The organism is Pseudomonas sp. C321, from assembly GCF_055407105.1.
The window spans coordinates 110,771-570,833 of record NZ_JBUZRB010000003.1 but is presented as its reverse complement, the minus strand read 5'-3'; the positions used below and the strand labels follow the sequence as shown (position 1 = coordinate 570,833).

At 56.5% G+C, this 460,063-nt stretch carries 431 protein-coding genes, 1 tRNA gene and 4 pseudogenes (1 of these 436 only partly in view); 181 read left to right on the top strand and 255 right to left on the bottom strand.

Annotated features, from left to right (window positions below):
- From ACZRJ6_RS12215 to ACZRJ6_RS12205, 3 genes are all read left to right on the top strand, one after another.
- A protein-coding gene (locus ACZRJ6_RS12215) for an RNA polymerase sigma factor (RefSeq protein ID WP_463968310.1) crosses the window boundary here: on the top strand, nt 1-534 show its 3' portion. The gene continues 6 nt to the left of window position 1, outside the view; the window shows 534 of its 540 coding nt (coding positions 7-540); its start codon lies beyond the left edge, outside the window; the stop codon is at nt 532-534.
- A complete protein-coding gene (locus ACZRJ6_RS12210; RefSeq protein ID WP_463968309.1) occupies nt 531-1,499 on the top strand; it encodes a FecR family protein in 969 nt (322 codons plus the stop codon). The genes ACZRJ6_RS12215 and ACZRJ6_RS12210 overlap by 4 nt, the downstream gene beginning before the upstream one ends.
- Before the next feature lie 127 nt (nt 1,500-1,626).
- On the top strand, nt 1,627-4,188 hold the full coding sequence (locus ACZRJ6_RS12205; protein WP_463968308.1) for a TonB-dependent receptor: 2,562 nt from the start codon (nt 1,627-1,629) through the stop codon (nt 4,186-4,188).
- A 140-nt stretch (nt 4,189-4,328) separates the two neighbouring features.
- On the opposite strand, the gene ACZRJ6_RS12200 is transcribed toward ACZRJ6_RS12205, so the two are convergent.
- The 6 genes from ACZRJ6_RS12200 to ACZRJ6_RS12175 all read right to left on the bottom strand — a co-directional run bounded on the left by ACZRJ6_RS12200 (nt 4,329) and on the right by ACZRJ6_RS12175 (nt 8,725).
- Nucleotides 4,329-4,646, bottom strand: a complete 318-nt coding sequence (locus tag ACZRJ6_RS12200) for a ribbon-helix-helix domain-containing protein (protein WP_463968307.1) — start codon at nt 4,644-4,646, stop codon at nt 4,329-4,331.
- A gap of 16 nt (nt 4,647-4,662) precedes the next feature.
- Entirely contained in the window at nt 4,663-5,244 is a 582-nt protein-coding gene (locus ACZRJ6_RS12195; RefSeq protein WP_149414287.1) for a DJ-1/PfpI family protein, read from the bottom strand.
- A gap of 132 nt (nt 5,245-5,376) precedes the next feature.
- Entirely contained in the window at nt 5,377-6,594 is a 1,218-nt protein-coding gene (locus ACZRJ6_RS12190; RefSeq protein ID WP_463968306.1) for a class I SAM-dependent methyltransferase, read from the bottom strand.
- 132 nt (nt 6,595-6,726) lie between these two features.
- A complete protein-coding gene (locus tag ACZRJ6_RS12185) occupies nt 6,727-7,344 on the bottom strand; it encodes a TPM domain-containing protein (RefSeq protein ID WP_463968305.1) in 618 nt (205 codons plus the stop codon).
- A 28-nt stretch (nt 7,345-7,372) separates the two neighbouring features.
- Nucleotides 7,373-8,095 (bottom strand): TPM domain-containing protein, encoded by a 723-nt coding sequence (locus ACZRJ6_RS12180; protein ID WP_463968304.1) that lies wholly within the window; start codon nt 8,093-8,095, stop codon nt 7,373-7,375.
- 21 nt (nt 8,096-8,116) lie between these two features.
- Nucleotides 8,117-8,725: a LemA family protein gene (locus tag ACZRJ6_RS12175; RefSeq protein ID WP_463968303.1), complete on the bottom strand. Its 609-nt coding sequence runs from the start codon at nt 8,723-8,725 to the stop codon at nt 8,117-8,119.
- A gap of 243 nt (nt 8,726-8,968) precedes the next feature.
- Here ACZRJ6_RS12175 and bglX point away from each other — a divergent pair, with 243 nt between their 5' ends.
- Nucleotides 8,969-11,260, top strand: a complete 2,292-nt coding sequence (bglX, locus tag ACZRJ6_RS12170; RefSeq protein WP_463968302.1) for a beta-glucosidase BglX — start codon at nt 8,969-8,971, stop codon at nt 11,258-11,260.
- An 80-nt stretch (nt 11,261-11,340) separates the two neighbouring features.
- Here the strand turns inward: bglX and ACZRJ6_RS12165 are convergent, their stop codons facing one another.
- The 8 genes from ACZRJ6_RS12165 to ACZRJ6_RS12130 all read right to left on the bottom strand — a co-directional run bounded on the left by ACZRJ6_RS12165 (nt 11,341) and on the right by ACZRJ6_RS12130 (nt 19,515).
- Entirely contained in the window at nt 11,341-12,498 is a 1,158-nt protein-coding gene (locus ACZRJ6_RS12165; protein WP_463968301.1) for a phospholipase D-like domain-containing protein, read from the bottom strand.
- A 1-nt stretch (nt 12,499) separates the two neighbouring features.
- Nucleotides 12,500-13,090, bottom strand: a complete 591-nt coding sequence (locus tag ACZRJ6_RS12160) for a YceI family protein (RefSeq protein ID WP_463968300.1) — start codon at nt 13,088-13,090, stop codon at nt 12,500-12,502.
- A 67-nt stretch (nt 13,091-13,157) separates the two neighbouring features.
- Nucleotides 13,158-13,931 carry an IclR family transcriptional regulator gene (locus tag ACZRJ6_RS12155; RefSeq protein ID WP_463968299.1) on the bottom strand — a complete coding sequence of 258 codons (774 nt, stop codon included), beginning with the start codon at nt 13,929-13,931 and terminating at the stop codon, nt 13,158-13,160.
- 63 nt (nt 13,932-13,994) lie between these two features.
- Nucleotides 13,995-15,443, bottom strand: a complete 1,449-nt coding sequence (locus tag ACZRJ6_RS12150; protein ID WP_463968298.1) for an amidase — start codon at nt 15,441-15,443, stop codon at nt 13,995-13,997.
- The gene (locus ACZRJ6_RS12145; RefSeq protein ID WP_463968297.1) at nt 15,440-16,750 is read right to left on the bottom strand and encodes a citrate-proton symporter; all 1,311 of its coding nucleotides are present in this window, start codon (nt 16,748-16,750) and stop codon (nt 15,440-15,442) included. The genes ACZRJ6_RS12150 and ACZRJ6_RS12145 overlap by 4 nt, the downstream gene beginning before the upstream one ends.
- Nucleotides 16,751-16,807: 57 nt before the next feature.
- Nucleotides 16,808-17,983 carry a M20 aminoacylase family protein gene (locus ACZRJ6_RS12140; RefSeq protein ID WP_463968296.1) on the bottom strand — a complete coding sequence of 392 codons (1,176 nt, stop codon included), beginning with the start codon at nt 17,981-17,983 and terminating at the stop codon, nt 16,808-16,810.
- A gap of 129 nt (nt 17,984-18,112) precedes the next feature.
- The gene (locus ACZRJ6_RS12135; protein ID WP_463968295.1) at nt 18,113-18,427 is read right to left on the bottom strand and encodes an amidase; all 315 of its coding nucleotides are present in this window, start codon (nt 18,425-18,427) and stop codon (nt 18,113-18,115) included.
- Nucleotides 18,424-19,515 carry a serine hydrolase domain-containing protein gene (locus ACZRJ6_RS12130; protein WP_463968294.1) on the bottom strand — a complete coding sequence of 364 codons (1,092 nt, stop codon included), beginning with the start codon at nt 19,513-19,515 and terminating at the stop codon, nt 18,424-18,426. Before ACZRJ6_RS12130 ends, ACZRJ6_RS12135 begins: the two co-directional genes overlap by 4 nt.
- A gap of 290 nt (nt 19,516-19,805) precedes the next feature.
- On the opposite strand from ACZRJ6_RS12130, the gene olsB reads away from it, so the two are divergent.
- A complete protein-coding gene (olsB, locus tag ACZRJ6_RS12125) occupies nt 19,806-20,561 on the top strand; it encodes an L-ornithine N(alpha)-acyltransferase (RefSeq protein WP_463968293.1) in 756 nt (251 codons plus the stop codon).
- On the top strand, nt 20,561-21,355 hold the full coding sequence (locus tag ACZRJ6_RS12120; RefSeq protein WP_463968292.1) for a lysophospholipid acyltransferase family protein: 795 nt from the start codon (nt 20,561-20,563) through the stop codon (nt 21,353-21,355). Before olsB ends, ACZRJ6_RS12120 begins: the two co-directional genes overlap by 1 nt.
- Here ACZRJ6_RS12120 and ACZRJ6_RS12115 read toward each other — a convergent pair.
- Complete coding sequence (locus ACZRJ6_RS12115; RefSeq protein ID WP_463968291.1) at nt 21,352-21,927, bottom strand: acyl carrier protein phosphodiesterase; 576 nt, start codon at nt 21,925-21,927, stop codon at nt 21,352-21,354. The two genes, ACZRJ6_RS12120 and ACZRJ6_RS12115, sit on opposite strands and share 4 nt — an antisense overlap.
- 154 nt (nt 21,928-22,081) lie before the next feature.
- Here ACZRJ6_RS12115 and ACZRJ6_RS12110 point away from each other — a divergent pair, with 154 nt between their 5' ends.
- From ACZRJ6_RS12110 to ACZRJ6_RS12100, 3 genes are read left to right on the top strand one after another with little or no spacing between them, the layout of a single operon-like run.
- A complete protein-coding gene (locus ACZRJ6_RS12110; protein ID WP_133099323.1) occupies nt 22,082-22,396 on the top strand; it encodes an ArsR/SmtB family transcription factor in 315 nt (104 codons plus the stop codon).
- A 12-nt stretch (nt 22,397-22,408) separates the two neighbouring features.
- Nucleotides 22,409-23,575: an MFS transporter gene (locus ACZRJ6_RS12105; RefSeq protein ID WP_463968290.1), complete on the top strand. Its 1,167-nt coding sequence runs from the start codon at nt 22,409-22,411 to the stop codon at nt 23,573-23,575.
- 24 nt (nt 23,576-23,599) lie between these two features.
- Nucleotides 23,600-24,655, top strand: coding sequence for an alkene reductase (locus tag ACZRJ6_RS12100; protein WP_463968289.1), 1,056 nt, complete (start codon nt 23,600-23,602; stop codon nt 24,653-24,655).
- Nucleotides 24,656-24,929: 274 nt separating this feature from the next.
- Here ACZRJ6_RS12100 and emhR read toward each other — a convergent pair whose 3' ends face one another.
- Complete coding sequence (emhR, locus tag ACZRJ6_RS12095; RefSeq protein ID WP_463968288.1) at nt 24,930-25,562, bottom strand: efflux system transcriptional repressor EmhR; 633 nt, start codon at nt 25,560-25,562, stop codon at nt 24,930-24,932.
- A 265-nt stretch (nt 25,563-25,827) separates the two neighbouring features.
- On the opposite strand from emhR, the gene ACZRJ6_RS12090 reads away from it, so the two are divergent.
- From ACZRJ6_RS12090 to ACZRJ6_RS12060, 7 genes are all read left to right on the top strand, one after another.
- Nucleotides 25,828-26,973, top strand: a complete 1,146-nt coding sequence (locus ACZRJ6_RS12090; protein ID WP_463968287.1) for an efflux RND transporter periplasmic adaptor subunit — start codon at nt 25,828-25,830, stop codon at nt 26,971-26,973.
- Nucleotides 26,974-26,976: 3 nt separating this feature from the next.
- On the top strand, nt 26,977-30,138 hold the full coding sequence (locus ACZRJ6_RS12085) for an efflux RND transporter permease subunit (protein ID WP_463968286.1): 3,162 nt from the start codon (nt 26,977-26,979) through the stop codon (nt 30,136-30,138).
- Nucleotides 30,135-31,592 (top strand): efflux RND transporter outer membrane subunit EmhC, encoded by a 1,458-nt coding sequence (gene emhC / locus ACZRJ6_RS12080; protein WP_463968285.1) that lies wholly within the window; start codon nt 30,135-30,137, stop codon nt 31,590-31,592. Before ACZRJ6_RS12085 ends, emhC begins: the two co-directional genes overlap by 4 nt.
- A gap of 863 nt (nt 31,593-32,455) precedes the next feature.
- Entirely contained in the window at nt 32,456-34,153 is a 1,698-nt protein-coding gene (locus tag ACZRJ6_RS12075) for a molecular chaperone HscC (RefSeq protein ID WP_463968284.1), read from the top strand.
- A gap of 11 nt (nt 34,154-34,164) precedes the next feature.
- Nucleotides 34,165-35,853, top strand: coding sequence for a J domain-containing protein (locus ACZRJ6_RS12070; protein WP_463968283.1), 1,689 nt, complete (start codon nt 34,165-34,167; stop codon nt 35,851-35,853).
- 152 nt (nt 35,854-36,005) lie between these two features.
- Entirely contained in the window at nt 36,006-37,256 is a 1,251-nt protein-coding gene (locus ACZRJ6_RS12065; RefSeq protein WP_463968282.1) for an OprD family porin, read from the top strand.
- A gap of 85 nt (nt 37,257-37,341) precedes the next feature.
- Nucleotides 37,342-38,241, top strand: a complete 900-nt coding sequence (locus ACZRJ6_RS12060; protein WP_463968281.1) for a polysaccharide deacetylase family protein — start codon at nt 37,342-37,344, stop codon at nt 38,239-38,241.
- A gap of 122 nt (nt 38,242-38,363) precedes the next feature.
- Here the strand turns inward: ACZRJ6_RS12060 and pcaC are convergent, their stop codons facing one another.
- The 11 genes from pcaC to pcaR form a co-directional block, all read right to left on the bottom strand.
- The gene (gene pcaC / locus ACZRJ6_RS12055) at nt 38,364-38,759 is read right to left on the bottom strand and encodes a 4-carboxymuconolactone decarboxylase (RefSeq protein WP_149413070.1); all 396 of its coding nucleotides are present in this window, start codon (nt 38,757-38,759) and stop codon (nt 38,364-38,366) included.
- A gap of 10 nt (nt 38,760-38,769) precedes the next feature.
- Entirely contained in the window at nt 38,770-39,561 is a 792-nt protein-coding gene (gene pcaD, locus ACZRJ6_RS12050; protein WP_463968280.1) for a 3-oxoadipate enol-lactonase, read from the bottom strand.
- A gap of 10 nt (nt 39,562-39,571) precedes the next feature.
- Nucleotides 39,572-40,936: a 3-carboxy-cis,cis-muconate cycloisomerase gene (locus tag ACZRJ6_RS12045; protein WP_463968279.1), complete on the bottom strand. Its 1,365-nt coding sequence runs from the start codon at nt 40,934-40,936 to the stop codon at nt 39,572-39,574.
- A gap of 48 nt (nt 40,937-40,984) precedes the next feature.
- The gene (locus tag ACZRJ6_RS12040) at nt 40,985-42,280 is read right to left on the bottom strand and encodes an MFS family transporter (protein WP_133099335.1); all 1,296 of its coding nucleotides are present in this window, start codon (nt 42,278-42,280) and stop codon (nt 40,985-40,987) included.
- A gap of 211 nt (nt 42,281-42,491) precedes the next feature.
- Complete coding sequence (pcaG, locus tag ACZRJ6_RS12035) at nt 42,492-43,058, bottom strand: protocatechuate 3,4-dioxygenase subunit alpha (RefSeq protein WP_463968278.1); 567 nt, start codon at nt 43,056-43,058, stop codon at nt 42,492-42,494.
- A gap of 1 nt (nt 43,059) precedes the next feature.
- On the bottom strand, nt 43,060-43,764 hold the full coding sequence (gene pcaH, locus ACZRJ6_RS12030; protein WP_463968277.1) for a protocatechuate 3,4-dioxygenase subunit beta: 705 nt from the start codon (nt 43,762-43,764) through the stop codon (nt 43,060-43,062).
- A gap of 19 nt (nt 43,765-43,783) precedes the next feature.
- On the bottom strand, nt 43,784-44,992 hold the full coding sequence (gene pcaF / locus ACZRJ6_RS12025) for a 3-oxoadipyl-CoA thiolase (protein ID WP_463968426.1): 1,209 nt from the start codon (nt 44,990-44,992) through the stop codon (nt 43,784-43,786).
- The gene (locus tag ACZRJ6_RS12020; protein ID WP_463968276.1) at nt 44,989-45,771 is read right to left on the bottom strand and encodes a CoA-transferase subunit beta; all 783 of its coding nucleotides are present in this window, start codon (nt 45,769-45,771) and stop codon (nt 44,989-44,991) included. Before ACZRJ6_RS12020 ends, pcaF begins: the two co-directional genes overlap by 4 nt.
- The gene (locus ACZRJ6_RS12015; protein WP_463968275.1) at nt 45,768-46,625 is read right to left on the bottom strand and encodes a CoA transferase subunit A; all 858 of its coding nucleotides are present in this window, start codon (nt 46,623-46,625) and stop codon (nt 45,768-45,770) included. The genes ACZRJ6_RS12020 and ACZRJ6_RS12015 overlap by 4 nt, the downstream gene beginning before the upstream one ends.
- 148 nt (nt 46,626-46,773) lie before the next feature.
- A complete protein-coding gene (pcaK, locus tag ACZRJ6_RS12010) occupies nt 46,774-48,120 on the bottom strand; it encodes a 4-hydroxybenzoate transporter PcaK (RefSeq protein WP_463968274.1) in 1,347 nt (448 codons plus the stop codon).
- Nucleotides 48,121-48,297: 177 nt separating this feature from the next.
- Nucleotides 48,298-49,140, bottom strand: coding sequence for a pca regulon transcriptional regulator PcaR (gene pcaR / locus ACZRJ6_RS12005; RefSeq protein ID WP_463968273.1), 843 nt, complete (start codon nt 49,138-49,140; stop codon nt 48,298-48,300).
- Between the two features lie 664 nt (nt 49,141-49,804).
- Between pcaR and ACZRJ6_RS12000 the strand changes: the two genes are divergently transcribed.
- Both ACZRJ6_RS12000 and ACZRJ6_RS11995 read left to right on the top strand, forming a co-directional pair.
- The gene (locus tag ACZRJ6_RS12000; RefSeq protein ID WP_029297082.1) at nt 49,805-50,005 is read left to right on the top strand and encodes a hypothetical protein; all 201 of its coding nucleotides are present in this window, start codon (nt 49,805-49,807) and stop codon (nt 50,003-50,005) included.
- A gap of 370 nt (nt 50,006-50,375) precedes the next feature.
- The gene (locus ACZRJ6_RS11995; RefSeq protein WP_149413060.1) at nt 50,376-51,851 is read left to right on the top strand and encodes an inorganic phosphate transporter; all 1,476 of its coding nucleotides are present in this window, start codon (nt 50,376-50,378) and stop codon (nt 51,849-51,851) included.
- A 162-nt stretch (nt 51,852-52,013) separates the two neighbouring features.
- Here ACZRJ6_RS11995 and ccoM read toward each other — a convergent pair whose 3' ends face one another.
- The 3 genes from ccoM to ACZRJ6_RS11980 all read right to left on the bottom strand — a co-directional run bounded on the left by ccoM (nt 52,014) and on the right by ACZRJ6_RS11980 (nt 52,884).
- Nucleotides 52,014-52,130 (bottom strand): cytochrome c oxidase subunit CcoM, encoded by a 117-nt coding sequence (ccoM, locus tag ACZRJ6_RS11990; protein WP_339529084.1) that lies wholly within the window; start codon nt 52,128-52,130, stop codon nt 52,014-52,016.
- A gap of 143 nt (nt 52,131-52,273) precedes the next feature.
- Nucleotides 52,274-52,480, bottom strand: coding sequence for a hypothetical protein (locus ACZRJ6_RS11985; protein WP_149413059.1), 207 nt, complete (start codon nt 52,478-52,480; stop codon nt 52,274-52,276).
- Nucleotides 52,481-52,542: 62 nt separating this feature from the next.
- Nucleotides 52,543-52,884 (bottom strand): aspartate-semialdehyde dehydrogenase, encoded by a 342-nt coding sequence (locus tag ACZRJ6_RS11980; protein WP_463968272.1) that lies wholly within the window; start codon nt 52,882-52,884, stop codon nt 52,543-52,545.
- Between the two features lie 216 nt (nt 52,885-53,100).
- On the opposite strand from ACZRJ6_RS11980, the gene rapA reads away from it, so the two are divergent.
- A complete protein-coding gene (gene rapA / locus ACZRJ6_RS11975; RefSeq protein WP_463968271.1) occupies nt 53,101-55,947 on the top strand; it encodes an RNA polymerase-associated protein RapA in 2,847 nt (948 codons plus the stop codon).
- A gap of 65 nt (nt 55,948-56,012) precedes the next feature.
- Here the strand turns inward: rapA and ACZRJ6_RS11970 are convergent, their stop codons facing one another.
- Nucleotides 56,013-57,359, bottom strand: coding sequence for a spinster family MFS transporter (locus ACZRJ6_RS11970; RefSeq protein ID WP_463968270.1), 1,347 nt, complete (start codon nt 57,357-57,359; stop codon nt 56,013-56,015).
- A gap of 289 nt (nt 57,360-57,648) precedes the next feature.
- Between ACZRJ6_RS11970 and ACZRJ6_RS11965 the strand changes: the two genes are divergently transcribed.
- Both ACZRJ6_RS11965 and ACZRJ6_RS11960 read left to right on the top strand, forming a co-directional pair.
- Nucleotides 57,649-59,913 carry a putative bifunctional diguanylate cyclase/phosphodiesterase gene (locus tag ACZRJ6_RS11965; RefSeq protein WP_463968269.1) on the top strand — a complete coding sequence of 755 codons (2,265 nt, stop codon included), beginning with the start codon at nt 57,649-57,651 and terminating at the stop codon, nt 59,911-59,913.
- A 205-nt stretch (nt 59,914-60,118) separates the two neighbouring features.
- Nucleotides 60,119-62,296 carry a hypothetical protein gene (locus tag ACZRJ6_RS11960; protein ID WP_463968268.1) on the top strand — a complete coding sequence of 726 codons (2,178 nt, stop codon included), beginning with the start codon at nt 60,119-60,121 and terminating at the stop codon, nt 62,294-62,296.
- 289 nt (nt 62,297-62,585) lie between these two features.
- On the opposite strand, the gene ACZRJ6_RS11955 is transcribed toward ACZRJ6_RS11960, so the two are convergent.
- Complete coding sequence (locus ACZRJ6_RS11955; RefSeq protein WP_463968267.1) at nt 62,586-62,909, bottom strand: DUF2288 domain-containing protein; 324 nt, start codon at nt 62,907-62,909, stop codon at nt 62,586-62,588.
- Nucleotides 62,910-63,250: 341 nt separating this feature from the next.
- Between ACZRJ6_RS11955 and ACZRJ6_RS11950 the strand changes: the two genes are divergently transcribed.
- From ACZRJ6_RS11950 to ACZRJ6_RS11910, 9 genes are all read left to right on the top strand, one after another.
- Nucleotides 63,251-64,378: a branched-chain amino acid ABC transporter substrate-binding protein gene (locus ACZRJ6_RS11950; protein ID WP_463968266.1), complete on the top strand. Its 1,128-nt coding sequence runs from the start codon at nt 63,251-63,253 to the stop codon at nt 64,376-64,378.
- A 232-nt stretch (nt 64,379-64,610) separates the two neighbouring features.
- Nucleotides 64,611-65,534 (top strand): high-affinity branched-chain amino acid ABC transporter permease LivH, encoded by a 924-nt coding sequence (gene livH / locus ACZRJ6_RS11945; RefSeq protein WP_133099352.1) that lies wholly within the window; start codon nt 64,611-64,613, stop codon nt 65,532-65,534.
- A complete protein-coding gene (locus tag ACZRJ6_RS11940) occupies nt 65,531-66,787 on the top strand; it encodes a high-affinity branched-chain amino acid ABC transporter permease LivM (RefSeq protein WP_463968265.1) in 1,257 nt (418 codons plus the stop codon). The genes livH and ACZRJ6_RS11940 overlap by 4 nt, the downstream gene beginning before the upstream one ends.
- Nucleotides 66,784-67,551, top strand: a complete 768-nt coding sequence (livG, locus tag ACZRJ6_RS11935) for a high-affinity branched-chain amino acid ABC transporter ATP-binding protein LivG (protein WP_463968264.1) — start codon at nt 66,784-66,786, stop codon at nt 67,549-67,551. The genes ACZRJ6_RS11940 and livG overlap by 4 nt, the downstream gene beginning before the upstream one ends.
- Nucleotides 67,552-68,253 carry an ABC transporter ATP-binding protein gene (locus ACZRJ6_RS11930; RefSeq protein WP_133099355.1) on the top strand — a complete coding sequence of 234 codons (702 nt, stop codon included), beginning with the start codon at nt 67,552-67,554 and terminating at the stop codon, nt 68,251-68,253. It abuts the gene before it with no gap.
- A 189-nt stretch (nt 68,254-68,442) separates the two neighbouring features.
- A complete protein-coding gene (locus ACZRJ6_RS11925; protein ID WP_463968263.1) occupies nt 68,443-68,748 on the top strand; it encodes a BufA1 family periplasmic bufferin-type metallophore in 306 nt (101 codons plus the stop codon).
- Nucleotides 68,749-68,773: 25 nt separating this feature from the next.
- Nucleotides 68,774-69,655, top strand: coding sequence for an MNIO family bufferin maturase (bufB, locus tag ACZRJ6_RS11920; protein ID WP_463968262.1), 882 nt, complete (start codon nt 68,774-68,776; stop codon nt 69,653-69,655).
- Nucleotides 69,652-70,428: an HvfC/BufC N-terminal domain-containing protein gene (locus ACZRJ6_RS11915; protein WP_463968261.1), complete on the top strand. Its 777-nt coding sequence runs from the start codon at nt 69,652-69,654 to the stop codon at nt 70,426-70,428. The genes bufB and ACZRJ6_RS11915 overlap by 4 nt, the downstream gene beginning before the upstream one ends.
- Complete coding sequence (locus ACZRJ6_RS11910; protein ID WP_463968260.1) at nt 70,425-70,910, top strand: DoxX family protein; 486 nt, start codon at nt 70,425-70,427, stop codon at nt 70,908-70,910. Before ACZRJ6_RS11915 ends, ACZRJ6_RS11910 begins: the two co-directional genes overlap by 4 nt.
- Here the strand turns inward: ACZRJ6_RS11910 and ACZRJ6_RS11905 are convergent.
- Nucleotides 70,907-71,815 carry a LysR family transcriptional regulator gene (locus tag ACZRJ6_RS11905; protein ID WP_463968259.1) on the bottom strand — a complete coding sequence of 303 codons (909 nt, stop codon included), beginning with the start codon at nt 71,813-71,815 and terminating at the stop codon, nt 70,907-70,909. The two genes, ACZRJ6_RS11910 and ACZRJ6_RS11905, sit on opposite strands and share 4 nt — an antisense overlap.
- Before the next feature lie 106 nt (nt 71,816-71,921).
- Between ACZRJ6_RS11905 and ACZRJ6_RS11900 the strand changes: the two genes are divergently transcribed.
- From ACZRJ6_RS11900 to ACZRJ6_RS11890, 3 genes are all read left to right on the top strand, one after another.
- The gene (locus tag ACZRJ6_RS11900) at nt 71,922-72,521 is read left to right on the top strand and encodes a short chain dehydrogenase (RefSeq protein WP_149413043.1); all 600 of its coding nucleotides are present in this window, start codon (nt 71,922-71,924) and stop codon (nt 72,519-72,521) included.
- A gap of 75 nt (nt 72,522-72,596) precedes the next feature.
- Complete coding sequence (locus ACZRJ6_RS11895; RefSeq protein ID WP_463968258.1) at nt 72,597-73,268, top strand: COG3650 family protein; 672 nt, start codon at nt 72,597-72,599, stop codon at nt 73,266-73,268.
- A gap of 106 nt (nt 73,269-73,374) precedes the next feature.
- Entirely contained in the window at nt 73,375-74,988 is a 1,614-nt protein-coding gene (locus ACZRJ6_RS11890; protein ID WP_463968257.1) for an NAD(P)/FAD-dependent oxidoreductase, read from the top strand.
- 78 nt (nt 74,989-75,066) lie between these two features.
- Here the strand turns inward: ACZRJ6_RS11890 and ACZRJ6_RS11885 are convergent, their stop codons facing one another.
- Complete coding sequence (locus ACZRJ6_RS11885) at nt 75,067-76,161, bottom strand: PLP-dependent cysteine synthase family protein (protein WP_463968256.1); 1,095 nt, start codon at nt 76,159-76,161, stop codon at nt 75,067-75,069.
- A gap of 216 nt (nt 76,162-76,377) precedes the next feature.
- Here ACZRJ6_RS11885 and nhaA point away from each other — a divergent pair, with 216 nt between their 5' ends.
- From nhaA to ACZRJ6_RS11870, 3 genes are all read left to right on the top strand, one after another.
- Nucleotides 76,378-77,565, top strand: a complete 1,188-nt coding sequence (gene nhaA, locus ACZRJ6_RS11880; protein WP_463968255.1) for a Na+/H+ antiporter NhaA — start codon at nt 76,378-76,380, stop codon at nt 77,563-77,565.
- Nucleotides 77,566-77,722: 157 nt separating this feature from the next.
- Nucleotides 77,723-78,952 carry an S-type pyocin domain-containing protein gene (locus ACZRJ6_RS11875; RefSeq protein ID WP_463968254.1) on the top strand — a complete coding sequence of 410 codons (1,230 nt, stop codon included), beginning with the start codon at nt 77,723-77,725 and terminating at the stop codon, nt 78,950-78,952.
- Entirely contained in the window at nt 78,949-79,284 is a 336-nt protein-coding gene (locus ACZRJ6_RS11870; RefSeq protein ID WP_463968253.1) for a hypothetical protein, read from the top strand. Before ACZRJ6_RS11875 ends, ACZRJ6_RS11870 begins: the two co-directional genes overlap by 4 nt.
- A gap of 76 nt (nt 79,285-79,360) precedes the next feature.
- Here the strand turns inward: ACZRJ6_RS11870 and ACZRJ6_RS11865 are convergent, their stop codons facing one another.
- Entirely contained in the window at nt 79,361-79,825 is a 465-nt protein-coding gene (locus tag ACZRJ6_RS11865; protein ID WP_463968252.1) for an outer membrane lipoprotein, read from the bottom strand.
- Between the two features lie 157 nt (nt 79,826-79,982).
- On the opposite strand from ACZRJ6_RS11865, the gene ACZRJ6_RS11860 reads away from it, so the two are divergent.
- Nucleotides 79,983-80,228, top strand: coding sequence for a hypothetical protein (locus ACZRJ6_RS11860; protein WP_133099369.1), 246 nt, complete (start codon nt 79,983-79,985; stop codon nt 80,226-80,228).
- A 49-nt stretch (nt 80,229-80,277) separates the two neighbouring features.
- Here ACZRJ6_RS11860 and pdxH read toward each other — a convergent pair whose 3' ends face one another.
- The 5 genes from pdxH to dinG form a co-directional block, all read right to left on the bottom strand.
- Nucleotides 80,278-80,925, bottom strand: coding sequence for a pyridoxamine 5'-phosphate oxidase (pdxH, locus tag ACZRJ6_RS11855; RefSeq protein WP_463968251.1), 648 nt, complete (start codon nt 80,923-80,925; stop codon nt 80,278-80,280).
- A gap of 21 nt (nt 80,926-80,946) precedes the next feature.
- Complete coding sequence (locus ACZRJ6_RS11850) at nt 80,947-82,107, bottom strand: OmpA family protein (protein WP_463968250.1); 1,161 nt, start codon at nt 82,105-82,107, stop codon at nt 80,947-80,949.
- Nucleotides 82,108-82,263: 156 nt separating this feature from the next.
- Nucleotides 82,264-83,409: a serine hydrolase domain-containing protein gene (locus ACZRJ6_RS11845; RefSeq protein WP_463968249.1), complete on the bottom strand. Its 1,146-nt coding sequence runs from the start codon at nt 83,407-83,409 to the stop codon at nt 82,264-82,266.
- Between the two features lie 102 nt (nt 83,410-83,511).
- Nucleotides 83,512-85,896 carry a beta-agarase gene (locus ACZRJ6_RS11840; RefSeq protein ID WP_463968248.1) on the bottom strand — a complete coding sequence of 795 codons (2,385 nt, stop codon included), beginning with the start codon at nt 85,894-85,896 and terminating at the stop codon, nt 83,512-83,514.
- A 98-nt stretch (nt 85,897-85,994) separates the two neighbouring features.
- The gene (dinG, locus tag ACZRJ6_RS11835) at nt 85,995-88,139 is read right to left on the bottom strand and encodes an ATP-dependent DNA helicase DinG (protein WP_463968247.1); all 2,145 of its coding nucleotides are present in this window, start codon (nt 88,137-88,139) and stop codon (nt 85,995-85,997) included.
- Nucleotides 88,140-88,237: 98 nt separating this feature from the next.
- Here dinG and ACZRJ6_RS11830 point away from each other — a divergent pair, with 98 nt between their 5' ends.
- Nucleotides 88,238-88,702: a CopD family protein gene (locus tag ACZRJ6_RS11830; protein ID WP_463968246.1), complete on the top strand. Its 465-nt coding sequence runs from the start codon at nt 88,238-88,240 to the stop codon at nt 88,700-88,702.
- 80 nt (nt 88,703-88,782) lie between these two features.
- On the opposite strand, the gene ACZRJ6_RS11825 is transcribed toward ACZRJ6_RS11830, so the two are convergent.
- The 3 genes from ACZRJ6_RS11825 to ACZRJ6_RS11815 form a co-directional block, all read right to left on the bottom strand.
- Complete coding sequence (locus ACZRJ6_RS11825) at nt 88,783-89,541, bottom strand: collagen-like protein (RefSeq protein ID WP_463968245.1); 759 nt, start codon at nt 89,539-89,541, stop codon at nt 88,783-88,785.
- On the bottom strand, nt 89,534-89,827 hold the full coding sequence (locus tag ACZRJ6_RS11820) for a DUF1145 domain-containing protein (RefSeq protein WP_463968244.1): 294 nt from the start codon (nt 89,825-89,827) through the stop codon (nt 89,534-89,536). Before ACZRJ6_RS11820 ends, ACZRJ6_RS11825 begins: the two co-directional genes overlap by 8 nt.
- Before the next feature lie 167 nt (nt 89,828-89,994).
- On the bottom strand, nt 89,995-90,669 hold the full coding sequence (locus tag ACZRJ6_RS11815) for a PA1041 family peptidoglycan-binding anchor lipoprotein (RefSeq protein WP_463968243.1): 675 nt from the start codon (nt 90,667-90,669) through the stop codon (nt 89,995-89,997).
- A 191-nt stretch (nt 90,670-90,860) separates the two neighbouring features.
- Between ACZRJ6_RS11815 and ACZRJ6_RS11810 the strand changes: the two genes are divergently transcribed.
- Genes ACZRJ6_RS11810 through ACZRJ6_RS11795 form a run of 4 tightly spaced genes read left to right on the top strand, consistent with a single transcriptional unit; the run spans nt 90,861 to nt 92,563 of the window.
- Nucleotides 90,861-91,358 (top strand): DUF6231 family protein, encoded by a 498-nt coding sequence (locus ACZRJ6_RS11810; RefSeq protein ID WP_463968242.1) that lies wholly within the window; start codon nt 90,861-90,863, stop codon nt 91,356-91,358.
- Nucleotides 91,359-91,362: 4 nt separating this feature from the next.
- The gene (locus ACZRJ6_RS11805) at nt 91,363-91,833 is read left to right on the top strand and encodes a YchJ family protein (protein ID WP_463968241.1); all 471 of its coding nucleotides are present in this window, start codon (nt 91,363-91,365) and stop codon (nt 91,831-91,833) included.
- 35 nt (nt 91,834-91,868) lie between these two features.
- The gene (locus tag ACZRJ6_RS11800) at nt 91,869-92,360 is read left to right on the top strand and encodes an LEA/WHy family protein (protein WP_149413025.1); all 492 of its coding nucleotides are present in this window, start codon (nt 91,869-91,871) and stop codon (nt 92,358-92,360) included.
- Nucleotides 92,357-92,563, top strand: a complete 207-nt coding sequence (locus ACZRJ6_RS11795) for an SEC-C metal-binding domain-containing protein (protein WP_214994708.1) — start codon at nt 92,357-92,359, stop codon at nt 92,561-92,563. Before ACZRJ6_RS11800 ends, ACZRJ6_RS11795 begins: the two co-directional genes overlap by 4 nt.
- A gap of 72 nt (nt 92,564-92,635) precedes the next feature.
- On the opposite strand, the gene ACZRJ6_RS11790 is transcribed toward ACZRJ6_RS11795, so the two are convergent.
- Nucleotides 92,636-93,190: a cysteine hydrolase family protein gene (locus ACZRJ6_RS11790; RefSeq protein WP_463968240.1), complete on the bottom strand. Its 555-nt coding sequence runs from the start codon at nt 93,188-93,190 to the stop codon at nt 92,636-92,638.
- A 135-nt stretch (nt 93,191-93,325) separates the two neighbouring features.
- Here ACZRJ6_RS11790 and ACZRJ6_RS11785 point away from each other — a divergent pair, with 135 nt between their 5' ends.
- The 7 genes from ACZRJ6_RS11785 to ACZRJ6_RS11755 all read left to right on the top strand — a co-directional run bounded on the left by ACZRJ6_RS11785 (nt 93,326) and on the right by ACZRJ6_RS11755 (nt 100,983).
- Complete coding sequence (locus tag ACZRJ6_RS11785; protein ID WP_463968239.1) at nt 93,326-93,970, top strand: glutathione binding-like protein; 645 nt, start codon at nt 93,326-93,328, stop codon at nt 93,968-93,970.
- A 132-nt stretch (nt 93,971-94,102) separates the two neighbouring features.
- Complete coding sequence (locus ACZRJ6_RS11780; protein WP_463968238.1) at nt 94,103-96,544, top strand: penicillin acylase family protein; 2,442 nt, start codon at nt 94,103-94,105, stop codon at nt 96,542-96,544.
- 255 nt (nt 96,545-96,799) lie between these two features.
- On the top strand, nt 96,800-97,582 hold the full coding sequence (locus tag ACZRJ6_RS11775; protein ID WP_463968237.1) for a transporter substrate-binding domain-containing protein: 783 nt from the start codon (nt 96,800-96,802) through the stop codon (nt 97,580-97,582).
- Between the two features lie 58 nt (nt 97,583-97,640).
- Complete coding sequence (locus tag ACZRJ6_RS11770; protein ID WP_463968236.1) at nt 97,641-98,369, top strand: ABC transporter permease; 729 nt, start codon at nt 97,641-97,643, stop codon at nt 98,367-98,369.
- A complete protein-coding gene (locus ACZRJ6_RS11765; protein WP_133099388.1) occupies nt 98,366-99,076 on the top strand; it encodes an ABC transporter permease in 711 nt (236 codons plus the stop codon). Before ACZRJ6_RS11770 ends, ACZRJ6_RS11765 begins: the two co-directional genes overlap by 4 nt.
- A gap of 8 nt (nt 99,077-99,084) precedes the next feature.
- Nucleotides 99,085-100,203 (top strand): succinylglutamate desuccinylase/aspartoacylase family protein, encoded by a 1,119-nt coding sequence (locus ACZRJ6_RS11760; RefSeq protein WP_463968235.1) that lies wholly within the window; start codon nt 99,085-99,087, stop codon nt 100,201-100,203.
- 15 nt (nt 100,204-100,218) lie between these two features.
- Nucleotides 100,219-100,983 (top strand): ABC transporter ATP-binding protein, encoded by a 765-nt coding sequence (locus tag ACZRJ6_RS11755; protein ID WP_463968234.1) that lies wholly within the window; start codon nt 100,219-100,221, stop codon nt 100,981-100,983.
- A 67-nt stretch (nt 100,984-101,050) separates the two neighbouring features.
- Here the strand turns inward: ACZRJ6_RS11755 and ACZRJ6_RS11750 are convergent, their stop codons facing one another.
- Both ACZRJ6_RS11750 and dcd read right to left on the bottom strand, forming a co-directional pair.
- Nucleotides 101,051-101,251, bottom strand: coding sequence for a hypothetical protein (locus ACZRJ6_RS11750; protein ID WP_133099391.1), 201 nt, complete (start codon nt 101,249-101,251; stop codon nt 101,051-101,053).
- A gap of 108 nt (nt 101,252-101,359) precedes the next feature.
- A complete protein-coding gene (gene dcd / locus ACZRJ6_RS11745) occupies nt 101,360-101,926 on the bottom strand; it encodes a dCTP deaminase (RefSeq protein WP_133099392.1) in 567 nt (188 codons plus the stop codon).
- Nucleotides 101,927-102,318: 392 nt separating this feature from the next.
- On the opposite strand from dcd, the gene ACZRJ6_RS11740 reads away from it, so the two are divergent.
- Nucleotides 102,319-102,528: a cold-shock protein gene (locus ACZRJ6_RS11740; protein WP_014336857.1), complete on the top strand. Its 210-nt coding sequence runs from the start codon at nt 102,319-102,321 to the stop codon at nt 102,526-102,528.
- A 244-nt stretch (nt 102,529-102,772) separates the two neighbouring features.
- Here ACZRJ6_RS11740 and rpoS read toward each other — a convergent pair whose 3' ends face one another.
- The 8 genes from rpoS to ACZRJ6_RS11700 all read right to left on the bottom strand — a co-directional run bounded on the left by rpoS (nt 102,773) and on the right by ACZRJ6_RS11700 (nt 109,975).
- Nucleotides 102,773-103,777 carry an RNA polymerase sigma factor RpoS gene (gene rpoS, locus ACZRJ6_RS11735; protein WP_133099393.1) on the bottom strand — a complete coding sequence of 335 codons (1,005 nt, stop codon included), beginning with the start codon at nt 103,775-103,777 and terminating at the stop codon, nt 102,773-102,775.
- 105 nt (nt 103,778-103,882) lie between these two features.
- Nucleotides 103,883-104,719 carry a peptidoglycan DD-metalloendopeptidase family protein gene (locus ACZRJ6_RS11730; RefSeq protein WP_463968425.1) on the bottom strand — a complete coding sequence of 279 codons (837 nt, stop codon included), beginning with the start codon at nt 104,717-104,719 and terminating at the stop codon, nt 103,883-103,885.
- Nucleotides 104,720-104,929: 210 nt separating this feature from the next.
- On the bottom strand, nt 104,930-105,565 hold the full coding sequence (locus ACZRJ6_RS11725) for a protein-L-isoaspartate(D-aspartate) O-methyltransferase (protein WP_178114486.1): 636 nt from the start codon (nt 105,563-105,565) through the stop codon (nt 104,930-104,932).
- A 41-nt stretch (nt 105,566-105,606) separates the two neighbouring features.
- Entirely contained in the window at nt 105,607-106,356 is a 750-nt protein-coding gene (surE, locus tag ACZRJ6_RS11720; protein WP_149413015.1) for a 5'/3'-nucleotidase SurE, read from the bottom strand.
- Nucleotides 106,344-107,402: a tRNA pseudouridine(13) synthase TruD gene (truD, locus tag ACZRJ6_RS11715; RefSeq protein WP_463968233.1), complete on the bottom strand. Its 1,059-nt coding sequence runs from the start codon at nt 107,400-107,402 to the stop codon at nt 106,344-106,346. Before truD ends, surE begins: the two co-directional genes overlap by 13 nt.
- Nucleotides 107,399-107,872: a 2-C-methyl-D-erythritol 2,4-cyclodiphosphate synthase gene (gene ispF, locus ACZRJ6_RS11710; protein WP_133099396.1), complete on the bottom strand. Its 474-nt coding sequence runs from the start codon at nt 107,870-107,872 to the stop codon at nt 107,399-107,401. The genes truD and ispF overlap by 4 nt, the downstream gene beginning before the upstream one ends.
- A 54-nt stretch (nt 107,873-107,926) precedes the next feature.
- The gene (gene fghA / locus ACZRJ6_RS11705) at nt 107,927-108,772 is read right to left on the bottom strand and encodes an S-formylglutathione hydrolase (protein WP_463968232.1); all 846 of its coding nucleotides are present in this window, start codon (nt 108,770-108,772) and stop codon (nt 107,927-107,929) included.
- A 90-nt stretch (nt 108,773-108,862) separates the two neighbouring features.
- A complete protein-coding gene (locus ACZRJ6_RS11700; protein WP_149413012.1) occupies nt 108,863-109,975 on the bottom strand; it encodes an S-(hydroxymethyl)glutathione dehydrogenase/class III alcohol dehydrogenase in 1,113 nt (370 codons plus the stop codon).
- A gap of 108 nt (nt 109,976-110,083) precedes the next feature.
- Between ACZRJ6_RS11700 and ACZRJ6_RS11695 the strand changes: the two genes are divergently transcribed.
- Complete coding sequence (locus tag ACZRJ6_RS11695) at nt 110,084-110,980, top strand: LysR substrate-binding domain-containing protein (protein WP_463968231.1); 897 nt, start codon at nt 110,084-110,086, stop codon at nt 110,978-110,980.
- A 30-nt stretch (nt 110,981-111,010) separates the two neighbouring features.
- Here ACZRJ6_RS11695 and ispD read toward each other — a convergent pair whose 3' ends face one another.
- The 23 genes from ispD to rpsB form a co-directional block, all read right to left on the bottom strand.
- Nucleotides 111,011-111,718: a 2-C-methyl-D-erythritol 4-phosphate cytidylyltransferase gene (gene ispD / locus ACZRJ6_RS11690; RefSeq protein ID WP_463968230.1), complete on the bottom strand. Its 708-nt coding sequence runs from the start codon at nt 111,716-111,718 to the stop codon at nt 111,011-111,013.
- Nucleotides 111,715-111,993 carry a cell division protein FtsB gene (ftsB, locus tag ACZRJ6_RS11685; RefSeq protein ID WP_205477030.1) on the bottom strand — a complete coding sequence of 93 codons (279 nt, stop codon included), beginning with the start codon at nt 111,991-111,993 and terminating at the stop codon, nt 111,715-111,717. Before ftsB ends, ispD begins: the two co-directional genes overlap by 4 nt.
- Nucleotides 111,994-112,165: 172 nt before the next feature.
- Nucleotides 112,166-113,455 (bottom strand): phosphopyruvate hydratase, encoded by a 1,290-nt coding sequence (gene eno / locus ACZRJ6_RS11680; RefSeq protein ID WP_133099402.1) that lies wholly within the window; start codon nt 113,453-113,455, stop codon nt 112,166-112,168.
- Nucleotides 113,456-113,612: 157 nt separating this feature from the next.
- Nucleotides 113,613-114,458, bottom strand: a complete 846-nt coding sequence (kdsA, locus tag ACZRJ6_RS11675; RefSeq protein ID WP_133099403.1) for a 3-deoxy-8-phosphooctulonate synthase — start codon at nt 114,456-114,458, stop codon at nt 113,613-113,615.
- A gap of 5 nt (nt 114,459-114,463) precedes the next feature.
- Nucleotides 114,464-116,095 carry a CTP synthase gene (locus ACZRJ6_RS11670; RefSeq protein WP_463968229.1) on the bottom strand — a complete coding sequence of 544 codons (1,632 nt, stop codon included), beginning with the start codon at nt 116,093-116,095 and terminating at the stop codon, nt 114,464-114,466.
- Nucleotides 116,096-116,368: 273 nt separating this feature from the next.
- Entirely contained in the window at nt 116,369-117,697 is a 1,329-nt protein-coding gene (gene tilS / locus ACZRJ6_RS11665) for a tRNA lysidine(34) synthetase TilS (protein ID WP_463968228.1), read from the bottom strand.
- Nucleotides 117,698-117,808: 111 nt separating this feature from the next.
- Nucleotides 117,809-118,756, bottom strand: a complete 948-nt coding sequence (locus tag ACZRJ6_RS11660; RefSeq protein ID WP_463968227.1) for an acetyl-CoA carboxylase carboxyltransferase subunit alpha — start codon at nt 118,754-118,756, stop codon at nt 117,809-117,811.
- Nucleotides 118,757-118,909: 153 nt separating this feature from the next.
- Nucleotides 118,910-122,431, bottom strand: a complete 3,522-nt coding sequence (dnaE, locus tag ACZRJ6_RS11655) for a DNA polymerase III subunit alpha (RefSeq protein WP_463968226.1) — start codon at nt 122,429-122,431, stop codon at nt 118,910-118,912.
- A gap of 122 nt (nt 122,432-122,553) precedes the next feature.
- Complete coding sequence (gene rnhB / locus ACZRJ6_RS11650) at nt 122,554-123,186, bottom strand: ribonuclease HII (RefSeq protein WP_463968225.1); 633 nt, start codon at nt 123,184-123,186, stop codon at nt 122,554-122,556.
- On the bottom strand, nt 123,183-124,322 hold the full coding sequence (lpxB, locus tag ACZRJ6_RS11645) for a lipid-A-disaccharide synthase (protein ID WP_463968224.1): 1,140 nt from the start codon (nt 124,320-124,322) through the stop codon (nt 123,183-123,185). Before lpxB ends, rnhB begins: the two co-directional genes overlap by 4 nt.
- 2 nt (nt 124,323-124,324) lie before the next feature.
- Nucleotides 124,325-125,101, bottom strand: a complete 777-nt coding sequence (gene lpxA, locus ACZRJ6_RS11640; RefSeq protein ID WP_463968223.1) for an acyl-ACP--UDP-N-acetylglucosamine O-acyltransferase — start codon at nt 125,099-125,101, stop codon at nt 124,325-124,327.
- Nucleotides 125,098-125,538 (bottom strand): 3-hydroxyacyl-ACP dehydratase FabZ, encoded by a 441-nt coding sequence (fabZ, locus tag ACZRJ6_RS11635; protein ID WP_133099411.1) that lies wholly within the window; start codon nt 125,536-125,538, stop codon nt 125,098-125,100. Before fabZ ends, lpxA begins: the two co-directional genes overlap by 4 nt.
- Nucleotides 125,539-125,648: 110 nt before the next feature.
- Nucleotides 125,649-126,704, bottom strand: a complete 1,056-nt coding sequence (lpxD, locus tag ACZRJ6_RS11630) for a UDP-3-O-(3-hydroxymyristoyl)glucosamine N-acyltransferase (RefSeq protein ID WP_463968222.1) — start codon at nt 126,702-126,704, stop codon at nt 125,649-125,651.
- A gap of 3 nt (nt 126,705-126,707) precedes the next feature.
- Nucleotides 126,708-127,211 carry an OmpH/Skp family outer membrane protein gene (locus tag ACZRJ6_RS11625; RefSeq protein ID WP_003219314.1) on the bottom strand — a complete coding sequence of 168 codons (504 nt, stop codon included), beginning with the start codon at nt 127,209-127,211 and terminating at the stop codon, nt 126,708-126,710.
- A 45-nt stretch (nt 127,212-127,256) separates the two neighbouring features.
- A complete protein-coding gene (gene bamA / locus ACZRJ6_RS11620; protein WP_463968221.1) occupies nt 127,257-129,644 on the bottom strand; it encodes an outer membrane protein assembly factor BamA in 2,388 nt (795 codons plus the stop codon).
- Nucleotides 129,645-129,718: 74 nt separating this feature from the next.
- Nucleotides 129,719-131,071 carry a sigma E protease regulator RseP gene (rseP, locus tag ACZRJ6_RS11615; protein WP_463968220.1) on the bottom strand — a complete coding sequence of 451 codons (1,353 nt, stop codon included), beginning with the start codon at nt 131,069-131,071 and terminating at the stop codon, nt 129,719-129,721.
- A 55-nt stretch (nt 131,072-131,126) separates the two neighbouring features.
- Nucleotides 131,127-132,317 carry a 1-deoxy-D-xylulose-5-phosphate reductoisomerase gene (ispC, locus tag ACZRJ6_RS11610; RefSeq protein WP_463968219.1) on the bottom strand — a complete coding sequence of 397 codons (1,191 nt, stop codon included), beginning with the start codon at nt 132,315-132,317 and terminating at the stop codon, nt 131,127-131,129.
- Nucleotides 132,314-133,120 carry a phosphatidate cytidylyltransferase gene (locus ACZRJ6_RS11605; protein ID WP_463968218.1) on the bottom strand — a complete coding sequence of 269 codons (807 nt, stop codon included), beginning with the start codon at nt 133,118-133,120 and terminating at the stop codon, nt 132,314-132,316. Before ACZRJ6_RS11605 ends, ispC begins: the two co-directional genes overlap by 4 nt.
- Entirely contained in the window at nt 133,120-133,875 is a 756-nt protein-coding gene (gene uppS / locus ACZRJ6_RS11600; RefSeq protein WP_463968217.1) for a polyprenyl diphosphate synthase, read from the bottom strand. The genes ACZRJ6_RS11605 and uppS overlap by 1 nt, the downstream gene beginning before the upstream one ends.
- 16 nt (nt 133,876-133,891) lie before the next feature.
- Nucleotides 133,892-134,449, bottom strand: coding sequence for a ribosome recycling factor (frr, locus tag ACZRJ6_RS11595; protein ID WP_463968216.1), 558 nt, complete (start codon nt 134,447-134,449; stop codon nt 133,892-133,894).
- Entirely contained in the window at nt 134,446-135,189 is a 744-nt protein-coding gene (gene pyrH, locus ACZRJ6_RS11590; protein ID WP_133099419.1) for a UMP kinase, read from the bottom strand. The genes frr and pyrH overlap by 4 nt, the downstream gene beginning before the upstream one ends.
- Nucleotides 135,190-135,400: 211 nt before the next feature.
- The gene (gene tsf, locus ACZRJ6_RS11585) at nt 135,401-136,264 is read right to left on the bottom strand and encodes a translation elongation factor Ts (RefSeq protein ID WP_463968215.1); all 864 of its coding nucleotides are present in this window, start codon (nt 136,262-136,264) and stop codon (nt 135,401-135,403) included.
- Nucleotides 136,265-136,471: 207 nt separating this feature from the next.
- Nucleotides 136,472-137,209, bottom strand: a complete 738-nt coding sequence (gene rpsB, locus ACZRJ6_RS11580; protein ID WP_149412994.1) for a 30S ribosomal protein S2 — start codon at nt 137,207-137,209, stop codon at nt 136,472-136,474.
- 385 nt (nt 137,210-137,594) lie between these two features.
- On the opposite strand from rpsB, the gene map reads away from it, so the two are divergent.
- The 3 genes from map (at nt 137,595) to dapC (ending at nt 142,406) form a co-directional block, all read left to right on the top strand.
- Nucleotides 137,595-138,377 (top strand): type I methionyl aminopeptidase, encoded by a 783-nt coding sequence (gene map, locus ACZRJ6_RS11575; protein WP_133099422.1) that lies wholly within the window; start codon nt 137,595-137,597, stop codon nt 138,375-138,377.
- 62 nt (nt 138,378-138,439) lie between these two features.
- Complete coding sequence (locus ACZRJ6_RS11570; protein ID WP_463993537.1) at nt 138,440-141,142, top strand: [protein-PII] uridylyltransferase; 2,703 nt, start codon at nt 138,440-138,442, stop codon at nt 141,140-141,142.
- 64 nt (nt 141,143-141,206) lie between these two features.
- On the top strand, nt 141,207-142,406 hold the full coding sequence (gene dapC / locus ACZRJ6_RS11565; protein ID WP_463968213.1) for a succinyldiaminopimelate transaminase: 1,200 nt from the start codon (nt 141,207-141,209) through the stop codon (nt 142,404-142,406).
- 15 nt (nt 142,407-142,421) lie between these two features.
- On the opposite strand, the gene ACZRJ6_RS11560 is transcribed toward dapC, so the two are convergent.
- Nucleotides 142,422-144,065 carry a Na+/H+ antiporter gene (locus tag ACZRJ6_RS11560; RefSeq protein WP_463968212.1) on the bottom strand — a complete coding sequence of 548 codons (1,644 nt, stop codon included), beginning with the start codon at nt 144,063-144,065 and terminating at the stop codon, nt 142,422-142,424.
- A 212-nt stretch (nt 144,066-144,277) separates the two neighbouring features.
- Between ACZRJ6_RS11560 and ACZRJ6_RS11555 the strand changes: the two genes are divergently transcribed.
- The 4 genes from ACZRJ6_RS11555 (at nt 144,278) to ACZRJ6_RS11540 (ending at nt 147,403) form a co-directional block, all read left to right on the top strand.
- Nucleotides 144,278-144,640 (top strand): ArsC family reductase, encoded by a 363-nt coding sequence (locus ACZRJ6_RS11555; RefSeq protein WP_463968211.1) that lies wholly within the window; start codon nt 144,278-144,280, stop codon nt 144,638-144,640.
- 33 nt (nt 144,641-144,673) lie between these two features.
- Nucleotides 144,674-145,708: a 2,3,4,5-tetrahydropyridine-2,6-dicarboxylate N-succinyltransferase gene (gene dapD, locus ACZRJ6_RS11550; RefSeq protein WP_133102197.1), complete on the top strand. Its 1,035-nt coding sequence runs from the start codon at nt 144,674-144,676 to the stop codon at nt 145,706-145,708.
- Nucleotides 145,709-145,778: 70 nt separating this feature from the next.
- The gene (locus ACZRJ6_RS11545; protein WP_463968210.1) at nt 145,779-146,984 is read left to right on the top strand and encodes an aminotransferase class V-fold PLP-dependent enzyme; all 1,206 of its coding nucleotides are present in this window, start codon (nt 145,779-145,781) and stop codon (nt 146,982-146,984) included.
- Nucleotides 146,981-147,403, top strand: coding sequence for a SufE family protein (locus ACZRJ6_RS11540; protein WP_463968209.1), 423 nt, complete (start codon nt 146,981-146,983; stop codon nt 147,401-147,403). The genes ACZRJ6_RS11545 and ACZRJ6_RS11540 overlap by 4 nt, the downstream gene beginning before the upstream one ends.
- 1 nt (nt 147,404) lies before the next feature.
- On the opposite strand, the gene tcdA is transcribed toward ACZRJ6_RS11540, so the two are convergent.
- Entirely contained in the window at nt 147,405-148,214 is an 810-nt protein-coding gene (gene tcdA, locus ACZRJ6_RS11535) for a tRNA cyclic N6-threonylcarbamoyladenosine(37) synthase TcdA (RefSeq protein ID WP_178114484.1), read from the bottom strand.
- A gap of 218 nt (nt 148,215-148,432) precedes the next feature.
- Here tcdA and ACZRJ6_RS11530 point away from each other — a divergent pair, with 218 nt between their 5' ends.
- The 4 genes from ACZRJ6_RS11530 to ACZRJ6_RS11515 all read left to right on the top strand — a co-directional run bounded on the left by ACZRJ6_RS11530 (nt 148,433) and on the right by ACZRJ6_RS11515 (nt 153,544).
- A complete protein-coding gene (locus tag ACZRJ6_RS11530; RefSeq protein ID WP_463968208.1) occupies nt 148,433-151,024 on the top strand; it encodes a glycosyltransferase in 2,592 nt (863 codons plus the stop codon).
- Nucleotides 151,025-151,133: 109 nt separating this feature from the next.
- A complete protein-coding gene (dapE, locus tag ACZRJ6_RS11525; protein ID WP_350613614.1) occupies nt 151,134-152,285 on the top strand; it encodes a succinyl-diaminopimelate desuccinylase in 1,152 nt (383 codons plus the stop codon).
- On the top strand, nt 152,285-153,094 hold the full coding sequence (locus tag ACZRJ6_RS11520; RefSeq protein WP_463968207.1) for a putative RNA methyltransferase: 810 nt from the start codon (nt 152,285-152,287) through the stop codon (nt 153,092-153,094). The genes dapE and ACZRJ6_RS11520 overlap by 1 nt, the downstream gene beginning before the upstream one ends.
- 72 nt (nt 153,095-153,166) lie before the next feature.
- On the top strand, nt 153,167-153,544 hold the full coding sequence (locus tag ACZRJ6_RS11515; RefSeq protein WP_463968206.1) for a hypothetical protein: 378 nt from the start codon (nt 153,167-153,169) through the stop codon (nt 153,542-153,544).
- 114 nt (nt 153,545-153,658) lie between these two features.
- On the opposite strand, the gene ACZRJ6_RS11510 is transcribed toward ACZRJ6_RS11515, so the two are convergent.
- Nucleotides 153,659-153,868 (bottom strand): cold-shock protein, encoded by a 210-nt coding sequence (locus tag ACZRJ6_RS11510; protein ID WP_032891681.1) that lies wholly within the window; start codon nt 153,866-153,868, stop codon nt 153,659-153,661.
- 192 nt (nt 153,869-154,060) lie between these two features.
- On the opposite strand from ACZRJ6_RS11510, the gene plsB reads away from it, so the two are divergent.
- From plsB to ACZRJ6_RS11495, 3 genes are read left to right on the top strand one after another with little or no spacing between them, the layout of a single operon-like run.
- On the top strand, nt 154,061-156,565 hold the full coding sequence (plsB, locus tag ACZRJ6_RS11505) for a glycerol-3-phosphate 1-O-acyltransferase PlsB (RefSeq protein ID WP_463968205.1): 2,505 nt from the start codon (nt 154,061-154,063) through the stop codon (nt 156,563-156,565).
- Between the two features lie 51 nt (nt 156,566-156,616).
- The gene (locus ACZRJ6_RS11500) at nt 156,617-157,018 is read left to right on the top strand and encodes a YbaY family lipoprotein (protein ID WP_463968204.1); all 402 of its coding nucleotides are present in this window, start codon (nt 156,617-156,619) and stop codon (nt 157,016-157,018) included.
- A 25-nt stretch (nt 157,019-157,043) separates the two neighbouring features.
- Entirely contained in the window at nt 157,044-157,730 is a 687-nt protein-coding gene (locus tag ACZRJ6_RS11495) for a DUF4197 domain-containing protein (RefSeq protein WP_133102187.1), read from the top strand.
- A 134-nt stretch (nt 157,731-157,864) separates the two neighbouring features.
- Here the strand turns inward: ACZRJ6_RS11495 and ACZRJ6_RS11490 are convergent, their stop codons facing one another.
- The 3 genes from ACZRJ6_RS11490 to ACZRJ6_RS11480 are packed head-to-tail and all read right to left on the bottom strand — an operon-like array spanning nt 157,865 to nt 162,635.
- Nucleotides 157,865-158,458: a LysE family translocator gene (locus tag ACZRJ6_RS11490; protein WP_463968203.1), complete on the bottom strand. Its 594-nt coding sequence runs from the start codon at nt 158,456-158,458 to the stop codon at nt 157,865-157,867.
- 2 nt (nt 158,459-158,460) lie between these two features.
- Nucleotides 158,461-161,526 carry an efflux RND transporter permease subunit gene (locus ACZRJ6_RS11485; RefSeq protein ID WP_463968202.1) on the bottom strand — a complete coding sequence of 1,022 codons (3,066 nt, stop codon included), beginning with the start codon at nt 161,524-161,526 and terminating at the stop codon, nt 158,461-158,463.
- A gap of 5 nt (nt 161,527-161,531) precedes the next feature.
- Entirely contained in the window at nt 161,532-162,635 is a 1,104-nt protein-coding gene (locus ACZRJ6_RS11480; RefSeq protein WP_463968201.1) for an efflux RND transporter periplasmic adaptor subunit, read from the bottom strand.
- A 92-nt stretch (nt 162,636-162,727) separates the two neighbouring features.
- Between ACZRJ6_RS11480 and ACZRJ6_RS11475 the strand changes: the two genes are divergently transcribed.
- Nucleotides 162,728-163,363 (top strand): TetR/AcrR family transcriptional regulator, encoded by a 636-nt coding sequence (locus ACZRJ6_RS11475; RefSeq protein WP_463968200.1) that lies wholly within the window; start codon nt 162,728-162,730, stop codon nt 163,361-163,363.
- Nucleotides 163,364-163,392: 29 nt separating this feature from the next.
- On the opposite strand, the gene ACZRJ6_RS11470 is transcribed toward ACZRJ6_RS11475, so the two are convergent.
- The gene (locus ACZRJ6_RS11470) at nt 163,393-164,175 is read right to left on the bottom strand and encodes a class I SAM-dependent methyltransferase (RefSeq protein ID WP_350613624.1); all 783 of its coding nucleotides are present in this window, start codon (nt 164,173-164,175) and stop codon (nt 163,393-163,395) included.
- Nucleotides 164,176-164,270: 95 nt separating this feature from the next.
- Here ACZRJ6_RS11470 and ACZRJ6_RS11465 point away from each other — a divergent pair, with 95 nt between their 5' ends.
- Nucleotides 164,271-164,891 (top strand): energy transducer TonB, encoded by a 621-nt coding sequence (locus ACZRJ6_RS11465; protein ID WP_463968199.1) that lies wholly within the window; start codon nt 164,271-164,273, stop codon nt 164,889-164,891.
- A gap of 3 nt (nt 164,892-164,894) precedes the next feature.
- Here the strand turns inward: ACZRJ6_RS11465 and ACZRJ6_RS11460 are convergent, their stop codons facing one another.
- The 7 genes from ACZRJ6_RS11460 to ppc all read right to left on the bottom strand — a co-directional run bounded on the left by ACZRJ6_RS11460 (nt 164,895) and on the right by ppc (nt 172,110).
- The gene (locus ACZRJ6_RS11460; RefSeq protein ID WP_463968198.1) at nt 164,895-165,593 is read right to left on the bottom strand and encodes an extensin-like domain-containing protein; all 699 of its coding nucleotides are present in this window, start codon (nt 165,591-165,593) and stop codon (nt 164,895-164,897) included.
- A 3-nt stretch (nt 165,594-165,596) separates the two neighbouring features.
- A complete protein-coding gene (locus tag ACZRJ6_RS11455; RefSeq protein WP_463968197.1) occupies nt 165,597-166,424 on the bottom strand; it encodes an isocitrate lyase/PEP mutase family protein in 828 nt (275 codons plus the stop codon).
- 27 nt (nt 166,425-166,451) lie between these two features.
- Complete coding sequence (locus ACZRJ6_RS11450; protein WP_463968196.1) at nt 166,452-167,312, bottom strand: DUF72 domain-containing protein; 861 nt, start codon at nt 167,310-167,312, stop codon at nt 166,452-166,454.
- A complete protein-coding gene (locus tag ACZRJ6_RS11445) occupies nt 167,312-167,632 on the bottom strand; it encodes a hypothetical protein (protein ID WP_463968195.1) in 321 nt (106 codons plus the stop codon). Before ACZRJ6_RS11445 ends, ACZRJ6_RS11450 begins: the two co-directional genes overlap by 1 nt.
- A 134-nt stretch (nt 167,633-167,766) precedes the next feature.
- Entirely contained in the window at nt 167,767-168,447 is a 681-nt protein-coding gene (tsaB, locus tag ACZRJ6_RS11440) for a tRNA (adenosine(37)-N6)-threonylcarbamoyltransferase complex dimerization subunit type 1 TsaB (RefSeq protein ID WP_463968194.1), read from the bottom strand.
- Nucleotides 168,448-168,537: 90 nt separating this feature from the next.
- Entirely contained in the window at nt 168,538-169,185 is a 648-nt protein-coding gene (adk, locus tag ACZRJ6_RS11435) for an adenylate kinase (protein ID WP_133102175.1), read from the bottom strand.
- Nucleotides 169,186-169,464: 279 nt separating this feature from the next.
- The gene (gene ppc / locus ACZRJ6_RS11430) at nt 169,465-172,110 is read right to left on the bottom strand and encodes a phosphoenolpyruvate carboxylase (protein WP_463968193.1); all 2,646 of its coding nucleotides are present in this window, start codon (nt 172,108-172,110) and stop codon (nt 169,465-169,467) included.
- A 197-nt stretch (nt 172,111-172,307) separates the two neighbouring features.
- Between ppc and ACZRJ6_RS11425 the strand changes: the two genes are divergently transcribed.
- From ACZRJ6_RS11425 to lptF, 3 genes are all read left to right on the top strand, one after another.
- On the top strand, nt 172,308-172,652 hold the full coding sequence (locus ACZRJ6_RS11425; protein WP_463968192.1) for a pilin assembly protein: 345 nt from the start codon (nt 172,308-172,310) through the stop codon (nt 172,650-172,652).
- Nucleotides 172,653-172,934: 282 nt separating this feature from the next.
- Entirely contained in the window at nt 172,935-173,360 is a 426-nt protein-coding gene (locus ACZRJ6_RS11420) for a DUF4398 domain-containing protein (RefSeq protein WP_463968191.1), read from the top strand.
- Between the two features lie 56 nt (nt 173,361-173,416).
- Nucleotides 173,417-174,199, top strand: coding sequence for a lipotoxin F family OmpA-related lipoprotein LptF (gene lptF / locus ACZRJ6_RS11415; RefSeq protein WP_463968190.1), 783 nt, complete (start codon nt 173,417-173,419; stop codon nt 174,197-174,199).
- A 58-nt stretch (nt 174,200-174,257) separates the two neighbouring features.
- Here the strand turns inward: lptF and ACZRJ6_RS11410 are convergent, their stop codons facing one another.
- The 16 genes from ACZRJ6_RS11410 to ACZRJ6_RS11335 form a co-directional block, all read right to left on the bottom strand.
- Nucleotides 174,258-174,557, bottom strand: a complete 300-nt coding sequence (locus ACZRJ6_RS11410; protein ID WP_463968189.1) for a hypothetical protein — start codon at nt 174,555-174,557, stop codon at nt 174,258-174,260.
- A gap of 264 nt (nt 174,558-174,821) precedes the next feature.
- Nucleotides 174,822-175,148, bottom strand: a complete 327-nt coding sequence (locus ACZRJ6_RS11405; protein WP_149412484.1) for a hypothetical protein — start codon at nt 175,146-175,148, stop codon at nt 174,822-174,824.
- Complete coding sequence (locus ACZRJ6_RS11400) at nt 175,145-176,059, bottom strand: alpha/beta hydrolase (RefSeq protein WP_463968188.1); 915 nt, start codon at nt 176,057-176,059, stop codon at nt 175,145-175,147. Before ACZRJ6_RS11400 ends, ACZRJ6_RS11405 begins: the two co-directional genes overlap by 4 nt.
- Nucleotides 176,060-176,107: 48 nt before the next feature.
- Entirely contained in the window at nt 176,108-177,385 is a 1,278-nt protein-coding gene (locus ACZRJ6_RS11395; RefSeq protein ID WP_463968187.1) for a flavohemoglobin expression-modulating QEGLA motif protein, read from the bottom strand.
- A 21-nt stretch (nt 177,386-177,406) separates the two neighbouring features.
- Nucleotides 177,407-177,955 (bottom strand): hypothetical protein, encoded by a 549-nt coding sequence (locus ACZRJ6_RS11390; protein WP_463968186.1) that lies wholly within the window; start codon nt 177,953-177,955, stop codon nt 177,407-177,409.
- 18 nt (nt 177,956-177,973) lie between these two features.
- Nucleotides 177,974-178,678, bottom strand: a complete 705-nt coding sequence (locus ACZRJ6_RS11385; protein WP_463968185.1) for a TetR/AcrR family transcriptional regulator — start codon at nt 178,676-178,678, stop codon at nt 177,974-177,976.
- Nucleotides 178,679-178,784: 106 nt separating this feature from the next.
- The gene (gene lysS / locus ACZRJ6_RS11380; protein WP_463968184.1) at nt 178,785-180,287 is read right to left on the bottom strand and encodes a lysine--tRNA ligase; all 1,503 of its coding nucleotides are present in this window, start codon (nt 180,285-180,287) and stop codon (nt 178,785-178,787) included.
- A 79-nt stretch (nt 180,288-180,366) separates the two neighbouring features.
- Nucleotides 180,367-181,462 (bottom strand): peptide chain release factor 2 gene (gene prfB, locus ACZRJ6_RS11375; protein WP_463968183.1). Its coding sequence is split into 2 segments (ribosomal slippage): nt 180,367-181,389 and nt 181,391-181,462, totalling 1,095 coding nucleotides; the frame shifts between segments, so codons are not numbered across the junction.
- 114 nt (nt 181,463-181,576) lie between these two features.
- Entirely contained in the window at nt 181,577-182,578 is a 1,002-nt protein-coding gene (locus ACZRJ6_RS11370; RefSeq protein ID WP_463968182.1) for a diguanylate cyclase, read from the bottom strand.
- A 51-nt stretch (nt 182,579-182,629) separates the two neighbouring features.
- Nucleotides 182,630-183,640 (bottom strand): chemotaxis-specific protein-glutamate methyltransferase CheB, encoded by a 1,011-nt coding sequence (gene cheB / locus ACZRJ6_RS11365; protein WP_463968181.1) that lies wholly within the window; start codon nt 183,638-183,640, stop codon nt 182,630-182,632.
- Nucleotides 183,637-185,904 (bottom strand): response regulator, encoded by a 2,268-nt coding sequence (locus tag ACZRJ6_RS11360; RefSeq protein ID WP_463968180.1) that lies wholly within the window; start codon nt 185,902-185,904, stop codon nt 183,637-183,639. Before ACZRJ6_RS11360 ends, cheB begins: the two co-directional genes overlap by 4 nt.
- Entirely contained in the window at nt 185,901-186,599 is a 699-nt protein-coding gene (locus ACZRJ6_RS11355) for a chemotaxis protein CheW (protein WP_463968179.1), read from the bottom strand. Before ACZRJ6_RS11355 ends, ACZRJ6_RS11360 begins: the two co-directional genes overlap by 4 nt.
- Nucleotides 186,596-187,861, bottom strand: coding sequence for a CheR family methyltransferase (locus tag ACZRJ6_RS11350; RefSeq protein WP_463968178.1), 1,266 nt, complete (start codon nt 187,859-187,861; stop codon nt 186,596-186,598). Before ACZRJ6_RS11350 ends, ACZRJ6_RS11355 begins: the two co-directional genes overlap by 4 nt.
- A complete protein-coding gene (locus ACZRJ6_RS11345) occupies nt 187,851-188,381 on the bottom strand; it encodes a chemotaxis protein CheW (protein ID WP_463968177.1) in 531 nt (176 codons plus the stop codon). Before ACZRJ6_RS11345 ends, ACZRJ6_RS11350 begins: the two co-directional genes overlap by 11 nt.
- Entirely contained in the window at nt 188,381-189,943 is a 1,563-nt protein-coding gene (locus ACZRJ6_RS11340; RefSeq protein ID WP_463968424.1) for a methyl-accepting chemotaxis protein, read from the bottom strand. Before ACZRJ6_RS11340 ends, ACZRJ6_RS11345 begins: the two co-directional genes overlap by 1 nt.
- Before the next feature lie 208 nt (nt 189,944-190,151).
- Nucleotides 190,152-190,862, bottom strand: coding sequence for a tellurite resistance TerB family protein (locus tag ACZRJ6_RS11335; RefSeq protein ID WP_463968176.1), 711 nt, complete (start codon nt 190,860-190,862; stop codon nt 190,152-190,154).
- Between the two features lie 190 nt (nt 190,863-191,052).
- Here ACZRJ6_RS11335 and ACZRJ6_RS11330 point away from each other — a divergent pair, with 190 nt between their 5' ends.
- The 9 genes from ACZRJ6_RS11330 (at nt 191,053) to ACZRJ6_RS11290 (ending at nt 202,921) form a co-directional block, all read left to right on the top strand.
- Nucleotides 191,053-191,964, top strand: a complete 912-nt coding sequence (locus tag ACZRJ6_RS11330; protein WP_463968175.1) for a LysR family transcriptional regulator — start codon at nt 191,053-191,055, stop codon at nt 191,962-191,964.
- A gap of 132 nt (nt 191,965-192,096) precedes the next feature.
- A complete protein-coding gene (locus tag ACZRJ6_RS11325; protein ID WP_463968174.1) occupies nt 192,097-193,554 on the top strand; it encodes a gamma-aminobutyraldehyde dehydrogenase in 1,458 nt (485 codons plus the stop codon).
- Between the two features lie 73 nt (nt 193,555-193,627).
- Nucleotides 193,628-194,779 (top strand): putative ABC transporter substrate-binding protein YdcS, encoded by a 1,152-nt coding sequence (gene ydcS / locus ACZRJ6_RS11320; RefSeq protein ID WP_463968173.1) that lies wholly within the window; start codon nt 193,628-193,630, stop codon nt 194,777-194,779.
- Nucleotides 194,780-194,926: 147 nt separating this feature from the next.
- Nucleotides 194,927-195,961: an ABC transporter ATP-binding protein gene (locus tag ACZRJ6_RS11315; protein WP_463968172.1), complete on the top strand. Its 1,035-nt coding sequence runs from the start codon at nt 194,927-194,929 to the stop codon at nt 195,959-195,961.
- Between the two features lies 1 nt (nt 195,962).
- Nucleotides 195,963-196,892: an ABC transporter permease gene (locus tag ACZRJ6_RS11310; RefSeq protein ID WP_350613652.1), complete on the top strand. Its 930-nt coding sequence runs from the start codon at nt 195,963-195,965 to the stop codon at nt 196,890-196,892.
- Entirely contained in the window at nt 196,882-197,691 is an 810-nt protein-coding gene (locus ACZRJ6_RS11305) for an ABC transporter permease (RefSeq protein ID WP_149412467.1), read from the top strand. Before ACZRJ6_RS11310 ends, ACZRJ6_RS11305 begins: the two co-directional genes overlap by 11 nt.
- A 21-nt stretch (nt 197,692-197,712) precedes the next feature.
- A complete protein-coding gene (locus tag ACZRJ6_RS11300; protein WP_463968171.1) occupies nt 197,713-199,137 on the top strand; it encodes a gamma-aminobutyraldehyde dehydrogenase in 1,425 nt (474 codons plus the stop codon).
- A 76-nt stretch (nt 199,138-199,213) separates the two neighbouring features.
- A complete protein-coding gene (locus ACZRJ6_RS11295) occupies nt 199,214-201,076 on the top strand; it encodes an NAD(P)-binding protein (RefSeq protein WP_463968170.1) in 1,863 nt (620 codons plus the stop codon).
- 219 nt (nt 201,077-201,295) lie between these two features.
- Complete coding sequence (locus tag ACZRJ6_RS11290) at nt 201,296-202,921, top strand: glucan biosynthesis protein D (RefSeq protein ID WP_463968169.1); 1,626 nt, start codon at nt 201,296-201,298, stop codon at nt 202,919-202,921.
- Between the two features lie 49 nt (nt 202,922-202,970).
- Here ACZRJ6_RS11290 and ACZRJ6_RS11285 read toward each other — a convergent pair.
- Nucleotides 202,971-203,154: pseudogene (locus tag ACZRJ6_RS11285) on the bottom strand (hypothetical protein).
- A gap of 136 nt (nt 203,155-203,290) precedes the next feature.
- Here ACZRJ6_RS11285 and ACZRJ6_RS11280 point away from each other — a divergent pair.
- Together ACZRJ6_RS11280 and ACZRJ6_RS11275 are read left to right on the top strand one after the other, a co-directional pair.
- Nucleotides 203,291-203,887 (top strand): TetR/AcrR family transcriptional regulator, encoded by a 597-nt coding sequence (locus tag ACZRJ6_RS11280; RefSeq protein ID WP_463968168.1) that lies wholly within the window; start codon nt 203,291-203,293, stop codon nt 203,885-203,887.
- Between the two features lie 2 nt (nt 203,888-203,889).
- Nucleotides 203,890-205,065 (top strand): DUF418 domain-containing protein, encoded by a 1,176-nt coding sequence (locus tag ACZRJ6_RS11275; RefSeq protein ID WP_463968167.1) that lies wholly within the window; start codon nt 203,890-203,892, stop codon nt 205,063-205,065.
- A 58-nt stretch (nt 205,066-205,123) separates the two neighbouring features.
- Here ACZRJ6_RS11275 and ACZRJ6_RS11270 read toward each other — a convergent pair whose 3' ends face one another.
- The 3 genes from ACZRJ6_RS11270 to ACZRJ6_RS11260 all read right to left on the bottom strand — a co-directional run bounded on the left by ACZRJ6_RS11270 (nt 205,124) and on the right by ACZRJ6_RS11260 (nt 208,781).
- Complete coding sequence (locus tag ACZRJ6_RS11270) at nt 205,124-206,230, bottom strand: NADH:flavin oxidoreductase/NADH oxidase (protein WP_463968166.1); 1,107 nt, start codon at nt 206,228-206,230, stop codon at nt 205,124-205,126.
- Between the two features lie 151 nt (nt 206,231-206,381).
- Nucleotides 206,382-208,091 carry a single-stranded-DNA-specific exonuclease RecJ gene (gene recJ, locus ACZRJ6_RS11265; protein ID WP_463968165.1) on the bottom strand — a complete coding sequence of 570 codons (1,710 nt, stop codon included), beginning with the start codon at nt 208,089-208,091 and terminating at the stop codon, nt 206,382-206,384.
- 147 nt (nt 208,092-208,238) lie between these two features.
- A complete protein-coding gene (locus ACZRJ6_RS11260; RefSeq protein WP_463968164.1) occupies nt 208,239-208,781 on the bottom strand; it encodes a YaeQ family protein in 543 nt (180 codons plus the stop codon).
- A 148-nt stretch (nt 208,782-208,929) separates the two neighbouring features.
- Here ACZRJ6_RS11260 and ACZRJ6_RS11255 point away from each other — a divergent pair, with 148 nt between their 5' ends.
- Together ACZRJ6_RS11255 and ACZRJ6_RS11250 are read left to right on the top strand one after the other, a co-directional pair.
- Nucleotides 208,930-210,129 carry a CaiB/BaiF CoA transferase family protein gene (locus ACZRJ6_RS11255; protein WP_463968163.1) on the top strand — a complete coding sequence of 400 codons (1,200 nt, stop codon included), beginning with the start codon at nt 208,930-208,932 and terminating at the stop codon, nt 210,127-210,129.
- Nucleotides 210,130-210,157: 28 nt separating this feature from the next.
- The gene (locus ACZRJ6_RS11250; RefSeq protein WP_463968162.1) at nt 210,158-211,042 is read left to right on the top strand and encodes a TIGR02285 family protein; all 885 of its coding nucleotides are present in this window, start codon (nt 210,158-210,160) and stop codon (nt 211,040-211,042) included.
- A gap of 170 nt (nt 211,043-211,212) precedes the next feature.
- On the opposite strand, the gene ACZRJ6_RS11245 is transcribed toward ACZRJ6_RS11250, so the two are convergent.
- A complete protein-coding gene (locus ACZRJ6_RS11245; protein WP_149412458.1) occupies nt 211,213-211,497 on the bottom strand; it encodes a DUF3509 domain-containing protein in 285 nt (94 codons plus the stop codon).
- Between the two features lie 358 nt (nt 211,498-211,855).
- Between ACZRJ6_RS11245 and ACZRJ6_RS11240 the strand changes: the two genes are divergently transcribed.
- Entirely contained in the window at nt 211,856-212,485 is a 630-nt protein-coding gene (locus tag ACZRJ6_RS11240) for a response regulator (protein ID WP_463968423.1), read from the top strand.
- Here ACZRJ6_RS11240 and ACZRJ6_RS11235 read toward each other — a convergent pair.
- From ACZRJ6_RS11235 to ffh, 11 genes are all read right to left on the bottom strand, one after another.
- Nucleotides 212,482-213,711 (bottom strand): EAL domain-containing response regulator, encoded by a 1,230-nt coding sequence (locus ACZRJ6_RS11235; RefSeq protein WP_463968161.1) that lies wholly within the window; start codon nt 213,709-213,711, stop codon nt 212,482-212,484. The two genes, ACZRJ6_RS11240 and ACZRJ6_RS11235, sit on opposite strands and share 4 nt — an antisense overlap.
- A 73-nt stretch (nt 213,712-213,784) precedes the next feature.
- Nucleotides 213,785-217,366: a transporter substrate-binding domain-containing protein gene (locus ACZRJ6_RS11230; RefSeq protein ID WP_463968160.1), complete on the bottom strand. Its 3,582-nt coding sequence runs from the start codon at nt 217,364-217,366 to the stop codon at nt 213,785-213,787.
- Nucleotides 217,367-217,475: 109 nt separating this feature from the next.
- Nucleotides 217,476-218,885: a threonine synthase gene (thrC, locus tag ACZRJ6_RS11225; RefSeq protein WP_350613672.1), complete on the bottom strand. Its 1,410-nt coding sequence runs from the start codon at nt 218,883-218,885 to the stop codon at nt 217,476-217,478.
- 103 nt (nt 218,886-218,988) lie between these two features.
- On the bottom strand, nt 218,989-220,293 hold the full coding sequence (locus ACZRJ6_RS11220) for a homoserine dehydrogenase (RefSeq protein WP_133102134.1): 1,305 nt from the start codon (nt 220,291-220,293) through the stop codon (nt 218,989-218,991).
- A gap of 128 nt (nt 220,294-220,421) precedes the next feature.
- Nucleotides 220,422-221,153, bottom strand: coding sequence for a bifunctional protein-disulfide isomerase/oxidoreductase DsbC (gene dsbC / locus ACZRJ6_RS11215; RefSeq protein WP_463968159.1), 732 nt, complete (start codon nt 221,151-221,153; stop codon nt 220,422-220,424).
- A 153-nt stretch (nt 221,154-221,306) separates the two neighbouring features.
- A complete protein-coding gene (gene xerD, locus ACZRJ6_RS11210; RefSeq protein WP_463968158.1) occupies nt 221,307-222,203 on the bottom strand; it encodes a site-specific tyrosine recombinase XerD in 897 nt (298 codons plus the stop codon).
- 147 nt (nt 222,204-222,350) lie between these two features.
- Complete coding sequence (gene rplS, locus ACZRJ6_RS11205) at nt 222,351-222,701, bottom strand: 50S ribosomal protein L19 (RefSeq protein WP_063322826.1); 351 nt, start codon at nt 222,699-222,701, stop codon at nt 222,351-222,353.
- A gap of 45 nt (nt 222,702-222,746) precedes the next feature.
- Nucleotides 222,747-223,520 (bottom strand): tRNA (guanosine(37)-N1)-methyltransferase TrmD, encoded by a 774-nt coding sequence (gene trmD / locus ACZRJ6_RS11200; protein WP_178114431.1) that lies wholly within the window; start codon nt 223,518-223,520, stop codon nt 222,747-222,749.
- Nucleotides 223,502-224,038 (bottom strand): ribosome maturation factor RimM, encoded by a 537-nt coding sequence (rimM, locus tag ACZRJ6_RS11195; RefSeq protein WP_133102130.1) that lies wholly within the window; start codon nt 224,036-224,038, stop codon nt 223,502-223,504. Before rimM ends, trmD begins: the two co-directional genes overlap by 19 nt.
- A gap of 5 nt (nt 224,039-224,043) precedes the next feature.
- A complete protein-coding gene (gene rpsP / locus ACZRJ6_RS11190; protein ID WP_025854836.1) occupies nt 224,044-224,295 on the bottom strand; it encodes a 30S ribosomal protein S16 in 252 nt (83 codons plus the stop codon).
- Nucleotides 224,296-224,545: 250 nt separating this feature from the next.
- Nucleotides 224,546-225,922, bottom strand: coding sequence for a signal recognition particle protein (ffh, locus tag ACZRJ6_RS11185; protein ID WP_463968157.1), 1,377 nt, complete (start codon nt 225,920-225,922; stop codon nt 224,546-224,548).
- Between the two features lie 219 nt (nt 225,923-226,141).
- Here ffh and ACZRJ6_RS11180 point away from each other — a divergent pair, with 219 nt between their 5' ends.
- The 3 genes from ACZRJ6_RS11180 to ACZRJ6_RS11170 all read left to right on the top strand — a co-directional run bounded on the left by ACZRJ6_RS11180 (nt 226,142) and on the right by ACZRJ6_RS11170 (nt 230,403).
- The gene (locus ACZRJ6_RS11180; RefSeq protein WP_133102128.1) at nt 226,142-226,954 is read left to right on the top strand and encodes a cytochrome c biogenesis protein CcsA; all 813 of its coding nucleotides are present in this window, start codon (nt 226,142-226,144) and stop codon (nt 226,952-226,954) included.
- A gap of 12 nt (nt 226,955-226,966) precedes the next feature.
- Nucleotides 226,967-228,214 carry a transporter associated domain-containing protein gene (locus ACZRJ6_RS11175; RefSeq protein WP_463968156.1) on the top strand — a complete coding sequence of 416 codons (1,248 nt, stop codon included), beginning with the start codon at nt 226,967-226,969 and terminating at the stop codon, nt 228,212-228,214.
- 878 nt (nt 228,215-229,092) lie between these two features.
- Complete coding sequence (locus tag ACZRJ6_RS11170) at nt 229,093-230,403, top strand: MFS transporter (protein ID WP_463968155.1); 1,311 nt, start codon at nt 229,093-229,095, stop codon at nt 230,401-230,403.
- Nucleotides 230,404-230,445: 42 nt separating this feature from the next.
- Here ACZRJ6_RS11170 and purT read toward each other — a convergent pair whose 3' ends face one another.
- The 5 genes from purT to ACZRJ6_RS11145 all read right to left on the bottom strand — a co-directional run bounded on the left by purT (nt 230,446) and on the right by ACZRJ6_RS11145 (nt 233,670).
- Nucleotides 230,446-231,627 (bottom strand): formate-dependent phosphoribosylglycinamide formyltransferase, encoded by a 1,182-nt coding sequence (purT, locus tag ACZRJ6_RS11165; RefSeq protein WP_463968154.1) that lies wholly within the window; start codon nt 231,625-231,627, stop codon nt 230,446-230,448.
- Nucleotides 231,628-231,696: 69 nt separating this feature from the next.
- The gene (locus ACZRJ6_RS11160; RefSeq protein ID WP_149411604.1) at nt 231,697-232,164 is read right to left on the bottom strand and encodes a VUT family protein; all 468 of its coding nucleotides are present in this window, start codon (nt 232,162-232,164) and stop codon (nt 231,697-231,699) included.
- 126 nt (nt 232,165-232,290) lie between these two features.
- Complete coding sequence (locus ACZRJ6_RS11155; RefSeq protein WP_463968153.1) at nt 232,291-232,509, bottom strand: DUF1289 domain-containing protein; 219 nt, start codon at nt 232,507-232,509, stop codon at nt 232,291-232,293.
- Nucleotides 232,506-233,030 (bottom strand): gamma carbonic anhydrase family protein, encoded by a 525-nt coding sequence (locus ACZRJ6_RS11150; RefSeq protein WP_149411606.1) that lies wholly within the window; start codon nt 233,028-233,030, stop codon nt 232,506-232,508. The genes ACZRJ6_RS11155 and ACZRJ6_RS11150 overlap by 4 nt, the downstream gene beginning before the upstream one ends.
- Before the next feature lie 37 nt (nt 233,031-233,067).
- On the bottom strand, nt 233,068-233,670 hold the full coding sequence (locus ACZRJ6_RS11145; RefSeq protein WP_463968152.1) for a CoA pyrophosphatase: 603 nt from the start codon (nt 233,668-233,670) through the stop codon (nt 233,068-233,070).
- A gap of 147 nt (nt 233,671-233,817) precedes the next feature.
- Between ACZRJ6_RS11145 and ACZRJ6_RS11140 the strand changes: the two genes are divergently transcribed.
- The 7 genes from ACZRJ6_RS11140 (at nt 233,818) to nagE (ending at nt 242,328) form a co-directional block, all read left to right on the top strand.
- Entirely contained in the window at nt 233,818-234,366 is a 549-nt protein-coding gene (locus tag ACZRJ6_RS11140; RefSeq protein WP_463968151.1) for an NUDIX hydrolase, read from the top strand.
- 34 nt (nt 234,367-234,400) lie between these two features.
- On the top strand, nt 234,401-234,904 hold the full coding sequence (locus tag ACZRJ6_RS11135) for a L,D-transpeptidase family protein (protein ID WP_463968150.1): 504 nt from the start codon (nt 234,401-234,403) through the stop codon (nt 234,902-234,904).
- A 262-nt stretch (nt 234,905-235,166) separates the two neighbouring features.
- A complete protein-coding gene (locus ACZRJ6_RS11130; protein ID WP_149411610.1) occupies nt 235,167-235,925 on the top strand; it encodes a GntR family transcriptional regulator in 759 nt (252 codons plus the stop codon).
- Nucleotides 235,926-235,935: 10 nt separating this feature from the next.
- The gene (gene nagA, locus ACZRJ6_RS11125; RefSeq protein WP_463968149.1) at nt 235,936-237,042 is read left to right on the top strand and encodes an N-acetylglucosamine-6-phosphate deacetylase; all 1,107 of its coding nucleotides are present in this window, start codon (nt 235,936-235,938) and stop codon (nt 237,040-237,042) included.
- Entirely contained in the window at nt 237,035-238,045 is a 1,011-nt protein-coding gene (locus ACZRJ6_RS11120) for an SIS domain-containing protein (protein ID WP_463968422.1), read from the top strand. Before nagA ends, ACZRJ6_RS11120 begins: the two co-directional genes overlap by 8 nt.
- A 36-nt stretch (nt 238,046-238,081) precedes the next feature.
- A complete protein-coding gene (gene ptsP, locus ACZRJ6_RS11115; RefSeq protein WP_463968148.1) occupies nt 238,082-240,595 on the top strand; it encodes a phosphoenolpyruvate--protein phosphotransferase in 2,514 nt (837 codons plus the stop codon).
- A 26-nt stretch (nt 240,596-240,621) separates the two neighbouring features.
- Nucleotides 240,622-242,328 carry an N-acetylglucosamine-specific PTS transporter subunit IIBC gene (nagE, locus tag ACZRJ6_RS11110; protein WP_463968147.1) on the top strand — a complete coding sequence of 569 codons (1,707 nt, stop codon included), beginning with the start codon at nt 240,622-240,624 and terminating at the stop codon, nt 242,326-242,328.
- 118 nt (nt 242,329-242,446) lie between these two features.
- On the opposite strand, the gene ACZRJ6_RS11105 is transcribed toward nagE, so the two are convergent.
- Together ACZRJ6_RS11105 and purL are read right to left on the bottom strand one after the other, a co-directional pair.
- Nucleotides 242,447-242,758, bottom strand: a complete 312-nt coding sequence (locus ACZRJ6_RS11105) for a YqfO family protein (RefSeq protein WP_133102112.1) — start codon at nt 242,756-242,758, stop codon at nt 242,447-242,449.
- Between the two features lie 4 nt (nt 242,759-242,762).
- Entirely contained in the window at nt 242,763-246,659 is a 3,897-nt protein-coding gene (gene purL / locus ACZRJ6_RS11100; RefSeq protein ID WP_463968146.1) for a phosphoribosylformylglycinamidine synthase, read from the bottom strand.
- A 286-nt stretch (nt 246,660-246,945) separates the two neighbouring features.
- Here purL and mltF point away from each other — a divergent pair, with 286 nt between their 5' ends.
- Nucleotides 246,946-248,406, top strand: a complete 1,461-nt coding sequence (mltF, locus tag ACZRJ6_RS11095) for a membrane-bound lytic murein transglycosylase MltF (protein WP_463968145.1) — start codon at nt 246,946-246,948, stop codon at nt 248,404-248,406.
- Between the two features lie 103 nt (nt 248,407-248,509).
- On the opposite strand, the gene ACZRJ6_RS11090 is transcribed toward mltF, so the two are convergent.
- The 5 genes from ACZRJ6_RS11090 to treP all read right to left on the bottom strand — a co-directional run bounded on the left by ACZRJ6_RS11090 (nt 248,510) and on the right by treP (nt 255,816).
- Nucleotides 248,510-248,800, bottom strand: a complete 291-nt coding sequence (locus ACZRJ6_RS11090; protein ID WP_463968144.1) for a PTS transporter subunit EIIB — start codon at nt 248,798-248,800, stop codon at nt 248,510-248,512.
- Nucleotides 248,801-248,802: 2 nt separating this feature from the next.
- Complete coding sequence (ptsP, locus tag ACZRJ6_RS11085) at nt 248,803-251,334, bottom strand: phosphoenolpyruvate--protein phosphotransferase (protein ID WP_463968143.1); 2,532 nt, start codon at nt 251,332-251,334, stop codon at nt 248,803-248,805.
- Nucleotides 251,335-251,382: 48 nt separating this feature from the next.
- Entirely contained in the window at nt 251,383-252,603 is a 1,221-nt protein-coding gene (locus ACZRJ6_RS11080; protein WP_463968142.1) for a carbohydrate porin, read from the bottom strand.
- 74 nt (nt 252,604-252,677) lie between these two features.
- Complete coding sequence (gene treC / locus ACZRJ6_RS11075; RefSeq protein ID WP_463968141.1) at nt 252,678-254,324, bottom strand: alpha,alpha-phosphotrehalase; 1,647 nt, start codon at nt 254,322-254,324, stop codon at nt 252,678-252,680.
- Nucleotides 254,325-254,373: 49 nt separating this feature from the next.
- Nucleotides 254,374-255,816, bottom strand: a complete 1,443-nt coding sequence (gene treP, locus ACZRJ6_RS11070) for a PTS system trehalose-specific EIIBC component (protein ID WP_463968140.1) — start codon at nt 255,814-255,816, stop codon at nt 254,374-254,376.
- Nucleotides 255,817-256,149: 333 nt separating this feature from the next.
- Between treP and treR the strand changes: the two genes are divergently transcribed.
- The 3 genes from treR (at nt 256,150) to ACZRJ6_RS11055 (ending at nt 259,897) form a co-directional block, all read left to right on the top strand.
- Nucleotides 256,150-256,854, top strand: a complete 705-nt coding sequence (gene treR / locus ACZRJ6_RS11065; RefSeq protein ID WP_463968139.1) for a trehalose operon repressor — start codon at nt 256,150-256,152, stop codon at nt 256,852-256,854.
- A 227-nt stretch (nt 256,855-257,081) separates the two neighbouring features.
- Nucleotides 257,082-257,345, top strand: coding sequence for a hypothetical protein (locus tag ACZRJ6_RS11060; RefSeq protein WP_463968138.1), 264 nt, complete (start codon nt 257,082-257,084; stop codon nt 257,343-257,345).
- A gap of 143 nt (nt 257,346-257,488) precedes the next feature.
- On the top strand, nt 257,489-259,897 hold the full coding sequence (locus ACZRJ6_RS11055; RefSeq protein WP_463993536.1) for a patatin-like phospholipase family protein: 2,409 nt from the start codon (nt 257,489-257,491) through the stop codon (nt 259,895-259,897).
- A 58-nt stretch (nt 259,898-259,955) separates the two neighbouring features.
- Here the strand turns inward: ACZRJ6_RS11055 and ACZRJ6_RS11050 are convergent, their stop codons facing one another.
- From ACZRJ6_RS11050 to ACZRJ6_RS11030, 5 genes are all read right to left on the bottom strand, one after another.
- Nucleotides 259,956-260,594, bottom strand: coding sequence for an Nmad2 family putative nucleotide modification protein (locus ACZRJ6_RS11050; RefSeq protein WP_463968136.1), 639 nt, complete (start codon nt 260,592-260,594; stop codon nt 259,956-259,958).
- A gap of 2 nt (nt 260,595-260,596) precedes the next feature.
- The gene (locus tag ACZRJ6_RS11045) at nt 260,597-261,094 is read right to left on the bottom strand and encodes a TIR domain-containing protein (protein ID WP_064364351.1); all 498 of its coding nucleotides are present in this window, start codon (nt 261,092-261,094) and stop codon (nt 260,597-260,599) included.
- A 63-nt stretch (nt 261,095-261,157) separates the two neighbouring features.
- Nucleotides 261,158-262,057 carry a nucleoside triphosphate pyrophosphohydrolase family protein gene (locus tag ACZRJ6_RS11040; protein ID WP_064364350.1) on the bottom strand — a complete coding sequence of 300 codons (900 nt, stop codon included), beginning with the start codon at nt 262,055-262,057 and terminating at the stop codon, nt 261,158-261,160.
- Between the two features lie 2 nt (nt 262,058-262,059).
- Nucleotides 262,060-263,178: a nucleotide kinase domain-containing protein gene (locus ACZRJ6_RS11035; protein WP_161806093.1), complete on the bottom strand. Its 1,119-nt coding sequence runs from the start codon at nt 263,176-263,178 to the stop codon at nt 262,060-262,062.
- Between the two features lie 121 nt (nt 263,179-263,299).
- Complete coding sequence (locus tag ACZRJ6_RS11030; RefSeq protein WP_442965725.1) at nt 263,300-263,605, bottom strand: hypothetical protein; 306 nt, start codon at nt 263,603-263,605, stop codon at nt 263,300-263,302.
- Nucleotides 263,606-264,019: 414 nt separating this feature from the next.
- Between ACZRJ6_RS11030 and ACZRJ6_RS11025 the strand changes: the two genes are divergently transcribed.
- The 4 genes from ACZRJ6_RS11025 (at nt 264,020) to ACZRJ6_RS11010 (ending at nt 267,562) form a co-directional block, all read left to right on the top strand.
- The gene (locus tag ACZRJ6_RS11025) at nt 264,020-264,385 is read left to right on the top strand and encodes a TraK oriT-binding protein (RefSeq protein ID WP_082367905.1); all 366 of its coding nucleotides are present in this window, start codon (nt 264,020-264,022) and stop codon (nt 264,383-264,385) included.
- 375 nt (nt 264,386-264,760) lie between these two features.
- The gene (gene trbJ, locus ACZRJ6_RS11020; protein WP_463968421.1) at nt 264,761-265,498 is read left to right on the top strand and encodes a P-type conjugative transfer protein TrbJ; all 738 of its coding nucleotides are present in this window, start codon (nt 264,761-264,763) and stop codon (nt 265,496-265,498) included.
- A gap of 193 nt (nt 265,499-265,691) precedes the next feature.
- Nucleotides 265,692-267,239 (top strand): P-type conjugative transfer protein TrbL, encoded by a 1,548-nt coding sequence (trbL, locus tag ACZRJ6_RS11015; RefSeq protein ID WP_463968135.1) that lies wholly within the window; start codon nt 265,692-265,694, stop codon nt 267,237-267,239.
- A 2-nt stretch (nt 267,240-267,241) separates the two neighbouring features.
- Nucleotides 267,242-267,562, top strand: coding sequence for a hypothetical protein (locus tag ACZRJ6_RS11010; protein WP_463968134.1), 321 nt, complete (start codon nt 267,242-267,244; stop codon nt 267,560-267,562).
- A gap of 284 nt (nt 267,563-267,846) precedes the next feature.
- Here the strand turns inward: ACZRJ6_RS11010 and ACZRJ6_RS11005 are convergent, their stop codons facing one another.
- Both ACZRJ6_RS11005 and ACZRJ6_RS11000 read right to left on the bottom strand, forming a co-directional pair.
- On the bottom strand, nt 267,847-269,166 hold the full coding sequence (locus ACZRJ6_RS11005) for a replication protein (protein ID WP_463968133.1): 1,320 nt from the start codon (nt 269,164-269,166) through the stop codon (nt 267,847-267,849).
- A 162-nt stretch (nt 269,167-269,328) separates the two neighbouring features.
- On the bottom strand, nt 269,329-269,547 hold the full coding sequence (locus tag ACZRJ6_RS11000; RefSeq protein WP_082367901.1) for a helix-turn-helix transcriptional regulator: 219 nt from the start codon (nt 269,545-269,547) through the stop codon (nt 269,329-269,331).
- A 91-nt stretch (nt 269,548-269,638) separates the two neighbouring features.
- Between ACZRJ6_RS11000 and ACZRJ6_RS10995 the strand changes: the two genes are divergently transcribed.
- Together ACZRJ6_RS10995 and ACZRJ6_RS10990 are read left to right on the top strand one after the other, a co-directional pair.
- On the top strand, nt 269,639-270,580 hold the full coding sequence (locus ACZRJ6_RS10995; RefSeq protein WP_463968132.1) for a LuxR family transcriptional regulator: 942 nt from the start codon (nt 269,639-269,641) through the stop codon (nt 270,578-270,580).
- 121 nt (nt 270,581-270,701) lie between these two features.
- Nucleotides 270,702-271,547: a PD-(D/E)XK nuclease domain-containing protein gene (locus ACZRJ6_RS10990; RefSeq protein ID WP_087715952.1), complete on the top strand. Its 846-nt coding sequence runs from the start codon at nt 270,702-270,704 to the stop codon at nt 271,545-271,547.
- A 288-nt stretch (nt 271,548-271,835) separates the two neighbouring features.
- Here the strand turns inward: ACZRJ6_RS10990 and ACZRJ6_RS10985 are convergent, their stop codons facing one another.
- The 6 genes from ACZRJ6_RS10985 to ACZRJ6_RS10960 form a co-directional block, all read right to left on the bottom strand.
- A complete protein-coding gene (locus tag ACZRJ6_RS10985) occupies nt 271,836-272,396 on the bottom strand; it encodes a hypothetical protein (protein WP_463968131.1) in 561 nt (186 codons plus the stop codon).
- 346 nt (nt 272,397-272,742) lie between these two features.
- Nucleotides 272,743-273,954 carry a tyrosine-type recombinase/integrase gene (locus ACZRJ6_RS10980; RefSeq protein ID WP_463968420.1) on the bottom strand — a complete coding sequence of 404 codons (1,212 nt, stop codon included), beginning with the start codon at nt 273,952-273,954 and terminating at the stop codon, nt 272,743-272,745.
- A gap of 306 nt (nt 273,955-274,260) precedes the next feature.
- On the bottom strand, nt 274,261-275,838 hold the full coding sequence (gene guaA / locus ACZRJ6_RS10975) for a glutamine-hydrolyzing GMP synthase (protein WP_133102103.1): 1,578 nt from the start codon (nt 275,836-275,838) through the stop codon (nt 274,261-274,263).
- Nucleotides 275,839-275,921: 83 nt separating this feature from the next.
- Nucleotides 275,922-277,391, bottom strand: coding sequence for an IMP dehydrogenase (gene guaB / locus ACZRJ6_RS10970; protein WP_133102102.1), 1,470 nt, complete (start codon nt 277,389-277,391; stop codon nt 275,922-275,924).
- 116 nt (nt 277,392-277,507) lie between these two features.
- Nucleotides 277,508-278,056, bottom strand: a complete 549-nt coding sequence (locus ACZRJ6_RS10965; RefSeq protein ID WP_133102101.1) for a sugar ABC transporter ATPase — start codon at nt 278,054-278,056, stop codon at nt 277,508-277,510.
- Between the two features lie 144 nt (nt 278,057-278,200).
- Nucleotides 278,201-278,968 carry a sulfite exporter TauE/SafE family protein gene (locus ACZRJ6_RS10960; protein WP_463968130.1) on the bottom strand — a complete coding sequence of 256 codons (768 nt, stop codon included), beginning with the start codon at nt 278,966-278,968 and terminating at the stop codon, nt 278,201-278,203.
- Between the two features lie 99 nt (nt 278,969-279,067).
- Between ACZRJ6_RS10960 and ACZRJ6_RS10955 the strand changes: the two genes are divergently transcribed.
- The 5 genes from ACZRJ6_RS10955 to ACZRJ6_RS10935 all read left to right on the top strand — a co-directional run bounded on the left by ACZRJ6_RS10955 (nt 279,068) and on the right by ACZRJ6_RS10935 (nt 285,432).
- The gene (locus ACZRJ6_RS10955; RefSeq protein ID WP_463968129.1) at nt 279,068-279,958 is read left to right on the top strand and encodes a LysR family transcriptional regulator; all 891 of its coding nucleotides are present in this window, start codon (nt 279,068-279,070) and stop codon (nt 279,956-279,958) included.
- 10 nt (nt 279,959-279,968) lie between these two features.
- Entirely contained in the window at nt 279,969-281,348 is a 1,380-nt protein-coding gene (gene xseA / locus ACZRJ6_RS10950; protein ID WP_149411625.1) for an exodeoxyribonuclease VII large subunit, read from the top strand.
- 3 nt (nt 281,349-281,351) lie between these two features.
- The gene (locus ACZRJ6_RS10945; RefSeq protein WP_463968128.1) at nt 281,352-282,173 is read left to right on the top strand and encodes a peptidoglycan DD-metalloendopeptidase family protein; all 822 of its coding nucleotides are present in this window, start codon (nt 281,352-281,354) and stop codon (nt 282,171-282,173) included.
- A gap of 406 nt (nt 282,174-282,579) precedes the next feature.
- Entirely contained in the window at nt 282,580-284,259 is a 1,680-nt protein-coding gene (gene leuA / locus ACZRJ6_RS10940) for a 2-isopropylmalate synthase (RefSeq protein ID WP_463968127.1), read from the top strand.
- Nucleotides 284,260-284,649: 390 nt separating this feature from the next.
- Nucleotides 284,650-285,432 carry a hypothetical protein gene (locus ACZRJ6_RS10935; protein WP_463968126.1) on the top strand — a complete coding sequence of 261 codons (783 nt, stop codon included), beginning with the start codon at nt 284,650-284,652 and terminating at the stop codon, nt 285,430-285,432.
- Nucleotides 285,433-285,535: 103 nt separating this feature from the next.
- On the opposite strand, the gene ACZRJ6_RS10930 is transcribed toward ACZRJ6_RS10935, so the two are convergent.
- From ACZRJ6_RS10930 to trmJ, 21 genes are all read right to left on the bottom strand, one after another.
- Nucleotides 285,536-286,327: an amidohydrolase gene (locus ACZRJ6_RS10930; RefSeq protein WP_463968125.1), complete on the bottom strand. Its 792-nt coding sequence runs from the start codon at nt 286,325-286,327 to the stop codon at nt 285,536-285,538.
- A complete protein-coding gene (locus ACZRJ6_RS10925; RefSeq protein WP_463968124.1) occupies nt 286,315-287,463 on the bottom strand; it encodes a pyridoxal phosphate-dependent aminotransferase in 1,149 nt (382 codons plus the stop codon). Before ACZRJ6_RS10925 ends, ACZRJ6_RS10930 begins: the two co-directional genes overlap by 13 nt.
- 113 nt (nt 287,464-287,576) lie before the next feature.
- Complete coding sequence (gene der, locus ACZRJ6_RS10920) at nt 287,577-289,046, bottom strand: ribosome biogenesis GTPase Der (protein ID WP_149411630.1); 1,470 nt, start codon at nt 289,044-289,046, stop codon at nt 287,577-287,579.
- A 205-nt stretch (nt 289,047-289,251) separates the two neighbouring features.
- A complete protein-coding gene (gene bamB / locus ACZRJ6_RS10915; protein ID WP_149411631.1) occupies nt 289,252-290,403 on the bottom strand; it encodes an outer membrane protein assembly factor BamB in 1,152 nt (383 codons plus the stop codon).
- Nucleotides 290,396-291,037: a tetratricopeptide repeat protein gene (locus ACZRJ6_RS10910; RefSeq protein WP_133102091.1), complete on the bottom strand. Its 642-nt coding sequence runs from the start codon at nt 291,035-291,037 to the stop codon at nt 290,396-290,398. The genes bamB and ACZRJ6_RS10910 overlap by 8 nt, the downstream gene beginning before the upstream one ends.
- Before the next feature lie 41 nt (nt 291,038-291,078).
- Nucleotides 291,079-292,368, bottom strand: a complete 1,290-nt coding sequence (hisS, locus tag ACZRJ6_RS10905; protein ID WP_133102090.1) for a histidine--tRNA ligase — start codon at nt 292,366-292,368, stop codon at nt 291,079-291,081.
- 23 nt (nt 292,369-292,391) lie between these two features.
- Nucleotides 292,392-293,501, bottom strand: a complete 1,110-nt coding sequence (ispG, locus tag ACZRJ6_RS10900; protein WP_463968123.1) for a flavodoxin-dependent (E)-4-hydroxy-3-methylbut-2-enyl-diphosphate synthase — start codon at nt 293,499-293,501, stop codon at nt 292,392-292,394.
- A 4-nt stretch (nt 293,502-293,505) separates the two neighbouring features.
- Nucleotides 293,506-294,510, bottom strand: a complete 1,005-nt coding sequence (locus ACZRJ6_RS10895; RefSeq protein WP_463968122.1) for a RodZ domain-containing protein — start codon at nt 294,508-294,510, stop codon at nt 293,506-293,508.
- Nucleotides 294,510-295,268 carry a type IV pilus biogenesis/stability protein PilW gene (gene pilW / locus ACZRJ6_RS10890; protein ID WP_463968121.1) on the bottom strand — a complete coding sequence of 253 codons (759 nt, stop codon included), beginning with the start codon at nt 295,266-295,268 and terminating at the stop codon, nt 294,510-294,512. Before pilW ends, ACZRJ6_RS10895 begins: the two co-directional genes overlap by 1 nt.
- 18 nt (nt 295,269-295,286) lie before the next feature.
- Nucleotides 295,287-296,423: a dual-specificity RNA methyltransferase RlmN gene (gene rlmN / locus ACZRJ6_RS10885; protein WP_463968120.1), complete on the bottom strand. Its 1,137-nt coding sequence runs from the start codon at nt 296,421-296,423 to the stop codon at nt 295,287-295,289.
- A gap of 29 nt (nt 296,424-296,452) precedes the next feature.
- Complete coding sequence (gene ndk / locus ACZRJ6_RS10880; protein ID WP_133102085.1) at nt 296,453-296,878, bottom strand: nucleoside-diphosphate kinase; 426 nt, start codon at nt 296,876-296,878, stop codon at nt 296,453-296,455.
- 91 nt (nt 296,879-296,969) lie between these two features.
- Nucleotides 296,970-297,170, bottom strand: coding sequence for a Fe-S cluster assembly protein IscX (gene iscX / locus ACZRJ6_RS10875; RefSeq protein ID WP_133102084.1), 201 nt, complete (start codon nt 297,168-297,170; stop codon nt 296,970-296,972).
- 17 nt (nt 297,171-297,187) lie between these two features.
- The gene (gene fdx, locus ACZRJ6_RS10870) at nt 297,188-297,529 is read right to left on the bottom strand and encodes an ISC system 2Fe-2S type ferredoxin (protein ID WP_133102083.1); all 342 of its coding nucleotides are present in this window, start codon (nt 297,527-297,529) and stop codon (nt 297,188-297,190) included.
- 3 nt (nt 297,530-297,532) lie between these two features.
- The gene (gene hscA / locus ACZRJ6_RS10865; RefSeq protein WP_463968119.1) at nt 297,533-299,395 is read right to left on the bottom strand and encodes a Fe-S protein assembly chaperone HscA; all 1,863 of its coding nucleotides are present in this window, start codon (nt 299,393-299,395) and stop codon (nt 297,533-297,535) included.
- Between the two features lie 51 nt (nt 299,396-299,446).
- The gene (gene hscB, locus ACZRJ6_RS10860) at nt 299,447-299,968 is read right to left on the bottom strand and encodes a co-chaperone HscB (RefSeq protein WP_463968118.1); all 522 of its coding nucleotides are present in this window, start codon (nt 299,966-299,968) and stop codon (nt 299,447-299,449) included.
- Between the two features lie 8 nt (nt 299,969-299,976).
- Entirely contained in the window at nt 299,977-300,300 is a 324-nt protein-coding gene (iscA, locus tag ACZRJ6_RS10855) for an iron-sulfur cluster assembly protein IscA (protein WP_133102080.1), read from the bottom strand.
- Between the two features lie 27 nt (nt 300,301-300,327).
- Complete coding sequence (iscU, locus tag ACZRJ6_RS10850; RefSeq protein WP_133102079.1) at nt 300,328-300,714, bottom strand: Fe-S cluster assembly scaffold IscU; 387 nt, start codon at nt 300,712-300,714, stop codon at nt 300,328-300,330.
- A 101-nt stretch (nt 300,715-300,815) separates the two neighbouring features.
- Nucleotides 300,816-302,030, bottom strand: a complete 1,215-nt coding sequence (locus ACZRJ6_RS10845; protein WP_463968117.1) for an IscS subfamily cysteine desulfurase — start codon at nt 302,028-302,030, stop codon at nt 300,816-300,818.
- 50 nt (nt 302,031-302,080) lie between these two features.
- Nucleotides 302,081-302,572, bottom strand: a complete 492-nt coding sequence (gene iscR / locus ACZRJ6_RS10840; RefSeq protein ID WP_133102077.1) for a Fe-S cluster assembly transcriptional regulator IscR — start codon at nt 302,570-302,572, stop codon at nt 302,081-302,083.
- 280 nt (nt 302,573-302,852) lie between these two features.
- The gene (cysE, locus tag ACZRJ6_RS10835; RefSeq protein ID WP_463968116.1) at nt 302,853-303,635 is read right to left on the bottom strand and encodes a serine O-acetyltransferase; all 783 of its coding nucleotides are present in this window, start codon (nt 303,633-303,635) and stop codon (nt 302,853-302,855) included.
- A 2-nt stretch (nt 303,636-303,637) separates the two neighbouring features.
- A complete protein-coding gene (gene trmJ / locus ACZRJ6_RS10830; RefSeq protein WP_133102075.1) occupies nt 303,638-304,408 on the bottom strand; it encodes a tRNA (cytosine(32)/uridine(32)-2'-O)-methyltransferase TrmJ in 771 nt (256 codons plus the stop codon).
- 144 nt (nt 304,409-304,552) lie between these two features.
- Here trmJ and suhB point away from each other — a divergent pair, with 144 nt between their 5' ends.
- Complete coding sequence (suhB, locus tag ACZRJ6_RS10825) at nt 304,553-305,368, top strand: type III secretion system regulator SuhB (protein ID WP_149411643.1); 816 nt, start codon at nt 304,553-304,555, stop codon at nt 305,366-305,368.
- A 68-nt stretch (nt 305,369-305,436) separates the two neighbouring features.
- Here the strand turns inward: suhB and ACZRJ6_RS10820 are convergent, their stop codons facing one another.
- The 6 genes from ACZRJ6_RS10820 to queA all read right to left on the bottom strand — a co-directional run bounded on the left by ACZRJ6_RS10820 (nt 305,437) and on the right by queA (nt 311,525).
- A complete protein-coding gene (locus ACZRJ6_RS10820; RefSeq protein WP_133102073.1) occupies nt 305,437-305,979 on the bottom strand; it encodes a glycine zipper 2TM domain-containing protein in 543 nt (180 codons plus the stop codon).
- A gap of 123 nt (nt 305,980-306,102) precedes the next feature.
- On the bottom strand, nt 306,103-307,017 hold the full coding sequence (secF, locus tag ACZRJ6_RS10815; protein WP_463968115.1) for a protein translocase subunit SecF: 915 nt from the start codon (nt 307,015-307,017) through the stop codon (nt 306,103-306,105).
- Nucleotides 307,018-307,026: 9 nt separating this feature from the next.
- Nucleotides 307,027-308,895 carry a protein translocase subunit SecD gene (gene secD / locus ACZRJ6_RS10810; RefSeq protein ID WP_463968114.1) on the bottom strand — a complete coding sequence of 623 codons (1,869 nt, stop codon included), beginning with the start codon at nt 308,893-308,895 and terminating at the stop codon, nt 307,027-307,029.
- 62 nt (nt 308,896-308,957) lie between these two features.
- Nucleotides 308,958-309,296, bottom strand: a complete 339-nt coding sequence (gene yajC / locus ACZRJ6_RS10805; protein WP_133102070.1) for a preprotein translocase subunit YajC — start codon at nt 309,294-309,296, stop codon at nt 308,958-308,960.
- Nucleotides 309,297-309,339: 43 nt separating this feature from the next.
- Nucleotides 309,340-310,455 carry a tRNA guanosine(34) transglycosylase Tgt gene (tgt, locus tag ACZRJ6_RS10800; protein ID WP_178114438.1) on the bottom strand — a complete coding sequence of 372 codons (1,116 nt, stop codon included), beginning with the start codon at nt 310,453-310,455 and terminating at the stop codon, nt 309,340-309,342.
- 5 nt (nt 310,456-310,460) lie between these two features.
- Nucleotides 310,461-311,525: a tRNA preQ1(34) S-adenosylmethionine ribosyltransferase-isomerase QueA gene (gene queA, locus ACZRJ6_RS10795; protein WP_463968113.1), complete on the bottom strand. Its 1,065-nt coding sequence runs from the start codon at nt 311,523-311,525 to the stop codon at nt 310,461-310,463.
- 108 nt (nt 311,526-311,633) lie between these two features.
- Here queA and ACZRJ6_RS10790 point away from each other — a divergent pair.
- The 3 genes from ACZRJ6_RS10790 (at nt 311,634) to ACZRJ6_RS10780 (ending at nt 314,593) form a co-directional block, all read left to right on the top strand.
- Nucleotides 311,634-311,718 (top strand) — tRNA-Leu (locus ACZRJ6_RS10790).
- Between the two features lie 318 nt (nt 311,719-312,036).
- Nucleotides 312,037-312,861: a GIY-YIG nuclease family protein gene (locus ACZRJ6_RS10785; RefSeq protein WP_463968112.1), complete on the top strand. Its 825-nt coding sequence runs from the start codon at nt 312,037-312,039 to the stop codon at nt 312,859-312,861.
- Nucleotides 312,862-312,928: 67 nt separating this feature from the next.
- A complete protein-coding gene (locus tag ACZRJ6_RS10780; protein WP_463968111.1) occupies nt 312,929-314,593 on the top strand; it encodes a GmrSD restriction endonuclease domain-containing protein in 1,665 nt (554 codons plus the stop codon).
- A 105-nt stretch (nt 314,594-314,698) separates the two neighbouring features.
- On the opposite strand, the gene ACZRJ6_RS10775 is transcribed toward ACZRJ6_RS10780, so the two are convergent.
- From ACZRJ6_RS10775 to ACZRJ6_RS10760, 4 genes are all read right to left on the bottom strand, one after another.
- The gene (locus tag ACZRJ6_RS10775) at nt 314,699-315,823 is read right to left on the bottom strand and encodes a restriction endonuclease (protein ID WP_463968110.1); all 1,125 of its coding nucleotides are present in this window, start codon (nt 315,821-315,823) and stop codon (nt 314,699-314,701) included.
- 79 nt (nt 315,824-315,902) lie between these two features.
- Nucleotides 315,903-316,463 (bottom strand): hypothetical protein, encoded by a 561-nt coding sequence (locus ACZRJ6_RS10770; protein WP_463968109.1) that lies wholly within the window; start codon nt 316,461-316,463, stop codon nt 315,903-315,905.
- 128 nt (nt 316,464-316,591) lie between these two features.
- Entirely contained in the window at nt 316,592-316,960 is a 369-nt protein-coding gene (locus ACZRJ6_RS10765) for a histone-like nucleoid-structuring protein, MvaT/MvaU family (RefSeq protein ID WP_103451184.1), read from the bottom strand.
- A 65-nt stretch (nt 316,961-317,025) separates the two neighbouring features.
- Nucleotides 317,026-317,607 (bottom strand): hypothetical protein, encoded by a 582-nt coding sequence (locus ACZRJ6_RS10760; protein ID WP_463968108.1) that lies wholly within the window; start codon nt 317,605-317,607, stop codon nt 317,026-317,028.
- Nucleotides 317,608-317,785: 178 nt separating this feature from the next.
- Between ACZRJ6_RS10760 and ACZRJ6_RS10755 the strand changes: the two genes are divergently transcribed.
- From ACZRJ6_RS10755 to ACZRJ6_RS10745, 3 genes are all read left to right on the top strand, one after another.
- Nucleotides 317,786-318,988: a zincin-like metallopeptidase domain-containing protein gene (locus ACZRJ6_RS10755; RefSeq protein ID WP_060766107.1), complete on the top strand. Its 1,203-nt coding sequence runs from the start codon at nt 317,786-317,788 to the stop codon at nt 318,986-318,988.
- 464 nt (nt 318,989-319,452) lie between these two features.
- Nucleotides 319,453-320,430 (top strand): AAA family ATPase, encoded by a 978-nt coding sequence (locus ACZRJ6_RS10750; RefSeq protein ID WP_008438304.1) that lies wholly within the window; start codon nt 319,453-319,455, stop codon nt 320,428-320,430.
- Nucleotides 320,431-320,449: 19 nt separating this feature from the next.
- Nucleotides 320,450-320,908 carry a hypothetical protein gene (locus tag ACZRJ6_RS10745; RefSeq protein WP_056788995.1) on the top strand — a complete coding sequence of 153 codons (459 nt, stop codon included), beginning with the start codon at nt 320,450-320,452 and terminating at the stop codon, nt 320,906-320,908.
- Nucleotides 320,909-321,175: 267 nt separating this feature from the next.
- On the opposite strand, the gene ACZRJ6_RS10740 is transcribed toward ACZRJ6_RS10745, so the two are convergent.
- The gene (locus ACZRJ6_RS10740) at nt 321,176-321,649 is read right to left on the bottom strand and encodes a hypothetical protein (RefSeq protein ID WP_060766109.1); all 474 of its coding nucleotides are present in this window, start codon (nt 321,647-321,649) and stop codon (nt 321,176-321,178) included.
- 309 nt (nt 321,650-321,958) lie between these two features.
- Between ACZRJ6_RS10740 and ACZRJ6_RS10735 the strand changes: the two genes are divergently transcribed.
- A complete protein-coding gene (locus ACZRJ6_RS10735) occupies nt 321,959-323,671 on the top strand; it encodes a DEAD/DEAH box helicase (RefSeq protein ID WP_463968107.1) in 1,713 nt (570 codons plus the stop codon).
- Between the two features lie 493 nt (nt 323,672-324,164).
- Here the strand turns inward: ACZRJ6_RS10735 and ACZRJ6_RS10730 are convergent, their stop codons facing one another.
- The 6 genes from ACZRJ6_RS10730 to ACZRJ6_RS10705 form a co-directional block, all read right to left on the bottom strand.
- Nucleotides 324,165-324,746 (bottom strand): hypothetical protein, encoded by a 582-nt coding sequence (locus ACZRJ6_RS10730; RefSeq protein WP_463968106.1) that lies wholly within the window; start codon nt 324,744-324,746, stop codon nt 324,165-324,167.
- 115 nt (nt 324,747-324,861) lie between these two features.
- Nucleotides 324,862-327,207, bottom strand: a complete 2,346-nt coding sequence (locus ACZRJ6_RS10725; RefSeq protein WP_340051346.1) for a hypothetical protein — start codon at nt 327,205-327,207, stop codon at nt 324,862-324,864.
- A 123-nt stretch (nt 327,208-327,330) separates the two neighbouring features.
- Nucleotides 327,331-328,614, bottom strand: a complete 1,284-nt coding sequence (locus ACZRJ6_RS10720; RefSeq protein ID WP_340051345.1) for a Y-family DNA polymerase — start codon at nt 328,612-328,614, stop codon at nt 327,331-327,333.
- Nucleotides 328,614-329,510 carry an abortive infection family protein gene (locus ACZRJ6_RS10715; protein WP_301278835.1) on the bottom strand — a complete coding sequence of 299 codons (897 nt, stop codon included), beginning with the start codon at nt 329,508-329,510 and terminating at the stop codon, nt 328,614-328,616. Before ACZRJ6_RS10715 ends, ACZRJ6_RS10720 begins: the two co-directional genes overlap by 1 nt.
- Nucleotides 329,503-330,405: an abortive infection family protein gene (locus ACZRJ6_RS10710; RefSeq protein ID WP_367236004.1), complete on the bottom strand. Its 903-nt coding sequence runs from the start codon at nt 330,403-330,405 to the stop codon at nt 329,503-329,505. The genes ACZRJ6_RS10715 and ACZRJ6_RS10710 overlap by 8 nt, the downstream gene beginning before the upstream one ends.
- Nucleotides 330,406-330,446: 41 nt before the next feature.
- Nucleotides 330,447-330,878, bottom strand: a complete 432-nt coding sequence (locus ACZRJ6_RS10705) for a LexA family protein (RefSeq protein ID WP_078472297.1) — start codon at nt 330,876-330,878, stop codon at nt 330,447-330,449.
- Nucleotides 330,879-331,137: 259 nt separating this feature from the next.
- On the opposite strand from ACZRJ6_RS10705, the gene ACZRJ6_RS10700 reads away from it, so the two are divergent.
- From ACZRJ6_RS10700 to ACZRJ6_RS10675, 6 genes are all read left to right on the top strand, one after another.
- On the top strand, nt 331,138-331,425 hold the full coding sequence (locus tag ACZRJ6_RS10700; RefSeq protein ID WP_138739347.1) for a hypothetical protein: 288 nt from the start codon (nt 331,138-331,140) through the stop codon (nt 331,423-331,425).
- Between the two features lie 112 nt (nt 331,426-331,537).
- Nucleotides 331,538-332,413: an N-6 DNA methylase gene (locus ACZRJ6_RS10695; protein ID WP_078472298.1), complete on the top strand. Its 876-nt coding sequence runs from the start codon at nt 331,538-331,540 to the stop codon at nt 332,411-332,413.
- The gene (locus ACZRJ6_RS10690; RefSeq protein ID WP_340051343.1) at nt 332,410-333,261 is read left to right on the top strand and encodes a hypothetical protein; all 852 of its coding nucleotides are present in this window, start codon (nt 332,410-332,412) and stop codon (nt 333,259-333,261) included. The genes ACZRJ6_RS10695 and ACZRJ6_RS10690 overlap by 4 nt, the downstream gene beginning before the upstream one ends.
- Nucleotides 333,262-333,336: 75 nt before the next feature.
- Nucleotides 333,337-333,693, top strand: coding sequence for a hypothetical protein (locus tag ACZRJ6_RS10685; RefSeq protein ID WP_463968105.1), 357 nt, complete (start codon nt 333,337-333,339; stop codon nt 333,691-333,693).
- Between the two features lie 109 nt (nt 333,694-333,802).
- Nucleotides 333,803-334,519: a hypothetical protein gene (locus ACZRJ6_RS10680; protein WP_340051340.1), complete on the top strand. Its 717-nt coding sequence runs from the start codon at nt 333,803-333,805 to the stop codon at nt 334,517-334,519.
- Nucleotides 334,520-334,683: 164 nt separating this feature from the next.
- On the top strand, nt 334,684-335,148 hold the full coding sequence (locus ACZRJ6_RS10675) for a hypothetical protein (RefSeq protein ID WP_463968104.1): 465 nt from the start codon (nt 334,684-334,686) through the stop codon (nt 335,146-335,148).
- Between the two features lie 365 nt (nt 335,149-335,513).
- On the opposite strand, the gene ACZRJ6_RS10670 is transcribed toward ACZRJ6_RS10675, so the two are convergent.
- From ACZRJ6_RS10670 to ACZRJ6_RS10655, 4 genes are all read right to left on the bottom strand, one after another.
- The gene (locus tag ACZRJ6_RS10670; RefSeq protein WP_301278839.1) at nt 335,514-335,822 is read right to left on the bottom strand and encodes a hypothetical protein; all 309 of its coding nucleotides are present in this window, start codon (nt 335,820-335,822) and stop codon (nt 335,514-335,516) included.
- Nucleotides 335,819-338,935: a hypothetical protein gene (locus ACZRJ6_RS10665; RefSeq protein ID WP_463968103.1), complete on the bottom strand. Its 3,117-nt coding sequence runs from the start codon at nt 338,933-338,935 to the stop codon at nt 335,819-335,821. The genes ACZRJ6_RS10670 and ACZRJ6_RS10665 overlap by 4 nt, the downstream gene beginning before the upstream one ends.
- A 126-nt stretch (nt 338,936-339,061) precedes the next feature.
- The gene (locus ACZRJ6_RS10660; RefSeq protein ID WP_032899765.1) at nt 339,062-339,640 is read right to left on the bottom strand and encodes a hypothetical protein; all 579 of its coding nucleotides are present in this window, start codon (nt 339,638-339,640) and stop codon (nt 339,062-339,064) included.
- A gap of 521 nt (nt 339,641-340,161) precedes the next feature.
- Nucleotides 340,162-340,677, bottom strand: coding sequence for a hypothetical protein (locus ACZRJ6_RS10655; protein WP_301278842.1), 516 nt, complete (start codon nt 340,675-340,677; stop codon nt 340,162-340,164).
- A 611-nt stretch (nt 340,678-341,288) separates the two neighbouring features.
- Between ACZRJ6_RS10655 and ACZRJ6_RS10650 the strand changes: the two genes are divergently transcribed.
- The 5 genes from ACZRJ6_RS10650 (at nt 341,289) to ACZRJ6_RS10630 (ending at nt 346,106) form a co-directional block, all read left to right on the top strand.
- The gene (locus ACZRJ6_RS10650; RefSeq protein ID WP_008438350.1) at nt 341,289-341,822 is read left to right on the top strand and encodes a hypothetical protein; all 534 of its coding nucleotides are present in this window, start codon (nt 341,289-341,291) and stop codon (nt 341,820-341,822) included.
- A gap of 2 nt (nt 341,823-341,824) precedes the next feature.
- Nucleotides 341,825-342,259: a hypothetical protein gene (locus tag ACZRJ6_RS10645; protein ID WP_008438352.1), complete on the top strand. Its 435-nt coding sequence runs from the start codon at nt 341,825-341,827 to the stop codon at nt 342,257-342,259.
- A 10-nt stretch (nt 342,260-342,269) separates the two neighbouring features.
- Nucleotides 342,270-343,067 carry a hypothetical protein gene (locus ACZRJ6_RS10640; protein WP_008438354.1) on the top strand — a complete coding sequence of 266 codons (798 nt, stop codon included), beginning with the start codon at nt 342,270-342,272 and terminating at the stop codon, nt 343,065-343,067.
- A complete protein-coding gene (locus tag ACZRJ6_RS10635; RefSeq protein WP_008438356.1) occupies nt 343,067-345,328 on the top strand; it encodes a hypothetical protein in 2,262 nt (753 codons plus the stop codon). The genes ACZRJ6_RS10640 and ACZRJ6_RS10635 overlap by 1 nt, the downstream gene beginning before the upstream one ends.
- A 118-nt stretch (nt 345,329-345,446) precedes the next feature.
- Complete coding sequence (locus tag ACZRJ6_RS10630) at nt 345,447-346,106, top strand: hypothetical protein (protein WP_032899767.1); 660 nt, start codon at nt 345,447-345,449, stop codon at nt 346,104-346,106.
- Between the two features lie 92 nt (nt 346,107-346,198).
- On the opposite strand, the gene ACZRJ6_RS10625 is transcribed toward ACZRJ6_RS10630, so the two are convergent.
- A complete protein-coding gene (locus ACZRJ6_RS10625) occupies nt 346,199-347,146 on the bottom strand; it encodes a hypothetical protein (RefSeq protein WP_008438359.1) in 948 nt (315 codons plus the stop codon).
- 157 nt (nt 347,147-347,303) lie between these two features.
- Nucleotides 347,304-347,639, bottom strand: coding sequence for a hypothetical protein (locus ACZRJ6_RS10620; protein WP_032899769.1), 336 nt, complete (start codon nt 347,637-347,639; stop codon nt 347,304-347,306).
- Nucleotides 347,640-348,069: 430 nt separating this feature from the next.
- Here ACZRJ6_RS10620 and ACZRJ6_RS10615 point away from each other — a divergent pair, with 430 nt between their 5' ends.
- Complete coding sequence (locus ACZRJ6_RS10615) at nt 348,070-348,288, top strand: hypothetical protein (protein ID WP_008438363.1); 219 nt, start codon at nt 348,070-348,072, stop codon at nt 348,286-348,288.
- A 19-nt stretch (nt 348,289-348,307) separates the two neighbouring features.
- Here the strand turns inward: ACZRJ6_RS10615 and ACZRJ6_RS10610 are convergent, their stop codons facing one another.
- Nucleotides 348,308-348,616, bottom strand: coding sequence for a helix-turn-helix domain-containing protein (locus tag ACZRJ6_RS10610; protein WP_008438365.1), 309 nt, complete (start codon nt 348,614-348,616; stop codon nt 348,308-348,310).
- A 191-nt stretch (nt 348,617-348,807) separates the two neighbouring features.
- On the opposite strand from ACZRJ6_RS10610, the gene ACZRJ6_RS10605 reads away from it, so the two are divergent.
- The 3 genes from ACZRJ6_RS10605 to ACZRJ6_RS10595 are packed head-to-tail and all read left to right on the top strand — an operon-like array spanning nt 348,808 to nt 350,289.
- Nucleotides 348,808-349,182, top strand: coding sequence for a hypothetical protein (locus tag ACZRJ6_RS10605; RefSeq protein ID WP_008438373.1), 375 nt, complete (start codon nt 348,808-348,810; stop codon nt 349,180-349,182).
- Nucleotides 349,179-349,715 carry a hypothetical protein gene (locus ACZRJ6_RS10600; protein WP_008438374.1) on the top strand — a complete coding sequence of 179 codons (537 nt, stop codon included), beginning with the start codon at nt 349,179-349,181 and terminating at the stop codon, nt 349,713-349,715. The genes ACZRJ6_RS10605 and ACZRJ6_RS10600 overlap by 4 nt, the downstream gene beginning before the upstream one ends.
- 31 nt (nt 349,716-349,746) lie before the next feature.
- Nucleotides 349,747-350,289, top strand: a complete 543-nt coding sequence (locus ACZRJ6_RS10595) for a hypothetical protein (protein WP_463968102.1) — start codon at nt 349,747-349,749, stop codon at nt 350,287-350,289.
- Nucleotides 350,290-350,345: 56 nt separating this feature from the next.
- On the opposite strand, the gene ACZRJ6_RS10590 is transcribed toward ACZRJ6_RS10595, so the two are convergent.
- The 3 genes from ACZRJ6_RS10590 to ACZRJ6_RS10580 form a co-directional block, all read right to left on the bottom strand.
- The gene (locus ACZRJ6_RS10590) at nt 350,346-350,651 is read right to left on the bottom strand and encodes a hypothetical protein (RefSeq protein WP_008438376.1); all 306 of its coding nucleotides are present in this window, start codon (nt 350,649-350,651) and stop codon (nt 350,346-350,348) included.
- 82 nt (nt 350,652-350,733) lie between these two features.
- A complete protein-coding gene (locus ACZRJ6_RS10585) occupies nt 350,734-350,910 on the bottom strand; it encodes a hypothetical protein (RefSeq protein ID WP_157222872.1) in 177 nt (58 codons plus the stop codon).
- Nucleotides 350,907-351,176 carry a hypothetical protein gene (locus ACZRJ6_RS10580; RefSeq protein ID WP_008438377.1) on the bottom strand — a complete coding sequence of 90 codons (270 nt, stop codon included), beginning with the start codon at nt 351,174-351,176 and terminating at the stop codon, nt 350,907-350,909. The genes ACZRJ6_RS10585 and ACZRJ6_RS10580 overlap by 4 nt, the downstream gene beginning before the upstream one ends.
- A 98-nt stretch (nt 351,177-351,274) precedes the next feature.
- Here ACZRJ6_RS10580 and ACZRJ6_RS10575 point away from each other — a divergent pair, with 98 nt between their 5' ends.
- Nucleotides 351,275-352,045: a hypothetical protein gene (locus ACZRJ6_RS10575; protein WP_008438378.1), complete on the top strand. Its 771-nt coding sequence runs from the start codon at nt 351,275-351,277 to the stop codon at nt 352,043-352,045.
- Nucleotides 352,046-352,084: 39 nt separating this feature from the next.
- Here ACZRJ6_RS10575 and ACZRJ6_RS10570 read toward each other — a convergent pair whose 3' ends face one another.
- Entirely contained in the window at nt 352,085-352,453 is a 369-nt protein-coding gene (locus ACZRJ6_RS10570; RefSeq protein WP_008438379.1) for a hypothetical protein, read from the bottom strand.
- A 550-nt stretch (nt 352,454-353,003) separates the two neighbouring features.
- Between ACZRJ6_RS10570 and ACZRJ6_RS10565 the strand changes: the two genes are divergently transcribed.
- The 3 genes from ACZRJ6_RS10565 to ACZRJ6_RS10555 all read left to right on the top strand — a co-directional run bounded on the left by ACZRJ6_RS10565 (nt 353,004) and on the right by ACZRJ6_RS10555 (nt 355,448).
- A complete protein-coding gene (locus tag ACZRJ6_RS10565) occupies nt 353,004-353,606 on the top strand; it encodes a hypothetical protein (protein ID WP_463968101.1) in 603 nt (200 codons plus the stop codon).
- Between the two features lie 394 nt (nt 353,607-354,000).
- A complete protein-coding gene (locus ACZRJ6_RS10560; protein WP_463968100.1) occupies nt 354,001-354,855 on the top strand; it encodes a hypothetical protein in 855 nt (284 codons plus the stop codon).
- Nucleotides 354,852-355,448, top strand: coding sequence for a hypothetical protein (locus ACZRJ6_RS10555; protein ID WP_463968099.1), 597 nt, complete (start codon nt 354,852-354,854; stop codon nt 355,446-355,448). Before ACZRJ6_RS10560 ends, ACZRJ6_RS10555 begins: the two co-directional genes overlap by 4 nt.
- Here the strand turns inward: ACZRJ6_RS10555 and ACZRJ6_RS10550 are convergent.
- The 3 genes from ACZRJ6_RS10550 to ACZRJ6_RS10540 all read right to left on the bottom strand — a co-directional run bounded on the left by ACZRJ6_RS10550 (nt 355,445) and on the right by ACZRJ6_RS10540 (nt 359,080).
- Nucleotides 355,445-356,158, bottom strand: a complete 714-nt coding sequence (locus ACZRJ6_RS10550; RefSeq protein WP_463968098.1) for a hypothetical protein — start codon at nt 356,156-356,158, stop codon at nt 355,445-355,447. The genes ACZRJ6_RS10555 and ACZRJ6_RS10550 overlap by 4 nt on opposite strands.
- Before the next feature lie 5 nt (nt 356,159-356,163).
- On the bottom strand, nt 356,164-357,519 hold the full coding sequence (locus ACZRJ6_RS10545) for a hypothetical protein (RefSeq protein WP_463968097.1): 1,356 nt from the start codon (nt 357,517-357,519) through the stop codon (nt 356,164-356,166).
- A gap of 91 nt (nt 357,520-357,610) precedes the next feature.
- The gene (locus ACZRJ6_RS10540) at nt 357,611-359,080 is read right to left on the bottom strand and encodes a hypothetical protein (RefSeq protein WP_463968096.1); all 1,470 of its coding nucleotides are present in this window, start codon (nt 359,078-359,080) and stop codon (nt 357,611-357,613) included.
- Nucleotides 359,081-359,224: 144 nt separating this feature from the next.
- Between ACZRJ6_RS10540 and ACZRJ6_RS10535 the strand changes: the two genes are divergently transcribed.
- From ACZRJ6_RS10535 to ACZRJ6_RS10525, 3 genes are all read left to right on the top strand, one after another.
- Nucleotides 359,225-359,914 (top strand): hypothetical protein, encoded by a 690-nt coding sequence (locus ACZRJ6_RS10535; RefSeq protein WP_463968095.1) that lies wholly within the window; start codon nt 359,225-359,227, stop codon nt 359,912-359,914.
- 70 nt (nt 359,915-359,984) lie between these two features.
- Nucleotides 359,985-360,614: a HEPN domain-containing protein gene (locus tag ACZRJ6_RS10530; protein WP_463968094.1), complete on the top strand. Its 630-nt coding sequence runs from the start codon at nt 359,985-359,987 to the stop codon at nt 360,612-360,614.
- A gap of 156 nt (nt 360,615-360,770) precedes the next feature.
- The gene (locus ACZRJ6_RS10525) at nt 360,771-361,208 is read left to right on the top strand and encodes a hypothetical protein (RefSeq protein WP_340051316.1); all 438 of its coding nucleotides are present in this window, start codon (nt 360,771-360,773) and stop codon (nt 361,206-361,208) included.
- 61 nt (nt 361,209-361,269) lie between these two features.
- Here ACZRJ6_RS10525 and ACZRJ6_RS10520 read toward each other — a convergent pair whose 3' ends face one another.
- Together ACZRJ6_RS10520 and ACZRJ6_RS10515 are read right to left on the bottom strand one after the other, a co-directional pair.
- Complete coding sequence (locus tag ACZRJ6_RS10520; RefSeq protein ID WP_122752465.1) at nt 361,270-363,639, bottom strand: DEAD/DEAH box helicase family protein; 2,370 nt, start codon at nt 363,637-363,639, stop codon at nt 361,270-361,272.
- On the bottom strand, nt 363,636-365,654 hold the full coding sequence (locus tag ACZRJ6_RS10515; protein WP_097191574.1) for a site-specific DNA-methyltransferase: 2,019 nt from the start codon (nt 365,652-365,654) through the stop codon (nt 363,636-363,638). Before ACZRJ6_RS10515 ends, ACZRJ6_RS10520 begins: the two co-directional genes overlap by 4 nt.
- Nucleotides 365,655-365,888: 234 nt before the next feature.
- Here ACZRJ6_RS10515 and ACZRJ6_RS10510 point away from each other — a divergent pair.
- Nucleotides 365,889-366,168, top strand: a pseudogene (locus ACZRJ6_RS10510) (addiction module antidote protein).
- Nucleotides 366,169-366,219: 51 nt separating this feature from the next.
- On the opposite strand, the gene ACZRJ6_RS10505 reads toward ACZRJ6_RS10510, so the two are convergent.
- From ACZRJ6_RS10505 to ACZRJ6_RS10450, 12 genes are all read right to left on the bottom strand, one after another.
- On the bottom strand, nt 366,220-366,540 hold the full coding sequence (locus ACZRJ6_RS10505) for a hypothetical protein (protein WP_156890628.1): 321 nt from the start codon (nt 366,538-366,540) through the stop codon (nt 366,220-366,222).
- A gap of 76 nt (nt 366,541-366,616) precedes the next feature.
- Nucleotides 366,617-367,348, bottom strand: a complete 732-nt coding sequence (locus ACZRJ6_RS10500) for a hypothetical protein (RefSeq protein ID WP_463968092.1) — start codon at nt 367,346-367,348, stop codon at nt 366,617-366,619.
- A 77-nt stretch (nt 367,349-367,425) separates the two neighbouring features.
- Nucleotides 367,426-367,623 (bottom strand): hypothetical protein, encoded by a 198-nt coding sequence (locus ACZRJ6_RS10495; protein ID WP_156890629.1) that lies wholly within the window; start codon nt 367,621-367,623, stop codon nt 367,426-367,428.
- Between the two features lie 37 nt (nt 367,624-367,660).
- Nucleotides 367,661-368,353 carry an SOS response-associated peptidase gene (locus tag ACZRJ6_RS10490; RefSeq protein ID WP_463968091.1) on the bottom strand — a complete coding sequence of 231 codons (693 nt, stop codon included), beginning with the start codon at nt 368,351-368,353 and terminating at the stop codon, nt 367,661-367,663.
- A gap of 16 nt (nt 368,354-368,369) precedes the next feature.
- On the bottom strand, nt 368,370-368,612 hold the full coding sequence (locus ACZRJ6_RS10485; RefSeq protein ID WP_122749025.1) for a hypothetical protein: 243 nt from the start codon (nt 368,610-368,612) through the stop codon (nt 368,370-368,372).
- Nucleotides 368,612-369,091, bottom strand: coding sequence for a hypothetical protein (locus tag ACZRJ6_RS10480; protein ID WP_463968090.1), 480 nt, complete (start codon nt 369,089-369,091; stop codon nt 368,612-368,614). Before ACZRJ6_RS10480 ends, ACZRJ6_RS10485 begins: the two co-directional genes overlap by 1 nt.
- 261 nt (nt 369,092-369,352) lie before the next feature.
- Nucleotides 369,353-369,955 (bottom strand): PHP domain-containing protein, encoded by a 603-nt coding sequence (locus ACZRJ6_RS10475; protein ID WP_157222877.1) that lies wholly within the window; start codon nt 369,953-369,955, stop codon nt 369,353-369,355.
- Nucleotides 369,956-370,050: 95 nt separating this feature from the next.
- The gene (locus ACZRJ6_RS10470; protein ID WP_463968089.1) at nt 370,051-370,431 is read right to left on the bottom strand and encodes a hypothetical protein; all 381 of its coding nucleotides are present in this window, start codon (nt 370,429-370,431) and stop codon (nt 370,051-370,053) included.
- Between the two features lie 26 nt (nt 370,432-370,457).
- On the bottom strand, nt 370,458-370,898 hold the full coding sequence (locus tag ACZRJ6_RS10465; protein WP_219022218.1) for a hypothetical protein: 441 nt from the start codon (nt 370,896-370,898) through the stop codon (nt 370,458-370,460).
- Nucleotides 370,899-370,949: 51 nt separating this feature from the next.
- Nucleotides 370,950-371,258, bottom strand: a complete 309-nt coding sequence (locus ACZRJ6_RS10460) for a hypothetical protein (protein WP_108538121.1) — start codon at nt 371,256-371,258, stop codon at nt 370,950-370,952.
- 99 nt (nt 371,259-371,357) lie between these two features.
- Nucleotides 371,358-372,362, bottom strand: coding sequence for a DNA adenine methylase (locus tag ACZRJ6_RS10455; protein ID WP_463968088.1), 1,005 nt, complete (start codon nt 372,360-372,362; stop codon nt 371,358-371,360).
- Nucleotides 372,363-372,509: 147 nt separating this feature from the next.
- Entirely contained in the window at nt 372,510-373,076 is a 567-nt protein-coding gene (locus ACZRJ6_RS10450) for a hypothetical protein (protein ID WP_156890631.1), read from the bottom strand.
- A gap of 834 nt (nt 373,077-373,910) precedes the next feature.
- Here ACZRJ6_RS10450 and ACZRJ6_RS10445 point away from each other — a divergent pair.
- The 3 genes from ACZRJ6_RS10445 to ACZRJ6_RS10435 all read left to right on the top strand — a co-directional run bounded on the left by ACZRJ6_RS10445 (nt 373,911) and on the right by ACZRJ6_RS10435 (nt 380,357).
- Nucleotides 373,911-376,538 carry a hypothetical protein gene (locus tag ACZRJ6_RS10445; RefSeq protein ID WP_463968087.1) on the top strand — a complete coding sequence of 876 codons (2,628 nt, stop codon included), beginning with the start codon at nt 373,911-373,913 and terminating at the stop codon, nt 376,536-376,538.
- Nucleotides 376,539-376,597: 59 nt separating this feature from the next.
- Nucleotides 376,598-379,174: a hypothetical protein gene (locus tag ACZRJ6_RS10440; RefSeq protein ID WP_463968086.1), complete on the top strand. Its 2,577-nt coding sequence runs from the start codon at nt 376,598-376,600 to the stop codon at nt 379,172-379,174.
- 931 nt (nt 379,175-380,105) lie between these two features.
- Nucleotides 380,106-380,357: a hypothetical protein gene (locus ACZRJ6_RS10435; RefSeq protein WP_057021777.1), complete on the top strand. Its 252-nt coding sequence runs from the start codon at nt 380,106-380,108 to the stop codon at nt 380,355-380,357.
- Here ACZRJ6_RS10435 and ACZRJ6_RS10430 read toward each other — a convergent pair.
- A complete protein-coding gene (locus tag ACZRJ6_RS10430; protein ID WP_463968085.1) occupies nt 380,354-380,578 on the bottom strand; it encodes a hypothetical protein in 225 nt (74 codons plus the stop codon). The two genes, ACZRJ6_RS10435 and ACZRJ6_RS10430, sit on opposite strands and share 4 nt — an antisense overlap.
- An 81-nt stretch (nt 380,579-380,659) precedes the next feature.
- Here ACZRJ6_RS10430 and ACZRJ6_RS10425 point away from each other — a divergent pair, with 81 nt between their 5' ends.
- The 5 genes from ACZRJ6_RS10425 to ACZRJ6_RS10405 all read left to right on the top strand — a co-directional run bounded on the left by ACZRJ6_RS10425 (nt 380,660) and on the right by ACZRJ6_RS10405 (nt 384,523).
- Nucleotides 380,660-380,977, top strand: coding sequence for a hypothetical protein (locus tag ACZRJ6_RS10425; RefSeq protein WP_177325585.1), 318 nt, complete (start codon nt 380,660-380,662; stop codon nt 380,975-380,977).
- Nucleotides 380,978-381,036: 59 nt separating this feature from the next.
- A complete protein-coding gene (locus ACZRJ6_RS10420; RefSeq protein WP_138233662.1) occupies nt 381,037-381,300 on the top strand; it encodes a hypothetical protein in 264 nt (87 codons plus the stop codon).
- 108 nt (nt 381,301-381,408) lie between these two features.
- The gene (locus ACZRJ6_RS10415; protein ID WP_157222879.1) at nt 381,409-383,307 is read left to right on the top strand and encodes a hypothetical protein; all 1,899 of its coding nucleotides are present in this window, start codon (nt 381,409-381,411) and stop codon (nt 383,305-383,307) included.
- A 223-nt stretch (nt 383,308-383,530) separates the two neighbouring features.
- Nucleotides 383,531-384,271: a hypothetical protein gene (locus tag ACZRJ6_RS10410; RefSeq protein WP_157222880.1), complete on the top strand. Its 741-nt coding sequence runs from the start codon at nt 383,531-383,533 to the stop codon at nt 384,269-384,271.
- A 108-nt stretch (nt 384,272-384,379) separates the two neighbouring features.
- Complete coding sequence (locus tag ACZRJ6_RS10405; RefSeq protein ID WP_156422427.1) at nt 384,380-384,523, top strand: hypothetical protein; 144 nt, start codon at nt 384,380-384,382, stop codon at nt 384,521-384,523.
- Between the two features lie 66 nt (nt 384,524-384,589).
- Here the strand turns inward: ACZRJ6_RS10405 and ACZRJ6_RS10400 are convergent, their stop codons facing one another.
- From ACZRJ6_RS10400 to ACZRJ6_RS10385, 4 genes are all read right to left on the bottom strand, one after another.
- Nucleotides 384,590-385,483 carry a hypothetical protein gene (locus tag ACZRJ6_RS10400; RefSeq protein WP_463968084.1) on the bottom strand — a complete coding sequence of 298 codons (894 nt, stop codon included), beginning with the start codon at nt 385,481-385,483 and terminating at the stop codon, nt 384,590-384,592.
- Nucleotides 385,484-385,530: 47 nt separating this feature from the next.
- Complete coding sequence (locus tag ACZRJ6_RS10395; RefSeq protein WP_367235962.1) at nt 385,531-386,022, bottom strand: hypothetical protein; 492 nt, start codon at nt 386,020-386,022, stop codon at nt 385,531-385,533.
- Between the two features lie 57 nt (nt 386,023-386,079).
- Nucleotides 386,080-386,391: a hypothetical protein gene (locus tag ACZRJ6_RS10390; RefSeq protein WP_144269764.1), complete on the bottom strand. Its 312-nt coding sequence runs from the start codon at nt 386,389-386,391 to the stop codon at nt 386,080-386,082.
- 559 nt (nt 386,392-386,950) lie between these two features.
- Entirely contained in the window at nt 386,951-388,702 is a 1,752-nt protein-coding gene (locus ACZRJ6_RS10385) for a tyrosine-type recombinase/integrase (protein ID WP_463968083.1), read from the bottom strand.
- 68 nt (nt 388,703-388,770) lie between these two features.
- On the opposite strand from ACZRJ6_RS10385, the gene ACZRJ6_RS10380 reads away from it, so the two are divergent.
- The 6 genes and pseudogenes from ACZRJ6_RS10380 to ACZRJ6_RS10355 form a co-directional block, all read left to right on the top strand.
- On the top strand, nt 388,771-389,100 hold the full coding sequence (locus ACZRJ6_RS10380; RefSeq protein WP_149411654.1) for a hypothetical protein: 330 nt from the start codon (nt 388,771-388,773) through the stop codon (nt 389,098-389,100).
- 57 nt (nt 389,101-389,157) lie between these two features.
- A complete protein-coding gene (locus ACZRJ6_RS10375; protein ID WP_463968082.1) occupies nt 389,158-389,478 on the top strand; it encodes a barstar family protein in 321 nt (106 codons plus the stop codon).
- A 204-nt stretch (nt 389,479-389,682) separates the two neighbouring features.
- Nucleotides 389,683-390,843: an S-type pyocin domain-containing protein gene (locus ACZRJ6_RS10370; RefSeq protein WP_463968081.1), complete on the top strand. Its 1,161-nt coding sequence runs from the start codon at nt 389,683-389,685 to the stop codon at nt 390,841-390,843.
- A 14-nt stretch (nt 390,844-390,857) separates the two neighbouring features.
- Nucleotides 390,858-391,136: a colicin E3-like toxin immunity protein gene (locus ACZRJ6_RS10365; protein ID WP_463968080.1), complete on the top strand. Its 279-nt coding sequence runs from the start codon at nt 390,858-390,860 to the stop codon at nt 391,134-391,136.
- 9 nt (nt 391,137-391,145) lie between these two features.
- Complete coding sequence (locus ACZRJ6_RS10360) at nt 391,146-391,616, top strand: hypothetical protein (RefSeq protein WP_463968079.1); 471 nt, start codon at nt 391,146-391,148, stop codon at nt 391,614-391,616.
- A pseudogene (locus ACZRJ6_RS10355) lies at nt 391,612-391,710 on the top strand (phosphonoacetaldehyde hydrolase); the annotation flags it as partial. The gene ACZRJ6_RS10360 and the pseudogene ACZRJ6_RS10355, both read left to right, overlap by 5 nt.
- An 81-nt stretch (nt 391,711-391,791) precedes the next feature.
- Here ACZRJ6_RS10355 and ACZRJ6_RS10350 read toward each other — a convergent pair.
- The 3 genes from ACZRJ6_RS10350 to ACZRJ6_RS10340 are packed head-to-tail and all read right to left on the bottom strand — an operon-like array spanning nt 391,792 to nt 393,126.
- Complete coding sequence (locus ACZRJ6_RS10350) at nt 391,792-392,238, bottom strand: NUDIX hydrolase (RefSeq protein WP_463968078.1); 447 nt, start codon at nt 392,236-392,238, stop codon at nt 391,792-391,794.
- A gap of 39 nt (nt 392,239-392,277) precedes the next feature.
- On the bottom strand, nt 392,278-392,664 hold the full coding sequence (locus tag ACZRJ6_RS10345) for a c-type cytochrome (protein WP_463968077.1): 387 nt from the start codon (nt 392,662-392,664) through the stop codon (nt 392,278-392,280).
- Nucleotides 392,665-392,694: 30 nt separating this feature from the next.
- Entirely contained in the window at nt 392,695-393,126 is a 432-nt protein-coding gene (locus ACZRJ6_RS10340) for a bleomycin resistance protein (RefSeq protein ID WP_463968076.1), read from the bottom strand.
- A gap of 267 nt (nt 393,127-393,393) precedes the next feature.
- On the opposite strand from ACZRJ6_RS10340, the gene ACZRJ6_RS10335 reads away from it, so the two are divergent.
- The gene (locus ACZRJ6_RS10335) at nt 393,394-393,771 is read left to right on the top strand and encodes a response regulator (RefSeq protein ID WP_463968075.1); all 378 of its coding nucleotides are present in this window, start codon (nt 393,394-393,396) and stop codon (nt 393,769-393,771) included.
- A gap of 21 nt (nt 393,772-393,792) precedes the next feature.
- On the opposite strand, the gene ACZRJ6_RS10330 is transcribed toward ACZRJ6_RS10335, so the two are convergent.
- Both ACZRJ6_RS10330 and ACZRJ6_RS10325 read right to left on the bottom strand, forming a co-directional pair.
- Nucleotides 393,793-395,106 (bottom strand): sensor histidine kinase, encoded by a 1,314-nt coding sequence (locus ACZRJ6_RS10330; RefSeq protein ID WP_463968074.1) that lies wholly within the window; start codon nt 395,104-395,106, stop codon nt 393,793-393,795.
- Nucleotides 395,103-395,813, bottom strand: a complete 711-nt coding sequence (locus tag ACZRJ6_RS10325; protein WP_463968073.1) for a response regulator — start codon at nt 395,811-395,813, stop codon at nt 395,103-395,105. The genes ACZRJ6_RS10330 and ACZRJ6_RS10325 overlap by 4 nt, the downstream gene beginning before the upstream one ends.
- Before the next feature lie 145 nt (nt 395,814-395,958).
- On the opposite strand from ACZRJ6_RS10325, the gene ACZRJ6_RS10320 reads away from it, so the two are divergent.
- The 3 genes from ACZRJ6_RS10320 to ACZRJ6_RS10310 all read left to right on the top strand — a co-directional run bounded on the left by ACZRJ6_RS10320 (nt 395,959) and on the right by ACZRJ6_RS10310 (nt 399,059).
- A complete protein-coding gene (locus ACZRJ6_RS10320) occupies nt 395,959-396,747 on the top strand; it encodes an MlaA family lipoprotein (RefSeq protein ID WP_463968072.1) in 789 nt (262 codons plus the stop codon).
- Nucleotides 396,737-396,982 (top strand): hypothetical protein, encoded by a 246-nt coding sequence (locus tag ACZRJ6_RS10315; protein ID WP_463968071.1) that lies wholly within the window; start codon nt 396,737-396,739, stop codon nt 396,980-396,982. The genes ACZRJ6_RS10320 and ACZRJ6_RS10315 overlap by 11 nt, the downstream gene beginning before the upstream one ends.
- A gap of 148 nt (nt 396,983-397,130) precedes the next feature.
- A complete protein-coding gene (locus tag ACZRJ6_RS10310; RefSeq protein ID WP_463968070.1) occupies nt 397,131-399,059 on the top strand; it encodes an alkaline phosphatase D family protein in 1,929 nt (642 codons plus the stop codon).
- Between the two features lie 24 nt (nt 399,060-399,083).
- On the opposite strand, the gene ACZRJ6_RS10305 is transcribed toward ACZRJ6_RS10310, so the two are convergent.
- Entirely contained in the window at nt 399,084-400,112 is a 1,029-nt protein-coding gene (locus ACZRJ6_RS10305; protein ID WP_149411667.1) for an amino acid ABC transporter substrate-binding protein, read from the bottom strand.
- 169 nt (nt 400,113-400,281) lie between these two features.
- Between ACZRJ6_RS10305 and ACZRJ6_RS10300 the strand changes: the two genes are divergently transcribed.
- From ACZRJ6_RS10300 to ACZRJ6_RS10275, 6 genes are all read left to right on the top strand, one after another.
- Nucleotides 400,282-401,172, top strand: coding sequence for a LysR substrate-binding domain-containing protein (locus ACZRJ6_RS10300; protein ID WP_463968419.1), 891 nt, complete (start codon nt 400,282-400,284; stop codon nt 401,170-401,172).
- 88 nt (nt 401,173-401,260) lie between these two features.
- On the top strand, nt 401,261-402,511 hold the full coding sequence (locus ACZRJ6_RS10295; RefSeq protein WP_463968069.1) for a 2-aminoadipate transaminase: 1,251 nt from the start codon (nt 401,261-401,263) through the stop codon (nt 402,509-402,511).
- Between the two features lie 149 nt (nt 402,512-402,660).
- A complete protein-coding gene (locus ACZRJ6_RS10290; RefSeq protein ID WP_463968068.1) occupies nt 402,661-403,635 on the top strand; it encodes an amino acid ABC transporter permease in 975 nt (324 codons plus the stop codon).
- 51 nt (nt 403,636-403,686) lie between these two features.
- Nucleotides 403,687-404,415 (top strand): amino acid ABC transporter ATP-binding protein, encoded by a 729-nt coding sequence (locus ACZRJ6_RS10285; protein ID WP_463968418.1) that lies wholly within the window; start codon nt 403,687-403,689, stop codon nt 404,413-404,415.
- Between the two features lie 42 nt (nt 404,416-404,457).
- The gene (locus ACZRJ6_RS10280; protein ID WP_149411671.1) at nt 404,458-405,288 is read left to right on the top strand and encodes a transporter substrate-binding domain-containing protein; all 831 of its coding nucleotides are present in this window, start codon (nt 404,458-404,460) and stop codon (nt 405,286-405,288) included.
- Nucleotides 405,289-405,387: 99 nt separating this feature from the next.
- Nucleotides 405,388-406,695 (top strand): NAD(P)/FAD-dependent oxidoreductase, encoded by a 1,308-nt coding sequence (locus ACZRJ6_RS10275; protein ID WP_463968067.1) that lies wholly within the window; start codon nt 405,388-405,390, stop codon nt 406,693-406,695.
- 111 nt (nt 406,696-406,806) lie between these two features.
- Here ACZRJ6_RS10275 and ACZRJ6_RS10270 read toward each other — a convergent pair whose 3' ends face one another.
- From ACZRJ6_RS10270 to ACZRJ6_RS10260, 3 genes are all read right to left on the bottom strand, one after another.
- Entirely contained in the window at nt 406,807-408,831 is a 2,025-nt protein-coding gene (locus ACZRJ6_RS10270) for a c-type cytochrome (protein WP_463968066.1), read from the bottom strand.
- Between the two features lie 167 nt (nt 408,832-408,998).
- A complete protein-coding gene (locus ACZRJ6_RS10265) occupies nt 408,999-410,606 on the bottom strand; it encodes a 5-guanidino-2-oxopentanoate decarboxylase (protein WP_463968065.1) in 1,608 nt (535 codons plus the stop codon).
- Between the two features lie 117 nt (nt 410,607-410,723).
- The gene (locus ACZRJ6_RS10260; RefSeq protein ID WP_463968064.1) at nt 410,724-411,614 is read right to left on the bottom strand and encodes a LysR substrate-binding domain-containing protein; all 891 of its coding nucleotides are present in this window, start codon (nt 411,612-411,614) and stop codon (nt 410,724-410,726) included.
- 216 nt (nt 411,615-411,830) lie between these two features.
- On the opposite strand from ACZRJ6_RS10260, the gene ACZRJ6_RS10255 reads away from it, so the two are divergent.
- The 8 genes from ACZRJ6_RS10255 (at nt 411,831) to ACZRJ6_RS10220 (ending at nt 419,682) form a co-directional block, all read left to right on the top strand.
- Nucleotides 411,831-412,625, top strand: a complete 795-nt coding sequence (locus ACZRJ6_RS10255) for an ATP-binding cassette domain-containing protein (protein ID WP_133102044.1) — start codon at nt 411,831-411,833, stop codon at nt 412,623-412,625.
- A gap of 47 nt (nt 412,626-412,672) precedes the next feature.
- Nucleotides 412,673-413,446 carry a transporter substrate-binding domain-containing protein gene (locus ACZRJ6_RS10250; RefSeq protein ID WP_463968063.1) on the top strand — a complete coding sequence of 258 codons (774 nt, stop codon included), beginning with the start codon at nt 412,673-412,675 and terminating at the stop codon, nt 413,444-413,446.
- Between the two features lie 48 nt (nt 413,447-413,494).
- Nucleotides 413,495-414,208: an ABC transporter permease gene (locus tag ACZRJ6_RS10245; protein WP_463968062.1), complete on the top strand. Its 714-nt coding sequence runs from the start codon at nt 413,495-413,497 to the stop codon at nt 414,206-414,208.
- 12 nt (nt 414,209-414,220) lie between these two features.
- Entirely contained in the window at nt 414,221-414,910 is a 690-nt protein-coding gene (locus ACZRJ6_RS10240; RefSeq protein WP_463968061.1) for an ABC transporter permease, read from the top strand.
- Between the two features lie 25 nt (nt 414,911-414,935).
- A complete protein-coding gene (locus ACZRJ6_RS10235) occupies nt 414,936-416,117 on the top strand; it encodes a pyridoxal phosphate-dependent aminotransferase (protein ID WP_463968060.1) in 1,182 nt (393 codons plus the stop codon).
- Between the two features lie 29 nt (nt 416,118-416,146).
- Nucleotides 416,147-417,883, top strand: a complete 1,737-nt coding sequence (locus tag ACZRJ6_RS10230; RefSeq protein ID WP_463968059.1) for an amidohydrolase — start codon at nt 416,147-416,149, stop codon at nt 417,881-417,883.
- Nucleotides 417,880-418,800, top strand: a complete 921-nt coding sequence (locus ACZRJ6_RS10225; protein ID WP_463968058.1) for a CobW family GTP-binding protein — start codon at nt 417,880-417,882, stop codon at nt 418,798-418,800. Before ACZRJ6_RS10230 ends, ACZRJ6_RS10225 begins: the two co-directional genes overlap by 4 nt.
- 177 nt (nt 418,801-418,977) lie before the next feature.
- Nucleotides 418,978-419,682: a hypothetical protein gene (locus tag ACZRJ6_RS10220; protein WP_463968057.1), complete on the top strand. Its 705-nt coding sequence runs from the start codon at nt 418,978-418,980 to the stop codon at nt 419,680-419,682.
- Between the two features lie 110 nt (nt 419,683-419,792).
- Here the strand turns inward: ACZRJ6_RS10220 and ptaA are convergent, their stop codons facing one another.
- The 6 genes from ptaA to cyoA all read right to left on the bottom strand — a co-directional run bounded on the left by ptaA (nt 419,793) and on the right by cyoA (nt 425,871).
- Nucleotides 419,793-420,884, bottom strand: a complete 1,092-nt coding sequence (ptaA, locus tag ACZRJ6_RS10215) for a pyoverdine biosynthesis transaminase PtaA (protein ID WP_463968056.1) — start codon at nt 420,882-420,884, stop codon at nt 419,793-419,795.
- A gap of 153 nt (nt 420,885-421,037) precedes the next feature.
- Entirely contained in the window at nt 421,038-421,925 is an 888-nt protein-coding gene (gene cyoE / locus ACZRJ6_RS10210) for a heme o synthase (protein WP_463968055.1), read from the bottom strand.
- Between the two features lie 11 nt (nt 421,926-421,936).
- Nucleotides 421,937-422,281: a cytochrome o ubiquinol oxidase subunit IV gene (gene cyoD / locus ACZRJ6_RS10205; RefSeq protein WP_463968054.1), complete on the bottom strand. Its 345-nt coding sequence runs from the start codon at nt 422,279-422,281 to the stop codon at nt 421,937-421,939.
- Nucleotides 422,281-422,907, bottom strand: a complete 627-nt coding sequence (locus ACZRJ6_RS10200) for a cytochrome o ubiquinol oxidase subunit III (protein ID WP_463968053.1) — start codon at nt 422,905-422,907, stop codon at nt 422,281-422,283. Before ACZRJ6_RS10200 ends, cyoD begins: the two co-directional genes overlap by 1 nt.
- Nucleotides 422,908-422,910: 3 nt before the next feature.
- Complete coding sequence (gene cyoB / locus ACZRJ6_RS10195; RefSeq protein WP_463968052.1) at nt 422,911-424,929, bottom strand: cytochrome o ubiquinol oxidase subunit I; 2,019 nt, start codon at nt 424,927-424,929, stop codon at nt 422,911-422,913.
- A 3-nt stretch (nt 424,930-424,932) separates the two neighbouring features.
- Nucleotides 424,933-425,871, bottom strand: coding sequence for a ubiquinol oxidase subunit II (gene cyoA, locus ACZRJ6_RS10190; protein WP_133102028.1), 939 nt, complete (start codon nt 425,869-425,871; stop codon nt 424,933-424,935).
- A 27-nt stretch (nt 425,872-425,898) separates the two neighbouring features.
- On the opposite strand from cyoA, the pseudogene ACZRJ6_RS10185 reads away from it, so the two are divergent.
- Nucleotides 425,899-426,108, top strand: a pseudogene (locus ACZRJ6_RS10185) (hypothetical protein).
- Nucleotides 426,109-426,665: 557 nt separating this feature from the next.
- Here the strand turns inward: ACZRJ6_RS10185 and ACZRJ6_RS10180 are convergent.
- Together ACZRJ6_RS10180 and hmpA are read right to left on the bottom strand one after the other, a co-directional pair.
- Entirely contained in the window at nt 426,666-427,172 is a 507-nt protein-coding gene (locus ACZRJ6_RS10180; RefSeq protein ID WP_463968051.1) for a disulfide bond formation protein B, read from the bottom strand.
- Nucleotides 427,173-427,308: 136 nt separating this feature from the next.
- Nucleotides 427,309-428,490 (bottom strand): NO-inducible flavohemoprotein, encoded by a 1,182-nt coding sequence (hmpA, locus tag ACZRJ6_RS10175; RefSeq protein ID WP_463968050.1) that lies wholly within the window; start codon nt 428,488-428,490, stop codon nt 427,309-427,311.
- Nucleotides 428,491-428,645: 155 nt separating this feature from the next.
- Here hmpA and norR point away from each other — a divergent pair, with 155 nt between their 5' ends.
- Nucleotides 428,646-430,187, top strand: coding sequence for a nitric oxide reductase transcriptional regulator NorR (gene norR, locus ACZRJ6_RS10170; protein ID WP_463968049.1), 1,542 nt, complete (start codon nt 428,646-428,648; stop codon nt 430,185-430,187).
- Nucleotides 430,188-430,252: 65 nt separating this feature from the next.
- Here norR and ACZRJ6_RS10165 read toward each other — a convergent pair whose 3' ends face one another.
- Nucleotides 430,253-431,152: a DMT family transporter gene (locus ACZRJ6_RS10165; RefSeq protein ID WP_463968048.1), complete on the bottom strand. Its 900-nt coding sequence runs from the start codon at nt 431,150-431,152 to the stop codon at nt 430,253-430,255.
- Between the two features lie 137 nt (nt 431,153-431,289).
- On the opposite strand from ACZRJ6_RS10165, the gene ACZRJ6_RS10160 reads away from it, so the two are divergent.
- Nucleotides 431,290-432,207 carry a helix-turn-helix domain-containing protein gene (locus tag ACZRJ6_RS10160; protein WP_463968047.1) on the top strand — a complete coding sequence of 306 codons (918 nt, stop codon included), beginning with the start codon at nt 431,290-431,292 and terminating at the stop codon, nt 432,205-432,207.
- On the opposite strand, the gene dacB is transcribed toward ACZRJ6_RS10160, so the two are convergent.
- From dacB to ACZRJ6_RS10115, 9 genes are all read right to left on the bottom strand, one after another.
- Nucleotides 432,155-433,612 (bottom strand): D-alanyl-D-alanine carboxypeptidase/D-alanyl-D-alanine endopeptidase, encoded by a 1,458-nt coding sequence (gene dacB / locus ACZRJ6_RS10155; protein WP_463968046.1) that lies wholly within the window; start codon nt 433,610-433,612, stop codon nt 432,155-432,157. The genes ACZRJ6_RS10160 and dacB overlap by 53 nt on opposite strands.
- 88 nt (nt 433,613-433,700) lie before the next feature.
- Nucleotides 433,701-436,133, bottom strand: coding sequence for a TonB-dependent siderophore receptor (locus ACZRJ6_RS10150; protein ID WP_463968045.1), 2,433 nt, complete (start codon nt 436,131-436,133; stop codon nt 433,701-433,703).
- A 113-nt stretch (nt 436,134-436,246) separates the two neighbouring features.
- On the bottom strand, nt 436,247-437,236 hold the full coding sequence (locus tag ACZRJ6_RS10145; protein WP_463968044.1) for a FecR family protein: 990 nt from the start codon (nt 437,234-437,236) through the stop codon (nt 436,247-436,249).
- Nucleotides 437,233-437,811 carry an RNA polymerase sigma factor gene (locus tag ACZRJ6_RS10140; RefSeq protein WP_463968043.1) on the bottom strand — a complete coding sequence of 193 codons (579 nt, stop codon included), beginning with the start codon at nt 437,809-437,811 and terminating at the stop codon, nt 437,233-437,235. The genes ACZRJ6_RS10145 and ACZRJ6_RS10140 overlap by 4 nt, the downstream gene beginning before the upstream one ends.
- Nucleotides 437,812-437,818: 7 nt before the next feature.
- A complete protein-coding gene (locus ACZRJ6_RS10135) occupies nt 437,819-438,145 on the bottom strand; it encodes a DUF3325 domain-containing protein (protein ID WP_463968042.1) in 327 nt (108 codons plus the stop codon).
- Complete coding sequence (locus ACZRJ6_RS10130) at nt 438,145-439,716, bottom strand: PepSY-associated TM helix domain-containing protein (protein WP_463968041.1); 1,572 nt, start codon at nt 439,714-439,716, stop codon at nt 438,145-438,147. The genes ACZRJ6_RS10135 and ACZRJ6_RS10130 overlap by 1 nt, the downstream gene beginning before the upstream one ends.
- Nucleotides 439,713-440,015 carry a DUF3649 domain-containing protein gene (locus ACZRJ6_RS10125; RefSeq protein WP_463968040.1) on the bottom strand — a complete coding sequence of 101 codons (303 nt, stop codon included), beginning with the start codon at nt 440,013-440,015 and terminating at the stop codon, nt 439,713-439,715. The genes ACZRJ6_RS10130 and ACZRJ6_RS10125 overlap by 4 nt, the downstream gene beginning before the upstream one ends.
- Before the next feature lie 177 nt (nt 440,016-440,192).
- Nucleotides 440,193-440,597 (bottom strand): HPF/RaiA family ribosome-associated protein, encoded by a 405-nt coding sequence (locus ACZRJ6_RS10120; RefSeq protein ID WP_463968039.1) that lies wholly within the window; start codon nt 440,595-440,597, stop codon nt 440,193-440,195.
- 213 nt (nt 440,598-440,810) lie between these two features.
- Complete coding sequence (locus tag ACZRJ6_RS10115; RefSeq protein WP_463968038.1) at nt 440,811-441,758, bottom strand: LysR substrate-binding domain-containing protein; 948 nt, start codon at nt 441,756-441,758, stop codon at nt 440,811-440,813.
- A gap of 137 nt (nt 441,759-441,895) precedes the next feature.
- On the opposite strand from ACZRJ6_RS10115, the gene ACZRJ6_RS10110 reads away from it, so the two are divergent.
- From ACZRJ6_RS10110 to ACZRJ6_RS10100, 3 genes are all read left to right on the top strand, one after another.
- Nucleotides 441,896-443,272 (top strand): L-serine ammonia-lyase, encoded by a 1,377-nt coding sequence (locus ACZRJ6_RS10110; RefSeq protein ID WP_463968037.1) that lies wholly within the window; start codon nt 441,896-441,898, stop codon nt 443,270-443,272.
- Between the two features lie 59 nt (nt 443,273-443,331).
- A complete protein-coding gene (locus ACZRJ6_RS10105) occupies nt 443,332-444,627 on the top strand; it encodes a serine/threonine transporter (RefSeq protein WP_463968036.1) in 1,296 nt (431 codons plus the stop codon).
- A gap of 218 nt (nt 444,628-444,845) precedes the next feature.
- Nucleotides 444,846-445,163 carry a DUF3509 domain-containing protein gene (locus ACZRJ6_RS10100; protein ID WP_463968035.1) on the top strand — a complete coding sequence of 106 codons (318 nt, stop codon included), beginning with the start codon at nt 444,846-444,848 and terminating at the stop codon, nt 445,161-445,163.
- A 1-nt stretch (nt 445,164) separates the two neighbouring features.
- On the opposite strand, the gene ACZRJ6_RS10095 is transcribed toward ACZRJ6_RS10100, so the two are convergent.
- Nucleotides 445,165-445,614 carry a phosphate-starvation-inducible protein PsiE gene (locus ACZRJ6_RS10095; protein WP_463968034.1) on the bottom strand — a complete coding sequence of 150 codons (450 nt, stop codon included), beginning with the start codon at nt 445,612-445,614 and terminating at the stop codon, nt 445,165-445,167.
- Nucleotides 445,615-445,955: 341 nt separating this feature from the next.
- Here ACZRJ6_RS10095 and ACZRJ6_RS10090 point away from each other — a divergent pair, with 341 nt between their 5' ends.
- Nucleotides 445,956-446,216 (top strand): YebG family protein, encoded by a 261-nt coding sequence (locus ACZRJ6_RS10090; protein WP_010564043.1) that lies wholly within the window; start codon nt 445,956-445,958, stop codon nt 446,214-446,216.
- 70 nt (nt 446,217-446,286) lie between these two features.
- Here ACZRJ6_RS10090 and ACZRJ6_RS10085 read toward each other — a convergent pair whose 3' ends face one another.
- The gene (locus tag ACZRJ6_RS10085; protein ID WP_463968033.1) at nt 446,287-447,306 is read right to left on the bottom strand and encodes a Leu/Phe/Val dehydrogenase; all 1,020 of its coding nucleotides are present in this window, start codon (nt 447,304-447,306) and stop codon (nt 446,287-446,289) included.
- A 185-nt stretch (nt 447,307-447,491) separates the two neighbouring features.
- Between ACZRJ6_RS10085 and ACZRJ6_RS10080 the strand changes: the two genes are divergently transcribed.
- Nucleotides 447,492-448,295, top strand: coding sequence for a SirB1 family protein (locus ACZRJ6_RS10080; RefSeq protein ID WP_463968032.1), 804 nt, complete (start codon nt 447,492-447,494; stop codon nt 448,293-448,295).
- Nucleotides 448,296-448,391: 96 nt separating this feature from the next.
- On the opposite strand, the gene ACZRJ6_RS10075 is transcribed toward ACZRJ6_RS10080, so the two are convergent.
- From ACZRJ6_RS10075 to hmgA, 4 genes are read right to left on the bottom strand one after another with little or no spacing between them, the layout of a single operon-like run.
- Entirely contained in the window at nt 448,392-449,762 is a 1,371-nt protein-coding gene (locus tag ACZRJ6_RS10075; protein WP_463968031.1) for an MFS transporter, read from the bottom strand.
- 57 nt (nt 449,763-449,819) lie between these two features.
- Complete coding sequence (gene maiA, locus ACZRJ6_RS10070) at nt 449,820-450,461, bottom strand: maleylacetoacetate isomerase (protein ID WP_463968030.1); 642 nt, start codon at nt 450,459-450,461, stop codon at nt 449,820-449,822.
- Between the two features lie 12 nt (nt 450,462-450,473).
- Nucleotides 450,474-451,772: a fumarylacetoacetase gene (fahA, locus tag ACZRJ6_RS10065; RefSeq protein WP_463968029.1), complete on the bottom strand. Its 1,299-nt coding sequence runs from the start codon at nt 451,770-451,772 to the stop codon at nt 450,474-450,476.
- A 3-nt stretch (nt 451,773-451,775) separates the two neighbouring features.
- Nucleotides 451,776-453,059 carry a homogentisate 1,2-dioxygenase gene (gene hmgA / locus ACZRJ6_RS10060; protein ID WP_463968028.1) on the bottom strand — a complete coding sequence of 428 codons (1,284 nt, stop codon included), beginning with the start codon at nt 453,057-453,059 and terminating at the stop codon, nt 451,776-451,778.
- A gap of 119 nt (nt 453,060-453,178) precedes the next feature.
- Between hmgA and ACZRJ6_RS10055 the strand changes: the two genes are divergently transcribed.
- The gene (locus ACZRJ6_RS10055) at nt 453,179-453,967 is read left to right on the top strand and encodes an IclR family transcriptional regulator (protein ID WP_149411703.1); all 789 of its coding nucleotides are present in this window, start codon (nt 453,179-453,181) and stop codon (nt 453,965-453,967) included.
- Here ACZRJ6_RS10055 and ACZRJ6_RS10050 read toward each other — a convergent pair.
- The 3 genes from ACZRJ6_RS10050 to ACZRJ6_RS10040 all read right to left on the bottom strand — a co-directional run bounded on the left by ACZRJ6_RS10050 (nt 453,964) and on the right by ACZRJ6_RS10040 (nt 459,881).
- A complete protein-coding gene (locus ACZRJ6_RS10050; RefSeq protein WP_463968027.1) occupies nt 453,964-456,504 on the bottom strand; it encodes a LuxR C-terminal-related transcriptional regulator in 2,541 nt (846 codons plus the stop codon). The two genes, ACZRJ6_RS10055 and ACZRJ6_RS10050, sit on opposite strands and share 4 nt — an antisense overlap.
- Before the next feature lie 194 nt (nt 456,505-456,698).
- On the bottom strand, nt 456,699-458,066 hold the full coding sequence (locus tag ACZRJ6_RS10045; protein ID WP_463968026.1) for a DUF1329 domain-containing protein: 1,368 nt from the start codon (nt 458,064-458,066) through the stop codon (nt 456,699-456,701).
- Nucleotides 458,067-458,090: 24 nt separating this feature from the next.
- Nucleotides 458,091-459,881 (bottom strand): DUF1302 domain-containing protein, encoded by a 1,791-nt coding sequence (locus ACZRJ6_RS10040; RefSeq protein ID WP_149411705.1) that lies wholly within the window; start codon nt 459,879-459,881, stop codon nt 458,091-458,093.
- Nucleotides 459,882-460,063 lie beyond the last annotated feature (182 nt).

Below are 460,063 nucleotides of genomic sequence, written 5' to 3'. Positions count from 1 at the left end.
CGTCTCAAGCCCGACCCGTTGTCGGCCGATGCCTTTCGCGGGTTCTATGCAGACATCCTGCATTACCTGCGCAAACGCACGGACAACGCCAGCGACGCGGCAGACATGACCCAGGATGTCTTTACCCAATGGCTGGATTACCACGACCGGGCCAAGGTCCAGCAGCCACGGGCATTTCTGTTTCAGATGGCACGCAATCTGCTGCGTGATCATTGGCGTAAACAGAAGGTGCGGCACATCGTTCACAACGAACAGGCCGAACGGAACGCCGAGCCGGTCACTGACGAGCAAAACGACCCCATGGCCGCCGCCCAACGCACCCAGCGCCTGGAACAGTTGAAAGAAGTCCTCGCCGAACTCTCGCCCCGCAGGCGAGAAGCCCTTATGCTGCACCGCTTCGAAGGCTTGAGCCAGGCGCAGATCGCCGAGCGCATGGGCGTTTCCATCAGCATGGTGGAAAAGCACATCGCCTTTGCCCTGCTGCACTGCAAGCAGCGACTTCAACGAGAACACGGCAAGGAGCAGCCAGAATGACCCGTTTGAGCGACATCGATAGCCGTGAAATTGACGAGCACGACTCCATCGATGCCCAGGCCGCCGGCTGGTTTGCGCGCAACCGCAACGGCGGCAGCCACGCCGACCGCAAGGCATTTGCCAGTTGGCAGGCGGTACCGGCCCATGCCCGTGCCTACACCGAGTTCGAACAGTTATGGGCCGACCTTGCAGAGCTGCAACAGCTGAATAAACCCGTTGCCCTGCCCACCCCGAAACCCGCACCCTGGCGCCCGGCACTGGCCGTGGCGGCCGCGTTGGTCTGTGCCCTGCTGGCGAGCAATATCGGTGCACCGCGCGGGGTCTATCAGACAGAGGTCGCCGCCCAGGACAAAGGCATGCGTACGCTGAACTTGCCAGATGGCAGCACCTTGTACGTCAACGCCAGCACCCGGTTGCGGGTTGATTTCAACGCACACCAGCGCATCGTCTACCTCGACCAGGGCCAGTTGTACCTGGAGGTAGCCGCCGATAAAGAGCGACCACTGTTCGTGCGCGCCGGTGATGCCAATGTACGGGTGGTGGGCACCGGGTTCGATGTACGGCGCAGTAAGCAACAATTGGTGGTCAGCGTCGCCCACGGCCAGGTGGCCTTTGAACCTGACAGCAAGGCGACCGCCACTTTGCTGGGCGCACAGCAGCGCGCCATCTACAGCTATGCCAAGGGCACCCTGCAACAACAAATCCTGGCCGCCGGTGAGGTTGCCGACTGGCGCAGCGGGCACTTGTCCTTTCGCAACCGCGAACTGGCCAGCCTGATTGACGAGTTGGGGCTCTATCGACCAAAAGCCGTGTTGCTGGCCGATGGCGCGGTGGCGCAGTTGAAAGTCTCGGGCAATCTCGATGTGAATGACCCGGACGCACTGATCAATGCGCTGCCGGCGCTGTTGCCAGTAAAAACCGTGGCCCTGAGCGACGGGAAAATCAGGATCGAAGCGCGCAAGTAAGACCTCCCTTCACTACTTGAGAATATTTTTCATTCGCATGTGTGGATTTTTTTTCCTGCCGCGTCTTCCTCCGGTCTGCGTTTGATACGCATGCCTTTTTGGCTACTTAGCCGCTCTGGGGGATTTCATGTTTCGCGCGCCTTGCCATGCTCAACACCTGTTTCTTCGACCGACACTGATCGCCACCTGCCTGGCCTTCAGCCTCACGGCCCAGGCCGAGTCGTTCAAACTGCAATTGCCGGCCCAATCCCTGGCCACGTCCCTGAGCCAAGTGGCGCAACAGGCGAAAATCCAGCTGCTGTTTGATGAAGACCGGTTGAAAAACATCCAGGCGCCAGCCATCAACGGCGATTTCACCCCGGAAGTGGCGATCCGCTCCCTGCTGAAAAATAGCGAATTTATCCTGATCAAAGTGGGCAGCACCTATGTCGTGCGCCCCGAAGAAAGCAAGACCTCCAGCAGCAGCATCGTGCAACTGGACGCCTTGAGCGTGATCGGCACCGGCAATCAAGTCGACTCCAGCACAGTAGGCCGTTCCACCCTGACCCAGGCCGATATCGACCGTTACCAGCCCAACAACATTCCCAGCCTGTTGCAGACGCTGCCGGGTGTAAGCATGGGCGGCTCGATGAAGCCGGGCGGCCAGACCATCAATATTCGTGGCATGGGCGAAGCCGAAGACGTACCGATGACCGTCGATGGCGCAACCAAAAGTGGTTTCGAGCGCTATCAACAGGGCACGGTGTTTATCGAGCCTGAGCTGATCAAAAACATCGAGGTGGAAAAAGGCCCGCACTCGGCCTTCACCGGTAACGGCGGGTTTGGCGGTACAGTCAACATGATCACCAAGGATGCCCCCGACCTGCTCAAGGACGGTCGCAACAGCGGCGCCATGCTCAAGTACGGTTACTCCAGCAACGACCACGAACAGGTCTACAGCGGCGCCGTTTATGGCCGCACCGACGACGGCCGCTTCGATGCCCTGGCCTACCTGACCAAGCGCGACGGCGACGATATGAAGCTGGCAGATAGCCGTCCCGATCCCAGCAATCGGTTTCCGATCAACCCCAAGCGCCTGCCGAACAGCGCCCAGGATGTCGACGGCAAACTATTCAAGCTGAACATGCACCTCACTGACGAGCACAGCGTCGGCATGTCCTATTCCCGTGCCAACAGTCAGCGCTGGACGCCGTTCTCTGCCAAGAGTTATCCGGACCCGCCGAGCCAGGCCAGCATCGACCGCTATGGCTACAAGGGCGCGCTGAAACGCTTTTTGGCCAGCCGCGATACCGTCGACACCACGTGGTCCGGCAAGTACGAATACCAGCCCCTGGACAACCCGCTGGTGGACATGAAGCTCAGCTACTCGGAGTCCAAAACCGACCAGACCGACGAACGCGACGCCACGGCCTTCTTCGGCCTCTCCACCGGTGGGCGCAAGATGGATACCTCCTACAAGGACAAGATCCTCGAACTGCGCAACATCAGCCTGTTTGCCACCGGGCCGCTGGAGCATGCGCTGACTACCGGCGTACAGATCCGCAAGCACATCCGCGAAACCGAAAGCTGGATGCCAGGCGCAACCTACGACACCCCCAAATTCAACTACGGGCATTTCCAGCCGGCCTTCATGCCCCACGGCAAGGTCGACACCAATGCGTTCTACATCCAGGACGCGGTCACCCTGGGCGACGTGACCATCACCCCGTCGCTGCGCTATGACCATGTGCGCAATCGCGGCGAAGAAAACGATGCGCCGTATTACAGCAGCACCGATCCGTCCTTCGGCCACGACTACAGCGACCGCACCTACACCGGCTGGTCGCCGCGCCTGGCGGCGTTCTGGAAAGTCACGCCGGATGTGGCGTTGTTCGCCAACTGGAGCCGCACCTGGCGCGCGCCAGTGATCGACGAACAGTACGAAGTTCAGGGCCTGGGCAACCGCACCGCCACCAGCGTCGACCTCGACCCGGAACGCATTACTGCCATCACCGTAGGCAACATCACCGACTTCGCCAACGTCATCGCCAAAGGCGACAACCTGCAACTGCGCACCACGCTGTTCCATAACAAGATCGAAGACGAGATTTTCAAGGCCACCGGCGTGGGCTGTGAGAATCAGACAATTGTCGGTGGGACAATTTCCGAGTCGTGCAAGGGCATGCCGGCCATGTCCAACTACCGCAACGTCGGCAGCATGACCATCAAGGGCTTCGAGGTCGAAAGCTACTACGACTCAACCTACCTGTTCGGCTCTCTGACCTACTCGTGGACCACCGGCAAACGGGAAAACCCTTACACCAACCCATGGGGCACCCATGTCTGGGCCCGTGATATTCCACCGGCCAAATGGGTCGCCGTGGTGGGCACCAAAATCCCGAGCTGGGACGCGAAAGTGGGCTGGCAAGGGCAGTTCGTGCGCAAGACCGACCGCCTGCCGAGTGACAAATACTCAGAAGGCATCGGTAGTTCCCTCGGTGACAGGTTCTATGACCAATACGCCAACGACAGCTACGATACCCAGGGCCTGTTCGCCAACTGGAAACCGCAACAGGCGTATCTCAAAGGCACCGAGGTCAACTTCACCGTCGACAACCTGTTCAACCGCAGCTACCTGCCGGCGTTGAGCGGTGACAGTGCCTACAGCGTAGGACGCAATGCCAAGATCAGCGTGACGCGGTTTTTCTGAATTACAGGACCGAGTCAACAGCCATATCAGTTGATGAGTGGAACGAGGCTACGTCGGGCACACCACCGCCATCAGATCAGCCCCCAGCACCGAGGAACAGAGTATCTACGGGCCAGCATGAAGACCGGCCCGTTGCCCAACTAAATCTTCAGTGCTTCGGGTTTGGTACTCACCAGACTCAACCCCGGTATCTGGGCGCGCTGCTTGCTCAAATAGCGGGTACAACTCACCCGCAGAAACGAAGCAAAATTCACCACCTCCCCGCGGTAATCCATCACTTCTTCATACAGCTTGGTAATCAACTGATTGGTGGTCATGCCATCCACCGCGGCGATTTCGCCGAGGATGTCCCAGAACTGGTTTTCCAGGCGCAGGGTGGTCACTACCCCGCAGATGCGCAGGGAGCGCGAGCGGGATTCGTAGAGAATCGGGTCGGCCTTGACGTACAGCTCGCACATGGCGATGACCTCCGGTTTACAAGGTGATTTTCGTGCCCAGCAGGCCGAGGAAACCCGCCAGCCAGCTCGGATGCGCTGGCCAGGCCGGGGCCGTGACCAGATTGCCCTGGACATGACTGTCGGTCACCGGGATATCGATGAACGTAGCGCCCGCCAGTCGCACTTCCGGCGCGCACGCCGGGTAGGCGCTGCATTCGCGGCCTTCAAGAATACCCGCCGCCGCCAGCAACTGCGCACCGTGGCACACGGCGGCAATGGGCTTGCCTGCCTGGTCGAAAGCCTTCACCAGTTGCAGGACTTTTTCATTCAGGCGCAGGTATTCAGGAGCGCGACCACCGGGCACCAGAAGCGCGTCGTAGTCGGCGGCGTCAACGTTGGCAAAGTCGGCATTCAAGGCAAACAGGTGGCCGGGTTTTTCGCTGTAGGTCTGGTCGCCTTCAAAATCATGGATCGCTGTGCGCACCGTCTGGCCGGCGCGCTTGTCCGGGCAGACGGCGTGGACAGTGTGACCGACCATCAGCAGCGCCTGGAACGGCACCATCACTTCATAGTCTTCGACGTAATCGCCGACCAGCATCAGGATTTTTTTCGCGGCCATGGGGGCATTCCTCCGGTAGAACGGTTGGGCAGACAGAAGTAGCCAAGATAGACCCCGGTGTTTGAGCCGGGTAATGACCCGCTACTACATCGCCCTTTGCATGAGCCAGCCCGCGCCTACAAAGGGGCGTGTTCAGTTCAAGTAACCATCCGCCCGCAGCAGGGTTTCCAGGCAGTGCTCAGTGATGTGGTAGAACGCCTTCAGCTCCTGAATTTTCACCAGCAACTGGGCATTGTCCACCGGCTCCGAGCGTTTGACGGCAAGGATCATCTTGTTCTTGTTGGTGTGTTCCAGGGAGATAAACTCGAAAACCTTGGTCTCGTAGCCGCAGGCTTCCAGGAACAGCGCCCGCAGGCTGTCGGTGACCATTTCCGCCTGCTGGCCCAGGTGCAGGCCGTATTGCAGCATTGGCTTGAGCAACACTGGGCTCTGGATTTGCAAGCGTATCTGCTTATGGCAGCACGGCGAGCACATGATGATCGACGCGCCGGAACGGATACCGGTATGGATCGCGTAGTCGGTGGCGATGTCACAGGCATGCAGGGCGATCATCACGTCCAATTCGCTGGGCGCCACAGTGCGTACGTCACCGCACTTGAATACCAGCCCCGTGTGCTCCAGGCGGGCTGCGGCGTTATTACACAGCGTCACCATGTCTTCGCGCAGCTCGACGCCGGTCACCTGGCCGTCGGCCTTGAGGGTGTTACGCAGATAGTCGTGAATGGCGAAGGTCAGGTAGCCCTTGCCCGAACCGAAATCTGCGACCCGCACTGGCTGATCCAGCTGCAACGGTGACGTGGTCAGCGCATGGCTGAACACCTCGATGAACTTGTTGATCTGCTTCCACTTGCGCGACATCGCCGGGATCAGCTCGTGTTTGGCGTTGGTCACGCCCAGGTCGGCGAGGAACGGCCGGCTCAGGTCGAGGAAGCGGTTTTTCTCGCGGTTGTGCTCGGCGGACGGTGCTTCGCGCAGCTGTTGCGGCTTACTTTTGAACAGCGAGCTTTTGTTCTTCTTGCTGTATTCCAGCTGGGCTTCGTCGGTGACCGACAGCAGGTGCGCGTTCTTGAACGAGGCCGGCAACAGCTCGGCAATCGTCGCTACGCCCTCTTCAAGGGAGAAGTTCTTGGTGATGTCGCGGGTCTTGTAGCGGTAGACGAAGGACAGGCAAGGCTGATCCTTGACCGTCAGTTGCTTGATGATCAGCCGTTGCAGCTCGGCTTCTTCACCGACGTACTTGGCCAGCACCAGCTTGATAAAGGCGTTTTGCTCAAGGCTCGCGGTCAGCAGTTCAAGGAACTGCGCGTGATGATCCGGCGCGGGGCTGGCAGGTTTAGCGGTGACAGACATGAACAAAAACGCCTCGGGCTGGGAATGCCGGGCATTTTAGGGGGGATGGGGCTTTAGGGCACGGGGTTATTTGACCAATGGTCGGTGACACACCGCCGATGATCGTTCCCACAAAGTGGGAACGATCAGTTGCTACTCCAACACCACCAACCGATTGGGCAACTCATTACGCGTCTGCGTCACTGGCACATGCACCTTGAGCAATTCCCCGCAGGCTTCAATACAGGCGATAAACCCGGCCAAGGTCTGGCCTTGTTTCACTTGTTGGGTAAAGGCACTGACGATGGCGTCCCAACTGCTGTTATCCAGGCGTTTGGAAATACCTTCGTCCACCAGGATCTCCACATAACGCTCGGCCTCGCTGACAAAGATCAGCACGCCAGTGCGGCCCAGGGTGTGGTGCAGGTTCTGCTCCAGGAACTGCCGTCGCGCCAGGTTCGACGCCCGCCAATGACGCACCGAGCGAGGGATCAGCCGGGTGGTGATCTTCGGCAAGCGAAAGATCAGGCACAGCACGATGAACGTCGCCCATTGCGCCAGCAGCAAGGTGTGCATGGTCAGCCAGCCGGACAGGTAATGCACGATACCCGGCACCACCAACGCCACCAGGCTGGCCCACAACAGCGGGATATAGGCATAGTCGTCGGCGCGGGCCGCCAGTACGGTCACCAGCTCCGCGTCGGTCTGTTGCTCGACCCTGGCAATCGCTTCGGCGACCTGGCGTTGCTCGTGTTCACTCAGTAATGCCATGGTTGTAGATGCTCTTTAGTTATTGTCATTACCAGCCGCCCGAGGCCCCGCCACCGCCGAAACCACCGCCGCCGCCTCGGAACCCTCCGCCGCCGCCACCGCCGCCACGTCCACTGCTGCTAAGGATCGCCAGCAGGATCGCGCCTACCGGCAGCCCCATGCGATTGCACAGCCACAACACCACCAGCAGCATAATGAACAAGCCGATGGAGAACACCGGATTGTCCTTGGCAAAGTTGGCGTCCGCCACATGGGCCGGCACAGCCAGCGGGTCGCCGCCCACCACCTGCAGCATTGCCGCGACACCGTCACTGATGCCCTTGCTGAAGTTGCCGGTCTTGAACGCCGGAGCAATCACCTGATTGATGATTACCCAGGACTGCGCATCGGTGAGCACGCCTTCCAGGCCGTAGCCGACTTCGATGCGCAACTGGCGCTCATCCCGGGCAACGATCAACAGCGCGCCGTTGTCCTTGCCCTTCTGGCCAATGCCCCAGTGGCGGCCCAATTGATAACCGTAGTCTTCAATAGGCACGCCTTGCAGATCGGGCACCGTGACGACCACGATCTGGTCGCCGCTGGTTTGCTCCAGCGCCTGCAATTGCTGGGTCAGTTGCTCGCGCACCGCCGGGTCGATCATCTGGGCGCTGTCCACCACCCGCCCGGTCAGCGCCGGAAACGTCAGCGCCGCCTGGGCGGTGGTCACACATGCCAGGAGCCACAGCGCCAGGCCTATCCTTAGTACACGCATCTACACCTCATTGAAGCCTGATCAGAACTTCACTTGCGGCGCTTTATCGGCATCGGCACTGGTAGCTTCGAAGTTCGCGCGAATCGGCAAGTCGCTGTACATAACGCTGTGCCACAGGCGACCGGGGAAGGTACGGATCTCGGTGTTGTAGGCCTGCACAGCAGCAATAAAGTCGCGACGGGCCACGCTGATACGGTTTTCCGTGCCTTCAAGCTGCGATTGCAGGGCCAGGAAGTTCTGGTTGGCCTTCAGGTCCGGATAACGCTCGGACACCACCATCAAACGGCTGAGGGCGCCGCTCAAACCATCCTGGGCTTGCTGGAACTGCTTGAGTTTTTCCGGGTTGTCGAGGGTGCTGGCATCGACCTGGATCGAGGTGGCCTTGGCACGCGCTTCAATCACGGCAGTGAGGGTGTCCTGCTCATGGGCGGCGTAGCCCTTGACCACTGCCACCAGGTTGGGGATCAGGTCAGCGCGCCGTTGATACTGGTTCTGCACCTGGGCCCAGGCAGCCTTGGCCTGTTCGTCAAGAGTGGGAATCTTGTTGATGCCGCAACCGCTCAGCACCGTGCTGATCAGTAGCAATACCGCGGCTTTCCAGCCCCATCGAAAACCTTGTGCTGCTTGCATGGTGTTTCTCCTGCCGACCCTATGGAATTTGACGACTAACCCTTTCATCACGCGCTTGGGGCATAATCCGCCACCACTGGATTGCATCGAGCCAATCAGCTAAAAGATGCCCAGCGCGTATAAGAGTTCAGAAGTGTGCTGCATTTATCTGAACAACACCCGAACAACAATAGACGCTCCCCACATTTTGGCCGAGCAGCGCTCCCAGTCAGCTCTGCACAGCGAGTCAAAAAAAGGATATCCATGAAGAAGCTGTGTTTGCTCGGCCTTGTTGCCACTCTAGCCAGTCACCCCGTATTTGCCGAGACAAAGCCCGCTGCGCTCAAGGACAAGGACGCCTTCGTCAGCGACCTGATGAAACAGATGACCCTCGATGAAAAGATCGGCCAGTTGCGCCTGATCAGCATCGGCCCGGAAATGCCTCGGGAAATGATTCGCAAGGAAATCGCCGCGGGCAACATCGGTGGCACTTTCAATTCGATCACCCGTCCGGAAAACCGTCCGATGCAGGACGCAGCCATGCGCAGCCGCTTGAAGATCCCGATGTTCTTCGCCTATGACGTGATCCACGGCCACCGGACCATTTTCCCCATCAGCCTGGCCCTCGCTTCCAGCTGGGACATGGACGCTATTGGCCGCTCCGGGCGCGTTGCTGCCCAGGAAGCCGCCGCCGACAGCCTCGACATCACCTTCGCGCCGATGGTCGACATCTCCCGCGACCCGCGCTGGGGCCGCACTTCCGAAGGTTTTGGCGAAGACACCTACCTGGTGTCGCGCATTGCCGAGGTGATGGTCAAGGCCTTCCAGGGCACCAGTGCCGCCAAGGCCGACAGCATCATGGCCAGCGTCAAGCACTTCGCCCTGTACGGCGCGGTGGAAGGCGGTCGCGACTACAACGTGGTCGACATGAGCCCGGTGAAGATGTACCAGGATTACCTGCCGCCCTACCACGCAGCGATCAAGGCCGGTGCCGGCAGCGTGATGGTGGCCCTGAACTCCATCAACGGCGTGCCCGCCACCGCCAACACCTGGTTGATGAACGACCTGCTGCGCAAGGAGTGGGGCTTCAAGGGCCTGGCCGTGAGCGATCACGGCGCCATCTTCGAACTGATCAAGCACGGCGTGGCGAAAGACGGTCGCGAAGCGGCCAAACTGGCGATCAAGGCTGGTATCCACATGAGCATGAACGACCAGCTCTACGGCAAGGAATTGCCCGTTTTGCTGAAGTCCGGCGAGATCGAACAAAGCGACATCGACAACGCTGTGCGCGAAGTGCTCGGCGCCAAGTACGACATGGGCCTGTTCGCCGACCCGTACCTGCGTATCGGCAAGGCCGAGGATGACCCGGTCGACACCTACGCTGAAAGCCGTCTGCACCGCGCCGAAGCCCGTGACGTAGCCCGCCGCAGCCTGGTGTTGCTGAAAAATCAGAACGACACCCTGCCGCTGAAAAAATCCGCCACCATCGCCCTAGTGGGCCCGCTGGCCAAGGCGCCGATCGACATGATGGGCAGTTGGGCCGCCGCCGGCAAACCCGCGCAATCGGTGACACTGCTGGACGGCATGAACGCCGTCATCGGCGAAAAAGGCAAGGTGATCTACGCCCGAGGCGCCAACATCACTGCTGACAAAGCGGTGGTCGACTACCTGAACTTCCTCAACTTCGACGCCCCGGAAGTGGTGGACGACCCGCGCTCGGCGCAGGTGATGATCGACGAAGCGGTCAAGGCCGCCAAGCAGGCTGACGTTGTCGTTGCGGCCGTGGGCGAGTCCCGTGGCATGTCCCACGAATCGTCCAGCCGCACCGACCTGAACATCCCGCAAAGCCAGCGGGACCTGATCAAGGCCTTGAAAGCCACCGGCAAACCGCTGGTATTGGTGCTGATGAATGGCCGTCCGCTGTCGATTCTCGAAGAGAACCAACAGGCTGACGCGATCCTGGAAACCTGGTTCGCCGGTACCGAAGGCGGTAACGCCATTGCCGACGTGCTGTTCGGCGACTACAACCCGTCGGGCAAGCTGCCAATCACCTTCCCGCGCTCGGTAGGGCAGATTCCCACCTACTACAACCACCTGAGCATTGGTCGGCCGTTTACGCCGGGCAAACCGGGCAACTACACCTCGCAGTACTTCGATGACACCACCGGGCCGCTGTTCCCGTTCGGTTATGGCCTGAGCTACACCAACTTCAGCCTGTCGGACATGGCGCTGTCGTCCACCACCCTGAACAAGACCGGCAAGCTCGACGCCAGCGTGACGGTGCAAAACACCGGCAAGGTGGATGGCGAAACCGTGGTGCAGTTGTATATCCGGGATGTGGCCGGCTCGATGATTCGCCCGATCAAGGAGTTGAAGAACTTCCAGAAGATCATGCTCAAGGCTGGGGAAGAACGCGTTGTGCACTTCACCATCACCGAGGAAGACTTGAAGTTCTACAACACCCAGCTGAAATTCGCCGCAGAACCGGGCGAGTTCAATGTGCAGATCGGGCTGGACTCGCAGGATGTGAAGCAACAGAGCTTTGAATTGCTCTAACAGAGAAAAAGTGATGTGTTCCCTTGTGGCGGGCGGGCTTGCCCGCTCGCCACAAGGGAGCACATCACTACAACAGTTTCTTAGCCTCTTCGATCCAGCAAATTGACCACCAACCGGTCAATCCAACCCCACACCCGCTGCTTGACCCGTCGCCATAACGGCCGCGCCTTCCATGCCTCCAGGCTCACCGCCTGGCTCTGGGCAAAGTCGCGCTCGAAACTGCCCGCCACCGCCAGCGTCAACGCAGGGTCCAGCGCTTCCAGGTTGGCTTCCAGGTTGAAGCGCAGGTTCCAGTGATCAAAGTTACACGAGCCGATACTCACCCAGTCATCCACCAGCACCATCTTCAGGTGTAGGAAGCACGGCTGGTATTCGAAGATCTTCACCCCAGACCTGAGCAGACGCGGGTAGTAACGGTGCCCGGCGTAGCGCACCGACGGGTGATCGGTACGCGGCCCGGTGAGCAGTAAACGCACATCGACACCACGCCCCGCCGCTCGGCGCAGGGAACGACGCACGCTCCAGGTGGGCAGGAAGTACGGCGTGGCCAGCCAGATGCGCTGCTGGCCGCTGTTCAGCGCGCGGATTAACGATTGCAGGATATCGCGATGTTGACGGGCGTCAGCGTAAGCCACCCGGCCCAGACCATCCCCGGTGGCCGGCACCTTGGGCAAACGCGGCAGGCCAAAGTTGGTCGCAGGCTTCCAGGCGGTGCGGTCATCGTTGGCCAGCCATTGCCGGTCGAACAACGCCTGCCAGTCCAGCACCAGGGGGCCGGTGATTTGCACCATCACCTCGTGCCAGTCGCAGGTATCTTGCCCCGGCGTCCAAAATTCGTCGGTCACACCCGTACCGCCAACGACGGCGATGGTCTGGTCGATCAACAGCAATTTGCGGTGATCGCGGTAGAAGTTGCGCACCCAACGGCGCCAACTCAGGCGATTGTAGAAACGCAGCTCTACACCGGCATCGATCAAGCGCCGACGCAGGCTAAGGGTAAACGCCAGGCTGCCGTAATCATCGAACAGGCAACGCACTCGTACGCCGCGTTCTGCTGCCTGGACCAGTGCCTGGACCATGGCCTCGGCGCAAGCTCCCGCCTCCACCAGGTACAGCTCCAGCTCCACCTGTTGTTCGGCGCGGGCAATACCCACCAGCATCTGCGGGAAAAAATTGGGGCCGTCGATCAACAACTCGAAACGGTTGGCGCTGCGCCAGGGGAACACCGCGCCGCTCATGTCAGCGCGCCGTGAAAATCAGCACCGCACCCACCGGCACCGACAGGCTGATCGCTTCCAGGCCAGCCGCTTTACGCAAGGCGGCTACCCCTGGCAGCAGGTCGAAATCTTCGGCGTGGAGCACCAGCGGTTCCAGGGTCACCACCTGGAAACGCCGGTCATCGAGGCGGGTCGCCAGCAGTTCGCTGTCGTAGGTCTGGGTCTTGCCGTGCAACGTCACCGACAGTGGCAGGCGCAGTTCCAGTTGCGCGCCGGCGGCCAGGTCGTTGATCGGTTGCAGATTGATCTGGGCGCTGATCAGCGCGTCGGGAAAGGTCTTGATCTCGAACAACTCATTGCGCATGCGCTCGTCACGCAGGGGAATGCCGCTGTTGACCGACTCCAACTCAACCTCAAGCTGCGCCGCGCCGTTGCTGTCGACCTTGCCGTGCAGCACCAGGAAGCGGTGGACTTCAGCAATGTTGGTATTCTTGGTGGTGACAAACGACAGACGTGAGGATTCGTTGTCCAGGTACCAGTCGGCGTGGGCAGGCACAGCGGCACCGGCCAGCAGCAAGAAGGCGAAGGGTTTGAACAGGGCCGTGTTGGACATAAAGACTCGTGGGGCGAAAAACCTGAGCGAACAGTAGCAAAGACCCCGTGTAGGAGCGAGCTTGCTCCTACAGACAGAGCGCCTGCTGCACATTCCGAACCGTCGATGCCAGGCTGGCCAGGTGCAAACTCAACACCCGCTCCACCGGCGCCTGGTGCATCGGCCAGTGCAGCGCCATGCTGCCCACCAGCCGGCCATCGGCGCGCACCGGCAAGGCCACGGCGCGAATCAGGAACGGCAGGCGCACCGGGTATTCCCAATGACCTTCGGTGCGCTGGCCAAAGCCCTGATGCTGGGATTGCTCGCAAGCGCGGTACTGCTCATCCGCCGCCACCTGATCACGGCCAGCCAGGCGCTGCACTTCATCGTGTGACAGTTGCGCCAGACACGCCTTGCCCATCGCCGAGTGAAACAGGCTGGCATGCTGGCCAACGATCTGGCAGTTGTTCGGATAGAGCTTGCGCAACACCGTGGGGATCGCGCTTTCCATCACCTCCAGGCGCTCGCCATCGAAGCTAGACAAGTCCACCACCAGCCCGGTGCGCTCGCTGAGATCCAGCAGCCAGGGCGCCGCGCTTTCCACCAGGTGGCGCTTGAAGCGTTGCTGGGTATCACCAAACAAACGCTGGGCACTCAAGCGATAACGCCGGTCGCTCAAGCCACGGAAAATCCAGCCCTGTTCCTGCAAGGTCAGCAACATCCGCGACACCGTGGCCTTGGGCAGGTGGGTCAGGTAATGCAACTCTTCCAGCCCCAGCGCCTGATGCTCGCCAAGCAATTCGATGATTGCCAGCGCCCGCTCCACTGAACGCACGGTGCCCGTGTCGGCGTTGCTGCCCATAGGTCGATCTCCTTTAGCCTGCGGATGATCTTTTTTCACAGCAAGATACAGGCCCACTGCGACTCAGCCGGTCGAGACCAGGCAGGCTGGAGGACGCCGTTGCACCCAATGCGTCAGCTGTTCATGGGCATAAGCCAGCTGCAATACCGCCCGATCTGCCTGGGCGGGGCCGATGATTTGCAGGCCCATGGGCAGGCCCCGGGGGTTGAACCCCACCGGCACGCTCATGCTCGGCAGACCGGCCAGGGTCGGGCCGATCACCACCTCCATCCAGCGGTGATAGGTGTCCATTTCACGCCCGCCAACGATGCGCGGCCAAGGTTGTTGTGCATCGAAAGGGAACACTTGGGCGGTGGGCAACAGCAGAAAGTCGTAACGGTCGAACAATTTGCCGAGGGCGCGGTACCAGTCGCTGCGATTGACCGACGCCTGGTACACCTGCGCCGCACTCAGGAGCAGGCCGCCCTCTACTTCCCATTGCGCTTCGGGCTTGAGCAAACGACGCTTTTGCGGATCAGCATAAGCGGCGCCCAGGCTGCCCTGCACCAGCCAGTGGCGATGCACCAGCCAGGTCTGCCACAACCGCTCCATCGCAAAATCCGGCTGGCAGTTTTCGACAGCACAACCCAGTGCAGTGAAATCGCCAAGGGACGACTCGCACAAATCCAGCACGCCGTCTTCCATCGGCAAATAGCCGTTGTAGTCCCCCAGCCAGCCCAGGCGCACACCCTTGAAGTCACGCTGCAAGGGTTGGCCAAATATTGCCGGATCATCCTTGAGGGACAGCGGCACCCGAGGGTCGTAGCCCGCCTGGGTGATCAACAACTGCGCCACGTCCGCCACGCTGCGGCCCATCGGGCCTTCAGTGGCCAGTTGCTGGACAAACAACTCTGGCGCCGGCCCATGGGGCACGCGGCCCTGGGATGGGCGCAAACCAAACACGTTATTGAACGCCGCCGGGTTGCGCAGCGATCCCATCATGTCGCTGCCATCGGCCACCGGCAGCATGCGCAGCGCCAGGGCGACTGCTGCCCCGCCGCTGCTGCCACCCGCCACAAGCGTCGGGTCGTAGGCGTTGCCAGTGGTGCCGAACAGCGTGTTGTAGGTCTGCGAACCCAGGCCGAATTCCGGAACATTGGTCTTGCCGATAATGATCGCGCCGCTGGCCCGCACCCGCGCCACGCTGATCGCATCTTCAGTGGGTACTTGGTCGGCAAACAGCGGCGAGCCGAGGGTGGTGCGCAAGCCCTTGGTGGCCGCCAGGTCCTTGATCGCCTGGGGCATGCCGTGCATCCAGCCACGGGATTGGCCCTTGTCCAGCTCCCGGTCACAGGCCTGCGCCTCGGCCAGCACACCCTCGTGGGAACGCAATGAAACCAGCGCATTGACCGCAGGATTGAAGCGTTCGATCTGCGCCAGGTACGCTTGCATCACTTCATGGCAGGACACTTGTCGGGCATGGATCGCCCGTGACAGTTGCACAGCATCCAGTTCAACAATCTCAGGACTCAAGGTTTGACCTCGCTGGATAATGGCACCGGTCTCGAAGCCCGTGGCGCCTCATGCATGCAGTAAGTGCCCAGCAGTGTCAGGACGCAAGCGAACAGCACATAAAACGCCGGTGCCACCGGAGTGCCCAGGACCTTGCTTAGCCAAGTCACGATCAGCGGCGCAAAGCCACCAAACACCATCACGGCCACGTTGTAGGCCACCGACACACCGGTGGAACGCACTTCAATAGGAAACTGCTCGGCCAGGGCCGTCGGCGCCGGGCCGAAAAAGCCGCCAATGGCCGTGCACAGCATCACCTGCATCACCAGCAACCGCTCGATGGACGGCGCCGCCGCGACCCATACATACAGCGGATAGACCATCACAAAAAACGCCAGGGTGAAGGCCATCAATACCGGTCGACGTCCGAGCCGATCCGAGAGCAGGCCGGACAGCGGAATGACCACGGTCATCAGCGCCACAGCGAACATCTGCACCATCAGCACCTGATCCAGCGGCAAGCCAAGGTTCTTGTGGGCAAACGTCGGCATGTTCACCAGTACCACGTAGAACGACACCGTCGCCCCGCACGCCAGGCCCATGGACACCAGAATGCTGCGCCGGTGATCGCGGATGACTTGCATCAGCGTCGGCGCCGGGCCTCGGGCCTGTTTGCGCGCCTCGATAAATTCTTCGGGGTCTTCCATGTGCCGGCGAATCCACAAGCCCACCGGACCAATCAGCAGACCAAAAATGAATGGCAAGCGCCAGCCCCACAGGTCGAGGGCTTCGGGAGAAAAGAAGTGGGTGACCAGCGCCACCATCGCCGCGCCGCCAAACACTGCCATGCACTGCCCCACCAACTGCCAGGAGCCATACAAACCCTTGCGATGGGCCGGTGCGCTTTCCACCAGGAACGCCGTGGCACTGGCATATTCGCCGCCCGTGGCAAAACCCTGGAGCATGCGCGCCACGACGATCAGCAGCGGCGCGCCCATGCCGATAGCGGCGTAGTTGGGCGCAAAGGCAATCAACGCGATGGACACCGTCATCAGGCGGATGATCAGTTGCATCGCCGCCTTGCGACCTTTGCGGTCCGAATACATGCCCAGCAGAACCCCACCCACCGGGCGCATGAAAAAGCCGACGCCGAAGGTGGCCAGGGCCATCAATAACGACGCGTATTCATCGCCAGAGGGGAAAAACTGCCGAGCGATGATGCTGGCCAGAAAGCCGTAGACGATGAAGTCGTACCATTCCAGAGCGTTGCCGATCACCGCCGCGACCACTTGCCGGGTACGGGACACACTTTTTATTGAAGTCTGCATGAGAACACTCCATTCAACCTGTTGGGGAAAGGTCCAGCGGCAGAAAAAAATGTTTCGTCAGGCAGGCTTGAGCCAGCTCTCGGCCAGCGCGCCCCAGTAGGCGGCGCCTGTCAGCAGGATGTCGTCGTTGAAGTCATAGGCTGGGTTGTGAACCATCGGCCGCGACACGCCGTTGCCGATAAACAGGTAACTGCCGGGGCAGCGTTGCAGCATCCAGGCAAAGTCTTCGCTGCCCATCAGTTTGGGGGTATTGGCGTCGACGGCGGCTTCGCCGAGCAAGGCGACGCCGACCTGGCGGGCGAATTCAGTTTCCGCGGGGTGGTTGACCAGCACCGGGTAGGCCGGGCGGTGTTCGATCTGTGCAGTACAGCCAAAACTGGCGGCCTGGGTCAGGATGATCGCCTTGACCCGCTCCAGCATTTGCTCGCGCACCGGCGCGTTAAGGGCCCGCAGGCTCAGGCGCAGCACCGCTTGCTGGGGAATCACGTTGGCTGCCTGGCCCGCTTGCAAGGCGCCAACCGTTACCACTGCGGCTTCCTGGGCATTGATATTGCGCGACACCACCGTCTGCAGGGCCATGACCATACTGGCCGCCGCCACCAGCGGGTCTACCGTCAGGTGCGGCATGGAGCCATGGCCGCCGACACCTTCGAGGGTCACGGTCAGCAGGTCCTGGGACGCCATCATCGGCCCGACCCGCAGGCCCAGATGGCCGGCGGGCAGGCCCGGCATATTGTGCATGCCGAACAGCGCATCGCAGGGAAAACGCTCCAGCAAACCGTCGGCGAGCATCGCTTCGGCGCCGCCCTGGCCTTCTTCGGCGGGCTGGAAAATCAGGTTCAGGGTGCCGTCGAACTGACGGGTCGCGGCCAGGTAACGAGCGGCGCCCAGCAGCATGGCGGTATGGCCGTCATGACCGCAGGCGTGCATGCAACCGCTGTGTTGGCTGCTGTAGGCGACGCCGGTATTTTCGATGATCGGCAGCGCATCCATGTCGGCGCGAATCCCCAGTTTTCGCGAACTGCTGCCGTTGCGCAGCACACCGACTACGCCGGTCTGGCCGATGCCAGTGTGGACATCAAAACCCCAGTCTCTAAGGGATTGCGCTACGAGGGCCGAGGTGCGGTTTTCTTCAAAGCCCAATTCGGGGTGCGCGTGGATGTCCTGGCGCACGGCGTGCAGGTCGCTGGCGACATCGCTCAGCCAATCCAGAATGTGCTGGTGTGGGCTCATGGTGATTCTCCTCGCAGGCGGGTGTTCCCGTTCTTTTTCGCGGCGCGCAGCAGCGCGTTCGTGGCACACCGTCAGATAACCGCGATGGGCACGCGAGGACAATCAAAGGTGGTTCCACCCTGTGGAACATCAGGGTGTCAGTCGGCAACCCTGGCGTTTGTCCAGCCATTGGGCGCTGTGGGTTCGGCCCAGTCCGCTGACGATGACCAAGCGCTTTTCGGTGTTGTCGACGAAGGCGCTGGTGGGCACGTATTGCTTTACATAACCCTGGCAATACTCGGCCGGGTTGCCTTGCACATAACGGCAGGAGCAGTACTCCTTGGCGGTGTAGGCCGCGATGATGTCCGGGAAGGCTTGCAGGTTGGCCCGTTCGTGCCAAACCCAGCCCAACAGGGCCAGCATGAGCACGATCATCAGGCTGCTGAACGGACGACGGCGAATCATGGTTGCACCTGTTGGGCCACGGCGGCGAGCACACGTTTGAGCAATTCGTTATGGCGATAGCTGCCGTCGCGGTCATCACCGTAGCGCACGATCACCAGGTGTTCGTCGGGCATCACGTACAGCGCCTGTCCCCAGTGACCCAGGGCCGCGAAGGTATCGGCGGGTGCATCCGGCCAAGGCCTCGCGGCGCCCTGGACTTCGCGATTGAGCCACCAGTGACCGCCGGGGACCGCCTCGTCCTGGCCGGGCGTGTACTTGTCAAAGGGCTGGCGGTTGAAGGCTAGCCATTCCTGGGGCAGCAACTGGCGTTCACGCCAACGGCCGCCGCGCGCCATCAACAGACCGATCCGCGCCAGGTCCCGTGCGGTGAGGTAGGCGTAGGACGAGGCGACAAAGGTTTCGTCGGCGTCGCTTTCCCAAGTGGCGTTGCGGATGCCCAAGGGATCGAACAGCGCGGTCCACGGGTAATCGACATAGGCCTTGTGGCCGAGCATGCCTTTTAATGCGGCGGACAGCAGGTTGCTATCACCGCTGGAGTAACGGAAGGCCTGACCCGGCGCGCTGAAGGTACCGGTGTCGGCGGTGAACGTCGCCATGTCGGCGCGGCCGCGGGTGTAGAGCATCGCAACCACCGAGGATTTCAGCGGTGCGTACTCATAGTCTTCCTGCCAATCCAGGCCCGAGGCCCAGTGCAGCAGGTCGGCCATGGTCACAGCCGGATGCTGTTTCATCGGCGGGTAAAAACGCGCGGCCGGGTCGGTCAATTTGAAGCGATTCTCGCCATAGGCCACGCCCAGCACTGTGGCCATCAGGCTTTTGCTGATGGACCAGGTCAGGTGCGGGGTCGTTGTCGTGGTGGGCGCGGCGTAACGTTCGTAGATTACTTCACCGTCACGAATGACCAGCAGTGCGTCGGTGCGGATGCCCTTGCGGGTGGTGTCGTCACGGGGAGGGAAAGCGTAGTCGTCGAGGGCCCGGGTGGCAGGGCCGGTGAGTTGTGGGCCTTGGGACCAGTCTTTGATAGGCCAGGTTTCGGCGTGAGCCGTGACGGCGAACAACAGGGCGGCGCACAACAGGCCTTTGAACATGGACGGGGACTCAGGGGGGCATTCGAACCCGCGAGCCTAGCTGAGGTAAATGACGGTTTTGCGTCAGGCCAGGTGGGGGGACCGTGTGTGTATCCGTTGCTGCGGTAATGGACATGTACTCAGTCACATAGATACCAATGCTCCCAGCAGCCCCCCATCAGAATCGTGGCCAGAGCCCTGTCATCTAAGCGTCACCGTAACTTCATGGAGATGACACCGGGGTTACATAGCCTGACTTTGCACAACAAAGTCGACTGGCCGCAACCCTGGCCGGCACCTGGAGACTCGCCATGACTCAGATCGCCCGCATCAGCGACACCGGCAATGAACGCCGTCTGCAAGCCGAACGCCTGATCGGCGCCCAGGCGTTGCAGGAAGCCCAGGCCTTGCGTTTCAACGTGTTCAGCGGCGAGTTCAATGCCAAGCTCAAAGGCGCTGAACTGGGTCTGGACATGGATGACTATGATGTTCACTGCAGCCACATCGGCGTGCGGGACTTGAACAGCGGTCGACTGGTGGCCACTACTCGCCTGCTGGATCACCAGGCCGCCAGCACCTTGGGCCGGTTCTACAGTGAAGAAGAGTTCAGCCTCCACGGCCTGCGCCACTTGCAGGGGCCGATCCTGGAAATCGGTCGCACGTGTGTCGACCCGGCCTATCGCAACGGCGGCACCATCGCCGTGCTCTGGGGCGAGTTGGCCGAAGTCCTCAACCAGGGCGGCTACAGCTACCTGATGGGCTGCGCGAGCATTCCGATGCAAGACGGCGGCATCCAGGCCCACGCAATCATGCAGCGCCTGCGCGAGCGCTATCTGTGCAACGAACACCTGCGGGCCGAGCCGAAAAAACCGCTGCCAACAATGGACTTGCCGTCCAACGTCATCGCTGAAATGCCGCCATTGCTCAAGGCTTATATGCGCCTGGGAGCGAAGATTTGCGGCGAACCGTGCTGGGACGAGGATTTCCAGGTGGCCGACGTATTTATCCTGCTCAAGCGCGACGAGTTGTGCCCGCGTTATGCCCGTCACTTCAAGGCCGCCATGTGATGGGCCGGCTTCGGGTGTACGGGCGGATTGCCCGCGTGCTGCTGGTGGTGGCGCTGGGTTTGACGATGGCCAGCGTGTTTGGCCTGTTCGAGCGCCTGGGGGTGGCCAATTCCATGGTCCGGCGTCAGCGCTGGTCGCGGTTTTTCATGGCGCGGCTGGGTAATGCCCTGCCCTTTCGTGTCACCATTCAGGGTGAGTTGCCGCAACAGCCAATGTTGTGGGTCAGCAACCATGTGTCCTGGACCGACATTCCTTTGCTGGGCATGGTGGCGCCGCTGTCGTTCCTGTCCAAGGCCGAAGTGCGCACCTGGCCGGTGGCTGGTTGGCTGGCGGCAAAAGCGGGCAGCCTGTTTATCCGCCGTGGTTCAGGCGACAGCCAGTTGGTCCGCAAACAAATGACCCGGCATCTGGAGCAAAGGCACCCGCTGCTGATGTTCCCGGAAGGCACCACCACCGACGGCCGCGCCCTGCGCACCTTTCATGGGCGGCTGCTGGCCAGTGCCATTGATGCCGACGTGGCACTTCAGCCAGTGGCGATTCGTTATCTGCGCGATGGGCAGATCGATCCACTCGCCCCCTTTATTGGCGACGATGATTTGCTGTCGCACCTGATACGCCTGTTCGGCAATGACCAGGGCGATGTGGAAATTCATCTGCTCAAGCCGATTGCCTGTGCCGGTCAGGAACGGGCGGCGCTGGCGTTCCAGGCGCAGCAGGCGGTGCAGAAGGTGTTGTTTGGCGAGGTGGTACAACCGGCCAAACCACGGCGAGCGGGGGAATTGGTCGCCGCCTAAACAGTGTGCTCTGCGGCAAACACCTGCAACTGGGGATAAAACACCCGGAAGTCCTCACTCAACGGCTCATACAACAGCCGTAATTCCTGCATGGCATGGCCCAGTTCCTCGGGCCGTGTCAGGCGCCGGGAAATCCCCCGCAGCACCTGCTCCATCACCGCAAATTCGCGGTAGGAGCCCAACCAGTCATCCGCCGCCATATACGGTGCAATTTGCGCCAGTCGCTCCGGCAATTGCGGCTCGGCGGCCAGTACCCGGTAAACCTCGGTGGTAAAGTGCTCCAGGGGTTGATCGGCGTACAACGCCCAATCCCGCGCCAGGCAGTGATCGAAAAACACGTCGAGGACGATACCGGCATAGCGTCGCCGGGTCTGGCTGAAGCGTGACAGCGCCGCCCCTATCCGCGGATGACTGTCGGTAAACCGGTCAATGCTGCGATGCAGTGCAATGGCCGACTCGATTTGCGGGCTGAACTGGCCTTGCAGGCGCCCTTTGACGAAGTCGCCATAGAGGCTGCCCAGCAGTTGCGCAGGAAGTTGGCCGCCAAGGTGCAGATGTGCGAGATAATTCATGCCGAGCAGTTTAGCACTGCCATCAACGCATCGTTATAACCCGATATATCGATTTGATCTTCAGTAAGACCAAAAACATATTTGTATATCGGGATATAACGATTTAAAGTTCGCCTCATCGCGATATAACGTTTTACAAAACCCGAGCACTGCCATGTCCATTGACCTCGACGAAATAATAAAAGCCCTGGCGCACCCAGTACGACGAGACATTCTCAACTGGCTGAAAGACCCGAAAGTGCAATTCCCCGAACAACTGCACAACCACGAGTACGGCATTTGCGCCGGGCAAATCGACCAGCGTTGCGGCCTCTCGCAGTCCACCGTCTCGGCGCACCTGGCCACCCTGCAACGGGCAGGACTGATCTCCAGCCAGAAAGCCGGCCAGTGGCACTTTTTCCGACGCAATGAAGACGTGATTCAAGCCGTCATCCAAGCCATCACCGAAGAACTCAGCCCCCCGCTGTAACAGGACCCGACAATGCCTCTCTCGCTACTCATACTGGCCTTAAGCGCCTTTGCCATTGGCACCACCGAGTTCGTCATCATGGGCCTGCTGCCTGATGTAGCGGCCGACTTGGGTGTGTCGATTCCCGGCGCCGGCTGGCTGGTGACCGGTTACGCCTTGGGCGTGGCCATCGGCGCACCTTTCATGGCACTGGCTACTGCCAAGTTGCCACGCAAGGCCGCGCTGGTAGCGTTAATGGGCATTTTCATCATCGGCAACCTGCTCTGCGCCCTGGCCAGCGATTACAACGTGCTGATGTTTGCCCGTGTCGTGACCGCACTGTGCCACGGTGCCTTCTTTGGTATCGGTTCTGTAGTAGCGGCCAACCTGGTGCCAGCCAACAAACGTGCCTCGGCCGTGGCCCTGATGTTCACCGGCCTGACCCTGGCCAACGTCCTCGGCGTGCCGCTGGGTACCGCACTGGGCCAGGAAGCCGGCTGGCGCTCGACCTTCTTCGCCGTGACGGTAATTGGTGTGATCGCGCTGATCGGTCTGATCCGCTTTCTGCCGGCCAAGCGTGACGAGGAAAAACTCGACATGCGTGCTGAACTCAAGGCCCTCAAGGGCGCTGGCATCTGGTTGTCCCTGACCATGACCGCGCTGTTTTCAGCGTCAATGTTCACCCTCTTTACCTACGTCGCACCGTTGCTGGGTGATGTCACCGGGGTTTCGCCCAAAGGCGTGACCTGGACCCTGCTGCTGATTGGCCTGGGACTGACCGTGGGCAACATCATCGGCGGCAAGCTGGCGGACAAGCGCCTGGCAGCCACCCTGATCGGCGTGTTCATCAGCATGGCGGTGATCTCCACCGTACTGACCTGGACCAGCGTCGCGTTGATCCCGACTGAAATCACCCTGTTCCTCTGGGCCACCGCTTCGTTTGCCGCCGTGCCGGCGCTGCAGATCAACGTGGTGACCTTCGGCAAGGCCGCGCCAAACCTGGTGTCGACCCTGAACATCGGCGCTTTCAACATCGGCAACGCCCTCGGCGCCTGGGTCGGCGGCAGCGTCATCGCCCATGGCTTTGGCCTGCCCAGCGTGCCCTTGGCCGCAGCCGCCCTCGCGGTGCTGGCGCTGCTGGTAACGCTGATTACTTTTCGTCAGGGCGGCGATGCCGACCTGGCCCCTGCTACCAACTGATCACTAAAGAGAAGGGTGTATCCCATGACGACTATTTTCGATCCAATCAAACTGGGCGACCTGGAACTGTCCAACCGCATCATCATGGCGCCACTGACCCGCTGCCGTGCCGATGAAGGCCGCGTTCCCAATGCGCTGATGGCTGAATACTACGTACAACGGGCCTCCGCCGGGCTGATCCTCAGCGAAGCCACCTCGGTGACGCCGATGGGCGTGGGTTACCCGGACACGCCGGGCATCTGGTCCAACGACCAGGTTCGCGGCTGGTCCAACATCACCAAGGCCGTTCACGGCGCAGGTGGCAAGATCTTCCTGCAACTTTGGCACGTTGGCCGGATCTCCCACGAGTCGTACCTGAACGGTGAAACACCGGTCGCACCGAGTGCGATCAAGCCAGAAGGTCACGTCAGCCTGGTGCGTCCGCTGGCCGATTACCCGACGCCACGCGCTCTGGAAACCGCTGAAATTGCCGATATCGTCGACGCCTATCGCGTCGGTGCCGAAAACGCCAAGGCTGCTGGTTTTGACGGCGTGGAAGTCCACGGCGCCAACGGCTACCTGCTCGACCAGTTCCTGCAAAGCAGCACCAACCAGCGCACCGACAACTACGGCGGCTCCCTGGAAAACCGTGCACGGCTGATGCTGGAAGTGACTGACGCCGTGATTGAAGTCTGGGGCGCCGGCCGTGTGGGGGTGCACTTGGCACCGCGTGCCGATTCCCATGATATGGGCGACGAGAACCTGTCGCAGACCTTCACCTACGTGGCGAAGGAACTGGGCAAACGCGGCATCGCATTTATCTGCTCCCGTGAAAAAGAAGCCGGCGACAGCCTGGGCCCACAACTGAAAGCAGCGTTCGGCGGCCCGTACATCGCCAACGAACGCTTCACCAAGGACAGCGCCAATGCCTGGCTGGCCTCAGGCAAAGCGGATGCGGTGGCTTTCGGTGTACCGTTCATCGCCAACCCGGACCTGCCGGCTCGCCTGAAGGCTAATGCACCGCTGAACGAAGCGCACCCGGAAACCTTCTACGCCAAGGGCCCGGTCGGTTACATCGACTACCCGACTTTGGCGCTCTGATCCGCTAAAGCGCAAAAGCCCCGGCTTGTGAGAGCCGGGGCTTTTTTGCACGTCCGTTATCGTTAACGACCTTCACGAGCAAGCTCGCTCACAGAACGGCGGGAAACATTCCTTCACAGCCTTGCAACAATATCGCTACAAAATACTTAGTCGACTGCCTATCAACCCTGCGCCAGCCCATATATAAAGTCACTCCACAAAATCAGGCAAAGAGACGATTGACCTTCCTTGGTCTTTACTGTTGACACAACTAGACGCAATTACGCATTTTGTCTTAATCGCGCAGGCTAGGGCTCAAACGCAGCATGTCCAACGCGATGTCGACCCAACGCTCTGCCTCCTGGTGCAACTGAAAGCTGTCAGGCACCAGCAGCCACTGGCCAAGGATTCCGTCGATATAGGCATGCATGCACACCGCGGCGCGTACGGTGTCGAGATTCTCCGGAAGTTGCCCGCGATGGACCGCGTTACGCAGGGCCAGGCCGATGCGCAGGTTGCACTCCAGGCTGGCCGTCTGACGCTGACGGCGCAGATCACACATTTCATCGGTGAATTCGCACTTATGAAACAAAATCTCATTAATGCGCCGGGTCTTCGGGTCCAGGGCCACTTGATGGAACAGATGAATCAACAACTTGCGCATACAGCCCAGCGGGTCAACTTCATCCTCGCTCTCGCTGGCCCTGGCCATTTCATCCAGCGGCTCATGCAGGGTATTGAGCATCGCCTGCACCAGGTCGGCCTTGTTGCTAAAGTGCCAGTAGATGGCACCACGCGTCACACCTGCCAGCGCCGCGATATCCGCCAGCGTGGTTCGCGCAACCCCGCGCTCGTAAAAAGCCTGCTCGGCGGCCTCAAGTATCTGGCTGCGCGTTTCCTGAGCTTCCTCTTTGGTACGACGAACCATGGCAGTAAAACCTCAATCAGGACACTTGGGGTGGTCGACAACGACCATCTGAATAATTATGGGACAACACCGTCATGGGTGCCGAACGTACTAGAATCGAGGCTTTCAACGGAGAGTTGTGACGAATCCGGGAAACCTGTCAAGAGTTTACAAACAACCATGAACGTAAGTATATTGCGTAGCAAGCTACTTATCCACTCAGTGCCTGTTTTTTACCCTTCCACACTTCTTGTGCGCATCCTGCGTACCTGACCCGAGGATCTTCATGCAACTTAAGCCAGCTGTTACCGCCCTGGTCACTGCCGTCGCCCTGGCATCGCTGCTCAGCGGATGTAAAAAGGAAGAGGCGGCTCCACCCGCTCAAACCCCTCAGGTCGGCGTGGTCACTATTCAACCGCAAGCCTTCACCCTGACGTCCGAACTACCGGGCCGCACCACGGCTTACCGCATCGCGGAAGTTCGGCCTCAGGTCAACGGCATCATTCTCAAGCGTCTGTTCAAGGAAGGCGGCGACGTCAAGGAAGGCCAGCAGCTCTATCAGATCGATCCGTCGGTCTATGAGGCCACCCTCAAAAGCGCCCAGGCCAGCCTGTCGCAGACCAAATCGATTGCCGACCGCTACAAGCTATTGGTCAACGAGCAGGCGGTCAGCCGCCAGGAGTACGACACTGCCGTTTCCAACCGCATGCAATCGGAAGCCAGCCTGCAATCGGCCCAGATCAACGTGCGCTACACCAAGGTATTTGCCCCGATCTCCGGGCGTATCGGTCGTTCTTCGGTCACCGAAGGCGCACTGGTCAGCAACGGCCAGACTGACGCCATGGCAGTGATCCAGCAACTGGACCCGATCTACGTCGACGTCACGCAATCTTCCACCGAGCTGCTGAAACTGCGTCGCGACATGGAAAGCGGTCAGTTGGAGAAAGCCGGTGACAACGCCGCCAAGGTCAAGTTGACCCTGGAAGACGGCAGTAACTACGGCCTGGAAGGCAAGCTGGAGTTCTCCGAAGTCTCGGTGGACGAAAGCACCGGTTCCGTGACCCTGCGCGCAGTGTTCCCCAACCCTGACCACACCCTGCTGCCGGGCATGTTTGTCCACGCACAACTGCAGGCCGGTGTGAACAGCAAGGCCATCCTGGCACCACAGCAAGGCGTGACCCGTGACCTGCGGGGCATCCCGACCGCGTTGGTGGTCAACCAGGACAATAAGGTCGAACAGCGTGTACTGGTCGCCAACCGTACCGCCGGCGCCTACTGGCTGGTGGAAAAAGGCTTGAATGCCGGTGACCGCGTGATCACCGAAGGCTTGCAGTTCATCAAGCCGGGCATCGAGGTCAAGGTCACGGACGCCAAAAACGCCACGGCCGCCGGTACTGCTGCTCCTGCTGCCGCTGCTGGCAAAGGGGAGTAATTCATGTCGAAATTTTTTATCGACCGTCCCATTTTCGCCTGGGTAATTGCCCTGGTGATCATGTTGGTCGGCGCTCTATCGATCCTCAAGCTGCCCATCAACCAGTACCCGGCTATCGCTCCAACAGCGATCGACATCCAGGTCACCTACCCAGGCGCTTCTGCACAAACCGTGCAGGACACCGTGGTGCAGGTCATCGAGCAACAGCTCAACGGTATCGACAACCTGCGCTATGTCTCCTCGGACAGTAACTCCGACGGCAGCATGACCATCACCGCGACGTTCAACCAGGGCACCAACCCGGACATCGCCCAGGTTCAGGTGCAGAACAAGCTGAACCTGGCGACACCTTTGCTGCCGCAAGAAGTGCAGCAGCAGGGTATCCGTGTAACCAAGTCGGTGAAGAACTTCCTGATGGTGGTCGGTCTGGTGTCGGAAGACGGCAGCATGACCAAGGACGACCTCTCCAACTACATCGTTTCCAACATGCAGGACCCGATTTCCCGGACGTCTGGCGTGGGTGACTTCCAGGTCTTCGGCTCCCAGTACGCCATGCGTATCTGGCTGGACCCGGCCAAGCTAAACAACTTCAAGATGACTCCAGTGGATGTCAGCAACGCCGTCCAGGCGCAGAACGTACAGGTGGCCACCGGTCAACTGGGTGGCCTGCCTGCCCTGCCCGGCACGCAACTGAACGCCACCATCATCGGCAAGACCCGTCTGCAAAGCGCCGAGCAGTTCGAAAAGATCCTGCTGCGCGTTAACTCCGACGGCTCCCAGGTTCGCCTGGGCGATGTTGCTCGTGTTGAACTGGGCGGCCAGAACTACAGCATCAGTGCGCAGTTCAACGGCAAGCCGGCTTCCGGCATAGCGATCAAACTGGCGTCCGGCGCTAACGCCCTGGACACCGCCAAGGCCATTCGCACCACGGTTGCATCCCTGGAACCGTTCTTCCCGCCTGGCATGAAAGCCGTGGTCCCGTATGACACCACCCCTGTGGTGACAGAATCGATCTCTGGTGTAGTCGATACCCTGGTCGAGGCGATCGTCCTGGTGTTCCTGGTGATGTTCCTGTTCCTGCAAAACTTCCGCGCCACCATCATCACCACGATGACGGTGCCGGTGGTATTGCTGGGTACCTTCGGGATCCTCGCAGCCTTCGGTTTCACCATCAACACCCTGACCATGTTCGGCATGATCCTGGCCATCGGTCTATTGGTGGACGATGCGATCGTGGTGGTGGAGAACGTTGAGCGGGTAATGGCCGAGGAACACCTGTCGCCCAAGGAAGCGACGGTCAAGTCCATGGGCCAGATCCAGGGCGCCCTGGTGGGTATTGCCCTGGTGCTGTCGGCGGTACTGCTGCCCATGGCCTTCTTCGGCGGCTCCACTGGTGTGATCTACAAACAGTTCTCCATCACCATTGTCTCGGCGATGGCGTTGTCGGTACTGGTTGCCCTGATCTTCACCCCGGCCTTGTGCGCCACCATGCTCAAGCCGATCGATCCGGAAAAACATGGCCAGCCCAAGAGCGGCTTCTTTGGCTGGTTCAACCGTACCTTCGACCGTGGCGTACTGAGCTACGAGCGCGGCGTCGGCAACATGATCAAGCACAAGTTTCCATCGTTCCTGGTCTACATTCTCATCCTCGCCGGCATGATCTGGTTGTTCACCCGTATTCCGAGCGCGTTCCTGCCCGAGGAAGACCAGGGTGTGATCTTTGCCCAGGTGCAGACGCCGGTCGGTTCCTCGGCTGAACGCACCCAGATAGTCATCGACGACATGCGTGCTTTCCTGTTGAACGACAAGGAAGGTGAGCCAGGCGAAGGCAAGGCCGTGAAGTCGGTGTTTACCGTGAACGGCTTCAACTTTGCCGGTCGTGGCCAAAGCTCGGGCCTGGCGTTCGTCATGCTCAAGCCATGGGATGAGCGCGACGCATCGATGTCGGTGTTCGAAGTGGCCAAGCGTGCCCAGGGCTACTTCTCCCAAACCTTCAAGGACGCCATGGTGTTTGCCATCGTGCCACCGTCGGTACTGGAGCTGGGTAACGCCACCGGTTTCGACGTATTCCTGCAGGATCAGGGCGGCGTCGGCCACGAAAAATTGATGGCGGCGCGCAACCAGTTCCTCGGCCTGGCCTCGCAAAGCAAGATTCTTGCAGGCGTACGTCCCAACGGCGTAAACGATGAGCCGCAGTATGAGCTGACCGTTGACGACGAGAAGGCCAGCGCCCAGGGCATCAGCCTGGCGAGCATCAACCAGACCCTGTCGATTGCCCTGGGTGGCAGCTACATCAACGATTTCATCGACCGTGGTCGGGTGAAGAAGGTCTATATCCAGGGTGAGGCCGCTGGCCGGATGTCCCCTGAAGACCTGAACAAATGGTACGTTCGCAGCGACTCCGGGAAGATGGTGCCGTTGTCGGCCATTGCCTCGGGCCAATGGATTTTCGGCTCACCGAAACTCTCGCGCTATAACGGTGTAGCGGCGATGGAAATCCTCGGTACACCGGCACCGGGCTACAGTACCGGTGACGCGATGGCGGAAGTCGAGCGTATCGCCAAGCAACTGCCGGCGGGTGTCGGTTATGCCTGGACCGGCCTGTCTTATGAAGAACGTCTATCCGGCTCCCAGGCACCTGCGTTGTATGCCCTGTCGCTGCTGGTAGTGTTCCTCTGCCTGGCTGCACTGTACGAAAGTTGGTCGATCCCGATCGCAGTGGTACTGGTAGTACCGCTGGGGGTTATCGGCGCACTGATGGCAACCAGCATGCGGGGGCTGTCCAACGACGTATTCTTCCAGGTGGGGCTATTGGTGACGGTGGGCCTGGCGGCGAAAAACGCCATCTTGATTGTCGAGTTTGCCAAAGAGCTCCACGAACAAGGCAAAGGCATCGTCGAGGCGGCTATCGAAGCCTCCCGGATGCGCCTGCGCCCGATCATCATGACCTCCATGGCGTTCGTCCTCGGCGTACTGCCGCTGGCGATCTCCACGGGTGCCGGTTCAGGCAGCCAACACGCCATCGGTACCGGGGTAATTGGCGGCATGATCACCGCCACTGTCCTGGCGATCTTCTGGGTGCCACTGTTCTTCGTAACCGTGTCAGCCATCGGCAGTCGGAAAAAGACTGACACTACGCAAACTTCTAAAGAGGCTGGCCAATGAGCAAGTCGCTACTTTCCCTGGCAGTTACGGCATTCGTGCTCAGTGGCTGCTCGCTGATACCTGACTACCAGCGCCCCGAAGCGCCGGTGGCCGCACAGTTCCCGCAAGGGCCGGCGTATTCGTCGGCCCAGGCGCCGAGCCAGGCCGCTGCCGAACAGGGCTGGAAGCAGTTTTTCCATGATCCTGCCCTGCAACAGCTGATCCAGACCGCGCTGGTGAACAACCGTGACCTGCGTGTCGCGGCCCTGAACATCGACGCCTATGCCGCGCAGTACCGCATCCAGCGCGCCGACCTGTTCCCGGCGGTTTCGGCCAATGGCAGCGGCAGCCGCCAGCGGGTTCCAGCACGGGCCTCGCAAACTGGCGAAGCGGGCATCACCAGTTCGTATTCGGCAACCCTGGGCATCAGTTCCTACGAGCTGGACCTGTTCGGTCGAGTTCGCAGCCTGAGCGAAGAAGCGCTGCAGAAGTACTTCGCCACCGAAGAAGCCCGTCGTACAACCCAGATCAGCCTGGTGGCCAGCGTGGCCAATGCCTACCTGACCTGGCAGGCCGACAAGGAACTGCTGAAACTGACCCAGGACACCCTGGGCGCGTTCGAGGAGAGCTACAAGCTCACCTCCCGCAGCAACGAAGTCGGTGTGGCTTCGGCCCTGGACCTGAGCCAGTCGCGCACCTCGGTGGAAAACGCCCGGGTACAACTGGCGCGCTACACCCGCCAGGTGGCCCAGGACGAAAATAGCCTGACCCTGCTGCTGGGCACCGGCCTGCCGGCGAACCTCGTCAGCAAGCCATTGGCTGACGACCTGTTGAGCGAAGTACCGGCAGGCCTGCCTTCGGACCTGCTGCAACGTCGTCCCGACATCCTGCAGGCCGAGTACAACCTCAAGGCCGCCAACGCCAACATCGGTGCGGCACGGGCTGCGTTCTTCCCGAGCATCAGCCTGACCGCCAATGCCGGCACCCTGAGCCCGGATCTCGGTGGCCTGTTCAAGGGCGGTTCGGGGACCTGGTCGTTCGCACCGCAGATCAACATTCCGATCTTCAACGCCGGCAGCCTGCGCGCCAGCCTGGATTACTCGAAAATCCAGAAAGAGATCAACGTCGCGAACTACGAGAAGTCGATCCAGACCGCGTTCCAGGAAGTCTCTGATGGCCTGGCGGCACGTGAAACCTACAACCAACAGTTGCAGGCCCAGCGTGACTTCGTCACCGCCAACCAGGACTACTACCGTCTGGCCGAGCGTCGCTACCGCATTGGTGTCGACAGCAACCTGACCTTCCTCGACGCCCAGCGCCAGCTGTTCAGTGCCCAGCAATCGCTGATCACCGACCGCCTGGCGCAGCTGACCAGCGAAGTAACGTTGTATAAGGCTCTCGGTGGCGGCTGGAGTGAACAAACGGCGAAGAGTGAGCCGTTGAAAGAAGAAGCACCGGCACTGAAGTTGTTCTGATCTTGCTGTTGTAGATAAAACCGCTTCCCTTACCGGAAGCGGTTTTTTTATGCCATTTCATTGACCACCGCTGATCAAAGGTGGGGCTGGCTTCTCTACGATGGCCATAGGTATCTACCTATCTTTTTACGGGGGTTGTCGCGGGCTCGCTGAGTACATATCCGTTATTTGGGTAACGGCTGATATGGGTTCCGCTCTTACAGCGGCTCACTTTTGGAAAGACCCAAAAGTAAGCAAAAGGTCTTCGCCCCACCACTCGGTGCCTCGCCTAGGCTCGGTGTGCCCTCTCTCCGGCCAGCGTGGTTAACGGGGCGCCTAAGATCAAGATCAAAAGCAGATCAAAAGCAGAGCACGGCGGCCTAGTAGCCGACCTGAGTGGTTAGATCAAAAACAAAGCCTGGGCGACCTGACAGCCGACCTAATCTTGGAAACTGAACTCGGTCAAATTGTGGGAGGGGGGCTCATTACATCAGGTAGCTGTGGTGGTGCTCTGCTTCTGCCCTGCTTTTGCTTCAACCACTCAGGTCGGCTACTAGGCCGCCGTGCTCTGCTTTTGATCTTGATCTGACAGGCCCCGTTAACCACGATGGCCGCACGCCGAGCCTAGGCGAGGCACCGAGTGGTGGGGCAAAGCGTTTTTTGGTTACTTTTTTAGGCGTTTGTAAAAAAGTGACCCGCCGTAAGGGCGGAACCCTAAGTGGCCGTTACCGCAGCAACGGATAGATACTCAATCTACCTGAAGAAGCACCAACCCGAAGACCATCAAGACAACCCGCATCAAGTCTTGCACCTTGCTTTCTGCCGAACCTTTCAGGGTAAAATTGGTAACAGATTCTTACAGACCACAGAGGGAGCTTGTCGTAATGATCGTAGGAATCGACCTGGGCACGACCAACAGTCTTGCTGCCGTGTGGCGCGGCGATGCCGCCGAAATGGTGCCCAATGCCCTTGGCCAGTTGCTGACTCCGAGTGTGGTCGGCCTGGATGATCAAGGCCGTATCCTGGTCGGCCAAGCCGCCAAGGAACGCCTGCATACCCACCCGCACCTGACTACTTCGCTGTTCAAGCGCTACATGGGCAGTGCCACCGAAGTGCGCCTCGGCGACCGCTCGTTCCGTCCCGAAGAGCTGTCGGCGCTGGTACTCAAAAGCCTCAAAGAAGACATCGAGCGCACCTACGGCCACGTCGTCACTGAAGCGGTGATCAGCGTGCCCGCCTACTTCAGCGACGGCCAGCGCAAAGCCACGCGCATCGCCGGTGAACTGGCGGGGCTCAACGTGGAAAAGCTGATAAACGAACCCACCGCCGCCGCCTTGGCATATGGCCTGCACCAGCGTGACAAGGAAACCTCGTTCCTGGTGTTCGACCTCGGTGGCGGCACCTTTGACGTGTCGATCATCGAGCTGTTCGACGGCGTGATGGAAGTACGCGCCAGCGCCGGCGACAACTTCCTTGGCGGCGAAGACTTCGACACCCTGTTGCTGGAGCACTTCGTCGACAGCCAGCGCAATGCCCAGGGTTTCCCGCCCACCAGCAGTGTGTTGCAGGCCCTGCGCCGAGAAGCCGAGCGCGTGCGCAAAGCCTTGGGCCAGGACGACAGCACCGAGTTCGCCCTGCGCGTCGACGGCCAGCAGTGGGTCAAAACCATCACCCAGGCCGAACTCGCCAAGCTCTACACGCCGCTACTGGAACGCCTGCGCGCCCCCATCGAACGCGCCCTGCGTGATGCACGGATTCGGGTAGGCGATCTGGATGAAATCCTGCTGGTCGGCGGCACCACGCGCATGCCGCTGGTGCGCAAACTGGCCGCTGGTTTGTTCGGGCGTTTCCCGTCCATCAGCCTCGATCCGGACCAGGTGGTCGCCCACGGCGCGGCGATTCAGGCTGCGCTCAAGGCCCGCTCGGCGGCGCTGGAAGAAATCGTGCTGACCGACGTCTGCCCCTACACCCTGGGCATCGAAACCTCGAACCAGTACGGCGGCCATATCGAAAGCGGGCATTACATGCCGCTGATCGAGCGCAACAGCAGCGTGCCGGTCAGCCGGGTCAAGAGTGTGGTCACCCTCTACGACGACCAGACCCGCGTGCTGCTGAAAATCTACCAGGGCGAAAGCCGCCTGGTGAAAGACAACATCGAACTGGGCCAGCTGGAAATCCCCGTGCCCAAGCGCAAGGCCGGCGAAGTCACACTGGACGTGCGCTTCACCTACGACAACAACGGCTTGCTCGAAGCCCAGGTGAACATCCCGCTGACCGGCGAGCAGCATTCGCTGGTGATCGAGAACAACCCGGGCGTGCTCAGCCCGCAGGAGATCCAGCAACGCCTGCAAGCCTTGGCGCTGTTGAAGATTCACCCGCGCGACCAGCAGGTCAATACCGTGCTGACCGCCCGCCTCGAACGGCTCTACCAGGAAAACCTCGGCGAATTGCGCGAGCAGATCGGGCACTGGGCCGCACAGTTCCAGCAAGTGCTCGACACCCAGGACGAACGCCGTATCCGTGAGGCCCGCAGCGAGCTGACCCGTCAACTTGAGCAACTCGACAACGGGTTCTGGCGCTAAGGGGCAACCACATGGACTGTTGGACAGTGTTGCAACTGGCAGACGATGCCGACGAGCGCACCATCAAACGCACCTACGCGCGGTTGCTGAAAAGCTGCCGCCCGGACGATGACGCCGAGGGTTTCCAGCGCCTGCGCGAAGCCTATGAACAAGCGTTGAATGAAGCGCGCTGGCGGGCCGACAACGTGGAGGTGGAAACCGTCGAGGCGCCGGCGGCCGAACAGGCCCACGGCAACCTCAACGACCTGGCCGAACTGATGGACGTTCGCCCCTTGAGTCCTGCGCCGTTCGAACCGACTGTGGTGAAAAACGCGTATGACCTCGCCGAGCTGATGAACATTAGCCCGCTCAGCCCCGCCGCGTTTGAAGCGCCAAAGCCGGACCCGGCCCACGCGCTGCTCACCGGCCTGAACCTGCACAACCTCGATGAACGCTGGGCCCAGGCCCAACAGCAGGGCTGTGAAGAGGCGTTCCAGGCCGGCCTGCTGCGCCATTGCTTCGAAGCCCCCGGCGAGCGCAGTGCAATCGTCGGTTGGGCGATGCAACACCTGGAATGGCTGACGCCCTGGCAACGGGTGACCATGACGCCCTGGCAGCACGAAGCCCTCACCAGCGAGCTGCTCCAGGAATACCGTCGCACCTTGCAGGAACTGCTGGAGCAAAAGGCCGAGCGTGAGTTCGTCAACCAACTGACGCAATACAACAGCCAGCCCTGGCTGCGGGTGTTCGACCAGCAGCAACAGTGGCAACGCATCGTCCTGCAACTGCTGCACGACACCCAATGGAGCGTGCCGCTGTTCGAACACGTGTGCTCGGCATTTGGCTGGGACGACCAGAAAAGTGTGTATCCGGAACCGGCGTGGATGTGGCGTGGCCTGGTGTCGCGCTGCGAACAGGAAAGTTTTTACACCAACCTGCAAGGCAAGGCCCAGGACACCCGCCGCACCAGCCCGGATGCACTGGCTGCGCGCTTGCTGCTCACGCCCATGACCGCGACCCAACAGATGCGCATCATCGATCGGTTTGGCGAAAACGAGTGGAGCGCGTGCCAGCAATTGGGGGAAAACCTCACGTGGCGTTACCCGCAACTGATCGAGCGCCTGCCCCAGAGCGACCTGTTCTTCTGGCGCAAATTTGTCCCAAGACCGATTTACACCCAAGTGCTTATCCGGCTGTGGGCTATCTTCACCTTGGCCGTCGGCCTGAACCTCGTACGCGACAAGCCCGAAAAGCTGGACATTGGTGTCCTGCTCATCTTCCTGGTGCTGGGGATCGTGCCGGCAGGGATCGGCTTTCGCATCACGCAGATGTGGGCCGGAATGACTTCGTCCTTTATGGTTCAGGACGTGTGGCTGAGCCAGTATTTGATCCCCAAGCGGCTCAACCCTAACCAATACTGGCTGGTGTTACGCCATGGTGTGCCGCAGTTGGCGATGCTCCTGGCCTGCGCGCTGGTGCTGGGTGTATTGGGTATGGTGACCTATGCCGGGATGCTGCTGATCAACCTGCTGCACAAGAAACGCATCGGCCACATGAGCCATAAGTTCAGCCACAACTACCCGTGGCTGAACGGCTTGCACTGGGCGTTCTGGAGCCCGCTGCAAGCGGTGTTCCTGGTGGTGATGGTGGCGGTGATCATTGCCGCCCAGCACTACTTGCCCGCCGTGCCCTGGACCCACTTCGACCTGCCCAAACGCTAGCCCTGAAGACCGGGCCTGAGCGCAATGCACAGGCCCGTCAACTTGCGTTCGATCATCGCCCACAACCCGCCCTACCCCACTTTCATTGCACCCACACCGCCAAGCAACATGGCCGGCACCTGCATAACCCCAATAACAACAGGTCCTACGCCATGAGCACTTTCCATCCGCGCCAGCTGTTGCTGGCGACCGTTGTCGCCAGTCTTTCCTTGCCCGTCGTCGCCGAAGAACACGGCTTTCTCGAAGACGCCAGCGCCAACCTCAACCTGCGCAATTTCTTCTTCAACCGCGATTACACAAACCCGACCAAACCCCAGGGCGGCGCTCAGGAGTGGACCCAGAGTTTCATCCTCGATGCCAAGTCCGGCTTCACCCAGGGCACCGTGGGTTTTGGCGTGGACGTGCTCGGTTTGTATTCGGTGAAGCTCGATGGCGGACGTGGCACCGGGGGCACGCAACTGTTGCCACTGGATCACGATGGGCGGCCCGCCGATGACTTCGGGCGCCTGGGCGTAGCATTCAAGGCGCGCATCTCGAAGACTGAGGTGAAGGTAGGCGAATGGATGCCGGTGCTGCCGATCCTGCGCTCGGATGACGGCCGCTCACTGCCGCAAACCTTGCGCGGAGGGCAGATCACCTCCAAAGAAATCGACGGCCTGACCCTCTACGGCGGCCAGTTCCGCGCCAATAGCCCGCGTGACGACAGCAGCATGACCGACATGTCAATGTTCGGAAAAACCGCCTTCACCTCCCACCGGTTCAACTTCCAGGGCGGCGAATATGCCTTCAACGACAAACGCACGCAGGTCGGCGTGTGGAATGCCCAACTCAAGGATATCTACAGCCAGCAGTACCTCAATCTGATCCACAGCCAACCCCTGGGCGACTGGACCCTGGGGGCCAACCTCGGATTTTTCTACGGCAAGGAAGACGGTAGCGCCCGTGCCGGCAACCTGGACAACAAGACCTGGTCCGGGATGTTCTCGGCCAAGTACGGCGGCAACACCTTCTACGTCGGCCTGCAAAAGCTCACCGGCGACAGCGCCTGGATGCGGGTCAATGGCACCAGCGGCGGCACCCTGGCCAACGACAGTTTCAACGCCAGCTACGACAACGCCCAGGAAAAATCCTGGCAGGTGCGCCACGACTACAACTTCGTCGCCCTTGGCGTGCCAGGCCTGACCGTGATGAACCGCTACATCAGCGGCAGCAATGTGCACACCGCCACCGTGACCGACGGCAAGGAATGGGGACGGGAAAGCGAACTGGCCTACACGGTGCAGAGCGGTACGTTGAAAAACCTCAATGTGCGCTGGCGCAATTCCAGCATGCGTCGGGACTACAGCAACAATGAGTTTGATGAAAACCGGTTGATCGTCAGCTATCCGCTAAGTCTGCTGTAAACACGCGACAACCTTGCTGTATGGTGCGCGCCTGCCGCGGCTGATCCAAATCAGCGGCGGCCTTCATTCGAGCACGGTCCACACCATGAAATCCCTTGCCATCGCCTCAGCCGTACTTGCCCTGGCATTGAGCCTGGGCGGCTGCATCGGCCCTCCCATTGCCCTGACGCCGCAGACTGAATACAACCTGCGTGCCCAGGCGCCGATCCGCTTTTTGCTGACCTTCGATGACGGCCCCAGCGCCTCGGGCTTCGACAACCCGAGCCGTTCGGTGCTCGCGGACCTGGCCAGCAACCCGGTACAACCGGGGATCAAGGCGATCTTCTTTTTGCAGACCGAGGCGTCTCGGTCCGGCGGCAGCGCGCGTGGTCGTAAAACCATGGAACGCGAGCACGCTGACGGGCATATCCTGGGCTTCCACACCGCCACTGCCTGGCACACCAATCACCGCCTCCTTGACTCCGAAGAACTGGAACAGTCCCTCAGCCTGGGCGCGGCAACCCTTGAGTCGATCACTGGGGCACCGCCATCGCTGGTACGTCCGCCCTTCTGGAACTACGACAGCCGCACCTTCGCGGCCTATCAGAAACAGGGTTTGCACATCCTGCTGACGGACCTGAGCGCCAATGACGGCAAGATCTGGGGGTTCAATGGCAGCCCGCAGCGGCGGGCCAACCTGCTACGGCAACTGTCGCAAGTACGCGAGCGGATCGCCCTGGGGCAGTTGCCGACAGTGGACGGTGTGATACCGGTGGTGGTGACCTTTCACGACATCAACCGCTACACCGCGCGGCATCTGCAGGAATACCTGCAGATCCTGATGGACAGCGCCCGAGTCACAGGCCTTAAGACAGCTGCCGAGCCGTTCTACACGGATCGCCCGACACTGCAACGCGCCGCCATGGCTCGCACAGTGGGTGATGCCAGCGACGCGGTGCATTTTCCAGGCGTGTGGAATTGGCTGTGGAACGCTGATTCCTTCTGATTTAAGCAAGCAAGCCAACGTAGGAGCTGTCGAGCCCAGGCGAGGCTGCGATGGCGTCAGCACAGCCAACATTGAGGGTGCCTACCCACCGCTATCGCAGCCTCGCCTGGGCTCGACAGCTCCTACAGTTGCCGCGACTCAACACCCAACTCATCCCACACCGACTCTGCCAGGTGAAAGGTCGCATTGGCCGCCGGAATCCCACAGTAGATCGCGCTCTGCATCAGCACCTCCTTGATCTCGGCACGGGTCACGCCATTGCTGGCTGCCGCACGCAAGTGCAGTTTCAGTTCCTCACTGCGATTCATGCCGATCAGCATGGCGATAGTGATCAAGCTGCGGGTGTGCCGAGGCAAACCCGGACGGGTCCAGATATCACCCCAGGCGTGGCGGGTAATCATTTCCTGGAACTCCGAATTGAACTCGGTCAGGGCATTCAGACTGCGGTCGACGTGGGCGTCGCCGAGCACTTCGCGACGCACTTGCAGGCCGTCGGCATAGCGTTGTTTCTCGTCCACAAAAGACTCCTCAGTGGGCTAACAGAAATTCCAGCACCCGGTCGCTGAACGCGGCGCCAGCCTGCACATTGGAAAGGTGCGCAGCATAGAATTCGGCGTATTCGGCGCCCTGCACATGAGCCTGGATAAAGTGCCCACCGGCCGGTGGCGTGACGGCGTCTTCAGTCCCGGCGATTACCAGGGTCGGCACCTTGATCGACGACAACTGCTCTCGAAAATCGGCATCGCGCACCGCAGCGCAATTGGCCGCATAACCCTGCGGTGATGTCGCTGCCAGCATGTCGGTGATCAGCTTGGCCTGATAAGGGTTGGCTTGGGCAAAATCGGCAGTGAACCAGCGGGCAATCGACGCATCACGCAAGGCAACCATCGCTGCCGCACCGTCGCGCAGGACCATTTCAATCCGTGGGTTCCACACTGCCGGTTCGCCGATCTTCGCTGCTGTATTGCACACCACAAGCCGCCGCAAACGCTGGCCGGCATTGATGCCCAACCACTGGCCGATCAGGCCGCCCATGGACAGCCCGCAAAAATGCGCGCGGTCAATGTGCAGTGAGTCCAGCAGAGCCAACACGTCTCGCCCCAGTTGCTCGATGCTGTAAGGCCCTTCAGTGACCAGGGATTTGCCGTGCCCACGGGTATCGAAACGCAGCACTCGAAAATATTGGGTAAAGGCCTGTATCTGCGCATCCCACATATGCAGGTCAGTGCCCAGGGAGTTGGACAGCACCAGTACCGGGGCATCGTCGGGGCCATCGAGTTGGTAGTTCAGTTCGCCATCGGCGAGTTGTACAAATCCCACAGCAGCCTCCTCAAGCAGTCAATGCAACATGTTCGGCCACAGCGCGATCGACCCAGGTATGTGCCTGGCCCAGGTAGTGTGCCGGATCCAGCAGGTGATCGAGTTCAGCAGCCGATAATTCGGTGGTGACTTGCGGCTCATCCGCCAGCACCGCACGCAGATGGCGTCGCTGGGCGACGGCACGTTTGCAGCACTGTTCCAACAAATGATGGGCGGTTTCGCGGCCCAGGCGCTGGGCAAGGACGATGCTCACCGCTTCGGCCAGCACCAGCCCCTGGGTCAGGTCGAGGTTACGGGACATGCGCTCGGCGTCCACTTCCAGGCCTTCGCTGACTAGCAAGGCCTGATGCAAGGCGCCAGATACCAACCGGCAGATCTCAGGCAAGGTTTCCCATTCGGCGTGCCACAGGCCCAGGCTGCGCTCGTGCTCCTGGGGCATGGCGCTGAACATCGTCGCCACCAGGCCGGGAACGCGGGTCGCGGCGCTGATCAGCACGGCCGCACCCACCGGATTGCGTTTGTGGGGCATGGTCGAGGAGCCGCCCTTGCCCGGCGCCGACGGTTCGAATACTTCCGCCGCCTCGGTCTGCATCAGCAGGCTGATATCACGGCCCAGTTTGCCGAGGCTACCGGCGATCAAACCAAGCACGGCGGCAAGTTCCACCAGGCGATCACGCTGGGTGTGCCAGGGTTGCTCCGGCAAGGTCAGCTGCAACTCGGCGGCCAGTGCCAACGCTACAGGCATGGCCTGGTCACCCAACGCCGCAAGGGTTCCAGAGGCGCCGCCAAATTGCAGCACCAGCAAACGCGGCTTGAGTTGCGTCAGTCGTTGTCGACTGCGGGTCACCGCGCCAAGCCAGCCGGCGATTTTCATGCCTAGGGTGACGGGCGTCGCGTGTTGCAACCAGGTGCGGCCCGCCAACGGTGTGGCTGCATATCGCTGGGCCTGCACGGCGAGGGTTTCCCCCAACCGTGCCAAATCGTTTTCGATCAGTTCCACGGCGCGGCGCAGTTGCAGCACCAGGCCGGTGTCCATCACATCCTGACTGGTGGCGCCCAAGTGCACATAACGCTCGGCACCGCCGTCGTCTTGAGCAATCTGCTTGCCCAAGGCCTTGACCAGTGGAATCGCCGAGTTACCCGCCGTGGCAATCGCCTCGCCCAGCGCCACCGTGTCGTAGAGAGATGCCAGGCAGGCCTGGGCAATGGGTGCGACCGCCGCTTGAGGGATCAACCCGACCTGGGCCTCGGCCCGGGCCAGCGCAGCTTCAAAGTCGAGCATGCCCTGCAGCCGGCCCTGATCACAGAACACCTCGGCCATGCTGTCGGCCGTGAAATAAGCGTCGAACAGTTGATTGCTCGTGCGCGTCGTCATAAACCATCCCTAGGTCGCGCACGCCCGCAACGGGCGCGCGCCAACCGGTTACAGATCGTGGTGCAAGTACGCCGCCTGTTTGGGCAGGCGCAAGCTGAACAGGAACGCCACCGCCATCATGCCGGTAACGTACCAATAGAAGGTGTTTTCCAGGCCAATGGATTTCAGGCCCAAGGCGACGTATTCCGCCGAACCGCCGAAGATCGCGTTGGCCACCGCGTAAGCCAGGCCAACACCCAAGGCGCGAACTTGTGGCGGGAACATTTCCGCTTTCACCAGGCCACTGATAGAGGTGTAGAAACTGACGATCGCCAGGGCCAGGGTGATCAGCACAAAGGCCAGGAACGGATTGGTAACGGTCTTCAGGGTCATCAGGATCGGCACCGTGCACAGCGTACCGAGGGCGCCGAACCACAGCATGGAATTACGCCGGCCAATCTTGTCCGAGAGCATGCCGAACAAGGGCTGCATGCACATATAGAGGAACAATGCGCCGGTCATGATGTAGCTGGCGGTCTTGGCGTGCATGCCGGCGGTATTCACCAGGTACTTCTGCATGTACGTGGTGAAGGTGTAGAAAATCAGCGAGCCGCCGGCGGTGTAGCCGAGCACGGTGATAAACGCCGCCTTGTGGTCACGGAACAGCGCGGCAATGCTGCCAGCGTCCTTGTTTTCCCGCATTTCCTTGCTGCTGGTTTCTTTCAGGGAGCGGCGCAGCAACAGCGAGATCACCGCCGCGATGGCACCGATCACGAACGGTATCCGCCAGCCCCAGGCCCGCAGTTCATCTTCGGTGAGCAGTTGTTGCAGGATCACCACTACCGACACCGCCAGCAACTGCCCGCCGATCAGGGTCACGTACTGGAACGAGGCGAAAAAACCGCGCTGGCCCTTGAGGGCTACTTCGCTCATGTAGGTCGCGGTGGTGCCGTATTCGCCGCCCACCGACAGGCCCTGAAACAATCGCGCCGCCAACAGCAAGGCCGGTGCCCAGGCGCCGATGTCCTTGTAGGTTGGCAAAAAGGCGATGACCAGGGAGCCGGCGCACATCATCAGCACCGAGATCATCATCGAGTTCTTGCGCCCGTGCTTGTCGGCCACCCGGCCGAATAGCCAGCCACCGATCGGGCGCATCAGGAAGCCGGCGGCAAATACACCGGCGGTGTTGAGCAGTTGCACAGTGGGGTCGTCCGACGGGAAAAACGCCGGGGCGAAGTAGATGGCGCAGAAGGCATAGACGTAGAAGTCGAACCATTCGACCAGGTTGCCGGAGGAAGCCCCGACAATTGCAAAAATCCGTTTGCGGCGTTCTTCTCCGGTGTAGTGACTTGTGGTTGTTGTCATGTTTTTTTCACTCGTTGGGAACGGTTTGAAGTCTAGACATACTTTGCAACAAACTCGTTCCGCAAGCAGACGCTGGGATATGGGTTGCCTGGGCCGGCCTCATCCCTGTAGGAGCGAGCTTGCTCGCGAAGAACTCAAGGACACCGCGTTTATCCAGAAAACCCGCGTTATCGTTGACGATCTTCGCGAGCAAGCTCGCTCATACAGGAACTCAATAGTCGAAGAACACCGTCTCTTCGTCTGTGCCCTGCAAAATCACATTCCACTGATACACACCCGAAGCATCAGCCTTGGCAATCAAGGTGCCCCGCCGCTCTTCTGGCACACAGGCCAGCAACGGATCGTTGCCATTCGCCGTCTCACCATCAAAGTAAATCCGCGTCAGCAAGTGCTTGACCAAGCCACGGGCAAACACCAACACCAGCAGATGCGGCGCCTGTGTCGTACCCTTCAAACCCGGCACGCTGCCCGGCTTGATGGTGCTGAACCGAAAGCGCCCTTGCGCATCCACCGGCACCCGGCCAAACCCTTCGAAATTGGCGTCCAGGGGCTTGTCCTGTTCATCTTCAGGGTGGTCGTATTTTCCGGCGGCGTTGGCTTGCCATACTTCAAGCATGGCGTCGTTGACGACATCACCGTTGCCATCCACCACACGCCCGGTGATCGCCACGCGCTCACCCAGGGTTTGGGCATTGGCGAGGTCTTCGCGGTTCAGCCAGGTCAGGCCGATGTGGTAATAGGGCCCAACGGTGTGGGACGTGGTCGCATTGAGGGTCATCTCATTTCTCCATCGGCGTGGCGTCGCGGCCGCGCAGGACGATGTCCCAGCGGTAACCGAGGGCATAGGAAGGAATGGTTTTTTCCAGGTCAAAGCTGGCGATCAGGCGTTCCTTGGCAGACGTGTCCGGGACGCAGTTGTAGATCGGGTCGTAGGCCAGCAACGGGTCGCCGGGGAAATACATCTGGGTCACCAGGCGCGTCAGCACACTGGGGCCAAACAACGAGAAGTGAATGTGCGCCGGGCGCCAGGCGTTGTGGTGGTTGCCCCACGGGTAGGCGCCGGGCTTGATGGTCTGGAACTGGTACCAGCCATCGGCGTCGGTGACGGTGCGACCGGTGCCGGTGAAGTTCGGGTCCAGGGGCGCGTCGTGCACGTCGCGTTCGTGGTTGTAGCGGCCGGCCGCGTTGGCCTGCCAGATTTCCACGAGGATGCCCGGCACCGGCAGGCCGTTTTCATCGAGCACTCGCCCGTGAATGATGATGCGCTCGCCCTGGGGTTCACCGGCGTGCTGGGCGGTCAGGTCGTTGTCTTTCTCGTTAACGAGCTCGGCGTCGATGGTCGGGCCAGTAATTTCCGACAGGGAATGGGGCAGAAACACCAACGGCTTGGACGGCGAACGCAGGTTCGTCGACTGGTAGGCCGGGTGCAGATAATCAGGCTGAGTACCCGCTTGCGGGCGCCGGTAACCGGGCTTGTCACTCATGGAGCAATCCTCTTTATTGTTATTCAACGCGTTCGATGGCCAGGGCCAAGCCTTGGCCGACGCCGACACACATGGTCGCCAGGCCTTTGCGGCCGCCGGTTTTTTCCAGGTGATGGAGCGCCGTCAGTACCAGGCGCGCGCCACTCATGCCCAGCGGATGGCCGAGCGCTATAGCGCCGCCGTTGGGGTTGACCTGAGGCGCGTCGTCCGCCAGGCCCAGCTCACGCAACACCGCCAGGCCTTGGCTGGCAAAGGCCTCGTTGAGCTCAATCACATCAAAGTCGCTGACAGCCAAACCCATGCGTTCCACCAGTTTGCGGACCGCTGGCACCGGGCCGATGCCCATCACACGAGGAGCAACACCGGCGCTGGCCATACCCAGCACGCGGGCGCGGGCGGTCAAGCCGTGTTTTTTCACCGCTTCGGCAGAAGCCAGGATCAGCGCGGCGGCGCCATCGTTGACGCCCGACGCGTTGCCGGCAGTAACCGTTTTGTCCGGGCCATTGACCGGCTTGAGTTTGGTCAAGGCTTCCAGGGTGGTATCGGCCCGTGGATGCTCGTCCTGCTCGACCACGGTTTCACCTTTTTTATGGGCGACGCGTACCGGGACAATTTCTTCAGCAAAGAACCCGGCGGCTTGAGCCGCTGCGGTACGTTGCTGGCTGCGCAGGGCGAAGGCGTCCTGGTCGGCACGAGAAACCTTATAGTCGTCGGCGACATTATCGGCGGTCTGCGGCATCGGATCGACGCCGTACTGAGCCTTCATCAACGGGTTGATAAAGCGCCAGCCAATGGTGGTGTCTTCCAGTTTCATGTTGCGCGAGAAGGCCGCATCGGCCTTGCCCATCACAAACGGCGCGCGGGACATCGACTCGACGCCGCCGGCAATCGCCAGCTCCATCTCGCCACTGGCAATGGCGCGAAACGCGGTGCCGATGGCGTCCATGCCCGAAGCGCACAGGCGATTGAGGGTCACGCCGGGAATGCTCTCCGGCAGGCCGGCCAGCAACAAGGCCATGCGCGCCACGTTGCGGTTGTCTTCACCGGCCTGGTTCGCGCAGCCGAAAAATACTTCGTCGACGGCGTTCCAATCCACGGACGGGTTGCGTTCCATCAGCGCCTTGATCGGCACCGCCGCCAGGTCATCGGCACGCACGGTGGACAGGCCACCGCCAAAACGGCCGATGGGAGTACGAATGGCGTCACAGATAAATACGTCGCGCATCAGGCTTCTCCTGGGGTTTGGCCATGGGCGACGGCGGTGCGGGCTTCAAGATCACGCAGGGCGGTCAGTTCGATGTCGGTGGGTTCAGCGCTGGTACTGAGCAGCTCAGCAAAGCGAATCGCCCAACCCGTGGCCGCGACCACTTGCTCGCGGGTCACGCCGGGGTGCAGCGCGGTGACCACAAACTCGTGAGTGCCCTCCTCCGGTTCCATGATGCACAGGTCGGTAATAATCCCGACCGGACCCGCGCCTGGCAGGCCGAGGCGTTTACGGGAATCGCCGCCCTCGCCGTGGCCCACCGAAGTGATGAAGTCCAGTTTGTCGACAAACGAACGCGCCGACTGCTTGAGGATGATCAGCACGCTCTTGGCGGAACCGGCAATCTCCGGCGCGCCGCCGGCACCCGGAAGGCGAACCTTGGGCTGGTGATAATCACCAACCACAGTGGTGTTGATGTTGCCGAAACGATCGACTTGGGCCGCACCGAGAAAGCCGACGTCAATGCGCCCGCCCTGCAGCCAGTAGCGAAAAATCTCACCGGTAGGCACGACGGTGTCAGCAGTTTCCGCCAGCTCACCGTCACCGATGGACAGTGGCAGTACCGACGGCTTGGCGCCAATCGGGCCAGATTCGTAGATCAGCACCACGTCTGGCGAAGAGGTCAGGCGAGCCAGGTTGGCAGCCTTGGAGGGCAGGCCGATGCCGACGAAGCACACCGAACCGTTCTTCAGGCGGCGGGCGGCGGCGACGGTCATCATTTCGTTGGTCGAGTAAGCCATCACTTGGCCTCCTGCGCGGTGGCCAGCTTGGCCTGGAATTCGCTGAAATCGGCAGTGCCGTGGATGTATTCGTCAATCCAGGCGGTAAAGGTCCCACGGTCCCGGGCGATTGGGTCCCAGGCTTGATAGAAACGGTTGTCGCGTTCGGTGTAACCGAGGGCGTAGGACGGATGCGCGCCGCCGGGTACGTGGCAAACGGCAGTCAGGGCCCAGGTTGGCAGCACACAGGCGTTCATCGGCGCATTGAGGTCATCGACGATTTCTTCGACGGTGACAATGCAACGTTTGGCCGCCAGGGCCGCTTCTTTCTGCACCCCGAGAATGCCCCACAACAGCACGTTGCCCTTGCGATCAGCCTTTTGTGCGTGGATCACGGTGATGTCCGGGCGCACCGCCGGCACCGCCGCCAGCACTTCACCAGTAAACGGGCAGGTCACGGTCTTGATCAGCGGGTTGACCCTGGGCAGGTCAGAGCCTGCGTAGGCTCGCAGTACTGCGAACGGCAGGCCAGATGCTCCGGCGACGTAGGCATTGGCCAGGTCGGCGTGACTGTGTTCTTCGATCTCCAACGGCTGCGGCCACTGTTTCTCCACCGCGTCCCGCAGGCGATGCAGGGAACCCACGCCGGGATTGCCGCCCCAGGAGAAAATCAGCCTGCGCGCACAGCCGGCACCAATCAGTTGGTCGTAGATCAAGTCGGGCGTCATTCGCACCAGCGTCAGGTCTTTCTTGCCCTGACGAATGATTTCATGGCCTGCCGCCGTAGGGATCAGGTGGGTAAAGCCTTCGAGCGCGACAGTATCGCCGTCGTTGACGAACTGCTTCACCGCATCGTGCAGGGTGAGGATTTCAGCCATGGGGTTGGGCTCCCGGTGTTGATCGAAAAAGGCGCCGAGGGCGGCGCCGAAGTGCTTGAAGATTAAGCCGGGGAAATGCGCCAAACAATCCGATAATCGACTGAGTGTTCGATTATCGAACGGATTGTTGTCTAGCTATCGGTTGCGTTCAGGTCGTATCCGCATGGCTGACCATACCCTTGATCACCACCGCACTCGCGGCCAGCACAGCCGGGATCACCAGTGCTGTCAGCACTTGTTCGAAGTTCCAGCCCAGGCCAAGCAATGTCGCGCCCATCCATGCACCGAGAATCGCGCCGAAGCGACCAATGCCCAGCATCCAGGACACACCGGTGGCGCGCCCTTGGGTCGGGTAGAAGCGTGCGGCCAGGGACGGCATGGCAGACTGGGCACCGTTGACACACATCCCGGCGATCAACACCAGCGTCGCCAACACCGTGATATTGCCCAGGCTCTGCCCGACTGCGTAGGCAAACACCCCGGCCAACAGGTAGAAGATACCGATGACCTTGTGGGGATTGAACCGATCCATCGCCCAACCCACGCCCACAGCGCTGAGCACACCACCAAACTGGAACAAGGCACCGATAAACGCGGCCTGCTCCATGCTGGCACCGCTGTCACGCATCAGTGTGGGCAACCAACTGGTCAGCAGGTACACAATCACCAGGCCCATGAAGTACGTGAGCCACAGCAGCAAGGTGCCAGTGCTGTAAGTGCCTGAGAAAATCACCGCAAACACGTTGCGTGCCTTGACGGTTTTCTGCTCGGGGACGCTGAAGCTTGAGGCCTGGGCGACAATGGTCGGTTCGATGGGCGCCAGGGTCTTGCGCACCTTGTCGGTGCCACGATTGCGCACCACCAGATAACGCGCCGACTCCGGCAGCCACACCAGCAACACCACCACCAGAATCAACGGCAAGATGCCACCGATCAGCAGCAGGCTGTGCCAGCCGAACGCGGGGATCAGCTTGGCCGAGATAAACCCGCCACCGGCCATCCCCAGGTTGAAACCGCAGAACATGCTGGTCACCAGCAGCGACTTGTGGCGCTCCGGGGTGTATTCGGACAGCAAGGTCGTGGCATTTGGCATGCCGGCGCCCAGGCCAAGGCCGGTAAGAAATCGCAGCACCAGCAATTGATCGACGTTGGAGCTATAGGCCGACGCCAGGCTAAAGGCGCCAAACACCAACACTGCGCCGACCAGCACCACTTTGCGGCCAAAGCGGTCGGCCAAGGGGCCAGAACCCAGGGCGCCAAACACCATGCCGATCAACGCGGCACTCATCACCGGGCCGAGGCTTGCGCGGTCGATGCCCCAATCCTGGGACAACGCGGGGGCGATAAAACCCATGGCCGCGGTGTCGAGGCCGTCGAGAAACACAATCAGGAAACAAAGGATCACTACACGCCACTGATAGCGCGACAGTGGCTGGGAGTTGATGAAGGACTGCACATCCAGGCAAGTCCCGACAGAAGGCGAAGGCTGATTCATTATTTTTATTCCACACCTATGGGCGGGGGAACGAGGGTTATCTCGTCATTATTATTGGGCGGCACAGGGACTTGGACGGCAGGCACCGTTGCGGTCAATTGCGCTGCCGCGACATTAATGAGCCAGGGGAAACACCGTCAATTCATCAAACCGGGATCTGTGCGGTCACCGAACAGCTTAAGCAAACAGCTGGGCACTCAACTCCTGGCTGGCGCTAAGCATGCTGGGCAGAAAACGTTGCTCCAGCTCACTGCGGCTGACCCGTGCGGCATGGGTGCTGACGTTGAGCGCAGCGAGCACTTGGCCTGAGGCGTCATACACCGGCACGGCGATGGAGCGCAGGCCCTGCTCCAGCTCCTGGTCGACGATGCACCAGCCCTGTTGCCGCACTTGTTGCAGGCATTCGAGCAACGCCTGGGGCGTGGCCAGGGTGCGACTGGTCTTGATTTGCAGGTCGGCGTGATCCAGATAGTCCTGCAACGAGACATCGTCGAGGGCCGCCAGCAGTATCCGGCCCATGGACGTGCAATAGGCCGGAAGACGCCCGCCCACCGAAAGGTCCACGGAGATCAGGCGCTGGGTGGTGGCCGAGCGGGCGATATAAAGGATGTCATCACCTTCCAGGGTGGCCATGTTGCAGGCTTCGTGGAGTTGCTCGCTCATGCGGTCCAGGTACGGCTGGGCAGAAACCGCCAAGGGTGTGGACGACAAATAGGCATGGCCCAAGGTCAGGACCTTGGGCAGCAGTGAATAGGTACGCCCGTCGGTGGTGGCGTAGCCGAGCTTGATCAGGGTATGCAGGCAACGGCGCACGGCGGCGCGGGGAATTTCCGTGCGATGGCTGATCTGCGCGATGGTCAGGTGGCGCTTGCGCTCCTGGAATGCCTGCACCACCGCCAAGCCGCGAGCCAGGGAGGTCATGAAATCCGGATCACCGGTAAACGCCTGGATACGCTTGGCCGGTGACGCAACGATCGGCGGCGCCACTGATGCGAAGGAGTTGCGCAATTGATCGTTCATTTCTGGTCCCTTCTCTTATTTTCAACCGCTATTACAAGCCGTCTGGCAACGGATACACAAGGCGAGGCCGGCAACATTGGGCGATTATCGGACAGGCATGCGATTATCGCAATTTCCCGGCCTGCTTGTGATGCTCCCTGTCCACCCGTTTGAATGAAGGTCACTGCATCGACTCATTGAATCCGCTATACGCCGAACAATATTTTTTAGCTCAACTGGCACTTGTAGAATATTTAGCAAGTGTGACGCCAAAAGTTCGGCACTACTCTCGGGAAAAAACCTGCAGGCCAAGTTGACGATTTTTAACTTGTTGGCGATAGTGTTATTCAAATGCATCGCTATAATGAGCTATGTGAGGAGGTCGGCCCAGCGTCAAGAACGATTTCAGATCTCGCTGAGCCTCCCCTATGCTTTGCCCGTGCCTTGTCACAAGTACCTGTCATCCATTTAAAATGCCTGCCAATTGCTTGTGACTTGAAAGAAAACTGTTGCTACGGCAGCTGTTCTTCTCCGGTACCGTGGCCGCATGCAATAAAGAAGTGATCTATTGTGTATACCTTCAAAAACCGAGCAGCTTTATCGGTACCCTTTGAAGGTAATGCCATGGACGTCTTCCACGCATCGCGCTTCACCGGAATTAAACTCAACTCAATAAGGTATCAATGTGACGAAAGACGAACTGCGCGCGGAACTTGAGCGCCAGGAACAACGTTACAAGGATGTTTACGGCGGGGAAGTCACCACCTACGCCGCCCAGCCAGAACCTGAGCGCAAACCATGGCGCAAACGAGCAAGTCTGCTCGATCAGGCTTTTGCCCAGGAAATTCAAAAGATTGAAAAGGACCTCAAAGCCGAAGAGCCTTAAGCCGCTCGTGCTGAGTCGCCAAGGGTTGCCTCCGCCTGCCAACGCACTGTTGGCAGGGGGCTCCCCGGTCCATGCCAGTGCATCTGACGCCAATCACATACCTGCGCAAAGCCATCCTGGCGCCCCTTCTGCCTGCCTTACCGAAATTTCATACGATTGTTTCAGACACCCCACCATCGTTGTCGCACCCCACCTCATCAGCCCTACTCTTTATAAATCAGTGACTTGCCATACCCCCGGAATGACTGGGATGCGCGCCCTGCCCACAACCTTTTTCGTTGAAGAATGTTACCGATGAGCAGCTAGTGCATCGATTACCAAGGTTTTCTGGCATAATCGCGCCCCCTTACGACCGGGTCAGAAAACCTTCATGATCGATTTATTCAGCGGACTGGATGCTTGGGTTCTTGTGAGCCTATTGCTCGCCCTGGCCTTTGTCCTCGCCTTCGAGTTCATCAATGGCTTTCATGACACCGCTAACGCGGTTGCCACAGTCATCTATACCAAAGCCATGCCGCCGCACCTGGCCGTGTTCTTTTCCGGGTTGTTCAACTTCCTCGGCGTGTTGCTCGGCGGGGTAGGCGTCGCCTATGCCATCGTGCACTTGCTGCCGGTGGAACTGCTGATCAATGTGAACACCGGCCATGGCCTGGCCATGGTGTTCTCCTTGTTGGCAGCGGCGATCACCTGGAACCTGGGTACCTGGTATTTCGGGATCCCTGCGTCCAGCTCCCACACGCTGATCGGTTCGATCCTCGGTGTCGGCCTGGCCAACGCCCTGATCAACGACATCCCACTGGCTGACGGGGTCAACTGGCAGAAGGCGATCGATATCGGCGCATCGCTGGTGGCCTCGCCCATAGCCGGCTTCCTGGTCGCAGCCCTGGTGCTGATCATCCTGAAATGGTGGCGCCCGCTGTCCAAGATGCACAAGACGCCGGACCAGCGCCGCAAGATCGACGACAAGAAGCACCCGCCTTTCTGGAACCGCCTAGTGCTGGTAATTTCCGCCATGGCCGTGAGTTTCGTGCACGGTTCCAATGACGGTCAGAAGGGTATCGGCCTAATTATGCTGGTGCTGATTGGTATCGTGCCCGCGCAGTTCGTACTCGACCTGGGCAGCACCACCTACCAGATCGAGCGTACCCGCGACGCCACCCTGCACCTCAATCAGTTCTACCAGCGCAACCAGGAAACCCTCGGTGACTTCCTCGCCCTGGGCAAGAGCGTCAAAGACGACCTGCCTGGCAAGTTCCGTTGCAACCCACAGCAGACCGAACCGACCATCACTGCCCTTCTCGGCACATTGAAGGGTGTCTCCGACTACCATTCGCTGACCGCAGAGCACCGCATTGAGGTGCGTCGCTACCTGCTGTGCCTGGACGACACTGCGAAGAAAGTCGGCAAGCTGCCTGGCCTCAATCCCCGCGAGAAGTCCGACCTGGACAAACTGCGCAAAGACCTGACAGCCACTACCGAATACGCACCGTTCTGGGTGATCCTGGCAGTAGCCCTGGCCCTGGGCCTGGGCACCATGGTCGGCTGGAAACGTGTGGTGCTGACCATCGGTGAGAAGATTGGCAAGCAAGGCATGACCTATGCCCAAGGCATGTCGGCGCAGATCACCACCGCGAGCATGATTGGCCTGGCCAACATCTTCAGCCTGCCGGTGTCCACCACTCACGTCCTGTCCTCGGGCGTAGCAGGCACCATGGTTGCCAACAAGAGCGGCCTGCAAAGCGGGACGGTGAAAACCATCCTGATGGCGTGGATACTGACCCTGCCAGCAACGGTGGGCTTGTCGGCCGGCCTGTTCTGGCTGGCGTCCAAGGCCCTCGGCAGCTGATAATCGGCCAGTAATAAAAAAGGTGCGATCCGCAAGGTTCGCACCTTTTTTTATGCCCGTGATTGACGCGACGCGGGGCCTGGGAATGATTATTTCAGGCGAAAAAAAAGGGCGACCGAAGTCGCCCAAAATGCCTTGCGTGCTCATGTAATCCAGAAAAACCTATGGTTTTTTACGCTTATTGGCGTCTTTCCAGATAAAAATTCCAAATCCTACGAAGAACAACACCATGAGGCCTACAGTCAGCACTCCGGCAAACACCACATTATCGAAAAACATGACTGGCCTCCTGCTCTTGCCCTGTTGCGATAGGGCTAAGTTAACCAAGAAGACGGGGGGATAAATTGACGAGGATCAATGTCGCCTGCAACGGGGTGTAAAGAAGGGGAATAACTGACCTACATCAATAGATGTAGGGCACTTCAACGCTTTTTCGGTTTGTTTTTCTGCTTTTTCTTTGGTTTTGCCTTGCCCAGGAGCATCGGCATGGCCTGCTCGAAGGCCTGGCGTACTTCATTCAGGCGCTTGTCATTGAGGTCGTGGACACGTTTGGCCCGTTCGGCATTCAGGTCGATCAGCTTGTCGTCATCACTCATGGCTTGGCTTACGTGGTGGCTGGAAGGGTTCAATAATGCGTCCTGGCCCGCCTTGCGGCAAATAACCGGCAAACAAAATATGTGTCGCTACGCATTTAAACCTCGACATCCACCCACAACCCTTGCCGGGGCGCATCTTCGATCAGCGGCGCCACGGGCACGGTGTTATCGGCATTGAGTTCATCGCCAGGAATGGCCAAGTGCTGTTCGGGATCATCATCGGCCTCACGCCGGCGCTTTTGCTGTTCCTGCTGACGCCGCTGCTCTTCGCGCAGCAGCAGGGTCGACTGCTCCGCATCGCGCTTCTTCAGGTCGATAGTACTTTCGTTAGAACCCGGCTGCACTGGTACTACCGGCGGAATATCGGGTTTTGGACGCACCGGGTCGAGTTGCGATGTAACCGGCACAACACTCAAGGGCAAGATGGGTGGCAGCATAATTTTTGGTCTCCTGTCAGCAGACTGTCGGCTGCTGGGACGACGACTTGAATCTGGAGTCGCCAACGTGTGAACCAATCGTCATCTATCTGATAAACGCACCGCCCTTTTTCTTGCCGCTTGTAGCTTAAAGCGTGAAGCTGCTCCTATTCCTTTTGGTCTGGGAGCCTTGTTCCGTTAGAATAGTCGGCTTTTTCACGGTGGGAGTCAGGCAGCATGGCGCAGCAGTATCAACCGGGGCAACGCTGGATTAGTGACAGCGAAGCAGAGCTAGGGTTAGGCACCGTTCTGGCACAGGACGGTCGCTTGTTGACCGTGCTCTATCCGGCCACTGGCGAGACCCGCCAGTATGCGCTACGGAATGCGCCCCTCACTCGCGTGAGGTTTTCGCCGGGTGACACCATCACCCATTTCGAAGACTGGAAAATGACCGTGCGCGAAGTCGACGACGTCGACGGCCTGCTGGTCTATCACGGCCTCAATGGGCAGAACGAAGTCGTTACCCTGCCAGAAACCCAACTGTCGAACTTTATCCAGTTTCGCCTGGCCAGCGACCGTCTGTTCGCCGGGCAGATCGACCCACTGGCCTGGTTCTCCCTGCGCTACAACACCCTGGAGCACACCAGTCGCCAGTTGCAATCCTCACTCTGGGGCCTGGGCGGCGTGCGTGCGCAGCCGATTGCGCACCAACTGCACATTGCCCGCGAAGTGGCCGACCGTATCGCGCCCCGGGTTTTGCTGGCAGACGAAGTAGGCCTGGGCAAGACCATCGAAGCCGGCCTGGTGATCCATCGCCAGTTGCTGTCCGGTCGTGCCAATCGCGTGCTGATCGTGGTGCCGGAAAACCTGCAGCACCAGTGGCTGGTAGAAATGCGCCGCCGCTTCAACCTGCAAGTGGCGCTGTTCGACGAAGAACGCTTTATCGAAAGCGATGCCGCCAACCCGTTCGAAGACACCCAACTCGCGCTGGTAGCCCTGGAATGGCTGGTAGACGACGAGAAAGCCCAGGACGCACTGTTCGCCGCTGGCTGGGACTTGCTGGTAGTAGACGAAGCCCACCACCTGGTCTGGCACGAAGAAAATGCCAGCCCTGAATACGTGCTGGTCGAGCAACTCGCCGAAGTCATTCCTGGCGTGCTGCTGCTCACGGCCACCCCGGAACAACTGGGCCAGGACAGTCACTTCGCCCGTCTGCGCCTGCTGGACCCAAACCGTTTCCACGACCTGCACGCTTTTCGCGCAGAGAGCGAAAATTATCGCCCTGTAGCCGAAGCCGTCCAGGAGCTGTTGGACAAGGGCCGTCTCTCGCCAACTGCGCACAAGACCATCCAGAGCTTCCTCGGTAACGAAGGCGAAGCCCTGCTGACCGCCGTCAACGATGGCGACACCGAAGCCAGTGCCCGCCTGGTCCGCGAACTGCTGGACCGCCACGGCACCGGCCGCGTGCTGTTTCGCAACACTCGCGCCGCCGTGCAGGGTTTCCCGGAGCGCAAGCTGCATGCCTACCCGCTGCCATGCCCGGACGAATACCTCGAACTGCCGCTGGGCGAACATGCCGAGCTGTACCCGGAAGTCAGCTTCCAGGCCCTGCCGGACGTTGAGGAAGAACAACGCTGGTGGCGCTTCGACCCTCGGGTCGAATGGCTGATCGATCAGTTGAAAATGCTCAAGCGCACCAAGGTCCTGGTGATCTGCGCCCACGCCGAAACCGCCATGGACCTGGAAGACGCCCTGCGCGTACGCTCCGGCATCCCGGCCACGGTGTTCCACGAGGGCATGAACATCCTCGAACGGGATCGCGCTGCTGCCTACTTTGCTGATGAAGAGTTCGGTGCCCAGGTACTGATCTGTTCGGAAATCGGCAGTGAAGGCCGCAACTTCCAGTTCTCCCACCACCTGGTGCTCTTCGACCTGCCGTCCCACCCCGACCTGCTGGAACAGCGGATCGGCCGTCTGGACCGGATCGGCCAGAAGCATGTAATCGAGCTGCATGTCCCGTACCTGGAAACCAGCCCCCAACAGCGGCTGTTCCAGTGGTACCACGAAGCGCTAAACGCCTTCCTCAACACCTGCCCGACCGGCAACGCCTTGCAGCATCAGTTTGGCCCGCGCCTGCTGCCGCTGTTGGAAAACGCCGATGACGACGAGTGGCAAGGGCTGATCGACGAAGCCCGCACCGAGCGCGTGCGCCTGGAAGCCGAGCTGCACACCGGTCGCGACCGTTTGCTGGAGCTGAACTCCGGTGGCGCCGGCGAAGGTGATGCGCTGGTGGAGGACATCCTGGAACAGGACGACCAGTTCGCCCTGCCGATCTACATGGAAACCCTGTTCGACGCCTTCGGTATCGACAGCGAAGACCATTCGGAAAACGCACTGATCCTCAAGCCCAGCGAAAAAATGCTCGACGCCAGCTTCCCCCTGGGCGACGACGAAGGCGTGACCATCACCTACGACCGCAACCAGGCGCTGTCACGCGAAGACATGCAGTTCATCACCTGGGAACACCCGATGGTCCAGGGCGGCATGGACTTGGTACTGTCCGGCTCCATGGGCAATACCGCCGTGGCGATGATCAAGAACAAGGCCCTCAAACCAGGCACCGTGTTGCTGGAACTGCTCTACGTCAGCGAAGTGGTTGCCCCGCGTTCGCTGCAACTGGGCCGCTACCTGCCACCGGCGGCGCTGCGCTGCCTGCTGGATGCCAACGGCAATGACCTGTCAGGCCGGGTGTCATTCGAGACCTTGAACGATCAGTTGGAAAGCGTGCCACGGGCCAGCGCCAACAAGTTCGTACAGGCCCAGCGCGATCAACTGACGCCACGGATCAATGCCGGTGAAGAAAAGATCGCCCCGCGTCACGCCGAGCGCGTAGCCGAGGCCCAGCGCCGTCTGGCCGCCGACACCGACGAAGAACTGGCACGCCTGACCGCCCTGCAAGCGGTCAACCCGACCGTGCGCGACAGCGAGCTGATTGCCCTGCGTCAGCAACGTGAGCAAGGCCTGGCCATGCTCGACAAGGCGGCGCTGCGACTGGAAGCGATTCGGGTGTTGGTGGCGGGTTGATTACCGCCCTGCCCTGCTGAACAAGAAGGCCCGCGCAATGCGGGCCTTCTTTTGATCTGAGTTCATCAAGCCGTGACCGCCGGGCTCGCGACCTCCGCCACCCCCAACCCATCCCTCATCCGCTGGGCATCCTTCACAAAACACCGCGATGCCTGAAACAGAAACAGCATGGTCAAAAACAGCGCGACCGGAATCAGATACATAGCGTCGTGCAGGCCCACGGCTTTAAAGGCTTCGTTCATTTGTTCAGCACCTGCCGCGTACATCGCCGTATGGGCAAAGTGATCGGACAGACCACCCACCACCACCGGCCCCATGCCACCACCCAACAAATACAACCCGGCAAAAAACAGCGCCATGGCCGTGGCCCGCAGACGCGGCTCCACCACGTCCTGGATCGCGGTGTAGACGCATGTGTAGAAGTTATAGGCAAACAGCCAGCCAACGCTGAACACCGCAACGAACACGCCAATCTCGATACGCCCCGCGTGCAGAGCCCAGGCCGTACACACCGTCGAAATAATCAGGCTGAAGGCGGCGAACAACAGCCGCCCATTAGGGATACGTTGGTGAATCTTGTCGGCCACCCAACCACCCAGTGTCAGACCAAACAACCCGGTCACGCCGACAATCACCCCAGTGGCGACAGCCGCTTCCTGCAATGGCATCAGAAAGTAGCGCTGCAGCATCGGCACCAGGAACGAGTTGCACGCGTAGGTAGCAAAGTTGAAGCACAGCCCGGCCAGTACCAGCCAGAGAAAGGTCGGTATCGCCAGCACCCGACGGATCGGCCGATCGACCTTTTCCTGGGAGACTTGCACGGCTTCCGCGGCGCCTCGCTTGGGTTCCTTGATGTAGAACATGAACACCGCGAGGATCAGCCCCGGCACGGCGGCAATAAAGAACGGCGCGCGCCAGCTGTCGAAAGCCTTGACCATCGCGCCGATGGTAAAGAACGCCAGCAACAGGCCCAACGGCAGGCCCAGCATGAAAATGCCCATGGCCCTCGCCCGGCGGTGCGGCGGAAACAAGTCGCCAATCAGCGAGTTGGCAGCCGGAGCGTAGCTGGCTTCACCAATGCCGATACCCATGCGCACCAGCAGGAAGGTCCAGAAACTGCCAACCATGCCATTGACCGCCGTTAGCCCGCTCCAGGCCGCCAGGCCCCAGCCCATCAGCTTGCTGCGCGAGCCGGTGTCGGCCATGCGTCCCAGCGGCAGACCAGCAATGGCATAGACGATGGTGAACGCAGTACCGATGATGCCGAGTTGGAAGTCACTGAGGTGCCATTCCATGCGAATCGGTTCGATGATAATCGCCGGGATGGTGCGATCGAAGAAATTGAACAGGTTCGCCAGGAACAGCAGGAACAGAATGCGCCAGGCATTCGCCGCTTGGGTCGAGTTCTGCATGGGTCCGTCTCTTTATTGTTATATGAGCCGCAATGCCAGACGCATCCTGAGCCCGGAACCTGCAATCTAGTCAGCCTCGCCGGGATTGTCTGTAATGATTCGTAAGTCTGATATCACTCCATGGGGCTACCGCCCCGAGCGCCCCACGTCACCCCGTTCATTTGGTTCTAGTTGTTCATAAATACATCGCAAAAAGATCAGCATCATTTTGCCATTACGCCTTGCAACCCTCCCACTCTCTCTATACTCAAGCTCATTGTCAGGCAACGACTCTGTGACGGGATATGCTATGGAATGGCTTGGTTTGCATTTTTTTACCGACCTTCCAGAGAACGGGCATTTATTACTCAATTGCAGTCATAACCCCATTCTGGTGCTACTGGCTTATCTGGTCGCCTGCGCGGCGAGTTTCGGTACCCTGGAGATGGCCGAACGCGTCGGCCACGTCGATAATCCCCTGTCCCAGCGACGCTGGCGCTGGGTCGGTGCCAGCTGCCTGGCGGGGGGAATCTGGTCGACCCACTTCATCAGCATGCTGGCCTTCCAGGCACCAATCACCATTCATTACGAATTGATGATGACCTTTGCCTCGTTGCTGATCGCAATGATCGCCTCGTTGTTTGCCATGCAAACCCTCAGTCATGCGCAACTGCATTTTCCCCAGTACCTGCGGGCGTCCGTGTGGATGGGGCTGGGCATTGCCTTGATGCATTACGTCGACATATCGGCGATGCGCTCTGACGCACAGGTGTACTTTCAGTCTGGACTGTTTGTGTTATCAGTGATGATCGCCATCAGCGCCAGCCTCGCAGCATTGTTGTTGTCCCATCACCTGCGAAACGGCAGCCGGAGGTTTCACCAACTGCTTAAATATGGCGCCAGCCTGGTGCTCGGGGCGGGCATTATCAGCATGCATTTCACGGCCATGGCCGCCATGCAGTTGCTGGTGCCCACAGGCGTTGTTCCGTCGCTGCCCATCGACAATAACCCGATGCAGTTGGGCCTGTCGGTCGCCGTCATCACACTGCTGGTGGTGGGCAGCAGCATCAGCGCCGCCCTGGCGGACAAGAAACTGGAACAGAAGGAACGCGATCTGCGCCGAGTCAATGCATTGCTCAGCGAACTGGACCAGGCACGGGTGTCCCTGCAGAAAGTAGCCCATTACGACGCTTTGACCAGCCTGCTCAACCGCCGTGGCTTCAACCAGATTTTCGCAGAGAAACTGGCGGAAAAAACCATGGACGAAGGCATGCTGGCGGTGATTTTCCTGGATATCGATCACTTCAAGCGCATCAACGACAGCCTCGGCCATGACGCCGGCGATCAATTGCTTACCGTGCTGGCCAGCCATATCAAAAGCTCGGTGCGCAGCCACAACGATGTGGTCGCCCGTTTCGGCGGTGATGAATTCTGCATCCTCATCAGCATTCACCATCGCGACGAAGCACGGCATATGGCCCAGCGCATCATGCAGAAAATGAAAGAGCCCATCGAGTTGGCCGGGCGGCGCATGGTCATGACCACCAGTATTGGCATCAGCATCTTCCCCGACGACGGCGCAACCAGCGAGGAGTTGCTGAAAACCGCCGACCTGGCGCTTTACCAGTCCAAGGACGCAGGCCGTAACAGCCTGAACTTTTTCAGTTCCAACCTGAAAACCCGGGCCTTTCTTGAACTGCAACTGGAAGAAGAGTTGCGCAACGCCCTGCGTAACGGCAACGAACTGGCGCTGTATTACCAGCCCATTCTTGACCTGCAAAAAGGCCAGGTCACTCGGCTCGAAGCCCTGGTGCGCTGGCAACATCCGCAACATGGCCTGCTGACTCCCGAGCGGTTTATCAGCATTGCCGAAAACAACGGGCTGATTGCCGAACTGGACAACTGGGTATTGCGCCAGGCCTGTGCCGACTTGAGCTTGCTGTCTGAAAAGGGCTACCCCTACTTGACGATGGCAGTGAACTGTTCAGCACTGAACCTGGCACGTGACGAGCTGGCGGATGAAATCGAAAGTGCCCTGCGCAGCAGCGGCATTGCCGCCAATCGCCTTGAGCTGGAAGTGACCGAGAACGCGCTGATGGGCAACATCAGCAGCACCCTGGGGCTCCTGCGGCAAATCCGCGCGCTGGGGGTCTCGCTGTCCATCGACGACTTCGGCACCGGCTATTCATCCCTCGCCTACCTGAAACGCTTGCCCCTCAACACCTTGAAAATCGATCGTTCGTTTATTCAGGACATCCCCAAATCCAATGCTGACGTGGAAATCGTCCAGGCAATCATAGGTATGGCCCACACTCTGCATCTGCAAGTGATCACCGAAGGGGTCGAAACCCTGCAACAGCTGGAAGTATTGACCCAGCACGGCTGCGATTTCGTTCAGGGCTACCTGCTCAGCGCGGCAGTGCCGGCCAGTGAAATAGCCGCAGTGATCGCCGGTCTTGATCAGCGCAATCTGCTAAATTCACTGAGTCTGGTGGGCGGAAAAGAAGCCTCGGTGCCGAAGGCTTCTGCTCCGGGATGTGTAGGGCCGCCCTCGGTTGTGAGGCCCATCCGCTGATATCCGCCATTTGGCAAATCGCCATCATTTGATTAAAGAAGTCCGACCAACGGCCGATCCATGAGAGTCCGGCGCGAGTTCCCCTAGAGATTCTAAGGTTAAACCCTATCGCTCCGGCCCGTGACGCGCGGTAAAGTCGCGAACTCTCACTCAGTGATGGCTCTTTGATATCTGCCAGCCATCCGTCCAAGCATAATGGCGCACAATGACTTCTAAAAATAATCCTGCCACCGCGGTATCCGACGTGTCGCTGACAGCTCCTGCGGAAAAACCCTCAGGCCCAAAGTCATTGAGCAGTTCACGTGCGCTGGCCACTCAGCAATACCTGTATTTCACCGAAACCAACACCGACCGCATCCTCGACAACCTCGATGGACTGCGGGACATGGTGTTCCCGCGCCCTCCCCATCTGGAAGGTGACAGTGAGCTGCGCGGTGAGCAGGAGTTTCCTTCAGTCTGCCTGATCGGCCTGGGTCGTTGCGGTTCGAACATTGCACTGGACGTCGCAGAACTGGTGTACAACGCCCGCAAGTTTTACTTGAACGAGTTCAGCACTGAAGACAAGTCAGTGAATAAGGGCTATAGCCCGGCCCAGTGGCTTCGCAACAATTTGCGCCTGGGTTCCGGCAAAGCCAGTAAACCGGTGTTCCTGGTAGAGCCGCTGGTGATGCTCGGCGACCTGGACAAAGACATCGCCGGGCGTATCCGCTTCTCACGCAAGGGCGAGAAAAGCGGCTTTTTGCGCGACTACAGCAAGATGAAAATCATGGACCTTTCGGAAGTTCATGCCGGTGGCGCCGGCAACGCGCCGATCCTCGGCCAGTACCTGGCCAAGATCATCCTCAATAAGGACACCCAGCGTTTTTCCAGCCCCGACTGGAAAATGATCCACTCGTACCTGATCGACTCCTGCGGCATCAAGGCCAACCAGTCGCGCCTGTACTTTTCGATCTTCAGCGCCGGCGGCGGTACCGGTTCGGGCATGGCCTCGGAATTCGGCCTGGCCCAGCAACACTCGTACATGAACAAGACGTTCGACACCAAGCCTGCCGACGAGCATGACAGCAAGAGCGGCCACGCATTCGTCTTCGAACCGATCTTCACCAGCGGCATTTGCGTACTGCCGAACATCTCCGATCACCGCAGCGAGATGTCCGAGGCACTGCACATCAACGCCGGTCGGCTGCTGTGTAAATACCTGTCTGAAGAATGGGACTTTTCCTACAACTTCGACAACGAAGACAGCAGCGAAGCCAGCGTCAAGGGGCGCATCCGGCCGTGGAACGCGATGATGCTGATCTCCAACGACATCATGCGTTACGCCGAAGAAAGCGACGACGGCAACATCCAGAATATTGATGTCAATGCCATGGAAAAACACGCCAACCAGTACATATCACAGCAAATCTTCAACATCCTGACCGCCCAGGCGGTGACCACCGACTACGACCAGAACTACTTCCGTCGGGCCGGTATCGACATCGGCGAAACCATCCGCCTGGATGCCAACGACCTGTTTATGAGCCTAGCCGGCCCCGTGGCCATTGCCTACGCCGAATCAGTGGTACCGGAAACCCCGATGCCTTCGAGCGACAAGTTCAAGGTGTTCGAAAAAGAGCCTCAGCGCCTGAACATCGACGACCTGTTCTTCCGCTCCATCGACCTGCCGCACTTCAACAAAGTCACCCAGGCCATCGAAGGCATCAGCCTGCTGCCCATCGAGTCCAAGCGCTATAAGGCGTCCCTTGAGCAGTACAAGAACTCCGGCTATGACGCGGCGGCCTTGCACGACCTGCACTTCTTCAAGAACTGCTCGTCGGTGGTGTCGATTGTCTCGTTGCCCAAGGACTACAAGCTGTCCTATATGGACCTGAATCGGCTCAAGACCCACCTCAACAGCTTGTTTCCCAACACCACCCTCAAGCGCTATGCGCTGGTGATCGGCGCGTCGGCCAACCTCTCGCTGACCACCCTGATCGCCAAGAGCCCGTGCCTGTCGGACGACTTTCTGACACTGATCGTGGCCTTTATCAAACGCTGCTTTGCGCGTAATCCGTATCGCTTCGACGACACGCTCGACAACTCGATCCTCGACTTCATCATCCACGATGACTTCGACGAGGACCGCATCGACGAATTGCTCAACGAATTCGAAAACCCGGCGAAGATCCTCGATACCAACTGGTACGCAATCAAGCCGATGTATGAGAAGAAGTACCGCGAGCTGATCAACGACAAGGACAAGTTTGTCTCGATCAACGACATTCGTCTGTCGCGGGACTGCGTGAAGAAGGCCATCAAGTACTTGCGCGAGATTTACCGTCACCGGATTGGCAAGACCAAGGTTATTTCCTTGAATAACCATACGGGGAAGACGGCCTAAACCGCGCAGCCCCCATCGCAGGCAAGCCAGCCCCACATATTTGACCGTGTTGTAATGACGAACGCCGATCAAATGTGGGAGCTGGCTTGCCTGCGATAGCGGTCTTTCAATTTTCAAATATCTACCGCCCTTGCCACACCCAGAAACAATTCCCCCGGCATTCCGCCACCGATAGAACTGTTCCCGTGACGCGCACGTCACCCTCGGCTGTGACCTTTCTCTACGGCCAGATGCCATCACCGCGTCTGCAGTTACTCCGCTACACACTTCTTATCGAATAAAGCACGCACTATTTTGGAGCATCCGTTTTTGACGATGCCCTTTCCTGGATCAAAATCCACGGCGAAACCACCACCGCCCATACACCTGGATCACGCTCCACGAGGTCCAATGCCCGCGTCGCAGACACTTCGCCAAGACTCCCCGAGGCCAGCCAGGCAGCGACTTTCTCGTGATTATCTTCGGCCATCCCTTCGGCGGCCTCGATCAAATCCAAGCTGGCGTCGACCCACAATAGGGCACCCTTGGCAAAGAACGGCTCAAGCTCCTTCCAGAAAATTTCGGCGGTTTCGCCGAGCAGCTTGGCATAGAGGGTGCTAGGTTCTTGCGTCATGGGAGTTCACCTGAGGAAAAAATCGGCGCAATCATACCGTCGTGCCTTGGACAGAAAAACCCAGTTGCAAATGAGTCATCGATTGAAAGTGTCAGCAAAGCCAAGGATTGCCCGAAACTCTGGCATTACCACGCCGCTATTCTGTCTTTTTCTTTCATTTAAGCGACATACCCGGCATTTGCCCCCAGCAGCCAGCTTTTCAAGCGATCAACCGGCGCTCTACACTGTACCGGTACAGTTGCCAGGGTGCTGCTGGGGGGATATCCGAGATATCTGATCCGGTTCTGCAGCTCGCAAGGCCGCTAGAACTATAAAAAATACAACAGTAAGAGTGGAGCACTATGAATAAGGCTACTAAGCAGATTTCCAAACTGTTTGCCGCTATGGTCCTGGCAGGGGTTGCCAGCCATTCGTTCGCAGCTGACACCATCAAGATTGGCATCGCCGGCCCTAAAACCGGCCCGGTAGCCCAGTACGGCGACATGCAGTTCAGCGGCGCAAAAATGGCCATTGAACAAATCAACGCCAAGGGCGGCGTCAACGGCAAGCAGCTTCAAGCCGTTGAATACGATGATGCCTGCGATCCGAAACAAGCCGTGGCCGTGGCCAACAAAGTCGTCAACGACGGCATCAAGTTCGTGGTTGGTCACCTGTGCTCCAGCTCCACTCAACCGGCTTCGGACATCTACGAAGACGAAGGCGTGATCATGATCACCCCTGCCGCCACCAGCCCGGACATCACCTCCCGTGGCTACAAGATGATCTTCCGCACCATCGGCCTGGACAGCGCCCAGGGGCCTGCGGCCGGCAACTACATCGCCGACCACGTGAAGCCGAAAATCGTCGCGGTACTGCACGACAAGCAGCAGTACGGTGAAGGCATCGCCACCGCGGTGAAGAAAACCCTGGAAAGCAAAGGCGTGAAAGTTGCCGTGTTCGAAGGCATCAATGCCGGCGACAAGGACTTCTCCTCGATGATCGCCAAGCTCAAGCAAGCCAACGTCGACTTCGTCTACTACGGCGGCTATCACCCGGAGCTGGGTCTGATCCTGCGTCAATCCCAGGAAAAAGGCCTGAAAGCCAAGTTCATGGGCCCGGAAGGCGTGGGTAACGACTCCATTTCGCAGATCGCCAAGGACGCTTCCGAAGGCCTGCTGGTGACCCTGCCGAAATCCTTTGACCAGGACCCTGCCAACGTCGCCCTGAAGACTGCCTTCGAAGCCAAGAAGGAAGATCCGAGCGGTCCGTTCGTGTTCCCGTCCTACTCCGCAGTTAAAGTGATCGCCGATGCAATCACCGAAGCCAAGAGCGAAGACTCGGCCAAAGTGGCTGAAGCCATCCACGCGGGTACCTTCAAGACCCCGACTGGCGACCTGAGTTTCGACGCCAAGGGCGACCTGAAAGACTTCAAGTTTGTGGTTTACGAGTGGCACTTCGGCAAACCTAAAACCGAAGCTTCCCCTCAGTAAGGTTCTTCATTACTGACGGCCAACAAAGCCCACGGTGCGCCGTGGGCTTTGTTTTACGAATGTAATGGGCCGCGCTTGCGTGATCCGCAAGTCTCCCCACCTGAAAATCTCAAAACCGTCATCAGCGGTTCGCTGGCAAACCTCATGTTCGAAGTGGATGCAGATCCACGGGGCTTGAGCGGGAAAATGACTCCACCAGTGAAATGCGTATCAGGTTTTTAGGAGCGCTGTAATGCCTGACATCTATCACTTCTTCCAGCAGTTGGTTAACGGCCTGACCGTTGGCAGCACGTATGCCCTGATCGCCATCGGCTATACGATGGTTTACGGCATCATTGGAATGATCAACTTCGCCCACGGCGAGGTGTACATGATTGGCTCTTACGTGGCGTTCATCGCCATCGCCGGGCTGACCATGATGGGACTCGACAGTGTCCCGCTCTTGATGACCGTGGGTTTTCTCGCGAGCATCGTCGTCTGCAGTGCCTATGGCTACAGTATCGAACGGATCGCTTATCGCCCCCTGCGTGGCAGTAACCGTCTTATCCCACTGATCTCCGCCATCGGCATGTCGATTTTTCTGCAGAACACCGTTCTACTGGCGCAAGACTCCAAGGACAAATCCATCCCCAACCTGATCCCCGGCAACATTTCCTTCGGGCCAGGTGGCGCACATGAAGTGCTGATTTCCTACATGCAGATCGTGGTGTTCGTGGTGACTCTGCTCGCCATGCTCGGCCTGACCCTGTTCATCTCCCGTTCACGCCTGGGTCGCGCCTGCCGCGCCTGCGCCGAAGACATCAAGATGGCCAACCTGCTGGGTATCAACACCAACAACATCATTGCCCTGACCTTCGTCATCGGTGCCGCACTGGCCGCCGTCGCGGCAGTGCTGCTGAGCATGCAATACGGCGTGATCAACCCCAATGCCGGCTTCCTGGTCGGACTCAAGGCCTTCACCGCTGCCGTTCTCGGTGGCATCGGCAGTATCCCCGGCGCGATGCTCGGCGGGCTGGTGCTGGGTGTGGCCGAAGCGTTCGGTGCCGACGTGTTCGGCGACCAATACAAGGACGTCGTCGCATTCGGCTTGCTGGTACTGGTGCTGCTGTTCCGGCCAACCGGCATCCTCGGCCGTCCGGAGGTTGAAAAGGTATGACACGCAATCTTAAATCGGCGCTGTTCAGCGCCTTGTTGGTGTGGGCCGTGGCCTACCCGGTTCTGGGTTTGAAACTGACCATCGTCGGCATCAACCTGGAAGTTCATAACACCAGCACTGCCACGCTGCTGACCATTGCCGTGTGCTCACTACTGATGTTCGTGCGGGTGTTTTTCCATTCGCAAATCAGTGCAGCCTGGAAATCCTCGCCCAACATGCCGCTGATCCCGGCCAAGGCCAGCAACTTCCTGACCCTGCCAAGCACTCAGCGCTGGATCATCCTCGGCCTGGTGATGGTGGCATTGGTCTGGCCGTTCTTCGGCTCTCGCGGCGCGGTGGATATCGCCACGCTGATCCTGATCTACGTGATGCTCGGCCTTGGCCTGAACATCGTGGTAGGCCTGGCAGGTCTGCTGGACCTGGGTTATGTCGGCTTCTATGCCGTCGGCGCCTACAGCTACGCGTTGATGTCCCACTACTTCGGCTGGGGCTTCTGGATCTGCCTGCCGCTCGCCGGGATGATGGCCGCCACCTTCGGCTTCCTGCTGGGCTTCCCAGTGTTGCGCTTGCGGGGCGACTATCTGGCCATCGTGACCCTGGGCTTTGGTGAGATCATCCGTCTGTTGCTGCGCAACATGACCGACCTCACCGGCGGCCCCAACGGCATCAGCAACATCGACAAGCCGACTTTCTTCGGCCTGACGTTTGAGCGCAAGGCTGCCGAGGGCATGCAGACCTTCCACGAATACTTCGGCCTGGAATACAACTCCATCAACAAGGTGATCTTCCTTTACCTGGTTGCGTTGTTGCTGGCCCTGCTGGCGCTGTTCGTGATCAACCGCCTGCTGCGCATGCCCATCGGGCGCGCCTGGGAAGCGCTGCGTGAAGATGAAATCGCCTGCCGTGCCCTGGGTCTGAACCCTACCGTGATCAAACTCTCGGCCTTCACCCTAGGCGCCGCGTTCGCCGGTTTTGCCGGCAGCTTCTTTGCTGCTCGTCAGGGCCTGGTGACACCGGAGTCGTTCACCTTCATCGAGTCGGCGATCATCCTCGCCATCGTCGTACTGGGTGGCATGGGCTCGCAGTTGGGCGTGATCCTGGCGGCCGTCGTGATGATCCTGCTGCCGGAAATGATGCGTGAGTTCAGTGAATATCGCATGTTGATGTTCGGCGCCATGATGGTGCTGATGATGATCTGGCGTCCTCAAGGCCTGCTGCCCATGCAACGTCCACACATGGAGTTGCGCAAATGAGCCGCGAGATCCTGAAAGTCGAAAACTTGAGCATGCGCTTCGGCGGCTTGCTGGCGGTCAACCGCGTGGCCCTGACCGTAAAGGAAAAACAGGTCGTGGCGTTGATTGGTCCTAACGGTGCCGGCAAGACCACGGTGTTCAACTGCCTGACCGGCTTCTACAAGCCCAGCGGTGGCAGCATCCTGCTGGACGGCCAGCCCATTCAGGGCCTGGCTGGCCACGAGATCGCCCGCAAGGGCGTGGTGCGCACCTTCCAGAACGTGCGTTTGTTCAAGGACATGACGGCGGTCGAGAACCTGTTGATCGCCCAGCATCGTCACCTGAACACCAACTTCCTGGCGGGCCTGTTCCAGACCCCTGCGTTCCGCAAAAGCGAACGCGAGGCCATGGAATACGCCGCGTACTGGCTGGACAAGGTCAACCTCACCGAGTTTGCCAACCGTCCTGCCGGGACTCTTGCCTACGGTCAGCAACGTCGCCTGGAAATCGCCCGCTGCATGATGACCCGCCCGCGGATCCTCATGCTCGACGAACCCGCCGCCGGCCTGAACCCCAAGGAAACCGAAGACCTCAAGGCGTTGATCGGTGTGCTGCGTGAAGAAAACAACGCGACCGTGCTGCTGATCGAACACGATATGAAACTGGTCATGAGCATTTCCGACCACATCGTCGTGATCAACCAGGGCACGCCACTGGCCGACGGAACGCCGGAACAGATCCGCGACAATCCGGAAGTGATCAAAGCCTATTTGGGGGAAGCGTAAATGCTGCAATTCGAAAACGTTTCCACTTTCTACGGCAAGATCCAGGCCCTGCATGACGTCAACGTCGAAGTGCGCCAGGGTGAGATCGTCACCCTGATCGGCGCCAACGGTGCCGGTAAATCTACCCTACTGATGACCTTGTGCGGTTCGCCCCAGGCTCACAGCGGTAGCATCCGCTACATGGGTGAAGAGCTGGTGGGCCAGCATTCCTCGAACATCATGCGCAAGAGTATTGCCGTGGTGCCGGAAGGTCGTCGGGTGTTTGCCCGCCTGACCGTGGAAGAAAACCTGGCCATGGGCGGGTTCTTTACCGACAAGGGCGATTACCAGGAGCAGATGGACAAGGTGTTGCACCTCTTTCCACGGCTCAAGGAACGCTTCAGCCAGCGTGGCGGCACCATGTCCGGCGGCGAGCAGCAAATGCTCGCCATCGGTCGGGCACTGATGAGCAAACCCAAGCTGTTGCTCCTGGACGAGCCGTCCCTGGGGCTGGCGCCGATCATCATCCAGCAGATCTTCGACATCATCGAACAACTGCGCAAGGACGGTGTAACGGTGTTCCTGGTGGAGCAGAACGCCAACCAGGCGCTGAAAATCGCCGACCGCGCCTATGTGCTGGAAAACGGCCGGGTGGTGATGCAGGGCAGCGGTGAACAATTACTGACCGATCCAAAGGTGCGTGAGGCGTATCTGGGCGGTTAACCAAGCGCGGCATCACAAAAACGGTCTTCGGGCCGTTTTTTTGTTCCTGTCGCTGATCGTTCCCATCATTCTGGATGGCCGGGTTTGAATTATTTTCAAACGAGTTTGTAACGATCCCTTTTCCCCTTTCTCTAGTGGTGTAAGCAAGCACAAACGCTTCCTTACTCAACCCACTGCTGGAGAAACACCATGACCACCACCACTCGCTCGCTGTCCGCCGCCACCCTCGTCCTGGCCCTGGGTTCCGCCCTGAGCCTGAGCGCCCTGACCACCACCGCCCACGCAGCCGATGACATGGAAAAATGCTTCGGCGTCGCCTTGAAAGGCAAGAACGACTGCGCCGCGGGCGCGGGTACCACCTGTGCCGGCACCTCGAAAACCGACTTCCAGGCCAATGCCTGGAGTCTGGTTCCCAAAGGCACCTGCACCACCCTGAAAAGCCAAACCTCGCCGACCGGCTTCGGCCAGATGGAAGCCTTCAAAGCCAAGTCCTGAGACCACACAAGCCTGAGTACTGACGATGACTCTTTCATCCCTGTGCAGCGTCTCCCAGGCTCAGGCGCCCGGCCTTCCTCGCCGGGCTGGCCTGGGGCTCAAGAGCGAGCACTTCACGCAAGTGCTCAAGACCTTGCCCGACATCGGTTTTTTTGAAGTCCACGCCGAAAACTACATGGTGGCCGGCGGGCCTTTTCATCACTACCTGGGGTTGATCCGCGAACAGTATCCGCTGTCACTGCACGGCGTTGGCCTGTCCATCGGCGGCGAAGGCCCGCTGAACCGCGAGCACCTCGCACGCCTGGCCACACTGATCGAACGCTATCAACCCCAATCCTTTTCCGAACACCTGGCCTGGTCCAGCCATGGTCCGGTGTTTCTCAACGACTTGTTGCCGTTGGCCTATGACAACGCCGCACTCGACCGAGTGTGTGAACACATCGACCAGGTACAAACCACCCTCAAGCGGCAAATGCTGCTGGAGAACCCGTCGACGTACCTGCAGTTTCGGCGCTCCACGCTGGACGAAACGGACTTCATAAGCGAAGTCGTTCGTCGCACCGGCTGCGGCCTGTTGCTGGACGTCAACAATGTGTACGTCTCATGCATCAACCACCAGCGCGATCCCCTTGCCTACATCAATACCTTGCCGCTGCAGGCCGTAGGTGAGATTCATCTGGCAGGGTTTGCCGAAGACACCGACAGCCTCGGTGATCGCCTGCTTATCGATGATCACGGCGCGCCTATTGATAACGCCGTATGGCGCCTCTATCAGCACGTCCTTGAACGCATCGGGCCAGTTGCCACCCTGATCGAGCGAGACAACCAGGTGCCAGCATTTGCCGTGTTGCACGCCGAAGCGCACCAGGCCGACCAGTACCTGCAGGCCGTCGAGGTGCCCTCATGAGCTGGCAGGACTCATTTGCCAAGGCGCTGCTGGCGTCGGACCCGGTATGCCCTGAAGGTATTTTCAGCAGCAACGGCGCCAATCCGGCCAGCCGCTTTGCGGTCTATCGCAACAACGTCCACAGCTCCTTGATCAACGCGCTGGCCGATGGTTATCCGGTTATCCGGCAACTGGTGGGGGATGAGTTTTTTCAGGCCATGTCCGGAATTTATGTCCAGGCATTCCCTCCCACCAGCCCGGTGCTCAACGAGTACGGCAGTGATTTCGCAAGTTTCATCCAGGGCTTTGCACCCGCCGCCAGCCTGCCTTACCTGGCCGATGTGGCGCGGCTGGAGTGCTTGCGGGTTAGGGCCTATCACGCGGCCGACACGCCGGCACTGGATCAGCAAACCGTGATTGCGAATCTGCAGCATCAATCGTCTTTGGGAAATCTGCGCCTGCAATTGCACCCGTCCCTCGCCACATTGAACTCGGCCTACGCAGTAGTGGCGTTATGGGCTGCGCACCAGACGGAGTCATCCCTGTCCACCCTCAACCCCTTGCAGGCACAAAGTGCCCTGGTTCTGCGCAACGGCCTGGAGGTCGAGGTCTTCACCGTAGACATCGGTTCGGTGGCGTTTATCAACAGCCTGAACAACGACTGGCCGCTGGAGATGGCCATGGCTTACGCCCTCGACGCAGCCACCGAATTCGACCTGCATAAATGCCTGGCGCTGCTGATTGGTCACGGAGCCATTACTCATTTGCACACCGAAAAGAAGGTACAGCCATGAACACCCATACACCGAGTCTGATCGCACGGGTCATCCAGTGCTTCGAGAAAATCCCCTACAGCTTGATCGCCTTTGTCGCACGTTTTTCCATTGCGGCAGTGTTCTGGAAATCCGGCCAGACCAAAGTCGAAGGCTTTGCCGTGGACGTGGTCGACGGAACGTTGCAACTGGGCGTGCCTCACCTGGCGAATTCCACCCTGCCGCTGTTTCGCAGTGAATATCAGGTGCCCCTGCTGTCGCCGGAGATGGCCGCATATATGGCGACCTTCGCCGAGCACTTTTTCCCGATCATGATCCTGGTGGGGTTCGCCACACGCTTTTCGGCATTGGCACTGTTAGGCATGACCCTGACCATTCAGTTGTTCGTCTACCCGGATGCCTACCCGACCCACGGCACCTGGATTGCCCTGCTGCTGGTATTGATGGCCAAGGGACCTGGGCGCTTGTCCATTGATCAGTTGATTGCCCGGCGCTACCGCTAAAGTTGATCCAGGGCCTCGCCACTGCGTTTGAACCAACCCACCAGGTAGTCCGCGAGCACCTGGGTACGTCTCGGCAAGCCACCCTGGTAGGGATGGACCAGATACATCGGCATGCTGCGAGTCTGATAGTCGCGCAGGAGCCAGCGCAGTCGGCCGTCAGCCAATTCCGCCTGCAATACATATGACGGCAGACGCGCGATGCCGGCGCCCACCAGTGCCGCTTTTTTCAGCAGGTTGTAATGGTTGGAGGCGAAGGTCCCGGACACCCGGACACGCAACAGTTCATGTTGCTGGTGATACAACCATTCTTCGCGGCCACTGTAGTGGCTGTTGAGCAGACAGTTATGCCCGACCAGGTCCGCTGGAGTCGCCGGTTCGCCATGCTGTTCCAGATAGGCCGGGCTGGCGCAGGTCATCTCGTGCCAGGCCAGCAGTGGCTTGGCCACCAGCCGCTCATCGTTGGCAACTTCTGAACGCACTGCCAGATCAAAGCCATCCCGCGCCAGGTCGCGATAACTGTTGTTGAGCTCCAACTCAATCTGCACCTGCGGGTAGTGCCGGGAGAACTCCAGCAACAGGCCGTCGAAGAAGGTTTCGCCCAAAGAGACCGGAACCGTCATACGCACGGGACCAGCCAAATCGTCCTTAAGTCGGGCCAACGCCTGACGCGCCCGCTCGACTTGGACCACCAGAGCCTGGGCTTGAGGCAACAACGCCGCACCCGCAGCCGTCAGGCTAAGCCTACGGGTGGTGCGATGCAGCAACACCACACAAAACTGCGCCTCCAATTGGCTGATGCGCTTGGACAGTTGGCCTTTGCTGCAGCCCAATTGCTGGGCCGCCAAGGTAAAGCTGCCGGCTTCGATCAACACCGCAAACGCCGCAAGGTCATCCATTTCGCTCATGGGATTGTTTCCAATTGAAAACCAAAGGTTGCCCATTAGTGCGCTTATCAGCAGAAAAAACCACTCTAGACTGAAGCTTCACCTGAACAACTGGAGGAACGACACGATGAAAATCCTATTGATTGGCGCCAGCGGCACTATCGGCTCGGCGGTCAAGGCAGAACTGTCCCAGCGCCACGACGTGATCACCATCGGTCGCAAAAGCGGCGATTTCCAGGTCGATATCAGCGACAGCGCCTCGATCCGCACGTTGTTCCAGCAGACCGGCACGTTCGATGCCCTGGTCTGCGCTGCCGGCAACGTCAACTTCGTGCCCTTGGCGGACATGAGCGAAACCGACTTCGACCTGGGTTTGCAAGACAAGCTGATGGGCCAGGTCAACCTGCTGCTGATCGGCCGCGAATTCGCCAACGACGGCGCATCGTTCACCTTCACCAGCGGCATCCTCAACCGCGACCCGATTCGCATGGGCGCCTCGGCAGCCCTGGTCAACGGCGCCCTTGATGCATTCGTAAAGGCCGCAGCCATTGAGTTGCCGCGTGGCCTGCGCATCAACTCGGTGAGCCCAAACGTGCTGCTGGAAGCCATGGGCAGCTATGCCCCGTACTTTCGTGGTTTCAAGCCAGTGCCGGCGGCGGATGTAGCATTGGCTTACGCGAAAAGTGTGGAAGGCATGCAAACGGGGCAGACATACATCATTGGTTGAACTCAACGTGTGTCCCAGACTTGTGATGCACCCTCAGCCTGCGTAACGTGGCGGCACTTATCAGGAGACCCGATAATGCGTGCCGCCCGTACCCTCATTCTTTTTGCCCTGCTACCGCTGTTCACCGCCTGCCAGATGTTCGACAGCGAGCCGGCCAAGCCCTCCCTCACGGGCCTGACCCGCATGCAGGGTGAGCTAACGGCCATCGGTGACAAGCTGCTGTTCCAGCCTTGCCACGACCAACGTAACTACGTGGTCAATGACACTGGCGGCACCAGCATCCTCCAGGAAGCGGCCTCCCTGGCCGGCCAGCAAGGCGCGCTGTTCGCCGACCTGCGGGGCAAGTTCTCCGGCGTCGCCACCGGCACCCAAGGCCAGGTCGACCTGCAACAACTCTATCGCGTCGAGCGTTCGACCTCCGCCTGTGACGACCCGGACTTCAAGCGCATGATCCTGCGCGCCAATGGCCACAAGCCAGCCTGGTCGCTGAGCGTCACCGCCAAGGGCATGGTGCTGATACGTGAAGGCCAGCAGCCGTTGCCGGTACCCTATGTGGAAGAGCAGTTGGGTGATGGCCGTTTCAACCTTATGACCGAAGCCAACAACCAGCACATCGAACTGTGGGTCGCCCCACAACGTTGTGTCGACAGCGTCAGCGGCAGCCTGCAACACATGAGCGCCGAGTTGCGGGTAAACGGCCAGGTACAGCGTGGCTGCGCGGCGTTTGGCGGCTCACGGGACGATTGATTCGGCCCTGCGCTGTTTTAACATGACGGGAAATCGCCATTGGGGCTTATAATCGCCGGTTTGCAAAACTGCCGGCCTCATCAAACGCCGCACACCGGATCCTGTCATGTTACGAATCACCGAACTCAAGCTCTCCATCGACCATCCCGAAGAAGACCTGCGGCCCGCCATCGTGCAGCGCCTGGGCATCGCCAGTGATGACCTGCTCGATTTCACCCTGTTCAAACGCAGCTACGACGCCCGCAAAAAAACGTCAGAGCTGTGCTTCATCTACACCGTCGATCTGGACGTCAAGGGCGAAGCTGCCCTGCTGCTCAAATTCGCCGATGACCGCAACATCAATCCGGCACCCGACGTCAGCTACAAAGTCGTGGGCCAGGCACCGCAAGGTCTGACCGAGCGGCCAATCGTCGTCGGCTTCGGCCCCTGCGGGATTTTTGCCGGACTGTTGCTGGCGCAGATGGGCTTCAAGCCGATCATCCTCGAACGTGGCCGTGAAGTGCGCCAGCGCACCAAGGACACCTGGGGTCTGTGGCGAAAAGGCGTGCTCAACCCCGAATCCAACGTGCAATTCGGTGAAGGCGGCGCCGGGACCTTTTCCGACGGCAAGCTCTACAGCCAGATCAAGGACCCGAAATTCCACGGTCGCAAAGTCCTGCACGAGTTCGTCAAGGCCGGCGCTTCGGAAGAAATCCTCTACGTCAGCAAACCGCACATCGGTACGTTCCGGCTCACTGGCGTAGTGGAAAACATGCGCCATCAGATCATCGCCATGGGCGGTGAAGTGCGCTTTGAACAGCGCGTGACCGACGTGTTGATCGAGGACGGTCAGTTGAACGGCGTCGTCATCGATGGCGGCGAGCAGATTCTTTCGAAACACGTGATCCTCGCCCTGGGCCATAGCGCCCGCGACACCTTCCGCATGCTCCACGGTCGTGGCGTGCACATGGAAGCCAAGCCGTTCTCGGTGGGCTTCCGTATCGAGCACCCGCAGTCGCTGATCGACGCCGCACGCCTGGGCAAGTATGCCGGGCACCCGAAACTGGGCGCTGCCGACTACAAGTTGGTACACCACGCCAAGAACGGTCGTTCGGTCTACAGCTTCTGCATGTGCCCTGGCGGCACGGTAGTAGCCGCGACCTCCGAACCAAACCGTGTCGTGACCAACGGCATGAGCCAGTATTCGCGTAACGAACGCAATGCCAACTCCGGGATCGTGGTGGGTATCACCCCGGAAGTGGATTATCCGGGCGGCCCCCTGGCGGGCATCGAGTTGCAGGAGCAACTGGAGTCCCACGCATTCATCCTTGGCGGCAGCAATTACGACGCCCCGGCGCAACTGGTGGGTGACTTCATCGCTGGCAAACCGTCCACGGTTATCGGCAGTGTTGAACCGTCCTACAAGCCAGGCGTGGCCCTAGGTGACTTGGCCCTGGCCTTGCCGGACTTCGCCATCGAGGCCATCCGCGAAGCCTTGCCCGCATTCGAGAAGCAGATCAAAGGCTACTCGTTGCACGACGCGGTCCTGACCGGGATCGAGACCCGCACTTCATCGCCGCTGCGGATTACTCGCGACGAATCGATGCAGAGTGTGAACGTGAAAGGCCTGTTTCCGGCCGGCGAAGGCGCCGGTTATGCCGGTGGAATTTTGTCGGCGGGTGTCGATGGGATTCGGATTGCCGAGGCGCTGGCCCGGGATATATTGGCCAGCCAGGGCTGAAGCTGCAAGCTGCAAGTTAGAAGCAGGTGCTGACCTGCTTTTTCTTGTGGCTTGCAGCTTAAAGCTTGCTGCTGCCCCTCAAATATTGGCGCGCAACACGCTGTCCGGCAGCGCCTCTCCTCGCTCAACACTGGCCGCAACGGTTACCATCAAGCCCTCCAGTTCATACCCCTGCCCCGCCAGCCAAGCCTGGTCGTAATAGGTGGTGCCATAACGCTCCCCGCCATCACACAAGATGGCCACGATCGACCCCGACTCCCCCGCCGCCTTCATCTGCTGCGCAGCAATCAACGCCCCAATCAAGTTGGTGCCGCTGGAACCACCTACCCGCCGCCCCAAACGCTGCGCCAGGTAATGCATAGCTGCCAAGGACAAGGCGTCCGGCACCTTGACCATCGCGTCGATCACTTTTGGCAGGAACGACGCTTCCACCCGAGGCCGACCAATACCTTCGATCCGCGAACCGCAGTCCAAGCGCAAGCTCGCATCCCCGGTCAGGTAATAGTCAAAGAACACCGAACGCTCGGCATCGGCGCACAACACACGGGTGCAATGCTGGCGATAACGCACATAACGCCCCAGCGTCGCCGTGGTGCCTCCGGTGCCAGGGCTGGAAATCAGCCAGCTCGGCTCTGGATGGCGCTCGAAACGCAGCTGCTGGAAGATCGACTCGGCAATGTTGTTGTTCGATCGCCAGTCGGTGGCACGCTCGGCGTAGGTGAACTGGTCCATAAAGTGTCCGCCACTTTCCTGGGCCAGACGCTCAGACTCGGCGTAGATTTGCGTGGGGTCCTGCACCAGATGACTCTTGCCACCATAGAAGGCGATCTGAGCAATTTTTTCCTGGGAGGTGGTGGCCGGCATCACCGCGATAAACGGCAAGCCCAGCAAACGGGCAAAGTACGCTTCGGAAATGGCCGTGGAGCCACTGGACGCCTCGATCACCGGCGCGCCAGCCTTGAGCCAGCCATTACACAGGGCGTAGAGGAACAATGAACGAGCCAGCCGGTGTTTCAGGCTGCCGGTGGGGTGGCTGGACTCATCCTTGAAGTACAACTCGATACCCGGCAAGCCCGGCAGCGGCAGGGGAATCAGATGAGTGTCGGCACTGCGCTGGAAGTCCGCCTCAATGATGCGGATGGCTTCGCGGGCCCACGGTCGGTTGTCGCTCATGGTCGGTTTCTCTAAGGGTTTCAGCTTCGATCTTAGGATGTTTCCTACATTTCACACAGATACAGTCCAGACTCAATTGGACACATAACTGCTAGGTTTTGGCGCAATGTCGACCAAGCCCCCGCCTTATAACAAAATAGAATATAACTTTTGTTTTAACAACTAACGGTACGAGTTAGGGTACTCCCCTACTGAACCTTGATTGGAGAGCATCCCTTGCCTCTGCGTAGTACTTTCACCCGTTTCTTCCAGCTGGAAGCCGCCAGCGGTCTGCTTCTGATCGCTGCTGCCGCTTTGGCACTGATCATCAACAATTCGCCGTTGTCGCACTTTTACGCGAGCTTTCTCGACGTCCCGGTGGTCGCACAAATCGGCGCGCTGAACATCGCCAAGCCGGCATTGTTGTGGATCAACGATGGCCTGATGGCCCTGTTCTTCCTGCTGATCGGCCTTGAGGTCAAACGCGAAGTGCTCGACGGCCAATTGTCCAAGCCCTCGCAAGTGGTACTGCCCGGTGCGGCAGCCATCGGCGGCATGGTCGTACCGGCACTGATCTACTGGGCGCTGAACAAGGACAACCCGGCAGCCCTAGGCGGCTGGGCGATTCCCATGGCCACCGACATTGCCTTCGCCTTGGGCGTATTGGCCCTGCTGGGCAAGCGCGTGCCGGTGTCGCTGAAGTTGTTCCTGATGACCCTGGCCATCATCGACGACCTTGGCGCAATCATCGTTATCGCGATCTTCTACTCCGCCGACCTGTCCGGGGCTTCATTGGCCGGTGCGGCCGCGTGCCTGATCGCCTTGATTGCGATGAACCGGCTCGGTGTCGTCAAGCTGGGGCCTTACATGATTGTAGGGCTGATCCTGTGGGTCTGCGTGCTCAAGAGTGGCGTGCACGCCACCCTGGCCGGTGTGACCTTGGCGTTCTGCATCCCGCTGCGCACCAAAAATGCCGAACCTTCGCCACTGCTGACCCTCGAACACGCACTGCATCCCTGGGTGGCCTACGCGATCCTTCCGCTGTTCGCCTTTGCCAACGCCGGCGTCTCGCTGACCGGCGTCAACCTGGAAAGCTTCACCCACCACGTGCCAATGGGCATCGCTGCAGGCCTGCTGTTGGGCAAAACCGTCGGCGTGCTGGGCTTCACCTGGGTCGCGATAAAAACCGGCCTTGCCGTGCTGCCCAATGGCGCCAATTGGGGCCAGGTGTTGGGCGTGGCGATACTGTGCGGCATCGGCTTCACCATGAGCCTGTTTGTCGGCTCGCTGGCATTTGTGCCGGGCAGCAGTGAATACGCCGGTATGGACCGGATGGGCATCCTGACCGGTTCGATATTGGCGGCGTTGATTGGCTATGCGGTGACGGCAATGGCCAGTCGCAAGCAGGCGGTGATTCAGCCCTAGCACCCTTTGGGGGCCGGCTTGCCGGCTCCCTCTACCCCTCGGCCGATTCCGCGCCGCCTCACAGATCAGTCCTACATCCACCCTCCTCCGCTTGCAATAACGTCGTGCTCCCGGCTCCAACGCCGGACGTCGTTATGAGGCAAGCCTGGAGGGCTCGATGGCAAACAACAAGGATGTACCTCAGGTCTGGCGGTCCTATGGGACCGGTACCGGTGGTTACCGACGCCTCGAACACATGAACGAGCGCGAACTGGCTGATCGTGAGGCCAGCCAACTTTCATACGAAGCCATGCTCGCCCGCCAACAGGCTTACGAGATCAGCCGCAAGGTTGAGCCGCAACCAACGCCATTGCCCATGGTCGGTTGTGTATTCGCCAAGTCCTGCAACCTGCCGGACGCCCTCACCGACTACAACAATCCGTCCGGTTACATACCGCTTGATCGCATAGGGGACTATGGCGAGCACGTGCTGCTCGGTGGCCGTGAGACAGACAGCGAGGGGCTGCTGCCGCTCAAGAAGATCAGCGGTAGCGCACTCCCGGCAGGACTAGGGACTCTGGCACTGGGAGGTTCCGCGGTTGGCGGGGCGTCCAGCGTTGCAGCCGGTGCAGGAGCAGTCGGCGCAGGCCTGATGCTTGGGATTGCAGCACTTATCTGGCCTTCCAGCCTAGGCGACAGCGCGCTCTACAACGACCGTCAACTACGGTCAATGCCACGGGCACGCACACGGGTTCGCCTGCATGTTGAGCAACTTGCCGATGGCACGCTCAAGGGATATGCCTTCTACACGGGGAAAAATCGTGAATGGGAGATGGTCGATGTTGTGAAGTTTGGCTTGCGCGGCACGCAGCAGGTCGCGGACTTGGGCGACGGGATTGAGCTGATCTGGACGCCTGCCATCGATCCCGCTGACACCCTTGGCATTCCTGCACTGGAAGCTGCGCCGCAGGCGCCGCAAATCTGGGTGTACCCGCCGACCGAGAAGGCCTCCAACATCATCGTTGACCCGATCTACCCGCCGGAATACAAGGATTTCATCCTGGTGTTTCCGGCGGATTCGGGGATTAGGCCGCTATATATTGTCGTAAACCTGAGGTATGTGGATGCTCCTTACCACGGGAAAAAAGATAACTCTATCAAAAGCAAAAAACCGACTAACGGCTTAGATGCTCTTAGTAACTCGGTAGAGCTGAATCCGCCAAATTCGCGTAGACGGATAGGGATTGACCCACATACAAATGAGTTCGTCGTGATTGATCGAACCTCAGAAGGCGAATATCACGGTCATGTAAGGTTGTGGAGTGAGCTACGCCAGGAGATGAAAAACGCTTTAATAAAAGCGAACAAAACAAATCGGAAAGGAAAAATTCTGGGAGCTGAAAAATGAGTATGCGCTATCACGACCCGTCGTTGAGCCGCAATGAGGTTATTAGTTTTCTCGCAACCAAAGACCTGAACAAGGTAACGGAAGCACTAATATCCATCGGGCTTAACGAGACAGATGCAACTTGGGCACAAGAAACCTGTCTCCAGTATGTGAGCAATCCTGATGAGGATATCGCGTCAGCTGCCATCATTGCGATAGGCCACATTGCGCGCCGTTTCGGTGAGCTGGACATGGCGAAAGTTGCGCCAGCACTGCAACAAGCAAAAAGAAAATCACCTTTTCTGAGTGGTGCCGTACAAGACACGCTTGACGATATCCAGATGTTCACCTGATCCCCCAAGACTTACACCCAACAAAAAACCCCAACCAGTCACCCGGTTGGGGTTTTCTTTTACTGCTGCCTTACTCTTAACGAGTAACGCGGCTGGTACCGTCAACCGTCATGATGCGCACACGATCGCCGATGCGGAAGATTTCATTTTCCTGAACAGCCTGGACATAGGCGCGCATGCTGCCGTCGTCTTCACGAACAGTGACTTCAACGCCTTGGGTGCGGGTCAGGCCTTCTTCGGTGGCCGAACCCAGCAGGCCGCCGGCAACAGCGCCGATGACTGCGGTCACAATGCTGCCACGACCGCCGCCGATGGCGCTGCCGCCGACGCCGCCGATGACTGCACCAGCAGCGCCGCCGATTGGAGTCTTGGTACCTTCGATCTTCACTGGGCGCAGGGATTCGATGGTGCCCATGCGAACAGTCTGTACACGACGCGCTTCGTCACGGGAGTAGGAGTCGCCGGTCAGACTGGAGGCGCAGCCACCCAGCAGCAACGACATGGTGGTAAAGCAGGCAACCAGCAAAACAGACTTACGCATAGCATCAACTCCAAAGGACAGGTATTCATTAAACTCCGCAGCTTGACGCCTGTCACGGCATGGCCCGCAGAAAATTGCTTTCATTCAGCCCCAGTACAGACAGGCTGTATCGCAAACCTCGACGAACGGTAGCACCTTCGCCACCACAAGGATTTTCATGGACTACTTCATCATTGTAGCCACCACCGTTGCCGGCCTGTACTTCCACTGGTGGTTGTACGTCAGGATCAAGCGCTGGATGGACCGAGACCTGGCGTTGTCCCTGGCCGGAGATGATCCGCACAAGCGCACCTTCATGCTGCAACAGTTGGACCGCGCCAGAAACGAGAAGGTCAAACGCAAGAATTTGCCGCAATGGCTGCAAGACGCTGCGCAGCAGTACCCATCCAAAGCCTCTGAATAGAGGCTTGGGCCTTCTGTGCAACATTCAGATGGGGTAACAAAAGCTGCTTTCAGGGCGCCAGCCGCTCACGGGTCCAGTCGGCACCCTGCAAGCGGAAGTTCAAGCGATCATGCAGGCGACTCGGCCGGCCCTGCCAGAATTCGATGCGCTCCGGCAACAGGCGATAGCCGCCCCAATGTTCAGGACAATCCGGCTGGGTATCGCTGAAGCGTTGCTCGGTAGCCTTGAGCAAGTCCTGCAACTCTTCGCGATTGCGGATGACCCTGCTTTGCGGCGAGGCCCACGCCCCCAGGCGGCTGCCCAGCGGGCGAACCTGATAGTAAGCATCCGATTCCTCGGGCGTCACCTTGAGCACTCGGCCCTCAATCCGAACCTGGCGCTCCAGGGTCGGCCAGAAGAAGGTCATGGCGGCAAAGGGACGCGCCGCCAGTTGCTCACCCTTGGCACTCTGATAATTGCTGAAAAAGGTAAAGCCCTGTGCATCCAGCCCTTTGAGCAGCAGGACCCGGCAATGAGGCCGACCGTCCTGGTCGACCGTCGCCAGGGTCATGGCGTTGGCTTCTACTGGTGGCTGCTCGGTCTTGACCGCGTCGCTGAACCACTGGTGGAACAAGGCAAACGGTTCATCCGGGGCCTGGGCCTCGGTCAAACCGTCCCGTGTGTAGTCACGGCGCATATCAGCCAAGGCTTGGGTCATGCGGCTTTCCTTCTCACTCAATCAGTTTTTTGCCTGGTCGCTGGAAGCAGCTTTCTTCGCTGGCGCTGCAGCCTTGGCCGGCGCTGCTTTTTTCGCAGCCGCTTTGGCTGGCGCTTTTTTGGCGGCAGGCTTGGCAGCGGCTTTCTTGGCGGCTGGCGCTTTTTTCGCGGCAACGGCCTTTTTAGGGGCTGCAGCGGCAGGCGCCGGAACGTCCTGCACTGCGATCAGTTCAGGTTTCGGCGGGTTACCCGAGTTGTACTTGCTGAGCAAGGCCAACATGGTGGTGCGCTGGGTAAACATGATTTCCATGCGACGGTTCAGGGCACGGCCTTGGGTACTGTCGTTGGCTGCACGGGGCATCATGTCGCCCATGCCACGCAGCATCAGGCGGTCTTGCCTCAAGCCGCTGAGGCTGAAAATCGAAGCGATGGACTGTGCACGTTCCTTGGTCAGCGCCTGGCTCTGTGGCGCGGCGCCAGTGGCATCGATATGGCCCAGGACCAGCACGGCGGTCTTTGGATCACCTTCAACAGCCTTGGCAACCCGAGTGAACGGGCCCAGGGTCACCGGCAGCAACATCGCCGGGCGCTTGGGGTTGTAAGAGCCGTCAACCGGGGCGATCACCACCAGGACGCTGTCGCGACGCTCAAGTTGCAGGTTGCTGCCCTTGATGGCAGCGCGCAGGCGCGGCTCATAGTCATCCAGCCAGGCTTGGGTGATTTTCGGGTCTGGCATCGGGACGTTGGTTACGTCGACCTTACTCAGGGGTTTTGGCTTGCTTTCAAACGGCCACCACCACTTGGTGCCGGTATCGGCCTTGGCGACGACGGGCGCACCAGTCGGTGCAGGCGTTGCCGCCTTGAGGTCGGCTTTGAAGTCAGCCTTGGCATCGGCAGCCTTGGCATCGGCGCTTTTCGAGAAGAAAGGCCACCAGCTGGAGCCGGTGTCCGCCTTGGCAACTGGCGCAGGTGCCGCAACTGGGGTTACAGGCGCATCAGCCTTGGCAGTCGCGGCAGGCTTGGCAACCGGTTTGGCATCAGCCTGGGGAGCGGCGTCCTTGGTCGCGGCCTTGTCGGAACCCAGCGACCACCAATGCCCGCCTTCGGCATCATTTTGTGGTGTTTGTGCACAGCCAGTAATAGTGAGGCAGAGCGCCAGTGCCAAAGACTTGTTCGATAACATGAGATATCCACAAAATGAGAAAAAATCAGGGGCCTGAATGGCCCGTTAAACAGATGCGTCTAGAACAATAAAGTTACAACATTTCGCCCAGCGTCTTTTGGCCCAGCGTTTTATGTCAGCGTCTTTGTAACAAAAAAACGCCAAACAGCAAGCTATTTACAGACAACCGGCCAATATTCTTACCAACTTTTGCGCCCGTGGGTCCATAAGTACATAAGGCCCCAGTGTATTGGTCACAAAACCAAACGCTACATCATATTCCGGATCGGCAAACCCCACAGAACCACCGGCTCCAGGATGCCCAAAGGCACGTGGGCCAAGGCCAAACGTCGCATTAGGCACGTGCGGTTGATCCAACATGCAGCCCAGGCCAAACCGGGTTTTCGTCAATAAGGTTTTATCTTCACCGATACTGTGCTCGCGGGTGAGTTGCTCAAGCATATCGGCTTCCAACAAACTACCGTCCAGCAGACCACTATAAAAACCCGCCAGGCTGCGGGCATTACCGTGACCATTTGCCGCCGGCTGCTGCATGCGCCGCCATTCAGGTTTGTTAGTACTGGTCAGAATAGACGGTGGATTGGTAAATGCACGGGTCGTCATGGCCGCAGGTTCACGCATTGTTACTTGCAGTAAACGCTGAGCCGCTTCATCGCCAACATTGCCTTTACCGCGGGCAATATGGGCAACCCGATAAAATTCTTCGTCCGCCAACCCGACGTGAAAATCCAGGCCCAATGGGCGTGCAACCCTCGCCACAATGGACTCTCCCGGGCCACGCCCGTCAGCACGACGCAGCAACTCCCCCACCAGCCAGCCATAGGTGATGGCGGCGTAGCCATGGCCTTCTCCGGGCGTCCACCAGGGTGCTTCGGCGGCCAAGGCGTCAGTCATCATTTGCCAGTCATACAGCGCTTCGGCCGGCAGCGTTTCGCGCAGCGCGGGCAAGCCGGCCTGATGGCAAAGTAATTGGCGCAAGGTGATGGATTCTTTGCCGGCAGCAGCGAATTGTGGCCAGTAGTTGGCAACGGGAGCATCCAGTTGCAATTTGCCTTCGGCAACCAGTTGTAGAGCCGTGACGGCGGTGAAGGTCTTGGTGCAAGAAAACAGGTTGGCGATCGTGTCGCTGTGCCAAGCCTCGGCACCGTCCTTGTCGGCAGTGCCGGCCCACAGGTCCAGGACAGTTTCCCCGCCAACCTGGATGCACAGCGCCGCGCCGCGTTCCTGAGGGTCGTCGAACAGCGCGGCAAAGGCTTCACGCACTGCTTCGAACTGAAGTTCGTAATGACCCTGAATCTGCACCTAAATCCCCCTCGAAAAAGTCCTGCATAAAGTGGCGGACATTGTTCCAGCCATTAAGGAATTTGGGAACCCGTCGCCGTCATGATTGATGGGCTGGAGCGATCAGTGACCGTTCCCCGAATGCCCACCGGCATGACCGCTGCCCTGCCCGGCAGCCTTGCCTTCATGTCCAGGTTTCCCACCCTCACCCACATGGGCTGCAGCCTTGGTCGTTTGCGCTTCCTTGCCCAATTTATCAATCGCCGCAAGGTTGCTTTTACGCACGCTGTCGACAAAACCCTGGAACGGCACATCAGTGATCCCCACCAAACCGAAGTGGCCGTTTTCACCGTCCAGCAGGCGACCGGTGACCGGCTGGTCCAGATACTGGAACCAGTGCACGCCGACAATCGAGGGTTCAGCCATGGCCTGCTTGAGGAAGTTGGCGTAAGCCGGGCCACGGTCTTCTTCTTTTGCCAATTGCGTCACACCGCCCCAGAGCGGGCCACGGTCTGCTGAGCCAAAGTTAAACTCGGTGATCAACACCGGTTTGTCCAGTGTTCGCAAGGCCGCGAAGTCGTAACCGTCCTGGGGTTTGAGGGTGTACATGTTGAAGCTCAGCACATCGCAATACTGCGTGCAGGAGGCCACCGCTTCCGGAGTGCTGACGGCGTAGCGGCCACCCAGCAGTAACTGGTTGGGCGCGTGCCATTTCAGCGCGTCGGAGATGGTCTTGAAGTAAGCATCGGCGAAGGTCTTTTGAAAGTATCTGAAGTCCGCTTCGATTTCCGGGTGCTCAGGATCGGGCATCGGCGGCACGAAGCCGGGGTCTTCCATCAGCTCCCAGGCCGGCAGGTCAATACCCCAGGCTTTCGACAGGCCTGCCTGGTTACGGTACTTGTCTCGCAACTGCTTGAGAAACGCACGCTTGGCCGGCACGTCGGTGGTCATGCGCAGGGTGCCGTATGCCAGGGCATACCGAGATTTTGCGTCGTTACCGGGGCCGGCCCAGGCCAGTTCGTTGTCGGCAAAGAAGCCGATCAACCAAGGATCGTCACGATGGTCGCGGGCGGCAATGGCCACGGCGCGTTCGGTGGCCATGGCAAAGCGCGGGTCGAACGGGTCGGGCATGCCGCCCCACCAGTCGGTGCCAGTGCTGATGCTGGCGTAGTCGCCGACAATCGACAGCGCCAAAGTGTAGGCCACGCGGTCAGCCGTCCCAAGGTTGGGATCGCTCCAATTGCCCACCGTGTTGAAACCCCAGGCTTGCAAGCGATCCAGCGTGTGGCTAAGCCAGCGCTTCTGATCAAAACCTTCCGGCGTGCAAGGGGCAACAACAGGCCCGGTTTGCGCCGCATCGGCCTTGGCCGCCTCTGCTACCCCTTCCTTGTCACTGGCCGGCACGCAAGATTGCCCGTAGGTGCGTTGCAGGTTCGCGCCATAAAAGTCATACCAGCGCCCGACATTGAAGCTGCGCCCTTGATCGGCGCCGTTGCCGCTGCGGTTATCGCCGCTGCCGTAGTATTTGTCGAAAGGCTCACCGGACTTGGGCAGTGCACCAAACATCCACTCGCGGCCAGCGACGTAGGTCTGACTGTTGTCCGGGGTCACTGTATTGACGCCCAGGGAATAGAACGGATGGCCCAGCGGGGTCACCAGATACCAGCGCCCGTCGCGCTTTTCAGTGTGGAAAAAACCGCTAGCCTCGAAGGCCGGGCCTTTGGTCCAGCCGCCGAATTTGTCCAACGAGGAGCGGTCGCGCTCGGCGAGCCAACCTTTGAGTTGTTGCTGTTCCTTGGCCGCAGCGGCCTTGAGTTGCTCGTCGCTGCTGACTTTCTCCGGCCAGCGGGCCCGGTTGGACTGCCCATAGGTGTCCACCAAATCGCCATAGGCGGCCTTGAACACCGGCTCGCTGTCCTGCACGCCAAAACGCTCCAGCAGAATACTTTGGGCAACATTGGGCTTGATCATCGACAACGTGACCGACACCACCTGGCTGCGGTCGATCTCACCGTTGCTGCTGGCCAACAACACCCGCTGGCCGTCGACAGTGATCGGCATCGGCGGCCCGGCCTTCATGCCCTGGCTCAAGGGCGAGTTGGCTTGCAGGGGAATCAGTAGGGTTTGCGCAGGGCCGGCCGGCAAGTCGATGCGGCTGACCAGAGTCTTGCCGTCATTGCTCTGGACCTTGACGTAGAGGGTCAGTGCCCAGTCCATCGCACTCTGGATACGCAAGCTCATGGCGCTGGACTGCGACCAGTCCCAGGCACCACTTTGCGGGCTGAGTACCAAGCTCGGCTCGGCCGCCGGATTGAAGGTAATACGGCGCAGCACTTCGCCTTCAGGGGTTTGCTCGGCATTGTATTGCGGCAGGCTGGCGTCCTGGGTCGCCACTTTGACCACGTCGGCAGGACGGACAAAGTTGAACAGCGTTTGTTGTCCGGCAGGGGCCGCCAGTAACGGCGCGGCGAACAGCAAGGCAAAAATGGCGGGCAGCGAGCGAATCATACGAACAAGGTTCTCCCAAACGGCCGGTGAATGGCCTGATGATGTGAATCAGTGACAGTGAGATAGACCACGAAGTGGGCGATTCCGCCCACGGTGGTTCAAGATATTTCGCGCCTGAACGGCGGCAAGGCATTGAGGATTGCTTTGCCGTAGCGCTGGGTGACTAGGCGGCGGTCGAGCAAGGTGATGGTGCCCCGGTCTTCTTCGGTCCGCAGCAAGCGGCCGCAGGCCTGGACCAGCTTCAAGGAAGCGTCCGGCACCGAAATTTCCATGAACGGGTTGCCGCCCCGGGCTTCGATCCATTCGGCGAGCGCTGCTTCGACGGGATCATCCGGCACCGAGAACGGGATCTTGGCGATCACTACGTGCTCACAATACGCGCCGGGCAAGTCCACGCCCTCGGCAAAACTGGCCAGGCCAAACAGCACGCTGGAATCCCCGCCATCGACCCGTGCCTTGTGCTTGTTCAGGGTTTCCTGTTTCGACAGGTTACCCTGGATAAACACTTGCTTGCGCCAATCACGGTCCAGGCCATCGAACACGTCTTGCATCTGTTTACGCGACGAGAACAACACCAGGGTGCCACGGGAACCCTCCACCAGCGACGGCAGGTCACGGATGATCGCTGCCGTGTGGGCCGGCGCGTCCCGTGGGTCGGCCTTGAGGTCGGGCACCCGCAACACACCGGCATCGGCGTGATGGAACGGGCTCGGCACCACGGCCGTGACGGCCTTTTTCGGCAGGCCGGCGCGCATGCGGAAACGGTCGAAAGTGCCCAGGGCCGTCAGCGTCGCCGAGGTAACCAAGGCCCCATAGGCAACGTTCCACAGATTGCGTCGCAGCATTTCCGCCGCGAGGATCGGGCTGGCGTTGACCTCGATGTCGAACAGCGCACCGCTTTCCGACAGGGTCAGCCAACGCGCCATGGGCGGGCTGTCTTCCGGGTCTTCGACGGTAAACGCGGTCCACAACTCCCAGTTGCCCTGGGAACGAGACAGCAAGCTGCCGAACAACGGATACCACTCTTCGGCCTGGTTGCTGGCGATGCCGATGTTGACCTCGCCATCCATGCCTTCCTTGAGCAAGTCGGTAAGACGGGTGAACAGGTCAGTCAGGCGAGAAAAGCCCTTCTTCAGTTCGATACCCATTTCGCGCATGTGCTCGGGAATCATCCCACCGACGAAACGGTGACGCGGGCGCTCGCGGCCTTCGACGTCTTCACCGGGCTTGAAGTCTGCCACCTGCTCGCAGGCGCTGAACATGAACTGTTGCTGGGTCTTGATCTCCCGCGCCAGCTCCGGAACCTGCTCGATCAACTTGCCCAGGTCACCGGGCAGCGGGTGCTGGGCCAGCAACTTGGTGAGGTTCTTCGCGGTGGTTTCCAGCCAGTCGGCGGTGGAGCGCAAGCGGGTGTAGTGGGCAAAGTGGCCGATGGCCTTGTCCGGTAGGTGATGGCCTTCGTCGAACACGTAGAGCGTGTCGCGGGGGTCCGGCAGCACGGCGCCGCCGCCCAGGGCCAGGTCGGCAAGGACCATATCGTGGTTGGTGACGATAACGTCAACCTTGCCCATGCCTTCTCGGGCCTTGTAGAAGGCGCACTGGCCGAAGTTGGGGCAATGGCGATTGGTGCATTGGCTGTGATCGGTGGTCAGGCGCGCCCAGTCGGCGTCTTCCAGGGCGGTGGGCCAGTTGTCGCGGTCACCGTCCCATTTGTTGCCCGCCAGTTTCTCGATCATGCTGGTGAACAGCTTCTGGCTGGCCTCATCCACCTCGATCTTGAAGCCTTCTTCTTCGAACAGGGATGCCGTGGCGGTTTGCGCATGGCCTTCCTGCAACAGCACGTCGAGCTTGGACAAACACATATAGCGGCCACGGCCCTTGGCCAGGGCGAAGGTGAAGTTCAGCCCGCTGTTGCGCATCAGGTCCGGCAGGTCTTTGTAGACGATCTGTTCCTGCAGGGCCACGGTAGCGGTGGCAATCACCAGGCGCTTGCCGGCGGCCTTGGCGGTGGGGATCGCGGCCAGGCTGTAGGCCACGGTCTTGCCGGTACCGGTGCCGGCTTCGACAGCCACCACCGCCGGGTCGCCACTGCGCCGGCCTTCATCGTCGGTGTCGATATCCCCGAGGACCTTGGCGATTTCAGCGATCATCAGGCGCTGGCCGTACCGCGGCTTCAAGCTCTTGGCTTCGAGAAAACGCGAGTAGGCGCCCTGGATCGTGGTTTTGAGTTCAGTGCTGATCATGGATAGTCGGGCGCAAAAACGCTGGATAAATTTTCAGTGGTTCGGATCGGCCGCTATCATACCCCGCTAATTAATCCCGCGCAGAACGGAGTACCTCAATGACCGTCTTTAGCCTTGCTTACACCCTGCATGTTCTGGCCGCCCTGGTCTGGGTCGGCGGCATGTTTTTCGCCTGGATGATCCTGCGCCCGGCCGCCATGGCCGCGCTTGATGGCCCTGCCCGGCTGAAATTGTGGGTGAATGTGTTTCAACGTTTTTTCGTGTGGGTCTGGGTGGCGGTGCTGCTGTTGCCGATCAGCGGTGTCGGCCTGTTGCAACTGCGCTTCAACGGTTTTGAGACCGCACCGCGCTATGTGCAGGTCATGATGGGCTTGTACGTGGTGATGACGGCGCTATTTATCCGCATCCAGGCGCTGCAATTGCCTGAACTGCGCACAGCAGTGGCAACTGAGGATTGGCCAGCTGGAGCGGCTGCGCTGGGAAAAATCCGTAAGTTGGTGGGGATCAATCTGATTGTCGGGTTGGTGCTGGTGGCAGTGGCTTCGGCACGACCGATGTTTTAACAACAGTCACCCGTTTCAAGCCTCAAGCTGCAAGCCTTGTACTTTCAGCTTGAAACTTGTGGCTTGAAGCTGCCCTTCCCCTATAACCGCTGGACCGTTACGGAGCCCGCAGGCCCCTGAACACCCGGCTGCCCTTCGAGCCCCGGCCGCCCCTTATCGCCGCCATCAGCGCGGTACACCAGGCAACCCTTGGACTGCCCGCCCTTGCCAGGCTTGCCGGCCAGGCCCGGCAAGCCGCCCGCGCCACCGTCAACCCACACCTTGATCTTGGTGCTTGGGTAATCCTGGGGCAGTTCGACCCTGACTACTGCACCCGCCGCGCCCGGCAGCCCGTCGCCACCGTTGTCACCATTGGCACCGCGTCCAGCCGAACCCCAGGTGCAACCGGGGTCTTCGCCATTGGCGCCGTCAAGGCCCGCATAGCCTTGGGATCCGGCGCCGCCACGGGCATCCACCGACAATTCGTCGGCATTCAGGGAATTGATACGCAAGCTCAGGTCTCGCCCTGGCTTGGCAGGCTTCTCGTGAGTACCGGGCGCACCACGGGAAGTAATCTGGCTGCCATGCTCCAGTTGTGCATGACGCACCTGCAACTGAAGGCCAGATGCGCTGGGCACGATGGCGATCCGTGCTTCGCGGCCCAAGTGCAATTCATCGATGCTGACCTGGGAGATAGTGGCCGGAATTAACAATGTGCCGTAGTCGGCCACGTCCAGGCGCTCCAGTTGCAAGACACTGGTGCTGTTGGGCAGGCGCATCAACGTGTTGGTGTCGACGCTGACGCTCTGGGCCAAAGCGATGGGACTAACGAGCAGGGCCAGCAAAAAAACCTTACGCATGATTGGCCTCCTTGTTCACTTCATCGACAGGTGCAGGCGCTGAAAGGCTCTGCACATGGAACATACCCACCAGCAGAATCTGCAAGCGGTCACGCCAAGGATGGGCACGAGTTTTCACGCTGGCGTTGAATAACAGCAACTCCAGCAGATGGGTCAGCAGCAACAGGCTGCCGGCCAGATTGACCAACAGGTGAAACGGATTGATCAGTGGCTTGAACAGGTTGACTACCACGACCACCCAAAACAGCAACGTTAAAAACTTCCCCAGCCCCCAAAACACCTTCATCCCTCATGCTCCCCTTGCACATTATTCTTTGGGGGCACAGTAACGACTTACGCGGGCGATTTGCCAGTGAAGGATTAAAAAAATTGATGAAGGGCCTGGTTTGGCCGCCAGTTCGACGAGGATCGCCAGCAATGCCCCTGTGGACCCCACAGGGGCATATACGCTATCTAACGGTTGATCTGGATTTCCACCCGACGGTTCAAGGCACGGCCGTCGACCGTTTTGTTGTCGGCCACCGGATGACTTTCACCGGAACCTGTCACCGACACGAAGTTGCTGCGCGGCACACCTGAGCTGACCAGGTAATCGGTCACCGAATGGGCGCGTTTTTCCGAAAGTCTCTGGTTGTAGGCATCTTTGCCGACGCTGTCGGTATGGCCGCTGACTCGCAGTTGTGCGCTCGGGGCTTCCTGCTTCAGGCGCGTGGCGATGGTGTCGAGTTTGGTTTTGTCCGCCGCCGTGAGCTTGGCCGAGTCGAATTGGAAGTGAACGTCACGAATCACGATGGTTTCTTCCTTGACCACTGCTACCGGCACAGGTGGGCAGCCATCCGCGTCGACCTGTACGCCTTTGGGGGTGCCTGGGCATTTGTCGCGGCTGTCCGGCACGCCGTCGCCGTCTTCGTCACCGTCGCCATGGACCCAGCAATAAGCGCCGGCCATGCCGCCGATCAACAACGCGCCACCGCCAGCCCATGAGGCGCTTTCGGTCGCGCCGAGAGCGGCACCGGTCACACCGCCGAGCGCAGCGCAGGTGGGCCAATCGGTTTTTTGCAAGCCTGCGCAACCTGTCAATACTCCGGTTAGCAGAACCAAGGGTAGAGCTGTCCGCATGATGCTCATCTGATTTCTCCTGAGGGGATCGGCCGAGAGCCGATGGGTGGAGTAAAGACGGCCCATTTAATCTTCGCCAGCATGCCATCCCCCCGTATTCATTGGCCGTAGCTGCTTTCTCCTGACTAAATCCCACCGCCCGCTCTAGGCCCGCACGCTCAGGCAGGCTAGTCTCTACGGTTCTGATTTGAGGATCTTCGATGAGCGCCGGTATTTCTTCCCGTACACCCCAGCAAGCCTTGGCCGCCTTGCTTGACCTTCATGGGCCAAAACGCCTGTTGCTGCTGGGTGCCAGCCAGTTTCCGGCGCTTGATGCGTTCAAGGAGGCACATCCCAATACCGTCGTATCCTTTGCCGAGCCTGGACCTTTGCCGGCAGCACTCGCAGCACAGCGGTTTGACTTGGCGCTGGTGGTCGACTGCCTGGAGCACCTGTCAAAACGGGAGGGCCTGGAACTGCTGGGCGGCATCCGCAACTTGAACGCCAGCCGCATCGCCGTGCTTGCGGACCTGGGCGCCTGCGACTGGAAAGAGACCGACTTTTTCTCGCTGGCCCTGCAAGCCAGTGAGGGTTTCCAGCGCGACGACCAGATACTGACGCTGTTTACCTATGATCTGCTTGACTATAAACAGGTGCCGGACTGGCTCAATGCCCGCTTCTGGGCCAACCCGCAAAACTTCGGAAAGTATTGGTGGTAACCCGATGAGTACATCCATTTGCCCCTGCGGCAGCGGCAACCTGCTGGATGCCTGCTGCGGCCATTACCACGCCGGCCACCCAGCGCCCTGTGCCACAGCGCTGATGCGCTCGCGCTACAGCGCCTATGTGCTGGGCCTGGTGGACTATCTACTAACGACCACTTTACCGGCGCAACAGAGCGGACTGGATCGCGAAGCAATCCGCGCCTGGAGTACCCAAAGCACTTGGCTGGGGCTGGAGGTGGAAAGCTCGGAAGTGTTCGGTGGGCAGCCAGAGCACGCCTTCGTCACCTTCATAGCGCGCTGGCATGACAGCACCGGCGAACACAGCCACCGCGAAAGGTCCTCCTTCGTACAAAACGATGGGCGCTGGTACTTCATTGACCCGACGGTACAGGTCAAGGCTGGGCGCAATGACAACTGCCTGTGCGGCAGTGGGCAAAAATTCAAGAAGTGCTGTTCCAGCTATCTATAACAGCAGGCATCCCCCTCGCTCTACAGGGACAACGCATGGTTAACCACTTACGGACTTACAGCCTTCTGCTGACATTAACCCTCGGGCTGTCGGGCTGCGCTTCCTGGTTCGCCGACGATGCTCCCGCGCCGCAGGTGCACCTGGTCAAGGTCGAAGTGGTCCGGGCCAAGTTGTTGGAACAGAAATTCAAGCTGCACTTTCGCGTCGACAACCGTAACGACTCGGACCTGACCGTGCGCGGGCTGATCTACAAGATCACCCTGGACGATATTGTGCTGACCGAAGGCGAGTCCAATGAGTGGTTCACCGTGGCGCCTCACAGCCGGGGGTTTTTCAAGATATCCGTGCGCACCAACCTGTGGCCGCAGGTGCGTCAGGTGGTCGAGATGCTGAAAAACCCCGACCAACCCATCCCCTATCGGCTGGAAGGCGAACTGAAAACCGGATTATTCATCGGTAACGACGTGCACGTGCTGCGCAATGGCGAGATAATCCCCGGCGATTTTATTCCGGAGCGACATCAATGACTCAGCAACCCCATGTCCATGGTCCTGACTGCAACCACGATCATGATCACGATCACCATGATCACGACCACGGCCATGTCCACGGCCCGAACTGCGGCCACGCTCACCAGGAGCCAGTGCGCAATACCTTGAAGGACGTGGGTCGCAACGATCCTTGCCCGTGCGGCAGTGCAAAGAAATTCAAGAAGTGCCACGGCGCTTGATGCGAGTGTAGTAAGAGCGCGTTCTGTGGCGAGTGAGCTTACTCCCTCGCCACAAGGTCAGTGTTTACAACGCTAGGTAGTCAACACCTGCTTCGACGAAATAACCGTGGCGTATTCGCCATGCAGGTTACCCAAGGACATGGCATGCACCGTCTCAGCCGAGTGCATTTGCCCATAAAAGTCCGCCTTGTCGAAGGTGTAGCAGGCGTCTTCAACCACCCAAGTCTCAAACCCAAGGTTGCCGGAACTACGAGCAGTAGCTTCCACCGAGTTGTGGGTAGCTACGTCCACCAGCACCACTTGCCTGATTCCAGAGCCGTGCAATGTCGCCTCCAGCGCCGTACCGCAAAACGCATCCGGAACCCGCTTCTGGATCAGTTGTTCGCCCGCCTGCGCAATAAACGCGTCCTGAAACTCCACCCCCGACTGCTCCGGCCAGAACACCGAGTCCGGCGAGTGGGACAAATGCTGAACATGAATCACCGGCCAACCGTTACTGCGCCACTGGGCCAGTAGCGCGAGCATGCGCTCCTCTGCGTCGGGATTATTGCGCCGCCCCAGCTTGGGATGATGAATGCCTTTTTGTTGATCAATCAGGATCAACGCTGCGCCGTGCCGGATTTCCATATCGATAGATCCAAATGTTCCATTGAATTTTCGCCACTTGAACATCACCTATTCCTACAGGCAAGTCATCGGGCGTAAAACTGTCCTCTCATCTGCTGGCTATCCACTCAAGCATTCACACTCTTGGAGAGCTTCATGATCGACCTGTATTACTGGACCACTCCCAACGGTCACAAGGTTTCGTTGTTCCTGGAAGAAGCCGGTCTACCTTACGAGGTGCATCCAATCAACATTGGCCAGGGCGACCAGTTCAAGCCTGACTTCCTGAAAATCGCTCCCAACAACCGTATACCGGCCATCGTCGATCAGCACCCGACCGACGGCGGAGCTCCCATTTCCCTCTTTGAATCCGGCGCCATCCTGCTGTACCTCGCAGAAAAAACCGGCCAGTTCATTCCCCAGGACCTGCGCGGTCGTCAGGAAGCCCTGCAGTGGCTGTTCTGGCAAATGGGTGGCTTGGGCCCGATGGCTGGGCAGAACCACCATTTCAGCCAGTTCGCCCCGGAAAAAATCCCCTACGCGATCAAACGCTATGTCGACGAAACCGCTCGACTGTATGGCGTGCTCGACCGCCGCCTGGCAGATCGCAAGTTTGTGGCGGGCGAGGAATACAGCATCGCCGACATGGCGATCTACCCGTGGGTCGTGTCCCACAAATGGCAGAGCCAGAAGCTGGAGGACTTCCCCCATGTAGAGCGCTGGTTCAACCACATCAAGGAACGTCCGGCGACGGTGCGGGCGTATGAACTGGTGGCAAAGGTCAATCCGCCAAAGTCTTGAGTCCCCAGAGCACTCCCACGCCCTATGTGGGAGTGATCCCTTGAAAATAAGCACCGCCTCCCGCTTGCGTCGTTTCACCGCGCTCACTAACGTAGCGCCTTTACTGACGCTACCCCCCGCAGGAGCTTTGCCATGGCCTCGCCAGCCCTATCACATTTTCTTCCCCGGTTCGGCGTTGCCGCGGCAGTGGCCAGTGTCTTGGGCCTGGCCGGTTGCCAGTCACTGAGCACCCAGGACACTTTGCCCCCCGTTTCCGGCGTACAGCCCCTCAAGGGCCTGGCGCAAAACGTTTCCGTGCGCCGCAACAGCCAAGGCATGCCGCTGATCGAAAGCAGCACCTTCCATGACGCGCTGTTTACCCTCGGCTATGTACACGCCAGCGACCGCATCAACCAAATGGTCACCCTGCGCCTGTTGGCCCAGGGCCGTCTGGCGGAAATGTCCGGGCCGGATGTGTTGGATGTCGACCGCTTCATGCGGGCAGTCAACCTGAAGAAAAGCGCCGGCGAGCTTTACAGCGCTTCGTCGCCTCGGCTGAAGCGCTTCTTTGAAGTCTATGCCCGCGGGGTCAACGCCTACCTGTTCCGCTACCGTGACAAGCTGCCGGCAGACCTGGCCCAGACCGGCTACAAGCCTGAATACTGGAAGCCGGAAGACTCAGCGCTGCTGTTTTGCCTGCTGAATTTCAGCGAATCGGCCAACCTTCAGGAAGAATTGTCGGCCCTGGTGCTCGCGCAAAAAGTCGGTGCCGACAAACTCGCCTGGCTGACACCGAGCTACCCGGATGAACCCCTGCCCTCGGCTGAATCCGACAAGCTCAAGGGCATCAACCTCAGCCAGATTCCTGGCTTGGCGGCGCTGAACAGCATCACCGAGCACCTGGGCACGCTCAATACCCTCGGGGTTTCCAGCTCCAGCAACTGGGCCATCGCCCCACAACGCAGCCGCAGTGGCAGAAGCTTGTTGGCCAATGACCTATCGACACCGCTGCAGGCGCCGTCGCTGTGGAGCTACGTGCAAATCCGCGCACCAAAATACCAGGCCGCCGGTGTCTCGATTGCCGGTATCCCAACCTTGCTCTCCGGCTTCAACGGCAAGGTAGCCTGGAGCATGAGCCAGGTTTCCGGCGACACCCAAGACCTATTCCTGGAAAAGGTCAAACGCCAGGGTAGCGCGCTGTACTACGAGAACAATGGCAAATGGCTGCCAGCCATCGTGCGCAACGAAACTTTCTTCGCCAAAGGCCAGAAGCCACTTCGCGAAGCGGTGTACGAAACCCGCCACGGGCCGCTGCTCAACAGCACCCAATCCCTGACCAGCGGTTATGGCCTGACTTTACAAACTGCCGACTTCAAGGACGACAAGAGCCTGGACGCGTTCTTCGACCTGTCCAGGGCGCAGACCGTAGAGAAAGCCTCGGACGCCAGCCGCGAGATTCGCGCCATCGCCCTGAACATGGTCTTTGCCGACGCCAGCAATATCGGTTGGCAAGTCACCGGCCGCTTCCCCAACCGCCGTGAAGGCGAAGGCCTGGTGCCATCGCCGGGTTGGGACGCACGTTTTGACTGGGACGGTTACGCCGATGCGATGCTGCACCCTTACGATCAAGACCCGCCACAAGGCTGGGTCGGCACCGCCAACCAGCGCACCATCCCGCACGGTTATGGCATGCAGCTGTCCAATTCCTGGGCTGCTCCGGAACGCAGCGAACGGCTTGCACAACTGGCAGGCAGCGGCAAGCACGATAGCCGCAGCGTAATCGCCATGCAGTACGACCAAACCACCACCTTCGCCGCCAAACTGAAAACCATGTTCCTGGCGCCAGGCATGGCCCAGCCGCTAAAACAGGCCATCGACGCCCTGCCCGCCGCCGAACGAGCCAAAGCGCGGGAAGCCCTGGACCGCTTGATGGCGTTCGACGGCCGCCTGGCACCGACGTCCACCGATGCGGCGATTTACGAGCTGTTCTTGCAGGAAAGTACCAAGCAGATCTTCCTCGACGAACTGGGCCCGCAGACCAGTGCCACCTGGAAAGCCTTTGTCAGCAACGCCAACCTGTCCTACTCGGCCCAGGCCGATCACCTGTTAGGCCGCGAAGACAGCCCGTTCTGGGATGACGCGCACACCCCGCAAAAAGAAGACAAGCCGGCAATCCTCGCCCGCAGCCTGGCCGCCGCAATTACTGCGGGCGACAGCCAATTGGGCGGCGATCACAAAGCCTGGCAGTGGGGCAAACTCCACAGCTACACCTGGAAGAACACCAGCGGCCAGACGGTTCGCGGCCGACTGGCGGCAGGCGGTGATCACAACACCCTGAACGCGGCACCCTACAGTTGGGGGCAAAACTTCGACACCACACAGGTGCCGACGCTGCGCATGATCGTCGACTTCGGCCAGATGGAACCGATGATGGGCCAAAGCGGCATCGGCCAATCCGGCAACCCCGCCAGCGCGAACTATGCCAACGGCATCGACACGTGGCTCAAGGCGCAATACCTGAGCTTCCCGATGCAACCGCAGAACTTTGACAAGGTGTATGGCAAAACCAGGTTGACCCTGGTGCCCGGCAAGTAATCCCTAACCTATCGTTCCCACGCCCGTGGGAACGATAACTAAACGTCAGCGCTGGACACCGCACCAAATAAGCGCGCCCACTTCCCAATGCCCGAAATCGGGCATTTCCTGCATCGCACCACCTGTAATCCCACCTTTTAAAACGACCATTCGGAACTATGGTGCAGAAATTGCTACTTGCGTTACGTCTGACACCGTTCAGTAACAGTCCTAAACGCGCCACATGCGCTTATCTTGATTCCCAGGGATTACATAATGAAAAAAGCATTGCTGACCCTTTCTGCACTGGCTCTGTGCATGGCCGCAGGTTCTGCCTTGGCCAAGGAATACAAGGAATTGCGTTTTGGTGTCGATCCGTCCTACGCACCGTTCGAATCCAAAGCGGCTGACGGCAGCCTGGTAGGCTTCGATATCGACCTGGGCAATGCCATCTGCGCGGAGCTTAAGGTCAAGTGCAAGTGGGTCGAGAGTGACTTCGACGGCATGATCCCAGGCCTGAAAGCCAACAAGTTCGACGGCGTGATTTCGTCCATGACCGTGACCCCGGCCCGCGAGAAGGTCATCGACTTCTCCAGCGAGCTGTTTTCCGGCCCGACGTCCTACGTGTTCAAGAAAGGTTCCGGCCTGAGCGAAGACATCACGTCCCTCAAGGGCAAAACCGTTGGCTACGAGCAAGGCACCATTCAGGAAGCTTACGCCAAGGCCGTGCTGGACAAGGCGGGGGTGAAAACCCAGGCCTATCAGAATCAGGATCAGGTCTACGCCGACTTGATGTCGGGCCGTCTCGACGCATCGATCCAGGACATGCTGCAAGCCGAACTGGGCTTTTTGAAATCGCCACAAGGCGTTGACTACGAAGTCAGCAAGCCTGTGGACAGCGAATTGCTGCCGGCCAAGACTGCCGTCGGCATCTCCAAAGGTAACAAAGACCTCAAGGTACTTTTGGATAAAGGTATCAAAGCGTTACACGATGATGGCACCTACGCCACTATCCAGAAGAAACACTTTGGCGATCTGAACCTGTTCAGCGGCAAATAATGCCCGGGCGCCCCTCTTCACGATGGGCGCTTTTTTACCTCGCCATAGGCCGTGATCGATGTTTGAAGACCTGTTGCAGACCCTCGGCCTGAGTGCTTTCAGTTTGAAGGGTTTCGGCCCGCTCTTGCTGCAAGGCACCTGGATGACCATCAAGTTATCGGTGCTGTCCCTGGCCGTCAGCGTATTGCTGGGCCTGCTCGGCGCCAGCGCCAAATTGTCCAGCCTGCCGTTCCTGCGCATCCCCGCCCAGCTCTACACCACGCTCATTCGTGGTGTGCCGGACCTGGTGCTGATGCTGCTGATTTTCTACAGCCTGCAAACCTGGCTGACCAGCTTCACCGACTTCATGGAATGGGAATACATCGAGATCAACCCGTTCAGCGCCGGGGTTATCACCCTGGGTTTTATCTACGGCGCCTACTTTACCGAGACCTTTCGCGGGGCGATCCTCGCCGTGCCCCGTGGCCAGCTGGAAGCCGCCACCGCCTATGGCCTCAAGCGCGGGCAACGCTTTCGCTACGTGACCTTCCCGCAGATGATGCGCTTTGCCCTGCCAGGCATCGGCAATAACTGGATGGTGACGCTCAAGGCGACGGCGCTGGTGTCGATCATCGGCCTGGCCGACCTGGTAAAGGCCGCCCAGGATGCCGGCAAGAGCACCTATCAGTTGTTCTACTTCCTGGTGATCGCCGCGTTGATCTACCTATTGATCACCAGCGCCTCCAACTTCGTCCTGCGCCGCCTGGAACGCCGCTACTCCGCAGGCTCTCGGGAGGCGCTACGATGATTGAGCTCCTGCAGGAATACTGGCGGCCCTTCCTTTACAGCGACGGCTACCACATCACCGGCCTGGCCATGACCATGTGGCTGCTCAGTGCCTCGATCTTCATCGGTTTCCTGGTGTCGATCCCGCTGTCTATCGCCCGGGTTTCGCCAACGCGCTGGGTGCGCTGGCCGGTGCAGTTCTACACCTATCTGTTCCGGGGTACTCCGCTCTATATCCAACTGCTGATTTGCTACACCGGCATCTACAGCATCGCCGCGATTCGCGCCCAACCGGTGCTGGATGCGTTTTTTCGCGATGCCATGAACTGCACCATCCTCGCCTTCGCCCTCAACACCTGCGCCTACACCACGGAGATTTTTGCCGGGGCGATCCGCAGCATGGCCCACGGCGAAGTCGAGGCGGCAAAAGCCTATGGCTTGAGCGGCTGGAAACTGTATGCCTACGTGATCATGCCCTCGGCACTACGCCGTTCATTGCCGTACTACAGTAATGAAGTGATCCTTATGCTGCACTCGACGACGGTGGCCTTTACCGCGACGATCCCGGACGTGCTTAAAGTCGCCCGTGATGCCAACTCGGCAACCTTTCTCACCTTTCAATCATTTGGTATCGCTGCGCTGATCTACCTGACCGTAACCTTTGCCCTGGTCGGTCTGTTTCGTCTGGCGGAGCGTCGCTGGCTGGCCTTTCTCGGCCCCAGCCACTAGGAGACAGCATGCGTCATCTGATTCATGAACTATTGGCGCCGGTGCCAGGCACGGCGCGGCAAATTCACAGCTTCCACTTCGGGCCGCAGCAGGCTGAAGGCAAGGTCTACATTCAGTCTTCGCTGCACGCCGACGAGCTGCCCGGCATGCTGGTGGTCTGGCACCTGAAAGCCCGCCTGGCCGAACTAACCGCCGCCGGGCGCCTACACAGTGAAATCGTGCTGGTGCCGATCGCCAACCCGGCGGGCCTGGAACAGGTGTTGATGGACATCCCCCTTGGCCGCTACGAGCTGGAGAGCGGGCAGAACTTCAATCGCCGGTTTGTCGACCTCAGTGAAGAAGTCGGCAATCAGGTCGAAGGCCTGCTGGGCAGTGATCCGCACCTCAACCGAGAGCTGATCCGCGACAGCCTGCGCCAGGCCCTTGCCCGGCAGGTGCCGGCCACCCAGCTACAATCCCAACGCCTGGCGCTACAACGCCTGGCGTGTGATGCCGACATGGTGCTGGACCTGCATTGCGACTTCGAAGCCGTGGCCCACCTGTACACTACGCCCGATGCCTGGCCACAGGTCGAGCCGTTGGCCCGTTATATCGGCGCCGAAGCCTGTCTGCTGGCCACCGACTCCGGCGGCCAATCCTTCGATGAGTGTTTCACCCTGGTGTGGTGGCAGTTGCAGCAACGTTTTGGCGAGCGCTTCAACATTCCCATGGGCAGTTTTTCCGTGACTGTCGAGTTGCGCGGCCAAGGGGATGTGAACCACGGTTTGGCGAGCCTCGACTGCCAGGCAATCATCGATTACCTGATTCAGTTCGGCGCCATCGCCGGAGAGCCGGCAGCGTTGCCGGACTTGCCCTATCCCGCCACGCCGCTGGCCGCTGTTGAACCCGTGGCGACGCCTGTGGGTGGCTTGCTAGTATTCAGCGCGCTGCCTGGGGAATACCTCAAAGCCGGTCAGCTTATCGCCGAAATCATCGACCCCATTCACGACCGCGTAACGCCGATTCATTGCCGTAATGCCGGCCTGCTTTACGCCCGTTCGCTGCGCCGCATGGCCACCGCCGGGATGGTCATCGCCCATGTCGCAGGCACGCAAGCCTATCGCAGCGGCTATCTACTTTCGCCTTGAAGGATGCACGCCCCCATGTACAAATTGACCGTTGAAGGCCTGCACAAAAGCTATGGCGACAACGAAGTGCTCAAAGGTGTCTCGCTCAAGGCCAGGACCGGTGATGTGATCAGCCTGATCGGCGCCAGCGGTTCGGGCAAAAGCACCTTTTTACGCTGCATCAACTTTCTTGAACAACCCAATGATGGCGCCATGACCCTCGATGGCCAGCAAATTCGCATGGTCAACGACCGCCACGGCATGCGCGTAGCCGACGAGGCCGAGTTGCAGCGCTTGCGCACGCGACTGGCAATGGTGTTCCAGCACTTCAATCTGTGGAGCCACATGAGCGTCCTGGAAAACATCACCATGGCTCCGCGACGAGTGCTGGGTTGCAGCAAGAAAGACGCCGAAGAGCGCGCCCGTCGCTATCTGGACAAGGTCGGCCTGTCGGCACGGGTCGCCGATCAATATCCGGCGTTTCTCTCCGGCGGCCAGCAACAACGGGTAGCAATCGCCCGCGCCCTGGCGATGGAGCCGGAGGTGATGCTGTTCGACGAGCCAACCTCGGCCCTGGACCCGGAACTGGTGGGCGAAGTGCTGAAGGTGATCCAGGGCCTGGCCGAAGAAGGCCGGACCATGATCATGGTGACCCACGAAATGAGCTTCGCCCGCAAGGTGTCGAGCCAAGTACTGTTTCTGCACAAGGGCCTGGTGGAAGAGGAAGGCACACCGGAAGAAGTGCTGGGGAACCCCAAGAGCGAGCGCCTCCAACAGTTCCTGAGCGGCAATCTGAAATAACGGCCACCGCCCCAAGGCTGGACGCACGCAACGCGCTCAGCGGGCCGTGAGAGCACGATGAGCACCCTCACGCAACTGGAGCGGGCGGTGGCTCGTCCGGAAGGGTAGGTTCACCAGGTTCAGTGGGCTGGGGGTAATCAGGATCGGGCTGGCCGGGGATACCGCCAGCGCTGATCGGGGGATGTGCCATCAGGGACCAGGCCAGAACGCCAATCTGATTGGGTTCAAGCCGGGCAAGTTCGGCGCTGATTCGCGGATCGATCTTCATAGGGGTACTCCTCAAGCGTGGCCCGGCGCGTTTTGCACGATCCGGGGCAGTACACCCAATAGAGTGCCTGCCCGCTGACAAATTCCCTTGGTATGTCAGACGATTCGATCAGGCGCGCGGCAGGGTCACGCCACGCTGACCCTGGTACTTGCCACCACGGTCCTTGTAAGAGACTTCACACTCTTCGTCGGATTCGAAAAACAGCATCTGCGCCACACCTTCGTTGGCGTAGATCTTCGCCGGCAAGGTGGTGGTATTGGAGAATTCCAGGGTTACGTGGCCTTCCCACTCTGGCTCAAGCGGAGTCACGTTGACGATGATGCCGCAGCGCGCATAGGTGCTCTTGCCCAGGCAAATGGTCAGAACGTTGCGCGGAATGCGGAAGAACTCGACGGTGCGGGCCAGGGCAAAGGAGTTTGGCGGAATGATGCACACATCGCTCTTGACGTCGACGAAGCTCTTTTCGTCGAAGTTTTTCGGATCAACGGTGGCCGAGTTGATGTTGGTGAACACCTTGAACTCATCGGCGCAGCGCACGTCGTAGCCGTAGCTGGAAACCCCGTACGAAATCACTCGGTCGGCGCCTTCGCCGCGCACCTGACGCTCTACGAAGGGCTCGATCATGCCGTGCTCTTGCGCCATGCGGCGAATCCACTTGTCCGATTTGATGCTCATGGCGGGTGTCCTGAATAGCGAGGTGGAAAAATTCTGTTGAGCATCTTACCGGGGCCAGCCTCGTGGTTCAAAGGGCCGGGGATTTTTCTTATTAAGGCTGGCAGATTCCTCCCAGGCTTACACAGGGGCCCCGGGCCTTGAATTCAGGGGGGATCCCCCCCTGCAGAGGGCGCCGTCAGTCACGAATTTAGAGAAACCTTCGGAAATACCATTGGCACGTTCCGGAAAAAGGGTTAAGGTGGCGCCACTGTGCTGCTTGTGTCACTGAGAATCTCTACACGATATGTTGAATTTCGATCCAACCATCTCCAAGAATTTTTCCTGCTCTTTGCACTCAGTCTCGGCCAGGGCTTTTCCTGAGTCGCAGTTAACTTTGTCCAAGGAGATACACCATGTCTAATCGCCAAACTGGTACCGTTAAGTGGTTCAACGATGAAAAAGGCTTCGGCTTCATCACTCCACAATCCGGTGACGACCTGTTCGTTCACTTCAAAGCTATCCAATCTGACGGCTTCAAAAGCCTGAAAGAAGGCCAACAGGTCTCTTTCGTCGCTACCCGCGGCCAGAAAGGCATGCAAGCTGAAGAAGTTCAAGTTATCTAACTTGTACTGATTTAGTCGAAAAGCCCCGCCCTTAAAAGCGGGGCTTTTTTATGCCTGTCATTTGACCCGCGCCTACATCACCGTAGCAGTTATCGAGCCCCAGCGAGGCTACGTCGGCCACCAAGTCGCCCCCAACGCAACCTCGCTAAAGCTTGACCGTGAACAAAGCATCTACGGCATACAAAGCAAAACGCCCGATGCATTCACATGCATCGGGCGCTTTCATCGCTGCCAAGCATCGTCCCTATTGAAACAACGACTCACTCGACAAGCCATTCTTCTCAAGGATCTCACGCAAGCGCTTGAGGCCCTCCACCTGGATCTGCCGCACCCGCTCACGGGTCAGGCCGATCTCCAGGCCAACATCCTCCAGGGTGCTGCTTTCGTGGCCGCGCAACCCGAAGCGGCGTATCACCACCTCGCGCTGCTTGTCCGTCAGCTCCGAAAGCCACTGGTCAATGCTTTGAGAAAGATCATCGTCCTGCAACAGCTCACAAGGATCCGTAGGACGATCATCGGTCAGGGTATCCAACAGGGTTTTATCCGAGTCTGGGCCCAGCGAGACATCAACCGAAGAGACGCGCTCATTGAGACCCAGCATACGCTTGACCTCTCCTACCGGTTTTTCCAGCAGGTTGGCGATTTCTTCAGGCGAAGGTTCATGATCGAGTTTTTGTGTCAGCTCACGCGCCGCCCGCAGGTAGACGTTGAGCTCCTTGACCACATGGATCGGCAACCGGATGGTCCGGGTCTGATTCATGATCGCTCGTTCGATGGTCTGACGAATCCACCACGTGGCGTAGGTCGAAAAGCGGAAACCCCGCTCAGGGTCGAACTTCTCCACCGCCCGGATCAAGCCGAGGTTTCCCTCTTCGATCAGGTCCAACAGGGAAAGCCCACGATTGACGTAACGTCGGGCGATTTTCACCACCAGGCGCAGGTTGCTTTCAATCATGCGTTTGCGCCCAGCCGGATCGCCCTTTTGCGACAACCGCGCAAAATGGACTTCTTCTTCGGGGGTGAGCAAGGGGGAAAAGCCGATTTCATTGAGATACAACTGGGTTGCATCGAGCGCCCGGGTGTAATCAATGTATTTATGCTGTTTTAACGCTGAGGAGTTTTTGGATTTGGCACGAACCGAAGGCACAGCAGGCCTCTCGTTCGACATCGAATCCGTACCGACATCAGTCTCCATAAGGAGAACCTCATCGTCGATGTCAAACTCCGGCGCTTCTTTACTGAGAGCCATTGTTATAGTCCTTTGGTGAGTTCGACCTCAAGCTCAAGCGACGCCTTTATCCTTGGCAACGCTGGAGCCTGTTCCTTCTACGTGAGGAAACAGGCTGGCAACACATCAACGACGGGGAAGGAATTGCAGTGGATCTACAGGCTTACCCTGGCGGCGAATCTCAAAATGCAGTTTCACCCGGTCTGTCCCAGTCGACCCCATTTCGGCAATTGTCTGTCCGACTTTGACCTGCTGCCCCTCCCGAACCAACAGCCTGCGGTTATGACCGTAGGCACTCACGTAGGTATCGCTGTGCTTGATGATTACAAGTTCACCGTAGCCCCGTAAACCACTCCCGGCGTACACCACTGTCCCATCTGACGCAGCTAAAACAGGCTGTCCCAAATCCCCGGCGATATCAATGCCTTTATTCAAACTACCGTTTGAGGAGAATTTTCCAATAAGAATGCCATTTGAAGGCCATCCCCAACCGGTCGGCGAAGGCCCTGCAGGAGGCAACGGCGCGAGTACCTGCTTGCTCGCCACCGTAGGCGCGGCGGTGCCTGCAGGCCGAGTGATGACTGTCGTCCTGCTGGAAGATGACGGCGATGAGCCTGATTTTGTGACAACTGCAGTCGGTGTTGAACCGGTACGCCCGTCGAAACGAATGGTCTGACCTGGATGTATCGTATATGGCACAGGGATATTGTTACGGGCTGCGAGAGCCTTGTAATCCCAGCCATAACGGAAGGCAATCGAGAACATCGTATCGCCCTTGCGCACTACATATTGCCCGGTGGTGACCGTCGGCTTTTGTGGCACTGCATTATTGCGATCAACGACCCGCGCCCCGCCGCCTGGCGTACTGGAGCAGGCAGCCAATAAGGAACTCAAGACAAGGCCAATCACCAGTCGCTGAAAACTTGTTTTACTCATACGCTGCGCAATGACCGTGAGACTCACCCGCCGCTCCCTTTGTGGTGGCTGAATATGAACGCCTGTATCAGGCTTGAAATATGACGCAAGTATAACTGGCTGCTGAGCTTTAACCGGCAACAAGACAGAAACGAAAAAATCATCCTGTTTAATACGTTGCATCGATTATGTTGACTCAATAGACCCCGCTGTAAGACACATACCCAGCAATAGAATTCAGTATGTACAGGTAAATGATCAGGCCAGCGGGCCATTAAGTAGCGGGACAAAACGTACCGCCCCCAGCACATGCCGGGAAAAGCCCTCTTCCTCGCGAATGATCAACATCAATTGTTGCACTTCGCCAGATCCCACGGGAATGACCAGCCGCCCGCCTGGAGCCAACTGGTCCAGCAATGCCTGGGGTACATCGGTCGCAACCGCCGTCACGATTATGCCGTTGTAAGGCGCCAGCGCCGGCCAACCTTCCCAGCCATCGCCCCAGCGAAAGACTACGTTGCGCAGATTCAATTCCATCAGGCGTTCCTTGGCCCGGTCCTGCAACACCTTGATCCGCTCGACGGAGAATACCCGCTCCACCAACTGCGACAGAACGGCGGTCTGGTAGCCGGAGCCGGTACCGATCTCCAGCACCTTGTCCAGAGGACCCGCCGCCAACAGCAGTTCACTCATCCGCGCAACCATGTACGGCTGGGAGATGGTCTGGTTGTGGCCAATGGGCAGCGCGGTGTCTTCATAAGCTCGGTGTGCCAGGGCTTCATCGACGAATAAGTGCCGTGGAGTACGACGGATGACTTCCAGCACCTGGGCATTGGACAAACCCTCTTCGTAAAGCCGCTGGATCAACCGCTCGCGGGTGCGCTGGGAGGTCATGCCGATACCCCTGCGCAGCAGGTCGTCTTGTTCACGAGCCATTAGCGCAACCCCTCCAGCCAGCCATCGAGACTACTGAAGGCATCACTGAAGGTGCGATCGAGTTGCAATGGAGTAATCGAAACATAACCCTGCATCACCGCATGAAAGTCAGTGCCCGGTCCGCCGTCCTCGGCATCACCCGCTGCAGCAATCCAATAGCCTTCCTTGCCACGAGGATCGGTCACCTTCAGCGGTGCTGCCGCTCGGGCACGATGGCCCAGGCGGGTCAGCTGGATGCCGCGAATATGGTCCAGGGGCAGGTTGGGAATATTGACGTTAAGCACCGTGCGCGGCGGCAGATCCAGGGAATCATGGGCCTCCACCAGCTTGCGGGCGAAATAGGCAGCCGTGGGCAGGTTGTCCAACTGGCGGGATGCCAACGAGAAGGCAAACGAGGTCCGCCCCAGGAAGCGCCCTTCAAGGGCTGCCGCCACTGTGCCGGAATACAATACGTCATCGCCGAGGTTGGCCCCCAGGTTGATCCCGGAAACCACGAGGTCCGGCTCACGATCCAGCAAACTATTAATTGCCAGGTGCACGCAATCGGTGGGGGTTCCGTTCAGACTGATAAAACCGTTGGCTAACGTTTGCGGGTGCAACGGACGGTCGAGCGTCAGCGAGCTGCTGGCACCACTCTTGTCCTGGTCCGGGGCAACCACCACGCACTCGGCGTAGTCCGCCAGCGCAGCATGAAGCGCGGCAAGGCCGGGTGCCGTGACCCCGTCGTCGTTAGATATCAGAATACGCATGGGCTGTCCGTCTGCCCCACCGGCACCAGATCAACAAGCTCGCGCACCAAAACAGTGGCGAAGCATCCGGCCGGCAGGACGAATTCCAATTGCAGAATGTCCAGCGAGGGATAATGCCACGTCAACCCGCCAATGGGCAGTCGCAGAATGCGACGTTCCTGGCTCATGCCAGCATTGACCAGCCAATCGCGCAGGTCCGCTTCGCTGGCGGCCACCGCCTGCTCCAAGTCATGAGTGGCACCGGTAGCCGGCGAGTCGCCTTCACCCCATTGCGGGCCGGTGGGATGCAAATCAAGGATGGCCAGGCGCGGATCGCTACACTCCGCCTCCCCCGCCGGGAAAAAGCTGCGGCTATCAGTGAACGCCAGCAAGTCGCCGACCTGGGCGCGCTGCCAGGAGCCGTCGGCTACCCGCGCCGCCAGCACTTTGTTGAACAGAAAACTACGGGCCGTGGAAAGCAGGCGTGAACGCACGTTGCGCTGTTCCGGCAAGGCCTTGCGAGCAGCCCAGTCGCGGGCATCCACCACGTTGCCACCGTTATGGCCGAAACGCTGGGCACCGAAATAATTGGGGATACCTTGTTGGACGATCAGTTGCAGGCGCGCATCGATAGCGGCGGCATCGCCGACGAACTGGGTCAGCCGCAACGTGAAACCGTTGGCCGAATGAGCGCCGCGTTGCAGCTTGCGCTTGTGGCGGGCGCTCTTCAGGATCTTCAGCGTGTCGTTTTCCGCCGCAGTCAGGTCCGGATCGGCCTTGCCCGGCAGCTGCACACTGAACCACTGGCGGGTCAGCGCCTGGCGATCCTTGAGGCCTGCATAGCTGACGGTGCGCAACGGCACACCTGCCGCCTTGGCAATGCGCCGCGCCGCCTCTTCGGTATTCAGGCCGCGTTTCTCTACCCATAACCACAGGTGTTCACCTTCGCCGGTCAGCGGAATATCCAGTACTTCATCCACTTGGAAGTCTTCCGCCGTGGCCTTCAGTACTGCGCTGCCCAGGGCATCGCCATAGGCTCGCGGGCCCAGCAGTTGTAGATCATTCATGCGTGTTGCAACAAGGCAACGGCGTGCACGGCAATGCCCTCTTCGCGACCGGCAAACCCGAGTTTTTCGGTGGTGGTGGCTTTTACGTTCACTTGATCCAACTCAACTTGAAGATCCGCGGCAATCAGCGCGCGCATCGATTCGATATGCGGGGCCATTTTCGGCGCCTGGGCAATGATGGTGTTGTCGACATTGGCGACCTTCCAGCCCTTGGCATGGATCAGGCCGACCACGTGGCGCAGCAGCACACGGCTGTCCGCCCCCTTGAATTGCGGGTCGGTGTCCGGAAAGTGCTTGCCGATATCCCCCAGCGCAGCGGCGCCGAGCAAGGCATCGCTCAAGGCGTGCAGGACAACGTCGCCGTCGGAATGAGCCAGCAACCCGTGGTGGTGCGCGATCCGCACGCCACCCAGGGTGATGAAGTCGCCTTCGGCGAAACGGTGCACATCATAGCCGTGGCCAATACGCATAAAAAAACGCCCCGATTTAATTCAGGGCGTGATTCTACCTACTTTTGCCCGACATTAACCGAGCAAAGCGCGTCCATGATGTCGCAAATGGTCTTCGATGAAGCTGGCGATAAAGAAGTAGCTGTGGTCATAGCCCGGTTGCAGCCGCAGCTTGAGCGGATGGTTGGCCGCCCTGGCGGCTTGCTGCAAGGCTTCGGGCTTGAGTTGCACCTCAAGAAAATCATCGCGATCGCCCTGGTCCACCAGCAACGGCAGTTTTTCCGTAGCTTCGCTGATCAACACACAGGCATCCCACTCACGCCACTTCGAACGCTCATCCCCCAGGTAGCGGGAGAACGCCTTCTGGCCCCACGGGCAATCCATCGGATTGTTGATCGGCGAGAACGCCGACACCGATTGATAACGCCCCGGATTGCGCAAGGCACAGACCAGCGCGCCGTGACCACCCATGGAGTGACCGCTGATGCCGCGATTGCTGGAGGCTGGGAAATGCGCCTCGACCAGTTCCGGCAATTCCTGCACCACGTAGTCATGCATCCGATAGTGCTTGGCCCAAGGCTCCTGGGTGGCATTCAGATAAAACCCGGCACCCAGACCGAAATCCCAGGCACCGTCCGGATCCCCAGGCACACCGGCCCCACGCGGGCTGGTATCCGGCGCAACGATGATCAGCCCCAACTCGGCCGCAACACGCATTGCACCCGCCTTTTGCATGAAATTTTCATCGGTACAAGTCAGCCCCGACAGCCAGTACAGCACCGGCAATTTGCCGCCCTGCTCCGCTTGCGGCGGCAGGTAGACGGCGAACGTCATGTCACAGCCCAGTACGCGGGAGCTGTGTTTGTAACGTTTATGCCAACCGCCAAAACTCTTCTGGCAGGAAATATTTTCCAGGGTCATGGGAGTGCTCCCAGCGTCAAGTCACAAGCCTCAAACTGCAAGAGAGTCGCTCCCCCTTGCCGCTTATAGCTTGCAACTTGCCGCTGCTCTTCAGAAATGAATGACGGTACGGATGCTTTTGCCTTCATGCATCAGGTCGAATGCCTTGTTGATATCTTCAAGGCCCATGGTGTGAGTAATGAAGGTATCCAAAGGAATTTCACCGGTCTGGGCCATTTCCACATAGCTTGGCAGCTCGCTGCGACCGCGCACGCCACCGAACGCCGAACCGCGCCAGACGCGACCGGTCACCAACTGGAACGGACGAGTGGATATCTCCTGGCCAGCACCAGCCACACCGATGATCACCGACTCGCCCCAGCCTTTGTGGCAGCATTCAAGGGCCGCACGCATCAGTTGAACATTGCCGATGCATTCGAAGGAAAAGTCCACGCCGCCGTCGGTCAAATCAACAATCACGTCCTGGATCGGGCGGTCATAGTCTTTCGGGTTGATGCAGTCAGTGGCACCCAGCTGCTTGGCAATCTCGAACTTGGCCGGGTTGATGTCGATGGCAATGATGCGTGCGGCCTTGGCCTTGACCGCACCAATGACCGCCGAAAGACCAATACCGCCCAGGCCGAAGATGGCCACGGTATCGCCCGGCTTGACCTTGGCGGTGTTGATCACCGCACCGATGCCAGTAGTGACGCCGCAGCCCAGCAGGCAGACTTTTTCCAGGGGCGCATCCTTGGGGATCTTGGCCACGGAGATTTCCGGCAACACGGTGTACTCAGAGAAAGTCGAGGTGCCCATGTAGTGGAAAATCGGCTGACCCTTATAGGAAAAGCGCGAAGTGCCATCCGGCATCAAACCCTTGCCCTGAGTGGCACGAATCGCCTGGCACAGGTTGGTCTTGCCCGACAGGCAGAATTTGCACTTGCCACATTCCGGGGTGTACAGCGGGATCACGTGGTCGCCCACCGCCACCGATGTCACGCCTTCGCCAATGGCTTCGACTATCGCGCCGCCTTCATGGCCGAGGATCGACGGGAAGATGCCTTCCGGATCGGCGCCCGACAAAGTGAAAGCATCAGTATGGCAAACACCGGAGGCGACCACGCGCAACAGCACTTCACCCGCCTTGGGCATGGCGACATCGACTTCAACGATCTCAAGGGGTTTCTTGGCCTCGAAGGCTACGGCAGCGCGGGACTTGATCATCCGGGTTCTCCATGGAGTTATAAAACAAGACCAACAGTGTAAAACACGGCTGACTGATTAATAATCCAGGCAAAAGCAAAACATTATTGCTGCACAGGGATAATCACCATGCTGGAAAACCGCTGGGAAGGCATCGATGAGTTCGTTGCCGTGGCCGAGTGCAGCCAATTTACGGCGGCCGCCGAACGTCTTGGGGTGTCTTCGTCCCATATCAGTCGCCAGGTGGCGCGCCTGGAAGAACGCCTGCAAACCCGCCTGCTGTACCGAAGCACCCGACGGGTAACGCTGACCGAGGCCGGCCAGACCTTTCTGCAACATTGCCAACGTCTGCAGGATGGCCGCGAGGAAGCCCTACGGGCAGTGGGCGACCTGGCCAGCGAACCCAAAGGCATGTTGCGCATGACCTGCGCCGTGGCCTATGGCGAACGCTTTATCGTGCCGCTGGTGACGCAGTTCATGGGACTTTACCCACAACTGCGGGTAGATATCGAGCTGAGCAACCGCCAACTGGACCTGGTCCACGAAGGGCTGGACCTGGCGATTCGCCTTGGACGCCTGCAAGACTCAAGGATGGTCGCCAGCCGCCTGGCGCCACGGCGCATGTACCTCTGCGCGTCTCCTTCCTACCTTGAGCGGTATGGACGACCACACAGCTTGTCGGAATTGAGTCGGCATAACTGTCTGATCGGCAGTTCGGATATCTGGCAGTTGGCACAAGACGGACGGGAATTTTCCCAGCGAGTGCATGGAAACTGGCGCTGCAACAGTGGGCAGGCGGTTTTAGATGCAGCGCTGCAAGGGGTGGGCTTGTGTCAGTTGCCGGACTATTACGTGCTGGAACATTTGCACAGCGGCGCACTGGTGTCGTTGCTTGAGGGTCATCAACCGCCAAATACGGCGGTATGGGCGCTGTATCCGCAGCAACGGCACTTGTCGCCTAAGGTGCGCAAGCTGGTGGAGTTTTTGAAAGAGGGGTTGGCTGGAAGGCTGGAGTACAGCGACTGAAAGGCAGCAATCTACTACGCCATGCCACATTTATCTGCGATTCGACCACCGAAGTCGCAGCCACTCCAAGTCCTCGGGCCGAGTCACTTTGATATTGTCCGAGCGCCCTTCGATCAAGCGCGGCGCCTGGCCGGACCATTCCATGGCCGAAGCTTCATCGGTGATCACGGCATCAGCCACCAGGCTGTCAGCCAAAGCCCGATGCAAGGCGCCCAGGCGAAACATCTGCGGCGTATAGGCTTGCCAGATCAGGCTGCGATCAACGGTCTCTACCACTCGCCCGTGCTTATCGACACGCTTGAGGGTGTCGCGAGCAGGTACCGCCAGCAAACCGCCTACCGGGTCATCCGCCAGTTCCGACAACAATTTGTCCAGGTCATAGCGACTCAAGTTCGGCCGTGCCGCATCGTGCACCAACACCCAATCGTCATCACCGGCACCCAGGGTATGCAAGTGCAGCAACGCGTTGAGCACCGAGCCCGAACGCTCTTCGCCGCCATCCACCCGCGCAATGCGCGGATCACCGGCACACGGCAGAGCCGGCCAATAAGGATCATCAACAGCGAGACTGACCACCAGCCCCTTAAGGTCAGGATGGTCGAGAAAACAGCCAAGGCTGTGTTCGAGAATAGTGCGCCCGCCCAGTTGCAAGTATTGCTTGGGACGGTCCGCGGCCATACGGGCACCAACGCCCGCGGCAGGAATCACGGCCCAGAAGGCCGGCGAGCAGTGGTTCATTGGGCCAACTGGTAGAGGGTTTCGCCCTCCTTGACCATGCCCAATTCATGACGAGCCCGTTCTTCTACGGTCTCCAGGCCTTTTTTCAACTCAAGCACTTCGGCATCGAGCACACGGTTGCGCTCCAGCAACACCTCGTTTTCGGCGTGCTGTGCGGCAATTTGCTGGGTCAGGTCGGTTACCTGCGCCAGGCTGCCATTCCCCACCCATAGGCGGTACTGCAGGCCAGCCAGGAGCAAGAGCAAGACGAGGAACAACCAATTGGGACTGCGCATCGAATATCGGGTATCCAGTGAAAAAAGACAGCCATGCAAAAACTTTTGAAGTAACTGATAGCACGAAGCCTGGAAAAACCAGGCTTGTGCTTGATAGCCATGAGATTAGCGTCGAAATTCACGCTGTCGTGATTTTTCCGACGCAATCTGCTGACTTTTTACCATTTAACAATCAGCCGCGAAACTCGCTACGACCGTTGTACTTGGCTTTGGCGCCCAGCTGCTCTTCGATACGCAGCAATTGGTTGTACTTGGACACGCGATCGGAACGGCACAGGGAGCCGGTCTTGATCTGGCCCGCCGAGGTACCCACGGCCAGGTCGGCAATGGTCGAGTCCTCAGTTTCGCCGGAGCGGTGGGAGATCACGGCAGTGTAACCAGCCGCCTTGGCCATCTGGATGGCTTCCAGGGTTTCGGTCAGGGTGCCGATCTGGTTGAACTTGATCAGGATCGAGTTGGCGATCTTTTTGTCGATGCCTTCTTTCAGGATCTTGGTGTTGGTCACGAACAAGTCGTCGCCCACCAGTTGGATTTTCTCGCCGATCTTGTCGGTGAGGATTTTCCAGCCGTCCCAATCGGACTCGTCCAGGCCATCTTCAATGGAGATGATCGGGTAGCGTTCGCTCAAGCCTTTGAGGTAGTCAGCAAAACCTTCGGAGTTGAACACCTGGCCTTCGCCGGACAGGTTGTACTTGCCGTCTTCGTAGAATTCGCTGGCAGCGCAGTCCAAGGCCAGGGTCACGTCGGTGCCCAGCTTGTAGCCAGCGTTGGCCACGGCTTCGGAGATCACTTTCAGTGCATCTTCGTTGGATGCCAGGTTCGGCGCGAAACCACCTTCGTCACCAACAGCAGTGCTCAGGCCACGAGCCTTCAGCACAGCCTTGAGGTGATGAAAAATCTCGGTGCCCATACGCAGGCCTTCGGAGAAGGTCTTGGCGCCAACCGGCTGCACCATGAATTCCTGGATGTCGACGTTGTTATCAGCGTGCTCGCCACCGTTGATGATATTCATCATCGGTACCGGCATCGAGTAGACGCCCGGTGTACCGTTGAGGTTGGCGATGTGCGCGTACAGCGGCAGGTCCTGATCCTGTGCAGCAGCCTTGGCAGCAGCCAGGGATACGGCGAGGATCGCGTTGGCGCCCAGACTGCCTTTGTTTTCGGTACCGTCGAGCTTGATCATCGCGTGATCGAGGGCTTTCTGGTCCAGCGGGTCCTTGCCCAGCAACAGGTCGCGGATAGGACCGTTGATGTTGGCTACAGCCTTGAGTACACCCTTGCCCAGGTAACGGCTCTTGTCGCCATCACGCAGTTCCAGTGCTTCACGGGAACCGGTGGAAGCACCGGACGGCGCGCAGGCGCTGCCGATGATGCCGTTATCGAGAAGCACGTCGGCTTCGACGGTGGGGTTGCCACGGGAGTCGAGAACTTCACGACCTTTGATGTCGACGATTTTTGCCATTGTTGTAAACACTCCAAAGTTGACGAAAACGACGCAGCTGAAGGAAATCTTTTGACCGACCGCAAGGGTGGAACAACGGGGCAGACTTGCAGACGACAAGACTCAGGCCCGAGGGCCTGAGCATTTAGCGTGGGATACTTTACCGGAGAAATCGGCTTTACGCGGTCTCTACCGTCGGAAAACTCTTGACCAGTTCGTCCAACTGCTTGAGCTGGGCCAGAAATGGCTCCAGTTTGTCCAGGCGCAGGGCACACGGACCATCGCACTTGGCGTTGTCCGGGTCCGGGTGGGCTTCCAGGAACAGACCAGCCAGGGACTGGCTGATGCCGGCCTTGGCCAGATCCAATACCTGGGCACGACGCCCGCCAGCGGAATCGGAGCGACCACCGGGCATTTGCAGCGCGTGGGTCACGTCGAAGAACACTGGGTATTCGAACTGTTTCATGATGCCGAAACCGAGCATGTCCACCACGAGGTTGTTGTAGCCGAAGCTGGAACCGCGCTCGCAGAGGATCAACTGGTCGTTACCCGCTTCCACGCACTTGCTCAGGATGTGTTTCATTTCCTGGGGCGCGAGGAACTGGGCTTTCTTGATATTGATCACAGCGCCAGTCTTGGCCATCGCGACCACGAGGTCGGTCTGGCGCGACAGGAAGGCCGGCAACTGGATGATGTCGCACACCTCGGCGACCACGGCAGCCTGTTCAGACTCGTGGACGTCGGTGATGATCGGCACACCGAAAGCTTGCTTGATGTCCTGGAAGATCCGCATGCCTTCTTCAAGGCCCGGGCCGCGATAGGAGGTCACAGACGAACGGTTGGCCTTGTCGAAGCTGGCCTTGAACACGTAAGGGATACCCAGTTTCTGGGTGACCTTGACGTATTCTTCACAGACCTTCATCGCCATATCGCGGCTTTCCAGCACGTTCATGCCGCCGAACAGCACCATTGGCTTGTCGTTGGCAATCTCGATGTCGCCTACGCGAATGATCTTCTGGGCCATCAGGTTTACGCCTTCTTCTGATGTTGCGTCAGTGCAGCTTTGACGAAGCCGCTGAACAACGGGTGACCGTCACGAGGTGTCGAGGTGAACTCTGGGTGGAACTGGCAAGCGACGAACCATGGATGATCTGGCGCTTCGACCACTTCAACCAACGCGCCATCACCGGAGCGACCGGAAACTTTCAGACCGGCTTCCAGGATCTGTGGCAGCAGCTTGTTGTTCACTTCATAACGATGACGGTGACGCTCGACGATCACGTCCTTGCCGTAGCAATCGTGAACCAGCGAGCCTGACTCCAGCAGGCAATCCTGCGCGCCAAGGCGCATGGTGCCACCCAGGTCGGAGGTTTCGGTACGGGTCTCAACAGCGCCGGTGGCATCTTCCCACTCGGTGATCAGGCCGACGACCGGGTGGCCGCTGGCGCGATCAAACTCGGTGGAGTTGGCGTCTTTCCAGCCCATCACGTTACGGGCGAACTCAATGACCGCCACTTGCATGCCCAGGCAGATACCCAGGTAAGGCACCTTGTTTTCCCGAGCGTATTGAACGGCAGTGATCTTGCCTTCCACGCCACGCAGACCGAAGCCGCCCGGCACCAGGATGGCATCGACGCCTTCCAGCAACGCGGTGCCCTGGTTCTCGATGTCTTCGGAATCGATATAGCGCAGGTTGACCTTGGTGCGGTTGCTGATGCCCGCATGGCTCATCGCTTCGATCAGCGACTTGTAGGCATCCAGCAGTTCCATGTACTTGCCGACCATGGCGATGGTGACTTCATGCTCAGGGTTGAGCTTGGCGTCAACCACAGCTTCCCACTCGGACAGATCGGCGCCGCCACATTGCAGGCCGAAACGTTCGACGACAAAATCATCCAGGCCCTGAGCGTGCAGGATGCCCGGGATCTTGTAGATGGTGTCGGCGTCTTCCAGGGCAATCACCGCACGCTCTTCAACGTTGGTGAACTGGGCGATCTTGCGACGCGAAGCGATATCGATCGCGTGGTCGGAGCGGCACACCAGCACATCTGGCTGCAGGCCGATGGAACGCAGTTCCTTGACCGAGTGCTGGGTAGGCTTGGTTTTGGTTTCGCCGGCGGTGGCGATGTACGGCACCAGAGTCAGGTGCATCAGCATCGCGCGCTTGGCGCCGACTTCGAAACGCAACTGGCGGATGGCTTCGAGGAACGGTTGGGATTCGATGTCGCCAACGGTGCCACCGATCTCGACCATGGCCACGTCGGCATCGCCGGCGCCCTTGATGATGCGGCGCTTGATTTCGTCGGTGATGTGCGGGATCACCTGGATGGTTGCACCCAGGTAGTCGCCACGGCGCTCCTTGCGCAGCACGTGCTCGTAGACACGGCCGGTGGTGAAGTTGTTGTTCTGGGTCATGGTCGTGCGGATGAACCGCTCGTAGTGGCCCAGGTCCAGGTCAGTCTCGGCGCCGTCGTGGGTGACGAACACTTCACCGTGCTGGAACGGGCTCATGGTGCCCGGGTCAACGTTAATGTACGGGTCCAGCTTGAGCATGGTGACCTTAAGTCCCCGCGCCTCCAGGATGGCCGCCAATGAAGCGGAGGCAATGCCTTTCCCCAATGAAGAAACAACACCGCCCGTGACGAATATGTAGCGCGTCATGAAAAACCCTAGAAGTCTGCGTTAAAGCGGTCCGAGCCGCCGGGGAAAGCGAAGGAAGGCCGAAGCCCCCGATCACCTGCATTAATCACAGTGCATCTTTCAAAAAAACCGCCGCGTTATGACAGACCAGCAGTGGAACACCGGTACGTTGATCGCTACACATTTTTTGGAATCGCCCAGCAAAGACTGCTTGGTAATCGGCAACTGCTGCGATTCAGGCGAATCCACAGAAGTTGTATCAAGAAGGGAGCGTAGTCTACCGGAAAGGGGCTATCAGCTCAAACCTTGATCGCGTGTTGCAGGTATCCAATGTAATTCCCAGTCGCCACGGGCACTTGCCGCCAGCCCAGGCAGGTTCGGCAGGGCCAATAATTGCTCGTCGCGGTACAGCAGCGGCAATCTGCCACGGACAAAGCCCGGCACCCCGCTTTCGTTAAGCAAACGCTTAAGGTCGCGGCGACCTCGCCCTGACACCTCCATGACTTCGCCGCCCTGGCGGTAGCGTATGTGCAGTGGGCCTTTGGGCGCAGTGCCGCTAAAATACAGATGACCATTACCGGGTAACTGTAGTGGGTTTTCAGGGTGTGACCAGCTCGCCGGAGCGTCAGAACAATCCGACCAGCCGGCAGGCAACCACCAGATACGCCCGCCAGACCGATGTAACTGGCCGTCTGCCAGGCGCCACAGAGGCTGGGCGTCTGCCGCAGCATCACGCAACGCACTCCAGCCAGCCCAGTGATCACTGTCGGGCAAACGGCTCAGCGGTGTCAGCCAGTGTCGCAAGGCGTTGCGCTGACGGGCCTCGGAAAGCATGGAAAGCGGTTCAAGGGCCAGGGATGGCAATGCCAGCCAGGGGAACATCGAGGGCTGGCTGGCGGCCTGCAAGTCCATCAGCGCCAATTCATCGAGTAAACCCTGGGCCTCGCTCAGATGCTCGGCGCTGCGGGCCATGGTGCTGACGGCCCTAGGCCAGCGCTCGATCAGCAGCGGGAGCACGTGATGGCGCAGGTAGTTGCGCGAGAAGCTCGGGTCGGCGTTGGACGGGTCTTCGACCCAGGTTAACTGCTGCTCATGAGCGTAGGCTTCCAATTCGATGCGCGACGTATCTAGCAGCGGCCGCAGCAGGTAGCCATCACCCAATGGACGCTGCACAGGCATAGCCGCCAGCCCGCGCACGCCCGCCCCACGCAATAATCGAAACAACAGGGTTTCAGCCTGGTCATCGCGGTGTTGGCCCGTGAGCAGCAGCTCCCCTGCCCTGGTCACTTGGCTGAACGCCTGATACCGCGCCTCACGGGCCGCACGCTCCAGGCTTGCGCCAGGCTGCACCTTTACGCGGATGACCTGCAGTGGCACGCCCAGCGTGTCACACAAGGCCTGGCAATGAGCCGGCCAAGCATCGGCCGCAGCTTGCAGCCCATGATGGACATGGATAGCACTGAGTGGCGGGAGGTTTTCGGTCTTGGCCAGCGTAGCCAAAAGGTGCAGCAGGACGGTGGAGTCGAGGCCTCCGGAGAAAGCGATGTGCCAGGCCGGGGCATTGCGCCAGGGGGCTAGTGCTTGCAGGAGCCTGACGGGAAGATCCGGCTTGAAAGGTTTCATCGAGTATCGTCCGAGCAGAATCACCTTCGAAACTTATAGCGATCAAATGTGGGAACCAGGCAAGTCCGGCCCCCACATTAGCTCTTCAGTGTCTGTCAGATCGGTGATCGATCAGAGACCGTAGCTCATCAGTCGCTCGTAACGGCGGGCCAGCAGTGCGTCATTGTCGAACTTCTTGAGCATCGACAGCTGTGCGCTCAGTTCGGCACGGATCGAAGCGGCCACGGCCGCCGGATCGCGATGGGCGCCACCCAATGGCTCGGCGATGACCTTATCAACGATACCCAGACCTTTCAGGCGCTCGGCGGTGATACCCATCGCTTCTGCGGCATCCGGCGCTTTCTCGGCGGTTTTCCACAGGATCGAGGCACAACCTTCCGGCGAAATCACCGCGTAGGTCGAATATTGCAGCATGTTCAGTTGATCGCACACGCCAATGGCCAGTGCACCGCCGGAACCACCTTCACCGATCACGGTGGCGATGATCGGGGTTTTCAGTCGTGCCATGACCCGAAGGTTCCAGGCAATCGCTTCGCTCTGGTTGCGTTCTTCGGCGTCGATGCCTGGGTAGGCACCTGGGGTGTCGATAAAGGTCAGGATCGGCATTTTGAAGCGTTCAGCCATTTCCATCAGGCGGCAGGCCTTGCGGTAGCCCTCCGGACGAGGCATACCGAAGTTGCGGCGAACCTTCTCGCGCACTTCACGGCCTTTCTGGTGACCAATCACCATCACTGGCTGGTCGTCCAGGCGAGCGATACCGCCAACAATGGCAGCGTCGTCGGAGAAGTGACGGTCGCCATGCAGCTCATCGAACTCGGTGAAGATGTGCTCGATGTAGTCCAGGGTGTACGGACGGCGCGGGTGGCGGGCCAGGCGCGCGATCTGCCAACTGGTCAGCTTGCCGAAGATGTCTTCGGTGAGCGTGTTGCTCTTGTCTTGCAGGCGGGAAATTTCATCGCCTATGTTCAGCGAATTGTCATTGCCGACCAGGCGCAGTTCTTCGATCTTGGCTTGCAGGTCAGCGATCGGCTGTTCGAAATCAAGAAAATTCGGGTTCATAAGCGTCCGTCTTGGGTCGACGGCCAAGGGGTGCCTGGCCAGCCGATTATCTATTCGCGCCCTACCTTAAGGGAGAGGCGCGTTTAGGTCGAGATTAAATATTGGGTCGAGGTCAGGGCGCTTGCTCTTCATGGCAAAGAAGCCCCATGACCGTCAACGGTATTGGAGGAAGACGTTGTCACGCCCAAACTGGTCACGCAATGCTTGAATCAAGCCGTCTGCCGGATCGATTCGCCAGGTCTCGCCAAACTGCAGCATGGCCTTTGCATCGCTGCCGGTGTACTCCATGGTCACTGGGCATGCACCACGATGACGCTTGAGCAAGTCCCCCAACCAGCGTAGTTGATCACCTTTAAGCGCTTCAGTCCGCACTTTCAGGCGCAGGCTTTCGGCAAGGTTGGTGCGCGCATCTTCCATGCTCATCACCCGCTTGATCCGCAGGCGCAGGCCACCGGAGAAGTCATCGTTGCTGACCTCCCCTTCCACCACCACCATGGCGTCGGTCTGCAACAGCGATTGGGCAGAGTGGAATGCGTCGGCAAACAAGGAAGCCTCGATTCGGCCAGAACGGTCGTCGAGGGTGATAAAGCCCATCTTGTCACCCTTTTTGTTCTTCATCACCCGCAGGGCGATGATCATCCCCGCGACGGTCTGGGTATCTCGCGCCGGCTTCAGGTCGATGATCCGCTGGCGGGCGAAACGGCGAATTTCCCCTTCGTACTCGTCAATCGGGTGACCAGTAAGGTACAGGCCCAGGGTGTCCTTCTCGCCCTTGAGGCGTTCCTTGAGGGTCAGGTCCTTGGCTTTGCGGTGATTGGCGTAGACATCGGCGTCTTCTTCGACGAACAGGCCGCCAAACAGGTCGGCATGGCCACTGTCGTGGGTGCGGGCGGTTTGTTCGGCGGCCTTGATCGCCTCTTCCATTGCGGTCAGCAAGACTGCACGGTTGCGGTCGATATTGGCCTGGTAAGCCTTCGGCTCGTCATGAAAGTAAGGACCGAGACGATCCAGCGCACCACTACGAATCAAACCGTCAAGGGTGCGCTTGTTGATCCGCTTGAGGTCGACCCGCGCGCAGAAGTCGAACAGGTCCTTGAACGGCCCATCCTGACGCGCTTCGGTAATCGCCTCCACCGGGCCTTCGCCCACACCCTTGATCGCGCCTAGGCCATAAATGATGCGGCCTTCGTCATTTACCGTGAACTTGAACTCGGAGGTGTTCACGTCCGGCGCATCGAGGCGCAGCTTCATGGTCCGCACTTCTTCGATCAAGGTCACGACCTTGTCGGTGTTGTGCATATCGGCAGACAGTACCGCCGCCATAAACGGCGCCGGATAGTGCGTTTTCAGCCAGGCGGTCTGGTACGAGACCAGGCCATAAGCCGCGGAGTGGGATTTGTTAAAGCCGTAACCGGCGAATTTTTCCACCAGGTCAAAGATGTTACCGGCCAGGTCAGCCTCAATGTTGTTGGCCGTGCAACCTTCAATGAACCCGCCGCGCTGCTTGGCCATTTCCTCGGGCTTTTTCTTACCCATGGCACGACGCAGCATGTCGGCGCCGCCGAGTGTGTAGCCGGCCATGACCTGGGCAATCTGCATCACCTGTTCCTGATACAGGATAATGCCGTAGGTTGGCGCCAATACTGGCTTGAGGCCTTCGTACTGGTAATCGGAGTGCGGGTAGGCGAGCTCGGCGCGACCGTGCTTACGGTTGATGAAGTCATCCACCATGCCTGATTGCAGCGGGCCCGGACGGAACAGGGCCACCAGTGCGATCAAGTCTTCCAGGCAGTCGGGCTTGAGCTTTTTGATCAGCTCCTTCATGCCACGTGATTCCAGCTGGAACACCGCCGTGGTTTCGGCCTTTTGCAGCAACTGGTAGGTCGGTTTGTCGTCCAGCGGGATAAAGGCGATATCCAGCGGCGGCTCGTCGATCTTGGCGCGCTCGCGGTTGATGGTCTTCAGCGCCCAATCGATGATCGTCAGGGTCCGCAGGCCAAGGAAGTCGAACTTCACCAGGCCGGCCGCCTCCACGTCATCCTTGTCGAACTGGGTGACCAGGCCGCCGCCTTCTTCATCGCAATAGATCGGCGAAAAGTCGGTCAACTTGGTCGGCGCGATCACCACACCGCCGGCGTGCTTACCGACGTTACGCACCACACCTTCGAGTTTGCGGGCCATGTCCCAGATTTCCGCCGCTTCTTCATCGATCTTGATGAAGTCCCGCAGGATTTCTTCCTGCTCGTAGGCTTTTTCCAGGGTCATGCCGACTTCAAAAGGGATCATCTTCGACAGGCGGTCAGCCAGGCCGTAGGACTTGCCCTGCACCCGAGCCACGTCACGGATTACCGCTTTCGCCGCCATGGAACCGAAGGTGATGATCTGGCTTACGGCGTTGCGGCCATACTTCTCAGCCACGTACTCGATAACCCGGTCGCGACCGTCCATGCAGAAGTCGACGTCGAAGTCGGGCATCGATACCCGTTCCGGGTTCAGGAACCGCTCGAACAGCAGGTCATATTCCAGCGGGTCAAGGTCGGTGATCTTCTGCACATAGGCCACCAGCGACCCGGCACCCGACCCACGACCTGGGCCAACCGGGACGCCATTGCTTTTGGCCCACTGGATAAAATCCATTACGATCAGGAAGTAACCGGGGAATCCCATCTGGATAATGATATCCAGCTCGAAATTCAGTCGATCGACATAGACCTGGCGCTTGGCCTCGTAGTCTTCGGTGGTGTCCCTGGGCATCAGAACGCTCAGTCGATCTTCCAGCCCGTCGAAAGAAACCTTGCGAAAATACTCGTCGATGGTCAGGCCATCGGGAATCGGGAAGTTGGGCAGGAAGTGCTTGCCCAGCTTCACTTCAATATTGCAGCGTTTGGCAATCTCGACGGAGTTTTCCAGCGCCTCGGGCAAGTCGCTGAACAGCTCGGCCATTTCATCGGCGCTTTTGAGGTATTGCTCTTCGCTGTAGTTTTTCGAGCGACGCGGATCGTCCAGCGCCCGGCCTTCGCCGATGCAGACGCGGGTTTCGTGAGCCTCGTAGTCTTCCTTCTTGATAAAGCGCACGTCGTTGGTCGCTACCAGCGGCGCGCCGATTTTCTCGGCCAGGGCCACGGCGGCGTGCAACTGCTCTTCATCGTTGGGACGGTTGGTGCGCTGGATTTCCAGGTAGAAGCGATTGGGGAAAACCTCCATCCACTCACGGGCGAGGACTTCAGCCTCGTGAGGATTGCCGCCCAAGAGGGCGATGCCGATCTCACCCTCTTTGGCTGCCGAGAGCATGATCAGCCCTTCGCTGGCTTCGGCCACCCACTCACGCTCGATGATGATCGAGCCGTTGCGTTGCCCATCGATAAAGCCACGGGAAATCAGTTCGGTAAGGTTGCGATAACCGACGCCGTTCATCGCCAACAGGCTGATGCGGCTCAGGGGGTTATCCGGATCTTTGTTGGACAGCCACAGGTCGGCACCGCAGATCGGCTTGATGCCGGCACCCATGGCGGCCTTGTAGAACTTGACCAGGGAACACATGTTGTTCTGATCAGTAACCGCAACGGCCGGCATTTTCATGCCCACCAGGGTTTTGACCAGCGGTTTGATCCGTACCAGGCCGTCGACCAGGGAGTATTCAGTGTGCAGGCGTAGGTGAACGAATGAAGCCGGCATAGTGATCCTGTACAAAACGTGAAAACAACAAGGCCCGGAAATCCGGCATTTAAAGCTACTGCGCTTGGTACGCTTTAAAGGCCGGATTGTACCGGGCCTTGGCAAAAACATCAGCCTTGCTGCTAGATCTCGATAAGGCTTTCCCGCGCCTCATAAGCCTGGCGAACCGGGGCAAACGAGCGGCGGTGAATCGGGGTTGGACCCAGACGAGCCAAAGCTTCCAGATGAACGGGCGTCGGGTAGCCTTTGTGCCCGCCAATGCCGTAGCCGGGGTAGATCAATTCGAAAGCAGCCATTTCACGGTCGCGGCTGACCTTGGCTAGGATCGATGCAGCGGCAATTGCCGGGACCTTGCTATCGCCCTTGACCACGGCCTCGGCCGGCATCGACAGTTTCGGGCAGCGGTTGCCGTCGATCATCGCCAGTTTTGGCGCGATGTGCAGCCCTTCTACGGCGCGCTGCATGGCGAGCATCGTAGCGTGGAGGATGTTCAGTTCATCGATTTCTTCGACTTCGGCCCGGGCGATATGCCAGCTCAGGGCTTTCTCGCAAATCTCGTCGTAGAGTTTTTCACGACGGGCTTCGGTGAGCTTCTTCGAATCGTTGAGGCCGATAATCGGCCGGGTCGGGTCGAGAATCACCGCAGCCGTGACAACTGCACCACAGAGGGGACCGCGACCGACCTCATCGACACCGGCAACCAATTCATGAGCTTCGGCGACCAGGCTGAAATCCAGGCCAATTTGCGTCTTCATAGGGCTTCCTGTGTGTGGCCGATCAAGGTCAGGACCGCATCAGCGGCCTGGTTTGACGCATCACGGCGCAAGGTCCGGTGAATCTCGTCAAAACCACGGGTTTGCTCTTCACCGCCGTCAATCAAAGGAAGCAACGTCTGCGCCAAGGCTTCAGCCGTTGCATCGTCCTGCAACAACTCGGGCACCAGCAGACGCTGGGCCAGCAAGTTGGGCAAGGAGATATACGGGCTTTTGACCATGCGCTTGAGAATCCAATAGGTCAGCGGCGCCAGGCGATAAGCCACAACCATGGGGCGCTTGTAGAGCAAGGCCTCCAGGGTGGCGGTGCCGGAAGCGATCAACACGGCATCGCAAGCGGCCAAGGCCAGGTGCGAACCGCCGTCGAGCAGACTCAACGGCAAGTTGCGCCCCACCAGCAATTCTTCAATTTGCGCACGACGCTGAGGGCTGGCGCACGGCAATACGAACCGCACACCCGGCTTCAAGGCTTGCAGACGTTCAGCTGCATCAAAAAACAGCGCACCAAGGCGGCCGACTTCACCACCGCGGCTACCCGGCATCAAGGCCACCAGCGGCCCCTCCGGCAAGTCCAGTTCGGCGCGGGCGGCGGCACGGTCAGCGTGAAGCGGGATGGTGTCGGCCAGGGTATGACCAACGAAACGCACCGGCACACCCTTCTCTTCGTAGAACCTGGCCTCGAACGGCAGCAGGGTCAGCATCAGGTCGCAGCCTTCGCGAATCTTCAACACGCGCTTCTGCCGCCATGCCCACACAGACGGGCTGACGTAGTGCACAGTCTTGATTCCGGCCTGACGCAACTTGAGTTCGATATTGAGGGTGAAGTCCGGAGCATCGATGCCAATAAAGACGTCGGGCTTTTCTTCGATCAGGGTCTGGATCAGCTTTTTACGGCGAGCCAGCAGCTCACGCAAACGTCCCAGCACCTCTACCAGCCCCATCACTGAAAGGCGTTCCATGGGGAAATAGGAGGTTAGCCCTTCGGCCTGCATCAGTGGGCCGCCGACACCCAGAAATTCAACCGCCGGGTGCTGGGCCTTGAGGGCCCGCATTAGACCTGCGCCGAGAATATCGCCGGAAGCTTCTCCGGCGACCAGCGCTATACGCAACTTGGCCATGATTAACGGGTGATGCCGCGAGTCGATGCCTGAATCGAATCACGGAACATCGCGACTTCCGGAAACAGCGATGCCGGTTCAACCAATTCGGCCAAGGCCTGATCAACCGTCAACCCCTGGCGGTAGACCACCTTGTAGGCGCGGCGCAGGGCATGGATAGCCTCTTCGCTGAAGCCACGACGACGCAAGCCCTCGAAGTTCATGCTGCGGGCCTCGGCAGGGTTGCCGAATACCGTGACAAATGCCGGAACATCCTTGCCGATGGCGGTACCCATGCCGGAAAAGCTGTGTGCACCGATATGGCAATACTGATGAACCAGGGTGAAGCCCGACAGGATCGCCCAGTCATCAACATGCACATGGCCGGCCAACGCGGTGTTGTTGACCAGGATACAGTGGTTGCCGATGACGCTGTCATGCCCAATATGCGCGTAAGCCATCACCAGGTTGTGATCACCCAAGGTGGTCTCGGCACGATCCTGGACAGTGCCACGGTGAATGGTCACGCCTTCACGGATGATGTTGTGATCACCGATTACCAGGCGGGTCTCTTCACCCTTGTACTTCATGTCAGGCGTGTCTTCGCCTATCGATGAAAACTGGTAAATGCGATTGTGTTTGCCAATCCGGGTCGGACCTTTGAGGATCACATGTGGCCCGATGACTGTCCCCTCGCCGATTTCCACACCTGCGCCGATGATCGACCAAGGGCCGACCTCGACGTCGGCGGCCAGGACGGCCGTCGGATCGATGATTGCGCGAGGGTCAATCAAACTCATAGTTTGCGTTCCGCACAGATGATTTCAGCAGAGCACACAGGCTTGCCGTCAACCGACGCCTGGCACTGGAATTTCCAGATTTGACGCTTGCAGCTCAGGAACGTGGCCTCAAGGATCAACTGGTCGCCCGGAGTGACTGGCTGGCGAAAACGCAGCTTGTCGGAACCCACGAAATAGTAAAGCGTGCCATCAGCAGGCTTCAGGTCGAGCATTTTGAAACCAAGGATACCAGCAGCCTGGGCCATCGCTTCAATGATCAATACACCCGGCATGATTGGATGCGCAGGGAAGTGACCGTTGAAAAAAGGCTCGTTGATGCTGACATTCTTGTAGGCACGAATGTACTTACGCTCAACATCCAGCTCCGCGACACGATCCACCAGCAGGAACGGGTAACGGTGAGGCAGGTATTCGCGAATCTCGTTGATGTCCATCATTTCGGGGGGAAGCCTGTAATAAAGATTGGGAGCGCGCGGACTAAGGCGCGCCCCTCTAGCAAATCAAGGAGGCAGTCTAGCGGCTGTGCACACTTGATATGGAAATGGTCTCAGCCATCTGATGAAGCATTACCGCCAGGGGTCACGTCCCCAACACGCTTTTCCAAATGTTTCAGGCGTCGAGCAATGTCGTCGAGCTGCCTCAATCGGGCCGCACTCTTGCGCCATTCGGCAGCAGGTTGCATGGCCGTACCGGAAGAATAGGACCCAGGCTCAGTAATCGAATGGGTCACCATGGTCATGCCGGTGATGAATACGTTGTCGCAGATTTCGATATGACCCACCAACCCGACGCCGCCAGCCAGCATGCAATGCTTGCCGATTTTGGTGCTGCCGGAAATCCCCACGCAGGCGGCCATGGCCGTATGATCGCCAATCTGCACGTTGTGAGCGATCTGAATCTGGTTGTCCAGCTTCACGCCGTTACCAATCACGGTATCGGCCAGAGCCCCGCGATCAATAGCGGTGTTGACGCCAATTTCTACGTCGTCGCCGATCAATACGCCGCCAACCTGAGCGATCTTCTGCCAAACGCCTTTTTCATTGGCGAAGCCGAAGCCCTCGCCGCCGATCACGGCGCCCGACTGAATCACCACACGCTGCCCAATACGCACATCGTGGTACAGGGTCACGCGCGGCGCGAGCCAGCCACCGGCACCAACTTCACTGCGGGCACCGATAAAGCACTGGGCCCCTACCGTCACACCGGCACCAATGCGGGCGCCACTCTCGATCACCGCAAAAGCGCCAATGCTCGCCGCAGGATCAACCTGGGCGTCATCAGCAATCACTGCCGAGGGATGAATACCGGCAGCAGCCTTGGGTTTTGGATCGAACAGGTGGGACACCCGTGCGTACGACAGGTACGGGTCGGCAACAACGAGCGCGTCCCCGGTAAACCCTTCGGCATCAGCGGCCTTCAGCAACACGGCTGCGGCCTGGGTATCGCCCAGGTATTTACGGTATTGGGGGTTTGCCAGAAAGCTCAACTGAGCTGGGCCAGCCTCCTGCAAGGTGGCTAGCCCAGTGATTTCCTTCTCCGGGGAGCCATGTAAGGTGGCCCCCAGGAACTCGGCCAGTTGGCCAAGTTTTATAGTCGCGGTCATGGGTTACTTCAGCTGGTTCATGCGCTCGATCACCTGACGGGTGATGTCGTACTGAGGTTTGACATCAATCACGGCGCCACGCTCGAAGACCAGGTCAAAGGCACCCTTCTTGATGACTTCTTCCACGGCGCTGTCGAGTTTTGGCTTGAGTTGCTTGAGCATTTCACGGTCAGCAACAGCCTTGGCTTCGTTCAGCTCCTTGGATTGGAACTGATAGTCACGGGCCTTTTGCTTGAATTCAAGCTCCAGACGCTCGCGCTCGCCTTGCTGCATTTTGTCGCCACCGGCGACCAGACGATCCTGAATGCCCTTGGCGCTGCTTTCCAGAGTCTTGAGCTTGGTCAGTTGCGGACCGAATTTCTTCTCGGCATCCACGGCGTATTTCTTGGCCGCATCGGATTCCAGCAGGGCCATCTGATAGTTCAGGACAGCGATTTTCATTTCGGCAAAGGCCGGGGTTGCTACCAGGACAGTCGCCAGGAGAACCAATTGAGTCAACTTACGCACGATGCACTCCTACAGAATCCGTTGTCGTTATCTTAGGTCAGACGCTTAGAACGTCTGGCCGAGGGAGAATTGGAAAATCTGGGTTTCAGCGTTATCCGGTTTCTTGATCGGCATGGCCAGAGCAAAGCTCAATGGGCCTAGGGCCGTAATCCAGGTCACGCCAACACCCACAGAGCTTGCCAGGTTGCTGAGACTGACGTCGTTGCACTGAGTCTGGGACTTCACACCGCTCGGGTTGGTGATCTGATCACACTTGGAATCGAACACGTTACCCACATCCCAGAAGACCGAGGTTCGCAGGGAGCGTTGATCCTTGACGAACGGCAGAGGAAACAGGATCTCCGCGCCACCTTGAATCAACACGTTACCACCGAATGGCAGTGGGTCGTTGTCCGAGTCCGGATCGGTACCGCGGTTACCGGTTACACCCACACCACGGCTCGGGGTACCACGAGGGCCCAGGGTGCTGTCCTTGAAGCCACGTACCGAGTTGAAACCACCCGCGTAGTAGTTCTCGTAGAACGGCAGGCCATTGGTCGAACCGTAACCGTCACCGTAGCCCAGTTCAGTGTGCAGGCGCATGGTGTAGTTGTCGCTCAGCGGCGTGAACAACTGGCCGCGGTAATCAAGCTTGAAGAACGACAGGTCGCTGCCTGGAGTAGTGCTTTCCAGTGTCAGGCTCTGGGAGTGACCGCGTGTCGCCAGCACCCCTTTGTTCAGGGTCGATTCCGACCAGCCAGCCGAGGCCTTGAAGTTGAGGAACTTGTCACCCTCGGTACGCACGAAGTCAAAGATCTCATCCACGGTGTAGACACCGGTCTTGATCTCATCCTGTTGCGCGGTAAAGCCGAAGGTCAGGCGCGAGGTCTCGCTGATCGGATAACCGATGTTGACGCCAGCACCCAGGCTGTCGATTGCATAGCTTGCAACGTCGACGTCAAGGTCTTTGTAGTCGGTGGTGCGATAGAAGGCGTTGTAGCCCAGGCTCACGCCGTCAGCTGTCCAGTAGGGGTCGACATAACCGAAGTTATAGCGGCTCTGATATTCGCTTCGGGTCAGGCCGATGCTGACCTTGTTACCGGTACCCAGGAAGTTGTTCTGGGTGATGGAGCCACCAAGGATCAGGCCGGCACTTTGTGCGAAGCCAACGCTGGCGGTGATCGAACCGGACGCTTGCTCTTCTACTGCATAGTTCACGTCAACTTGGTCATCCACGCCTGGCACGGCCGGGGTTTCGACATTGACTTCCTTGAAGAAGCCCAGGCGTTCAAGACGGGTCTTGGACTGGTCGATCAAGTAGGTCGAAGCCCAACCACCTTCCATCTGGCGCATTTCACGACGCAGCACTTCGTCCTCGGACTTGGTGTTGCCACGGAAGTTGATGCGGTTTACATAGGCACGCTTGCCAGGATCGACGACAAAGGTGATGTCCACTGTGTGGTCATCATCGTGCGGGGTGGGCACGCCATTGACGTTGGCGAAGGTGTAGCCCTCGTTACCCAGGCGGCGGGTGATCAGTTCAGACGTGGTGGTCATCAGCTTGCGCGAGAACACCTGGTCCTTCTGCACCAGCAACAGGGACTTGACCTGGTCTTCAGGCACTTTCAAGTCGCCGCTGAGCTTCACGTCACGAACGCGATACTTCTCGCCTTCGTTGACGTTGACGGTGATGTAGACGTGCTTCTTGTCCGGGGTGATGGACACCTGGGTCGAAGCGATATCCATGTTGATATAGCCACGGTCCAGGTAATAGGAACGCAGACGCTCCAAGTCACCGGAAAGTTTTTCACGGGCGTACTTGTCATCGTTCTTGAAGAACGACAGCCAGTTGGTGGTCTTGAGCTCGAACAGGCCGATCAGGTCCTCGTCAGCGAACTTGGTGTTACCCACCACGTTGATGTGCTGGATGGCCGCCACGGTACCTTCGTTGATGTTGACCTTGAGGCCTACACGGTTACGCGGCTGCGGCACCACCTCGGTTTCCACCGAGGCGGAATAACGACCCTGGGCAACATATTGACGTTGCAGCTCGTTACGTACGCCTTCGAGGGTGGCACGCTGGAAGATCTCGCCTTCGGCAAGGCCCGATTGCTTGAGACCTTTCATCAAGTCTTCAGTGGAGATCGCCTTGTTGCCTTCGATCTCGATACTGGCGACGGACGGTCGCTCGACGACAGTGATGACCAGGACGTTGCCTTCGCGCCCCAATTGGATGTCTTGAAAGAAACCGGTTTTGAACAGCGCACGAGTGGATTCCACCAGGCGACGATCATCAGCCTGTTCCCCGACGTTCAACGGCAAGGCGCCAAAGACGCTACCCGCGGAAACCCGCTGGAGGCCGTTGACGCGAATATCGGAGATGGTGAAGGACTCGGCGTGAACTTCGGCGATCATCAATACGGTGAGAACCGCAGTTAGCAGCAGACGTTTCATGAAGTCCTTTCTTATTCCAACTGGCAATAAACAAACTGCCGCAAAATGCGGCAGATTCGCAATTCAGCGAAGCGTTACAGTCGTCCCAGATCGTTGACCAAGGCTAACAACATCACCCCGACCACCAAACTGATACCGATCTGTATCCCCCAACCCTGCACCCGATCCGACAAGGGGCGACCACGCACCCACTCGACCAGATAAAACAACAGATGCCCCCCATCCAATACTGGAATGGGCAACAAATTCAGAACCCCGAGGCTAATACTCAGATAAGCCAGGAAATTCAGGAAATCAGCCATGCCCGACTGGGCAGAAGCGCCCGCCACTTTAGCAATGGTTATCGGTCCACTCAAGTTTTTTACCGAGAGCTCGCCGAACAACATTTTCTTGAGGGAATCGAGGGTCAACACACTCATGGTCCAAGTGCGTCGCGCACCCTCGCCAATTGCGGCCAACGGCCCGAAACTTATCTCACGCACCATCGAAGGTGGCCACTCGACACCTTTCACCCCGGCGCCCAGATAACCCCCGGCCGCCTTGGCTTCCCCGCGCACCGCCAGGGTGACAGGGACGTCGATTTGAGCACCGTCGCGCTCAACTTTCAGCACAATTTTGGTATCAGGGTGTACACGCACCAGATCGACCACTTGCTGCCAGTCACCCAGTGCCTGGCCATCAAGGGCCAAAAGGCGGTCGCCGGTTTTCAGCCCTGCAGCTTGCGCAGGGCCCTTGGGGTCCAACTCTGCCAGCACCGGAGGCAAGGAGGGCCGCCATGGACGAATCCCCAGAGACTTGATCGGATCAGGCTCGTCGGCGCCCTTGAGCCAGTTGTCGAGGGCCAGTTCCCGCGGCGTTTCGGCCGTGGAATCCTGCTCGCGCACCACCAGCTTCACGGTGCCGCTTTCACCCAGGCGGCGCACCAACTGCAAATTGACTGCGCCCCAACCGGTGGTAGGCTCGCCATCAATGGCAACAATTTCCTGGCCTGCGATCAGCCCGGCCTTGGCCGCGATACTGCCCGCCTCCACCGCCCCGATAACCGGACGCACCTGCTGGCTGCCCAACATCGCCAGCACCCAGAAGAACACCATGGCCAGCAAAAAGTTGGCGATAGGCCCCGCAGCAACGATGGCAATGCGCTGACGAACGGTCTTGCGATTGAAGGATTGGTCCAACTGATCAGCGGGCACTTCGCCTTCGCGCTCGTCGAGCATCTTGACGTACCCGCCCAAGGGAATGGCGGCAATCACAAACTCGGTGCCTTGACGGTCATGCCAGCGCAGCAACGGCATCCCGAAACCGACGGAAAAACGCAGAACCTTGACGCCGCAACGACGCGCCACCCAGAAGTGGCCGAATTCGTGGAAGGTGACCAGCACACCCAGAGCAACCAGGGTGCCGACAATCATGTAGAGCGCACTCATCTAATTTCTCCGCATTCCAATCCAGTGCCTACAGGCTCAAGCGCGCCCAAAAAGGTTAGCGCGCATTGCGGCTCAACCATTGCTCGGTCAGGGCCCGGGCCTTTGTATCAGCCTCGAAGACTGCGCCCAAGTCATCAACGGCGACCACAGGTTCAAGGCTCAGAACGTCCTCGATGATACTCGCGATCTCCGGAAAACGGATGCGTCGTTCGAGAAACGCCGCCACAGCCACTTCATTGGCCGCATTGAGCATCGCTGGCGCGCTGTTACCTGCCTCGGCAGCTTGACGCGCCAGACGCAGGCACGGGAAGCGCTGCTCGTCGGGGGCCTGGAAATCCAGCCGGGCGATGGCAAACAGGTCCAGAGGAGCAACACCCGAATCAATGCGCTCGGGCCAGGCCAAGGCGTTGGCGATCGGCGTACGCATGTCCGGATTACCCAATTGGGCCAACACCGAGCCATCCACGTAGTCGACCAGGGAATGAATCACGCTTTGCGGGTGAATCACCACCTCGACCTGATCCGGCCGCGCATCGAACAACCAGCATGCCTCAATCAGTTCGAGACCTTTGTTCATCATGCTGGCCGAATCGACCGAGATCTTGCGGCCCATCGACCAGTTGGGATGGGCACAGGCTTGTTCAGGGGAGACATGCTCCAGCTCAGCCAGCGGCGTCTGCCGGAACGGGCCGCCGGACGCGGTCAGCAAAATACGGCGTACACCCACCTGGCTCAGGCCACGGGCGAAATCCCCGGGCATACACTGGAAAATCGCATTGTGCTCGCTGTCCAGCGGTAGCAGTACGGCGCCGCTCTTGCGCACCGCCTGCATAAAGAGTGCGCCGGACATCACCAGCGCTTCCTTGTTGGCCAGCAGAATCTTCTTGCCGGCGTCAACGGCGGCCAGGGTTGGACGCAGGCCCGCCGCACCGACAATGGCAGCGACAACGGTATCGACATCAGGATCGGCGGATACCTGACACAACCCCTCCTCCCCCACCAGCACTTGAGTCGATAGCCCCGCCGCCCGCAGATCATCCTGCAAACCACGCGCAGCCGACGCCTCAGGCACTACCGCAAATTGCGGCACGTGACGAACACACAGCGCCAACAACTCGCTCAAGCGACTAAAGCCAGTCAGGGCGAAGACTTGATAACGCTCCGGATGACGGGCAATCACATCCAGCGTGCTCAACCCTACCGAGCCGGTGGCTCCCAGCACGGTAATCTGCTGCAGACGGCTCACGAGGCTATCATCCACAACAGCACGGCAAAGATCGGCAAAGCTGCTGTCAGGCTGTCGATGCGGTCCAGCACGCCGCCGTGACCCGGAAGCAGATTGCTGCTGTCCTTGACCCCAGCCTGGCGCTTGAACATGCTTTCGGTCAGATCTCCGACCACCGAGATCAGCACGACCACCGCAGCACCCACCAGGGCCAGGAGTATTTCCTTGACGGTCCAGCCACGCACAACACCAACGACAGCAGTAATCACCAGCGTCAGTAACAAACCACCGTATACACCTTCCCAGCTCTTGCCAGGACTTACCGCCGGCGCCAGCTTGCGCTTGCCGAAGGCCCGGCCGGAAAAGTAAGCGCCAATATCAGCACCCCAGACCAGCACCATCACCGCCATGATCAGCCAGTTGCCCAAGGGCATATGCTTGATATAGACCAGGCCTTGCCAGGCCGGCAGCAGAATCAACAGACCTATCACCAGCTTGCAGGCGACACTGGACCAATGGCCGCTGGTTCGCGGGTAAGTCAGCACCAGGAAGGTCGCCAGCGTCCACCACAGCACCGCAGCGCCAAGCACCCAAGGCGCCATATCTGGCAGGATGTACATCAGAAACAACATCAGCGCCACGACGACGGCGTACACCACACGATGCAGCTGCGCGGTGAAACCGGCCAGGCGCGCCCATTCCCAGGAACCCAAGGTCACAACCAGGCCGATGAACAGCGCAAAGCCGGCACCTTCGAGCAGGAAAAACCCGCACAAGGCAATCGGCAGCAGGATCAGTGCCGTGATGATTCGTTGTTTAAGCATTAAACCCGGGCTCCAGCTTCGATCTGCTCGCTCGTTTTACCGAAGCGACGCTGACGGGAAGCGAAATCGGCCAGCGCATTGCGCATGGCATCGTGTTTGAAGTCCGGCCAGAACAGGTCGGAGAAGTACAGCTCGGTATAGGCCAACTGCCACAACAGGAAGTTGCTGATGCGGTGTTCGCCACCGGTACGGATACACAAGTCCGGCAACGGCAGATCACCGGTTACCAGGCAGGTTTGCAACAGTTCAGGCGTGATGTCTTCGGGTCGCAGATGACCGGCCTGCACTTCGCGCGCCAGACGCTGCGCGGCTTGGGCGATATCCCATTGGCCGCCATAGTTGGCTGCGATTTGCAGTACGAACCGATTACTGCCGGCAGTAATCGCCTCAGCTTCGCGCATGGCCGCCTGCAACTCCGGACGGAAGCGCGAGCGATCACCGATGATGCGCAGGCTGATGTGGTTGTCGTTCAGGCGCTTGGCCTCACGACGCAGGGCCTTGAAGAACAGGTCCATCAAGGCACTGACCTCCTCGGCCGGGCGCTGCCAGTTTTCACTGGAGAAGGCAAACAAGGTCAGCACCTCGACCTTGGCCTCAGCGCACACTTCGATCACAGCCCGTACCGCATCGACACCCGCCTTATGCCCGGCGACACCCGGCATAAAGCGTTTTTTCGCCCAGCGATTATTCCCGTCCATGATGATCGCGACATGGCGCGGCACCACGGCGGGCACAGTCTGCTTGGTGTTTTCCATGAAAACGTCCTGACCCTTATACAGCCATCAAGTCCGCTTCTTTTTGCTTGGTGGCCGCGTCGACATCAGACTCAGCCTTATCGGTCAGCTTCTGGATATCCGCAGCAGCACGGCGCTCTTCGTCTTCGCTGATTTCCTTGTCCTTAACCAGCTTTTTCAGGTCACCCAAGGCATCGCGACGAATGTTGCGCACGGCAACACGAGCATCTTCCGCAGCACTACGCGCCTGTTTGGTAAAACCCTTACGGGTTTCTTCGGTCAGGGCAGGCATGGAGATCAACAACAACTCGCCCAGGTTGGTCGGATTGAGGTTCAGACCAGCACTCTGGATTGCCTTGTCGACTGCCCCGAGCATATTGCGCTCAAAGGCCACAACTTGCAGGGTGCGCGAGTCTTTTACGGTGATGTTGGCCACTTGGGTGATGGAAGTGTCTGCGCCGTAGTACGGCACCATCACGCTGCCCAGGATGCTCGGGTGCGCCTTGCCGGTACGAATCTGGCCAAATGCATGGGCCAGAGACTCCAGGGATTTGTGCATACGCTCTTGAGCGTCTTTCTTGATTTCGTTGATCATTGTTGAGCCTCCTCGATCAGAGTCCCTTCTGCGCCGCCGTGTACGATGTTCAGCAGGGCGCCGGGCTTGTTCATGTTAAATACGCGCAGCGGCATCTTGTGGTCGCGACACAGGCAAATAGCTGTCAGATCCATCACACCCAACTTGCGATCCAGCACTTCATCATAAGTCAGATGATCGAACTTCTCGGCATGCGGGTCTTTGAACGGGTCAGCAGTGTAAACGCCATCAACCTTGGTCGCCTTAAGAACCACGTCCGCATTGATTTCAATGCCGCGCAAGCAGGCTGCAGAGTCGGTGGTGAAGAAGGGATTGCCGGTACCGGCAGCAAAAATCACCACTTCCTTGGCATCCAGGTGACGCATAGCTTTGCGGCGGTCATAGTGATCGGTTACACCAACCATGGAAATAGCAGACATCACGATCGCCGTGATGTTGGCCCGCTCCAGAGCATCGCGCATGGCCAAGGCATTCATCACAGTGGCCAGCATGCCCATGTGGTCGCCGGTTACCCGATCCATGCCAGCAGCGCTGAGTGCCGCACCGCGGAACAGGTTGCCGCCGCCTATCACCAGGCCGACCTGGACACCGATACCGACCAGTTGGCCGACTTCCAGCGCCATGCGGTCGAGTACCTTGGGATCGATCCCGAACTCTTCCGAGCCCATCAGGGCCTCGCCGCTAAGCTTGAGTAGAATGCGTTTATAGCGAGCCTGATAACCACTGCCCTGCTGAGCCATTGCGAATCTCTCCTGCGGCGTATTTTTAAAAATTCTTGGCAAGCCGTTTACGGCCTGCGTTCACTCTAGCTGGACGCTGTCACAGCGCCATCGGAACACGGCTTTGTAAGCCAGTTCCGCAGGGAAACCAAATAAAATCGGTCACCCCATTTGAAAAGAGGCTGCGCGCGTAAGCGGGCAGCCTCCTTTTGGGCGACAGTTGAAAACTGTCTTACTTCTTGCTAGCAGCCAGCTGGGCAGCAACTTCTTCAGCGAAGTTGTCGACCGGCTTCTCGATGCCGTCGCCTACTTTGTAGTAGGTGAAGGAAACGATTTCAGCGCCGCCTTTCTTGGCCAGTTCACCGATCTTGATTTCAGGGTTCTTGACGAACGCCTGCTCAACCAGGCTAGCTTCGGCGAGGAACTTGCTGATACGACCAGCAACCATTTTCTCGACGATTTCAGCAGGCTTGCCTTTGATCTTGTCTTCGTTGAGGCTCATGAACACGGCTTTTTCGCGCTCGATGGCTTCAGCGGAAACTTGCGACGGCAGCAGGAACTCAGGGTTGCTGGCAGCTACGTGCATCGCAATGTCTTTGGCCAGTTCAACGTTGCCGCCGTTCAGAGCCACAACTACGCCGATCTTGTTGCCGTGCAGGTAAGCACCCACAACGTCACCTTCGATACGGGCCAGACGACGGATATTGACGTTTTCGCCTACTTTAGCAATCAGTGCTTCACGCGCCAGCTCTTGAGCGGCGATCAGTGGAGCAGCGTCAGTCAGTTTGTCAGCGAAGGCTTTTTCAACGCTGGCAGCGACGAAGCTCTTGAAGTCGTCTTGCAGGGCCAGGAAGTCGGTCTGCGAGTTGACTTCAATGATAACGGCAGCCTTGCCGTCTTCCTTGATAGCGATCGCGCCTTCAGCAGCAATGTTGCCTGCTTTCTTGGCGGCCTTGATGGCGCCCGAAGCACGCATGTCATCAATGGCTTTTTCGATGTCGCCGTCAGCCTTGGTCAAGGCCTTCTTGCAATCCATCATGCCTTCGCCAGTACGCTCACGTAGTTCTTTGACCAACGCTGCAGTAATCTCTGCCATTTTCAAAATCCTCTTGGATAGGTCTTCAACCATTCCACCCGATCGAACGGGCGATCAATTCTTCCCGAACCCCACCCTTGTAGGCCGCTGCACGTTACAAGCGCAATAGATGCGCTGCCACAAGTGGGCGCCGACAAATGGTTTTCGAGGTGGCAAAAAGGGGGCCAAGCCCCCTTTTTGCTTACTGAGTCAACGCCTAGGCGTCAGTTACTCAGCAGCAGCTACCGGAGCTTCTTCAACAAACTGCTCGGCACCGCCAGCAACGTGGTTGCGGCCACGGATAACAGCGTCAGCCATCGAACCCATGTACAGCTGGATAGCGCGGATTGCGTCATCGTTGCCTGGGATGATGTAGTCAACGCCGTCCGGGCTGCTGTTGGTATCGACTACGCCGATAACCGGGATACCCAGCTTGTTGGCTTCGGTGATCGCGATACGCTCGTGATCAACGTCGATAACGAACAGTGCGTCAGGCAGACCGCCCATGTCCTTGATACCACCCAGGGAACGATCGAGCTTCTGAAGATCGCGAGTGCGCATCAGCGCCTCTTTCTTGGTCAGCTTGGTGAAAGTCCCGTCTTCGGCTTGCACTTCAAGGTCACGCAGACGCTTGATGGAAGCACGGATGGTTTTGAAGTTGGTCAGCATGCCGCCCAACCAGCGGTGATCGACGTACGGCGAACCGCAACGTGCTGCTTCTTCAGCAACGATCTTGCCAGCGGAACGCTTGGTGCCGACGAACAGAATCTTGTTTTTGCCCTGGGCCAGGCGCTCTACGAAAGTCAGAGCTTCGTTGAACATTGGCAGGGTTTTTTCAAGGTTGATGATGTGAATCTTGTTACGTGCACCGAAAATGTATTTACCCATTTTCGGGTTCCAGTAACGGGTTTGGTGACCGAAGTGGACACCGGCCTTCAGCATATCGCGCATGTTGACTTGGGACATGATAGTTCCTTAGTAAGTCGGGTTTGGCCTCCACGTATCCCAATGACCAACCAGCGGCTTTAAGCCTCCGGCACCCAGGTCATCGTGTCGACACGTGTGTGGATTTAAGCTTTGCGGGGTATCCCCGGAAAGCGGCGCATTTTATACCACACAGAGGAAAAAAACGAAACCCGCAATCACATTTGCCGCCAGTCACTTTTGCGCAAGCCTTTGAATAGAGCCAGAATGCCCACACCTAATAGATAGAAGCGATGCCCATACGTTCATGGTTTGCACCCCGCGTCTGGTAGAATCACGTTTTTTAGGCTTGTGCGAATGCTGCAACCTTTTGTCGCACGCCTGTAAACCGTATTGATTTCAGCGCTATGCGCTAGAGAGAGCCTGTATGACCGTCACCCTCAAAACCGCCGAAGATATTGCTGGAATGCGCGTTGCCGGAAAACTGGCTGCCGACGTACTGGAAATGATTGCCGAACACGTCAAGCCCGGCGTCACCACCGAAGCACTGGACCGCATCTGCCACGACTATATTGTCGACGTGCAGAAAGCCATCCCTGCTCCACTGAACTACAAGGGTTTCCCCAAGTCGATCTGCACCTCGATCAACCACGTGGTCTGCCACGGGATCCCGGGCGACAAACCGTTGAAAGACGGCGACACCCTGAACATCGACGTCACCGTGATCAAGGACGGCTACCACGGTGACACCAGCCGCATGTTCCACGTCGGCACTGTTCCCGTATGGGCCGAACGCCTGTCGCAGATCACCCAGGAATGCATGTACAAAGCCATCGAGATCGTCAAGCCCGGCTGCCGCCTGGGGGACATCGGTGAAGTGATCCAGAAGCACGCGGAAAAGAACGGCTTCTCGGTGGTTCGCGAATTCTGCGGCCATGGCATCGGCAAGGTGTTCCACGAAGAGCCGCAAATCCTGCACTACGGCCGCGCGGGCACAGGCATGGAACTCAAAGCAGGCATGACCTTCACCATCGAACCGATGATCAACCAGGGCAAGGCCGACACCAAGGTGCTGGGCGACGGCTGGACCGCCATCACCAAGGACCGCAAGCTTTCGGCCCAGTGGGAGCACACCCTATTGGTCACCGAAACCGGCTACGAGATCTTCACCCTGCGCGCCGACGACACGATCCCCCGCGTTTCGGCCTGAGGCTTGCACCGGTTTTTCGCACACAGCTGTTGTGACTTATAGATAGAAAGGAAAGCCGATCAATGCCCCAGGTGGATCCCGAACTCTTCGATCGTGGCCAGTTCCAGGCTGAACTGGCCCTGAAGGCAAGCCCCATCGCCGCCTTCAAGAAGGCCATCCGCCAGGCCCGGGATGTGCTCGATGAGCGCTTTCGCAGTGGTCGGGATATCCGGCGACTGATCGAGGACCGCGCCTGGTTCGTCGACAATATCCTGCAAAAGGCCTGGGAACAGTTCACCTGGAGCGAAGACGCCGACATCGCCCTGGTGGCGGTCGGCGGCTACGGTCGCGGCGAACTGCACCCTTACTCCGACATCGACCTGCTGATCCTGCTGGACAGCGCCGACCACGAGATTTTCCGCGACTCCATCGAGCGTTTTCTGACGTTGTTGTGGGACATCGGCCTGGAAGTCGGGCAAAGCGTGCGCTCGGTGGATGAATGCGCCCAGGAAGCCCGCGCCGACCTCACTGTGGTCACTAACCTGATGGAAAGCCGCACCATCAGCGGCCCCGAGCGCCTGCGCATACGCATGCTGGAAGTTACCAGCACCGAGCGCATGTGGCCGAGCAAGGACTTCTTCCTGGCCAAGCGTGCCGAGCAGAAAGCCCGTCATCACAAGTACAACGACACCGAATACAACCTGGAACCCAACGTCAAAGGCTCCCCTGGCGGCCTGAGGGATATCCAGACCATTTTGTGGGTAGCTCGTCGCCAGTACGGCACCCTGAACCTGCGCGCACTGGCCGGCGAAGGCTTCTTGGTAGAGAGCGAAAACGCTCTATTGGCCTCGTCCCAGGATTTCCTGTGGAAGGTGCGCTACGCCCTGCACATGCTCGCGGGACGCTCCGAAGACCGCCTGCTGTTCGATCACCAGCGCGCCATCGCCACCCTACTGGGCTTTGAAGGCGAAGACGCCAAGACCAGCATCGAAAGCTTCATGCAGCAGTACTACCGGGTGGTCATGAGCATTGCCCAGCTCAGCGACCTGATCATTCAGCACTTCGAAGAAGTGATCCTTGCTCCGGAAGACGAAGCGCCGCCACAACCCATCAACTCCCGCTTCCAACTGCATGATGGTTACATCGAGGCCCGCAACGACAACGTGTTCAACCGCACGCCATTCGCCATGCTGGAAATCTTCGTATTGATGGCCCAGCAGCCGGAAATCAAAGGCGTACGCGCCGATACCATTCGTCTATTGCGGGAAAATCGTCACCTGATCGACGATAATTTCCGCAATGACATCCGCAACACCAGCCTGTTTATCGAACTGTTCAAGTGCAAATTCGGCATCCACCGCAACCTGCGCCGGATGAACCGCTACGGCATTCTCGGGCGCTACCTACCGGAGTTCGGCTTTATCGTCGGGCAAATGCAGCACGACCTGTTCCACATCTATACGGTCGATGCCCACACCCTGAACCTGATCAAGCACCTGCGTAAGTTGCAGTACACCCAGGTATCAGAGAAGTTCCCGCTGGCCAGCAAGCTTATGGTCAAGCTACCCAAGCCGGAACTGATCTACCTCGCCGGCCTGTACCACGACATCGGCAAGGGCCGTCACGGCGATCACTCGGAAATCGGCGCGGTGGACGCCAAGGCATTCTGCCAGCGCCACCAACTGCCGCTGTGGGATAGCAGCCTGATTGTCTGGCTGGTGCAAAACCACCTGGTGATGTCCACCACCGCCCAGCGCAAGGACTTGTCCGACCCGCAGGTGATCCATGACTTCGCCCAGGCCGTCGGTGACGAAACCTATCTCGATTACCTGTACGTGCTGACCGTCTCCGACATCAACGCCACCAACCCGACGCTGTGGAATTCCTGGCGCGCCAGCCTGTTGCGCCAGCTCTACACCGAGACCAAGCGCGCCCTGCGTCGCGGCCTGGAGAACCCGGTGGACCGCGAAGAACAGATCCGGCGCACCCAAAGTGCCGCCCTGGACATCCTGGTGCGCGGCGGCAACGACCCAGACGATGTCGAGCAACTCTGGTCGCAACTGGGTGACGACTACTTCCTGCGCCACACTGCTGGCGACGTAGCCTGGCACAGCGACGCGATCCTGCAGCAGCCGGCCGATGGCGGCCCGCTGGTGCTGATCAAGGAAACCACCCAGCGCGAGTTCGAAGGCGGCACGCAAATCTTCATCTATGCACCGGACCAGCATGACTTCTTCGCCGTGACCGTGGCGGCGATGGACCAGCTCAACCTGAATATTCACGACGCTCGGGTCATCACCTCCAGCAGCCAGTTCACCCTCGACACCTACATCGTGCTCGACAACGAGGGTGAGTCCATCGGCGACAACCCGGCGCGGGTAAAAAAGATCCGCGAAGGCCTCACCGAAGCACTGCGCAACCCTGACGACTACCCGACCATCATCCAGCGTCGGGTGCCGCGCCAACTCAAACACTTCGCCTTTGCACCCCAGGTGACCATCCACAACGACGCCCAGCGCCCAGTGACGGTACTGGAACTCAGCGCCCCGGACCGCCCGGGCCTGCTCGCGCGGATCGGCACGATTTTCCTGGAGTTCGACCTGTCGTTGCAAAACGCCAAGATTGCAACCCTGGGCGAACGAGTGGAAGACGTGTTTTTTATTACCGATGCTGACAATCAGCCTCTTTCCGACCCTGAACTTTGCCGTCGTTTGCAGGATGCAATCGTCGAGCAGTTAAGCGTGAGCCAGGAACCAGGGGTTGAGTTGTCGCGATTGAGTATTTGACTGACGGGGGCTATCTCACTGCCTCCTCTTATCCAGCTTTCACCGCCTTGCACGAGATCCACCGATGAACAACGCCCTGAACCAGTTGCAGCCCTATCCGTTCGAGAAATTGCGCGCCCTGCTGGGGAGCGTCACACCGAACCCGGACAAACGCCCGATCGCCCTGTCCATCGGCGAGCCCAAGCACAAATCCCCGACGTTCGTCGCCGAGGCCCTGGCCAACAACCTCGATCAGATGGCGGTGTACCCGAGTACCCTGGGCATTGCGGCGTTACGCGAAGCCATTGGCGCCTGGTGCGAACGCCGCTTCAGCGTACCCAAGGGCTGGCTGGACCCGGCGCGCAACATCCTACCCGTCAACGGTACCCGTGAAGCGCTGTTCGCCTTCACCCAGACCGTGGTCAACCGGGGCGACGACGCGCTAGTGGTCAGCCCGAACCCGTTCTACCAAATCTACGAAGGTGCAGCGTTTCTCGCCGGGGCCAAGCCACATTACCTGCCGTGCCTAGTCGAAAATGGCTTCAACCCTGATTTCGATACGGTCTCGGCCGACATCTGGAAACGCTGCCAGATTCTGTTCCTATGCTCGCCAGGCAATCCGACCGGCGCCTTGATTCCGGTCGACACCCTGAAAAAACTGATAGCCCTGGCCGACGAGTACGACTTCGTGATCGCCGCCGACGAGTGCTACAGCGAGCTGTACTTCGACGAACAAACCCCGCCTCCGGGCCTGCTCAGTGCCTGCGTCGAACTGGGCCGCCAGGATTTCAAACGCTGCGTGGTGTTCCACAGCCTGTCCAAGCGTTCCAACCTGCCAGGCTTGCGCTCAGGTTTTGTCGCCGGTGACGCCGAAATCCTCAAGGCCTTCCTGCTGTACCGCACCTACCACGGCTGCGCGATGCCGGTACAAACCCAGCTGGCGAGTATTGCCGCCTGGCAGGATGAGGCCCACGTGCAAGCCAACCGCGACCTGTACCGGGAAAAATTCGCCGCTGTGCTGGCTATTCTCAAGCCGGTATTGGACGTGCAAAACCCGGATGGCAGTTTCTACCTGTGGCCGAGTGTCGAAGGCGATGATGCGGCCTTCTGCCGGGATTTGTTCGTGGAAGAACATGTGACCGTGGTGCCAGGTTCTTACCTGTCCCGGGAAGTCGACGGTTTCAACCCCGGCGCTGGGCGCGTGCGCATGGCGCTGGTTGCGCCACTGGCCGAGTGCGTGGAAGCGGCGGAGCGGATTCGCGACTTTATCCAGCGTCGTCGGTAAGACTCGATATCCGGGTCATTTGATATGGCCCAGATTCGCCTCACTCATATCCAGGTCCGCCAACACCTCCCGCAGCACGTCATCGCCAATCTGGTGATGGCGACTCAGGCTATATAACTCCAGGCGCTGTGCCCGCAAGGCCTTGAGCCGCAACTTGCGTTCCAGTTGATCCATGTGCAGCGCCAGGGCCTGGGCTTCGGCCGAGTCGTTGAACACTTCTAGTTGATGGCGATACTCCGACATGATCCGCGCCTTGAGTTCAGTGGCCAGCGCGGCCTGGGCGGCGTCCTGGGGCGCAGCTTCTGCTGCCTCCTCGGCCTCCAGGGCGTGAATCGCCGCTTCGGCGGTTTTCTTCCAGGCATCACGCACCTCGCCGCGACGCTTGTCATCCGGGCTCTTTTCGATCCCCCTCAGCAACAACGGCAAGGCGATGCAAGCGGCGACCAGAGAAAGCAAAATCACCCCGGCAGCGATGAATATCAATAGATCACGCTCCGGGAAGGCCTCGCCGGGCGTCAGCAGCAACGGCACCGACATCACACCTGCCAGGGTCACTGCCCCACGCACTCCACCCACCGTCAACAGCCAGCAGGAACGGGCTGTCGGCACTAACGTCAGTTCGCTTTTACCCCGCAAGCGCCGTAGTAATCCCGACAGTCGCCAGATGCTTTGTACCCAAATAAACCGCAGCACCAGCAACACCAGGAAAATCGCGATCACGTCCAGGCAGCGATACAGTAAGGTCGGCCACAAGGTAGCTTCGTGGCTGGTTACCGCCTTGATGATGTCCGGCAGTTGCAGGCCCAGCAACAGGAAGATCAGGCCGTTGAAGGCAAACTCCAGCAGCGACCAGACGCTGCGATTGAGCAAACGCGTGCTGGTCTGACGCGGCAGCAAGTCCAGCCAGCTCTGCATCATCCCGGCCGCCACCGCCGACAAAATCCCCGAAGCGCCCAAGCGCTCAGCCAATACATAGGCGGCAAACGGCAGCAGCAACATGAACACCACGTGGGTTGCCGGATCGTCCCAGCCTCGGGCGATCATCCAGGCCCGCAGGCGGCCCACCAGCCAGCTCAAGGCCACACCAATGGCCAGCCCGCCAAGCGCCACCAGCACAAATGTCAGGCTGGCATTGGCCAGGGAGAACACACCGGTCACCGCCGCCACCAGGGCAAACTTAAAGGTCACCAGGCCCGATGCATCGTTCATCAGCGCTTCGCCCTGAAGCATGTGCATCAAGGGTGTTGGCAAGCGATTCTGGGAAATGGCCGATACCGCCACGGCATCTGTCGGCGACAACACCGCCGCAAGGGCGAAGGCCACCGGCAAGGGGATGGTCGGCAGCAGCCAATGGATGAAATACCCAGCGCCCACCACTGTGAACAGCACCAACCCCACTGCAAGCGTCAGGATCGGCCCGCGCAGGCGCCACAGTTCGCGCTTGGGCATACGCCAGCCATCCGAGAACAGCAGCGGCGGCAAAAACAGGAAAAGAAACAATTCCGGGTCCAGCGCCACGTGCAGCCCCAGGGTCGGCCAGGCGAGCAGGGCCCCGGCGGCGATCTGCACCAGCGGCAACGGCAGCGGGATCACACGCCCGACAAGACGCGAAACACTGACCAGCATCAGCAGAATAAGGACGGTGTAAGCGGTTTGCATAACGCGGAATTCCCAGCCAATCGATTTACTACGACACACATCAGGCAACACCTCGCCGCTGAAGTGCCATATTAGCCGCTTATGCTGCCGACGGGCCGTTGAACAAAAGTCGCACACCCTGACACGAGGTGGTGACGAGCGGCACCGAAATACTCTGGCCGTGGCATAATCCGTGACCTTTCGTTTCCAGCAGCCCAAAGGGGGGCAATTCCTTGACCGATTCAAGCAAAACGTTGCACCTTTTCGGCATCAAAGCCTGCGACACCATGAAAAAGGCGCGCACCTGGCTCGATGAACACGCTCTCAGCTATGAGTTTCATGACTACAAAACAGCCGGTATCGACCGCGAACACTTGACCCAATGGTGCAATGAGCACGGTTGGCAGGTGGTTTTGAACCGTGCAGGCACTACCTTTCGCAAACTCGAAGACGAACGCAAAGCCGATCTCGACCAGGCGAAAGCGATTGAACTGATGCTCGCACAACCCTCGATGATCAAGCGCCCGGTGCTTGATCTGGGTGACAGAACCCTGATTGGCTTCAAGCCAGATGTTTATTCGGCGGCCCTCAAGTAGGCCAGCCCATACCAATTGTGTAGAGGTAACAGCATGTCCAATTCCCTGTTCAGCCTAGGCTTCGGCGTCGGCACTCAGAACCGCCAAGGTGCTTGGCTGGAAGTGTTTTACGCACAACCATTGATCAATCCATCGGCAGAGATCCTTGCTGCCATCGCGCCGATCCTCGGTTACAGCGAAGGCAACCAGGCCATCGCCCTGAGCATCGCCCAGGCCTCACAACTGGCTGACGCACTGAAAAATGTAGATGCCACCCAAGCCGCCCTGCTGACTCGCCTGGCCGAAAGCCATAACCCGCTGGTCGCCACCCTGCTGGCCGAAGACGCGGCGCTGACTTCCACGCCTGAGGCCTACCTCAAGCTGCATTTGCTGTCTCACCGCCTGGTCAAGCCTCACGGCCTGAACCTGACTGGGGTTTTCCCGCTGCTGCCAAACGTGGCCTGGACCAGCCAGGGCGCCATCGACCAGTCGGAACTGGCCGGACGCCAACTGGAAGCGCGCCTGCGTGGCGAGTTGCTGGAAGTGTTCTCGGTGGACAAGTTCCCGAAAATGACCGACTACGTGGTACCGAGCGGCGTGCGTATCGCTGACGCCGCACGGATCCGCCTGGGCGCCTACATCGGCGAAGGCACCACCGTGATGCACGAAGGTTTCGTCAACTTCAACGCTGGCACCGAAGGCCCGGGCATGATCGAAGGCCGCGTGTCGGCTGGCGTGTTCGTCGGCAAGGGCTCGGACCTGGGCGGCGGTTGCTCCACCATGGGCACCCTGTCGGGCGGTGGCAACATCGTGATCAAGGTTGGCGAAGGCTGCCTGATCGGCGCCAACGCCGGTATTGGTATCCCGCTGGGCGACCGCAACACCGTGGAGTCGGGCCTGTACGTGACCGCCGGCACCAAGGTGGCGCTGCTCGACGAGCAGAACCAACTGGTCAAGGTGGTCAAGGCTCGCGAACTGGCGGGTCAACCTGACCTGCTGTTTCGCCGTAATTCCGAGACCGGTGCCGTGGAATGCAAAACCCACAAATCGGCCATCGAACTGAACGCAGCGCTGCACGCTCACAACTAAGCAGCGACTCGATGCCACTGGAGCAGGTCGTACCTTCGGGTACGGCTCGCTCATACGAGTCTTGAACACCATGCTTGTGCCCTCTCCCTGGCGCGCCGACTTTCCGGCCATTGCCACCCTGCAACGGCAAGGCCAGACCTATCTGGACAACGCCGCCACCACGCAAAAGCCTCAAGCCCTGCTGGACGCGACCATCCATTACTACGCCAATGGCGCAGCCAATGTGCACCGTGCCCAGCATTTGCCGGGCGCCCATGCGACCCAAGCCTTCGAGAACAGTCGCAGCAAGGTGGCGCAGTGGCTCAATGTTGGCGAGGACGGGCAAATCATCTTCACCCACGGCGCGACATCAGCGCTGAACCTCTTGGCTTACGGCCTTGAGCATCTTTTTACTCCTGGCGATGAGATTGTCATCAGCGCCCTGGAACACCACGCCAACCTGCTGCCCTGGCAGCAACTGGCCAAACGCCGCGAGCTTGAGCTGGTGGTGTTGCCCCTGGGCGATGATGGCTTGATCGACCTGCAAGCCGCCGCCCAATTAATCGGCCCGCGCACTCGACTGCTGGCGGTGAGCCAACTGTCCAATGTGCTCGGCACCTGGCAACCATTGCCAGCGTTGTTGGCGATGGCCAAGGCTCAGGACGCGTTGACCGTGGTCGATGGCGCACAAGGCATCGTCCACGGCCGTCACGACGTCCAGGCCCTGGGCTGCGACTTCTATGTATTTTCCAGCCACAAACTCTACGGCCCGGATGGCGTCGGCGTGCTCTACAGCCGCAACGAAGCCTTACACCACCTGCGCCATTGGCAGTTTGGCGGCGAGATGGTGCAGCAGGCCGACTATCACAGTGCCAGCTTTCGCCCGGCTCCCCTGGGTTTTGAGGCGGGCACACCGCCGATTGCCGGGGTGATTGGCCTAGGGGCGACCCTGGATTACCTGAGTTCACTGGATCAGCAAGCGGTGATGACCCACGAAGCTGCGCTGCATGACTATCTGTTGCGCGGCTTGCAGACGCGTAATGGCGTACGGCTGCTGGGTCCACCGCAAGTGGCCTTGGCCAGCTTTGTGGTGGAGGGTGTGCATAACGCCGACCTCGCCCACCTGCTGACCGAACAAGGCATTGCCGTACGCGCAGGCCATCATTGCGCGATGCCGTTGCTCAAGCACATGGGACTGTCGGGCGCGATCCGGGTTTCCCTGGCGCTGTACAACGATTCCGATGACCTGGAGCGCTTCTTCGAGGCGCTGGATCAGGCTTTGGACATGTTGCTATGAGTTTGCCAGCGCAGGCAGTGGCTGCTCTGGAGGCGTTTCAGGCAGTTGGCAGTTGGGAGCAACGTGCCCGACTGTTGATGCAATGGGGCGAGCAACTACCGGCACTGCCTGATGCGGACAAGGTCGATGCCAACCTGGTGCAGGGCTGCGAAAGCCTGGTGTGGTTGGTGGGGCACTTGCAGGATGGGCATTGGCAGTTTGCCGCCAGCAGCGAAGCGCGGTTAATTCGTGGGCTGGTGGCGTTGCTGCTGGCTCGGGTTAACGGCTTGTCGGCGGTTGAATTGCAAGCTGTCGATCTGCCTGGCTGGTTTGAACAACTGGGATTGTCGCGGCAGTTGTCGCCTTCGCGTAGTAATGGGTTGAATGCGGTGCTGCAGAGGATGCGGGCGCTGAGTTTGTACTCAGAAAACCGACCGTAATCTACGTAATCTTGACCCGATCAGAAGGCCTGCGCACCCCAGCCACAATCTTATCCACCGCCTTGGTCGCCGCCACCATGCCAAACGTCGCGGTCACCATCATCACCGCACCAAACCCACCAGCACAGTCCAGCTTCACCCCATCCCCAACAAAACTCTTCTGCAGGCAAATGCTGCCATCAGGCTTGGGATAACGCAGCTGTTCCGTAGAAAACACACACGGCACGCTGTAATGCCGGGTCACGGTGCGGGAAAAGCCGTAATCGCGGCGCAAGGTCGAGCGCACTTTCGATGCCAATGGATCGTTGAACGTACGGTTCAAATCGCACACCTGAATCAACGTCGGATCAATCTGCCCGCCCGCGCCGCCGGTGGTGATGATCTGGATCTTGCGCCGTTTGCACCAGGCAATAAGCGCCGCCTTGGCGTTGACGCTGTCGATGCAGTCGATCACGCAGTCGATGTTGGGGGTGATGTACTCGGCCATGGTCTCGCGGGTGACGAAATCCGCCACCGCATGCACGGTGCAATCCGGGTTGATCCCGCGCAGGCGCTCGGCCATGACCTCGACCTTGGCTTGACCCACGGTGCTGTCCAGCGCGTGCAACTGGCGGTTGCTGTTGCTGACGCAGACGTCGTCCAGGTCGAACAGCGAGATTTCGCCCACGCCGCAGCGGGCGATAGCTTCTGCCGCCCAGGAGCCGACACCGCCGACGCCGACAATGGCCACATGGGCCGCTTTCAAGCGTTCCAGGCCTTCAATGCCATACAAACGGGCGATGCCAGCAAACCGTGGATCTTCTGTACTCATGACCATTACCCCAAAAACCGGCGCGCATTATAGGGCTACGCAGCGACAAGTTTTAAGCTACAAACTACAAGTTAAGAACTTAGATGAACTTTCGCTGCCCAATGTCCGGTTTTTCTCGGCTTGCTGTACGGTAAGTCGAAGGCCAGTGTAGGATGCGCGCCGTTCGGCGCAGGCCGACACCTCTTTTCGTTCCACACCCTTTGGAACCCGAAATAGCTATGTCATCGCGTAAATTTGGACTCAACCTGGTGGTGGTGCTGGCGATTGCCGCGCTGTTCACCGGCTTCTGGGCGTTGATCAACCGCCCGGTCACTACCCCCAACTGGCCTGAACAGATCTCCGGTTTTTCCTACTCGCCATTCCAGCAAGGCCAGTACCCGCAGAAAGACCAGTACCCCACCGACGAACAAATGCGCCGTGATCTGGAGATCATGAGCAAGCTGACGGACAACATCCGTACCTATTCGGTCGACGCCACCCTGGGGGATATTCCCAAACTGGCGGAAGAATTCGGCCTGCGGGTAACCCTGGGGATCTGGATCAGCCCGGACCTTGAGCGCAACGAGCGCGAGATCCTGCGCGCCATCGAGATCGCCAACAGCTCGCGCAGTGTCGTGCGGGTAGTGGTGGGCAACGAAGCCCTGTTCCGCAAGGAAATCACCTCCGAAGCGCTGATCGTCCTGCTGGACCGGGTCCGCGCCGCCGTGAAAGTGCCGGTGACTACCTCCGAGCAGTGGCACATCTGGGAAGACAACCCGCAACTGGGCAAGCACGTCGACCTGATCGCCGCGCACATCCTGCCGTACTGGGAGCATATCCCGGTGGATAAGGCCGGCCAGTTCGTACTCGACCGTGCACGGGATCTGAAGAAGACTTTCCCGAAAAAGCCGTTGTTGCTGTCGGAAGTTGGCTGGCCGAGCAATGGCCGGATGCGTGGCGGTTCGGATGCATCCCCTGCCGACCAGGCAATTTACCTGCGCACGTTGGTGAACAAACTCAACCGCCAGGGTTACAACTACTTTGTGATCGAAGCCTTCGATCAGCCGTGGAAGGCCAGTGATGAAGGTTCGGTGGGCGCCTATTGGGGTGTGTTCAACGCCGCGCGCCAGCAGAAATTCAACTTTGAAGGCCCCGTTGTGGCGATCCCACAATGGCGTGTGCTGGCCATCGGGTCGGTGGTGTTGGCGCTGCTGTCTCTGACCCTGCTGATGATCGACGGCTCGGCCCTGCGCCAGCGCGGTCGTACCTTCCTGACCTTTATCGCCTTCCTGTGCGGGTCGGTGCTGGTGTGGATCGGCTACGACTACAGCCAGCAATACAGCACCTGGTTCAGTCTGACGGTGGGTTTCCTGCTGGCACTCGGCGCCCTGGGCGTGTTTATCGTGTTGCTGACCGAGGCTCATGAACTGGCGGAAGCGGTCTGGACCCACAAGCGTCGGCGTGAATTCCTCCCGGTGACCGGGGATTCGGACTACCGCCCGAAAGTCTCTATCCACGTGCCCTGCTACAACGAGCCACCGGAGATGGTCAAACAAACCCTCGACGCCCTGGCAGCCCTCGACTATCCGGACTACGAAGTCCTGATCATCGACAACAACACCAAGGACCCGGCCGTGTGGGAACCAGTGCGCGACTACTGTGAAACCCTCGGCCCGCGCTTCAAGTTCTTCCACGTCTCGCCCCTGGCCGGTTTCAAGGGCGGCGCGCTGAACTACCTGATCCCGCACACCGCCAAGGACGCCGAAGTGATCGCGGTGATCGACTCGGACTACTGCGTCGACCCAAACTGGCTCAAGCACATGGTGCCGCACTTCGCCGACCCGAAAATCGCCGTGGTGCAATCGCCCCAGGATTATCGCGACCAGAACGAAAGTACCTTCAAGAAGCTCTGCTACGCCGAATACAAAGGCTTCTTCCATATCGGCATGGTGACGCGCAACGACCGTGACGCGATCATCCAGCACGGCACCATGACCATGACCCGCCGTTCGGTGCTGGAGGAACTGGGCTGGGCCGACTGGTGCATCTGCGAGGATGCCGAACTGGGCCTGCGAGTCTTTGAAAAAGGCCTGTCGGCGGCGTATTACCACACCAGCTACGGCAAGGGCCTGATGCCCGATACCTTTATCGACTTCAAGAAACAGCGTTTCCGTTGGGCCTACGGCGCGATTCAGATCATCAAGCGTCACACCGCCAGCCTGTTGCGCGGCAAGGACACCGAGCTGACCCGCGGCCAGCGCTACCACTTCCTCGCGGGCTGGTTGCCGTGGGTGGCAGACGGCATGAACATCTTCTTCACCGTCGGCGCCCTGTTGTGGTCGGCAGCGATGATCATCGTGCCGACGCGGGTCGACCCGCCACTGCTGATCTTCGCGATCCCGCCGTTGGCACTGTTCGTGTTCAAGGTCGGCAAGATCATCTTCCTCTACCGTCGCGCCGTTGGCGTGAACCTCAAGGATGCGTTCTGCGCAGCGCTGGCCGGGTTGGCGTTGTCCCACACCATCGCCAAGGCGGTGCTGTACGGCTTCTTCACCACCAGTATTCCGTTCTTTCGCACACCGAAAAACGCCGATAACCACGGTTTCTGGGTAGCTATTTCTGAAGCCCGGGAAGAATTGTTCATCATGCTGCTGTTGTGGGGCGCGGCGCTGGGGATCTACCTGGTGCAGGGCCTGCCGAGTAATGACATGCGCTTCTGGGTAGTGATGCTGCTGGTGCAGTCGTTACCCTACCTGGCGGCGCTGATCATGGCGTTCCTGTCTTCGCTGCCGAAACCGGCCGCGGCGCCTGAACCTGTGCCAGCTTCGTAAAATCTTGCGCAATGCACTAAACGGCGGCCTCTGGCCGCCGTTTTGCTTTAAGATATCCGCCATTTTGCGCGCCTTGCCTGCTCATCTATAAAAGCTTCCGGAGTTCCCCATGACGGCCCACGCCGACCTTTCGCCGACCCTCCAACTCGCTATCGACCTGATCCGTCGCCCGTCGGTGACGCCAATCGATGCCGATTGCCAGAAGCTGATGATGCAGCGCCTGGGCGACGCCGGTTTCCAGCTTGAGCCGATGCGCATCGAGGATGTGGATAACTTCTGGGCCACCCACGGCAAGCATGAAGGCCCGGTGCTGTGCTTTGCCGGTCACACCGACGTGGTGCCCACCGGTCCGGTGCAAGCCTGGCAGAACGATCCGTTCGACGCGTTGATCGACGAAAACGGCATGCTCTGCGGCCGTGGCGCGGCGGACATGAAAGGTAGCCTGGCAGCCATGCTGGTGGCCGCCGAGCGCTTTGTCAGCGACTACCCGGACCACAAGGGTTCGGTGGCTTTCCTGATCACCAGCGATGAAGAAGGCCCGGCGCACCACGGCACCAAGGCCGTGATCGAGCGCCTGGCGGCCCGCAAGGAGCGTCTGGACTGGTGCATCGTTGGCGAACCGTCGAGCACCACGCTGGTGGGCGATGTAGTGAAGAACGGTCGTCGCGGCTCGCTCGGCGCCACCCTGACTGTACGCGGCGTGCAAGGCCATGTGGCCTACCCGCATCTGGCAAAGAATCCAATTCATCTGGCCGCTGCGGCGCTGGCTGAACTGGCCGCAGAGCATTGGGACGATGGCAACACCTTCTTCCCGCCGACCAGCTTCCAGATTTCCAACCTCAATTCCGGCACCGGCGCGACCAACGTGATCCCCGGTGATCTAGTGGCGGTGTTCAACTTCCGCTTCTCCACCGAGTCGACGGTCGAAGGCCTGCAACAACGAGTCGCGGTGATTCTCGACAAGCATGGCCTGGACTGGCATGTGGAGTGGGCGCTGTCGGGCCTGCCGTTCCTTACCGAACCTGGCGCGCTGCTCGACGCGGTCTCGGCCAGCATCAAGGCGATTACCGGTCGCGAGACCAAGGCCTCCACCAGCGGCGGCACGTCTGACGGGCGCTTCATCGCGACCCTCGGCACCCAGGTGGTTGAGCTGGGCCCGGTCAACGCGACAATCCATCAGGTCAACGAGCGCATCCTCGCCAGCGACCTCGATGTGCTGACCGAAATCTATTACCAGACCCTGATCAAGTTGCTCGCCTGATGCTCGCTTGCCCCATTTGCAGCGCACCGCTGAACGCAGTGGACAATGGCGTGGCCTGCCCGGTCGGACACCGCTTCGACCGAGCACGCCAGGGTTATCTGAACCTGTTGCCGGTACAACACAAGAACAGCCGTGACCCTGGCGATAACCTGGCCATGGTTGAAGCACGCCGCGATTTTCTCAACGCTGGCCATTACGCGCCAGTGGCCAAGCGCCTGGCAGAACTGGCCGCTGAGCAATCGCCCCAGCGTTGGCTGGACATCGGTTGTGGCGAGGGTTATTACACCGCGCAAATCGCCGATGCCCTGCCCCGCGCCGAGGGTTATGCCCTGGATATTTCCCGGGAGGCGGTCAAGCGCGCCTGTAAACGCAACCCGACGCTGACCTGGTTGATCGCCAGCATGGCCCGGGTGCCGTTGGCCGATGCCAGCTGCCAGTTTCTCGCCAGTGTGTTCAGCCCACTGGATTGGCTAGAGGCCAAGCGCCTGCTCAGCCCTGGCGGCGGCCTGATGAAAGTCGGCCCTACCAGCGGCCACCTGATGGAGCTGCGCGAACGCCTGTACGACGAAGTGCGCGAGTACACCGACGACAAGCACTTGGCGCTGGTGCCGCAAGGCATGCGCTTGCAACACAGCGAAACCCTGGAGTTCAAGCTTAGCCTGGCGGACCCCAAGGACCGCGCCAACCTGCTGGCCATGACGCCCCACGGCTGGCGTGCCAGCGCCGAGCGCCGGGCCCAGGTGATTGAGCACCCTGAACCGCTGCTGGTCACCGTGTCGATGCGTTACGACTATTTCGTGCTTCAATAACCCCCTATTTGGGCTTTCGAGCCCGTCCTGAATCCGCGAATGGATTTTCGAAACCCGCAGTGAGGAATATCCATGCGCCAACCCGATATCGAGATTTACCTCAAGGACGCCGACGTCGACTACAAGGCCATTGCCTCCTGGCTCGGCGAAGCCCTGGGGCCATGCACCGACTGGGTCCAGAAAGGCCAGACCTACAAATGCAAGGCCGGCAGCGTACCTGTTACATGGCTGCCGAAGGCCGTAGGCAAGTGGAACAGCCTGCACCTGGAAAGCGACCAGACGCCGTGGGAAGACGACATCGCCTGCGCCCGTGCAGCCTTTGCCACGCTCAACGTCGAAGTACGTTGCGCGCCGGGAAGCTGGGTTGAGGAAGAAGGCGAAGAGACCGCCGACCGCTGGATGCGGATCAGCGTGGATGGTGAAGAAGAGATCATCTGGAAAACAGCCTGAACCTATAGGAGTGAGCTTGCTCGCGATGGCCTTAAGGGCACCGCGGTCATTCAGGATGCACGCGTTATCGTTAACGACTATCGCGAGCAAGCCCGCCCCTACACAGGCATGGCCTTACAGGCCGACCACATCCTCCGCCTGCAAGCCCTTCTCGCCGGTCACCACGGCGTATTCCACCTGCTGGCCCTCTGCCAGGGAACGATGCCCATCACCACGAATGGCGCGGTAGTGTACAAACACATCCTTGCCGTCTTCACGCTGGATAAAGCCGTAGCCCTTGGCGTCGTTGAACCACTTCACATTACCTGTCTCGCGCGTTGCCATCTGTTTGCCCCCACCTGCTTTTATTGTTGAGTTTTATGGTTGAGTCAGTCGCATTGAACTGCCGAGTATATGACAGGCTCAAGAACTCTCAACTCAAGTTTATATCGGCGCTTTTTTGCCGATTTTCGATGAATACGGCACACTAGCGGCCCGAGCATCTGCTCGGTTTTTTCCACTCAAAGCAGCACACCTATGACCCGCTCCCCGTTCCGCCGTCTGGTATTTGGCACCTTGCGCCGACTGTTGTACCTCTGGGTTCGCTCGGAGACGATCAACCAGTCGTCCCTCACCCTGAACCTAGACCGCAGCCGACCGGTGTTTTACGTCCTGCAATCGCCCTCACTCACCGAATTGGCCGTGGTCGATACCGAGTGCACCAAGGCCGGCCTGCCGCGCCCGGTGCTGCCGGTGTCGGTCGGCTCGTTGCTGGAGCCGGCGGCGTTCTTCTACCTGACGCCCGACCCGGATTGGCTTGGTCGCCAGGACAAGCGCGGCGCGCCGCCCACCCTGACCCGCTTGGTCAGTACCCTTGCCGAACACGCCGAAGAAAATGCGCAGATTATTCCGGTCAGCGTGTTCTGGGGCCAGTCGCCGGCAAGCGAGTCGAGCCCCTGGAAACTGCTGTTCGCCGACAGCTGGGCCGTCACCGGCCGCCTGCGTCGACTGCTGAGCATCCTGATCCTCGGCCGCAAAACCCGAGTGCAATTCTCTGCGCCAATTAATCTGCGCGAATTGATCGAGCACAATAAAGGCCATGAGCGCACCGTGCGCATGGCTCAACGTATCCTGCGGGTGCACTTTCGTAACCTGAAAACCGCGGTGATCGGCCCCGACCTGTCTCACCGACGCAACCTGGTGAAAGGCCTGGTCAACATGCCACTGGTGCGCCAGGCGATCCTCGACGAGGCCGAACGGGAAAAGATCACCCCGGAAAAGGCCAAGGCCCAGGCACTGCGCTATGGCAACGAGATCGCCTCGGACTACACCTACACCGCCATCCGGTTCATGGAAGTGGTGCTGAGCTGGTTCTGGAACAAGATCTACGACGGTGTGAAGGTCAATAACATCGATGGCGTGCAAAAGGTCGCCCAGGGTTACGAAATCATCTACGTGCCATGTCACCGCAGCCATATCGACTATCTGCTGTTGTCGTACCTGCTGTTCAAGAACGGCCTGACCCCGCCGCACATCGCCGCGGGGATCAACCTGAACATGCCGCTGATCGGCAGCCTGTTGCGCCGCGGCGGGGCGTTTTTCATGCGCCGTACCTTCAAGGGCAACCCGCTGTACACCTCGGTGTTCAACGAATACCTGCACACCCTGTTCACCAAGGGCTTTCCGGTGGAGTACTTCGTCGAAGGCGGACGCTCCCGCACCGGGCGCATGCTGCAACCGAAAACCGGAATGCTGGCGATTACCCTGCGCAGTTTCCTGCGCTCCTCGCGCATGCCCATCGTGTTTGTGCCGGTGTACATCGGTTACGAACGGGTGCTGGAAGGCCGCACCTACCTCGGCGAACTGCGCGGCGCGACTAAAAAGAAAGAGTCGATTTTCGATATCTTCAAGGTTCTCGGTGCCCTCAAGCAGCGCTTTGGCCAAGTTGCGGTCAACTTCGGCGAACCGATCAAACTGGCTGAATTCCTTGATCAGGAGCAACCCGACTGGCGCGCCCAGGAACTGGGCCCGAACTACAAGCCCGCCTGGCTTAACGAAACCACCAACCGACTCGGCGAGCGGGTGGCGCGGCACTTGAACGAAGCCGCAGCGATCAACCCGGTAAACCTGGTGGCCTTGGCGCTGCTGTCCACCACCCGCCTGGCCCTGGACGACCAGGCCATGGCGCGGATGCTGGACCTGTATCTTGCGCTGCTGCGCCGGGTGCCCTACTCGCCCCACACCACCTTGCCCGAAGGCGATGGCCAGGCACTGATCAAGCACGTCAAGGACATGGACCTGCTCTCGGAACAGAGCGATGCCCTGGGCAAGATTCTTTACCTGGACGAGCAAAATGCCGTCCTGATGACCTACTACCGCAACAACGTACTGCACATTTTCGCCCTGCCTGCGCTGCTGGCCAGTTTCTTCCAGAGCAGCTCGCGGATGAGCCGCGAACAGATCCTGCGCTACACCCGCGCACTCTATCCGTACCTGCAATCGGAACTGTTTATCCGCTGGTCCCTTGACGAGTTGGACGCGGTGGTCGATCAGTGGCTCGAAGCGTTCGTCGAACAAGGCCTGCTGCGCTTCGAGAACGACGTCTACCTGCGCCCGGCACCGAGCTCGCGGAACTTTGTGCTGCTGACCCTGCTGTCCAAGAGCATTGCCCAGACTCTGCAACGCTTCTACATGGCCATCTCGCTGTTGCTCAACAGTGGCCAGAACAGCATCAGCGCCGAAGAACTGGAAGACCTCTGCACCGTCATGGCTCAGCGCCTGTCGATCCTCCATGGTCTCAACGCCCCGGAGTTCTTCGACAAGAGCCTTTTCCGACATTTTATCCAGACACTTCTGAAGCAGGATGTGCTGCGCCGCGACGAAGCCGGCAAGCTGAGTTATCACCCGCTGCTGGGCGAACTGGCCGAAGGCGCGGCCAAGCGCGTGTTGCCAGCGGAGATTCGCCTGTCAATTCGCCAGGTAGCGTTGCATCGCAGTGATGAGGCGACTGACAAGCCCGTCGAACCTGAAGAAACCCGCTAGGTTTAATGAGGCGCCAGGGTGTTTCTGGCGCCACTGACAAGGAGTTCCACCATGAAAAAAATCATCCTCCTGGGCCTGACCGCCCTTCTGGGAGCCTGCCAAACCATGCAACCCGCTCCCAAGGCCAGCCTCGAAGGTGAAGTGTTCTACCTGCAACGCATCGCGCTGCCACCCAGCGCCACCTTGAGTGTCAGCCTGCTGGACGTGTCCCTGGCCGATGCACCATCGGTGACCCTGGCCGAGCAAAAAGGCCCGGTCAACGGCCAGGTGCCCCTGCCGTTTCACTTGAGCTACGACCCAGCCCAGGTCAAGCCTGGCCACAGTTACTCGGTCAGTGCTCGCATCGAACTGGATGGCAAGCTACTGTTTATCACCACCGAACGGCATTCGGTGCAGTTGAACGGCCAGGACCCACAGCCGTTGCGCCTGCGCGTCGATGCCGTCGCCCACTGATTGAATCGAATAGAAGGAAGTGCTCATGCTCCGTAACTCCCTGCGCCTCACCGCCCTGTGTGCCGGCCTGCTGCTCGGCGCCAACGCCATGGCCCTGTCCTTGGGCGACCTGTCCCAGGGCGACGCCACCGGCGGCCTCAAGGACGCGCTGACCCAGGGCGCGCAGATTGCCGTCAAGCAACTGGGCGCACCCGGTGGTTTCAGCAATAACCCCGAGGTAAAAATCGGCTTGCCAGGCAAGTTGGACAAAGCCGCCGGTGCGCTGAAAATGCTCGGCATGGGCGACCAACTCACGCAACTTGAAACCAGCATGAACAAGGCGGCCGAATCAGCCGTGACACAGGCCCAGCCTATTCTGGTGAATGCTGTGAAAAACATGAGCGTGAGCGATGCCAAGGGTATCCTCAGCGGCGGCCAGGATTCAGCCACCCAGTACCTGGACAAAAGTAGCCGCGAGCAGATCCGCGCCAAGTTCCTGCCCATCGTCAAGCAATCCACTGACAAGGTCGGCGTAGCCCAGCAGTACAACGCCCTCGCCAAAAAAGCCCCGATGGGCTTGCTCGGCGACAAGAGCGCCAGCATCGAAAACTACGTGACCGAGCAAGCCCTGGATGGGTTGTTCAAGATGATTGCCCAGCAGGAAGAAACCATTCGCCAGAATCCGGCGGCGGCGGCCACCAGTTTGGCGAAGAAGGTGTTCGGGGCGCTGTAACCAAACGGCAAAAAGAACACTTCAATCAAAACAGAGCATAAATACAAACGCCCCGAATATTCGGGGCGTTTGTGTAAGTGAGCAATGGTTCCTTACTTCTGTGATCTCCTTCCTGCAAACCTGAGAGCACGTCGTCAGTGAATAACCGAATCAGCCAGCCGTCCAATCATGATGGAGGCAAAACAACAGATGGCAACGGACGTCGCCCGGTTGATCTTCAGGGGCGTCAACCACGTTTGCTGCAGGCCTTCGAATCGCGCACCCAATAATATCCAGGCAAAGCCTACCGGAATGATCACCAACACGAGGGTCGCCATAAAGACCAGGTAACCTTCCAACTCGGCGAATGCATTGATCGGCGCTATAAACGAAACGATCAGCAAGCCTTTCGGATTCATGACCGTAAGCAAAAAGAAATACAGCCCACCAAAGCGGTCGCCTGTCGGGGCAGTGACGCTGTTTTTGCGCTGCCACAATTTATAGGACAGATACAGCAAATAACAGGCTGCGCCCAACTGTGTGGCCCGCATGGCCCAAGGCGAATACGCCGAAATATAGAGTAACGCTGCGCCCCACAGTGAGACCTGAAGCAGATAGGCCAGGCACTCGACAAAGGCAAGCCGCCAAGAAGCGCCGAAGCCAAACAACACACCTGCACGAAATAACAGGGTATTAGTTGGCCCGGGCGCCAGCAGCAGCAACATCAGGGCAGAAACGGTAGCAAGCATGATTACACAACATCCTTCCTGACTCGGAACCACGCAGCATACAGCGCAGGCAGGAACAATAGCGTCAACGCCGTCGCCACAATCAACCCACCCATGATTGCCACGGCCATCGGCCCGAAGAACACGCTACGTGACAGCGGGATCATCGCCAATACCGCCGCCAGGGCCGTCAGTACGATGGGACGGAAACGTCGCACCGTCGCCTCGATAATCGCCTGCCAGGGCGCCAACCCAGCCTTGATGTCCTGCTCGATCTGGTCCACCAGGATCACCGAGTTGCGCATGATCATCCCCGACAACGCGATGGTCCCCAGCATCGCCACGAAGCCAAAGGGCTGGCGGAACACCAGCAAGAACAGCGTCACGCCGATCAACCCCAGTGGCGCGGTCAGAAACACCATCGCCGTGCGCGAGAAGCTGCGCAGTTGCAGCATCAGTAAAGTCAGCACCACCACGATAAACAGTGGCACGCCCGCCTTGACCGAGTTTTGCCCGCGAGCGGAATCCTCCACAGTACCGCCGACTTCCAGCAGGTAACCGTCCGGCAATTCGGCGCGTACGCCTTCCAGAGTCGGCAAGATTTGCTGGACCAGAGTCGCTGGTTGTTCCTTGCCGTAGATATCGGCGCGAATGATCACCGTCGGCAGGCGATTGCGGTGCCAGATGATGCCTTCTTCGAAGCCGTACTCCAGAGTGGCAATCTGCGACAAGGCGACACTTTTGCCGTTATCGGTCGGCACTGCCAGGCTCGGCAGCAGCGACAACTCGGTGCGCTCGTGAACAGTGCCGCGCAGGAGGATTTCAATCAACTCGTTGTCTTCGCGGTACTGGCTGACACTGGACCCGGTCAGGGAACTCTGGAGAAATTTCGACAGGTTGGCGGTGCTCACACCCAAGGCACGAGCGCGGTCCTGGTCAATATTGAGGTAGACAATCTTGCTCGGTTCTTCCCAGTCCAGGTGCACGTTGACCACATGGGTATTTTCGCGAACCTTGGCCGCCACTTTACGCGCCAGGGCCCGCACTTCTTCGATATGTTCACCCGTGACTCGGAACTGCACCGGGTAGCCAACAGGCGGCCCGTTCTCCAGGCGCGTGACCCGCGAGCGCAAGGCCGGGAATTGTTCATTGAGGGTCTCGATCAGCCAGGTGCGCAGGCTTTCCCGCTCCTCGATGGTCTTGGCCAGTACGACAAACTGGGCAAAGCTGGCCGCAGGCAATTGCTGGTCCAGGGGCAGGTAGAAACGCGGCGAGCCGGTGCCGACATAGGCCACGTAGTTGTCGATACCGGAGTGCTCCTTGAGCAGCGACTCCAGACGCTTGACCTGATCGGCGGTGTTGCTCAGCGACGCGCCTTCGGCCAGCTTCAGATCAACCATCAACTCCAGCCGCCCGGAAGCCGGGAAAAACTGCTGGGGCACGAAGCGGAACAGCGCCACCGAGCCGATAAACAGCAGCAAGGTCAGCACAATCACCGTCTTGCGCCGACTTACGCACCATTCCACCAAGCGTCTTACCCGCTGATAGAACGGCGTGCCGTAGGGATCAGGACCATCGGCACCATGCTTATCCGCGAGAATCTTCGCCAGGTCCGGCAGGAGTTTTTCCCCCAGGTACGGCACGAACACCACGGCGGCAACCCAGGAAGCCAGCAACGCAATGGTCACCACCTGGAAGATTGAACGGGTGTATTCGCCGGTGCTCGATTGCGCGGTGGCAATCGGCAAGAAGCCGGCGGCGGTGATCAGTGTGCCGGTGAGCATCGGAAAGGCGGTGCTGGTCCAGGCGAAACTGGCGGCCCGGAGCCGGTCGTAACCCTGCTCCATTTTGATCGCCATCATTTCCACGGCGATAATCGCGTCGTCCACCAGCAAGCCGAGGGCAAGCACCAAGGCGCCGAGGGAAATCTTGTGCAGGCCAATCCCCAGGTAGTACATGGCAGCGAAAGTCATCGCCAACACCAGCGGAATCGCCAGGGCGACCACCATGCCGGTGCGCACGCCGAGGGAGAAGAAACTCACCAGCAACACGATCGCCAGCGCTTCAGCCAGAACCTGGACAAATTCGCCGACACTGGTCTTCACGGCCGCCGGTTGGTCGGAGACCTTGCGCAACTCCATGCCAACCGGAAGGTTCTTCTGCAGGCGAGCGAACTGGCCTTCAAGGGCCTTGCCCAGCACCAGGATGTCACCGCCATCGCGCATGGCTACTGCCAGGCCGATGGCGTCGTCGCCCATGTAGCGCATGCGTGGCGCCGGTGGATCGTTGAAGCCCCGGTGGATCTCAGCCACATCGCCGATGCGAAAGGTGCGATCACCGACGCGAATCGGGAAGTCGCGAATTTCTTCTACCGTCTTGAAGTTGCCGGAGACCCGCAGTTGTATGCGCTCGCTGGGTGTTTCAAAGAAGCCTGCGGTGGAGACGGCGTTCTGTTCTTGCAAGGCCTGCTGAACAGCAGCCAGCGGTAAACCGAGGGTGGCGAGTTTGAGGTTGGACAATTCGATCCAGATCTTCTCGTCCTGCAAACCCAGCAGCTCGACCTTGCCCACATCCGGCACCCGCTGCAGCTGGATCTGGATACGGTCGGCGTAGTCCTTGAGCACGGCGTAGTCGAAACCCTCACCGGTCAGGGCGTAAATGTTGCCGAAGGTGGTGCCGAATTCATCGTTGAAAAACGGGCCCTGGATGTCCGGCGGCAATGTCAGGCGAATGTCGCTGATCTTCTTGCGCACCTGGTACCAGAGGTCGGGGATCTGCTTTGAATACATCGAGTCCCGGGCGATGAAGGTGACCTGGGATTCGCCGGGGCGCGAGAAGGAGACGATGCGCTCGTAGTCACCGGTCTCCATCAATTTCTTTTCAATGCGCTCGGTAACCTGGCGCGAGACTTCCTGGGCCGTGGCCCCCGGCCAGTTGGTCTTGATGACCATGGCCTTGAAGGTAAACGGCGGGTCTTCGCTTTGCCCCAGTTTGGTGTAGGACAAAGTACCGACCACTGCCAGCAATAGCATCAGGAACAGTACGATCTGGCGATTGCGCAACGCCCATTCGGAAAGATTGAAACCCATCGGGACTACTCCTTGTTGGCCGTCAGATTCACCACCCGATTGGAGCGATCCACCGGGCGCACTTGCTGACCCTCATGGAGCACATGGACACCGGCAGCGATTACCCAGTCTGTGGGGTTCAGGCCTTCCAGCACCGGTACGCTTTTCTCGCCAAAGGCGCCGATTCGTACTGGCACCCGCTTGAGCGTGTTGTCGGACTGCACCAGCCAGACGTAGGACGCGCCGTTCTCCGCGCTTAAGGCCGACAGCGGCACAGACAACGCAATAACGCCGTCGGTTTGTATGAATACTCGCGCACTCTGGCCCAGCTCTGCCGGGACTTTACCGCTGGCGAACGCAATACGGGCAGCGAAAGTGCGCGACTTGGGGTCTGCCGCTGGCGACAGCTCGCGAATGCGCCCAGTGAAGCGCTGGTCCGGCTGGCTCCACAACTCAACGGATACAGGCTGGCCAATCTTGAAGCGGCCAAAGCTTTGTTCCGGCAGGCTGATCAGCACTTCGCGCTCGCCATCAGTGGCCAGGGTGAACACGGTCTGGCCGGCGGACACCACCTGGCCAACTTCCACAGAGCGCTTGGCGACCACCCCATCCCGGGGCGCACGCAGCACGGCGTAGCCAGCCTGGTTGTTGGCAACGTCGAATTCAGCCTTGATCTGCTTGAGGCGTGCGTCCCCGGAACGGTACATGTTTTCGGAATTGTCGTACTGGGAGCGGCTGACCATCTGACGGTCCATCAGGGTCTTGTAACGGTCACGCTCGGCGCGTACCAGGCTCAGGTTCGCCTCGGCGGCGGCAACCTGGGCGCGGGTGGCTTCCAGTTGCAAGCGCACGTCCTGGGGGTCGAGTTCGGCCAGGGGCTGGTTAGCCTTGACCCTTTCGCCCTCATCTACCAGTCGTCGGCTGACTTTGCCGCCAATGCGAAAGGCCAGATCCGGCTCATAGCGGGCGCGAACCTCGCCCGGATAGCTGTCGGACGTAGCCGCCGAAGGCTGTGGCTGCACCACCATGGCCGGGCGGACCGTGGTTTTCGCCGCATCTTCATGGCCGCAGGCAGCCAACAGAAGTACCAGGCTGACAGGCAACGCAAGGGGCAGAACAAAGCGACGCATGCTGAAGGACCTTTCGCTAATGGTGCTTGGAATAATTATACTGGTCGGTATGTTATTAATACCAAACTCACCAGTCCAGTATTAAAGTGAAAATGTCCGACAATCCCGTAAACACCAATAGTCCCGGGCGCCCCAAGGACATGGCAAAGCGCCAGGCGATCCTTGAAGCCGCCAAAATCCTGTTTTTGAGTAATGGCTACGCCAGCACCAGCATGGATGCGGTAGCCCTTGAGGCGGGTGTATCAAAATTGACCGTCTACAGCCATTTCACCGACAAGGAGACGCTGTTCTCCGCTGCCGTCGTCGCCAAGTGCGAAGAGCAGTTGCCGGTGATGTATTTCGAATTGCCTGACGGTGTGTGCGTCGAGAAGGTGTTGCTGAATATCGCCCGTGGTTTTCATGTGCTGGTCAACAGCAACGAATCGGTGAACCTGCATCGCCTGATGATGACCTCGGGCAGCCAGGACCCGAAACTCTCTCAGATCTTTTTCGAAGCAGGCCCCATGCGCATGCTGCAAGGCATGGAGCGCTTGCTGAGCAAGATTGATCAGAGCGGCGCCCTGAGCATCGACAAGCCGCTTACCGCCGCCGAACACTTTTTCTGCCTGCTCAAGGGCACGGCGAATTTCCGGCTGTTATATGGCTGTGGCGGGCAGTTGAGCCCTGAGGCTGCCGAGGAACATGTACAGGACGTGGTGGGCTTGTTTATGCGGGCGTATCGGGTTTAGCCCGACTCCCACGGGCGGGGAGTCTGGTTTCAGGACTTCAGCGCCTTCTTCGGATAGATATCATAGCGGCTGGACTTGCCATCCAGCGCATGGCTTGGCTTGGGCCCCTCAATGCAAGGTGCCTTGCGCGGGCGCTTGACCACCACCCGGTGGCTGGCCAGGGCCAACGCTGCTGCCAGCAAGGCCGGGGCATCCGGATCATCCCCCACCAGCGGTCGGAACAGGCGCATTTCCTTCTTCACCAGAGCGGTTTTCTCACGATGGGGAAACATTGGGTCGAGGTAGATGACCTGGGGCGGCTCGCCTTCCCAATTGCGCATCACCTCGATGGAATTGCCCTTGAGCAAGGTCATCCGCGCGACAATCGGCGCCACCTCGAAATCATCCGCGCCCCGAGCGATGCCGTCTTCCAGCAAGGCGCCAATCAGCGGCTGACGCTCGATCAGGCTCATCTCACAACCCAGGCTGGCCAGCACGAACGCATCCTTGCCCAGCCCGGCCGTGGCGTCCAGCACCCGCGGGCGCACGCCCTGGGCGATGCCCACGGCCTTGGCAATCATCTGCCCGCTGCCACCGCCGTACAAACGACGATGGGCCGCGCCGCCTTCGACAAAATCCACCCGCACCGGCCCAGGCGCGTCCGGCCCCAGTTGTTGCAACTGCAGGCCGTGTTCACCCACCTGCAAGGCAAAGTCCGCCTCCTCCAACTGCAAAGGCAGCCCAAGCTGCTCGGCCCAGTGCTTGGCACGGGCTTGAAAGCCTTCGGCCAGGGCCTCGACCCGGATGCGGCTGGCCGCTGGTTGTTCGCTCATCTGTCGCCACGCTCAAAAATATTAAGGATCGGCAAAAAGCGGCCGATAAAAAAATGATCAGGCATTTTGCCAGAGCTGAGCGTCGACCGAGAGAAATGTCAGACATTCCTTCCCAATTCACCGGTGTACTGCCGACCCACAACCACTACGGCCTACGCAATTCCCAAGCGCTGGCCGGCGTCAGTCATGTGTGGCAGGACTTCTTCGCCCGAGCGCTCGCCGAGCAGCTCGGCGAAGAGCCGGGTGCGCTCGCCGCCAAGGAAGCGGTGCCGGTGGATGCCTCGGTGGAGCCCAGCGCCGGCAGCGACCTGCTGACGCAAATCGTCACCCAGCGCCACTGCAATGTGCAGGACACCAAAATCGCCCCGCCTGAGCCGCTGTTCCTGCCGATTGCCGAATTCGAAATGCAATTACTGCCACCGGCCGCCGTCCCGTTCCCCGAGGAAGAGATCGTCGCCCAGCAGCGCCAGCAAAACTTTGAAAGCGGTTGGGTGCGTCCTATCGTACTGACCGCAGGCCTGCCACTGCCCGAGCCTGGCCCGGCACCGCAACCCAGGCCGCTGTTCCTGCCGATTGCCGAGTTCGAAATGGAGCTGCTACCCCCGGCCGCCGAACCCTTCCCGGCAGAAGAGCTGGTGGAACAGCAGAAGCAACTGGACTTCGACTGCGGCTGGGCACGCCCGCTGATCCTCCACAATCTGCGCCTGGCTGCCTGATCCTCAGCGACACACCCACCAACGCCCCATGTCCAGGTGAAAATGGTTACGGTGGGCGGCGTTGTAGTCCGGGCTCAACACCACATTGAAATCATTGCAGGCGCTGTCACGCACCTGACGCAAAAAACGCGCACTCGCGTCCTCGCCCGGCCAATCCTTAAGCACATTGATACTGCGCCCGTCCGCCAGGCGAAATCCGGCAATATCCAGGGCGTTGGCCGAGGCGTGTTGGCTCAGTCGTCCTTCGGTACGGTTATACATATTGCGACAGGCAAAACTGCCCAGGTGATCGACCCGCGTCACCGCCTGGCCAAACACCGCCTGTGCCGCCGGTTGCAGGCTGTGGCGCTCGAACAGGGCAAAGGCCACGGCCAGCGGGCAACTGGCGAGAAAGCTGCTGCTCAGGCCCACATCGCCACCCTGGACACGCAAGGTATTGCGCAGTGGGCACGCGGCGTCGGCGGGGCTGTCCGCTTGATGAGTGACTCGCAAACCGGAGGTTTTCAGCACCTGATCGCACAACGCCGGATCATCCTGCAAACGCCCCAGCTTGAACCGGGTCAACAGGTTCGGTGATGCACGCACGTCCAGCGGCACCCAGGGATTCCATTCATCAGGCAGCGGCACCCAGCCGCGCCACACCGCCACGGCCAGCCCAACGGCTAAAACCAGCAGCACGCCCAGCACTTTGAAAAAACGCACGGCTCAACCCTTGAACAGCTGATTGGCCTGACTGAACGGCATCGAACGCTCGGTAAACGTGAACGTCCCCAGCTCATGAACCTCCCGCGCAGCCCTGAAGAACTCACCGTAGGCCGCCAGGGCCATCGCCGAACCGACGCTGATGCGCTTGACGCCCATCTCGCTCAACTGCGCCACCGTGAGCCTGAGGCCGCCAGACATCAACACATTCACCGGCTTGGGCGCCACGGCCCGGACCACCGCCAGCACTTCTTCGGCGCTGCGCAGGCCCGGTGCATACAGCACATCGGCCCCCGCTTCGGCATAAGCCTGCAGGCGGCGGATGGTGTCGGGAAAATCCAGTTTGCCATGCAGGAAATTTTCCGCACGGGCCGTCAGCATGAACGGAAACGGCAGGCTGCGAGCGGCAGCAACGGCAGCTTCAATGCGCTCAACAGAAAGATCAAAGGGGTAGATAGGGTCGATGGCGATACCCGTGGCGTCTTCGATGGAGCCCCCGACGATCCCCGTGGCCGCAGCCCGCAGAATAGTCTCGGCGCAACCTTCGGGACTGTCGCTGAAGCCGTTTTCCAGATCGGCAGCTACCGGCAGCATCGTTGCCTGGGCGATCATCCCGGCATTGCCCAAGGTATCTTCAAGGGACAACGCGCCTTCGGCATCCGGGCGTCCAAGGCTGAAGGCAAAGCCGGCACTGGTGGTGGCTAGCGCTTCGTAGCCCAGGCTGGCGAGCATCTTGGCGGAGCCTGCGTCCCACGGATTAGGCATTACGAATGCGCGGTCGCGCTCATGCAAAGCCTTGAAGGTTTCGGCGCGAAGGGTTTGCGGGTCCATTGCTGACTCCTGGCGGGAAGAGGAGCTTTAGAGTAACCCCAGTTGCTGCGCTGCGGGCTCTCGATGTAGCTCAGACAAGGCCGGTAAACCAGGCAAGCGCGCCATCAGTTTTTCATGGAAGCGCTGGGCCAGTTGCGCGGCCAAGCGATTATCGGAGGTGTGCAGGAACATGTACGGCGTGCGGCCTTCTTCGATCCAGCCAGCGACTTTTTCAACCCATGGCACCAGGAACGGATCATTGGCTTCCAGTTCTGGGTGGCCAATAAAACGCACTTGGGGAAACTGGGTCAGCGCCGCCGGACGAGTTGGCACCTTGGGCTTTTTCGACTGGGCGTGGAGCACCGCAGCCGAGGTCGAGGTGCAACTGAACAACGCACGGGAGTCCAGGCAGATGCGCTCCACGCCACGATCACGCAGCAAACGGTTGAGCATACGTTCGGCATCGCCCTTGGCGAAGAATTCAGGGTGGCGCACTTCCACGGCCAGCGGCCGCTCCAACCCATCGATAAAGCCGGCCAGTTCCCCCAGGCGATGAGGCGCAAAACTGGCAGGCAGTTGCAGCCACAAGGGTGAGACTCGTTGGCCCAAAGGGCTCATCAGCCCGAGAAAACTCTGCGCCGCCGGCAGTTGCTCACGCAAGTCGCCGCCATGGCTGATATCACCCGGAAACTTGGCGGTAAAGCGAAAATGCTCGGGCATGATCTCGGCCCAGCGCTGCACGGTGGCCACCGCAGGCCGGGCGTAGAAAGTGGTGTTGCCTTCAACGGCGTTGAACACTTGGGAATAGAGCGCGAGGTAGTCGCTGGCGCGGGCGTCTTGCGGATACAGGTACTCGCGCCAGGCGTTTTCGCTCCAGGACGGGCAACCGAGGTAGTAAGGCAGCAGCATCAGATGTGTATATCGAGGCCCAGCACTTCCATATCCCATTCGACAAAGCCGGCAGTGGTCAGGTAGCTGGCCAGGGCGTTGGCAACGCTTTTGCTCATGGAACGCGGGAAAACCATGTCTTGCTGGCGGGCAGGAACGCCACCAATACGGGCACCGGAGGCGCCCTGGGAGCGGGCAGAGACAGCAGAGCCTGAGGGCGTTTCTGGCTGGACTTCAACAAAGTCGGGCGAGTCCTCGACGGACTCGTCTACCGTCACGTTAGCCTTGCGCGGCTTACGCTTGAGGGGGTAGGACTGAGATGAAAAGCCGTCTATACGCATACATGCAGACTCGATATCAATGATGGCAATTTAGCGGCACTTTCCATGGCGCGCAAATGCTCTGGTGATAACTAGAACACATTAATTCGCAAAGGTTTAAAAGCAGGGGTGATTTCTGACGATTGGTGGTGTTTTTACTGACGTTCAGCCTTGGTCTTCGCCACTTTATCGCGCAGGTAAACCGGCTGTGCCTGATCGGCGGGAATGGCCTCGCCCCGCGCCCAGGCAAAACGCGCCAGGGTCAACAAGTCTTCGGCATGGGGCAACATTGCGGCGTCCTGGCCGTTGAGCGGGACTGCGATGCGCTCGGCATACCCCCAACCGGTACCGGCACCGAACCATTCACCGCTGGCATCCTCTGGCAAAGCGGCCGCTTCAGGCGGCTGCACGGTTTCAACACCAACAAGGCGCATCTCGCCAGCGGTTTCTCGGTAGCAACCCCAATAGACCTCATCCATCCGCGCGTCGATGGCTGCCGCGACCTGGCGTGCGCCATGTTCGCGAAACGCCCGCTGGGCCAGCACGGCGAGGTTGGAAACTGGCAGCACCGGCCGTTCCAGGGCAAATGCCAGCCCCTGGACCACGCCAACGGCAATCCGCACGCCGGTGAACGCACCGGGGCCACGCCCGAAGGCGATGGCATCCACCGCCGACAAGGTGGTGCCCGCATCGATCAGCAACTGCTTGATCATCGGCAACAGCTTTTGCGCGTGCAGGCGCGGGATCACCTCGTAGTGGCTCGTTACCTTGCCATCGTGCAGCAAGGCAACGGAGCAAGCTTCAGTCGCGGTGTCCAGGGCCAGCAAGGTGCTCATCGGTATTTGCGTCCACATTGAAAAAAAGTGCGCCAGTATAAACAACAACGGCCCGCAAGCGGGCCGTTGAACATCAAGCTAATCGACTTATCAGCTCAGTGCTTCCAACACCTTGCCGGTGATGGCTTCAACCGAACCGACACCCGCGATGTGGCTGTACTTCGGCTTGCCATGGGCATCGGCCAGTTTTTGGTAGAAATCCACCAGCGGCTTGGTCTGGGAATGGTAGACCGACAGGCGATGACGCACGGTTTCTTCGGTGTCGTCCTTGCGCTGCACCAGCTCTTCGCCGGTGATGTCGTCCTTGCCTGCCACTTTTGGCGGGTTGTAGACGGTGTGGTAGACGCGGCCCGAGGCTTCGTGAACGCGACGACCGGCAATGCGCTGGACGATTTCTTCGTCGTCGACGGCGATTTCGACCACGTTGTCCAACTCCACGCCAGCCTTCACCAGCGCTTCAGCCTGGGGGATGGTGCGCGGGAAGCCATCGAACAGGAAGCCGTTCTTGCAGTCATCCTGGCTGATGCGTTCCTTGACCAGGTTGATGATCAGGTCATCGGATACCAGGCCGCCGCTGTCCATCACGCTTTTGGCGATCAGGCCCAGCTCGGTGCCAGCCTTGACGGCCGCACGCAGCATGTCGCCGGTGGATATTTGTGGAATGCCGAATTTTTCAGTGATGAACTTTGCCTGAGTACCTTTACCGGCCCCGGGAGCTCCCAGAAGAATGACGCGCATCGATGTGCTCCTCAATTTTTTTATAGAGATAACGCTCGGATTCGCCGCATGGGGCCAATCTCGGAAAATATGGGTCTAGGCCGCCCAAACGGCCAAAGGCTGATCAAGATACACAGCAGGCCCTAACCACACAAGCCGCCAAAAGTCGGAGGAACCCGCGCTGAACAAGCCTTTTAGTCGAGGTATCCCCTGGTGCAACCCCAGCATAAAAACGCCAGCAACCCCTTTCGAGGCCGCCGGCGGTTTTATCTGCAAGCTCTTGAGAACACGCCAAAAATGTTAGCCGGTATTGCGCAAACCGGCGGCAATACCGGCCACAGACACCAGCAGCGCCTGTTCCAGAGGGCTGTCCTGGGCTACTTCCTGTTGGCGAGAGCGGGCCAGCAGTTCGGCCTGCAACAGATGCAGCGGGTCGAGGTAGGTGTTGCGCAAGCGGATGAACTCCAGGGTGTCCGGGCTATGAGCAAGCAACTGCGACTGACCGGTCAGGCCAAGCACCACACCGCACGCCTGCGACAATAGGTCGCGTAAATGCGCACCCAATGGAAGCAGGTCAGGCTGCACCAAGCGCTCGTCATACAACCGGGCAATATCGGCATCGGCCTTGGCCAGGACCATCTCCAGCATATCGATGCGGGTACGGAAGAACGGCCACTGCTCGCGCATCTGCCCCAGCAACTCGCCTTCACCGCGTTCCAGAGCCTTGCTCAAGGCGGCTTCCCAACCGAGCCAGGCCGGCAGCATCAGGCGGGTCTGGGTCCAGCCGAAGATCCATGGGATAGCCCGCAGGCTTTCTATACCGCCGGCACGACGCTTGGCCGGGCGACTGCCCAAAGGCAAGCGACCCAGTTCCTGCTCCGGGGTGGACTGGCGGAAATACTCGACGAACTGCGGGTTTTCCCGGACCACGGCGCGATAGGCACTGACACCGTCGGCGGCCAACTCATCCATCAAGTGGCGCCAGGCGGGCTCGGGCGGTGGTGGCGGCAGCAAGGTCGCTTCCAGCACGGCGGCCAAATACAAGTTGAGGTTTTGCTCAGCGATATCCGGAAGGCCGAATTTGAAGCGGATCATTTCCCCTTGCTCAGTGGTACGGAAACGCCCGGCCACCGAACCCGGTGGCTGCGACAGAATCGCCGCGTGAGCCGGGCCGCCGCCACGGCCGACGGTGCCGCCACGACCATGGAACAACAGCAGTTCCACCTGCTGCTCGCGGCAGATGTCCACCAAGCGTTCCTGGGCTCGATATTGCGCCCAGGCTGCAGCGGTGGTGCCGGCATCCTTGGCCGAGTCCGAATAGCCGATCATCACTTCCTGCGGGCCCTGCAACCGTGCGCGATAACCCGGCAGCAGCAATAGGCGCTCAATCACCGGGCCGGCGTTATCCAGGTCAGCGAGGGTTTCGAACAACGGCACCACGCGCATCGGCCGCTGCACGCCGGACTCTTTCAACAACAACTGCACCGCCAAGACATCCGACGCAGCACCGGCCATGGAGATGACGTAGGAACCCAAGGACGCCGCTGGCGCAGCGGCAATTTCCTTGCAGGTATTGAGCACCTCGGCGGTGTCGGCCGAGGGTTTGAAATAGCTCGGTAACAAGGGCCGACGGTTGGCCAATTCACTCATCAGGAAGCTGATGCGCGCATCTTCGTCCCAGTCCTCATAACGGCCCAGGCCCAGGTAGTCGGTGATTTCGGTCATGGCTGCCGAGTGGCGACTTGAGTCCTGGCGCACATCCAAACGCACCAGGAACAGGCCGAACGTGACCGCCCGACGCAGGCAATCGAGCAGCGGGCCGTCGGCAATCACGCCCATGCCGCAGGCGTGCAGGGACTGATAGCACAGCTCCAGCGGCTCCAACAGGTCGCGGTTATTTTGCAGCACATCGGCGGGTGCCGGGGTGCTGACCGTCAGCGACGCGTGGGCCCAATTGCGGGTCGCCCGCAGGCGCTCGCGCAGTTGCTTGAGCAGCGCCCGGTAGGGTTCGCCGCTGTCGCCGACCTTGGCCTGCAACTCAGTGCTGGCCTGTTGCATCGACAGCTCGGACGCCAAGTGATCGATGTCGCGCAAGTACAGGTCAGCAGCCATCCAGCGGGCCAACAATAAAACTTCGCGGGTAACCGGCGCAGTGACGTTGGGATTGCCGTCGCGGTCGCCGCCCATCCATGACGCGAAGCGAATCGGCGCCGCCTCCAACGGCAAATGCAGGCCCGTGGCAGCGTGCAACGCGTGGTCAGCCTTGCGCAGGTAATGGGGGATGGCATGCCACAGGGAATGCTCGATCACCGCAAAGCCCCACTTGGCTTCGTCCACCGGGGTCGGCCGGGTACGGCGGATTTCCTCAGTGTGCCAGGCTTCGGCAATCAGCCGTTGCAGGCGCAGGCGAATCTGCTCGCGTTCGGCGGTCGTGAGGTCGCGGTGATCCTGCAGCGCCAGTTGCGCGGCGATGGCGTCATATTTCTGGATCAGGGTGCGCCGGGCGACTTCGGTGGGGTGCGCGGTGAGGACCAGTTCAATATCCAGGCGACCCAGTTGGCGGGCCAGGGATTCGGCGCTATGGCCTTCACTCAGCAAACGCGCCAATAACTCTGGTAACACCCGCGATTCGAAAGGTGCCGGCTGCGATTCATCGCGGCGGTGAATCAGTTGATATTGCTCGGCGATATTGGCCAAGTTGAGGAACTGGTTGAAGGCCCGCGCCACTGGCAGCAGTTCATCTTCTTTCAGTTGATTGAGACTGGCGCTCAGCTCTTCGCCTGCCGCCTGTTCCGAGGCAGCACCCCGGCGATCAGCCTTGGCGCCTTTGCGAATCTGCTCGATCTTGTCGAGAAACTCATCGCCGTACTGCTCTCGAATCGTATTGCCCAACAGTTCACCCAGCAGGTGAACATCCTCACGCAAGCGTGCATCGATATCGCTCATCAGCCAATCTCCAGCCAGAAATCCGGGACGCTTTGATCTTCAAGAGTGCCGCCCGCGCCGGCTTCTTACAAGGGCCAGAACAATCGACTTTAAACCTTGTGGCTTGCAGCTAGTCTCAATAATGAGTTGCCGCATTATCCATGCGCTGACTGGTCACTCATCACCGCCCGCTGACCGTGGGTTCAATTGAGGTTGCCATGAAAATCCGAGAACTGGCCCAGCATTGGGAAGAAAACGCCAAGGGTCGCCTGACCAATACTGAATACGCGATCCATTTGGACGTAGAGGCCGCCGCCAGACTCGCGGCCATTTGCGAGATGTACCCCAAACGCAATACCGAAGAATTGCTCGGCGAACTGATCGGTGCCGCCCTTGAAGAGCTGGAAACCAGCTTCCCTTACATCAAGGGTCAGCATGTGATTACCACCGATGAAGAGGGCGACCCACTGTACGAGGACGTCGGCCCTACGCCACGCTTTCTGACGCTGTCACGGCGTTACCTACACGACTTGTCAGCCCTGCCCGACAAGCAAAAACACTGATAAACATTCGTTAAAAAACTTGCCACCCCATCTATTCCGGGCCTCTCAGAGGCCCGGAATACCTCTGCGCAATGCAAAAGTTCCAACATTTAAATGCTGACAGTCCCGCCAAATAGTTTTTTAGGCAAATCGCCATCTTCTCTGAACTATTCAAAAAAGCCTTAGGTCACAACCAGTAAGCCATCACTTGGAACAGCCGTTTGAAAGGTGTTCTGAGCTTTACCGCCAGACCACGCGCGCTGCCCACCGAAGATGGATTTGATGTTTTTCAGGAGGTATCCAATGGAGTTGAAGACCATGAAGACCAGCATTGCCAAATCCTCATTTAACCACCTGCGCGGGCTCAAGTTGGCCGCGCTGGCAATCGGTACCAGCTTCGTACTGGCCGGTTGCGCCGGCAACCCACCGACCGAGCAGTACGCCGTAACCCAATCGGCGGTGAACAGCGCAGTCAGCGCTGGCGGTACCGAGTTCGCAGCGGTGGAAATGAGGTCCGCCCAGGACAAGCTCAAGCAAGCCGAAATTGCCATGCACGACAAGAAGTATGACGAAGCTCGTCGCCTGGCCGAACAAGCCGAATGGGACGCTCGCGTAGCAGAGCGTAAGGCCCAGGCTGCCAAGGCTGACCAGGCTGTGAAGGACTCCCAGAAGGCTGTTCAGGAGCTGCGTAACGAAGGTATGCGCCCCGCTGCTACTCAGCAGCAGTAAGCCAGCAACCCGTGATCGCATTGCACCCGAAATCGAATTGAAAGGACGACACCACTATGCGTAAACAATTGATGATCCCTGCCCTGCTGGCGATGAGCGTTGCTCTGGCGGCTTGCTCCACCCCGCCGAACGCGAACCTGGAAAATGCACGGACCAACTACTCGGCCCTGCAATCCAACCCGCAAGCGACCAAAATCGCCGCCCTGGAAACCAAGGACGCCAGCGAATGGCTGGATAAGGCTGACAAAGCCTACCGCGACAAGGAAGACGAAAAGAAAGTCGACCAACTGGCCTACCTGACCAACCAGCGCGTTGAAGTGGCCAAGGACACCATTGCCCTGCGCGAATCCGAAGCCAAACTGAAAGGCGCCGGCGACGAACGTGCCCGCGCCCTGCTGGAAGCCCGTGATGCGCAGATCAAGCAGCTGCAAAACAGCTTGAACGCCAAGCAGACCGAACGTGGCACCCTGGTGACCTTCGGTGACGTGCTGTTCGCCACCAACAAGGTCGACCTGAAATCCAGCGGTCTGGTAAACATCAACAAACTGGCGCAATTCCTCCAGGAAAACCCGGATCGCCAGGTAATCGTTGAAGGCTACACCGACAGCACCGGTGCCGATGCCTACAACCAGAGCCTGTCCGAGCGCCGCGCCACTTCGGTCCAGGTTGCACTGATCAAGATGGGCGTTGACCCGCGCCGCATCGTGACCACGGGTTACGGCAAGGAATACCCGGTTGCCGATAACGGCAGCGTTTCGGGCCGCGCCATGAACCGCCGTGTTGAAGTGACCATCTCCAACGACAACCAGCCGGTCAAACCACGTTCGTCGGTTCAATAACCGATCGACTGTCGTTGGACTAAAAAGCCCCCTTCAATGCAAGGGGGCTTCCTTTTGCCTACCCGAAGCTGATATTCCGGCCACTGTCATTACCTGGCATCATGGCCTGCATGCCCTGCTGGCCGCGCATCATCTGCTTCATTTTTTCCAATATGTCGGCCTGATCACCGCCTGCTGCGCCGCCGCCCTGGCTACCACCGCCTCCTTGAGCGCCGCCCGCACCACCCAGCATTTTCATGAGCATTTCGAGCAACTTCTGCTGATCCATTCCCCCTGGCTGGCCAACCTGCTGTCCGCCACCCATCCCTTGCATGCCTGCGCCCGCCATGCGCCCAATGCCACCAATTCCCATACTCATATCCGCACTCCAACATTAACTATTCGTAAGTTATCTATCAGCGGCGCTGACAATCTGTTCAGTGGTTTCTTATGGGAAATGGTTCCAGGCGCTAGCTTTTTCTGAAAGTGGATGTCATGCGCGGGTAGAGAAAACTCATCTGGGTAGGCGCAGTGAGTGCTCAGGCGGAGGGCGGGGGGTACAAGCGGTTAGCCGAGTGTTCGATTTCGTAGGAGCCTCCCGTGGACAGGAGCACAACACGCCCCTGCCCACGTGCAACCGCTTTTACTGCTGCAACTGCGGCGTTTCCTGGCCAATGCAGCGCACAGCCTGCTTCTTGCTGTTCACCAATACACCGCTGAGGCCTTTCTGTTCCGTATCGAACATCACCAGCACGCCGTCAACGCACTGGGCCACCTGGGCAGCCGGCGTCAGGGAGATCTTGTAATCCTCGCCTGGAACAGTCTTGAGCATGGTGAAGTCACTGAGCAGCAAGGCATCCTCAGGTTTGGCAAAGTGCAGGTAGCCGTAATACCACAGGCAGCCAACGGTACCGATGATAGTGCCAATACCGGTGAGAATCAGGGGGATTGCGTTGCGTTCTTCGCTCATTGCGGGCTCTCTGATGATTCATCTTTTAGATTCGGGGCGGGCCGGTAATTGGGGATTTCCCCCAGGCGGCGCAAGCCATCGAAATGCTGCGGGTCGTCAAGATAGCGCAGCATCACGGTTTGCCAGGTCTTGTCGGCGAAGGTCTGCACATGACCTCCACGGGTCAGTTGCAGCACCCTCGGCGGGGGCGCAGCTTGATACAGACGGATGCCGTTGGAAAGGGGCACGATCGGATCATCCATACTGTGGAACAGCAGTTTCGGCACACCGGTCAGTTGCGCCATGGCGTTGATTGCACTGTCGGCATCCGGCACCAGCCAGGACAATGGTACCTGGAACGGCCATGTTAACCAGGACGTGCTCAGGGCGAACTGCCCTACATCACGATAACTGGCCGGAACGCCATCCAACACCAGGGCCTTGAGCTGGCGCTGACGCTCAGGATGCTCCACCAGGTAATGCACCGCCAGCGCGCCGCCCAGGCTCTGGCCAAGAATGATCAGCGGTTGGCCCTGGGTTTCTGGCGCCTTGTCGATCCAGCTGAAAGCTGCGTCCAGGTCCTGATAAATCGCTGGCAGCGAGGGTTTGCCTTCGGACAAGCCGTAGCCGCGATAGTCCAGCAGCAGCACTTGATAGCCCTGCTCCGGCAACCACCAACTGCCACCCAGGTGCCAGGCCAGGTTGCCGCCGTTTCCGTGCAGGTGCAGCACTGTGCCCTTGAGCGGCACACCGGTCTTGGCTGGCAACCACCAAGCGTGCAGCTTGATGCCGTCGGCGGTGGTGAGGGTGATGTCGCGGTATTGCAGGTGAGCTTTTTCCGGGGTGAACGGCAGGCCCGGCTCTGGGTAGAACAGCAGGGAGCTGCAGCCGTTCAGGGTCAGTAACAGGCAAAGAATACCGAGGATTCTCATCCGTTGAAGCCTCTGTAGTGAGCGGGCATGTCGGATCGCCACAGGCGATCAGAGAATATTGGAGTAATCCGCTTCGATCCGGTCCAGGCTCAAGTGGTTGAGAAAGTTGGAGAAGCACATCCACGCCGCCAACGCGTTCATGTCGCGAAACTGCTCCGGTAGATACTTGGGCGGCACCACCAGGCCTTCATCCACCAATTGGCGCAAGGTACGCATGTCTTCCAGGGTGGTCTTGCCGCAAAACAGCAGCGGCACTTGCTCCAGCTTGCCTTTACGCACAGCCAACTGAATGTAGTTGTAAACCATGATAAAGCCCTTGAGGTAGGACAAATCCTTGGTAAACGGCAGACCCGTAGGCGTAGATCCACGGAAGACCCGGCTGGCATTGCCGTAGCTTTCGGCCATTTCAAAGCCCTGTTCACGGAAGAACTCGTAGACCTGCAAGAAATCAGCGCCCTCTTCCACCATATGAATGGCGCGGGTGCGGTTAGTCAGTTTGCGCAGGCGGCTGGGGTAGGAGGCAAAGGTGATGATCTCCATCAGAATCGCCAGGCCTTCCTGGGTCACGGTAGACGAGGGCGGGCCCTTGGACAGGAACGTGCAGATCGGCTGATTCTGGCCGTTGAGGGTAGTGCCGACATGCACCAGACCTTCATGGACTTCCAGGGCACGCACGTCGCGCTCGTTGAACATCGCATCGGCGCGGATCTTGATGTAGTCGGCACCCGCCGCCGCATCGGCGACGATGCCGTCGGATTCAAATACGCGGATGGTTTCTTCCGCCTCGCCAAACACTTTGTTCAGACGGCTTTGCAGCAGGCTGACAGCGTCCTTGGCGGTCAAGGTCTTGGCTTCGTCCTTGAGATCACCACGGCCATCAATGTTATTCAGGTAATCGGAGAGCATCAGGCCGAGGTCGGCCAGGGTCGGGTCACCGGCATGGAACGCATCGGAGGCGGCGCCATACAGCTCCTGGGAAATCAGGCCGAAATCTTCGGTGCCGCGGGCTTCGAGCATGCGCACCACCATGCGGTATTCCTTGCACATGCGCCGCATGATCTGCCCAACAGGGTTGAACTGGCCGAGCTGGCGGGTGATGTCGCGCTCGATGTTCTGGAACTCCAGCTTCACCGCACTGGAATCGAACGACAGCGGCCGGTTCAGGTAATAGTCGCGGTCTACGGCCGGCATTTCCTTGCCTTTGCCCTTGAGGAACCCCTTGCGGATGTTGTCATCCCACTTTACGGCGTCGAGGACGCGAATCGGTGTTTGCGCCAGCACAATGCGATCAGACAAGGTGCGTATCGTCTGCTGGTAATCGTCCACCCGGTGCTTCCTCTCTAAACGTTATTTGCCTGCACGCTGATAGCGTACGGCTTCGACGAACACGTCGGCATTGGCCGGATCATCCAGGTAGGCAAACACCTGGCTCATGGGACTGTCGATCAGTACACCATCACCCTCCACGGTTTCTACCGCAGCACCGCTTAAGGCTTTCTGCCCGATAGCCTGGTTGATCTGCTCAAGGTCGAGGTTGTAGACCACCAGTTCGTGCTTTTCATCGAACTCAAACCCCGCCAGGATGAAGTGACCGTCAAACTTGTCAGGCAATGACGCCGACAGGTACCAGCGGTTGCCATGGCGGGACACGCTGAACAGGTATTCATCACGCGCCCCTGGCTTGGCTTTAGGGTAGCTCACAGCTTTATAGCGATTTTCGCCAGCGCGGCTGATTTGCAGATTGAGCGGCTCACCCCAGGCGTTCTTGCTCGCCCACTTGCCAAGCAAGGCATCAGGCGCCACCTCGCTGGCCGGCAGGGGATCCTTGAAGGTCACCAGGCAACCGCTGAGCAACAGGAACGACACGGCGATCACGACCACACGCCAGGCTTTCATTGAGTACTCCTACAAGGGTTATACCGAAGCCAACACCAGATGCATGTAACGTTTGAGTATCTCAAGCATCTCGTCGCTGGTCAGAGGCTCTAATCCGCCCAGCAGGCCCTGATATTCCATCCGACCGATAATCGCCGTCAACACTTTGGCATCCTGTTGCGGCTCGCGAGAGCCCAACACCTGGAAAAACTGGCAAGTGCCCTGCAACAGGATTTGCTGGTGAGAGCGTACCAATTCGGCCAGGCGCGGGTTCAACAGCGCTTCCTGGCGAAATGCCTGCTCAGCCATCAAGTACTCGCGACGGGTCAGCAACTGGCGATGGACATAATCGGCAGTCAGCCGCGCAATATCATCGGCCAACTGCGAACGGGACTGCGCACTGCCATCACCGTAGGCAACCATTTCCCGCAGCAGACCTTCGTTGCGCACCCACAGCTTGCCCATGAACGCCGCGCTGCGCTCCACGTACTGGGCGAAGGTGTCGGTGAGCAGGTCATCGATATCCTTGAAGTAATAGGTGGTGGCCGACAACGGCACACCCGCCTCTGCCGCCACCGCCCGGTGACGCACGGCGCGGACACCATCACGCACAACGATGCGCATGGCCGCATCGAGAATGTCTTGCCGGCGCTGCTCGCTGCCCTGTCGGCTGGCCTTGCGGCCCTGGTACTGAACACTTTCAGCCACGGCAGCGGCGATGCCGGCGGCGCCTTCTTGAGCCATTACGCAGTTCACCACACACATCCTCGATACAGGTTAAAAGCCTGGCGCTTGTGCAGGCCCCATAAAAAAGCCGCCTTATAAAAGGCGGCTTCAGATTTCGCTACGGTTATGCTTCTGGCCGCATGTGCGGGAACAGGATCACGTCGCGGATCGACGGTGAGTTGGTCAACAACATCACCAACCGGTCGATGCCGATGCCTTCACCGGCGGTCGGCGGCATGCCGTACTCCAGGGCACGCACGAAGTCGGCGTCGTAGTGCATGGCTTCGTCGTCGCCGGCGTCCTTGTCGGCCACCTGGGCCATGAAACGCTCGGCCTGGTCCTCAGCATCGTTGAGCTCGGAGTAGGCGTTGGCGATTTCGCGGCCGCCGATGAACAGCTCGAAACGGTCGGTGACGTTCGGGTTGTCATCATTACGACGGGCCAGCGGCGAGACTTCGAACGGGTACTCGGTAATAAAGTGTGGCTGTTCCAGCTTGTGCTCCACCAACTCTTCGAAAATCATCACCAGCAACTTGCCCAGGCCTTCGAAGCCCAGCACCTTGGCGCCGGCTTTCTTGGCGATGGCGCGGGCCTTGTCGATGTCGGTCAGGTCGGCTTCGGTCAGCTCAGGGTTGTACTTGAGGATCGAATCGAACACCGACAGGCGCACAAACGGTTCGCCGAAGTGGAACACCTTGTCGCCGTACGGCACGTCGGTGCTGCCCAGGACCAACTGCGCCAATTCGCGGAACAGCTCTTCGGTCAGGTCCATGTTGTCTTCGTAGTCGGCGTAGGCCTGGTAGAACTCCAACATGGTGAATTCAGGGTTGTGACGAGTCGAAACGCCTTCGTTACGGAAGTTGCGGTTGATCTCAAACACTTTTTCAAACCCGCCAACAACGAGCCGCTTGAGGTATAGCTCAGGCGCGATGCGCAGGAACATTCCCATGTCCAGCGCGTTGTGGTGCGTTTCGAAAGGCTTGGCTGCGGCACCACCGGGGATGGTTTGCAGCATCGGCGTTTCCACTTCGAGGAAGTCACGCTGCATCAGAAAAGCACGTGTGTGGGCAATCACTTGCGAACGCACGCGGAACGTATGGCGCACATCTTCGTTGACGATCAGGTCAACATAACGCTGGCGGTAGCGCTGCTCAGTGTCAGACAAACCGTGGTGCTTGTCCGGCAGTGGGCGCAGGGATTTGGTCAGCAGGCGCACGTTGGTCATTTCAACGTACAGGTCGCCCTTGCCGGAACGGGCCAGGGTGCCTTCGGCTGCGATGATGTCGCCCAGGTCCCAGGTTTTCACCGCGGCCAGGGTTTCTTCGGTCAGGGTCTTACGGTTGACGTAGACCTGAATCCGCCCGGACATGTCCTGGATTACCATGAACGAGCCACGGTTGAGCATGATGCGACCTGCCACCTTGACCGGGATAGCAGCCTCTGCCAGCTCTTCCTTGGTCTTGTCCGCGTACTGTTTCTGCAATTTTTCGCAGTAGGCGTCGCGACGGAAGTCGTTGGGGAAGGCATTGCCCTTGGCGCGCTCAGCAGCAAGCTTTTCCTTGCGCAGGGCGATAAGGGAGTTTTCTTCCTGTTGCAGGGCTTGCGGGTCGAGTTGTTGGTCGCTCATGTCTTTTGAAATTCCATCACAGGTTCGTTGTCCCCAGCCTTCGGCTGGGGATCGCCGGCAAACCGGCTCCTACAGTGCCTTACAGGCCTTGTTTCAGACTGGCTACCAGGTACTCGTCGATGTCGCCGTCGAGGACTTTATCGCAGTCACTGCGTTCGATGTTGGTGCGCAGGTCCTTGATTCGCGACGCGTCAAGCACGTAGGAGCGAATCTGATGACCCCAGCCGATGTCAGACTTGGTGTCTTCCAGGGCCTGGGAGGCGACGTTGCGCTTCTGCACTTCCTGCTCATACAAACGGGCCCGCAACATTTTCATCGCGGTGTCTTTGTTCGCATGCTGGGAACGTTCGTTCTGGCAGCAGACCACGGTGTTGCTCGGTACGTGGGTGATACGTACGGCCGAGTCAGTGGTGTTTACGTGCTGACCACCGGCACCCGAGGAACGGTATGTGTCGATGCGCAGGTCCGACGGGTTGATGTCGATTTCGATGTTGTCATCGATTTCCGGCGACACGAACACAGCCGAGAACGAGGTGTGGCGACGGTTGCCGGAGTCGAATGGACTCTTGCGTACCAGGCGGTGTACGCCGATCTCGGTACGCAACCAACCAAAGGCGTATTCACCCTTGATGTGGATGGTCGCACCCTTGATCCCGGCAACTTCACCGGCAGACAGTTCCATGATGGTCGCGTCGAAACCGCGTTTGTCAGCCCAGCGCAGGTACATGCGCAGCAAGATGTTGGCCCAGTCCTGAGCCTCGGTGCCACCGGAACCGGCCTGGATATCCAGGTAGGCGTTGTTGGCATCCATCTCACCGCTGAACATCCGGCGAAATTCGAGTTTTTCCAGGGACTCGCGCAGGCGCTCGACTTCAGCGGCGACGTCATCGACGGCAGCCTGGTCTTCTTCCTCGGCGGACATCAGCAGCAGGTCCTTGGCATCGGCCAGACCTGAGTGCATCTCGTCAAGGGTGTCTACGATCTGTGCCAGCAGGGAGCGCTCGCGCCCCAGTTCCTGGGCATAGGTAGGGTTGTTCCAGACACTAGGATCTTCAAGCTCGCGATTGACTTCAGTCAGACGCTCATGCTTTTGATCGTAGTCAAAGATACCCCCGAATAGTTTCGGAGCGCTCGGACAGGTCCTTGATACTGTTAAGGATCGGGTTGATTTCCATGGCGGGCAGCACTCGTTGGCGAACTTTTGAAAGCCGAAGAGTATAACGGCAAACGCCTGAAAACGGCAGTCCGCTTGGTCGATTCTGGCTAGGGGGCGCTGCCCCCTGGCCTATTTACTCGATGCCGACCTGATTGCGCCCGTTGTGCTTGGCCAAATACAACCCCTTGTCCGCCGCCGAGATCAACTGCCGGCAATCCGTGCCCTGCACTGGCGTCATGGTCGCCAAACCAATGCTGATGGTCAGGCTCGCGCCTTCAGCCGGGGCTATATGAGGGATTTTCAGGGCTGCGACGGCCTGCCGCAGCTTTTCGGCCACTAATCGCGCACCGCCAGGTGAGGTGCCGGGCAGAACCAGGGCAAACTCTTCACCGCCGTAACGGGCCGGCAGGTCCGAGGGGCGGCTGCTGGAGTCGCGAATGGTCGCGGCCACCTTGCGCAGGGCTTCGTCACCTTCCAGGTGGCCGAAGCTGTCGTTGTAGGACTTGAAGAAGTCCACGTCGATCATCAGCAGCGACAACTGAGTCTGGTCGCGCATGGCGCGACGCCATTCCAGCTCTAGGTACTCGTCGAAGTGCCGACGGTTCGACAGCCCGGTCAAACCGTCGGAGTTCATCAGCCGTTGCAACACCAGGTTGGTGTCCAGCAGTTGCTGCTGGCTGACCCGCAGCGCTCGATACGCCGCATCCCGCTGCAACAGGGTCATATAGGAGCGCGAGTGGTAGCGAATGCGGGCCACCAGTTCGATATTGTCCGGCAACTTGACCAGATAATCATTGGCCCCGGCCGCAAACGCCGCGCTTTTGATCAGCGGGTCTTCCTTGGTCGAGAGGACGATGATCGGAATACTCTGCGTGGCCGGGTGGTTACGATATTCACGCACCAACGTCAGGCCGTCGAGGCCCGGCATCACCAAATCCTGGAGAATGACCGTCGGTTTGATGCGGATCGCCTGGGCGATCGCCTGGTGCGGATCAGCGCAAAAGTGGAAGTCGATATTGTCCTCATGGGCCAGGCCACGCCGCACGGCTTCGCCAATCATCGCCTGGTCGTCGACCAGCAACACCATGGCGGCGTTTTCGTCGGTCTTGAAGTCGTCGAGCTGTAAATTATTCATGTGCAGTCACCTGAATTACTACCTGCAGGCCAGGCCAGCGAGTGATATCGGTCATTTTGCGAATACCTCCAGCAATCGTGGCGCGATTCTGTCCAATGGGCGAATTTCAACAGCCGCGTCTATCGCCGCTGCCGCTTTGGGCATGCCATAAACCGCACAGCTTTGCTGATCCTGAGCGATGGTTAGATAGCCTTGCTGACGCATCAATTTGAGCCCCTGGGCCCCGTCGCGCCCCATGCCGGTCAGCAATACACCGACGGCATCTCCGCTCCAGTAGCTGGCAACACTCTCGAAAAACACGTCGATAGACGGACGATAAATCTCGTTCACTGGCTCGGCGGTGTAGGCCAGCGTGCCGTTTTTCAACAGCCTAATATGATGATTGGTACCGGCCAGCAGCACCACGCCACTTTGCGGCGGCTCGCCTTCACATGCCAGGCGCACCGGCAAGCCCGAAGCGCTGCTCAGCCATTCGGCCATGCCAGCGGCAAATACCTGGTCCACATGCTGCACCAGCACGATGGCCGCCGAAAAATCCCGTGGCAAGCCCTTGAGCAAGATTTCCAGGGCCGCCGGACCGCCGGCAGACGAGCCGATGGCCACCAGGCTCTGGCGTTTTCCCATGGCCCGCTGGGGCACCGACTCGGCACGCACACGGCTGCCGCGCTGACCGATCAGCCAGCCAATATTGAGGATCTTGCGCAGCAGCGGCGCCGCCGCGTCCTTGGCGTTGCCCACACCCAGCGCCGGGGTATCCACCACGTCCAGGGCGCCATGGCCCATGGCCTCGAAGACGCGGCTGACATTGGCCTCGCGGTCCACAGTGACAATGACAATGGCGCATGGGGTCTCGGCCATGATTTTCCGGGTCGCTTCCACGCCGTCCATCACCGGCATGATCAGGTCCATCAGGATCAAGTCCGGCGTCAGTTCGGCACAGCGCTGCACCGCCTCCAGGCCGTTGCTGGCCACCCACACCACCTGATGGGCCGGCTCAAAGTTCAACGCACGGCGCAATGCCTCTACCGCCATGGGCATGTCATTGACGATAGCAATCCTCATGCCCGGGCGCCTCCGATCAGTTCCACCACCGCATCCAGCAGTGTGTCGTCATGGAAGCTGGCCTTCGCTAGATAATAGTCGGCGCCAGCGTCCAGTCCCCGGCGCCGGTCCTCTTCCCGATCTTTGTAAGAAACCACCATCACCGGCAGCGATTGCAGGCGAGTATCACGGCGCAAGAGTGTGACCAATTCAATACCGTCCATGCGAGGCATATCAATGTCAGTAATCAGCAGGTCGAAGTCTTCGGAGCGTAAGGCGTTCCAGCCATCCATGCCATCGACGGCGACCGCCACGTCATACCCACGGTTGAGTAATAGCTTGCGCTGCAATTCACGTACGGTGAGCGAATCATCCACCACCAGAATACGCTTGCGCGCCACTTCGGCAGCCTGCTGAGTACGCCGGGCGATGCGCTCCAGTCGGCCGGTATTCAATAGTTTGTCCACCGAACGCAGCATGTCCTCGACATCGACGATCAACACCACCGAGCCATCATCGAGCAAGGCGCCGGCAGAGATATCCTGAACCTTGCCCAAGCGATCATCCAGCGGCAATACCACCAGCGTGCGTTCGCCGATAAAACGCTCCACGGCAATGCCGTACACCGCATCCCGCTCGCGGATCACCACCACCTTAAGGGTTTCCTCGTTGCTCTGCCCCGGCGGGCGTTGCAGCAACTGGCTGGCGGCCACCAGGCCGACATGCCGGCCCTCGTGCCAGAAATGCTGGCGGCCTTCCAGTTGCACAATCTCGTCGGGCTCCAGGTTGCACATACGTTCGATATGGGCCAGGGGAAAGGCGTAGGCCTCTTCGCCAACTTCCACCACCAGGCTGCGCACCACCGACAAGGTCAGCGGCACTTCCAGATGGAAGCGGCTGCCCTGCCTCGCCGTCTGCTCCAGCACCACCGCGCCACGCAGTTGGCGGACCATATGCTGCACCGCATCCAGGCCGACCCCGCGCCCGGAGACTTCGGTGACCTTGTCCCGCAGGCTGAAGCCCGGCAGGAACAGAAAAGTCAGCAGTTCCTCTTCACTCAGGCGCAGGGCAGTTTCCAGCGGCGACAAATGCCGGGCTACGATAGTGCCGCGCAAGCGCTCAAGGTCCACGCCGTTGCCGTCGTCACTCAGCTCCAGCACCAGCAGACCCGCCTGGTGCGAGGCTCGCAGGCGGATCAAGCCTTCAGCCGGCTTGCCCGCCAGCAGCCGCTGCTCAGGCATTTCGATGCCGTGGTCGACGGCATTGCGCAATAAATGGGTCAACGGGGCTTCGAGTTTTTCCAGAACGTCGCGGTCAACCTGGGTCTTCTCGCCTTCAACTTCCAGGCGTACTTGCTTGCCCAGACTGCGGCCCAAGTCGCGGACCATCCGCACCTGCCCGGCCAGCACATCGGCAAACGGTCGCATGCGACAGGCCAGCGCCGTGTCATAGAGCACCTGGGCGCGCTGCCCGGCATGCCAGCCGAACTCATCCAGCTCGGCGGTTTTTTCCGCCAGCAGCAACTGCGCTTCACTCAACAGGCGGCGGGTGTCGGCAAGGGCTTCCTGGGCTTCCAGGCTCAGCTCGACGGCCTTGAGCTGGCCGTCAAGGTTATCCAGGGCGCGGGCACTGTTGCTCTGAATACGCTTGATACGTTGCAGGCTGGCCAGGTAAGGCTTGAGACGCTGGGTTTCCACCAGGGATTTGCTGGACAGGTCCAGCAGGCTGTTCAAACGCTCAGCGGTGACCCGCAGCACGCGCTCACCGCCTTCGGTCATGGGTTTGCTCTGCCGTGGTAAGTCGGCGCTGACCAGTGGTGCAGGCTCAGGTTGCGCATGCACGGGCGGCTCAGGCAGCGGCGGTGGTGCGGGCGGTACGACCTTGGCAGACAGCTGCGACGGATCGAGTAAACGCTCCATCAGCGCCACATAGGATTGGACGTCCATCGGGCCGACAGTGTTGCCGGGAGTGGCAATGCGCATGAGCAAGTCCGTGCCTTGCAACAACGCATCAATATGTTCGGGTTGCAGGTACAAACGCCCTTCCTGGGCGCTGACCAGACAATCTTCCATGACATGGGCCACGCTGACGCCAGCATCCACCCCGACAATCCGTGCCGCGCCCTTGAGGGAATGGGCGGCGCGCATGCAGGCTTCGAGCTGGTCGGCCTGGGTTGGGTTGCGTTCCAGGGCCAGCAGGCCGGCGCTGAGCACTTGGGTCTGTGCGTCGGCTTCCAGGCTGAACAACTCCAGCAGCGAGGCATCGCGCATCTGGTCGGGGGTCATGTGAGACTCCGGGTCACGGCGGACAACAATTGTTCTTCGTCCAGCCAGCGCAGGCTGCGGCCTTTGAACTGCAAGACGCCCTGGGTGTAACGGGCGCTGGCCTGGGTGCCGGAGGCAGAGGCCGCTTTCAAGATGCGCTCGTCGATGGCATGGATACCGTCCACTTCATCCACCGGCACCACCACCGGACCGTCAAGCGCTGCGATGATCAACATGCGCGGCATGATCCGCCCGCCGCTCGAGCCGTTGCTAGTGCTGTCCAGCCCCAGTAACTCCACCAGCGACAGGCAAGCCACCAGGGCGCCGCGCACGTTGGCGACGCCGAGCAACGCCCGGGAGCGCTGGTGGGGTAAGGAATGAATCGGCTGCAACGGCGCCACTTCTACCAGGCAGCGCGTGGCGATGCCCAGCCATTCCTCGCCGAGGCGAAACATCAGCAGCGAGCGGGTGACGACATCGCCGTGCGCTTCCACAGCCGCCACCGGACGATGGTCGTCCTGTTGCAAGGCATAGCGGTCCAACAGCCGGGTAGCGGCGGCGGAATACACCGCACAGTTGCGGCAGTGAATGTGTTCGACCAACAACGGGCAGGATCTGCCGCCATGGATGCCGATGCGATTCCAGCAGTCGTCGATGGCCTGAGTGTCGGCCAGAGCCAGATTCAGACCAGTGTCCAGGGAGGTAGGGCTGCTCATTGTTTACGCTCACTGTCAGCGGCTCGCTCGCTGCGCGCCGCTCGGGCCTGCAAGCGACGGGCACCCGCCGTGTCGCCCTGGGATTGGAGCAAGGCGGCCAAATGCATCAAGGCCTGCGGGTGCTGGGGTTCCAGATACAAGGCTTTTCGATAGTACCCCTGGGCTTCCAGGGCGCTGCCGGCCACGTCGCTGAGCAGCCCCAACCAATAGAACACCTGCGCCGCCGGCGGATGGCTCTGTAGATAACGTTCACAGGCGGCACGGGCGTCAAGGCTTTTGCCTTCATTGGCCAGGGTCGCGATCTGGCTGAGCAGATCGGCTGCGTCCGACTGTACGGGCGCAGCCTTGATCGGCACCACCTGCGCAGGGGCTGAAGTGAAAGGCCGGGGCTTGACGGGAATCGGCGCTGCGCTGCGTTGGGGCACGGGTGCCGCCATTGGCACAAAAACCGGCTCCGGCGCAGGCTCAATATGGCGGCTGAAAGCAAAGGACTGCGGCACACCAATCGAGCGCATGCCCAAGCGGCCCAGCAGGCTGCCTTCGGCGGGGCCGATAAACAGCACGCCGTCGACATGGGTCAGGCCTTTAAGCACCTCGAACACCTGATTCTGGGTCGGCTGATCGAAGTAGATCAGCAGGTTGCGGCAAAACACGAAGTCATAGGTCGGTTCATTGGCCAGCAACTGCGGGTCCAGCAGGTTGCCCACTTGCAGGCGCACTTGCTCGCGCACCCGGTCGGCGATGCGATAGCCGTCATGCTCGACGCTGAAGTGGCGTTCGCGAAAATCGAGGCCCTGGCCACGAAAGGAATTCTTGCCATACACCCCGTGCCGCGCCCGCTCTACCGACAACGGGCTGACGTCCATACCCTGGACCTTGAACTGATGGGGCGCCAGCCCGGCATCGAGCAAGGCCATCGCAATAGAATAGGGTTCTTCGCCGGTGGAACACGGCAGGCTGAGGATGCGCAGGGCACGCATCTGCTTGATCTCGGCCAGGCGCGCGACGGCGAGCCGGGCCAGGGTGGCGAAGGATTCGGGGTAACGAAAAAACCAGGTCTCGGGGACGATCACCGCTTCGATCAGTGCTTGCTGTTCCTCGCTGCACGTCTGCAGGCGCTGCCAGTATTGATCGGCCGTCAGCCCCTGCAACACCAGGCTGCGCTGGCGCACGGCGCGTTCGATGATGGCTTCGCCCACCGAGGCGACGTCCAGGCCGATGCGTTCTTTAAGGAAGTCGAAAAAGCGTTGGTCACTGCTCATCACACACCCCAGGGGTCATGTCAGGGGCGAACAGCAAGGCGCGCACCTCGGCCGTCAGCAGGTCGGCGACACCAATCCACTGCATCAAGCCTCGTTCGTCTTCGCGCACCGGCCCCAGGTAGGGTGCCTGGCGATTGTCCAGGCCGTAGGGCTGGAAGTCGGCCGGGTCGCAACGCAGGGTGTCGGTGGCCTGTTCAAGGATCAGACCCAGCCAGCATGCATCCATCCAGGGTTCGGGCCGATAGTTGACCAGCACCAGACGCGTGCTGGTGCGGGCCTGGGCCGCTGCGCCGAAGGTCAAGGCGCTGAGGTCGATAACCGGCACCATCACCCCGCGATGGACGAAGATCCCGGCCACCCACGCGGGTGCATGGGCGATGGGTTTCAATGGCAGGCGCGGCAGTACCTCGGCCACTTCCGTGGCTTTGAGGGCATAACGCTCAGTACCGATGTAGAACACCAGGAACAATGCTTTTTTCGCTGCCGACACGGCACCGCCTTTAACCGCCAGATCGCTCATCAGACTTTGAAACGCGACACGCCACTGCGCAGGCCGACCGCGACCTGGCTCAGCTCATCAATCGCAAAGCTGGCCTGGCGCAAGGACTCCACAGTCTGGCTGCTGGCATCGCCCAATTGCACCAGCGCATGGTTGATCTGCTCGGCACCGGTGGCCTGGGCCTGCATGCCTTCGTTGACCATCAACACCCGCGGCGCCAAGGCCTGGACCTGATGGATGATCTGCGACAGCTGCTCGCCCACCTGTTGCACTTCGAACATGCCACGGCGCACTTCTTCAGAGAATTTATCCATGCCCATCACCCCGGCCGAGACCGCCGACTGGATCTCACGGACCATCTGCTCGATGTCGTAGGTGGCCACGGCAGTCTGGTCCGCCAGGCGTCGCACTTCGGTGGCAACCACGGCAAAACCGCGGCCGTATTCGCCGGCCTTCTCGGCCTCGATGGCAGCGTTGAGCGAGAGCAGGTTGGTCTGGTCGGCGACCTTGACGATGGTCACCACCACCTGATTGATGTTGCCTGCCTTCTCGTTGAGGATTGCCAGCTTGGCGTTGACCAGGTCGGCGGCGCCCATCACCGAATGCATGGTTTCTTCCATGCGCGCCAGGCCTTGCTGGCCGGAGCCGGCGGCAACAGAGGCCTGATCGGCAGCGGTGGACACTTCGGTCATGGTGCGCACCAGATCCTTGGAGGTCGCGGCGATCTCCCGGGACGTGGCGCCGATTTCGGTGGTGGTGGCGGCCGTTTCGGTAGCCGTGGCCTGTTGTTGCTTGGAGGTGGCGGCGATCTCGGTGACCGACGTAGTGACCTGCACCGACGAGCGCTGGGCCTGGGACACCAGGGCGGTCAGCTCGGTCATCATGTCGTTGAAACCGGTCTCCACGGCGCCAAATTCGTCCTTGCGATCCAGGTTAAGGCGCTTGCTCAGGTCGCCGGTGCGCATGGTTTCGAGGATGTCGACGATGCGTTTCATCGGCGCCATGATCGCGCGCATCAGCAGCAGGCCGCAGAGGCCGGCGGCGAGGATCGCCAGGATCAGCGAGATGCCCATGCTGATTTTTGCCGCCGACACTGAATCGTCGATGGCGTTGGTGGCGCGGTCGGCCACATGTTTGTTTTCAGTGATGAGGTCATTAAGCCTCATTCGCCCATCGGTCCAGGCTGGCGTCAGTTGCTCATCAAACAGCTCTCGTGCAGCCGCCAGGTCGTTGCCCTGGATTTTTTCCAGTACGCCGGCCAGCATTTTTTTATAGGTCTGGTGGGCCGTCTTGAAGTTATCAAAATCCAGACGATCCGTTTGACTGTGGATGGTTTTTTCGTAGTTGGCCATCTGCTGTTCGATACGCGTTTCGAAGGCCTTGTAGTCCGCCTTGTCGGCGTCGGTGAAGCCCTTGTCCTCACGCAGACCAATAAGCTCGAGGGTCTGCAGGTAGCTATCGACCCAGGCGCTGCGAATCATCGAACTCAAGTAGACCCCAGGCACTGCATCATCACGGACCACTTTCTCGCTGCTCTCGATCTTCAGCAAGCTTGAGAACGAGACCACCACCATCAGCAACATGATGGCGATAATGACCGCAAAGCTCGCCAAAATCCTTTGGCGCAAGGTCCAGTTCTTCACAGTAATTCCTCGTGGGCCATTCAAATGGAGAGGAGTATAGCTGAGCAGGTGGCATCATTATCAGAGGGTTGCGGGACAAGTCTCACGGAATACAAAAACACCCCGGAGCAGTAATGCAGCCGGGGTGTTTGGGATGTGGACTGTGAGGTCAAACCGTTGCTTGGCGCACCTGCTTTTCCAACTCGGCCTTGAGACCTGGCTCCAGCTTCAGTTGGCGGGCCAATTCATCGAGGTAGGACTTTTCCATGAAATTCTCCTCATCCACCAGCATCACGCTGGCGATGTACATCTCGGCCGCCATTTCCGGGGTGCTGGCGGCACGGGCGACGTCGGCGGGGTCCAGGGGTTTGTTGAGTTCGGCGTGCAGCCAGTGTTGCAGCTCCTGGTCATTGTCCAGTTTGGTGAACTCGCCTTCGATCAGCGCCCGCTCGCGTTCGTCGACATGACCATCGGCCTTCGCCGCAGCGACCAACGCCTTGAGAATCGCCTGGCTGTGCTGTTCAACCTGGGCCGGCGGCAAGCGATCAATAGTCTGCGGTTCACCTTGTGGCGCGCTGGCCTGTTGCGCCTGCCAGTTACCGTAGGCTTTGTAGGCAATCACACCCAACGCCGCGAGGCCGCCGTAGGTCAGGGCCTTGCCGCCAAAGTTGCGGGCTTTTTTGTTGCCCAGCAACAGGCCCATGGCCCCGGCCGCCAAGGCGCCGCCGCCTGCTCCGCCCAGCAGGCTGCCGAGCCCGCCACTGCCGAGCAAACCGCCCAGGGCACCTTTGTCAGCACCTTTGTGCTGACCGCCAGCCTTGTTTTTCAGCATGTCCTGGCCGGACTTGAGCAACTGATCGAGCAATCCACGGGTATTCATTCGTAGCCTCCAGACACTAGGGTTCATAGGACCAATAGGCCCCCAGCGTAAAACTAAGTGCCAAAAAGCCCCGATCTAGAGTGCTTCCAGATGTAACGCGCTCTTGCAGCTTAAAGCTTGCAGCTGCCCTTCTCTAAAACCGATATACACTCGAGCAAATCTATAAAAACACTCCACTGGTAATTCCAGCATGATGACCTTGCGTCAGATCCGTCACTTCATCGCCGTGGCCGAGACCGGCTCGATCTCCGCCGCTGCCCAAACCGCGTTCATTTCCCAGTCCACGCTGACCCTGGCCATCCAGCAACTGGAACAGGAAATCGGCGTCAACCTGTTCAACCGCCACGCCAAGGGCATGACCCTCACCCACCAGGGCCATCAGTTCCTGCGCCAGGCACACTTGATCCTCGCCACCGTCGACAATGCCAAGCGCAGCCTGCAACAGAGTACCGACCAGGTGGCCGGGCAACTGATCATCGGGGTGACCAGCCTGGTGGCCGGCTATTATTTGGCCGATTTGCTGACCCGCTTCCAGCGCGCCTACCCAAACGTCGAGCTTCGGGTGATGGAAGATGAACGCCCGTATATCGAGCATTTGCTGGTCAGCGGCGAAATCGATGTCGGCGTGCTAATAGTCTCCAACCTCGAAGATCGTCATGCCTTGCAGACCGAAGTCCTCACGCACTCACCCCACCGCCTGTGGCTACCAGCCCAGCACCCGTTGCTGGAACACGACAGCATCAACCTCGCCGACGTGGCCCGCGAGCCGCTGATTCAATTGAACGTCGACGAAATGGACCACAACGCCCAGCGCATGTGGGCCGGTGCAGGGCTGCAACCCCGCGTCACCTTGCGCACCGCCTCCACCGAAGCGGTTCGAAGCCTGGTGGCAGCAGGCTTGGGCGTGTCGATCCAACCCGACATGACCTACCGCCCCTGGTCCCTGGAAGGCGACATCATTGAGGCACGGCCAATTGCCGACCTCAGCCAAACCCTCGACGTCGGCCTGGCCTGGCGCCGGGGCACGGCGCGCCCGCCCCTGGTGGACCCGTTCCTCACCGTGGCCCGTGAACAACCTCACCCGCGCAAGCCATCTATTTAATCGAATGCTGCTTTCAGTATTTAGTATTTGTTGACCTCGCGCCTGACCTCTAGTCTCTGCTCATCCATAAGAGAAGGTCAGGCGCCTTGCAAGAGACCGCCCATGACCACACAAGAAAAGAGATCGCGAAAAATGTCTGGCGCGCCCACACCGCTGCTCACCGCGTTGCTGATCGACGGCGAACTGGTCCCAGGCCAGGGTTTCGTCGAACCAATCGTCAACCCGGCCACCGGTGAAATCCTCACCCATATCGCCGAAGCCAGCACCGAGCAGGTCGAATCCGCCATCCTCGCCGCCCACCGCGCCTTTGCCGGCTGGTCGCGAACCACGCCACAGCAGCGTTCGAACATTCTTCTGGGCATCGCCGATGCCATCGAAAAACAAGCTGACTATCTGGCCCGCCTGGAATCGTTGAACTGCGGCAAGCCGTTGCACCTGGCGCGCCAGGACGACTTGAGCGCCACCGTCGATGTGTTCCGCTTCTTCGCTGGCGCCGTGCGTTGCCAGACCGGGCAACTGAGCGGCGAATACCTGCCGGGCTACACCAGCATGGTGCGCCGCGACCCTATCGGGGTCGTCGCTTCGATTGCGCCGTGGAACTACCCGCTGATGATGGCCGCCTGGAAAATCGCCCCGGCCCTGGCCGCCGGCAATACCCTGGTATTCAAGCCATCGGAACACACGCCGCTGTCGATCCTCGCCCTGGCGCCCGCGCTGAACCAATTGCTGCCGCGTGGGGTGATCAACATTCTGTGTGGCGGCGGTGAAGGTGTTGGCAGTCATCTGGTCAGCCACCCAAAAGTGCGCATGGTGTCGCTGACCGGCGATATCGTCACCGGGCAAAAAATTCTGCAAGCCGCGTCCAAGACACTGAAACGCACCCACCTGGAACTGGGTGGCAAGGCGCCAGTGATCGTCTGCAACGACGCCGACCTGGCGGCCGTGGTCGAGGGCGTACGCGCCTACGGTTATTACAACGCTGGCCAGGACTGCACCGCTGCGTGCCGCATTTATGCCCAGGCGGGAATTCACGACAAGCTGGTGGCCGATCTCGGCGCGGCAGTCAGCAGCCTGCGCTTTGCCGGCAAGCGCGACGCCGACAACGAACTCGGCCCGCTGATCAGCACCCGCCAGCGCGACCGCGTGGCCAGCTTCGTCGAGCGCGCCCTCGGCCAACCCCATATCGAACGCGTGACCGGCGCGGCCGTGCATTCCGGCGCTGGCTTCTATTACCAGCCGACCTTACTGGCTGGCTGTAAGCAGAGCGATGAAATCGTCCAGCGCGAAGTGTTCGGCCCGGTGGTCACCGTGACCCGCTTCGACGAACTGGAGCAGGCGGTGGATTGGGCCAACGACTCGGAATACGGCCTGGCTTCCTCGGTGTGGACGCAGAACCTGGACAAGGCCATGCAAGTGGCGGCGCGGCTGCAGTACGGCTGCACCTGGATCAACAGCCATTTCATGCTGGTCAGCGAAATGCCCCACGGCGGCTTGAAGCGCTCGGGGTATGGCAAAGACCTTTCCAGTGATTCGCTACAGGACTACAGCGTGGTGCGCCATATTATGGCGCGCCATGGCCAGCATCTTTAAAACAACAACATAAGCTCACGCATCACCTGCTGCAAAAACTGCCCCGACCATAATTAAAGAAGAGGGAACCCCCATGTCTGCGCACAAGACCGCACTGCTCAGTGCCCTGACCACCGCGCTGCTGGCCAGCGTCAGTATCCAGGCCGCCGAACCGCTCAAGGCGGTCGGGGCCGGTGAAGGCCAGTTGGATATCGTCGCTTGGCCCGGCTACATCGAGCGTGGCGAAAGCGACAAGAACTACGACTGGGTCACCGGTTTCGAGAAGGAAACCGGCTGCAAGGTCAACGTCAAGACCGCCGCCACCTCCGATGAGATGGTCAGCCTTATGGCCAAGGGTGGCTACGACCTGGTCACTGCGTCGGGCGATGCCTCGTTGCGACTGATCGGCGGCAAGCGTGTGCAGCCGATCAATACCTCGCTGATCCCCAACTGGAAGAACATCGACCCGCGCCTCAAAGATGCGCCGTGGTACGTGGTTGGCCAGCAAACCTACGGCACCCCGTACCAGTGGGGCCCGAACGTGTTGATGTACAACACCAACGTGTTCAAGACCGCACCTACCAGCTGGAACGTGCTGTTCGAGGCGCAGAACCTGCCGGACGGCAAGCCGAACAAAGGTCGCGTGCAGGCCTATGACGGCCCGATCTACATCGCCGACGCGGCGCTGTACCTCAAGAGCACCCAGCCGGAACTGGGTATCCAGAGCCCGTATGAGCTGACCGAAACCCAGTACAAGGCCGCGCTCGATCTGTTGCGTGCCCAGCAACCGTTGATCCACCGCTACTGGCACGACACCACCGTGCAAATGAGTGACTTCAAGAACGAAGGCGTGGTGGCGTCCAGCGCCTGGCCGTATCAGGTCAACGGCCTGATCAACGAGAAGCAGCCGATTGCCTCGACCATCCCCAAGGAAGGCGCAACCGGCTGGGCCGATACCACCATGTTGCACGCCGAAGCCAAACACCCGAACTGTGCCTACAAGTGGATGGACTGGTCGCTGCAGCCGAAAGTCCAGGGTGATGTCGCGGCGTGGTTTGGCTCCTTGCCAGCGGTACCGGCTGCCTGCCAGGGCAGTGAACTGCTCGGCGCCGAGGGTTGCAAGACCAACGGTTTCGACCAGTTCGAGAAGATCGCCTTCTGGAAAACCCCGCAGGCTGAAGGCGGCAAGTTCGTGCCGTACAGCCGCTGGACCCAGGATTACATTGCGATCATGGGCGGTCGCTAGTCCCAACCTCAAAACATCGCAGCCTCGCTTCGCTCGACAGCTCCTACGCCGACTGTAGGAACTGTCGAGTGAAACGAGGCTGCGAATTTTCCGCATCGCCTCAGATTCAATTTTTATACAAAGCGCGCCTTTTTGGAGCACCGCACCATGACGCTTGCAGTCCAATTCACCCACGTTTCCCGTCAGTTCGGCGAAGTGAAAGCCGTTGACCGGGTTTCCATCGATATCCAGGACGGCGAGTTCTTTTCCATGCTCGGCCCTTCCGGCTCGGGCAAGACCACCTGCCTGCGCCTGATTGCCGGTTTCGAGCAGCCAAGCGCCGGCTCCATCCGCATTCACGGTAAAGAAGCCGCCGGGTTGCCGCCCTATCAGCGGGACGTCAACACCGTGTTTCAGGATTACGCGCTGTTCCCCCACATGAACGTGCGGGACAACGTCGCCTACGGCCTGAAAGTCAAAGGCGTGGGCAAGACCGAACGCCTCAATCGCGCCGAAGAAACGCTGGCCATGGTTGCCCTCGGCGGTTATGGCGAGCGCAAGCCGGTGCAACTGTCCGGTGGCCAACGCCAGCGGGTAGCCCTGGCTCGCGCCTTGGTCAATCGCCCTCGCGTGCTGCTGCTCGATGAGCCCTTGGGCGCCCTCGACCTGAAGCTGCGCGAGCAAATGCAAAGCGAGCTGAAAAAGCTGCAACGCCAGCTCGGCATCACCTTCATCTTCGTCACCCACGACCAGACTGAAGCGCTGTCGATGTCTGATCGGGTTGCGGTCTTCAACAAGGGCCGCATCGAACAGGTCGACACCCCGCGTAACCTGTACATGAAACCGGCCACCACTTTCGTCGCCGAATTCGTCGGCACCTCCAACGTGATTCGTGGCGACCTGGCGCAGCGCTTGAGCGGCAGCCCACAGCCGTTCTCGATCCGCCCGGAACATGTGCGTTTCGCCGAAGGCCCGCTGGGCAGTGGCGAAGTGGAAGTCAGCGGCGTGCTGCATGACATCCAGTACCAGGGCAGCGCCACCCGCTATGAATTGAAACTGGAAAACGGCCAGACGCTGAACATCAGCCAGGCCAACAACCAGTGGCTGGACATCAGCGTCGGCCACCAGACCGGCCAGCCGATCACCGCCCGCTGGGCGCGGGAAGCCATGACCCCGCTGACCGACTTCGCAGGCGAGGTGTGACATGAGCCTGGCCCTGACTCAATCGCCGATGCGCAGGTTTTCCAACCTGCTGTACAGCAAGCCCAACCTGTACCTGTCGCTGCTGCTGATACCGCCGCTGATCTGGTTCGGTGCGATCTATCTGGGTTCATTGCTGACGTTGCTGTGGCAAGGGTTCTACACCTTCGACGACTTCACCATGGCAGTGACGCCGGACCTGACCCTGGCCAACTTCGCCGCGCTGTTCCAGCCGTCGAACTTCGACATCATCCTGCGCACCTTGAGCATGGCGATTGTGGTGTCCATCGCCAGCGCCATCGTCGCGTTCCCCATCGCCTACTACATGGCGCGCTACACCACGGGCAAGACCAAAGCGTTTTTCTACATTGCGGTGATGATGCCGATGTGGGCCAGCTACATCGTCAAGGCTTATGCCTGGACTCTGCTGCTGGCCAAGGGTGGGGTGGCGCAGTGGTTCGTCCAGCACCTGGGGCTGGAGCCGGTGCTGCAGTTCATCATGGGGATTCCCGGTGTCGGCGGCAGCACCTTGTCCACCTCGCATCTGGGGCGGTTCATGGTGTTTGTCTACATTTGGCTGCCGTTCATGATCCTGCCAATCCAGGCGTCCCTGGAACGCTTGCCGCCGTCGTTGCTGCAAGCTTCGGCGGACCTGGGCGCCAAGCCGCGCCAGACCTTCATGCAGGTGATTCTGCCGCTGTCGGTGCCAGGAATTGCTGCCGGTTCCATCTTTACCTTTTCGCTGACCCTGGGCGACTTCATCGTGCCGCAACTGGTAGGCCCGCCGGGCTACTTCGTCGGCGGCATGGTCTACGCCCAGCAAGGCGCCATCGGCAATATGCCCATGGCGGCGGCGTTCACCCTGGTGCCCATCGTATTGATCGCGGTTTACCTGTCTATCGTCAAACGCCTGGGGGCCTTCGATGCACTCTGAAAAAGCTTCGTGGAGTCTAAAAGTTGCGGCTTGGGGCGGACTGGTCTTTCTGCATTTCCCAATCCTGATCATCTTCCTCTACGCCTTCAACACCGAAGAAGCGGCGTTCAGCTTTCCGCCCCAGGGCTTCACCCTGAAGTGGTTCAGCGTCGCCTTCTCAAGGCCCGACGTGCTGGAAGCGATCAAGTTGTCCCTGCAAATCGCCGCCATCGCCACGCTGATTGCGATGGTGCTCGGCACCCTGGCCTCGGCCGCGCTGTATCGCCGGGAGTTCTTCGGCAAGCAAGGCATCTCGCTGATGCTGATCCTGCCGATTGCCCTGCCGGGGATCATCACCGGTATTGCGTTGCTGGCGACCTTCAAGACGTTGGGGATTGAGCCGGGGATGTTCACCATCATCGTCGGCCACGCGACCTTCTGTGTGGTGATCGTCTACAACAACGTCATCGCCCGTTTGCGCCGCACTTCCCACAGCCTGATCGAAGCGTCGATGGATTTGGGCGCCGACGGCTGGCAGACCTTTCGCTACATCATCATGCCCAACCTCGGTTCGGCGTTGCTGGCCGGCGGCATGTTGGCGTTCGCCTTGTCGTTCGACGAAATCATCGTTACCACCTTCACTGCCGGCCACGAGCGCACCTTGCCGCTGTGGCTGCTCAACCAATTGAGCCGACCACGGGATGTGCCGGTGACCAACGTGGTGGCGATGCTGGTGATGATCGTGACGATGTTCCCCATTCTCGGTGCCTATTACCTGACCCGCGGCGGTGAAAGCGTGGCCGGTAGCGGCGGTAAATAATTGTTTGAAGAGGACACTCATATGCAAACCAAACTGCTGATCAACGGCCATCTGGTCGAAGGTGAAGGCCCGGCTCAGCCGGTGTTCAACCCGGCGCTGGGCCGCGTGCTGGTGGAGATCAAGGAAGCCAGTGAAGCGCAGGTCGACGCCGCGGTGCGTGCCGCCGATGCCGCCTTTGAAGGCTGGTCGCAGACGCCGCCCAAAGACCGCTCCTTGCTGTTGCTGAAACTGGCCGATGCCATCGAAGCCCATGGCGAAGAACTGGCCAAGCTTGAGTCGGACAACTGCGGCAAACCCTACAGCGCTGCGCTGAACGACGAGATCCCGGCGGTTGCCGATGTGTTCCGCTTCTTCGCTGGCGCCAGCCGCTGCATGAGCGGTTCGGCGGGCGGTGAATACCTGCCTGGTCACACCTCGATGATCCGCCGCGACCCGGTGGGCGTCATCGCCTCCATCGCGCCGTGGAACTACCCACTGATGATGGTCGCCTGGAAAATTGCCCCGGCCCTCGCCGCCGGTAATACCGTGGTACTCAAGCCGTCGGAACAAACCCCGCTGACCGCCCTGCGCCTGGTGGAACTGGCCGCTGAAATTTTCCCGGCTGGTGTGCTCAACCTGGTGTTTGGCCGTGGGCCAAGTGTTGGCAGCCCGCTGGTCAATCACCCGAAAGTGCGCATGGTTTCGCTGACCGGCTCCATCGCCACGGGTGCCAATATCATTTCCAGCACCGCCGACAGCGTTAAACGCATGCACATGGAACTGGGCGGCAAGGCACCGGTGATCATCTTCAATGACGCCGATATCGATGCGGCTGTAGAGGGAATTCGTACCTTCGGTTTCTACAACGCCGGGCAGGATTGCACCGCCGCGTGCCGGATTTACGCGCAAGCGGGTATCTACGATGCCTTCGTCGAGAAGCTGGGCGCGGCCGTTGCCAGCATCAAATATGGTTTGCAGGATGATCCGGACACCGAACTGGGTCCGCTGATCACCGCGCAACACCGTGACCGCGTGGCCGGCTTTGTCGAGCGTGCGATGGCGCAATCCCACATTCGGTTGATCACCGGCGGCAAGGCGGTGGAAGGCAATGGCTTCTTCTTTGAGCCTACGGTGCTCGCAGATGCGCAGCAAGACGATGAGATCGTGCGGCGCGAGGTGTTCGGGCCGGTGGTGTCGGTAACCAAGTTCACCGATGAGGCACAGGTTTTGGCCTGGGCCAACGATTCTGACTACGGCCTGGCATCCTCGGTGTGGACCGCCGATGTCGGTCGTGCGCATCGTTTGGCAGCACGCTTGCAGTACGGCTGCACCTGGGTAAACACCCACTTCATGCTGGTCAGCGAAATGCCTCACGGCGGTCAGAAACTGTCCGGGTATGGCAAGGACATGTCCATGTACGGGCTGGAGGACTACACCACGGTTCGCCATGTGATGTTCAAGCACTGACGTTTTACCCCTGTGGGAGCGGGCAAGCTCACTCCCACAGGGGTCCTCATAACAATAAATATTTGTAGGTTCTCCCATGGACATTACCCGCCGCGACTTCCTCAACGGCGTCGCCATCACCATCGCTGCCGGTATGACGCCGTTGCAAATCCTCCAGGCCGCCCCCGATGGCCGTTACTACCCGCCGGCCCTCACGGGCCTTCGGGGCAGCCACGTCGGCTCGTTCGAGATTGCCCACCAGATGGGCTGGGAGAAAAAGGTCTTCGACACCGAAAAACTGCCGATCACTGAAGACTACGACCTGGTGGTGGTCGGTGGTGGCCTGAGCGGTTTGTCAGCGGCCTGGTTCTACCGCGAGAAACATCCGAAGGCGAAGATCCTGATCCTGGAAAACCACGATGACTTCGGCGGCCATGCCAAGCGCAACGAGTTCCAGGCCGGTGGCCGGATGATCATCGGTTATGGCGGCAGCGAGGCGTTCCAGTCGCCCAATCATCTGTACAGCCAGGAAGTGAACGGCCTGCTGAAAAAACTCGGGGTGAATATCAAACGCTTCGAGACCGCCTTCGACCGTCAGTTCTATCCAGGGTTGGGCCTGTCGCGCGGGGTGTTCTTCGATAAGGAAAACTTCGGTGAAGACAAACTGGTCACCGGCGACCCGACGCCGATGGTGGCCGACGATATCGCCCCGGATCAGTTGCATGCCCGCGCCATCAGCGACTTCATCAACGACTTCCCGCTACCCGAAGCCGACCGCCAGGCACTGATCGCCCTGCACGTCGCACCCAAGGACTACCTGCCAGGCAAGACCGCCGAGGAAAAGGCCGACTACCTGGCCGTCACCAGCTATCGCAATTTCCTGCTCAAGGACGTGGGATTGTCTGAAGGCGCGGTGAAGTACTTCCAGAGCCGTACCAATGACTTCATGGCCCTGAGCATTGATGCTGTTGCGTCGTCCGATGCCTACAACGTGGGCTTCCCCGGCTTCGGCGGGATGAACCTGGCGCCCATCAGCGAAGAAGCTGCGGCGGAAATGGAAGAGCCCTACATCTACCACTTCCCCGATGGCAACGCGTCCCTGGCACGCCTGATGGTGCGCAGCTTGATTCCGGCCGTGGCGCCGGGGCACACAATGGATGACGTGGTGCTGGCAGCGTTTGACTACGCCAAGCTTGATCAGCCCAAGGCACCGGTGCGGATACGCTTGAACAGCACCGCAGTCAGCGTGCGCAACGTTGGCGACGGCGTGCATATCGGCTACAGCCGTGGCGGCAAGCTCGCCCAGGTACGCGGCAAACGCTGCATCCTGGCCTGCTACAACATGATGATTCCGTACCTGCTGCGCGACCTCCCGGCGGAACAGGCCCACGCCCTGAGCCAGAATGTGAAATTCCCGCTGGTGTACACCAAGGTGGTGATCCGCAACTGGCAGTCATTCCAGAAGCTCGGCGTGCATGAGATTTACGCGGCCACCCAGCCCTACAGCCGGATCAAGCTGGACTACCCGGTGAGCATGGGCGGCTACGATCACCCTCGCGATCCAACGCAGCCGATTGGTTTGCACATGGTCTACGTGCCCACCAGCCCCAACAGCGGCATGAACGCCCGCGACCAGGCCCGCGCCGGACGCGGTCGGTTGTATGGGCAGACCTTCGAAGTGCTTGAGGCGCAACTGCGCGATCAGTTGCAACGCATGCTCGGCCCAGGCGGGTTCAACCATGAGACGGACATCCTGGCGATCACGATCAATCGCTGGACCCATGGTTATGCGTACTTTTCCAACAGCCTGTTTGATGATGCCGACGAAAGCGAAAAGCTGATGAACCTGGCGCGCAAGCCAGTGGGGCATGTAAGCATCGCCAACTCGGATGCGGCGTGGAGCGCTTATGCTCATGCGGCGATTGATGAGGCGTGGCGGGCGGTAGGAGAAGTGAGCTAACCAGCATTTCGGAGCGAGCTTGCTCGCTCCTACATATTTTGTTTCATATGCAACGCCATCAACCCGCTATCAATCATTTTTTATCCGCCACCGAACGGCTTAAGCTATTTGGCATCTGTTTAATGTCCGTTGCGTTTGGCCGAAGGCATGTCCGAACCGTTATTTCTGATCCAGCACGTGCCAGGAACGGCGCGGGATTGTCCACGACAGGTTGTCTCTATGCACCGCAGGAATTTGCTCAAAGCGTCCATGGCCATCGCGGCTTACACCGGTCTATCGGCCAGCGGCCTCTTGGCTGCACAGGCCTGGGCGGGTAATCGCACCGCTGATGGCGAGGCCCAGGCGTTCGACTTCGACGCACTGAAGATCCAGGCCAAGCAACTGGCCGGCAAGCGCTACCAGGACACCAAGCAGGTGCTGCCGCCGACCCTGGCGACCATGACCCCGCAGAACTTCAATGCCATCGGCTACGACGGCAAGCATTCGTTGTGGAAAGAGGTGAACGGCCAATTGGACGTGCAGTTTTTCCATGTCGGCATGGGCTTCAAGACGCCAGTGCGCATGCATAGCGTCGACCCGAAAACCCGTCAGGCCCGCGAGGTGCATTTCCGGCCGTCGCTGTTCAACTATGAAAAAACCACAGTGGACACCAAACAGCTCACAGGTGACCTGGGTTTTTCCGGGTTCAAGCTGTTCAAGGCCCCAGAACTGGATCGGCACGACGTGCTGTCTTTCCTCGGCGCCAGCTATTTCCGCGCGGTGGATGCCACCGGTCAGTACGGTCTCTCTGCCCGCGGCCTGGCAATCGACACCTACGCGAAAAAACGCGAGGAATTCCCCGACTTCACCCAGTTCTGGTTCGAGACCCCGGACAAGGACAGCACCCGTTTCGTGGTCTACGCCCTGCTGGACTCGCCGAGCGCCACGGGTGCCTACCGTTTCGACATCGACTGCCAGGCCAACCAGGTCGTCATGGCCATCGACGCCCATATCAACGCCCGCACCACCATTGAACAACTGGGCATCGCACCGATGACCAGCATGTTCAGCTGTGGCACCCATGAACGGCGGATGTGCGACACCATCCACCCGCAAATCCACGACTCGGATCGCCTGGCGATGTGGCGCGGCAACGGTGAGTGGATCTGCCGCCCGCTGAACAACCCGGCGACCTTGCAGTTCAACGCCTTCGCAGACAAAGACCCGAAAGGCTTCGGCCTGGTGCAGACCGACCATGAGTTCGCCAGCTATCAGGACACGGTCGACTGGTACAGCAAGCGTCCAAGCCTGTGGGTAGAACCGACAACCTCGTGGGGCGAAGGCTCTATCGACCTGTTGGAAATCCCTACTACCGGTGAAACCATGGACAACATCGTGGCTTTCTGGACTCCGAAAAAACCAGTGGCCGCTGGCGACTCGTTGAACTACGGCTACAAGCTGTACTGGAGCGCGTTACCGCCGGTCAGTACACCGCTGGCGCAGGTCGACGCCACCCGTTCGGGCATGGGTGGTTTCACTGAAGGTTGGGCGCCGGGCGAGCATTACCCGCCCGTCTGGGCACGACGTTTTGCCGTGGACTTCAAAGGGGGCGGCCTGGACCGCTTGCCAGAGGGCACGGGGATCGAGCCGGTAGTCACCTGCTCCCATGGCGAACTGAAGGACTTCAGCGTGCTGGTGCTGGATGCCATCAAGGGCTATCGAATCCTGTTCGACTGGTATCCGACCAGTGACAGTGTGGAGCCCGTGGAACTGCGACTGTTCATCCGCACCAATGACCGGACCCTGAGTGAAACCTGGTTGTACCAGTACTTCCCGCCAGCACCGGACAAGCGCAAATACACGTAACGCACGATCGTTCCCGCGTTCATTCGCGTGGGAACGATCCCCTGCGTGGTCAGAAGCGCGAAATACTCTTCATCGCCCCAATCAGATACCGCATCTCTACCTGATCGTTCTCGGTCAGGGCGCGGTACTGTTCCAGTAATTCAGCTTCCTGCGCACTCAACCGACGGCACGCCAGGATATCCTGCGGGCCATAAAAAACATCAGCCCCCCGCAACACCATAGGACTTGGCCATGAACTGTTTCTCCTTTGAAAACAACGACTCCTAATGCCCATAACCGCCCCCCTGAAGCGCTACAGCTAAAAAGCTTGCAGAGAACTCTTACCCGGCCTTAAATTGACTGACCAATCAATTAATTAATAGGCCAGGCATGCGCACCATCGACCCCCTGCAACGTGAGAGCAAAAGGATGGCGTTGCTCGATGCCGCGTCCCAGTGTTTTGCGCAAGCCGGTTTCGTCGCCACACGCACCGCTGACATCTGCGCTCGTGCAGGGATGAGTGCCGGCAATCTGTTCCATTACTTCGCCAGCAAGCATGAAGTGTTACTGGCCTTGGTAGCTCGTGAAGGTGAACAGATCCAACAAGCCATGGCGCCCCTGGCCGAGGCCGAAGACCCCATGACCGAGTTGTTGGCGTTCCTGGATCAGGTCTGCCAACTGGCCTGTGATCGTCACTATGCTGGCCTTGCCCTGGAAATCTCGGCCCTGGGGCATCGCGACGAAGCCGTGGCGCGACTGGTGAAAGCTAACGACCGGTACTTGCGCGATGGCTTGGAGGCGCTGGTGCGTGCGGCCGACAAGGCCGGGCAGTTGCAGACGGTATTGAGTGCGGCCGAGGCGGCCAACTGGCTGGCGACCTTGATCGATGGCATGTTTGCCCGGGTTGCTGCCGATGCGGACTTCCATCCGAATCAACAAACCGAAGTGCTACAAGGGCTGGTGGTTCACCTGCTGCAGGGGCGCTGAGCATGACCCTGGCACACACCCGCCTGGTGCACGTCGACGCATTACGCGGGTTTGCCTTGCTCGGCATTCTGGTGGTGAACATTTGGGCGTTCGCCGACCCCTATTACGCCTCGACCACCAGCAACCCCGACTACACCAGCAACACCGACCACCTGATTCGGTTGCTAATGGCCCTGTTGTTTGAAACCAAGTTCTACCTGCTGTTTTCGTTCCTGTTCGGCTACAGCTTCACCTTGCAGATAGCCGCCGCCGAACGGGCCCAGGCCGCGTTCGTGCCGCGCATGGTGCGCCGGCAACTGGCGTTGCTGGCCCTGGGCCTTGCCCATGGCACCTTGCTGTATTACGGGGAAATCCTTTCCACCTATGCCCTGCTTGGCCTGGTGCTCCTGGCTGCACGCAACCTCAAACCTGCGAGCGCCAAGCGGCTGGCGATCTGGCTGGTGGCGATTGCCTGTTCGACCTGGATGGTGCTTGGCCTCCTGCAAACGCTGGAGGGCGATGTGGTGGGTGTTGGCAGTAACGAGGCGGCCGACAAGCTCGGGGCGTTTTCCGGCAGCGCCCTGGACACCCTGCACTTCCATAGCCGCCACCTGTGGAACACGCTGCTGGCGTTATGGCAACTGCAAGGCCCTAGCGCCCTGGCGATGTTCTTCCTCGGTTACGCCGCAGGGCGACAACAACTGCTGGTGGCCCCCTATGCCTGGGAACCGCGCCTGCGACACCTGTTGATCCTGACCTTGCCCACCGGCCTGCTTGGCGCCTTGATCTACGCCCTGACTGCCGCCTACGCCCCCGGTGGTGGCCTGGAAACCTTTGCCTTCGGCATTGGGCAACTAACAGCTCCGCTGCTGACCACCGCCTACGGCCTATTGATGCTCGCGCTGTTCAATTCTTCGGCAGGACCATGGCTGTGTGCCCTGCTGGCGCCGGTGGGCAAGATGTCCTTGAGCAACTACCTGCTGCAATCGGCGCTGCTGGGACTGTTGTTCACCGGCTATGGAACAGGGCTGGTCAATCAGATCGAACCGCTGCTGATCCTGCCGATGGCGGCGGCGATCTTCGTCCTGCAACTGTGGCTGAGCGCGCGCTGGTTGCGCAGCCATCCCTATGGACCGTTCGAGTGGCTGCTCAGGGCTGCGACGCTGCTGGCTTGGCCGAGTTGGCGGCGCAGCACGTAGCGTCAAGAAAGAAAAACCCACCGGTTCAGGGGTGGGTTTCAATGGAACAAGCTAGTTCTCAATCCCGCAGGTCAGACTCATGAATAGGCTGATCCCTGTGCGTCGCACGCTGATACTGCGCCGGCCAGATGGCCTTGCGTCCGCCTAGGTCATCGTCGGCATGTAGCGGCCAGTACGGATCACGCAACAGCTCACGGGCCAGGAAGATGATGTCTGCCTGGCAGGTGCGCAGGATGTGCTCGGCTTGAGCAGGCTCGGTAATCATTCCCACGGTGCCGGTGGCTATTCCTGACTCTTGGCGCACGCGCTCGGCGAAGCGGGTCTGGTAACCGGGGCCTATAGGGATTTCCGCATTGGCGGCGGTGCCGCCGGACGATACGTCGATCAGGTCGACGCCCAGGTCTTTCAGGCGCCGGGCCAGCTCCACGGTTTCGTCCGGGTTCCAGCCATCTTCAACCCAGTCAGTGGCCGACACCCGCACAAACAGCGGCAGTTCTTGCGGCCAGACCTCGCGCACCGCCTCGGTGACCTGCAGCACCAGGCGGATGCGATTTTCAAAGGAGCCGCCGTACTGATCCTGGCGCTGATTGCTCAGGGGCGAGAGAAATTGATGCAACAAATAGCCATGGGCGGCATGAATTTCCACCACGCTGAAACCTGCGCTCAAGGCGCGCTTGGCGGCGGCGACAAAATCAGCAATCACGCCCTGGATTTGCTCTTCGTCCAACTGTTTCGGTGCAGTGTGCTGCGGGTCGAAGGCAATCGGTGATGGCCCGATAGGTACCCAGCCGCCGTCTTCGGGCTTGACGCTGCCGTGCTTGCCGATCCACGGCCGATGGGTACTCGCCTTGCGCCCGGCGTGGGCCAATTGAATCCCCGCCACCGAGCCTTGGGCGCTGATGAAGCGGGTGATACGTTGCAGGGGTTCGATCTGTTCGTCGTTCCAAAGCCCCAGGTCCTGGGCGGTGATCCGACCATCGGCAGTCACGGCAGTGGCTTCGGTAAAAATCAGCCCAGCGCCGCCGACGGCACGGCTGCCGAGGTGCACCAGGTGCCAGTCATTGGCCAGGCCGTCAACGGCGCTGTACTGGCACATTGGCGACACGGCAATGCGGTTGAGTAGGGTCAGTTGGCGTAGGGTATAGGGTTCAAGCAGCAGACTCATGGGGCACCTCTTTTATGCAGTGGGCAGGCTCCAGGGTTCTGTTTGAAAGGTCGACGAAAAACCCGTCCCCGGCGGGCTGAAAAAAGACAAGGTCACAAGACCAATCACACAGTACTTAGAGATTAGTCGACAACGGGGGATTGCACAGGGTTCAGCGCGGCTCGATGTGGGCAATCATCAACTGTACGGTTTCCTGGCCACGAAATTCATTGACGTCCAGCTTGTAGGCCAACTCCACCCAGCGAATGGTCGGGTTTGGCCAAATCTCGCGGTCGATGCCAAAGGCGATGCCGTCCAGTTTCACCGAGCCACATTCACTCTTGAGTACCACTTTGAGGTGCCGCTCGCCCACCACACGCTGTTCCACCAACTGGAACACACCGTGAAACAACGGCTCGGGAAAATGCTGGCCCCACGGCCCGGCGTTGCGCAGGGCGCGGGCCAGTTCCAGGTGGAATTCCTCGACCGCCAGGGTGCCATCAGATAGCAGGCGGCCGGTGAGGTCTTCTTCGCGCAACTGCCGACGTACTTCGGCGTCGAAGGCTTCGGCGAACAGCGGGAAATTGGCTTCAGGCAAGGTCAGGCCGGCCGCCATGGCGTGGCCGCCGTACTTGGCGATCAGGTTCGGGTGCTGGCTAGCCACCACCGCCAGGGCATCGCGAATATGAAAGCCCGGAACCGAACGCCCCGACCCCTTGAGCAAGCCGTCGCCGGCATCGGCAAAGGCGATGGTCGGGCGGAAGTAACGCTCTTTCATCCGCGACGCCAGAATCCCGATGACGCCCTGGTGCCACTCCGGATCGAACAGGCACAGGCCGAACGGCATGGACTCCACCGGCAAGTCCTTGAGTTGGGCCAGCGCTTCGCGCTGCATGCCCTGCTCGATGGACTTGCGGTCCTGGTTCATGCCGTCCAGTTGCGCGGCCATTTCCCGGGCCGCGGCGAAGTCGCTGGTGAGCAGGCATTCGATGCCCAGGCTCATATCATCCAGACGGCCGGCGGCGTTGAGCCTTGGGCCAAGGATAAAACCCAGGTCGGTGGACGTGATGCGCGCGTGATCGCGCTTGGCCACTTCGAGGATCGCCTTGATCCCCGGCCGGGCGCGACCGGCGCGAATGCGTTCCAGGCCTTGATAGACCAGGATGCGGTTGTTGGCGTCCAGGGGGACCACGTCGGCCACGCTGCCCAGGGCCACCAGGTCCAACAGCTCGCCGATGTTCGGCTGGGGTTTGCTCTCGTACCAGCCAAGGTTGCGCAAACGGGCGCGCAAGGCCATCAGCACGTAGAAGATCACGCCAACACCGGCCAGGGCTTTGCTGGGGAACTCGCAGCCTGGCTGGTTCGGGTTGACGATAGCATCAGCCGCCGGTAGTTCGTCGCCGGGCAAATGGTGGTCGGTGACGAGCACCTTGAGCCCCGCCGCTTTCGCCGCCGCCACGCCTTCGACGCTGGAGATGCCGTTGTCCACGGTGATCAGCAACTGCGGCTCGCGCTGCAGGGCCACGGCGACGATTTCCGGGGTCAGGCCATAGCCGTACTCAAAACGGTTGGGCACCAGGTAGTCGACGTGAGCGGCACCGAGCAAGCGCAGGCCAAGCATGCCCACGGTGCTGGCGGTGGCGCCGTCGGCATCAAAGTCACCGACGATCAGGATCCGCTGGCGCTGCTCCAGGGCGATCACCAGCAAATCCACTGCGGCATCGATACCCTTGAGCTGCTGATACGGGATCAACCGTGCCAGGCTTTTATCCAGCTCGGCTTCCGACTCCACCCCACGTGCGGCGTAGAGTCGGGTCAACAGCGGTGGCAGTTCACCGAGAAATGGCAGGACGGCGGGCAGCGGGCGAGGTTCGATACGCATGGGGTGACGGGGGCTTCTCTTAAATTCTAGGAGCGAGCTTGCTCGCGATGGTCGTTAACGATGACGCGTGTTGCCTGAATAAACGCGTTGTCCTCAGGTTCATCGCGAGCAAGCTCGCTCCTACAGGAGGCCGCATAAAACCAATGCCTAGCCGCGCTCGCCAACCAGCCATTCAAGCTGGACTTCATGCTGGCCACGGTCATCGGTCACAAAGATCGTACCCTCGCTGATCATCACGTCCCACTTGATCACCCGTGGCATGTCTTTGGCCAAGGTTTCGAGAATCTCCTGGGGCACGGCAGCGATGTGCACGTTTTTCAGGTTTTTCGCCACGGGAATCACCTTGCCTTCCCAGACCCGCAAGCTGCCGTAAGCCAGCAAGCTGGTGCGTTCGGTGCGACGCGAGCACCAGGTCAGGCGGTCGGCATCGGGCTGGCCGACTTCGATCCAGTGCAAAACCCGATCATCCAGGCTTTTTTCCCACAGGGCTGGCTCGTCTACATCTGACAGACCACGACCAAACGACAACTGCTCGTTGTACCAAAAGGCATAGGCCAGCAAACGCACGGTCATGCGCTCTTCGGTTTCCGACGGGTGGCGGGCGATGGTCCGCTTGACGCTCTCGTACACCGAACGATCGAGGTCGGTGAGGTTGAGTTCAAATTTGTAGGTCGTGGACGGCTGGGCCATGAACGGACTTCTAGAGACAGGGAAAGGCGGCAAGTCTAACCGATGGAGGGGGCATTCAACGAATCCTGCGCTATATCATCCTTATCCCTGCACCGCTCGCCTATGTTAAAAGGCATCACAAACACGCCACGCGCCTGAAAGGATCCTCATGTCGTTTACCGCCAAACCGCTTGCCGGCCTGAAAGTCATCGAACTCGGCACTCTGATCGCCGGCCCTTTCGCGTCCCGCATCTGCGCCGAGTTCGGTGCCGAGGTGATCAAGGTCGAATCCCCGGATGGCGGCGACCCTCTGCGCAAATGGCGCAAGCTGTATGAAGGCACGTCCTTGTGGTGGTTCGTCCAGGCGCGCAACAAACAGTCGCTGACCCTGAACCTCAAACACCCGGACGGCCTAGCGATCCTCAAGCAATTGCTGGCAGATGCGGACATTCTGATCGAGAACTTTCGCCCTGGGGTGCTGGAAAAACTCGGCCTTAGCTGGGAAACCTTGCACGCGCTGAACCCTAAACTGGTGATGGTGCGCCTCTCGGGCTTCGGCCAGACCGGGCCGATGAAGAATCAACCGGGATTCGGCGCGGTGGGCGAATCCATGGGTGGCCTGCGCTATATCACTGGTTTCGAGGACCGTGCGCCGGTGCGAACCGGGATTTCCATCGGCGATTCGATTGCCGCCTTGTGGGCGGTGATCGGCGCGCTGATGGCTTTGCGTCATCGCGAGGTCAACGGTGGCCTGGGCCAGGTGGTGGATGTGGCGTTGTATGAAGCCATCTTCGCCATGATGGAAAGCATGATTCCGGAGTTCGACGTGTTCGGTTTTATCCGCGAGCGCACCGGCAATATCATGCCGGGAATTACGCCCTCGTCGATCCACACCAGCGCCGACGGCAAGCATGTGCAGATCGGCGCCAATGGCGATGCGATCTTCAAGCGTTTCATGCTGGTCATTGGGCGCGAGGATTTGGCCAATGACCCGCAACTTGCCAGCAACGATGGCCGTGACAGCCGGCGCGACGAGCTGTATGGGGTGATTGATCGATGGGTCAATTCGTTGCCACTGGAGCAAGTGGTAGAGCAGTTGAACCAGGCCGAGGTACCCGCCAGCCGGATCTACAGCGCTGAAGACATGCTCGGCGATCCGCAATTTCTCGCCCGCGAGATGTTCCTCCAGGCGAAGCTGCCAGGGGGCAAGGACTTCAAGATGCCCGGCATCGTGCCCAAACTCTCGGACACCCCCGGCAGCTGCGAGTGGGTCGGCCCGCAGTTGGGAGAGCACAACGCTGTGGTGCTCAACTCACTGGGCTACGACGACGTGGCCATTACCCGTTTGCGTAAAGACGGCGCTATCTGATGCGGTTTTCAGGAGAACACTCAAGATAATGGCCTGTCGCCTCAAGAGACGCTTCCTTCGCCTATTTTTCATTACTTCGCTGCTCGGGGCGCTGCCGCTATCGAGCCAGGCCGAGGTAACCTTGACGTGGCTGGTGCGCGACCTGCCGCCGATGACCATTTTCGAAGGCCCGCAAAAGGGTCAGGGCACCGTCGACCAATTTCTGCCGATACTCATTGAACACTTGCCGGAATACCGGCACCAGATCCTCCACGTCAACCGTGCCCGAGGCATGCAAATGCTGCTGGCGCCCTCCTTCACCTGCGATCCGTCCTTGCTGTGGACGCAGGCACGAGCAAAGTCGATTGTATTTTCCACCCAAGCGTTCGCGGTGCTAAGCAATGGCGTGGCGATCCGTCGATCCCAACAGGACGCGCTGGCGCCTTTCGTCGTTGACGGCAAGGTCGACCTGGGAAAGCTGTTGGACGCCAGGGACGCGCGCCTTGGGGTAGTCGCCGAGCGCAGCTATGGCCCTTTCATTGATGAGCGATTGCAACACACTGACCCGCACAAACTAGCGCCGCATTACGGCAACGATGCACTGGGAAGCCTGTTGCAAATGCAGCGCCTGGGGCGACTGGAGGCTGTGCTGGGCTACTGGACGGAAATTCGTTATCAGGCCCGGCAACAGGGTATTGATCCCAACGACTTGATCTTCTATCCGATCACCGGCACCGCGCTTTATCAGCGAATCCATATCGGTTGCTCCGACACGGCCCAGGGTCGACAAGCCATTGAACACATCGACCACGTGTTGCAAAGCGTTCCCCAGGAGCCACTGCTACAGTCCTACGCCTCATGGCTCGACCCGGTGCTGCGCGAACAATACCTGAAAGACAACCCGCAGTTTTTCGAAGATTCTCCAGGCCAATGACAAATCCCGGGCAAAAAGAAACCCCGAGAAGTGGGGAGACGACTCGGGGTTAAACGTGGCCTATAAAGACCAGTACAACAAGCTACAAGCACCGGAGCACAATGCTTGATCTTGCTGTTACAAAATCTGACTCGCCCTACCGTAGGAAGGTTCCAAATAAAAATAATTCTTCATGCCACCGCGCCGGTACGGGTCAGGGCCGCGTTGCGCAACGCCGCGATAACCGAGGGTTCCAGGCGCCCTTCGGCGATCATCAAGTCGCGGTGCAGACAGTCCACTACGTCCACCAGTGAGCGCTTGTCGGTCAATTGCGCCCGGTCGACTTCACGCTCGACAACAATGGCACCGGCTGGGTTCTTCACGGTCACCAGGCATTCGCCCTGCACACCAGAGGTGGTCAGCGTAACCTGATAAGGGCTCAGTGCTTCACCGAGCAATAGGCTGATACTTTCCATCTCGATCACCACTCAATAGTTCGAAAACAATCGTGTAAACGGGAGCTGCATCTACCCTTAGTGACTACTTGTGACGTAGGAAAGTTCGCCTTTTCGTCTTTGGGGCCTGTAGGGGAATAACTTAAAGAGCATGCGCTTGCAACATGACAATGAAAAAACGGTCGCTCATAACTGCTTATTTAATAACCTGAAATCAGACGACTCTTGGGCCATTGACGTTATTGGCAAGACCTATAACGGAGGGAAAGCGGCATTTTTTGAGCATCGCTGCGCACCGCCTTCAGCTCACTCCCCCCGCTAACAGGCTAGAATCCCCGGATTATCCCGGGAGCCCGCCTTGAGAGCGTCTGAAAAGCCATTGCGCATCGTCCTCGCCGATGACCATCCGATTTTCCTCATCGGTTTGCGGGCGGTACTGGAGCACGACGAACGGCTGAGCATCGTCGGTGAAGCCAACTCCCCCCAAGCCCTTACCGAGCTGCTGCAACACTGCCCCTGCGATGTGCTGGTCACCGACTTCATGATGCCCGCCGAGCCCCAGGCAGATGGCTTGCGCCTGATTGAACAGCTACGTCGCCATTACCCGACCCTGCCCATCGTGGTGGTGACCATGCTCAATAACGCCGGGTTATTTCACGCCATCCTGGAACTGGGCGTCATGGGCCTGCTGAGCAAGGCCAGCCTAGCGAATGAGCTGCCTGAAGCGATCAGGCAGGCACGGCACCAACGACCCTATGTGGCACACACCATTCGTCAGGCGCTGAGCCTGGCAGGCCCTGATCGGCTGCATTCCCAGGATCAACTGTCACCCCGTGAACTGGAAGTGATCCGCCTGCTGGCTGCAGGATTGACGGTGGGCGAAATCGCGGCGAACCTCCATCGCAGCAAACAGACCGTCAGTGCGCAAAAAGTCGGAGCCATGCGCAAGCTCGGACTGGCCAGCGATGCAGCGCTGTTCATTTACGTGCAAGAACACGGTCTAACCTAGACCGCAAACCCCGGGTACTGCACGATCCATCTCTTTAGCGCTTGAGCGCACATGGGGGGAGCGATAAAGCAGCCTTGCAACCAGGCAGGTCCCAATTCACACACGGCGTCACGGTCGGCAGCGGTTTCAATACCGGTGACCACCACACCCACGCCCAGATGCCCAGCCATACCCATGGCCCCGGCGACCACCGCAGCTTTGCGTTCATCGCCCGCCATCCCGCAGGCGAAGGCAGGCGGGATTTTCAGTTCAGTGAAGGGCAGCTCCAGCAAGCGCTGCAAACTGGTGCCACCCACGCCGAAGTCACCGATGGACAGCTTGCAGCCGATCATCCGCAAGCGGAGCAAACCGGTGATATGGGCGCTATCGGTCTTTAAACGAGAAGTTTCGACCAGTTCCAGGGTCAGGCTGCTGGCAGGTACGGCGTAGCGTTGCAACAACCCTTGCAGCATCTGGGGAAAGTGCGGATGTTCCAGCATCCGACCCGCAAGGTTGACCGCCACCGGCAGTACCTTGCCCGTATCCCGTAATACCTGAGAGGCAATGCCTAGCGCCTCTTCCAGGATATGCCAGGTAAACGCTTCTTCCAGGCCAGCAAACTCCAGCGCCGGAAGAAACTCCTCGGGCAACAGCAATTCGCCCTCAGGATGCTGCCACCGGGCAAGCGCCTCAACCCCTTGCAACTCTCCCGCCTGACTGACGATAGGCTGAAACCAGGCATTGGCGCAGCGCGCGATGGCAGCCTGACTGACATCCGGCGAGGGTGGCAGCGTCTCTACTTCACTCAAGCCCAGCAACTGACGCACCAGTTCCCAAGACATGACCGGCGGCCCTGTACGCAAGCGCTGCTGGCAAGCCGTCAACAATTGCCCGATCAACTTGGCCGACGCTGGCTTGGGCAAGCACCCCAGCACATTGAGCCCGGCCTGGCGCGCCATGTTCGCGACGCCCTCCAAAACGTCCGGCTCGGCACTGCTCAACAGAATCAGCACTTGAGCCAGCCGACGCTCGGCCAACTCACGGATTAGTTCCAGGCCATCGCCCTGCTCCAGGTACAGATCGCAAATAGCGATGTCCACCGGCCCCTTGCTCTCCAGTGACTGGCGGGCGGCCTCGACACTTTCGGCCGTCAGCACGTTGAACACACCGTTGGCATTGAGCATCTGGTGCAGGGCCATCAGCTGGAACGGGTTATCTTCAAGGATCAGGACGTTAAGGGAGCGCATGAGAAACTCTACCGGGGAGACGCGAGGCTGCCCAGACTAGCCAAAGCCCCGGTAAAACCCCATAGGACGAGTCCTATTTGCCCTCATCCAGATAAGGTTCAAGGTCACTGCGCAACTCAATCAGCGCTTGGCACAGCGTCAGCCAATGCGCCTCGATCTCGTCGCCATGCTGCTCTCGGACACAGGTTTCAAGCGCCACGCAGGCCTTAGCCAGCGGCAACGCATCCACCAGGCAACAAATCCCCTTGAGGCGATGCAGCGAGGCGGTCAATCGCCCCAGGTCTTGATCCGCCAAGCCCGCGGCCATCACTTCCTGTTCATGCTCAAGGCTCTTCGCCAGTTCCTGCAACATCCGCTGCAGGACCGGCCCGTCGGCCTGAGTCATGGTGCGCAGGGTATGAATATCAAAGGAGCGCGAAGGCGCCACGCGGGCGAGCACCCGGGCCCAGTGTTCCAGGGTGATCGGCTTGACCAGCAGCTCGTCCATTCCCGCCTCCTGGCAACGCTGCTGCTCGTCATCCAGGGCATTGGCCGTGCAGCCCACCAGCACGCTGCGTGGTCTTTGCTCCTGCGCTTCAATCCGGCGGATGGCCTCGCTCAAGGCATAGCCGGACATGCCCGGCATGTTGCAATCGGTCACCAGCACGTCAAACACCTCGTGGCGCCAACGCTGCAAGGCCGCCTCGGCCGAATCAAGGGCCACCACCTGATGGCCGAGAAACTGCAACTGCTGAGCCAGCACCAGACGGTTAGCCGGCAGGTCATCCACGATCAATACCGACAGGCTGCGGCCGGCAGCAGGCAACGGCACAACAGGCGCCGCCGGCACATCGTCACTGCTGACCCGGTCCAGGTACAGGTCGATGCACACCACTGTGCCCTCCCCCACGACACTTTTCAGGGTGATAGTGCCGCCCATCAACTCCACCAGTTGCTGGCAGATGCTCAAGCCCAGGCCCGTCCCGCCGTGTTCGGCCGCCGTCAGCGCGCTGACCTGGATAAACGGCTTGAACACCCGCGCCTGTTGCTCGATACCGATACCCGGCCCGCTGTCCTCGACACACAAGTGCAGGTAATGGCCACCTACCTTGTCCAGCTTGCAGGCGACACTGACGCGAACCTCTCCGCGCTCGGTAAACTTGAGCGCATTGCCCAACAGGTTATGCATCACCTGGCGCAGGCGCAGCGGGTCGAACCAGTAATACCCTTGCGCCGCCGGATCAAAGGCCAGGGTCAAGTGCAGGTTCTTTTTCTGGGCCATGGCTTCAAACAGCCGCTGAATACCTACGAAAAAGCCTTTCAGGTCGGTGGTTTGCGGCGCCAGCTGTAAATGACCCGCTTCGATCTTGGCCAGATCCAGGCTGTCGCCCATCAGCGCGATCAGCTCCCGCGCCGAGCGATGGGCCACACGCAGCGCTTCGGACACGGGTTTGCCTTCGGCCAAGGCTCGCTCCTGTTCCAATTCAAGCAAACCGATGATGGCGGTCATCGGTGTGCGAATCTCGTGGCTCAGGGTCGAGAGGAAGGCACTTTTCGCATAGTTCGCCTCCTCGGCGGCCTGGCGTGCATCCATCAACTGGTTTTCCAGGACCTTGCGCTCGTTGATGTCGATCCAGCCACCAAGCAAGCCCTGCAATTGGCCCTGAGCGTCAAAAAACGGCACCGTCCATTGATAGACGTGAAAGGTCCCACCGTTGAACTCCAGTTGCCGATCGACAAACAGCGACTGTTGCGTCGCCAGTTGCTCCATGTGACCGGCGTGCAGGCGCGCGGCTGTCGCCTCGGGCATCAGGCCGCTTTCCATCAGCGTCAGACCTTGAATCTGTTCACGCCGGGTGGCCAACTGCTGCTCATAGCTGGTGTTACAAGTCACCAAGCGGCCGGCCAGATCACGCACAAACACCGGGTTGGGCATGCCATCGAGCAGAGCGCTCTTGAAGGCCAACTGATCGTTGAGGCGATGCTCAGCCTCCTCCCGATGGCGGATCTGGCGCTTGAGCCGGCTGTTCCAGGCCAGGGACACCAGCACAAACAGGATCGCCATGGCGACCGTCCAATAAGCCCAAGGTGGCACACGCTGCCAGGCCGGCACAGGGATTGGCACGGCACCCAGCCAGCGCAGGCGCAAAGCGCTCAACTCGGCAACGGGTAGCGCCTCCAGCGCCTTGTTCAAAATGCTCAGCAGCTCGGGTTGGTCCTTGCGCACCGACAGGCTGTTAGCCGACCACTTGCCCTCGACACTGCGACCGACGCGCAACTCATCGGCCGGGTAACTCTGTACCTCCACTTCGCTCTGTATGGTCGCCGCCGCGTCACCCCGGATCACCAGCTCACGGGCCTGGGCATAATTACCCACCGACCGCAGCTCAATCTCGGGATGCTCACGGCGAATGTAACTTTCCAGAACATGGCGTGCCGGCAGCGCCAGCACCTTGCCGGAAAGCTCGCTCAACCCGGTCAGTGGTGGTGCATCGACGCGCTGGATAAACACCCATCCGGAGCCGCCAAAACCATGGCTGAAATTGAGAAGTGCCTTGCGCTCCTGATTCTCGACCAAGGTGGTGTTCATATCCGCCCTGCCCGTCTCCAGCAACGCCAGGGTTTGCGTGGTGGAAAACACTTCCTCCAGGACGAACTGCACGCCGGTCATGCGAGAAATCCGGTTGAGCAGGTCGACATTCAGGCCCACCCACTGGCCCTCCTTGTCCTTGAATACATACGGCGACAGTTGCTGGGACGCCACCACCACATGAGGATGCCGAAGCACCCACGCCCGCTCCGAGGCCGACAAGGCTATACGTTCCGCCGCAAGGCCGACGCCCAGGCCGGTGGTCCAGCGCGCCAGGATTTCCCGCTGCACCGACTCATCGATACTCGACAGCGCCCGGTCCATCATCGTCCCCAATAGCGGGTCGGCCTCACGCGTGGCAAAGGCAAAGCCAATGGGCGCGAGCCTGCTCTCTACCTTGATCTGCAAGCCCAGGTAGGGGCGCAGCGACTTGTAGGCCCGCACGATCACTTCGTTGCCGATAAACGCATCGGCATCGCCTTGCTTGAGCGCTTCAAGGCCACTGTAGAGATTGGGCGCCAGCATGATATGACTGTCGGGATACGCCCTATGGACGTTATTGACGTTGGCGTAGCCGTCGAGCAACACCACCTTCTTGTCCTTGAGGTCATCGTTCTGGGTGGTGTCGTCCCGGCGCACGACCACCACCGAGCGATCCGGCATGTAGTCACGGGTAAATCGCAGCCCGGGCACGTCGCGCTCATAGCCGTTGGCGCTGGTGAGAATATCGATAGCTCCGGTACGCAAGGCTTCTACTGCCTGTGCCCGTTCGGCGAAGCCCAGTACTTGCATCGGCGCATCGAGACGCGCACCGATCAGGCTCAGGTAATCGGCACTGATGCCCTGGTAGCGATTGTGGTCGCGGGTGATATCAATCGGCTGGTAGTCATCAATGGAGATGCCCACCTTCAATGTCCGATGGGCCGCCATCCATTGCTGCTCGGCGGGGGTCAGGGACAAAGGCTCCAGCGGGATAAACGCCGGCACCAGCTTGAAGGGCAGACTGACAGCGGCCAGGCTTGCAGGCCCATGGCCGATCAACAGCACACACACCAGCCATACGTACCCTCGGGTCGATAAACACACCGTGTTGGTTCCTTGATTGTTCTTGTCAGTCGCCTGCGCAAGTATGGCTCGCCACAATGAAAAAGCCCGTCACGAAGACGGGCTTGATCAACCACGTAAAGCCTTGGGATCAGAGCGGCTTGCCACGATTACCATGCTGGCTGACAAACGCCTGCACTGCTTTCAGGTCATTAGCCAATACCGTGCAACGCTCCTCACGCTCGAACAGGTCCGCCAGGTGTGGCGGAAGTTCCAGTGCCTTGCCGATACCAGCCTTTTCCACCGCTTCCGGAAACTTGACCGGGTGGGCGGTGCCGAGGATCACCATCGGAATGTCCAGGCTGCGACGGCATTCCCGCGCGGCCTTGACGCCGATGGCGGTGTGCGGGTCCAGCAACTCGCCGGTCTGGGCGTAGACTTCGGCGATGGTTTCGCAGGTCTGGGCGTCGTCCACGGCCAGGGAGTCGAACAGCTTGCGGGTTTCGGTCCAGCGCTCTTGCTCGACGCTGAAGCCGCCACCTTGCTTGAAGCTGTCCATCAGGCCAGCCAGGGCCGCACCATTACGACCGTGCATGTCAAACAGCAGGCGTTCGAAGTTGGACGAAACCATGATGTCCATCGACGGCGACAGTGTCGCGTGCAGGGTTTCCTTGACGTACTGGTTGCCGCTCATGAAGCGGTGCAGGATGTCGTTGCGATTGGTGGCGACGATCAGTTGGTTGATCGGCAGGCCCATGTTGCGCGCCAGGTAGCCGGCAAAGATGTCGCCGAAGTTGCCGGTCGGCACCGAGAACGACACCGAACGCGCCGGGCCGCCCAGCTGCAGGGCTGCATGGAAGTAGTAGACGATCTGGGCCATGATCCGCGCCCAGTTGATCGAGTTCACCGCCACCAGGCGCGTGCCCTTGAGGAAGCTCTGGTCAGCAAAGCTGGCCTTGACCATTTCCTGGCAGTCATCGAAGTTGCCTTCGATGGCGATGTTATGGATGTTGTCGCCGAAGAGCGTGGTCATCTGCCGGCGCTGCACTTCCGATACACGGTTGTGCGGATGCAGGATGAAGATGTCGACGTTTTCGCAGTGTTTGCAACCTTCGATGGCCGCCGAGCCGGTATCACCGGAGGTGGCACCAATGATCACCACGCGTTCGCCGCGCTTTTCCAGCACGTAGTCGAGCAGGCGACCCAGCAATTGCAGGGCGAAATCCTTGAACGCCAGGGTCGGGCCGTGGAACAACTCCAGGACCCATTCGTTACCATTCAGCTGACGCAATGGGGCGATGGCGCTGTGGGAAAACACGCCATACGTCTCTTCCAGAATCTTCTTGAAATCGGCATCCGGAATACTGCCGGTGACGAACGGGCGCATGACCCGAAACGCCAGCTCGTGGTACGGCAGGCCGGCCCAGGAGGCGATTTCTTCCTGGGTGAAGCGTGGCAGGTTTTCCGGCACGTACAGGCCGCCGTCAGTAGCCAAACCGGCCAGCAGGACGTCTTCAAAATTCAGGGCCGGTGCCTGGCCGCGGGTGCTGATGTAGCGCATAAAAGCAAACCTTCGGTTTGGGCTTCAAGCCTCAAGCTGCAAGCTACAAGTTAGAGCGACTCGGCTCTTACTTGCAGCTTGTAGCTGATAGCTTGCAGCTGCATTAATTAAGATGTTCGACGCGAATCCGCACCACCGGCCCAACCACGCCCTGCAGGGCTTCCAGCGCGGTAATGGCATCGTTCATGTGCTGTTCCAGCACACGGTGGGTCAGCAGAATCATGGGCACCAGGCCGTCGTGTTCTTCGACTTCCTTCTGCATGATCGATTCAATGTTGATGCCGCGTTCCGACAAGATGCTGGCCACTTGGGCCAACACGCCCGGATGGTCCTTGGCCTGGATGCGCAGGTAGTAGGAGCTTTCGCAGGCCTCGATCGGCAGGATCGGGTGAGCCGACAGCGAGTCAGGCTGGAAGGCCAGGTGCGGCACGCGGTTTTCCGGGTCGCTGGTCATGGCGCGAACCACGTCCACCAGGTCGGCGATCACCGACGAAGCCGTCGGCTCCATGCCGGCGCCAGCGCCGTAGAACAAGGTCGAGCCAGCAGCGTCACCGTTGACCATCACGGCGTTCATCACGCCATTGACGTTGGCGATCAGGCGATCGGCCGGAATCAGCGTCGGGTGTACACGCAACTCGATACCGGCCGCAGTGCTGCGCGCTACGCCCAGGTGCTTGATGCGGTAGCCCAGGGCTTCGGCGTAGTTCACGTCAGCGGTGGTCAGCTTGGTGATGCCTTCGGTGTAGGCCTTGTCGAACTGCAGCGGGATACCAAAGGCAATGGACGCCAGGATGGTCAATTTGTGGGCGGCGTCGATGCCTTCGACGTCGAAGGTCGGATCGGCTTCGGCATAACCCAGTGCCTGGGCTTCGGCCAGCACGTCTTCGAAGGTACGGCCCTTCTCGCGCATTTCGGTAAGGATGAAGTTACCGGTGCCGTTGATGATCCCGGCGACCCAGTTGATGCGGTTAGCCGACAGGCCTTCACGGATGGCCTTGATCACCGGGATACCGCCAGCGACTGCTGCTTCGAAGGCGACAATCACACCCTTCTCGCGGGCCTTGGCGAAGATCTCGTTGCCGTGCACGGCGATCAGCGCCTTGTTGGCGGTGACCACGTGCTTACCGTTTTCGATGGCCTTGAGCACCAGTTCACGGGCGATGGTGTAACCGCCCACCAGCTCGATGACGATATCGATTTCTGGGTTGGTGGCGACTTCAAAGACATCGTTGGTAATCGCAATACCGGTCGTTTGGAACTGGGGCTTTGGCGTACGCATGGCAATTTGCGCCACTTCAATCCCACGCCCTGCACGGCGGGAAATTTCCTCGGCGTTACGCTGAAGTACGTTCAAGGTGCCGCCACCGACGGTCCCTAACCCACAGATGCCTACTTTGACCGGTTTCACTGAAGAACTCCCCATGAAACGGCCGACTCAAGGTCGGCCGTGAAAAACAGCCGCACAACTGCGGCTCTCTATTAATGCCCCGTCGACCTGTCGGCGGGGCATGATCGTCAAAGGCTCGACGATACTGTTTATTTTGCACCCAGCGCCAGTTTGGCGATTTGTGGTGCAGGCTGGTAGCCCGGAATGACCTGGCCGTCAGCCAAAACGATGGCCGGCGTACCGTTCACGCCAATGGACTGGCCCAGGGCGAACTGTTTGGAAACCGGGTTGGCGCACTTCGCGGACTTGATTTCCTTGCCGTCGACCATCTTGTCCATGGCCGCTTTCCTGTCAGTCGCACACCAGACCGCTTGCAACTGCTCGTCGCCTGGCGAGCCTAGGCCCTGACGCGGGAACGCTACATAACGCACTTCCACACCCAGCTTGTTCAGCTCAGACACTTCGGCGTGCAGCTTGTGACAGTACGGGCAGGTGGTGTCGGTGAAGACGGTGATGTGGGTCTTGGTCTCGCCAATGGCCGGGTAGACCACGGTTTCCGCTACCGGGATGGCGTTGATCAACTTGGACACACCCAGGCGCTCGGCTTTCTCGGTCAGGTTGACCGGCTTGCCGTCTTTCAACTGGAACAGGTAACCCTGGACGATGTATTGGCCGTCGCCACTGGCGTACAGCACGCGGCTGCCCTTGAGCTTGACTTCATACAGGCCGGCCATGGGGCTGGCGCTAATGCTTTCCACCGGGGTTTCGAGCTGGAGGCTTTCCAGACTCTTACGAATCGCCTTCTCGGCGGCGTCATCGGCGACGGCAAAGGTTGATACCAACGCAATGGCTGCGGCGGCAAAAATCTGGGTCAAACGCATGGAAACTCCTGAAGGCAGATGCAGGGACGGGAGCAAGAATACCGATGTGGAAACACGGGTTTGGGCCGTCCCCTTTGCGAACCGGCAAAGCCTACCACAGTTGGGCCGGGGGGCAGACTGTCGCAGGTAAATTGGTCTTTTGCGCAAGCTATTTCACCCGCGAGGATGGTGCTTGGCGTGCATATCCTGCAAGCGCGCCCGGGCCACATGGGTGTAGATCTGGGTTGTGGATAAATCGCTATGCCCCAGCAGCATCTGTACCACCCGCAAATCCGCGCCGTGGTTGAGCAAATGGGTAGCGAAAGCATGGCGCAAGGTGTGGGGCGACAACGACTTACTGATGCCGGCGACCTTGGCCTGATGCTTGATGCGATACCAGAAAGTCTGGCGGGTCATCTGCTCGCCGCGCTGGCTTGGGAACAGCACATCACTGGGACGCCCGCCAAGCAGTTCGCTGCGGGCATCGCGCATGTAGCGCTCGATCCACACGATGGCTTCTTCGCCCATGGGCACCAATCGCTCCTTGCTGCCCTTGCCCATCACCCGCAGTACGCCCTGGCGCAAATTAACCTGCTCCAGGGTCAGGCTGATCAATTCGGTAACCCGCAGACCGCAGGCATACAGCACCTCCAGCATGGCTCGATCACGCTGGCCGATGGTTTCGCTCAAGTCGGGGGCCGCCAGCAGGGCTTCGACGTCAGCTTCTGATAGGGACTTGGGCAAAGGCCTACCCAGTTGCGGCATATCAACTTGCAGGGTTGGATCGACGGCAATCAGTTTTTCCCGCAACAAATAACGATAAAAGCCACGCACACCGGAGAGGAATCGCGCGGTGGAACGCGGCTTGTAGCTCTGTTCCAGGCGCCAGGACAGATGATCGAGGATCAGTTCGCGACCGGCATTGATCAACTCCAGGTTTTTCTCCTGCAGCCAGCCGTTGAACAAGGCCAGATCGCTGCGGTAGGCCTGACGAGTGTTGTCCGACAAGCCTTTTTCCAGCCAGAGGGCATCAAGGAAACGGTCTATCAGGGGATGATCGATGGCGGGCATGAGGGCTCGGTGGGGATTCATGTGATGTGGTAGATCCTATCGCGCCCAGCGTAGCAGTTGCCCGGATTTTTCCCCAAGGCCGGGCTCAAATCGCGGGCACAAAAAAGCAGCCCGAAGGCTGCTTTTTTCTGCATCGGGAAGCTGGACTTAAGCCAGTTTTTCCTTGATGCGAGCTGCTTTACCGGACAGGTCACGCAGGTAGTACAGCTTGGCTTTACGTACGTCACCGCGACGTTTAACGGCCATGCTGTCGATTTGCGGGCTGTAGGTCTGGAAAGTACGCTCTACGCCAACACCGTTGGAGATTTTACGAACAGTGAAAGCACTGTTCACACCACGGTTACGCTTGGCAATTACCACGCCTTCGAACGCTTGCAGACGCGAACGGTCGCCTTCCTTCACTTTCACCTGAACGACAACAGTGTCGCCCGGGGCAAAGGTAGGGATCTCTTTGGTCATCTGCTCTGCTTCGAGTGCAAGGATGATTTTGTTAGTCATGCTGTGCTCCTAAGGTAGATCGTCGGATCTACCATCGATACGTTGTTAACTATCGTCCCGCCCGAGGATGTATTCCTCGAGCAGCTTCTTCTCTTCTCCAGAAAGCGAGCGGCTTTCCAGAAGATCGGCGCGTCGTTCATAGGTCCGCCCGAGGGACTGCTGTAAACGCCAACGCCGGATGTGTGCGTGATTGCCACTTAGCAATACGTCGGGAACACGCTGATCCGCATACACCTCCGGTCGGGTGTAGTGCGGGCAATCCAGCAAACCATCCGTGAAGGAATCTTCCTCCGCGGAGTCCGCATGCCCTAAAGCTCCAGGCAGCAGTCGTGTAACCGCATCTATCAGGACCATCGCCGGCAGCTCGCCGCCAGACAGGACATAGTCTCCAATCGACCACTCTTCATCGACATGAGCTTCAATAAAACGCTCGTCAATGCCTTCATAGCGACCGGCAATCAGGATTAAGCTTGCCTGATTCGCCAACTCGCGTACCGCCGACTGATTCAGCTGACGGCCTTGAGGGGACAGGTAAATTACCTTCGCCTTCTCCCCGGCTGCTGCCTTGGCCTGAACCAGAGCATCTTCCAGGGGCTTGATCTTCATCACCATGCCCGGACCACCGCCAAATGGGCGATCGTCTACAGTGTGATGTCGATCCGTCGTGTAGTCTCGCGGGTTCCAACAGGTGAGCTGCAAGAGCCCCTGTTTCACCGCCCGACTGGTGATGCCGTACTCGCTGATGGCGGAAAACATCTCGGGAAACAAACTGATCACTTCTACGCGCAAATTAGCCACGCTTAGAAGTCCGCGTCCCATTCCACCTTCATCTCGCCCGCTGCCAGGTCGACGCTCAACACGCATTGCTCGGTATAGGGCAACAGGCGTTCGCGATCATCCAGGCTGCCAGCGCAAGGCTTGACCACCACTACATCATTGGCGCCGGTTTCCAGAAGATGATCAATCTTCCCGAGCAATTGCCCGAGTTGGTCGATAACCTTCAGACCTTCCAGCTGGTACCAGTAGTACTCGCCGTCGGTCAATTCAGGGAACAGGTTGCGCGGCACACAGATCTCGTAACCGGCCAGAAGACGAGCTTCTTCACGATCATCAAGATCCTTGAGCTTTGCGACCAGGAACTTGTCGTTCCCACGTCCGCTGACCAGCTCAACCTGCTTAACGCTACCTTCGCGCTTGAGCGTCCAGGTTTTGTATTGCAACAGGTTTTCAGTCGGATCAGTAAAGGAGTACACCTTTACTTCGCCGCGAACGCCGTGAACAGAGTAAATCTTGCCGATAACGATCAAATCATCAGCAACAACAGGCGTCGCGTTCATATTGCTCAGGCCGCAGCCTTAGCCGAATCCTTCAGCAACTGAGCAACACGCTCAGAAGGCTGTGCACCAACGCTCAGCCAGTAGGCTACGCGCTCTTGGTTCACGGACAGACGGACTTCTTGACCACGAGCGATCGGGTTGAAGAAACCAACCTGTTCCTTGTGCGAACCGTCGCGCGGGTTGCGGCTGTCGGTTACGGTCAAGTGGTAAAACGGGCGCTTTTTAGAGCCGCCGAGGGCAAGACGGATTGTTAGCATGTGAAGATCGTTCCTGTAGTCGGTGCTGCAAAACTAAATGCACAGCGGGCATAGGTGCCCGAAAGGCCGCATATTCTAAGGAATATCCGGACTTTTGCAAATGTCTTTTTCTGGCGCCTAGTCGGCGTGCCATTCAGATCTGCAATGGAGCCGTCGTTAAAAACGGCCAATCAGCTCCCGCACGTGCGGGTTTGCTGGAGATCCCACATCCCTGTGGGTCGGAGCAAGAGCAAGCTCTTGCGCGAATTCTTTACATTTTCGGCATGCCGCGACCAGGCATCATTCCGCCCATGCCGCGCATCATTTTGGCCATTCCGCCCTTGGCGGAGAATTTCTTCATCATCTTCTGCATCTGCTTGTGCTGCTTGATCAAGCGACCGATGTCCTGCACCTGGGTGCCGGAACCCATGGCGATCCGACGTTTGCGCGAACCGCTGATCAGCTCAGGGTCGCGGCGCTCGGCCGGGGTCATGGAATTGATGATGGCTTCCATCTGTTTAAATTGCTTCTCTGCCGCGCCCTGGGCGTTGCCCATTTGCGCCAGATTGACGCCACCGATATTCGGCAGCTTGTCCATGAGGCCGCCGAGGCCACCCATGTTCTTCATCTGTTGCAGCTGATCGCGGAAGTCTTCGAGGTCGAAGCCCTTACCCTTCTTCAGCTTCTTGGCCAGCTTGTCGGCCTTGTCCTTGTCGAGGGTCTGTTCGGCCTGCTCGATCAGGCTAAGCACGTCGCCCATGCCGAGGATACGTGAGGCAATCCGCTCAGGGTGAAATGGTTCGAGCGCTTCGCTCTTCTCGCCCATACCGATGAACTTGATCGGTTTGCCGGTGATGGCACGCACCGACAGCGCGGCACCGCCACGGGCATCGCCGTCGACCTTGGTCAGGATCACGCCGGTCAGCGGCAGTGCATCACCGAAGGCCTTCGCGGTGTTGGCCGCGTCCTGGCCGGTCATGGCGTCGACCACGAACAGGGTTTCCACCGGGTTGATCGCGGCATGCAGCGCCTTGATCTCGCCCATCATCTCTTCATCGATGTGCAGGCGACCGGCGGTATCGACGATAACCACGTCGATGAATTTCAGCCTGGCTTCTTTAATAGCCGCCTGGGCGATATCAACCGGCTTCTGGCTCAGGTCGGACGGGAAGAAGGTCACGCCTACTTCGCCGGCGAGCATTTCCAGTTGCTTGATGGCCGCCGGACGGTAAACGTCGGCCGACACCAGCATCACTGTCTTTTTCTTGCGCTCTTTAAGGAAGCGCGCGAGTTTACCGGCGGTGGTGGTTTTACCCGCACCTTGCAAACCGGCCATCAGCACAACGGCCGGAGGCACGGCACTGAGGTTCAAATCTTCGTTGGCCACGCCCATCAAGCTTTCGAGTTCGGCCTGGACGACCTTCACAAAGGCCTGGCCCGGCGTCAGGCTGCGGGACACTTCAGTGCCGACCGCACGCTCCTTGACTGCGTTGACGAAGTCCTTGACCACAGGCAAGGCGACGTCGGCTTCCAGCAACGCCATGCGCACTTCACGCAAGGTGTCTTTAATATTGTCCTCAGTCAGCTTGGCCTTGCCGGTGACATGGCGCAGCGTCTGCGAGAGACGGTCAGTCAAGTTTTCAAACATGCGCGATCCTTTCAGGCCCTATGGTAGACCGAGGTAATGGCGGCCCAGGCTGTGATAAATCGCTATTAAAAACAGCGCTAGGCGAGCCTGCGGCGTGGGCAGGTCGCGGATTATAGCGAAGACTGTCGTCATGCACACCCGCTGTCTGGCCCAGGAGCCTTTCGTGGAACGCAGGTGTATGCCAAACTCGGCGTCTTTCGGGCTTGCCTAACAGGATTTATGCTCCCCTTGTCACCCAGTTTACTACCCAGTCTCGCCGCCGCTATCTTGTATGCCGCTGCGACCCTCTATCAGGGCACTCGTCTGGCCCAAGGCTCCAAGGCAGACAAACGCCTGCTCGTAGGCCTTGGCGTCCTCGCCCTGCTGGCCCACGCCGCCAGCCTGTTCACCCACCTGCTGACGCCGGTTGGCCTGGGCCTGGATTTTTTCAGTGCCGCCAGTCTGATCGGCGCCGCAGTGATCGGCCTGACCCTGTTGGCCTGCGCGCGGATACCGGTGGAAAACCTGCTGTTGCTGCTCTTCCCCCTGGGGATGCTGACGGTGCTGCTGGCTCAGTTCGCCCCCACCGGCACGGTGCAGGTGATCGACGAGGAGCCGGGTATCCTCGCGCATATCCTGCTGTCGATCCTCGCCTACGGCATGTTCACTATTGCAGTGTTCCAGGCCTTGTTGCTGCTGTTGCAGGATCACCAACTCAAGCACAAGCACCCTTCCGGGCTGATCAAGAACTTCCCGCCGCTGCAAACCATGGAAAGCCTGCTGTTCGGCTTCCTTTGGGCCGGCTGGACCTTGCTGTCACTGTCACTGATCTCCGGCTGGCTGTTCGTCGAAAACCTGTTTGCCCAGCATCTGGTGCACAAAACCCTGCTGGCGTGCCTGGCCTGGGTGGTGTTCAGCGTGCTGCTGTGGGGCCGCAACCGCCTCGGCTGGCGCGGGCACAAGGCGATCCGCTGGACCCTGGCCGGTTTCTGCCTGCTGATGCTGGCGTATTTCGGCAGCAAGCTGGTCCGCGAATTCATCCTGCATATCTGACGGGCAGCCAACATGGACAACTTGCCCCTAGGGCCGATGCTCGCGGTAGTGACCCTGCTGATTTTATGGTCGGCGCTGTTTACCGCCATCGAGGCCGCGCAACACCACTTGCTGGCCCGGCGCCCCGGCACTCGCCAGGGTGACAAGGCCGCAGCCCGGCTGAACTTCCCGCGCAACAGCCTGATTCTCTGCAATACCCTGTGCCGCGCCATGGTGGTGATCCTCTGTACCCTGCTGGCGATCTATGCATGGGCCAATAATGGTCCCTGGCTCGGCTGGCTGATCTCCAGCGCCGCGTTGCTGGTGCTGGCCGACTACTTGCCTCGCGCCCTGGCCACACGTTATCCGCAAGCGGTGCTGGGTTTTGGCAATACGTTGTTGGGCGTACCGCTGAAAATCCTCTATCCACTGGCCTGGCTGCTCAACGGCGCCAGCCTGTTACTGCTCAAGCCCTTCGCTCGCAAGTCTGGCGTAGTCAAGAAAAGCGACGAGCCACAACCAGATAACGATGACGAGCAGGAACCGCAAGTACCCAATGGCCGTACGCCGGGCCTTTCGGGCATCCACGCGCTGGACAGCATCACAGTCAATGACATCCTTGTGCCCCGCAGTGAAGTGGACGGCATCAACCTGGATGACCCCATCGAAGACATCATCGAACAGCTGCGCAGCTCCCAGCGCACCCGGCTGCCGATATTCCACAGCGACATCAATCAGGTCGAGGCGGTGCTCAACACCCGCCAGATCCAGCACCTACTGCCGGACGCCAGCCTGACCAAGGAGGCGTTGCTGGCCGCTTGTCATGAGCCCTACTTCGTCCCGGAAAGCACGCCCCTGCAACTGCAACTGCTGAATTTCCACAAACAGCAGCGTCGCCTGGGCATGGTGGTGGACGAATACGGCGAAGTGCTGGGGATTGTCACCCTGGAAGATATTCTTGAAGAAATCGTCGGCGAATTCGAAAGCGAGCACAGTGTGGATAACCCGCACATCCAGCCACAGCTGGACGGCCGCTACGTGATCGACGGCGCCGCCTCGATCCGCGAATTGAACAAGAGCCTGGGCTGGCACCTGCCCAGCGACGGGCCGAAGACCCTCAGTGGGCTGGTGACTGAAGCGTTGGAGACCATTCCTGATTGCTCGGTATGCCTGAAAATTGGCCGCTATCGCCTGGAAACCCTGGAGACCGAGGACAACCGGGTGAGCAAGGTACTGATCTGGCATACCGGCTTGGTGCCGGTGGCGACTTCACTTCCCTGAAGAAACACGGTCGATGTGGGAGCTGTAGGTTCTAGGGGGCGATTGAGCACATATCCGTTATTTCGGTCCCTGGCCCAGCGCGGCTAAACCGGCGTCCTTGCCGGTTTAGCCACTGCACAACACCTGCGTTCGGCCTCTGGCTTTATGGGCAGGCAGATCAAGAGCAGAGCCAGTGCCCATCCGCTTTCTGTAGGAGCGAGGGGGACGCCTAGTTCTTGCTCGCGAAGAACCTGAGGGCACCGCGGTGATTCAGGATGCCAGCGTCATCGTTAACGACCATCGCGAGCAAGCTCGCTCCTACAGTCAGTGGGCAGTAGATCCGCTCTTGCTTTTCACCACTCAGGTCGGCTACCAGGCCGCCGTGCTTTTGATTTTGATCTTAGGCGCCCCGTTAACCACGATGGCCGAACGCAGGCATTGATCCGTGGGTAAACCGGCAGGACGCCGGTTTAGCCGCGCTGGGCCAAGGATGGCCCATCGCGGCGGCCCACGGAGCAATGCCGGAGAGAGGGCATGCCGAGCCCTAGCGAGGCACCAAGTGGTGGGGCAAGAGCGCTTTGGTTACTTTGCCGCTTTTGCAAAGTGACACGCCGTAAGGGCGTAACCCTAATCCGCCCTGACCAAAATAACGGATCTGCACCCCATCCTCTGTCCACAACAATGTGTAGATACCCACAGTGCCAAAGATGCGAGCTGACAGACAACCATCGCAGGCAAGCCAGCTCCCACACTTCAGCTCTTGTTTGCGCCGCACCCCCCTTCCTATAATCGAACCAGCTTACCCAAGCCCCAGCCCGACCGCGCACGGCCCTGATCCATGGGTGCAATACCAATAATAATCCGCGTCCAAACGCGCAATGACCGTCAGGGATACCTCAATGAGCACCACCTATAACGAGGCTGTGACCGCCGCCCCGACCAACTCGACCGCCCGAGTCGCTACCGCGAGTATTGTCGGCACCGCCATCGAGTTCTACGACTTCTATATCTATGCAACCGCCGCTGCGCTGGTGATCGGCCCGGTGTTCTTCCCGCAGACGTCCGGCACGGCGCAGATGCTTGCATCATTTCTGACCTTCGGCATTGCCTTTATCGCCCGGCCATTGGGTTCGGCGCTGTTCGGCCACTTTGGTGACCGCATTGGCCGCAAGTCGACTCTGGTCGCTTCCTTGCTGTTGATGGGGGTTTGCACCACGCTGATCGGCTTGTTGCCCGGCTACGACTCCATCGGCGCCTGGGCACCGATCCTGCTCTGCGTGCTGCGTTTCGGTCAGGGCCTGGGCCTTGGCGGGGAATGGGGTGGCGCGGCACTGCTGGCCACCGAGAATGCACCGAAGGGCAAACGCGCCTGGTTCGGCATGTTCCCGCAACTGGGGCCCTCCATTGGTTTCCTGGCGGCCAACGGTTTATTCCTGATCCTGGCCATGAACCTGAACGACGAGCAGTTCCGCAGCTGGGGCTGGCGTATTCCGTTCCTGCTCAGCGCGGCGCTGGTCATGGTTGGCCTGTATGCGCGCCTGAAACTGCATGAAACGCCGGTCTTCGCCAACGCCGTGGCCAAAGAGGCGCCGGTAAAAATGCCGCTGGTGGAACTGTTCAGCCAACACGGGATGCCGGTATTTCTGGGCGCTGCGTCGATGGTGGTGTGTTATGCGCTGTTCTACATCACTACGGCGTTTTCCCTGAGTTATGGTGTAACCACGTTGGGTTACAGCCGCGAAACCTTCCTCGGCCTGCTGTGCTTTGCCGTGCTGTTCATGGGCGCGGCGACCCCACTGGCCGCCTGGGCCAGTGACCGTTATGGGCGCAAGCCGGTGCTGATCGTCGGCGCAGTGCTGACCATCCTGTCGGGCTTCACCATGGAACCACTGCTGACTCACGGTTCAACCTGGGCCGTGGCGCTGTTTCTGTGCCTGGAGCTATTCCTGATGGGTGTGACTTTCGCACCGATGGGGGCGATGTTGCCGGAGCTGTTTCCGACCCGCGTGCGTTATACCGGTGCTTCGGCGGCGTATAACCTGGGAGGGATTGTCGGTGCTTCGGCGGCACCGTTCTTCGCCCAGAAGCTGGTAGCAATGGGCGGCTTGAGCTATGTCGGCGGGTATGTGTCGGCGGCAGCGGTGATCAGCTTGATTGCTGTGCTGTGCCTGAAGGAGACGCGCAATAACGATTTGAATCGGATCGGCTAATAGATCGCTATCGCGGGCAAGCCCGCGATAGGTGCGCCGCAGTTACAGCTCTACAACAACAGCCTGTGACGCTCGGGTCGCCTTGGCCCGAGCAGCCTCGATCGACTCATCCCGCGCCAACGCCACACCCATGCGACGCTGACCATTAACCTCTGGTTTGCCGAACAGACGTAGCGCGGTATCCGGCTCACTCAGCGCCGCACCCAGGTTGGAGAATGCCGTCTGGGTCGACCGCCCTTCCACCAGAATCACCGCCGAAGCCGAAGGCCCAAACTGACGAATCAACGGGATTGGCAAGCCGAGGATTGCCCGCGCATGCAGGGCGAACTGCGACAGGTCCTGGGAAATCAACGTCACCAAGCCGGTGTCGTGCGGGCGCGGTGACACTTCGCTGAACCACACCTGATCACCCTTGATGAACAACTCAACACCAAACAGACCACGTCCACCCAAGGCGTCAGTGACGGCTTTAGCGACACGCTCGGATTCCGCCAGGGCAATCGGGCTCATGGCCTGGGGCTGCCAGGATTCCTGGTAATCGCCCTTCTCCTGGCGGTGACCAACCGGCGCGCAGAAGGTGGTGCCGCCAACGTGACGCACGGTCAGCAGGGTAATTTCGTAGTCAAAGTCGATAAAGCCTTCGATGATCACCCGACCTTTGCCGGCACGGCCACCTTCCTGGGCATAGTCCCAGGCTTTCTGCACGTCATCGGCACTGCGCAGCAGGCTCTGGCCTTTACCCGACGAACTCATCACCGGCTTCACCACGCATGGGAAGCCAAGGTCTTCGACGGCCTTGCGGTAGTCTTCTACAGTGTCGGCGAAGTGGTAAGGCGAAGTCGGCAGGTCCAGTTCTTCAGCGGCCAGGCGACGGATGCCTTCACGGTTCATGGTCAGCAGCGCCGCACGCGCGGTGGGGATCACGGTGAAGCCTTCAGCTTCCAGTTCCACCAGGGTGGCGGTGGCGATGGCCTCGATTTCCGGCACGATGAAGTGCGGCTTTTCCGCTTCGATCACTGCGCGCAAGGCCGCGCCGTCGAGCATATTGATGACATGGCTGCGATGAGCAACCTGCATCGCCGGCGCATTGGCGTAGCGATCCACGGCAATCACTTCAACGCCCAGGCGTTGCAGTTCGATTACCACTTCCTTGCCCAGTTCACCGCAGCCACACAGCAAAACGCGGGTCGCGGTTGGCGACAATGGAGTTCCGATTCGGGTCATCTCAGGTCCTCAGGGGAGCGGATCATGGGGGGAAAGGCCGGCATTTTACATGAACTGTAAAGATTGGCCTCAGTTGGCGATGCGCTGGCGGCGCAAGCGCCAGGCCATGGCCAGCCAGACTACGGTCACTCCGGCAAATTTCGAGGCCAAGGCGGTCCCCACCACGGCGGGCGTCAGGGCGCCGATCAGGCCGAAAAAGATAAAGGTATCGAGGGGAATGCTCAGCGCCGAACTTATCCACAGGCGATCGTGGAGCGGGCGCTTGGTGATGCTGAACACCAGCCAGTCGATGCACTCGGACACCGCGAACGCCGTAGCACTGGCCAGGGCGATGGACGGATCGGAAGTGATGTAAGACAACACCAACGCCGCCAGCATGGCGATGATCGCACCGTGACCGAAACGGGTTTGCACCATGTCGCGCAGGACAAACACCAACCCGCCCCAGGCGGACCAGATGACGTCCAGGTGGGGAGCGGTGGAAAAAGCGTAGTTGATCAGCACGACGCTGCTGATATAGGCGATCAGGAAGAGCATGGGGCGAGGGAACCTGGTGTAGGAGCGAGCTTGCTCGCGAAGGACGTTAACGATTATGAGTTTTTTTTGACTATACGTGATGCTCTTGCATTTTTCGCGAGCAAGAACTAGGAGTCCCCCTCGCGCCTACAGAGAATCAGACTGTTTGCCAATCATCCACACCAACCCACTCACCTTCGCCCGCTCGTGACACAACCCCAGCACCACCCGCCGCGCGGCATTGTCCATGCGGCTCCAGCGAGTAATTTCGTCCACGGTGCGCTGGCAGCCGGTGCAGATATCATCGTTATCCAGCGCACAAATGTTCACACAGGGCGAGGCCACCGGTCGTTCAGGGGCGTTCATTCTTCCTGCTCGACCAGATCACGGGCATAGCGCTGAGCGTTATGCACATAGTGCGCAGCGCTAGCCTCAAGCATCTTCTTCTGCGCCTCGGTCAGTTCCCGCACCACTTTGCCGGGCGAGCCCATCACCAGCGAGCCATCGGGAATTTCCTTGCCTTCGCCGATCAGCGAATTGGCGCCGATGATGCAATTTTTGCCGATCTTCGCCCCGTTGAGAATCACCGCATTAATGCCGATCAGGCTGTAATCGCCGACGGTACAGCCGTGCAGCATGGCGTTATGGCCGATGGTCACGCCGGTGCCCAGGGTCAGCGGGTAGCCCATGTCAGTGTGCATCACCGTGCCGTCCTGGACGTTGCTGTTCTTGCCGATCAGGATCAATTCGTTATCACCGCGCAACACCGCGTTGAACCAGACGTTGGCACCCTCTTCCAGCTTGACCTTGCCCACCAGCGTGGCATTGGGAGCCACCCAGCTTTGGGGATGGGTCTCGACGCGGGCGTCGCCCAGGCGGTATTTCATGGTGTGGTCCTCAAGGCTTGCCATACGAAACGATGGCTTAGGTATTGATGAAACTTTTCGGTGGACGATGCAGGCTGATGTCGGCGTCGTCATAGATCAGGTTGATCAGCTCGACGATCATGATCGCCGTCAGGCCCCAGATCTTGTATTCGCCAAATCGATAACTGGGCACGTACCAACTGCGGCCCTGGTAATCGATGCGGTGGGTGTGTTCGCGCGGGTCCTGGCGGAAGAACTCCAAGGGCACGCTGAACACGGCAGCAATCTCGGCGTCGTTGGCCAGGTACTCGACGTAATCGGGGATGAACCCGACATAAGGCGTGACGCGGATACCGTGCAGGGAGATCAAGGGACTCAAGGGGCCGATCACTTCCACCAGTCCCGGTGGCAGGCCGATTTCTTCTTCGGCCTCACGCAGGGCGGTGAACACCAAGTCCGGGTCTTCCGGGTCGCGGCGTCCGCCGGGAAAAGCCACTTCGCCACCGTGGGTCGACAGGCCGCTGGCCCGTAGGGTCAGGATCAGTTCGGGTTCGTCACTGCGGGTAATCGGCACCAGCACCGCGGCTTCCGGGAAACGAGCGTCGGTCTCCAGCGTGCGTGGCGTATGATTGCTTACCCGGCGAAGTAGCTCGTCCAGCATGAGTCATCTCGATCTGTTGGCTACCTTGCATCATGCACCAAAGCGTGCGGGTGCCCAACCCCAAAACCTGGACCGTGTCGCTAAACGACAACTTGCAGGCAGGCACGCCGCCACGCCAAGATAGGCGCACTCTCCAGGAACCCCAGCATGAACTTCTGCAGCCAGTGCGGTAAACCGGTCACCCAGCGCATTCCCGAAGGCGACGCGCGCCTGCGTTATGTCTGTGATCACTGTCAGACCATTCACTATCAGAACCCCAACATCGTCGCCGGCACCGTGCCGGTCTGGGGCGATCAGGTGCTGCTGTGCCGTCGTGCCATCGAACCGCGCCAGGGCTATTGGACGCTGCCCGCAGGGTTTATGGAAAACGGCGAGACCGTCGAACAGGCGGCCATGCGCGAAACCATGGAAGAAGCCTGTGCCAGGGTGCGCAACCTGAGCATCTACACGCTGATCGACGTGCCGCACATCAGCCAGGTGCATATTTTCTATCGCGCCGAGCTGATCGACCTGGACTTCTGCGCAGGGCCCGAAAGCCTGGAGGTGAAGCTTTTCAATGAAGCCGACATCCCTTGGTCCGAGCTGGCTTTCCGCACGGTCGGGCGTACCTTAGAATGCTTTTTCGCCGACCGTCGGCTACAGCTGTTCCCGGTGCGCAACGAGTCCGTGCCGCCACTGGCCCAGCTGGCAAAATAACAATCCAGGCAGCACCTGAAGGGATACCGTTTTAATGCGTTGCTTGCTTGCTCTGCTCTGCCTGTCGTTCGCCACGCTGTCGTCAGCCTCCACCCTGGAAACCCTGGGCGGCAAACCTGTCGAGAAAATCCTGGTCCTCAAGTCCGCCCATCAGTTGCAGTTGATCAACGACGGCAAGCCCCTCAAGACCTACCGCATTTCACTGGGCAAAAACCCCAAGGGCCACAAGCTCGTGGAAGGCGACCGCAAGACTCCGGAAGGTCTCTATTGGATCGACTGGCGCAAGACCAGCGACCGTTTCAACCTGTCCATGCACATCTCCTACCCGAACATCAGCGACGCCGCCCGCTCGCGCCGTGAAGGTGTGCGTGCGGGCAGCATGATCATGATTCACGGCACCCCCGACGCCGAGGATTACCCCGAGGAGTGGTTCCACACCCTGGACTGGACCGACGGCTGCATCGGCATGCGCAATGTCGACATGCGCGAAGTCTGGAACCTGGTCAAGGACGGCACGATGATCGAGATTCGTCCGTAGTTTTCGACCGTTTGTAAAATAAATCCAAATAAATTCCTGCCCTCGGCAGCGCCTGCCGGTGAATACCATTTCACCCCCGCAGGCTGCGCACTTCTGCGCCAAAGAAAGACCTCTCTAATACCACTTGCTCAAGCGCACTATAAAGGCGCCCGTAAACACTTGCCCGCACCATTTTGGCAGCATTGACATGGTATTTAAGTGGTATTAATTTCCAGCCACTACCGGGCGACAACACTCCAATAACGCATCGGAAACCCTACAGATGAACCCCATCCTGGCCCTGCGCCCCGACGGCAAACAATCCACGCCGCTGTACCTGCAACTGGCCCGCAAGCTGGAAGCGGCGATTCATGCTGGCCAGTGGAAATCCGAGCAGGCGTTGCCGTCGGAACGCACCCTCAGCGAACTGTTGAGCATTTCCCGAGTGACCGCCCGCAAGGCATTGGAAGTGCTGTTCGAACAAGGCCTGATCCGTCGCAGCCAAGGCTCCGGAACCTTCATTACCCCGCGTTTGGAACAGCCGTTGTCACGCCTTTCGGGGTTCAGCGAGATGTTGCGGCTCAAGGGTTTTGTCCCAAGCTCCCAATGGCTGGAGCGGGAAATCACCCCGCCCACCCACGAAGAACTGATCCGCCTGTGCCTGTCGCCCACCGACAAGGTGGTGCGGCTCAAGCGCCTGCGTAAGGCCGATGACACGGTGATGGCCATCGAAATGAGCGCCCTGCCCGCTTCGATCATCCCCAACCCGCAGGCCATTGGCAGTTCCCTCTACGAATACCTGGAAGGCATCGGCAAGCCCATCGTTCGCGCGCTGCAGCACATCCAGGCAATCAACGCCTCGGACGAGTTCGCCGCACTGGTGGGCATCGCGCCCGGCACCGCCATGCTGCTGATGACCCGAGTCGGCTACACCGAAGACAACACCCCGATCGAAATCACCGATACCTACTGCCGCAACGACTACTACGACTTTGTCGCAGAGCTGCGCCGCTATGACTTTGCCGCTGAATTGCGGCCTTAGAGAACTGCCCATGTCCGAAGATAATATCCTCACGCCTCAAGGCTGGATTCGCGGCCGCCTGGTGCACCAGCACGGTAAAGTCACTGCCGTTGAAGGCAGCCCGTGCGACCCTGGCGACAACGACCTGCCGTACCTGCTGCCGGGCTTTATCGACCTGCACGTTCACGGCGGCGGCGGCAAGGACATCATGGAAGGCGCCAGCGCCTTCGAGACCATCACCCGCACCCATGTGCGCTTTGGCACCACCTCGCTGCTGGCCACGACCATGACCGCGCCGGTGGACGAAATCTCCAGCGTGCTCGATGCCCTCGGCCGCTTCTGCGAAAACCGCCAGGCGGGCAGCGCCCGCGTGCTTGGTGTGCACCTGGAAGGCCCTTATATCAACCCTGGCAAACTCGGCGCACAACCGAACTTCGCCCACACCGCGCTGATGACCGAAGTTGAGGAATACCTGCGCCTGGCGCCGATCCGGGTGATCACCATTGCCCCAGAAATTGCTGGCCATGACGGCCTGATCCGCGCCCTCAGCGAACGCGGCGTGCGCATGCAGATCGGCCACACCCTGGGCAGCTACGAAGAAGGCGTCGCCGCCCTCGCCGCCGGTGCCACCAGCTTTACCCACCTCTACAACGCCATGAGCCCGCTGCATCACCGCGAGCCGGGCATCGTTGGCGCGGCATTGGCCCACGCCAAATACGCCGAGCTGATCCCCGACTTGCTGCACGTTCACCCCGGTGCCATGCGCGTGGCCTTGCGGGCGATTCCGTGCCTGTACTGCGTCACCGATTCCACCGCTGCCGCCGGCATGCCCGACGGCGAATACAAGCTGGGCAGCCACACCGTGACCAAATGCCTGGGCGGCGTGCGCCTGGCCGACGGCACCCTGGCCGGCAGTACGCTGACCATGGATCAGGCGCTGCGCAACCTGGTGAAAATCGGCCTGCCCATCAGCGAAGCCTCACAACGCCTGTCGCAATTTCCCGCCGATTACCTGGGACTTACAGAACGCGGCCGCCTGCAACCCGGCAGCTTTGCCGACTGCGTGCGCCTGGACCGCTCCCTGAACCTCACCGACGTAATGGTCGAAGGAGAAACCATTGACTTCAAAAATGCTTGAAGAGGCCCTGGCCTCCTGCGACGCCGTCGAGGCTCAACTGCAACGCCTGGAACCGATGCTGGTGGAGGTTACCGGACGCTTGCGTCGCCAGCCGCCGCAAGTGGTGTTGACCATCGCCCGTGGCAGCTCGGATCACGCCGCCAGCTACTTTGCCTACCTGACCATGCAACACCTGGGGATTCCCGTGGCGTCGTTGCCGATGTCGGTGGTGACCATGCTGCAATCGCCGCTCAAGGTCAGTGGCCAGGTGGCCTTCGGTTTCTCCCAGTCGGGGCAAAGCCCGGACCTGGTCAACAGCCTGCGCCTGCTGCGCAAGCGTGGCGCCTTGAGCATTTCGCTGGTCAATGCCGAGGACTCACCACTGGAAGCAGCCTGCGAATTCCATGTGCCGCTGTGTGCCGGGCCCGAACGCAGCGTCGCCGCCACCAAAAGCTTTATCGCCACCTTGAGCGCCAGCGCCCAACTGATCGGTCACTGGAACCAGGAAACCGAACTGCTGCAAGCCTGTAAAGCCCTGCCCGACGGTTTGCGTGAAGCCGCCAAACAGAACTGGAGCCTGGCCATCGACGCCCTGCGCGACTGCCAGCAGTTGATGGTAATCGGCCGTGGCGCCGGTTTTGCTATCGCTCAGGAAGCCGCGCTCAAACTCAAGGAAACCTCGGCGATCCAGGCCGAAGCCTTCAGCAGCGCCGAAGTACGCCACGGGCCAATGGCCTTGATCAGTGACAACTACCCGCTGCTGGTGTTCGCCCCACGCGGCGCCGAACAGGCCGGTTTGCTGAGCCTGGCCGCCGATATGCGCCAACGCGGCGCCCGCGTGTTGCTGGCCGCTCCCGATGACATCGCCGAACGCGACCTGACCTTGAGCCGCGCCGAACACCCGGCCCTTGATCCGATTCTTGCCATCCAGAGCTTCTACGTGATGGCCGCAGGCCTGGCCGAAGCCCGTGGCATGGACCCGGACCAGCCGCGTCACCTAAACAAAGTGACCCGTACCCACTGAGTTGATTTTTGCGCATTCCTGATGAGTACCGTGCCCATGTCCCACAATAATAATGACCTCACCCTCAGCGCCCCCCTCAGCGGGCCGGTACTGACCCTGGGCAGCGTTCCCGACGAAGTGTTCGCCAGTGGCGCCATGGGTGATGGCATCGCCATCGACCCGATTAATGATTGCCTGCATGCGCCCTGCGATGGGGTCGTCATTCATGTCGCCCGTACCGGGCATGCGCTGACGATTCGCGCCGATAACGGCGCCGAACTGCTGCTGCACGTGGGCATCGACACCGTGGAGTTGAACGGCGAAGGTTTTGAGCTGTTGGTCGAACAAGGCGCGCGGGTCCGTAATGGCCAGCCGCTGGTGCGCTTCGAACTGGATCGTATCGCCCGCCAGTGCAAAAGTCTTATCAGCCTGATCATTCTCACCAACAGTGATCAATTTGCGCTGCGCCCGCTTGCATTGAACGCGGTGAACGTCGGGGAACCGCTGTTGCAGGTGGTCGCACACGGTTCTTCGCCAGCGCAACCGCAGGCGGTCGATGACTCAATCGCGCAAGCCAGCGCCAGCATTCGCATCACTCACCGTGGCGGTTTGCATGCACGCCCTGCGGCCTTGATCCGCAAAACGGCGCAGGGTTTCAGCAGCCAGTCGCAGTTGCATTTCGCCGGCAAGTCGGCGTCCTGCGACAGCCTGATCGGCTTGATGGGCCTGGGTATCGGTGAACAGGACGAAGTTCAGGTCACTTGCCGTGGCAAGGATTGCGACGCGGCGCTGCAAGCGCTGATCGCCGCCTTATCGGTGGCGGCCCATGCACAAACCCATGCGCCGGTGGCCGTCGCTACTCGTCGCGCCAACAGTGAACCCGGCGTGCTGCAAGGAGTGTGCGCCGCGCCTGGATTGGTGTGTGGGCCACTGTTTCGACTCAATGGCATTGAGCTGCCGGAAGACACCGGCAACCACGTCGCCGAGGAACAACTGCGTTTGCTCGACAACGCCCTGGAACAAGTACGCAACAATATCCGCGACACCCTGGCCCAAGCCCGGCGGCACAAAGACGTTGAAGAAGAAGAAATCTTTGCCGCCCACCTGGCGCTGCTGGAAGACCCGGCGCTGCTGGTGGCCGCCGGTGTCGCCATCGCTCAGGGCCGCGCCGCTACCCACGCCTGGCGCGATGCGATCCAGGCCCAGTGCGCCGTGCTGCTGGCATTGGGCAAACCCTTATTGGCCGAGCGTTCCAATGACTTGCGGGACTTGCAGCAGCGAGTGCTGCGAGAGTTGCTGGGTGAAGTCTGGCACTTCGAATTGCCCGCCGGCGCCATTGTTGCGGCCCATGAATTGACACCGTCGGACCTGCTGCAACTGAGCGCACAAAACGCCGCGGGTATCTGCATGGCCGAAGGTGGTGCAACTTCCCATGTGGCGATTCTGGCGCGGGGCAAAGGCTTGCCTTGCGTGGTTGCACTGGGCTCGGCCGTACTGGATGTGCCCCAAGGCCAACGGGTTGTGCTGGACGCCATCAACGGTCGCCTGGAGTTGGCCCCCGATGACGCGCGCCACGCGCAAGTTCATCAGATACGCGACGCACAAAAACTCCGCCGCCAGCAGCAACAAACCCAAGCCCAGGCGCCAGCCCGCACCCTGGACGGCGTGAGTATCGAGGTGGCCGCCAATGTCGCCTCCAGCGCTGAAGCGCAGATTGCCCATGAAAACGGCGCCGACGGCGTCGGCCTGTTGCGCACCGAATTCCTCTTCGTAGACCGCCGCACCGCGCCCGATGAACAAGAGCAGCGCCAGGCCTATCAAGCCGTACTGGATGCCATGGGCGACAAGTCGGTGATCATCCGCACCATCGACGTCGGCGGCGACAAGCAACTGGACTACCTGCCGCTGCCCGCCGAAACCAACCCGGTGCTGGGCCTGCGAGGCATACGCCTGGCCCAGGTCCGCCCGGAACTGCTGGACCAGCAACTGCGCGCCCTGCTCCAGGTCAGCCCGTTGCAGCGCTGCCGCATCCTGTTGCCGATGATCAGCGAAGTGGACGAGTTGCTGCACATCCGCCAACGCCTGGATGAGCTGTGCATTGAGCTGGAACTGACCCAACGCCCGGAACTGGGGGTAATGATCGAAGTACCGGCCGCCGCCTTGATGGCCGAGCAACTGGCCGAGCATGCGGACTTCCTGTCCATCGGCACCAATGACCTGTCCCAGTACACCCTGGCCATGGACCGCGACCACGCCGGCCTCGCCGCCAGGGTCGACGCCCTACACCCAGCGTTGCTACGCCTGATCGCCCAGACCTGCGCCGGGGCGGCCAAACACGGCCGTTGGGTCGGCGTATGCGGCGCCCTGGCGTCCGACCCGCTGGCCACGCCGGTGCTGATCGGCCTGGGTATCAGCGAGCTGTCGGTAAGCCCGCTGCAAATCGGAGAAATCAAGGACCGCGTCCGCCACCTGGATGCAGCGCAATGCCGGCAACTGAGCCAAGGCCTGCTTAACCTGAGCAGCGCCAAAGCCGTTCGCCAAGCCTGTCAACACCACTGGCCGCTGAGCTGACAACAACAAGAAAAGGGAGACACGCCATGTACCAATATTTCATCGAAGGGCTGCAACGCCTGGGCCGCGCGCTGATGCTACCGATCGCGATCCTGCCGATCGCCGGCCTGCTGCTGCGCCTGGGCGACACCGACCTGCTGAACATCGCCGTAATGCACGACGCAGGGCAAGCCATCTTCGCCAACCTGGCGTTGATCTTCTCCATCGGTATCGCCGTGGGGTTTGCCCGAGACAACAACGGCACCGCAGGCTTGGCCGGGGCCATTGGCTACCTGGTGATGATCTCTACCCTCAAGGTGATGGACGCCAGCATCAATATGGGCATGCTCGCCGGGATCGTCAGCGGGCTGATGGCCGGCGCGCTGTATAACCGTTTCAAGGACATCAAGCTGCCTGAATACCTGGCGTTCTTCGGTGGGCGGCGGTTTGTGCCGATTGTCACCGGCTTCTCGGCGGTCGGCCTGGGCGTGGTGTTCGGCCTGATCTGGCCGCCGATCCAGCAGGGCATCAACAGCTTCGGCGTATTGCTGCTGGAAAGTGGCAGCTTCGGCGCGTTCATCTTCGGCGTGTTCAACCGCCTGCTGATCGTCACTGGCCTGCACCATATCCTCAACAACATGGCCTGGTTTGTGTTTGGCAGCTTCACCGACCCGGTGACCGGCGCGGTGGTCACGGGCGATTTGACCCGCTACTTTGCCGGCGACCCCAAGGGCGGCCAGTTCATGACTGGCATGTTCCCGGTGATGCTGTTCGGCCTGCCCGCAGCCTGCCTGGCGATGTACCGCAATGCCTTGCCGGAGCGGCGCAAGATCATGGGCGGGATTTTCCTGTCGATGGCATTGACCTCGTTCCTCACCGGCGTCACCGAGCCCATCGAGTTCGCCTTCATGTTCCTCGCGCCGCTGCTGTATCTGCTACATGCGCTACTGACCGGCCTGTCGATGGGCATCACTAACCTGCTGAACATCCACTTGGGCTTTACCTTTTCCGGTGGTTTTATCGACATGGTCCTCGGCTGGGGCAAGTCCACCAATGGCTGGCTGGTGGTGCCGGTGGGCCTGGCCTACGCGGTGGTCTACTACACGGTGTTTGATTTCTGCATCCGTCGCTTCAACTTGAAGACACCGGGGCGCGAAGACATACAGGTCGTACGCACCGAAGTCATGACCGACAACCAGCGTGCCGGTGCCTACATTCGTGCGCTGGGCGGAGCTGACAATCTGCTCAGCGTGGGTGCCTGCACTACGCGTCTGCGCCTGGACATGGTGGACCGCAACAAGGTGGTGGACGCCGAGCTCAAGGCATTGGGTGCCATGGCCGTGGTTCGCCCCGGCAACGGCGGCAGCTTGCAGGTGGTGGTAGGGCCGATGGCCGACAGCATTGCTGACGAGATTCGCCTGGCCATGCCGTCGTTTGTCGGAACGGCACCAGTGGTTGCTGCGCCTGTTGAAAAGAGCGCACCGGTCAATGTTCACGAGGCCGAGAAATGGCTGAATGCGCTGGGCGGTCGGGCCAATGTACTGCAACTGGATACCGTGGCCATGACGCGGTTGCGGGTGAAATTAGGGGATGGTTCGGTGTTGTCGCAATCCCAGCTCACGGCACTTGGCTGCCAGGGTGTGAGCCGGCTGGAAAGCGGCATTTGGCACTTGCTGATTGGTGACAAGGCATCGGGGTTGGGTGAGGCCTTGGAGCGGTTGGTCAGTGACCGTGAAATAGGAGCCCGAGCCTAAATCTCTACTGGCCATTCGGACTTCATCTCGGGCTAGCCCGCGATGAGGCCCTCACAGCCAACAAAAAACCCGCTGACCATTCAGGCCCAGCGGGTTTCTTTTTTTTACAGCCAGCGAATCAAAAATCCGCCAACTGCCACACCTCATAAGCCGGCGTCTCATAGGGATGGCTAAGCTTCAACGCAGCCACAACGGCCTTGATCAACTCATCCGCCACCACCAACTCAACCTTCCATTCCTCAACCACTTCAACCTGCCCCACCTGGCCGATAAACGGCTGGCTGCCGTCCATCGGGCGGAACTGGCCACGGCCCAGCACTTGCCAGGCGCAGCTGTCGTAGTGGCCGATGCGCCCGCCGCCAGCTGCGAAGACGGCGGTTTTCACCGTATCCACGTGACTGTCGGGCACAAAGAAGCTGAGCTTGTACACGGCCTTAGTTCACCCACACGCGGGCGTTGCGGAACATGCGCATCCACGCGCCGTCTTCGCTCCACTCTTCCGGGCGCCATGAGTTCTGCACGGCACGGAATACACGTTCCGGGTGCGGCATCATGATGGTGACGCGACCGTCGCGGCTGGTCAGTCCGGTGATCCCGCGCGGCGAGCCGTTCGGGTTGGCCGGGTAGCCTTCGGTGACCTTGCCGTGGTTGTCGACGAAACGCATGGCCACACAACCGGACAAGTCAGCTTCCAGCAACGCTTCTTCGCTTTCGAACTCGGCATGGCCTTCACCGTGGGCGATGGCGATTGGCATGCGTGAACCGGCCATACCCCGCAGGAAGATCGAGTTCGATTCCTGCACCTGGACCATGGCCACACGGGCTTCGAACTGCTCGGAACGGTTGCGCACAAAGTGCGGCCAGAACTCGCTGCCCGGGATCAGTTCGCTGAGGTTGGACATCATCTGGCAACCGTTGCACACACCCAGGGTGAAGCTGTCATTGCGCTCGAAGAAGCCCTGGAACGCATCGCGGGCGCGGCTGTTGAACAGCGCCGACTTGGCCCAGCCTTCACCGGCACCCAACACATCGCCGTAGGAGAAACCGCCGCAGGCCACCAGGCCTTTGAACTCGTTGAGGTCAACGCGACCGGCGAGGATGTCACTCATGTGCACGTCAATCGCATTGAAGCCGGCACGGTCGAACGCGGCCGCCATTTCCACCTGGCCGTTGACGCCCTGCTCACGCAGTACGGCAACCTGTGGGCGAATGCCTTTCTTGATGTACGGCGCGGCGATGTCCTGGTTGACGTCGAAGCTGAGCTTGGTGCTCAGGCCCGGGTTGTCTTCTTCCAGGATCACGGCGAATTCCTGCTCGGCGCAGTCGACGTTGTCCCGCAGGCGCTGGATCTGGTAGCTGGTCTCGGCCCACTGGCGTTGCAGCAGACGGCGCTGGCCTTCAAAGACGGTTTCGCCATTGAAGACGATGTTGATTTCGCCGTTGTTGATCGGCTGGCCGACCACTGCCACGCAGTCGCCCAGGCCGGCCGCGCTGAATTGCGCAAGCACGTCCGGGGTGGCGTCCTGGCGAACCTGGATTACGGCGCCCAGTTCTTCGTTGAACAGAATCGCGGCGATGTCCGCGGATGTTTCCGCCAGGCCGTCGAGGTTCAGGCTCAGGCCGCAGTGACCGGCGAAGGCCATTTCCACGGCACTGGTCAGCAGACCACCGTCGGAACGGTCGTGGTAAGCCAGCAGGTGACCGTCGGCGTTCAGGCCCTGGATCACGGCGAAGAAGGCTTTCAGGTCTTCGGCGTCGTCAACGTCCGGCGCGTGCTTGCCGAGTTTGCCGTGAACCTGGGCAAGGATCGAGGCGCCCATGCGGTTCTGGCCACGGCCCAGATCGATGAGGATCAGGTCAGTGGTGCCCTTGTCCATGCGCAGTTGCGGGGTCAGGGTCTGACGAATGTCGGTGACCGGCGCAAAGCCGGTAACGATCAGCGACAGCGGCGAGGTGACGCTCTTGTCCACGCCTTCATCGTTCCAGCGAGTGGCCATGGACATGGAGTCCTTGCCCACCGGGATGGTGATGCCCAGCTCAGGGCACAGCTCCATGCCGACTGCTTTAACGGTGTCGTATAGACGGGCGTCTTCACCTGGGTGACCGGCAGCGGACATCCAGTTGGCCGACAGCTTGATGTCAGAGATCTTGCCAATGCGCGAAGCGCAGATGTTGGTCAGGGTTTCACCGATGGCCATGCGGCCCGACGCTGGAGCGTCCAGCAGGGCCAGCGGCGTGCGCTCACCCATGGCCATGGCTTCACCGGTGTAGACGTCAAAGCTGGTGGCGGTGACGGCAACGTCGGCCACCGGAACCTGCCACGGGCCGACCATCTGATCACGGGCAACTAGACCTGTGATGGTGCGGTCGCCGATGGTGATCAGGAAGCTTTTGCTGGCAACGGCCGGGTGGTGCAGGACGCGCTCCACGCAATCGGCGATGGCCAGTGTCGACGGATCGAAGTCGTCGCCCAGTTCGATTTCGCGGACCGCCGAACGGTGCATGCGCGGGGCCTTGCCCAGCAGCACTTCCAGGGGCATGTCCACCGGGCTGTTGCCGAAGTGGCTGTCGGTGACCGTCAATTGCGGCTCGGCAGTGGCTTCGCCGACCACGGCAAACGGGCAACGCTCACGTTCGCAGATCGCCTGGAAACGCTCGAAGTCCGCAGGGCCAACGGCCAATACGTAGCGTTCCTGGGATTCGTTGCTCCAGATTTCGTGCGGGGCCATGCCCGGCTCGTCGTTTGGAATATTGCGCAGCTCGAAGCGGCCGCCACGGTCGCCATCGTTGACCAGTTCCGGGAAGGCGTTGGACAAACCGCCTGCGCCGACGTCGTGGATGAAGCTGATTGGGTTCTTGTCACCCAACTGCCAGCAACGGTCGATGACTTCCTGGCAGCGACGCTCCATCTCTGGGTTTTCGCGCTGTACGGAAGCGAAGTCCAGGTCCGCCGAGCTGGTGCCGGTGGCCATGGAGGAAGCGGCGCCGCCACCCAGGCCAATCAGCATCGCTGGGCCGCCGAGGACGATCAGCTTGGAGCCGACGAGGATTTCGCCTTTCTGTACGTGTTCGGCGCGGATGTTGCCCATGCCGCCGGCCAGCATGATCGGCTTGTGGTAACCACGCACTTCATCACCGTGAGGGGTGGTGATGGACTGTTCGAAGGTACGGAAGTAACCCGTCAGGGCCGGACGACCGAATTCGTTGTTGAACGCGGCGCCGCCCAGCGGGCCTTCGATCATGATGTCCAGTGCGGTAACGATGCGCTCAGGCTTGCCGTACGGCACTTCCCACGGCTGTTCAAAGCCCGGGATCTGCAGGTTGGACACGGTAAAGCCGGTGAGACCAGCCTTTGGCTTGGCGCCGCGACCGGTGGCACCTTCGTCGCGAATCTCACCACCGGAACCGGTGGCTGCGCCCGGGAACGGGGCAATTGCGGTCGGATGGTTGTGGGTCTCGACTTTCATCAGGATGTGCACCGGCTCCTGCACCGCGCCGTACTGGCGGGTTTCCGGGTCCGGGAAGAAACGGCCGGCAACACTGCCGACGATGACCGAGGCGTTGTCTTTATAAGCCGACAGAACGCCTTCGCTGTGCATCACGTAGGTGTTCTTGATCATGCCGAACAGGCTTTTTTCCTGGCTCTGGCCGTCAATGTCCCAACTGGCGTTGAAGATCTTGTGGCGGCAGTGCTCGGAGTTGGCCTGGGCGAACATCATCAATTCGATGTCGTGGGGGTTGCGCGCAAGACCTGTGAAGGCGTCGACCAGGTAGTCGATTTCGTCTTCAGCCAGGGCCAGGCCCAGTTCGGTGTTGGCTTTTTCCAGGGCGCGGCGACCGCCGCCGAGCACGTCAATCGCGGTTAGCGGCTTGGGCTCGGCGTGGCTGAACAGGCCGGCGGCCTGTTCCAGCTGGCTGACGATGATCTGGGTCATGCGGTCATGCAGGCTGCTGGCGATCAGCTCGGCCTCGGCATCGCTGAACTGGCCAGCGACGTAGAAGGCGATCCCGCGCTCCAGCCGCTGGATTTTTTCCAGGCCGCAGTTGCGGGCGATATCGCTGGCCTTGCTCGCCCAGGGCGAGATGGTGCCGAACCGTGGCAGGACCAGGAACAAGCGACCGGTGGGCTCTTGAACGGGAACGCTGGGGCCGTACTTCAGAAGACGCGCCAGCACTTGCTGTTCGTCGGCGGTCAAGACGCCGGTAACGTCGGCGAAGTGAGCAAATTCAGCATACAAGCCACTGACAGCCGGGACTTTCTGGCTCAGTTGCTCAAGGAGTTTGCTGTGGCGAAAGGCAGAAAGGGCAGGAGCGCCGCGCAGGATCAACATCTTCGGGACAGCCTCGGGAAGGGGTGTGCTTTGAGGCCGTGCATTCTAGCGTAAACCGCCGCCAACGGCACCCGAAACGGTACCTGTGGCCGCTGCCGGACGTCAGTTGGCCCGACTGCACGGCTGCCAGGACGCCATCCCGGTCATTTCAGGCAGTTATTTTAACCGTCACAATCGCGCGCCAAGGCCCGTTTCTGCGGGCTGCAGCTTAGGTTTTCGGGTACTAGCAGACAACAGCCACGCTGTCGATATATGGCGCCGAGGGTCCTTTGCGTATACTGCGCAGATGTTCTCCCCAACTGCTTTATGCTCGCGTTGCGCCAAATGGCTCTTCGCAATCGGACTCTTCCTGATGCTCAGCGCCTGTGTTGATAACCCCAGCGCGCTAGAGCGGATCAAGGAGGATGGCGTATTGCGGGTGATCACCCGAAACAGCCCGGCCACCTATTTCCAGGACCGCAACGGCGAAACCGGTTTCGAATACGAACTGGTCAAGCGCTTTGCCGAAGACCTGGGGGTGAAGCTGGAGATAGAAACGGCTGACAACCTCGACGACCTGTTCGGTCAGCTTGGCAAACCCAACGGCCCGGTACTGGCCGCCGCCGGCCTGGTCAGCAGCGAGCAGCGCCGACAACAGGTGCGCTTCTCCCACCCTTACCTGGAAGTCACCCCGCAGATCATCTACCGCAACGGCCAGTCCCGCCCTACCAACGCGACGGACCTGGTGGGCAAGAAGATCATGGTACTCAAGGGCAGCACCCACGCCGAGCAACTGGCCGAGCTGAAGCAGAAAAATCCCGCCATTGAATACGAAGAATCCGACGCCGTTGAGGTGGTCGACCTCTTGCGCATGGTCGACGAAAGTCAGATCGACCTGACCCTGGTGGACTCCAACGAAGTGGCGATGAACCAGGTGTACTTCCCCAACGTACGGGTCGCCTTCGACCTGGGCGATGCCCGCAACCAAAGCTGGGCCGTGGCCGCGGGTGAAGACAACAGCCTGCTCAACGAGGTCAACAGTTTTCTGGACAAGGTGGAGAAAAACGGCACCCTACAGCGTCTGAAAGATCGCTATTACGGGCACGTCGATGTCCTTGGCTATGTCGGCGCCTACACCTTCGCCCAGCATTTGCAGCAGCGCCTGCCCAAGTACGAGAAACACTTCAAGGCTTCGGCCAAGGAAGAAAAGGTCGATTGGCGGCTGTTGGCGGCCATCGGTTATCAGGAATCCCTGTGGCAACCGACGGTCACCTCCAAGACTGGCGTGCGCGGCTTGATGATGCTGACCCAGAACACCGCCCAGGCGATGGGCGTGTCCAACCGCCTGGACGCCAAGCAAAGTATCAAGGGTGGCGCCAAGTACCTGGCCATGATCAAGGGTGAATTGGACGACAAGATCCAGGAACCGGACCGCACCTGGTTTGCCCTGGCAGCCTACAACGTGGGCGGCGGCCATTTGGAGGACGCCCGCAAGCTGGCCGAGAAAGAAGGCCTGAACCCGAACAAGTGGCTGGACGTGAAGAAGATGCTGCCGCGCCTGTCGCAGAAGCAGTGGTACAGCAAGACCCGCTACGGCTACGCCCGGGGCGGCGAGCCAGTGCACTTCGTGGCCAACATCCGGCGCTATTACGACATCCTGACCTGGGTGACGCAGCCGCAGCTGGAGGGGAATCAGGTGGTTGAAGGCAACCTGCATGTGCCGGGTGTAGACAAGACAAAACCGGCCGAAGAAACCCCGCAGCTATAAAAATGCGGCCCCTCAAACAATGTAAAAATCTGTGGAAGCCAGACTTTGTGGCAGCCGGCTTGTTGTGGCGAGCGGGCTTGCCCCTCGCCATTTGATTTGAACGTTAAAGTCCAGTAATCAAATGCACCACCCCACCCGCCAATACCATCACCCCTGGTACTCCCGCCGACCGTAATGCCAGCTCATCCAAGCGCTCCGGATTTAGTAACTGCACCCGCACCCGAGTCAGCGCCACCCGCTGTTGCGACTTGAGGTTGTCAGCCCCCCCCAACGCACTCAACACGCCCGGCGCCAACGGCGTTTCGCCCACAGGTGCAACCACTGCCTGTGACGTCTCTGCAATCAAATCCGGCGTCAGGGCCTTCCAGAACGCCCGCTGCATTTTCTCGAACATACTCAGTTCTCCACAACCAATGAGGTTTCGACGGTGGCCGCGTGGTATTGGCGCAGGGCCTCACGTACCTGGACGGCCTCTTCCAGGCCAAGCACCTGGCGGGCGATCAACTGGCAGTCCGCCAGGTCCAGCTCGCGCACGGCGGCCTTGATGGTCGGGATCAGCGGCACGCTGACCGACAACTCATCCACTCCCAGCCCAATCAACACCGGCACCGCCAGCGCCTCCGACGCCAGCGCGCCGCAAACACCAACCCACTTGCCATGGGCATGGGCGGCCTTGACGGTGCTGGCGATCAGGCGCAGTACCGCCGGGTGAAGGCTGTCGGCCTGGCTGGCCAGGCGCGGGTGATCACGGTCCATGGCCAGGGTGTATTGGGTCAGGTCGTTGGTGCCGATGGAGAAAAAATCCACCTCTGGCGCAAACAGGTCGGCCATCAACGCCGCCGACGGTACTTCAATCATGATCCCCAGTTTAGGCAGTTGCGTAAGCCCCATGGCCAAGGCTTCCTCCTCAAGGATCTGCCGCGCCAGGCGCAGTTCCGAGAGCAGGCTGACCATCGGCAACATAATGTGCAGACGAGCAAAACCGGCACTGGCGAGGATCGCCCGGAACTGTTCGCGCAGCAGTTCCGGACGCTCCAGGCACAGTCGAATGCCCCGCAGGCCAAGGAACGGATTGCTCTCACTGTCCATCGGCACATAGGCCAGGGGCTTGTCCCCACCGACGTCGAGGGTGCGCACCACCAGGTTGCGCTCCGGCCCCAGGGCCCGGGCGATGGCGCTGTAGGTGCCGGCCTGCTCCTCGGGGCTGGGCGCGCGGTTACGGTCCAGGTAGAGGAACTCCGAGCGCAGCAGGCCAACGCCTTCGCCACCCAGGGCCAGGGCTTGTTCCACCTCTTGCAGCGAGGCGACGTTGGCGGTGACTTCGACGCGATGACCGTCGCGGGTGATGGCGGCCAGTGAGGCCTGCGCCACCTCCTGCTGACAACGCAGAACCTGCTGTTGGCGGGAGACCTGCAATTGCTCGATCTCGGCCAGGTCCGGCTCCAGGTGCAATTCACCCTTGTCGGCATCCAGCAGGACTTGCTTGCCGTTGCTCAGGCTCAGCACCTGGACCGGCACGCCGCAAATGGCGGGCAACCCCAGGGCACGGGCAAGGATTGCGACGTGGCTGGTGGCGCCGCCGCCGACGGTGACAAAACCCAACACCTTGCGGGTGTCGAGGCTGGCGGTTTGTGAAGGTGTCAGTTGTTCGGCGATGAGGATCGCCTGCTCCGGCAGGTCCCAGGCGCTGTCCTTGATCCCGAGGATCAGTTTCAGTACACGTTGGCCGACGTCTGCCAGGTCGGCGGCGCGCTCGGCAAGCAACGCGTTACCCAACCCCTGGAACAGGCTGGCAGTCGCTTCAGTGGCGCTGTTCCAGGCGAAGGCGGCGCTTTTGCCTTGCGCCAATAGGGCATCGGCTTGCTCCAGCAGGGTTGGGTCTTCCAGCAACTCCTGGTGGGCACGAAAAATTTCCGCCTGGGCGCTGCCGACGGCCTTGGCCTGCAAGCCTTGCAGCGCCTCGGTCGCGTGAAGCAGGCCACGATCCAGCGCGACGCGCTCAGCCGCTTCGCCAGTACCGGCTTCAGTGATGTTCAATTCAGGCTCGGCGACTTGCACCACTTGGCCGAACGCAGAACCAGGCGAAGCACACACGCCCCGCAGCAAGGTCGCCGAGCCAAGCGGTGCCGCTGGTTCGGCAATCTCGACGTGGGCAATTACCGTTTCCCCGCATCCTTCAGCCAGCAACACCACCAGGGCCTCGATGGCCGCATCGGCATCCTCACCCGCCGCACTCACCTGCAAGGTATCGCCCCGTACGGTCTGCAACGCCATGATCGCCACCAGCGACTTGGCATTCGCGCTCTGGGTTTGCTTGTGCAGGTAAATGCTCGCCTTGAAGCCCTTCGCCGCCTGGGCAAAAATCGCCGCCGGACGGGCGTGCAGGCCGTTGGCGTTGGGCAGTATCAGGGGTTTGGAGAACAGGGCGTCGCCCTCTTCTTCCACGGTTTCATCCGTGCAGCCTTCAGAGGTCACGCGCAACAAGGGTTGCCCAAGCACCACCAGGCCGCTGCCCGGTGTCAGCAGCGTGAAGGGCTCGCCGCTGACCACCAACATCAGGGTCAGCAAACTACGGGCGTTGAGCGCAACAAAATCGGCATCGAATTCAATCAACGGCTGGCCGGCCTCAACACGCTGACCTTCCTTGACCAGTCGGGTAAAACCCTTGCCCGCCAGGTTCACGGTGTCCAGGCCAATGTGTATCAGCACCTGGACTCCGTGATCATTGGTGACGCTCACCGCATGACCACTGTCCTGGATATTACTGATCACCCCGGCAAGGGGAGCGCAGAGAGTCTGCGAGGTCGGATCGATGCACAGGCCGTCGCCAATCAGGCGACTTGAGAACACCGGATCGGGCACCTGATCCAGGGCCATAAGCACCCCGGACAAGGGCGCCAGCAGTTCCAGGGGTTGGGTTGTGGTCATGATTTCACCTGTTGTTTTATTCTGTAACAATCATTGATCGGAAAACTGTTACTTCCACCAATACTCAACCTGCACACCAAAGTTGGAACCATGCCGCGCCGTGCCATAGCTGCCGGTGTCGGACAGTGCCGAGCCCGCCGCCAGTTCATTGGCCGCACGCTTGGCTGCTTCGTTCCAGGTAGCGTAGGTGTAATACAAACGCACCTCCGGCCTTGCCCAGAAATCCGGGCCTTTAGGCGACCAGGTCGGGGCGAAGGTAAATTTGCTCAGCTTGCGGGTGCCGCCGGTGGCATCCACTTGATCATGGCCCAACTCGGTGACCAGCTTGAACTGTTCAGTGATCGCATAGGCCGGGCGCACGCCAAGGGAAATCCAGGTCTGGTCCTGGCTGCCGGGGCGAATGTCTTTCTGGTAGACCGCCTCGATCTGGCCGCCAAACCGTGGTGTCACCTGCCAGTCGAAAAACTCCACCGCGCGGTAGCTTTTGCTGCTGTTGTCCAGGGCAGTATTACCGGTGTAGCCCAAGCCCGTGCCGGGACCTTCGCCGTACTGCAGGGCGAACTTGTTCTTGCCGCCAAGAAACGGCGTCTGCACATGCTGGGCAGTCAGCGCCCAACCGCTGTTGGCTTCGCGGCCGCCGGCTTTTTCGATGTAGCTCAAGCCCAGCTCCAGCTCGCCGCCAGGGTTGGTCTTGAAGCCTGCGACGTTGAAGTCGTGACGGGTGGCGTATTCCTTCTGGTACAGGTTGTCCTTGCGAGAAATGGCGTAGCTGTATTTCAGATCGCCGATCAGCACGTCTTCGATACCGCCGCCTGTCGCGCTCTGGTTCCAGTAGTAGAAGTCGGAAATATGGATGTCATTACGTTTGTAGTAACGCCGACCGGCCCACAGCGAACCGCCGTTGAGGCTGGGCATGTTCGACCACTGCGCATACATCTGCGGCATGCGCGCCGAGCCGTTGTTTTCACCCTGGAACTTCAGCTCGCGATCGTACTTGTTGTACAGCGAAGCCATGGCGTCGACGCTGAGCACCGAGCCGTCATCAAGGGTGAACAGGTCCTGGCGCAACTCCAGCTCGCCATACTGTTCGCATTCGTTGCCCAGACGGTATTTCGATTGCGCACCGGGCAGTTGGAAACACTGCTGTGGACCGCTGCCCGTTGAAGTCCCCGCGCCGCTACGCAAGTAGCCTGCAAACTCCAAAGCCTGGGCCGCCAATGGCAACGTCAGACAGGATGCAACGAGGCCCAGCTTTATTGTTGTTCTCATGAAGCACTCCATTATTTTTATTGTGTTTTTTTGAAGCATTCCCTGCGCTCCCACGCAGGGGGTAATGCGATGTCTCAATCCTTCAGGTGCAGCACGAAGGATTCATACGGGCGCAGCGATATCTGGCCCGTACGCATCGGGCAATCGTCGTAGTTGCTGATCAGCACGCGTTGCTGGCTCGCGACGTTGATCACGCCGTCCGGCAATTGGATCTGGCACGGCGTACCGTAGAAGTTGTTGAGCACCAGCAAACGTTCGCCCTGGCCTTCGCGCAGGTACGCCCAAACCTGGGTGTGCTCCAGCAGCAGTTGGCGATACACGCCTTCTTGGATCAGCGGCTCAACGCGGCGCAGGGCAATCAGCGCACGGTAGTGATGCAGCACCGATTCAGGGTCGTCGAGCTGGCTTTCAACGTTGATCTGCGTCGCATTGGCGGGGATGCCGATCCACGGTTCGCCGCTGCTGAAACCAGCGTTCGCCTGGGTATTCCACTGCATCGGCGTGCGGCCGTTATCGCGGGACTTCTGCATGATCGCCGCCATGCTGTCGGCCTCGGACTCACCGGCTTCGCGCTTGAGTCGATAGATGTTCAGGGTCTCGACGTCGCGGTACTGCTCGATTGTGTCGAAGCCCGGATTGGTCATACCCAACTCTTCGCCCTGGTAGACAAAAGGCGTGCCCTGCAAAAGGTGCAGCGCGGTGCCGAGCATCTTGGCCGAGACCACCCGGTGCTCGCCGTCATCGCCAAAGCGCGAGACCACCCGTGGCTGGTCGTGGTTACACCAGAACAGCGCGTTCCAGCCGCCGCCGGCCTGCATGCCCAGTTGCCAGTCGGAAAGAATCTGCTTGAGTTGAAGGAAGTCGAAGTCAGCACGCACCCACTTTTGCAGGTTCGGATAATCCACTTTCAGGTGATGAAAGTTGAAGGTCATCGACAGCTCTTTCGACTCAGGACTCGAATAGCGAATGCAGTGTTCAAGACTGGTGGAGGACATCTCGCCGACGTTGATCAGATCATGGCCTTCGAAGACTTCGCGGTGCATTTCCTGCAGGTACTCGTGCACGTTCGGGCCGTCGGTGTAGAAGCGCCGACCGTCGCTGTTGTCTTCAGGGAAGTCCGCCGGTTTGGAGATCAGGTTGATCACGTCCAGGCGGAAACCGCCGACGCCCTTGTCGCGCCAAAAGCGCATCAGCTTGAACACCTCGGCGCGCACGTTGGGGTTTTCCCAATTGAGATCGGCCTGGGTGTGGTCAAACAGGTGCAGGAAGTACTGGCCGGTTTGCGCCTCGTATTCCCAGGCCGAGCCGCCGAACTTGGACTCCCAGTTGTTCGGCTGGTCGCGCCAGATGTAGAAGTCGCGGTACGGGTTGTCGAGGCTGCTGCGGGCCTGCTGGAACCACTCGTGCTCGATGGAGGTGTGGTTGACCACGATGTCCAGCATCAGCTTGATGCCGCGCTTGGCCGCTTCGCTGATCAGCAGATCGCAGTCGGCCATGGTTCCGTAGCTGGGGTCGATGGCGTAGTAGTCGCTGATGTCGTAGCCGTTGTCGCGCTGGGGCGAGCGCAGGAACGGGGTGATCCACAGGCAATCGACGCCCAGCCACTTGAGGTAATCGAGCTTGCCCACGACGCCCAGCAGGTCACCGGTGGCATTACCCGCGTGGCTGTGGAAGCTTTTAGGGTAGATCTGGTAGATCACCGAGTGTTGCCAGTCTTGCATGGTGGGTTCCTCAATTTGGATAAACGCAACCTCGCGTAGGAGCGGTCGATCAGGCGACGCGATAACCGGGCCGAACAATTTTCATGCTCAACGCGCAGGTCAAAACAAACGGCACGACAATCGCGACAACCATGCCAATGACAAACACCGGGATGTACTGCGGCATGATCGAGATAAATCCAGGCAAGCCGCCAACGCCGATGGCCGAGGCCTGGACCTTGTTCAGCGACAGGAAAATGCTGCCCAGTGCCGACCCAAGCAAGGCGGCATAAAACGGGAACTTGAAGCGCAGGTTGACGCCAAACATCGCCGGTTCAGTGATGCCGAAATAAGCCGAAATCGCCGAGGTCGACGCCATGCTTTTGTCGCGGGCATTGCGGCTCATGTAGAACACGCCCAGCGCCGCGCTGCCCTGGGCCAGGTTGGACATGACGATCATTGGCCAGATAAAGGTGCCGCCTTGGGTGGAGATCAGTTGCAGGTCCACGGCGAGGAACATGTGGTGCATGCCGGTGACCACCAGCGGCGCATACAACAGGCCGAAAATCGCTCCGCCCACCATCGGCGCCAGGTCAAACAGGGTGACCACGCCTTCGGTGATCAGGATGCCCAGGTGACGGGTCACCGGGCCAATGATCGCCAGTGCCAGCACGCCGGTAACGACAATGGTAGTGATGGGGACGACCAACAGCTGAATCGCGTTTGGCACCCGTGCCCGTAGCCATTTTTCAATGACGCTCATGACGTAGGCAGCCATCAGGATCGGCAGGATTTGCCCCTGGTAACCGACTTTCTCGATCTGGAACCAGCCGAGAATATCGAAGTACGGCAGGCTCTGGCCGTCGAGGCCGGCCACCGCCTTGCCGTAGTTCCAGGCGTTGAGCAAATCGGGGTGAACCAGCATCAGACCCAGGACGATGCCGAGGATTTCACTGCCGCCAAAGCGCTTGGCCGCCGACCAGCCCACCAGCGCGGGCAAGAATACGAACGAGGTATTGGCCATCAGGTTTATCAGGCTCCACAGGCCATCCAGGTTCGGATAGGCCTCCAGCAGCGTCTTGCCCTCGATGAACATGCCCTTGGCGCCCATCAGGTTGTTCACGCCCATCAACAGACCGGCAATAATCAGCGCGGGCAGGATCGGCATGAACACGTCGGAAAACACCCGCACCAGGCGTTGCATTGGGTTGATTTTTTCAGAGCCCTTCTGCTTCACGTCGGCGATGGTCGAGGCGCCAAGGCCGGTCTGTTCCCGCAGGGCGGCGTAGACCTTTTCCACTTCACCGGGGCCGATGACAATCTGGAACAGGCCGCCGGTGAAGAACGAACCCTTGACCAGGTCGATCTGGTTCAACTCACCGCTGTTGGCCAGGCTCGGGTCCTTGAGGGCCAGGCGCAGGCGGGTCACGCAGTGGGCAGCTTGCTCAAGGTTGTCGCTGCCACCGAGGCCTTGCAGAATCTCGCGGGCAATATTGGGGTAGTCGTGGCTCATGCTTGGTATCCACTTTGATTTTTTGTTATTGGGGGCAGTCATTGGCAGCACGCCCAGGAGAAAAGTACTCGTACAGACGAGTTAAAGCAATAACTCGTCTGTACGAGTTACAAATTATAAATTTCTTGTAGGAGCGAGCTTGCTCCGGGCGGCGTTCCGACGAAGAACGTTAACGATAACGCGTGCATCCTGGATAAACGCGGTGCCCTTGCGCTCTTCGCGAGCAAGCTCGCTCCTACAGAGGGCGCTAATATCCATGGGCCCAATGGACAAACCGCACCTCTGCCTCTAAGGTTCCTGCCTTAAACGCAAACGCGGCACAGAGCCCTACCCATGAGCAAATACAACCAGATCTATACCGATCTGCTTGCCAGCATCACCACCGAACGCCTGCAACGCGGCACGCGCCTTCCTTCCGAAACCGAATTAATGGGCACCTACCAGGCGAGCCGTGGCACGGTGCGTCGGGCTATCGAGCAGTTGCAGGAGCGCGGTTTTGCGCAAAAGATTCACGGCAAGGGCACCTTCGTGCTGTCGCCCAACCCCATCGAATTTCAGTTGGGCGGGATTGTCAGCTTTCGCGAAACCCATGCAGACTTGGGAGATGACGTCAGCACCGAGGTCGTCGAGTTCAGCCAATTCCCCCTGGAAGGCTCGCTGCTGCAACACATCGAAGCCGCAGCCGGCAGCCTGATAACCCGAATCAAGCGGGTACGGCGCATCGACGGCAAGCGGGTGATCCTGGACATCAACCACTTCGTCGCCGACCTGATCCCTGGGCTGGACCGGGCCATTGCCGAGCAGTCGATCTACGCCTTTATCGAACAGACCCTGCAACTGCACATCAGCTACGCCCAGCGCACCATCGAAGCACTGCCGAGGGGCAAGGATGATCAGTTGCACCTGGACCTGGACGGCCAGAGCCATGTGATCGTGGTGAGTAACCAGACGTTTTTGCAGGATGGGCGGCAGTTTGAGTACACCGAGTCGCGGCATACGCTGGACAAGTTTTACTTTTCGGATATTGCGCGGCGCTGATACCCAATACATTTCTCAGTAACAAAAAACCCCAGCCAAGGCTGGGGTTTTGTTGTTCAGCCAGCGCCTGGCTCAGCAGGCGCTAACGCAGGATCACTCCCACTCTATTATCAATTAGCCATAAAACGCCAATATTCTCAGGTGAATATCAGTACGCTTTTACGCAGTACCATTGAAAATACCATTTAACTCTTGTTTATCGCATCCTCTATGGGAAGGAGCGCTAAATGGACGGTTTCCCGGCTAAACGCACGGTTCAACTGGCGCAAAAAAATTTTAAGCTCAGCTTCGCAGCCGTCCCGCTGCACCTCTCGAAGCAGCGCGGCGACATAGCGGGGGTCAGTGCGGAAGATTTCAGCCAATACCTCGTCATGGGACCGGTCTTTCATTCCAATGAACCTGTTATGTATCGAGGAGGAATAGCCCCCTCCGTGCTGATGAGCATCCGCCGTCACCACAGCTCTCTCGCCATTTTACAGACCGGCGAGTAAGCTCAGCGCTAGAGGCCAAAAGCCATCCGAAAAGATAAGCGGCAAAGGACGAATGATTAAGGATGACCAGTGTACCGTCACCGTTGACCCCAGACCAGTTGGCCGCGCACTCCCTGCTATCCGAACTCCGGACCCGCATTGCCGTGCAGCCGCTACCATACCAATATGGGATTGAGACACGAGCATTGGAGAGCCTGTGGGAAATCTTTGGGCTGGCCAGAAATGTTATGAAAGCATTCCCTGGGTGCAAAGATTTTTCACAAATCACCACGGACATGCTGAACACTGAACTTCGCCCGGTGACGGCGAAGTGGCATAGGGCGCATCAAGCCGGAGTCCTGGACTCAAAAGACGGGGCCAATGAATTTCGCATAGATCTTAATTCACTAAGAGTGAAACTGATTGATTTCTGCGAACAGTTACAACTGATGGCCTATGGTGGAATTTGCAAGGATAAGATTACCCCTCCAGTAATAAATTTTGACGACTTAGAAAAATGCTTCATTCCGATAGAATTCGGCATTCCGAATGATACACTTGGAAAGGTACATAATTTCTGCGATATAAACACATCAGAAGCTGCAGAAATTCAAGCGCGCCGAAAACATTACAACATAAATAAAACTGAAAAAAATGACGCAGTTGGCTTATCGCTATCCGGAGGGGGTATCCGATCAGCGACATTTTGTCTCGGTGTCGTCCAAGTATTATCTGAAAAAAATCTAATGAAAGACTTCGACTATCTTTCAACCGTATCCGGAGGCGGATACACAGGAAGCTTTATTACATCAACGCTTAGTCAAAAAGAAGGCTACGAGGCAATAAGCAAGCCATACGGTCCAGACACAGACCCAATCCGCCATATCAGACAAAACGCAAAATATTTAAGCGCTGCAAATTTAAAGCAACGATGGATGATGGTAACGGGGGCCCTAGCAGGACTTATACTAAACCTATCAGCACCGATAGGCATAATTGCAGCTATAGCTTTAATTAGCAATTATACTTCTATGTTAAGCATCCCAAATTTTTGGCTTTGGATTGCTGGGATTTCCGGCGGTGCTAGTATAGTCGGAATAATCTCCTATGGCATAGGTTTGCGTTTCGGATGGGGTGCCAAAGCCGGAAGCAGTATAGTTGCTGTAGGCGCAGGCACCATAATAATCGCACTATTAACTTTTATAGTAAGCAAGGGATATGATTCACTGGGGAAAATCACCTCCGACAACTGGCATAGTGCAACTTACTTAGCCGCGCTAGCGTTTGCAATCCCATTGATAGCGAAATTTATACCAATATTTAATAGCCTCCGCGCTAAAAACATACTCCTAAAATATTCCTTAATTTTAGCTGCTGTTATAGTCCCCCTAGTCTCACTTGCACTACTGTACAGTTTCAGAGCAATGGGAAGCCTCTCCCAGGTTTCGACAATCTCTTGGCTTAGCGGGCAAGTGCTGCTTATATTAATTATTGCAACCTGCTCCATCATTTCACTATGCCTGAACGTAAATCTGACCGGCCTACACAAACTTTATAGAGACCAGCTCGCAAAGACATTTGTGGAAAATGATAAAAATTCTGACGATCTGCCATTGAAATTTGTCAACAACAGTCATAGGGCACCGTATCATTTAATCAACACTACTGTAAACTTACCCTCCAGCAAAAATCGCACTCTTAGAGATCGACGTGGAGACTTCTTTATTTTTTCAAAACATTGGTGCGGTTCAGCAGCGACCGGCTATTCCTCTACAAGCCAATGGAAAAGTAACGGTGCCGCAGTTGATCTAGCGACTGCAATGGCTATTTCCGGGGCAGCAGTTTCGCCCCAGATGGGCCCTAACTCTGTATCTAGTGTGTCGGCACTGATGACATTATTGAACATAAGGCTGGGCTATTGGATAAGTAATCCTAAAATAGCAAGCAAGAAGTCTCCCGGCTTTTTATGTCTTCTCCGTGAAATGACCGGCATCGGCATGAATGAAAATAATCCTTGGCTGAACATCTCAGATGGCGGACATATTGAGAACATGGGCCTCTATGAGCTTCTCCGCCGCCGTTGTAAATTTATCGTGTGCGTGGACGGTGAGGCCGATCCGCGCTCAACATTTGAGGGACAATTGACATTAGTTAGGCACGCTCAGATTGATTTTGGTGTACGACTTGAACCAAGGCTTGATGACATCCGGCTTGATCCAAAGTCAACCCTTAGTAGAACTCACTCTCATCTTCTAAGAGTTCACTACCCTGACGCAGGGCCAGGGAAGCCGGAGGCTATTGGTCTGATGCTATACCTAAAACTATCGTTGACCGGAGACGAAACAGAACTGCTTAAGCGTTATCGCTCCATAAGCCCCGACTTCCCGCATGAATCTACTTTAGATCAATTTTACACTGAAGAGCAATTTGAAGCCTATAGACAGCTTGGGGTACACGTAGCGGAAGGAGTTTTCTCCAAAGCATTGCTGGACGAAAACACGACCCCTGCCGATGTCAGAGAGTGGTTCAAACAATTAGCTAAAAACATGCTCGAATCCGCTGATAATATTTAATCCAAAATAATGCCCGAGCAATCCCGGGCATTCGTTAAAAAATCATCCTAAAAAAACCTTAAACCGTCACCTTATTGTTTTCCGCCGAATAACGGGACTTCGCCAACTCGAAGTCATAAGGATCCCCATATAATCGATTGGCTTCATATTCATGCTCTAGATAATCAATTAGAGGCTGCGCCTGATGAAGCGGAAATTTACGATGATCTCTTCCATTGGCGTACCCCAGATCCTTAAGTATTTTTTCTGGAATTACAACCGCACCTGCGCCAAAGTAAAAAAAATAATCCGAAATTAAAACAACATCAGTCTGCGTATCATTTTTTATATTATGTGGATTAGGCGAGCCGTCTGGAAAGCTATGATGCGAGTTAAGCTGCTGCCAGTCACCATCTTTTTTCCAATAGATGTTATCACCCACAATCATTTTCTTACTGCCATTCCTCAACGGTTTTTTATCTTTATATAAAGGATTACTCCAATAACCATCAAAAGTTTCCGACTGAGAGACCTTCATTGCAAAAATACACTTACCAGTAGCCCTTAGTCTCCCTCCCCCCATCCCGACGATCCAGTCACCCACCTTAGCAACTCTTCGAGTACGAGGCTTACAGGTAGCTAACGTACAAAGACCATGGAACGGATTCGGAGCAAAACCAAAATCGCGATCCACTACATACATATATACTTTCGTCATCGCTAGCACTCTGAGTTTGCTGCTCCATTAACAGTATCACGCACAGTTCCATCTGGATTTTGGAAAGCATTCTCCCCGGCATCAATAGCGCTCATAATACTATCTGAGTTCCAACCAACTATTGCGGACGCATACTTCTCTAAACTTGCGGGTATATCCGACTCTTTGCCTCCCTGCTCGTAAACCCCCACAATCCGCTTACCCTGAGCGTGCGCTTGATCAATTTCCCAATTCACCCAAGGGCGCTGGTGTGTCTGCTGGCCTATCAAAACAACAACTGTGGATGCCCAGGAGACTTTCATTCGAAGCAGCCGCTTTATTGTCGATTCCTTGACCATCCCTTTATCAAGTCTTTCTTGGTTAGCAGGTTTGGCACGAATTGAGCTATTACGAATATCCCAACCCTTCGACCCAAGCAATTTGGCAAACTTGTCAACTAGCGCGTCGTCACGGTGGTGGTGACTTATAAACAAATGCCTACGACTTCCAGATTTACTCATTACCGTACCCCTCAAGGTTATCCATAACTTAATAAACGAGGAATCAATAAAACAAGAACCGCTTTAAACCATGCTAGAGCCTACACCTTCAGCATAAGTTATAGACCTAGAATCCTGATCGATGAGTAATCGAGCACCATTAGATTTCAAAACTTTACGCCAAACTTCAAACCCGAGAAGAATAGCCTTCTGCCACTCTCCCGACGAGCGCGCCTTCACCTCTAAAAGAGAAGTAACGCCTTTGATAGTACGTAAGAGCTTATAGTCCAGCGCCGTTACCCCCTCAAGCCAATTGTGCTCTTTCGCATAATCGAACACGAGAGCAACAACAGCCTCATCTATAACCTGTGCGCGCCCTCCATCTTGCACTTCATCAATATCAGGTGCACTTTTTCTCTTACGCTTCATAAGACTACGGATCACGGGCGACCAACCCAGAACTGCGATATAGGCAAGATGAAATACATCATGAAATCGATAGCCGTCAGGATCATCTGCATTGTCAGTCAGATAATCCCCAATCTGCACATCGTTCATTAGCATTCTTATCTTAACTTTACCCTCAACGTTGACCTCATCCAACTTAATCTCAAATTTTCTAGGCAATTTTTCTTGTTCTGGAAAGCTTTCATCAAATACCGTCGCACTGGTGTCGCCGTGTCCCCAACGCCCATTAGCCTTGTCTAGGTTTTTCTGCGCCACATCTTCAAGACTGAGCCCGGACTTTTCGGCCACGTTCGCGATATACCAAAGCAAATCGCCCAGTTCCTCACAAATCTTTTCTTTAAACAGCAAATGCGAATCGCCGTCTCGCAGACGCTTTTTATATTCGCTAAGAAGCTCTCCTGTTTCGCCGGCCAAACCAAGCAACGGAACCATCAAGTCAATCCCCGCTGCTCCTGCACTCTTTGAAGGAACACGATCAGTTAATTGAGCAAGCCGCTGATAATAGTTAAAGTCCATTTTTAACACTCCAAGTTCAACGCTGCCTGGGTGGTAGCGCGAAAAGATGATCGGGCCTCCGAAAACTCAAGCGATCTAAAATCTGCCGCAACCCGGTCATTGATCCCCCATTTAGGTGGATACCACGGCATGTCTAACGAGCCAGTCGGAGAAAACTTCTGTTTAATACGAGTACGCCCTGAGATACCTAAAACCTCTGGATGAGCAACACGGGCGTACTTATCAACTTCGCAAAAAACGTTCTGACAATCTATCAGCTGAAGTGGTCTCCCCCACAATGAGTCAAACTCAATACCCAAGCGTTCAAATTCACGCTCCTGATTTTCAGCCATCAACCGTATTAGTTGAGCCTCATCGACCCCGGCTGTAGTTTTGAAGCATTTTTTTAAACCATCTAGAGCGCCAGGTCCAGGCATTACGAATTCCATTTCTGAAAAACATGTGACTTCAGAATAATTTATATCAGTCACAAACTGATATGCCAAAAAATTGCCGATAGTTGGGTAGCTTCGGATGATTTCAAACGCTTTCTGCATACTGCCCAAGCCATGCAAAATTTTCGGAAGTTTTTCATCCATCATTCGTTCAAGCAGCTTGAGATGATTTTGATGCTTCGATGGATATCCAAATGCGGAACTCCCCGGAGGCATGATGTATGCGGCCGAGTAAATCCGCCCCCCGGCCTGCATAGCTCGGGTTAGGACTCTATCGTATGTATCAAAATTATAACCTCGATACGTAATAGCTCCAATCTCTCTTTCCAGAAGCTCCCAAGTTTCGATCTTATTGAAAAACTTGAACAGCAAAATCCTGAAAACCACCTCCTCCGGAGAGTCGCAAAGATCGGTGCGATAAATTACATTCCTTATTAAATATTGGCTAACTCGATCTGAGGCGCGGTACGCGTTTGTGAACTTATGAGCCAAAATAACAGGATCAAAAGTCCAAGGCCCAGAAGATCCAATCAATCTCTTCCTAAAAACTTTTTGACGCTCAGCGGCAAACCTCCAATAGCTTTCATATACCGGAGTCACCTCAAGTTTTTTAGACACCTCAGATGTGCTACTTTGAACATTTGAGTGCAACTCAAAATACTTACCGTCGAACTCAATTGCAACCATCACGCGCCATCTCCATTGTGGTGGACTCGCCGTGGCGAATCGAGGCATCACCTACCAATATACTCTTCCCTGCATACAAGCGTGCGACGTAATCTGCAGCCCTTCCAGCCGAACCATCCCATCATGTGCGCCCTGTAAAAACAGCACGTAACTGCCTCAGCGCCGATTCACATCCGTTCCAGTACACCATCGCATTCGTTGCTGCATGGATGCCAGCTTCCAGCTCTCCAAACTCCACCATCACTAGCTCTACGTCAATCGCATTTGCGCCTTGGCTTCGCTTCTCTAAAAGCCGAAGCTTCAGCGGTCCAGTGCCCTGTCGGAGGTCGACATTAACCCTGGCCAGATCAGCCCCTGCGGTGTGGTCGACCACCGACCGGATGGGCGTGCTTAAACCGATAGCACGCAGGTAGCCCGACCAGGGCATACCAGCCTTGTATGCGTTTTCTGTGATCCCAGCCTTTTCCTCGGCATTTGCCGAACCTCAATTGGCTTGCCACCTCGGCAAGCCGTTGCCTTTTCTTTGGTGTCGGCTGTCAGGGGGCTTCTGTTGTTGCCGTTGCGGTTTTTCCCTTAGACGCGGCAGCGGCTGGGGCCTCGCAGAGCAAGATGCCGTTGAGCCGAAGGCGAATAAGGGGCGGTGTTGGGAGGGTGCGGGCTTGCCCGTACCCGTACAACACACATCTTGCCGTCCAGCTAGGCGCAAACATATGCGTATCTATGCGAACAGCTCAGAAGGCGCGACCATAAGCGTATTTACGCATGTCTACGCTAGATTACGCATGGAAAATATACAACTTTATGCGCATACTTGCGCAACCATGCTTAGGCGGACTATGCGATGACAAAAACACCAAAAAAAGGGCCTACAGGTGCAGGCCGGGTCGCATTTTTAGCGCGTCTCGAGGAATTCCGTAGCCTGATCCAAGCGGGGTGGCCGGTCACGGTCGTGTACGAGAACCACGGTGGGGATAACACTGGTCTGAGCTACAGCCAATTCGCCCGATATGTCGGAAAATACATCCGCACGCCGACCAAGCGCGGAGACCAGCGCCCAAAGGTTGCAGACGAGACACTACTTTCTACGACGCCACTGGTAGAACAAACGCAGTCTGGCGCGACGATGCAGCCAAGCACCATGTCAAAGCGTCAACCTGGGTTCAGGCATGATCCTAGCAGTGGCAACAATCGTGACGACCTGATCTAACTTTGGCGGATGTGCGAGAGTTTCAGCGACCTCGACTCTCTCAAGCGTACACGGCCATTGACGACGCAAAGATTTGCCCCTCCCCCTGCATGCGACGCCGACTGATTGAAAATCACATTCCGTCAGCTCTTTGAGAGTTTTCTAGGAAACCTCATCGGCATTCGCCGCCAATCGGCGTCTTCCATGTCAACCTAATTAGCCAATCATTCCATCGATGCAACCGGCATATCGGGGCACGATCAAGCACGAATAATAGTGACTGATTGAGGTCGGCATATGTACCAAATAATCTCAAAGCCCATCAAAGACAGAACGCTGTCAGCTGATACTTCGCACAGAACGACCGCTTATGCGCTCGGGAAACTTATTCGCCAAATGGCCAACAGCGCCAAAATTCTCGGAGCCGTTTTTATAGGGATGGTATGCATCTCCCCTGCCCGTGCTTATGCAATCTATTGCTCGAATTGCTCGACGTTCTATCAGCAGATGTTCGGGTACGTCGAGCAGGTCAACACGGCATTGAATACCGCCGAGCAACTGCAAACGCAGATTCAGCAGTATCAAAACATGGTTTCGCAAGGCACGAGCTTGCCGAATTCGATGTTTGGCAGCATCGCGGCCGATCTGAAAAATGTGGCCAACATCTACAACCGCTCGCAGGCCCTAGGGCGACAAATCCAGGACATGGACTCGAAATTCAACACGGCCTTCCCAGGCTTCGAGTCTTACCTGAATCAAGCTGCGAACTTGGCACAAGCTCCGAACCGTGATCGCTATGAAAAGTGGTCCGTGCAGGGTCGTGACAACGTGAAAACGGCAATGAAAGCAGCGGATTTAAATACAGTAGCTTTCGAGTCTGAAGACGCTCAGCTCGCGCGCATGGTTTCACGTTCACAGTCAGCCGAGGGCCGGATGCAGGCGATTCAGGCAGGCAACGAAATCGCCTCACAGAATGTCCAGCAGTTGCAGAAGCTGCGCGATCTGCTGGCCACACAAATCAACATGCAGGGCAATTACATGGCTCAGCAGGTTGATCGAAAGGCTGCGGGCGAGGCAACGGAACAGCAGTTTGAAGCACGTGAAAACACACGCGGTGGCGTGAAGGGGTACTGAGAATGACTATTTCGAAATGGCTCATCGCGTTGATCTGCTCCGGCTCAGCACTAACCGCTTTTATGGTCACCCTGGCAGTTCAAAGCAACAGCGAATGTACCTCGGTGACTGAGCACCATCGGCGACAGAGTGACGCTGATACCTCGTTTGAAGCACGCCCGAATACTCGCGGCGGCGTTAAGGGGTACTAGCTATGGATACTCGCCTACTGTTGTTCCTCGCCTTGGCGAGTGCATTTGTGAGCGGAGATGCTATGGCCGCGACCGACCTTTCCCATGCCGACACATCGGTGCAGGGCCTACTCGACCTCGTTTTGCAGCAGTCGCACCAGTGGTCAGGAAAGCTGTATGACTATGCGATCAGATTATTCTGGCTGTTGGCCTCCATTCAATTCATTTGGACGTTCATACCTCTGATCATGAAGCAAGCCGACTTAGGCGAAATTGTCGGCGAGCTGCTGCGCTTCGTCCTGGTGGTCGGCTTCTTCCTTGCTGTTATGAAGTACTCGGTGGAGTGGTCATCTGCCATTGTCGATAGTTTCCGCGATGCGGCTGCGTCTGCGAGCGGCCTCGGGCGTGCATTAGAACCCGGCGATATGCTGGCGGTTGCACTGGATTTTGGCCGCACTATGGTAAAGGGCATATCAGTGTTTTCTCCGGCCAAAGGACTTTTGATCGCAGTATGCGCAATCCTTGTATTGGCGTGTTTCGCCTTCATCGCTGCATTCATGTTCGTAACGCTCGTAGAGTCTTACGTCATCATCAATGCTTCGGTGCTGTTCTTTGGCTTTGGCGGCTCACAATGGACGCGTGATTTTGCGATCGCCCCAATGCGCTTCACCGTGGCAATCGGAGCCAAGCTGTTCGTCTTAACGCTAATCGTCGGCTTGATCGTCCAGTCGGCCAAGCAGTGGTTGGCCGCCTACACCAATGACGAAGCGTCGTTGATGACGATGGTCGGTCTGGCCTTGGTGTGCTGCTATCTGACAAAGACCATTCCCGACCTGATCGGCGGCATGATTAGCGGCACGTCGATGGGTGGCGGGTCAGCCATCGGTGGTATGGCGGCCGCGGGTGCTGCCGGTGCAGCGGCGGCAATCGCAACCATCGCCACGGCCGGTGCGGCCGCTCCTGCTGCTGCCGGTGCAGCGAGTGCCGGAGGCATCAGCGGCGGCGGTCTGGCAGGGGCGATCAACTCCAGTATTGCCGGTGCAAGCTCCCCTGGTGCTGCCTCACCAGTAGGTGGCGCTACGTCGCCCGGCGTAGGTGCCAGCACTGGCGGCGGCGCAGCGGCCAAGGGGGCAAGCTCCGCAGGTGCGAAGACTGGCGGTGGTGCAGCTACCCCATCGGCTACGTCCAGCAACAGCGTCCAGCAGACAGCTAAGCAGACCGGGAAGGCCGCACAGAGCGGCGGTGACAATGATCAGAAAGCGACACCGAAAGGGGGAACTGTTAGTTCCGGCAACGCAATGTACCAAGCGGTCAATGGTGGTGCAAAAGCGCTTGGCGTAATTGCCTCACTGACAGTGCCGGGCATGGAGAATGCCCACTCAGCGTCGCTTGGCGCTGGTCTTCCATTGCCAGCCCCCAGTGACTCCAGTTCGCCCCCGTCCGCAGAGCCAGCTGGAGAAGCCGCAGGCATGGAATCCAACGTCATTCGACCAGATACGAACACCAGCTCAAGTTCCGGCCGCCTCGACGTTTCGAGAATAACCTCAAGCAACGACCAACCGGAGAAATAATCGTGAATAGCATTCTAATGTTCGCTGGATTCGTAGTGCTCGCCTCCATCTTAGCCATCGGCATGTGGGCGTTCGGCCGTTGGCTGCGAAGCAAAGGCTACGGGCCATCGCTCGATAGACTGGATCGACAATGCACCGCGTTGCGGTTTCGAGTTAGCCCGCTAGCCCTCTCGGCTTCCTTTCACATGTTTTCTGGAGTGCAACATCTGAATCGCCTCCCTCTATTGGGTAGCAAGAGCAATGCTGCTCAAGCCCAGCAAATTCTGACGGCGATCCGAGCGGCGCAGGAAGCCCAAAGGCTCGACTCCTCCGTCAACCGCTGACCCTACAATCCCCCGCCAGAGTGCGGGGGTTTGTTTCCCGGGGCCACCAAATCCAAGTAGTACGCACGGACTTGTCTCAGCTCACCCCTTCAGCCCCCCGCACGTAAGCGTAATCTCCCCCTGAGTTCGAAATCCAGGCCGCCTATTACTTCGGACCAGCACCCTACTGGCACTCCATCAGAACGCCGACCCCAGACAGCCTTGATCCAACGCGCGGAAGGCTTTGCCATTAGTAATACGCACGGACTTTGAACACTTGGAGCATCGGCCTGGACGGGCCGCCGTCAAAGCGCGGGGGCTTCGCCATTAGTAATACGGACGGACTCTGAACACTCTACGGCCGGAGCTTTGAGATAGCCCGAGACGGCCCCCACGGACACCGCCATTCGCTTAGCGATGGCTCGCACGCTCAGACCTTCGCGTCTGAGGGCCTGCGCCTGCGCCTGCTTAGCGTTGGCAGCCTCAAGGTAGGTTTCTCGGTCTACAGAACCGGCAGCTCGCCTCCGAAGCTCATGGCGCCTCCTATCGCGCTCTGCAGCCTCGACCCGACTGACAATAGTCTTGAGCTGGCGTTGTTCGTCGGCAGTGATCCCGAACAAGTTGATAAGCGTGTCGTTCTTCGGCGTGTACAGCGGCGCGTAGTCCTTGCCACCAAAGCTAACTTTCTCCCCGGCCTCATAGGCTTTGGCCTTGCTGAACAGGGTCATAAGCTCTTTCGAGCGGCTATTCCACTGCGGGTCAAGTTCGCGGGCCAGCGCGGCCGCTTCGTGGTACATCTGCTTGCTATTGGTCGCCCCGGACAGCAGCAGGAAATTCAATCGCCAAAACAGGTGCTGCATCCGGCTGCCTTCACCGACACCACCGCGCAGCTCGGCCAGCTTGCGCAGGTCTTCCAGCCGATCCCACGCGAGCTGTCGGCCGGAAAACCCGCGCAGATTGTCAGCTTTGCTGCCGGGCACCAAAAGGAAACGCTTTCCCGTTGCGCGCTGTTCGGCCTGTTTCTGTTGCTCCTGCCGTTGCTGCTCGATAGTCCATCGGGCTGCCGGTAGCAGGGCCTCGGCCAGATACTCGAAGTTGTAGCGGATCGGTTGACCATTAAGGCCGCTCTGGACGTGAACCACGCGGCAGACTTTGCCGCTCTTGCTGTTGACCGTCTCGACGGTACGCAGCACGCGGCTGGCGTCCTTGGCCATTGGGTCGGCCCCGACGTGCGCGAGACGATCCACAAGGTAGCGTTGGCAGGCGTTCCAGCGGGGTAGGGCCTGTCGTGGAATGGTGCCCTCCAGCAACCACTTGGCCTGTATGCCCCGGCCGCTGTAGATCAGCACGGACGGCGGCGGCAAGCCCTCTTCGGCGCAGAAGTATAGGACGGACGCGGCCAGTTGGTCAGGCGCTCGCCCAGCCAGCGCGGGCACGCGGTAGGTGTCGAGGTCGGCGAACAGCAGGCCAAGCCGCAGAAGATTAACGACTCGACGATTGGGTCGGATGAACTCTGCCTGGGACATCCACGTGTCACGTTTTTTGTCCAACAAACTGAGCACTTTTGGCATATCAGCCAAACGATGAGAGGACTGGCGCTTTTCACCTTGGGAGTCGACGAGCAACGAAAAAAAACCGGCTCTCGTCCTATCGTGGTACATCTGCGCTTCGTCCTCAGAGCTGAAAAGCGCAAGCTGTAAACTTGCGCTTTTCAGCTCTACAAGGTCGTTTGCAGTTTCTGAGTAAGGACGCGATGTCGACCTTGTCTCAGGCCTGAACTCCACCGCTCAGACTGCCATTCCTGGCCTAGGAGCGGGGCCGGACTCCCTGCATGTATCAATCCACTCCTCTACCTCGGCTAAATCCCACACGACCTTGCGGCTACTCACCGCAATTCGACGTGGAAATTTACCCTTCATTTCAAAGTTATAGATCGTGCGCTCACACAGCGGGATCATCGCCAGGAGTGTCTTTTTGTCGATTAGTTTTTTGCTCGATGAATGCATAGCTAGGCCCTATCAGTCACAGCGAATGTGTGCCTGATCGTGCCTTTAGGTGCCTATTGCTTCGACAGAATGATTGGCTAGAATGGTTGACATGAAAAAACAAATGACCATAGCTATTTGGGAGGGGTGTGATGCCTCCGTCGCAGAGGCCCTTCACCGATTCCTTGATCGCTGGGAGCCCTACTCCACAGCATCTAAACGCTATCCGATCGTTCGTCTGGTCGAAGAGCTTATCGACCCTGTCGTGGCGTCATATGCCGAAACGCTTCCATCGCGTTATCAGGGCCATATACCCGGGGCAGGAACGAATGTAGCGTTCAGCGCGATTATCCAGCTTGTTGGCATTGCCGCTATGGTCCGCCTACAGCGTCAGCTGCTACGAGCTTTTGTTCTGACTCACGACAAGCAGTCGGGGGATGATCGCTGCTTCATTGCGACGCTTGAGACGTTGATAGAACTGGTGCTGGCATGTAAGCGCAAGCAGCCGTATACCAAGGATATGGACGGTTTGAACGGTCAACGCTTAAAGGGGTTTTGTAGATTCTGCGGCGCGCGAGCAGAGCTAGCATTGTTCGCAGAAGGTGAAGGTCAGCGTGACCTAGATGAACACCTACGCCTGAGCAACCTGTACTGCACCACCCACCGCCCAAAGACACCAGATGGACGCTGGAATCCGGCATACAGGCAAGCAATGAGATCTGTAGCGCAGTTCGACCTAGAGCTGGCCAGATTGAGCAGACAATGCGCGATACGAGCAGAACCTAAGGCAAAGTCAGGTGACGAGCTCATCGACGCGTATATCTTTCAGTACATGCTTAGCCAAACACTACATCTAGCGGACGAAGCTCAGCTAAGAAATCTCGCTCGACTAATGGTGGACATGAAGTTGACAGACCGGAGAAAGCAAATCCTCGTGTTGCAGAAATTCGGCTTCAATCAGTCAGAAATTGCTCGCAGACTAGAGATCGAGCGCCAAGCAGTTTCCAAGGCACTTCGCTCAATCCCTGATAGCTTTCGACTTCCGACAGCCTAAGGTCGCCTTTTAAAATGCACGCATTGTTGACCGTACCGCCCTGAAGGGCGCTCCACGGAGCGTCGTAAAACTCTTGAAACATGTCCCACAGCGTTATACACAACCTATCACGGAGCGCCCATTGGAATACTTAGAAAACCGCATAAAAAGATTAATGTCTGAATCCAGACAACTTGAAGCAAGAGTCGCCTACCATCAAATCGACTGGAGCAACTGGACGCTAAATAAAGACCAAAATAATCCACCGCAGTATTTACTTGACGCGGACGACGAGTTCGTCAGACCTTTTCAGGAAACACTAGAGAGCATCTACCTAAACATCATCTGCTACTTAGACAATAAAAATCTAAATCACTATCTAAACACATACCTCCAAATATTTGGCAATAATCCGTCAAATCTAAATCATCGAGATGAATTTGAGATAGATCATTATGGCTCGGGTGAGCCATACAGCGTATTCATAGCTAAAACGAGTAAATTCTTATCATCCTTTGAATTTACAGAATCAAGTGAAGATCAGTATGAAAGAATAACTGGCCTACAATACCTCGAAACGATACTTAAAAATACAGCCGTCATCATTTCAAAAAACAAATTAGAACCAAAATCAGAGGTCGATGTATACAAAGCGGTAAAGTCAACCCTAAACGTTGTCTTTGCAAGCTCAAAATCCCCAAAGAGCAATTTTATAAAAACAGCCAAAGAATATTACCCAGACATATTAATCCCCGAGCTATATGCGGCCGTAGAATATAAATATGCTGCTGATGAACAGAAACTGAAATCTACAATAGAACAAATTGCGGCGGATGTGAAAGGCTATACTGGAGATAGTGACTATCGCGTTTTCTACGCTGTATTTTATGTAACAGAAGACTTCTGGGGACAGCAGAAATTTTCGAAAGCCTGGAACGACCAAAATTTCCCAAAAAACTGGATGCCAATATACGTTGTGGGAAAGTAATTATGGCAAATGACTAGACTCCCTGGGGCCTTGAATCAAGCGCGAGACATGCGGATCGACAAAGAAGAGACCATAATCCCCTCTGGTCGTAGGCAGCCGTAAGGACGCTAGCTGGCAGTCCATACTGTCTTCTCCAGTAGCGATAGACTGGAAACGGCCGTTGCCACCTATGTAAAAGGTAGCAATCGGCCGACTAAATACAGTCAGCCCCCGCCCACTAACGGACCATAGCGAACGAAGAATTTATCGCGCTACCCACATGAAAGAGGTCGACAACTGACATATCAATCAGTACTGAATAATCATTTTTCTATAGAAATGGGGATCACTTAACGTAGGGCTAAACAAACAATCGACGAACTCGCCATCAGTCCCGCCAAAACCATCATCCATGCCAGATATCACGAAGTAGCTTCTATAATTCTCATAGATCTCATAGTGCAAATCTTGAAAGAAGTCTATAAAGTTTACATCACAAAAACATTCAGAAAGGATTCTAGACTCATAGAATCTCATTCTCTTGGTACTGCCATCGCTATATCTATAGAGATTCTCTAAGCGATTCAATATATTATTCTCTACGATTTTTAGCTCATTTAACGATATGTCGTGCCTGCATTTAAATGCACAGAATAAATAATAATTCGGATTTCCTGAGCTGTAGGATCTAGATATTAGATCCCCCATGGTCAGACCTAGTTTTGCGAAACTAGGGTTGCTGGCGTCAGCACCCAAATAGAGCCATCCATATCTTGACTCCATATCAAGCTTCGTCCTCTCCCAAACATACTCCATTTTGTAATCATCAAATGTATCAATGTCTTCAATGGTTATTTTATCTTTTCTCAATCTCCCCACTCCCTAGCACGAAAAAACATAAAACCAGAAACCTAAGAAGACTTCTAAGGGATCATTCTTGGCCTGCGCATTATGACAGATGTATTTACCTTATGGCCATGAGACACGTCCCGCCGATTCGTATCAGCTGAAGCAGTATACACTTGGCATTGCATACGATGACGAATTGCTTTGGTCGTTAGCAGTCAACCGTGAATAATTACTTTCACCCATCAGCCATACCTGTGACTGGTCATATCAGACGCAAATAACTAGTCGGCACCAATGAAAGCCGCTGCTTAAGCGCAGGGCAATTTCCCCCTAAGCGATTTGCTGGTATGAGAGATGACCATGCAGACTACCTATTCGTTTCTCGCAGTTTCTTAAGCGTCCATTCATCAATCATATCGGCCCAATCCTGCAACATCGCACGACGCTGATCCCGGTACTCGGCCTTGTTGTAAACGGCGCGCACGCCTTTCTGCTCGTGTGCGAGGCACTTCTCGATCCAGTCAGAGTTGTAGCCCGCCTCATGCAACAGCGTGCTGGCCGTGCGTCGTAGGTCGTGGGGACCGAACTTGCCTAGGGGCACCCCTTCCTTTTGGGCAAGGCGATAGGTGAGCGTCAGTACCTGATTGATCGTAGCGGCACTCATCGGCAAATCAGAGTCGTAGCGTGACGGCAAAACGTAGTCTGAACCTCCTGCCAAGGTTTTCAACGCGATGAAGAAGTCCAATGCCTGCTGGGATAGAAACACCAAATGAGGGTTACGTCGCTTCATCCGCTCTTTGGGGATCGTCCACAGCGCCTCGCTGAAATTGATTTCACTCCACGTCGCATTGGTCAGCTCGCTTTTGCGCACCATCGTCAGCAGCAGGAGTTTGGCTGCGGCACGAACCGACGTCGCTGTTCCGATCCGATCCATGTACTGGTACATCAGCGCAATTTCATCAGGCGTCAGCGCCCGATCACGTGGCTCAAATTTGGCGATGCTGGCAGACCTCACTAGGTCCGCTGGGTTTTCAACCTTCTGGCCACGCTCAATGGCCCAGCGATAGACCTGTAGCACGATCTCACGGGAGTGGACAGCAGTTGCAGGCGCCCCCCGCTCCACTATCGCATCAGTCAGCGCCCGCAGATCCTCATGAGTGATTTCAGCCAGCTTCTGATTGCCAAACTTCGGCTTCAATTCGCGCTCGTAGACTGATCGGCGCATATCGCGTGTCGAATCCGCCATCTGATAGCCGCGCAGCCATTTTTCAGCCCAATCATCAAATGTCTCAGCCCCCTTCGTGCGCGCCTTCGCACGCGCCTTCTCCTTAGCTGGCGACTTACCTCCGGCGATCATCTTCTTCGCCTCCCCTAGCCTCTCACGCGCCTCTGCCAGGGTAATCCCGCCCAAGCCATGACGACCGAAGGTGACGGTCTCCTGCCGGCCATTGATGGAGTAGTTGTAGCGAAAGGAGATTGAGCCGGCCGGTGTAACCGCCACGTACAAACCATCGCGGTCAATCACCTTGTAGAGCTTGTCTTGCGGTTTGAGGTTTCGGAGCTTGGTATCAGTGAGCATGGCTTCCACTTTTCCCATAAAAAAATACCATGCTCTGAAAAGCGCGGAAGAATGGGGTTTCCCCCAGTAAAACCGGGCCTCTTGGCTATCTCGATACCATGCTCGTCCTGATAAGAGGAGCATGGTATCAAGCGTCATGCATGGCATCGGATGCAGTTAGTACCCCGTACCATGCCATAAAAAATACATGCTTGGCGATGCAAAACGCTGCCTGAACTTGCCAGACCCAAAAAGCCGAAAGCCCGCAGTTACGCGGGCTCCAGGGCATTTCTTGCTAGTTAGTGCCGGACAATGCCGGACGTCCAATCATTCCCACTCAATGGTCGCCGGCGGCTTGCTCGACACGTCATAAGTAACGCGGGAGATGCCTTCGATTTCATTGATGATACGGCCGCTGACGGTTTCCAGCAGTTCGTACGGCAGGTGTGCCCAACGGGCGGTCATGAAGTCGATGGTTTCCACCGCACGCAGGGCCACAACCCAAGCGTAACGACGGGCGTCACCGACCACGCCGACCGATTTCACCGGCTGGAACACCACGAACGCTTGGCTGACCTTGTGGTACCAGTCGGCCTTGCGCAGTTCTTCGATGAAGATATGGTCGGCGCGACGCAGCAGGTCGGCGTATTCCTTCTTCACTTCACCGAGAATCCGCACACCCAGGCCTGGGCCTGGGAATGGGTGACGGTAGACCATGTCGTACGGCAGGCCCAACTCCAGACCCAGACGACGGACTTCGTCCTTGAACAGCTCACGCAGCGGCTCTACCAGCTTGAGGTTCATTTCATCAGGCAGGCCACCGACGTTGTGGTGGGACTTGATCACATGGGCCTTGCCGCTCTTGGCGCCCGCCGACTCGATCACGTCAGGGTAGATGGTGCCCTGGGCGAGGTACTTGATGTTGTCCAGGCTGTTGGACTGGGCATCAAACACGTCGATGAAGGTGCGCCCAATGATCTTGCGCTTCTTCTCCGGGTCCGACTCGCCAGCCAGATTGTTGAGGAACTGCTCCTCGGCGTTGGCGCGGATCACCTTGACGCCCATGTTCTCGGCGAACATGGCCATCACTTGCTCGCCTTCGTGCAGACGCAGCAGGCCGTTGTCGACGAAGACGCAGGTCAGTTGGTCGCCAATGGCCTTGTGCAGCAGCGCAGCAACTACCGAAGAGTCAACGCCGCCGGACAGGCCCAGCAGGACGTTGTCGGTGCCAACCTGGGCACGGATGTTGGCGATGGCGTCTTCAGCGATTTTCGACGGGGTCCACAGCGCTTCGCAGCCGCAGATGTCGAGGATGAAGCGCGAGAGGATGCGACCGCCCTGCTTGGTGTGGGTCACTTCCGGGTGGAACTGCACGCCGTAGTAGCCACGCTCGTCGTTGAACATGCCGGCAATCGGGCAGCTCGGGGTGCTGGCGAGGATGTGGAAATCCTCTGGCATTTTGGTGACCTTGTCACCGTGGCTCATCCACACGTCGAGGCCGAACAGGCCGTCGGCGTCGATGTGGTCTTCGATGCCGTCCAGCAGGCGGCTTTTGCCAACCACGTCGACACGGGCATAACCGAATTCACGCAGCTCGGAACCTGCGACCTTGCCGCCCAGTTGCTCGGCCATGGTCTGCATGCCGTAACAAATACCGAAAACCGGCACGCCCAGGTCAAACACGGCTTGCGGGCAACGCGGGCTGTTGGCTTCGTGCACGGACTCAGGGCCGCCAGCGAGAATGACGCCTTTTGGAGCGAACTCGCGAATCGCTTCGTCGTCCATGTCGAACGGATGCAGTTCGCAGTACACACCGATTTCACGCACGCGGCGGGCGATCAGTTGGGTGTACTGGGAACCGAAGTCGAGGATCAGGATGCGGTGGGCGTGAATGTCGAGGGCCATGGAGTCAGTCTCGTCTATGGAATTCAGAAACAACTCGGGGCTGAATAAAACAGCCCCGGTTACTTAACGTTTTGCTGGAAGCATCAACCTACGCGGTAGTTCGGCGCTTCTTTGGTGATCTGTACGTCGTGGACGTGGGATTCGGCCATGCCGGCACCGGTGATCCGCACGAACTCTGGCTTGGTGCGCATTTCTTCGATGTCGGCACTGCCGGTGTAGCCCATCGAGGAACGCAGGCCGCCCATCAGTTGATGGATGATAGCGCCCAGGGTGCCCTTGTACGGAACACGCCCTTCAATGCCTTCCGGTACCAGCTTCTCGGCGCCCGCGGAGGAGTCCTGGAAGTAACGGTCGGAAGAACCTTGCGCCTGGGACATTGCTCCCAGGGAGCCCATGCCACGGTAAGCCTTGTAGGAACGGCCCTGGTACAGTTCGATCTCGCCGGGTGCTTCTTCAGTACCCGCAAACATCGAGCCCATCATCACGCAGGAAGCACCGGCAACGATGGCCTTGGACAGGTCACCGGAGTAACGGATACCGCCGTCGGCGATCAACGGCACGCCGGTGCCTTCAAGGGCCTCGGCGACATTGGCGATGGCGCTGATTTGCGGTACGCCGACACCGGCGACGATACGGGTGGTGCAGATCGAGCCAGGGCCGATACCGACCTTGACTGCGTCAGCGCCCGCTTCAACCAATGCCTTGGCAGCAGCGCCGGTAGCAATGTTGCCGCCGATCACTTGTACTTCAGGGAAATTCTCTTTGACCCAGCGAACGCGGTCGATCACGCCTTTGGAGTGACCGTGGGCAGTGTCGACCACCACCACGTCAACACCGGCAGCCACCAGGGCCGAGACGCGCTCGCCGGTGTCTTTACCCGTGCCGACCGCAGCACCTACACGCAGACGACCTTGATCGTCCTTGCTGGCCAGCGGGTACGCCTTGGCTTTTTCGATGTCGTTGACAGTCATCATGCCTTTGAGGGCGAATTTGTCGTCGACGATCAGCACGCGCTCGATGCGGTGCTTGTGCAGCAATTCGCGAGCGTCGTTCTTGTCGGCGCCTTCCTTGACCGTGACCAGACGTTCTTTAGGCGTCATCACTTCGCGGACAGTGGCTTCCAGACGGTTTTCGAAACGCACGTCACGGGAAGTGACAATGCCAACGAGGTCGCCATTATGAAGCACCGGAACACCGGAGATGTTATGCAGGCTGGTCAGTTCGAACAGCTCACGAACGGTGGCGTCGGCCTCGATAGTGATCGGGTCCTTGACCACACCGGCTTCGTAACGCTTGACCTTGCGCACTTCGGCAGCTTGCTGCTCGATGGTCATGTTCTTGTGGATGATGCCGATGCCGCCTTCCTGAGCCATGGCGATGGCCAGACGGGCTTCGGTGACGGTGTCCATGGCAGCGGAAACCAGGGGAATATTCAGCTCGATGCCACGGGTTAGGCGGGTCTTGAGACTGACTTCGTTAGGAAGCACCTCGGAATAACCGGGCACTAGGAGAATGTCGTCGAATGTCAGAGCTTCTTGGCTGATACGCAGCATCGCGGGGGCTCCCGAGCGGGAAAATGGAAGCGCGCCATTATACTCAGAGACCTACCAGGGCTCAATGTAAAACTCTGACATTATTGGTAATACTGATAGAAGGAAAAAAGATTGGTTTAAAGCTCGACTTTGACCCAGCTCATTTTCTGGTCGAGCCAGTCGGCAAATTCGTCGATAAAGCTCTGCTTGAACCCCGCCTCCGCCCAGTTGTTGAAGATGAAGCCCAGGTTGGAAAAGCCACATTCCTGCAGGAACAGAAAACCGTTGATGTCGTCTTCATGGCCACACAACGGGCAGGTGAAGTTATCGGTGTGGCCAGGCATCCAGTCTTCCAGGCTGTCGAACAGCGCTTCGCCGACTTCCTTGAGGCATTCCGGGCAGCCGGCTTCTTCGAGAAAACCCTTGGCCGGGGTGTAGATGCAGCGCTTGTAGATAATTTCCAGGCCATTGACCGGTTCGTTGAACGGCAGCGCTTCGGGGTGCAGCACCACGGCGCGGGCACCGTCGGCGATGGCGTAGGCCATACGGCTGCCAGTGCGACCGCAGGTGGTGAGTTCTTCCTTGACGATGTTCTTGCGCACCAGCCAGCGCACAATCGCCCGGGCCCGCGGTTCGTGGACGGGCAATGTGGATATTTTCGGGACTAGGATGCTTTGGGAATTCATGAGGCCTGGATGTCCTGCGGTGTGGCTTCTGGCCTCATCGCGGGCAAGCCCGGCTCCCACAGTTGATCGCATTTCAATGTGGGAGCCGGGCTTGCCCGTGATGAGGCCCGGGAGGACGGCAGCTTAATCCCTGAAAAAACCAGGTCAAGTGCTCAAATAGCGCACGATCAAGGCAATACCACTGGCCAGCACCAGCCAGGTCACCAACTGCACGAACGCCTCACGGGACATGCGCAGGGTCAGCCGTCGACTAACCCACAACCCCAGCGCCATTGCCGGTAACAGGCACACTGCCAACATCAACAAGGATAGCTCGGCATACACTCCCGCGATCAAAAACAGACTCAGGCGCACCACCGTGCTGCAACTGATCAACGCACTCTGGGTCGCCCGCGCCGCTTCCTTGGGTAGGCGGCTGTTGAGGTAGATCGCATATAAAAAGCCGCCACTGCCAAACAACGCGCCAAACAGCCCACCGACAGTGCCCATGGGAATCGCCCAGCCGACAGCGAGCTGCCTGGGCCTGGCCTTCACCGCCAGGCTATAGATCGCATAGGCGCTGATAAACAGTCCCATCAGCAGCAGCAATAGATCCGATTGAAGGTTGAGCAAAAAGATCACCCCGAGGGTGCAGCCAATCGCCATGCACGGCAGCAACCTCAACAGTTCCGGCTTCGCCACATCTCGCCGCGATTGTAGGAGGTTGCCAAAGGCCGCGACAAAATCCAGCAACACCAGCAACGGGATGATCTTCGACAGCGGCATAAACAGGATCAGGATCGGCCCCGCCACCAGCGCCGTGCCAAAGCCGGCAATGCCGAACACTATGTAGGCCACGACGACTCCCAAGCCAATCACCAGCCAGTCAACGCCACCAAAGGACCAATTACTCATCAGTTCGACTGGGCTCATGCCGTATTCCTTAATGAAGATGGCCATCACTTTAGCCATTGGCTAGGGTTGCGACTAATATCTTCAAAGGCCACTACCTATCTTGAAAAGGCATGACTTGTGATTTCCACCCGGCAACTGCGTTACTTCGTCGAAATCGCCGAGAGCGGCAGCTTCAGCGCCGCCGCCGAGCGGCTGTTTGTCGCGCAATCGGCCCTTAGCCGGCAGATCAAGGAGCTTGAATCTCAACTGCAAACCCCATTATTCGAACGCACCGCCCGCCAGCCACGGCTAACCGCAGCGGGCGAAGCGTTTTATCCACGAGCCCGCAACCTGCTGGGCGAATTGCACAAGGCCAGTGAAATGGCCACGCAAGTGGGCAACGGTCAACTCGGCACGTTGCGCCTGAGTCATTCCAGCACGGTGCCGATGAGCGGTCGCCTGTTGCAAGGGATCAGCACCTACCTGCAACAGTGCCCTGACGTGTCGATGGACATCGTCAAACTGTCCTCCGAAGCGCAACTGGAAGAAATCGCCGAGGGGCGGCTGGAAGTTGGGCTATTGCGCTTGCCGGTATTGCGTCAGCGCGAGGGGGTGCGAATCGTGCCTTTATATAGTGAGCGATTGTTGTTGGCGGTGCCGCCCGACCACCCGCTGGCGCTCAACAAGACTGCTATCGACTTGGCCCAGCTCAAGGACGAGGCCTTTATCTCGATCCCTCACCCACAGCGCGGAGGGCTGAGTTACCTGTCAGCCGAGTTGTGCATGCGTGCCGGATTTTTCCCCAGGGCGGCGCGGGTAATGTCACGCAAGACCACGCAATTGCAGTTGATTCAGGCCGGGTTTGGCATCGCCCTGTTGCCTGAATCGATGCAGGACATCGCCCCGGCCAATATCCACTTCCTGCCGTTGGCTGATCCTGATTGCCTAAGCACCATCGCCCTCGCCTGCCGGCAAGCGCCAACTGCGCTGGTGGAGCAATTCTGTCAAACACTGGGCGAATGCCTATAAACTGCCGCCCATGATTAAAGATCCCTTTGCCCGTCTGGGCCTGGACCGCGAAGTCCTGACTGTCAGCCAGCTCAACGGCCGCGCGCGGGTGTTGCTTGAAGACGTGTTCACCAATATCTGGGTTGAAGGCGAAATCTCCAACCTCGCCCGCCCGGCTTCCGGCCACGTGTATTTCACGCTCAAGGACAGCGGTGCCCAGGTGCGCTGCGCGCTGTTCCGGCAGAACGCTGCACGGGTACGCCAAGCCTTGAAGGATGGCCTGGCGGTCAAGGTGCGGGGCAAGGTCTCGCTGTTTGAAGGCCGTGGCGACTATCAACTGATTCTCGACACCGTGGAGCCTGCCGGTGACGGCGCCCTTCGCCTAGCCTTCGATGCGCTGAAGGAAAAACTCAGCGCCGAAGGTCTGTTCAGCGCCGAACGCAAGGTGCCGCTGCCGGCTCATCCGCAGCGCATCGGCATTATCAGTTCGCCCACTGGCGCAGTGATCCGCGACATCATCAGTGTGTTCCGCCGCCGTGCGCCGCAGGTGCAATTGACGTTGATCCCAACGGCGGTTCAAGGCCGTGAAGCGATAACGCAGATCGTCCGCGCCTTGAAGCTGGCCGACGCTCGTGGCTTCGACGCGCTGATCCTGGCCCGTGGCGGCGGCTCCCTGGAAGACCTCTGGTGTTTCAACGAAGAAGCCGTAGCCCGCGCAGTGGATGCGTGCGTGACGCCAATTGTCAGCGCCATCGGCCATGAAACCGATGTATCCATCAGCGATTTCGTCGCCGACGTGCGTGCGCCAACGCCTTCCGCTGCCGCCGAACTGCTGGCACCGGACTCCAGCGATCTGGTGCGCCAGGTCGAAAGCCTGCACCGGCGCCTGGTGATGCGCATACGCAACCGGTTGATGCATGACCGCCTGCGCCTGGAAGGCATGGCCCGCCGCCTGCGTCATCCGGGTGAACGTCTGCGCCAGCAAGCCCAACGCCTGGACGATCTGGATATGCGCCTGCGCCGCGCCTTCGAGCGCAGCCTCAATACCCGTCGTGAACGTTTGATCCGCCTGGAAACCCGCCTCGCCGGCCAACATCCAGGCCGCCAACTGGCGCTGCTGCGCCAACGCCTGGACAGCCTCGCCGAACGCCTGCCCAGGGCTATGCGCGAAGGCCTCAAGGCGCGGCGCCTCCAGCTACAAAGCCAGGTGCAGACGCTGCAAGTGGTCAGCCCGCTGGCAACGCTGGGCCGTGGCTACAGCATTCTGCTGGACGAGCGCGGCCAGGCAATTCGCAACGCCGCGCAAACCCACACCGGCCAGCGCCTTAGCGCGAGACTCGGTGAAGGTCAATTGCAGGTTCGGGTGGAAGACAACCACCTCACGCCCGTCACTCTCTCGTTACTGGATTGATTCATGCCACGTTTTCTTAGCTTGTTGATGCTGTTGTGCCTGACCTTCAATGCCCATGCCGACAGCTACATCACTCGGGTGCTGAACAAGCCTGTTCCCGGTGGTGTCGCGGTTATTGACCTGGGCGCCTCAGCGATGGCGCCTAAAGCCAGCTACCAAGGGAAACCGGTGCTGGTGGTCAAGGAGCAGGAGAACTGGCGGGCAATTGTTGGCATCCCGCTGACAGTCAAACCCGGCAGCCAGCAAATCAGCAGTGGCAGCCGCAATCTGGCGTTCACCGTGGGCAACAAGAAATACCCGGAACAACACATCACCTTGAAGAACAAAAGCCAGGTGAATCCGGACCCTGCACAACTCAAACGCATCGAAGGCGAACTGGCGGTTCAGCTTAAGGCTTACCGCAGTTTCAGTCCGAACACACCGAGTAACCTGGTGCTGGACAAGCCGGTCAACGGGCCGCTGTCGAGCAAGTTTGGTGTGCGACGGTTCTTTAATGGCGAGGAGCGTAATCCTCATTCGGGCCTCGATTTTGCCGTGGGGGCCGGTACACCGATCAAGACCCCGGCGGGTGGCAAGGTGATTTTGACCGGCAACTACTTTTTCAATGGCAACACCGTGTTCGTCGACCATGGCCAGGGCTTTATCAGCATGTTTTGCCATATGTCGAAGATTGATGTGACCGTGGGCCAGCAATTGGCGCGCGGCGCGGTAGTGGGCAAGGTGGGCTCCACCGGACGGGCCACCGGGCCGCATATGCACTGGAATATCAGCTTGAATGATGCGCGGGTAGATCCGGCGATATTTATTGGGTCGTTTCAGCCTTGACGTAAAGGGTGATTCTTTTGGGGGCTGCTGCGCAGCCCAACGCGGCGGTGCGGCGATCCGACAAGCCCGCTCGCCACAACCAGCGACCTCAATTGCGCACCTTACAAAGCTTGCGCAAATAAAATCACATACAAGACAATTTCCAGCCATAAAATCTCGCTTATTACGCCAATATCAAAACTTCTCTCAATTTTTTCCGACTGCTTGCCATCTTTCACCCCGGCGGTTAGGGTTGAGCTTATGAAAACCTCTCACACCCTCATTCAGCTCCGCCAGCACCGCAGCCTGTGCCTCGTCAGCGCACGACTGCCAGGCTGAATCGATCTGCCTCGTCCCAAGCTTCATCCCCAACAATAGTTTTACGGCAGGCCGCCTTTTCTCGGCCCCTACAACAAAGGATTTCCCGATGAGCATGCTCAAAGACCCGTCTTCGAAATACCGCGCGTTCCCGACCATTGATATCCCGGACCGTACCTGGCCGTCGAAGACCATCACCGCCGCGCCGATCTGGTGCAGTTCCGACTTGCGCGACGGCAACCAGTCGCTGATCGAACCGATGGACGCGGTGAAAAAGCTGCGCTTCTGGAAAACCCTGGTATCGGTCGGAGTAAAGGAAATCGAGGCCTCGTTCCCGGCCGCTTCGCAAACCGACTTCGACTTCGTCCGTACCCTGATTGAAGACAACCACATCCCCGAGGACACCACCATCCAGGTGCTGACCCAGGGCCGTGAAGACTTGATCGCCCGTACTTTCGAATCCCTGCGCGGGGCGAAAAAAGCCATCGTTCACTTGTACAACGCCACTTCGCCGTCGTTCCGCCGCATTGTCTTCAATCAGGACAAGGACGGGGTCAAGGCCATCGCGGTCAACGCGGCCAAGCTGTTCGTCAAATACGCCGCCCAGCAGCCGGATACCCAGTGGACCTTCGAATACTCGCCAGAGACCTTCAGCGCCACTGAGTTGGAGTTCGCCAAGGAAGTCTGTGACGCGGTGATCGAGGTGTGGAACCCGACACCTGAGCACAAGGTGATCCTCAACCTGCCCGCCACCGTTGAGTGCGCCACGCCGAACATCTATGCCGACCAGATCGAATGGTTCGGTCGTCATATCAACCGTCGTGACAGCGTGATCATCAGCCTGCACACCCATAACGACCGTGGCACTGGCGTAGCGGCCACCGAGTTGGGCCTGATGGCTGGTGCCGACCGTGTCGAAGGCTGCCTGTTCGGCAATGGCGAGCGCACCGGCAACGTCGATCTGGTGACCGTGGCGTTGAACCTCTACACCCAGGGCATACACCCTGAGCTGGATTTCTCCGACATCGACGGCGTACGCAAGGTCGTGGAAGAGTGCAACCAGATTCAGGTGCACCCGCGTCACCCGTATGTCGGTGATCTGGTTCACACCGCTTTCTCCGGCTCCCACCAGGACGCGATCCGCAAGGGCTTTGCCCAGCAAAAACCGGATGCCTTGTGGGAAGTGCCGTACTTGCCGATCGACCCGGCCGACATCGGCCGCAGCTACGAGGCAGTGATTCGCGTCAATAGTCAGTCGGGCAAGGGCGGCATCGCCTACCTGCTGGAGCAGGAATACGGCATCAGCTTGCCACGCCGCATGCAGATTGAATTCAGCCAGGTAGTACAGGCGGAAACCGACCGCGTGGGCCTGGAGATGACGGCCTCGCAGATTCACAGCCTGCTGCAACGTGAATACTTGCAAGCCAACACTCCATACGCACTGGTCAGCCATCGCCTACAGGAAGAAAACGGCAATAGCTCGGTAGAAGTTGAAGTCTCCGGCAAGGGACAGGGCGAAACCAACCTGCGCTGGCACGGTAAAGGCAACGGCGCCCTGGAAGCGCTGGTGGCCGGGCTGCCGATTGGTGTGGAAATCATGGATTACAACGAACACGCCATCGGCGCCGGTACCAATGCCAAGGCAGCGGCCTACATTGAGCTGCGAGTGAACGGTGAGCGTCCGGTGCACGGCGTGGGCATTGATGAAAACATCACCACGGCGAGCTTCAAGGCGGTGTTCAGCGCGCTGAACCGCTCCCTGAGCCAGCTGGAAGCGAAAGCGGCGTAAGCACTGACCGCTGAAATGCAAAAGGCCCCTGGATGAGAATCCAGGGGCCTTTTTTGTTGGGCCTTGCACCACTGAAGCGAAAGCAACTCCATATAGCCCTACAACTGCCAATAGGAGCGCCCTGCAAAACCACAAACTGAGCATTTGCTTCACTAAAGCGTAATTTTTAGCCAAAAAAATGGAACTGGCAACATCACTCTTCCCACTCAGTCAGCGTCTGCAAGGAGTGGACGATCGTGCATTTACTTACCAAGGATAAGATCAACGTCGTACATTAGAGAATATACGCGTGGAAGACACCAATAATTGTTCTGCCTGCCCAACTCCTCCCGATAAAACAATATTGTCTTCCCGCCCTCAAAAAAATGTTTGATTTCGGAGACTTCGCGCGTGATTAATCAAATCCCCTCATCGTCGACTGGTGCCTGGCCACTCGTTCCAGACGCGTCCTCACAGAAAGGTTCGGCAGCAGAAACGCAGACGGCTCATCCCACATACTTTCAGCCTGCTCCCACTGAGGATTCTGACTCACCATCGAAAAAAAGCATTACTCCTGAAAGCCTAGGCATAAAAAAAGGGCATGTAGGCCTGGCCACCTTCATGTATGAAACGATGTATAAAGCAAAAGAAGAAAACGATAACTTTTCAAATAGAATCGCCAAAGAGCATAGTGGAAAAGTTATTACTGCCCCGATGAAATCAATTGATCGTTCCCTGACAAAGATAGACAACGACTATGCAGGGGACATGGGAAAAATCAAAGATATCACTCGCTCCACTGTCATCATCAACAGCGATAAAATAGACGATGTGCTTTCCGACTTACAAAAGAAAGAAGGAATGAATATCAAGCATATCAACGGTGATGTCGATCCACTCGGCTACAGTGGCATTAACGCAACCTACAAAGCGAAAGAAGGAGGAAACTGTGAACTCCAGGTTATTACTCCGGCGATGATATTTGGAAAGATGAATACAAGTACAGCCAAAAGCATGCTGGGGGAAGAGTACTGCAGGAGACTGGAAGAAGCCTCCGGACAAAAAGGAGGCCTGGGGCATGGGTTCTATGAACAGTATCGAACAATAGACCCCAACAGCGAGAAAGCCAAAGACATCGCTCAACAAAGCAAAGACTATTACGCGGCGATAAGAAACAACGAGTTCTCCCTTTAAGCAGCGTTCTTGAGCCTTCCCTCGCCACTCAGAACAAAGCCGCGATTTCCCCACAGGCTTGGCAGGTACCTCAGCACAAGGCCGAGGTATCGCTGACGAACACTCAGCTCAGTTCAAAAGTATCGGCATCCAGGTTCGCCGGGAAGCGTGTGCGGTACTCCGCCAATTCCGATGCATCCAGGCACACCTGGAACACCCCGTCCGCCTCCCCTACGCTCAGCAGGCTCTCTCCCTGGAAGTCCAGGACCTGGCTGTCACCGGTGTAGGCAAAACCTTTACCGTCCGTGCCCACTCGATTCACCGCCGCCACATAGCACAGGTTTTCGATGGCCCGTGCCGGCAGCAGGCGGTTCCAGTGCTGACGCCGTGCGCCCGGCCAGTTGGCGGTGTACAGCAGCAGGTCTGTGTCTTGGGCATCGCGGCTCCACACCGGAAAACGCAGGTCATAGCAAATCAACGGACGAATCCGCCAGCCCTTGAGTTCGAACTGCACCTGGCGCTCGCCAGGGGTGTAGTGGTCGTGCTCACCGGCCATGCGAAACAGATGGCGCTTGTCGTAATGCAGCACCTCACCATCAGGCCGCGCCCACAACAGGCGGTTACGGTGGCTGCCGTCAGCAGCCAGGATGATCACGCTGCCAGTGATCACCGCGTCGTGTTTCTTCGCCTGGGCCTTGAGCCATTCATGGGTTGGACCATTTTCCACTTCGGCAAGGGTTTGCGACGCCATGGAAAAGCCGGTGGTGAACATCTCCGGTAGCACAATCAGGTCCGCCCCCTTGGTCTGCTCTAGCAGCGGCTCAAAATGCTCCAGGTTGGCCTGGCGGTCGTGCCAGACAAGGGTGGTCTGCACCAGGGCGATGTTCAGGTTGGGCAACGCACTCAGATCACGCATAGTTTTTCTGCTGCTTGGCGCAGCGTCTCCTCGCGCTTGGCAAAACACAGGCGCACCAGGCGCTGGCCTTGGGGTGGGCTCTGGTAGAACACCGAAACCGGGATGGTCGCCACGCCGTGCTCGCGGGTCATCCACAGCGACATCTCGACGTCATTGAGGTCGGGGCGAATCCGCGAGTAATCCACCAGTTGGAAGTAAGTACCGGTCACTCGGGTAAAACTGAAGCCCGACGGTGCCAGCAAGTCGCAAAACAGGTCACGCTTGGCCTGATAAAAGGCCGGTAGCTCTTCGACGTGTTTCGGGTGTTCGGCCATGAAATCCGCCAGCGCGTACTGCAAAGGAGTCACGCCGCAGAAGCTGACATATTGATGCACCTTGCGCAGTTCGGCAGTCAGGGCCGGTGGCGCGACCACGTAGCCGGTTTTCCAGCCGGTAACGTGGTAGGTCTTGCCAAAGGAGCTGACCACAAATGAACGTTGATACAGCTCCTCATGGGCCAGCACGCTGACGTGGGGCACACCATCGAACACCAAGTGTTCGTAAACCTCGTCGCTGACCAGGTAGATATCGCGGTCGCGGATCAGTTCGGCCAACTGGTCCAGCTCGGCCCGATTGATCAAGGCACCGCTGGGGTTATGCGGGGTGTTGAGAATGATCATGCGGGTGCGCGGCGACAGTGCAGCCTTAATCTTCTCGAAATCCAGGGTGAAGTCATGCAGGCCCAACTGCACATGCACGCAACGACCGCCGGCCAGCTCCACCGAGGGCTCGTAGCTGTCGTAGCAAGGGTCAAACACGATGACTTCATCACCGCTGCGGATCACCGCCTGGATCGCGCAGAAGATTGCCTGGGTAGCGCCGGGGGTGATGGTCACTTCGCTGTCGGCGCTCACCGTGGAGCCGTAGCTGCGGGCGATCTTGGCCGCCACCTGCTGACGCAACGCAGGGAGACCGGTCATGGGGGCGTATTGGTTATGGCCGCTGGCGATATGTTTGCCCACCGCGTCGAGCAAGGCTTGGGGGCCATTGAAATCGGGAAAACCCTGGGACAGGTTAAGCGCGCCGGTTTCGGCGGCAAGCTGGGACATGGTAGTGAAAATGGTGGTGCCGACATTCGGCAGTTTACTGGTGATCATCGGTGAGTCCCTGCTGAACACCCGGCTCTACGGCGGCACGGGAAGGACCGAGGATAGCCCATACCGCGCGCACAAAAAAAGGGCGCCAGAGGCGCCCTTTCGGCTGATCGGGATCAGCGTTTATCTTTACGCTTTTTATCAGCCTTCTTGTTGTGACTCATCAAGCGACGTTTCTTGTTCACTTGGCGGTCAGTCAGGCTGTTCTTGTTGCCTTCGTATGGGTTTTCGCCACCCTTGAACTCGATACGGATCGGCGTGCCGACCAGTTTCAAGACACGGCGGTAGGTGTTTTCCAGGTAACGGACGTAGGACTTGGGCACCTTCTCGATCTGATTACCGTGGATCACGATAATCGGCGGGTTGGCACCACCCAAGTGGGCGTAACGCAGCTTGATCCGGCGGTTGTTGACCATCGGCGGTGCGTGGTCGCCAACTGCGTCTTCGAGGATCTGGGTCAGGCGGTTGGTCGGCCAGCGGGTCACAGCGGACTTGAACGAGTTCTGAACCGAAGCGTAGAGGTTACCCACGCCGGTGCCGTGCAATGCCGAGATAAAGTGGATATCGGCAAAGTCGACGAAGAACAGACGACGCTGCAGCTCGACCTTGACGAAGTCACGCTCGCTCGGCGTCATGCCGTCCCACTTGTTGATCGCAATCACCAAGGCCCGACCGGCTTCCAGGGCAAAGCCCAGGAGGTTGAGGTCGTGGTCGACCACGCCTTCGCGGGCGTCCATGACGAAGATCACCACGTTGGCGTCTTTGATCGCCTGCAGGGTTTTGACCACGGAGAACTTTTCAACTTCCTCGTGGATCTTGCCACGCTTGCGCACGCCGGCGGTGTCGATCAGCGTGTACTTCTCGTCGTTACGCTCGAACGGGATGTAGATACTGTCGCGGGTGGTGCCGGGTTCGTCATAGACGATAACTCGGTCTTCGCCCAGCATACGGTTGACCAGGGTCGACTTGCCGACGTTCGGCCGGCCGATGATGGCGATCTTGATGCCGTCTTTCTCGCTCGGACCAGGAATGCGCTTGGCTTCCTCGCCTTCAGCAACGATCTCGCCTTCGCCCTCTTCTTCCTCGACGTCATCGCGTGGGAAGTCGCGCAGGCAGATTTCCAGCATCTGGGTGATGCCGCGACCGTGGGCACCGGCGATCGGGATCGCGTCGCCCAGGCCCATCGGGCTGAATTCGGCGCGGGCCATTTCCGGATCGATGTTATCGATCTTGTTGGCCACCACGTAGGAACGCTTGTTGCGCTTGCGCAGGTGCTCGCCAATCATCTGGTCAGCAGCGGTGTAGCCCGCGCGGGCATCCACCAGGAACAGCACGACATCGGCTTCTTCAATGGCCAGCAGCGACTGCTCGGCCATCTTTTCGTCCATGCCATGTTCGTCACCGGAGATACCGCCGGTGTCGACAAGAATGTAGGAGCGCCCTTGCCACTTTGCCTCACCGTATTGGCGATCACGGGTCAGACCGGACAAGTCGCCGACGATGGCGTCGCGAGTCCTGGTCAGGCGGTTAAACAAGGTGGACTTGCCGACGTTTGGTCGGCCCACCAGGGCGATTACGGGAACCATGAGGCTCTCCAGTTCGTTATTTCAGAAAATACAAAAGCCGCTGCAAGGCAGCGGCTGGTGCTCGACTGTAGGAGCGAGCTTGCTCAAAAACGCACAGGCAACGCGTTTATTCAGAATACACGCGTCATCGTTGACGTCCATCGCGAGCAAACTCGCTCCTACAGGTGAAGCTGCCTGGAGGCGACCCCCAAGCATAGTCAAAGCTTTACTTGATGGTCAGGGCTTCCAGCTTGCCACTGTTGCCAAACACGTAAATCATGTCACCTACCACCAGCGGACGGGCACGCAGGCCATCGCTGTCGATACGTTCGCGACCGACAAAGCGACCGTCAACCTGGCTCAGCAGGTGCAGGTAACCTTCCAGGTCACCGACCGCCACGTAGCTGGAGAACACTTCCGGTGCCGACAATTGACGGCGAGCCAGAGAGTCGTTGCTCCACAGTGCAGTGGTGGAACGCTCGTCAACACTTTCAACAGTGCCGGACGCGAGGCTTACGTAGACGCTGCCAAACCCTTGGGCGACACCGGCGTAGCTGGAAGCATCACGCTGCCAGAGTACGCGGCCGCTTTGCAGGTCCAGTGCCGCTACACGGCCCTGGTAAGTGGCGACGTAAAGGGTTTCACCCGACAGCAGCAAGCCACCGTCGATGTCCACTACGCGATCCAGTTCCGAACGCCCCTGAGGAATCGCGACCCGTGATTCCCAGGCCGGCACGCCGTTCTGGGTGTCGAGGGCGACCACTTTACCGGTGGACAGGCCTGCCAGTGCCAGACGATTGGTCACAACCGGACCACTGGTACCGCGCAAGGTCAGGACTGCAGGGGTGCTGTCATACAACCAGCGCTGCTCACCGGTGCTGGCGTCAAGGCCAATCACACGGTCATCCTGGGTCTGCACGACAACAATGTCGCCGTTGGTGGCCGGCGGTGCGAGGACTTCACTGGTCACGCGAGCGCGCCATTTCTCTTCACCGTTGCTCGAATCCAGGGCCACGACTTCGCCTTTCAGCGTGCCGATCAGCACCATGCCGTAACCCACGCCAACGGCGCCGGATACTGGCAGTTCGAGGTCTTTCTTCCACTTGACGTCGCCGTTCATGCGATCCATGGAGATCACCACGCCGGTCACGTCAGCGGCCACAATGTTGTCACCGTCGATTGCCGGTACCAGCATGTTGTAGGTGTCGCCCTGGCCGTCACCGATAGAGCGGCTCCACTGCTTTTGCAGGACCACTTCTTCCTTGAAGCTGGTCAGCTCGGCCGGAGGCAGTTCTTTTTTGCTGTTGCTGCTGCAACCCGCGGCCAAAACGGCCAGAGCCAGCAATGCTGCATGTTTCCAACGGATCACGTCACGCATCCCCTTTGGCCAAGTCGTCCAGCTTGATTTGTAAACCACCGACCGCCGCTTCATCAGACAGCGCAGCCTTGGCTTTTTGGTACGCAGCATTGGCTTCGTCGGTACGACCCAATTGGACCAGCAGGTCGCCCTTGAGCTCTTCGCGAGTAGCCAGGAATGCCTTGTCAGCATCGCCGTCGAGCAATTTCAGTGCTTCGTCAGCCTTGTTCTGTGCCGCCAGTACCTGAGCCAGACGCTGACGCGCGATTTCACCCAGGGTCGGGTTGGTCGGTTTGTCGGTGATGGCTTTCAGCTCGGAGGCTGCGTCATCCAGCCTGCCAGTGTCGACCGCGACTTTGGCGACGAACAGACTGCCGTATTGGGCGTAGGCGCTACCGCCAAATTCGCTTTTCAGTTTGCCGGCCAAGTCTGCAACCTGGGCAGGATCAGGCTTGCCGTCAGGCGTCAGCGTGGTTTCCAGCAGTTGCTGATAGAGTATCGAGGCGCCTTGCGACTGATTGCCCTGATACTTCTGCCAGGCCTGCCAGCCGAACACCACTACTAAAGCCAGCAAGCCGCCAGTGACCAGGGGTTTGCCGTTACGCTGCCACCAGTCTTTGAACTCGGCCAGCTGATCATCATCAGAACTCGACACCCCAATACTCCTTAATCGCTAAATTCGGCTGTTTGACAGCTTCAACCCTGCACGATGCAGGTGGCCAAGTGCGCAGCAAGCGCATCAAAGGCAATACTTTGTTGTTCGCCCTGGCCACGCAGGGGTTTGAAACCTACCACTTGCTGGGCCAACTCGTCATCGCCCAGGATCAGTGCAAACAGCGCACCGCTCTTGTCGGCTTTCTTGAACTGGCTTTTAAAGCTACCGGCGCCGGCATTGATTTGCAGGCGCAGGTTTGGCAACTGGTCGCGAACCTTCTCGCTCAAGGTCAGGGCCGCCAGTTCGGCAGCCTCGCCAAAGGCACAGAGGTACACGTCCACCTGACGGGAAATTTCTTCGGGAACCTGCTCCAGGGTTTCCAGCAGCAGGATCAGCCGTTCGATGCCCATGGCAAAACCTACACCGGTGGTCGGCTTGCCGCCCATTTGCTCCACCAGGCCGTCGTACCGACCGCCGGCGCACACGGTGCCCTGGGCGCCAAGTTTGTCGGTGACCCACTCGAATACGGTCTTGCTGTAGTAATCGAGGCCGCGCACCAGCTTGGGGTTGATGACGTAGGGAATGCCGGCTGCATCCAGGCGAGCCTTAAGGCCCTCAAAGTGTGTACGGGACTCGTCATCCAGGTAGTCGGCCATTTTCGGCGCGTCTACGAGTACCGCTTGGGTATCGGCGTTCTTGGTGTCCAGCACCCGCAGCGGGTTGGTCTTCAGACGGCGCTGACTGTCTTCGTCCAGCTTGTCCAAATGAGCGGACAGGAATTCCACCAGGGCTTCGCGGTAGCGGCCCCGGGACTCGCTGGTGCCCAGGCTGTTCAGTTCAAGTGTGACCGCATCGCGGATACCCAGCATGCCCCACAGCCGCCAGGTCAGCACGATCAGCTCGGCGTCGATGTCCGGACCGTCGAGGTTAAAGACTTCCAGACCGATCTGGTGGAACTGGCGATAACGGCCTTTCTGCGGACGCTCGTGGCGAAACATCGGGCCGATGTACCACAATTTCTGCGGCTGGCCACCACCGGTGAGGCCATGTTCCAGCACGGCGCGCACGCACGCGGCGGTGCCTTCCGGACGCAGGGTCAGGGAGTCGCCGTTGCGGTCTTCGAAGGTGTACATCTCTTTTTCGACGATGTCGGTCACTTCACCGATGGAGCGTTTGAACAGCTCGGTGAATTCGACGATCGGCATGCGGATCTGCTTGTAACCGTAGTTATCCAGCAGGCGCGCGACAGTGCTCTCGAAGTAGCGCCACAGGGGCGTCTGCTCAGGCAGGATATCGTTCATGCCACGAATGGCTTGCAGAGACTTGCTCACTAAAAATCCTTAAATTCGTTCGATCAGCCGCGCGCGATAACCGCTGCGTCAGCTTCGACCTTCTCGGCCGCTCTCTGGCGGATCAGCCGTTCCAGCTCATCCACCAGATTATCATTCGTCAATTTCTGCGACGGCTTGCCGTCGATGTAAATCAGGTTTGGCGTACCACCGGTCAAGCCTACATGAGCCTCTTTGGCCTCACCTGGCCCGTTGACCACGCAACCGATGACCGCGACATCCAGCGGAACCAACAGGTCTTCGAGGCGCACTTCCAGTTCGTTCATGGTTTTCACCACGTCGAAGTTCTGCCGCGAGCAGCTCGGGCAGGCAATGAAGTTGATGCCACGGGAGCGTAAATGCAGGGATTTGAGAATGTCGTAGCCGACTTTCACTTCCTCTACCGGGTCTGCCGCCAGGGAGATGCGAATAGTATCGCCAATCCCGTCGGCCAGCAGCATACCGAGACCCACCGCAGATTTCACTGTGCCTGAACGCAAACCACCCGCTTCGGTAATCCCCAGGTGCAGCGGCTGGACGATTTCCTTGGCGAGCAGGCGGTAGGCTTCTACCGCCATGAACACGTCGGAAGCCTTTACGCTGACCTTGAAGTCCTGGAAATTCAGGCGCTCGAGGTGTTCAACGTGACGCAATGCAGACTCAACCAGCGCCGCTGGAGTGGGCTCACCGTACTTTTTTTGCAGGTCTTTTTCCAGGGAGCCCGCGTTGACGCCGATACGGATCGGGATACCCCGATCACGGGCAGCATCCACCACGGCTCGTACCCGGTCTTCGCGACCGATGTTGCCCGGGTTGATCCGCAGACAATCGACGCCCAGTTCGGCGACGCGCAAGGCGATCTTGTAGTCGAAGTGAATGTCGGCGACCAGCGGCACCTTGACCAGTTGCTTGATACGGCCGAACGCTTCAGCCGCGTCCATGTCCGGAACGGAAATTCGCACAATATCGACGCCAGCCGCTTCCAAACGGTTGATCTGGGCGACAGTGGCCGCGACGTCGTTGGTGTCGCTGTTGGTCATGCTCTGTACCGCGATGGGGGCATCGCCACCCACCGGCACCGAGCCGACCCAGATTTTGCGCGATACGCGACGTTTGATTGGAGATTCGCCGTGCATGACTTTATTGTCCCAACTTCAGGCGAGCAGTCTCGCCACTGGTGAACGGCGCCAGGTCCACAGGCTGGCCGTTGTAGGCCACTTGCGCGCCACGGGCAAAGCCCAGACGCAGCGTCAAGGGAGGCTTGCCGCCCTGGTCAAAAGTATCTCCCTTACGCTTGAGACCGCTAAACAGCACTTTGCCATTGCCATCGGTGACTTGCGTCCAGCAGTCAGAGAGGTAGGTAATCTGTACACGTCCATCACCCGCCACAAGAGCAGGCGCTGTTGGCGCTGCAACCGTCGGTGCTACCGGTGCAACCGGAGCCGTTGTGGCTGGGGCCTGGACCGGGGCCGCTGGGGTATGCGTCGGGGCCGGTGGAGTAGCAGGCACAGCCGGGGCTGGTACAGCGGCGGTAGCGGCTGGGTCAACGCTGGCTTCGGCAGCCGGCTGGCCAGCCTGCAGATCCAGGTTGGCCTGGCCTTCAGGAGCTGTCTGGCCCTGGACTACGGCCTGGTCTTCAGGCTCGTCCAACGGGTGAATCTGAGTGGTGCCGTCGGCGCTTTCGACTTCGACGTGCTCCATGGCGGTGCTGGCTACGTCCTTGCTGCGCAGGGAGGTCTGATCCTGCCACCAGACGAAGCCACCGCCGATCACGGCGATCAACAGCAATAAGCTGACAATTCGCAAAATAGTGTGGGAAACCCGCACCGGCTCTTCGATGCGACCCAGGCCGTGGACATTGCTGCCCTGGGAGTCGGTGCCGGTGAACTGGTCGAATTCCTGGACCAACACGGTCTGGTCAATGCCCAGCAACTTGGCGTAGGCGCGAATATAGCCGCGGGCAAAGGTATGCCCTGGCAGCTTGTCGAACGCACCGGTTTCCAGGTTGCCCAGTGACGTGACGGTCAAATTGAGTTTTAGGGCCACGTCTGCCAGCGACCAACCATTGCTTTCGCGGGCCTGTCGCAAGGTCTCGCCTGGGTTTACGCGATTAGCTGCTACAACTTCCGGGTGCGCCGCTTTCATCATTGCTCCGACAGGTATTGCTGATATTCCGGCGAGCCGGGATAGAGTCGTTCTAATTGCTGGCCAAAACGTGCGGCCTTGTCGCGTTCTTCATGAACCGTCGCCAGACGCACGCCAAGCAATAGACTACGTGCATTTTGCCCGCTGAGCAGGCTAAACCGTTCGTAATAGTCACGTGCCGGCACATAATGCCTGTCTTCGAAGGACAACTCAGCCATTTCCAGCAATGCCCGTGGCTGGTGACGGTTCAGGTGTAGGGCTTTTTCCAGTTGCTGGCGAGCGGTATCGCGCTGCCCGAGAAGCATTGAGGTCACCCCCAGATTCTCAAAAACCCGCGAACGCTCAGGATAGAGGGTATCGGCCGCCGCTTGCTGGAAATAACCGGACGCTTCAGCATAACGCTTTTGCTGAAACAGGAAGCTGCCGTAGTTATTGAGCAGACGTGGATCATTGGAGCGCGCCGCCAGTGCCTTGTGGAAATACTGGTCGGCCAACTCTGGTTCGTCCTGAGCCTGGAACACCAGGGCCAACGCAGCATTGGCGTCGGCATCGCGGCTATCGAGGACCAGGGCCTTTTGCAACGGCACCTTGGCCTGCTCGCTCAAGCCCTGGCGCAGGTAACCCAACCCCAGCTGCACATAGGCAGCACGCGCTTCGTCGCGGCCCTTGCTGGTTTGCAAAGGGCTGTCATGGCCCGATGAAACACAGCCAACCGTGAGGCTGGCAACAAGCAAAAGCAGCGCAAGGCGCAATGGCATAGAGGTCCTCTCTCAGGTTCAGGTCGCGCTTGGCATATCGTTGTCGGCGCTCAATTCGCGCACGGCGATATAACGTTCGCTGCGACGGGTGCGATCCAGCACCTGCCCTACCAATTGACCACATGCCGCATCGATGTCTTCACCGCGAGTGGTGCGTACGGTGACATTGAAGCCTGCATGGTGCAGTTGATCCTGGAAACGGCGGATGGCGTTGTTACTCGGCCGCTCGTAGCCAGAATGGGGAAACGGGTTGAACGGAATCAGGTTGATCTTGCACGGGACGTTCTTGAGCAACTCAATCATCTCGACGGCGTGCTCGACCTTGTCGTTGATGTCCTTGAGCATGGTGTACTCAATGGTCAACACACGCTTCTCGCCCAAGGTCGCCATGTAACGCTGGCAAGATTCGAGCAGCATCTTAAGCGGATACTTCTTGTTGATCGGCACCAATTGGTTACGCAATGCGTCATTGGGTGCGTGCAGGGACAACGCCAGAGAGACGTCGATGTGCTTGGCCAGCTCATCGATCATCGGTACCACGCCGGAGGTCGACAGGGTCACACGGCGCTTGGAGATGCCATAGCCCAGGTCGTCCATCATCAAGTGCATGGCCGCGACGACGTTGTCGAAGTTCAGCAGCGGCTCGCCCATGCCCATCATCACCACGTTGGTGATGGCACGGTCGGCGGTCGCCGGAATGCTGCCAAACGATTTATTGGCAATCCACACCTGGCCGATGACTTCGGCGGCGGTGAGGTTGCTATTGAAGCCTTGCTTGCCGGTGGAGCAGAAACTGCAATCCAGGGCACAGCCTGCCTGGGACGAAACGCACAAGGTGCCGCGCTTGCCCTGGGGAATGTAGACAGTCTCGACGCAGCTGCCGGACTCCACGCGCACCACCCACTTACGGGTGCCGTCGGTGGAGATGTCCTCGCTGACAACTTCGGGACCACGAACTTCGGCAATGACCTTGAGCTTGTCGCGCAGGGCCTTGCTGACGTTCGTCATGACGTCGAAATCATCGACGCCAAGATGGTGAATCCATTTCATTACCTGACTGGCACGGAAACGCTTCTCCCCGATTGAGTCGAAGAATTTTTCCATTTCCGGCTGAGTCAGACCCAGCAGGTTGGTTTTTGCAGTCGATGTAGTCATGGATTCACCTTCACTCTTCAAGCCAATGCTTAGCGAGTGGTTACTTCAGTAGCAGCGAAAAAGTAAGCGATTTCGCGGGCAGCGGCGGCTTCGGAGTCCGAACCGTGAACAGCGTTGGCGTCGATGGATTCAGCGAAGTCAGCACGGATGGTGCCGGCAGCCGCTTCTTTAGGGTTGGTAGCACCCATCAGTTCGCGGTTCAGAGCGATGGCGTTTTCGCCTTCCAGAACCTGAACAACAACAGGACCGGAGATCATGAAAGCAACCAGCTCGCCGAAGAAACCACGGGCGCTGTGCTCAGCGTAGAAGCCTTCAGCTTCGGCTTTGGACAGTTGCTTCAGTTTCGAAGCTACAACCTTCAGGCCGGCTTTTTCGAAACGGGTGACGATCTCGCCAATAACGTTTTTTGCAACAGCGTCAGGCTTGATGATGGAGAAAGTACGTTGAACAGCCATGGTGTAACTCCAGAAACGGTAATTTGCGAAAAATTAAACCCGCGAATTATACGCGGGTTCTTGGGTATTGCCTAACCTGCGTAAGGGAGGCTCAGTCTGCTTCTTCGATCCAGGCGGCCTGAATGGCTTCAAGCACCTTCTCGCCACCACGACTATGATCGTCATCAAACTCCGGCAACGCCACAACCCAGTTGTGAAGATCGACGAAGCGCACGTAACGCGGATCCACATCCGGCTTGGTTTCAGCCAGTTGAATCGAGATTTCCAGCACATCAACCCATTTCAGACTCATGACAACAACTCCTTGAATCAGTGCGGCGCTTCAGCCGCATGGTTGAGCGAATATTTCGGTATTTCGACGGTGATATCTTCCGTGCCGACGATCGCCTGGCAGGTCAAGCGCGAAGTCGGTTCCAGACCCCAGGCCCTATCAAGATAGTCTTCTTCCAGCTCATCGGCTTCATTCAGCGAATCGAAACCCTCGCGAATCACACAATGACAGGTGGTACAGGCGTTGACGCCGCCGCAGGCACTTTCGATCTCAATGTGGTTGTCATGAGCGACTTCGAGAAGGGACTTGCCGGTCTCAGCCTCCACGACCATACCGTCCGGGCAATGCTCGGCGTGTGGCAGAAAAATGATCTGCGGCATCAGTTATTCCTCAAGTTCATTCAAGTTGCGACCCGCCAGGGCGGTTTTCACCGTCAAGTCCATGCGGCGGGCAGCAAAGGCATCGGTCACTTGCGACAGACGCTTGGTCTGTTGCTCGATGGCGTAACCATCGGCGCCTTTCATCAATTCGGACAGCTCCTGCATTTGCAGATCGATCACCATGCGCTCTTCAGCGTCCAGCAAACGCTCGCCGTCGGTATCAAGGGCTCCCTGCACCGCCTCGAGCAGGCGCTGGGCGTCAACTTGCTGCTCACGCAATACACGGGCGACCTTGTCGTCACTGGCATGCTGGAACGAGTCCTTGAGCATCTTGGCGATTTCGCCGTCGGTCAGGCCGTAGGACGGTTTGACCTGGATACTGGCTTCAACGCCCGAACCGAGCTCACGAGCGGCAACGCTGAGCAGGCCATCGGCGTCGACCTGGAAGGTCACACGAATCTTTGCAGCGCCAGCAACCATGGCCGGAATGCCGCGCAATTCGAAGCGCGCCAGGGAGCGGCAATCGCTGATCAGCTCACGCTCGCCCTGCAGCACATGAATCATCATGGCCGACTGACCATCTTTATATGTGGTGAAGTCCTGGGCGCGGGCGACGGGGATGGTGGTATTGCGTGGAATCACCTTCTCCATCAGGCCGCCCATGGTTTCCAGCCCCAGGGACAACGGAATCACGTCGAGCAAAAGCAGTTCGCCACCATCGCGCTTGTTACCCGCGAGTGTGTCGGCCTGGATCGCGGCCCCGATGGCTACCACTTGATCCGGATCGATTTCGGTCAGCGGCTGACGACCAAAAGCCTCGGCAACGGCGTCGCGAACGCGCGGCACACGAGTAGAACCACCGACCATGACCACGGCAGCCACGTCTTCCAGTTCGATACCGGAATCACGCACGGCGCGACGGCAGGCTTTCAGGCTGCGGGCGACCATGGGCTCGATCAGCGCATCAAAGGCGTCACGGGTCAGTTGGGCCGACCAGTTGCCGTAGGCAACCTCAACGGATCCAGTATCAGTCAGCGCTTCTTTAGCGGCACAGGCGGTTTGCAGCAAGCTACGTTGCGCACCCGGATCAAGGTCAGCCGACAAACCAGCGCTCTCGATGATCCAGCCGGCAATGGCGTGATCGAAGTCATCGCCGCCCAGGGCAGTGTCGCCACCGGTTGCCAGGACCTCAAAGACACCGCCGGTCAGGCGCAGAATCGAAATATCAAAAGTACCGCCACCCAAGTCATAAATGGCGACCAGGCCTTCTGCGTGCTGATCCAGACCGTAAGCCACTGCCGCAGCAGTAGGTTCGTTGAGCAGGCGCAGCACGTTCAGGCCGGCGAGTTTTGCCGCGTCCTTAGTGGCCTGGCGCTGAGCGTCATCGAAATACGCAGGAACGGTAATCACCGCGCCGACCAATTCGCCGCCCAAGGTAGTTTCCGCGCGCTGGCGCAGGACCTTGAGGATATCGGCCGACACTTCCACCGGGCTTTTCGGGCCCTGAACCGTGTCGATGAACGGCATATGGGATTCACCGCCGACAAAGCGGTACGGCAACTGATCGCCCAATTGCTTGACGTCGGACAGACCACGACCCATCAAGCGCTTGACCGACAGCACGGTATTCAGGGGATCGGTGGATGCGGCCAGCTTTGCCGACTCGCCCACTTCGGTGCGATCGGCGTGGTAACGCACGGCGGACGGCAGGATGACCTGACCATCGGCGTCGGGCAGCGGCTCGCTAAGACCGCTGCGCAACGCAGCGACCAGCGAATTGGTAGTGCCCAAGTCGATCCCGACCGCCAGACGACGCTGGTGCGGTTGAGGACTTTGGCCGGGTTCGGCGATCTGCAGTAGGGCCATGGTAATCAGGACTTATCTGTATATCAGGCGTGCAACCGGGGCAGCACTGGGTTAATCGTCGAGGCGCTCTTCTAACTGGCGCACTTCGTAGGTGAGCTTGTCGAGGAACTGCATGCGTCGCATCAGGCGTTCGGCCTGTTCGCGTTGCGCCGCATCATCCCAACAGGCTGCGAAGCTTTCGTTGAGCTCATCCTGGGCCACTTTCAGACGGCGCTTGAAGACTGCGATTCCAGCCAGATCGGCCTCGTCCTGCAGGTCTTCGAGCTCTTCGCGCCATTGCATCTGCTGCATCAGGAAATCAGGGTCCTGGACCGTGACTTCAAGTGGCAACTCGCGACCACCCATCGCGAGCAGGTAGCGCGCGCGTTTGGGAGGGGTTTTAAGCGTCTGATAGGCTTCGTTGAGGCTGGCTGATTGCTCCAGCGCCAGGCGTTGCTCACGCTCGGAAGCGTCAGCGAAGCGATCCGGATGCACCCCACGCGCCAATTCACGGTAGCGCGTGGCAAGCTGATCGAGGTCCAACCGAAAACTCGGCTGCAGCTCGAATAAAGCGAAATGACAAGGAGTACCCACAATCAGCCTCAGATGTTGAAGCTTTCGCCGCAGCCACATTCACCGCGTACGTTGGGGTTGTTGAACTTGAAGCCTTCGTTCAACCCTTCCTTGACGAAATCGAGTTCGGTGCCGTCCAGGTAAGTCAGGCTTTTCGGGTCGATAATCACTTTCTCGCCGTGACTTTCGAACACCTGATCTTCCGCAACCACCTCGTCGACAAACTCCAGCACATAGGCAAGACCGGAACAGCCCGTGGTGCGAACACCCAGACGAATCCCCTCACCTTTGCCGCGCCCATCAAGGGAGCGTCGCACGTGTTTAGCCGCCGCTTCTGTCATGCTGATAGCCATCGTGACTCCTTACTCGTCGCCAAATGCTTAGATCAAGCCTTTCTTCTGCTTGTAGTCGCGAACAGCCGCCTTGATGGCGTCTTCTGCGAGTACCGAGCAGTGAATTTTCACTGGCGGCAAGGCCAGTTCTTCGGCCAGCTGGGTATTGCTGATGGTGACAGCCTCATCCAGGGTTTTGCCTTTCATCCATTCGGTCGCCAGGGAGCTGGAGGCGATGGCCGAACCGCAACCATAGGTCTTGAACTTGGCATCTTCGATGACACCCTGGTCGTTGACCTTGATCTGCAGACGCATGACGTCGCCGCACGCCGGGGCGCCGACCATGCCAGTGCCAACATCAGGGTCTTCCGCGTTCATCTTGCCGACGTTGCGCGGGTTTTCGTAGTGGTCGATGACCTTTTCGCTGTAAGCCATGGTACTGAATCCTCACTCATCAGGGCCGCTCTGGAACCCTGTAAATACGCCTGCGTTTTCCGCCACGTACTTACAGAGCCCTTGGGTGGCGGCTTCTATAGTTAGTGTGCCGCCCACTCGATCTTGGAAATATCGATACCGTCTTTGTACATGTCCCACAGCGGCGACAAGGTGCGCAGCTTGGTGACGGCCTCGCAGACTTTCTGCGCGGCGTAATCGATTTCTTCTTCGGTGGTGAAACGGCCGAACGTGAAACGGATCGAGCTATGCGCCAGTTCGTCGTTGCGGCCCAGGGCTCGCAAGACGTAGGACGGTTCAAGGGAAGCCGAGGTACAGGCCGAACCGGACGAAACCGCCAGGTCCTTGAGCGCCATGATCAGCGACTCGCCTTCGACGTAGTTGAAGCTCAAATTCAGATTGTGCGGTACGCGGGCAGTCATGCTGCCGTTGATGTACAGCTCTTCAAGGTTTTCGACCTGCTTGTAGAAGCGGTCGCTCAACGCCTTGATACGCACATTTTCGGCAGCCATGTCTTCCTTGGCCACACGGAAAGCTTCGCCCATGCCGACGATCTGGTGGGTCGCCAGGGTGCCGGAACGCATGCCACGCTCGTGACCGCCGCCATGCATGGTCGCTTCAATGCGCACGCGAGGCTTGCGACTCACGTAGAGGGCGCCGATGCCTTTAGGGCCATAAGTCTTGTGGGCAGAGAACGACATCAGGTCGACTTTCAGCTTCGACAGGTCGATATCGACCTTGCCGGTGGACTGAGCGGCGTCGACGTGCAGCAACACGCCCTTGGAGCGGGTCAGCTCACCGATGGCGGCGATGTCGTTGATGGTGCCGATTTCGTTGTTCACGTGGATGATGGAAACCAGGATGGTGTCTTCACGCATCGCAGCTTCGATCATCGCAGGAGTCACCAGGCCTTCAGTAGTAGGCTCGATGTAGGTAACTTCAAAACCTTCACGCTCCAGTTGGCGCATGGTGTCGAGGACAGCCTTGTGCTCAATCTTGGTGGTGATCAGGTGCTTGCCCTTGGTGGCGTAGAAATGCGCCGCACCCTTGATCGCCAGGTTGTCGGACTCGGTGGCACCGGAGGTCCAGACGATTTCACGCGGGTCGGCATTGACCAGATCAGCGACCTGGCGACGAGCGTTTTCCACTGATTCTTCGGCTTTCCAACCGAAAACGTGGGAACGGGACGCCGGGTTGCCGAAGTTTCCGTCAACCAGCAGGCACTCACTCATCTTTTGCGCGACACGCGGATCAACCGGGGTGGTCGCTGAGTAATCAAGGTAAATCGGCAATTTCATGGACTTTCTCCTAAATCAGGCTGGCTGGCGTGCCGTTAGCTCTTCGGCTGTCACTCGACGGCGGACGCTTCAATCTTGTCCAGACGCGGCGCCCTGGTGTTACAGCGGCGCTGGTCCTGACGCTGGGCTACTTCTTGCACCTCACGGCGAGTCACAAGATCAGCCAAGCTGATACCACTCAAAAATTCATGGATCTGCAGGCTCAGATCGCACCACAAGTGGTGCGTCAGGCAGGTGTCGCCGGCATGGCAATCACCCAGCCCCTGGCATTTGGTAGCATCAACGGACTCGTTGACCGCATCGATCACCTGGGCCACCTGGATGCCCTGCATGTCACGGGACAACTGATAACCACCACCTGGCCCACGAACACTGGAAACTAGATTGCTGCGGCGCAATTTGGCGAACAACTGTTCGAGATAGGACAGGGAAATGCCTTGGCGCTCAGAGATATCGGCCAGGGACACCGGCCCATTTTGCGCGTGCAAGGCCAAGTCAAGCATGGCGGTCACTGCGTATCGGCCTTTTGTAGTCAGTCTCATGGACAAGTACCAAGGTGCTTCAGAATGGGAGCGAGTATGCAATTCCCGAGTATTTAAGTCAACTATAAGACCTAGTACCTTAGTCGGGAATACCCGCAAAACGGGCGCGCGAATAATATCAGGGCGCGATGGCATCGAACAGCGGAGCTGAAGCCACGCCGATCAAATGTAGGAGCAAGCTTGCTCGCGATGGACGCGAGCGATTACGCGGGGTGTCTGGATGCCCGCGTCGCTCCCAGGCTTTTCGCGAGCAGCTCGCTCCTACAGATGAGGGGGGGGACTAGCCCGCCTTGCTGGCGCCTTCGTCCTTGATCTCGGCGAAGTCTTCTTCGCGCAGTTCCGGCAGGTCCTTGGCGCAGTAGCTGCTGCCCAGCTCCTTCAACGCGCCACACATGCCGTCCAGCTTGCCGTCCACCGCTTGCAGGTGATCAAGCAACTGGCCGATGGCTCGGGCCACTGGGTCAGGCATGTCTTCACTAACGCCATAAGCATCGAAACCAATCTTTTGCGCCATAGCCTTGCGCTTGGCTTCCTGCTCGCCACTCGCCTCAGCCTTGACGATGATCCGGCCCGGAATACCGACGACAGTTGCACCAGGCGGCACAGCCTTGGTGACCACGGCATTGGAGCCAACCTTGGCACCGGCGCCGACAGTAAACGGCCCGAGCACCTTGGCGCCCGCCCCTACTACAACGCCATCTTCCAGCGTCGGGTGGCGCTTACCCTTGTTCCAAGTGGTACCGCCGAGGGTCACACCCTGGTACAGCGTCACGTCATCACCAATCTCGGCGGTCTCGCCAATCACAATACCCATGCCGTGATCGATAAAGAACCGACGACCGACCTTCGCGCCTGGGTGAATCTCGATGCCGGTCAACCAGCGGCCAAAGTTGGAGACCACCCGCGCCATCCACTTCCAACCCATATTCCACAGGGCACCGGACAATCGGTGAATCCAAATCGCGTGCATGCCCGGATAGCAGGTCAGCACTTCAAAGGCGTTGCGCGCCGCCGGATCACGATGAAAAACACTCTGGATATCTTCTCGCAAACGCTCGAACATTTTTAATCCTTCCGCTTAAGAAGCTCGCCACGGGCCGCTTTCTGGGTTTCCGTGAGGATGCCACGCAATATATTCATTTCTGCCCGGCTGACCGAGCTGCGTCCGTACAACCGGCGCAGACGAGCCATCAAGTGCCGTGGTTTTTCCGGATCGAGGAATTCGATGGCTACCAGGGTTTGCTCCAGGTGCTCATAGAATCGCTCCAGCTCGTCCATGGTGGCCAACTCGCCACTTTTGGTCGACGCTACCTCGTCCTTCTCCACTTTACTCGGCTGACCTTGAACCGCCAGCCAGGACATGCGCACTTCATAACTCAACACCTGCACCGCTGCCCCAAGATTCAGCGAGCTGAATTCGGGGTCTGATGGGATATGCACGTGATAATGACATCGCTGCAGCTCGTCATTGGTCAGGCCGGAATCTTCACGACCGAATACCAAGGCGATTTCGGCGCCGCCAGCGGCTTCCTCGACGACTTTTGTGCCGCATTCGCGAGGATCGAGCAGTGGCCAAGGGATGCGGCGGTCGCGAGCACTGGTGCCGAGCACCAGATTGCAGCCCACCAGGGCGTCTTCCAGCGTGGCGACCACTTGGGCACTTGCGAGGATGTCATTGGCGCCGGAGGCACGGGCATCGGCCTCGTGGTGCGGAAACAGGCGCGGTTCGACCAGCACCAGGCGCGTTAGCCCCATGTTCTTCATGGCTCGCGCCACCCCGCCGATATTGCCGGGATGACTGGTATTGACGAGGACGACACGAATGTTTTGCAGCAAGGGAGGCGCTCTCGGACACGGGAAAGGGGGCAAATCTTACAGAACAGCCTAAGGTTATGCCATGAAAGCTAACGTCGTCGTCCACCTGAAGAAAGTTTCTGCTAGAATGCCCGGCTTTCTTTAACAACCTTAGGTGACACATCCATGCAGCCCATGCTGAATATCGCGCTGCGCGCCGCCCGCAGCGCCAGTGAATTGATTTTCCGCTCCATCGAGCGCCTGGATACCATCAAGGTCGACGAAAAAGACGCCAAGGATTACGTATCCGAGATCGATCGCGCCGCCGAGCAGAAAATCATCGACGCTCTGCGCAAGGCCTACCCTACCCACGGCATCCTCGGTGAAGAAACCGGCCTGCACAAAGGTAGCGGCGAAGGCGAAGAGTACCTGTGGATCATCGACCCACTGGACGGCACCACTAACTTCCTGCGCGGTATCCCGCACTTTGCCGTGAGCATTGCCTGCAAATACCGTGGCCGCCTGGAACACGCCGTTGTTCTGGACCCGGTTCGCCAGGAAGAATTCACCGCCAGCCGTGGCCGTGGCGCCCAACTGAACGGTCGTCGCCTGCGCGTCAGCGGTCGTACCAGCCTGGACGGCGCCCTGCTGGGTACCGGCTTCCCATTCCGTGATGACCAGATGGACAACCTGGAAAACTACCTGGGCATGTTCCGCGCCCTGGTGGGCCAGACCGCTGGCATCCGTCGCGCTGGCTCGGCGAGCCTGGACCTGGCTTATGTGGCCGCTGGCCGCTTTGATGCGTTCTGGGAGTCGGGCCTGTCCGAGTGGGACATGGCTGCAGGCGCGCTGCTGATTCAAGAAGCAGGCGGCCTAGTGAGCGACTTCACCGGCGGTCACGACTTCCTGGAGAAGGGTCACGTGGTAGCTGGCAACACCAAATGCTTCAAGGCAGTACTGACGGCGATCCAGCCGCACCTGCCGGCTTCGCTAAAACGTTAAGCGAGCAAGCACAAAAAAGCACCCCTAGGGGTGCTTTTTTTATACCTGTGTCCCGCCCTGAATAAGGTTTACTGCTGGTTCTGGCCGATAACCAGATGCCCTTCCTTGTCGACCGGGATCTGGCCGCCTGGATCACGCTCCATGCGCACGGAGCCTTCCTTGCCATCCAGCAGATACCGCACGTCATAACCCACGACCTTGTCACTGATGTCATTCACAGTGTTGCAACGGGTCTGGGTGGTTGTGTAGGTATCGCGGTTCTGCATGCCTTCCTGAACCTTGTTACCGGCATAACCGCCACCGACCGCACCGGCTACAGTAGCGATCTTCTTGCCATTGCCGCCACCGATCTGGTTACCCAGCAAGCCACCGGCCACGGCACCTACGACACTGCCGATGATCTGATGCTGATCCTGCACCGGCTTCTGCCGGGTCACAGCGACGTCCTTGCAGACCTCACGAGGGGTTTTGATCTGGGTTTTCACCGGCTGCACTGCCAGCACTTGCGCATACTCAGGGCCGCTTTTTACCAGGCTGTAGGTGGCAACAGCACCCCCGGCAGTCACACCGACAGCACCCAATACCGCACCAACCAGTAACGACTTGTTCACTTGAACCTCCTGACCATCACAAACGGACTGAAACGTCCGCGCTATACCCAGCCTTGGAGCAAAAAAAAAGGCACGAGTTCAATACTCGCGCCTTCTTTGTAACAGCGGATCAACAATCGCCCATCAAGGACGGTCGTCGACCTCCTTGTCAGTGCTAACTGGAGGGATCAAGTCCTCGCTGCTGAGGTTCAGCCAGATCAGCACCACGTTAGCGATGTAGATCGACGAGTAGGTACCCGCCAGAACGCCGATAAACAGCGCCAGAGAGAAGCCCCACAGGTTGTCGCCACCAAACACCATCAACGCGGTAATTGCCAGCAAGGTGGAGATCGAAGTCGCCATCGTGCGCAACAGGGTCTGGGTGGTGGAGATATTGATATTGTCGATCAACGTCGCCCTGCGCAGCACCCGGAAGTTCTCGCGAACCCGGTCGAACACCACGATGGTATCGTTGAGGGAGTAACCAATAATCGCCAGCACCGCCGCCAATACCGTCAGGTCGAAGGTGATCTGGAAGTACGCCAGAATACCCACGGTCACGACTACGTCGTGGATCAGCGAGACGATGGCACCGACCGCGAACTTCCACTGAAAGCGGAAGGCCAGGTAGATGAGGATGCCGCCCAGCGCCATCAGCATGCCGAGGCCGCCCTGGTCGCGCAGCTCTTCACCCACTTGCGGACCTACAAACTCGACGCGCTTGACCGTGGCCGGGTTGTCGCCGCCCACCTTGAGCAAGGCTTCAGCTACCTGGTGACCCAATTGTGGATCTTCGCCCGGCATCCGCACCAGCAGGTCGGTAGTTGCACCAAAACTCTGCACGATGGCGTCGTGATAGCCAGACTCGACCAACTGAGTCCGCACCTTGGCGACATCGGCCGGCTTCTCGTAGGTCAGCTCGATGAGCGTACCGCCAGTGAAGTCCAGACCGTAGTTCAGGCCCTTATGGAACCAGCTGAATAACGCCAGAACGGTAAGGAGCACGGTGACGCCGAACGCAACGTTGCGAACGCCCATGAAGTTGATTGTACGTAACATGGCAGCCCCTTAAATCCACAACTTCTTGAAGTCACGCCCGCCAAAGATCAGGTTGACCATTGCGCGGGTCACCATGATGGCCGTGAACATCGAGGTAAAGATCCCGAGGGACATGGTCACCGCAAAGCCTTTGACCGGGCCTGTGCCCATGGCAAAGAGAATCCCGCCGACCAACAATGTTGTCAGGTTGGCGTCGAGAATCGCGGTAAATGCCCGGCCGAAGCCTTCGTTGATTGCCCTTTGCACCGTCATCCCGGCGGCGATCTCTTCACGAATCCGCGAGAAGATCAGCACGTTGGCATCCACCGCCATACCCATGGTCAATACGATACCGGCGATGCCTGGCAGGGTCAGCGTAGCCCCCAGCAGCGACATCAGGGCCAGCAGCAGCACCATGTTCACACTCAGCGCAACCGTGGCGATGATGCCGAAGAAGCGATAGATGGCGATGATGAACAGCGACACGAACAGCATGCCCCACAAGGAAGCGTCGATACCTTTAGTGATGTTGTCGGCACCCAGGCTCGGGCCAATGGTGCGCTCTTCAGCAAAGTACATTGGCGCCGCCAGGCCACCGGCACGCAGCAGCAGCGCCAGCTCGGACGATTCGCCCTGGCCGTTCAGGCCAGTGATACGAAATTGAGCACCCAGCGGCGACTGAATGGTCGCCAGGCTGATGATCTTCTTCTCTTCCTTGAAGGTCTGCACCGCCACGTCTTTCTCGACACCGTTGACCATTTGCTTGGTATAGGTGGTGACTGGACGCTGTTCGATGAAGATAACCGCCATGCTGCGCCCGACGTTGCTGCGGGTTGCGCGGCTCATCAGTTCGCCACCGTGACCATCCAGACGGATGTTCACTTCAGGCGTGCCTTGCTCACCGAAACCAGCCTTGGCGTCGGTAACCTGGTCACCGGTGATGATCAGGCTACGCTCGATCTGCGCCGGTGGGCGGTTACCTTCACGAAACTCGAAGGTCTCGGAAGTGGCTTTGGAAGCACCCGGCTCGGCGGCCAGACGGAACTCAAGGTTGGCTGTCTTGCCTAGGATCCGCTTGGCTTCAGCGGTGTCCTGCACACCTGGCAGCTCAACCACGATGCGGTTGGCACCCTGGCGCTGAACCAGTGGCTCGGCCACACCCAGTTCGTTGACGCGGTTACGTACCGTGGTCAAGTTCTGCTTGATGGAGTATTCGCGGATTTCCGCCAGCTTGGCCGGGGTCATCGCCAGACGCAGCACCGCTTGACCATTGAGGTCGGCAGGTACGATATCGAAATCGGTAAAGCTCTTGCGGATCAGGGCACGGGCCTGTTCGCGGGCAGCTTCGTCAGCAAAACCCAGCTGGATAGCACCGTTGAGCTGCGGCAGGCTGCGATAACGCAGGCGCTCTTTGCGCAGCAGGCTCTTCACGTCGCCCTCGTAGACTTTCAGGCGAGCATCGAGAGCTTTGTCCATGTCCACTTCCAGCAGGAAGTGCACACCACCGGACAAGTCCAGACCCAGCTTCATCGGGTGCGCGCCAATGCTGCGCAACCAGGCTGGTGTGGTCTGTGCCAGGTTCAGCGCGACAACGTAGTCATCACCCATGACCTTGCGCACAACGTCTTTAGCCGGCAATTGGTCTTCTTGCTTGGTCAGGCGTAACAAGCCGCCCTTCGCGTCAGCCGCCAAAGTGGCTGCTTTAACCTGGATACCCGCAGCAGTGAGCGCTTTGCTCGTGCGGTCCAGATCAGCCTGAGTAACCTGCAACGCAGTGCTGGCGCCAGTAATCTGGATCGCCGGATCATCAGGATAAAGATTGGGAGCGGAATAAATAAAACCGATCGCCAGCACCGCCAGGATCAGTACGTATTTCCACAGAGGGTATTTGTTCAGCATCACGCCGCCCGCTTATAACGCGGGGCGCCTTGCGCGCCCCGTCGATTGGTAAAGGTAGGAACTTAGATCGCTTTGAGCGTGCCTTTTGGCAGCGTGGCGGCGATGGCGCCTTTCTGGAACTTCATTTCAACGGTGTCGGAGACTTCCAGGACCACAAAAGCGTCGGAGACCTTGATGATCTTGCCAGCGATGCCGCCAGTGGTCACAACTTCGTCACCTTTCTGCAAGCTGCCCAGCAGGTTCTTCTGCTCTTTGGCGCGCTTGGCCTGTGGACGCCAGATCATCAGGTAGAAGATGACCAGGAAGCCGACCAGGAAAATCCACTCAAAACCACCACCCAAAGGGCCGGCAGCGGCCGGTGCAGCGGCATCAGCCATGGCATTAGAGATAAAAAAGCTCATTTAGCACTCCAGTTGCAAATAGTGAATCTTAGGGTCGGGAAAATCAGTCCAAGGGCGGCACAGGCAGCCCGCGCTTGGCATAGAAGGCATCGACAAAGGCGGCCAATGTACCCTGTTGAATAGCCTCGCGCAAACCAGCCATCAGGACTTGGTAGTGACGCAAATTGTGGATGGTATTCAACATGCTACCCAGCATTTCCCCGCATTTGTCCAGATGGTGCAGATAAGCACGGGAGAAGTTCTGGCAGGTGTAGCAATCACAGGTGGGATCCAGCGGCGAATCATCATGGCGATGGAACGCGTTACGGATCTTCAGCACGCCTGTATCAATGAACAGATGCCCATTGCGGGCATTACGGGTTGGCATCACGCAATCGAACATGTCCACACCGCGGCGCACACCCTCTACGAGATCTTCCGGTTTGCCAACGCCCATAAGGTAACGAGGTTTGTCAGCTGGCATCAGACCCGGCAGGTAATCCAACACCTTGATCATCTCGTGCTTGGGCTCGCCCACCGACAGACCGCCGATAGCCAGGCCGTCAAAGCCGATCTTGTCGAGGCCTTCCAGGGAACGCTCGCGCAAACCCTGGTGCATGCCGCCCTGGACGATACCAAACAGCGCGGCGGTGTTATCGCCATGGGCATTCTTCGAACGCTGGGCCCAGCGCAACGACAGCTCCATCGACACCCGTGCCACTTCTTCATCGGCCGGGTACGGTGTGCATTCGTCGAAAATCATCACAACGTCGGAACCCAGGTCGCGCTGGACCTGCATCGACTCTTCCGGCCCCATGAACACCTTGGCGCCGTCCACCGGCGAGGCGAAGGTCACGCCCTCCTCCTTGATCTTGCGCATGGCGCCCAGGCTGAACACCTGGAAACCGCCGGAGTCGGTAAGAATCGGGCCTTTCCACTGCATGAAGTCATGCAGGTCGCCGTGCTTCTTGATCACTTCCGTGCCCGGGCGCAGCCACAGGTGGAAGGTGTTGCCGAGGATCATCTCGGCGCCGGTGGCGACGATATCCCGCGGCAACATGCCTTTTACGGTGCCGTAGGTGCCGACCGGCATAAATGCTGGGGTCTCGACGGTGCCACGCGGGAAAGTCAGGCGACCGCGACGGGCCTTGCCGTCAGTGGCCAACAATTCAAACGACATACGACTCATGCTTGTTCCTCTGGGCCCGATTCTTTAGGGGCAGTCGGCGCCGGATTGCGGGTGATAAACATCGCATCACCGTAGCTGAAAAAACGGTATCCATGCTCGATGGCCGCTTTATAGGCGGCCATGGCTTCGGGATAACCAGCGAACGCCGACACCAGCATCAACAGCGTGGATTCCGGCAAATGAAAATTGGTCACCAGGGCATCGACCACATGAAACGGCCGGCCTGGGAAGATAAAGATATCGGTGTCGCCACTGAAGGGCTTAAGCACGCCATCACGGGCGGCACTTTCCAGGGAACGCACACTGGTGGTGCCGACCGCCACCACACGACCACCGCGAGCCTTGCACGCATTGACTGCATCCACGACGTCCTGGCTGACTTCCAGCCATTCGCTGTGCATATGGTGGTCTTCGATGTTATCCACACGCACCGGCTGAAACGTCCCGGCCCCCACATGCAGGGTCACAAATGCAGACTCGATGCCCTTGGCGGCAATCGAGTCCAACAACGGCTGATCAAAATGCAGCCCCGCCGTCGGCGCCGCCACCGCGCCCAGGCGCTCGGAATACACCGTCTGATAACGCTCACGATCCGACTCTTCGTCCGGGCGATCTATATAAGGAGGCAACGGCATATGCCCGACCCGCTCCAGCAGCGGCAGCACTTCCTCGGCAAACCTCAGTTCGAACAATGCATCATGACGGGCCAGCATTTCAGCTTCGCCACCGCCGTCGATGAGAATCTTCGACCCCGGTTTCGGCGACTTGCTGGAGCGCACATGGGCCAGAACGCGATGACTGTCCAGCACCCGTTCCACCAGAATCTCCAGCTTGCCGCCGGACGCCTTCTGGCCAAACAGCCGCGCCGGAATCACTCGGGTATTGTTAAACACCATCAAATCGCCTGGGCGCAAATGCTCAAGCAAATCTGTGAATTGACGGTGTGCAAGGGCACCGCTGACCCCGTCCAGGGTCAACAGTCGACTGGCGCGACGCTCGGCCAAAGGGTGGCGAGCGATCAGCGAATCAGGGAGCTCAAAAGTAAAGTCAGCAACGCGCATGATGGGGTTCGTCTAGCAGGGCCGGGAAGTCTAGCGGAAATAGTGAAAATAGACCATGAAACGTGATTGACCAACGGTAATCTCATCTCTATACTTCGCCGCCATTGAGCCCTGATGGCGGAATTGGTAGACGCGGCGGATTCAAAATCCGTTTTCGCAAGAAGTGGGAGTTCGAGTCTCCCTCGGGGCACCAAGATTTTCCTTTAAAATCAAGCACTTACCAGCTTACGGTTTTAAAGTTTTGGAAGTAATTTTTGGAAGTGTTTTTGGAACTTCCAAATCAAAGAACCCGGCCCACGCGCCGGGTTTTTTATTGCCTAAAAAACGCTCAAAGCCACAGCCTGCATGGGTTCCTCTGATCCAAGCCCCTCCCCTCAAAATGATCAGGCTGAAATGCCTTTTTCCGCTTTTTCAAAGCCTCCGCTCCACGCAATCCCTTTAGGCAATCCTTCCCGCGCAGCGGAATGCATCAAATGTTAGATTCTCGAATCATCCGAGGATTTCTACCATCATGCTCATGCAGTTCTTGACCAGCCTCTTGCCTACCCTGACACCCGATAACACCAAGATCCATTTGGCACAGCACAACGGGATCGAACACCCAATGGACGTGTACCTGGCTGGGTACTTCGATGAGTGGCAGTCGTGGCAGTCGAGGAAGAATTTCGAGTGCCGATACGTCATCGGCCTTGTTGAGATTCCAGAGTCCAAGAAATGGCTCCTAGCTGGGATCTACGATTCGTTGAAGGTGAAAGAGGTACGCCAAGGCAAGGTCAATCGTGACTACGTTTACGAATACCGCCGTGTGCCAGAGTTCGAAGAGCTGGCGGGGCGACTGGTCCTGGAGTACAAAAAACCAAGGGCCAACTACCTGTACTTCAAGACATGCATGTCCACGATGAAGCTGTCCGAAATCCTAGAAAAGAAAATGACCGTGGGGGGATTCCCCGGCTTCAAGGATGTAGACATTAGCTTCCAAGAATTGAAAATCATCGCCAGGGAAGGGATCGTGTCGTGGCAGACTGCTTTGAGCAGCGTTGCAGGCGTTTACCTGATATCCGACCGCACCGAGGGTGAACACCAGCTATATGTAGGCTCTGCCACGGGCACAGGTGGCTTGTGGGATCGTTGGGTAACGTACTCAAAGAATGGGCATGGTGGTAACACACGCATACGCGACCTTCACCTGAAACGGGGTGAGTCGTTTTCTGAACATTTCAGGTTCAGCATCTTAGAAATTGCCGATAAGCACACTGGCGCTGACGAGATGAAGGATAAAGAAATTCACTGGAAAAAGAGACTATTGACTCGTGACAGTGGATTAAATGGCAACTGACTAGAATACAAAACCTTAAAAAATCATTCATTACTATTGTGAAAGCAATACTTATAAGGAAATATACATGGCAGTTAAAAGCAAGGTAATCCAGGCAGAACCTCAATTTCTTCTACGACCGGAAAACGCCGTCAAAAAATATGAAGCGCTTTTCCTTGAAATTGATTCTGGCCAAATTAAACTGCCGATGTTTCAACGTGAATTTGTTTGGGATAAAGAACAAAGTGCCAAATTAATCGACAGCATTCTCAAAGGCTATCCAATCGGCACGTTCATCTTATGGAAGACCAAGGATACCTTGCGGTCCGTAAAAGACATTGGCAATCATAAGTTACCAGATACGCCTAAAGGCGACTATGCGCAATACATACTGGACGGTCAGCAACGCATCACCTCCCTATATGCTATTCGCAAGGGCATTCGCATAACCAAAGACAAAAAGGAAATTGATTACAAAGATATTTATGTAAATCTTGATTACGATCCTTTGACCGACGAACAGATCGTAACGAGCCAGCAAGAGGAGGACAAGATTTATGTTTCTGTACATGACCTCCTAACCTCGGATGCATTAGACTTCATTGAAGATATCGGAAAAGAAAAAGCCAAGAAATTTCAAGAGTACAAAACTAATTTAACAACATATGACTTTGCAACGATCACTATCAAAGACTATCCAATTGAAATTGCTTGTGACGTATTTGCCCGGATAAATACAGGCGGTAAACCGCTGACCTTATTTGAAATCATGGTAGCTATGACCTACGATGAAGCTAGGGGGTTTGACCTTGCTTTGAAGTATGAAGAGTTAATTTATGGTAGCGATGAGGTTTCAAAGAGTTTAGTCAGAGCAAAATTTGAAACAATTCCTGCAGCTACAGTGCTTCAGGCTGTCGCAGCCATTGCAGTAGATAGTATCCGCGCCAAAGATATTTTAAAAATTGGACGTGAGAAGTTCATTACGAATTGGGACCCAATGGTTTCGTCAATGTTTTCAGCGGTTGATTTCATCAGAACAACTCTACATGTTCCAGTATCCCAACTTCTCCCCTATTCCTCATTACTAGTTCCGCTAACTTATTTCTTCTACAAAAATGACAACAAGCGTCCAACTGAAACACAGTCAAAGTTATTGAAGCAATTTTTCTATTGGGTCGGTTTGAACTGGCGATATAGTGGTTCAACCGAAACCAAAATAGCGGAAGACCTGAAAAAAATTGCCCAAATATTAAAGGAACGCAAACCTAAATACCCAGGGGATGAGCTTACAGTATCTGCTGAAGACATTGCTGAAACCTGGTTCTCTGCGGGTAATTCGTACATTAAAACTATACTGTGTTTACTCGCCTCTCAAAAGCCGAAAAACCTTGACGATAACAGCGACGTGATACTGGATAATTCAAACCTGAAAATTGCGTCCAGTAGAAACTACCATCACTTTTTCCCCAAGGCTTTCGTTAATAAAAATTTCAAAGACAGCGAGCCAAATTTGGTTGCCAATATCACACTGATTGATTCGGCTTCAAACAATAAGATTCGTGCAAAGGCACCAAGCTTGTATGTGGGAGAATTCGAAGGTACTAATTCAAAATTATCAGTAACATTGAAGTCGCACTTAATTGGCAGCCCAAAAACCTACGGCGTTCTTGATGATGACTATGACAAGTTTATTGACAAACGATCTGCCGCGATTGCTGCTGCTCTCAATGAAGCGCTAAATCCAGAGCTATAAAGCACATAAGGAAGCTGATGCTGGCAGTTGCAAACTGCAAGCACAGCTTCCTAATACCTTTTGGCTCTTTCATCACCATTATGTTCAACATAGTGAGTACCTTCACTAAGCAATATCAGATGCGTCGATATTGAACAATTCAACTCTCAATTTCTTTGCCATTTCGGTAGCAGCATTAGTAAAGCCGTTAACTGAAAAAACCGCAAAACGGGTGCATTCATAGTATGCGCCACCAGAATACACTTGCATGACCGCATCAGGCCCAACGGGAGTAGCGTATTTCTTACATTGGATTGCAATTTTTTCTGTGTTTGAAATAGCTATTAAATCGACTCCAAAATCACCCGAAGCGGGCGTGGTGGAAACGGAGTATCCAAAACCTCTATAAAGTTTCTCTACGTGATTTTCAAAACCCATGCCAACTTGAAGCGTGGAGGGTTGATAGGTTTCCAGAGTTTCCGTCGTATTCATCGCGGTATAAACAACTGCCCCCCACCATATCAAGCTATGCGGATAGTCATAACCAAAATTCTTTTTGAGAATTCTATATATTTTTGCATAATCAATCTCGCCATTGATGTATGTTATTTTCTGCGAAGAAAAAGCGTTCCTTATCAAGTCAATTTGATTGTATATTTTTACAAAAGCGGACTCAAACCTACTGACCTCAAGACTTAAAGTGGTGAGTCTAGATATAAATTCATTGACTGCTTCTAAACCACCACTAAATCGAAGTCCATTTTCGATTTCAGCAAAAAACTCCAGCGCATTCGGCTGGATGAGACGCAAACCGGGTCCATTCTCAACAAATTTTAAAAACCCGTGGATTTCGACCGATGCTAAATCCTGATATCGTTCCTGATTAAGTGGTTCGCCTACGTTCCGATCTTTTGCGTTCTCAGCAACTAAATGCGCAGACCACCATTTATTATTAAGATTACTGTCATCAGACCTACCCTCTTCGGTGAGAAGGTCGATTTCATGCTTAAGATCATCTGCTATTTTTTGGTAGTGAGCTTGCTCATGATAAATATCCGAATCACGAAGCCCTTTAATTTGAATGTCTAATGAATCACGGACAGAATTAAGATAGCTACCAATCCCTTTTAAATGATGAAGCTGTATTTCTCCCGTCTTTTTAAATTCCTCATCCATGAGTTTAGATAAATAAAATGGATCAAGAATCACTGCACATGAATTTCTGTTTCCTAGCCCGGTTTCATACGCCATTTTATTTTCCTTCGAATTCATGGTCATTTCGATATCTACAACAGGTGACGATACGTTGCCGTTCAAATATCAAATTCACCTAAAAGCCAGATCCTGACGGTGGTGCTGAACCCGCTACTTCTTTAGCTAGGGATTTATGCGTGTATGTCAGGCAAAGGTACTTGACGTTCCCACACGGGGCCTCAAGCGTGATAGCGGAATCCGGCTTGTTCCAGCTCAGAGTAGTAGCCTTGATTTCTTGCCCTAGTCCGTTGGTTGCAGTTGAGACGACCGATTTGCCAGCTCCCCATTTTTGGGTAAGCCCCGACTCAGCAATAGGATAATTTCTACGGTCGGCCATGAGCATAATCATGTAAAGGCGAAGCTCACCGCTTTTGTCTTTGTCGAAGTGGTAGTCGCCCAATGCAGGACCATAGATTTGCCCAAATGGATCATCCCCAACGCGATGACACACCAGTTTCCCCGCTCTCTGGTCACACCAACCGGCCTTGCCGTCAGGGGTCAACTTTCCATTGATTACGGGAAGAGCTTGAAACTCAATGAGCTTCATTCCCAACACAGCACCATTGAAGTCGAATTCTTGGGCTTGAGAGGCAGCGCAGAAAAAAATCCATAGAAAAGCCGCTGTGGCCTTGTTCATCCTTGTCGTACCCCTGTTCAAACGCAATGAGAATGGGATAGTACACCCAATTACGCCATCATAGATTTAGGGGCAGAAGGAGAACGGGTGAAGCACATGCCGCCATTGCGGCGGCATGATAGCTGGTGTTACTTGCTCAACCAAGATTCCACGGTGTCAGCACCGAACTCGGTTTTCCACTCTTTCAACTGCTTATGATTACCACCCTTGGTTTCGATGGTTTCACCCGTGTGCGGGTTCTTGTAAACCTTAACAACACGTTCACGGCGAGTAGCTTTGATCGGTGCCGGGGCTGCGCCTTTGCGGTTAAGCGAAGCTGGATCGAGGATAGCGATCACGTCACGCAGGCTTTTGCCGTACTGACCAAGAAGATTGCGCAGCTTCTCTTCAAATTTTATCTCTTCAGCCAGACCAGCATCACCTTTCAGTGCTTCCAACTGAGCCATTTGTTCAGCTAGGTGCTTTTCAAGCTGACGGAATTCTGCAAGCTTCGACATTGTGTATACCTAATAAATTGGTTGTGATTTGATGATACATGAAATCATTTAAATCTGAAAAGTCTTCAATCCATCTTCACAAGAAAAGGTTTGGATTTTGCAATAATTTCAAATTTCTTAGCCTTTTCATTCCAAAGCACCACACCATCGTTTTGCATCATGTCCGGGCTACCAGCTTTGTAGTAATGCAAATCGCTCATGAAAATTGCATTGCTGTTTTGCCTGTGAGCAACCCCACCATTAGCTGGGGCAAGAGCGTCTGATTCGCTTGGAAACTGCATTGGGGCTTTGTAGAGCTTCCCATCGTTTACATCTACAAACACGGTTGCTTGGCATCCCGTGCCACAGCCGTAGGTAGCAACCACAAAATGCCCCGCAAAATCGGCTTTCTTGCCAACGGTGCCTTCGACGGATTCTTTGATGCGCCACTGCCCTGCCAGGGCTTTGTTACTCGACCAATCGACTTTTGTCAGTGCCTTGTTGGAAACCGTAGAAGCGGGGTATTTCTCAAAGGTGAACCGGTCATCTGCATTGCTTACAGAAGCTACACACAGGGAGAGAGCTACGGCAGTCAAAATCCTTTTCATTTGAATCACTCGATGTAGGTTTGAGGCAAAACCATAGCTCCAGTCTTGAGGATCAATCAAGATCGATCCAAGAAATATTTTAGTGCCTTACTAAACCCGGCAGATATAGCTTAAAAATTGCTTTTCCCTGCGATGCCCAACAGTTCGTCTAGACACAGTGCCCCTGTCTTTATTTCGCGTAGTGAATGCCTTCTAAAAATCAAATGGTAAAATCAGTCATATAACAACCAGAAATTAAATGGCAGTAGCTAAACGAAAATCATACAAAGAAAAAAAGGAGTACATCGACAACAGTAAAGAGAAGCTCGAGGGATTCCTTGCGGATAAGGTCGATAGCATCCACGCAATGCTCCAGGCAGAAAATCCAGACGTGCCGGTGTGGAATTCACCGTGCTTCAAAATCCGATACCTGAACCCGATATCAGGAACAGTCTACAACCTCGAAAACTCGATGCTGCTTTCGATGCTTGGCAAAGAGAAAGGCTTTGAACTGCCCTACTACATGACGGCGAAGCAAGGGTTTGACGCTGGCCTGTCCAACAAAGGGGAAAAGGCTGACTTCGTTGTTCACCACTTTGGCATGCAGATAGGGTTCGTCAAGGACGGTGAAAAGCCAGGTGCTGGAGGTAACGATGACCAGGACAATGCGGAAGGCAAAGCCATCTATAGACGTGCTTCAAAGCTATCTCCTGTCTTCAACCTGCAGCAGTTCACAGGGGAGCTACCAGACAAGATAAAAGCGCAGATGGCGCAACGCGCCAAGATCCCAACCCCAGCCGAAGTACAGACCGTGCTTCAGTCAGTCATGGATACCATGCCAACGCCGCTCAAAAGGCACGCAGGGGCGGAACACAGCAATTACTTCTCCCCCGGTGAAGACACCATCTATATGTCACCTTCTAGCTACTTCAAGAGCGACCTCCACGAGCTATCCACTCTCTTGCATGAAGTCAGCCACTCATACGGCGTAGCAAGCCGGAAGAACCGTGAAAGCCTCGCAAAATATGCTCAGAGTGATGAACACAGGGCCTATGAAGAGTTGGTAGCCAATCTGTCAGCGCAAGCCGTGATTAAGCATCTGAACTTCAGCATCACCGATGGCATGCGCGACCAGTTAGACGATTCCTTTTTCAAGAACCACCAGACCTACGATGTGGGTTGGGCTCTCAAAGGCTTGAGGGACAAACCTGACCAGGTATTCAAAGCTGCCGCAGACGCAGACCGCACAGCGAACGAGATCATCTACAAGCTAGAGAATGACCTCAAAGCCAAGTACGACCTAGACCCTACCCTGCCTGTTTCTAACTTCATCAAACAGCGCTTATCTCGGGCTGATACGGATTCCACGCCACAGGTGAAGCCGCCGACCATCAGCAGCCACGACATCCAGGTAGAGACTGCCACACCCATACAACAAAAAAAGAGGACATTGAAAATATGAATAATTTCGAGAAAACCAGAAAACAAGCTTTTGAAGATCTAATCGATGGAGACGTAGAGCTGGTAGATCTTTACGAGCAAGGAATGCTTACGGAGGAATGCTTTGTGGAGGAATCCACAAATGAACCGTATAAAGAAATTCTGCCAGAAAGGATTTACTAAGAAAAATAATTGTGATCTTAGAAAATAAACAGGAAGAGATTCCTGTTTTTTTGGTTTTGATATCCGCAAATTAGTAAACGTAAGGTTTTGATATCCCTTCAGTCTAAAAACCATGGATCAATCATTTTACTGAAGCCAAAAATTAATTCATGATCCACCACGTTATTAAGCACTTCATAAACACTTATGAAGCACCTCATAAGTATTTCATAACTATTTATGAAATATTTCACACTAACGGCTTGTTTTCTTTTTTCAAATGTTATTATTTTAAAAACAAACCAAAACTAAAGGAATTTAATCATGAACCAACCAGCTAAAATTTTGGCCTTAATCAGTCATAAAAGCATTACTAAAACCACGACCATTTCAAATCTCAGCCACTCCTTGGCGCTTCAAGGTTATCGCACGCTGATTATCGACACTGATGGCGTTCCAGCTATTCAAATGCATATCGAGCAGAACAAAGAAGTAACAGAAAAACGCATTATCAAAAACAAAGCCAAGGTGGAATTGCTTAAAAATAAAGGTAGAGCTATAAACCAGTCCTTGCTGGATCAACTTGAGTACGATGAATTCGCACTTGAAAACCGTCCTATCGTTATTGCCCGCAGCCTTTATGAGCTGGACGCACAATTTGATGTAATCAAACGTGACTACGCTCACTTTGACTTTATTATTGTAGATGTTCCAGCCAAGGTTCTCGACTCGAAAAACAACCCAATCAAGGAAATTAAAAGGCTCATCAGCTTTAGTGACTTGGTGATTACACCTTACAAAGGTGACACACAGAACGCAGTGACTGCCGTTACCGTGTCGGGAATCATTGAGGATTTGAAATACGACGCTGTGAGCCTAGGCGGAAAATTCACCACAAAGGTACGCTCTCTGCTGGCTTTCGATCCAGCACGCATCAAGGCAAATTCCAAAGAGGTCAGCGCTAACCTCACCTTGACGGATACATCCACGACTGCAGCAAGACTTGCCCGAAATGCAGAACGTAAAGCCTTGAAGGAAATCGACCGTAAGAACCAGATTGATGCAGATATTAGGGCATTTGGTGATGCGTTTGGTGAACACCAGAAGCCGTTGGAAGCACCTTTGATTTTTCGCTCGATATACCCTAACCAATTCAACAAAGGGCAGACCATTTATAACGCCACGACTGAATCGGCCAAAATTGCACAAGCTGAATTCAATCTTGTGGTGAAAGCGATTCTTGAAGCCATTGCTGAAACATCAGTGGTCGCCACTGCCCAAAACGAATCAATCACAAACTAACTAAAAGGAGATAACAATCATGACATTTGACTTACAAGCAGCAAAAGCCCGTGCAGAAGCTAAAAGAGCGGAAGCACCTACTACACCACCAGAATCTGAAATCACTTTGGTAGAGACAACTCCAAAATCACCGGAACAGATTCAAGCAGAAATCGAGCAAGCAGCCGCTGAAAAAGCTATCCACGATCAAAAGGTCTTGGCTTTCAAAATCGACCAAGCTTTGAAGGAACACAAAGCCCTACCAGAAGGCAACAAATTGAGCGTTCGCAGCTTCGCGTTCACAGACAAAACCGATAGCGCTATCAAGGCTTTCGAGTCCATCACCAACAACAAGCGCTATGGCAAAGGGTACGTGAGCAGTTCAGTCAGCGTTGACGTTGAGCGCATGTGCATTCTGCGCTTGAAGGCTCTGACAGACCCTGTTCTGAAATCCTACCTGGATGACGTAGACGCAGAATTCAGACGCACCATCGACTGATAGAGACTCAAAAAACCCAAGCCCCTTAACCGGGGCTTTTTTTCGCCTTGACGTTCATAATCACCGATCTGAACTGGATCTGATCTACATCATAAGCACTTCATAAACACTTATGAAACAGTTCTGACGTGGTTAATAAATCCTTATGAACCATTTCACATGTGTTTCTTCAACAGCTCAGAACCAGCTCATAGCCATTTGCTCAATGCTTATGAAGAGCCTCATAGGGGTTTCACATCTACTTCATAAATGCATCAGAAACAGATTTTAGCGTTTACCGCTACCGTAACTCCCAGGTAGCCGCGCCCAGGAATCAAGCATGTCTATTTTCTTGGGGCTCTTCCTACCCTTCTCGACCGGCTTGGTGTCGTGGACTAGCTTTTTCACGGGCAAAGCAATCTTGAATTTCCTTGCCGCGAACTCTTCAAGACTTACCTTCCAGCTCATGCGCTCGTTCGGCGGATTCCCACTACGAGCAAACACAGCTCCGTTCGGTCCCATCTTGCTCAACAACCCAAGCCTTTCACAAACCCAACCTGACACGAATAATTTGTAGTCGCGGGTATCGAAGACCTCAACCAAAGCTACGAATAGCGTGTAGTCACGGTGCTTGGTCGCGTGGTCAATGCAGTGCGCTATTGCCTGACTGTACAAACCAGATAGCAGGATCTTCTTCTCATCCAGCAAAGGGCGAAGCTCGTTTTTGTTGAGTGTCACCAACAGCTTGTACGACTCCTTCATCACCCACCCTCTCCTTTTCAACCGTGGAAACCGCCTATTAGCGCTCAAGCATAGGCGCTCTGTGTTGAATTCTGGTCTTTTTTGCGAGGCATTGCCCTGCCAATTTCAACACAGGACGTGTGCGGAAGCCTCACCAATCCGTATCCAACCCGTAAAAACCCAATAATTTAAGAACCACTTAATAAGTATTTCATAACCACTTATGAAGTAATTCATATCTATTTCATAAACATTTAATAAATAACTTCACTAACAGCAAATTTGGAGAAATCAAGATGATATAATTTTAATACAACAAACAATAATAAAATGTTAAACCTACACTACGAGAACAACACTTACATATGCAAAACAATTTATGACTTAAAAGATTATCCAAAATCGGCTGGATTCAACTGGAGCAAACCGCTTACCGCATGGGTTACGCCCAGCTTCGTAAACGTATTGAACCTTATAGAATCCCTAAACGAAAGCGAAGAAGGATACACAACAACCCCTGACTTTGATTACCAATCAGATATTGCAGAAACAGAATTAAACAAGAGACTCGCGGCTTCCAGTAAAACATCTTCCCAATTCGTAGTGCCCGCTCCAATTGGTCTACATTACCTTCCATACCAAAAGGCTGGTATTGAATATGCTGTCGCAAAAGGTAATGCATTAATCGCTGACGAAATGGGGCTAGGTAAAACGATACAAGCGATTGGAGTTATTAATTATCAAAATGCCAAAAAGATACTTATAGTTTGCCCAGCAACTTTGAAATCGAATTGGAAACGCGAATTACAAAAATGGTTAGTAAATCCTGAACTCTCAAAATCAGCATCTGTATTGACCAGCAAGTCAATAATAGATACCCACAGAGAATATGCTGCAGATGTAATCAACTACGATATTCTAGGAAAGCAGATTAATTCACTTACAGCTCAGAATTATGACTATATAATCTTTGATGAAAGCCACTACTTAAAAAACCCAAAAGCAAATAGAACCATTTCTGCCCTTTCTATACCATGCAAAAACTTTATAGCTCTTACAGGAACACCTTTCCTCAATAATCCTTATGAAATATTCACGATAGCCAACAAGCTAGCTCCAGAGTCATTCAAGTCTTATGGCTCATTTGGGTATAGATATTGTTCTGGCATATTTGACACGAAGATAGCCCCTCACTTCTTAATAAACCTGAACGAATTACAAACGAAGCTTAAAGAAGCCGGAATGATTCGTCGCTTGAAAAAGGATGTGTTAGCGGAATTACCTGACAAGATACACAGTGTTGTGCCAATGCCTTGCGACCATGCTTCATTGAAGATTGCTATTAAAGGCGAAATGGCCGTAGTTGAAAAAGCTCACAAGCTGTACGAAGGCATCATCAAGACGATGAGTAAATATGACCCTTCGCACAAGGTCTACCGTGCAGCAGCAAAAGATTTAGCCGATCTCAGAGGTAATTTCCTTTCGCAGCTTATGCTTGTCAGGAAGATTAGCGCCGTTGCCAAGGCACCACTTGTTGCTGAGTACATCATTGAGGCTGTGGAATCCCAAGGCAAGGTGGTCTTTTTCGCTCATCACCAGGACGTGCTGGATCTCATTGAATCCACTTTGCATAAAGCTGGCTTGAAGACTGTAAGGATTGATGGAAAGGTGCCTACAGCACGCCGTCAGGAGCTTGTAGATGAATTCCAAAATGGTGATGCACAAGTCTTCATTGGTAGCATCAAGGCTTGTGCAGAAGGAATCACCCTTACCGCCGCTTCTACCGTTATGTTTGGAGAAATGGATTGGACCCCGGCTAAGATGGTTCAGTGTGAAGATAGATGCCATAGGATTGGGCAGAAGGACACTGTGAACGTGGTTAACCTTGTGATTGAGAATTCAATTGACGATTTTTTATCCAGCATCCTTCACAACAAAAATATAGTAATTAGTAAATTGTTGGATGAAGGTGACGATCAAGACGCCGAGTATATTTCCTATGATTTGTTCGACTTATTCAAGCATTTCGGGTTATCCAAGTAATCTACAAGCATTTCAAAAGCCAGGTATTGGTAACAGCATCTGGCTTTTTTGCCTGCATTCATAGCTATATTTTTTAGACCACACTCTAAATATTAAATACTTCATAAGCACTTCATAACCATTTCATAAGTAATTATGAATATTTTCGCTAATGGCAAATAAGGCAAAACCAGAATGGTATAATTAGACTAAACAAACAATTACCATTATGAACAACTCATGCAAACTGATTCTACCCATCCAAAACGGATTAATATTACCAAGCCAAAATTTGATTATTCCCAATGAACAAGGTTTGATTCTGCCTAAACCGTCTATAAATGCTCTGTTGGATTTTTACTGTACTTCCCTGCCCACGAGCGCACTCAATAAATTACCAACGTTCAAAACCAGATAAGTCTCACCTCTACGGCAAAGCCGTAATGCAACCACCAAATCAAACCCAATAAAAAAGCCACTGAAGAGTGGCCTTTTAATATCCATACATTTGTATTCATGCAGTTCTTCTATTTTCGTTGCGTAAGCTTCTATTCTTCATCAACACTAAAGTGAACATTCCAACCAGGAGAGTAATCGGCCAAATTATTGTAAAAGCAAACATAGAGCCGAACATCGTTGATGGATCGCTCAATGAGAATTCTGCACGAGCATGGACAATTTCGCTTGTGTAATAACCATGGAGAAGGTACGTCACGGCAGAAAGCTCGCCAGTAAAATCCCAAAACCTAATACCGAAGAAGAAGACGACCATTGATCTGTAAATGAACACCCAAACAATGACACTCATGATGAGCTTAAACGTCTTGATGCGCTTGTCCCACACGTCAGGATTGAAGTAGTTAGGCTTGTAGTCCATCTGGTTGATCAGATAGAAAACAGGTAACGTCACGTAGAAGAAGATCATCGGCCCGAGACGTATCAGGGTAAGGTGATCATCGAAATAGGTAGAGTTTATTTTAGCCATGCCGCTGTAAAGCAAACCATTGAGCAATGGTAAAAAACCTATCACAGCATAAAAGAAGATAAATCTTTGTAAGAAATTTAACCTTATCTTTTCCTTCTTCATCCATTTCATGTCGTTCACCTTCTTCTAGTTATTGCCATTATAGCATTTACTCTCACAAAGAAAAGAGTTAGCCGACAAACAGATCTAACTCTTTAGAAATATATAAATTAAAGGATATAACCATTTACCTTGTTCGTTGTAACGGTAGCACACCTTTAAATTTCTCGCTCATTGAATTAACTTGAGTATTCGCTTGCTCACCCAGGGCTTTATCCGTAAATAAATCTTTTGCAACGAGCATATCTTTGAATGCAGCTGAGATAGATTTAATTCCACTGTATAAAACGATGAACATCATTATAGTAATAGTACAATGCAAGAAAAGCATCACGAACAATCTCATCACATCGAACATGAACCCTGTTCCGCCCGAGAAAAATATCGAAGACAAATAAACAACAAACTCGTTTACTATGACAATGACAACTGACACCAACGTCATCCCGACAAAGAATAAGGTGGCTACAATTGTTCCACTGAAACAAATCCAAACCAGTTGAAGCATAATATTTTTCAGTACGTCAAATGCTTCCTGTTCATTTCTATTAATAAAAATCGACTTAACCAGCCTGACGCTCATTGTCACTATTATTTCAAGCGCACTAGCAACCACCACGCCAATCTCACCCAAAAGCAATAGAAGAGGCAGCAGACCTATTAATATCTGGTTAGCCATGAAGAACGCATACATAAACATCGAAGCTGTCGATATATAGGAAAGAAGGTTTGTCATGTACCTTTCGTTTTTATTAAAGGTCAAAATTCCGTTTCTTATTATTTCAGAACCATAGTAAACAACCAATGAGACCTGTGTATATTCTGACGCATTGCTCCAAAGTGAAGCCGGGACGTTTAGAACCGGGGATACACAATTCGAATCTGTATTAAAGCAAGACTTAAATTGAAACCCCAAATTTTCGTAATAACGCGCCGTTAATTTATTTAGCAGTGCCTGAATCCCATCCAGTGCGAGAGCGCCAAGTTTATTTTCTGTCTGCGAAAAATAGACTTCATAAATAGACTTATTTATATCAAAGAGCTTTTGCACCTTCATAGTGTCTATCATTTCTTGATTCATTTGATTCTTATCATTTTCATTCAATGCTTCTGCTGAATCTGAAGCGTTGAAATTCTGATTAACGCTGATTTTGAAAATTGAGTATTGAGCATCAATGGCGTTAGTCATTTTCTTTTGATAGTTATTGAGATTCATCAAGCCAATGAATGAAGCGAAAATATCTGACGTGAATTTTTCTGGTGTGATTCCCTGCAAGAGGACTTGAACCACAGGATCAACAGTGGCTCTCACGACATTCAGCATTTGGTCACGCCCATTGTGAAGCTCTTCTATAGAAACGGAGTCTCTAAATTCATGGACGAACGAATCCTTGTCTGCCACGGTTCCATCTTCATTCATATCTAGGCAGTCATTAAGCAGCAATTCACTATCAGCGTATTTCATGCGATTATCAGCCTTATCAAGCCCTGTACTGCACATGAACATCTGCATTTTTCTAGCTTCTTTATAAGCCATGTCAAATATTTTAAGATTGGCATCTTTGATTACATCTAATTGACCTGATGAATTGATGCTACCAGCGCTATAAACATTCACTTGCAGCTTCGTTAGACACTGGGCTGTCTTAGTAATCTCACCAACCTTTAAAGAGCTTCCATCATATTTTGATGCTGGTGCTTGATTTTCTAGACAGCGAGAAAAATCAGTTTCTACGAATCTAAACTTGCCCGATTGAACGTCTTTTACCAAATTGTGCTTTACCAAAAGCTGTCTACGAAGCGCCAAGTCGTTTGACGCCATCTGAATGGCATTGATAATCTCCATTTTATAAATGCTTTCAGCCTGAACAACGCCTCTAGTGACGTAGGCCGATTCATCTTTAATAGAAGCGTTTATATAGAAAGGCATGAAAAACATAACGGTCGATTTCAATAAGACGAAATTGACTATCAAGGCCGCAAGAACTAAATGAATAATCCACCCGTTACCCACTAAAAACAAAACCGCACCCAAAGTTAAAAAGACCAGGAATTTATTCTCCTTTAGGCCATATTCAGCATTGGCAGCATTCTTGAACAATCTAGCCAATATGTTTAAACCACAAACGAATATAGAGACTATCCCAAATATCCCTACTGCGTCTTTCATGACTCCTTGTATTGCGACGCCCTCTTTTGACTTGTCAGCTACTATTGACAGTGTGTCGTTATCTCCAAGATATGGAGCAAGGACCAGCCCAGCTACCATGACTGATTGGGGTGTAATCATCTTTGCAATTGAGCTAAATGCGAAATCTCGCTTACTCTCATGACCTGCGCATTTGCCAACCATGTCAGAAGTGGCGTAGTAGCAGTCAGCTTGTTGGGCGTCTTGATACGTTTCTGCTTGCGATAATGGCGAAAGAAATGCCATAAGCAGAAATATCAAAGAAATTATCTTGTTGGAGTTCATTTATATAGAGTTCGTTTTACTTAATTATACCATTTGAAATCATTGCTTTAAGAAGCTAAATGGTATACTTCAAACATAACAGCAAACACCAACATGGATATAATAAAATGAAGCCTTAAAGCTTCAGCATTTAACCCTCTTGAGCTGATTCCAATCGGTGACGAAACTATCTGACAGATAATCCCTTTTCATTCCCCATTGGGGAATGGGTGGCTCCACAGCGAGCCTGATGCTACCCCGGCCATACCTGGCATTGATCCCATCCAACACTTTCATCAACGTCTCTGAATTTCGCCTAGGCTCTGGTGCAAACAGATCCGGCTGATAGCCGTCACCACTGACGAACTGGCTCAACACGATCCCTGCCTTCGCATAGCGATAGCCTGGCACGTAGATCTTCTGTAGTCCCTCAAGGGCCATAGCAACGAACTCCCGAGTGTCGTTACTCGGCACCTGCAAGCCACAGATCGAAGCGCGGCTGTAGGGCTTGTCATCGAAGCGGGACGTTTGGATGAAGACCTGAAGGCAGGAAGCAAGCTGCCCTTCCGACCGTAGCTTTGCACATGCCCTACTCGCATATGTGGCAACGGCTTCACGAAGCCCCTGAATGGAAGTAACACGCTCACCAAAGCTTCTGGTACTAGCTATGGTTTGCTTGGGTTCAGGGGAGTCCTCAAGCGCATAGCAGCTCACACCTTCCAGCTCCAAGGATGTTTTTTCGACGTTCACGTTGAACACCTTGCGCAAAGTTTTACGGTCATACCGTGCAAGGTCGATAGCCTTGTGGATTCCCATACCTTGAAGGCTCGCAGATAGCTTCCGGCCTATGCCCCAAATCTCATCAACCGGCATCCATTTGAGCAGCTTGTCACGACGCTCTGCATCCATCAGAACCACGACACCACCAGTTTCCTTGCGCCATTTCTTCGCGCTGAAATTGGCAGCTTTTGCCAAAGTCTTGGTAGGCCCAAACCCTACACCTACCCCTATGCCGGTCTGCTTCTTCACCGCCAATTGAATCTCACGCCCAAGCTTCTCCAAGTCGCCCTGGACGCCGGTGAGGTCTAGCCAACTTTCGTCAATCGAGTACACCTCGATCCGAGGCGCAAACGTCTCTAAAACGCGCATCACACGGTTACTGACTTCTTGGTACAAGGCGTAATTGGAGGACACCACACGAAGCCCATGGGACTTCATCAGGTGCTTAATTTCGAAGAACGGCGCGCCCATCTTGATCCCCAGCCCACCAGCAGAGGAATCCTTGCTTTTGGCTATTGGACAGCGGGAAACGACGCAGCCATCTGAGTTGGACAATGCAACGACAGGGACACCGTTCAATGTAGGGTCGAATAGACGCTCTGCGCTCACGTAGAAGCAATCACAATCGACCAGACAGAAGACGGCCATCAGTCACTGCCCTTCCGCACAAGGTCGGTCTGCTTCATCACAAAGACAGAGGCAACACCGGCAAGATGGTTGATGGTTTGGGCAAGGTCAGATGTTGGCGGAACGTAACCTTCGCTCTTGCCATGTGAGACGCTTCTATCGTTCCTAGAAGCCCCTACACACTGAAAAATCGTAGCGGCACCACGAAGCATCTGTGACGTGTTGTCATCAATAGCCCCGGATGCCCTTAACGCTTTCAAGGTCAGGGAGGAAAGCCGCTCTACGGTCTCTCTCTCATATCCACTTTCACCTAGAGATTTGAGACACGCTTTCAGTACTGTCTCAATGTGGCTGCAGCTCAACGTGATAGAAAGCTCTGGATCAGTCAGTACGCAACCCCTTGCCTTCATCCATGATTCCTGGAGCATGGTATTGCCGCTAAACAGCGTATCCAGATCGGCGTCAATTTCTGCCTTCTCGACCGTCACAAACTGAGAAAGCGACTGAACCACAGAGGCCGTTTTCAGGTACTCCCTATCCAGGTTCACCAGCAGATCTGCTACCAGTGAGTTCAGAACCTTGTGGTCACTGACGCGCCTCTGCATATCAGTGCCAGCTTCCTCCAACGTGCAGTAATTCCAGTAATCAAAATCACTTTGTCGAGGTGCCTCTTTCCAGCAGATGTTCAGCTCTCGGCCAGTGAATGTGAGATAGCACATGGTGTGTCCAATTGGCTCATCTTCATCGTCGAGAATTTCATCAAATACGATGGTTTCACTGTTGCCACCACAGCCAAGACCCTCAACCAAATCGAGAAGCTTTCGCTCGAAAGCTCTCAACCCAAGCAGCAGTTGCAGGTTCTCATTTTTGACCTTCGCTGATCGAGCTGCCAGCTCAGAAAATCCATCGTCACTCATGACTATCTGCAACCATATGCGCCTTGAGCTTTTCAAGAACGTAGATTGAAACCGCGCCTGCAAGGTTGTTAACCAAGCGTGCTTCATCTGCGTAGGCGACTTTCTTGCCTCCATGCGCAGTACCGTAATGTGTTCTGAAGAAACCGCACCCTTTGGAAACGGATTTAATACCGCCTATGAGGGCTTTCACATCGTCCACAAATTGAGCCTTTACCGCTTCGGGATCTTCAATTCCTTCCGGCAATTTCAAAGGGGGAAAGTCATCTGCAACAGCATTGATCAATTCGTTAATGGTCTTTTTATTAACCAAAGGTATGTCACGTTTTTCCAGGTAGTGGCGGCAAACCGACTCAAGGAACTGTGTTGTACGAGTCAACGAATCGCTAGGATCAGTCTCAATTTTTAATCTCGCATTAGCCCAATGATTTTCGAAATAATCGCCGCTCATCAAATCAGTTAAATCTTTATGAATGCTTTCGCTTTGAATGTCCGAGAATTCAGACAGAAGACGTGCAGAGCTTTTGGCCTCACCCAACATTTCAGAAACTGCTTCCTCAACGGCGATCCAGAGAGAATTAATTGAATCTCTTGAAGCTACTTTGGTTAATTTTTCATCGTCCTTGAAATCACCAATATAGCGGACAGTCATTTCTCCTTCACGAGCCGTCCCATAATTATGTCCGTCTTCATGAGTAGTAGAAGTTAAAATACGAAGATTGCTTCCATCAAAATTTAATTTGGCATATTCCCAATCATCTTCATCAACCATACCTAAAACGACTTTCATGCCACTGACATATAGGCTTAAACCATTCACAGCTTCGCGCAATTCTTTCTCAACTACTTCCAGTCCAGCACGAACCTCACTGCGGGTTTCAAGAACTCGTTGAGACATGCGTTGTAGAGCTTCCTTTCTTGTAGTCATGAGACACCAAATCAACGAGACACACGATGGAGGTTGTGAAGGACGATACCCCACAGCTCGATGTCTTCCCACTCTCCCACCTCAATGCTCGCGTTGAGTGGATTATGAGCCAGCAGAATGGGCGATTTCCCTAGGCGTTCTCTGTACTCCTTGCAGCAAAAATCAGCTCCAATGACCACGACCACAATGTCACCATCCAAAGGTTCCAGAGCCTTGTCCACGATCAGCACGTCACCGTCGTAAATCCCAATCCCCTGCAAGGAATCACCGTCAGCACGTAGCAGCCAGCGCGAAGGCTCACGCAGGCACACCAGTTCATCCAGGCTCAAAGGTGGTTCAGAGTACTCAAGCGCAGGGGATGGAAACCCACACGAAACCCTGCCCACGATGGGCTTTCGCAGAGGATCTACAGGGGGATTGATGGGACCGAGGATGGAAAACATAGGGGCTTGCTCACACTGTACATGCAAACAGTATGGCGCGACGTGCCAGTAGCCCACAAGCGACCTACAGATCCGTCCGACAGACGAGCTTCGAAAAAGCCTAACAGACGCATTCAGACGAAACGCAAACAGCGATACCAAAACTGAAATGAATTAATTGAAGATAGATTATTTCCTTAACACAAAAAATCAAAAAACCTAAATGGTATAATATGCCTACAAAAGGAATAAACCTTTTAACGACAAACCGGAGACAAGAATGATAGTTAGCATACAAGAATCATCAAAACACTTTAAAGCACCAAAGGAACTTGAACCGTATTTACATTTAGAAACGGACAAAAAAAGAAAAATAGGAATTACGATTTTAGATTCAAAAATACTTGAAGATAAATACACACTTGCATTCATGAGATTAGTTAAAGAGGCATCAATATTCAACTACCATTACAATCATAGAAGCATAGAGCTACGCGAATACGATAGCGAAGATTACAAACTGCAAAAGACCGCTTATCAGAAGTTTTACCAAAGCAAAATCAAATAAGCCCTACAGGGCTTTCTTATAATCAAACTCCTACCCAATACTATAATAATAATCTTGACAACCACATTTAATTCGATCTATATTTTCGCCGTCATTACTGAATAGGTGAAAAATGAATGAATTAAAAAACCAAATCGAAACTCTTAGAAAAACCATATTTAAGATTTACGAAAATCATCCTGAAAACGATAGAACAAACCAAGAAAACTCATTCAAGCTGTTCGTGAAAGGCGCACTGAATATTCAGCTAAAGCGCTTCATCGAACGGTACAAGCGATTGGGTTTGTCAGACGCAGAAACTATGCAATGCATAGTGATCCACCCTTCCCTTTACGAAATCTCTTCAAAACAAATCGATGATTGCGATACAGAAGCTCTCGGTTCTTCAGTGGAGCAGTACTTTGAAATCGTATCTAAAGTTCCTGCATACACTGACGTTCTGTCACTTCTCCTAGAAAGCATACTGCTCGTGGGCAAGCGCGGGAAAGGACTCGGCCAGTGTCTGACACCTCCAAGCCTCGCAAGCGGATGCTCTGAACTCATGCCTATGCAGACAGACCAGCCATTCAAGGTCATGGAAATGTGCTGCGGGGCAGGTGCATTAGTGTTGGCACCACTGCAGCAAATGATGAAGCGAAATCCCCATCACGCGAAAAATGCCACTGTCATAGCGAACGACATTGACCCTTTCATGTGCTGCACCACAACCCTTCAAATCATCGCCAACACTGTGATTAACGACATAGACCTTTGCGAGTTCACACAGCACTGCTCAAACGTGATTACAGAGTGGACTTCTGGAAATCCGTACCTCTTCAGGTTCATAACCCCTGCCAAGATTTACGAATCTCGCGCCAGGACTCGTGAAGAGAAGCTTCGTGCGTGTGGCTATTACGAGATATTTGGCTACCCGGTGAATGTCACACCTCTTAGTGATAGCGAAGCCAGGAGAGTACACAGCGCCACACAATTGGTAGGTGCAGCATGAGCCTATCTATCGAACAAAGAATAAAAGCTTTGAAATCCTCAATCTTCCAGATCACAAGCCACCACACCGGAGGCGAGCGAGCGAAGCAGGATCTAGCCCTATCAGTTTTCGTGAAATTCTCACTGGGCGTAATGCTGAACCAGCTCGTCGCCCGGTATCGCCACTACGGAATCACGGACCTGGAGTTGACTGAACACATCTTCATCGATGACACCCATTTTGCGCTTGATGAGAAGCTATTCAGCACGGTCAACGTCGAAGCCTTGGCAACGTCAGCGCGTCTCTACAAAGAGGTTGTAGAAGCCCTACCGCCGTTCTCAGACGTGCTGACAATGCTCATCGAGGAAATTGCCCTATTCCGCAGAACTGGCGAAGGTTTGGGTCAGTTCCTCACACCAACTGACCTTTCCAGCCTTATAGGCTCTTTGCTGCACGAATTGGAAAGCCAGCAGAGAACCATAGGAAGAGATTCGTGGACGTTCTACGACTCGACTTGTGGCGCAGGAAGCCTCCAGCTACCAAGAGTCGCTATCGAAGCTGGCAAAGGTCGCGAGAAAACCAGACTCATCAATCTCGAAATGAACGACATTGACCCTCTTATGTGTTGCGCAGCAGCCCTGCAGTTCGTGGCAAGCGTAGTGATTCATGAGCAAGACCTTCATCAGCTACGGATCACTTGCTCCAATGCGCTCACAGAGACGAAGCCTCATAGCAAATCCGTTGTCGTCATCAAAACGCCAGACAAGCTTTTCGAAAGAGTTCGATTAGCTCATGCGAATATAATATACGATAATCAAAACAGAATTAGGTGCTTCAATGCGCTAACCGAAAAGTTGCCGTGTAAATAAGTGATTAATTTAGGCTAATCACTTGCAAAACAAATAAAAATGGTAAGATATTAAAAACAACATTAAATAAACATTATGAATCTATATGAAGAAATAACAAAGCAAGGCTACAAAATTGAGGAAATGCGCTCTCATTCAAACAAGAATCGCGTTTACATTACCAACGAACACAATGAGAGGATTGGCTATTACACCAGAATGGAAGGAACCAAAACAAAAATTATCCTGAAAAAAGAACCAATCTTTGAAGACTATTGTGCAGAAGTAGGAATTCTTGAAAGTCTTCGTTTTCCTAGAAACATAAACGGCAGTGCTTACAAGGCGATAAACAATTTATATAAAAAGTTTGTGACTTGGAAAAGAACAGAAGAAATTAACAAGTGCTTTGATAAGGTTCTAAATGAATTAATCAGCACTGAAAAAAATAATTAAATAAATGTGATTTTCTTTTGCTTATCACTTGCATTTTAAAAATAAATGGTATTATGTATATATGGGAAGTAATTAAACAACTCAAACAATGATAATAGGAGAAATAACCATGAAAATAAAAATCGAACATTCAACTCAAGAAGACAAAGCAGTAATCAAAGTTTATTGCCCTTATGATGATCAATTTATAAAAGGCGCGGGTAATTCAAGCGGAAAATTTAGCCATTCAGAAAACTGCTGGGTATTCCCTTCAAGATCAGAATCGAAAGCAAGAGCTTTGTTAATCGAGATCTTTGGTACTGATGACACAGCAACAAGCCCTAAAGTTGACGTTCGTGTGACTTTCCCAAGCATGTATTACGCGAACAAAGATGCTATCAGATTAGCTGGAAGAATGGTTGCTAGGGCTACGAGCAGAGACAGCAAAGCTGTTCTTGGCGATGATGTTGAATTAGTAACTGGCTGGGTTCGTGGTGATGGTAGCGCGAAAAACTGGGAAACCAGAACGAGCGAAGGTTCTGTATATGAGATATTTGATTTTGAAGCGTCAAAGCTTGAAGAATTACGCGCTTTGAGTTTCATTGAAGTAGAAGTGATTGGCGGCGAAGTTATTGAAGATACAATAACATTTAAAGAGTTGGTAAAATTTACATGCAACGTAAAAAACGACGAGCAAGCCACAATTATTGAATACCCATTCCTCGTAGTTGTGATGAATCATGACACAAAGACAATAGATATTGCTGGTCGCGATTTGCTGATGACGAACAAACAATGGAAAAACGCTTATTCATTATTCTCTGAAATAGTCGAAAAACAGTTATAACTGAGAATTAACTAAAATAGCCCATTAGGGCTTTTTTGTGCCCTAAAATAAATTACAAATAAAAGTGATTTTCTTTTGCTTATCACTTGCTTTTAATAAATAAATGGTATTATGTATATATGGGAGCAATTAAGCTATTCAAATAATAAAATCGGAGAAACAACATGAACACACTTAAAAGAATTTCACTAAAAGACCTTTCAACATTAAAATATACCTATAAAGTACAAGTAGAAGATTGGTCAATCTGGAATGATGAAGAAACCGAATATGATTACGAAACTTGGAATGAACAAAATTACGCAGGTGGATATATTGAATTAATACACGGCTCAAGAAGAGACGATAATCACTTCACTATCAGGCTTCAATGGATAGCACAACGCGATACAGAAACAGGAGAAATAGTATTCATTGAAATTGAAGATGGTTCTTTAATGGATACAACATTTGAATACGACAGAGAGAAATTAGAAATATATGATGAAGATTCTCAATCAGATTTAAGTGATTATCGTGAAAATGTAAGTTTATATTTCAACCCCAATCAAGTATCAACAATCCAAGAAATAATAAGATTATCGAACTGGGAAGCTGAAATAAAATCAGAAATGAAAGGACATTGCTAATTCATCGAAACAAATCAATTAACAAAAAATTACCAAAATAGCCCAGCAGGGCTTTTTTTGTACCCTACGAAACCTCACTCACCTACCTGCAATCTTTAATGGTTCAACGTCCTCACCTAGCAAAGCCCTCAACACGTTTGTCTTCTCCCCTTCCTGCAGGCTGTAAGTAACCGCTGTGCAGCTCACAGGCCATGCCACCAGGTTAGCAATGGACAAGGATTCCAGATCCACAGCGCTAGGCATCACTACAACAGGCAAAGCCTGCACAGGCTCGCTAGGGAAGTCATGACTGCCAGCACTGGCGGACGCCAAGCTCAAGGCAAGGAAACCGCACAGAAAGGCTCTGGTGAAACCGTTAACGTGCATCACAAATCACCTATCCCAAGCTTTTCAAGTTTCTGCCTTTTGATCTCATTCTTGCGCGCCATTTCCAACCCTATCAACTTCTCATTGTGGTCAATCACAGCTCGATTTTTAGCATCTTGCTCTTCAATCTTTTTGTCTAAATTCTGATTGATGCGTACACCAAGCAGAAAGACCAAAAACAATATCGCGCAAGCGAATGCAGTAATCAAAGCGGGACCAATACTGAATACCTCCCACACCTTCAAAACACCTAGAAAAATTACGAATACAAAAAGGCCATATTGCTTTGGTTTTGTTTTCTCACTCATGCTTCACCTTCTGTTGTTGTAGAGTTTTTACGTTCTTCTTCTGAGAACTGCTTGCGAATTTCTTCCTTTCTTTTTCTACTCTCTGCATCATAGCTTTTAGCCCATGCGTTATTTTTTACCACTTTATCAAATGCGTTACCTAGCATTGGTATGCCTGTACGAAGGGCATTTTGTAATTGTGGGTGCATGATGAAAGCTTGCATTCTAGAAACTGAATCATCGTGTATGGCATCCTCATTCGATATAGTTTTCATCACTCTATTGAATGAGTCGATTCCGTGTTTATAAATCATGAACAATGTGTAGATTGCGTAAACCACAACCATGAGAATCGAAAGAATATCTCCAATGAATGTTCCGTCGCTCATGCCAAGGATTCCCCAAATCACAGCTCTAGCGTCTAGATTATTACCCATGAAATTCATTACAAGCATAAACAACATCAAGATCATCATGAACGAAATAAGGTAAACGAATTTCCAGCCCATGATTTTGATGAACTTACTGTCGCCGCTTATGGTTGAATAGCTGAGAAGAACTGGCACTTCTATAAATTTGAAGAAAATCACGAAATAGACGAATTTAATCAATTGCCCCAAAATCATGAAAAACATGAGCATTGGCATTATGTATTTGCAAAAGAAACCCAAGGCAGCAAAGACATATCCAAGCGGTAAATACGCCGACATTATAATATCCATCGACTTAACGACTATCTGTAGGGTTTTACCACTTAACGTTCCTAAGAACTTCGCAAGCTTACCTGTAAACTTACTTGTGTTAATTCCAGCAGAAGACGACGAATCACTATTACCAATTAATTCCATCAAACCATCAAGCGCACCATCAGCAGCCCCTGTAAGTGCCTTGATTAATATAATGTTCACACCGAAATCAAACATTTCAGAGCCCAGTTTGTACATACCCGCAGCCAAACCAATATGGTAGTTATTCTCGCAGCTTTGAGGATTTGAAGCACATTGAGCACGACCTTTAGGAATAGACAAGCTAGGATCGAAACCTGCCATTTCCTTAATTGACGTAAAATCTAATCCAATCATCTCAAAAATTAGTTTATATAAATCGATCTTACTAAGAAAACTGTCGTTTTCCGTCAACGTCGAAGGCGTGATGTTCATGATCGGAGAAAGGTAAAGACCTTTGTAATCGACTGGTGCGAAAGGTGTCAGGTTACAGGCACCATCTGCGCCATTAGGCTTAACATCAGTGATTCCACACAAGATCTTTTTGTTTACATAATCATAATTCTTCACATCAGCATTATCCCAATACACGAAGAATGAATTCTTTAGTATCTGAGAACTTAGATTTTTATTGCTCTCGAATTGCGTAATGGCCTGTGAAGACAAAGCAGCACCTAGAATTCCCCTTTTGACATTAGAAAGCACCTCATAGGTAAGAATATCCAAGCCCTCTTTATTTTCCTGTAGAGCCTTCTTCACGCCAATGTAAAAAAGATCATAGGCACGGTTGAATGCCGTTAAATAGGCTAATTGTTTTGCTTTGAATTTTTTGGCATCAGATTCATTTGGGCTACCGAGAATTTCTATCTTTAATGATGAGGCATTGAGGGTCGCGCACTGCATATCAAAATCTATGCCTTGCATACGATTTAAATCACGCCCCTTCGTGTCATTTGGCAATTCATTGAATACTGCAATTGCACGTCTAGAAGCCTCATGCTCAAACCAATGAGTAGTGCAATACTCATCAAGCTTCGCCCTGACAATCGTATTCTTGAATGCATTGAGGGTATTTCTAAACGAAGCACCGTTTTTATCAAAATCATGTCCCATGTATGCGGACAAAATATTTGCTACATACTTAGCCTTAATCACCTCGGCATCTGCTGATTTACTAACACCTATTTCATCTATCTTAAGAATGTCCATCAACTCTTTGGTTTTAGAATACGCATCATCTACTATAGATTGCTCTTCTGTCTCAAATTTTCCATCAACAACATTCATTGATGAGGTTTGAAAATAATCATCATTGATTTGAGCGTTGTATTTTTTACCAAGCTTGAAAGCGTTATTAAGATATGTCGAAGAACCTCCCAACATCTCTGTACTAGCCTTTGCCCCTTTTTCGAACATCGACTTCATCGTGCCGTCATTAAGACTTTGACCAGTAAGAGTTTCAACATCACCACCATTAGATCCAATAACGAATTTACCTACGCTCGCTGGGTATCCTTTCAATGCCCTATCGCTCATAGAGTAATCAGCCGTTTTTCTCATTGGATAGTTGTGGACTTCATTTACCAGGTTAACGATATTTTTTACATTTTTAGTGACATCAACATTGACACTATCTAACCAAGAGTTCTCTTCTTTCGAGATTTCCAATCCGCTTTCAGCAGCTATCTTTAGCATCCCTTCTTTCGTATAGCCTGCTTCTCCAAGAGCAATACGATTATTTGCGAAAAGAGCATCTATTGTTCTTGTGTCTTCAGTTGCAATATCGTTAATACGTTCGACGTTTGCAGAAAAAACCATTTTTTCTTCGGGTCTGATTACGTTGTAATCATCGACCTTTGAAAGCTTGCCCAAACTGTCTGCAAGCAATTCTTTGTTGGAAAACATAATTGATATTGTGGCAAACAGCAGTGCAAACATGCTAAATGTCCAGGGCGAGACTATTAACATGACGATGGAGACGATACGGGTAGTGTTATTCTTCAACGATGCTTGAATGCTTTGGCTTTGATACCAGTCGACCAAAAACCTATAAACAATATAACCAGTTAAAGCGCCAACAATGATAATTATCATGTTCCACATATAAGAGGTAAACGCATCAAGCACTGGGTTTGGTGTGGAAAAATGATCTTCACTCATACCGCCGCTTTTAAGAATCGGCTTAATGGTAGATAAGGCGGTAGAGTTCCCACCTTCAAGAGAATAAATAACGCTTAAGGCTTGGTCTTCATTACAGCTGAATAACCCAGGTGTGATTTGTGAGGCAAGCCCTTTAGATTGAGGGGTTGCCGTTTTCATCACTTCACAAAGGTTTGAATATTCGAAAGCATGTGAGTGGGAGCCAACCAGCATGAGGAAAAGCATTGCCAGAATTTTGAATTGACGCATTAGGTTTTGGGTTTGTTTTCTTAATTATACCATTTCGAACTTTTTAATTAGCTGTTAGCTGTATTCTTTGTTTTTTTCAGCCATAAAAAAAGGCCGCACATGCAGCCCATTGTTTCCATCGCCTCATCACTTATCAGTGATGCTTACAATCTGCCTGTAGGCTACTGACTGGACACTATTGAGCTGGGCAGACCACAAGCACACACCAACGCCTAGAACGATCAAGCTGACCCATGCAGGCAATCCTGCGAACCCGACAGCAGCGACAAGCAGTGACGGGGCAAGGAAGCACACAGCAGCATCCTTGATGACCAATTTCCTTTCGTTGATGTACTCACCAGGTGAAAGAATATCTCCCACTAGGATCTCGCCAGCTTGCTTAAGAGCGCCCTTGAATCCGCTTATGTACGAAGCATCCTTTATAGCGCATTTCGTTCTGAGAGCAGTCAAGGAGAACACACCAAGCAAGCTCATCAGGAACGTCATCGTGAAAATGTAAAAAAGGAAGCTTGGGTTCAATGGCTCTTTAATGAAAAAAGAGATATTGGACTTGATAACGAATCCTCCAAGAAACGCTATAGGCAGGATGCGAACAAGGTTCATACCCACACCCTCAAGGAGATTCCTTTTTACGTGCAATAGATTTTTGATTTCAGAATCTGTTGGTTGATTTTTCATTTGTAGTAAAGTTTGTTTATGTTCCAATTATACCATTCCCTAAAATCAAAACCGCCATTAAAGCCGATTTAATTAATTATGGAGAAAACACAAAGCTTTAGATTCCAAAATAACACGAAACCATGCCAACAAGCGCGACTAAAAAAAATACGGGCAGCATCATCGTGTGTCTAACGAACGGTTTTAGCTTTGGAAAAAAAGGTACATACAGTATGGCAAAAGACAAAATTACAATAGCAGATGCTGGATATATCAAATCTTGAGAAGCAATCATCAAACAATGGGCAATATGATGAATGGACCCGACGAAAACGTTAACTATTATCGCAATGAATTCTTTAGGCTTATCTAAAAATAAAATCATTGCAGCTAATATTATTAAAATAGAAATAGGCCAAAACTTAAACCTTTTGCTTTTGGATATTCTCATGATGAGTAAAGTTTGTTTGTGCTCTAATTATACCATTCCCTAAAAGCAAAACCGCCAGCTATGGCGGCTTTATAAATATTTAATTTATTGCAAAGTTAATTCAGAATTAATCGGGCACTCACTTGAGGAAAAAGTAAGAAGCATAGCCTATTAGAAGGATGCCTATAGAAATGTAAACTAATGTCGGTCTGAGCTTGGAAGGAATGTTATCGACAACAGACGTTGAGTACAAAATGTTTAGCAAAACCCAGTACAAAATCGAACCTGACAACCACATGACTGTATTAATTACAAATCCATTTTTTACTATCTCACTTCCAACGTAAAACCCAACAGCTCCGTATCCAAGATCAGTAGCAATATTTGACAGATAAATAATTGCATTTATAAACCGGTCTCGACCTTTGTCTTGATACAGAACGCGAAAAATCGAAGCGATGACTACAAGCACTGCGCCTGTTACAACGCCAAATTTTACGTTCACTCCGGTGATATTTTCTTTGACGATTTCTTCATTCCCTAGGTGTAAGAAAAAGATCGCAATCACCATTGTCAAAAAGAACGGATAGATCGAAACTTTTAATCCACTAAACAGAGTTTTTTTTGCTTGGCATTCACAGGTTGATGCGTTCATTAACGGTCCTTGTTATCACGTAAATTGAGCCAGGCAGTTTACCCAATGTGATGGCAGACAGACAGCATTACTCTTCGCCCAGGAACAGTGCAAACCACACATCCCACCAGCCGTTCCAAGGACGTGCCAGCGTCACACAGTCCTGCCTATCAAATGGATCTGACGGAAAGCTCTTATCGCTTCTGGATGACGTACACGAACCATCCAGACACAGCCGATCCAGCTACGGCCAACACATCAGCTTGACGAGCCGATTCCGGCTGCGCAGCGGTCGGATGCCTCACTCACTCCCCTACTCCCTTCGGATGACCACGACAGCGTGAACTCCACCAAGAGCTATGCACCATTGGGTAAGTATTGGATATTCAATAGAGCTATTTTTAAGCAGGATTTGAAGCAGGCAAGGTCAGGTTGGTAATGGACAAGTCCATTTCAACAATCTATCGCGCTCCGCTTGTTTGGATACCGCATTTTATAAAGCTTTCAGTGAATCAGTGTTATCGAAAAGCAGGTTTGAATCATTAAAAAAGTGAAAGCACCAAAATGGTATCTAATAGAAAATTGAGCGCTACCCAAATGCTATAATCTGAGAACAACAACCTGATAACACGATGATATACAAACACCTAAAAACCTATTACCGCTTTCTCAAGATAGCTAGAAAAATTAAGCAGGGAGAAATTTACAAAATTCTCCTAGACCATAGAAACTCTGTAGAAGACAGCATGCGTTTATGCTTAAAGGAAATCGAGCGTACTCAACCCACAAAATTCAGGAAAGCTCTGTTCAAATCAGTGCGAAACAAGGCAGAAGATTACACTCCACAGGCAATGAATTTAGCGAGATTGAACACCTCAAAAATAGAAATCGACAACGCTATTTATGAGTACAAACAGATCTATCTTTCGAGCAAGGTTAAGCAAAGGGCATTGACCTACGGGAACGACTTTTCAGATTTTCTAAAACTGAATTTCAGCTTTACAACAATCATGCTTGTTCTCGCATACACCGCGCATCAGAACTTAGACGAACTGATCATTTTCACCATAGCCAGCGCCGTCGCCATATACCTTTTCCAAATGAAATCCAATCGAACAATTTGCGAAATAAAAAATGCTATAATAGGTACAAACAAACAACATTAAAAATGAATATTTCCGAAAAGATTATAGACCTAAAAGCAAAGATTAAAACTAAGCAGGCTGCTTTTGACAGGCTAGCTGCTGAGATAAAAAAATTCGAAGATCAAGAAAATACTATTCGATCTAAACGAGACAAGGCCAACGAAATATTAAACAAGGTATCGGCCAGCGACAGCGCGAAATCTACCGCAAGAAAAACCTATAATGACTTAACAAAATCTATTAAAAAGAATGAAGCGTCAAAAAAGTCAAAGGTCGATGCCAGAAGTAAAATATCCTCAGAAATTTCCGAGTTGGAATATTCAATATTAGTAATTGAGGCTTTAGATTTTGTAGAAGAAATGAAGAACCTTACTAACATCCGAGACACCGCCAAACTAAAAGAAGCTTTCAAAACAAAACTTCAACCTCAAAATAATAATTACCCTCATCAGCAGTGAGGGTTGATTTATGAAAACGTATCTTAGATTTAGGTGTTCTGAACGGTTCAAAGCCGACTTGCAAAACCTTGTGTTTGCCTGCGGCTACACCCGGCTTCCAGAGGTGGTGAATGAGATTGAGGTTGTCGCCAAGTATCGTAAAGGCGTGAGCCTTTTCCTAACCAATCTTCATAGGGATAAAGACATCTACATTCCTCTGAAAGATCAGAAAAGCCTTGCCGGACTGAAGGACACGTTCAACAGAAATCAGAGCAACATCCAGCAGCTTTTCAACCTATGTGAAGGCCAGCAGTACACATCCAAGCAAGGCAAGACGGTCAAGCTCCCCAACGTGCTTACGATGCTTCTGAAGCATCACGTCAAGGTGAACCAGCTCAGTGAAAAATTCACGTATGTCCACGTCGAATACGTGGAACAAACCACTGGTACGGAGGCCGTGGCCAGGCGCAAATTCTTACGCAGCGCCCAGCTTTATACGGAGAGCGAAACGCGCCTATCTGCGCTGTTGGAGGACGAACCATACTGGTTTTTCAAGAAGGACGATGATCCGTTTACGCAGATCGTGAGGGCAATCGAAGAAGCCAAGATATACAAGATTGGGGTTAGCTCCAAGCATCCGTTCTTCGTTGAAAGAAAGCGCATTTACGACCTTCTGAATCGACGTGTCAGAGATGTGAACGAGCTGGTGAAAATCGGAAAGGACTACAAAGAATTGTTAGTTCGCACAATGCTTGAAGCGTCAAAGGCGTTGGAGCTTTTACACATGAAATATAGGAATAATAAAACGATAAGAATACGAGAAGAATAATGATAATTGCAGCACCATTAAAACAAAAATTTGCCAGCATTACATCAAACGCAAAAATAGAATACGTTGAATCCTCTGACCCTGAAATCAGGGGTAAGGTCAGGATCAAAGGAGCTGTTGCATACCTGTACCTTCCAAAAATCAATGACTATGGATTAGACACTCACGTAGGTGTCCAATACGCAGAAACGAATCTGGACGTACAGTTAGACTCACCGTACAAAATGAAGAAGCTTGGACTCTTCAAGAACGACTTTGATGAAAAGAAATACACGTTAAAATTCGCATCTACTTGCGCACATGAATTTATGCAGCATTCTAACCAAGGTAAAAAATCTTCGTCCAAAGCGTCTGATGCATTCTCGTTTATTGTTTCTTGTACAGACAACGAGCTTGCTAGCTTAAAGACTGACGAAGAAAAAGCAAAATTCCTTATCAATTCCGCCAAAGAAACTTTACTTGAGCTGTCTAATTCCAAAACGGATATTGCATTCAAATACATGATTGTTCCTCACCTTAAAGACGGGAATCCACACGTACACGTCCTAATGTCTACTCGTAGACTGGATGGGTATAGACCTAGCTTTTTCCGTGGCAAAAAACACAGCGGTATAATCAAGAAAATGAGAGACGTAAAATTCCGCCTCGAAGAGAAGTATCCATTCCTTTTACAGATGGAGCATGAAGACCGAGCTAAAACTATTGATGTATCAACAAATCCAAATACAGGAGAAGTCTTTGGAAAAGACGTTGAGCTAGTAAATAGAATTGAGTCAATCACCTCAAAATTCATTGGGCAGAACTTCTCTTATCCACAATTCACACTCGCGCTACGAGAAAGTGGTTTTGAGGTTGTGGATGATTACCTTAATGGAAAACAGCACATCAAGATCAAACACAAAGATTATAGCGATGACTTCCTTTCTATAGACACCCTCCCCCATCAAACGAAGGGTGTGCTTGAGCTTTATTCAGCTTACAAATACAAAGCTAACCAAACTAAAACAGACGTGTCCCTAATCGTTTCTAAAGCCGTGGCGCTCATTAACGCTTCAGACATGAGCAATGGATTTGAAGAGCTGAACAAAAAACTGTACCAGGAGCTGGGCGCACGGCTGGTGCCAAACATCAGCAAAAATAAAAGTGGCGAACGTAAGGTTAGCGGTTGGTCGATCTACCTGGACGAATTCGACTTCAAAATCTCTGCCAAAAAATCCGGCGTCATCATTGATAACAAGCTGAAAATCGACATGGATGAGGTCGAATCAATCAACAGTCTTTACCAAATGGTCAAGAAACAGAACATCCAAAAGCAGGTCACAGAAGCCACGACTAACGGCTCTATCACCATCGCAGATGGCAGGAAGAAGAAGATCAAATTCAGGTTCATCGACAACACTGAAACCCTCCAGGACTTCATCACAAGGTTCAACGAAAACAGTAGATACGGCCCATCCATCACAAAACAGATGATCGTGGGGAACACCGTTGTGTCGAAATTTAACCAGAGAGACGTATGCACAATCGTCGGTAACGCTGTCGAGACATACCAGACCGACCTGAATTCGGCACTCATCACCATGTCAATCCACGTTGCCAGAGGACACACCAAAATCCGATGCACAGGGGAGCCGAACCCAAGGACGCAAGCAAACCTTTACCTTGCATCACGTATCTGCGGGACAACGCTTCTGGACTACACCCCATCCCCGGAGCTTGTCAGAGAAGCAGATTCAATGATGGACAAAGAGTACAAGAAGCTCGTGATAGCTAACCGTCAGAGGGTGAAGGACGCAGTAGCCATGAGAACCACAGACCCAACCGGCAAATCGAAGAAGGTGTTCATCCAGACGAACAACAGGATGGATAGAGAGGTTGATGCCCGTCCGAAGCTCTATGGCTTCCTATACGGTATCCATAAGGGAATACCCTTCCAGGACTTTACCTACGTCCAGCACCTGAACGATCTGCCAAGGGCAGTGAAAAAGCGGGTGATTGACGACCTGCGCAAAGATGAGCAGCTTTCGGCCAACGAGCTAGACAGCATCCTCATAAGAGCGGGGATAACACTGGAGGACGCACCACCGGCAAAACCACCAGTACATGTGCCGGCACTTGCTGCGCAAGATCAGAAGCCAGCCCTTGCAACGCATTCAGCTCCAGTGGTCACAGAGCAGGAAAAGCCGGATCAGCCAGGTTCTTTAGCATCTGGTAAGTTTAGAGACCCTATCCGATCACCTAGTAAACCGGGGAAGGCATGATGGACTCTTCACCCTTTCCAGCACTGCCAGGCTCTTTCGGTTTCTGTCATGATCATCGTCAATGGAGGCTCCCAAGGATCGAAGCAGTTGGGGAGCCTGACGTACCTAAAGGATTATCATGTTCCGCAAAGCTCACATCATTACCTTTCCAGCCCTTATCGCGACGGTTCTTTTACTGACCGGCTGCCCGCCATCACCTGAATTTACGCGGTGGAAACGCCCTTCTACCTCTGTTGAGGGTGTCAAAGCCGCAATGACAGAATGTGGCGACCCGGTAGGCACTTCGATAACGGATTTGCCAATCAACGAACAGGTGCTGCAATTCCAGTGTATGAAGCGTAATGGCTTCATTCGCAAAGACGGTTTTGAATACTGTGAAGTAATGAAAGACATGCCCGCCTGCGTCGAGGAAAGGCAGGGTCATCCTCTCAGCTTATCCCAGCTCGAGGCTTTGCCATTTGTGGAGGACGAAGCATTTCACCCTATCAAGCCGAATTCTGGCCGGGATGAACGCATGCAAGTCACCTGGCGCAAGGCGGGAGCATCACCGCATTTCTCAGTCCAGATAGCCAATGATAGTGAAGCCCTGCCAGTGATGTACGCATGCGGCTATGCCAAACCGCTAGGGTCAAATCTGGACGTTGCAAGTATCGGAGACACAGCCAAAGCGCAACGCTGCATGATTGATCACGGCTTTGAGCCGAAGCATAAATCAACGCTGGTTTGCCTTATCTATCCTCAAGTGTCGGGCTGTCCGTCAACGGCATTGCCACGTTGACCTCTTGGATAAGTAACTAGGAAAGCTTGCCGACTGCTTTGATCTTCCCAGATTGGGGTATGAGCTGATAATTGAATTTTGTACACGAACGCTCACTGATCGTCTCTAAAGGTTAATCGTCTCACGGTGATTTTTTCAGGATTGCCCAAGACCTGAAGAAGAACATTGTTTTTTGAATTGATAATTACTTCCCCGAAAATTCTTTCGAATTTCGTGTGACTGAACTGCATGCTTGGAAGATTTATGTCGGCGCATAGCCCTGCTAAATAATCTGGGAGCCTAACATGCTCCGCATAATCTTTTGCTCCATCCATGAAAGGATAGGCAAACAGAAACTTCGGTCTGTTAGGGTCTTTCACTGCACCTGAATTCAAACGAAACACGAGGAACATAATGAAGGCAATGTCGAATGCAACTTCGTCGTATTTTTCGAAGCTGGCATCGCGGTCAGTTACCCATCGGAGGTGAGCGGGCTCCTTCAACTGATTTAGAGTTAAGAAGAGGAACGCGGCGAAAGTAGACGTCAGTAGAACCTGTCTCGCGAGTTTGGCATTAAATTGCTTTCGCTTAACATCAAGTGCAAACACTCCAAGAGCCTTATCGATACGTTGCCAGTACTCTTTATCTGCTCCAGGTTCGGTAGACCATGACGCAATTAATTCGCGCAGCCCATGGCAAAATGTGTGGATATTGTCGTCGGTAATGAAATCTCTAAGCAGCTTCGAATTTCGATCAACGATGAACGAAACGCTAAACGCCATTGGACAATTGAGATATGAGATCAGACCTTCAGAAGCTTGACGAGTTTTCTTCAAATCCTTGGGTGCTACATTGGAAATATATTCTGAGAAATTTTTATCAGTATCGTGATGTAGCGTGATGACGAACGAGAAGCTGTCGTTTGCCTTATCAATATTGCCAACGCAATAGTCTGAGTAGACATTCCATGCTGCATCTGTCGGGTACTTTTCGAACCATGCCTGCATATCGTGAGTGAGCGATGGGCTATTTTCGGTGAGCAGCTTTAATAAGTCGAACATGAGCATCCCTGCCTACGATGTGTAAATGCCATCCTACCAGTAGAAAAAATAAAAAATATAGCTGATAACGGCGAAGTCCTTTTTTATCGCAACGCATATCCCAACCGCCAGAAACAGAAAAGCCCGGCGAACCGGGCTTTCTTGAACCGAACGCTGCTTATTTGGCTGTTTTCAGCTTGATCACGTCACCAGATACGGTGGTGGTGTAGCCGTTCAGAACCCAAGCCCAAAACCATTTTTCCTGCACTTGGGTATTGATCAGTGCATCGCCACCTTTTGCCTGAATAGCGGAACTCTGTGCGCGAACAAAACGGTCGTTTTGACGAATAGGGATCAGACCGAAGAGCATCAGGCCAGTGGCGCTCGCCTCACTATGGCCAACGACAGTATATTGGCTGCTGTCGTACTGCTGGGTTTTCATGGCGGTGCCAGTGCAACCCGCGAGAACCAAACCACATGCTGCAGAAACGATGATTTTGCTAAAAGACTTCACGTAAAAACTCCATGGTGTAGAGCCCGGATCCAATTATCGGGCGGCGACACTTTACCCGAAGGAGTACCACTTATGCATATCCTACAAGGCTTCCTACAGAAACGCGGCGAGGGTTGGCACCCGCAGGTCATTTTGCTACCGTCGCGCTACGCTCGCTGACATTGAGGGATGTGGTGAGAACAGAAGCCCCGGAGGTATGGCGAATTCGGGGCTTCGCTTTACTCAGCAATCAGGCCCACGGTCTCATGCAAGCCATCGATACATCGAATAGCCAGGATGCGGTCAGTAACACTGCCATCCATAGCGCGCAACGCGCCCGTTCTTCCTCACTAGCTTCGTAGCGTCAAACGCAATTGATCAGGGTGGATTCTTGAGATCGTCATTCTCCCTTGGTCATACTCACCAGGAACTGAAATCAACGGATAGCACCATGCCCCTCACGCTGCCCAAACAAGCATTGCGCGACGATCTTAAAGAAGCAGCAGCCACCCTCAAATGGGCTGGCGTTGATCTGGTCGCAGTAGCTGACCGTATGAAGGCAACTGGCGATGAGCAAGCAGCAAGCGAGCTGCTGGAGATAGCTCGCTCATTCCAAGAGGTTGAAGACAAGTTAGAAGGTGATCCAGAGAGGGTGAAAGCTGGCTTATAAAACACTGACCAGGAACACTTTAGGGCTTGGGTTTCTTGCGAGCCTTCCCTACCAACGCTACAAGTCTCTTCAGCTCATCAGCATCAGCGTTGTGGATAACTTCAAAGAGAAAAGCCCTCTGCTCAATCTCCCCATCCAGATCCGCAAAAAACTCTTTGACCGGCACGCCAAGAATTTCAGCAAATTTGTAGACAGCCTCCACGGTTGGAACGTACTCGCCCGTTTCAAATCGACTGATCGTCTTGGGGTCGAACCCTGACCGATTGGCTAGCTCCGCTTGTGTGATTCCCTTCCCTAGGCGGTATTTCTTAATCGCTTTTGCAAGCACCACAGTTTTTCAGCCTGTTCACATATTTCAAACAAGCACTTCACAGTAAAAATCCTTGTCTACAAACGCTTCGTGCCATCGGATTTTTTGCTAAGAATACGATGGCTGGCGTAGACTCCGCTTTAGGTATCAGACGGCCACCATGCCGTCTGTCAGGGGCGCTACGTTCGATATGGTTGAGGATTCAGGGAATGGCAGATCGCGATGAGAATGATAAATGGTTGTCGTATGACGGCCAGAAGCACGAAACCCATTTTCAGGCCAACGAGCGTGACAAAGCCCACGGCAAGGAAATGCGTGAGACCTTTCAGAAAGAAGTCAGCCTGAAAGGCAACCTTGTCCAGATTATCTACCTTGTCGTCTGCGTCCTTGTATTTGCGGGTGCGCAGGGCTTTGAGAGTGGCCTGGGGTACGTCCTTCTTCTCCCGATGATTTGGGGTTTGTACGCGCTCACCAAATTCGTCAACAAATTCACACAAGAACAAAGAGACCGAGTGTTCGGATGGACAATCTTCATCATTGCGGTGATTTCAATAACGATGCTGGTGCGAGGAATCGTTAAATGAAAATCACTGACCTAATGCTTTCAGCTTTGATTTTCTCTACTGCCACGCTTGTTCATGCTGCCCCTAGCTTTTCGAAGAATGAAAGCTATCGGGTGGAACAGGTGAGTGCAGACATACAAGGTTTCGGCAATCAGATTTTAGATCAGGCAGGAAAATCAAAGTATCTAAAATTCGATTTACAAGGAACTGAATATGCCTACATCATTGAACGTCTTGGTTCAAACGATGTGCAATACACGGGAAATGCTAAAGACCTAAATGGTGTCATTTTTATTAATGTGAGAGCTTTCAAAGACGGTTTTGAGCTTCCAAAACAGGTCAGTACTTTTACACCTAGCAAATATAATAATGCGATCCGCATTGTAAAAATGGACCGTAATGATGATCGCCCTTACGAGTTCGACCTTGGAATGGATGAAGACAAACGGTTGTTCTTAATCGACGGCCCTACGTCTACGACCCACTTAGAGCAGGTCGATACAATTAAGAAGTACGTTTCAAGAAAAGACAAAAAAAGTGCTTACGCTTTCTAAACCTTACGCTTTCTAAATGGAATTTCATACCATGATCAAAAAAATCAGAAGTTTTGCATTTACAGCTTTGCTAATTTCAACAGCTACACTTGTACAAGCTGACACAAGCTTTTCGAAAAACGATAGCTACAATGAAAACCAAGTCAGCGCGGATATTCAGGGCTTTGGTAACAAAGTCATCGATCAGGTAGGCAAGTCGAAATATGTAAAATTCGACCAGCAAGAAACCGAGTATGCTTACATGATCACTAGGTATGCAGAGGGAGACATCAAATACACTGGCAATCCTGCCGATATGAAAGGTGTACGGTTTATAAAAGTACAACTCTTCGTGGATGGTACACCGGGGCATACTCAAGTGAGTTCGTTTACACCCAGCAAATATAATAACGCTATCAAAATCGTAAAAATGGATCGTGACGATGATAGACCTTATGAATTCGATCTAGGAATGGATTCAGACAACAAGCTTTATATAATCAACAAAAATGGAAGCACAACACCGCTCCAACAGGTCAATGAAATCAAACGTGATATTCCGCTGACGGAAAAAAACAAAAAATTCATTTGGTAGAAATAGTAATAAGGCAGTAGTTATAACTACTGCCTTCAAAAACGCACTCCGATTTTTTATCCACCGATGATTTTCAACCTTATGATTTTCTTTTCATCGGGGGTTAAATTCATTGTAGACAGTTTACCTACTGCAAAAAGGTAAGCGTCCTTGGTAGACGGAAGGTTTTGAGCAAATTCATCTTCAAAATTGTGGAAATATAGATTAGCTAATCTGTCAGCTTCAACAACCAAGTCATATCTAGCCAATTCCTCCGCTAATCGTCTTCTTTTGGCTTCTTGATTGTGAAGCCTCACAGCCTTAACGTAGTCATTATCTTTCTTATCTTCTAGCTCAAGCGCAATCGTTTCATATGTATTCATTTTTAGTAAAGTTTGTTGTTAAGCGAATTATAGCATTTCACTTTAATCAAATTTACCATTAAGCAAAAATAACAAAACAGACTCAAAGGTCTGTATTAATAGGTTTCCAATTCTCCCTAAATTCTTTATGCTTTTTCCGCTCAAGCTGGATATTCAGATCCAGACTCAAACATTCGTCAACCTCATCATCTGTTTTTTTATGCGTGATCGGCTCTTCATCATCGTAGTAGTTAAATGGCTTCTTTTTTCCTATTTTCATTTAACAGCCTCCTTACTGATAAGCTCAAGACTTAAGTCATGGAGCGAAGAAACTGCTGACTCACTGAAAGTGATAAATATAGGCGCTCTGAAATTCATCACTTTGATTTTTGTTATCTTCTGCATTTTTTTAGTAAAGCTTAAAAACTTATCCCCCTTGATTCTGGCTTTCACCAGGATCGACAGTCTCTTTAGCTGATCGCCTTCGATCTCAAGACTAAAAGCATTTAACGCATTTACATCATCGACAGTTATTTCCTTTTTCATTTTTGGCTTGTTTGTTTGTATTTATTATAGCATTTTAAAAATGGTATAATTTGAGAAACAAACCTTCTAATACAATGAAAACAATAAAAAGATGGCTAATGATTCTTTTAGCAATCGTCGCCATTTCACTTACAACAATTCCCAATAGCTTTGCAGAGCCAATAACAGGCCAAACAGCATCAGATCGAACAAGCAGCTTTGTGGGAACAGATGACAATGACGATGACTATGACGCAGTGATGGATAATTCCAACGAGGACGAATATCAATATCTAATTTCAATAATTATCTGGCTAACTAAAACAATCAGCGTATTTGGAGGGCTAATATTTATAGTCATAGCCTTTAAAAATATGGTTCTTTACACTGAAGTAGGCGCACAGGGCAAACACGAAGTTAAGAACAAGATGATTTTCGGTTTGATCATTGGTGTTTTAATGCTCAACATCACTTCTACCGTGGATTCTGTCGTTAAAACCTTCAACTCAGAATCTAAAGGGGCTTGCTATATAACCAATGAAGATGCATTTGAAGATTGGAAAATCGGTAAAAATAAGGATATGTGTTGGAGTGTTGCAAGCAGTCAAATATCAGGACCAACCTTTGACAAGGTGAAATCAATGATTGATTCGCAACATTCAGGAGAGCTAGAAGGGAATCTTAAAAACATAATATCTGGTTTACAGATGGTGGGCTTTCTATTTTTCGTGAATGCTTTATTTGCCCTTCATAAAATTTCCACGGGTTCAGGACAACGTAGTTTCATAGGCGTTATGGGACAGCTCTGCGCTTCTACATTAATAGTCGATTTAGTTCACACCATCGTCATAGTACAAGGGACTATGACCAAGCTAGGGCTTCAGGTATAAAAATAGCCCCATACGGGGCCTTTATTATTTTTAAGCTTATCACTCACTTATGAATTGGTCGAACAGACGCCTTGAGATTTCATGTCTACATTCGTTGTAGACTCCCCGTTTGATAAAAGCCATTTTCAGCACATTCTCTAAATAATCGAATTCTGTTGCCGTAGGGTCAAAATCGTAACTGACTAATATTCGTGCAGTTTTAAAAGCATCACGCAAAAGCGCTTCTTCTTCTTTCTTGTACTCAAGAGCCCAGCGTTTGTAATCAGCCAGGGAACCGCCCTTCTCTTCCACAGGCGTAGCCGGTGGCATTGCTATAGCTACGTCTAAGCTTACTTCTTCCTCTACCTGGACGATGCCTAGAGGCTCATAGGACTCGCTCACACCCAAGGGCACAATCACATCAGGCACAACGACAGGCCATTCATCTTCCTCGATGCCTAACGTAGCCTCAACAGACGCTACTGAATGCGCAGCGGTGGATGCTGGTGCTGGTGCTGGTGCTGGTGCTGGTGCTGGTGCTGGTGCTGGTGCTGGTGCTGGTGCTGGTGCTGGTGCTGGTGCTGGAAGCTTGATTCCTACCAGCGATGCATTCAAGCCACGATTTTCAGTTATCGAGCTTAAAGCCTGAATCAGTGATTCAGTTCTTTCCGCGACGTTCTCTTTTGACTTTTCCGTACCGAAAAGATCTGGTAAATCAATCTGCACTGTTGGTTCGTTAAAATTTAATTCATTCATATTGTACACAGTTGTTTTTGTCATTATAACAAATGCGCTTTGCCAAAATGGTATAATACGTTAAATAAATAATATCCTTCACATGCCGAATTCAAACATTCACGTATTAAAGCCAGCCACGAGACTCACATTTCAAGACTTCACAGCAAACGGAAAGCCATCAATCAATCAGAATCTTATCCAAACTCTAGCGAAGCTGCACCAAGCAAACACAAGTGAGCTTATGATTTACACTTCGCAAAGAAAACGTTTCAGTACAAAGATACAGGTGCATTTCACTAGAGACTTATTACTAGAAAGACACATCTGCATTACAGCACCTGAAGCTATTCGCATAGAACACGAACACTACTGCTGTTTTGAATTCGACATTAGCCATAGCGCCAAATCTGAAAATGAAGAATATTTAAAGCTACACCTTTGCCGTTTTTTCAAAGTAGTAGTGAATTACGACAACTGGGAATCCTTCACTAACGAAGACTACAGCAAAGCGTATAGGAAATTAATGCCGTACAGGAGCAGATCAGAAACGCCAATTAGAGTAAGCAAAACAGACCTCTTAGAAGGTTTACGCTCAATAACAAAAGACCTTGAAAACCCAGTAATCAAATACATCCCAAATGGAGAGGAAGCATTTGTAGAGTTAATGCAAGATATGGAAACAAGAACACATAAGCTATTCGTCGCAATTGAAAACCCATTAGGAGAATTGCATTGCATGGTCGCAGTGGATGCGATCACTTGCCAGGTGTTTGCACACTACCCCAAATCAAATCTCAAAGACCTCGCATACTTTAGTAACGTCTTCCTTAAAGAGTCATCCTAAAAAATGGTATAATCTATAAAAACAAACCGAACAATTATGCAAAACCTAAATTCCTCTACAACTAAAACTTACAAAACTTACTTTAAAATAGAACGCCTCGTTAAATACATAATACTAAGCTTTGTCATCCTAATATCTTGTTCAATATTTATGAGCCATTCCATGGGTAGTTTCAGCTTCTTAGATTGGCTTGTGGTAGTATCTCAAAAATCAAATGTCACGCAAATCATTTGCGGCCTGATTGCTTACACCATCATTCCAATGGGTCTCTCTTACCTAATCATTTACAGAAGAAAAAACAGTCAGGCTAATGCCTGATTTTTCTTTATTCTATAAGGCGAGTTACATCACCTACAAATGGTATAATTAGATAAGAAAAACAAACAATGACATTATGTTTAAAGCTAGCCTCACAAAAGGGCGAGAGATACCTATCAATGACTTGGATGAATTACTTTACAGCAAGACTTTCGACTTTGATCCGAAACCCAACACTCTCGATGAAATTATCAACGCTGAAAACTACACAGAGCTGACTAATCCTTTCATTCTCTACAAGTACAACAAAGAAATTGAATTTCTACTTTTCTTTTCGAATTGCCCAACGCGCAACGATTTAATCAACGCGCTTATCTTTGACGATTACTCACAGCGCTTGGCTAACAAACCTTTCGCTTTTCGTTTGAAGTGGTTCTATGAGAAAGACCTGAAAGGCTTCCTAAAGTCTCTATATGCTTTTCCAACGGATGCTTTGAACGTCAGTGGGTATAGAGCTAATAGCCGTTGTACGGATCATAGATTCCGAATCAGACACGACTGGGCACAGATTCAAAACGAAGAATCATTAAACAACTTCACTACGAATGAAGAAAACTGGCTGGCATTTGACGCTTTTCAACTATGCCAATTCGATGAGTGGGCTGAAAACGCTAGACCAAACAGCATTAATGAATACATCGCTTTTTTGCTAAAGAAAAACTACGCACGATACTTTACACATTACGTGAATAAACCGGAATGGCTTAGATACCCAACAGACTATATGACGGAACACCCTACGCTTCATAAAGACTTGTTAATCAGTTATGAACCCTTTCTGAGAAAATACGGGCACCTTTTCGCTAAATACAATGAAACGTATCTGAATAAAAAAGCCAAGTCATACAGAGCCTTTTTAATGGCCACTAAAGTTCAACAAAGAATAATGAAAATACTTTCAATACCAACCAATATCATGAGGATATTATGACAGACGAATATGACGAAGACGCGATACACCAAATGATGCAAAACCTTGATTCAGGGATAAACGGGGATGATGAAAAAGATATACCCAATCCGAATACTGACATTCTTGATCAATTTTTTAACTCTGATCCGCCACCAGAGGACAAATCTTATTCAGGGATTAAGAAGAAACTAGGCGCGCCACTGGATAAATACTGCACTGCATTTGATCAAATCATTACAAGCAATTTTCTAAAACAATCAATCGAAACCTGTGCTTCTTTAATGTTCGTCACGAACATGATTAGGACTTACACAAAAATCAAACCCGGATCACCAGAATGGAAAATGTGCAATGAAGAGGTAAAGGCATTCGTAAAACACATGGATGACTATTATAGTATTTTTAAGTACACCCAATTCGAAAACAACAAGATCAACACTCACTATGTAGAAAATCTATTCGAGCTGGACAGGATTATTTTCAAGATGGGTTATTCAAAGGTCAAATGGGAATACAGACAACCCATGGAAATTCTAACAATCTGCCTAAAATTTCCAACGAACAAATCAGTGCTAGCCGAGATATTTACAGATTTGCAGGGCGACCTTTAATCGCCTTTCCTGTAGGTGCTTGTCGTATCAAAGATGTAAAGTTCATCGAATAGAACATCTGCATTCTTCTGTAGTTTCTTATCCAAAAAGCTTTTCAAGTCTTCATCACCCACCAGGTGAGGCGCCTTCAAGGCTTCATGACGAGCTACAGCTAACGGGATGCGCTGATTGTCAGCGAAGTACTGCCCAAGAGTCGAAGCAAGCTTACGCGCAATCACAGCATAAACCTGACCCTCCACATCGTCACGCCCAGCTTCCAGCACCGAGTCAGGCAGATCGATGCACGCAGCGTGGATTACGTCAGTGATAAGCCGTACAAGTCCCCCTTCAGGCGTCACAGACTCATCAGCTAACAAAGAGAGAATGAGCTGACCTTCGTTCGTGGCTCCCACTGAGAATTCATGATGCGTGTCACGTATGAGTGAAAGAACAAGCTCTGCAGACTGGGTACGCACGTCTAGGACACAGAAGCTCTTACACGTCACAAGAATAGAGACCAACCCATTGGCAGGGGCTAGAATCTCTTCCCCTGAATAAGGCACCACAATCGGCAAGGACCGTGACGAGCGAATCATGGTGCTGATCAAACGTTCTCGACATCTATTGAGGAATTCAGGCTTCGCCACCAGCTCATCAGCAGCCTTGGAAGCCTCTATGCTTCTTGGCTTTTGCGCTGGATTAGGTACAAAAAAGGAGAACAGCCGCTTCATAGAAATCACGGCTTGTACCCCCTTTTAACTGCATCACGCACTGTGTTGTCGTCTTGCTCATTCTTTTCAAGCTTGTGCATTTCTGAAAGAATTTTACCTCCGTTAATGCCATTTAGCTCTAATGATACTTTGTGTAGGTTTCCGTCTTTTGCTTTTTCACCAACAATATTTTTAGAATCTTGCGATATAGAAATATCAATACTTAAATCATTTGAAGCCTTTCCTGTTAAATCTTCAAATGTGGACAGATTCCCTTTGGAATTCATAACAATGCTACGAATTGTATTGCCTACCTCTCTCATGCTTAACTCATGAATATACCTCTCCCCTTTTTCGACAGTTTTTGTGAGAAAAGTTGCGGATAACTTTTTATCAACTGTTGAACCAGTTACATGATCGCCATCTGGACTAAAACTAATCTCTAAATTATGTTCACTGGCCAAAACTTTACTTTTACTTTCTAAATATTCTAAATCACCACCGCAATATCTTAATATTCTCAAGGTGCGTTGTTCCAAAGCCTCTTGTGCAGTGATTGTTCGAACCCCTCCATTTAAGGGTGGAGCTTGTGAATTCATTGGTTTCGCGTTGTTGGTTGATTCCGCATCAACTTTGACAGGTTCGATTTTAGGCTTTAACTCATCCATCAAGTACCTGAAATCTTTATCAAGAACGACAATTCTCTTATGATCAATACCCGCAGCATGAAGCGTTTTATAGCATGACACGAAATATTTTTTACGTTCTTCATGGCTTACTAAATCTGGATCTGTTGAAAGCTCAATGCTTTTTCTGTTCCCGGAATAGTTATGCCTTGCTTCAAAATCAACTATCTCTTGAACCCATGGGCCATTTATATTCACATAAAACCTCACTCCCCCTGTCCTATTAAGGTCAAATTGAGTTCTATTCCTTTCATCAGCTATCTTAATTTTAGAGTTCGAAAACTCCAAAATTGACATATTGTATTTCTCTAAAATCACCTTCAACTCAGCTAGATAATCTTTTGCCTCAACCATTGAATTTTCCGGGCATTTAGCCAGCTCAGACTCTGGTACTCGCTTAACATTTATACTAGCAATAACCTTGTCACGAAATGCCCCGTCTGTATCAGTCAAATAATCATATTTAGTTTGACTATTGCTTCCCATGCCAAAGGTTTTAGATTCTTCTGCGAAAGCCTTCAATATATCATCGCTATACTGCTCTTGATTCTCTGGCAAATCATTGATGACACTGGGCGTTGAATCTGAATCTTGAAATGACTGAATGACATCTACTGTATTTTCTGTAAATCCACTGTCTTTTTTTCCGCCAAAAACCTCTTTCAGGTTATCTTTAATTTTGTCTATAAACTTCATTTTAGATTTGTTTGTTAATGCTTTAATTATACCATTTCGCAATCAGTAAATTATCCGCAAAAAAAAGAACCCGAAGGTTCTCTTATTTCATTCACATCGAAGGTTTGTTTCTTCGACTTGTTTGCCTCTCTTCAACATCCACAGGTTTTGGCTCAAACAATGCATCCGCATTTGCTGCTTTGGCTGCATTGCTTGGCCTTATTTCTTTATACTGATTGTCGGCGCTTGAAATATTCTTCAGTGCGTTGAACAACCCCGCCCCTAATTTTGAATTACCAACCACGATGCTACTAAGAGGAAAGGTTTCTCTCTCTGTTATATTGCCAATCTTTCTCGAAACAACTACGTCTTGGTAATCATCGGAAAATGACAAATCAATTCCACTTTTCATTAAATTCGTTTTTTGCTTATCAAAATTTCCGAGGCTCATACCTGATCTTATGATTGCCAACTGACCTTTCCCTTCAAGAGAATTGAATACCCTTTTAAACTCATCCTTTTCAGGCATTTTAGAAGTGTCGAACTGGAATTTTCTATCTGGAATTCTTTGACCATCACCTATTTTTGTGACGTTCCAGGTGCTTCCATCTGACGATAATTGAATTTTTAATCCTTCAGTTCTTTCTAGCTCTGCACGTCTATTGAACATATCCAAAATAGTGTCTCCCCTTCTGAACAATCCCTCACCAATAAAAATCTCTTCGATTCTAGTTTTCACCTCATCAGATGGAGTATCGGTTACATTCTGCTTCGCAGGAATCTTATCTTTTGTTTGAACTTCCTTTGGCGAATGTTCAGCTACGGCGGTTGTAGGTTCAACTGGCTTTTCAACAGGCTTGTTTTGACTCACCACATTAACACCAGCTACAGCGGGATCTTCTGGATTAGCTGCCAGTGCGTCTGTTTTGTACTTTTCAAGAATAGAGTTGAATTGCTCGTTTTTTAAGATAATACGGTCGAGACTAACGCCAGAGTCTACCAATGTGCCAATAGTGTTCTTAATGAACTCTTCTTGCGCAGCAATTGCTTCTGGAGTCTTTTTAGAATCATCTACCCACACCTCAAGCACGGTGTCAGGCTGGTGAAACTTGAAGGGAGCTGCTGCCCGCACTATGTCCTGATTCATCTGGCAATTCAAATCACCTTCATTGAATCGTATATCACCACTATGCTTTACACTCACATCAATGGCGCGTTCTTGCCCTACTTTGATGAAGAAAAGGTCTACACCATCATGTATGTCGTCTTTCTTCTGCATTACTTTTCTATCGTAATTTTTACCTATTTTCAGCAGAGCTGAAATAAACTCATCAATTGGTAGCTGTTCTTCGTCTTCATTGGAAAGCTTAGTCAAAGGCAGGGCACGTTTAACATTTACACCACCACTCATAACCTCTTGTTGTTCTGGTTGAGGCACTGGATCTGGTTCAGGTAATTTCTTAAAAACACCTTTTTTGGCAAGCATGTCATCAATATCTTTTGTTTGCTGTGCATCATCTATTTCGTTTGCTTGATTTCTTTTTGCCAGCGCTTGCTTTTCTTCTTCTTTTGTATACTTCATATTAGACTTGTTAGTTATATGAACAATTATATCATTTTCTTTTATTAAACCACGCTAAACAAATTGACAATAGGTTTTCCATCAATTATCTTCAGGCAATTCTTATTAAAAACACCAACACGCACGCACGCAAGGAACGAGTGAATGACTGACAAAGCCTCTCAAACTGAATACGAAACCGCCATTTCTGCTGATCTCCACGCAGCTCCTGCTAAAGAGCTGGGCGCAAAGGTTTTGAAGCACCTGCTGTCTGTCACGACTTCATCAGCCCTGACTGACATCCACGCTCAAATCGCCACTGCAGCATCTTCAGGCGATGACGAAAAACTGGTTAAGCTTTTTGAAGAATTGAAAAAGCTGAAAGATGCAGAAAAAGCCAACCTCAAGTCCTTGGCCGAATTGAAGAAAAGCACGTCTTTCGAACGCGTTCTGTTGGCGTTCCAAGACGAATTCAAAGCCTTGGCCTATGACATTTCCCTTGAAGTCATCAAAGGCACACACGTAGCGTTGAAGAACGCCGGTAGCAAAACAAAGGGCACTCGCAAAACTAGCGAGAAAGACCCATCCGCCGAGCCGACTTTTCACACCGTGACGCACAACGGTAAGTCTGAAAAGCTGTTCGCCCGCTGGGGCCGAGCTGCTGTGAATCTGAAACAAGACGAAAAAGTATTCACCTTGTTGGGCTTTAAGATCGTCAAGAATGAAGCCGGTAAGGAAACACTCGATCCGGCAACCATCAAACTTAAAGACGGCTCCGAGGTTCCAGCTAATCGACCAAACATCGTTAAGGCTATCACTGAGAAAACCGCTTTCGATGGTTACACCATCGCTTGATGGTTCCAAGCTGCTAGCATGAAGCCCCGGCCTATCGGGGCTTTTTTTCGTCTGCCATAAGGGACTGAACATGGAAGAAGATTTCCCAGAATATGAGGATTACCAGCGCCATCAGCGGCCCACACTCGTGGACGACAAGAGCCATCAAAATCACTGGCGGAATCGTGCCAATGACCTTCATGCCTCTGCAGGTGCCATTTGGCTTTCCATGTCAAACGGGCGTGGTCATGACGCAGCTAGCGAGCTTGGGCTTGGTGAAGGGTTCGACATGCACCTTGCCTGTTCCCACGTTTACCACATGCTGTGTGGGCTATCCTTGGAAGTCGCAATGAAGGCGGCGCTTGTTAGCCAAGGGATTACTCCACCTGAAAAACACGACTTGAATTTGCTGGCTCACCTACTCAGCGTGAAGAGAAACCCTGCGCAGAAGAAGATCCTCAATTTTTACCAGCACAGCGTTGTTTGGGCAGGACGCTATCCCGTGCCAGTGAATGCGACTGACGAGAAGCTGATCGACTACTACGAGATGGCCAACACCGTTCTGTACAAAGGCAAGACAGTGATTAAGGGCACGACCATCAACATCAAGACCTACTCACCCACTGGGGCAACGTCTTGGGAGCGGTATGACGCTCTCTACAAGAGCTACACAGCCCTATTCGATCATCGATACCCAGGAGCAACCCATGGAAGAGCTTGAGTCTGAATCCCTCCAGTTCAAAGAGGTCTGCGCTTTCTACGGTGCAGCTATGCACATGGCCCAGGTGGGTAAACTATTGCTTGATGGTTCCAAGCTGCTAGCATGATGCCCAAGCCTATCGGGGCTTTTAAAACATACACTCAGGAAGAGTCATTAATGCAATATCACTCTATTAATCCAGGTGACCGCGATCTAGAACTGCAAAGAGCCATTCAAAAAGCAACTTCGCTTGCAGACCATGTACTCCTTGTATCACCTAGCTCGATTAAAGATTTAAACCATCAGCTCGAAAAAGTGATTGGTAAAAAATTCATAACCGAACTGTTCAAAGAACGCCGTCTTCCTATCAAATTTGAAGATGGTCGTACCTGCACTTATTATCTCGCAACCACTGACACAAAATCTTCATTCCCCGGAGGTGTAGTCGTCCTTCCCTGGGCTTCTTTACAGTCTGTTTATTGGGCAGTTAAAAACTTTCCAAGCTCACACACCGTTTTTGTACCTAACGAAGATGCACAAAGCTCCATCAGAGGCGAGGGTAAAGATGAGTTAACCCTTTACTTACTAGATTATCCAAAATCAATTAATTATTAGTAGGGCGTAAAAACAGCTTCACGCTTAAAAAAGCCTCATTTCTGAGGCTTTTTTCAGAGTCTTATTTAACGCACTCTTTAACTGCTTTTCCAATTGAGTCAACATAAAAGGGTTTAGGCTGATTCCCTTTAATTCGCCATACGGTATAACCTTCTTTATTGGTGGTTTTACCTCCAATAACGTCCTGCTTACCCTTCACAATGAATCTGACATGCATCCTTATTGTCTTACCCTCATAAATATCGAACATTTTACGAGCAAGAGCATCGGTAAGAAGGTGTTTTCCTTTAGTGTCCAGAGCGTAAACAATTCCTTTATTCCATACAAGGAAATCGGGATAAAAGTTAGCCGTGTCACCAGAGGTTAAAAGTGGGATGAAATAACCACCTGTAGATGGGTTTCGGTGCCATAGCATACTCGACTCATCTAGAGCATTTGCAAAAGCCAGTTCCTCAGAATTCATTTTCCCGTATTGAGGATAGAGACTGTTAACAAATGTATGACTTCCTTCTTTAACAACCCTAATAGGACTGAACTTAAAAGAATCTTGATCCTCATATATCAGTTCGGAGTGATTAAAATAAGCATCGGCTATTTTTTCCGCTAGAATCTTGACCTGAAATTCCGCGTTGCTTCGTACCTGTACACGCACATCGAATTTAGGATGTTTTGAATCAAGAATCTTGTTGGCTTGAGGGGCTGATGATCGCACAGCCAAAGACAAAAGCCAGCGCAGTCTCACTGGATTTGTCTGGCCACCTTCTAGCCATTCCACTCCTGCAGTATTTCCGTCTTTAGATCCTAGCTTAATAGTCAAGCTAGCTGATTCAGCTTTACCAGTAGTATCTTCAGACCCTTCAGAATAGGTTGGAAAAACTGACAATAGCTCGTTGACAGTTTCCATCGCCTCTTCTTTTTGAACATAAATATTGTGGAGGTCGGGAAGAGCTTCCTCTCTTGGGTATACCTCGATTGCTCCAGGCGCGTTACCCGTTACAAAAGATGAAGAAATCGCAATTGGAGCCCCTTCCTGGTCAAGCTTCGCTTTGACAAGCTCAAGAGCTTCGTTGAAAACGCTTTTCTTATCTACACGAATGAAGAAATGGGCAGCGTTCAATGCTTCACTATCGTAATGTGTAGCGTGTGGTTGACGAAGTACACGCCCAATCAATTGCTGTACCTGCAATGATGACCCCATAGATTTATCTATGTATGCAAGATAGCATTCAGGATCATCCCAACCTTCCTGTAACGATAGGTTGAAAATAATGTGTTCGTAATTTCCCTCTTGGAAATTATCGAAGTCATCATCGCCTTGCGAATAATGAATTACCGCGTCTGGCTTACTACCATCCGAAAATTTCAAATTAGCGTAAATAGCAATGGTCAACGGATCTATCCCTTTTTCCTCTACCAAGTATCTCCAGATCTTGATTGGTGGTGCTTGACGTAGATTAAAAGGTCGTGTCGGGTCGTCGGTTTGCCCGTCATCATTTATATTAGTTTTGCAAACATAAATGGCTTTAGGCTTAATTGGAAGATCTCTTAAAGAGACTTCCCTTTTTATAAGTTTCCACCGATCAATCAACTCATCGAGGCTGCGTTCCATAGGAGCAGTCGAGCCATCAAAATTAATTGCATTTTTGACCAGCTCAGCATTCACGACCTCTTTACTGTCAACAGCAGTCGTCATAAAGGTGTCTGAATCAGGCACTCCATCTTTAAGAGCATTAAGCTCTTTAAATTCAGAAACCTCATGTTCACAACGAAGAACCCAGCCGCGCATCTGCTGAATAACCATTGTCTGAAATTTTGCTGGCAACTTTACAGTTGCACTCGCTAAAAGCCATGCTTCAGGCTCTAATTCCCGCAATATGTCGGTTTGCTGCTCTGAAAGATTGTGGGCTTCATCATAAACAATAATCAGAGGCCTTCTAGCTGAACCGTCATTACGCTGAATGAGCCTCTGCCACATAGAGAGACTCCCAAGCTTATCTTCGCCTGGCCGGTAAACCTTTAAATCACCTTCAGCTTGATCTTTATTGTTAAATAGACCTGTAGTGGTCAAAATCAATAGGGGCGAACCGCTATCTTGAATCATTGAAGGCGACAAGTCTTTAATCAAGCAAACCTGAAAACCCTCAATCAACGGTGCGTATTTACCACCATTGAAATTGTTATATGTCTGTCCTACAACAGATCTAGCCTTGGACATCCATAATACAATTGGCTCCCCCTGAAGCTCATTACGAATTAGGGTGACAGCCTCTGCAAGAATAGGAGTTTTACCAGCTCCAGTTAAAGCTGAAAGAGCTTGAAAGAAAGGATCAGCCGTTTTTCGCGTACCAGGGCGAGCATCATGGTTCGCAAAATACGCATAACGCTGTGCAATTTGTTGCGCAGCATCGTTCTGAAATTTAATCTCTTTCATCCTTGCTCAACCTCAACTTCCATATCATTGTTATAAGCATCAGCGCGCGAGTTAAATCCGATATGTTCGAGAACCTTATCAGGTATCTTATAAAACTCTACAGTCCGCCCTGTATAAGGAGCTAAAGCAGCATAAACGTGATAACGCTCAAATAATTGATGAGCTTTAGCTTCCGCAACTACTTCCTTAAAGACCTCTCTATTTAATATAGAAGGTTGATCTGCACCTTCCCATATTAGGAAAAAACCCTCTTGACGATTATTTATAGCAAAAAGATGTTTAACTTTATCGTCACTTACTCGTGAAAGAGAGTTTTTCGCTCTGTCAGATTTGTCCCAATGACTACTAAGCAATAAATCGATCATTTCTTCACGTTGTAAAGCTACAACTGCAGATGCATCCACTTGCTGTCTTTTGAGCTGAGCGAACTGAAATCCACCGCCCAAGGGCTCTCTTGATCCTGTTTGCCAGTTACCACTGATAACACGGCGAATACGATCTGCAGTTAACGTTTTGGCATACAAATCACCTTTTTCATCATTCCCTTGCTCAATCATGATGAATCGACGATCCGTATTGGTAGCCTTATTAACTTCGAGGACTGCGTGACCCGTTGTACCTGAACCGGCAAATGGATCTAAAACAATTCCACCGGGCTTACACCAGATTTGAATAATCTTCGACATTAACTTAAGTGGCTTAACGGTTTTAAAATCGTGCCCTTTACCGACGACTGCTGTTAGCTCACTGATTCCGGCTTGACTATGCCCCGACTCTTCGTGGTCCCAAGACTGCGCTCCAAGCGAAAATGGAGTTTCATAATCTTCATCAGCCCAATAGGAAAGCGGCACTTTACCCTTTCTAATATTTTTGAGATAACGCTTTAAGCGTGGTCCGCCGTAACCGTTGCCGGTAAAAATAAGCCTAGGCCAGGGATCAGAATCCCTGATTTTTTCTGCTTTTAACTGAGAACTTTTAACGATTTCATTTGGCCCTTGAAAAACGCCATCTTTGAATTCTGCGCCTTTCAAAACAAGAGCTTTGACCTTTACTACTTTGTTGGTTTTTTCGTCAATAAATTCATTTTCATCATCAATCCATTTTTCCTCATAGGTGCTTCCCCATGCTTGCAACCACGCTTTCATGTCTTTTTTATCGCTTCTCCAGCAAGCTCCTGACGGCGGATAATGTAACTCGCCGGTAAAGGGACTCTGAATCGCGTAAACCATTTTTTTATGACTTGATGCGCCAGGACCTGAAGGGTTATCGGAAGCCCAGTCTCCTTCTGGATCGTTATCATTATTGGTATACCGAGCATTCATTTCATCGGTGCGATCTAGCAAACCAGTTTTAGCTTTATCACCATCCTTTGCATAAACTAGAACGTACTCAGTCGCGGTTGAAACACCACCTTTCTTCCCACCCGTATCACTTTTAGGGGAATAAGCTTTCTGCCAGTTGATAATGCCAATGCGGTTTTCTTCACGGAAAATCTCATCCATGAGCATGCCCAAACGGTAAAGCTCCCTATGGTCGATGCAGATCGCAATCACCCCACCCGGCTTTAACATTTCCCTCATCATCCAAAGACGAGGTGTCATAAAACGTAGCCATTTCGAGTGTCTCGACCCGTCTTCCTTCGGTACGAGATCTCCTAGGTCGGGATCGTTGGGATCTTGATCCCACTTGTCGTTATATCTGAAATCCTCGCCTGTATTATATGGAGGGTCAGTTAAAACCAAATCTACCTGCCCCCTGTACTTATACAGAGTCACCATGGCCGAAAGGTTTTCTCCTTCCATTATTAAATTTTCTGCCTGCTCCGAAGGCAAACCAACGGATACCCGTTGGTTGATTTTTGTCATTTTTGGTTTTACTTGACGAATAATCTGCCAAGGAGCGGTTCGGCCCGTGTAGGACATGACGATGCCGTCTTTGCCTGCTTCAGAGCGGGCCTGATCGTGCTGCTCCAGCAATCTGATGAGATCACTGCGAGTCATTTGCTCGTAGCTCATTCGGTGTTCTCTACTCAAGGAGATGAGGATTCATCGCAAATCGCTCAACTCTGTACTAAAAATTGTCCGCTGGGATGTCGTCACCTAGCGGGCTCATGCTACCTATAATACTGTAAATTTATACAGCTTTCGATGAGGATATGATCTCATGAATAAGGGTCGTGATCCTATACCGTAGCGAGAGGATATGACCGCTGAACCCAGCCTCAATGACGTCGATCTAGGAGAACGTGCATGACCCAGCTCAAGCCATTTGAGGCGTCTGAATACCTCACTAACGAGGACACCATCAGCGAATTCCTCACTGCCTCGCTTGAAGACCCAAACCCTGACGTGTTCCTGCGCGCCTTGCAAGAAGTCGCCAAGGCCCGTGGTATGTCGCAGTTGGCCCGAGATGCAGGCATGAACCGTGAGAGCCTGTACAAAGCAGGCACCAGGTGCAAAGCCCCGGTATGACACAGTGTTAAAGCTTGTGAATGCGCTAGGCGTGAAGCTGACGGCACAGCACGTTTAGGCCCGATACCCTCCCGGACTGACCGGGAGCATGAGTAAATCAAACCTCCATCTAGGAGGCTTGTAATTCAATTTCTTTTAAATATTTTATCTGCTTATGAGTTATTACTGTCTCGCCACGGAAAAGCAATACCTCTTTGTTCTTGAATCTTCGAACAGCAACCCCTACTTCTTTGACCAGATCCCAGCTCACCATCGAATCTAGTTTTACATCATAGTAGTCCAAAGAAATTACAGTTCTTCCTGAATAATCTTTGTAAGATAAGCCATACGCGCAATAACCGTAATCACGGGCTATATGCCTTAAAGAGTCAATCAACCCTTCGAAATGGGTTAAATATTCGTCATCAGATTTGAATTTAATTTTACTCATAGTAAATATAGTTTTGTTTATGAGTCAAATTATACCAAACCAAATAAGCAAAATTCGCCCATAAGGCGAATTAATTTCATAACTTAAATCTTGGCCTACCAGGCTTATTTTGCTCAACCGGGGCAGGCTCAGAAAAAACGCCCATCACTCGTTTAGCAAAAGAGTTTTCAAAATCAGCAAACCTGTTGGGAACAATGAATTCGTTTTTAAAGCCTTTGACGTATGGATTGTGGGCTATCCAGGTATTGGGCATGTCTAGTTCACGCCATTTAGTGAAATCGTCGCCAGAAAGCTTTTGGAGGTCATCCAGCTTCTTGATAGGAATCCCCTTCTCAGTGATGTTCCTCACCAACTGCGCTTCAGTGTCTTTCAACGTCATACCCTTCACCTTTTCGTACCACTTCTTAAAGGTGTTATCGAGATCAAGCATAAGCTCACCTTGGCTGACACTGTGATTCCTCAAGGTGACGTAATTATCCACAGTCTTGGTTAAGGCATTGATGGTCATTGGAGCATGGTCTTTCTGTGTATAGACATTGCACATGTCAAAGCCATAGTAGTCTTCTCCATCCTTCTGAATCACGGTGTTGGTGAAAACAGGGCTACCAAAATTAAGTATGTTCGGGGCTTTCACGCCTTGCGCACGAACCTCTTCTGCAATCAAGGCTGTTAACCAGCGCGGTAGAAACGCTTCTTCTTTGATTTTCGACATTTTGTAATCAACGTCAGGGCTGACGTTGTTGGAGTAATCCAAAGCTTTGATGAAGCTTTGAACCTGTGCGCGGTATTCAGATTTTAGATTAGCCATGGATATTATTAATTGTTATGAATAAATCATAGCATTTCTTTCTGCCTACATCTAAATCTCTTAACCCTCTTAAACCTTTAAACCCCTTTCGGCATTTTATTTGAAAACAGCATTTGATCTTCATTGATTGATAATGGGCTCTCTGAATATCCTTCCCAATATATTTCATCCGCGATAGTGCCGCCGCACCATGTGACTTGCTTTCTCAATTGATCAATCTGATCATTTGAAAAAATTTGGTCTGGCGAGTATTTAATATCTGATACGTCAGTCATGGAAACTTAATATTTTGTTATACCCAAATTATACCATTTAGGTTATCGACTTTATGAGATAAGCCCCTTTGTTCTTCACGTTCCCTACGTCTTTGCTGACCGGATACCACTCAAAATCTTCTGCAGGTTGCCCAAGATCGCGGGCAATTTCCTTTGCTCGATCCTTCGTCAGATCAGGAGAAAGCCATTCCCGCGCAAGCACGGGAGAAAGAACCACGGGCCTACGGTCATGTACGTCTACCATGCCCCCACCAGCATCGGCAGTGATGATTAAAAAGCCCGGTGGCTCATCAGGCGATGGACCTGGCTCTACCTGGGCCAGTCCAGCGAAGAACATAGGCTTGTGGCTCTTCAACCTGATGAAGAAGGGTTGCTTCTTCTCATCACCCGGTTCTTTGACCCATTCGTACCAGCCGTCCGCTGGAATCAGCGCCCGATGGTCAGGGAAAAGCGTTTTATAGAATCGACCACGAGCTATGGTTTCGATTCTGGCATTGATCGGCTGCACTACCTTCGGCTTCGGCCAAGACACCTCGCGCTTCCAACCCCAATGCACGGGCGAGATCTGCGGGCCATCAGGTTCGGCGTGAATGACAGGAACGTCAGTGCTGGGAGCGATGTTGTAGCGGCCAATGGGTGTCTTATCCACCTTGGCGAACAGATCACCTTGGGGGTCGAGTTCCTGCACATACTCATCAAGGCTTCTGAACATCACGAATCGACCACACATAAACCTTCTCCTTCAATCACAGCTTGGGAATCTCACCTGTGGCTTCAGCAATCGTTGCTAGGGTTTCTTCCATCTCGCCTATCTGGTCTTGAAGCTTCATGAATGACAGGTGAATTGAGTCATCCACATCGACAGTCTGACTGCCCCGGAGAGCATCAACTTCGATCTCAACAACAGATTCCAATTCAGAGACCGTTGCACGTAACACCCGGAGATGTTCAAAGATCCCAACTAGCAGTGTCTTGCTGTCCTTGCTCATCAGTCCCACCCAAGCTTTTTGATCTCTCGCCGGTAGGGTGTATCGATCTGGTCCGGGACGTTTTCCATGTACGCCTTGGCGTGTTCCAACGTCTTGCCGTCCAGGGAGATCAGGTACGAAAGCACATCAACGAGAGAGGGTATCAAGCCTTCTACGTCTTCAAATCGTGGAGGCAAGGCAGTCCATATGACGGCATTGAGCTGCCTATCCGCTGCCCATTTCCCAAGTACACCAACCGTAGAACTGTTGATGGTAAAAACACCCACTCCATCAGCTCTATAATCGGGAATCTGCTCACGTATGCGGAGGGCCTGCACAGCCTCATCGAGCGACTGAACGTCTAGGACTGCCCAAAGCACCTGACACGGTGGACCGTTGAGGCATACCGCCGTTGCAAGCTCCCCACCATCGCCTACCCGTGAAAACTCGATAGGCAGTTCAGGCCCGTCACTGAACCAGTCTGAAGCTAAAGGAAGCACACCCGGCTTCCATATCAGCGATCCCCATCCTAGGCATGCAATTTTCAAGTCTCAACCCTCATCCACTTAACTTCAGGTAGAAATTTGGAGGCCCTCAATGGTAAGAAATTCATTAAAAAGCATAGACTAGAAACTAATATTTGGGTTGAGGTGGAACGGTCCAAGAACGGTTAAATCACTATAGAGCCCTTGATAGGGCTTTATTTTTTACCGAAAAAAACCGCCTGTGTGGGCGGTCTGATTGTTTAGCATGGGATGCTCTCACATTTTGGGCTTTAGCCTTTGAGGTTCTTTCTGCTTTAAATTTAATTCTTGTTGTTGCATGTGTTCATATGCTGACTTGACAGAACCTTCAGCAAACATCAAACCTTGCAACAGACCTTTTGCTCTCAAAGGTGCGACGTTGTATTGCGAAGGAATGTCAACGGTATAACCTTTCCCTATCGGCTGATTATGCAACGGCTTAATATTCAACAGAGTCTCAACTCCATTATATCGAAGTAGTTTTTCTTCGGTTATTTTTAAAGTAGTATGAGGACCGGTTGGATCAATTTTGAAATGACCATTCAAATAATACTCTTTAAAATCGACCAAATGATGATTGCCAATTATATAATCATGAATTTGCTTAGCCACTAAAACATTTTCAATATTAATACTCTCAGGAATCGATGACTCTTCCACTCCAGCGTTTTTAAGAATCAACGATTTATTGTTAGAGTACCGTTCAAAATAAGTTTGATCCGGCTTGGGAATACCTCCTCTTGCTCGAGTCACAGCTTGCTTATTATTGTAGTTTAAAGAATCTACAATAGACTCAGTAACTATGTCATTTAAATTATCCTTCGTAAATTGTTTGCTCATGCTTGTTTACCTTTTGCTATGAAAGCGTAATTACTTTCATAGAGTTAATTATATCATTTTAAAACCCACAAATAACGATAAGCACTATTCACGAATCAATCCAAATAAAAAGATAGAGTCTTGAATTCATCCTCATACTCAAGCTCGTATCTTTTACTAGCCACATTCCACTGCTTTATTCCATCCGATCTCAAATTAGAAACCTGCCCAAAAACCCAATCAATATAAACATAATCAATAGTATCTACATAAATGAAGACACAGGTTTCATCTGTTAAATAGATTTGAACACATTCGCTATCGATCACATCAACCCGCGTAACCTTTCTCTCAAATCTCCCATTATCAACCATTAATCGAAATTTGTTTTCTTCAACAAACATGCAAAATCCTTGAAAAACCTTGCTTTTGCTTTCGCTTACCTCAAGAGAAATTGTTTCTATTAGCATCATAAAACCACCATTTTTATCATCCAATCAGCGGAATTTCTGAATGGCATTATTCAATCATCATCATTAAATAAATGATTCATTGTGTCCCACGACTCAAGAACAGCACGCAGTTGCTCGCTAACATCAGCTATGTCGCCCCCGTTGAATTCCTCTCCTACCATTACTCCAGAACTGAAATCCACGTAACCCGCAAATTCACCGTCATTGTCTGCATAATTTAAGTAAATTTCGGTCATACCTGATGCAATAAGCTTTTCAAATGTTTCTTGAAGAAAATCGTCATCAAAGCCATAACACTCATAACAAAAAATCAATGTCTCCGGGTTTAAAAGGTTGATATAATAAACAGAACCCATTTGATCGATTAATTCAGAAACTGCACCTCTATACTGACTGATATCCGAAACCTTGTCCCATTGAGGAAAATTATCAAAAACGAATTTATCGATTTTTACTTGCTCGCCATTAAAGCTAAACTCCACTTGCAACATATATTCACCTTATCTAAAACCAGCCAGCTAAATTGCTGATAGGTAGTTCATTCATTCTTCAAATGGGTCTTCGTCAACTTCAAAGGCCAGGGTTGTACCATCGGTAAGTGATACACTCATGGCTTCGAAATCTACAGTCACGAATTGCTCTTTTAAAAAATGCAAATCCTCATCAAGACCCCAGCACTCAATCCAATAAATTAGAAAATCACCAATTTCTGATTTGCCTACCCAAATTATCTGAAACTTTTCGGTTTCATCAATACTGACAAAAATCGATTCTTTCTTTTCCTCACCATCGTGAATCTTCTTCTTTAGAAGCTCCCAAAAGTTGTCTATTTCCAATTCATTGACGCTCATAAATCACCTTTACAAATTACTGCCAGCGGGATTGCGGACATAAATTTTCCGTCTAAAACTTTTTATGATTTTGCAGTTATTTTAAGTTAATCCTCTTAATTAATTGGCCTTGTGCAACACATGTAGGTATTCAGTCACGTAAATTTCATTGGCAGCTTCTTTTCGTGATTTGAATTTCTTGTACTGCATTTCCTTTCTTTGGTATTTGCCGTAACTGCTCATCACATCAGCAATCAGATCCATCGGCATGATGCTTTCGTTGGAATAGCTCATGACCAGGTATTCGAAATTGGCCGAATCAACAAGCTGCCTGAATTCGGCTTCCACCTTCGGCCTGCTAGCCCATGGAGAGACGTTCCGGCCTTCAGGCCGACCGCTGATCCCATGGATCGTAGGACGCTCGTTCTGCGCAATGGTGTTCAGAACGTGATATGCGTTGCTGTACTGCATCGACGTGTAAGGTGGATCGAGGTACAGAACGTCACCACTAACGCGCTGCAACAGCTCGTTAGCGTCTCCCAGGTACACCTCATTGCTTGCCACGGGCTCCTTCAGGTCAAACCCTCTGAACTCGATGGGCTTGAGCGAAGCACCAGTGAATTTCTTTAGGAACGATGAGTACAATCCGGTCGTGTTGCTCACCCTGTCAGCAGCCTCTAGGACAGAGCAGAGGCAATAGTAGAACTGCCCATCAGTCAGCTCCCCATTGCCATACAGCGCGTACACAAGCGCAACCCCAGCATCGATCTTCAAAGCGTTACCGTTGGTGAAGAAGGTGCGGCCCCCGGATTCGCTGTAATTCTGAAAAATGAAGCCTTCCACACCATCCATAGCGTGGTTCATGTAATCAAGAATCGGCTGACATTCGTAGACGGTCGAAGGGTCATTGTTCAGTAGATTTTCAAGCGTCGCATAGGAGTAGTACTCCAGGTCATTAGCTACGACCTTAAAACGGTTTTTGAAGTGATTCGCTACCCTGCCCGACCCTGAAAAAAGGTCACACAGTACAATCTCATTAGACGGCTTTGAGATAGTTGAAACACATTCATTAATTACAGAATCGATGAAACCAAGCAGCTTTGTTTTGGAACCGAGATATTTCAAACGCGCACAGAGCGGCGCACATCGTCAGAAGTGACGTGTGGAAAAGACTTTAACTTTTCTGGCATGCATTGCAGTATTGTTCAAAACTGCTTTTAGAAACGTGAAAGCGTTTCAGTTAATGCATAAGATTTAAGCAAGTATCATTTGTTATGCGGGTTTAAATCTCGGATACAGACTTTCATACTCATCAGGTGTGTAGGCTTTAACAAAATGACCCCCACCGACATCTATAAATCCCTGCTCTGCCAAGCTAGGGCGTTCTGAATACCCCCAAAGTATAAGTCCTATATCGTTAATCCATCGTTCTTCATTGAGGCTACACTCACCTTTGTAAGCGCTCACAACCAATGGTTTTACTCGATTCGAAATACGCGTGAGAATTACTGCACACGAAAGCATTTCACAGCACAACAAATGCGAAATTAAACAACTTTTAAATTTATCCAATAGAATTGGAACAATACGATGAGGTACACCATTCAACGTATCAAATCTAAAAACCAAAACCACGTCAGTTTTATTTGTTATTTCAAAATTAAATGCCTCAGAATCGCAACCCCAAACTTCACGTTCGGAGCTACCACCTAGTGATGCAATCTTTTCAAAATCGAAATAATACCTACCTCCATCTTCGCTAAAACAAAAATCAATTATTTCATCTAAATCGCTCTTGCTGCAGTGAATCGCAATCTCATTTCTAAAAATATTAGCCATATGGAAATACCGGGTACGCCTCTCAGAATGAGATAGCGGAAAAGACTTTAACTTTTCTGGTTCGCACTGCTGAAATCAATCAGCGTTTAGAAATGGGCTATTTCAGATAGTGCGATTGGTACGATTACTTACTGGTAATACCGTTGAAGCTTCGCATAGAGCTTTCACGCCAAGGCATTTCCATAACCACTATTTTTCGAATCCCGTTGATTCGATGAAGCGAACTTTAATGATTTTAAAAATATTGTCAAACAGCCAGAATCTAGAAAAAACAGATTTTTATTTAGCCAAAAAATCTTAAATCCAAAATGATGATTTTGGTAAATAACACATAGAAGCTCGCACATCGCTGCAGCTCTTAGTTTCTCGGGGCTAGAGGTCATTTAAGAAAAGGAAATGACTATTTTGGAAAAAAATATAAATCTGATTTTTTTGGAAATGCTGTTCACACTTGCCATTTCTGATAGTCAAACTCGATCAGGTGTAAGGAGGTCGATTAAAACGATTTTGAAAAAATATGCGGATCACAGCTTGAGAACAGAGAACAAAGCAACCTAACACGTCTGATGTTTCGCACAGCTCACCAGGAGCTTGCTTGTCTCCCCGGCACAGTAGGCCACAAGCTATGCAATGTGATGGGGTAGGAAGCAGAGCGAGAGCTACACACTGCCTATCCAAGGAGGGAGGAAGATCCACCAGGAGAATGGCAAATGGGTAAAAAGGCAATCGGCTTATCAGCCGAAATCACGAAGCCAAATGGTATAATTTAGAAAACCAAACCTATTACTAATGCGTCAATTAGCTCTCGCCTTTCTTCTATTGCCTTTCCTGTATATGTCACAAGCATCTGCAGCAGAATGTGGATTCAAATCAGATAACAAAACAGTAGATCCTAATTCATCAACGCTTTGCCCTGAAAACATCGCCATGAAACTAATGAGCAGTTCCGTTGGCGAAGGGGTTCTTCTTCTAAGCAATGATCAAGATACACAATACGCAAAGATCCAGGAAACAAAAACAGATTCACAGTTACGTTTTGATGAAGCGAACCAAGATCATTTTATAAGAGACAAGCAATACACAAGGGATTTAGCTTCCTACCTAATAATTGCCATATTTATTATAATATGGTTAATCATGGCGCTCAAAGCTTGGAAAACGGGTGAATTTCATGACTCAAAAAATGATCATGGAGAACAGGTAAAAGCCAGATATAACTTCTTGAATAACCTATTCATAGCAATTGCGGCGGTAGGGATATTTGGGCTAGGGATGGTTGGACAGAAAAACTCTTTATCCATAGCAGACGCAGTAATTATAAGGCTTGACGTAACATCTGAAATCGCAAAGCAGAAATTCATACAAATGGTAAGTTGGGTTAGACAGAAAGGATATTTGGAAACAACCGTTAAAGACTCTGAAACAGGCGTTGTAGATGATGTGACAAAGGGACAAGCCGCCTTTACGGCTTCAGCTTTGTCAAACCAATTAATTTCAAAAGCCATTGTCGCGAGGCTTTCAAGTCAACTCTACAACGACATTTTCAACAAGAGTGACTCATCGAATTGGGTTGTATCGAATTCGCTATCTGACATCTCAAAACAGGAAAACAATACCTTCACATTTAAGAAATTAAGCGATAACGGAGAGCTATTGTTTAAGCTTGACCCTGTGACGGTATTCAAATCAGAGCTTGATGCAGGTGCAGCAACACCTTACCTAAAGGAAGTCAGGTACAACGAAAGGTACAGGGACGAAGCTGACATTCGCACAGTAGAAGCAACTGCAAACCAGTTAAGAAATGAACTGCGTAACGGCCCGTTTGAAAACAAGAAAGCAGAATACGAAGACATAAAAAACAACGTAATGGTGATGTTCTATAAGGATACAAGAGCAAACACTTACCTCAAAGAATTACCAAACGATTTTAAGCTAGCAGACGATGTGGCTGTGACTGTCTTGAATCTGGTATGTGCCGAAAATAAACAACTGCGCCTTTCCGCGAAAACCTACATAGATGCACATAAAGGTATTGGGACAAGAGGCACAGGTTCAATTGAATGCGTTGGAAACGACTGGCAAGTAATGGGCGAAGACCCAATAGCGACTTACAAAACAAAGCTCTACGAAACAAGAAAGAAACTGGAAGACACTTATCGTGACAGAATTTTAGCCTTTAACGATGCGTTCAGCACGGCTTTGGAAAGTCCTTCGATCCTGACTCAGTTGAAAAAAATGATTAAAGAGGGGGAGCTAAATTTCTATTTCAATTACCAGAATCTTGTTGAAGAGACTACTTTTACGAGCATCAATCAAAACCTATTCAACACCAAAGTCTTGCAAATTTCAGAAAGAAAAGCAGTGGATTTCTTCATAGATGATGAATGGGCACGAGCGCACGGATATGAAGCTGACTACAATAACCGAGTCAACATCAGCCAATACGTCAGAAATTACTTTATAAAGACTGACCGTGCAACATTGCCAACTATCACTGATGCAGAAGCTATTACTCAGAAACTGATCTTCGATAATGGTACGTCTGCCGGAATGCACAATGACTTTGAACAGGGCGCAGGAATAGGCTTTGAATTGCCTTCCACTGCCTTAAAACGCTGCAAGCTTTCAGTTACCCACCCAATCAAATGTTATCAATTGTACGCAACCAGCTTAAGCAATACGGCTAGCGATTTGAGAGCCTTCGGACTGACCCTAGCTATTACAGGGCAAATTGCTAACGATTATGCCAAGTCAAAAATTGAAATGCCTAAAACCGATAGCGCAGCTAACATTGGAAAGCCGAATAAAATCCAAGCTGGAAGCTCATTAGCACAGACAGTAACTTTCATAGCAGCAGGTATTGGCTCAAGCATTGTGTCTTTGAGTCTGACACTTGACATGATTAGTAACGGTTACAGATTTTTGCTTATCTCAGTAACTATATTGCCGTTCTACACAATGGCGGTCACACAAAAATACTTCGTGATAGCACTCATAAAATTCTCACCATTCTTCCTATTCGCTTTCGTGAGACTGAATGACGCTGACAATTTCGCCGCAATGCGCAGGAATATTTTTGCGTTTGCAGTGAGCATTGCAGTTTTCCCTATACTGCCTCTTATTGCATATACAATAAATTGGGAGGTAATCAGGGTCGTTTTAGTATTCACAGATGCATCGTTCTATTATGAAAGGGGAGGTATCTTTGACAACATTGTTGGATTCTTTATTGAGTGTATAAGACCGTTCATAGTGACATTGGTTTCGACAAGCATTTGTCTGCACTTTATGCAAAACACCCTTAAATTACTCGGAGGACACATGATGTTTGCAGAAGCGGGAATCAAGGTTATAGGCTGGATGATGACAATCGTGAACGTTTTATCAATCGGCTCAATAGGTATGATTAACAAGTTAAGCACAGGCTTTATTTCTTCTTTAACATCTTACAAACGAAGCTGATTACGCGTCATTAGGAAGGGCTTGAAATGGTATAATACTTTAAAACAAGCCCACCTTTAATGAAATTCTCAACTTATGCATTTCTGCTTCTATTAACCCTATTCCCACAATTTGCTAATGCAGAGTCTATTGGTTCTAAAGCAACTGCATTTATACAGTCTCAAACAGATGAAGAAAGAAGGTCTGGATTCACAGAGCCAGTATTAGACTCATTGTATGGCTGTAAAATGACACAGAGCATTGCTCAAGGGACAGAGACTGGCAAATATAACTGCACAGGAAAGAACAACAAGTTTAATAGCGGCGTATCCAAGATTGTAAATCAGTCTATCTGGAAAATGCTCACAGTGATTACCACTCTTGCGTTTTTAATTCTTAGCAGGTGGTTTTATATTAAAGTATTTGCCGCAGCCTCTCAAAAAATGAACGAGAAAAACTCCGCATTAACGGCCACATTAATCACCTTACTATTTTATGCTTTTGCTTTTCCCGCTTTCGTGAATGAACAGGGGATTAGATACAACATATTTACAAAGTTAGCGATAGGGACGTTTTACAAAGCTCACTCCATAGCGGAATATTATTTATTCAACGATGCTCAACAAACCAAAATTGAATACCCAAAGCGCTTTATCCCCGCTGTGAATTCAGGTGGACCAGCTAACGAGTACAACGCGATTAGCTTTCAATTGTGTACGTCGAGTATGTCAGAGCAAGAAGCCTCAAAAAAACAAAAAATCATCTTCAACTTTAACGAGTCTACAGGTGAATTTTCAGCCTTTCACCAAGTGGGGAGCTGCATACTAGATGTCAGCTTCACTATCGACATGAATACTGAAAGCATTGCAAAACGTTATGGCTTATCCAGCTATGTGGAAAATTCGATTGAGACAATGAAACGTATCATTGAGGAAGAATATATTCAGAAGGCACAAGGAATCGCTGAGAACGTAATCAAGGCAGGTAAACCTAGATTGGGAGTACCTGACACATACACATCAGGTCAGCTCGTTTGCAGTGACGAAGAGAATTTCAATCTTAGCGGTATGAGCCCTAATAGCATTAAAGACTATGCCTACGATGCCGCAAAATGCATGCACGGGCGCGTGATTGATGACCTCAACAGGGTTCCAGGATACACAGAAGCGTTGATACCCAAAGACCGAATGGTAAGAGTTTGCTCAACTGTTGACCACAGCGCCGGGTCAGAAACCAGTTTAGATCGTGATGCCAACTCAACCACCTTTACTAGCAATTCGACTCTTGAATCAACGTTGAGAGCTTGTGCAGAAAGGGCTTGTGCAAATGATTCAAGCCCAAAGAACTGTGCTGACTCTCTGAATTTTTACAACCTGTATTTCAAAAACAGATACATGACCAATCCCAACATGGTTACTTTTTTTGCAAAGATATTGAATACCGATTTCAAAAACACCCTATTCTCTGGCCCAGGTGAGCAATTAGCTTCAACGTTAAAATTAGACATGTATCAATCGTCAAGCATACTCACATCTGAAATCAAGGACAAAGAAGCTTTTACTGTCGAATACGAAAGGATTCAGTCGAATATTAATTTACAGTACTTCATAAACAATAGTCTTGATGCAAGCCAATTATCACCAGTTGCAAAGGATTGGGACACAGCATTTTTGAAATCCATTACAATCGGAAATGACGGTCCTTTAAGTATAGATAGAGTTGTTGACTGCTTGCAGTACTCTAGCTCAACGTCGCCAAGTGGCAGAGAATGTGGTTCTGTGTTTTTAGAAATTGAAGGCTTTGGGCAAAACCTTCTTGCAGTAGGTATGATCATCAAGGCAGAACTCAGAGTAAATGATGCGATAAGAAAGAACACTTTTAGCAGAACTAAAGAGGCAGCAGGATTAAACGCTAGCAAGAATGTAATAGAGCTTGCATCAAGCTTCTTCGGATCATTCACAGGTAAGATTGCAATCCTTGCAACAGGCATAACCGCTTCCACAAGCTTTAATGAGATCTACAACCCCGTAGGATTAAGCGTTGGCCCTGAAGCTCTCATAGCGCTAGCTATAATTGTCAAGGTTCCGCAAATGGCTGCCTTCCTGGACACTTTTGCAAACTCCCTGATTTTGGGTGGAAACGCTTTGATTTGGGCAATTCCTCTTGCAATTGTTCTGAGTGGTTTGAGCGTAATATATACATCTATAAAATCCATGATAGGTTTTTCTGTCACCGCCCCGACTACAATTCTTCAAAACATCAATGGAACAACAGTTGATAAACATACGGATATTTTTAAATTCATCCAAGAATTGGTTTTACTTTTTCTCTCAATAACTTGTTATGCCGTGATGCTGTACCACTCCTTATGGTACATAAAAGCGCTATTTATCTATAAGGTTATCGACATAGAAAAGATAACCGGCAGTTTAAATATCGGATACAGAATCACCGGAATTGGTGACATTTATTCAACCTTGATGGGAATCAGTATCTACCTTTGTATTGTCTTGATGTTATGCATTCACATAATTCGCAGATCCACCCAAATCAAAGAATTCATTGGAGTGATTCTGTATTCAACAGAAAGAAATCTCCCTGAACACGCCCAAGGAATAGAATTCTCTTCAAGCAAATTCGGAAAAAACAATATATAAGTTGGCCTTATGGCCAATTTGAGATTGCGCAGATGCTATAATTAGGAAAACAACCTAACACTATAATGTCAATCAAAATATCAAAAAATGAATCTCAGTATTCAGATGAAGAGAAAAGCGCTATTCAGCAACAATTCGATTATGCAATGAGCCAATATTGTGAAGTAGACAACCTCTACAAAATAGCTAAATTGACGGCGCTATTTTTCCCATATGGATTATTAGCGACTTTCTTTCCAATACGAAGGTTAATGCAAGCAGATCACAGCCTTTTTAGGTATTGGATGATTCTGCCAACTTTATTGGTTATCATGTTCATTTCAGCAAACATCTATGTTTGGTATGCTTATTTTTCTGTTCGCAGCACACCAATCTCCGACATGTTCCCCTTCCACTTAGTAATCATCTGTTCGATTTGTTTATGGACAATCGGATTGTTCGCACAGAAGATTTCAAAAGTAGCATGGCTAATCAGAGAACTCATCTATTACAAACAAGTCAATCGGTACAATCACTATAAACGAATCGTAGCTAGCCGCTTCACCACGTCAGGAATGAAAGGTCTATTCAATAAATTTGCAGGTAGGATTAAATAAAGCTCAATGCCTGCGGCAAATGGCAAGCATTAAAGCTCAACCCATTTGCCATTTACTTCTATCACACTGAATAGCCCGTGAATAAAATCCAAAAAGCCTTTTGTTTTGTACAGTCGAATCATTCAACGAGAATCTACTTATCCAATCATATAAGCCATACCAGGTGCTTCTCGCGTCAGCGAATGCTCCACCAGGTACTCAACCTTCCCTAGGCCGTTCCTAGGCCATTCCGAACAGAATCCGAAGCCTCTATTACCCCGATAGAATCTGTCCAAGTCCAGGGAGCGCAGGGCCGGGTATACTCATCCATACCGCAGGTTCAGGGAGTTGACCGTATGGACAAGGAATTCAGCTACAACCCTCAAATTCCGTGCATTGTGCTGCACAACGGCCAAGATGTAGGCGCGCTGGTAGCCGGAAGGCTGTACAGATTCGATTCCAGCCTAACCGCCGCCAACCTCCATACAGAAGCAGGATTCCTTGTGGATAACGTCCTATTTCAGTACGGAGAGCCCATAGGCCACCTTGAAGGCAGAAGGCTCATCATTGATAGCCGTTGCGAAATCCTAGAACTGGTTGAAGCCTAACCGCCCTTCTCTGGTCCACCGGCAAGCTGACTACGTGCAGCATCGAGGGATTCCAGCAGGCTCTGTGAGTAGCTGACGGCATCAGCTAGAGCCACTTCTGCAAAGCCCGTATCAACCTCTACGAATTTCTCCACAAACGCCCTGCAGTACTCCTTCCACTCCCCATCCTCACCCAAGCCATAAAGCCCAAGCCAACAGGCGATGATCTGGTGTACGTGCATAGCATTCCTTGCCACCTCTCCTAGTGTCCGTAGAAAGGCTTCGCGGTCATCAGAGACCGAGAATTCACGGAAAGCTTGTAGGTGTTGATTCAGGTTCAGGACACACGTAGCCACGTCAAAATCAAGCTGAATGCGCTCCCTAGGGTTGTACCTGTTGCGGATCGGTCGAGACATGTCAGTGCAGCCCTGGAGGTAGACGATCTGATCCTACCTCCAGATCTCGCAGCAAAGCCACTTAGCAATCAGAGAAAGCAAAAAGCCCGCATGATTGCGGGCTTCTCTAAAAACAAACCTAACTACAAGCAGCGGACTTTACTAAAAGATGAACAACTTGCTGCTTGCCTTTACAGTTTAACATTTATATTTAAAAATAAAGACAATAAAGAATTTATTCTTTAAGATAATTAGATTTTCTTTTTTTAAATGCTATTATTTAAAAACAACAAACCTTTACTAAAATGAAAATCAGATTATTTACCTTTGCAGCTTTAGCCTTGCTTTCGAGTTTATCCCATGCGAATGACTCAACTCAAAACAAATCAGGAAAACAGAATATAGATGAACAAAACCTGATTGAGGCCACGAGACAAATTGTTGACTCAGTGGGTTTCGTTGATATGGATGCACAGTCACGTTCTTTTTTAAGCACCGACTTCAAAGGAATTCCTATTGAAGATTATGAAGACACAAACGATTACGACGCCCACAGAGACGCTTCATGATTAACCACTTATCAATTAAAGCCTCAACAGAGGCTTTAATTTTGCCAAAAGGAAAAGTATGCAAACGGCAAAATGGTATAATTAAGCTAATAAACAAACCTTTAAATCATGCAAAAATCACTAATAGCCATATCAACACTTTCTGTTTTGTTGATAGCAAACACAGCATCAGCAATTACATGGCCTGCTGAACAAACATACGAAGAATCGCTAGGCGCAGAAACATGGTCAACAGACGGGGGATGCAAGTCGGGGCAACAAATCAGTATGAGACGAGTCTTTTTTATTAATAAAGATGGTAGTAAAACCTATGTAAACAAAGGAAATGGAGTTTTTGTAAATGGTAGTGAATCGTATGGCGACGGATTTGAAATATTGTCAAAATGCTACGAATCGACAAACACAGCAATGGAAGAAGCTAAAATATCGGAAGTTGTATCAGAAGTAGTCTCGCAAAAATGCGAAAATCCGTTAGAAACAGGGTCGATAAATAAACGTCGTGAATATACGCTATGGAGTTCAGACAGAGTAAACAGTAACTTTAAAACAGGTTTTGGTGTGATGGTTACTAGCACTTGTAAATTAGTAGAAACAAAGGTTTTTGATAATCCAGTTTGCTCAATAAAAAACCCTGAATTTCCATTCGGAACGATTTTTGGGACATGGACAAGAACGACAAAAGACGGCATAGCAGGAGAATGGAATTTAAACGGATTTTTTACAAACGTTAACAAATGCTTTAAGACAGTAACTGAAACCAAAAATCCTACATGCCCCGCTGGTTACACCGGGCAAATGACGCAATCGAGAACGTATGATTTATGGAAAACTGGTAGCACAAAAAATGATTCTGGCTTTATCACAACACAAGACACTTGTTCAAAAACTGAAAACAAACAGCTTGTACAAGAGAATTGCCCATCAGTGAACCCAAACTACCCACTTGGAACTACGAACGGGCTTTATTCAAGGACGGTGACACCAGCAGGAATTGCCAGCGATTGGAAATTAACAGTGCTTATTTCTAATGCCTGCTACTACATGAAAGACACAGTAACAAGCACAAATGAGGTTTCATGCCCAACAGGCCAATCAGGAAAAATCATAAGAGAAACGCACTTAAAATTAAAACAATACATCTCTTGGTCACAAAACGATTCTTCATACATTGTTGAAACTGAAAATAGCTGCAAAGCGTCAGGCCCCGTCACTGTTGAAGTAAAACCCGGTAGCGAAACCGTAAGCTGTGATTCGTATTATGGAACACAAGCAGGAACGTACACAGGAAACGTTACCAAGACTGGAGACAACATCACAATCTTTGACCCTATAAGCGGAGCGACAAACACAACGTTCCAAACGAAAAGCGAAGACACAACATCGTGCATAAAAGAAATCACAACGACTACGAAAGAAATCATTGAAGAAGAATGCCCAGCCGGATTTATAGGTAAAATCACAAAGTATTTAGTAAAAGCTGAAAGCACCACAGGTACTGTTTATCCATATGGAACCACGCCAATTCTTGATTCAAATACCTGCACTGCTGTTTCGGTAAGCGATGAAATAAACGCACCTAGCACTGAACATTTGCAAGATTCAGTTCTTTCAAACTTGAGTTTCACCACAACCTCTATCTCAAAAAGCGATTTGATAATCGACCAACTCAACAAAATAGACACATCGAAGCTTGAAGGCAAAGCCTATGTAATGAATATTAATGCTGACAATTTAAGTTCCGAGGCTTTCGATAAAAACAAAATAACTAATCTTGTAAAAACATTTAAAACGAAACTGGGTCAATCAGCTAACGTAAAAATATCATCAGTACCAGTGACATTGGATAAATACATTAATCAAGATGGCTTAACACAATCTAGAATTCGATTAGAAAGATTATCGCTTTCTGGCACTAGCGTTAACAATGGCACAGTCACTGTCAAATACGTTTCTCTTGCGAAATCAACACCTCAACATTTCAGCTTCACAGTAAAGGTCTTTGATTAAGATAAGCCACCAACAGAAGCCCTACGGGGCTTTTTTTGTACCTTGAAACCACCGCCATGAGCCGTCCTAACCTTACCCACCACAAAGGCACCCTCCAACCTTAGAAAGCTCTCAAATCAATCGACAGCCATCCTAAATAGGAACTCTTCAACTTTCATTGCTTACGGGCTAATTTGCAAAACCAAAATGCTATAATTCGATTAACAAACAAACCACTACAAAAATGGACAACAATCAACCAGCGACAGACAAAAAAAGTAAGCTGAATACATTATTAATGCTTATGTTAACCTTTATTGGTGTAAGTTTATTTTTACTATCTGCTTCATATTTAATTCTTCTACATAAAAGCCTTGATCGACAAGGATACTATGTTCATCAGTTCTTAAAAGAAGAACACCTAGCATCAATGTTCTACATCGCTGTTGCAGCGGGCTTTTCTTATTTTATATGGCGATGCATCAAAATCGTTATCAGAATTAAGAAAGAAAAATTCTGTCTGGACAATATTCAGGGAGCTTTTATAGTGGCGCTTTTCATATTTTTTATGACTTTTTTTATTTTCTTAAACACACAGATTAGGTTTGAGCTTTTAAAAATCCAGGATATTAACGTAATACTTGAAGATGCAACCTTGGAAAAATATGAAGCATACAGCCCGTCACGATTCCCACATTACCAATTCAAAAATGCACAGTTCAGATTCATAAGAGAACAAAGTACCAGCTTAATAGAAATACGAAAGATCAGTAATCTTTATGCCACGAACAAGCTGGTAACACCAATTGAACCGCCTTACTATGATTTGCACAATTTATCGAGCGTAGAACTAAAAGCGGGGTTATCGCCACTATTTGCATTTTACTACTTGGTTATTTTTCAATTTCTCTTGACTATATTCTTAAAGCTATGCATTTATTTACCATGTAAAGTGATAAATTATAGCATTCAACGAAAGGCTTGACACTTAATGGTGCCAGCTGCATTCCAAGTCGTTTTATCACTAATTAATGCGCGTTCAAATGTTATAATTCTTGTATTCAGCACTTATGCTGAAAAACAGGATTACATAATGGAAGAAATTAACGATGATGAGTCATTTAAGGAGCTATATGAATTTCTAGACCTAATCAAAATAAACCAAAAAAAATTGAAGAAAGCCCAAATAATAAGCTTTACCTATCAGAAAAGGCTTTCAGCAGAGGGGAAAGAATAGACGAGGTAATATTTGATTAGTTAAAAAATAAAAAAGCCTCTCACGAGGCTTTTTTTAGGTCAGTCATCAGAAGGTCATGAGCTTCACAGCATGCTCAAATGCATTTTCCCTCGCTTTGACGTGACCCTGGCTCAACAGGAAGGCCAACACGTCATCACCGCTGTAATGCTCTGCAAATGCTTGTCTAGCCACTCTCCTATCGATCACATCATCGATCACGGCATCACCAAGAAGCCGAGATTTGTACACCAGCGTTTCTCGTAAAGCCTTTAGGTAGAAAGCGGTGTCATCAGGGCTACCAGCTCCAACAGCAGGCGCTGTGAGCTTCATTCCCCTTACCTTCTGTATCTGATCCACACATTCAGTGCAGGAACGCTTTAGCGAGCGATTGCAGGTCACGAATGACCCAGTGCCATGGTGCTTGAACCCAGCAGCGTGTATAGGTGCTTCAAGGCTCTTTGGACGAGGTACGCGCAAGGTGCTGACACTCTTGTTCAGAGCCCACACGAACATCTGTGCGTTGAATGCGTACTGGTCATCGTCCTTATGCTTGCCGATCCTACACACCAGGTCGTAAAGCTTGCTATGCAGGCTTCCCTTGATGGTTGTTACCAGAGTGGGGGCAAAGCCAAGGCTAGCCAGGTCGTTCAGCTTTAAGGACGTGACAGAGCTGATTGTGAGGTAGTGGAAGGTCTTTGACTTCGGGACAATCGTTACGTCATACCCTTCGATGTTTTTGGCACTCATCAGCTTGAAAAGCTTGTCGGTCAGCAGGTCATCAGCAGTGAAGAACTGATTCTTCACACCTTGCGCATTGAATGCTTTCAAGCAGAAAGCCGCCTTCTCTTTGGCAATCAAGGTTTCTGTAGCGGGGTTGAATATGACTTGGAATTTGTCAGCTTCAAATGATGCTAACTGGTTTGAAAAATGGTCGATTCTAGCTATTTTTGTTTTTGTCATTTTGTTCTCGTATTTTTGTTATTTTCTCCTTACGGAAAAGTAGGTAATTAGAATGGGATAAGACCATCAACACCTTCTTGATTCATATCATTATTAAATTGCTTATATTTCTTGAATTTCTCTTTACAAATCTGTCCATTTACCAAAGCAGCAGATCTAAACGACTTATTCAATGCGCTAGGCATTTTCATCTTCTCTTCAATACTACCTTTACAAGCGAACTGGACATTCACCTTAAAAGTCGTTTCACCACCAGTCCTATTACTATTTTTAGTTTCAATGAAATTCATATACCTCAAGACATTCAGGGATTTCTTACGAGTATTTTCAGAAACGTCCAAATACTTATCAAGGTCATGAAGGTTAACTTTGCATTCATTAAATCTATCCATATTTTCGACTGCAGCCATCAGGATCTGCCCAGCCACTTTATCAAATCCAACCACCGCAATATAATAAGGCATTGCGCTCGTAAGAATTTGCGCGTAAAAATTCTTTTCTAATTTATTAAATGTTATACTATTAAAAGGGTTCTTCATCTCAACCTCAACTCATTAATTAGACTGTTTGCCGCAGTCTTTTTATTTTTCTATCAATTAAAGGTTAAGGAACTTAACTTCAATCCACATCATTCCATGGGCTTTATCATGCTCAACAGCAATTAATTTCTGCTCAATTAAAACGTTCATGCATCTGCGTACATTTTCGCTTGTGCAATCCATCCACTTCATAATCTCTGCTTTGTCCGTATAAACGACATGCAAGCCAGTTTCTGTTTTATCAGCAGCAGTGCAGAGTTTTATCAATAGCGTATGCGCGGAGTGTTTTGTCAAAGCCACTTTACAAAGAGCTTCCAAGGCTTTGTCAGAAGTAGGCAGTTTTATATATCTTCTATTCTCAATGTTCATGTTGATTATTATTTAGTTTGTTTTAATACGATAGCATTTGAAAAACACAAAATTGTGGTTTAAGCACAAATTTGTTGAAAAATATTTTAGTATGAGTAAATAAAGCAAACTTTGGAGTACAATTTTTTGTACTCCAAAAAGAGAAATTCCACAAATATGTTGGAAAACACCGCTTTAGAGTACAGTTTTTTGTACTCTAAAATACCTTTACAGTACAATTTTTTGTACTGTAAAGTCTCTACAGGCCACGGAATTCAAGGACTGAAAACCTATAGCGCGCGCGTATAATTTTAGATCTCATTAAAAACCTAAAGGCGTCAGCAAATCTAGCCATCAATTGTTGGGCATTGGATCATGCATTAGAATTGAAAATGCATTCGACAGGTCAATAACTTTTATTGATCCTTGATGATCATTCATTTTAAGAAGTTCGGGCACTCGCTGCGCGAAATTGTTCAGCACTGCAAGCCCCAAACCTTTGGATCATGCCTTTGTCGCTTAAGTATCCGCCAAGACACTTTTTAAATTAAAGCTATTCCGGCATTTCCATAAACGTACATCAAATATCAAATTTAACCTTTTCAATAGCTTCTTTCTTTGCCATAGGTGTTGGTCCATCAGAGTAACGATCAAAGGTCATAGAAAGGCTACCGCCAACGTCATGCCCTACAATCGACATAACAAGGATGTTTTTCGTATCGGCACGTTCAAGCTCCGTGACCATTGTGTGTCGAAAGGAGTGAAAGACTAAATCCTTTGGATATCCAAGAGCGATTTTAAAGGCAGAGAACTCACTGCTCATTTCTTTAGATTTTGTTCCATACTTCCCGCCTCGATTCGTTTTCAGCAAATATCCGTCTTTGGATTCAGCCTTTAAGCGTTTAACAAGTGTTAGCAATTCTGAGTGAATTGGTACAAGCCTTTCACCAGCGTTGGTTTTAGACTGTTTAATGTCTATACAGTAAACACCATCCACCTCAACCAAATCTTCAACCTTGATTTGGCATATTTCTTCGATTCGTGCGCCTGTGTAGCATCCGAGCCTGATCAAATCAGCAAGACGTGTCTTTTCTTGGCTTATAGTATTGCTGTAGAGCGCCTTGACCTGTTCCTTGGTAAATCCTTTACGAGCATCCTCTTTCCTCGCACCACGGCGTATTTTAGCCACAGCGTGATTTGCAAATGGATTAACTGGATATTTTTGTCTGAAATCCACGTTATTGAACATGAATTTGTAAAAGGCATTGTAGGAACAGAGGTACTGCAATTTCGTTTTATCGGCACATTCAAGCGATTCCAAGAAAACACGAACCGATTCATAATCAAGCTCAAATTTCTGTTTTTCCAGAAACGACTTAAGCATGTTCAAGCGTTTTACGTGCCGGTCAATCGAACGCAGCGTTACCTTACGTTTCACTTCGTATTTGTGAAACTCAACGAAATTCTTCTCTGTCAGAGGATGCCTTTTGACGAATTTGGTTGGTTCTGCAATGAAGGTTTTGACTTGTTCCTTTTCTGCATGGGTTTCTGCATACCCGTGGAATGAACCTAATTCAAGGGTATTTTCCAGCTTTTCAAGGAGTCCTTCCGATTGCTTGAAGGTTTTGCTTGGCTGGCTCTGGAATTCATTCAGCTCAGTCAAAATCGAAGCCAGCGCCGGGTGCAAATCCTCACCAAGAGCCTCTTTTTCTTCAGCCAAAAGATTCAGAAAACTATGGTGGCTGTCTATTTCCTTCACTGCCTGTACGTCTTCAAATTCTGAATCTTGAAAAGCCTTCTTCCTATCCTCTTTCCGCTCCATCAGCCTGCGCTTTATCTCGCCCAGGTTCTGGAACATTTCGTCAAATTTCACATCGACTGGCAGTGAAGCTAGGGTCTGCATTTCTTGCTCAATGACGAGCTTGCGCCGCTCCACTGCTATGCGGTTTTTGAACTCATGCAGATCCTTTGTACGAAGCACAAGGGCTTCGCTCTTACGACCCGTTTTGAGACTCTTGATGAACTCAGTTCGGTTCCCAAAAGCAGACCTAACATCCTTGGGAATCGCTACGCGGACGTACCACGTTCCATCGATGTTTTTGAGATTATCGACCGCCATAGCGCGAGCATCCTGTACAATTTTTAGCCTGAAGGCATATGGCCTTCTCATCAGCACAGACTGTAATGCCACGAACAGCTTTTTGGAAGTGGTTTTTGGAAGTAAAAATTGCTGGAAGCGCCGTATATCAAGGTTTACAGGGGGTTGCGCCATTTTTGGAGACAGTTCGAGTCTCCCTCGGGGCACCATCTTAAAAAAGACCTTGAAATTCAAGGTCTTTTTTTTCGCCTGTAGAAAAGTGATTGTTGGCAGACGCACACGACTGTAGAGGAACCTGGACCATGGAATTGACGCTGGAGACGGTTGCGCTTTTCGCCCTCAAGTTGGCTTATGAGATAGACGGTGGCAGCCCGATTTTGCGGGACGATCTGGTCATGAGTGAGTATGAGAGGGAGGTTTTTGGGTTGCTCGTGCGTCAGGGTGATATCGACGCTATCCAATCTAAGGTCTCGGAGTGCGCAGGATTGGCACTGGTGGCTTTAGGCGGCACGGATAAGCCGCTCGGTCGCGAGCTGCAGCGGCTGGCCGCTGAAGTCAGCCAGGCGCAGACACTTGAGAAACTGAACGCCCCGCTGCTCACACTCAAGGACTACCTGAAAGACATCCAGTGAACAAGCCCCATGAAAGACGGGACACTTACACGCCCCACCCCGACGCCCACTGAATACATGACTAGATTACCCGTCATAAAAATAGACTTGAGCAGTATCAAGGACTCCCAAGAACTCCACTCCACCCTGAGCAATGTTCTCGGCTTCCCGGACTGGTACGGCCAAAACTGGGATGCATTCTGGGATGCCATTACCGGGCTGGTAGAAATGCCCATCACGCTGCAACTCTCAGGCTGGGATATCTTCTCCGAACACTTGCCCCAAGACGCGAGGCTGCTACAGCAATGCCTCACCGACATGACGCTCAACTACCCGGACCTGGCGCCAGAGGTTCACTACATAAGCACAAGCAATATCCTGCCGCCGACTCACCAGTAGCGCATTGATCGCTGAAGTTCTTGGCGCCGTTGGTTCTACACGGAGCGACTTCTCCAAAAATTCGCGGGCGGTTTTTCCATAGTGCTGGGATTTAGCATCCATTGATAAACTGACTTTTCCCACACACACCATCGAACAATGAGAATTTCAGGTTCTCGCCCGCTCTCATAGGCTCACTTCCTCGCACAGGGAAGTGAGCCAGCCATGCCAGAACGCGCCTATCCAATCAGTGAAGAAGAACTTCTTCGACGACGAATCCTGACCCCGCAACCTTCCCGGGCACCTTATTCACCGTCCATTGATTTAATCAACACAACGCCTGTCCCAGCACCTGAGCCCGCCAAGATTCCCGGTTACGTATTCGCCAAGTCGTGCCAACTGCCAAACGGCATCATCAGCTACAACAACCCCACCGGTTACGTGCCGCAGGAGCTGGTCAAGGAGTACGGCCACTTCGCACTATTGGGTGGGCGTACGGCCGATGGTGACGGCGTTCCTCTCAGCAAAATCAGTGGCAATGCCCTGCCCGCAGGCCTCGGGCAATTGGTACTCGGCGGGTCGGCACTGCAAACCGCTACAGCGGCGGTCGGTACCGTGGCAAGCGGACTACTGACAGGGCTGGTGGCTTTGGCTTGGCCGTCGGAGCTGGGTGACAGCGCCCTTTATAGCGAAGAACAGCTGCGTTCGATGCAACAAGCCCGCTCGCGCATGCGCCTGCACATCGAGCAGCAGGCGGACGGCACGCTCAAAGGGTATGGCTTCTACACCGGCAACAATGCCGATTGGCAGATGATCGACGTGGTTCAGTTTCAAAGCCGCGACAGTCAATTCGTGGCAGAGCTCGGCGAGGGCGTGGAGCTGATTTGGACACCCGCCATTGATCCTGGCGACACCCTTGGCATTCCGGCATTGGAAGCTGCGCCGCAAGCGCCGGTGATGTGGATCTATCCGCCGACTGAGGTAGCCAGGCAGATTCTGGTCAACCCGATTTATCCGCCGGAGTATCGGGATTTTATTCTGGTATTCCCGGTGGAGTCGGGGGTTCGGCCACTGTATGTCGTGGTTAGCGAGCCTCGGAAGGGCTTGAGAAACCCGGACTATGATTACTTTCCCGCTCCCAAAACCGAAGACATAACTGCCTTCCCTGGTTTGATAGAGCAAAAGAGAAAAACCCCAAGGCGAGGCGGTGGGGGTCTACGTAAGCGTTGGAAGGACGCTAAAGGCAGGACGCTTTATGAATGGGATTACGAGAAAGGCGAACTGGAAGCCTATCGAAGCAATGATGTTAGTCACCTAGGCTCCTTTGATCCCTATACCGGCGAACGCCGGGGCCCAGCAAAAGATGAACGCCGTATAAACAAATAAGTGGAGACTTCTTCATGTGTATGAAAATCAGATTGGCATGGTATGACAAGCGCACCGAAAACTTAGAGGCCGATGAGTACTCAGCAAACTTTGAGGACGACGAAAGCATCCTTCCCGCGCTCGGATTAGACGAAGAGCCCCAAATCTATGCTGGAGGATTCGACGTACTCCCAAGCTGGATAGCGATCCTCCAACCTCATTTCCAGCACCTAATTGAACCCGCCAATTTCTACTACCAAATATCTTTTCGGTACCAAGGTACATGGCCGCCCCAACCCTCCAAGCAGCCATAAAGAATGCTAATGAAAAAGCCTCCTCTCTATCGCTCAGTCAACACCCGTACACACAATGTGCGCCACGGCAGTTGTTGCACTTATCGACAGCACCGCAACAGCAAAAGCGAAAAGGGTTCACTGTCAAGCCGTGGCTCGATGCACAGCCATCACCGACACGGCTTTGATTACACGCCGCTATTCAGGTTTTTACTGTCCAAGGTCGGTCATCAGTGGGATGACGTTTTCAGCGAAGCCAATGCCCGCCTGGATCGTCCGGAGCCAGTATTCTGGTTGGTTTCCCTACATGAAAGCGATAAACAAGAGTACGTGCGGGTTGATGAGTCCACCTATTACAGCGGACTGTATGTCGACGAGGCGGGCTTGTTGCAGAGGGTTAACCCGCAGTTGAAGGCAGAGCACATGAAACCGTTTTGTGATTGCTGTACTCACACCTTCAACGGAGTGCTATTCGCAGTGGTTCAACCGTGCAAGATTTGAAAACTCACGGTCGCATTACCTGACCGACACCATCGTCGAACTGCCGGCGGTGATCGAAGACCCGGCACGGGGAGAAACGCCATGCGGGTCGTAATGCGGCTACGAGGTCAGCCGCCTTGCAAAGCGGGGGCTGAATCCGGTTTAAACATCTGTGTATTCACTCCTTGTCTGCGGCTCATTTCAGCAACCCCGCACCCTTGAGCAAGTCGTAAAGCCCTTCGGGAACCAGCGGCGAGTCAGCGCTGAAACTTGAACTGTCCTGCCAGCTCACCTTGAACGCAGCACCATTACTTTCCTCACCGTCGATATGCGGCAGCTCGTACAGGCGCGGGTCCTCGAATTGCCCATCGTAGACCTGGACAATCTCGTGTCCCGGATTGCCGGCGTAAATGAAGATACTTTCGAGGGTACCCAGCAGACGCAGGCTGTGGATGGGTTGTTCCAGTTCTTCCTGGACCTCCCGCACGATGGCTTCGGCGCTGGTTTCACCAAATTCGATGCCACCACCGATGGGGCGATATAAGTGGTGGTGTTTGATGGCGTCGTAGAACTGATGGACGAGGATTTGTCCATTGCGGTGAAAGATGCAGAGCGCGAGCGCCCGGATACGAGGTGCAGCCATGTGGTGAAGTCCTTTTCAATGTCGTATGCGACTCATTACTTATGGCGTTTGAAACGTCTCAAGATAAGCCAACAGGTTTTCAATCTTTTCCTGATCGCTGATGCCCCAGAAAATCATGCGGGTGCCGCTGATCACTTTTTTCGGTGCCTCGATATACGCGGCCAGCTTCTCCCGCGTCCATACCACGCCGGAGTTTTTCATCGCGTCGGAATACTGATAGTCCGTGGTGGTCCCGGCAAGCCGCCCGATCACCCCGTTGAGTTGCGGCCCGAACGAACCGCGCGCGTTCAACCCGACGCTATGGCAGCCGCCACAGGTTTTGCTGAACAGCTTGGCGCCAGCCTCAGCGTCGCCCGCCGCTGCCGGTGCGCTGAACAGGCCGGCGTTGAGGACTAAGGCGAGGGTCAGTAAAGCGGCATGCGTCATCGAGGGCTCCAGATCAGGTGTCGTGGTCAATTATGCCTGCTGAAGCGGCCTTTCCCCCAACCGTTCCACCAAACGCACCAGGTAACCGTCCGGGTCCTTAACCAGGAATTGCCTTTGCCCCGCCTCCACCTCATCCGCCCGGTACCAGGCATCTTCAACGTCACGGAAAAGCGGCCAGCCAATGGCGTTCAAACGCTGCAGGATCGGCGCTACGGCGGGGACATCGATTTGCAGGTTAATGCCTCGGCCCAAGGGTGCTTCCAAGGGCCCGGTGAGCCACTGCCCGGCCTGGGGCTCATATTGCTCCAGCATGATTTGCGCACCTTGCAGATCAAGGTAGGCAAAACCTTCCTCGGGACGCTGGTAGGCGATGTCGAAGCCCATCTGGGTGACCCAGAAGTCGAGGCTGGTGATGAGGTCGGTGACCACCAGTTCAGGGACTAGGGGATTGCGAATAAACATGGTGTTCCTTGATTAGCGAGAGGTGACAGAGGGCGGGCTTGCCGACGATATTGGATGAGCGCTTTTAGGTCTAGCTCACGAACGCATGCCCCTCCAGTTGCACGCTGTAGCTACAGGTAGCGCCATGTTCACCCACATGGCGAGCTTATGACACGGCGCAATTCAAAGGCCACCCAATGACCATCCATCGCAAGTAACACATCAAATCGAACCTATCCAACCACCACCCACTCCACCTTACTTAAGCCTGATGGAGGAGTAGTGATCATGGCTCAGCCATCGATTTTGGTGCTGGAGGACGACGAGATCATTCGTTCGCTGATGATCGTCGTGTTGGAGGAGTTCGGCGCGGTGGTCACCTCTTTCCCCTCTGCGGACGAAGGGATGATTTTTCTGGAGCGGGCCGATGATCCGGTGGATTTAATTGTCAGCGATATCCATATGCCCGGCCTGCTTAATGGCTATGACTTGAGCAAAGTGGTCGCCCATCGCTGGCCGTCGGTGTCGGTGGTGCTGACCTCAGGCGACACAGTAATGGCGGAGCAGTTGGGCAGCACCGTGCGGTTCCTGCCCAAGCCGTGGAGTACCCAAAGGCTGCTCGATTGTGTGCAGGCTGCCTTGGACAAGGGTGCATCCACGTATTGATCGCCTACCTGCGGACTGTCATTACACCGGCAACACCACCACTGCCTCCAGCCCACCCCCCTGGCGATTGACCAGGGTAAGCGTGCCGCCGTGTTCCAACACAATCGCCCGTGCGGTGGAGAGCCCCAAGCCGACGCCACCAGTACTTTTGTTGCGCGAGCCTTCCAGGCGAAAAAACGGCAGGAATACCTGTTCGTGCTGGTCGACGGGAATCCCCGGCCCACGGTCCAGCACGCGAATGATCACCTGGCCCGGCCGTTGTTGCAGTTCAATTTCCGGCGCCAGGCCATAGTGGATGGCGTTGTCCATCAGGTTGGTCATCATCCGTTTGAGGCCCAGGGGCCGACCGAAGTAAACCAGGCGCGGCGGGCCGTCAAAACTGATGTCGATGGCCTGGTCACGGTAGTCGTCGATCAGGGTTTGCAGCAGTTCCGCCAGGTCCAACTGGGTAGCCTGTTCCAGCCGGGCGTCGTCGCGAAAGAACTCCAGGGCTGTACTGATCATTGCCTGCATCTCGTCGACGTCGCGGAACAGCCGCAATTGCTGGTCAGTATCCTCGATAAACTCGCCCCGCAGGCGCAGGCGGGTCAAGGGCGCGCGCAGGTCGTGGGAAATCGCCGCGAGCATCTGGGTTCGATCCTGGATGAAGTGTTGCAACTGCGCCTGCATACCGTTGAAGGCGAGGATTGCCTGGCGAATCTCATGGGGGCCGACAGGCTCGATGGGCGGGGCGCGGAAGTCGGCACCAAAACGTCGGGCGCCCTGGGCGAAGTGTTGCAGCGGCCTGGCCAGTCGCCGGGTGGCGATCAACGTGACCAGCGCAGTGGAAATCAGCACCAGCACCAACACCACCAGACTGCGTGGCCCCTCCGATAACCCCCAACTGCGCGACTCAGAGCTGAACATCAGCCAGGTATGGTCCGCCAGCTCAACCAGCAAGACATAGCGCCCGCTGGGGCCTGGCCAGTCGGACGGCTCATAACCCTCCATCCGGCGTTGCGGTCCCTTGAGCAGATGCTTGAACGTCTCCTCGGCCTCGGTAGAGTGAAAACCGGGGTCGTCCAAAACAGGCAAATCAATCCCCTCTCGATTGACCGACCAACTGACACTGAAATTTTCATCACCGACTGCCTGGGCCAGATGTGAGCGCTGCGACGGCTCTGCGACCTCAATCACCCGCACGATAACGGCAACCTTATCCAACAAACCGGTCTCGGTCAGGGGCGGCCTGGCCCAGACGCCCGCCAGTTGGGCAAACAGTGCGTTGAACGCCAGGGCCGTGAGCATGGCAATCAGGATGGTGAAGGCAATCCAGCGAGCCACCGTATTTTTCATGAGCGGCTCACGCTGACGGTGAACTGGTAGCCGCCATTGCGCACGGTGCGAATCATCGCCGGGCGCTTGGTGTCGAACTCCAGCTTGCGTCGCAGGCGGCTGACCTGAACGTCGATGCTGCGGTCGAACGCGTCATGGCTATGGCCCCGCGCCAGGTTCAGCAACTGCTCGCGGGTCAGTACGCGCTGGGGATGCTCGACGAACACCAGCAGCAGGTCGAACTCCCCGGACGACAGCGGGATCATCACTTGGTCCGGCGAGCGCAGTTCGCGGCGAGTCAGGTCCAGCTGCCAGCCGGCGAAGCGGATCAATGGTCGCGAAGCATCGCCCAACGGCGCCCCGCTTTCACCGGCGCGGCGCAACACGGCACGCACCCTGGCCAGCAGTTCGCGGGCATCAAAGGGTTTGCTGAGATAGTCATCGGCGCCCATTTCCAGGCCCACCACGCGGTCGCTGAGCTCGCCCATGGCGGTCAGCATGATCACCGGCGTCGCGTATTGCTGACGCAGGCGCTGGCACAGCAGCAGGCCGTTATCTCCCGGCAGCATCAGGTCGAGAATGATCAGGTCGGCGGCCTGTTGCTCCATGGCCGCCCACATGTCTGCGCCATTGGCGGCGGTCTGCACCGTATAGCCATGTTGCAGGAAAAATTTCTTCAGCAGCGCGAGGACCTCAAGGTCATCGTCCACGATCAAAAGATGGCTCACCGGCGGGCATCACTTGGGTTTGTCGAGGCGACATCTAAAACTATTCGGCGCAGCCCGTCATATATTTCAATCGTGCAATAAAGCGGACATCTTTGCGCAAAACCCGAATGCCAGCATCCGCCTCCCTTTTCCGGAGACTGTGCTTATGCACTCGCTGACGTACCCCCAGCACCTGGCTCGCCAGGCCGTACTGCTGTTGACCGTGTCTTACCTCACAGGCTGTGCGAGCCCGGCACCGGTGGCGAGTACCACAAGCTGCGCGCAAGTTTCCTACCCGGTATACGACCCTGCCGAACCGATCAACCGTGGGGTGTTCGCCTTCAACCGCACCGTCGATGACTATGCCCTGGCGCCTGTAGCCCATGGCTATAAACACCTGCCGGAGTTTTTCCAGCAGGGTGTGCATAACTTTTCCAGCAACTTCAGCGAGCCCAAGGTGTTTATCAACGATTTGCTGCAGGGCAACCCGCGGCGCTCAGTCAATACCCTGGGACGCTTTGCCGTGAACACCACGGTGGGAATTGTCGGCCTGTTGGATGTTTCAGATTCGCTGGGTATTCCCCGCCACACCGCCGACTTCGGCCAGACCTTTGGCGTGTGGGGCATCGGCAACGGGCCGATCGTCGAACTGCCCTTGCTGGGCACCGGCAACAGCCGCGACGCCGCAGGCAAAGTGTTGAGCTTCCTAGTGGCCCCCTTGGGGGACAGCGATACGGTGCAGACTCTTGAAACCATCAACATGGTGGGCGGCACGGTGGATACTCGCGCCTCATTATTGCCACTTACCGACAGCCTGCAGCAGTTGCCCGATTATTACAGCGCGTTGCGTAATGTGGTGGCCGAACACCGTGCCGCCTACGTGCTGGAAGGCAAGGAAGGGGCCACGACACCGCAGGCCAATCGATGCGCAGAGGGTGGCGGCGATGACTTCTGAGTCCAGCTCGTTACTGCTGCATCATCAGGTCCGCAAACGCGGCGTCAACACGCTGATCTGCCAGGAAACTCGCTTGCAGATGTCGTCTGACCAGGGTCAGCTCGTGCTCAGCCGGTATATCGAACAATACAGCCCGCAAGGAGTGCGCTGGGTCGAGTGCAAGCACAGCGTGGCGATGGACGATGTGCTGCGCTGGCTGATTAGCCAGGGTGAACGTTCGGCCACGACGTCATAATTTGAGGCCAGACGTTTATAACTCGCCACAAACCAGGAGGCGGCGCCCGCGCGCTGTTTTCTGTTTCCTCCCCACATTGGGCCTTAACAAAACGCTGACATCCACTGCGCTATCCTTTGTGACCCGATCCTGCACAGAGCCGTGTTCCATGCCTCAAGCCGACACATTGCCCGCCGTCCTTGCTGGCCCCCTGCTGCGTCGCCTCGAACCGGGGCGCCTGGTGTTGTGGCTGGTGGGCAGCCGAGCCCTGGCGTTGACCCTGAGGCTGCAGTTCACCCAGGACGAGCGCGAGCACACCCTCGACATCAATCTGGACGCGACACTCTGCCAGGTCGTCCCCGTGGGACGTCACGCGTTTATCCACCTGATCGACGTGCCGCTGAGAAACGCCCTGCCCCAGGACGTGACCATCGGCTACGACCTGCTGATCAACGAGACCGGCGCTCATCCCAGCGGCATCGCCGAATGGGCGCCCCACCTGCTCCATGCCAACGCACGCACCCCGGACTTCGTCCTGCACAGTCGTATCCAGCAACTGATGCACGGTTCTTGCCGCAAACCCCACCACTACGCCGATGAAGGCCTGCTGTGTGTCGATCGTTTGCTGGCCGAGGGCCGCAGCCCGGTACAACGCCCAGCTCTGTTGATGATGAGCGGCGATCAGGTCTACGCTGACGATGTGGCCGGGCCGATGTTGCGGGCCATTCATGCACTGATCACCCGCCTGGGCCTGTTCGAGGAACACCTGGATGGCGCCGTGGTGGACGACAGCGCCATGCTCTACGGCCATCCAGCCAGTTACTACCATCGCGCCGACCTGTTGCCGGCCCTGGAGAGCAACGAAACCCTGCGCGAGCGGTTTTTCGGTGGCGTGAAGAAGCCGATTTTCACCACCAGCACCGCCGACAATCACCTGGTGACCTTCGCCGAAGTGCTGGCGATGTACCTGTTGGTGTGGTCGCCAACCCCTTGGACGCTGATCGCCCCGCAACCGCCGCAGCTGAAGGCCGAAGAACAGAAACGCTATGCCCACGAGCAACTGCAGGTGGATAAGTTTCGCGACGGCCTGGGCGGCGTGGCCAGGGTGTTTGCGCATATCTCATGTCTGATGATTTTCGATGATCACGACATCACCGACGACTGGAACCTTAGCGCCCAATGGGAAGAAACCGCCTACGGCAACCCGTTCTCCAAGCGCATCATCGGCAATGCCTTGCTGGCCTATATGCTCTGCCAGGGCTGGGGTAATAATCCTGATGCGTTTGAACAGCTGCTGGGCAAGACCCTGGCACTCACCACGCAAGCCCCGGCGCACGACCACTATCTGGACGCGCCAGCCCAGGACGAACTGGTGGATGAACTGTTGAAATTCCAGCAGTGGCACTACGTCTTGCCCACCACCCCCGCCCTGGTGGTGATCGACACCCGTACTCGGCGCTGGCGCAGCGAATTCACCCTCAAGCAACCGTCCGGCCTGCTGGACTGGGAAGCCTTGAGTGAGCTGCAACAGGAACTGCTCGATCACCCGTCGGCCATCATCGTTTCACCGGCGCCAATCTTTGGCGTAAAGCTGATCGAGACCGTACAGAAAGTCTTCAGTTGGTGCGGCTATCCGCTGTTGGTGGACGCGGAAAACTGGATGGCCCATCGCGGCGCAGCGCAGGTGATCCTGAATATCTTCCGTCACTCGCGCACGCCGGGTAACTACGTGATCCTGTCGGGAGACGTACATTACTCATTCGTTTACGAAGTGCTGATTCGCCACCGCAACGCCGGGCCAAAAATCTGGCAGATCACCAGCAGCGGCATCAAGAACGAATTTCCCAGGGGCCTGCTGGAATGGTTCGACCGTCTCAACCGCTGGCTCTATTCACCCCGCTCACCACTGAACTGGCTGACCCGGCGGCGCACCATGCAAGTGGTACCGCATATCCCGGAACATGCCGAAGCTGGCGAGCGGCTATGGAACTCGGCAGGCATCGGCCAAGTGTTTTTCAACGAACAAGGCCAGCCTGAGGCGATTTACCAGCACAACGCCAATGGCTCGCCGCGTACGATGATGAGAGCGCCGCGGTAAACGTTTCTCACACACCCGCTGGCTTTATCGAACTGGCGGCGCGTACTGGATGCCGCCGTTGTTCCACAAGGCGTTGAGGCCACGCTTGATCTTCAACACGCTGCCCTGGCCGATGTTGCGTTCGAACACCTCGCCATAGTTGCCCACTTGCTTGACGATCTGCACCACCCAATCCTTGCGCAGCTTCAGGTCCTTGCCGTACTCACCGTCGGCACCCAGCAGGCGGGCAACATCCGGGTTCTTGGTGGTCTTGGCCTGATCTTCGACGTTCTGCGAAGTGATGCCCATTTCTTCGGCATTGAGCATGGCGAACAACGTCCACTTGACGATGCTGAACCACTCTTCATCGCCCTTGCGCACCAACGGGCCCAAGGGTTCCTTGGAGATCACCTCCGGCAACACGATGAATTCGTCCGGGTGGGCCATCTTGATGCGCTGGGCGTACAGGCCCGATTGGTCGGTGGTCAGCACGTCGCAACGACCGGCTTCCAGGCCCTTGGCGCTTTCATCGGCGGTATCAAAGGTGATGGGGGTGTACTTCATGCCGCTGGCGCGGAAGTAGTCGGAGACGTTCAACTCGGTGGTGGTGCCGGCCTGGATGCAAATGGTCGCGCCGTCCAGCTCCTTGGCGTGGGCGACTCCGAGTTTATTGTTCACCAGAAAACCGATGCCGTCGTAGTAGGTGACGCCGGTAAATACCAGGCCCATGCCGGCGTCCCGGGAACTGGTCCAGGTGGTGTTGCGCGAAATCAGGTCGATTTCCCCGGACTGCAGGGCGGTGAAACGCTCCTTGGCGGTCAACTGGCTGAACTTCACTTTCGAGGCGTCACCAAACAGTGCGGCGGCGACGGCATGGCAGACGTCAACGTCGATGCCAGTCATTTTGCCCTGGGCGTCCGGCACGCCGAAGCCGGGCAAACCGTCGCTGACGCCACACTGGATAAAGCCTTTCTTCTGGATCGCATCCAGGGTTGCTCCCGCGTGCGCGGCCCCCGTCATGCTCAATACCGCAGCGGCGGTGAGTGCGGCCAAGGTGGTTTTCAGGTTCTTCATGCAAGGCTCTCCCTGTTGATCTTTATTATTCGGCGCCCCAAACCCTCGCCGGTTTATAGTGATCGAAGAGTATCAACGGCTTTACGCCTCGGCCACAAACGACATTCAGGCAAGGGCTCCTTCCGATTTGGAATGAACTCCCCCAAGAGACCCGTCAGGTAATCCCGTGATTTCAAAACGTTTAACCCCTTCGATGACCGCCTTGCAGTGCTTCGAAGCCGCCGCTCGCCACCTCAGTTTCACCCGCGCCGCCGAAGAACTGCACTTGACCCAGAGCGCGGTGAGCAAGCAGGTGGCGCAACTCGAAGAGATGCTCTGCCACAACCTGTTCCAGCGGGTGCGCCAGCGTTTGTACCTGTCGCCAGCGGGTTCGCTGTACCTGGCGGAAGTGCACAAAATCCTCACTCAGGTGGACATTTCCAGCCGCTATATCTTGACCTACGGCGGCGAAACCGAGGTGCTGCGCATCGCCACCCAACCGACCTTCGGTGATCGCTGGCTGGTGCCCAAGCTCAAGGATTTCGCCGCGCTGCACCCTAATATCCACCTGGACATTCGCAACGAACTGGAGCCCTTCGACGTGCTGCAGGCCAAGGCCGATATCGCGTTTTTCTTCGGCCAGGGTTCGTGGCCTGGGGCGACCTGCATCGAACTGTTTCGCGAAGCCGTGGTGCCAGTGTGTGCGCCAGGCTTTGTCGCCGAAAGTAGCGATGCTTCGTCCCGCCATACCCTGCTGCAATGCACCTCGCGGCCAGAGGCTTGGCACGAATGGTTTCTGGAACAGGGCCTGCATTCGCAAAACAGCTACCACGGGCCGCGTTTCGATACGTTCTACATGTGCATACGCGCGGCGCAATCGGGGTACGGCGTGGCGTTGGTGCCACAGTATCTGGTGGCCGAGGAATTGGCCCAGGGCAGTTTGATGATCCCGTGGGATTACGCGATGCCCAGTGCCGGCGCGCACTTTATCGCCCATGCCGAACATGCCGGAGAGATTCCCAAGGTGAAGGCGTTTCTGGCCTGGATGGTGGGGTACATCACCGCACATCCCGACTTTTAATAATGACTCGGCGACTTTATTTCGTTTGCAGGGCAATGCGTCTCGCGGCTTAGATAAAAGCAAGCACCCCTTGCCGAGTCCGAGATCCATGAGCCGCGAAACCATCAGCCAGTCGATTTCCATCGTTCACCCCATCAGCCTCAGCCATGGCAAAAATGCCGAAGTCTGGGACACCGAGGGCAAACGCTACATCGACTTTGTCGGCGGTATCGGCGTGCTCAACCTGGGCCATTGCCACCCGGCGGTGGTGGAGGCGATTCGCGAGCAAGCGACCAAGCTCACCCACTACGCCTTCAACGCCGCCCCCCACGCGCCCTATATCGAACTGATGGATCGCCTCACCGCCTTCATCCCGGTGGGTTACCCGATCAGCGGCATGCTTACCAACAGCGGCGCGGAAGCGGCTGAGAACGCGCTGAAAATCGTCCGTGGAGCCACCGGCCGCACGGCGGTCATCGCCTTTGATGGCGCTTTCCACGGCCGTACCCTGGCCACTCTCAATCTCAACGGCAAGGTCGCGCCCTACAAACAAAAAGTCGGTGTACTGCCCGGCCCCGTGTACCACCTGCCCTATCCCAGCCAGGACAACGGCGTCACCTGCAGCGATGCGCTCAAGGCTATGGACCGCTTGTTCAGCGTGGAAATCGACGTCGACGACGTGGCCTGTTTCATCATCGAACCGGTGCAGGGCGAAGCCGGCTTCCTGACCCTCGACGTGGAGTTCGCCCAGGCGCTGCGACGCTTGTGCGATGAGAAAAACATCCTGTTGATCGCCGATGAAATCCAGTCCGGCTTTGGTCGCACCGGCCAGCGCTTCGCCTTCTCCCGGCTGGGCATCGAACCGGACCTGATCCTGCTGGGTAAAAGTATTGCCGGCGGTGTACCGCTGGGGGCGGTAGTGGGTCGTAAATCGTTGCTCGACACCTTGCCCAAAGGCGGCCTGGGCGGCACCTATTCCGGCAACCCCATCGCCTGCGCGGCGGCATTGGCCACCTTGGGCGTGATGACGGATGAACACCTGCACGCCTGGGGGGCGCAGCAGGAAGAGGCGATTGTCAGCCGGTATCAGTCGTGGCGCGCCAACCAGCTTTCACCCTACCTGGGGCGCCTGACCGGTATCGGTGCCATGCGCGGTATCGAACTGGCCAACGCCGACGGCACACCGGCCTCCAAACAGTTGACCCAGTTGCTGGCCCTGGCCCGTGACGCCGGTTTGCTGCTGATGCCCAGCGGCAAATCCCGCCACATCATCCGCCTGTTGGCGCCGCTAACCATCGAGACAAAGGTGCTGGAGGAAGGCCTGGATATCCTTGAGGCATGCCTGGCCAGACTAGACTGATTCACCGCTCCCTGAGGTCATCACCAGGATGACCTCAGGGACTGACATAACGAATTATGGTCGCTTGTCGTGGGCAATTTCGCCCGGCAATACTGGCCGACACCCCTTTATCTGACGAGATCATTACCACTGACAAGCCAGAGGCATCCATGTATCACGACAATATAATTTATAAGAAAAAGTCCAACGATCCTCGATTCCTGCTCGGCGTAGCGGTGGTGCTGTTCCTCGGCGCGTACCTGATGAACCTGGGAAACAGCGCCCTCAGCCATTTTTTGCAGCCTGTGCTAGGCAACGCTCCAGACAGCCTGGCGGCGCGCAACATCGCCATCGGCCTGGCGATTGCCGTGCTCGGCACCCTCAATTTTCATGTCCTCGGGCGCTTGAGGCTCAAGGTGCAGACCACCGTGGTCTGGATCGAGCTGCTGATTCTGTTCCTGGCATTCTTCGACACCTTCAACCTCTCCTACAGTTTTATCCTCGACAAGGTCGGTTTCCTGATCATCCAGGGCGCAGCCACCACCTTGTACATCTCCGCCATCGCCATCGTGATTGCCTTCGTCCTGGCCCTTATTGGCGCAGTCGCCAAGCTGTCGAACAACGGCATCGCCAACGCCCTGGCCTCGTTCTACACCTCGTTCTTTCGCGGCGTACCGCTGCTGATCCAGATTTACCTGATTTACCTGGGGCTGCCGCAGCTGGGCTATGTGGTCGATGCGGTGCCGGCCGGCATCCTGGCGTTGTCGCTGTGCTACGGCGCTTACATGACCGAGATTTTCCGCGCGGGTATCCAGAGTATTCCGGTGGGCCAATGGGAGGCTTCGCGTGCCCTGGGCATCAGCCCGTTCAAAACCCTGAGCCGGGTGATCATGCCCCAGGCCTTGCGGGTAATCATCCCGCCCACCGGCAACCAGTTCATCGCCATGCTCAAGGACAGTTCCCTGGTATCTGTGATCGGTGTCTGGGAGCTGATGTACCTGGCCAAGACCCAAGGCCGCGCCGACTTCCGCCACCTGGAAATGCTGATCACCGCCGCGATGATTTACTGGGCGCTGTCGTTCATCCTTGAACGGGTGCAGGCGCGGATCGAAAAACGGGTCAACCGATCCACTGCGAGGGGTTGAGCCATGACCAGTCACGTTCCTATCAGCGAACAAGCGGCAGTCGCCCCGTCGATGATTGCCATCAGCGGCCTGAACAAGTGGTATGGCAATTTCCACGCCTTGCGTGATGTCGACCTGAGTGTCGCCGCCGGCGAAATCCTGGTGGTGTGCGGGCCGTCCGGCTCGGGCAAGTCGACGATGATTCGCTGCATCAATCACCTGGAAAACTTCCAGGAAGGCCAGATCCAGGTCAACGGTATCCACCTCACCAGCGAAGCGGAAAGTGTCAGTGCCGTGCGCCGGGAAATCGGCATGGTGTTCCAGAGTTTCAACCTGTTCCCGCACCTCAGCGTGCTGGACAACCTGACCCTGGCCCCGCAACTGGTGCAAGGCGTGTCCTCAGCCGAGGCAAAAAAACGTGCCCAGGTTTACCTCGAACGAGTGCGCATCGCCGAGCATGCCCACAAGTACCCTTCCCAGTTATCGGGCGGCCAACAGCAACGGGTGGCGATTGCCCGTGCGCTGTGCATGAAACCCAAGGTGATGCTGTTCGACGAGCCCACCTCGGCCCTGGACCCGGAGATGGTCCACGAAGTGCTGGAGGTAATGGGCGAGTTGGCCACCGATGGCATGACCATGATCTGCGTGACCCACGAGATGGGCTTTGCCAGCAAGGTCGCCGACCGCGTGCTGTTTATGGACCAGGGCCAGGTCATCGAACAAGCCACCCCCGCCGAGTTTTTCAAAAACCCCCAGACCGAGCGAGCGCAGAAATTCCTCTCGCAAATCATCGGTCACTGAGTGCCGCTTTACCCATAACAATAACCAGACGTGGAGATGGACATGCTCAGCAAACAACGCGTAATCACCCTGGCCGCAACCCTGTCGCTGCTGTTCGTCGGCACCGCCAACGCCGGTGCCGTCCTCGACAAAATCCAAAGCAGCAAAACCATGACCGTGGCGACGTCGGCCATCTGGCCGCCCCAGGGCTTTATCAACGACAAGAATGAGATCGACGGTTTCGACATCGACGTCTCCAAGGAGATCGCCAAGCGCCTGGGGGTTGAGGTCAAGTTCATCACCCCAGACTGGGACGTGATCACCGCCGGCAAGTGGAACGGGCGCTGGGACATGTCGGTGGGTTCCATGACCGCCACCAAAAGCCGCGCGCGGATTCTCGACTTCCCGGCCACTTACTACTACGTGCCTTATGTGTTCGCGGTGCACAACAAATCGACCGTCACCGACCGCCAGGCCCTCAACGGCAAGAAGATTGGCGTGGAAGGCGGTACTACCTCCGAGGACTGCCTGAACCAGGCGCTGGCGATCGAAACCAGCGACATCCCGCCCGCCTCCTGCGACATCAAGGCCGGCGAACTGCGAACTTACGCCGGCTCCCTGGCGCCTCTGGACGACCTGCGTTTGGGGGACGGTGTGCGCCTGGACGCGATCCTCACCCAGCGCAGCACCCTGGAAGCAGCCATCAAGAAAAACTACCCGCTCAAGGCTATCGACGGCGTGGTGTTCTACGAGCCGCTGGCAATTGCCACCGACAAGGGTGACCCGGAGCTTACGGCCAAGCTCGCCGAAGTCATTGGGGCGATGCATACGGACGGCACACTGACCAAGCTGTCGACCAAGTGGTATGGCGTCGACTACTCCACCGTCAAATAACACCTGCCGAACCCCTATGGCTAGTGGGCGGTTGTTGTGGCGAGCGAGCTTGCCCGCTCGCCACAGAGATCGGTGTTCACAGAAAGAGACTTTCAAGGATTGGCCATGCCCACCACCTGGTATTCACAAACCTCGCTCCCACGCACCACCCGCCCCAGCCTGGGCGCCGATGAAACCTGCGATGTGTGCATCATTGGCGCCGGTATCGCCGGGCTCACCGCTGCGCTGGAGCTGACCCGGCGCGGTAAACGAGTGATCCTTCTCGACGCCCATCACATCGCCTGGGGCGCGTCCGGGCGCAATGGCGGTGTGGTCTCACCAGGCTGGGCCGAAGGGTCGGCGGCGATCGGCAAAAAGCTCGGGCTGCAACAAGCCAAGGCCTTGTTCAACCTCTCGGTGGAAGGCGTCGAGGTCGTGCGCGACAACGTCGCCAACCTGGCGCTCCCCGGTTGCGATCCTGCGCCCGGCACCATTCGGGTCAAGCGCTACGACGACAGCGCTGGCGTGAAAAACCATATCGAAAGCATGCGTCGGGATTTCAGCTACGAACTCAACTACCTCGACACCCGCCAGGTGCGTGAACGGGCCCACACCCAACGTTATTTCCAGGGCATCGAAGACCCCAAGGCCCTGCACTTTCACCCGTTAAATTATTGCCTGGGCCTGGCCCAAGCCATCGAAACAGCCGGCGGGCGCATCTTCGAACAATCAAAAATGCTCGCCTGGCACCGCGAAGGCAGCGACCGCATCGTGCAGACCGCCGAGGGCACGGTGTGCTGCAAGGACCTGGTGTTCTGCGCCGGTGGCTACGGCGGCCCGGAGTTGCAAAAACTCAACCGCGCCTACCTGCCCATCGCCACCTATGTGGTGCTGACGGAGCACTTGGGCGACAGCATCAAAAACGTCCTCGACTCCAGCGCCGCGTTCTCCGACGACCGGCGCGCCTCGGACTATTACCGCGTCGTCGAAGGCGACCGCCTGCTGTGGGGCGGGCGTATCACCACCCGCAACGAACAGAACGAAAAAGCCCTGGCGACCATGCTCAAGGCCGACATGGTCTCGGTTTATCCACAATTGGCAGCGGTAAAGATCGAACTGGCCTGGTCAGGCCTGATGGGTTACGCCACCCACAAAATGCCCAACCTGGGGCTGCTGGAACCCGGCGTGTGGGCCTGCACCTCGTTTGGTGGCCATGGCCTGAACACCGGCTCCATCGGCGGGCGAGTGATTGCCGAAGCAGTGTGCGGCGAAAGCACCCGCCATGAGCTGTTCAAACCCTACCTGCTGGACTGGAACGGCGGGCCGTTTGGGCTGCTCGCGGCGAATGCCATCTACCGGTCGTTGAAGGTGATGGATTTTGTGCAGGAGAAGTTGCGCAATGCTTCGCAGCCGCTCAGCAAGGAATGATATTTGGCCTACGCCGCAGACCCAGTGTGGGAGCTGTCTAGCTTTAGCGAGACAGCGCCTACATTTAATCTTCACCGATTTGTGCAAGGCGCTCGGCTTAAGTAAAAGCCCCTAGTACCGCGCATCCACCGGCTTGCCGCCATTCGGCCAGTCTTTCACCTTGTCCGGGAAGTCCGGGCGCGGCTGGCCGGAGAAGTACGCCGCGACATCCACCGCTTCCTGATCCGACAAACCGCCCTGCCCCAACGGGAATTTCTCGTGAAAGCCAATAGGCATGTTGCGTTTGACGAACGCCGCCGCGGTGTAAGTGCGGGCCATGCCGGCACCGATGTTGAAGGATTGATCACCCCACAATGGCGGGTACACCAAGGTGCCGTCGGCGCGGGCCAGGCCTTCGCCGTTATCGCCGTGGCACACCGCGCATTGCTTGGCGTAGACCTGCTTGCCATTGGCCAGGTCCGGCTTGATGCCCGGGTCGATCTTGCCCACGCCGCGCCCAGCGACTTTGTCTTCGGGGCGGGTGTTGTTTTTCATCCAGTCAAAGTAGGCAACCATCGCCTGCATATCCGCCGATTGCGGCGGCACGGGCTTGCCATTCATCGAGCGACGGAAGCAGCCATTGATGCGCTCTTCCAGGCTCACCACCTTACCGGCACGCGGCGCGTAGCCGGGGAAAAACGCCGAGACACCGACAAAGGGTGAACCGTCCGCCACGGTGCCGGCGTTGAGATGGCAACTGGTGCAGTTCAGCGAGTTACCGACGTTGTCCGGCAGCAGCTCCTTGGTTTGCAGGTGCAGGCGCATGCCGCGCACAACTTGGTCGGCGTTCGGCGCCGCCAGCAGGTTGGCCAGGCGCGGGGTTTCAAAGGTCGAGGAATCGGTACTGACCGGGTTGAGTTGGTCGCGCATTGTCTTGACCTGGACGACGCTGATCAGCGAGCCCTCGTTACCCCAGCGGGTGCGCACGAAGCTGAGGATTTCAGCGATTTCCTCGTCGGCCAAACGGGCAAAACCCGGCATGGTGTAGACCCGTGGATGGGTCGCGGTTTCGGCCGTTTCCCAACCGGTAAGAGTGATGTGCAACAGCGAGGTCGGGTTGCTGGAGGCCACGCTTGGGTTGCCGGCCAGGGGCGGGAACAGACCCTTCACGCCGCCGCCATCACTGCGGTGGCAATCACTGCAAAACTGCATGTAGCCCAGGCCGCCACGACTGGTGAACAGATCTTTGGGCGGTACGGCGGGCGCCTGCGCCACGGTAGGCATCGGCAGGTCGTCTTTGCCCGGTGGCAGGGATTTGAGGTAGGTAGCAATTGCTGTCAGGTCAGCGTCGCTGAAATGCTGGGTGCTGTGGTGAATCACATCGGCCATGTTGCCGGAGACGGTAGCAAAGCGGTTCTGCCCGGTCTTGAGCAGTTGCACAGTGTCTTCCACGGTCCACAGGTTGCGCAGGCTCAGGGCACGCCAATGCTCGACGGTTTCCCCGGCCAGGTAATGCAGGCCGCTGCGGCCGGCATCGCTCATGGCTTTTTCCTGGAAGGCGATGCCGCGTGGGGTGTGGCACGAGCCGCAATGCCCCAGGCCCTGGACCAGGTAGGCGCCACGGTTAAGCACTTCATCCTGGGCCGGATTGGCCTCAAACGGCTGGCTGTCGAGAAAGACCAAATTCCACAACGCCAGGCCCCAGCGCTGGTTGAACGGGAAGCCCATCTCGGCGTCCAGGTTGGCCTGGCGCACCGGTTTCACGTCCTGCATCAGGTAGGCGAACAAGGCGCGCATGTCGCCTTCGCTCATCTTCGCGTAGGACGGGTACGGCATTGCCGGGTACAGGTTCATGCCGGCCGGGGTCACGCCTTCGCGCATGACCCGGTCGAATTGTTCGAAAGAATACTGACCGATCCCGGTCTCGCGGTCCGGGGTGATATTGCTGGAGTAAATCGTGCCCATCGGCGTGCTCAGCTCCAGACCGCCGGCCATCACCGCGCCTTGTTTGGCGGTGTGGCAGGCGATGCAGTCGCCCAGTTGCGCGACGTATTTGCCGTGTTCGATCAGAGCTGTATCAGGTTCGTTGGCGTATAGGGGAAGAGCCAGACAAAGCGTCGCCCCCATCAGGGCCAGACGTGAGAGGGAAAAGGCCATCGCATTATTCCTTTAATAACCTGGCCTGGGGGTTGGCCCCTGGGTACAGGTCTGCAATCGTTTTTATGAGGTCATCAGGCCGACAACCGGGGCATGGTCAGCCCCAGCTTAGTTGTACCGGATTTTTCGAGGAGGCCCTTTGATGTGGATCAGGGCCTGGGGGGAAGTCAGGCGTTTGCCAGGTAATGCGCGGCGTCCAGTTCGATCATCACCGGCACGCGGGTGGTGGCCAGTTCCTGCAACAGACTGCGCAGGGCTTGCGGGGTGTTCGCTGTGTGGTGGGCGACATGGAAACTGCGGGCCATCGAGGCAAAGTCCGGGGTCATGATGTCCACCCCCAGCGGCTCGATCTTGCGGGCCTCCATGTAGTCGCGAATTTCGGCGTAGCACTGGTTATTCCACAGCACCATGATCACCCCTACACCGGCCTCACGGGCGGCGATCAATTCAGAGCAGGAGAACTGCAGGCCGCCGTCCCCCACCAGCGCCACCACCGGGCGCCCGGGCTTGGCCAGCTTGGCGCCGATGGCCGCTGGTAAACCGTAACCGAGGGTACCGTAGCCAGTGCCGGCGTTGAACCAACTGTTGGCGGCCGGAGCTTGATAACCCACCGCGCCCTGATACACCGGCTGGGTCGAGTCGCCGACGATCAGCGGGTCCACAAGGCTATCGCGCAGCAGCTCAAGCAAACCTTGCAGGCCCTGCTGCTTGGCATTCCAACTGTCGCGCTCGATGCGGTTGACTCGCTGCACGCTGTCCAGCGCCCAGCGTCCGCTCGGTGCTGGTGGGCTGACCTGCTCCAGCAGCGCCCGCAAGCCTTCGCGAGCATCGCCCACCAGCCCGACATGGGCCCGCTGCACGCCCATCACCTGCATCGGGTCGATGTCTAGGCGAATCAGCGGCGCCTTGAATTTCAACGGGCCGAGGCCAAAGAAGTCGTAGTCGGTTTCCCCCAGTTCAGTGCCCACCGCGAGGATCACATCGGCCTCGTCAAACAGCGAGCGGCCGTGGCGGGAAGACTGCACGCCGTCCAGCAACAGCGAATGGCCCACCGGCAACAAGCCACGGGCATTGGTGGTCAGCGCCACTGGCGCTTGCAGGCGCTCGGCCAGTTGCTGCAGGACTTCGGCGCAGTCGCGAGCGCCGCCGCCGGCGAGGATCAGCGGCCGCCGCGCCTCGTTCAGCAGGTTGAGCGCCGCACGCAACGAGGCTGGCGCCGGGGCTGGCGCGCCGGGCAGGCTGCGGGGCATCAAGTTGAGGTCGACAGCGGGCATGTCCAGCACGTCCAGGGGGATTTCCAGGTGCACCGGGCGCGGGCGCGCGCACTTGAAGATCGCAAAGGCACGGGCCAACAGTTCCGGCAATTGCTCGGGTGATTGCAGGGTGTGGCTGAAGGCGCAGACGCCGGCGACCATCGCTCGCTGATCCGGCAATTCATGCAAGTGGCCGTGGCCCAGGCGCAGATGGTCGCGGCGGTTGGTGGTGGAGATCACCAGCATCGGCACCGAATCGGCATAGGCCTGGCCCATGGCTGTGAGGATGTTGGTCATGCCCGGCCCGGTGATAATGAAGCACACCCCAGGCTTGCCACTGGCGCGGGCGTAACCGTCGGCCATGAAGCCGGCGCCCTGCTCGTGGCGCGGGCTGATATGGCGCAGGCGACTGCCTTGCAAACCCCGATAGAGTTCGACGGTATGCACACCGGGGATGCCGAAGACGGTGTCTACCCCATAACCTTCCAGCAGGCGAACCAGTGACTGGGCACAGGTGGTCATTGATCACTCCTTTTTTATTGTTCTGTGTCGATACGCAGGACATTAGGTGGCGTGCCGGGGCTGGAACAATCAAAAAATTTCGTCGCCATTGGCGAAAAAAATTCACAGGTCTCGCAATCAGGTGAGTAACCCGCCCCCCAGTTGCGACTTGACCCAATCACCGAACGCCTGCACCACAGGCCGTTCGACTTTCTGATGGTCAGCCACCAGGTAGTAGCCGCGATTGGACTCGATCTCGGTTTCGAATGGGCGCACCAGCAAGCCCTTGGCCAACGCCTCGCCGCTGATCAGGTTGTCGCCCATGGCAATGCCCTGGCTGGCGATGCAGGCCGACTGCACAAAATGCGCGTCGGCAAACACGATGCCGCGCTGCACATCGACATTCGGTGCGCCAGCGGCGGCCAGCCAGACGCGCCAGTCGGAGTAGTCGATCATGTGCAGCAGCGGCGCACCCACCAAGTGTTCCGGGGTTTTCAGGCCGCCCATGGTGTTGACCAGGCGCGGGCTGCACACCGGAAAATAGCGCAGCGAGACGATTTTCTGCACATGTTGGTTGGGCCAGTCGCCCATGCCGTAGGCGATAAACAGGTCGGCGCTGTGATCGCTGGTGTCGTCCGGTGTACGCGGCGAGACTAGGTGCAATTCCACCTGTGGATAAAGTGCCTGGAAGTCGGCGATATGGGTACACAGCCAATAGGTGGCAAACCCCGCTGGGCTGCTGATGCACAAGCGCCCGCTGACTTGCTGGCCGTCAAAGCGCTGGCCGGCCTCCAGAATATTGGCCAGCAACACATGGATGTCACGGGCATAGCGCTCCCCCTGCCAGGTGATGCGGATGTTGCGCCCGGTACGCTCGGTCAGGGCGAAGCCCAGGGTCTGTTCCAGGCTCTTGATCTGGTGGCTGATGGCACTGGGAGTGAGGCTCAACTCAGTGGCGGCGTCGGACACGCTGCCCAGCCGAGCCACCGCGTCCAGCGCCCGCAATGCGGTCATGGAGGGGTAACGCATAGGTTTTCACCTGCGGGATGTTTCCCGCACGATAGCCGTAATCGGCCGCCAGACATAGCGGGAGCTCTTCGGCACTGGCAGCACAACAGTTGAATTAAATTTCAAGATTGCGCAAAAAATGCTCGATTGACCTCAAAGGACCAGTAGCTATTCTCGACCTCCATCACGGCACGCCCGTGAGCGTGGTCACCCCTACAAAAACAAGAGGGACAACCCTTGCAAGCGCAGCCCAACTCCGTCACTCCGGTGGTCGCCATCGATGCTCTGCACAAGAGCTACGCCGCACACCATGTTCTCAAAGGCATTTCCCTGCGTGCCAACGAAGGCGACGTGGTGTCGCTGATCGGCTCCAGCGGCTCAGGCAAAAGCACCCTGCTGCGCTGCATCAACCTGTTGGAAATTCCTTGCAGCGGCAGCCTGCGGATCAATGGCGAAGAAGTGCGACTGAAGAAGGACCGCGCCGGCAACCCGCTGATCGCCGACCCCAATCAAGTGGCCAGGCTGCGCACGCAACTGGGCATGGTGTTCCAGAGTTTCAACCTGTGGCCCCATCGCACCGTGCTGGAAAACGTCATCGAGGCGCCGGTCTACGTCCTCGGCGAAGACCGCAAGGACGCCATCGCTCACGCCGAACACCTACTGGAAAAGGTCGGCCTGGCGGATAAGCGCGATACCTTCCCCGCCTTCCTCTCCGGCGGCCAGCAACAGCGCGTGGCCATCGCCCGCGCCCTGGCCATGCGCCCTCGGGTGTTGTTGATGGATGAACCGACGTCAGCGCTGGACCCAGAGTTGGTGGGTGAAGTGCTGAAGGTGATCCAGGGCATTGCCGAAGAGGGCCGCACCATGATCCTGGTCACCCACGAAATGGCCTTCGCCCGCGACGTGTCGAGCAAGGTGATGTTTCTGCATCAAGGTTTGGTAGAAGAAGAAGGCACGCCGCAACAGGTATTCCAAAACCCCAACAGCGAGCGCTGCCGCCAGTTCGTCATGGCCCAGGACAATCGCGTTTGATCTGCCGCTTCAATCCTTCAAAACAATAACTTCGAAAGGGTCAAGCCATGCATACCACACTGAAAACCCTCGCCGCCGGTTGCCTGTTCGCCGTGCTCTGCAACCCTGCCGCTGCGGCGGAAAAAATCGTCTTCGGCATCGCCCTGGAACCCTACCCACCGTTCTCCGAGAAAGCCGGCAACGGCGCCTGGAGCGGCTTCGAACCGGAACTGATCAAGGCCTTGTGCGAGCGTTTGCAAGCACAATGCCCGCTCAAGGAAGTGGCGTGGGACGGGCTGATCCCGGCGCTGCAATCGAGCCAGATCGACGTGATCCTCAATTCCATGAGCATCACCGAAGAGCGTGAAAAGGTCATCGACTTCACTGCGCCCTACTACCAGACCCCAGCCATGTGGGTCGCCGACCAGAATCTAGAACTGGTCACCACCCCCGAAGGCCTCAAGGGCAAGTTGATCGGCGTTCAGGGCTCGACCTCCAACGCCACCTACCTCAAGGCCTACTACGCCAAGGACTCGACCTTGCGTTACTACAACACCCAGGACGATATGACCGCCGACCTGCAAAGCGGGCGCATCGACGTGATGCTCGCCGACGCCTTGACCATCGAGCCGCTGATCAAATCCAAAGCCGGCGGCGGCCTGGCCGACAAAGGCCTGGCACCAAAAGACCCGCTGTTCGGTTCGGGTATCGGCGCCGCCGTGCGCAAGGGTGACAGCGCCCTCAAGGAACAGCTCAACGGCGCACTGGCAGCGATGAAGGCCGACGGCACTTACGACAAAATTCGCAGCCGCTACTTCAGCGTCGATATTTCCGCGCAATAACACCTGACGCGCTTCATTTCGACGTGTTTTATTTCAACGGAAAGCGCCATGATTTCTTTGTCCGAACTCACCCAACTGTTCGTCGCCGACGGCTGGCTCAACGCCCTGTTCCAGGGGGCAGTGGTGACCTTGCAGATCTCCGCCGGGGCCTTCGTCCTCGGCCTGGCCATCGGCCTGCTGGTGGCCATGATCAAGCTCAAGGGCCCGCGCTGGCTGGTGCGCCTGGCCAATGCCTACACCACGCTGTACCGCGCCGTGCCGGAGTTGCTGTTGATTTTGCTGCTGTACTACGCCGGCACCGACCTGCTGAACATGGCCATGGCGGCGATGGGGCGCGACAGCGTCACGGTCAACGGATTCGTCGCTGCAGTGTTGGTGCTGGGCATCGTCCAGGGCGCCTATTCGGCGGAGATTATTCGCGGCGCGATCCAAGCCATTCCGGTCGGCCAGATTGAAGCAGCGCGGGCCTTTGGTATCGAGCGCTGGCTGTTGATGCGCCGGGTGTTGCTGCCGAGCATGCTGCCGTTCGCCATCGCCGGTCTTTCCAACCTGTGGCTGGTGCTGGTCAAGGACAGTGCGCTGATCAGCATCGTCGGCTACAGCGAATTGCTCTCGGTGGGCAAACAGGCCGCCGGCTCCACCAAACATTACCTGGTGTTCTACCTGGCAGTGGCGGCGGTGTATTTCATCATCACCCTGGTTTCCAACGGCGCCTTCCGGCTGTTCGAGCGACGTATCAACCGCTGGATGCCGCAGCACTAAGGAGCTCAACTGATGGACTTTTCCTGGATCAACAGTTTTGCCGGCGAGTTGCTGCACGGCCTGGGCATCACCCTGAAGTTGCTCGTGCTGTCCGGTATCTTCGGTTTTTTGCTCGCAGTGCTGGTGGCACTCGGACGGTTGTCGTCCAACCCGTTGATCAGCGGCCCCTTGCGCGCATACACCGCGGTGTTTCGCGGCACGCCGCTGCTGGTGCAGATCTACATCCTGTATTACGGCGTCGGCAGCGTGTTCGCCAGCTACCCGCTGATTCGCGGCAGTTTTCTCTGGCCGTACCTGCGTGAAGGCTTTTGGTACGTGGCCCTGGCGCTGATCCTGTGTGTCGGCGCCTACGTTGGCGAAGTGTTGCGCGGCGCCTTGCGTGCGGTGCCACGCGGAGAACTGGAAGCGGCCCGGGCTTTTGGCATGAAGCGCCTAATGGTGCTGCGCAGGGTCTGGCTGCCACGGGCATTGGAACTGGTGAAGCCGACCCTGGTGGGTGAGACAGTGTTGCTGCTCAAGGCCACGGCGCTGGCTTCTACCGTGGCCGTCACCGACCTGCTGGGCGCCGCCAACCTGGTGCGGGCGCAGACGCTGCGAGTCTATGAGCCGCTGCTGGCGGTGGCGCTGATCTACATTGTCTTGGCGTTCGTGATCGAACACGGCTTCTCGCGCTGGGGCAAAGTCCCCCAACGCCAGGCTTGAATCAATTTTGCTTAGGAGAACAAGGATGCGTTATTCACCGTTTGTCGAGCGCATTAGCGGCGAGTCTGTCAGCGCCTGGGATATTCACTACGCGGCCGTCGAGGCCCGTGGCCGTGGTGAAGACGTGATCGTGCTTAGCGTTGGCGACCCGGACTTCGCCACCGACAGCGCGATTTGCGAAGCCGCCGTCGATGCCCTGCGCGCCGGCGACACCCACTACACCCACGTGCTCGGCCGGCCGCAACTGCGCGAGGCGATTGCCGCCAAGCAAAGCCGCCTGCAAGGCATTGCCGTACACGCCGACAACGTCGCCCTGGTGGCCGGTGCGCAGAATGGTCTGTTTGCCGCGTCGTTATGCCTGTTCAGCCACGGCGACGAAGTGCTGGTGCCGGAGCCGATGTACCTGACCTACGAGGCCTGCATCCATGCCTCCGGTGCGCGCATCGCGACGATCGAGCAACCGGCCGCCAATGGCTTTCGCCTGACCCGCGCCGCGCTGGAAGCGGCGGTCACCGACAAGACCCGTGGCATCGCCCTGGCCACGCCGTGCAACCCCACCGGCAACGTCTACAGCCGCGAAGAACTGGAAATGGTCGCCGACGTGGCGCGCCAATACAACCTGTGGGTGATCTCCGATGAAGTCTACGGGCAGATCACCTACGACCATGACCACCTGAGCATCGCCTCGTTGCCGGGCATGGCCGAACGCACCGTAGTGCTCAACAGTTTGTCGAAAACCCACGCCATGACTGGCTGGCGCGTGGGCTGGGTGGTCGGGCCAACGCCGCTGATCGGCCATCTGGATAACCTTCTGCTGTGCATGCTCTACGGTCTGCCCGGGTTTATCCAGGAAGCGGCGATCAAGGCCCTGGAAGTGGACGATGCAGTGGTCAGCGATGCACGGACGGTGTACCGCCGTCGTCGTGATCTGGTGGTGGCGGGTTTGAGCAACATTGCCGACCTCGACTGCCGGGTGCCGCAGGCCGGCATGTTCATGTTGGTGGACGTGCGCCGCACCGGGCTGTCGAGCATGGACTTTGCCTGGCAGCTGTTTCGCCAGACCGGTGTCTCGGTGCTCGATGCCCAGGCCTTTGGCGCCAGCGCCCAGGGCTTTGTGCGGATTTCCTTCACCGTCGCCGATGACACCCTCAAGGACGCCTGCCAGCGCATTGCCAGGTTTGTTGAAGGGCTACGAGCCAACCGCTGATCCCTGTACTGATTCAAGAGGTTTACCCCGTGACCGCTTCTGACCAATACAACTCCACCCACTCGGCCGTCGGCGCCCACGCTGACCTAGTGCTGCACAACGGCCGTTTCTACACCCTCGATCACGCCCAGCCGTGGGCCGATGCGGTGGCGATTCGCGATGGTCGGTTTATCGCCGTTGGCGGTTTCGCCGACCTGCAAACTCTGATCGGCCCGCAAACCCGTCAGCATGATCTGCAAGGTTCGTTCTGCATGCCCGGCCTGCACGACATGCACACCCACCCCGACCTCGCATTGGCCCCACGCTACAGCGATGACCTGGACGTCGGTATCGAAGACCCCACGCCGCAACAGCTAACCGCGTCAATTCATGCCTACGCCGATGCCCACCCCGGCGACGGTTGGATCTACGGCCAATACTGGGTTCGCTACACCTTTCGCGAAGCGGGCCTGACCCCGGGCCGAGAATGGCTCGACAGCATCATGCCGGACCGTCCGGTGGCGCTGCTGGATCGCATGTGGGGCACCATGATGGTCAACTCCAAGGCCCTGGAGCTGGCCGGCATCGACCGCCACACCGCCGACCCGCGCAACGGATACATGGAGCGTGACGAACTCAGCGGTGAGCCCAACGGCCTGCTGATCGACGGCGCCTACGCGCTGATCCATGCCGCCATGCCGCCAACCCCGGTGGAGGTGCTGCGCCGGGCCTATCGCGACGGCGTGCATTTCCAAAGCTCGCGCGGCGTCACCGCGACCAAGTACGTACACGTCTGCGAACGGCGCCTGGAGGCCCTCAAGGAGCTGGACGATGCCGGCGAGTTGAGCCTGCGGGTGGAAGCGGCCATCAGCTGGCAGGACGATATTTTCCCGGTACGCCGACGCTGGGAATTGCTCAGCGGCGAACGGCACTACTACCGCAGCGCACGGCTAAATGCCAACGCGGTGAAGTTCCACTTCGACGGCACGGTGGAGCCCAAGTCCTCCTACCTGATGACCCCGTGGGCGGCGGACTCCACCTGGCGCGGCAAGCTCAACCTGACTCCCGAACACATCACTGACATGGTGGTGGACATGGATCGGCGTGGCCTGCGGGTTATCGCCCACTGCACCGGCGACGGCGCTTCCGATGTGTTCCTCGATGCCGTGGCCGAGGCGCGGCGGGTCAACGGTGACAGCGGCATTCGCCACCAATGCGCCCACAGCACCTTGCTGCATCCGGGCAACCTCAAGCGCTTCAAGGCGTTGAACGTCATCGCCGAGTTTTCCCCGGCGGCCTGGTACCCGACACCCTTCGCCAGCGGCGCCCGCTCGGGCTATGGCCAGGAACGGCTCAAGCGCATCTACGATTTCAAAGGCGTGCTGGCCGAAGGTGGCCTGGCGGTAATGGGCACCGATTGGCCAGTGGCTTCGATCGACCCGTGGCTGGCCCTGGAAACCATGATCACCCGACAGAACCCTTGGAACCAGGAGCCTGACTGCTTCGGCGAACCCATCAGCCTGGAACAAGCGCTGCAAGTGGCAACGATCAACGGCGCCCACGCCATGGGACTGGAACACTCTACCGGCAGCCTGGAGGTGGGCAAGTCCGCCGACCTGATCGTGATCGACCGCGACTTGTTCGCCCAGCCTGCACGCAATTACATCCACCAGACTCAAGTGCTACTGACCTTTGTCGAAGGACGCCCGGTGTACGACCGCCTCAACACCTTTGAAGGCACCGCATTGCAAGCGGTGTGGCAAGGCCTGCCGCCGGTGATCGAATGAACGCTGACAGCATTGCGGTCACAGTGGTTTCCGGATTCCTCGGCGCGGGCAAGACCACCCTGCTCAACCGCATGGCCCAGCAGCCACAGCACGGACGGATGGCGGTAATCGTCAATGATTTTGGCGAGCTTAACATCGATGCAGCGATCATTGCCGAGGTCACCGATGCGGTATTCAGCCTGCAAAATGGCTGCATCTGCTGCACCGTGCAAGAGGACCTGCTGGCGCAACTGGTGAGCCTGACGCAGCTGCGGCCACGACTGGAGCGCATCGTGATCGAGTGCAGCGGCGTATCCGACCCGCAGCGCATTGTGCAGACCCTGGGTTATCCACAGCTCAAGGCGCACTTGCACCTGGACACGGTGATTACCCTGGTGGACGCCAGCGGTTATAGGGAACTTGAAGGTGAATTCGCCCGCTTGTCCAGGGCTCAAGTGGCCTGCGCCGACCTGGTGTTGTTGAACAAGGCCGATCTGATCAGCGCTGCTGAGTTGCAAAGCCTACGGGCGGAGATCGGCGCACGCACGCGGGTCATCAGCACCGTCCAGGCGCAAATCCCCGACGCCCTGCTGCTGGGCGAACGCGGCGAGCGTAATGGCCTGACGCCGGTACCGGCGCGTCACGACGAGCTGTTTGAAAGCTGGGTCTGGCAAGGCACCCGGCCTCTGCCCGCCAAGGCCTTGCGCGACTGGCTGGCGCAACTGCCCAAGGACTTGTTTCGCCTCAAGGGCCTGGTGCATTTGCAAGGCAATGACCAACCGTTCTGGCTGCAACATGTGGGCAGTCGCAGCCAGTTCAGCCTGGCGAGTGGGGAGCATCCGGAGCATGCCGTGCAATTGGTGTTTATCGCTCGGCGGGGCAGTGCTTTGCGGGAAAGTGTGGACGCTGGGTTGAGGGAAATGCAGGCGTTGGCGTAGCCGTTGTCGAGCTACGGAAAATAAAGGGTGCCCGCACGATGCGGCCTATACCCATGCGGTGATGGCGCAATGACAGGTTGCAGCGCTGCGGGATCGTACCTTGACGTCATCGCATACCCCCCTGAAAATGCCCGACGTTTTTCCCGTCTCCCCGTTTACTGAAGTAGTGAAATTTCAATGTCTGATTCCCGTACCGAAGAATCCGTAGTCACCTTGCAGTCCAAAGCTGAATACGAAAACGCCATCAATCTTTCACAGCACCTGCCGGCAGCCAAGAGCATCAGTGAAATGGTGCTGGACGCGTTCCACACCTCCAAGGAAAGCGACCAGATCCGCGAGTTGCGCATTGCCATCCGTCAGGCTCACGATGCCTTCGACGATGACAAGGCTTACGACCTGATGGGTGAACTCAAGCAGCTCAAGGATGCCGAGGCCGCCGACAACGCCGCCCTGGAAGACCTGAACAGCAAGTTTTCCATCAGCCGCATCCTGTCCAGCTTCAAGGACGACCCCGAGTTTCAGGAGCTGGTCTACGGCCTGGCCCTCAAGGTGCTGAACCAGACCCACCAGGCCATCAGCAACCCGAGCGCCGGCAAAGGCAAGGCCGCACGGGCGAAGAAGGACGTCGAAGTGTTCACCATCAGCAAGGACGGCATTAGCGTCACCTTGCCACTGCGCGCGCCGCGCTCCAAGCCGAGTGTCGACCGCGAGGCGTTTGAGTTCCTGGGGTTCACCTTTGTCGGTGAAGGCGATGAAGCGGAGCTGGACGTTGAGACCTTTGTGGATAACGCCGGTGCCGAGCAGCCGCTGACCCGTAAAAATATCATCAGCGCGCTGCAGCAGCAGACGGCGTTTGATGGGTACAGCATCGCCCAGCAGTAACTCCGGGCCTGCTCCCCCTGGAGTAAACTTGCTCGCGAAAACCGTCAACGATAACGCAGCGTGCCTGGTTTAACGCGGCGTTCTCAGGTTTTTCGCGAGCAAGCTCGCGCCTACAAAAAGCTCACCTGCGCCGCAAACGCTTCACGAAATCGCTGCATCTCCCCAGCGTTGCCCACGGTCACCCGCACCCAATTCGGCCAGGAGCTAAAGACCCGGCCAATCATGACGTTTTGCGCGGCAAGCCGCTCGATGACCTGCTCAGCTGGGCGGCCCACGTCGATCATGAAGCAATTGCTGTGGGACGCCGTACACGTGAATCCTCGAGCCTTCAGCCAGGCCACGGTCTCATCGCGCACCAGAGTGTTGAGCGCCTTGCGGTCGGACACCAACGAGGGTTCTTCGAGGCTGGCACGGCCGCCCAGCAAGCTGGAGGCCGCCGGGACGTTGTGGCCGCCGAAAGCTTCCAACTGCTCCAACAGCACCGGCTGCCCAATCGCCAGGCCCAAGCGCGCACCGGCCATGCCGTAGATTTTAGAGAAGGTGCGCAGCACCAGCAGATCGTCGTGGTCCTTGACCCAGGACACACAGCTGGGCGCGTCGCAGAAATCGATGTAAGCCTCGTCCACCACCAGGATGCTGCCCTTGGGTTTGCTCGCCAACGCGTGCTCGATGGCCTTGGTCGGCGTCAGCGTGCCGGTGGGATTGTTGGGGTTGCAGAGGTAGATCACGCCGGGCTTCGGGTCGGCGGCGAGCATGGCGAAAATGTCATGGGCATGGTCGGCCGTCAGCGGCACTTCGTAGACCGGTGCCTTGCGCGTTTCGGCAGCCTGGCGCGGTACTTCATAGGAAGGCGTCGCCATCACCACGCCGCGGGTTTCGCTGGTAAACGCCAGTACCGCGTAGCGCAAAGCGGCCATGGACCCGGCACAGACCATCACGTGCTCGTCTAAAATACCGTGCTGATTGGCAAACACTTCGGCCAACGCGTACATATCCTTGTAGGGATAACGACCCGACCCGCCAACCCCAAGCTGCATCGCCGCGCGCGCGGCTGGCGATGGACCATAGGGACTTTCATTGTAGTTGAGCAGCACCTTGTCGGACGTCGGGACCGCTGGGCTCGCCACCGCCCAATCCAGCCGCCCCAGCAACGGGAGGGCCGCGCCCAGCGCGATCAGGGAACGACGACTCACGTTGACCATGGTGACTACTCCTTGCCAGCTCGCGGGTTCGGTGCGGGATTCACAACAGCTTATACAGTTGGGTATGACGAGAAAAAAGCCGGGGGATTTACCCAGCCAACAAAAAGCCCCGCACTTCACACAGAAGGCGGGGCTTTTTCACAGCAGTACCACTCAGTGCGCGTAAGTCAGCAACAACTCTTTAGGCACCTGGAAATCCAGGGACATCATCACGCTCAACGCAGTGATGGTAAAGATCGAGAAGACGAACAGCTTGCGCGCCCAGACGGTGTCGTCCACCGCCTTGTAGCCGGTCCAGGCCATGTACAACCAGTACATGCCCATGGCGGCAGCGACGGCGAGGTAGCTCATGCCGGCGTAGCCACTGAAGGTCAACATCAAGGTCGCCACGAGGAAGGCCAGGATGTAGAGCAGGATGTGTTTCTTCGCTACGCGGATACCACGCTTGACCGGCAATACCGGAATCGAGGCCGCCCGGTAGTCGTTGAAGCGAAAGATCGCAATGGCATAAGAGTGCGGCATCTGCCACAGGCTGAACATCACAAGCAGCACCAGCGCGGCCATGTCGAAGCTATTGGTCACAGCCACATAACCAATCACTGGCGGCATCGCCCCCGACAGACTGCCCACCAGCGTGCCGTGAACCGACTTGCGCTTGAAGTACAGGCTGTAGAAGCCGACGTAGATGACAAAGCCGATCACGGCAAACAGCGCCGCCAGCGGATTGGCCACCGTGTACAACAGCACCACACCGGCAATGCCCAGGACGGTCGCGAAGATCAGTGCCAGTTTCAGGGAGATAAGGCCCTGGACCAGCGCGCGATTCTTGGTGCGTTCCATCTTCAGGTCGATGTCGCGGTCGATGCAGTTGTTGAACACGCAACCGGATGCAACCACCAGGGAAGTGCCGATCATTGCCGCCAGGAAAATGGCTAGATCGACATGCCCCTTGGAGGCCAGGAAGAAGCCGCCTGCCACAGAAAGCACGTTACCGAAAATGATCCCCGGTTTGGTGATTTGGATAAAGTGCTTAAGCGACATCGGGTCTTACCTCACTTCGCCATCATGTAGGTGTGGATGCTGAACATAATCCACAACGACAGGCCAACCAGCAGGACGATCACCATGGCTGCGAAGACAAACGCAATCACGTTGTCACGCTGGGCCTCGGAACGGTCCAGGTGCAGGAAGTACACCAGGTGAACCACAACCTGAATCACCGCAAATGCCAGGACGATCATCAGGGTTATGGATTTCGGCAGGGTTGGGTACATCACCAGGCCGAACGGGATGATCGTCAGGATCACCGACAAGATGAAACCAATGGCGTACGACTTTACGCTGCCGTGGCCAGCATCATGGCTGTTCTGGGCATCATGAGAGTGAGCATTAGCCATTACAGAGTCCCCATCAGGTAGACAACGGTGAAGACGCAGATCCAGACCACGTCCAGGAAGTGCCAGAACAGGCTCAGGCAGGTCAGGCGGGTCTTGTTGGTGGTGGTCAGGCCGTTTTTCTGCACCTGGTACATCATGATCGCCATCCAGATCAGACCGCTGGTCACGTGCAGACCGTGGGTACCGACCAGGGTGAAGAACGCGGACAGGAAGCCTGAGCGGCTAGGGCCGTAGCCTTCGGAGATCAGCAGGTGGAACTCGTTGATCTCCATGCCGATGAAGCCCAGGCCGAGCAGGAAGGTCAGGCCCAGCCAGACCAGGACCTGCTTCTTGTTGCCCCGAAAGAACGCCAGCATGGCGAAGCCGTAGGTGATCGAACTGAACAACAGCAAGGCGGTTTCGCCCAGCACGTAAGGCAGTTCGAAGATGTCGTGGCCCGACGGGCCACCCGCTACGTTGTTTACCAGTACCGCGTACACCGCGAAGATCGACGCAAACAAAATGCAGTCGGTCATCAGGTAGAGCCAGAAACCAAAGACGGTTGTCTCGCTCGAATCGTGGTGGTGGTCATCGTGCCCATGGTCATCGACATGGGCGTGTCCAGCATTGGTCACTAAGTTCGACATGGTTTAAGCCTGTTCCAGCGAGGTTTCAACACGGTTGGCCGGAATCTTCTTCTCGGCTACCAGGCGAGCGTGTTGCTCGGCTTCGATGCGTTCGATCACGTCGACCGGCACCATGTAGCCTTGATCATCACGGGCAGCATGGACCACGAAGTAGCCAATGGTTCCGACCAGGCTAATGATCGCCAGCCACCAGATGTGCCAGATCATCGCGAAACCAAACACCGTCAACAGTGCGCCCATGACCACACCGGTCGCGGTGTTGTTAGGCATGTGGATCGGCTCGTAGCGAGCAGGTTTCTGGTACGCGGTACCGTCTTCCTTGGCTTCGGTGAACGGGTCGATGCATTCAGCTTTCGGCAGCACGGCAAAGTTGTAGAACGGCGGTGGCGACGAGGTCGACCATTCCAGGGTGTGGCCGTTCCATGGATCGCCGGAGTCGCAGGCGTTCTGCTTGCGGTCACGGATGCTGACATACAGCTGGATCAACTGGCAGGCGATACCAAAAGCGATCATCACCGCACCGAACATGGCGACGTACAGGTACGGCACCCAATCAGGGTTGGTGGTGGCGTTCAGACGACGGGTCATGCCCATGAAGCCCAGTGCATAGAGCGGCATGAATGCGACGAAGAAGCCGGTGATCCAGAACCAGAATGCAGCCTTGCCCCAACCTTCGTGCAGCTTGAAGCCGAACGCTTTCGGGAAGTAGTAGCTGAAACCAGCGATGTAACCGAATACAGCACCGCCGATGATCACGTTGTGGAAGTGAGCGATCACGAACAGGCTGTTGTGCAGCACGAAGTCAGCACCCGGGATGGCCAGCAGTACGCCGGTCATGCCGCCGATGGCGAAGGTCACCATAAAGCCCAGGGTCCACAGAACCTGGCTGGTGATACGCAGACGGCCGTGATAGATGGTGAATAGCCAGTTAAATAGCTTCACCCCCGTCGGGATCGAAATCAGCATCGTCGCCAGGCCGAAGAAGGCGTTGACGCTGGCCCCCGAACCCATGGTGAAGAAGTGGTGCAGCCAAACCATGAAGCCCAGTACCGAGATCGCGCCAGAGGCGTAGATCATCGAGTGGTGGCCGAACAGACGCTTGCCGGAGAAGGTCGAGATGACTTCGGAGAAGATCCCGAACGCCGGCAGAATCAGGATGTACACCTCGGGGTGACCCCAGGCCCAGAACAGGTTGACGTACATCATTGGATTGCCACCAAGTTCATTGGTGAAAATGTGGAAATCCATGTAACGGTCAAGCGTCAGCAGTGCCAGGGTAGCGGTGAGGATCGGGAACGAAGCCACGATCAACACGTTGGCCCAGGTGCAGGTCCAGGTGAAGATCGGCATGTCCATCAGCTTCATGCCAGGGGTACGCATTTTCAAGACGGTGGCCAGGAAGTTGACCCCCGTCAGTGTCGTCCCAAGTCCTGATAGCTGTAGCGCCCAGATGTAGTAGTCCATCCCCACGCCCGGACTGTATTGCAGCCCCGACAACGGCGGATAAGCAACCCAACCGGTCTTGGCGAATTCGCCGACGCCCAGGGACAGGTTGATCAGTATCACGCCGGATACCAGCAGCCAGAAGCTCAGGGAGTTCAGGAACGGGTAGGCAACGTCACGGGCACCGATCTGCAGCGGCACTGCCAGGTTCATCAGGCCGGTGAAGAATGGCATCGCCATGAAGATGATCATGATCACACCGTGGGCGGTGAAGATCTGGTCATAGTGTTCAGGCGGCAGGTAGCCAGGCGAACCCTCGGTGGCCATGGCCAGCTGGGTACGCATCATGATGGCGTCGGCAAAACCGCGCAGCAGCATGACCATGGCGACGATGATGTACATCACGCCGATTTTCTTGTGGTCGACCGATGTCAGCCACTCGGTCCACAAATAGGTCCATTTCTTGAAGTAGGTGAGTGCCGCAAACAGCGCCAGACCACCCAGCGCGATCATGGCAATGGTCACCATCACAATCGGCTCGTGGAACGGGACCGCTTCCCAACTTAATTTACCAAACATTGTTTACTCCTCTGCCCCGGCGGCTGAATGCGAGCTCGTGTCCATCACTTCTGTAGCAGCCACTTCTTTCTTCTCATGCTTGACCGGTTTGCCTGGTTTCATCCCTTCATACTTATTGATGATGTTCTGGAACAGGTCCGGCGTGAACGAGGAGTACAGCTCTACAGGGTTGTTCTGGCTTTGTTTGGCAAGAGCTTCGTACTCAGCTTTTTCAAGCTGTTTAGGTGAGCTTTTGACTTCAGCGACCCAGGCGTTGAAATCAGCCTCGGACGTTGCAATCGCTTTGAATTTCATGCCGGTAAAGCCCGCGCCACTGTAGTTGGCGGAGATACCTTCAAGCTCGGTGTTCTCGTTGGCAATCAGGTGCAACTTGGTCTGCATGCCGGCCATCGCGTAGATCTGGCCACCCAGGCCCGGGATGAAGAACGAGTTCATCACCGAATCGGAGGTCACTTTGAAGTTGATTGGCGTATTGGCCGGGAAGACGATCTTGTTGACCGTGGCGATCCCTTGCTCTGGATAGATGAACAGCCACTTCCAATCCAGCGCGACCACTTCAATGGTGATTGGCTTGACGTCGGATTCCAGCGGACGGTACGGGTCCAGGGCGTGGGTCGACGTGTAGGTGATGTAACCCAGGGCAATGATGATGAGTACCGGAACAGCCCACACCGCGATTTCAATCTTGGTGGAGTGCGACCACTTCGGCGCGTAGGTGGCCTTGGTATTGGACGCGCGGTATTTCCAGGCAAACGCGAAGGTCATCACGATCACCGGTACCACGACCAACAACATCAGCAAGGTGGCGGTGATGATCAGGTTGCGTTGTTCCAGACCGACCTGGCCCTTGGGATCGAGCAAGGTCCACTTGCAGCCTCCCAGCAATAACATGCCGGCCAGCGGCAATAAGCCTAGTAATCGGGTGTACCTGTTTTTACTCATCTCACGACCTCTAAAGCAGCTTGCGCAATGCAGTTGGGTTTTGATCGCCAACACTTCACCCTGCCAAGGGTTGGCATTTCTCTTCGATTGAATAAGGGCCTGCCCGGCGCAGCTATCGGTTTGACACGTCCAGGACTAGCGGTGAGTTCTTATTCGAATTCGTGGTCAAAGGCCTTTGCAGACCAATTCCATTTGGTGCGGATAGTAGAAAGGTTGCCGGCACCCGGGGTCGCATGAAGCAAAAAACGCTCCTCGACCGCCCTTATGCGCTCAGGGATGAGCAGCACCGGACATTCAGTGCGGGCGATTGTAGTTAGCTAGCGATGTATAAACCATGTCTTATCCAGAAATAATTTTTATCATTTCCAGCAATAATCTTGCACCATTGTTGCCAAGATTCAGGATCGTATCGCGTTTAATTCTCAACAAAAACCACAAAAAGTGCCGTGTTATTGGCCATCCTGTCGCATCACGCGCTCTTTGATGGGTGCGTAAAACCCATCCAAGCCCGCTAAAAACAAGGCATTCAGACATCGCGCAATCTCGTGTACGGCAGATGGAACGCGGCGTTGCCCGAACGATGAACTGACAGGCCCATTTGTCAAATCGGCCGTCATTTAAGGCGCTGCCCAAGGGGTAGAAAAGGTCCTGCGGCAGCTTCAGTGTGACAACATGTCGCACATGATGGCCGCCTAACCTTGTCCGACGTCACGGCACTTTCACAAAAATGACCGCACACAAAAACGCCCCGACCTTCTCTGGAGAAGATCGGGGCGTTTTGGGTAACGACTTAGTTAGGCTTTGCTCTGGCGATTGCGGTAGATGCCCAGCGGCACCAGGATCGCCGTCAGCACAAAGGCCACCAGCGCCCATTGGGGCAGGGACAGGCCGAGAATCGGCGGGTACGGCGTGCCGCAAAAGCCGTCGACCTGGAAGCCCAGGGGAAAGATCGTCGCCAGGGGCAAGCTGTCGACAATCGGTTGCAGCACATCGATGCCGCAACTGACCGCCGGGTAGAACTGGGTGTACACATGATGCCCGGCTGCGGCGACGCCACCGAGGGCGCTGATGACCACCAGCACTTCAAACACCGTAACGCTGGAGGTGGTGCGCATCGCGGCACCGATAAAAGCAAAGATCGCAATCAACAGAAAGGCATAGCGCTGCAGGATGCACAGCGGGCACGGCGCCTCGCCCAGCACCACCTGCATGTACAGCGCCCCGCCGATCAGCGCCAGGCAGATAATGCCCAGCAACACCAGAGCGCGCCGCTCACGCCCCAATCGCATTTCGTCACTCATCCCCGTTTCCCTTTGCCTAATGATGGTTATGCCAATGGCCGCAAGTTTACACGCAGGACGTGAAAGTTGAGCGGCTAGGCGTCAGGAGGTTAAACAGAAAGGAGTTAACGGCGGATTAATAAGGCCTGAGTGTGGATTACTCCAGCGCCGACGCCGGCCCGAAGAACTCATACCGGCTCTGTTTCTCTGGCACACCCAACGCCTTGAGGTGGCCCTTGATCGCCGCCATAAAGCCTTTTGGACCCAGAAAGTAAGCATCCACATCCCGCTGCTCAGGCAACCATGCTGCCAGTTGTTCCTGGCTGAGCATCCCAACCTTGTCCGCCGCCGGGCTCACGCCGTCGTCCTCGGCGTAGCAATAGAAGCGTTTGAGTTGCGGATGACGCACGGCGAGCGCATCAACCCAGTCACGAAATGCATGCACGCCGCCATTGCGCGCGCAGTGGATAAAGTGCACTGGGCGCTCGGTTGCCAGCGCGGCTTCCAGCATAGGCAAGGTTGGCGTAATACCAACCCCGCCGCTGATCAGCACCAGCGGCTTGTCACTGGCCACCAGGGTGAACTCGCCCGCTGGCACAAACAGCTCGATCGCGGCACCGACCTGAAACTGGTCGTGCAAGTAGTTGGAGACTCGGCCACCCGCTTCGCGCTTGACGCTGATGCGGTACTGACCCGAGTCGGTGCCGGCCGACAGCGAGTAGTTACGTCGAACTTCCTCGCCCTCCAGCACCAGCTTCATGCCGATATATTGCCCAGGCTCGGCGGCTAGAATCGGACCTTTATCCATAGGTGCGAAATAGAAGGAGGTGATTTCACTGCTCTCCTCCACGCGGTTTACCAGGGTAAACGAGCGCGCACCGCGCCAGCCGCCGGGGGCCAGGGCCTTCTCTTCGTAGATTGCGGCTTCGGCACCGATCAGGATGTCTGCCAGTTGGCCGTAAGCGGCGCCCCAGGCACTCATCACTTCAGGCGTGGCAATCTCGTCACCCAACACTTCAGAAATCGCCCGCAGCAGGCAACTGCCGACAATCGGGTAATGTTCCGGGAGGATTTGCAGGGCCACGTGCTTGTTGATGATCTTCGCCACCAGATCACCCAATTGGTCCAACTGGTCGATATGCCGGGCGTACATCAGCACACCGTTAGCCAGGGCGCGAGGCTGGTCGCCGCTGACTTGGTGGGCCTGGTTGAACAACGGACGAACTTCGGGATACTCCGACAACATCATCCGGTAGAAATGGGTGATCAGGGCTTCGCCACCACTCTCCAGCAGCGGTACAGTGGATTTGACGATGGCGCGGTCTTGAACGCTAAGCATGAGAAACTCCTGAGCTTTTTCGGCTTCTGACTGATTACCCTGTACTACTCAGTATTCGTGCCAACTAATAAATCGTTAAATATCAACTAGTTAAATTATTTGTGGTCAGTATGACTCCCAACACTTTATAGTCATTAGGACTATAAGGAGTCATTATGACTGCGAAATCTCTGCTCACCACTCTGTTGCCTCTGGTCGCCGATCTGTCCCGCGAACTACCCGAAGGTGAACGCTATCGCCGCCTGCTGCAAGCCATGCGCGCCCTGCTGCCGTGCGACGCCGCCGCCTTGCTGCGCCTGGACGGTGAATGGCTGGTGCCGCTGGCGGTGGACGGCTTGAGCGCCGACACCTTGGGGCGACGATTCAAGGTCAGCGAACACCCGCGCTTTGAAGTGCTTTTGAGCAGCCCAGGCCCGACCCGCTTCGACAGCGACAGCGAGCTGCCCGACCCCTACGACGGTCTGGTGGATGGCCTGCACGGGCACTTGGAAGTCCACGATTGCATGGGCTGCCCGCTGTTTATCGATGACCAGCCCTGGGGCCTGTTGACCCTCGACGCCTTGGACATGTCGCGTTTCGAGCGGGTCGACCTCGACGCCCTGCAAGCCTTCGCCAGCCTCGCCGCTGCTACGGTCAGCGCCGCCGAACGCATCGAACGCCTGGCCTTGCGCGCCGAAGACGAGCACCAGCGCGCCGAGATCTACCGCCAGGCCAGCGGCCAGCAGCACAAGGAAATGATCGGCCAGAGCAAGACCCACAAGCGCCTGGTAGAGGAAATCAAACTGGTGGGCGGTAGTGACCTGACGGTGCTGATCACCGGTGAAACCGGCGTCGGCAAGGAGCTGGTGGCCCAGGCCATCCACGCCGCGTCCTCGCGATCCGAGAAGCCGCTGATCAGCCTCAACTGCGCGGCATTGCCGGAGACACTGGTGGAAAGCGAGCTGTTTGGCCACGTACGCGGCGCCTTTACCGGCGCGCTGAACGAACGCCGGGGCAAGTTCGAACTGGCCAATGGCGGCACGCTGTTTCTCGATGAAGTGGGCGAATTATCGCTGACGGTCCAGGCCAAGCTGCTGCGGGTGCTGCAAAGCGGCCAGTTGCAACGCCTGGGCTCGGACAAGGAGCATCAGGTGGATGTGCGCCTGATCGCCGCCACCAACCGCGACCTTGCCGAAGAGGTGCGCAACGGTCGTTACCGTGCCGATTTCTACCACCGTTTGAGCGTGTACCCGCTGCAAGTCCCGGCCCTGCGCGAGCGTGGTCGTGATGTGCTGCTGCTGGCCGGTTTTTTCCTTGAGCAGAACCGCTCACGCATGGGCCTGGGCAGCCTGCGCCTGACCAGCGATGCCCAGACGGCGCTGGTCGCCTATGCCTGGCCGGGCAATGTGCGCGAACTGGAACACCTGATCGGCCGCAGCGCCTTGAAGGCCTTGGGCAATTGCCGGGAACGGCCGAAAATTCTCAGCCTGAGCGCGGCGGACCTGGACTTGCCGAACGTGTCTGCGCCGCTGATCGACGAACAACCAGAGGTGCCGAACGTCACCGGTGACCTGCGCCTGGCCACCGAAAACTACCAACGCCAGGTCATCAGCGCCTGCCTGGAACGCCACCAGCACAACTGGGCCAGCGCCGCCCGTGAACTGGGGTTGGACCGGGCGAACCTGGGACGGATGGCCAAGCGGTTGGGGATGAAATAAAACGCGTATTGCCGATGCTGCCTTTGTGGCAAGGGAGCTGGCCAGATCGTCACAACAAGTCCGATCTATGCTGCCGCCCTGGCGACAATCACCGCCGGTTTTGGCTTACGAAACACCAACACATTCCCCAACATCACCAGCACCAACCCGCCCAGCGCCGGGGCCGTCCACTGGTAGCCTTCAACAAAGGCCGAGACGTTCAGCGCCACCACCGGGAACAGCACCGTGCAATAGGCCGCGCGCTCAGGCCCCATGCGGCCGACCAGGGTCAGGTAGGCGGTGAAGCCGATCACCGAGCCCGGAATCACCAGATACAGCAGCGAACCGACATAACGGGTGTTCCATTCCATATCAAAGGGAATGCCCTGGACCACGCAATACATCGCCAGCATTGAAGCGCCATAAGCCATGCCCCAGGCGTTGGTGGTCAGCGGCTTGAGCCCGGCCTTCTGTTGCAGGCTCGACAACATGTTGCCCGCCGAGAAACACATCGTCCCCAACAATGCCAACCCCAAGCCAAGCAAGGTTTGCGGGCTGGCGGTGTGCCCCACCAGTTCCGGCCAGAACAGCAACCCCAGCCCCAGCAAACCAAGACCACCCCCCATCAACACATTGCGGGCGACTTTCTGGCCGAAAAACACCCGGGAGTTCAGCGCGTTCCACAGGGTCGCCGTGGAAAACACCACCGCCACCAGGCCGCTGGGAATCCATTGGCTGGCCGTCAGGAAGCACATGAAGTTGACGCAAAACAGGCACAAGCCCTGGGCCAGGCAAATCAAGTGCCCACGCCGGTTCATGACTTGCAGTTTGCGACTGAGCAGCAACATCACAAACAACACCAGCGCCGCCAGGCCGAAGCGATAGACGATGGACACGGGAATGGCCACCACGCCCAGTTGCAGCTTGAGGGCGATCCAGGTCGTACCCCAGATCAGCACGGTGAGTAAATACAGGGAAAGGTTCATGGCGGGCTCCGGTGGTTGAGCCACAGTGTCGCCCTGCGCGCACCTGCAGCTCTTGCACATTCTTGCGCTTTTGTCGGCTGACGGGATCACAGCGCCAACTGCCCGGAGTAGGATGCGAGTCGTCAGAGAGTACGAATATGCCGCCACTGGAAACCCTGCAAGTCTTTCAAGCCCTGAACCGCTCGCCCAATGCTCGTCTTGAGCTGAGCGCTGAGCTCGGTGACGGCTTGTCTGCGGCTTTGTGGAGCAACCAACACGACTCCCAGAACTATGAAGCCCCTAGCCATCACACCTTGTCCTGCTACGTGGGCGGTGGCACCGGGACCTTTCGCCGCGACCAGCCTGGTACCAAGGGCGGCCCCGACAAGCTGTGCATTCTGCCCGCCGAACACCAGTCGGCCTGGGTGATCAACGGCGAGATTCGCCTGGCCCATGTGTATTTCAGCACCGAGCAATTTGCCTTGGGCTGCGTCACCCTGCTGGACCGCGACCCCCGCGAACTGCAACTGCGCGAAAGCACCTTTCTTGAAGATGCCCGCCAGGCTCAGCGCTTTCACCAGTTGATCAGCCTGAACTGGCAGGAACCCGCCGAACGCCTGCTGACCAGCAGCCTGGCCCATGAAATGCTCAGCCACACCTTGCTCAGCCAGGTAGGCCTGCGGGATGGGTTGCGTTTAAAAGGCGGGCTGGCCGCCCATCAGCGTCGGCAGTTGGTCGAGTACATCGAGCATCAACTGGCAGAGCCCATCAGCCTGGGGCAATTGGCGAGGTTGTGCGCGTTGTCGGAGTACCACTTTGCACGGATGTTTCGCGCAAGCTTTGGCTTACCGCCCCATCAGTACCTGCTGGCCCGTCGCGTGAGCCGTGCCCGCGAGCTACTGCGCAGCAGTTCACTGGCGTTGGGTGAAATTGCCCTGGCCTGCGGGTTCTCCAGTGCCAGTCACTTTACCAATCGGTTTCGCCAGGCCATGGCGGCGACGCCGGGGGAATATCGCCAGGCGTTCAATCCGACCACTGCGCCAGCGCGACGGCCAGTCGATCTTCCAACGCCTTGATGCGCGCGCCATCGACCACATAATTGTTGGTCACCATTGAAAACACCAACCGCCGCCCTTCTACATCAGTGATGTAGCCGGTCAACGACGACACTGCGCCCATCGAGCCGGTCTTGGCGTGCAGGTTGTTGTCCGCCGCTGTGCCCCGCAAGCGATAACGCAGGCTGCCGCCGGTCATACGATCCTGGCTGCCGGCGATGGGCAGCGCGTTGTACCAGGCGTCGAACCACGGCTGTTTGCCCATGGCCAGCAACAGGTCGGTAAGGCTCTGCGACGACACCAGATTGCGCCGGGACAGGCCCGAACCGTCGACCTGATTCAACGTCGTCGGGTCCAGCCCCTGGCGTTTCAGGAAGTCCGCCACCGACACCACACCCGCAGCCGCCGAGCCAATATTGGCAGTCTTGCGGCCCATGGCCTTGAGCAGTGCTTCGGACATGCTGTTGTTGGAAAGCTTGAGCAATGGCCTGATCAATTCCTGCAACGGCGCCGAGTCATGCACCGCCAAAACGGTAGCCGTCGTCGGGCTGCCAGCGCCTATCACGCGCTTGCCCTGGACCGTGATCCCCTGCTCCGCCAACGCCCGTTCAAACAGATTGGCCACCAACTGCGTCGGCTCCCAGACGCTGACCCATTGCCGACTTTGTTTCCCTGGCGCCAGTGCGCCACCAAGACGTAGCAGGTTGGTGCCGTGCTGGCGATTGAGGCCATAGCTGTTACCCGATCCGCTGACCGCAAGGTTGTTGATCTGTACGTAATCGGTAGACGGGCTGATAGCGACGGTCACTGGTTGGCCGAGCGCTATCGGCGCCTTGGCCGTGATGATCAAGGTACCCGCATCAAAATCAGCATTGGGCGACACTGTCAGCGCCGAAATCTGCGCGCCGTAGTACTTGCCTTCATCGTCACAGGCCCAATCGGTGCCCAGGCGCTCGGCGTCGAACCAGGTGTCGTCGAACACCAGATCACCCTGGATCTGCTTGATACCCTGCCCGGCCAGGCTGGCGGCCAAGGCCTGGTAATCGGCCCACTGGATGGTTGGGTCGCCGAGGCCGCGCAGGTAGAGATTGCCGTTCAAGCGATCGCCCTGTTGGCGGCCGTTACTTAATAGCTGTGTGGAAAACCGATACTGCGGACCGAGGACATCCATCGCCGCGGCCGTAGTCAGCAGTTTGAGGCTGGAGGCCGGGGTCAGCCGGCTGCGAGGGTTGTGCTGATACAGCGTGTTGCCGCTGCGGGCATCGCGCACCATCAGCGAGACAGTGGCGCCGTTGAGCGCTGGATCGGCCAGCAACTGCTCAAGCGCCTCCTCAGTGGAAGGTTTCGACACTGTGGCGCAACCGCCCAGCAGCAAGCTCAATCCCACCAGCATGCTGCTGGCGTGCATCCATCGTCCCAACTGCATTGGTGTTTCCCGACCATCATCAAAAACGGCCACGCTAGCAGCTCAACAACCTTGTGGCGAGCCCGCTCGCCACAGGTTGTCACTTGTCTTAGAACTCCAGGGTGCTGGACACCGATACCTGCCGCGCATCGCCCATGGACACGAACAAGCGGCTGACCGCCGAGGTGTAGTAAGTGCGGTCGAAGATGTTCTTCACGTTGAGCTGGAGCTTGACCTTCTGCCCTTCGACCTTGGTGTCGTAGGTGGCGAAGGCATCGGCCACGGTGTAGCCCGGCAGGTCGAAACTGTTGAGGGCATCGCCGGCTCGCTCGCCGACATAGCGGGCACCGGCGCCGACCCGCAGCTGGTCGCCGCCGACGAGGGTGCCGAAGTCATACACCGCTGATACAGAGCCGGTATTTTTCGCCACGTTCTGCAGGCGTTTGCCTTGGTAGGTCGGGTCTTCGGTCACCTCGGCATCCGTGTAAGCGTAACTGCCGATCAGGCTCCACTGGTCGGTCAACTGGCCGCTCAGGTCCATTTCCAGGCCACGGGAGCGCACCTTGCCGGCGACGCTGTAGATTGAGGTCGCGCCTTCGACGACGGACACCAGCACGTTGCGCTTGTCGATATCAAACAATGCCGCGCTGGCGGTGATGCGACCCGGCATATCGAGCTTGGCGCCCAGCTCCCAGGACTTGGACTCCTCCGGGGCGATGCTGCCGTCGATCACGCTCTTGTTGCCCAGCGGGGCGATGGTCGAGTTGGGTTTGAACGACTCGGTGTAGCTGCCGTAGAACGACAGTTCGTCGGTGTAGCGGTACACCAGCCCGGCGCGAGGCACCCATTTCTGGCCGTTGCTGTCGGTGTTGGCGGTGAATGGGCGACCTTTGCCGGCGTATTGGTCGTACTCCTGGAAGCGCGCCCCGCCCACCAGAATCCACTGCTCGGTGAGGTGGATGGCGTCCTGGAAGAATACCGAGTCACTGCGCAACAGATCGGTCTGGTTGCTGTCCGGCGCACTGACGGTGCTGCCGGCGACTTCACGACCATAGACCGGGTCGGTGTAGCTGAAGGTGCTGCGGCTGGCCTGGCGAATCAGGTCGGCACGGTAGATCTTGCGGTACTCGTCGTCCAGCCCGAACACCACGTCATGGCGCATGCCCAACACGTCGACCTTGCCTTCGAGGCTGGCGGTGGTGAAGCGGTCAGTGGTCAGCGCGCCCTGGGTGCCGTCCATGCTGCGGGTCAGGGTGCCGTTGGCGTTGACCTTGCTCACGCGCACCTGGCTGGCGTCGTAGGTTTCGCGGTTCCAGCTGTAGCCGAAGTGGGCTTTCCAGTCGTCGTTCAAATCGTGATCAGCTTCGAAGCGGTACAGGTCGGAGCGGCCTTCCATGTTGTTGAACGGCTCATCCAGGCGGCGAGTCGCCGGGATGTCCAGCGGATGGTTGGTGTTGGGGTCAATGGCAGTGCCACGGTCGAACGGCGAGAGAAATTCGCGGTGCTCGTAGGCCAGCAGCAGCTTGGTGCTGTCGCCGTACCAGGCCAGGGACGGCGCGACCAGGCTTTCGCGGTGGGTGCCGTAGTTGCGCCAGTAGTCTTCGTCTTCATGGTCGACGATCAAACGGTAGGCCAGGCCAGTGTCGCCGATAGGGCCGGTGGTATCGAGGTTGCCACCGCTGCCATTCTTGCCGTCACCGAAGGTCGAGCCGCGCACGGTCAGGGCCGTGGATTGAGTGAGTTCAGGCTTCTTGCTGACAATATTGACCACGCCGCCGGGGTCTTGGATGCCGTACAACAACGAGGCCGGACCCTTGAGCACTTCCACGCGTTCGGCGGTTTCATTCAGGGCACGCCCCTGCACCACGGGCATGCCGTCGCGCATGATCGAGCCGTTACGGTTGTCGCCAAAGCCGCGCAACATCACCGCGTCCTGGGTACTGCCCAAGGTGTTGGATTGGGTGATGCCGCTGATGTTGGCCAAGGCATCGTCGAGGTTGCGCGGCAGTTGGTCGCGCATCACCTGGGCCGGTACCACGTTGACGGTTTGCGGAGTTTCCAGCAGCAGGCCGTGGGAGCGCATCACCGAACTGGTGGGCGGCGGCTGATAACTGGTGGTGGCTTGCTGCTGACTGTCACCGCTGATGGTGGTGGCACCCAGGTTTACTGCGCCTTCGGTGGGCAGCGGTTCGAGGGCCAGGGTGCGGGCGTCGATCTGGCGGAAGGTAAACCCCGAGTTGCCCAGCAAACGCTGCATGGCCTGGGTTGCGCTCATCCGGCCACTGACTGCCGGGGCTTTGAGGCCGTAGGGTGCTTCGTCGGTATAGACCACGCTGATGCCGGTGACGCGACTGAAATCGCTCAAGGCCTGGGGCAACGGCTTGGCCGCCAAAGCAAAGCTGAACAGCGCACTCTGCTGCTCAGCGTCCGCCGCCCGCGCCACGCTCAAGGGCAACAACGCCAACCCCGAAACCGCCAATATCGAGGCTCCCAGCCATTGTTTAACCGAACCGCGTGTCGTCGACTTTGCCCTGGACTTCATGGTGAGAACCCGTGTGTAAAAACGCTGTTAATGCGAATTAATCGCAGTTTCAAACACTACACGGATGGGCGGTGGGTTTACCTCACGGGAATTTGAAAATAATTTCAAAACCCTCAGCGCAGCACAACTACCCGCCCCAACACATTGTGCTGCTCAAACCCAAGCACCGCTTGCAACGCATTGAGCACCGCCTGGGGGTCTTTGCTCGGGAAGCTGCCGCTGACCCGTCGGGCGCCGAGTTCGTCGTTGAGCAACAGGATTCGGCCTGGGTAATAGCGCGCCAGATCCTTCACCACATCGGCCATGGGCGTCTTGTAATAGTTGAGCCAGCCGTCGCGCCAGGCCAGGCGGGACTCGCTGTCAACGGCATGCAGCTCATCGGCGATACCGGCGGCGTAGGCCACTTGCTGGCCTGCGGTGAGCATTTGTTGGGTGCCTGTCTTGGATGGCGCAACACCAACGCGACCGGACAACACCGTCACCTCGGCGCCCGCCGGTTGCAGGCGCACTTCAAATTGCGTACCCAAGACCCGCGTTTCGCCGCTGCCCGCTTCGACCACGAAGGGTTTCCCGGTGTGGGTCACGTTGAAAAAACCGGCGCCACGGCGCAGCTGAATATGACGCTCACCGTGACTGAAATCCACGGTAATGGCGCTGTCGGCATCGAGGGTGACTTGGGTTTGATCCGCCAGGGTGACGGTTTTGACTTCGCCGGTACCCGTGACGTAATCGGCGCCAAAGTCATCGACCCAGCGCCCTGGCTGCCAACCGGCACCGACAGACACCATCAACAACAGGCACGCGGCCATGGCCAACGCCCCAGACCAACGGCGCACGCTTGAGCGCTTCGCACGGTTCATCGTATTCAGATAACCCTGCAACGCCAGAGCCTCTTCATCCGCCAGTTTGCTGGCCGGCACTTCACTCAATTCCCACAGCACCTGGGCCTGGGAGTAGGCCTCGACGTGGGCCGGGTCGGCACGCAGCCAGCGGCTAAACGTAGCTTGGTCGCCACTGCTGGGCTGGTCATGCAGCAGGCTCAGCCAAGCGAGTGCGGCCTGTTCCTGGTCAGGCGTCGGGGTGACGCGGACAGTGCTGATCACGGTGCTTTCCCTGGCAAGCGCGGAGGCGACGATTCCCGCAGGCTGGCTTTGCAGGCGTCGAGGGCACGCATCATATGTTTTTCCACTGCACTTTGGGACAGGCCCATGGCCTTGGCAATTTCGGCGTACTTGCGACCGTGGATGCGGTTAAGCAAAAAGATCTGTCGCGTGCGCTCCGGCAAACTACGCAAGGCGGCTTCGACCTGACGCAGGTCGTTGCCAGCTTCCAGGGCAGCCTGGGGCTCGCAACCGTGATGGTCTGGTTGCTCCGGCAACCAGCCTTCATTGCCGCGCACCCGCGCGCCTTCGCTGCGTAAATGGTCGATGGCGATGTTGCCGGCGCAGCGCAGCAGGTAGGTGCTGAGTTCTTCGACCTGCACCAGCGGCCGGCGCCAGAAGCGCAGGAACAAATCCTGCACCAGGTCCGCTGCCGTCGCCCGACATCCGACGCGACGGCTGACCAACGCTTCCATCTGCGAGCGCTGGGACAGGAACACCTGCAGAAAATGCGCGCGCCCGCCGGTCGATTCAGCGTGCTGACGATCCTGGGATTCGGGCGGCGTGGTGATCATCATAAATTGCTCAGAACGCCGCGAAGGCTGCGACGGGACTGGCCAGCAGACCAACGCCCGCGAGGATCAAGGCCAGCCTTGGCCGATACGGCAACAGCAACACCAGCAGCAACGCACTGAGCATCAGCACTGCGCACCACTCCACCAGGCCCTGGCCCCAACCAGCCACCTGCACCGCTGGCCAGATTGACACGATCAATAGCAACCAGCCGCCGCCCCGTAGACACAAGCGCCGACGAGGCGAGGGTTTACTGTGCAGCAACTCGCCGTGGTGGCGATCCGTGGACAAACACAACGCGCTAAACCCGGCGTAACACAGCAACAGTGCCAGCAGCATCAAGTCACCTCGCCCTTGAGGGTCAACGGGCGGGTGCGCAGGGTTTTGTGAGCGACCGTGCGCCGCTGCATTTTCCAGGCGGCCCAGGCGAGGAACACGCCACTGCCCAGGCACGTCAAGTCAAAGCCGGCCATGGCCCAATCGCCCTTGGCCAGAGACACGCCCAGGTGCTCGGTGGTAGTCAGCGCGTTGAGCAACGGCACGGCGATAAACAACAAGGCGGCCAAGCCCAATTGCTCGACCCAGGCCCGGCGACCGCGACGCACGATTGCGTGCAACAGCGTCAGGCCCCAGGCGATAAAGAAACTCTGCACTTCCCAGTCCGAACGCTCGGCGAAGCTTACCGGCAGCAAGCGGTTGGCCCAGAAAAAGGCGGCGATGGCGATCATCAGCCCAGACATGCTGGCAATGTTCAGCACTTCAACCAGGCGCAATTCAAACGGCATCACACCGGTATTGGCGTGCTTGAGTTGGCGCTTGCCCAGCCAGAGCACCAGCCCGGTGCCGATCATCGCCGTGCCCGCCAGGCCAAAAATAAAGTACAACCAGCGCAACACCGGGCCGGCGAAATGGCCCATGTGCAGGCCATAGAAACTACCGCCGATGGCCATGGGCAGGGATTGTTCTGCGCTGACCTTGAGCATCTCGCCAGTCACGCCATTGAAGGACACAGTGCTGCCGAAGTCATGCACCACCCGGTCGAAACCGGCGCGAAACACATTGACCGAAGCATTCACATCACTCGGATTGTTCACCCCCAGCCGCCCAACATGTCCACCCGCCCACTGCGCCCGCGCCTGCTCCACCATCGGCCCCAAGGGCAGCAGTTGAGCCGGTTGGCCGAGGGCCGGGGCGTTGTTGGTGGCCGGGAATACATCATTGAAAAATGCCCGGGTGTCGTCGCCGTAGGAAGCAACGATGCTCGCTGGCATAACCATGCTCATGAAAATCACCAGGCTGCTGTAGGTGATCATCAGGTGGAACGGCAGCACCAACACGCCCACCGCGTTATGCCCGTCGAGCCAGGAGCGCTGGCCCTTGCGCGGGCGGAAGGTGAAGAAGTCCTTGAAGATTTTCTTGTGGGTGATGATCCCGCTGATCAGCGCGATAAACATCACCATCGCGGCAATCGTCGACAGCCAGCGGCCCCAGGGATGTGGCATCTGCAACTGGAAGTGGAAGCGGTAGAAGAACTCGCCGCCCATGCTTTCCCGTGCCTGGATTTGATTGCCTGTAACCGGATCGAGGAGTTTTTCGATGAAGTTGCCGCGCCTGCCGGGGTCAACCTTGTCTTGCCACCTCACGGACAGGCCTGGCTCGCGGCTAGTGGGCAAGTTGATAAACCAACGGGCGGCGGTGGGCGCCTGTTGTTGCAGATAGTTTTGCGCCAAGGCCAGGCTGCGGGCGTCATCAATGGCGTGCGCCTGCACTTCCGGTTGCATCCAGTGGGTAATTTCGTCCTTGAAATAGGCCAGGGTGCCGGTCAGGAAAATCGCGAACAGCAGCCAGCCGAAAATCAATCCACTCCAGGTGTGCAACCAGGCCATGGCCTGACGAAATCCCTCTTTCATGGTCGGGCCATCCAGTACGCCAGGCCCGCCAGGGTGGCCAACACCGCACTGGGCACCAACACGCCAAACCAGGCGTGGGTGGCTCTGCGGCAGGCAAAACACCAGATCACCACCAGCAGGTAGAACACGAACGAACTCAGCATTCCGCTGACCACCGCATCGACCCGGGACAGCGGCAGCCACAAGCTCATGCAGACGCTGGCCAGGGATGCCAGCAAGTAACCACCCACGACAGCCGCCAGCAACCGCGACGTCACGCCGAGACGGTAGGAAAGAGGGAGTGATGCTTTGCTTTTCATGCCTGGAGCGCCTGATTCGTCAGGGCGCGAGTCTAATGATAAATATTCTCATAAGCAAAAGAGAACGGATGAAGCGCCGGTATACGTGCAGACGTCGGTGGCGTTCTAAAAGCCAGAACGAAAACGGGCCTGCATTGGCAGGCCCGTTTTCATTGGGGTTGAAAAAAGTGTCAGCTATCAGCTGTTAAGCGTAGCTTGTTCGTTTTCCAGGAATTCCTCTTCAAGCGCGGCCTCATTGACCGCTTTATCCGGCGCGCTCTTGGCACGCGGTTTACCCTGAATTTTGCCGAACAGATGGTCCAGCGCACGTTCCAGCTTGACGGCTGCCCCATCGATCGCCTGTTCCAGCGTATCGGCTTTATGGGAGACCGAAAGCGGTTGATGGCCCTTTGGTCGTGCTTCCAGTTGGCAACTCAAATCGTGTGGACCGGGCTTGTCGCCGTTCTCATCGCGCAGGTAAACCTCGACGCGGGTCAGGTCCTCTTCATAACGTTCGAGCGTGCTCTCAATGGTAGTACGTACCCACTCCTCCAGTCGGATGCTGCTTTCAATATGGTTATCGCTATTGACTAGGATTTGCATAGTTTTTCCCTTATTTCAGCTAGCTCGCGAGAGATCACAAATTGCAACACCGATGCGGTGAAACCATGACCTCTTGATTACACAATTGAGCAGACCGAGGAACAATTCAAGCCCTTGGCAAAGATAAATTCCACATTACAAATTAAGTCTGACAACAACCAAAAGCACTGTTAGGGTGGGGAGTTGGTTACATCTTCTTACGTTCCCATTTCCTTACAGTTGCCCCTCGCTCAAGGGGTTCAATGCACAAAAAATCCCCGCCTCCTCCACCAGCCAGTCATGCATCTCACGTACGCCTGGATGGCTCAGCGCGCCCGGCGCATACAGCAGCATGTAACGTTTGTGATTAGGCACGGCGATGCCGAACGGTACGATCAAGGTGCCGCGCTCCAGTTCATCATTGAGCAAGGTTCGCCGGGCAATGGCCACGCCCATGCCCGCGATGGCGGCTTCGATGGTCAGGTGGTTGCGGTTGAAGGTATGCCCGCGCCGGGCATCAGCCGCGTCATGACCAATAGCATTCAGGTAAAACTCCCACTCCGCATATTCATAACTCCCACGCCAGGCAGTGATGTCGTGCAGCAGCGGGAAATGCACCAGGTCTGCCGGGCCGTGCAGCGGCGGCCGGCCGCGCAACAAGCTCGGCGCGCACACCGGAAAAATCTGTTCATCCAGCAGGGGTGTGGATAACAAACCGGGATAGCTGCCGTCATTGAGATCGATGGCCAGGTCAAAGTCGCCCTCGTGCAGGGCAATGCTGCTGTCTTCGGCCACCATGCGCAGTTGAATATCCGGGAAGCGCTGCTGCAAACGCGGCAGCCTTGGAGTCAGCCACTTGCCAAGAAACGACGGAATCGAGCGCAGGCGCAAGGTGCCGCTGATCATCCCGGCGTCCAGGCGCTGCAGCTCGGCATCGATGTTGCCGTAAGCCTCGCCCACGGTAATCGCCAGTCGCTGCCCTTCGGTCGTTAACTCAACACCGCGTGCCCGTCGATGAAACAGACGAAAGCCCAGGCGCTCCTCCAACTGGCGAACCTGCTGGCTGACCGCACCCGGCGTGATGTGCAGTTCTTCGGCACAGCGGGTGAACGACAAATGCCGGGCTGCGCAGGAAAACACATGCAACCAAACGTAAGTCTGGGCATGCAGAGGACGGATCATAGGGTTTAGTCCTGCTAAAGGGTGTCTTAGGATAAGTCGTTGGTCAGTGCAGGGCTAGAGGGACACTATCGCGCCAATGCCGCTGGTCCTACAAAACATGGCAGCGATTCCTACTCCATTGATTGTAAGGCTTTAGCATGGCTATCAGCGTTTTCGACCTGTTCAAGGTGGGTATCGGCCCGTCCAGCTCTCATACTGTCGGTCCGATGCGGGCAGCGGCGTCCTTCGCCCAGGCCCTGGTTGACCAACAATTGCTGGATGAAACCCGACGGGTGGAGATCCGTTTGTATGGCTCTCTCTCCGCCACCGGCGTTGGCCATGCCACCGACCGCGCGTGCGTGATGGGACTGATGGGCGAATGGCCCGACAGCATCGATCCCACCTCGATTAGTCCACGCATCCAGCAGTTGCGCGAGTCTGGTCAATTGCAGCTCGCCGGCAAAACGTCGATTGCCTTCAACTGGCAACACGACCTCCTGCTGCTGGATGAAACCCTGCCCTACCACCCCAACGCCATGTCCCTGCACGCCTATGGGAAAAACGGCTTATTGAGCGAGCAGACGTACTACTCGATAGGCGGCGGTTTCATTATCGAAGCGCAGGAAGCTGAATCAGGCATTGCGCCCACCAGCGATGTGGAATTGCCCTACGATTTCTCCAGCGCCGTCGAACTGCTGGCCTTGTGCAAAAAGCACGGCCTGCGGGTTTCCGAACTGATGATGGCCAACGAACGGGCCTGGCGCAGTGATGCCGATATTCGCAGCGGCCTATTGCATATCTGGTCGGTGATGCGCGAGTGCGTCGAGCAGGGATTGCGTCACGAAGGCATCTTGCCTGGCGGCCTGGACGTGCCACGGCGCGCGGCGAAACTGCACCGCAGTCTGCTGGAAATCGGCAAACCCAATGTCATCACGTCGACGTTGTCGGCGATGGAGTGGGTCAACCTGTTCGCCCTCGCCGTCAACGAAGAAAACGCCGCCGGCGGGCGCATGGTCACCGCGCCCACCAATGGCGCGGCCGGGATCATTCCGGCGGTGCTGCATTACTACATGAAATTCAACGCCGAAGCCTCTGACGACGACGTGATCAATTTCTTCCTGGCAGCGGCGGCCGTCGGCATTCTCTGCAAGAAAAACGCCTCGATCTCCGGCGCCGAAGTCGGCTGCCAGGGCGAAGTCGGCTCGGCCTGCGCCATGGCCGCCGCCGGCCTGGCAGACATACTCGGCGCATCCCCCGAACAACTGGAAAACGCCGCCGAAATCGGCCTGGAACACAACCTCGGCCTGACCTGCGACCCGGTTGGCGGCCTTGTCCAGGTGCCATGCATCGAGCGCAACGCCATCGCCGCCGTCAAAGCCATCAACGCCACCCAAATGGCCCTGCGCGGCGACGGCAAACACTTCATTTCCCTAGACCGGGTGATCCGCACCATGCGCGACACCGGCGCCGACATGCACGACAAATACAAAGAAACTTCACGGGGCGGCTTGGCCGTGAGCTGGGTGGAGTGCTGAGGAGCATTCCCTAACCGCCCCACGTGAGCCCGCGTAAAAACAATAACGAGGCAATAACGATGACCGATGGACGTACACCCGCTGCCGAAAATTCCGCTGTAGACCTGACGCCAACCACCGTTACAACAGGCTGGAACAAACACGACACTACCTGGATGCTCGGCCTGTACGGCACCGCCATCGGTGCCGGCACCTTGTTCCTGCCCATCAATGCCGGAGTCGGCGGCTTCTGGCCGTTGATGGTGCTGGCATTGCTGGCCTTTCCGATGACCTTCTTCGCCCACCGTGGGCTGACGCGCTTTGTATTGTCGGGCAAATCCGGCGACATCACCGAAGTGGTGGAAGAACACTTCGGCATCGGCGCCGGCAAGCTGATCACCCTGCTGTACTTCTTCGCGATCTTCCCGATCCTGCTGGTGTACAGCGTGGCACTGACCAACACCCTCAGCAGTTTCATGGAACACCAACTGCACATGACGCCGCCGCCCCGGGCGATCCTGTCGCTGGCGTTGATCCTTGGCCTGATGGCCATCGTGCGTTGCGGCCAGGGTGTGATCGTCAAGGCCATGAGCGTGTTGGTCTACCCATTCGTCGCCGCCTTGCTGTTACTCGGCCTGAGCCTGATCCCCAACTGGAACGGCGCATTTTTTGCCTCCGCCAGCGAAGGCATGTCATTGCCGCTGTTCTTCAAGACCCTGTGGCTGGCGATCCCGGTGATGGTGTTTTCCTTCAACCACTCGCCGATCATCTCCGCCTTCGCCGTCGACCAGAAGCGCGTCTACGGCCCTCAAGCCGAGCGCAAAAGCAGCGGCATCCTGGCCATCGCCCACTGCATGATGGTGCTGACGGTGATGTTCTTCTGCTTCAGTTGCGTACTGGCGCTGTCACCGGCCGACCTGGCAGCGGCGAAAGCCCAGAACATTTCGATCCTGTCCTACCTGGCGAACCACTTCCAGACCCCGCTCATTGCCTACGCCGCGCCGTTGATCGCACTGGTGGCGATCACCAAATCCTTCCTGGGCCACTACATCGGCGCCAGCGAAGGCTTCCAGGGCCTGATCGTCAAATCCCTGCGCAGCCGTAATAAAACCCTGTCTTCCCGTTGGCTGGAACGCTGCACCGCGCTGTTCATGATCCTGACCTGCTGGGCTGTGGCGACCTTCAACCCGAGCATCCTGGGCATGATCGAAACCCTGGGCGGGCCGATCATCGCCTGCCTGCTGTTCCTGATGCCGATGTACGCGATCCGTCGAGTGCCATCTTTGCGCCAGTATTCGGGCCAGGTATCTAACGTGTTCGTGGTGTTGATCGGGCTGATTGCGCTGTCTGCGATCGTTTTCTCGTTTATGCCCTGAAACGGATCACCCCTGAAAAGGCGGGCCTCAGGGCTCTCCTTTTTTATACCGCAATGTCGAGGCGGCGCCTTATACGGCACGCCCCTTGCTGTACAGCTACTGAGGAAAACGGACGTTGTGAAAACCTCAGCGAGTGAATGGCCAGTGGTCCGGTAGCACGAACTAATCCCGACACCGGTCGTCAATGACTGCACGTTCTTATCAGGCGGTAACGCACAATGGACAATCCTTTTCAGGTCATCACTGACACGTTCACGCCCAAATACCGGGTCAACCTGAGCATCCAGCGCCTGGACGGCAGCATTATGCTGACCCTCTCCGACGATGACGGCGTGGTCGCCAAACGCATGATCAGCGCCGCACAACGCAACGACCCGCAACGACTCAAGCGGCTGGTGCAAAGTGTGCAGTTCGGTATTGCCATCGAACAGGGGCATAGCGCCATGGAGATTCTGGCGGTGATGACGGATGGGGATAATCACAAGGTGTTGCAACAACCGCCCAACCGCCAGCCGCCGCTGGCCGCCGGAATTTAGCTCACTGCTCCGACTTATCCTTTACAGACGGGTATCGGGACGATGCAAAACGCACCACCAAGATCGCAAAAGCCAACAGCAGAATACCGCCACACAGGTAGATGATCCCCAGGTCCGGGGCGTTATGGTGCGAAACATCGCCGATCAACAGCCGCGTCAATGCGGTAATGGCCACGTAAAGCAGAAACCTGATGGGCATATGGTTGGTCTTGAAATAGATACCGACCATCGCCCCCAATTCCAGATAGATAAACAGCAGCAAAATGTCATCAACCTTGATGCTGCCCTTGGACAGCATCTCGATAAAGGTCAGAACCGCTGCATAGGCAGTGATCGCGCCAATACCGAAAAGCGCCAGATAGTGAAACGCCTCCACCGCCAGATTGCCCAGCGAATCCGCGTTCGCATGCAAGCTTTTGCGCAGTTTTTCAGCCCATTTCAATTCTGTCATTGCTCACCACCGCCGTACAAAAATTAACCAACCGCAAGCCGATGCCCACGCCACGCTTCCTGCAAATCGCCCCGACCGGATAATGGCGGGGGGATATGACGATTTCTCTGCATGCAGAAAAAAGGCCAGAGACCGCAGAGTGAGAGGGTGGCGGGATGATATGAGGCATTTATCTTGCTGTCACGGTGCATCGATGCGGCAATCAGACAGCTGACAAATGTCATTTCCCGACTACATTAAAAAGCTGCTATCCAAACCCCGTGGATTGGCTTATCCTTTTAGCTGTATATAAATACAGTGGTCGCAATAGACAACTATCGTGAAGGCATGTGAGGTGGTGAATGGCCGTCGAAGTGGTATACCGCAGCAGCCGAGATCTGGAGCGTTTGTTCATGGATAAAGCCGAAGCTGACCGTCATGACAAAATGCTTGAACTCGCCGAGTTGCTGGCAGAAGTGTTGCAAAAAGCCGTGCCGTCCCTGAGCGAGCAGCAGGTGGAGGAAGCCGGGATCTACATGGCGAAGAATCGCGATGTGTTTGCCAAGGCGTTCAAGAGCCAACCGGACGCGCTGTCCGAGTTGCTGAACCCGCCGGCGGAATAAAGCCAGAATTGAACAGGCCCTGAATCATTGGTTCAGGGCCTTTTTAATGCCTGGCTTTTGTACAAACAGCTCAGCGGTACAACAAGCGCTCCGCCAACTCATCCGCCACCCGCGCGGGCGAGCGTTTTTCAGCCTGGGCATGGGCGAAGACTTCGGTCAGGCGGGTGCCGATGTTCGACAGGTGAGCAGTGATGGTCGAAAGCTCTGCACCGCCGTGCTTTAGGGCGACGTAGATCAGCCCGCCGGAGTTGATCACATAGTCCGGGGCGTAAAGGATGCCGCGACCTTCCAGTTGGTCGGCCACTTGCAGGTTGGTCAACTGGGCGCTGGCGGAGCCGGCCACCGCCGCGCAACGCAACTGGGCGACGCTTAGGCGGTTGAGTACCGCGCCCAGGCCGCAGGGTGCGAGGATGTCGCACGGGGTGCTGAGCAAGGCGTCGTTGGCAATCGGGTGGGCGCCCAGTTGTTCCATGGCCAGTTGTACCTTGCCGTGGTCGATATCGCTGACCAGCAATTCAGCGCCAGCAGCATGCAGTTGCTCAGCCAGGGCGAAACCCACATTGCCCAGGCCCTGGATTGCCACCCGCAAGCCTTCCAGGTTATCGCTGCCCAGGCGCGCCATGGCAGTGGTACGGATGCCGGCAAATACTCCCATGGCGGCATGGGGTGATGGGTCGCCAGCGGCAGTGGTGCTGGTGACGTAGCGAGTTTGTTGGGCGATGCAATCCATATCGGCCACGGAGGTACCGCTGTCGATGGCGGTGATGTAGCGGCCGTCGAGTTGTTCAATGCAGCGACCGAAGGCTTCGAACAGCGCCGAACGGCTTTCCACATGGGCGGGGCGAATGATCACCGCGTTGCCACCGCCCACAGGCAAGCCGGCCAGGGCGGCCTTGTAGCTCATACCCTGGGCCAGGCGCGCAGCATCCGCTACGGCACTTTCATCGTCCGGATAGGCAAGGTAGCGACAACCACCCAGGGCGGGCCCCAGGCGGCTGCTATGAATGGCAATGACCGCCTTCAACCCGGTCACCGGGTCAACACTCAGGTGCAGCGATTCAAGGCGAGTGCCGTGCATGAGAGCAAACATCGTCTAGCTCCCGAATCACTTCTTGTAGTCGCTAAGTATAGGCTGTCGGTGAAAGCTTGCCGAAGTACGCCGGAATAAGCCGGTCGGTTTTACGGGCTTTACGACATAACCAGATAGGACGCTTTTCAAGAGACTGGACGAAACTTCACAGCAAGGCTAAAACGGGACATCCGTCGGAGAAAGTGATGAATCCCCGCCAAGCCTTTTTTGCCTGTCTGGACCGGTCACCGCCCGCGCTGTTTGAAGCAGCGCTGTGGATTGCTGCCGAGCATGACCCGACCGTGGAACCACTGACCATCCTGCACGACTTCAAGCTGCTGCAGCAGCGGATCAGCCTCAGCATGCCGATACTGCCAGCCGATGAGCTTGGCCAGCCATTGTTGCGGCGAATGAACGACCTGGGGTTCGCCCAGGATGACTACACCCCACTGCGCCCCGCTGCTGCCCTATTGGACAAAGTCTTGCAACGCCTGCGCGGGCAGCCATTGGCCCTTGGGTTGATCGCCCTGGAACTGGCGCGGCGCCTGGACATTCCCATGGTCGGGGTGAACTTTCCGGGGCACTTCCTGCTGCGAGTATCTGGCGCTGATCATCTACTGGACCCTTGCGGTGGCAGACGCTTGTACCCCAGCGATTGCCGCGAACTGCTGCAACGCCAATATGGGCCGAACCTCAAGCTGCAAGCCGATCACTTGCACACCGCCGAACCTCGGCAGATCCTGCAACGGCTGTCGCGTAACCTGCGCCAACTGCACCTGTCCAACGACAATCACCTGGCCGCCCTGGTGGACGCTGAGCGAGTGCTCGAACTGGGCAATGCCAGCGCTGCCGATTACCTGGCCAGGGCCAGCTTGTATCAGCGCCTGGACTGCCCGAATGCCGAGCGCTTTGACTTGGAGCATGCGCTGATGCTCAGTGAAGACCCGATCCAACGACTGCGCCTGACTGAGCGGCTGGGGCATTTGCCGCCCAATTCAGTGGTGCATTAAGAGGCGGATGGCATGGCCTGAATGTTAAACCGCGTTGCTCCCATCGCAGCCTCGCCAAGGCTCGACAGCGCTTACATTATTTGATCGCAGCCTGACTCAGGATTTGATCGGGTTCTTGAGAATATCTCTGTGCAGCGGACTCTTCGGCCCCCGGGCCTCAGGCGAACGCACCTGAATGATCAACAACGCCGCAATCACCGCGGGGATCGCGCAGAAGAAGAAAATCTGCTGCACCGGGATGTGCATCGCCAGCAGCATGCTGCCAAACAGTGGCCCCAGAATCGAACCAAAACGACCGACTCCCAACGCCCAGCCGGTGCCAGTGGCGCGCACGTGGGCCGGGTAGAAGTTGCTGGCGAAGGCATTGAGGGTCAACTGGCCGCCGATGATGCAGAAGCCGGCCGCAAACACGCTGGCCACCAGGTAGCGCGGGGTGTCGTGATTCAAACCCAACAGAATGGTGCACAGCGCCGCCGCGGCCAACACGCCGGACAGCAGGCGCACTTTGCTTTTCAGGCGGTCGGCGAACCAGGCCATGCCGATAGCGCCCAGGGTCCCGGCGAACAGGAACATCGAGGTCACCAGATTAGCTTCGTTCAAGCCCAAGCCGCTTTCCAGCAGCAGCGATGGCAACCAGCTGATCATGAAATAGAGCAGGATCAGGCTGACAAAGAAGGTCGCCCAAATCAGCAAGGTCGGTCGGGCATAACCATGGCGAAACAACTCCACCACTGTCAATTTGCTGCCCTGCTCCTGGCGATTTTCTTCTTCGCTGGCTGGCGGTGCTTGCCAGCCTGGAAGCATCTGCGCGGTGACTTTTTGCAGGCGCGCATAAGGAGGCTTGTCACGCAGCAGACGTGGCAAGGATTCGGGCAACAACCACGCCAGGAACGGGAACAGCAGCAACGGCGTCACGCCACCGGCCAGGAACACCGCTTGCCAGCCAAAACTGTCGATAAACCCGGCGGCGACAAACCCGCCCGCTGCGCCACCGAAAGAGAAACCACAAGCAGCCAGTGTCACCATCAAGGTACGCAGGCGCGGTGGTGAGTAATCCGACATCAAGGCCATGGCACTGGGCATCGCGCCGCCCATGCCGATACCACAGATAAAGCGTGCCGCCATCAAGGTGTTGAGCGAGTCGGCAAACACCATCAGCAGCGTGAGGCTGGCGTAGATCAGCACGCAGCACAGCAGGATGCGCCGCACGCCGAACCGGTCCGCCAGCGGCGTCACGGCCAGGGAACCGAGGGTCAACCCCAGCAGATTGGCGCTGAACACTGGGCCGAACGCGGCCTTTTCCAGCCCCCAATCATTGGCCAGTGCGGGCACCACGTAACCCAGGACCTGAGCGTCATAGCCGTCAGTGACCAGCAGCAACGCCAACAGCAGGAGAATCAACCACTGGTAGCGCGACACCGGCTGGGCGTCGAGTGCCGCGCGAAAGCTGGCAATCTGATTGTGCATCGCAAGGTACCTGTATTGTTTTTATGGTGTGTCCGCCCTCATGCGGGGCGGTTTTTCTTACGCTGGCGGGGTATCAGGTTGGTTGGCAGGATGGGCCTGAACAAACGCCGGATGCTGCGCAGCCAGCGCCGCCACTCGCCGAATCCGTGGGTACGCCGCCAACGACACCTTGAACCGCTCGGCTGCATACACCTGCGGAATCAGAAAGGCATCTGCCATCCCCGGCTGCTCGCCAAAGCAATAGCCCTGATCCCCAATCAACTGCTCCACAGCCCCAAGCCCTTGGCGGATCCAATTGCCGATCCATTCCAGCACTTGCGCCTCGTCATGCCCCCACTGGCGCAACAGGTTCTGCGTGCTGGAGTTGTGCAACGGGTGGATATCGCAACCGATGATCGAGGCCACCGCCCGCTCGTGGGCACGGGTCGCCAGGTCGCGGGAGAGCAATGGCGCCTGTGGATAACGCTCCTCCAGGTATTCGATGATCGCTGGCGACTGAATCAACAGTTCGCCATCCTCGGTACGCAAGGCCGGCACGCGACCTTGCGGGTTGATCCTCAGGTACTCCGGCTGACGATTGGCGCCGCCCTTGGGCACCAGCAGGTTGACCGGTACCGCCTGAAAATCCAGGCCCTTGAGCGCCAACGCGATACGCACCCGATACGACGAAGTGGAACGGTAGTAGGTATAGAGTTCCATCACCCAGCCCTCTCAGCGCGCCGCGACCACAGTGCCCCGGCATTCGCCAAAGCCGATGGAGGCAAAACCATCACGGGTACAGCGGGCCCGCAGGATGATTTCATCGCCATCTTCAAGGAATTTACGGACTTCACCGGACGCCAATTCAATCGACTTTTTCCCGCCTTCGGTGATTTCCAGCAGGCTACCAAACTGCCCCGCCTCAGGCCCGGACAAGGTGCCCGAACCAAACAGGTCACCGGCCTGCAATTGGCAGCCGTTGACACTGTGGTGCGCAACCATCTGCGCCACGGTCCAGTACATATGCCGGGTGTTGCTCAGGGTCAGACGATGGGCCGGCAGGTTTTGCTCGCGCATCGTTTGGGTGGTCAGCAGCACTTCCAGCTCGATATCAAAGGCACCGGCCGCTTGGTCACGCTTGTCCAACAGGTATGGCAGCGGCTGCGGATCGCCCTCAGGACGCGTCGGTTGAGCCTTGCGGAACGGCTCCAGAGCTTCGGCCGTCACCACCCACGGCGAGACGCTGGTGATAAAGCTCTTCGACAGGAACGGCCCCAGCGGCTGGTATTCCCAGGCCTGGATATCCCGCGCCGACCAGTCGTTGAGCAGGCAGAAACCGGCAATGTGCTCAGCAGCGTCGCCAATGGCAATCGAGTCGCCCATGGCATTGCCCTGACCAATCCAGATACCCAGTTCCAGTTCGTAGTCCAACCGGGCGCAAGGGCCGAAGGTTGGCTCGGTCTGGCCGGCGGGCAGGGTCTGGCCTTTTGGGCGGCGAACATCCGTGCCCGACGGGCGAATGGTCGACGCACGGCCGTGATAACCAATTGGCACATACTTGTAGTTGGGCAGCAATGGGTTGTCGGGACGGAACAGTTTGCCGACATTTTGTGCGTGTTCGATGCCGACGTAGAAGTCGGTGTAGTCATTAATCTTCGCCGGCAGGTGCATCTGGCAATCGGCGGCCAGGGGCAGCACTTTCGCCCCAAGGGCTTCCAGTTTGCCCCGCAGGGTGCTGCCTTCGCTGAGCAGTTCCAAAAGGCGCTCGCGCAGGGCAACGCGAGGGCCACGGCCCAGATCGAAGAAGGCGTTCAATTGACCGCCAGCGGTAGCTTCTACAGCGCGGAGGGCTTGGCCTTCAAAGAAATCCAGCGCGGCGTGCAGGTCGAAAATATGCTCACCGATGGCCACGCCACTGCGCGGCGCCGAACCGTTAAGGCTGAACACACCCAGCGGCAGGTTTTGCAAAGGGAAATCGCGGTGACCGTTGGCGGAGGTCACCCAACTGCGAGTGATGGCGGACTGAGTCATGGGTTATCTCCGGTTCGGGTTGAAGGTTGCCGGCAGCGAGGCCCAGCAAGCGTCGTAATTGTTTTGCAGCTGTGTGCATTCCAGTGCGAACTGAGTGGGACGCAGCACCTGGCTGGTCTCGAACATGAACGCCATGGTGTTATCGATCTTGTTGGGCGCCAGGTCTACAGCGATGGCCTTGGTGCAGGTCTCACCATCCGGCCCGTGGGCGCTCATGCAACTGTGCAGGGACGCGCCGCCCGGCAGGAAGCCTTCGGCCTTGGCGTCGTAGGCGCCCTGGATCAGGCCCATGTATTCGTTCATCAGGTTGCGGTGGAACCATGGCGGCCGGAAGGTTTTTTCCGCCACCATCCAGCGAGGCGGGAAGATCACGAAGTCGAGATTGGCCAGGCCGTGGACACTGGTGGGCGAGGTCAATACGGTGAAAATCGACGGGTCCGGGTGATCGAAACTCACGGTACCGATGGTGTTGAAGCGGCGCAGGTCGTATTTGTACGGCACGTTGTTGCCGTGCCAGGCCACTACGTTTAGTGGCGAATGATTCAGCTCGCAGCCCCACAGCTCACCGAGAAATTTTTGCGTCAGCGTCGTGGGTTGCTTGAGGTCTTCGTAATGGGCCACGGGGGTGAGGAAGTCCCGTGGATTGGCCAGGCCGTTACTGCCAATTGGGCCGAGGTCCGGCAGGCGCAGCGGGGCGCCATGGTTTTCGGCGACGTAGCCGCGGGCCTGGGCGTCCAGCAGTTCGACACGGAACTTCAGGCCACGAGGCAGTACGACGATCTCCAGCGGCTCGACATCCAGCACACCCAGTTCGGTGGCGATGCGCAGGCGGCCTTGCTCGGGAACGATCAACAGTTCGCCGTCGGCGTTGAAGAACACCCGGTCCATCGAGCGATTGGCGCAGTAGTTGTAAATGCTGATGCCGGACGGTTTTTGCGCCGCCGAATTGGCGACCATGCCCACCAGGCCGTCGATGAAATCGGTCGGTTCGCTCGGAATATCCAGCGGGTTCCAGCGCAGCCGATTGGGGGTCACAGCACCCAGTGGGCCACCGGCCAATTGCCGCTGCAGCTTGACGAACGCCGGGTGATTGGCCGACGGCTGGATGCGGTACAGCCAGGTGCGCCGGGCTTCGCTGCGGACCATGGTGAAGGCGGTGCCGGAGAATAGTTCGGTGTACAGCCCATAGGGCGCTTTTTGCGGGGAATTCTGGCCGACGGGCAGTGCGCCTGGCAGGGCTTCGCTGGCAAATTCATTGCCAAAGCCCGATTGATAATCGAGGGTCATGGATCTTCCTCTACGCTGAAGTTATTTTTATCGTAATCCAATTACGCATAACGTAATTTGATTGGTATTGACCGTCAAGCTATAAAGACGCCCATTCGTCTTTCGGATTCACGCCTTCCATGGAAAAGCCGCGCGCTACCCGCGACACCGGTAAACAGAAAGTCCGCTCGGCCGAGGTCGGCACCGACATCCTCAAGGCCCTGGCCGAACTGTCACCGGCCACCTCGTTGTCGCGCCTGGCCGAACATGTGCAGATGCCAGCGAGCAAGGTCCACCGCTATTTGCAGGCGCTGATTGCCTCGGGCTTTGCCGAACAGAACACCGCCACCAACCATTACGGCCTGGGTCGCGAAGCCTTGCGCGTCGGGTTGGCCGCCCTGGGCAGCATGGATGTACTGAAAGTCGCCGCCCTGCCCCTGGCGGAACTGCGGGACGAATTGAACGAAACCTGCTTTCTCGCGGTGTGGGGCAACCAGGGCGCAACCGTGGTGCATATCGAGCCGGCGGTGCGCGCCGTGACGGTGGTGACGCAATTGGGCTCGGTGCTGCCGCTGCTCAGTTCCTCCACAGGATTGGTGTTCAGTGCCTTTCTGCCGTCGCGGGAAACCGTGGACTTGCGCCAGCGGGAGATAGAGGCCGGGATCGCCCATACATTGGCGGACGATCAGGCATACGCCACGGCCTGTGAACAGATTCGCCAGCGCGGCCTGCACTTTGTCCACGGCTTGCTGATGCCGGGGGTCGATGCGCTATCGGCACCGGTGTTTAACGCCGTCGGGCAAGTGGCAGCAGTGTTGACAGTCGTGGGGCCGACTTCGCTGTTTCACGCCGATGAGGACGGGCCGGCAGCCAAGCGCTTGCTGGCAGCAACCCAGGCGGTGAGTTGGCGGATGGGGTATCAGCCTTAAGCCATCAACCCCAGTGTCTTGGCCTTCGCCACCGCTTGCGTGCGGCGCTCCACGCCAAGCTTGCTGTGAATCCGCCGCGCATGGGTTTTCACCGTGTGCAGCGAAATGAACAATTGATCAGCGATTTCCAGGTTGGAGCTGCCCAGCGCGATCAGTTGCAGCACTTCCAGCTCACGATGGCTAAGGGGATTTTCGCCCGCGGCCGTCAATGTTTCCTGAGGTTCGAGCCCCAATTCACTCAACAACCCCGGCTGACGTAACCGCAACTCGCGAATCGCCTGTTGCACCCGGCAACGCCCCGCCAGTTCCAGCCCCGCTTGCAGTGAGCGCACGGCCAACGGCCGATCACCCACTTGCCAGGCCACTTCCCCCAATACCAGGTGCAATTCCGCTTCCAGACAGAGCATGCCGCGTTGCCGGGCGGTGTCCAGCAAGGCGTTGAGCCGGCCCAGCGGTTCGTCGGCGCGGCGCAATTTCACTTCGGCAAGCACCTGCAAATATTCCAGGCGCGGGATCAGCTCCAGGGTGGCCGGCGGTGCCTGTTTCGCCTTCGGCCCGCGATAGTGACGCAGCACGCGGCTGACCGCCTCCAGGGTCAGTTCGGCGCGCCCCTGTTGCAACCAGAAATGCCCGCTGAGCAACAACAGAACCGCCCGGTACACCGTGTCGGGCACCTGCCGTGTTTGCATCAGGCGCTCGGCGTCCCGCAGTTGAATAAAGGCTTGGCCGTAATCGCCCTTGTTGGCCGCCAACAAGGCGAGCCCGAGAAACCCATACAGCACACGTTTGTCCTGGCTGTGCAGGCACATACCCAGGCCCGATTCAAAGCACTCGGCGGCCACGGTGTCTTGCCCTTGGCGCAAGGCGAGATGCCCTCGCCGCAGGGCGATTCGCCCCACCAATGGCCCAGCCTTGAGCCGCTGCCGGAGCAGCATCGCCTGGACATTTTCCAGCAGGCTCTGAGCCCGATACGGCGCGCCACGCTGCTCCAGCAACTGCGCATGATCCAGCTCCAGCAAAGCCTCCAGCAACAGCGAACCGTGGGCTCGCGCCAGGCACAGCGCCTCACGGTTCAGTGTCTGGGCCACGTCCAGCTCACCCCGCAGCAAGGCTTGTTGAGTCAGGCCCGACAGGCACATCAGCCGCGACGTCCAGGCGCTGTCAGGCAAATCTTGCAGGGCCTCAAGAAAATGCTCACGGGCCCGCACCGCCTCCCCCCCCAGGTGCAGCAACCAACCCCATTGCGCCTGCCAGCGTGCCAGCAACTGGCGCTGCAATGGCGCCGAGGGTTGTGGGGTGAAACGCGCCAACTGATCGATACATTGCGCGGCCTGGTCGAAGCGTCCGGCAAACAGCAACGCTGCCGTCACCAGCCCCACCAACTGCGCAGATCCCAGCATCAGTTCATCGCCATGCTGCTCATGCAGGCGCAACAGCAGCACCGCGTTTTGCTGGCGGAACAGGTCTTCAAAACTGAAATGCTGCAACAGGCTGACGGCGACTTCGTACTCCTCGGCCAACAGCGCCTGTTCGAACGCCGCTTGCCAGTCCTCAGCGAGGGTAAACCACTGACAGGCCCGTCGGTGCCAGGAGCGTTTGGCCGGCCAGGCTTCGTCCCGCAACAGTTGCGCCAGGGGCGGAAAGACCTGCAGCCAGTCCGACGAATCCTCCCAGGGTTCGATAAAGGCGCCGAGGGTCTGCAAATCGCGCAAATATTCTGCGCCCTCACCAAAACCGAACAGGTGCTCACACAACCCCGGATTGAACCGTGGCAGGTGTGCCAGCACGCGCCAGGCTTCGGCCAGTTCCGCGGGCAAGGTGCTGAACAGCTCGTGTTGCAGGTAGTCGAGCAAGGTTTGCGCACGGCCATGCCAAGCGCCTCTGTCCGCGTGACCATCACCCTCAAGCAGGGCGATACGCACCCCGGCGCACCAGCCGGCGCTGAATTGCAGCACCTTCTCGGCAGTCTGCCCGGCATGGGAGTGATGGCTGATCAGTTGCTGGACGTCCTCGTGATTGAAGGCCAGTTCCGCACCGCCGCACTCCCACAGGTCATCATCAAGCAGCAGTCGCGGCCAGTTGCAGGACGGCCGCCGCCGTGCGCCCAGCCACCAGGTCAGGGCCGGGCTGCTGGCCGCCAGAGCGCGGTCGAGCAAGGCATCCAACTCAGGCGCCGGCACCCGGCAAAAGTCATCGAGAAACAGCCAGGCCGGGGTTTGCCAACGGCCCAGGTCCAGCAGCAGCGTGGCTTCATCGGTAAAGGCCAAGCCAAGGCTTTGCGCCAGGCGCTGGCAAAAGTCGAGGGTGCCGAGGGCAGCGCCATTGAGGGGCAGCCAATACACTTGGCAGCTCAAAGGCGCCTGTAGCGCGCATTCGGCGAGCAGCGCGCTCTTGCCGCTGCCGGCCGGCGCACAGAGCAATTTCACCCGCGCCGCTGCCGTGAGCAAAGGCCCGGCCAGGCGTGGGCGCAACAGGTGATGGGCAGACAAGCGTGGCATGAATCCAGGACGATCCAGGCACCGGGTCATGGCAGTCATTACGGCATCCCTGTTTTTATTATTAGGCGGCGTGCCCCTACCCTAGTCCTGTGGTCGGCGGTTGTTGAAGGAGTATTCAGCGGGCTGATTGCCGGGCATAAAAAAACCGGGATTCAAAGAAGTCCCGGCACGACGTCCAAAGGTGGGACCCGACAAGCCCGGCTCCCACACTTCGATTGCATTTCAACTAGAGATTAGCGAACCCCTGAGGCGCGCAACGCCGCCGGGGTGTAGTCCGCCGCCTTGGCCGCAAAGCCGAACACGAAGCTGCTTTTTTCCTCATTCTTCATCCCCAAGGCGATGTAGCGGCCGGCGATGATGTCGTACAGGGTCTCGACGGTGTAGGCCGGCACCTGGTGGTCGTAGTAGAACTGCGCATGGCCTTCGGCTACGCGCCACAGTTGGCCACGACCGTCATAGTGATCCACCAGCGCGACCTGCCAGCTGTCTTCATCAATGTACATGTGGCGCTTGGCGTAGACGTGACGCTCGCTCGGCTTGACCGTGCCGACCACTTCCCAGACCCGGTGCAGCTCGTAGCGGGTCAGGTCCTGGTTGATGTGCCCGGCCTGGATGATGTCGTCGTACTTGAGGGACGGCGAGTCGAGCTTGTAGCTGTTGTAGGGGATGTACACCTCCTTCTTGCCCACCAGCTTCCAGTCATAGCGGTCTGGCGCGCCGGAGAACATATCGAAGTTGTCGGTGGTGCGCAGGCCATCGGAAGCAGTACCCGGTCCGTCGTAGGACACTTGTGGCGCACGACGCACCCGACGCTGGCCGGCGTTGTAGATCCAGGCCAGACGCGGCTCCTTCACCTGGTCGAGGGTTTCATGCACCAGCAGCACGTTGCCCGCCAGGCGCGCGGGTGCAGTGACCGATTGCTTGAAGAAACTCAACACGTTGGCGCCCTTGACCGGGTCCATGTCCGGGATCAACTGCGGCACCGCTACTTCTTCTTCGAAGCGGATCGCCGTGTAGCTGCCGTTAGTCTGCGGCGTGGCCTGGGTGATGATGCGTTTGAGGTTGCCGCCGTGGTAACGGGTGATGTGGTTCCACAGCACCTCAACGCCGGTCTTGGGAATCGGGAAGGCGTAGTAGCGATTGCCGGTAAAGTTCTCCAGGCCATTGCCGTCGCTGATCGACTTGACGTTAAGCGCGCTGCGCTTGATCGACTCGTAGATGTCCGCTGGCAGGTTGACCGTACGGTGGGTCGGGTAGACCGGGATTTTGTAGGTTTGCGGGTAGCGCTTGAACATCGCTACCTGGCCCTCGGACAGCTTGTCCTTGTACTTGTCGACGGTGGCCGCGGTAATCACGAACAGGGGTTTTTCACTGGCAAACGGGTCGGCCAGGAAGCCTTTGCTGTCCACCGCGCCGGCGTTTTTCGGGATACCGCCGGTCCAGGCCGGAATCGAGCCATCGGCGTTACCAGCCTTCTCGGCACCCACCGGGGTCAGGGTAGTGCCCAACTTGGCCGCTTCTTCCGGCGACACTGCCGCCATCACGTTGGCCGCCAACAGGCTCAGCGCCAACACGCCGCACTGCAAAATCGTCTTACGCATGGTTGTTGTCCTTCTTATTGCGAATCAGAAGTTCACGCCGAAGCTCAGCGCGAGGAAGTCGCGGTCAGTCAGAGTGTTGTAGTCACCGCCAAAAAAGTCGGTGTAGCTGAGGTTCGCGGTGTAGGTGTTGCGGTAGTCCGCATCGACACCGACGCTGATAGCCTTGGAGCCCTCGTTGAACAGGCCGTTGGGGCCGTAACCCTTGACGTCGTGGGACCAGGACAGGTTGGGCTTGAAGTTGATCCCGGCGATCACGTTGTTGTACTCAAGGATTGCCCGGGCGCGATACCCCCAGGAGGTGGAGGTGACAAAACCGTCGGTATCGCCGCCAAAACCGTATTGGCCATACACCGAGTCGCGGCCATAACGCAGTTTGGTTTTCGACTCCAGCCCGCCGACCCGCACGATGGCCGCTTCACCGACCAAAGTCAGGCGTTCAGCGCCCAGGATCTGGTCGAAGAACTGGGTCATGGAGGTCTGGAACTGGGTGACTTCCTTGCGCCGGTAGCCGGTATTGTCCGAGCCAAATGAGCTCTGGATCGGTGACGCGGCGCCACCGACAATCGGATTGACCAGGGCCAGGGTCAGGTCCGTGGTGTTGAGTTGCACCGGTGCATTGGGCCGGTAGCTGATTTCCCCGGTCCAGGCCGTACCGGTGGGCAAGGTGGTAGCGAAACTCGCGCCGTACAGGCGGATGTCTTCCGGGTAATCCAGATAATACTGGCCACGCCCAAGCATGGTGCTTTGGGCCAGGCCGAAGCCGGTACCAGGGGCGATAGCGTTGGCGGTGTCGCGGATACGATTGATCGTCGCCAGGTTGGTGTTGGCGGTAAGGGTGCCTACGGTCGGCGTGCGGCTGTGGTAATTCATGAAGTACAGGCCGTACTCGGTGTCGTCCCCCAGCCAGCGCAAGGCTGCGCCGAACTGCCCGGAATCCCGCGCATCACGGTCGCCGGCACGATGGACAACCACACCCTCGTTGGTCACATCAAAGCCCTGACCGAACGCGGCGGCCACCGGTTGAAGCGGCCGGATCGCCGGGCTGCCGACGGTGTAGTTGTTGGTGCAGCCGTCGGCCGCCACGTCACCACCGAAGAAGGTGCCGCAGTTATCCAGCACCGTCTGGTCCCACTCCAACTGGTAGAAACCTTCCACCGTCAGTTGGTTGGTCAGGCCCTGGGAGGCGAACAGCATGTTCACCGGAATCAGCCCTTCCTTGATCTCGGCGCCAGGCCGGCGGAAGGCCGATACGTCGATCGGGTTGATGCTGTTGATGGAGTTGCCGATGAAGGTACTTTCACCCCAGCTGACCACCTGCTTGCCGGCGCGCACGGTGCCCGGCAGATCGCCCAGGGAATAGTTGTGGTAAACGAAGGCATCGAGGATCTGCGCACCGCTGGATTTGGCGCCTTCCTTGCGATTGTGGTCACTGATCTGCTTGAACTCGCGGTCTTCGTCCTTGAGCTCGAAGTCGTACCAGTACTTGCCACGCACGAACACGCCGGTGTCGCCGTACTTGAGCTCCAGGTCGTGCAGGCCCTTGAAGATCTTGGAGAAGGTCTCGCCCTTCTTGAAGTTCTGGCGACCGTCATCCCCGGTCGACGCCTGGCCACTGCCGCCATTGGGAATACCGATCAGTTTGCTGTCGGCATCGCGCATGCCCCAACTGGCGCCTACCGAGAGTGAGGAATCGAATTGCCCTTCGATTTCCCCGATGTTGAACGAAACAGCCTGCGCCTGCGCGCAGCATCCCAAAGCAACAGCAGCGGCCAGCGCCTGTGGCCTGAAGATGGCGCGCATTGTTGTTCTTGTCATGCGTCTTCCCCGGTGGTGTGACAGAAGGCCCCACCCTACTGCCCAACATCAGGAGCGATAAGCGCACCAAGGAGGTATTCGCGTTGTCGCTCGAAAGGATGAATGGGCGCTCTGGGTTGGGTCTTCGCGGGGAGATCGACGAGATGGATGAAGGGATATCAAGAGAATGGATAAGCATCAAG

Coding starts and splice junctions, on each gene's coding strand:
- ACZRJ6_RS12135 (WP_463968295.1), bottom strand. CDS start 18,427: ATGATTCGCCGTCGTCCGTTCAGCAGCCTGATGATCGTGCTCATGCTG.
- ptsP (WP_463968148.1), top strand. CDS start 238,082: ATGTCCCACAATAATAATGACCTCACCCTCAGCGCCCCCCTCAGCGGG.
- yajC (WP_133102070.1), bottom strand. CDS start 309,296: ATGAGCTTTTTTATCTCTAATGCCATGGCTGATGCCGCTGCACCGGCC.
- ACZRJ6_RS11485 (WP_463968202.1), bottom strand. CDS start 161,526: ATGGGTTTCAATCTTTCCGAATGGGCGTTGCGCAATCGCCAGATCGTA.
- ACZRJ6_RS11570 (WP_463993537.1), top strand. CDS start 138,440: ATGCCCCAGGTGGATCCCGAACTCTTCGATCGTGGCCAGTTCCAGGCT.
- ACZRJ6_RS11895 (WP_463968258.1), top strand. CDS start 72,597: ATGCGTGCCGCCCGTACCCTCATTCTTTTTGCCCTGCTACCGCTGTTC.
- ACZRJ6_RS12145 (WP_463968297.1), bottom strand. CDS start 16,750: ATGCAGACTTCAATAAAAAGTGTGTCCCGTACCCGGCAAGTGGTCGCG.
- ACZRJ6_RS10160 (WP_463968047.1), top strand. CDS start 431,290: ATGCCGCCACTGGAAACCCTGCAAGTCTTTCAAGCCCTGAACCGCTCG.
- ACZRJ6_RS10615 (WP_008438363.1), top strand. CDS start 348,070: ATGCCCCTCACGCTGCCCAAACAAGCATTGCGCGACGATCTTAAAGAA.
- ACZRJ6_RS12100 (WP_463968289.1), top strand. CDS start 23,600: ATGACGACTATTTTCGATCCAATCAAACTGGGCGACCTGGAACTGTCC.
- ACZRJ6_RS10315 (WP_463968071.1), top strand. CDS start 396,737: ATGACTTCTGAGTCCAGCTCGTTACTGCTGCATCATCAGGTCCGCAAA.
- rpsP (WP_025854836.1), bottom strand. CDS start 224,295: ATGCTAACAATCCGTCTTGCCCTCGGCGGCTCTAAAAAGCGCCCGTTT.
- ACZRJ6_RS10700 (WP_138739347.1), top strand. CDS start 331,138: ATGATAGTTAGCATACAAGAATCATCAAAACACTTTAAAGCACCAAAG.
- ACZRJ6_RS11910 (WP_463968260.1), top strand. CDS start 70,425: ATGAACACCCATACACCGAGTCTGATCGCACGGGTCATCCAGTGCTTC.
- ACZRJ6_RS11175 (WP_463968156.1), top strand. CDS start 226,967: ATGGACAACTTGCCCCTAGGGCCGATGCTCGCGGTAGTGACCCTGCTG.
- ffh (WP_463968157.1), bottom strand. CDS start 225,922: ATGTTTGAAAACTTGACTGACCGTCTCTCGCAGACGCTGCGCCATGTC.
- ACZRJ6_RS10925 (WP_463968124.1), bottom strand. CDS start 287,463: ATGATCACCAGTAAACTGCCGAATGTCGGCACCACCATTTTCACTACC.
- ACZRJ6_RS10495 (WP_156890629.1), bottom strand. CDS start 367,623: ATGACTGACGTATCAGATATTAAATACTCGCCAGACCAAATTTTTTCA.
- ACZRJ6_RS10395 (WP_367235962.1), bottom strand. CDS start 386,022: ATGAAGAACCCTTTTAATAGTATAACATTTAATAAATTAGAAAAGAAT.
- ACZRJ6_RS11465 (WP_463968199.1), top strand. CDS start 164,271: ATGTCAGACATTCCTTCCCAATTCACCGGTGTACTGCCGACCCACAAC.
- ACZRJ6_RS11770 (WP_463968236.1), top strand. CDS start 97,641: ATGTTTGAAGACCTGTTGCAGACCCTCGGCCTGAGTGCTTTCAGTTTG.
- ACZRJ6_RS10130 (WP_463968041.1), bottom strand. CDS start 439,716: ATGAAAGAGGGATTTCGTCAGGCCATGGCCTGGTTGCACACCTGGAGT.
- ACZRJ6_RS11890 (WP_463968257.1), top strand. CDS start 73,375: ATGTTACGAATCACCGAACTCAAGCTCTCCATCGACCATCCCGAAGAA.
- ccoM (WP_339529084.1), bottom strand. CDS start 52,130: ATGTTTTTCGATAATGTGGTGTTTGCCGGAGTGCTGACTGTAGGCCTC.
- ACZRJ6_RS10960 (WP_463968130.1), bottom strand. CDS start 278,968: ATGAGCCCAGTCGAACTGATGAGTAATTGGTCCTTTGGTGGCGTTGAC.
- ACZRJ6_RS10240 (WP_463968061.1), top strand. CDS start 414,221: ATGGACTTTTCCTGGATCAACAGTTTTGCCGGCGAGTTGCTGCACGGC.
- ACZRJ6_RS11540 (WP_463968209.1), top strand. CDS start 146,981: ATGAGTTTGCCAGCGCAGGCAGTGGCTGCTCTGGAGGCGTTTCAGGCA.
- ACZRJ6_RS11040 (WP_064364350.1), bottom strand. CDS start 262,057: ATGGACTTTAACTATTATCAGCGGCTTGCTCAATTAACTGATCGTGTT.
- ACZRJ6_RS10340 (WP_463968076.1), bottom strand. CDS start 393,126: ATGTTTATTCGCAATCCCCTAGTCCCTGAACTGGTGGTCACCGACCTC.
- ACZRJ6_RS11500 (WP_463968204.1), top strand. CDS start 156,617: ATGAAAAAAATCATCCTCCTGGGCCTGACCGCCCTTCTGGGAGCCTGC.
- iscX (WP_133102084.1), bottom strand. CDS start 297,170: ATGAGTCTGAAATGGGTTGATGTGCTGGAAATCTCGATTCAACTGGCT.
- ACZRJ6_RS11290 (WP_463968169.1), top strand. CDS start 201,296: ATGCACCGCAGGAATTTGCTCAAAGCGTCCATGGCCATCGCGGCTTAC.
- ACZRJ6_RS12140 (WP_463968296.1), bottom strand. CDS start 17,983: ATGAGCCCACACCAGCACATTCTGGATTGGCTGAGCGATGTCGCCAGC.
- ACZRJ6_RS11030 (WP_442965725.1), bottom strand. CDS start 263,605: ATGCCCTGGTCGGGCTACCTGCGTGCTATCGGTTTAAGCACGCCCATC.
- ACZRJ6_RS10245 (WP_463968062.1), top strand. CDS start 413,495: ATGATTTCTTTGTCCGAACTCACCCAACTGTTCGTCGCCGACGGCTGG.
- ACZRJ6_RS10500 (WP_463968092.1), bottom strand. CDS start 367,348: ATGGCTAATCTAAAATCTGAATACCGCGCACAGGTTCAAAGCTTCATC.
- rapA (WP_463968271.1), top strand. CDS start 53,101: ATGGCGCAGCAGTATCAACCGGGGCAACGCTGGATTAGTGACAGCGAA.
- ACZRJ6_RS12070 (WP_463968283.1), top strand. CDS start 34,165: ATGGACTGTTGGACAGTGTTGCAACTGGCAGACGATGCCGACGAGCGC.
- ACZRJ6_RS10540 (WP_463968096.1), bottom strand. CDS start 359,080: ATGAAGTATACAAAAGAAGAAGAAAAGCAAGCGCTGGCAAAAAGAAAT.
- leuA (WP_463968127.1), top strand. CDS start 282,580: ATGAGCATGCTCAAAGACCCGTCTTCGAAATACCGCGCGTTCCCGACC.
- eno (WP_133099402.1), bottom strand. CDS start 113,455: ATGGCAAAAATCGTCGACATCAAAGGTCGTGAAGTTCTCGACTCCCGT.
- dapE (WP_350613614.1), top strand. CDS start 151,134: ATGACGGCCCACGCCGACCTTTCGCCGACCCTCCAACTCGCTATCGAC.
- ACZRJ6_RS11130 (WP_149411610.1), top strand. CDS start 235,167: ATGAACCCCATCCTGGCCCTGCGCCCCGACGGCAAACAATCCACGCCG.
- ACZRJ6_RS10260 (WP_463968064.1), bottom strand. CDS start 411,614: ATGCGTTACCCCTCCATGACCGCATTGCGGGCGCTGGACGCGGTGGCT.
- ACZRJ6_RS11810 (WP_463968242.1), top strand. CDS start 90,861: ATGAGCGCCGGTATTTCTTCCCGTACACCCCAGCAAGCCTTGGCCGCC.
- ACZRJ6_RS10845 (WP_463968117.1), bottom strand. CDS start 302,030: ATGAAATTGCCGATTTACCTTGATTACTCAGCGACCACCCCGGTTGAT.
- ACZRJ6_RS10755 (WP_060766107.1), top strand. CDS start 317,786: ATGGCAGTAGCTAAACGAAAATCATACAAAGAAAAAAAGGAGTACATC.
- bamB (WP_149411631.1), bottom strand. CDS start 290,403: ATGCGTGACGTGATCCGTTGGAAACATGCAGCATTGCTGGCTCTGGCC.
- hscA (WP_463968119.1), bottom strand. CDS start 299,395: ATGGCCCTACTGCAGATCGCCGAACCCGGCCAAAGTCCTCAACCGCAC.
- ACZRJ6_RS10445 (WP_463968087.1), top strand. CDS start 373,911: ATGTCACAAGCATCTGCAGCAGAATGTGGATTCAAATCAGATAACAAA.
- ACZRJ6_RS11350 (WP_463968178.1), bottom strand. CDS start 187,861: ATGAGCAGTGACCAACGCTTTTTCGACTTCCTTAAAGAACGCATCGGC.
- xerD (WP_463968158.1), bottom strand. CDS start 222,203: ATGCCCGCCATCGATCATCCCCTGATAGACCGTTTCCTTGATGCCCTC.
- ACZRJ6_RS10420 (WP_138233662.1), top strand. CDS start 381,037: ATGAAAATCAGATTATTTACCTTTGCAGCTTTAGCCTTGCTTTCGAGT.
- ACZRJ6_RS11515 (WP_463968206.1), top strand. CDS start 153,167: ATGCGCCAACCCGATATCGAGATTTACCTCAAGGACGCCGACGTCGAC.
- ACZRJ6_RS10665 (WP_463968103.1), bottom strand. CDS start 338,935: ATGCGTCAATTCAAAATTCTGGCAATGCTTTTCCTCATGCTGGTTGGC.
- treC (WP_463968141.1), bottom strand. CDS start 254,324: ATGCAAGACTGGCAACACTCGGTGATCTACCAGATCTACCCTAAAAGC.
- ACZRJ6_RS11135 (WP_463968150.1), top strand. CDS start 234,401: ATGCGTTGCTTGCTTGCTCTGCTCTGCCTGTCGTTCGCCACGCTGTCG.
- ACZRJ6_RS10125 (WP_463968040.1), bottom strand. CDS start 440,015: ATGAAAAGCAAAGCATCACTCCCTCTTTCCTACCGTCTCGGCGTGACG.
- ACZRJ6_RS11050 (WP_463968136.1), bottom strand. CDS start 260,594: ATGACGAAAGTATATATGTATGTAGTGGATCGCGATTTTGGTTTTGCT.
- ACZRJ6_RS10105 (WP_463968036.1), top strand. CDS start 443,332: ATGACCGATGGACGTACACCCGCTGCCGAAAATTCCGCTGTAGACCTG.
- fghA (WP_463968232.1), bottom strand. CDS start 108,772: ATGACCCTGGAAAATATTTCCTGCCAGAAGAGTTTTGGCGGTTGGCAT.
- truD (WP_463968233.1), bottom strand. CDS start 107,402: ATGAATGATCTACAACTGCTGGGCCCGCGAGCCTATGGCGATGCCCTG.
- ACZRJ6_RS11905 (WP_463968259.1), bottom strand. CDS start 71,815: ATGAGCGAAATGGATGACCTTGCGGCGTTTGCGGTGTTGATCGAAGCC.
- ACZRJ6_RS10135 (WP_463968042.1), bottom strand. CDS start 438,145: ATGCTGCTGGCACTGTTGCTGTGTTACGCCGGGTTTAGCGCGTTGTGT.
- ACZRJ6_RS11145 (WP_463968152.1), bottom strand. CDS start 233,670: ATGCTGGACGAGCTACTTCGCCGGGTAAGCAATCATACGCCACGCACG.
- ACZRJ6_RS11980 (WP_463968272.1), bottom strand. CDS start 52,884: ATGCTGCCACCCATCTTGCCCTTGAGTGTTGTGCCGGTTACATCGCAA.
- ACZRJ6_RS11970 (WP_463968270.1), bottom strand. CDS start 57,359: ATGCAGAACTCGACCCAAGCGGCGAATGCCTGGCGCATTCTGTTCCTG.
- ACZRJ6_RS11760 (WP_463968235.1), top strand. CDS start 99,085: ATGCGTCATCTGATTCATGAACTATTGGCGCCGGTGCCAGGCACGGCG.
- ACZRJ6_RS11475 (WP_463968200.1), top strand. CDS start 162,728: ATGTCCGACAATCCCGTAAACACCAATAGTCCCGGGCGCCCCAAGGAC.
- ACZRJ6_RS10140 (WP_463968043.1), bottom strand. CDS start 437,811: ATGATGATCACCACGCCGCCCGAATCCCAGGATCGTCAGCACGCTGAA.
- ACZRJ6_RS10400 (WP_463968084.1), bottom strand. CDS start 385,483: ATGACAAAAACAAAAATAGCTAGAATCGACCATTTTTCAAACCAGTTA.
- ACZRJ6_RS10675 (WP_463968104.1), top strand. CDS start 334,684: ATGAACACACTTAAAAGAATTTCACTAAAAGACCTTTCAACATTAAAA.
- map (WP_133099422.1), top strand. CDS start 137,595: ATGACCGTCACCCTCAAAACCGCCGAAGATATTGCTGGAATGCGCGTT.
- ACZRJ6_RS10680 (WP_340051340.1), top strand. CDS start 333,803: ATGAAAATAAAAATCGAACATTCAACTCAAGAAGACAAAGCAGTAATC.
- tilS (WP_463968228.1), bottom strand. CDS start 117,697: ATGAAACCTTTCAAGCCGGATCTTCCCGTCAGGCTCCTGCAAGCACTA.
- ACZRJ6_RS11520 (WP_463968207.1), top strand. CDS start 152,285: ATGCTCGCTTGCCCCATTTGCAGCGCACCGCTGAACGCAGTGGACAAT.
- ACZRJ6_RS10435 (WP_057021777.1), top strand. CDS start 380,106: ATGGACAAGGAATTCAGCTACAACCCTCAAATTCCGTGCATTGTGCTG.
- ACZRJ6_RS10635 (WP_008438356.1), top strand. CDS start 343,067: ATGATAATTGCAGCACCATTAAAACAAAAATTTGCCAGCATTACATCA.
- ACZRJ6_RS10780 (WP_463968111.1), top strand. CDS start 312,929: ATGGCAGTTAAAAGCAAGGTAATCCAGGCAGAACCTCAATTTCTTCTA.
- ACZRJ6_RS10715 (WP_301278835.1), bottom strand. CDS start 329,510: ATGAGTGACGATGGATTTTCTGAGCTGGCAGCTCGATCAGCGAAGGTC.
- ACZRJ6_RS10475 (WP_157222877.1), bottom strand. CDS start 369,955: ATGAGCAAACAATTTACGAAGGATAATTTAAATGACATAGTTACTGAG.
- ACZRJ6_RS10290 (WP_463968068.1), top strand. CDS start 402,661: ATGTATCACGACAATATAATTTATAAGAAAAAGTCCAACGATCCTCGA.
- ACZRJ6_RS12205 (WP_463968308.1), top strand. CDS start 1,627: ATGTTTCGCGCGCCTTGCCATGCTCAACACCTGTTTCTTCGACCGACA.
- ACZRJ6_RS11725 (WP_178114486.1), bottom strand. CDS start 105,565: ATGACCTCCCAGCGCACCCGCGAGCGGTTGATCCAGCGGCTTTACGAA.
- rplS (WP_063322826.1), bottom strand. CDS start 222,701: ATGACTAACAAAATCATCCTTGCACTCGAAGCAGAGCAGATGACCAAA.
- ACZRJ6_RS11900 (WP_149413043.1), top strand. CDS start 71,922: ATGAAAATCCTATTGATTGGCGCCAGCGGCACTATCGGCTCGGCGGTC.
- pyrH (WP_133099419.1), bottom strand. CDS start 135,189: ATGGCTCAGCAGGGCAGTGGTTATCAGGCTCGCTATAAACGCATTCTA.
- ACZRJ6_RS12105 (WP_463968290.1), top strand. CDS start 22,409: ATGCCTCTCTCGCTACTCATACTGGCCTTAAGCGCCTTTGCCATTGGC.
- ACZRJ6_RS11965 (WP_463968269.1), top strand. CDS start 57,649: ATGGAATGGCTTGGTTTGCATTTTTTTACCGACCTTCCAGAGAACGGG.
- ACZRJ6_RS12060 (WP_463968281.1), top strand. CDS start 37,342: ATGAAATCCCTTGCCATCGCCTCAGCCGTACTTGCCCTGGCATTGAGC.
- ACZRJ6_RS10745 (WP_056788995.1), top strand. CDS start 320,450: ATGACATTTGACTTACAAGCAGCAAAAGCCCGTGCAGAAGCTAAAAGA.
- ACZRJ6_RS10050 (WP_463968027.1), bottom strand. CDS start 456,504: ATGACTGCCATGACCCGGTGCCTGGATCGTCCTGGATTCATGCCACGC.
- ACZRJ6_RS11425 (WP_463968192.1), top strand. CDS start 172,308: ATGAAAATCCGAGAACTGGCCCAGCATTGGGAAGAAAACGCCAAGGGT.
- ACZRJ6_RS11315 (WP_463968172.1), top strand. CDS start 194,927: ATGACGCTTGCAGTCCAATTCACCCACGTTTCCCGTCAGTTCGGCGAA.
- cheB (WP_463968181.1), bottom strand. CDS start 183,640: ATGAGGATTGCTATCGTCAATGACATGCCCATGGCGGTAGAGGCATTG.
- ACZRJ6_RS10380 (WP_149411654.1), top strand. CDS start 388,771: ATGGAATTGACGCTGGAGACGGTTGCGCTTTTCGCCCTCAAGTTGGCT.
- ptsP (WP_463968143.1), bottom strand. CDS start 251,334: ATGACCACAACCCAACCCCTGGAACTGCTGGCGCCCTTGTCCGGGGTG.
- ACZRJ6_RS10450 (WP_156890631.1), bottom strand. CDS start 373,076: ATGGCTAATATTTTTAGAAATGAGATTGCGATTCACTGCAGCAAGAGC.
- ACZRJ6_RS12165 (WP_463968301.1), bottom strand. CDS start 12,498: ATGAGCGGCGCGGTGTTCCCCTGGCGCAGCGCCAACCGTTTCGAGTTG.
- ACZRJ6_RS11120 (WP_463968422.1), top strand. CDS start 237,035: ATGCTTGAAGAGGCCCTGGCCTCCTGCGACGCCGTCGAGGCTCAACTG.
- ACZRJ6_RS10690 (WP_340051343.1), top strand. CDS start 332,410: ATGAGCCTATCTATCGAACAAAGAATAAAAGCTTTGAAATCCTCAATC.
- rseP (WP_463968220.1), bottom strand. CDS start 131,071: ATGAGTGCGCTCTACATGATTGTCGGCACCCTGGTTGCTCTGGGTGTG.
- ACZRJ6_RS11405 (WP_149412484.1), bottom strand. CDS start 175,148: ATGAGCGAAGAACGCAACGCAATCCCCCTGATTCTCACCGGTATTGGC.
- ACZRJ6_RS11740 (WP_014336857.1), top strand. CDS start 102,319: ATGTCTAATCGCCAAACTGGTACCGTTAAGTGGTTCAACGATGAAAAA.
- ACZRJ6_RS10265 (WP_463968065.1), bottom strand. CDS start 410,606: ATGACCACCTGTGCCCAGTCACTGGTTCGCCTGCTGGAAGGTTATGGG.
- norR (WP_463968049.1), top strand. CDS start 428,646: ATGACTGCGAAATCTCTGCTCACCACTCTGTTGCCTCTGGTCGCCGAT.
- ACZRJ6_RS11495 (WP_133102187.1), top strand. CDS start 157,044: ATGCTCCGTAACTCCCTGCGCCTCACCGCCCTGTGTGCCGGCCTGCTG.
- der (WP_149411630.1), bottom strand. CDS start 289,046: ATGGTTCCCGTAATCGCCCTGGTGGGCCGACCAAACGTCGGCAAGTCC.
- ACZRJ6_RS12195 (WP_149414287.1), bottom strand. CDS start 5,244: ATGGCCGCGAAAAAAATCCTGATGCTGGTCGGCGATTACGTCGAAGAC.
- ACZRJ6_RS11930 (WP_133099355.1), top strand. CDS start 67,552: ATGCTGCAATTCGAAAACGTTTCCACTTTCTACGGCAAGATCCAGGCC.
- ACZRJ6_RS11490 (WP_463968203.1), bottom strand. CDS start 158,458: ATGCTTGCTACCGTTTCTGCCCTGATGTTGCTGCTGCTGGCGCCCGGG.
- ACZRJ6_RS10085 (WP_463968033.1), bottom strand. CDS start 447,306: ATGTTTGCTCTCATGCACGGCACTCGCCTTGAATCGCTGCACCTGAGT.
- ACZRJ6_RS10180 (WP_463968051.1), bottom strand. CDS start 427,172: ATGAGTGACGAAATGCGATTGGGGCGTGAGCGGCGCGCTCTGGTGTTG.
- ACZRJ6_RS10110 (WP_463968037.1), top strand. CDS start 441,896: ATGGCTATCAGCGTTTTCGACCTGTTCAAGGTGGGTATCGGCCCGTCC.
- ACZRJ6_RS10250 (WP_463968063.1), top strand. CDS start 412,673: ATGCATACCACACTGAAAACCCTCGCCGCCGGTTGCCTGTTCGCCGTG.
- cysE (WP_463968116.1), bottom strand. CDS start 303,635: ATGTTCGAGCGTTTGCGAGAAGATATCCAGAGTGTTTTTCATCGTGAT.
- ACZRJ6_RS11325 (WP_463968174.1), top strand. CDS start 192,097: ATGTCTGGCGCGCCCACACCGCTGCTCACCGCGTTGCTGATCGACGGC.
- ACZRJ6_RS11510 (WP_032891681.1), bottom strand. CDS start 153,868: ATGGCAACGCGCGAGACAGGTAATGTGAAGTGGTTCAACGACGCCAAG.
- ACZRJ6_RS11035 (WP_161806093.1), bottom strand. CDS start 263,178: ATGGTTGCAATTGAGTTCGACGGTAAGTATTTTGAGTTGCACTCAAAT.
- ACZRJ6_RS10220 (WP_463968057.1), top strand. CDS start 418,978: ATGTCTGATTCCCGTACCGAAGAATCCGTAGTCACCTTGCAGTCCAAA.
- ACZRJ6_RS11950 (WP_463968266.1), top strand. CDS start 63,251: ATGAATAAGGCTACTAAGCAGATTTCCAAACTGTTTGCCGCTATGGTC.
- ACZRJ6_RS10100 (WP_463968035.1), top strand. CDS start 444,846: ATGGACAATCCTTTTCAGGTCATCACTGACACGTTCACGCCCAAATAC.
- ACZRJ6_RS10415 (WP_157222879.1), top strand. CDS start 381,409: ATGCAAAAATCACTAATAGCCATATCAACACTTTCTGTTTTGTTGATA.
- ACZRJ6_RS10525 (WP_340051316.1), top strand. CDS start 360,771: ATGCAATATCACTCTATTAATCCAGGTGACCGCGATCTAGAACTGCAA.
- ACZRJ6_RS11150 (WP_149411606.1), bottom strand. CDS start 233,030: ATGAAATACCGCCTGGGCGACGCCCGCGTCGAGACCCATCCCCAAAGC.
- ACZRJ6_RS11270 (WP_463968166.1), bottom strand. CDS start 206,230: ATGAGTCTGCTGCTTGAACCCTATACCCTACGCCAACTGACCCTACTC.
- ACZRJ6_RS10520 (WP_122752465.1), bottom strand. CDS start 363,639: ATGAAAGAGATTAAATTTCAGAACGATGCTGCGCAACAAATTGCACAG.
- ACZRJ6_RS11805 (WP_463968241.1), top strand. CDS start 91,363: ATGAGTACATCCATTTGCCCCTGCGGCAGCGGCAACCTGCTGGATGCC.
- ACZRJ6_RS11940 (WP_463968265.1), top strand. CDS start 65,531: ATGACACGCAATCTTAAATCGGCGCTGTTCAGCGCCTTGTTGGTGTGG.
- ACZRJ6_RS10285 (WP_463968418.1), top strand. CDS start 403,687: ATGATTGCCATCAGCGGCCTGAACAAGTGGTATGGCAATTTCCACGCC.
- bufB (WP_463968262.1), top strand. CDS start 68,774: ATGACTCTTTCATCCCTGTGCAGCGTCTCCCAGGCTCAGGCGCCCGGC.
- ACZRJ6_RS11250 (WP_463968162.1), top strand. CDS start 210,158: ATGGCCTGTCGCCTCAAGAGACGCTTCCTTCGCCTATTTTTCATTACT.
- ACZRJ6_RS10740 (WP_060766109.1), bottom strand. CDS start 321,649: ATGAAGGAGTCGTACAAGCTGTTGGTGACACTCAACAAAAACGAGCTT.
- ACZRJ6_RS10600 (WP_008438374.1), top strand. CDS start 349,179: ATGAAAATCACTGACCTAATGCTTTCAGCTTTGATTTTCTCTACTGCC.
- ACZRJ6_RS10705 (WP_078472297.1), bottom strand. CDS start 330,878: ATGTTTTCCATCCTCGGTCCCATCAATCCCCCTGTAGATCCTCTGCGA.
- ACZRJ6_RS10895 (WP_463968122.1), bottom strand. CDS start 294,510: ATGAAAGCGGCGCACCCGGAAGTTGTAGCAGCTAATCGCGTAAACCCA.
- livG (WP_463968264.1), top strand. CDS start 66,784: ATGAGCCGCGAGATCCTGAAAGTCGAAAACTTGAGCATGCGCTTCGGC.
- ACZRJ6_RS10945 (WP_463968128.1), top strand. CDS start 281,352: ATGCCACGTTTTCTTAGCTTGTTGATGCTGTTGTGCCTGACCTTCAAT.
- ACZRJ6_RS11170 (WP_463968155.1), top strand. CDS start 229,093: ATGAGCACCACCTATAACGAGGCTGTGACCGCCGCCCCGACCAACTCG.
- rlmN (WP_463968120.1), bottom strand. CDS start 296,423: ATGACTACATCGACTGCAAAAACCAACCTGCTGGGTCTGACTCAGCCG.
- ACZRJ6_RS10090 (WP_010564043.1), top strand. CDS start 445,956: ATGGCCGTCGAAGTGGTATACCGCAGCAGCCGAGATCTGGAGCGTTTG.
- maiA (WP_463968030.1), bottom strand. CDS start 450,461: ATGGAACTCTATACCTACTACCGTTCCACTTCGTCGTATCGGGTGCGT.
- ACZRJ6_RS11335 (WP_463968176.1), bottom strand. CDS start 190,862: ATGAATACCCGTGGATTGCTCGATCAGTTGCTCAAGTCCGGCCAGGAC.
- hmpA (WP_463968050.1), bottom strand. CDS start 428,490: ATGCTTAGCGTTCAAGACCGCGCCATCGTCAAATCCACTGTACCGCTG.
- bglX (WP_463968302.1), top strand. CDS start 8,969: ATGAAGAAGCTGTGTTTGCTCGGCCTTGTTGCCACTCTAGCCAGTCAC.
- lptF (WP_463968190.1), top strand. CDS start 173,417: ATGCGTAAACAATTGATGATCCCTGCCCTGCTGGCGATGAGCGTTGCT.
- ACZRJ6_RS10775 (WP_463968110.1), bottom strand. CDS start 315,823: ATGGCGTATGAAACCGGGCTAGGAAACAGAAATTCATGTGCAGTGATT.
- ACZRJ6_RS10590 (WP_008438376.1), bottom strand. CDS start 350,651: ATGAATACATATGAAACGATTGCGCTTGAGCTAGAAGATAAGAAAGAT.
- ACZRJ6_RS11330 (WP_463968175.1), top strand. CDS start 191,053: ATGATGACCTTGCGTCAGATCCGTCACTTCATCGCCGTGGCCGAGACC.
- ACZRJ6_RS10410 (WP_157222880.1), top strand. CDS start 383,531: ATGGACAACAATCAACCAGCGACAGACAAAAAAAGTAAGCTGAATACA.
- ACZRJ6_RS10465 (WP_219022218.1), bottom strand. CDS start 370,898: ATGTTGCAAGTGGAGTTTAGCTTTAATGGCGAGCAAGTAAAAATCGAT.
- ACZRJ6_RS10595 (WP_463968102.1), top strand. CDS start 349,747: ATGATCAAAAAAATCAGAAGTTTTGCATTTACAGCTTTGCTAATTTCA.
- ACZRJ6_RS10650 (WP_008438350.1), top strand. CDS start 341,289: ATGATATACAAACACCTAAAAACCTATTACCGCTTTCTCAAGATAGCT.
- emhC (WP_463968285.1), top strand. CDS start 30,135: ATGAGCAAGTCGCTACTTTCCCTGGCAGTTACGGCATTCGTGCTCAGT.
- dapD (WP_133102197.1), top strand. CDS start 144,674: ATGTCCAATTCCCTGTTCAGCCTAGGCTTCGGCGTCGGCACTCAGAAC.
- ispD (WP_463968230.1), bottom strand. CDS start 111,718: ATGAACCACTGCTCGCCGGCCTTCTGGGCCGTGATTCCTGCCGCGGGC.
- nagA (WP_463968149.1), top strand. CDS start 235,936: ATGTCCGAAGATAATATCCTCACGCCTCAAGGCTGGATTCGCGGCCGC.
- purT (WP_463968154.1), bottom strand. CDS start 231,627: ATGACCCGAATCGGAACTCCATTGTCGCCAACCGCGACCCGCGTTTTG.
- ACZRJ6_RS10440 (WP_463968086.1), top strand. CDS start 376,598: ATGAAATTCTCAACTTATGCATTTCTGCTTCTATTAACCCTATTCCCA.
- olsB (WP_463968293.1), top strand. CDS start 19,806: ATGACTCAGATCGCCCGCATCAGCGACACCGGCAATGAACGCCGTCTG.
- ACZRJ6_RS10485 (WP_122749025.1), bottom strand. CDS start 368,612: ATGAGCAAGGACAGCAAGACACTGCTAGTTGGGATCTTTGAACATCTC.
- ACZRJ6_RS11800 (WP_149413025.1), top strand. CDS start 91,869: ATGGTTAACCACTTACGGACTTACAGCCTTCTGCTGACATTAACCCTC.
- ACZRJ6_RS11450 (WP_463968196.1), bottom strand. CDS start 167,312: ATGCTGCTGCCTTACTACCTCGGTTGCCCGTCCTGGAGCGAAAACGCC.
- tcdA (WP_178114484.1), bottom strand. CDS start 148,214: ATGAGTACAGAAGATCCACGGTTTGCTGGCATCGCCCGTTTGTATGGC.
- ACZRJ6_RS11660 (WP_463968227.1), bottom strand. CDS start 118,756: ATGAACCCGAATTTTCTTGATTTCGAACAGCCGATCGCTGACCTGCAA.
- ACZRJ6_RS10535 (WP_463968095.1), top strand. CDS start 359,225: ATGACTGACAAAGCCTCTCAAACTGAATACGAAACCGCCATTTCTGCT.
- ACZRJ6_RS11385 (WP_463968185.1), bottom strand. CDS start 178,678: ATGGCTCAAGAAGGCGCCGCCGGCATCGCCGCTGCCGTGGCTGAAAGT.
- ACZRJ6_RS10645 (WP_008438352.1), top strand. CDS start 341,825: ATGAATATTTCCGAAAAGATTATAGACCTAAAAGCAAAGATTAAAACT.
- ACZRJ6_RS10345 (WP_463968077.1), bottom strand. CDS start 392,664: ATGACGCATGCCGCTTTACTGACCCTCGCCTTAGTCCTCAACGCCGGC.
- ACZRJ6_RS11260 (WP_463968164.1), bottom strand. CDS start 208,781: ATGGCCCAGCCGTCCACGACCTACAAATTTGAACTCAACCTCACCGAC.
- hmgA (WP_463968028.1), bottom strand. CDS start 453,059: ATGACCCTCGATTATCAATCGGGCTTTGGCAATGAATTTGCCAGCGAA.
- ACZRJ6_RS10370 (WP_463968081.1), top strand. CDS start 389,683: ATGCCAGAACGCGCCTATCCAATCAGTGAAGAAGAACTTCTTCGACGA.
- ACZRJ6_RS10505 (WP_156890628.1), bottom strand. CDS start 366,540: ATGAGTAAAATTAAATTCAAATCTGATGACGAATATTTAACCCATTTC.
- ACZRJ6_RS11305 (WP_149412467.1), top strand. CDS start 196,882: ATGCACTCTGAAAAAGCTTCGTGGAGTCTAAAAGTTGCGGCTTGGGGC.
- treP (WP_463968140.1), bottom strand. CDS start 255,816: ATGAGCCACGACTACCCCAATATTGCCCGCGAGATTCTGCAAGGCCTC.
- ACZRJ6_RS11410 (WP_463968189.1), bottom strand. CDS start 174,557: ATGAGTATGGGAATTGGTGGCATTGGGCGCATGGCGGGCGCAGGCATG.
- ACZRJ6_RS11670 (WP_463968229.1), bottom strand. CDS start 116,095: ATGACGCGCTACATATTCGTCACGGGCGGTGTTGTTTCTTCATTGGGG.
- ndk (WP_133102085.1), bottom strand. CDS start 296,878: ATGGCTGTTCAACGTACTTTCTCCATCATCAAGCCTGACGCTGTTGCA.
- adk (WP_133102175.1), bottom strand. CDS start 169,185: ATGCGCGTCATTCTTCTGGGAGCTCCCGGGGCCGGTAAAGGTACTCAG.
- ACZRJ6_RS10515 (WP_097191574.1), bottom strand. CDS start 365,654: ATGAGCTACGAGCAAATGACTCGCAGTGATCTCATCAGATTGCTGGAG.
- trbL (WP_463968135.1), top strand. CDS start 265,692: ATGGATACTCGCCTACTGTTGTTCCTCGCCTTGGCGAGTGCATTTGTG.
- surE (WP_149413015.1), bottom strand. CDS start 106,356: ATGCGTATTCTGATATCTAACGACGACGGGGTCACGGCACCCGGCCTT.
- ACZRJ6_RS12185 (WP_463968305.1), bottom strand. CDS start 7,344: ATGGCATTACTGAGTGAACACGAGCAACGCCAGGTCGCCGAAGCGATT.
- ACZRJ6_RS11860 (WP_133099369.1), top strand. CDS start 79,983: ATGGACTACTTCATCATTGTAGCCACCACCGTTGCCGGCCTGTACTTC.
- ACZRJ6_RS10040 (WP_149411705.1), bottom strand. CDS start 459,881: ATGACAAGAACAACAATGCGCGCCATCTTCAGGCCACAGGCGCTGGCC.
- ACZRJ6_RS11000 (WP_082367901.1), bottom strand. CDS start 269,547: ATGCATTCATCGAGCAAAAAACTAATCGACAAAAAGACACTCCTGGCG.
- ACZRJ6_RS12090 (WP_463968287.1), top strand. CDS start 25,828: ATGCAACTTAAGCCAGCTGTTACCGCCCTGGTCACTGCCGTCGCCCTG.
- dcd (WP_133099392.1), bottom strand. CDS start 101,926: ATGAGCATCAAATCGGACAAGTGGATTCGCCGCATGGCGCAAGAGCAC.
- ptaA (WP_463968056.1), bottom strand. CDS start 420,884: ATGGTCAACGTGAGTCGTCGTTCCCTGATCGCGCTGGGCGCGGCCCTC.
- ACZRJ6_RS11750 (WP_133099391.1), bottom strand. CDS start 101,251: ATGAAGATCGATCCGCGAATCAGCGCCGAACTTGCCCGGCTTGAACCC.
- fabZ (WP_133099411.1), bottom strand. CDS start 125,538: ATGATGGACATCAACGAGATTCGCGAATACCTGCCTCACCGTTACCCG.
- tsf (WP_463968215.1), bottom strand. CDS start 136,264: ATGGCAGAGATTACTGCAGCGTTGGTCAAAGAACTACGTGAGCGTACT.
- ACZRJ6_RS11310 (WP_350613652.1), top strand. CDS start 195,963: ATGAGCCTGGCCCTGACTCAATCGCCGATGCGCAGGTTTTCCAACCTG.
- ACZRJ6_RS10735 (WP_463968107.1), top strand. CDS start 321,959: ATGTTAAACCTACACTACGAGAACAACACTTACATATGCAAAACAATT.
- ACZRJ6_RS11420 (WP_463968191.1), top strand. CDS start 172,935: ATGGAGTTGAAGACCATGAAGACCAGCATTGCCAAATCCTCATTTAAC.
- ACZRJ6_RS10270 (WP_463968066.1), bottom strand. CDS start 408,831: ATGGCCTTTTCCCTCTCACGTCTGGCCCTGATGGGGGCGACGCTTTGT.
- ACZRJ6_RS11355 (WP_463968179.1), bottom strand. CDS start 186,599: ATGAGCAGCCCTACCTCCCTGGACACTGGTCTGAATCTGGCTCTGGCC.
- ACZRJ6_RS10375 (WP_463968082.1), top strand. CDS start 389,158: ATGACTAGATTACCCGTCATAAAAATAGACTTGAGCAGTATCAAGGAC.
- nagE (WP_463968147.1), top strand. CDS start 240,622: ATGTACCAATATTTCATCGAAGGGCTGCAACGCCTGGGCCGCGCGCTG.
- tgt (WP_178114438.1), bottom strand. CDS start 310,455: ATGTCGTTTGAATTGTTGGCCACTGACGGCAAGGCCCGTCGCGGTCGC.
- ACZRJ6_RS12115 (WP_463968291.1), bottom strand. CDS start 21,927: ATGAATTATCTCGCACATCTGCACCTTGGCGGCCAACTTCCTGCGCAA.
- ACZRJ6_RS12180 (WP_463968304.1), bottom strand. CDS start 8,095: ATGCGTGTACTAAGGATAGGCCTGGCGCTGTGGCTCCTGGCATGTGTG.
- iscU (WP_133102079.1), bottom strand. CDS start 300,714: ATGGCTTACAGCGAAAAGGTCATCGACCACTACGAAAACCCGCGCAAC.
- ACZRJ6_RS10550 (WP_463968098.1), bottom strand. CDS start 356,158: ATGAAGCGGCTGTTCTCCTTTTTTGTACCTAATCCAGCGCAAAAGCCA.
- ACZRJ6_RS10720 (WP_340051345.1), bottom strand. CDS start 328,614: ATGGCCGTCTTCTGTCTGGTCGATTGTGATTGCTTCTACGTGAGCGCA.
- trmD (WP_178114431.1), bottom strand. CDS start 223,520: ATGGGACGCGGACTTCTAAGCGTGGCTAATTTGCGCGTAGAAGTGATC.
- secD (WP_463968114.1), bottom strand. CDS start 308,895: ATGCTGAACAAATACCCTCTGTGGAAATACGTACTGATCCTGGCGGTG.
- ACZRJ6_RS11160 (WP_149411604.1), bottom strand. CDS start 232,164: ATGCTCTTCCTGATCGCCTATATCAGCAGCGTCGTGCTGATCAACTAC.
- ACZRJ6_RS10280 (WP_149411671.1), top strand. CDS start 404,458: ATGCTCAGCAAACAACGCGTAATCACCCTGGCCGCAACCCTGTCGCTG.
- ACZRJ6_RS11025 (WP_082367905.1), top strand. CDS start 264,020: ATGACAAAAACACCAAAAAAAGGGCCTACAGGTGCAGGCCGGGTCGCA.
- ACZRJ6_RS11060 (WP_463968138.1), top strand. CDS start 257,082: ATGGACGGTTTCCCGGCTAAACGCACGGTTCAACTGGCGCAAAAAAAT.
- ACZRJ6_RS10655 (WP_301278842.1), bottom strand. CDS start 340,677: ATGAACGCATCAACCTGTGAATGCCAAGCAAAAAAAACTCTGTTTAGT.
- kdsA (WP_133099403.1), bottom strand. CDS start 114,458: ATGGCCCAGAAGATCATTCGCGTAGGCGACATCGAGATTGCCAACGAC.
- ACZRJ6_RS11780 (WP_463968238.1), top strand. CDS start 94,103: ATGGCCTCGCCAGCCCTATCACATTTTCTTCCCCGGTTCGGCGTTGCC.
- ACZRJ6_RS10365 (WP_463968080.1), top strand. CDS start 390,858: ATGTGTATGAAAATCAGATTGGCATGGTATGACAAGCGCACCGAAAAC.
- ACZRJ6_RS11345 (WP_463968177.1), bottom strand. CDS start 188,381: ATGAGCGATCTGGCGGTTAAAGGCGGTGCCGTGTCGGCAGCGAAAAAA.
- ACZRJ6_RS10670 (WP_301278839.1), bottom strand. CDS start 335,822: ATGAGTGAGAAAACAAAACCAAAGCAATATGGCCTTTTTGTATTCGTA.
- ACZRJ6_RS10630 (WP_032899767.1), top strand. CDS start 345,447: ATGTTCCGCAAAGCTCACATCATTACCTTTCCAGCCCTTATCGCGACG.
- ACZRJ6_RS10725 (WP_340051346.1), bottom strand. CDS start 327,207: ATGAACTCCAACAAGATAATTTCTTTGATATTTCTGCTTATGGCATTT.
- ACZRJ6_RS11360 (WP_463968180.1), bottom strand. CDS start 185,904: ATGACCCCCGACCAGATGCGCGATGCCTCGCTGCTGGAGTTGTTCAGC.
- cyoD (WP_463968054.1), bottom strand. CDS start 422,281: ATGGCTAATGCTCACTCTCATGATGCCCAGAACAGCCATGATGCTGGC.
- pcaG (WP_463968278.1), bottom strand. CDS start 43,058: ATGACCCTCAATGCGACCACGTCCCACACCGTTGGGCCCTATTACCAC.
- pcaR (WP_463968273.1), bottom strand. CDS start 49,140: ATGAACGATCAATTGCGCAACTCCTTCGCATCAGTGGCGCCGCCGATC.
- rimM (WP_133102130.1), bottom strand. CDS start 224,038: ATGAACGCGACGCCTGTTGTTGCTGATGATTTGATCGTTATCGGCAAG.
- cyoE (WP_463968055.1), bottom strand. CDS start 421,925: ATGTCGCTTAAGCACTTTATCCAAATCACCAAACCGGGGATCATTTTC.
- ACZRJ6_RS12155 (WP_463968299.1), bottom strand. CDS start 13,931: ATGGGCAGCAACGCCGACACGGGCACCGTGCGTTCAGTGGAGCGGGCG.
- ACZRJ6_RS10930 (WP_463968125.1), bottom strand. CDS start 286,327: ATGCGTGATCTGAGTGCGTTGCCCAACCTGAACATCGCCCTGGTGCAG.
- pcaK (WP_463968274.1), bottom strand. CDS start 48,120: ATGAATCAGCCTTCGCCTTCTGTCGGGACTTGCCTGGATGTGCAGTCC.
- ACZRJ6_RS10555 (WP_463968099.1), top strand. CDS start 354,852: ATGACAGACGAATATGACGAAGACGCGATACACCAAATGATGCAAAAC.
- ACZRJ6_RS10165 (WP_463968048.1), bottom strand. CDS start 431,152: ATGAACCTTTCCCTGTATTTACTCACCGTGCTGATCTGGGGTACGACC.
- treR (WP_463968139.1), top strand. CDS start 256,150: ATGAGCAAATACAACCAGATCTATACCGATCTGCTTGCCAGCATCACC.
- pdxH (WP_463968251.1), bottom strand. CDS start 80,925: ATGACCCAAGCCTTGGCTGATATGCGCCGTGACTACACACGGGACGGT.
- ACZRJ6_RS10640 (WP_008438354.1), top strand. CDS start 342,270: ATGAAAACGTATCTTAGATTTAGGTGTTCTGAACGGTTCAAAGCCGAC.
- ACZRJ6_RS11180 (WP_133102128.1), top strand. CDS start 226,142: ATGCTCCCCTTGTCACCCAGTTTACTACCCAGTCTCGCCGCCGCTATC.
- ACZRJ6_RS11470 (WP_350613624.1), bottom strand. CDS start 164,175: ATGAGCGAACAACCAGCGGCCAGCCGCATCCGGGTCGAGGCCCTGGCC.
- xseA (WP_149411625.1), top strand. CDS start 279,969: ATGATTAAAGATCCCTTTGCCCGTCTGGGCCTGGACCGCGAAGTCCTG.
- ydcS (WP_463968173.1), top strand. CDS start 193,628: ATGTCTGCGCACAAGACCGCACTGCTCAGTGCCCTGACCACCGCGCTG.
- suhB (WP_149411643.1), top strand. CDS start 304,553: ATGCAGCCCATGCTGAATATCGCGCTGCGCGCCGCCCGCAGCGCCAGT.
- ACZRJ6_RS11445 (WP_463968195.1), bottom strand. CDS start 167,632: ATGCGTATAGACGGCTTTTCATCTCAGTCCTACCCCCTCAAGCGTAAG.
- ACZRJ6_RS11825 (WP_463968245.1), bottom strand. CDS start 89,541: ATGCGTAAGGTTTTTTTGCTGGCCCTGCTCGTTAGTCCCATCGCTTTG.
- ACZRJ6_RS11605 (WP_463968218.1), bottom strand. CDS start 133,120: ATGCTTAAACAACGAATCATCACGGCACTGATCCTGCTGCCGATTGCC.
- ACZRJ6_RS10685 (WP_463968105.1), top strand. CDS start 333,337: ATGAATCTATATGAAGAAATAACAAAGCAAGGCTACAAAATTGAGGAA.
- ACZRJ6_RS11390 (WP_463968186.1), bottom strand. CDS start 177,955: ATGAAAGCCTGGCGTGTGGTCGTGATCGCCGTGTCGTTCCTGTTGCTC.
- ACZRJ6_RS11700 (WP_149413012.1), bottom strand. CDS start 109,975: ATGATCAAGTCCCGCGCTGCCGTAGCCTTCGAGGCCAAGAAACCCCTT.
- ACZRJ6_RS11545 (WP_463968210.1), top strand. CDS start 145,779: ATGCTTGTGCCCTCTCCCTGGCGCGCCGACTTTCCGGCCATTGCCACC.
- trbJ (WP_463968421.1), top strand. CDS start 264,761: ATGGCCAACAGCGCCAAAATTCTCGGAGCCGTTTTTATAGGGATGGTA.
- tsaB (WP_463968194.1), bottom strand. CDS start 168,447: ATGAGCACCTTGCTGGCCCTGGACACCGCGACTGAAGCTTGCTCCGTT.
- ACZRJ6_RS10115 (WP_463968038.1), bottom strand. CDS start 441,758: ATGATCCGTCCTCTGCATGCCCAGACTTACGTTTGGTTGCATGTGTTT.
- ACZRJ6_RS10460 (WP_108538121.1), bottom strand. CDS start 371,258: ATGAGCGTCAATGAATTGGAAATAGACAACTTTTGGGAGCTTCTAAAG.
- ACZRJ6_RS11865 (WP_463968252.1), bottom strand. CDS start 79,825: ATGCGTAAGTCTGTTTTGCTGGTTGCCTGCTTTACCACCATGTCGTTG.
- cyoA (WP_133102028.1), bottom strand. CDS start 425,871: ATGAGTAAAAACAGGTACACCCGATTACTAGGCTTATTGCCGCTGGCC.
- ACZRJ6_RS11235 (WP_463968161.1), bottom strand. CDS start 213,711: ATGCGCTCCCTTAACGTCCTGATCCTTGAAGATAACCCGTTCCAGCTG.
- guaA (WP_133102103.1), bottom strand. CDS start 275,838: ATGGCCCTCGACATTCACGCCCACCGCATCCTGATCCTCGACTTCGGT.
- ACZRJ6_RS11300 (WP_463968171.1), top strand. CDS start 197,713: ATGCAAACCAAACTGCTGATCAACGGCCATCTGGTCGAAGGTGAAGGC.
- ACZRJ6_RS11995 (WP_149413060.1), top strand. CDS start 50,376: ATGATCGATTTATTCAGCGGACTGGATGCTTGGGTTCTTGTGAGCCTA.
- ACZRJ6_RS10965 (WP_133102101.1), bottom strand. CDS start 278,056: ATGAATTCCCAAAGCATCCTAGTCCCGAAAATATCCACATTGCCCGTC.
- ACZRJ6_RS11785 (WP_463968239.1), top strand. CDS start 93,326: ATGATCGACCTGTATTACTGGACCACTCCCAACGGTCACAAGGTTTCG.
- ACZRJ6_RS10530 (WP_463968094.1), top strand. CDS start 359,985: ATGGAAGAAGATTTCCCAGAATATGAGGATTACCAGCGCCATCAGCGG.
- fahA (WP_463968029.1), bottom strand. CDS start 451,772: ATGACTCAGTCCGCCATCACTCGCAGTTGGGTGACCTCCGCCAACGGT.
- ACZRJ6_RS11795 (WP_214994708.1), top strand. CDS start 92,357: ATGACTCAGCAACCCCATGTCCATGGTCCTGACTGCAACCACGATCAT.
- ACZRJ6_RS11480 (WP_463968201.1), bottom strand. CDS start 162,635: ATGCGTCGCTTTGTTCTGCCCCTTGCGTTGCCTGTCAGCCTGGTACTT.
- ACZRJ6_RS11090 (WP_463968144.1), bottom strand. CDS start 248,800: ATGTTCGAGAAAATGCAGCGGGCGTTCTGGAAGGCCCTGACGCCGGAT.
- ACZRJ6_RS11815 (WP_463968243.1), bottom strand. CDS start 90,669: ATGAGCATCATGCGGACAGCTCTACCCTTGGTTCTGCTAACCGGAGTA.
- rpoS (WP_133099393.1), bottom strand. CDS start 103,777: ATGGCTCTCAGTAAAGAAGCGCCGGAGTTTGACATCGACGATGAGGTT.
- ACZRJ6_RS10565 (WP_463968101.1), top strand. CDS start 353,004: ATGATTTACACTTCGCAAAGAAAACGTTTCAGTACAAAGATACAGGTG.
- ACZRJ6_RS12110 (WP_133099323.1), top strand. CDS start 22,082: ATGTCCATTGACCTCGACGAAATAATAAAAGCCCTGGCGCACCCAGTA.
- guaB (WP_133102102.1), bottom strand. CDS start 277,391: ATGCTGCGTATCAGCCAAGAAGCTCTGACATTCGACGACATTCTCCTA.
- lpxA (WP_463968223.1), bottom strand. CDS start 125,101: ATGAGTTTGATTGACCCTCGCGCAATCATCGATCCGACGGCCGTCCTG.
- ACZRJ6_RS10235 (WP_463968060.1), top strand. CDS start 414,936: ATGCGTTATTCACCGTTTGTCGAGCGCATTAGCGGCGAGTCTGTCAGC.
- ACZRJ6_RS12120 (WP_463968292.1), top strand. CDS start 20,561: ATGGGCCGGCTTCGGGTGTACGGGCGGATTGCCCGCGTGCTGCTGGTG.
- ACZRJ6_RS11875 (WP_463968254.1), top strand. CDS start 77,723: ATGGCAAACAACAAGGATGTACCTCAGGTCTGGCGGTCCTATGGGACC.
- ppc (WP_463968193.1), bottom strand. CDS start 172,110: ATGAGCGATATCGATGCACGCTTGCGTGAGGATGTTCACCTGCTGGGT.
- ACZRJ6_RS10150 (WP_463968045.1), bottom strand. CDS start 436,133: ATGAAGTCCAGGGCAAAGTCGACGACACGCGGTTCGGTTAAACAATGG.
- ACZRJ6_RS12175 (WP_463968303.1), bottom strand. CDS start 8,725: ATGCAAGCAGCACAAGGTTTTCGATGGGGCTGGAAAGCCGCGGTATTG.
- ACZRJ6_RS10390 (WP_144269764.1), bottom strand. CDS start 386,391: ATGAACATTGAGAATAGAAGATATATAAAACTGCCTACTTCTGACAAA.
- dapC (WP_463968213.1), top strand. CDS start 141,207: ATGAACAACGCCCTGAACCAGTTGCAGCCCTATCCGTTCGAGAAATTG.
- ACZRJ6_RS11455 (WP_463968197.1), bottom strand. CDS start 166,424: ATGGACCCGCAAACCCTTCGCGCCGAAACCTTCAAGGCTTTGCATGAG.
- ACZRJ6_RS10490 (WP_463968091.1), bottom strand. CDS start 368,353: ATGTGTGGTCGATTCGTGATGTTCAGAAGCCTTGATGAGTATGTGCAG.
- ACZRJ6_RS12045 (WP_463968279.1), bottom strand. CDS start 40,936: ATGACGACGCGCACGAGCAATCAACTGTTCGACGCTTATTTCACGGCC.
- ACZRJ6_RS11830 (WP_463968246.1), top strand. CDS start 88,238: ATGACCGTCTTTAGCCTTGCTTACACCCTGCATGTTCTGGCCGCCCTG.
- ACZRJ6_RS12190 (WP_463968306.1), bottom strand. CDS start 6,594: ATGTCTGTCACCGCTAAACCTGCCAGCCCCGCGCCGGATCATCACGCG.
- rnhB (WP_463968225.1), bottom strand. CDS start 123,186: ATGAAGACGCAAATTGGCCTGGATTTCAGCCTGGTCGCCGAAGCTCAT.
- rpsB (WP_149412994.1), bottom strand. CDS start 137,209: ATGTCCCAAGTCAACATGCGCGATATGCTGAAGGCCGGTGTCCACTTC.
- ACZRJ6_RS10765 (WP_103451184.1), bottom strand. CDS start 316,960: ATGTCGAAGCTTGCAGAATTCCGTCAGCTTGAAAAGCACCTAGCTGAA.
- ACZRJ6_RS12130 (WP_463968294.1), bottom strand. CDS start 19,515: ATGTTCAAAGGCCTGTTGTGCGCCGCCCTGTTGTTCGCCGTCACGGCT.
- ACZRJ6_RS10605 (WP_008438373.1), top strand. CDS start 348,808: ATGGCAGATCGCGATGAGAATGATAAATGGTTGTCGTATGACGGCCAG.
- ACZRJ6_RS11255 (WP_463968163.1), top strand. CDS start 208,930: ATGTCGTTTACCGCCAAACCGCTTGCCGGCCTGAAAGTCATCGAACTC.
- iscR (WP_133102077.1), bottom strand. CDS start 302,572: ATGAGACTGACTACAAAAGGCCGATACGCAGTGACCGCCATGCTTGAC.
- ACZRJ6_RS10350 (WP_463968078.1), bottom strand. CDS start 392,238: ATGGCTGCACCTCGTATCCGGGCGCTCGCGCTCTGCATCTTTCACCGC.
- ACZRJ6_RS12065 (WP_463968282.1), top strand. CDS start 36,006: ATGAGCACTTTCCATCCGCGCCAGCTGTTGCTGGCGACCGTTGTCGCC.
- ACZRJ6_RS11960 (WP_463968268.1), top strand. CDS start 60,119: ATGACTTCTAAAAATAATCCTGCCACCGCGGTATCCGACGTGTCGCTG.
- ACZRJ6_RS11915 (WP_463968261.1), top strand. CDS start 69,652: ATGAGCTGGCAGGACTCATTTGCCAAGGCGCTGCTGGCGTCGGACCCG.
- ACZRJ6_RS11080 (WP_463968142.1), bottom strand. CDS start 252,603: ATGAGAACAACAATAAAGCTGGGCCTCGTTGCATCCTGTCTGACGTTG.
- pcaH (WP_463968277.1), bottom strand. CDS start 43,764: ATGAGTGACAAGCCCGGTTACCGGCGCCCGCAAGCGGGTACTCAGCCT.
- ACZRJ6_RS10295 (WP_463968069.1), top strand. CDS start 401,261: ATGAGCCGCGAAACCATCAGCCAGTCGATTTCCATCGTTCACCCCATC.
- ACZRJ6_RS10055 (WP_149411703.1), top strand. CDS start 453,179: ATGGAAAAGCCGCGCGCTACCCGCGACACCGGTAAACAGAAAGTCCGC.
- ACZRJ6_RS11850 (WP_463968250.1), bottom strand. CDS start 82,107: ATGTTATCGAACAAGTCTTTGGCACTGGCGCTCTGCCTCACTATTACT.
- ACZRJ6_RS11870 (WP_463968253.1), top strand. CDS start 78,949: ATGAGTATGCGCTATCACGACCCGTCGTTGAGCCGCAATGAGGTTATT.
- ACZRJ6_RS10785 (WP_463968112.1), top strand. CDS start 312,037: ATGCTCATGCAGTTCTTGACCAGCCTCTTGCCTACCCTGACACCCGAT.
- ACZRJ6_RS11340 (WP_463968424.1), bottom strand. CDS start 189,943: ATGTTGCTGATGGTGGTGGTCTCGTTCTCAAGCTTGCTGAAGATCGAG.
- ACZRJ6_RS10430 (WP_463968085.1), bottom strand. CDS start 380,578: ATGCACGTACACCAGATCATCGCCTGTTGGCTTGGGCTTTATGGCTTG.
- ACZRJ6_RS10625 (WP_008438359.1), bottom strand. CDS start 347,146: ATGTTCGACTTATTAAAGCTGCTCACCGAAAATAGCCCATCGCTCACT.
- ACZRJ6_RS11280 (WP_463968168.1), top strand. CDS start 203,291: ATGCGCACCATCGACCCCCTGCAACGTGAGAGCAAAAGGATGGCGTTG.
- ACZRJ6_RS11820 (WP_463968244.1), bottom strand. CDS start 89,827: ATGAAGGTGTTTTGGGGGCTGGGGAAGTTTTTAACGTTGCTGTTTTGG.
- cyoB (WP_463968052.1), bottom strand. CDS start 424,929: ATGTTTGGTAAATTAAGTTGGGAAGCGGTCCCGTTCCACGAGCCGATT.
- ACZRJ6_RS11530 (WP_463968208.1), top strand. CDS start 148,433: ATGTCATCGCGTAAATTTGGACTCAACCTGGTGGTGGTGCTGGCGATT.
- uppS (WP_463968217.1), bottom strand. CDS start 133,875: ATGGAAAACACCAAGCAGACTGTGCCCGCCGTGGTGCCGCGCCATGTC.
- ACZRJ6_RS10120 (WP_463968039.1), bottom strand. CDS start 440,597: ATGCAAATCCTAGTCAATAGCGATAACCATATTGAAAGCAGCATCCGA.
- ACZRJ6_RS10580 (WP_008438377.1), bottom strand. CDS start 351,176: ATGAAAAAGGAAATAACTGTCGATGATGTAAATGCGTTAAATGCTTTT.
- frr (WP_463968216.1), bottom strand. CDS start 134,449: ATGATCAACGAAATCAAGAAAGACGCTCAAGAGCGTATGCACAAATCC.
- mltF (WP_463968145.1), top strand. CDS start 246,946: ATGTTCTCCCCAACTGCTTTATGCTCGCGTTGCGCCAAATGGCTCTTC.
- ACZRJ6_RS10095 (WP_463968034.1), bottom strand. CDS start 445,614: ATGACAGAATTGAAATGGGCTGAAAAACTGCGCAAAAGCTTGCATGCG.
- ACZRJ6_RS11370 (WP_463968182.1), bottom strand. CDS start 182,578: ATGAATAATTTACAGCTCGACGACTTCAAGACCGACGAAAACGCCGCC.
- ACZRJ6_RS11245 (WP_149412458.1), bottom strand. CDS start 211,497: ATGGAAAGTATCAGCCTATTGCTCGGTGAAGCACTGAGCCCTTATCAG.
- ACZRJ6_RS11140 (WP_463968151.1), top strand. CDS start 233,818: ATGAACTTCTGCAGCCAGTGCGGTAAACCGGTCACCCAGCGCATTCCC.
- ACZRJ6_RS11275 (WP_463968167.1), top strand. CDS start 203,890: ATGACCCTGGCACACACCCGCCTGGTGCACGTCGACGCATTACGCGGG.
- ACZRJ6_RS12015 (WP_463968275.1), bottom strand. CDS start 46,625: ATGGCTGAAATCCTCACCCTGCACGATGCGGTGAAGCAGTTCGTCAAC.
- ACZRJ6_RS10770 (WP_463968109.1), bottom strand. CDS start 316,463: ATGAACAAGGCCACAGCGGCTTTTCTATGGATTTTTTTCTGCGCTGCC.
- ACZRJ6_RS10710 (WP_367236004.1), bottom strand. CDS start 330,405: ATGTCTCAACGAGTTCTTGAAACCCGCAGTGAGGTTCGTGCTGGACTG.
- ACZRJ6_RS10405 (WP_156422427.1), top strand. CDS start 384,380: ATGGAAGAAATTAACGATGATGAGTCATTTAAGGAGCTATATGAATTT.
- iscA (WP_133102080.1), bottom strand. CDS start 300,300: ATGGCTATCAGCATGACAGAAGCGGCGGCTAAACACGTGCGACGCTCC.
- ACZRJ6_RS12160 (WP_463968300.1), bottom strand. CDS start 13,090: ATGTCCAACACGGCCCTGTTCAAACCCTTCGCCTTCTTGCTGCTGGCC.
- ACZRJ6_RS12200 (WP_463968307.1), bottom strand. CDS start 4,646: ATGTGCGAGCTGTACGTCAAGGCCGACCCGATTCTCTACGAATCCCGC.
- ACZRJ6_RS10545 (WP_463968097.1), bottom strand. CDS start 357,519: ATGAAGTTTATAGACAAAATTAAAGATAACCTGAAAGAGGTTTTTGGC.
- purL (WP_463968146.1), bottom strand. CDS start 246,659: ATGTTGATCCTGCGCGGCGCTCCTGCCCTTTCTGCCTTTCGCCACAGC.
- ACZRJ6_RS10045 (WP_463968026.1), bottom strand. CDS start 458,066: ATGCGTAAGACGATTTTGCAGTGCGGCGTGTTGGCGCTGAGCCTGTTG.
- ACZRJ6_RS10575 (WP_008438378.1), top strand. CDS start 351,275: ATGATTCTTTTAGCAATCGTCGCCATTTCACTTACAACAATTCCCAAT.
- pilW (WP_463968121.1), bottom strand. CDS start 295,268: ATGCCATTGCGCCTTGCGCTGCTTTTGCTTGTTGCCAGCCTCACGGTT.
- emhR (WP_463968288.1), bottom strand. CDS start 25,562: ATGGTTCGTCGTACCAAAGAGGAAGCTCAGGAAACGCGCAGCCAGATA.
- bamA (WP_463968221.1), bottom strand. CDS start 129,644: ATGAAACGTCTGCTGCTAACTGCGGTTCTCACCGTATTGATGATCGCC.
- recJ (WP_463968165.1), bottom strand. CDS start 208,091: ATGCGTATCGAACCTCGCCCGCTGCCCGCCGTCCTGCCATTTCTCGGT.
- livH (WP_133099352.1), top strand. CDS start 64,611: ATGCCTGACATCTATCACTTCTTCCAGCAGTTGGTTAACGGCCTGACC.
- ACZRJ6_RS10075 (WP_463968031.1), bottom strand. CDS start 449,762: ATGCACAATCAGATTGCCAGCTTTCGCGCGGCACTCGACGCCCAGCCG.
- ACZRJ6_RS10360 (WP_463968079.1), top strand. CDS start 391,146: ATGAAAAAGCCTCCTCTCTATCGCTCAGTCAACACCCGTACACACAAT.
- ispF (WP_133099396.1), bottom strand. CDS start 107,872: ATGCGTATTGGCCACGGCTATGATGTGCACCGTTTCGCCGAAGGCGAC.
- ACZRJ6_RS11955 (WP_463968267.1), bottom strand. CDS start 62,909: ATGACGCAAGAACCTAGCACCCTCTATGCCAAGCTGCTCGGCGAAACC.
- secF (WP_463968115.1), bottom strand. CDS start 307,017: ATGTTACGTACAATCAACTTCATGGGCGTTCGCAACGTTGCGTTCGGC.
- ACZRJ6_RS11155 (WP_463968153.1), bottom strand. CDS start 232,509: ATGAACGCCCCTGAACGACCGGTGGCCTCGCCCTGTGTGAACATTTGT.
- thrC (WP_350613672.1), bottom strand. CDS start 218,885: ATGCGCTACATCAGCACCCGCGGCCAGGCACCGGCCCTGAATTTTGAA.
- ACZRJ6_RS12040 (WP_133099335.1), bottom strand. CDS start 42,280: ATGACAACAACCACAAGTCACTACACCGGAGAAGAACGCCGCAAACGG.
- ACZRJ6_RS10225 (WP_463968058.1), top strand. CDS start 417,880: ATGAACGCTGACAGCATTGCGGTCACAGTGGTTTCCGGATTCCTCGGC.
- ACZRJ6_RS12210 (WP_463968309.1), top strand. CDS start 531: ATGACCCGTTTGAGCGACATCGATAGCCGTGAAATTGACGAGCACGAC.
- ACZRJ6_RS10730 (WP_463968106.1), bottom strand. CDS start 324,746: ATGAAATGGATGAAGAAGGAAAAGATAAGGTTAAATTTCTTACAAAGA.
- ACZRJ6_RS10330 (WP_463968074.1), bottom strand. CDS start 395,106: ATGAAAAATACGGTGGCTCGCTGGATTGCCTTCACCATCCTGATTGCC.
- ACZRJ6_RS11045 (WP_064364351.1), bottom strand. CDS start 261,094: ATGAGTAAATCTGGAAGTCGTAGGCATTTGTTTATAAGTCACCACCAC.
- ACZRJ6_RS11840 (WP_463968248.1), bottom strand. CDS start 85,896: ATGATTCGCTCGCTGCCCGCCATTTTTGCCTTGCTGTTCGCCGCGCCG.
- queA (WP_463968113.1), bottom strand. CDS start 311,525: ATGCGCGTTGCTGACTTTACTTTTGAGCTCCCTGATTCGCTGATCGCT.
- ACZRJ6_RS11765 (WP_133099388.1), top strand. CDS start 98,366: ATGATTGAGCTCCTGCAGGAATACTGGCGGCCCTTCCTTTACAGCGAC.
- ACZRJ6_RS11755 (WP_463968234.1), top strand. CDS start 100,219: ATGTACAAATTGACCGTTGAAGGCCTGCACAAAAGCTATGGCGACAAC.
- fdx (WP_133102083.1), bottom strand. CDS start 297,529: ATGCCGCAGATCATTTTTCTGCCACACGCCGAGCATTGCCCGGACGGT.
- ispG (WP_463968123.1), bottom strand. CDS start 293,501: ATGCACGGCGAATCTCCAATCAAACGTCGCGTATCGCGCAAAATCTGG.
- ACZRJ6_RS10310 (WP_463968070.1), top strand. CDS start 397,131: ATGCCTCAAGCCGACACATTGCCCGCCGTCCTTGCTGGCCCCCTGCTG.
- ACZRJ6_RS10080 (WP_463968032.1), top strand. CDS start 447,492: ATGAATCCCCGCCAAGCCTTTTTTGCCTGTCTGGACCGGTCACCGCCC.
- ACZRJ6_RS12075 (WP_463968284.1), top strand. CDS start 32,456: ATGATCGTAGGAATCGACCTGGGCACGACCAACAGTCTTGCTGCCGTG.
- dacB (WP_463968046.1), bottom strand. CDS start 433,612: ATGCAGTTGGGACGATGGATGCACGCCAGCAGCATGCTGGTGGGATTG.
- lysS (WP_463968184.1), bottom strand. CDS start 180,287: ATGAGCGACCAACAACTCGACCCGCAAGCCCTGCAACAGGAAGAAAAC.
- ACZRJ6_RS11400 (WP_463968188.1), bottom strand. CDS start 176,059: ATGAGAATCCTCGGTATTCTTTGCCTGTTACTGACCCTGAACGGCTGC.
- plsB (WP_463968205.1), top strand. CDS start 154,061: ATGACCCGCTCCCCGTTCCGCCGTCTGGTATTTGGCACCTTGCGCCGA.
- lpxD (WP_463968222.1), bottom strand. CDS start 126,704: ATGACCGCGACTATAAAACTTGGCCAACTGGCCGAGTTCCTGGGGGCC.
- ACZRJ6_RS10560 (WP_463968100.1), top strand. CDS start 354,001: ATGTTTAAAGCTAGCCTCACAAAAGGGCGAGAGATACCTATCAATGAC.
- ACZRJ6_RS10305 (WP_149411667.1), bottom strand. CDS start 400,112: ATGAAGAACCTGAAAACCACCTTGGCCGCACTCACCGCCGCTGCGGTA.
- ACZRJ6_RS10320 (WP_463968072.1), top strand. CDS start 395,959: ATGCACTCGCTGACGTACCCCCAGCACCTGGCTCGCCAGGCCGTACTG.
- ACZRJ6_RS11790 (WP_463968240.1), bottom strand. CDS start 93,190: ATGGAAATCCGGCACGGCGCAGCGTTGATCCTGATTGATCAACAAAAA.
- ACZRJ6_RS11295 (WP_463968170.1), top strand. CDS start 199,214: ATGGACATTACCCGCCGCGACTTCCTCAACGGCGTCGCCATCACCATC.
- dinG (WP_463968247.1), bottom strand. CDS start 88,139: ATGATCAGCACTGAACTCAAAACCACGATCCAGGGCGCCTACTCGCGT.
- ACZRJ6_RS11695 (WP_463968231.1), top strand. CDS start 110,084: ATGCTGGAAAACCGCTGGGAAGGCATCGATGAGTTCGTTGCCGTGGCC.
- ACZRJ6_RS11885 (WP_463968256.1), bottom strand. CDS start 76,161: ATGAGCGACAACCGACCGTGGGCCCGCGAAGCCATCCGCATCATTGAG.
- ACZRJ6_RS11925 (WP_463968263.1), top strand. CDS start 68,443: ATGACCACCACCACTCGCTCGCTGTCCGCCGCCACCCTCGTCCTGGCC.
- ftsB (WP_205477030.1), bottom strand. CDS start 111,993: ATGCGCAGTCCCAATTGGTTGTTCCTCGTCTTGCTCTTGCTCCTGGCT.
- ACZRJ6_RS10200 (WP_463968053.1), bottom strand. CDS start 422,907: ATGTCGAACTTAGTGACCAATGCTGGACACGCCCATGTCGATGACCAT.
- lpxB (WP_463968224.1), bottom strand. CDS start 124,322: ATGGCCAAGTTGCGTATAGCGCTGGTCGCCGGAGAAGCTTCCGGCGAT.
- ACZRJ6_RS10980 (WP_463968420.1), bottom strand. CDS start 273,954: ATGCTCACTGATACCAAGCTCCGAAACCTCAAACCGCAAGACAAGCTC.
- ACZRJ6_RS10995 (WP_463968132.1), top strand. CDS start 269,639: ATGAAAAAACAAATGACCATAGCTATTTGGGAGGGGTGTGATGCCTCC.
- ACZRJ6_RS11560 (WP_463968212.1), bottom strand. CDS start 144,065: ATGCAAACCGCTTACACCGTCCTTATTCTGCTGATGCTGGTCAGTGTT.
- dsbC (WP_463968159.1), bottom strand. CDS start 221,153: ATGCGTTTGACCCAGATTTTTGCCGCCGCAGCCATTGCGTTGGTATCA.
- ACZRJ6_RS10695 (WP_078472298.1), top strand. CDS start 331,538: ATGAATGAATTAAAAAACCAAATCGAAACTCTTAGAAAAACCATATTT.
- ACZRJ6_RS11775 (WP_463968237.1), top strand. CDS start 96,800: ATGAAAAAAGCATTGCTGACCCTTTCTGCACTGGCTCTGTGCATGGCC.
- ACZRJ6_RS10750 (WP_008438304.1), top strand. CDS start 319,453: ATGAACCAACCAGCTAAAATTTTGGCCTTAATCAGTCATAAAAGCATT.
- dnaE (WP_463968226.1), bottom strand. CDS start 122,431: ATGCCGGCTTCATTCGTTCACCTACGCCTGCACACTGAATACTCCCTG.
- ACZRJ6_RS12085 (WP_463968286.1), top strand. CDS start 26,977: ATGTCGAAATTTTTTATCGACCGTCCCATTTTCGCCTGGGTAATTGCC.
- ACZRJ6_RS10335 (WP_463968075.1), top strand. CDS start 393,394: ATGGCTCAGCCATCGATTTTGGTGCTGGAGGACGACGAGATCATTCGT.
- ACZRJ6_RS10585 (WP_157222872.1), bottom strand. CDS start 350,910: ATGAAAATAGGAAAAAAGAAGCCATTTAACTACTACGATGATGAAGAG.